Origin of the sequence: Neorhizobium sp. DAR64872/K0K18 (assembly GCF_050500175.1) — a bacterium.
In the GTDB taxonomy this organism is placed as follows: domain Bacteria; phylum Pseudomonadota; class Alphaproteobacteria; order Rhizobiales; family Rhizobiaceae; genus Neorhizobium; species Neorhizobium soli.
In genome coordinates, this window is sequence record NZ_CP191446.1 from 622381 (window position 1) to 1066428 (window position 444048).

At 61.4% G+C, this 444048-nt stretch carries 435 protein-coding genes, 3 tRNA genes and 2 pseudogenes (2 of these 440 cut by a window edge); 243 read left to right on the forward strand and 197 right to left on the reverse strand.

Annotation, left to right across the window (positions count from 1 at the left end; translation table 11 throughout):
• On the reverse strand, positions 1–628 hold the 5' portion of the coding sequence (locus tag ACQY1P_RS08360) for a L,D-transpeptidase (RefSeq protein WP_244473998.1). Its footprint begins 74 nt before the window's first position; only the first 628 of its 702 coding nucleotides appear in the window; it begins with the start codon at positions 626–628; its stop codon lies beyond the left edge, outside the window.
• Between the two features lie 149 nt (positions 629–777).
• Entirely contained in the window at positions 778–1572 is a 795-nt protein-coding gene (locus ACQY1P_RS08365; protein WP_062453730.1) for a L,D-transpeptidase, read from the reverse strand.
• A gap of 188 nt (positions 1573–1760) precedes the next feature.
• Here ACQY1P_RS08365 and ACQY1P_RS08370 point away from each other — a divergent pair, with 188 nt between their 5' ends.
• Positions 1761–2402, forward strand: coding sequence for a DNA-3-methyladenine glycosylase I (locus ACQY1P_RS08370; protein WP_062453729.1), 642 nt, complete (start codon positions 1761–1763; stop codon positions 2400–2402).
• Here the strand turns inward: ACQY1P_RS08370 and ACQY1P_RS08375 are convergent.
• From ACQY1P_RS08375 to relB, 4 genes are read right to left on the reverse strand one after another with little or no spacing between them, the layout of a single operon-like run.
• A complete protein-coding gene (locus tag ACQY1P_RS08375) occupies positions 2389–3093 on the reverse strand; it encodes an HAD family hydrolase (protein ID WP_062453728.1) in 705 nt (234 codons plus the stop codon). The genes ACQY1P_RS08370 and ACQY1P_RS08375 overlap by 14 nt on opposite strands.
• A gap of 60 nt (positions 3094–3153) precedes the next feature.
• Positions 3154–3531, reverse strand: a complete 378-nt coding sequence (gene copM / locus ACQY1P_RS08380; protein ID WP_430256043.1) for a CopM family metallochaperone — start codon at positions 3529–3531, stop codon at positions 3154–3156.
• Positions 3532–3567: 36 nt separating this feature from the next.
• Complete coding sequence (locus tag ACQY1P_RS08385) at positions 3568–4320, reverse strand: hypothetical protein (RefSeq protein WP_430256045.1); 753 nt, start codon at positions 4318–4320, stop codon at positions 3568–3570.
• 33 nt (positions 4321–4353) lie between these two features.
• Positions 4354–4587: a type II toxin-antitoxin system RelB family antitoxin gene (relB, locus tag ACQY1P_RS08390; protein WP_430256046.1), complete on the reverse strand. Its 234-nt coding sequence runs from the start codon at positions 4585–4587 to the stop codon at positions 4354–4356.
• Between the two features lie 147 nt (positions 4588–4734).
• Here relB and hisS point away from each other — a divergent pair, with 147 nt between their 5' ends.
• From hisS to ACQY1P_RS08410, 4 genes are all read left to right on the forward strand, one after another.
• On the forward strand, positions 4735–6255 hold the full coding sequence (hisS, locus tag ACQY1P_RS08395; RefSeq protein WP_430256048.1) for a histidine--tRNA ligase: 1521 nt from the start codon (positions 4735–4737) through the stop codon (positions 6253–6255).
• 199 nt (positions 6256–6454) lie between these two features.
• Positions 6455–7570, forward strand: coding sequence for an ATP phosphoribosyltransferase regulatory subunit (locus ACQY1P_RS08400; protein ID WP_430256050.1), 1116 nt, complete (start codon positions 6455–6457; stop codon positions 7568–7570).
• Entirely contained in the window at positions 7570–8265 is a 696-nt protein-coding gene (hisG, locus tag ACQY1P_RS08405; protein ID WP_430256052.1) for an ATP phosphoribosyltransferase, read from the forward strand. Before ACQY1P_RS08400 ends, hisG begins: the two co-directional genes overlap by 1 nt.
• Positions 8265–8882 (forward strand): class I SAM-dependent DNA methyltransferase, encoded by a 618-nt coding sequence (locus ACQY1P_RS08410; protein WP_430256053.1) that lies wholly within the window; start codon positions 8265–8267, stop codon positions 8880–8882. Before hisG ends, ACQY1P_RS08410 begins: the two co-directional genes overlap by 1 nt.
• 71 nt (positions 8883–8953) lie before the next feature.
• Here the strand turns inward: ACQY1P_RS08410 and ACQY1P_RS08415 are convergent, their stop codons facing one another.
• On the reverse strand, positions 8954–9400 hold the full coding sequence (locus ACQY1P_RS08415; RefSeq protein WP_062453720.1) for a DoxX family protein: 447 nt from the start codon (positions 9398–9400) through the stop codon (positions 8954–8956).
• A 267-nt stretch (positions 9401–9667) separates the two neighbouring features.
• Between ACQY1P_RS08415 and ACQY1P_RS08420 the strand changes: the two genes are divergently transcribed.
• Positions 9668–9988 carry a hypothetical protein gene (locus ACQY1P_RS08420; protein ID WP_113165583.1) on the forward strand — a complete coding sequence of 107 codons (321 nt, stop codon included), beginning with the start codon at positions 9668–9670 and terminating at the stop codon, positions 9986–9988.
• Between the two features lie 118 nt (positions 9989–10106).
• Here ACQY1P_RS08420 and ACQY1P_RS08425 read toward each other — a convergent pair whose 3' ends face one another.
• The 3 genes from ACQY1P_RS08425 to groES form a co-directional block, all read right to left on the reverse strand.
• Positions 10107–12041, reverse strand: coding sequence for a methyl-accepting chemotaxis protein (locus tag ACQY1P_RS08425; RefSeq protein ID WP_430256055.1), 1935 nt, complete (start codon positions 12039–12041; stop codon positions 10107–10109).
• Between the two features lie 239 nt (positions 12042–12280).
• Positions 12281–13927, reverse strand: coding sequence for a chaperonin GroEL (groL, locus tag ACQY1P_RS08430; RefSeq protein WP_192076482.1), 1647 nt, complete (start codon positions 13925–13927; stop codon positions 12281–12283).
• Between the two features lie 59 nt (positions 13928–13986).
• Positions 13987–14283, reverse strand: a complete 297-nt coding sequence (gene groES, locus ACQY1P_RS08435; RefSeq protein ID WP_062453716.1) for a co-chaperone GroES — start codon at positions 14281–14283, stop codon at positions 13987–13989.
• A 158-nt stretch (positions 14284–14441) separates the two neighbouring features.
• On the opposite strand from groES, the gene chrA reads away from it, so the two are divergent.
• From chrA to ACQY1P_RS08455, 4 genes are all read left to right on the forward strand, one after another.
• A complete protein-coding gene (gene chrA / locus ACQY1P_RS08440; RefSeq protein ID WP_430256057.1) occupies positions 14442–15791 on the forward strand; it encodes a chromate efflux transporter in 1350 nt (449 codons plus the stop codon).
• A gap of 145 nt (positions 15792–15936) precedes the next feature.
• On the forward strand, positions 15937–16785 hold the full coding sequence (locus ACQY1P_RS08445; RefSeq protein WP_430256059.1) for a TIGR01459 family HAD-type hydrolase: 849 nt from the start codon (positions 15937–15939) through the stop codon (positions 16783–16785).
• Positions 16786–16798: 13 nt separating this feature from the next.
• The gene (locus ACQY1P_RS08450; RefSeq protein WP_430256061.1) at positions 16799–17803 is read left to right on the forward strand and encodes a bifunctional riboflavin kinase/FAD synthetase; all 1005 of its coding nucleotides are present in this window, start codon (positions 16799–16801) and stop codon (positions 17801–17803) included.
• 4 nt (positions 17804–17807) lie between these two features.
• The gene (locus ACQY1P_RS08455; RefSeq protein ID WP_062579311.1) at positions 17808–18047 is read left to right on the forward strand and encodes a BrnA antitoxin family protein; all 240 of its coding nucleotides are present in this window, start codon (positions 17808–17810) and stop codon (positions 18045–18047) included.
• On the opposite strand, the gene ACQY1P_RS08460 is transcribed toward ACQY1P_RS08455, so the two are convergent.
• Positions 18044–18502, reverse strand: a complete 459-nt coding sequence (locus ACQY1P_RS08460; protein ID WP_430256063.1) for a type II toxin-antitoxin system VapC family toxin — start codon at positions 18500–18502, stop codon at positions 18044–18046. The two genes, ACQY1P_RS08455 and ACQY1P_RS08460, sit on opposite strands and share 4 nt — an antisense overlap.
• The gene (locus tag ACQY1P_RS08465) at positions 18499–18765 is read right to left on the reverse strand and encodes a type II toxin-antitoxin system Phd/YefM family antitoxin (RefSeq protein ID WP_062453709.1); all 267 of its coding nucleotides are present in this window, start codon (positions 18763–18765) and stop codon (positions 18499–18501) included. Before ACQY1P_RS08465 ends, ACQY1P_RS08460 begins: the two co-directional genes overlap by 4 nt.
• A gap of 297 nt (positions 18766–19062) precedes the next feature.
• Here ACQY1P_RS08465 and ileS point away from each other — a divergent pair, with 297 nt between their 5' ends.
• A complete protein-coding gene (gene ileS, locus ACQY1P_RS08470; protein WP_430256066.1) occupies positions 19063–21972 on the forward strand; it encodes an isoleucine--tRNA ligase in 2910 nt (969 codons plus the stop codon).
• 135 nt (positions 21973–22107) lie between these two features.
• On the forward strand, positions 22108–22746 hold the full coding sequence (locus tag ACQY1P_RS08475) for a hypothetical protein (RefSeq protein WP_062454852.1): 639 nt from the start codon (positions 22108–22110) through the stop codon (positions 22744–22746).
• A gap of 13 nt (positions 22747–22759) precedes the next feature.
• Here the strand turns inward: ACQY1P_RS08475 and ACQY1P_RS08480 are convergent, their stop codons facing one another.
• A complete protein-coding gene (locus ACQY1P_RS08480; protein WP_430256068.1) occupies positions 22760–23212 on the reverse strand; it encodes a nucleoside deaminase in 453 nt (150 codons plus the stop codon).
• Positions 23213–23356: 144 nt separating this feature from the next.
• Between ACQY1P_RS08480 and ACQY1P_RS08485 the strand changes: the two genes are divergently transcribed.
• The 3 genes from ACQY1P_RS08485 to ACQY1P_RS08495 are packed head-to-tail and all read left to right on the forward strand — an operon-like array spanning position 23357 to position 27087.
• Positions 23357–25618 carry a pseudouridine synthase gene (locus ACQY1P_RS08485; protein WP_430256070.1) on the forward strand — a complete coding sequence of 754 codons (2262 nt, stop codon included), beginning with the start codon at positions 23357–23359 and terminating at the stop codon, positions 25616–25618.
• Positions 25619–25621: 3 nt separating this feature from the next.
• On the forward strand, positions 25622–26182 hold the full coding sequence (rsmD, locus tag ACQY1P_RS08490; protein WP_113109555.1) for a 16S rRNA (guanine(966)-N(2))-methyltransferase RsmD: 561 nt from the start codon (positions 25622–25624) through the stop codon (positions 26180–26182).
• Between the two features lie 20 nt (positions 26183–26202).
• On the forward strand, positions 26203–27087 hold the full coding sequence (locus tag ACQY1P_RS08495) for a patatin-like phospholipase family protein (RefSeq protein WP_113109556.1): 885 nt from the start codon (positions 26203–26205) through the stop codon (positions 27085–27087).
• Here the strand turns inward: ACQY1P_RS08495 and ACQY1P_RS08500 are convergent, their stop codons facing one another.
• On the reverse strand, positions 27088–28896 hold the full coding sequence (locus ACQY1P_RS08500; protein ID WP_430256072.1) for a monovalent cation:proton antiporter-2 (CPA2) family protein: 1809 nt from the start codon (positions 28894–28896) through the stop codon (positions 27088–27090).
• 110 nt (positions 28897–29006) lie between these two features.
• Between ACQY1P_RS08500 and ACQY1P_RS08505 the strand changes: the two genes are divergently transcribed.
• From ACQY1P_RS08505 to lpxK, 6 genes are all read left to right on the forward strand, one after another.
• A complete protein-coding gene (locus ACQY1P_RS08505; protein ID WP_184654007.1) occupies positions 29007–30353 on the forward strand; it encodes a TldD/PmbA family protein in 1347 nt (448 codons plus the stop codon).
• A gap of 3 nt (positions 30354–30356) precedes the next feature.
• Positions 30357–31160, forward strand: coding sequence for a 3'(2'),5'-bisphosphate nucleotidase CysQ (locus ACQY1P_RS08510; RefSeq protein ID WP_430256074.1), 804 nt, complete (start codon positions 30357–30359; stop codon positions 31158–31160).
• Between the two features lie 62 nt (positions 31161–31222).
• The gene (locus ACQY1P_RS08515) at positions 31223–31459 is read left to right on the forward strand and encodes a DUF4170 domain-containing protein (protein WP_062454846.1); all 237 of its coding nucleotides are present in this window, start codon (positions 31223–31225) and stop codon (positions 31457–31459) included.
• 167 nt (positions 31460–31626) lie between these two features.
• Positions 31627–32955: a lipid IV(A) 3-deoxy-D-manno-octulosonic acid transferase gene (waaA, locus tag ACQY1P_RS08520; RefSeq protein WP_430256076.1), complete on the forward strand. Its 1329-nt coding sequence runs from the start codon at positions 31627–31629 to the stop codon at positions 32953–32955.
• On the forward strand, positions 32955–33713 hold the full coding sequence (locus tag ACQY1P_RS08525; protein WP_430256078.1) for an HAD family hydrolase: 759 nt from the start codon (positions 32955–32957) through the stop codon (positions 33711–33713). The genes waaA and ACQY1P_RS08525 overlap by 1 nt, the downstream gene beginning before the upstream one ends.
• Positions 33714–33716: 3 nt before the next feature.
• On the forward strand, positions 33717–34757 hold the full coding sequence (gene lpxK / locus ACQY1P_RS08530; RefSeq protein WP_430256080.1) for a tetraacyldisaccharide 4'-kinase: 1041 nt from the start codon (positions 33717–33719) through the stop codon (positions 34755–34757).
• A 32-nt stretch (positions 34758–34789) separates the two neighbouring features.
• On the opposite strand, the gene ACQY1P_RS08535 is transcribed toward lpxK, so the two are convergent.
• Together ACQY1P_RS08535 and mutL are read right to left on the reverse strand one after the other, a co-directional pair.
• Positions 34790–35023, reverse strand: a complete 234-nt coding sequence (locus tag ACQY1P_RS08535) for a DUF2093 domain-containing protein (RefSeq protein WP_092661380.1) — start codon at positions 35021–35023, stop codon at positions 34790–34792.
• A gap of 79 nt (positions 35024–35102) precedes the next feature.
• Positions 35103–36914, reverse strand: coding sequence for a DNA mismatch repair endonuclease MutL (gene mutL / locus ACQY1P_RS08540; RefSeq protein WP_430256082.1), 1812 nt, complete (start codon positions 36912–36914; stop codon positions 35103–35105).
• 326 nt (positions 36915–37240) lie between these two features.
• Between mutL and ACQY1P_RS08545 the strand changes: the two genes are divergently transcribed.
• From ACQY1P_RS08545 to ACQY1P_RS08555, 3 genes are all read left to right on the forward strand, one after another.
• Positions 37241–38923: a response regulator gene (locus ACQY1P_RS08545; protein WP_430256084.1), complete on the forward strand. Its 1683-nt coding sequence runs from the start codon at positions 37241–37243 to the stop codon at positions 38921–38923.
• 111 nt (positions 38924–39034) lie between these two features.
• Positions 39035–40390, forward strand: coding sequence for a putative bifunctional diguanylate cyclase/phosphodiesterase (locus ACQY1P_RS08550; protein ID WP_062579341.1), 1356 nt, complete (start codon positions 39035–39037; stop codon positions 40388–40390).
• A gap of 123 nt (positions 40391–40513) precedes the next feature.
• Complete coding sequence (locus tag ACQY1P_RS08555) at positions 40514–42559, forward strand: FAD-dependent oxidoreductase (protein WP_430256086.1); 2046 nt, start codon at positions 40514–40516, stop codon at positions 42557–42559.
• Positions 42560–42649: 90 nt separating this feature from the next.
• Here the strand turns inward: ACQY1P_RS08555 and ACQY1P_RS08560 are convergent, their stop codons facing one another.
• On the reverse strand, positions 42650–43258 hold the full coding sequence (locus ACQY1P_RS08560) for a PRC-barrel domain-containing protein (RefSeq protein ID WP_184654001.1): 609 nt from the start codon (positions 43256–43258) through the stop codon (positions 42650–42652).
• Between the two features lie 227 nt (positions 43259–43485).
• Positions 43486–44379, reverse strand: a complete 894-nt coding sequence (locus tag ACQY1P_RS08565) for an SMP-30/gluconolactonase/LRE family protein (protein WP_430256088.1) — start codon at positions 44377–44379, stop codon at positions 43486–43488.
• Between the two features lie 189 nt (positions 44380–44568).
• Here ACQY1P_RS08565 and ACQY1P_RS08570 point away from each other — a divergent pair, with 189 nt between their 5' ends.
• The 9 genes from ACQY1P_RS08570 (at position 44569) to ACQY1P_RS08610 (ending at position 53372) form a co-directional block, all read left to right on the forward strand.
• A complete protein-coding gene (locus ACQY1P_RS08570; protein WP_062453693.1) occupies positions 44569–45303 on the forward strand; it encodes a helix-turn-helix transcriptional regulator in 735 nt (244 codons plus the stop codon).
• 379 nt (positions 45304–45682) lie between these two features.
• On the forward strand, positions 45683–46849 hold the full coding sequence (locus ACQY1P_RS08575) for an Mrp/NBP35 family ATP-binding protein (RefSeq protein ID WP_113109564.1): 1167 nt from the start codon (positions 45683–45685) through the stop codon (positions 46847–46849).
• A 272-nt stretch (positions 46850–47121) separates the two neighbouring features.
• Complete coding sequence (locus ACQY1P_RS08580; RefSeq protein ID WP_174195716.1) at positions 47122–49023, forward strand: potassium transporter Kup; 1902 nt, start codon at positions 47122–47124, stop codon at positions 49021–49023.
• 251 nt (positions 49024–49274) lie between these two features.
• A complete protein-coding gene (locus ACQY1P_RS08585) occupies positions 49275–50450 on the forward strand; it encodes a cell wall hydrolase (RefSeq protein ID WP_430256090.1) in 1176 nt (391 codons plus the stop codon).
• A gap of 242 nt (positions 50451–50692) precedes the next feature.
• Positions 50693–51046: an AtpZ/AtpI family protein gene (locus tag ACQY1P_RS08590; RefSeq protein ID WP_062579350.1), complete on the forward strand. Its 354-nt coding sequence runs from the start codon at positions 50693–50695 to the stop codon at positions 51044–51046.
• A gap of 63 nt (positions 51047–51109) precedes the next feature.
• Complete coding sequence (locus tag ACQY1P_RS08595; protein ID WP_062453688.1) at positions 51110–51862, forward strand: F0F1 ATP synthase subunit A; 753 nt, start codon at positions 51110–51112, stop codon at positions 51860–51862.
• Positions 51863–51929: 67 nt separating this feature from the next.
• The gene (locus tag ACQY1P_RS08600) at positions 51930–52157 is read left to right on the forward strand and encodes a F0F1 ATP synthase subunit C (RefSeq protein ID WP_037087706.1); all 228 of its coding nucleotides are present in this window, start codon (positions 51930–51932) and stop codon (positions 52155–52157) included.
• A gap of 80 nt (positions 52158–52237) precedes the next feature.
• The gene (locus tag ACQY1P_RS08605; protein WP_371816117.1) at positions 52238–52882 is read left to right on the forward strand and encodes a F0F1 ATP synthase subunit B; all 645 of its coding nucleotides are present in this window, start codon (positions 52238–52240) and stop codon (positions 52880–52882) included.
• Positions 52883–52886: 4 nt separating this feature from the next.
• On the forward strand, positions 52887–53372 hold the full coding sequence (locus ACQY1P_RS08610) for a F0F1 ATP synthase subunit B (protein ID WP_062453686.1): 486 nt from the start codon (positions 52887–52889) through the stop codon (positions 53370–53372).
• Positions 53373–53424: 52 nt separating this feature from the next.
• Here the strand turns inward: ACQY1P_RS08610 and ACQY1P_RS08615 are convergent, their stop codons facing one another.
• Both ACQY1P_RS08615 and ACQY1P_RS08620 read right to left on the reverse strand, forming a co-directional pair.
• Positions 53425–54135: a ribonuclease HII gene (locus ACQY1P_RS08615; RefSeq protein ID WP_430256678.1), complete on the reverse strand. Its 711-nt coding sequence runs from the start codon at positions 54133–54135 to the stop codon at positions 53425–53427.
• A gap of 238 nt (positions 54136–54373) precedes the next feature.
• On the reverse strand, positions 54374–55531 hold the full coding sequence (locus tag ACQY1P_RS08620) for a PA0069 family radical SAM protein (RefSeq protein ID WP_430256092.1): 1158 nt from the start codon (positions 55529–55531) through the stop codon (positions 54374–54376).
• 130 nt (positions 55532–55661) lie between these two features.
• On the opposite strand from ACQY1P_RS08620, the gene ACQY1P_RS08625 reads away from it, so the two are divergent.
• Positions 55662–56192: a glycosyl transferase gene (locus ACQY1P_RS08625; RefSeq protein ID WP_113109568.1), complete on the forward strand. Its 531-nt coding sequence runs from the start codon at positions 55662–55664 to the stop codon at positions 56190–56192.
• A gap of 9 nt (positions 56193–56201) precedes the next feature.
• Here ACQY1P_RS08625 and moaB read toward each other — a convergent pair whose 3' ends face one another.
• The 4 genes from moaB to ACQY1P_RS08645 form a co-directional block, all read right to left on the reverse strand.
• Positions 56202–56753 carry a molybdenum cofactor biosynthesis protein B gene (gene moaB, locus ACQY1P_RS08630; protein ID WP_430256094.1) on the reverse strand — a complete coding sequence of 184 codons (552 nt, stop codon included), beginning with the start codon at positions 56751–56753 and terminating at the stop codon, positions 56202–56204.
• Positions 56750–57664, reverse strand: a complete 915-nt coding sequence (locus tag ACQY1P_RS08635) for a 4-(cytidine 5'-diphospho)-2-C-methyl-D-erythritol kinase (RefSeq protein ID WP_430256096.1) — start codon at positions 57662–57664, stop codon at positions 56750–56752. The genes moaB and ACQY1P_RS08635 overlap by 4 nt, the downstream gene beginning before the upstream one ends.
• Before the next feature lie 18 nt (positions 57665–57682).
• Positions 57683–59518, reverse strand: a complete 1836-nt coding sequence (locus ACQY1P_RS08640; protein WP_062453681.1) for a tetratricopeptide repeat protein — start codon at positions 59516–59518, stop codon at positions 57683–57685.
• Positions 59519–59710: 192 nt separating this feature from the next.
• Positions 59711–60727: a polyprenyl synthetase family protein gene (locus ACQY1P_RS08645; protein ID WP_430256098.1), complete on the reverse strand. Its 1017-nt coding sequence runs from the start codon at positions 60725–60727 to the stop codon at positions 59711–59713.
• 106 nt (positions 60728–60833) lie between these two features.
• Between ACQY1P_RS08645 and ACQY1P_RS08650 the strand changes: the two genes are divergently transcribed.
• The 4 genes from ACQY1P_RS08650 (at position 60834) to ACQY1P_RS08665 (ending at position 63034) form a co-directional block, all read left to right on the forward strand.
• Entirely contained in the window at positions 60834–61055 is a 222-nt protein-coding gene (locus ACQY1P_RS08650) for a DUF2007 domain-containing protein (protein WP_062453679.1), read from the forward strand.
• Positions 61052–61858: a tRNA1(Val) (adenine(37)-N6)-methyltransferase gene (locus tag ACQY1P_RS08655; protein ID WP_430256100.1), complete on the forward strand. Its 807-nt coding sequence runs from the start codon at positions 61052–61054 to the stop codon at positions 61856–61858. The genes ACQY1P_RS08650 and ACQY1P_RS08655 overlap by 4 nt, the downstream gene beginning before the upstream one ends.
• Positions 61859–61942: 84 nt before the next feature.
• On the forward strand, positions 61943–62809 hold the full coding sequence (locus ACQY1P_RS08660; protein ID WP_348635206.1) for a S49 family peptidase: 867 nt from the start codon (positions 61943–61945) through the stop codon (positions 62807–62809).
• A gap of 30 nt (positions 62810–62839) precedes the next feature.
• A complete protein-coding gene (locus ACQY1P_RS08665; protein WP_062453677.1) occupies positions 62840–63034 on the forward strand; it encodes a hypothetical protein in 195 nt (64 codons plus the stop codon).
• Between the two features lie 253 nt (positions 63035–63287).
• Here ACQY1P_RS08665 and ACQY1P_RS08670 read toward each other — a convergent pair whose 3' ends face one another.
• Positions 63288–65108: a methyl-accepting chemotaxis protein gene (locus tag ACQY1P_RS08670; protein ID WP_325261680.1), complete on the reverse strand. Its 1821-nt coding sequence runs from the start codon at positions 65106–65108 to the stop codon at positions 63288–63290.
• Positions 65109–65447: 339 nt separating this feature from the next.
• Between ACQY1P_RS08670 and ACQY1P_RS08675 the strand changes: the two genes are divergently transcribed.
• The 8 genes from ACQY1P_RS08675 to ACQY1P_RS08710 all read left to right on the forward strand — a co-directional run bounded on the left by ACQY1P_RS08675 (position 65448) and on the right by ACQY1P_RS08710 (position 73292).
• Positions 65448–66383: a glycine--tRNA ligase subunit alpha gene (locus ACQY1P_RS08675; RefSeq protein WP_062454837.1), complete on the forward strand. Its 936-nt coding sequence runs from the start codon at positions 65448–65450 to the stop codon at positions 66381–66383.
• A 94-nt stretch (positions 66384–66477) separates the two neighbouring features.
• Positions 66478–67029, forward strand: coding sequence for a LemA family protein (locus ACQY1P_RS08680; protein WP_430256103.1), 552 nt, complete (start codon positions 66478–66480; stop codon positions 67027–67029).
• A gap of 13 nt (positions 67030–67042) precedes the next feature.
• A complete protein-coding gene (locus tag ACQY1P_RS08685; protein ID WP_325261677.1) occupies positions 67043–68956 on the forward strand; it encodes a DUF2207 domain-containing protein in 1914 nt (637 codons plus the stop codon).
• Positions 68957–69007: 51 nt separating this feature from the next.
• Positions 69008–69271, forward strand: coding sequence for a type II toxin-antitoxin system RelE/ParE family toxin (locus tag ACQY1P_RS08690; RefSeq protein WP_325261676.1), 264 nt, complete (start codon positions 69008–69010; stop codon positions 69269–69271).
• 30 nt (positions 69272–69301) lie between these two features.
• Complete coding sequence (locus tag ACQY1P_RS08695) at positions 69302–69598, forward strand: HigA family addiction module antitoxin (protein WP_062579372.1); 297 nt, start codon at positions 69302–69304, stop codon at positions 69596–69598.
• 96 nt (positions 69599–69694) lie between these two features.
• Positions 69695–71851: a glycine--tRNA ligase subunit beta gene (gene glyS, locus ACQY1P_RS08700; RefSeq protein WP_325261673.1), complete on the forward strand. Its 2157-nt coding sequence runs from the start codon at positions 69695–69697 to the stop codon at positions 71849–71851.
• A gap of 161 nt (positions 71852–72012) precedes the next feature.
• The gene (locus tag ACQY1P_RS08705; RefSeq protein WP_430256106.1) at positions 72013–72549 is read left to right on the forward strand and encodes a DUF523 domain-containing protein; all 537 of its coding nucleotides are present in this window, start codon (positions 72013–72015) and stop codon (positions 72547–72549) included.
• A 176-nt stretch (positions 72550–72725) separates the two neighbouring features.
• Positions 72726–73292 (forward strand): DUF6101 family protein, encoded by a 567-nt coding sequence (locus tag ACQY1P_RS08710; protein ID WP_062579378.1) that lies wholly within the window; start codon positions 72726–72728, stop codon positions 73290–73292.
• A gap of 70 nt (positions 73293–73362) precedes the next feature.
• On the opposite strand, the gene ubiA is transcribed toward ACQY1P_RS08710, so the two are convergent.
• The 3 genes from ubiA to ACQY1P_RS08725 form a co-directional block, all read right to left on the reverse strand.
• Positions 73363–74322: a 4-hydroxybenzoate octaprenyltransferase gene (ubiA, locus tag ACQY1P_RS08715; protein ID WP_430256108.1), complete on the reverse strand. Its 960-nt coding sequence runs from the start codon at positions 74320–74322 to the stop codon at positions 73363–73365.
• Positions 74323–74451: 129 nt separating this feature from the next.
• A complete protein-coding gene (locus ACQY1P_RS08720; RefSeq protein WP_062579380.1) occupies positions 74452–75708 on the reverse strand; it encodes an SAM-dependent methyltransferase in 1257 nt (418 codons plus the stop codon).
• 154 nt (positions 75709–75862) lie between these two features.
• The gene (locus ACQY1P_RS08725) at positions 75863–78163 is read right to left on the reverse strand and encodes a Tex family protein (RefSeq protein ID WP_430256110.1); all 2301 of its coding nucleotides are present in this window, start codon (positions 78161–78163) and stop codon (positions 75863–75865) included.
• A 223-nt stretch (positions 78164–78386) separates the two neighbouring features.
• Here ACQY1P_RS08725 and ACQY1P_RS08730 point away from each other — a divergent pair, with 223 nt between their 5' ends.
• From ACQY1P_RS08730 to ACQY1P_RS08745, 4 genes are all read left to right on the forward strand, one after another.
• On the forward strand, positions 78387–78602 hold the full coding sequence (locus tag ACQY1P_RS08730) for a hypothetical protein (protein WP_062453668.1): 216 nt from the start codon (positions 78387–78389) through the stop codon (positions 78600–78602).
• 81 nt (positions 78603–78683) lie between these two features.
• The gene (gene purD / locus ACQY1P_RS08735; protein ID WP_430256112.1) at positions 78684–79955 is read left to right on the forward strand and encodes a phosphoribosylamine--glycine ligase; all 1272 of its coding nucleotides are present in this window, start codon (positions 78684–78686) and stop codon (positions 79953–79955) included.
• A 105-nt stretch (positions 79956–80060) separates the two neighbouring features.
• Complete coding sequence (locus ACQY1P_RS08740; protein ID WP_430256114.1) at positions 80061–80570, forward strand: plant virulence effector HPE1-like domain-containing protein; 510 nt, start codon at positions 80061–80063, stop codon at positions 80568–80570.
• Between the two features lie 229 nt (positions 80571–80799).
• Complete coding sequence (locus ACQY1P_RS08745) at positions 80800–82635, forward strand: methyl-accepting chemotaxis protein (protein WP_430256115.1); 1836 nt, start codon at positions 80800–80802, stop codon at positions 82633–82635.
• A gap of 4 nt (positions 82636–82639) precedes the next feature.
• Here ACQY1P_RS08745 and ACQY1P_RS08750 read toward each other — a convergent pair whose 3' ends face one another.
• The 4 genes from ACQY1P_RS08750 to ACQY1P_RS08765 are packed head-to-tail and all read right to left on the reverse strand — an operon-like array spanning position 82640 to position 86128.
• Complete coding sequence (locus ACQY1P_RS08750) at positions 82640–83032, reverse strand: winged helix-turn-helix domain-containing protein (protein ID WP_430256117.1); 393 nt, start codon at positions 83030–83032, stop codon at positions 82640–82642.
• Entirely contained in the window at positions 83029–84474 is a 1446-nt protein-coding gene (locus ACQY1P_RS08755) for an FAD-binding oxidoreductase (protein WP_430256119.1), read from the reverse strand. Before ACQY1P_RS08755 ends, ACQY1P_RS08750 begins: the two co-directional genes overlap by 4 nt.
• A gap of 22 nt (positions 84475–84496) precedes the next feature.
• Positions 84497–85474 (reverse strand): L-threonylcarbamoyladenylate synthase, encoded by a 978-nt coding sequence (locus ACQY1P_RS08760; protein ID WP_430256120.1) that lies wholly within the window; start codon positions 85472–85474, stop codon positions 84497–84499.
• Between the two features lie 33 nt (positions 85475–85507).
• The gene (locus tag ACQY1P_RS08765) at positions 85508–86128 is read right to left on the reverse strand and encodes a DUF6656 family protein (RefSeq protein WP_113109585.1); all 621 of its coding nucleotides are present in this window, start codon (positions 86126–86128) and stop codon (positions 85508–85510) included.
• A gap of 407 nt (positions 86129–86535) precedes the next feature.
• Between ACQY1P_RS08765 and ACQY1P_RS08770 the strand changes: the two genes are divergently transcribed.
• Positions 86536–87780: an aromatic ring-hydroxylating oxygenase subunit alpha gene (locus tag ACQY1P_RS08770; RefSeq protein ID WP_430256123.1), complete on the forward strand. Its 1245-nt coding sequence runs from the start codon at positions 86536–86538 to the stop codon at positions 87778–87780.
• Positions 87781–87855: 75 nt separating this feature from the next.
• Here ACQY1P_RS08770 and ACQY1P_RS08775 read toward each other — a convergent pair whose 3' ends face one another.
• Positions 87856–88866, reverse strand: coding sequence for a transporter (locus ACQY1P_RS08775; RefSeq protein ID WP_430256125.1), 1011 nt, complete (start codon positions 88864–88866; stop codon positions 87856–87858).
• Between the two features lie 203 nt (positions 88867–89069).
• Here ACQY1P_RS08775 and ACQY1P_RS08780 point away from each other — a divergent pair, with 203 nt between their 5' ends.
• The 3 genes from ACQY1P_RS08780 (at position 89070) to ACQY1P_RS08790 (ending at position 92057) form a co-directional block, all read left to right on the forward strand.
• A complete protein-coding gene (locus tag ACQY1P_RS08780; protein WP_430256127.1) occupies positions 89070–90851 on the forward strand; it encodes an acyl-CoA dehydrogenase in 1782 nt (593 codons plus the stop codon).
• A gap of 31 nt (positions 90852–90882) precedes the next feature.
• Positions 90883–91638: a crotonase/enoyl-CoA hydratase family protein gene (locus ACQY1P_RS08785; RefSeq protein WP_430256679.1), complete on the forward strand. Its 756-nt coding sequence runs from the start codon at positions 90883–90885 to the stop codon at positions 91636–91638.
• A 92-nt stretch (positions 91639–91730) separates the two neighbouring features.
• The gene (locus ACQY1P_RS08790; RefSeq protein WP_430256129.1) at positions 91731–92057 is read left to right on the forward strand and encodes a hypothetical protein; all 327 of its coding nucleotides are present in this window, start codon (positions 91731–91733) and stop codon (positions 92055–92057) included.
• Between the two features lie 10 nt (positions 92058–92067).
• On the opposite strand, the gene ACQY1P_RS08795 is transcribed toward ACQY1P_RS08790, so the two are convergent.
• The 3 genes from ACQY1P_RS08795 to ACQY1P_RS08805 all read right to left on the reverse strand — a co-directional run bounded on the left by ACQY1P_RS08795 (position 92068) and on the right by ACQY1P_RS08805 (position 95799).
• Positions 92068–93672, reverse strand: a complete 1605-nt coding sequence (locus ACQY1P_RS08795) for a peroxidase family protein (protein WP_430256131.1) — start codon at positions 93670–93672, stop codon at positions 92068–92070.
• A 133-nt stretch (positions 93673–93805) separates the two neighbouring features.
• Positions 93806–95053: a class I SAM-dependent RNA methyltransferase gene (locus tag ACQY1P_RS08800; protein ID WP_092661441.1), complete on the reverse strand. Its 1248-nt coding sequence runs from the start codon at positions 95051–95053 to the stop codon at positions 93806–93808.
• Positions 95050–95799, reverse strand: coding sequence for a TlyA family RNA methyltransferase (locus ACQY1P_RS08805; protein WP_174195742.1), 750 nt, complete (start codon positions 95797–95799; stop codon positions 95050–95052). The genes ACQY1P_RS08800 and ACQY1P_RS08805 overlap by 4 nt, the downstream gene beginning before the upstream one ends.
• Before the next feature lie 132 nt (positions 95800–95931).
• Between ACQY1P_RS08805 and ACQY1P_RS08810 the strand changes: the two genes are divergently transcribed.
• Complete coding sequence (locus ACQY1P_RS08810) at positions 95932–96942, forward strand: DUF4424 domain-containing protein (RefSeq protein ID WP_430256133.1); 1011 nt, start codon at positions 95932–95934, stop codon at positions 96940–96942.
• Between the two features lie 73 nt (positions 96943–97015).
• On the opposite strand, the gene dxs is transcribed toward ACQY1P_RS08810, so the two are convergent.
• From dxs to ACQY1P_RS08835, 5 genes are all read right to left on the reverse strand, one after another.
• Entirely contained in the window at positions 97016–98935 is a 1920-nt protein-coding gene (dxs, locus tag ACQY1P_RS08815; RefSeq protein ID WP_430256135.1) for a 1-deoxy-D-xylulose-5-phosphate synthase, read from the reverse strand.
• A gap of 294 nt (positions 98936–99229) precedes the next feature.
• Complete coding sequence (locus ACQY1P_RS08820) at positions 99230–99514, reverse strand: HepT-like ribonuclease domain-containing protein (RefSeq protein WP_062453653.1); 285 nt, start codon at positions 99512–99514, stop codon at positions 99230–99232.
• Between the two features lie 67 nt (positions 99515–99581).
• A complete protein-coding gene (locus tag ACQY1P_RS08825) occupies positions 99582–99893 on the reverse strand; it encodes a nucleotidyltransferase family protein (protein ID WP_430256137.1) in 312 nt (103 codons plus the stop codon).
• Between the two features lie 68 nt (positions 99894–99961).
• A complete protein-coding gene (locus ACQY1P_RS08830; RefSeq protein WP_062454826.1) occupies positions 99962–100228 on the reverse strand; it encodes an exodeoxyribonuclease VII small subunit in 267 nt (88 codons plus the stop codon).
• Between the two features lie 5 nt (positions 100229–100233).
• Entirely contained in the window at positions 100234–101166 is a 933-nt protein-coding gene (locus ACQY1P_RS08835) for a histone deacetylase family protein (protein WP_062579411.1), read from the reverse strand.
• 133 nt (positions 101167–101299) lie between these two features.
• Here ACQY1P_RS08835 and ACQY1P_RS08840 point away from each other — a divergent pair, with 133 nt between their 5' ends.
• The gene (locus ACQY1P_RS08840) at positions 101300–101698 is read left to right on the forward strand and encodes an acyl-CoA thioesterase (protein WP_062453650.1); all 399 of its coding nucleotides are present in this window, start codon (positions 101300–101302) and stop codon (positions 101696–101698) included.
• A 4-nt stretch (positions 101699–101702) separates the two neighbouring features.
• On the opposite strand, the gene ACQY1P_RS08845 is transcribed toward ACQY1P_RS08840, so the two are convergent.
• The 3 genes from ACQY1P_RS08845 to ACQY1P_RS08855 are packed head-to-tail and all read right to left on the reverse strand — an operon-like array spanning position 101703 to position 103575.
• On the reverse strand, positions 101703–102266 hold the full coding sequence (locus ACQY1P_RS08845; RefSeq protein ID WP_062453649.1) for a biotin transporter BioY: 564 nt from the start codon (positions 102264–102266) through the stop codon (positions 101703–101705).
• Between the two features lie 29 nt (positions 102267–102295).
• Positions 102296–102901 carry a CbiQ family ECF transporter T component gene (locus ACQY1P_RS08850; RefSeq protein WP_430256139.1) on the reverse strand — a complete coding sequence of 202 codons (606 nt, stop codon included), beginning with the start codon at positions 102899–102901 and terminating at the stop codon, positions 102296–102298.
• On the reverse strand, positions 102898–103575 hold the full coding sequence (locus ACQY1P_RS08855; RefSeq protein ID WP_430256141.1) for an energy-coupling factor ABC transporter ATP-binding protein: 678 nt from the start codon (positions 103573–103575) through the stop codon (positions 102898–102900). Before ACQY1P_RS08855 ends, ACQY1P_RS08850 begins: the two co-directional genes overlap by 4 nt.
• Positions 103576–103684: 109 nt before the next feature.
• Here ACQY1P_RS08855 and ACQY1P_RS08860 point away from each other — a divergent pair, with 109 nt between their 5' ends.
• Entirely contained in the window at positions 103685–104875 is a 1191-nt protein-coding gene (locus ACQY1P_RS08860) for a winged helix-turn-helix domain-containing protein (protein WP_430256143.1), read from the forward strand.
• A 55-nt stretch (positions 104876–104930) separates the two neighbouring features.
• Here ACQY1P_RS08860 and glgB read toward each other — a convergent pair whose 3' ends face one another.
• From glgB to ACQY1P_RS08895, 7 genes are all read right to left on the reverse strand, one after another.
• A complete protein-coding gene (glgB, locus tag ACQY1P_RS08865) occupies positions 104931–107138 on the reverse strand; it encodes a 1,4-alpha-glucan branching protein GlgB (protein ID WP_430256680.1) in 2208 nt (735 codons plus the stop codon).
• Positions 107138–110482, reverse strand: coding sequence for a maltose alpha-D-glucosyltransferase (gene treS / locus ACQY1P_RS08870; RefSeq protein WP_430256145.1), 3345 nt, complete (start codon positions 110480–110482; stop codon positions 107138–107140). The genes glgB and treS overlap by 1 nt, the downstream gene beginning before the upstream one ends.
• A gap of 23 nt (positions 110483–110505) precedes the next feature.
• Complete coding sequence (locus ACQY1P_RS08875; RefSeq protein ID WP_430256147.1) at positions 110506–113760, reverse strand: maltotransferase domain-containing protein; 3255 nt, start codon at positions 113758–113760, stop codon at positions 110506–110508.
• Between the two features lie 133 nt (positions 113761–113893).
• Positions 113894–114385: a cupin gene (locus ACQY1P_RS08880; RefSeq protein ID WP_430256681.1), complete on the reverse strand. Its 492-nt coding sequence runs from the start codon at positions 114383–114385 to the stop codon at positions 113894–113896.
• Positions 114386–114610: 225 nt separating this feature from the next.
• Positions 114611–115711 (reverse strand): 3,4-dihydroxy-2-butanone-4-phosphate synthase, encoded by a 1101-nt coding sequence (gene ribB / locus ACQY1P_RS08885; protein ID WP_062453643.1) that lies wholly within the window; start codon positions 115709–115711, stop codon positions 114611–114613.
• A 10-nt stretch (positions 115712–115721) separates the two neighbouring features.
• Positions 115722–116819: a chorismate synthase gene (gene aroC / locus ACQY1P_RS08890; protein ID WP_430256149.1), complete on the reverse strand. Its 1098-nt coding sequence runs from the start codon at positions 116817–116819 to the stop codon at positions 115722–115724.
• A gap of 159 nt (positions 116820–116978) precedes the next feature.
• Positions 116979–120122, reverse strand: coding sequence for a putative bifunctional diguanylate cyclase/phosphodiesterase (locus tag ACQY1P_RS08895; protein ID WP_430256151.1), 3144 nt, complete (start codon positions 120120–120122; stop codon positions 116979–116981).
• 297 nt (positions 120123–120419) lie between these two features.
• On the opposite strand from ACQY1P_RS08895, the gene ACQY1P_RS08900 reads away from it, so the two are divergent.
• Entirely contained in the window at positions 120420–120680 is a 261-nt protein-coding gene (locus ACQY1P_RS08900; RefSeq protein WP_062453640.1) for a DUF1344 domain-containing protein, read from the forward strand.
• Between the two features lie 24 nt (positions 120681–120704).
• Here the strand turns inward: ACQY1P_RS08900 and ACQY1P_RS08905 are convergent, their stop codons facing one another.
• The 4 genes from ACQY1P_RS08905 to ACQY1P_RS08920 form a co-directional block, all read right to left on the reverse strand.
• Positions 120705–121295: a histidine phosphatase family protein gene (locus ACQY1P_RS08905; protein ID WP_209900043.1), complete on the reverse strand. Its 591-nt coding sequence runs from the start codon at positions 121293–121295 to the stop codon at positions 120705–120707.
• Positions 121296–121302: 7 nt separating this feature from the next.
• A complete protein-coding gene (fabI, locus tag ACQY1P_RS08910; protein WP_062453638.1) occupies positions 121303–122121 on the reverse strand; it encodes an enoyl-ACP reductase FabI in 819 nt (272 codons plus the stop codon).
• Between the two features lie 150 nt (positions 122122–122271).
• Positions 122272–123441 carry a DnaJ C-terminal domain-containing protein gene (locus ACQY1P_RS08915; protein ID WP_430256153.1) on the reverse strand — a complete coding sequence of 390 codons (1170 nt, stop codon included), beginning with the start codon at positions 123439–123441 and terminating at the stop codon, positions 122272–122274.
• Positions 123442–123664: 223 nt separating this feature from the next.
• Complete coding sequence (locus tag ACQY1P_RS08920; RefSeq protein ID WP_244474003.1) at positions 123665–124117, reverse strand: RT0821/Lpp0805 family surface protein; 453 nt, start codon at positions 124115–124117, stop codon at positions 123665–123667.
• A gap of 63 nt (positions 124118–124180) precedes the next feature.
• Here ACQY1P_RS08920 and pdxH point away from each other — a divergent pair, with 63 nt between their 5' ends.
• A complete protein-coding gene (gene pdxH / locus ACQY1P_RS08925) occupies positions 124181–124801 on the forward strand; it encodes a pyridoxamine 5'-phosphate oxidase (RefSeq protein WP_062579430.1) in 621 nt (206 codons plus the stop codon).
• A 21-nt stretch (positions 124802–124822) separates the two neighbouring features.
• Here pdxH and ACQY1P_RS08930 read toward each other — a convergent pair whose 3' ends face one another.
• The 5 genes from ACQY1P_RS08930 to ACQY1P_RS08950 all read right to left on the reverse strand — a co-directional run bounded on the left by ACQY1P_RS08930 (position 124823) and on the right by ACQY1P_RS08950 (position 129452).
• Complete coding sequence (locus ACQY1P_RS08930; protein WP_430256682.1) at positions 124823–125863, reverse strand: polysaccharide deacetylase family protein; 1041 nt, start codon at positions 125861–125863, stop codon at positions 124823–124825.
• 92 nt (positions 125864–125955) lie between these two features.
• A complete protein-coding gene (locus tag ACQY1P_RS08935; RefSeq protein ID WP_430256155.1) occupies positions 125956–126747 on the reverse strand; it encodes a sulfite exporter TauE/SafE family protein in 792 nt (263 codons plus the stop codon).
• Between the two features lie 76 nt (positions 126748–126823).
• The gene (locus ACQY1P_RS08940; protein ID WP_062453634.1) at positions 126824–127264 is read right to left on the reverse strand and encodes a bleomycin resistance protein; all 441 of its coding nucleotides are present in this window, start codon (positions 127262–127264) and stop codon (positions 126824–126826) included.
• Entirely contained in the window at positions 127261–128676 is a 1416-nt protein-coding gene (gene tldD, locus ACQY1P_RS08945) for a metalloprotease TldD (protein WP_430256157.1), read from the reverse strand. Before tldD ends, ACQY1P_RS08940 begins: the two co-directional genes overlap by 4 nt.
• Positions 128677–128795: 119 nt before the next feature.
• On the reverse strand, positions 128796–129452 hold the full coding sequence (locus ACQY1P_RS08950; protein ID WP_430256159.1) for an invasion associated locus B family protein: 657 nt from the start codon (positions 129450–129452) through the stop codon (positions 128796–128798).
• 326 nt (positions 129453–129778) lie between these two features.
• Here ACQY1P_RS08950 and coxB point away from each other — a divergent pair, with 326 nt between their 5' ends.
• From coxB to ACQY1P_RS09005, 11 genes are all read left to right on the forward strand, one after another.
• Positions 129779–130663, forward strand: coding sequence for a cytochrome c oxidase subunit II (gene coxB / locus ACQY1P_RS08955; RefSeq protein ID WP_184653952.1), 885 nt, complete (start codon positions 129779–129781; stop codon positions 130661–130663).
• A gap of 17 nt (positions 130664–130680) precedes the next feature.
• Positions 130681–132417: a cytochrome c oxidase subunit I gene (ctaD, locus tag ACQY1P_RS08960; protein ID WP_430250367.1), complete on the forward strand. Its 1737-nt coding sequence runs from the start codon at positions 130681–130683 to the stop codon at positions 132415–132417.
• A 72-nt stretch (positions 132418–132489) separates the two neighbouring features.
• Positions 132490–133446, forward strand: coding sequence for a heme o synthase (gene cyoE / locus ACQY1P_RS08965; RefSeq protein WP_430256161.1), 957 nt, complete (start codon positions 132490–132492; stop codon positions 133444–133446).
• A complete protein-coding gene (locus tag ACQY1P_RS08970) occupies positions 133443–133583 on the forward strand; it encodes a hypothetical protein (RefSeq protein WP_062453628.1) in 141 nt (46 codons plus the stop codon). The genes cyoE and ACQY1P_RS08970 overlap by 4 nt, the downstream gene beginning before the upstream one ends.
• Positions 133584–133608: 25 nt before the next feature.
• The gene (locus tag ACQY1P_RS08975) at positions 133609–134253 is read left to right on the forward strand and encodes a cytochrome c oxidase assembly protein (RefSeq protein ID WP_430256163.1); all 645 of its coding nucleotides are present in this window, start codon (positions 133609–133611) and stop codon (positions 134251–134253) included.
• Between the two features lie 61 nt (positions 134254–134314).
• Positions 134315–135190 (forward strand): cytochrome c oxidase subunit 3, encoded by an 876-nt coding sequence (locus ACQY1P_RS08980; RefSeq protein ID WP_092661475.1) that lies wholly within the window; start codon positions 134315–134317, stop codon positions 135188–135190.
• A gap of 114 nt (positions 135191–135304) precedes the next feature.
• Positions 135305–136072 (forward strand): SURF1 family protein, encoded by a 768-nt coding sequence (locus tag ACQY1P_RS08985; RefSeq protein WP_430256165.1) that lies wholly within the window; start codon positions 135305–135307, stop codon positions 136070–136072.
• Between the two features lie 72 nt (positions 136073–136144).
• Positions 136145–137170, forward strand: coding sequence for a 4-hydroxy-3-methylbut-2-enyl diphosphate reductase (gene ispH, locus ACQY1P_RS08990; protein WP_430256167.1), 1026 nt, complete (start codon positions 136145–136147; stop codon positions 137168–137170).
• A 79-nt stretch (positions 137171–137249) separates the two neighbouring features.
• Positions 137250–138215, forward strand: a complete 966-nt coding sequence (locus tag ACQY1P_RS08995; protein ID WP_430256169.1) for a homoserine kinase — start codon at positions 137250–137252, stop codon at positions 138213–138215.
• On the forward strand, positions 138209–138652 hold the full coding sequence (gene rnhA, locus ACQY1P_RS09000) for a ribonuclease HI (RefSeq protein ID WP_244474026.1): 444 nt from the start codon (positions 138209–138211) through the stop codon (positions 138650–138652). Before ACQY1P_RS08995 ends, rnhA begins: the two co-directional genes overlap by 7 nt.
• A gap of 121 nt (positions 138653–138773) precedes the next feature.
• Positions 138774–139082, forward strand: a complete 309-nt coding sequence (locus ACQY1P_RS09005) for a Dabb family protein (protein ID WP_209900067.1) — start codon at positions 138774–138776, stop codon at positions 139080–139082.
• Positions 139083–139178: 96 nt separating this feature from the next.
• Here ACQY1P_RS09005 and ACQY1P_RS09010 read toward each other — a convergent pair whose 3' ends face one another.
• Together ACQY1P_RS09010 and ACQY1P_RS09015 are read right to left on the reverse strand one after the other, a co-directional pair.
• Positions 139179–139664, reverse strand: a complete 486-nt coding sequence (locus ACQY1P_RS09010) for a peroxiredoxin (protein WP_062453618.1) — start codon at positions 139662–139664, stop codon at positions 139179–139181.
• Between the two features lie 84 nt (positions 139665–139748).
• Positions 139749–140591: a protein-disulfide reductase DsbD domain-containing protein gene (locus tag ACQY1P_RS09015; RefSeq protein WP_430256171.1), complete on the reverse strand. Its 843-nt coding sequence runs from the start codon at positions 140589–140591 to the stop codon at positions 139749–139751.
• A 279-nt stretch (positions 140592–140870) separates the two neighbouring features.
• On the opposite strand from ACQY1P_RS09015, the gene ACQY1P_RS09020 reads away from it, so the two are divergent.
• From ACQY1P_RS09020 to ACQY1P_RS09030, 3 genes are all read left to right on the forward strand, one after another.
• Positions 140871–141500, forward strand: a complete 630-nt coding sequence (locus ACQY1P_RS09020) for a YqgE/AlgH family protein (protein WP_430256683.1) — start codon at positions 140871–140873, stop codon at positions 141498–141500.
• 103 nt (positions 141501–141603) lie between these two features.
• Complete coding sequence (locus ACQY1P_RS09025; protein WP_062453615.1) at positions 141604–141795, forward strand: CsbD family protein; 192 nt, start codon at positions 141604–141606, stop codon at positions 141793–141795.
• A gap of 111 nt (positions 141796–141906) precedes the next feature.
• Positions 141907–143058 (forward strand): zinc-binding metallopeptidase family protein, encoded by a 1152-nt coding sequence (locus tag ACQY1P_RS09030; protein WP_430256173.1) that lies wholly within the window; start codon positions 141907–141909, stop codon positions 143056–143058.
• Between the two features lie 135 nt (positions 143059–143193).
• On the opposite strand, the gene ACQY1P_RS09035 is transcribed toward ACQY1P_RS09030, so the two are convergent.
• From ACQY1P_RS09035 to thrC, 4 genes are all read right to left on the reverse strand, one after another.
• The gene (locus ACQY1P_RS09035; protein ID WP_430243914.1) at positions 143194–146031 is read right to left on the reverse strand and encodes an EAL domain-containing protein; all 2838 of its coding nucleotides are present in this window, start codon (positions 146029–146031) and stop codon (positions 143194–143196) included.
• A 71-nt stretch (positions 146032–146102) separates the two neighbouring features.
• Positions 146103–146714: a GNAT family N-acetyltransferase gene (locus ACQY1P_RS09040; RefSeq protein WP_062453614.1), complete on the reverse strand. Its 612-nt coding sequence runs from the start codon at positions 146712–146714 to the stop codon at positions 146103–146105.
• Positions 146715–146750: 36 nt separating this feature from the next.
• Positions 146751–148049, reverse strand: coding sequence for a M16 family metallopeptidase (locus ACQY1P_RS09045; RefSeq protein ID WP_430256175.1), 1299 nt, complete (start codon positions 148047–148049; stop codon positions 146751–146753).
• Positions 148050–148090: 41 nt separating this feature from the next.
• Positions 148091–149485, reverse strand: a complete 1395-nt coding sequence (gene thrC / locus ACQY1P_RS09050; protein ID WP_062453612.1) for a threonine synthase — start codon at positions 149483–149485, stop codon at positions 148091–148093.
• A gap of 149 nt (positions 149486–149634) precedes the next feature.
• Here thrC and ACQY1P_RS09055 point away from each other — a divergent pair, with 149 nt between their 5' ends.
• Both ACQY1P_RS09055 and ACQY1P_RS09060 read left to right on the forward strand, forming a co-directional pair.
• Positions 149635–150192, forward strand: coding sequence for a hypothetical protein (locus ACQY1P_RS09055; protein WP_062453611.1), 558 nt, complete (start codon positions 149635–149637; stop codon positions 150190–150192).
• A 126-nt stretch (positions 150193–150318) separates the two neighbouring features.
• Entirely contained in the window at positions 150319–153111 is a 2793-nt protein-coding gene (locus ACQY1P_RS09060; protein WP_430256178.1) for an autotransporter outer membrane beta-barrel domain-containing protein, read from the forward strand.
• On the opposite strand, the gene ACQY1P_RS09065 is transcribed toward ACQY1P_RS09060, so the two are convergent.
• The 3 genes from ACQY1P_RS09065 to ACQY1P_RS09075 all read right to left on the reverse strand — a co-directional run bounded on the left by ACQY1P_RS09065 (position 153108) and on the right by ACQY1P_RS09075 (position 156017).
• A complete protein-coding gene (locus ACQY1P_RS09065) occupies positions 153108–153794 on the reverse strand; it encodes an HAD family hydrolase (RefSeq protein ID WP_430250359.1) in 687 nt (228 codons plus the stop codon). The two genes, ACQY1P_RS09060 and ACQY1P_RS09065, sit on opposite strands and share 4 nt — an antisense overlap.
• A gap of 112 nt (positions 153795–153906) precedes the next feature.
• Positions 153907–155544 (reverse strand): Na+/H+ antiporter, encoded by a 1638-nt coding sequence (locus ACQY1P_RS09070; RefSeq protein ID WP_092661494.1) that lies wholly within the window; start codon positions 155542–155544, stop codon positions 153907–153909.
• Positions 155545–155720: 176 nt separating this feature from the next.
• Positions 155721–156017 carry a nucleotidyltransferase family protein gene (locus ACQY1P_RS09075; RefSeq protein WP_174195764.1) on the reverse strand — a complete coding sequence of 99 codons (297 nt, stop codon included), beginning with the start codon at positions 156015–156017 and terminating at the stop codon, positions 155721–155723.
• Positions 156018–156182: 165 nt separating this feature from the next.
• Here ACQY1P_RS09075 and ACQY1P_RS09080 point away from each other — a divergent pair, with 165 nt between their 5' ends.
• Entirely contained in the window at positions 156183–157313 is a 1131-nt protein-coding gene (locus tag ACQY1P_RS09080; RefSeq protein WP_430256181.1) for a site-specific DNA-methyltransferase, read from the forward strand.
• A gap of 232 nt (positions 157314–157545) precedes the next feature.
• Here the strand turns inward: ACQY1P_RS09080 and ACQY1P_RS09085 are convergent, their stop codons facing one another.
• The 3 genes from ACQY1P_RS09085 to mutY form a co-directional block, all read right to left on the reverse strand.
• Positions 157546–157980, reverse strand: coding sequence for a VOC family protein (locus ACQY1P_RS09085; protein ID WP_430256183.1), 435 nt, complete (start codon positions 157978–157980; stop codon positions 157546–157548).
• 93 nt (positions 157981–158073) lie between these two features.
• Complete coding sequence (locus ACQY1P_RS09090; RefSeq protein WP_430256185.1) at positions 158074–158688, reverse strand: HAD family hydrolase; 615 nt, start codon at positions 158686–158688, stop codon at positions 158074–158076.
• Between the two features lie 18 nt (positions 158689–158706).
• A complete protein-coding gene (gene mutY, locus ACQY1P_RS09095; protein WP_430256187.1) occupies positions 158707–159819 on the reverse strand; it encodes an A/G-specific adenine glycosylase in 1113 nt (370 codons plus the stop codon).
• A 92-nt stretch (positions 159820–159911) separates the two neighbouring features.
• On the opposite strand from mutY, the gene ACQY1P_RS09100 reads away from it, so the two are divergent.
• The 3 genes from ACQY1P_RS09100 to ACQY1P_RS09110 all read left to right on the forward strand — a co-directional run bounded on the left by ACQY1P_RS09100 (position 159912) and on the right by ACQY1P_RS09110 (position 164930).
• Positions 159912–160424, forward strand: coding sequence for a DUF721 domain-containing protein (locus ACQY1P_RS09100; protein WP_430256189.1), 513 nt, complete (start codon positions 159912–159914; stop codon positions 160422–160424).
• A 288-nt stretch (positions 160425–160712) separates the two neighbouring features.
• Complete coding sequence (locus tag ACQY1P_RS09105) at positions 160713–161417, forward strand: DsbA family protein (protein WP_430256191.1); 705 nt, start codon at positions 160713–160715, stop codon at positions 161415–161417.
• Between the two features lie 51 nt (positions 161418–161468).
• Entirely contained in the window at positions 161469–164930 is a 3462-nt protein-coding gene (locus ACQY1P_RS09110) for a chromosome segregation SMC family protein (protein WP_430256193.1), read from the forward strand.
• Positions 164931–165205: 275 nt separating this feature from the next.
• On the opposite strand, the gene ACQY1P_RS09115 is transcribed toward ACQY1P_RS09110, so the two are convergent.
• Positions 165206–166186 carry a VOC family protein gene (locus ACQY1P_RS09115; protein WP_430256195.1) on the reverse strand — a complete coding sequence of 327 codons (981 nt, stop codon included), beginning with the start codon at positions 166184–166186 and terminating at the stop codon, positions 165206–165208.
• 177 nt (positions 166187–166363) lie between these two features.
• Between ACQY1P_RS09115 and ppdK the strand changes: the two genes are divergently transcribed.
• Positions 166364–169036, forward strand: a complete 2673-nt coding sequence (gene ppdK, locus ACQY1P_RS09120; protein WP_430256197.1) for a pyruvate, phosphate dikinase — start codon at positions 166364–166366, stop codon at positions 169034–169036.
• A 4-nt stretch (positions 169037–169040) separates the two neighbouring features.
• Here ppdK and ACQY1P_RS09125 read toward each other — a convergent pair whose 3' ends face one another.
• Positions 169041–169310 carry a hypothetical protein gene (locus ACQY1P_RS09125; protein WP_430256199.1) on the reverse strand — a complete coding sequence of 90 codons (270 nt, stop codon included), beginning with the start codon at positions 169308–169310 and terminating at the stop codon, positions 169041–169043.
• A 143-nt stretch (positions 169311–169453) separates the two neighbouring features.
• Between ACQY1P_RS09125 and ACQY1P_RS09130 the strand changes: the two genes are divergently transcribed.
• Entirely contained in the window at positions 169454–170350 is an 897-nt protein-coding gene (locus ACQY1P_RS09130; RefSeq protein ID WP_430256201.1) for a DUF1499 domain-containing protein, read from the forward strand.
• 7 nt (positions 170351–170357) lie between these two features.
• Here the strand turns inward: ACQY1P_RS09130 and ACQY1P_RS09135 are convergent, their stop codons facing one another.
• Complete coding sequence (locus tag ACQY1P_RS09135) at positions 170358–171275, reverse strand: MBL fold metallo-hydrolase (RefSeq protein ID WP_430256203.1); 918 nt, start codon at positions 171273–171275, stop codon at positions 170358–170360.
• A gap of 194 nt (positions 171276–171469) precedes the next feature.
• Here ACQY1P_RS09135 and ACQY1P_RS09140 point away from each other — a divergent pair.
• Positions 171470–171543 (forward strand) — tRNA-Gln (locus tag ACQY1P_RS09140).
• A 251-nt stretch (positions 171544–171794) separates the two neighbouring features.
• Positions 171795–172406, forward strand: coding sequence for a helix-turn-helix domain-containing protein (locus tag ACQY1P_RS09145; protein ID WP_162759497.1), 612 nt, complete (start codon positions 171795–171797; stop codon positions 172404–172406).
• Positions 172407–172670: 264 nt separating this feature from the next.
• Here the strand turns inward: ACQY1P_RS09145 and ACQY1P_RS09150 are convergent, their stop codons facing one another.
• The 4 genes from ACQY1P_RS09150 to ACQY1P_RS09165 form a co-directional block, all read right to left on the reverse strand.
• Positions 172671–173366, reverse strand: a complete 696-nt coding sequence (locus ACQY1P_RS09150) for a DUF6656 family protein (protein WP_113489988.1) — start codon at positions 173364–173366, stop codon at positions 172671–172673.
• Between the two features lie 325 nt (positions 173367–173691).
• Positions 173692–174459 (reverse strand): glycosyltransferase, encoded by a 768-nt coding sequence (locus ACQY1P_RS09155; protein WP_430256684.1) that lies wholly within the window; start codon positions 174457–174459, stop codon positions 173692–173694.
• A gap of 6 nt (positions 174460–174465) precedes the next feature.
• Positions 174466–176427, reverse strand: a complete 1962-nt coding sequence (locus tag ACQY1P_RS09160) for a hypothetical protein (RefSeq protein ID WP_430256205.1) — start codon at positions 176425–176427, stop codon at positions 174466–174468.
• Positions 176428–176573: 146 nt separating this feature from the next.
• Entirely contained in the window at positions 176574–176870 is a 297-nt protein-coding gene (locus ACQY1P_RS09165; protein WP_325261559.1) for a hypothetical protein, read from the reverse strand.
• A 122-nt stretch (positions 176871–176992) separates the two neighbouring features.
• Between ACQY1P_RS09165 and ACQY1P_RS09170 the strand changes: the two genes are divergently transcribed.
• Together ACQY1P_RS09170 and ACQY1P_RS09175 are read left to right on the forward strand one after the other, a co-directional pair.
• Positions 176993–178159 carry a hypothetical protein gene (locus ACQY1P_RS09170; RefSeq protein WP_325261558.1) on the forward strand — a complete coding sequence of 389 codons (1167 nt, stop codon included), beginning with the start codon at positions 176993–176995 and terminating at the stop codon, positions 178157–178159.
• A gap of 511 nt (positions 178160–178670) precedes the next feature.
• Positions 178671–179654 (forward strand): polysaccharide pyruvyl transferase family protein, encoded by a 984-nt coding sequence (locus ACQY1P_RS09175; protein ID WP_430256207.1) that lies wholly within the window; start codon positions 178671–178673, stop codon positions 179652–179654.
• A 49-nt stretch (positions 179655–179703) separates the two neighbouring features.
• Here ACQY1P_RS09175 and ACQY1P_RS09180 read toward each other — a convergent pair whose 3' ends face one another.
• The 4 genes from ACQY1P_RS09180 to ACQY1P_RS09195 all read right to left on the reverse strand — a co-directional run bounded on the left by ACQY1P_RS09180 (position 179704) and on the right by ACQY1P_RS09195 (position 183812).
• Complete coding sequence (locus tag ACQY1P_RS09180; protein ID WP_162728249.1) at positions 179704–180402, reverse strand: hypothetical protein; 699 nt, start codon at positions 180400–180402, stop codon at positions 179704–179706.
• 47 nt (positions 180403–180449) lie between these two features.
• A complete protein-coding gene (locus ACQY1P_RS09185) occupies positions 180450–181802 on the reverse strand; it encodes a glycosyltransferase family 4 protein (RefSeq protein WP_430256209.1) in 1353 nt (450 codons plus the stop codon).
• 105 nt (positions 181803–181907) lie between these two features.
• Positions 181908–182627: a hypothetical protein gene (locus ACQY1P_RS09190; protein WP_062453573.1), complete on the reverse strand. Its 720-nt coding sequence runs from the start codon at positions 182625–182627 to the stop codon at positions 181908–181910.
• Positions 182628–183812, reverse strand: a complete 1185-nt coding sequence (locus ACQY1P_RS09195; RefSeq protein WP_325261551.1) for a glycosyltransferase family 1 protein — start codon at positions 183810–183812, stop codon at positions 182628–182630. It lies immediately after the preceding gene.
• Positions 183813–183982: 170 nt separating this feature from the next.
• Here ACQY1P_RS09195 and ACQY1P_RS09200 point away from each other — a divergent pair, with 170 nt between their 5' ends.
• The 7 genes from ACQY1P_RS09200 to ACQY1P_RS09230 all read left to right on the forward strand — a co-directional run bounded on the left by ACQY1P_RS09200 (position 183983) and on the right by ACQY1P_RS09230 (position 193141).
• Positions 183983–185053, forward strand: a complete 1071-nt coding sequence (locus ACQY1P_RS09200) for a polysaccharide pyruvyl transferase family protein (RefSeq protein ID WP_325261549.1) — start codon at positions 183983–183985, stop codon at positions 185051–185053.
• Between the two features lie 11 nt (positions 185054–185064).
• Positions 185065–186105: a polysaccharide pyruvyl transferase family protein gene (locus tag ACQY1P_RS09205; protein ID WP_325261547.1), complete on the forward strand. Its 1041-nt coding sequence runs from the start codon at positions 185065–185067 to the stop codon at positions 186103–186105.
• 171 nt (positions 186106–186276) lie between these two features.
• Complete coding sequence (locus tag ACQY1P_RS09210; protein ID WP_062453569.1) at positions 186277–187413, forward strand: polysaccharide biosynthesis/export family protein; 1137 nt, start codon at positions 186277–186279, stop codon at positions 187411–187413.
• 156 nt (positions 187414–187569) lie between these two features.
• The gene (locus ACQY1P_RS09215; protein ID WP_325261544.1) at positions 187570–188850 is read left to right on the forward strand and encodes a hypothetical protein; all 1281 of its coding nucleotides are present in this window, start codon (positions 187570–187572) and stop codon (positions 188848–188850) included.
• A 1-nt stretch (position 188851) separates the two neighbouring features.
• Entirely contained in the window at positions 188852–189646 is a 795-nt protein-coding gene (locus ACQY1P_RS09220; RefSeq protein ID WP_325261542.1) for a hypothetical protein, read from the forward strand.
• A gap of 145 nt (positions 189647–189791) precedes the next feature.
• Positions 189792–191525: a hypothetical protein gene (locus ACQY1P_RS09225; protein ID WP_430256213.1), complete on the forward strand. Its 1734-nt coding sequence runs from the start codon at positions 189792–189794 to the stop codon at positions 191523–191525.
• Positions 191526–191812: 287 nt separating this feature from the next.
• On the forward strand, positions 191813–193141 hold the full coding sequence (locus ACQY1P_RS09230; protein ID WP_430256215.1) for a capsular polysaccharide biosynthesis protein: 1329 nt from the start codon (positions 191813–191815) through the stop codon (positions 193139–193141).
• A 36-nt stretch (positions 193142–193177) separates the two neighbouring features.
• Here the strand turns inward: ACQY1P_RS09230 and ACQY1P_RS09235 are convergent, their stop codons facing one another.
• A complete protein-coding gene (locus ACQY1P_RS09235; protein ID WP_062453565.1) occupies positions 193178–193537 on the reverse strand; it encodes a hypothetical protein in 360 nt (119 codons plus the stop codon).
• A gap of 284 nt (positions 193538–193821) precedes the next feature.
• On the opposite strand from ACQY1P_RS09235, the gene ACQY1P_RS09240 reads away from it, so the two are divergent.
• Positions 193822–193898 (forward strand) — tRNA-Pro (locus ACQY1P_RS09240).
• Positions 193899–193958: 60 nt separating this feature from the next.
• Here ACQY1P_RS09240 and ACQY1P_RS09245 read toward each other — a convergent pair.
• The 7 genes from ACQY1P_RS09245 to ACQY1P_RS09275 form a co-directional block, all read right to left on the reverse strand.
• Positions 193959–195125 carry a glycosyltransferase family protein gene (locus ACQY1P_RS09245; protein WP_430256217.1) on the reverse strand — a complete coding sequence of 389 codons (1167 nt, stop codon included), beginning with the start codon at positions 195123–195125 and terminating at the stop codon, positions 193959–193961.
• Complete coding sequence (locus tag ACQY1P_RS09250) at positions 195122–196372, reverse strand: glycosyltransferase (RefSeq protein WP_430256219.1); 1251 nt, start codon at positions 196370–196372, stop codon at positions 195122–195124. Before ACQY1P_RS09250 ends, ACQY1P_RS09245 begins: the two co-directional genes overlap by 4 nt.
• 86 nt (positions 196373–196458) lie before the next feature.
• Positions 196459–197664, reverse strand: a complete 1206-nt coding sequence (locus tag ACQY1P_RS09255) for a glycosyltransferase family protein (RefSeq protein WP_062453562.1) — start codon at positions 197662–197664, stop codon at positions 196459–196461.
• A gap of 57 nt (positions 197665–197721) precedes the next feature.
• The gene (locus ACQY1P_RS09260; RefSeq protein WP_430256220.1) at positions 197722–198900 is read right to left on the reverse strand and encodes an ABC transporter permease; all 1179 of its coding nucleotides are present in this window, start codon (positions 198898–198900) and stop codon (positions 197722–197724) included.
• Entirely contained in the window at positions 198897–199895 is a 999-nt protein-coding gene (locus ACQY1P_RS09265; protein WP_062453560.1) for an ABC transporter permease, read from the reverse strand. The genes ACQY1P_RS09260 and ACQY1P_RS09265 overlap by 4 nt, the downstream gene beginning before the upstream one ends.
• Positions 199895–201814 carry an ABC transporter substrate-binding protein gene (locus ACQY1P_RS09270; RefSeq protein ID WP_246454000.1) on the reverse strand — a complete coding sequence of 640 codons (1920 nt, stop codon included), beginning with the start codon at positions 201812–201814 and terminating at the stop codon, positions 199895–199897. The genes ACQY1P_RS09265 and ACQY1P_RS09270 overlap by 1 nt, the downstream gene beginning before the upstream one ends.
• Positions 201811–203703: an ABC transporter ATP-binding protein gene (locus ACQY1P_RS09275; protein ID WP_430240872.1), complete on the reverse strand. Its 1893-nt coding sequence runs from the start codon at positions 203701–203703 to the stop codon at positions 201811–201813. Before ACQY1P_RS09275 ends, ACQY1P_RS09270 begins: the two co-directional genes overlap by 4 nt.
• A 247-nt stretch (positions 203704–203950) precedes the next feature.
• Between ACQY1P_RS09275 and ACQY1P_RS09280 the strand changes: the two genes are divergently transcribed.
• Positions 203951–204934, forward strand: coding sequence for a glycosyltransferase family 32 protein (locus ACQY1P_RS09280; protein ID WP_430256222.1), 984 nt, complete (start codon positions 203951–203953; stop codon positions 204932–204934).
• 27 nt (positions 204935–204961) lie between these two features.
• On the opposite strand, the gene ACQY1P_RS09285 is transcribed toward ACQY1P_RS09280, so the two are convergent.
• Together ACQY1P_RS09285 and ACQY1P_RS09290 are read right to left on the reverse strand one after the other, a co-directional pair.
• Positions 204962–205705, reverse strand: coding sequence for a polysaccharide deacetylase family protein (locus ACQY1P_RS09285; RefSeq protein ID WP_430256224.1), 744 nt, complete (start codon positions 205703–205705; stop codon positions 204962–204964).
• Positions 205702–206814, reverse strand: coding sequence for a glycosyltransferase family 4 protein (locus ACQY1P_RS09290; protein WP_430256226.1), 1113 nt, complete (start codon positions 206812–206814; stop codon positions 205702–205704). Before ACQY1P_RS09290 ends, ACQY1P_RS09285 begins: the two co-directional genes overlap by 4 nt.
• Before the next feature lie 171 nt (positions 206815–206985).
• On the opposite strand from ACQY1P_RS09290, the gene ACQY1P_RS09295 reads away from it, so the two are divergent.
• Both ACQY1P_RS09295 and ACQY1P_RS09300 read left to right on the forward strand, forming a co-directional pair.
• On the forward strand, positions 206986–208263 hold the full coding sequence (locus ACQY1P_RS09295; RefSeq protein ID WP_092662443.1) for a nucleotide sugar dehydrogenase: 1278 nt from the start codon (positions 206986–206988) through the stop codon (positions 208261–208263).
• A gap of 43 nt (positions 208264–208306) precedes the next feature.
• On the forward strand, positions 208307–208789 hold the full coding sequence (locus tag ACQY1P_RS09300; protein WP_062453553.1) for a class I SAM-dependent methyltransferase: 483 nt from the start codon (positions 208307–208309) through the stop codon (positions 208787–208789).
• 198 nt (positions 208790–208987) lie between these two features.
• On the opposite strand, the gene ACQY1P_RS09305 is transcribed toward ACQY1P_RS09300, so the two are convergent.
• The 5 genes from ACQY1P_RS09305 to ACQY1P_RS09325 all read right to left on the reverse strand — a co-directional run bounded on the left by ACQY1P_RS09305 (position 208988) and on the right by ACQY1P_RS09325 (position 215772).
• On the reverse strand, positions 208988–209440 hold the full coding sequence (locus ACQY1P_RS09305) for a cyclic nucleotide-binding domain-containing protein (protein WP_062454806.1): 453 nt from the start codon (positions 209438–209440) through the stop codon (positions 208988–208990).
• Between the two features lie 39 nt (positions 209441–209479).
• Positions 209480–212209, reverse strand: a complete 2730-nt coding sequence (locus tag ACQY1P_RS09310) for an ABC transporter transmembrane domain-containing protein (protein WP_062453552.1) — start codon at positions 212207–212209, stop codon at positions 209480–209482.
• A 223-nt stretch (positions 212210–212432) separates the two neighbouring features.
• Complete coding sequence (gene cysN, locus ACQY1P_RS09315) at positions 212433–213941, reverse strand: sulfate adenylyltransferase subunit CysN (RefSeq protein WP_192076570.1); 1509 nt, start codon at positions 213939–213941, stop codon at positions 212433–212435.
• A gap of 1 nt (position 213942) precedes the next feature.
• Complete coding sequence (gene cysD / locus ACQY1P_RS09320) at positions 213943–214896, reverse strand: sulfate adenylyltransferase subunit CysD (RefSeq protein WP_192076571.1); 954 nt, start codon at positions 214894–214896, stop codon at positions 213943–213945.
• A 69-nt stretch (positions 214897–214965) separates the two neighbouring features.
• Positions 214966–215772, reverse strand: coding sequence for a phosphoadenylyl-sulfate reductase (locus ACQY1P_RS09325; RefSeq protein WP_430256229.1), 807 nt, complete (start codon positions 215770–215772; stop codon positions 214966–214968).
• A 359-nt stretch (positions 215773–216131) separates the two neighbouring features.
• Between ACQY1P_RS09325 and ACQY1P_RS09330 the strand changes: the two genes are divergently transcribed.
• The 9 genes from ACQY1P_RS09330 to ACQY1P_RS09370 all read left to right on the forward strand — a co-directional run bounded on the left by ACQY1P_RS09330 (position 216132) and on the right by ACQY1P_RS09370 (position 224436).
• Complete coding sequence (locus ACQY1P_RS09330) at positions 216132–216617, forward strand: RrF2 family transcriptional regulator (protein ID WP_209900135.1); 486 nt, start codon at positions 216132–216134, stop codon at positions 216615–216617.
• Between the two features lie 299 nt (positions 216618–216916).
• Positions 216917–217951 carry a sulfate ABC transporter substrate-binding protein gene (locus tag ACQY1P_RS09335; RefSeq protein ID WP_092661552.1) on the forward strand — a complete coding sequence of 345 codons (1035 nt, stop codon included), beginning with the start codon at positions 216917–216919 and terminating at the stop codon, positions 217949–217951.
• 12 nt (positions 217952–217963) lie between these two features.
• Positions 217964–218821, forward strand: coding sequence for a sulfate ABC transporter permease subunit CysT (cysT, locus tag ACQY1P_RS09340; RefSeq protein ID WP_062453545.1), 858 nt, complete (start codon positions 217964–217966; stop codon positions 218819–218821).
• A 197-nt stretch (positions 218822–219018) separates the two neighbouring features.
• Positions 219019–219882, forward strand: a complete 864-nt coding sequence (cysW, locus tag ACQY1P_RS09345) for a sulfate ABC transporter permease subunit CysW (protein ID WP_430256231.1) — start codon at positions 219019–219021, stop codon at positions 219880–219882.
• 14 nt (positions 219883–219896) lie between these two features.
• On the forward strand, positions 219897–220946 hold the full coding sequence (locus ACQY1P_RS09350) for a sulfate/molybdate ABC transporter ATP-binding protein (protein ID WP_430256233.1): 1050 nt from the start codon (positions 219897–219899) through the stop codon (positions 220944–220946).
• Positions 220947–221105: 159 nt separating this feature from the next.
• Complete coding sequence (locus tag ACQY1P_RS09355) at positions 221106–222425, forward strand: phosphatidylglycerol lysyltransferase domain-containing protein (protein WP_430256235.1); 1320 nt, start codon at positions 221106–221108, stop codon at positions 222423–222425.
• The gene (locus ACQY1P_RS09360; RefSeq protein ID WP_430256237.1) at positions 222422–223792 is read left to right on the forward strand and encodes a virulence factor family protein; all 1371 of its coding nucleotides are present in this window, start codon (positions 222422–222424) and stop codon (positions 223790–223792) included. The genes ACQY1P_RS09355 and ACQY1P_RS09360 overlap by 4 nt, the downstream gene beginning before the upstream one ends.
• Positions 223793–223864: 72 nt before the next feature.
• A complete protein-coding gene (locus tag ACQY1P_RS09365) occupies positions 223865–224140 on the forward strand; it encodes a YlcI/YnfO family protein (RefSeq protein WP_092661564.1) in 276 nt (91 codons plus the stop codon).
• A complete protein-coding gene (locus ACQY1P_RS09370) occupies positions 224137–224436 on the forward strand; it encodes a type II toxin-antitoxin system RelE/ParE family toxin (RefSeq protein ID WP_092661565.1) in 300 nt (99 codons plus the stop codon). Before ACQY1P_RS09365 ends, ACQY1P_RS09370 begins: the two co-directional genes overlap by 4 nt.
• Positions 224437–224448: 12 nt before the next feature.
• Here the strand turns inward: ACQY1P_RS09370 and betA are convergent, their stop codons facing one another.
• The gene (gene betA, locus ACQY1P_RS09375) at positions 224449–226101 is read right to left on the reverse strand and encodes a choline dehydrogenase (RefSeq protein WP_430256239.1); all 1653 of its coding nucleotides are present in this window, start codon (positions 226099–226101) and stop codon (positions 224449–224451) included.
• Between the two features lie 99 nt (positions 226102–226200).
• Between betA and ACQY1P_RS09380 the strand changes: the two genes are divergently transcribed.
• Positions 226201–226398, forward strand: coding sequence for a type II toxin-antitoxin system RelE family toxin (locus ACQY1P_RS09380; RefSeq protein ID WP_430256241.1), 198 nt, complete (start codon positions 226201–226203; stop codon positions 226396–226398).
• 75 nt (positions 226399–226473) lie between these two features.
• Positions 226474–226755 carry a helix-turn-helix domain-containing protein gene (locus tag ACQY1P_RS09385; RefSeq protein WP_430256243.1) on the forward strand — a complete coding sequence of 94 codons (282 nt, stop codon included), beginning with the start codon at positions 226474–226476 and terminating at the stop codon, positions 226753–226755.
• Between the two features lie 8 nt (positions 226756–226763).
• Here the strand turns inward: ACQY1P_RS09385 and betB are convergent, their stop codons facing one another.
• Positions 226764–228227 carry a betaine-aldehyde dehydrogenase gene (betB, locus tag ACQY1P_RS09390; protein WP_430256245.1) on the reverse strand — a complete coding sequence of 488 codons (1464 nt, stop codon included), beginning with the start codon at positions 228225–228227 and terminating at the stop codon, positions 226764–226766.
• 23 nt (positions 228228–228250) lie between these two features.
• On the reverse strand, positions 228251–229768 hold the full coding sequence (betC, locus tag ACQY1P_RS09395) for a choline-sulfatase (protein ID WP_062453536.1): 1518 nt from the start codon (positions 229766–229768) through the stop codon (positions 228251–228253).
• A 359-nt stretch (positions 229769–230127) separates the two neighbouring features.
• Here betC and ACQY1P_RS09400 point away from each other — a divergent pair, with 359 nt between their 5' ends.
• The 3 genes from ACQY1P_RS09400 to ACQY1P_RS09410 all read left to right on the forward strand — a co-directional run bounded on the left by ACQY1P_RS09400 (position 230128) and on the right by ACQY1P_RS09410 (position 233768).
• Positions 230128–231933: a GGDEF domain-containing protein gene (locus tag ACQY1P_RS09400; RefSeq protein ID WP_430256247.1), complete on the forward strand. Its 1806-nt coding sequence runs from the start codon at positions 230128–230130 to the stop codon at positions 231931–231933.
• A 103-nt stretch (positions 231934–232036) separates the two neighbouring features.
• Entirely contained in the window at positions 232037–233038 is a 1002-nt protein-coding gene (locus tag ACQY1P_RS09405) for an NAD(P)H-quinone oxidoreductase (protein ID WP_113112189.1), read from the forward strand.
• A 583-nt stretch (positions 233039–233621) separates the two neighbouring features.
• The gene (locus tag ACQY1P_RS09410; RefSeq protein ID WP_082471856.1) at positions 233622–233768 is read left to right on the forward strand and encodes a DUF1127 domain-containing protein; all 147 of its coding nucleotides are present in this window, start codon (positions 233622–233624) and stop codon (positions 233766–233768) included.
• 104 nt (positions 233769–233872) lie between these two features.
• Here ACQY1P_RS09410 and ACQY1P_RS09415 read toward each other — a convergent pair whose 3' ends face one another.
• Positions 233873–234610 (reverse strand): DUF3750 domain-containing protein, encoded by a 738-nt coding sequence (locus ACQY1P_RS09415; protein WP_062453533.1) that lies wholly within the window; start codon positions 234608–234610, stop codon positions 233873–233875.
• Between the two features lie 101 nt (positions 234611–234711).
• Between ACQY1P_RS09415 and ACQY1P_RS09420 the strand changes: the two genes are divergently transcribed.
• On the forward strand, positions 234712–235719 hold the full coding sequence (locus tag ACQY1P_RS09420; RefSeq protein ID WP_430256249.1) for an asparaginase: 1008 nt from the start codon (positions 234712–234714) through the stop codon (positions 235717–235719).
• Between the two features lie 25 nt (positions 235720–235744).
• On the forward strand, positions 235745–236380 hold the full coding sequence (locus ACQY1P_RS09425) for a glutathione S-transferase family protein (RefSeq protein WP_430256251.1): 636 nt from the start codon (positions 235745–235747) through the stop codon (positions 236378–236380).
• A gap of 287 nt (positions 236381–236667) precedes the next feature.
• Here the strand turns inward: ACQY1P_RS09425 and ACQY1P_RS09430 are convergent, their stop codons facing one another.
• Complete coding sequence (locus ACQY1P_RS09430) at positions 236668–237315, reverse strand: glutathione S-transferase family protein (protein ID WP_430256253.1); 648 nt, start codon at positions 237313–237315, stop codon at positions 236668–236670.
• A gap of 146 nt (positions 237316–237461) precedes the next feature.
• Between ACQY1P_RS09430 and ACQY1P_RS09435 the strand changes: the two genes are divergently transcribed.
• Together ACQY1P_RS09435 and ACQY1P_RS09440 are read left to right on the forward strand one after the other, a co-directional pair.
• Entirely contained in the window at positions 237462–237749 is a 288-nt protein-coding gene (locus ACQY1P_RS09435) for a ribbon-helix-helix domain-containing protein (RefSeq protein WP_092661587.1), read from the forward strand.
• Positions 237746–238069 carry a type II toxin-antitoxin system RelE/ParE family toxin gene (locus tag ACQY1P_RS09440; RefSeq protein ID WP_209900167.1) on the forward strand — a complete coding sequence of 108 codons (324 nt, stop codon included), beginning with the start codon at positions 237746–237748 and terminating at the stop codon, positions 238067–238069. The genes ACQY1P_RS09435 and ACQY1P_RS09440 overlap by 4 nt, the downstream gene beginning before the upstream one ends.
• Here ACQY1P_RS09440 and ACQY1P_RS09445 read toward each other — a convergent pair.
• Positions 238066–239445 carry a TIGR03808 family TAT-translocated repetitive protein gene (locus ACQY1P_RS09445; protein WP_430256255.1) on the reverse strand — a complete coding sequence of 460 codons (1380 nt, stop codon included), beginning with the start codon at positions 239443–239445 and terminating at the stop codon, positions 238066–238068. The two genes, ACQY1P_RS09440 and ACQY1P_RS09445, sit on opposite strands and share 4 nt — an antisense overlap.
• Before the next feature lie 82 nt (positions 239446–239527).
• Positions 239528–240058, reverse strand: a complete 531-nt coding sequence (locus tag ACQY1P_RS09450; RefSeq protein WP_430256257.1) for a MarR family winged helix-turn-helix transcriptional regulator — start codon at positions 240056–240058, stop codon at positions 239528–239530.
• 123 nt (positions 240059–240181) lie between these two features.
• On the opposite strand from ACQY1P_RS09450, the gene ACQY1P_RS09455 reads away from it, so the two are divergent.
• The 9 genes from ACQY1P_RS09455 (at position 240182) to ACQY1P_RS09495 (ending at position 250115) form a co-directional block, all read left to right on the forward strand.
• Positions 240182–241720 (forward strand): MDR family MFS transporter, encoded by a 1539-nt coding sequence (locus tag ACQY1P_RS09455; protein WP_192076585.1) that lies wholly within the window; start codon positions 240182–240184, stop codon positions 241718–241720.
• A gap of 40 nt (positions 241721–241760) precedes the next feature.
• The gene (locus ACQY1P_RS09460) at positions 241761–242771 is read left to right on the forward strand and encodes a ligase-associated DNA damage response exonuclease (RefSeq protein ID WP_113112181.1); all 1011 of its coding nucleotides are present in this window, start codon (positions 241761–241763) and stop codon (positions 242769–242771) included.
• A 175-nt stretch (positions 242772–242946) separates the two neighbouring features.
• Positions 242947–244584: a cisplatin damage response ATP-dependent DNA ligase gene (locus ACQY1P_RS09465; protein ID WP_092661596.1), complete on the forward strand. Its 1638-nt coding sequence runs from the start codon at positions 242947–242949 to the stop codon at positions 244582–244584.
• Between the two features lie 87 nt (positions 244585–244671).
• On the forward strand, positions 244672–245580 hold the full coding sequence (locus ACQY1P_RS09470; protein ID WP_430256259.1) for an alpha/beta hydrolase family protein: 909 nt from the start codon (positions 244672–244674) through the stop codon (positions 245578–245580).
• A gap of 91 nt (positions 245581–245671) precedes the next feature.
• A complete protein-coding gene (locus tag ACQY1P_RS09475) occupies positions 245672–246496 on the forward strand; it encodes a L,D-transpeptidase (protein WP_092661599.1) in 825 nt (274 codons plus the stop codon).
• Between the two features lie 285 nt (positions 246497–246781).
• Entirely contained in the window at positions 246782–247507 is a 726-nt protein-coding gene (locus tag ACQY1P_RS09480) for a L,D-transpeptidase (RefSeq protein ID WP_430256261.1), read from the forward strand.
• 118 nt (positions 247508–247625) lie between these two features.
• On the forward strand, positions 247626–248327 hold the full coding sequence (locus tag ACQY1P_RS09485) for a hypothetical protein (RefSeq protein WP_430250319.1): 702 nt from the start codon (positions 247626–247628) through the stop codon (positions 248325–248327).
• Entirely contained in the window at positions 248324–249133 is an 810-nt protein-coding gene (locus ACQY1P_RS09490; RefSeq protein WP_192076589.1) for a hypothetical protein, read from the forward strand. Before ACQY1P_RS09485 ends, ACQY1P_RS09490 begins: the two co-directional genes overlap by 4 nt.
• Positions 249134–249692: 559 nt before the next feature.
• Positions 249693–250115 (forward strand): organic hydroperoxide resistance protein, encoded by a 423-nt coding sequence (locus ACQY1P_RS09495; RefSeq protein ID WP_062453520.1) that lies wholly within the window; start codon positions 249693–249695, stop codon positions 250113–250115.
• A 111-nt stretch (positions 250116–250226) separates the two neighbouring features.
• On the opposite strand, the gene ACQY1P_RS09500 is transcribed toward ACQY1P_RS09495, so the two are convergent.
• Complete coding sequence (locus tag ACQY1P_RS09500; protein ID WP_430256685.1) at positions 250227–250673, reverse strand: MarR family winged helix-turn-helix transcriptional regulator; 447 nt, start codon at positions 250671–250673, stop codon at positions 250227–250229.
• Between the two features lie 54 nt (positions 250674–250727).
• On the opposite strand from ACQY1P_RS09500, the gene ACQY1P_RS09505 reads away from it, so the two are divergent.
• From ACQY1P_RS09505 to ACQY1P_RS09515, 3 genes are all read left to right on the forward strand, one after another.
• Positions 250728–251480: a DUF899 domain-containing protein gene (locus ACQY1P_RS09505; protein ID WP_430256263.1), complete on the forward strand. Its 753-nt coding sequence runs from the start codon at positions 250728–250730 to the stop codon at positions 251478–251480.
• Positions 251481–251526: 46 nt separating this feature from the next.
• Complete coding sequence (locus ACQY1P_RS09510; RefSeq protein WP_430256265.1) at positions 251527–252351, forward strand: VOC family protein; 825 nt, start codon at positions 251527–251529, stop codon at positions 252349–252351.
• 71 nt (positions 252352–252422) lie between these two features.
• The gene (locus ACQY1P_RS09515; RefSeq protein WP_430256267.1) at positions 252423–253223 is read left to right on the forward strand and encodes a hypothetical protein; all 801 of its coding nucleotides are present in this window, start codon (positions 252423–252425) and stop codon (positions 253221–253223) included.
• Positions 253224–253239: 16 nt separating this feature from the next.
• Here the strand turns inward: ACQY1P_RS09515 and ACQY1P_RS09520 are convergent, their stop codons facing one another.
• On the reverse strand, positions 253240–253635 hold the full coding sequence (locus tag ACQY1P_RS09520) for a c-type cytochrome (RefSeq protein WP_430256269.1): 396 nt from the start codon (positions 253633–253635) through the stop codon (positions 253240–253242).
• Positions 253636–253643: 8 nt separating this feature from the next.
• A complete protein-coding gene (locus tag ACQY1P_RS09525) occupies positions 253644–255230 on the reverse strand; it encodes a helicase HerA-like C-terminal domain-containing protein (RefSeq protein WP_430256271.1) in 1587 nt (528 codons plus the stop codon).
• A gap of 132 nt (positions 255231–255362) precedes the next feature.
• Here ACQY1P_RS09525 and ACQY1P_RS09530 point away from each other — a divergent pair, with 132 nt between their 5' ends.
• From ACQY1P_RS09530 to ACQY1P_RS09540, 3 genes are all read left to right on the forward strand, one after another.
• Complete coding sequence (locus tag ACQY1P_RS09530) at positions 255363–256370, forward strand: YihY/virulence factor BrkB family protein (protein ID WP_430243902.1); 1008 nt, start codon at positions 255363–255365, stop codon at positions 256368–256370.
• Positions 256371–256486: 116 nt separating this feature from the next.
• On the forward strand, positions 256487–256879 hold the full coding sequence (locus ACQY1P_RS09535) for a hypothetical protein (RefSeq protein WP_062454796.1): 393 nt from the start codon (positions 256487–256489) through the stop codon (positions 256877–256879).
• A gap of 78 nt (positions 256880–256957) precedes the next feature.
• Positions 256958–257137 (forward strand): hypothetical protein, encoded by a 180-nt coding sequence (locus ACQY1P_RS09540; protein ID WP_062579592.1) that lies wholly within the window; start codon positions 256958–256960, stop codon positions 257135–257137.
• A gap of 22 nt (positions 257138–257159) precedes the next feature.
• Here ACQY1P_RS09540 and ACQY1P_RS09545 read toward each other — a convergent pair whose 3' ends face one another.
• On the reverse strand, positions 257160–257843 hold the full coding sequence (locus ACQY1P_RS09545) for a spermidine synthase (RefSeq protein WP_062579593.1): 684 nt from the start codon (positions 257841–257843) through the stop codon (positions 257160–257162).
• A 272-nt stretch (positions 257844–258115) separates the two neighbouring features.
• Here ACQY1P_RS09545 and ACQY1P_RS09550 point away from each other — a divergent pair, with 272 nt between their 5' ends.
• Positions 258116–259132 carry a magnesium transporter CorA family protein gene (locus tag ACQY1P_RS09550; protein WP_430250312.1) on the forward strand — a complete coding sequence of 339 codons (1017 nt, stop codon included), beginning with the start codon at positions 258116–258118 and terminating at the stop codon, positions 259130–259132.
• Positions 259133–259202: 70 nt separating this feature from the next.
• Here the strand turns inward: ACQY1P_RS09550 and ACQY1P_RS09555 are convergent, their stop codons facing one another.
• The 3 genes from ACQY1P_RS09555 to ACQY1P_RS09565 form a co-directional block, all read right to left on the reverse strand.
• A complete protein-coding gene (locus ACQY1P_RS09555; protein WP_430256273.1) occupies positions 259203–260171 on the reverse strand; it encodes a hypothetical protein in 969 nt (322 codons plus the stop codon).
• 537 nt (positions 260172–260708) lie between these two features.
• The gene (locus tag ACQY1P_RS09560) at positions 260709–261533 is read right to left on the reverse strand and encodes an aldo/keto reductase (RefSeq protein WP_113165221.1); all 825 of its coding nucleotides are present in this window, start codon (positions 261531–261533) and stop codon (positions 260709–260711) included.
• A gap of 167 nt (positions 261534–261700) precedes the next feature.
• Positions 261701–263215: a phospholipase D-like domain-containing protein gene (locus ACQY1P_RS09565; protein WP_430256275.1), complete on the reverse strand. Its 1515-nt coding sequence runs from the start codon at positions 263213–263215 to the stop codon at positions 261701–261703.
• A gap of 194 nt (positions 263216–263409) precedes the next feature.
• Here ACQY1P_RS09565 and ACQY1P_RS09570 point away from each other — a divergent pair, with 194 nt between their 5' ends.
• A complete protein-coding gene (locus tag ACQY1P_RS09570; RefSeq protein WP_430256277.1) occupies positions 263410–263574 on the forward strand; it encodes a hypothetical protein in 165 nt (54 codons plus the stop codon).
• A gap of 92 nt (positions 263575–263666) precedes the next feature.
• Here the strand turns inward: ACQY1P_RS09570 and ACQY1P_RS09575 are convergent, their stop codons facing one another.
• Positions 263667–264395 carry a gamma-glutamylcyclotransferase gene (locus ACQY1P_RS09575; protein ID WP_430256279.1) on the reverse strand — a complete coding sequence of 243 codons (729 nt, stop codon included), beginning with the start codon at positions 264393–264395 and terminating at the stop codon, positions 263667–263669.
• Between the two features lie 211 nt (positions 264396–264606).
• On the opposite strand from ACQY1P_RS09575, the gene ACQY1P_RS09580 reads away from it, so the two are divergent.
• Positions 264607–264789, forward strand: coding sequence for a hypothetical protein (locus ACQY1P_RS09580; RefSeq protein ID WP_430256281.1), 183 nt, complete (start codon positions 264607–264609; stop codon positions 264787–264789).
• Between the two features lie 146 nt (positions 264790–264935).
• Positions 264936–265823 (forward strand): branched-chain amino acid aminotransferase, encoded by an 888-nt coding sequence (locus tag ACQY1P_RS09585; RefSeq protein ID WP_062579607.1) that lies wholly within the window; start codon positions 264936–264938, stop codon positions 265821–265823.
• A gap of 55 nt (positions 265824–265878) precedes the next feature.
• Here the strand turns inward: ACQY1P_RS09585 and ACQY1P_RS09590 are convergent, their stop codons facing one another.
• The 3 genes from ACQY1P_RS09590 to ACQY1P_RS09600 form a co-directional block, all read right to left on the reverse strand.
• The gene (locus ACQY1P_RS09590; protein ID WP_348271842.1) at positions 265879–266508 is read right to left on the reverse strand and encodes an alpha/beta hydrolase; all 630 of its coding nucleotides are present in this window, start codon (positions 266506–266508) and stop codon (positions 265879–265881) included.
• Positions 266509–266677: 169 nt separating this feature from the next.
• The gene (locus ACQY1P_RS09595) at positions 266678–267409 is read right to left on the reverse strand and encodes a sulfite exporter TauE/SafE family protein (RefSeq protein WP_430256686.1); all 732 of its coding nucleotides are present in this window, start codon (positions 267407–267409) and stop codon (positions 266678–266680) included.
• 115 nt (positions 267410–267524) lie between these two features.
• Complete coding sequence (locus ACQY1P_RS09600) at positions 267525–267848, reverse strand: hypothetical protein (RefSeq protein ID WP_113165203.1); 324 nt, start codon at positions 267846–267848, stop codon at positions 267525–267527.
• Positions 267849–268038: 190 nt separating this feature from the next.
• On the opposite strand from ACQY1P_RS09600, the gene ACQY1P_RS09605 reads away from it, so the two are divergent.
• The 5 genes from ACQY1P_RS09605 (at position 268039) to ACQY1P_RS09625 (ending at position 271066) form a co-directional block, all read left to right on the forward strand.
• Entirely contained in the window at positions 268039–268641 is a 603-nt protein-coding gene (locus ACQY1P_RS09605) for a superoxide dismutase (RefSeq protein ID WP_192076603.1), read from the forward strand.
• A gap of 302 nt (positions 268642–268943) precedes the next feature.
• Positions 268944–269381, forward strand: coding sequence for a c-type cytochrome (locus ACQY1P_RS09610; RefSeq protein WP_062579617.1), 438 nt, complete (start codon positions 268944–268946; stop codon positions 269379–269381).
• Positions 269382–269458: 77 nt separating this feature from the next.
• Positions 269459–270373, forward strand: coding sequence for a c-type cytochrome (locus ACQY1P_RS09615; RefSeq protein ID WP_430256283.1), 915 nt, complete (start codon positions 269459–269461; stop codon positions 270371–270373).
• A 61-nt stretch (positions 270374–270434) separates the two neighbouring features.
• A complete protein-coding gene (locus tag ACQY1P_RS09620) occupies positions 270435–270701 on the forward strand; it encodes an AbrB/MazE/SpoVT family DNA-binding domain-containing protein (RefSeq protein WP_062579626.1) in 267 nt (88 codons plus the stop codon).
• Entirely contained in the window at positions 270698–271066 is a 369-nt protein-coding gene (locus tag ACQY1P_RS09625; RefSeq protein ID WP_113165201.1) for a type II toxin-antitoxin system PemK/MazF family toxin, read from the forward strand. Before ACQY1P_RS09620 ends, ACQY1P_RS09625 begins: the two co-directional genes overlap by 4 nt.
• Before the next feature lie 67 nt (positions 271067–271133).
• On the opposite strand, the gene ACQY1P_RS09630 is transcribed toward ACQY1P_RS09625, so the two are convergent.
• Positions 271134–271715, reverse strand: coding sequence for an N-acetyltransferase family protein (locus tag ACQY1P_RS09630; RefSeq protein WP_430256285.1), 582 nt, complete (start codon positions 271713–271715; stop codon positions 271134–271136).
• A gap of 21 nt (positions 271716–271736) precedes the next feature.
• Positions 271737–271901, reverse strand: coding sequence for a hypothetical protein (locus tag ACQY1P_RS09635; RefSeq protein WP_325262001.1), 165 nt, complete (start codon positions 271899–271901; stop codon positions 271737–271739).
• On the opposite strand from ACQY1P_RS09635, the gene ACQY1P_RS09640 reads away from it, so the two are divergent.
• Together ACQY1P_RS09640 and ACQY1P_RS09645 are read left to right on the forward strand one after the other, a co-directional pair.
• Positions 271894–272187, forward strand: a complete 294-nt coding sequence (locus tag ACQY1P_RS09640; RefSeq protein WP_209900207.1) for a toxin-antitoxin system TumE family protein — start codon at positions 271894–271896, stop codon at positions 272185–272187. The two genes, ACQY1P_RS09635 and ACQY1P_RS09640, sit on opposite strands and share 8 nt — an antisense overlap.
• Positions 272174–272533: a transcriptional regulator gene (locus ACQY1P_RS09645; protein ID WP_325261435.1), complete on the forward strand. Its 360-nt coding sequence runs from the start codon at positions 272174–272176 to the stop codon at positions 272531–272533. Before ACQY1P_RS09640 ends, ACQY1P_RS09645 begins: the two co-directional genes overlap by 14 nt.
• Positions 272534–272555: 22 nt before the next feature.
• On the opposite strand, the gene ACQY1P_RS09650 is transcribed toward ACQY1P_RS09645, so the two are convergent.
• From ACQY1P_RS09650 to ACQY1P_RS09660, 3 genes are all read right to left on the reverse strand, one after another.
• Positions 272556–272972 carry a MerR family transcriptional regulator gene (locus ACQY1P_RS09650; protein ID WP_062453496.1) on the reverse strand — a complete coding sequence of 139 codons (417 nt, stop codon included), beginning with the start codon at positions 272970–272972 and terminating at the stop codon, positions 272556–272558.
• Between the two features lie 156 nt (positions 272973–273128).
• A complete protein-coding gene (locus tag ACQY1P_RS09655; RefSeq protein WP_062579631.1) occupies positions 273129–273404 on the reverse strand; it encodes a hypothetical protein in 276 nt (91 codons plus the stop codon).
• A gap of 295 nt (positions 273405–273699) precedes the next feature.
• Positions 273700–275790, reverse strand: coding sequence for a S9 family peptidase (locus tag ACQY1P_RS09660; protein WP_325261971.1), 2091 nt, complete (start codon positions 275788–275790; stop codon positions 273700–273702).
• A gap of 375 nt (positions 275791–276165) precedes the next feature.
• On the opposite strand from ACQY1P_RS09660, the gene ACQY1P_RS09665 reads away from it, so the two are divergent.
• Complete coding sequence (locus tag ACQY1P_RS09665) at positions 276166–276573, forward strand: DUF930 domain-containing protein (protein ID WP_082471859.1); 408 nt, start codon at positions 276166–276168, stop codon at positions 276571–276573.
• Between the two features lie 23 nt (positions 276574–276596).
• On the opposite strand, the gene ACQY1P_RS09670 is transcribed toward ACQY1P_RS09665, so the two are convergent.
• Positions 276597–277769 carry an AI-2E family transporter gene (locus ACQY1P_RS09670; protein WP_174195839.1) on the reverse strand — a complete coding sequence of 391 codons (1173 nt, stop codon included), beginning with the start codon at positions 277767–277769 and terminating at the stop codon, positions 276597–276599.
• Positions 277770–277873: 104 nt separating this feature from the next.
• Positions 277874–278737 carry a VOC family protein gene (locus tag ACQY1P_RS09675; protein ID WP_430256288.1) on the reverse strand — a complete coding sequence of 288 codons (864 nt, stop codon included), beginning with the start codon at positions 278735–278737 and terminating at the stop codon, positions 277874–277876.
• A gap of 321 nt (positions 278738–279058) precedes the next feature.
• Here ACQY1P_RS09675 and trhA point away from each other — a divergent pair, with 321 nt between their 5' ends.
• From trhA to ACQY1P_RS09695, 4 genes are all read left to right on the forward strand, one after another.
• Positions 279059–279724 carry a PAQR family membrane homeostasis protein TrhA gene (gene trhA / locus ACQY1P_RS09680; protein ID WP_062453491.1) on the forward strand — a complete coding sequence of 222 codons (666 nt, stop codon included), beginning with the start codon at positions 279059–279061 and terminating at the stop codon, positions 279722–279724.
• Positions 279725–279813: 89 nt separating this feature from the next.
• Positions 279814–280314: a GNAT family N-acetyltransferase gene (locus ACQY1P_RS09685; protein WP_062453490.1), complete on the forward strand. Its 501-nt coding sequence runs from the start codon at positions 279814–279816 to the stop codon at positions 280312–280314.
• A gap of 96 nt (positions 280315–280410) precedes the next feature.
• The gene (locus ACQY1P_RS09690) at positions 280411–280821 is read left to right on the forward strand and encodes a (R)-mandelonitrile lyase (protein ID WP_062580205.1); all 411 of its coding nucleotides are present in this window, start codon (positions 280411–280413) and stop codon (positions 280819–280821) included.
• Positions 280822–280890: 69 nt separating this feature from the next.
• On the forward strand, positions 280891–281775 hold the full coding sequence (locus ACQY1P_RS09695) for an aldose 1-epimerase family protein (RefSeq protein WP_430256290.1): 885 nt from the start codon (positions 280891–280893) through the stop codon (positions 281773–281775).
• Positions 281776–281851: 76 nt separating this feature from the next.
• Here the strand turns inward: ACQY1P_RS09695 and msrB are convergent, their stop codons facing one another.
• Complete coding sequence (gene msrB / locus ACQY1P_RS09700) at positions 281852–282262, reverse strand: peptide-methionine (R)-S-oxide reductase MsrB (protein ID WP_062454782.1); 411 nt, start codon at positions 282260–282262, stop codon at positions 281852–281854.
• A gap of 173 nt (positions 282263–282435) precedes the next feature.
• Here msrB and ACQY1P_RS09705 point away from each other — a divergent pair, with 173 nt between their 5' ends.
• The 10 genes and pseudogenes from ACQY1P_RS09705 (at position 282436) to ACQY1P_RS09750 (ending at position 291157) form a co-directional block, all read left to right on the forward strand.
• Complete coding sequence (locus tag ACQY1P_RS09705; RefSeq protein WP_430256292.1) at positions 282436–284868, forward strand: putative monovalent cation/H+ antiporter subunit A; 2433 nt, start codon at positions 282436–282438, stop codon at positions 284866–284868.
• Between the two features lie 295 nt (positions 284869–285163).
• Positions 285164–285571: pseudogene (locus tag ACQY1P_RS09710) on the forward strand (Na+/H+ antiporter subunit B); the annotation flags it as partial.
• 134 nt (positions 285572–285705) lie between these two features.
• Positions 285706–286083: a Na+/H+ antiporter subunit C gene (locus ACQY1P_RS09715; protein ID WP_062453487.1), complete on the forward strand. Its 378-nt coding sequence runs from the start codon at positions 285706–285708 to the stop codon at positions 286081–286083.
• Between the two features lie 9 nt (positions 286084–286092).
• On the forward strand, positions 286093–287709 hold the full coding sequence (locus ACQY1P_RS09720; RefSeq protein WP_430256294.1) for a Na+/H+ antiporter subunit D: 1617 nt from the start codon (positions 286093–286095) through the stop codon (positions 287707–287709).
• Entirely contained in the window at positions 287706–288179 is a 474-nt protein-coding gene (locus ACQY1P_RS09725; protein WP_062453485.1) for a Na+/H+ antiporter subunit E, read from the forward strand. Before ACQY1P_RS09720 ends, ACQY1P_RS09725 begins: the two co-directional genes overlap by 4 nt.
• A gap of 56 nt (positions 288180–288235) precedes the next feature.
• Positions 288236–288529, forward strand: coding sequence for a cation:proton antiporter (locus tag ACQY1P_RS09730; RefSeq protein ID WP_425503217.1), 294 nt, complete (start codon positions 288236–288238; stop codon positions 288527–288529).
• On the forward strand, positions 288526–288870 hold the full coding sequence (gene mnhG, locus ACQY1P_RS09735; RefSeq protein ID WP_175487268.1) for a monovalent cation/H(+) antiporter subunit G: 345 nt from the start codon (positions 288526–288528) through the stop codon (positions 288868–288870). Before ACQY1P_RS09730 ends, mnhG begins: the two co-directional genes overlap by 4 nt.
• Positions 288871–289284: 414 nt before the next feature.
• Positions 289285–289716 (forward strand): MucR family transcriptional regulator, encoded by a 432-nt coding sequence (locus ACQY1P_RS09740; RefSeq protein ID WP_062453483.1) that lies wholly within the window; start codon positions 289285–289287, stop codon positions 289714–289716.
• Positions 289717–289926: 210 nt separating this feature from the next.
• Entirely contained in the window at positions 289927–290367 is a 441-nt protein-coding gene (locus ACQY1P_RS09745) for a helix-turn-helix domain-containing protein (protein WP_430256296.1), read from the forward strand.
• 22 nt (positions 290368–290389) lie between these two features.
• Positions 290390–291157, forward strand: coding sequence for a DUF6456 domain-containing protein (locus ACQY1P_RS09750; RefSeq protein ID WP_430256298.1), 768 nt, complete (start codon positions 290390–290392; stop codon positions 291155–291157).
• Between the two features lie 5 nt (positions 291158–291162).
• On the opposite strand, the gene ACQY1P_RS09755 is transcribed toward ACQY1P_RS09750, so the two are convergent.
• From ACQY1P_RS09755 to ACQY1P_RS09765, 3 genes are all read right to left on the reverse strand, one after another.
• Entirely contained in the window at positions 291163–292179 is a 1017-nt protein-coding gene (locus ACQY1P_RS09755; protein ID WP_430256300.1) for an acyltransferase family protein, read from the reverse strand.
• 134 nt (positions 292180–292313) lie between these two features.
• Complete coding sequence (locus ACQY1P_RS09760; RefSeq protein ID WP_062453480.1) at positions 292314–292736, reverse strand: SufE family protein; 423 nt, start codon at positions 292734–292736, stop codon at positions 292314–292316.
• A gap of 181 nt (positions 292737–292917) precedes the next feature.
• The gene (locus ACQY1P_RS09765; protein ID WP_325261409.1) at positions 292918–293355 is read right to left on the reverse strand and encodes a DUF5330 domain-containing protein; all 438 of its coding nucleotides are present in this window, start codon (positions 293353–293355) and stop codon (positions 292918–292920) included.
• Between the two features lie 456 nt (positions 293356–293811).
• Between ACQY1P_RS09765 and ACQY1P_RS09770 the strand changes: the two genes are divergently transcribed.
• Together ACQY1P_RS09770 and ACQY1P_RS09775 are read left to right on the forward strand one after the other, a co-directional pair.
• On the forward strand, positions 293812–295419 hold the full coding sequence (locus tag ACQY1P_RS09770) for a sensor histidine kinase (protein ID WP_430256302.1): 1608 nt from the start codon (positions 293812–293814) through the stop codon (positions 295417–295419).
• Complete coding sequence (locus ACQY1P_RS09775; protein WP_430256304.1) at positions 295391–296584, forward strand: peptidoglycan-binding protein; 1194 nt, start codon at positions 295391–295393, stop codon at positions 296582–296584. The genes ACQY1P_RS09770 and ACQY1P_RS09775 overlap by 29 nt, the downstream gene beginning before the upstream one ends.
• Positions 296585–296615: 31 nt before the next feature.
• On the opposite strand, the gene ACQY1P_RS09780 is transcribed toward ACQY1P_RS09775, so the two are convergent.
• Entirely contained in the window at positions 296616–296777 is a 162-nt protein-coding gene (locus ACQY1P_RS09780) for a Thivi_2564 family membrane protein (RefSeq protein ID WP_092662461.1), read from the reverse strand.
• Between the two features lie 146 nt (positions 296778–296923).
• On the opposite strand from ACQY1P_RS09780, the gene ACQY1P_RS09785 reads away from it, so the two are divergent.
• On the forward strand, positions 296924–297274 hold the full coding sequence (locus ACQY1P_RS09785; protein WP_092661659.1) for a DUF1491 family protein: 351 nt from the start codon (positions 296924–296926) through the stop codon (positions 297272–297274).
• A 3-nt stretch (positions 297275–297277) separates the two neighbouring features.
• Here the strand turns inward: ACQY1P_RS09785 and ACQY1P_RS09790 are convergent, their stop codons facing one another.
• Positions 297278–298369 (reverse strand): DUF2336 domain-containing protein, encoded by a 1092-nt coding sequence (locus ACQY1P_RS09790; RefSeq protein ID WP_200943537.1) that lies wholly within the window; start codon positions 298367–298369, stop codon positions 297278–297280.
• A gap of 655 nt (positions 298370–299024) precedes the next feature.
• Between ACQY1P_RS09790 and ACQY1P_RS09795 the strand changes: the two genes are divergently transcribed.
• Complete coding sequence (locus ACQY1P_RS09795) at positions 299025–299198, forward strand: hypothetical protein (RefSeq protein WP_430256306.1); 174 nt, start codon at positions 299025–299027, stop codon at positions 299196–299198.
• Positions 299199–299215: 17 nt separating this feature from the next.
• On the opposite strand, the gene ACQY1P_RS09800 is transcribed toward ACQY1P_RS09795, so the two are convergent.
• Both ACQY1P_RS09800 and ACQY1P_RS09805 read right to left on the reverse strand, forming a co-directional pair.
• Positions 299216–299797, reverse strand: coding sequence for a DUF1254 domain-containing protein (locus tag ACQY1P_RS09800; protein WP_092662465.1), 582 nt, complete (start codon positions 299795–299797; stop codon positions 299216–299218).
• Entirely contained in the window at positions 299794–300378 is a 585-nt protein-coding gene (locus ACQY1P_RS09805; protein WP_325261395.1) for a DUF1214 domain-containing protein, read from the reverse strand. The genes ACQY1P_RS09800 and ACQY1P_RS09805 overlap by 4 nt, the downstream gene beginning before the upstream one ends.
• Before the next feature lie 117 nt (positions 300379–300495).
• Here ACQY1P_RS09805 and ACQY1P_RS09810 point away from each other — a divergent pair, with 117 nt between their 5' ends.
• Positions 300496–300780, forward strand: a complete 285-nt coding sequence (locus ACQY1P_RS09810; RefSeq protein ID WP_113111216.1) for a type II toxin-antitoxin system RelE/ParE family toxin — start codon at positions 300496–300498, stop codon at positions 300778–300780.
• Positions 300752–301072, forward strand: a complete 321-nt coding sequence (locus ACQY1P_RS09815; protein ID WP_184654777.1) for a HigA family addiction module antitoxin — start codon at positions 300752–300754, stop codon at positions 301070–301072. Before ACQY1P_RS09810 ends, ACQY1P_RS09815 begins: the two co-directional genes overlap by 29 nt.
• A gap of 197 nt (positions 301073–301269) precedes the next feature.
• On the opposite strand, the pseudogene ACQY1P_RS09820 reads toward ACQY1P_RS09815, so the two are convergent.
• Positions 301270–303477 (reverse strand): annotated as a pseudogene (locus ACQY1P_RS09820) (transglycosylase domain-containing protein); the annotation flags it as partial.
• Between the two features lie 162 nt (positions 303478–303639).
• On the opposite strand from ACQY1P_RS09820, the gene ACQY1P_RS09825 reads away from it, so the two are divergent.
• The gene (locus tag ACQY1P_RS09825) at positions 303640–304107 is read left to right on the forward strand and encodes a YcgN family cysteine cluster protein (protein WP_325261390.1); all 468 of its coding nucleotides are present in this window, start codon (positions 303640–303642) and stop codon (positions 304105–304107) included.
• Positions 304108–304189: 82 nt separating this feature from the next.
• Here the strand turns inward: ACQY1P_RS09825 and ACQY1P_RS09830 are convergent, their stop codons facing one another.
• Together ACQY1P_RS09830 and ACQY1P_RS09835 are read right to left on the reverse strand one after the other, a co-directional pair.
• Positions 304190–304996, reverse strand: a complete 807-nt coding sequence (locus ACQY1P_RS09830) for a hypothetical protein (RefSeq protein WP_325261388.1) — start codon at positions 304994–304996, stop codon at positions 304190–304192.
• A gap of 1 nt (position 304997) precedes the next feature.
• On the reverse strand, positions 304998–305333 hold the full coding sequence (locus ACQY1P_RS09835; protein WP_430256308.1) for a hypothetical protein: 336 nt from the start codon (positions 305331–305333) through the stop codon (positions 304998–305000).
• A 135-nt stretch (positions 305334–305468) separates the two neighbouring features.
• On the opposite strand from ACQY1P_RS09835, the gene ACQY1P_RS09840 reads away from it, so the two are divergent.
• From ACQY1P_RS09840 to ACQY1P_RS09880, 9 genes are all read left to right on the forward strand, one after another.
• Complete coding sequence (locus ACQY1P_RS09840) at positions 305469–307943, forward strand: heavy metal translocating P-type ATPase (RefSeq protein WP_430256310.1); 2475 nt, start codon at positions 305469–305471, stop codon at positions 307941–307943.
• The gene (gene cueR, locus ACQY1P_RS09845) at positions 307940–308350 is read left to right on the forward strand and encodes a Cu(I)-responsive transcriptional regulator (protein WP_062453472.1); all 411 of its coding nucleotides are present in this window, start codon (positions 307940–307942) and stop codon (positions 308348–308350) included. Before ACQY1P_RS09840 ends, cueR begins: the two co-directional genes overlap by 4 nt.
• Before the next feature lie 15 nt (positions 308351–308365).
• Positions 308366–308566 (forward strand): heavy-metal-associated domain-containing protein, encoded by a 201-nt coding sequence (locus ACQY1P_RS09850; protein ID WP_062453471.1) that lies wholly within the window; start codon positions 308366–308368, stop codon positions 308564–308566.
• 44 nt (positions 308567–308610) lie between these two features.
• Positions 308611–309576: a magnesium and cobalt transport protein CorA gene (locus ACQY1P_RS09855; protein ID WP_062453470.1), complete on the forward strand. Its 966-nt coding sequence runs from the start codon at positions 308611–308613 to the stop codon at positions 309574–309576.
• Between the two features lie 84 nt (positions 309577–309660).
• Positions 309661–309858 carry a hypothetical protein gene (locus tag ACQY1P_RS09860; protein ID WP_062453469.1) on the forward strand — a complete coding sequence of 66 codons (198 nt, stop codon included), beginning with the start codon at positions 309661–309663 and terminating at the stop codon, positions 309856–309858.
• 88 nt (positions 309859–309946) lie between these two features.
• The gene (locus ACQY1P_RS09865) at positions 309947–310282 is read left to right on the forward strand and encodes a hypothetical protein (RefSeq protein WP_062453468.1); all 336 of its coding nucleotides are present in this window, start codon (positions 309947–309949) and stop codon (positions 310280–310282) included.
• A gap of 402 nt (positions 310283–310684) precedes the next feature.
• On the forward strand, positions 310685–310885 hold the full coding sequence (locus ACQY1P_RS09870; protein ID WP_062453467.1) for a hypothetical protein: 201 nt from the start codon (positions 310685–310687) through the stop codon (positions 310883–310885).
• Between the two features lie 113 nt (positions 310886–310998).
• Positions 310999–311280: a metal-sensing transcriptional repressor gene (locus ACQY1P_RS09875; protein WP_430256312.1), complete on the forward strand. Its 282-nt coding sequence runs from the start codon at positions 310999–311001 to the stop codon at positions 311278–311280.
• A 26-nt stretch (positions 311281–311306) separates the two neighbouring features.
• A complete protein-coding gene (locus ACQY1P_RS09880) occupies positions 311307–312521 on the forward strand; it encodes a nickel/cobalt efflux transporter (protein WP_430256314.1) in 1215 nt (404 codons plus the stop codon).
• Positions 312522–312545: 24 nt separating this feature from the next.
• On the opposite strand, the gene ACQY1P_RS09885 is transcribed toward ACQY1P_RS09880, so the two are convergent.
• On the reverse strand, positions 312546–314465 hold the full coding sequence (locus tag ACQY1P_RS09885) for a diguanylate cyclase (RefSeq protein ID WP_184654784.1): 1920 nt from the start codon (positions 314463–314465) through the stop codon (positions 312546–312548).
• Between the two features lie 268 nt (positions 314466–314733).
• Positions 314734–315363 (reverse strand): outer membrane protein, encoded by a 630-nt coding sequence (locus ACQY1P_RS09890; RefSeq protein WP_062453463.1) that lies wholly within the window; start codon positions 315361–315363, stop codon positions 314734–314736.
• A 181-nt stretch (positions 315364–315544) separates the two neighbouring features.
• On the opposite strand from ACQY1P_RS09890, the gene ACQY1P_RS09895 reads away from it, so the two are divergent.
• From ACQY1P_RS09895 to ACQY1P_RS09910, 4 genes are all read left to right on the forward strand, one after another.
• Positions 315545–316942 (forward strand): MFS transporter, encoded by a 1398-nt coding sequence (locus tag ACQY1P_RS09895; protein ID WP_430256315.1) that lies wholly within the window; start codon positions 315545–315547, stop codon positions 316940–316942.
• 107 nt (positions 316943–317049) lie between these two features.
• Positions 317050–318510: a protein adenylyltransferase SelO gene (locus tag ACQY1P_RS09900; RefSeq protein ID WP_430256316.1), complete on the forward strand. Its 1461-nt coding sequence runs from the start codon at positions 317050–317052 to the stop codon at positions 318508–318510.
• A 248-nt stretch (positions 318511–318758) separates the two neighbouring features.
• Complete coding sequence (locus tag ACQY1P_RS09905; RefSeq protein ID WP_430256317.1) at positions 318759–319397, forward strand: hypothetical protein; 639 nt, start codon at positions 318759–318761, stop codon at positions 319395–319397.
• Positions 319306–320823, forward strand: a complete 1518-nt coding sequence (locus tag ACQY1P_RS09910; RefSeq protein ID WP_430256318.1) for a DNA-packaging protein — start codon at positions 319306–319308, stop codon at positions 320821–320823. Before ACQY1P_RS09905 ends, ACQY1P_RS09910 begins: the two co-directional genes overlap by 92 nt.
• A gap of 109 nt (positions 320824–320932) precedes the next feature.
• On the opposite strand, the gene ACQY1P_RS09915 is transcribed toward ACQY1P_RS09910, so the two are convergent.
• The gene (locus ACQY1P_RS09915; protein ID WP_062453459.1) at positions 320933–321133 is read right to left on the reverse strand and encodes a hypothetical protein; all 201 of its coding nucleotides are present in this window, start codon (positions 321131–321133) and stop codon (positions 320933–320935) included.
• Positions 321134–321230: 97 nt separating this feature from the next.
• Between ACQY1P_RS09915 and ACQY1P_RS09920 the strand changes: the two genes are divergently transcribed.
• The 10 genes from ACQY1P_RS09920 to ACQY1P_RS09965 all read left to right on the forward strand — a co-directional run bounded on the left by ACQY1P_RS09920 (position 321231) and on the right by ACQY1P_RS09965 (position 327650).
• Positions 321231–321860, forward strand: coding sequence for a hypothetical protein (locus ACQY1P_RS09920; protein WP_180215423.1), 630 nt, complete (start codon positions 321231–321233; stop codon positions 321858–321860).
• Positions 321861–321906: 46 nt separating this feature from the next.
• On the forward strand, positions 321907–323076 hold the full coding sequence (locus ACQY1P_RS09925) for a phage portal protein (protein ID WP_430240810.1): 1170 nt from the start codon (positions 321907–321909) through the stop codon (positions 323074–323076).
• A gap of 60 nt (positions 323077–323136) precedes the next feature.
• The gene (locus ACQY1P_RS09930) at positions 323137–323412 is read left to right on the forward strand and encodes a CopG family ribbon-helix-helix protein (RefSeq protein ID WP_430256319.1); all 276 of its coding nucleotides are present in this window, start codon (positions 323137–323139) and stop codon (positions 323410–323412) included.
• Positions 323412–323717: a type II toxin-antitoxin system RelE/ParE family toxin gene (locus ACQY1P_RS09935; protein WP_430256320.1), complete on the forward strand. Its 306-nt coding sequence runs from the start codon at positions 323412–323414 to the stop codon at positions 323715–323717. Before ACQY1P_RS09930 ends, ACQY1P_RS09935 begins: the two co-directional genes overlap by 1 nt.
• A gap of 210 nt (positions 323718–323927) precedes the next feature.
• Positions 323928–324254, forward strand: a complete 327-nt coding sequence (locus ACQY1P_RS09940; protein WP_430256321.1) for a DUF6107 family protein — start codon at positions 323928–323930, stop codon at positions 324252–324254.
• Between the two features lie 77 nt (positions 324255–324331).
• Positions 324332–324925, forward strand: a complete 594-nt coding sequence (locus tag ACQY1P_RS09945) for an HK97 family phage prohead protease (RefSeq protein ID WP_174195865.1) — start codon at positions 324332–324334, stop codon at positions 324923–324925.
• A gap of 19 nt (positions 324926–324944) precedes the next feature.
• Positions 324945–326231 (forward strand): phage major capsid protein, encoded by a 1287-nt coding sequence (locus tag ACQY1P_RS09950; RefSeq protein ID WP_430256687.1) that lies wholly within the window; start codon positions 324945–324947, stop codon positions 326229–326231.
• Positions 326232–326350: 119 nt separating this feature from the next.
• Positions 326351–326920 (forward strand): head-tail connector protein, encoded by a 570-nt coding sequence (locus ACQY1P_RS09955; RefSeq protein WP_430256322.1) that lies wholly within the window; start codon positions 326351–326353, stop codon positions 326918–326920.
• Entirely contained in the window at positions 326920–327252 is a 333-nt protein-coding gene (locus ACQY1P_RS09960; RefSeq protein WP_430256323.1) for a phage head closure protein, read from the forward strand. The genes ACQY1P_RS09955 and ACQY1P_RS09960 overlap by 1 nt, the downstream gene beginning before the upstream one ends.
• Positions 327249–327650: a DUF3168 domain-containing protein gene (locus ACQY1P_RS09965; RefSeq protein ID WP_430256324.1), complete on the forward strand. Its 402-nt coding sequence runs from the start codon at positions 327249–327251 to the stop codon at positions 327648–327650. Before ACQY1P_RS09960 ends, ACQY1P_RS09965 begins: the two co-directional genes overlap by 4 nt.
• On the opposite strand, the gene ACQY1P_RS09970 is transcribed toward ACQY1P_RS09965, so the two are convergent.
• Entirely contained in the window at positions 327629–328861 is a 1233-nt protein-coding gene (locus ACQY1P_RS09970; RefSeq protein WP_430256688.1) for an MFS transporter, read from the reverse strand. The genes ACQY1P_RS09965 and ACQY1P_RS09970 overlap by 22 nt on opposite strands.
• Before the next feature lie 104 nt (positions 328862–328965).
• Between ACQY1P_RS09970 and ACQY1P_RS09975 the strand changes: the two genes are divergently transcribed.
• Genes ACQY1P_RS09975 through ACQY1P_RS09985 form a run of 3 tightly spaced genes read left to right on the forward strand, consistent with a single transcriptional unit; the run spans position 328966 to position 329959 of the window.
• Positions 328966–329373: a phage major tail protein, TP901-1 family gene (locus ACQY1P_RS09975; RefSeq protein ID WP_062453448.1), complete on the forward strand. Its 408-nt coding sequence runs from the start codon at positions 328966–328968 to the stop codon at positions 329371–329373.
• Between the two features lie 20 nt (positions 329374–329393).
• Positions 329394–329744 carry a gene transfer agent family protein gene (locus ACQY1P_RS09980; RefSeq protein ID WP_062453447.1) on the forward strand — a complete coding sequence of 117 codons (351 nt, stop codon included), beginning with the start codon at positions 329394–329396 and terminating at the stop codon, positions 329742–329744.
• Positions 329744–329959 carry a rcc01693 family protein gene (locus tag ACQY1P_RS09985; RefSeq protein WP_430256325.1) on the forward strand — a complete coding sequence of 72 codons (216 nt, stop codon included), beginning with the start codon at positions 329744–329746 and terminating at the stop codon, positions 329957–329959. Before ACQY1P_RS09980 ends, ACQY1P_RS09985 begins: the two co-directional genes overlap by 1 nt.
• Before the next feature lie 13 nt (positions 329960–329972).
• On the opposite strand, the gene ACQY1P_RS09990 is transcribed toward ACQY1P_RS09985, so the two are convergent.
• Positions 329973–330743: a hypothetical protein gene (locus ACQY1P_RS09990; RefSeq protein WP_113111197.1), complete on the reverse strand. Its 771-nt coding sequence runs from the start codon at positions 330741–330743 to the stop codon at positions 329973–329975.
• A gap of 169 nt (positions 330744–330912) precedes the next feature.
• Here ACQY1P_RS09990 and ACQY1P_RS09995 point away from each other — a divergent pair, with 169 nt between their 5' ends.
• The 18 genes from ACQY1P_RS09995 (at position 330913) to ACQY1P_RS10080 (ending at position 352856) form a co-directional block, all read left to right on the forward strand.
• The gene (locus tag ACQY1P_RS09995) at positions 330913–331386 is read left to right on the forward strand and encodes a phage tail tape measure protein (RefSeq protein ID WP_430256689.1); all 474 of its coding nucleotides are present in this window, start codon (positions 330913–330915) and stop codon (positions 331384–331386) included.
• 9 nt (positions 331387–331395) lie between these two features.
• The gene (locus ACQY1P_RS10000; RefSeq protein ID WP_430256326.1) at positions 331396–332034 is read left to right on the forward strand and encodes a phage distal tail protein, Rcc01695 family; all 639 of its coding nucleotides are present in this window, start codon (positions 331396–331398) and stop codon (positions 332032–332034) included.
• Positions 332031–332906 (forward strand): DUF2163 domain-containing protein, encoded by an 876-nt coding sequence (locus ACQY1P_RS10005; RefSeq protein WP_430256327.1) that lies wholly within the window; start codon positions 332031–332033, stop codon positions 332904–332906. Before ACQY1P_RS10000 ends, ACQY1P_RS10005 begins: the two co-directional genes overlap by 4 nt.
• Positions 332903–333346, forward strand: coding sequence for an NlpC/P60 family protein (locus tag ACQY1P_RS10010; RefSeq protein ID WP_430256328.1), 444 nt, complete (start codon positions 332903–332905; stop codon positions 333344–333346). The genes ACQY1P_RS10005 and ACQY1P_RS10010 overlap by 4 nt, the downstream gene beginning before the upstream one ends.
• A 563-nt stretch (positions 333347–333909) precedes the next feature.
• The gene (locus tag ACQY1P_RS10015) at positions 333910–337707 is read left to right on the forward strand and encodes a baseplate multidomain protein megatron (protein WP_430256329.1); all 3798 of its coding nucleotides are present in this window, start codon (positions 333910–333912) and stop codon (positions 337705–337707) included.
• Positions 337708–337771: 64 nt separating this feature from the next.
• The gene (locus ACQY1P_RS10020) at positions 337772–337993 is read left to right on the forward strand and encodes a hypothetical protein (protein WP_062453440.1); all 222 of its coding nucleotides are present in this window, start codon (positions 337772–337774) and stop codon (positions 337991–337993) included.
• A 160-nt stretch (positions 337994–338153) separates the two neighbouring features.
• A complete protein-coding gene (locus ACQY1P_RS10025; RefSeq protein WP_062579714.1) occupies positions 338154–338417 on the forward strand; it encodes a hypothetical protein in 264 nt (87 codons plus the stop codon).
• Positions 338418–338489: 72 nt separating this feature from the next.
• Positions 338490–339161, forward strand: coding sequence for a response regulator transcription factor (locus ACQY1P_RS10030; protein WP_062453438.1), 672 nt, complete (start codon positions 338490–338492; stop codon positions 339159–339161).
• Complete coding sequence (locus tag ACQY1P_RS10035; RefSeq protein WP_062453437.1) at positions 339151–340575, forward strand: sensor histidine kinase; 1425 nt, start codon at positions 339151–339153, stop codon at positions 340573–340575. The genes ACQY1P_RS10030 and ACQY1P_RS10035 overlap by 11 nt, the downstream gene beginning before the upstream one ends.
• 317 nt (positions 340576–340892) lie before the next feature.
• Positions 340893–341288: a hypothetical protein gene (locus tag ACQY1P_RS10040; RefSeq protein ID WP_430256330.1), complete on the forward strand. Its 396-nt coding sequence runs from the start codon at positions 340893–340895 to the stop codon at positions 341286–341288.
• Positions 341289–341467: 179 nt separating this feature from the next.
• Positions 341468–342664, forward strand: coding sequence for a c-type cytochrome biogenesis protein CcmI (ccmI, locus tag ACQY1P_RS10045; RefSeq protein ID WP_430256690.1), 1197 nt, complete (start codon positions 341468–341470; stop codon positions 342662–342664).
• Entirely contained in the window at positions 342661–343212 is a 552-nt protein-coding gene (gene ccmE, locus ACQY1P_RS10050; RefSeq protein ID WP_430256331.1) for a cytochrome c maturation protein CcmE, read from the forward strand. The genes ccmI and ccmE overlap by 4 nt, the downstream gene beginning before the upstream one ends.
• Positions 343209–345203, forward strand: coding sequence for a heme lyase CcmF/NrfE family subunit (locus ACQY1P_RS10055; protein ID WP_430256332.1), 1995 nt, complete (start codon positions 343209–343211; stop codon positions 345201–345203). The genes ccmE and ACQY1P_RS10055 overlap by 4 nt, the downstream gene beginning before the upstream one ends.
• A gap of 143 nt (positions 345204–345346) precedes the next feature.
• The gene (locus ACQY1P_RS10060) at positions 345347–345826 is read left to right on the forward strand and encodes a cytochrome c-type biogenesis protein (protein WP_062453433.1); all 480 of its coding nucleotides are present in this window, start codon (positions 345347–345349) and stop codon (positions 345824–345826) included.
• Between the two features lie 158 nt (positions 345827–345984).
• Positions 345985–347580, forward strand: coding sequence for a Do family serine endopeptidase (locus tag ACQY1P_RS10065; protein WP_174195877.1), 1596 nt, complete (start codon positions 345985–345987; stop codon positions 347578–347580).
• Positions 347581–347680: 100 nt separating this feature from the next.
• Positions 347681–348439, forward strand: a complete 759-nt coding sequence (locus ACQY1P_RS10070) for a response regulator transcription factor (protein ID WP_274598264.1) — start codon at positions 347681–347683, stop codon at positions 348437–348439.
• Between the two features lie 39 nt (positions 348440–348478).
• The gene (locus tag ACQY1P_RS10075; RefSeq protein ID WP_325261962.1) at positions 348479–349870 is read left to right on the forward strand and encodes an ATP-binding protein; all 1392 of its coding nucleotides are present in this window, start codon (positions 348479–348481) and stop codon (positions 349868–349870) included.
• Positions 349871–349895: 25 nt separating this feature from the next.
• Positions 349896–352856: a bifunctional [glutamine synthetase] adenylyltransferase/[glutamine synthetase]-adenylyl-L-tyrosine phosphorylase gene (locus tag ACQY1P_RS10080; protein ID WP_430256333.1), complete on the forward strand. Its 2961-nt coding sequence runs from the start codon at positions 349896–349898 to the stop codon at positions 352854–352856.
• A gap of 29 nt (positions 352857–352885) precedes the next feature.
• Here ACQY1P_RS10080 and ACQY1P_RS10085 read toward each other — a convergent pair whose 3' ends face one another.
• From ACQY1P_RS10085 to pepN, 3 genes are all read right to left on the reverse strand, one after another.
• Positions 352886–353083, reverse strand: a complete 198-nt coding sequence (locus ACQY1P_RS10085; RefSeq protein ID WP_325261328.1) for a hypothetical protein — start codon at positions 353081–353083, stop codon at positions 352886–352888.
• Positions 353084–353168: 85 nt separating this feature from the next.
• Positions 353169–355523, reverse strand: a complete 2355-nt coding sequence (locus ACQY1P_RS10090; protein WP_430256334.1) for a PAS domain-containing sensor histidine kinase — start codon at positions 355521–355523, stop codon at positions 353169–353171.
• Positions 355524–355806: 283 nt separating this feature from the next.
• Positions 355807–358455, reverse strand: coding sequence for an aminopeptidase N (pepN, locus tag ACQY1P_RS10095; protein WP_430256335.1), 2649 nt, complete (start codon positions 358453–358455; stop codon positions 355807–355809).
• Between the two features lie 326 nt (positions 358456–358781).
• Between pepN and ACQY1P_RS10100 the strand changes: the two genes are divergently transcribed.
• Positions 358782–359720, forward strand: coding sequence for a DMT family transporter (locus ACQY1P_RS10100; RefSeq protein WP_092662503.1), 939 nt, complete (start codon positions 358782–358784; stop codon positions 359718–359720).
• An 84-nt stretch (positions 359721–359804) separates the two neighbouring features.
• Here the strand turns inward: ACQY1P_RS10100 and ACQY1P_RS10105 are convergent, their stop codons facing one another.
• From ACQY1P_RS10105 to ACQY1P_RS10120, 4 genes are all read right to left on the reverse strand, one after another.
• Positions 359805–359939, reverse strand: coding sequence for a hypothetical protein (locus ACQY1P_RS10105; protein ID WP_256413693.1), 135 nt, complete (start codon positions 359937–359939; stop codon positions 359805–359807).
• A 13-nt stretch (positions 359940–359952) separates the two neighbouring features.
• Complete coding sequence (locus tag ACQY1P_RS10110) at positions 359953–360144, reverse strand: hypothetical protein (RefSeq protein ID WP_062453430.1); 192 nt, start codon at positions 360142–360144, stop codon at positions 359953–359955.
• Positions 360145–360315: 171 nt separating this feature from the next.
• Positions 360316–361212 carry a uracil-DNA glycosylase gene (locus ACQY1P_RS10115; RefSeq protein ID WP_430256336.1) on the reverse strand — a complete coding sequence of 299 codons (897 nt, stop codon included), beginning with the start codon at positions 361210–361212 and terminating at the stop codon, positions 360316–360318.
• A gap of 76 nt (positions 361213–361288) precedes the next feature.
• Positions 361289–362581: an Hsp70 family protein gene (locus ACQY1P_RS10120; protein ID WP_430256337.1), complete on the reverse strand. Its 1293-nt coding sequence runs from the start codon at positions 362579–362581 to the stop codon at positions 361289–361291.
• 414 nt (positions 362582–362995) lie between these two features.
• Here ACQY1P_RS10120 and ACQY1P_RS10125 point away from each other — a divergent pair, with 414 nt between their 5' ends.
• Both ACQY1P_RS10125 and blaOXA read left to right on the forward strand, forming a co-directional pair.
• A complete protein-coding gene (locus ACQY1P_RS10125; protein WP_430256338.1) occupies positions 362996–363325 on the forward strand; it encodes a hypothetical protein in 330 nt (109 codons plus the stop codon).
• A 380-nt stretch (positions 363326–363705) separates the two neighbouring features.
• Positions 363706–364509 carry a class D beta-lactamase gene (blaOXA, locus tag ACQY1P_RS10130; RefSeq protein ID WP_430256691.1) on the forward strand — a complete coding sequence of 268 codons (804 nt, stop codon included), beginning with the start codon at positions 363706–363708 and terminating at the stop codon, positions 364507–364509.
• Positions 364510–364514: 5 nt separating this feature from the next.
• Here blaOXA and ACQY1P_RS10135 read toward each other — a convergent pair whose 3' ends face one another.
• On the reverse strand, positions 364515–365228 hold the full coding sequence (locus ACQY1P_RS10135; RefSeq protein ID WP_430256339.1) for a DNA helicase: 714 nt from the start codon (positions 365226–365228) through the stop codon (positions 364515–364517).
• A 182-nt stretch (positions 365229–365410) separates the two neighbouring features.
• Positions 365411–366199: an SDR family oxidoreductase gene (locus tag ACQY1P_RS10140; protein ID WP_430256340.1), complete on the reverse strand. Its 789-nt coding sequence runs from the start codon at positions 366197–366199 to the stop codon at positions 365411–365413.
• Between the two features lie 307 nt (positions 366200–366506).
• On the opposite strand from ACQY1P_RS10140, the gene ACQY1P_RS10145 reads away from it, so the two are divergent.
• Entirely contained in the window at positions 366507–368183 is a 1677-nt protein-coding gene (locus ACQY1P_RS10145; protein WP_430256341.1) for a 4Fe-4S dicluster domain-containing protein, read from the forward strand.
• A 123-nt stretch (positions 368184–368306) separates the two neighbouring features.
• Here ACQY1P_RS10145 and ACQY1P_RS10150 read toward each other — a convergent pair whose 3' ends face one another.
• Both ACQY1P_RS10150 and ACQY1P_RS10155 read right to left on the reverse strand, forming a co-directional pair.
• A complete protein-coding gene (locus ACQY1P_RS10150) occupies positions 368307–368675 on the reverse strand; it encodes a VapC toxin family PIN domain ribonuclease (RefSeq protein WP_430250267.1) in 369 nt (122 codons plus the stop codon).
• Complete coding sequence (locus ACQY1P_RS10155) at positions 368672–368869, reverse strand: type II toxin-antitoxin system VapB family antitoxin (RefSeq protein WP_062453421.1); 198 nt, start codon at positions 368867–368869, stop codon at positions 368672–368674. The genes ACQY1P_RS10150 and ACQY1P_RS10155 overlap by 4 nt, the downstream gene beginning before the upstream one ends.
• 193 nt (positions 368870–369062) lie before the next feature.
• On the opposite strand from ACQY1P_RS10155, the gene ACQY1P_RS10160 reads away from it, so the two are divergent.
• A complete protein-coding gene (locus ACQY1P_RS10160; protein WP_062579746.1) occupies positions 369063–369680 on the forward strand; it encodes a L,D-transpeptidase in 618 nt (205 codons plus the stop codon).
• Between the two features lie 93 nt (positions 369681–369773).
• On the opposite strand, the gene ACQY1P_RS10165 is transcribed toward ACQY1P_RS10160, so the two are convergent.
• The 3 genes from ACQY1P_RS10165 to ACQY1P_RS10175 form a co-directional block, all read right to left on the reverse strand.
• Positions 369774–370190, reverse strand: a complete 417-nt coding sequence (locus ACQY1P_RS10165) for a DoxX family protein (protein ID WP_062453419.1) — start codon at positions 370188–370190, stop codon at positions 369774–369776.
• 107 nt (positions 370191–370297) lie between these two features.
• The gene (locus ACQY1P_RS10170; RefSeq protein ID WP_430256342.1) at positions 370298–371314 is read right to left on the reverse strand and encodes a zinc-binding alcohol dehydrogenase family protein; all 1017 of its coding nucleotides are present in this window, start codon (positions 371312–371314) and stop codon (positions 370298–370300) included.
• Between the two features lie 115 nt (positions 371315–371429).
• Positions 371430–372677, reverse strand: a complete 1248-nt coding sequence (locus ACQY1P_RS10175; protein ID WP_113165157.1) for an MFS transporter — start codon at positions 372675–372677, stop codon at positions 371430–371432.
• Positions 372678–372928: 251 nt separating this feature from the next.
• Between ACQY1P_RS10175 and ACQY1P_RS10180 the strand changes: the two genes are divergently transcribed.
• Entirely contained in the window at positions 372929–373888 is a 960-nt protein-coding gene (locus tag ACQY1P_RS10180) for a diacylglycerol/lipid kinase family protein (protein WP_430256343.1), read from the forward strand.
• Between the two features lie 29 nt (positions 373889–373917).
• Here the strand turns inward: ACQY1P_RS10180 and ACQY1P_RS10185 are convergent, their stop codons facing one another.
• Complete coding sequence (locus ACQY1P_RS10185) at positions 373918–376164, reverse strand: mechanosensitive ion channel family protein (RefSeq protein WP_430256344.1); 2247 nt, start codon at positions 376162–376164, stop codon at positions 373918–373920.
• 151 nt (positions 376165–376315) lie between these two features.
• Positions 376316–377650, reverse strand: a complete 1335-nt coding sequence (locus ACQY1P_RS10190) for a glutamine synthetase family protein (protein WP_325261303.1) — start codon at positions 377648–377650, stop codon at positions 376316–376318.
• A 93-nt stretch (positions 377651–377743) separates the two neighbouring features.
• Between ACQY1P_RS10190 and ACQY1P_RS10195 the strand changes: the two genes are divergently transcribed.
• Positions 377744–379111 (forward strand): aspartate aminotransferase family protein, encoded by a 1368-nt coding sequence (locus tag ACQY1P_RS10195; RefSeq protein WP_325261301.1) that lies wholly within the window; start codon positions 377744–377746, stop codon positions 379109–379111.
• Between the two features lie 2 nt (positions 379112–379113).
• Here ACQY1P_RS10195 and ACQY1P_RS10200 read toward each other — a convergent pair whose 3' ends face one another.
• On the reverse strand, positions 379114–380667 hold the full coding sequence (locus ACQY1P_RS10200; protein ID WP_430256345.1) for an ArnT family glycosyltransferase: 1554 nt from the start codon (positions 380665–380667) through the stop codon (positions 379114–379116).
• A gap of 150 nt (positions 380668–380817) precedes the next feature.
• Positions 380818–381843: a glycosyltransferase family 2 protein gene (locus ACQY1P_RS10205; RefSeq protein WP_430256692.1), complete on the reverse strand. Its 1026-nt coding sequence runs from the start codon at positions 381841–381843 to the stop codon at positions 380818–380820.
• Between the two features lie 155 nt (positions 381844–381998).
• Here ACQY1P_RS10205 and ACQY1P_RS10210 point away from each other — a divergent pair, with 155 nt between their 5' ends.
• The gene (locus ACQY1P_RS10210) at positions 381999–382973 is read left to right on the forward strand and encodes a lysylphosphatidylglycerol synthase transmembrane domain-containing protein (RefSeq protein ID WP_430256346.1); all 975 of its coding nucleotides are present in this window, start codon (positions 381999–382001) and stop codon (positions 382971–382973) included.
• Here the strand turns inward: ACQY1P_RS10210 and ACQY1P_RS10215 are convergent, their stop codons facing one another.
• From ACQY1P_RS10215 to ACQY1P_RS10230, 4 genes are all read right to left on the reverse strand, one after another.
• Positions 382974–383402: a type II toxin-antitoxin system VapC family toxin gene (locus ACQY1P_RS10215; protein ID WP_430256347.1), complete on the reverse strand. Its 429-nt coding sequence runs from the start codon at positions 383400–383402 to the stop codon at positions 382974–382976.
• Complete coding sequence (locus ACQY1P_RS10220) at positions 383399–383677, reverse strand: hypothetical protein (RefSeq protein WP_092661792.1); 279 nt, start codon at positions 383675–383677, stop codon at positions 383399–383401. The genes ACQY1P_RS10215 and ACQY1P_RS10220 overlap by 4 nt, the downstream gene beginning before the upstream one ends.
• A 46-nt stretch (positions 383678–383723) precedes the next feature.
• Positions 383724–385226: an AMP nucleosidase gene (amn, locus tag ACQY1P_RS10225; protein WP_062579764.1), complete on the reverse strand. Its 1503-nt coding sequence runs from the start codon at positions 385224–385226 to the stop codon at positions 383724–383726.
• A gap of 176 nt (positions 385227–385402) precedes the next feature.
• Entirely contained in the window at positions 385403–385753 is a 351-nt protein-coding gene (locus tag ACQY1P_RS10230; RefSeq protein WP_192086800.1) for a DUF2147 domain-containing protein, read from the reverse strand.
• Between the two features lie 520 nt (positions 385754–386273).
• On the opposite strand from ACQY1P_RS10230, the gene ACQY1P_RS10235 reads away from it, so the two are divergent.
• A complete protein-coding gene (locus tag ACQY1P_RS10235) occupies positions 386274–386540 on the forward strand; it encodes an SEL1-like repeat protein (protein ID WP_062579770.1) in 267 nt (88 codons plus the stop codon).
• Between the two features lie 190 nt (positions 386541–386730).
• Here ACQY1P_RS10235 and ACQY1P_RS10240 read toward each other — a convergent pair whose 3' ends face one another.
• The gene (locus ACQY1P_RS10240) at positions 386731–387840 is read right to left on the reverse strand and encodes a pyridoxal phosphate-dependent aminotransferase (RefSeq protein WP_430256348.1); all 1110 of its coding nucleotides are present in this window, start codon (positions 387838–387840) and stop codon (positions 386731–386733) included.
• A 121-nt stretch (positions 387841–387961) separates the two neighbouring features.
• The gene (locus ACQY1P_RS10245; RefSeq protein ID WP_062453402.1) at positions 387962–388309 is read right to left on the reverse strand and encodes a hypothetical protein; all 348 of its coding nucleotides are present in this window, start codon (positions 388307–388309) and stop codon (positions 387962–387964) included.
• Between the two features lie 232 nt (positions 388310–388541).
• Between ACQY1P_RS10245 and ACQY1P_RS10250 the strand changes: the two genes are divergently transcribed.
• The 6 genes from ACQY1P_RS10250 to ACQY1P_RS10275 all read left to right on the forward strand — a co-directional run bounded on the left by ACQY1P_RS10250 (position 388542) and on the right by ACQY1P_RS10275 (position 395063).
• Positions 388542–389762, forward strand: coding sequence for an NAD(P)/FAD-dependent oxidoreductase (locus ACQY1P_RS10250; RefSeq protein WP_430256349.1), 1221 nt, complete (start codon positions 388542–388544; stop codon positions 389760–389762).
• A 30-nt stretch (positions 389763–389792) separates the two neighbouring features.
• The gene (locus tag ACQY1P_RS10255) at positions 389793–390590 is read left to right on the forward strand and encodes an aldolase/citrate lyase family protein (protein ID WP_430256350.1); all 798 of its coding nucleotides are present in this window, start codon (positions 389793–389795) and stop codon (positions 390588–390590) included.
• An 85-nt stretch (positions 390591–390675) separates the two neighbouring features.
• Positions 390676–390766 (forward strand) — tRNA-Ser (locus ACQY1P_RS10260).
• A 359-nt stretch (positions 390767–391125) separates the two neighbouring features.
• Positions 391126–392193 (forward strand): porin, encoded by a 1068-nt coding sequence (locus ACQY1P_RS10265; protein ID WP_062453399.1) that lies wholly within the window; start codon positions 391126–391128, stop codon positions 392191–392193.
• Between the two features lie 419 nt (positions 392194–392612).
• Complete coding sequence (locus tag ACQY1P_RS10270; RefSeq protein ID WP_092661800.1) at positions 392613–393665, forward strand: porin; 1053 nt, start codon at positions 392613–392615, stop codon at positions 393663–393665.
• A gap of 339 nt (positions 393666–394004) precedes the next feature.
• Positions 394005–395063, forward strand: coding sequence for a porin (locus ACQY1P_RS10275; protein ID WP_062453397.1), 1059 nt, complete (start codon positions 394005–394007; stop codon positions 395061–395063).
• A gap of 90 nt (positions 395064–395153) precedes the next feature.
• Here ACQY1P_RS10275 and ACQY1P_RS10280 read toward each other — a convergent pair whose 3' ends face one another.
• Entirely contained in the window at positions 395154–397313 is a 2160-nt protein-coding gene (locus tag ACQY1P_RS10280; RefSeq protein ID WP_430256351.1) for a transglycosylase SLT domain-containing protein, read from the reverse strand.
• A 233-nt stretch (positions 397314–397546) separates the two neighbouring features.
• Here ACQY1P_RS10280 and dapA point away from each other — a divergent pair, with 233 nt between their 5' ends.
• From dapA to ACQY1P_RS10295, 3 genes are all read left to right on the forward strand, one after another.
• Positions 397547–398431, forward strand: coding sequence for a 4-hydroxy-tetrahydrodipicolinate synthase (dapA, locus tag ACQY1P_RS10285; protein ID WP_062453396.1), 885 nt, complete (start codon positions 397547–397549; stop codon positions 398429–398431).
• Between the two features lie 109 nt (positions 398432–398540).
• Complete coding sequence (smpB, locus tag ACQY1P_RS10290) at positions 398541–399017, forward strand: SsrA-binding protein SmpB (RefSeq protein ID WP_062453395.1); 477 nt, start codon at positions 398541–398543, stop codon at positions 399015–399017.
• A gap of 115 nt (positions 399018–399132) precedes the next feature.
• The gene (locus ACQY1P_RS10295; RefSeq protein WP_092661804.1) at positions 399133–400101 is read left to right on the forward strand and encodes a lysylphosphatidylglycerol synthase transmembrane domain-containing protein; all 969 of its coding nucleotides are present in this window, start codon (positions 399133–399135) and stop codon (positions 400099–400101) included.
• A gap of 61 nt (positions 400102–400162) precedes the next feature.
• On the opposite strand, the gene ACQY1P_RS10300 is transcribed toward ACQY1P_RS10295, so the two are convergent.
• Positions 400163–400741 carry an NYN domain-containing protein gene (locus ACQY1P_RS10300; protein WP_062453393.1) on the reverse strand — a complete coding sequence of 193 codons (579 nt, stop codon included), beginning with the start codon at positions 400739–400741 and terminating at the stop codon, positions 400163–400165.
• Positions 400742–401020: 279 nt separating this feature from the next.
• Here ACQY1P_RS10300 and rpoZ point away from each other — a divergent pair, with 279 nt between their 5' ends.
• From rpoZ to ACQY1P_RS10350, 10 genes are all read left to right on the forward strand, one after another.
• Positions 401021–401428: a DNA-directed RNA polymerase subunit omega gene (gene rpoZ, locus ACQY1P_RS10305; RefSeq protein WP_062454756.1), complete on the forward strand. Its 408-nt coding sequence runs from the start codon at positions 401021–401023 to the stop codon at positions 401426–401428.
• Between the two features lie 136 nt (positions 401429–401564).
• Complete coding sequence (locus ACQY1P_RS10310) at positions 401565–403826, forward strand: RelA/SpoT family protein (protein WP_113167359.1); 2262 nt, start codon at positions 401565–401567, stop codon at positions 403824–403826.
• Between the two features lie 159 nt (positions 403827–403985).
• A complete protein-coding gene (locus ACQY1P_RS10315) occupies positions 403986–404138 on the forward strand; it encodes a DUF3563 family protein (protein WP_082471869.1) in 153 nt (50 codons plus the stop codon).
• 189 nt (positions 404139–404327) lie between these two features.
• The gene (locus tag ACQY1P_RS10320) at positions 404328–404957 is read left to right on the forward strand and encodes a DUF2062 domain-containing protein (protein WP_192076674.1); all 630 of its coding nucleotides are present in this window, start codon (positions 404328–404330) and stop codon (positions 404955–404957) included.
• Positions 404958–404972: 15 nt separating this feature from the next.
• Positions 404973–405380, forward strand: a complete 408-nt coding sequence (gene acpS, locus ACQY1P_RS10325) for a holo-ACP synthase (protein ID WP_062453390.1) — start codon at positions 404973–404975, stop codon at positions 405378–405380.
• Positions 405381–405580: 200 nt separating this feature from the next.
• The gene (gene lepB, locus ACQY1P_RS10330) at positions 405581–406336 is read left to right on the forward strand and encodes a signal peptidase I (protein WP_062454754.1); all 756 of its coding nucleotides are present in this window, start codon (positions 405581–405583) and stop codon (positions 406334–406336) included.
• Positions 406336–407052 carry a ribonuclease III gene (rnc, locus tag ACQY1P_RS10335; protein ID WP_371816122.1) on the forward strand — a complete coding sequence of 239 codons (717 nt, stop codon included), beginning with the start codon at positions 406336–406338 and terminating at the stop codon, positions 407050–407052. The genes lepB and rnc overlap by 1 nt, the downstream gene beginning before the upstream one ends.
• 9 nt (positions 407053–407061) lie before the next feature.
• Positions 407062–408057 (forward strand): GTPase Era, encoded by a 996-nt coding sequence (era, locus tag ACQY1P_RS10340; RefSeq protein WP_430256693.1) that lies wholly within the window; start codon positions 407062–407064, stop codon positions 408055–408057.
• Between the two features lie 196 nt (positions 408058–408253).
• The gene (locus ACQY1P_RS10345; RefSeq protein WP_062453388.1) at positions 408254–408769 is read left to right on the forward strand and encodes a hypothetical protein; all 516 of its coding nucleotides are present in this window, start codon (positions 408254–408256) and stop codon (positions 408767–408769) included.
• A gap of 208 nt (positions 408770–408977) precedes the next feature.
• Positions 408978–409493 carry a PAS domain-containing protein gene (locus ACQY1P_RS10350; protein ID WP_430256352.1) on the forward strand — a complete coding sequence of 172 codons (516 nt, stop codon included), beginning with the start codon at positions 408978–408980 and terminating at the stop codon, positions 409491–409493.
• A gap of 10 nt (positions 409494–409503) precedes the next feature.
• Here the strand turns inward: ACQY1P_RS10350 and ACQY1P_RS10355 are convergent, their stop codons facing one another.
• Positions 409504–409896 (reverse strand): hypothetical protein, encoded by a 393-nt coding sequence (locus ACQY1P_RS10355; protein WP_062453386.1) that lies wholly within the window; start codon positions 409894–409896, stop codon positions 409504–409506.
• A 221-nt stretch (positions 409897–410117) separates the two neighbouring features.
• Between ACQY1P_RS10355 and recO the strand changes: the two genes are divergently transcribed.
• A complete protein-coding gene (gene recO, locus ACQY1P_RS10360) occupies positions 410118–410900 on the forward strand; it encodes a DNA repair protein RecO (protein ID WP_113111126.1) in 783 nt (260 codons plus the stop codon).
• On the opposite strand, the gene ACQY1P_RS10365 is transcribed toward recO, so the two are convergent.
• Together ACQY1P_RS10365 and ACQY1P_RS10370 are read right to left on the reverse strand one after the other, a co-directional pair.
• Positions 410881–412107, reverse strand: coding sequence for an MFS transporter (locus ACQY1P_RS10365; protein ID WP_430256353.1), 1227 nt, complete (start codon positions 412105–412107; stop codon positions 410881–410883). The genes recO and ACQY1P_RS10365 overlap by 20 nt on opposite strands.
• A 105-nt stretch (positions 412108–412212) precedes the next feature.
• On the reverse strand, positions 412213–413112 hold the full coding sequence (locus tag ACQY1P_RS10370) for a DMT family transporter (RefSeq protein ID WP_062453384.1): 900 nt from the start codon (positions 413110–413112) through the stop codon (positions 412213–412215).
• A 278-nt stretch (positions 413113–413390) separates the two neighbouring features.
• Between ACQY1P_RS10370 and ACQY1P_RS10375 the strand changes: the two genes are divergently transcribed.
• A complete protein-coding gene (locus ACQY1P_RS10375; RefSeq protein WP_139283842.1) occupies positions 413391–413642 on the forward strand; it encodes a hypothetical protein in 252 nt (83 codons plus the stop codon).
• A gap of 62 nt (positions 413643–413704) precedes the next feature.
• Here ACQY1P_RS10375 and ACQY1P_RS10380 read toward each other — a convergent pair whose 3' ends face one another.
• The 11 genes from ACQY1P_RS10380 to ACQY1P_RS10430 form a co-directional block, all read right to left on the reverse strand.
• Positions 413705–414550: an MOSC domain-containing protein gene (locus ACQY1P_RS10380; RefSeq protein ID WP_430256354.1), complete on the reverse strand. Its 846-nt coding sequence runs from the start codon at positions 414548–414550 to the stop codon at positions 413705–413707.
• 9 nt (positions 414551–414559) lie between these two features.
• Positions 414560–415210: an HD domain-containing protein gene (locus tag ACQY1P_RS10385; RefSeq protein WP_430256355.1), complete on the reverse strand. Its 651-nt coding sequence runs from the start codon at positions 415208–415210 to the stop codon at positions 414560–414562.
• An 8-nt stretch (positions 415211–415218) separates the two neighbouring features.
• The gene (locus tag ACQY1P_RS10390) at positions 415219–417987 is read right to left on the reverse strand and encodes a DUF2339 domain-containing protein (protein ID WP_430256356.1); all 2769 of its coding nucleotides are present in this window, start codon (positions 417985–417987) and stop codon (positions 415219–415221) included.
• Between the two features lie 82 nt (positions 417988–418069).
• Positions 418070–418918 (reverse strand): mechanosensitive ion channel family protein, encoded by an 849-nt coding sequence (locus tag ACQY1P_RS10395; RefSeq protein WP_062453379.1) that lies wholly within the window; start codon positions 418916–418918, stop codon positions 418070–418072.
• A 99-nt stretch (positions 418919–419017) separates the two neighbouring features.
• The gene (locus ACQY1P_RS10400; protein WP_430256357.1) at positions 419018–419563 is read right to left on the reverse strand and encodes a tyrosine phosphatase family protein; all 546 of its coding nucleotides are present in this window, start codon (positions 419561–419563) and stop codon (positions 419018–419020) included.
• Positions 419560–420153 (reverse strand): YfbR-like 5'-deoxynucleotidase, encoded by a 594-nt coding sequence (locus tag ACQY1P_RS10405; protein ID WP_430256694.1) that lies wholly within the window; start codon positions 420151–420153, stop codon positions 419560–419562. The genes ACQY1P_RS10400 and ACQY1P_RS10405 overlap by 4 nt, the downstream gene beginning before the upstream one ends.
• 14 nt (positions 420154–420167) lie before the next feature.
• Positions 420168–421019 (reverse strand): YgfZ/GcvT domain-containing protein, encoded by an 852-nt coding sequence (locus ACQY1P_RS10410; RefSeq protein WP_430256358.1) that lies wholly within the window; start codon positions 421017–421019, stop codon positions 420168–420170.
• A gap of 104 nt (positions 421020–421123) precedes the next feature.
• Positions 421124–421852, reverse strand: coding sequence for a hypothetical protein (locus ACQY1P_RS10415; protein ID WP_062453375.1), 729 nt, complete (start codon positions 421850–421852; stop codon positions 421124–421126).
• 61 nt (positions 421853–421913) lie between these two features.
• Positions 421914–422171, reverse strand: a complete 258-nt coding sequence (locus ACQY1P_RS10420; protein ID WP_062453374.1) for a hypothetical protein — start codon at positions 422169–422171, stop codon at positions 421914–421916.
• A gap of 103 nt (positions 422172–422274) precedes the next feature.
• Entirely contained in the window at positions 422275–422745 is a 471-nt protein-coding gene (locus ACQY1P_RS10425; RefSeq protein ID WP_430256359.1) for a TIGR02301 family protein, read from the reverse strand.
• A gap of 8 nt (positions 422746–422753) precedes the next feature.
• Positions 422754–423179, reverse strand: coding sequence for an NUDIX hydrolase (locus tag ACQY1P_RS10430; RefSeq protein WP_062579812.1), 426 nt, complete (start codon positions 423177–423179; stop codon positions 422754–422756).
• Between the two features lie 150 nt (positions 423180–423329).
• Between ACQY1P_RS10430 and ACQY1P_RS10435 the strand changes: the two genes are divergently transcribed.
• The 3 genes from ACQY1P_RS10435 to ACQY1P_RS10445 all read left to right on the forward strand — a co-directional run bounded on the left by ACQY1P_RS10435 (position 423330) and on the right by ACQY1P_RS10445 (position 425145).
• The gene (locus ACQY1P_RS10435) at positions 423330–423656 is read left to right on the forward strand and encodes a YnfA family protein (RefSeq protein WP_430256360.1); all 327 of its coding nucleotides are present in this window, start codon (positions 423330–423332) and stop codon (positions 423654–423656) included.
• Positions 423657–423697: 41 nt separating this feature from the next.
• Positions 423698–424462: an SOS response-associated peptidase gene (locus ACQY1P_RS10440; RefSeq protein ID WP_209900444.1), complete on the forward strand. Its 765-nt coding sequence runs from the start codon at positions 423698–423700 to the stop codon at positions 424460–424462.
• 65 nt (positions 424463–424527) lie between these two features.
• Positions 424528–425145, forward strand: a complete 618-nt coding sequence (locus tag ACQY1P_RS10445) for a LysE/ArgO family amino acid transporter (protein ID WP_430243880.1) — start codon at positions 424528–424530, stop codon at positions 425143–425145.
• A gap of 6 nt (positions 425146–425151) precedes the next feature.
• Here ACQY1P_RS10445 and ACQY1P_RS10450 read toward each other — a convergent pair whose 3' ends face one another.
• The 5 genes from ACQY1P_RS10450 to ACQY1P_RS10470 form a co-directional block, all read right to left on the reverse strand.
• On the reverse strand, positions 425152–425289 hold the full coding sequence (locus tag ACQY1P_RS10450; protein ID WP_430256361.1) for a hypothetical protein: 138 nt from the start codon (positions 425287–425289) through the stop codon (positions 425152–425154).
• 189 nt (positions 425290–425478) lie between these two features.
• Entirely contained in the window at positions 425479–426297 is an 819-nt protein-coding gene (locus ACQY1P_RS10455) for a CDP-alcohol phosphatidyltransferase family protein (RefSeq protein WP_062453369.1), read from the reverse strand.
• A 22-nt stretch (positions 426298–426319) separates the two neighbouring features.
• The gene (locus tag ACQY1P_RS10460; RefSeq protein ID WP_180215429.1) at positions 426320–427021 is read right to left on the reverse strand and encodes a phosphatidylserine decarboxylase; all 702 of its coding nucleotides are present in this window, start codon (positions 427019–427021) and stop codon (positions 426320–426322) included.
• Positions 427022–427266: 245 nt separating this feature from the next.
• On the reverse strand, positions 427267–427407 hold the full coding sequence (locus tag ACQY1P_RS10465; RefSeq protein ID WP_156461813.1) for a hypothetical protein: 141 nt from the start codon (positions 427405–427407) through the stop codon (positions 427267–427269).
• A 26-nt stretch (positions 427408–427433) separates the two neighbouring features.
• On the reverse strand, positions 427434–429335 hold the full coding sequence (locus ACQY1P_RS10470) for an ABCB family ABC transporter ATP-binding protein/permease (RefSeq protein WP_062579820.1): 1902 nt from the start codon (positions 429333–429335) through the stop codon (positions 427434–427436).
• Positions 429336–429535: 200 nt separating this feature from the next.
• Here ACQY1P_RS10470 and ACQY1P_RS10475 point away from each other — a divergent pair, with 200 nt between their 5' ends.
• Positions 429536–429760 carry a hypothetical protein gene (locus ACQY1P_RS10475; protein ID WP_062453367.1) on the forward strand — a complete coding sequence of 75 codons (225 nt, stop codon included), beginning with the start codon at positions 429536–429538 and terminating at the stop codon, positions 429758–429760.
• Positions 429761–429919: 159 nt separating this feature from the next.
• On the opposite strand, the gene ACQY1P_RS10480 is transcribed toward ACQY1P_RS10475, so the two are convergent.
• The gene (locus tag ACQY1P_RS10480) at positions 429920–431827 is read right to left on the reverse strand and encodes a LysM peptidoglycan-binding domain-containing protein (RefSeq protein ID WP_192086778.1); all 1908 of its coding nucleotides are present in this window, start codon (positions 431825–431827) and stop codon (positions 429920–429922) included.
• Between the two features lie 156 nt (positions 431828–431983).
• Between ACQY1P_RS10480 and ACQY1P_RS10485 the strand changes: the two genes are divergently transcribed.
• Together ACQY1P_RS10485 and ACQY1P_RS10490 are read left to right on the forward strand one after the other, a co-directional pair.
• A complete protein-coding gene (locus ACQY1P_RS10485) occupies positions 431984–432604 on the forward strand; it encodes a TIGR00730 family Rossman fold protein (protein WP_430240761.1) in 621 nt (206 codons plus the stop codon).
• A 41-nt stretch (positions 432605–432645) separates the two neighbouring features.
• The gene (locus ACQY1P_RS10490) at positions 432646–433278 is read left to right on the forward strand and encodes a LysE family translocator (RefSeq protein WP_430256362.1); all 633 of its coding nucleotides are present in this window, start codon (positions 432646–432648) and stop codon (positions 433276–433278) included.
• A 7-nt stretch (positions 433279–433285) separates the two neighbouring features.
• Here ACQY1P_RS10490 and ACQY1P_RS10495 read toward each other — a convergent pair whose 3' ends face one another.
• The 7 genes from ACQY1P_RS10495 to cysS form a co-directional block, all read right to left on the reverse strand.
• Positions 433286–433615 carry a DHCW motif cupin fold protein gene (locus ACQY1P_RS10495; RefSeq protein ID WP_062579824.1) on the reverse strand — a complete coding sequence of 110 codons (330 nt, stop codon included), beginning with the start codon at positions 433613–433615 and terminating at the stop codon, positions 433286–433288.
• Between the two features lie 23 nt (positions 433616–433638).
• Positions 433639–434565: an EamA family transporter RarD gene (gene rarD, locus ACQY1P_RS10500; RefSeq protein WP_113111110.1), complete on the reverse strand. Its 927-nt coding sequence runs from the start codon at positions 434563–434565 to the stop codon at positions 433639–433641.
• 134 nt (positions 434566–434699) lie between these two features.
• Positions 434700–435815, reverse strand: coding sequence for a metallophosphoesterase (locus tag ACQY1P_RS10505; protein WP_430256363.1), 1116 nt, complete (start codon positions 435813–435815; stop codon positions 434700–434702).
• Between the two features lie 188 nt (positions 435816–436003).
• Positions 436004–436963: a prolyl aminopeptidase gene (gene pip / locus ACQY1P_RS10510; RefSeq protein WP_430256364.1), complete on the reverse strand. Its 960-nt coding sequence runs from the start codon at positions 436961–436963 to the stop codon at positions 436004–436006.
• Entirely contained in the window at positions 436960–437463 is a 504-nt protein-coding gene (locus tag ACQY1P_RS10515; RefSeq protein ID WP_113111107.1) for a GFA family protein, read from the reverse strand. The genes pip and ACQY1P_RS10515 overlap by 4 nt, the downstream gene beginning before the upstream one ends.
• Positions 437460–437972, reverse strand: coding sequence for a GFA family protein (locus ACQY1P_RS10520; protein WP_430256365.1), 513 nt, complete (start codon positions 437970–437972; stop codon positions 437460–437462). The genes ACQY1P_RS10515 and ACQY1P_RS10520 overlap by 4 nt, the downstream gene beginning before the upstream one ends.
• A gap of 138 nt (positions 437973–438110) precedes the next feature.
• A complete protein-coding gene (gene cysS, locus ACQY1P_RS10525; protein ID WP_430256366.1) occupies positions 438111–439508 on the reverse strand; it encodes a cysteine--tRNA ligase in 1398 nt (465 codons plus the stop codon).
• A gap of 357 nt (positions 439509–439865) precedes the next feature.
• Here cysS and ACQY1P_RS10530 point away from each other — a divergent pair, with 357 nt between their 5' ends.
• Complete coding sequence (locus ACQY1P_RS10530; protein ID WP_062453357.1) at positions 439866–440093, forward strand: hypothetical protein; 228 nt, start codon at positions 439866–439868, stop codon at positions 440091–440093.
• Between the two features lie 21 nt (positions 440094–440114).
• Here ACQY1P_RS10530 and ACQY1P_RS10535 read toward each other — a convergent pair whose 3' ends face one another.
• The 5 genes from ACQY1P_RS10535 to radA form a co-directional block, all read right to left on the reverse strand.
• On the reverse strand, positions 440115–440696 hold the full coding sequence (locus ACQY1P_RS10535) for a DedA family protein (RefSeq protein ID WP_174195923.1): 582 nt from the start codon (positions 440694–440696) through the stop codon (positions 440115–440117).
• A gap of 41 nt (positions 440697–440737) precedes the next feature.
• Positions 440738–441478, reverse strand: coding sequence for an SDR family NAD(P)-dependent oxidoreductase (locus ACQY1P_RS10540; protein WP_430256367.1), 741 nt, complete (start codon positions 441476–441478; stop codon positions 440738–440740).
• 84 nt (positions 441479–441562) lie between these two features.
• The gene (gene purF, locus ACQY1P_RS10545) at positions 441563–443065 is read right to left on the reverse strand and encodes an amidophosphoribosyltransferase (RefSeq protein WP_062579838.1); all 1503 of its coding nucleotides are present in this window, start codon (positions 443063–443065) and stop codon (positions 441563–441565) included.
• Between the two features lie 135 nt (positions 443066–443200).
• Entirely contained in the window at positions 443201–443788 is a 588-nt protein-coding gene (locus ACQY1P_RS10550; protein ID WP_062579839.1) for a CvpA family protein, read from the reverse strand.
• A 154-nt stretch (positions 443789–443942) separates the two neighbouring features.
• Positions 443943–444048, reverse strand: the 3' portion of a protein-coding gene (gene radA / locus ACQY1P_RS10555) for a DNA repair protein RadA (protein WP_062453352.1). It continues 1298 nt past the right edge of the window; only the last 106 of its 1404 coding nucleotides appear in the window; the start codon falls outside the window, past its right edge — the gene reads right to left on this strand; it ends in the stop codon at positions 443943–443945.

A 444048-nucleotide genomic window follows, 5' to 3' on the forward strand; every position in this document is an offset into this window, starting at 1 on the left:
GGCCGATGACCACGACCTTGGAGCCGACAGCAGCGCGCGCGTAAAGATGCTCGACATCCTTGTTCATCATGCGGATGCAGCCGGACGAGAGGTTGAGGCCGATCGTCCAGGGCTGGTTGGTGCCGTGGATGCGGAAGATCGTGTCACGGCCGCCCTTGTAGAGATACATGGCGCGGGCCCCGAGCGGGTTTTCCGGGCCGCCCTGCATGACGACGGGCAGCTTGATGCCGCGGCGGGCCTCACGGGCGCGCATTTCGGCAGGGGGCGTCCAGGTCGGCCATTCCGACTTGCGGCCGATCGAAACCACGCCCGACCAGCCGAAGCCTTCGCGACCGACGCCGATCCCGTAGCGGGTAGCGCGGTTGTTGCCCTCGACGTAGTAGAGAAACTTGTTGTTCGTATCGACGATGATCGTGCCCGGCGCTTCATTGGTGGCGAACCGAACCTTCCGGCGCTGGAATTTCTCCGGCACCGTGCGGTTGCGCACCGAAGGCGCCACGTCGCTGGCGGTCGTCTGCGGCCGCGCCGAACTGGAGCTCTGCGCTGAGGCTGCGTGGGTCGAAGCATCCACTGCCAGAATCGAAACCATCATGCCGGCCACGGCAAACAGCATTTTACCCGATTTCATCCTTACCCCCTGGTATTTTCGTCTTGAACTGCAGGAAAACATGTCCCGACCCATCGCCCGCGGCAAGATGAGACGAGGTGAATATACACGGGCGCTCAACGATCGCCGAAGCCACCGTGGCCATATGGCCACAGCAGCCGCGGTGGCGCTTACATCACGATGACTTTGGTGCCGACATCAACACGACCGTAGAGGTCTGTCACGTCCTCGTTGCGCATGCGGATACAGCCGGAGGAGACGGCGCTGCCGATCGTCCAGGGCGCATTCGTGCCGTGGATACGGTAGAGCGTCGAGCCGAGATACATGGCGCGGGCGCCGAGCGGGTTTTCCGGTCCGCCATCCATGCGGGCGGGAAGGTAGTGGCCCTTGGCAGCCTCGCGGCTGATCATTTCCTGCGGCGGGATCCAGCTCGGCCATTCGGCCTTGCGGGTCACCTTGTGTTCGCCGGCCCATTCGAAGCCCGGCTTGCCGACGCCGACGCCGTAGCGCCGGGCCTGGCCATCCGCCATGACAAGATAGAGGAAGCGGTTGTTCGTATCGATGACGAGCGTGCCCGGCTTTTCCTTGGTGTCATAGGCCACCATCTGCGGCAGGAACTGCGGATCGATGCGGCTGCGTGCCGGCGCGTTGGGCCGCATGGCGACCTGTTGCGCTCTCGGCTGACCGCGATCGAATATGCCACGGCGCACCGGCCGCGGCTGGGCCTGCTCGCGGTATATCACCCGCGGCTGTGCGGTCTGCTGCCGGTCGTTCTGCGGCTGGCGATATTGGCGAACGGTTGCTGCCGATCGTCCATTCGGTCCGGCAAGCTGCATCACCCACGGAGCGGCAAGATCCGGGCTGACGATGACCGGCGGGCGGTCGCCGTAGCGGTCGTTTGCCAAAGCTGTGTTGCAAAGCGCGGTCGTCAGGCCTAGGGCCAGAAGCAGGGTCTTCGTCGTCATCGGTTCCACGTCCACTCGTTTACGGATCTGGCGGCCATGGTGAATGGCACGTCAAAGCGTTTGGTAAACGGGTGGGGTGTTCGGCGCTGTAATTCGCATAAAGCTTTTGGCAGGGTTACCGGCCCGTGTGTAAACATGGTTGCCGCAAGCTGAAGACCTGTCAGACTGACGTTAAGGATTGGATTGTCATGGTTTGGGAGAAGCAAGTGGCCGGCATCATCACGAGCGAAGATGGGAAGGGCCGCTGCTTCTGGCACGGCGGTCTCGAAGACTACCGCCGCTATCATGACGAGGAATGGGGCCGGCCGATGGCCGACGATATCAGGCTGTTCGAAAAGATCTGCCTCGAAGGCTTCCAGTCCGGTCTCTCGTGGCTGACGATCCTGCGCAAGCGCGAGAATTTCCGCGCAGCCTTCGCAGGCTTCGATTTCGACACCGTGGCGCAGTTCGGTCCAGACGATGTCGAACGACTGGTGCTCGATGCGGGCATCATCCGCCATCGCGGCAAGATCGTGTCCACCATCAACAATGCCAAGCGCGCCGTCGAGATGCGCGATGAGTTTGGCACCCTCGCCAAATTCTTCTGGAGTTTCGAACCTCGCGAGGAAGACCGACCCGCGATCATGGATCTCGCCACGCTGTGCGCCAACCCCACGACGCCAGTCTCCGTCACACTGTCCAAGGTGCTCAAGAAGCGCGGCTGGACCTTCGTTGGCCCGACAACCGTCTATGCCTTCATGCAGGCCATGGGCCTCGTCAATGATCATTTCGAGGGCTGTTTCTGCCAGCCGGAGGTCGCGCAGGCACGGCTGAATTTCAAACGGCCATGACTTCGGTAAGGACCCGCTGCAACTCGCCAAGGTTCTCGATCTTGCGGAAACGCGGCGCTTCGGTCGGCGCGTCCACATGTTCCAGGACCCAGGTCAAGGCATGCGGCACGTAAACGCCCCAGGATCCCGCGGCGATGGCCGGCACGATATCTGACTTCAGCGAGTTGCCCACCATCATCGCCCGTTCCGGCCCGTCGGCCAGTTTTTGGAAAATGCGCCGATAGGTGGTGGCCGTCTTGTCCGAAACGATCTCCACCGCATCGAAGAAATCGCCGAGGCCCGATTGCGCCAGCTTGCGTTCCTGGTCGAACAGGTCGCCCTTGGTAATCAGCACCAGCAGATAATGGCCGTTCAGCGATCTTAGCGTTTCTTCCACATGCGGCAGCGCCTCGACCGGGTGGCGCAGCAGCTCCCGGCCGATATCGAGGATTTCGCCGATGGTGCGGGATGGTACGTTGCCGTCCGTCACTTCGATCGCGGTTTCGATCATCGACAGGGTAAAGCCCTTGATGCCGAAACCATAATATCCGAGATTGCGCTTCTCGGCCTCCAGCAGTCGCGCGGAAATATCCGCGCCATCGCCAAAATCGCCAAGCAGCTTTTGGAAGTGCCGTTCCGTCAGGCGGTAGTATTGTTCGTTCTGCCAGAGCGTGTCGTCGGCATCAAAACCGATTGCGGTAATCGGGCGCATGTCACTAGCCTCCAGACCGTCAAGATACGGAAGGATGCGACGTTGGACAAGCTTCGAAGCTTACTGTCCCTTCGCCTTCAGCCATGCCTGCATCTCGGCAATTTCCTTTTCCTGCGCCTTGATGATCTCTTCAGCCAGCTTGCGCAGGTCAGGGGCCTTGCCGTGTTCCAGCTCGACCTTGGCCATATCGATCGCGCCTTGGTGGTGAGCGATCATGCCGCGCGCGAAATCGACATCTGCATCGCCGGAATAGTTCAGCGACATGTCGCTGTGCATTTTTGCAGCCGCATCCTTGTAAGCCTTCGTAGACGGGCTTGTGTCCGTCTGTCCCTGCGGCTTTGTCGAGGAATGGTCATGCCCCTTCATGTCCTGCGCAACGGCGAGGCTGAAGGAGAGGGCAAGAACGGCGGCGGCGATGGGGAGCGTGCGTATCATCATGCGCTGAGGCTAAAACGCGGGTTCGCGCAAATCAAGCTACCGCGCGATCACATCATGGACAGCCTGATAGTCGCGGCCGAGTTCTCCATAGGGCGCAACCGGCCAGCTCCAGGTCCGAGATGCCTGCGGCGGCGCAACGCCGGCCAGAAGATCGGTTGTCTCCAGAACCTCTCCCTGCCGATCGACAATTCTATAGGCGGTATCGGTCAACAGGATCTGGCGGCAGGGCAGGGCAGAAATCCCGTCGAGATGCGTGCTGACAAGCTTGGCAACAATGGCATCCGGTTCCGCGTGCCTCATCTCCTCGAGCTGCCGCCGGGCACCGACGCCGATCTGCGACAGGATGTTGGCCGAGACGACGAGATCGAGATACGGCACCTGCCGCAGAAACGCCAAAGGCTCCGGCACCGCGCCGGCAAGCGCCTTGTCGAGACCGGAGAGATTGCGCGAAATCAGCCGCACATTCCGGTATCTGCGCGCAAGCATCCGCAACCGCACGGAGGCGAGATGCACCAGATCGACCAGCACCACCGTATCGAAGGCCTTCGCCAGATCCTCGATCGGCACGTCACGCAACAGCCCCGAGCCAAGCACGACGACGGTCCGCCGCTGCTTCATGTCCGCAATAGTCTCGCGAATGAACGTCTTGCAATTCTCCTCATGCGGTGCCCAGGCGTCGGCGCAACGTCTGGCACGCGACCAGAGATTGACCGAGGACCGGATGAATGGCCGAAATTCGGATGACGTGACCGGCAGGGTCGCGGTGTAATGAAGCGCTTCGAGGATCATGGGTGAGCGGTAGAGGCCTGGCTGCCAGTTCTGTCAACCATTCAGGCCGAGCTCGCGTTCGAGTTGTTCCGTCGTAAACGTGCCTGAATTGCCATTTCGGACTTCTCCAAGATACGCTTCAGCGACTGCCACATCATGGAGATCTTCGAGATGCTTGTAGAGAACCTGAGCAATATAAGCGTCGGTATCGAAGCCATGCAAATCGGCATAGCGCCTCAGAAGGCGATGCATCGGTTCCGGGATTTCGATCGTGACGCGCTTGTTCATGGCCGTAACCCTTATGGTGGCGCAATATATACCACCGCTCCACCCTGTTCGCCAGCCGCCGCCCTTGCCGCTCCGGCTGTCATCCTCTAAGAAACCGCACACTAATCCGGCCTTTCCCGAAGGCCCGAAGGCAATGGAATATCGATCATGAGCGACAAACAAAAGAAGCCCCAGAAACTGAAGGCCCGCCTGCCGCGCGGCTTTGTCGATCGTTCGAGCGCCGATATCCACGCCACCAACGAAATGGTCGGAAAAATCCGCGAAGTCTACGAGCGCTACGGTTTCGATCCACTCGAGACGCCGCTGTTCGAATATACCGATGCGCTCGGCAAGTTCCTGCCCGACAGCGACCGCCCCAACGAGGGCGTCTTCTCGCTGCAGGACGACGACGAACAGTGGATGTCGCTGCGCTACGATCTGACCGCGCCGCTCGCCCGCCACGTTGCCGAAAACTTCAACGAGATCCAGCTGCCGTTCCGCACCTACCGCGCCGGCTACGTGTTCCGCAACGAAAAGCCCGGCCCCGGCCGTTTCCGCCAGTTCATGCAGTTCGACGCCGATACGGTCGGCGCACCCGGCGTCCAGGCCGATGCCGAAATGTGCATGATGATGGCCGACACGATGGAAGCGCTGGGTATCAAGCGCGGCGATTACGTGATCCGGGTAAACAACCGCAAGGTTCTGGATGGCGTCATGGAGGCGATCGGCCTCGGTGGCGACGACAAGGCCGGCCAGCGGCTGAACGTGCTGCGCGCCATCGATAAGCTCGACAAGTTCGGCTCTGAGGGCGTTGCTCTGTTGCTGGGTGCCGGCCGCAAGGATGAGAGTGGCGACTTCACCAAGGGTGCGGGACTTGGCGAGGAACAGATCGAAAAGGTTCTCTTCTTCGTTGGCATCAAGGATTACGCGGAAAGCGCGGCTGAACTCGGCGAACTGGTTGCTGGAACAGCCAGGGGCAGCGAGGGCGTTGAGGAACTGAACATCATCGGCGCGCTGGCAACAGGTGCCGGTTACGGCCCCGATCGTATCAAGATCGACCCCTCCGTCGTCCGCGGCCTCGAATACTACACCGGCCCGGTCTTCGAAGCCGAACTCACCTTCGACGTCACAAATGATAAAGGCGAAAAGGTCGTGTTCGGGTCCGTGGGCGGCGGTGGTCGTTACGATGGTCTCGTGTCGCGCTTCATGGGCCAGCCGGTGCCGGCCACCGGTTTCTCCATCGGCGTCTCGCGGCTGCTGACGGCGCTGAAGAACCTTGGCAAGCTCGGCCAGGATGAGGTGGTCGCACCCGTCCTCGTCACCGTCATGGATGGTGATGTCGAGAGCATGGGACGCTACCAAAAATTCACGCAGGATCTCCGCCAAGCCGGCATCCGAGCCGAAATGTACCAAGGCAACTGGAAGAAATTCGGCAACCAGCTGAAATATGCCGACCGCCGCGGCTGCCCGATCGCCATCATCCAGGGCGGCGACGAGCGCGCCGGGGGTGTCGTTCAGCTGAAGGACCTGTTCGAGGGCAAGCGCCTCTCCGGCGAAATCACCGACAATGCCGAATGGCGCGAAGCCCGCGTCGCGCAGGATACGGTCTCAGAAGCCGATCTCGTCGCCAAGGTGCAGGAAATTCTTTCAGCTCAGGCCGAAGACCGCAGGCGGGCGAAGGGCGAATGATGTCTGTGACGGTGGCTTTTCCCCTCCCCAACCCTCCCCACAAGGGGGAGGGAGCGCGTTGGTGCGTGACGCCGGCGTCGGATTTTCCGCTGCGCCTCGCTGGTGAGATCGGCGATTGCCGCGACTCTTCTCCCCCCTTGTGGGGGAGATGGGCGGCAGCCCAGAGGGGGACTTTCTCCCCTACCGCAGGAGCTGTCCCATGCCACTGATCAACATGCCCGAATTTTCCGGTCGCCTGCTCGATGAATTTGCCGGTCGCGGTGCGGCCCGCATCGATACGCCGGTGATCCAGCCGGCAGCACCCTTTCTCGACATGGCCGGCGAGGATCTGCGCCGCCGCATCTTCCTCACCGAAAGCGAACGCGGCGAAAGCCTGTGCCTGCGGCCGGAATTCACCATTCCCGTCTGCCTGCGCCATATCGAAACCGCCACCGGCACGCCGCGGCGCTATTGCTATCTCGGCGAAGTGTTTCGCCAGCGTCGCGACGGCGACAACGAGTTCTATCAGGCCGGTATCGAGGATCTCGGCGAAAAGAACGTCGCAAGCGCCGATGCCCGTGCCGTCACCGATGCGGTCGAAATCATCGCGGGCCTGTTGCCCGGCCGCGCGCTCACGATCACGCTCGGAGACCAGACCGTGTTCGAAGCGGTCGTGCGCTCGCTCGGCCTGCCGCTCGGCTGGCAGAAGCGGCTGATCCAGGCATTTGGCAACACGGCGCTTCTGAAGCAACTGCTGCTGACTCTCGCCACCCCGCAGCCGGTCGCAGGCCTGTCGCCGGAGCTTGCCGATCTCTTGCGCCAGGACGAGGCGGCGCTGATCGACCATATCGACCGGACCATGCAGGACACCGGCTATTCCACCAATGCCAGCCGCTCGCCGCGCGAGATCGCAGCCCGGCTGACGGAAAAGCTGGCGCTCGCCGAAACCCGGCTGGATGGCGCAGCACTTCTGCTGCTCAGCGAGTTCCTGTCGCTGGAACTGCCGCTTTCGGAAGCCGCCGCCGCCCTTGCCGGTTTCGCCGATGCCGCTGGACTGTCGTTCGGCCATGCGCTTTCCGAATTCGAGGCCCGCGTTGCAGCGCTTCAGGATCTCGGCATGGACCCGTCCCGCATCACCTATCGAGCTGCCTTCGGTCGTCCGCTCGATTATTACACCGGCCTCGTTTTCGAGGTCACGCAAAAGGGGTCGGACGCGGTCCTGGTCGGTGGCGGTCGCTTCGACCGGCTGCTGACGCTGCTCGGCGCCGTCGACGACATTCCGGCCGTCGGCTTCTCGCTGTGGCTCGACCGGATCGAACAGGCGAGGGCGCGCTGATGACCATAACCATCGCTTTGCCCTCCAAGGGCCGCATGAAGGACGACGCCTCGGCGATCTTTGAGCGCGCCGGCCTGCCCATCGTCGCCGTCGGCAATGATCGCTCCTATCGCGGTCGTATCGAAGGTCACGAGGATATCGAGATCGCCTTTCTCTCGGCCTCCGAGATCGCCCGTGAACTCGGTGCCGGCGCCGTTGATTTCGGCGTCACCGGCGAGGATCTCGTGCGCGAAGGCCTTGTTGATGCCGACCGGCAGGTCGAGATCGTCGCCCGGCTCGGTTTCGGCCATGCGGATGTGGTCGTCGCCGTTCCGGAAATCTGGCTCGATGTCGATACCATGGCCGATCTTGGTGATGTCGCAGCTGATTTCCGCGCGCGTCACGGTCGGCGGTTGCAGATCGCCACGAAATACTGGCGGCTCACCCAGCAGCATTTCTCGTCGCAGCACGGCATCCAGCTTTACCGCATCGTCGAAAGCCTCGGCGCGACGGAAGGCGCACCGGCAGCAGGCCAAGCGGATATCATCGTCGATATCACCTCGACCGGCTCGACACTGCGCGCCAACCACCTGAAGATCCTGTCGGATGGCGTCATCCTCAAGTCGCAGGCCTGCCTGGTGAGAGCGCGCAAACTCGCGCATGAAGGCGATCCGCGCATCGCGCATATCGTCGACGCCGTGCGCAACGCGCTCTGATGGCCGGCGAAGACGCCAATATCATCGGGCTCTACGAACGCCACGCAGCTGCCTTCGACAAGCTGCGCGGCAGGACCCTGTTCGAACGACCATGGCTCGACAGGTTTGCGGCAACAATGCCGCCGCGCGGCCACGTGCTCGATCTCGGCTGTGGTGCAGCGGAACCGATCGCGGCAGATCTCATCCGCCGCAGTCTTCGCCTCACCGGTGTCGATACGTCGGAAACGCTGATCGGGCTTGCCCGCGAACGGTTTCCGGGCCGCGCCTGGATCGTTGCCGACATGCGCAAGTTCTACCAGCCGACCAAGTTCGATGGCATCATCGCCTGGCACAGCTTCTTCCACCTCAACCCGCAGGACCAGCGCGCCATGTTTCCGCGCTTTGCAGCACTTTCAGGCCCCGGTGCGGCGCTGATGTTTACCGCCGGCCATTTCGAAGGCGAGGCGATGGGGGAGTTCGGCGGTGAACCGCTTTACCACGCCAGCCTGTCACCGGAGGAATACGAAGCGCTCCTCACGAAAAACGGCTTCGAGGTGGTGGCGAGCGTCGCCCAGGATCCCCAATGCGGTGGCGCAACCGTCTGGCTGGCAAAGAACATCCGCCGCCGGACATCATAGCAATTCAAGAATAAAAAAAGCCCACCAGTCAGTTGACTGGCGGGCCTTCATGGCAGGGAACGCTTTAGAGGTTAGGCTGCGATTGCAACCTTGCCGCGGCGAGCGTCGACCGAGTAGAGACCTGGGCCGTAGGTGGCGAGCAGGATGTAGGCGCCGGCAAGGGTCACGTTCTTCATCAGCATGATGCCGTTGAGCGTGTTGATCCAGCCGAGAGCGGCATCCGGCCAGCCGGGAACGGCAACGGTGCCCGAATGGAACATCACGCCGGTGAAGATGCAGAACAGGGCAATCGCCCAGCCGGCAATCTTGGTCTGGAAGCCGACGAGAACGGCAAGACCGGCAACGAATTCGAACAGGCCGGCGAGATAGGCAAGGGCGGTTGCAGCCGGCATGCCGGCGCCTGCGATCATGCCGGCAGTGCCTGCAGGATCGGCCAGCTTGCCGAAGCCGGCAAAGATGAACATGAACGACAGAAGAATGCGTGCGACGAGAATGATGATGTTGTTGGTGCTGGACATGGGAAGTCTCCGGGTTGCGGCGCTGGATCTTTCTCCCCGCCGCGTGTGAATTCTTGAACCGGACATTACCCCTTTCTGCCAAACGCGAAAGATGAACGATCGGAGACTGTTTGTCTCATAAAAGTGAACGATCACGGCCATTTTAGAATGTGCAAAAAACCGCATATGCAATCGAAGGTGAACGCAACCTTCAGCCGGGGTTCACCGTTTGGCACCTACCATCGGGTCGTTCTCACATTGAGTTCGACCTCGAACTAGGAGGAAGATATGAAGAAGATCGCCATCACCACGCTCGCACTCGTCATGGCGTCTGCATTTGCAGTGCCGAGCTTTGCGCAGACATACCGCAGCGAAAGCCGCGAAAACCGGCAGGAAAACCGGATCTACCGCGGTGCCGTCACCGGCAAACTGACGCCGCAGGAGCTTCGCAACATCGCTCGCCAGCAGAACCGCATCGATCGCGCCCAGAACCGCGCAGCCCGCGATGGCGTAATCACCCCGCGCGAGCGCCGCGAGATCGAGCGCCGCCAGAACAACGCGTCGCGCAACATCTACCGCAAGAACAACAACCGCCGCACGATGTACTAAGCCGCGCGGCACTTGCAACGACCCTCGACCGTCCGGCTCTGCCGGGCGGTTTTTTTATGGGCGCGAAACGAAAAAAGGCGGCCCGGAGACCGCCCTTTCGGTTCGTCAATGTGGTCGATCAGAACTCTTCCCAGTTGGACGCGGCTGGCGCTAGCGAACCGAAGGCTGACGCAACCTTCTTGGCGAGGGTGCGTGCCGGCGAGGGGGTGGCGCGGGCGGTTGCGTGATCGGCAACGCGCACCGATGCGGACATTCCGCGGTCGCCTTCGGTGTTAAACCGACCGACGAGCTCGCGCAGGCGCTGGGCTTCCTGGGCAAGCGCCGCGCTTGCCGCCGTTGCTTCTTCCACCATCGCGGCGTTCTGCTGGGTTACCTGGTCCATCTGGTTGACGGCGACATTGACTTCCGACAGGCCGACCGACTGTTCCTTTGCGGACGTGGCAATCGCATCGAGCTGCGAATTGATCGCCACGACATGATTCTGGATCACCTGAAGCGCAGTGCCTGTGGCGCTCACCAGTTCGACGCCATTCTTGACTTCGGACGCCGAGTTCCGGATCAGGTCCTTGATCTCCTTTGCGGCCTGCGCGGAGCGCTGCGCGAGCTCGCGCACTTCTTGGGCAACCACCGCAAAGCCCTTGCCGGCTTCACCGGCGCGCGCCGCCTCAACGCCCGCATTGAGGGCGAGAAGGTTGGTCTGGAAGGCGATTTCGTCGATCACGCCGATGATGTTGGAGATCTGCGAGGACGACTGTTCGATCCGCTGCATCGCATCGACCGCTTTTGCAACGACGGCGCCGGACTGGGCAGCCGATTGATTGGCTTCGATCGCCATCGACCGGGCTTCCTCCGTGCGGCTGGTGGAGGTGCTGACATTGGCCGTGATCTGGTCGAGCGCTGCAGCTGTCTCTTCGAGCGAGGCGGCCTGCTGTTCGGTACGTTTCGACAGGTCGCCGGCGCTCTGGCTGAGTTCGCGGGATCCGCCGTCGATCGCGTTGGTGGCGTTGGCGACGGAGTGGAGCGTGTCGCGCAGCTTGGCGACCGAGTCGTTGAAATCCGCTCGCAAGCCTTCGAAGTCTGCGGCGAAAGCCCGGTCCAACTGGAAGGTGAGGTCTCCGGCCGAGAGCCGCTTGAGGCCTTCCGCCAGACCATTGGTCGCCTCGGCCATCGCCTCGCTGCGTTGGCGTTCGCTCTCCGCGTTGCGGACACGGTCCGCTTCCTGGGTCGTACGGTTCAGCTCGGCTTCGTGCTCCATTTCCTTGCTGCGCAGAGCATTGTCCTTGAACACCTGCAAGGCCTTGGCCATGCTGCCGACCTCGTCGCGGCGGTCCGCGCCGGCCACCAGCGCCGACAGATCCCCGTTTGCAAGGGTCAGCATCGTGCGCTGCAAGTGCTGGATGGGTCGTGCAAGCCAGGCACGGATCAGGAAGAAGCCTGCGACGAGCACGAGGGCGAGACCTCCGATAACGGCCACGAAAGTGGCGTAGATGGTTGTCTTCGCACTGGCGCTGAGATATTCGCTTTCCTGATTTGCAGCTGTCATCACTTCGTCGGTCACCACCGTGAGTTCTTCGGTAACGGCCGCAAACTTCGGCTTGCAGTCCCTCATGAAGGCTTCCTGAGACGCCAGCACGGCAGCCTCGTCCGTGGCCTGAGCTGCGGCCTGAACCACAGGGCCGCAAGCGTCATTGAGAACGCTCAAACCTTCCGCCTTGATCGGCGCCAGCTTGGCATTAGCGGGAAGGGCCGCCATCGCCTTGTCCATCCAGCCACCAAAAGAGGATTTGGCTTTTTCAAACGCCGCAAGATTGCTCGCGTTCTCTGCGTCAGTGCGCGACACAAGCAGGTCGCCAACGGCAGCGTGCCCGGTCTGCATGTAGCGATTGGCGCGTGCAATTGCCAAAGTTGCCAGACTTTCCTGCTGGAGAAGCCCGCCATACTCGCTATCCAGCGTTCGAATGCTGTTGCTGCTGTAGAAGGCAGTTGCGACGACGAATATGCCGAAGAACGACATGAGCGTCAGAAATTTACCGATCAAAGATACGTGCTTCATGGCAACCTGCGCGTTGGTGTTTGATTAAGCGCAGTTAATGTGAAGTTGCTTAGAAGAGCGTCACTGCCGAATTACTATTTTATACGAATAAAAATTATCAGTCCTTGTCGTTCGGTAAGTTCAGAGGGGGAAATGCTATGCATGCTGTATGCCTCAATAGCAGAAAGGGCGCCGGTTGCCCGACGCCCTTTCCGAAACACTGAACCTGAAGGATCAGATGTGCAGACCTTACGGCCTGATCACATCATGTCCATTCCGCCCATGCCGCCCATTCCGCCGCCGCCCATGCCGCCGCCAGCCGATTCCTTCTTAGGAAGTTCGGCAATCATGGCTTCGGTGGTGATCAGCAGCGAAGCAACCGAAGCTGCGTTCTGCAGAGCCGTGCGAACGACCTTGACCGGATCGACGATACCCATGGCGATCATGTCGCCATATTCCGACGTCTGGGCGTTGTAGCCGAAGTTGTCGCTGTTGCCGTCGAGGATCTTGCCGACAACGATCGAAGCTTCGTCACCAGCGTTGGTTGCGATCTGGCGAACCAGCGACTGCAGCGCCTTGCGGACGATGTTGATGCCGGCTTCCTGGTCGTCGTTCGCGCCCTTGGACGTGATCTTGGTCGAAGCGCGCAGGAGTGCGGTACCGCCGCCTGGGACGATGCCTTCCTGAACGGCAGCGCGCGTCGCGTTAAGCGCGTCGTCGATGCGGTCCTTGCGTTCCTTGACTTCGATCTCCGTGGAGCCGCCGACGCGGATGACGGCAACGCCGCCAGCGAGCTTGGCAAGACGTTCCTGCAGCTTTTCGCGGTCATAGTCCGAAGAAGTTTCTTCGATCTGTGCCTTGATCTGTGCAACGCGGCCTTCGATGTCGGTCTTCTGACCGGCGCCGTCGACGATCGTCGTATTTTCCTTGGTGATCGAAACCTTCTTCGAACGGCCGAGCATGTCGAGCGTTACGGTTTCGAGCTTGATGCCGAGGTCTTCGGAGATGACAGTGCCGCCCGTCAGGATGGCGATGTCTTCCAGCATGGCCTTACGGCGATCGCCGAAGCCAGGGGCCTTGACGGCAGCAATCTTCAGGCCGCCACGCAGCTTGTTGACGACGAGCGTTGCAAGAGCTTCGCCTTCGACGTCTTCAGCGATGATCAGGAGCGGCTTGCCGGTCTGAACGACAGCTTCGAGAACAGGCAGCATGGCCTGAAGGTTCGAAAGCTTCTTTTCGTGCAGAAGGATGTAAGCGTCGTCGAGATCGGCGACCATCTTTTCCGGGTTGGTCACGAAGTAAGGCGACAGGTAGCCGCGGTCGAACTGCATGCCTTCGACGACTTCGAGTTCGGTTTCAGCGGTCTTGGCTTCTTCGACGGTGATAACACCTTCGTTGCCAACCTTCTGCATGGCCTCAGCAATGTCACGGCCGACCTGTGCGTCGCCGTTTGCCGAAATCGTGCCGACCTGTGCAACTTCTTCCGAAGTCGAGATCTTCTTGGCGTTGGCCTGGAGATCCTTGACGACTTCTGCAACGGCGAGATCGATGCCGCGCTTCAGGTCCATCGGGTTCATGCCGGCGGCCACTGCCTTGTTGCCTTCGCGAACGATGGCCTGTGCAAGAACGGTAGCAGTCGTGGTGCCGTCGCCGGCGATGTCGTTGGTCTTCGAAGCAACTTCGCGGACCATCTGGGCGCCCATGTTTTCGAACTTGTCTTCAAGTTCGATTTCCTTGGCGACCGAAACACCGTCCTTGGTGATGCGCGGAGCGCCGAAGGACTTGTCGATGATGACGTTACGACCCTTGGGGCCGAGCGTGACCTTCACTGCGTCAGCGAGGATATCGACGCCGTGAAGCATCTTTTCGCGCGCGGTGCGGCCAAACTTGATTTCTTTAGCTGCCATGTTGGGAACTCCTGAAAAGGGGTGTCAGCAAATATTGGAAGAAGAGCAGTCGGCTAAAATCAGCCGATGATGCCCATGATGTCGGCTTCCTTCATGATCAGAAGGTCGACGCCATCGAGCTTGACTTCGGTGCCCGACCACTTGCCGAACAGAACGCGGTCGCCGACCTTGACGTCGAGTGCAACCTGCTTGCCGCTTTCGTCGCGGGCGCCAGGACCAACGGCGATGATTTCGCCTTCAGCTGGCTTTTCCTTGGCGGTATCGGGAATGATGATGCCGCCCTTGGTCTTTTCTTCAGACTCGACGCGCTTGACTACAACGCGGTCGTGCAGGGGGCGAAAATTGGTGCTTGTCATTGTCTAATCCCTCGATCAAATGACATGGACGGGTCTCAAGGACCCGCGGAGTGACGTTTAGCACTCATCTATCGAGAGTGCTAACGAGACCCGAGATAAGGATGGCTGCGAGCTGAGTCAAGAACGGGCTTGAAAAATTCAGGGCTCAAGGAGCGGCCATGCAGAATACGCTTAACGACCAAAACCCGGGCCCGGCGCCGAGCTTTCGTGAGCTCGTGGCCGTGTTTGCCCGGATCGGTGCCCTCAGTTTCGGCGGGCCTGCCGGACAGATCGGCATGATGCACAAGACTTTGGTGGAAGAAAGACGCTGGCTCTCGGAAGAGCGGTTTCTGCACGCCCTTAACTACTGCATGCTGCTGCCCGGCCCGGAAGCGCAGCAACTGGCCACCTATATCGGCTGGCTGCTGTTTGGCGTGCGCGGCGGTATCGTCTCCGGCCTTCTTTTCGTCCTTCCCGGCCTTGCCATCATTCTGGGGCTTTCGGCGGCCTACGTCCTCTACCAGGATGCGACATGGCTTGCCGGCCTGTTCTTCGGCCTGAAGGCGGCGGTCCTTGCAATCGTGGTGGAGGCCGTGATCCGCCTCGGACGCCGAACACTGAAAACCACATTCCTGCGCTGCGTCGCGGCCGCGGCCTTCGTGGCCCTGTTCTTCTTCAGCCTGCCGTTTCCGCTCGTCGTGTTTGCGGCCGGTCTCGCAGGCTATCTGATGACGCGGGCAGGGGGGCAGCAAACTCAAGACGGCGTCGCCAAAGGAGACGGCCCTCCCGGCGCGAAAACACCTGGTGTCGCCCGCACGATCGCGACGCTTGTATTCTGGATCCTCGTCTGGCAGTCGCCTGTCCTGGCGCTCTGGGCCTTCGGAGCACCGGAAAGCTTGTCCAGCCTGTTCGCGTTTTTCTCCAAGATGGCACTGGTCACCTTCGGCGGCGCCTATGCGGTTTTGGCCTATGTGGCGCAGGTCGCAGTCGCCGATTACGGCTGGCTTAAGCCGGGGGAGATGCTGGATGGACTGGCGCTTGCCGAAACCACGCCCGGCCCGCTCGTGCTGGTCCTGTCCTTCGTCGGCTTTCTCGTCGGTTTCCGGGAAGCCTCCGGTCTCGGCCCCGTCACGGGCGGAATCATCGGCGGCCTGCTCGTCGCCTGGGCCACTTTCGTGCCGAGCTTCGTCTTCATCTTTGCGGGCGCCCCTCTGATCGAACGCCTGCGCGGCAACGCCCTTTTATCCGGTGCGCTGTCGGCCATCACCGCCGCGGTCGTCGGCGTCATCCTCAACCTCGCAATCTGGTTCGGCCTCCACGTTCTGTTCAAAGAGGTCCGCCACGTCGATCTCTTCCCGCCCATCGGATTTGGCCTTTCCGTCCCGGTCTGGTCCAGCCTCGATCCCATCGCGCTCGTGCTGTTCGCAGCCTCCGCCGTCATGCTGTTCGTCCTGAAACTCGGCATGGTACCGGTGCTCGCCATCAGCGCGGCGGCGGGTTTTCTCGCCCAGATTGTCCTGATCCAGTGAGGATCGGACCATTGCAAAAATATGAAGTTTTGTCGCGATCTGCGTCGCGCGGCCCGCTTTCACCGCCTTCTCCCTTGTAATCTCGCCAACGGTTTGCGATGTCAGCCTCCTAATCGAGCAGGCAAAACCGGCAGGAACTTTTGACATGGCAAAGCGCATCCAGAATTTGAACGACGTGATCGAGGGCTACGATGTCGTGCTTTCGGACGTCTGGGGCGTGGTCCATAACGGCGTCGAAGCCTTCCAGCATTCCTGCACGGCCCTGGCCGCCGCCAGAGAAGCCGGCGCCACTGTCGTCCTGATCACCAACTCGCCGCGTCCCGCACCCGGCGTCATCGAACAGATGAGGCACCTCGGTGTTCCCGATGGAACCTATGACCGGATCGTCACGTCTGGCGATGTCACCCGGCATCTGGTCGCCGAAGGCCCGAAGAAGGTGTTTCTGCTGGGGCCTGAACGCGACCTCAACTTCTTCGATGGACTGGGTATCGAGATCGTTTCTGAAGCCGACGCCGATTGCGTCGTCTGCACCGGCTTCTTCGACGACGAGAAGGAAGTGCCCGAAGACTATACCCAGATGCTGACCACCTTCATCAACCGCAACGTGCCGATGATCTGCGCGAACCCGGATCTGGTGGTCGAACGCGGTCACCGGATCATTCCGTGCGCCGGTGCGGTCGCCGCCTATTACGAGCAGCTCGGTGGCCAGGTCCGCGTCGCCGGCAAGCCGCACAAGCCGATCTACGACGAGGCGCTCTCGATTGCCCGCCAGGAGCGCGGCGATGTCGACAAGGCGAGGGTTCTCGCGATCGGCGACGGCATGCCGACCGATGTTCGTGGCGCGCTTTCGCAAGGCCTCGACCTGCTTTATATCAGTGCCGGCATTCACATCGCGGAATATGCTGTCGATGGTGAAACCGACGAGGCAATCATGCAGGAATGGCTGAAAAGCGAGAACGCGGCGCCGAAATTCTGGATGCCGCGTCTCGCCTGATCCGGAACCTGACATGACCGTATTTCACCGCAACGAAATGAAGGAGCCGCTGCCCGAAAGCCTCAAGGGCGGCGTCGTCGCGATCGGCAATTTCGATGGCGTCCACCGCGGCCATCGCAGCGTGCTCGATCGTGCGCTGGAACTTGCCGCCAGCCGCGGTGTGCCAGCACTCGTCTTGACGTTCGAGCCACATCCGCGCACCGTCTTCAACCCCGACCAGCCCGTCTTTCGCCTGACGCCGGCACCGCTCAAGGCACGGCTCCTGGAAGCGATGGGGTTTCACTCGGTGATCGAATACCCGTTCGACCGCGACTTCGCGACCCGTTCGGCCGAGGATTTCGTGAAGACGATCCTGACCGACTGGCTGGGGGCAAGCGCCGTCGTCACGGGCTTCGACTTCCATTTCGGCAAGGGCCGTGAAGGCGGACCGGCCTTCCTGATGGGCGCCGGCGATCGTTACGGCTTTACGGTGTCGCTGGTGGATGCCTTTCGCGATGAAAACGCAGAAGTCGTCTCGTCGAGCCGCATTCGCGATCTGATCGCCGAAGGAGACGTCGTCGCTGCCGCAGGCCTGCTCGGCTATCGCTATACGGTCGAGGCGGAAGTGATCGGCGGCGAACAGCTCGGCCGCCAGCTCGGTTATCCCACCGCGAACATGAAGCTTGCCCCCGAAACGGAACTGAAGCCCGGCATCTACGCCGTGCGCTTCAGACGCGCCGACGGCACGCTTCACGACGGCGTCGCAAGCTACGGCCGCCGCCCGACGGTGACTGACGACGGCGCACCGCTTCTCGAAACCTATCTGTTCGATTTCTCCGGAAACCTCTACGGCGAGCTCTGCTCGGTCTCCTTCTTCGGCTACCTGCGCCCCGAACTCAAATTCGACGGCCTCGACCCACTGGTTGCCCAGATGAAAAACGACGAGGAAGAGGCGAGGGCGCTGCTTTCAGGCGTAAAGCCGCTCGGCGAACTGGACATGAAGATCGCGTTCGAATCGAATGTCGACAACGGAGGATAAGCGCATGGCAACCCCACCCCGCAGGCCCGTAAACCCGATGGAAGCGGCCGAAGCGCTGTTCAAGCCGGTCAAGAAACCCGCTGCTCCGGCAGTGGAACGACGCGCTGCTCCTCAGGCAAAGGAACTCGTGTCACTGAAGCTCGACAGCGCCGTCATCGAATATTTCCAGGACGACGGCCCCGGCTGGCAGGATCGCATCAACGATGCCTTGGTGGCGGTGATGAAAGCCAACCCGAAGGTTTAGCGGCCACTCAACGGAAACTGCGCAACATCGTCCCGCCAGGGATCGAAGATCGCTGCGCCCGAGATGGTGACGTCCTTGACGTTGCGGGTGATTAGGTAGAGATCGTGCTCGATTGCGGTCGCCGCGAAGAGGGTGTCGATAACGGGTGGCGCGTGACCGGTGGCACGCTTCACGCGTCCCGAGATCTCGCCCCACCGGCGCACGACAGGATCGGTCGCGGACAGGATACGGCCACTGAACCGCGCTTCCAGTGCATCGGTGGCGGCCTTGTAGCGGTAGCGATTGGCATCGTTTTCGGGAAGGTTCGCAATTCCCTTGTCGTATTCGGCCAGCGTCAGAACGCTGATGAACAGCCGATCTTCATCCTGGTCTGCCGCCCAGCGTTTGACGGAAGGCGCGCCGATCGGGTTGATCAGGGCGGAAATGACGTTGGTGTCCAGAAGCCAGCCGATCACAGTTCCACGTCCCGTCCGCGGTCGGCATCCCGGTCGAGATTGAGATCCTCCAGTCCCAACCCTTCCATGAAATCTATCAGCGATGTCTTGGGCGCTGGCCTGCTCAACCGCTCCAGCTCCTCGCTGCTGATGACCACGACGCTGTCTTTTCCGCGCACCGTCACATGCTGCGGGCCTTCGTTACGGGCGCGCCGCACGACCTCGGAAAACCGTGCCTTGGCATCTTCGAGCTTCCAGATGTTTTCCTGACGTCTTTCCGGCATGTCGTCCTCCAACTGGTCAGATAGTCAGTTGTAATCCAAGGGCGGGCAGGGAGTCCACGAACCATCTCGGTTTTGCCCCTTCCTTTCACCCGAAAAACACCGTAATAACCGCCCCCATGACAGATTTCCGGCGGGCCAGGATCATGGCCGCGATGATCATACGAATTATCGGCCCGGCCTTCCGCGCGGCTTGAACAGTCGGCCGGAGGGTCCGGGTTTTCGGCGCTTCCAGGAGCGCTTCTGCCACCGAATTCATCCGCATGCGCCCCTGTCCCGGCGCCAGAGACGATAGCCAATATGACCGATACAGTGACTGAAAAGCTCGATTACTCGAAGACCCTCTATCTGCCCGAGACCGAGTTTCCGATGCGGGCAGGCCTGCCGCAGAAAGAGCCGGAAACCGTTGCCCGCTGGCGCGAGATGGACCTATACAAGAAGCTGCGCACCTCCGCCGCCGGTCGCGAAAAATTCGTGCTGCACGATGGCCCTCCTTACGCCAACGGCAACATCCATATCGGCCATGCGCTGAACAAGATCCTCAAGGACGTCATCACCCGCTCGTTCCAGATGCGCGGCTATGATGCGAACTACGTTCCCGGCTGGGATTGCCACGGTCTGCCGATCGAGTGGAAGATCGAGGAAGAGAATTACCGCGCCAAGGGCAAGGCCAAGCCCGACCTGAAACAGCCGGACGCGATGATCGAATTCCGCAAGGAATGCCGCGCCTATGCGCAGAAGTGGATCGCGATCCAGGCCGAAGAATTCAAGCGCCTCGGCATCGTCGGCGATTTCGACAGACCCTACCTGACCATGGATTTCCACTCGGAAAGCCGCATCGCCGGCGAACTTCTGAAGATCGCCATGAGCGGCCAGCTCTATCGCGGCTCGAAGCCGATCATGTGGTCGGTGGTCGAGCGCACGGCGCTGGCGGAAGCCGAGGTTGAATACCACGATTACGAGAGCGACACGATCTGGGTGAAGTTCCCGGTGAACAGTGGCTCGGCAGAACTGGCTGACGCCCATGTGGTCATCTGGACGACGACGCCGTGGACCATCCCGGGCAACCGCGCCATCGCCTATTCGCCGAAGGTCTCCTATGGCCTCTACGAAGTCACCGAAGCTGCCAATGATTTTGGCCCGCAGCCGGGCGAGAAACTGATCTTTGCAGACAGCCTGGCGGACGAATCCGCAGCTAAGGCAAAGCTCGCCTTCAACCGTCTGCGGGGCGTCTCCGCCGACGAATTGGCTGGCATCACCTGCGCGCATCCCCTTAAGGATCTCGGCTACGACTTCACCGTCCCACTCCTCGCCGGCGACCACGTCACCGACGATGCCGGTACCGGTTTCGTCCACACGGCGCCGTCCCACGGCCGCGAGGATTTCGAGGCCTGGATGTCCAGCGTCAAGGAACTCGAAGCGCGCGGCATCGATCCGCGCATCCCGTTCCCGGTGGATGACTCGGGCACCTACACCACCGACGCCCCCGGTTTCGAGGGCGCCCGCGTCATGGATGACAACGGCAAGAAGGGCGATGCCAACGACCGCGTCATCAAGGCGCTGATCGAACGCGAAGCGCTGTTTGCCCGTGGCCGCCTCAAGCATTCCTATCCGCATTCCTGGCGTTCCAAGAAGCCGATCATCTTCCGCAACACGCCGCAGTGGTTCGTCTATATGGACAAGGACCTCGCCGACGGCACGACCCTGCGCACCCGTGCGCTGACCGCTATCGACGATACCCGCTTCGTGCCCGCCGCCGGCCAGAACCGTCTGCGCGCCATGATCGAGCAGCGCCCGGACTGGGTTCTGTCGCGCCAGCGCGCCTGGGGCGTCCCGATCTGCGTGTTTGCAGATGAGGAAGGCAATGTCCTGCAGGATGAAGAGGTCAATGCCCGCATCCTGGAAGCCTTCGATGCCGAAGGTGCCGATGCCTGGTTTGCCGAAGGTGCCAAGGAACGCTTCCTGGGCAACGCCCATGACGGCGCCAAGTGGACGCAGGTCATGGACATCCTCGACGTCTGGTTCGATTCAGGCTCGACGCACACGTTTACCCTCGAAGACCGTCCGGACCTGAAATGGCCGGCCGACGTCTATCTCGAAGGCTCCGACCAGCATCGCGGCTGGTTCCATTCGTCGCTTCTGGAATCGGCTGCCACCCGCGGCCGCGCGCCCTATGACACGGTCGTCACCCATGGTTTCACCATGGATGAGAAGGGCCAGAAAATGTCGAAGTCGCTCGGCAATGTCGTGGCGCCGCAGGATGTCATGAAGGATGCCGGCGCCGATATCCTGCGTCTCTGGGTCATGACCACCGACTATTGGGAAGACCAGCGCCTTGGCAAGACGATCATCCAGACCAATGTCGATGCCTATCGCAAGCTGCGCAACACCATCCGCTGGATGCTCGGCACGCTGGCCCACGACGACGGCGAAGAGATCGCTTATGCCGAGCTCCCGGAACTTGAAAAGCTCATGCTGCATCGGCTGTCCGAACTCGATGAAGTCGTGCGCACCGGTTACGATGCGTTCGAATTCAAGAAGATCGCCCGCGCACTGATCGATTTTAGCAATATCGAACTGTCGGCCTTCTACTTCGACATCCGCAAGGATGCGCTCTATTGCGACGCTCCGTCGTCGCTGCGCCGTCGCGCCTCGCTTGCGGTCATCCGCAAGATCTTCGAATGCACGGTCACCTGGCTCGCACCCATGCTGCCCTTCACCACGGAAGAGGCATGGCTGTCCCTGAAGCCCGATGCCGTCTCCGTGCATCTGGAACAGTTCCCGGATGTGCCTGCCGAGTGGAAGAACGATGCGGTTGCCGAGAAATGGGCAAAGATCCGCAAGGTTCGCTCGGTCGTCACAGGCGCGCTGGAAATCGAGCGCAAGGACAAGCGCATCGGTTCGTCGCTGGAAGCCGCACCCGTTGTCCATGTCGCCGATGCCGAGCTTTTGAAGGCGCTGGACGGGCTGGATTTCGAAGAAACCTGCATCACATCCGCCATCACGATCGTGGCAGACGAAGGCCCGCAGACGGCGTTCCGTCTTGCGGAAGTCTCGGGCGTGTCGGTTGAGCCGAAGCCTGCTGACGGCGTCAAATGCGCCCGCTCGTGGCGGGTGACGACGGATGTCGGGTCAGATCCCGCCTGGCCGGATGTTTCGGCCCGCGATGCGGCTGCATTGACAGAACTGGCCAAGCTTGGCCGGCTCTGATGGCTTGCAGATTACCGGATGATTGCGCTTGGCCGCGTCATCCGGTATTCCTGCCTGAAATTGGCCGGAATGTTCCGGCACGAGATGACTTCCGGTTTTGAAGGCGTCAGGACGGGCGCCGATGGTAGGGGTTTGATGAAAACGACTTATGCGTTTCGTGCCGCGATCGGTGCGGTTGGCATGCTGGCTGCAACCGTGTCTCTTTCCGGCTGCATGGGCGGCCCGACCTATGGCACCGACAAGACGGCAATGGCCCAGCTCGGCGACGATCTTGGAGCAGCCGTGGCTCTCGGCAGCGCCCGCGATGAAGAAAAAGAAAAGCTGCGCTACAATCCTCGCCCGACGCTGGTCGTTGCCGGCAAGGGTCAGGCCAGCCTTCCGGCGCCCCAGCAGTCCCTTGCCAACCGCGAAAGCAACCCGAACTGGGTCGAGTCTCCCGAAGAGACCCGTGCGCGCCTGCGTCTGGAAGCCAAGGAAAACGAAGGCAACAACAATTACCGCTCGCCTCTGATGGCCGGTCGTGGCCAGGGCGGTCAGATGACCGAAACGGAAAAATGGGAAGCCTTCCGCAAGGCCAAGCAGGATGTCGAAACGGTCAACATGGGCTCGCGCCGCCGTTCCCTGTCCGAGCCGCCGGCTGAATTCCGTGCCGCCGATGCCGCAACGCTTCAGGATCTCGGAGAACCCGAGAACGAGAAGGAGCGCCGTCGCAAGAAGGAAGCGCAGAGCGCAACCCAGGCGTCGAACAGCAGCTGGTGGAAGCCCTTCCAGTAAGACCTTGTCTTGCCTAATCCCGGCGTGAGCGAAAGAAGCCTGTCAGAATGTCGGCGGCTTCCCGCTCTCCGAGCCCGGAATAGACATCCGGCGCATGATGGCAGCTCGGTTGTGCAAAGAAACGCACGCCATTTTCCACAGCGCCACCCTTCGGATCTCCAGCGCCGTAATACAGCCTCCGGATGCGCGCAAACGAGATGGCGGCCGCACACATGGTGCAGGGTTCCAGCGTCACGTAGAGATCGGCACCACTAAGCCGTTCCTGGCCGAGAAGCCCGGTGGCAGCGCGGATAACCGCAATCTCGGCATGCGCCGTCACATCGTTCTCGGTACGGGTCAGGTTGCCGGATCGCGCAATAATCTCGCCGTCCAGGACCAGCACGGCACCCACGGGCACTTCGTCCTTTGCCGCTGCAAACCGGGCTTCTGCGAGTGCGGCATCCATGAAACCGTCGCTCTTAGGCATTTCCGCGATTTCCTCTTAACCCGGCTCGCATGAACTGGTAGGAAGCATTCAACACGAAGCGCGCTGTGCGCGTGTTTCATCACCATCCACGAACACGAATGTCCGGTTCGTTTCCGTAGACATCATGCTTCAGGCAAACAACAAATGACTTCAAAAGACAAGCCGAAGCGCGGCGAAGCCAAAACCTTCATCCGCGAGATCAAGCCGAAATCTGCAGATGCTGCAGCCGGCAAGACAAAGACGGGGACGGGCTTCAAGAAACGGGCGCCCGCAAAGCCCGGTTCCGACGCGCCCCGCTCAGAACGGCCGCGCTCCGTTGCGCCGCGTGCTGAAAAGCCCCGCGCTGAAAATGCTGCCGCCGACAAGCCGGCTAAGCCGATGCGCCGTCAGGCAGCCTCTGCCGAAACGGCAGCATCGGATGGCAAGCCCGAGCGTATTTCCAAGATTCTGGCCCGCGTCGGCGTGGCGTCCCGCCGCGATATCGAGCGGATGATCATGGATGGCCGTGTGTCGCTCAACGGCAAGGTTCTCGATACGCCCGTTGTCAACGTCACTTTCGACGATGCGATCGAGGTGGATGGCGTGCCGATCCGCGGTGTCGAGCGCACGCGCCTGTGGCTCTACCACAAGCCCGGCGGCCTGGTGACGACGAATTCCGATCCGGAAGGACGTCAGACCGTGTTTGAAAACCTGCCCGGCGAACTGCCGCGGGTGCTCTCCATCGGTCGTCTCGACATCAATACCGAAGGCCTGCTGCTGCTGACCAACGACGGCGGTCTGTCGCGCGTGCTGGAACTTCCGACCACCGGCTGGCTGCGTCGCTACCGCGTCCGCGCCCATGGCGAGGTGGATCAGGAATCGCTCGACAAGCTGAAGGACGGCATTGCCGTCGATGGCGTTCTCTATGGCTCGATCGAAGCGACGCTCGACCGTTCGCAGGGCCGCAACGTCTGGATCACCATGGGTCTTCGCGAAGGCAAGAACCGCGAGATCAAGAACGTCCTCGGCGCGCTCGGCCTTGAGGTCAACCGTCTGATCCGTATTTCCTATGGCCCGTTCCAGCTGGGCGACCTGCCGGAAGGCGAGGTCATGGAAGTGCGCGGCCGCACGCTGCGCGACCAGCTCGGTCCGCGCCTGATCGAAGAAGCAAAGGCGAATTTCGACGCGCCGATCTACAATGAAACGCCTGCCGCTGCTGAAGACGAGAAGCCGGCGCGTTCGGGCCGTTCCGAATGGTCGAGCCCGGCGGATCGTCCGGCACGGCCACGCGACGAGGACAGACGCGAGCGCTCGCTTGGCCGTCTCGATACCAAGGCGACCGAACGCAAGTTCTCCGAAAAGCCGGCCGGCAAATTTGGTGGCAAGCCCGAGGGCAAGTTCGGCGCAAAGCCGGGCTTCAAGTCCAATGACCGCGATCTCGGCGACGAAAAGCCGAAGAAGCGTCCGCCGATGGGCACCAGCCGCACCGCCAATGTCTGGATGGCGCCGGGTGCGCGTCCAAACGCCGACGGCAGCGTCCGGGCTGTCTCCGCTCGTGCGCAGGCAGAGCAGCTGTTCAGGAAACAGGTTCCGGAAAATGACCGCCGCGTGATCGTGAAGCGCGCCGATGACGACGCCGACTGGATCCGCGCGGATTCTCCGCCGGAACCGGAAAAGGGCGAATTCGGCGCCAAGCGTTCCTTCGGTGACAAGCCGCGCGGTGACAAACCCCGTGGCGACAAACCAAGAGGCGACAAGCCGAGAAGCGACAGACCCCGCAGCGATAGCCCCCGCGGTGACAGCCCGAGAGGCGAACGCTCCTTCGGTGACCGCAAGCCGCGCGAAAGCGGCGATCGTCCCTATGGCGACAAGCCCCGCGGCGAGCGTTCGTTTGGGGATCGTCCTTCCCGTGGTGACCGCCCGACAGGTGACCGCCCGACCGGCGACCGTCGCCCACGTCAGGATGGTGACCGTCCCGCCCGTGCCTTCAACGCCGGCGAAGGCCGCGCCGATCGTCCGCGCTCGGATCGCCCTTATGGCGACAGGCCGGCGCGCGGTGATCGCTCCACCGGCGACCGCCCGACGGGTGACCGCCCAACACGTGACCGGCCAACGGGCGACCGTCGCCCGCGCGAGGATGGTGATCGTCCCGCCCGCTCGTTCAATGCCGGCGAAACCCGCCCCGATCGTCCGCGTTCGGATCGTCCATTCGGTGACAAGCCTGCATTCGGCGATAAGCCCAGGGGTGCACGGCCTGCCGGCAAATCCTTCGGCGGCAAGCCGAGCGGTGGTAAGCCAAGCTTCGGCGGAAAACCGTCCGGCGGAAAGCCTTCGGGTGGCCGCCCCTCGGGTGGCAAGCCCGGCGGACGTCCGGCTGGCGCTCGATCAGGCGGCCCAGGTGGAAAACCGCGGACCCCGAGAGGCTGATCCGTGCGCATCGTAGGGGGTGAATTCCGCGGCCGCACGCTCGCCACGCCGAAAACCAGCGCGATCCGGCCGACCATCGACCGGACGCGCGAAAGCCTGTTCAACATCATCGGCCATGTCTATCCGCAGGCGCTGGATGGCACGCGGGTGATCGATCTTTTCGCCGGCACCGGTGCCGTCGGACTGGAAGCCGTCTCGCGCGGCTGTCGTCATGCGCTGTTCGTCGAAAACGGTGTCGAAGGTCGCGGTCTCCTGTGGGAGAACATCGACGCTTTCGGCCTGCATGGCCGCGCCCGCATCCTGCGCCGCGATGCCACCAAGCTCGGCCCGGTCGGTACGCTGGAACCCTACAACTTCCTCTTCGCCGATCCGCCTTATGGTCAGAAGCTGGGTGAGGGGGCTCTGTTTGCCGCCCATGTCGGCGGCTGGCTGGTGCCCGGCGCGCTCGCGATTCTCGAAGAACGCGCCGATGTGACGGTTGAAGTCGATCCGGCCTACAAGCTGCTCGAAAGCCGAACATTCGGCGATACGCGGATGGATTTCTTCCGCTACGAGCCGGCCTGAGCAAAGGCGGGAGGCGATCCATGAACACGAGGCTGACCCTTGCTGATCATGAGACTGCGGATCGCCCTGGCGGCAAGAAGGGCGATCTGCGCTATGCGGTCGCCTTCGGCGGCGGCGGTGCTCGCGGCATTTCCCATATCCATGTCATCGAAGCGCTGGACGAACTCGGCATCCGGCCGGTGGCGATTTCCGGCTCCTCGATCGGCGCGATCATGGGCGCCGCCATGGCATCGGGCATGTCGGGCCGCGAGATCCGCGACTATACCGTCGAGACCGTCGGCAACCGCGGCTCGCTGGTGAACCGGCTCTGGGGTCTCGGCCCGTCGACGATGCGCGATGCGCTGGGCGGATTTCGCTTCGGTCACTTCAATCTGGAGCCGATCCTCGAGGCCTTCCTGCCGAGCCAGATCCCCCAGGATTTCGCCGATCTCGTCATACCCTTGAAGATCTCCGCCACCGATTATTATGGCCAGGCGGAGGTGATCCTCGAGACGGGCAATCTGCGCAAGGCGATTGCCGCCTCTGCCGCCATTCCCGGCCTGTTCATGCCGGTCAGGGTCAACAACCGCATCATGATCGATGGCGGCGTCTTCAATCCCGTCCCTTATGAGCAGTTGATGGATCTCGCCGACGTGGTGATCGGCATCGATGTGGTCGGCGCGCCGGAAGGCGATGGCCTGCATCCGCCAAACCGCTTCGACAGCCTGTTCGGCGCAAGCCAGCTCACCATGCAGGCCAGCATTGCCCTCAAGCTGAAACTCAACCCGCCGCACATCTTCCTGCGTCCCAGCGTCAATCGCTTCGGCGTGATGGATTTCTACAAGGCGCGCGACATCCTCGAAGCCTCAGAAGGCACAAGAGACGAGTTGAAGCGGGCGATCGAGGCTCTGGAAAGGGCCGCCTGATCACCACTTGCCGATCGAAACACCGGAAGCCTTTTCCTCCGGGCTTTTGCCGGTGCGTTTCGGCTTGATCAGTGGCTCGGGGCGAACGGGACTGTTGAAGAGCATCTCGCGGCCGGCGCCCAAACCCTGCACGGCCTGAACCTGCAGCCGTTCCTCGTCGCGACGGCGGATATCGTCGCCGATCTCGGAGGCGGCAGCCTCGCTCATGCCGAGCGCTTCCAGCGTCCGTCGCCCGAACAGCAGCCCGGACTCCAGCGTTTCGCGCAACTCGTATTCGACGTTCTTTTCGCGAAGCGCCAGCGAATGAACCCGGTCGTAGGACCGCACGAACAGGCGCACATCGGGAAATTCCGACGCAATCAGGTCGACGATCCGGTCCGTCGTTTCCCGTTTCTGCGTCGCGACCACAACGATCTTCGTCTTCTCGATACCGGACGCGATCAGAACGTCCTTGCGCGCACCATCGCCGAAATAGATCCGGAAGCCAAAATTGGCCGCCTGCCGGATACGCTCCGGACTGTCATCGATGACAGTCACGGAACTGCCGCCGGCAAGCAGGATCTGCGCGGCGATCTGGCCGAAACGGGAAAAGCCGATCATCAGCACATCGGCTCCGGCGCCTTCGAAATCCTCCTCCAGATGTTCGCGCGTCTCGCTCTTCTGCAGGCGCCTAGCAAGCGCCGAGCCGAGCGGCGTCAGCGCCATCGACAGCGTCACGCCGGCAATCAGAAGCGAAGCGGTGGCGGAAGAGAGGAGGCCGGCCGCGGTCGCGGTGGTAAACAGCACGAAGCCGAACTCGCCACCCTGCGGCAACAGGAACGCGATCTTCAGCGCGTCATTGGGCGGCGAACCCCACAGACGCGAGAGAGCGTAGACCACGGCCGCCTTCACGCCCATGAACACGGCAACGGCCGGGATCAGGAAGGCGAGGTTTTCGAAGATCACCTGGACTTCGAGCGAAAGCCCGACAGCGACGAAAAACAGCGCCAGAAGCAGGCCGCGGAAGGGCTCGATATCCGCTTCCAGCTCGTGCCGATAGGAGGATTCCGCCAGCATGACGCCGGAGAGGAAAGCACCCATCGCCATCGACAGACCGACGGCCTGCATCGCAGCCGCCGAACCGAGCACGACGAGAAGGGCGGCGGCAATCATCACCTCGCGGGCACCGCTGCTGGCAATGATCTGGAACATCGGTGTCAGCAGGTACTTGCCGGCAATCACCATGGCGCCCACGGCAGCGACAGCGATTGCAAAGTCCAGCATCGGGGTGGCGGCTGCCTCACTGGTGCCGGGTGCCAGGATTGTGATCAACGCCAGAAGCGGCACGATCGCGAGATCCTGGAACAAGAGAACGGAGAAGGAGCGCTGCCCGTAGCGGCTGTTCATCTCGCCGGTATCGTTGAGGATCTGCAGCGCGAAAGCGGTGGATGACAGGGCAAGCCCGAAGCCGATCATCAGGCTGCCGCGCCAATCCGCCATCGCCGACAAGTAGGCGAAACCGCTCAAGACGCCACCCGATATCGCCACCTGCGCCGGCCCAAGCCCGAACACATCGGCCCGCATCTGCCACAGACGCGAGGGTTTCAGCTCCAGCCCGATGACGAAGAGCAGGAACACGACGCCGAATTCCGCGACATGCAGCACTTCCTGCGTATCGGTCACCTGTTGCAGCACCGGACCGATCAGGATGCCGGCCGCGAGATATCCAAGCACGGTGCCAAGACCCAGCCTGCGAAACAGCGGGGCGGCGATCACCGCACCGGCAAGCAGCATCAACATTTCGGTAAAGTGGGAGCCGTTTGCAGTCATGGGGCACTTTCGGGTCGGGAATGCGGAAGGTCAACCGGGGAATCGGAGCGCTGCCCTTGATGCTTTGGTCGGTGCACAATAAATGGGGTGCAAACGAAAGGCTTGCAAACATGACCTCGCAAATCGATTCCGCCTCCCTTCTGGCGCGTGCCGGCGAACTGATCGATCTGGCCAAGGCTGCGGGCGCCGACAAGGCGGATGCGGTGGTCGTCCGCTCCCGCTCCAGTTCCGTCAGCGTCCGGCTCGGAAAGGTGGAGGGAACCGAATCCTCGGAAAGCGACGATTTCTCGCTCCGTGTCTTCGTCGGCAACAAGGTTGCGAGCGTTTCCGCCAATCCGGGTTTCGATCTGAAGGTCCTGGCCGAACGCGCCGTCGCCATGGCCAAGGTCTCGCCAGAGGATCCCTTCGCCTGCCTGGCGGATGAAAAGGACCTGGCCAGGGATTACCCGGATCTCGACCTGTTCGACCCGACCGAAGTCTCCGCCGATACGATGCGGGACGTGGCGCTCGAGATGGAACAGGCAGCGCTCGATGTCGCAGGCGTCACCAATTCGTCGGGATCCGGCGCCTCTGCCGGCATGGGCGGAATGGTTCTCGTTACTTCGCACGGATTTTCCGGCGCCTATATGGCCAGCCGCTTCGGCCGCTCCGTCAGCGTCATCGCCGGCGAGGGCACGAAGATGGAGCGCGACTACGATTTCGACAGCCGTCTGTTTGCAGCCGATCTCGACGATCCTAAGCTGATCGGCCGGCGGGCCGGCGAGCGGGTGGTCAAGCGCATCAATCCGCGCCAGGTCGATACCGGCAGCAATGTCACCGTCGTCTTCGATCCGCGCATTGCGCGCGGCTTTGTCAGCCACATCGCCGGCGCCATCAATGGCGGATCGGTTGCCCGCAAGACATCGTTCCTGCGCGACAAGATGGGCCAGCAGGTGCTGAAGTCAGGTCTCAACATCACCGACGATCCTTTGATCGTGCGCGGTTCTTCCTCGCGCCCCTTCGATGGCGAGGGTGTGAAGGGCGAGCGTCTCGTGATGATCGAGGACGGCGTGCTGAACCATTGGTTCCTCTCTACCTCGACCGGCCGCGAGATCGGGTTCCCGACCAATGGCCGCGGCGTGCGCGGCGGCACGTCGGTCACCCCGGCCTCCACGAACCTCGCGCTGGAACCGGGCGATATTTCGCCCAAAGACCTGATCCGCCAGATCGGCACCGGTTTCTACATCACCGAACTGATCGGCCAGGGCGTGAACATGATCACCGGCGAGTATTCGCGCGGCGCGACCGGCTTCTGGATCGAGAACGGCGAGCTTGCCTATCCGGTGTCCGAAGTGACGATCGCCTCCAACCTGAAGGACATGTTCATGCGGATGACGCCGGCAAACGATATCGACCGCAAGTTCGGCACTGCCTCTCCGACGATCGCCATCGAAGGCATGACGCTGGCGGGACGCTGACCGATGGCTGGCGCGGAAGGGCAATGGCTTGAAGATCTGGACCTGATCCGCGATGCCGCCCGTCAGGCCGGCGAGATCGCGCATGGCTTTTTCGGCCAGTCGCCGGAAGTCTGGTGGAAAAACGAGGGCTCGTCGCCGGTCAGTGCCGCAGACTTTGCGGCAAACGACATTCTCCAGAGCCTGCTTCTGACCGCCCGTCCCAATTACGGCTGGCTCTCGGAAGAAACGGATGACGACGACGCCAGGCTTTCACTCGACACGCTGTTCGTGGTGGATCCGATCGACGGCACCCGCGCCTTCATCAATGGCGAAAAGACCTGGTGCGTCTCGGTCGCCGTCGTCCATCACGGCCGACCCGTGGCGGGTGTTCTGGTCGCGCCGGCGCTCGGCGAGGAGTTCTTTGCCGTCAAGGGCGGTCAGGCGATCCGCAACGGTGCGCCGATCTCTGTTACTAAGGATGATCATGATAAGCTTGTGATCGCTGCCGATGAAAACCTTGTGAAGAAATTTGATCTGCCGTTCCGCAGCCATGTCGAACGCCATCGGCATATCCCGTCGCTCGCCTACCGGCTGGCGATGGTCGCGGACGGACGCCTCGATGGCACCGTCGTCAAGCGCAACTCGCATGACTGGGATCTCGCCGCCGCCGACCTTATCCTGGAATGCGCAGGCGGCCGGTTGACCGACCTTGCGGGAAGCCCGCTCACCTACAACCGGCGGCAGGTCCGCCACGAGATGCTGGCGGCTGGCGCAGAGCATGCACTGGAACGGCTATTGCCGCAGATCCAGCGATTTCCGGCCGCTTGACCTTTGTGGCGTAATGCCGCAGATGAGGATCGGGCGGAGAGGATAAACGGGACAGGATGGACATGACCGCGACGACTGACAAGAAACAGCTTCTGCATCTGGTTTTCGGTGGCGAACTTTCGAGCCTCGAAGAGGTTCAGTTCAAGGATCTTGCGGCGCTGGATATCGTCGGCATCTATCCCGATTATGCAACGGCCCTGACGGCCTGGCGCAGCAAGGCACAGCAGACGGTCGACAACGCCCAGATGCGCTATTTCATCGTTCACATGCACCGCCTGCTCGAGCCAGGCCCCAAGTAACGCTGAAGCAAGCCTGATCTGCCAGGTTTCGAAATGCCAGGGTCTGGAACATAGGGTCCGGGACCCCTTTTTGACGCATTTGTGCATGACAGAAATTCGGCGACTGATACGATATCAGAAGGACGACCGGGATTGATGACGGCCATCATGCAGTGGGGGCAAAAGCGATGAGCGGCAGTATGGCTCGCATGGCCCTGGCGGGATACCGTCTGGCCGGCATCGCGCTTTATCCCTTTGCCGGGCCGTACCTCACGTACAGGTCGATGAAGGGCAAGGAAGATTCCTCGCGCCGTCTCGAAAGGCTCGGCTATGCCAGCCTGCCGCGCCCGCGCGGACCGCTGGTCTGGGTTCATGCCGCAAGCGTCGGCGAAACCATGTCGATCATGCCGCTGATCCGCGAACTTCGCCGTCGCGAGATCCATGTCCTGCTGACGACAGGGACCGTTACATCCGCAGCACTGGTCGATGCCAGGCTCGGCGATGAAGTCATTCATCAATATGTGCCGTTCGATCTAAAATTCTCCATCAAGCGCTTTGTCTCCTACTGGAAGCCGGATGCGTGCATTACGGCCGAGTCCGAAATCTGGCCGACGACGGTCGCCGAACTGGCACGCCGCCGGATCCCGCAGATCCGCGTCAATGCCCGGCTGTCGGATCGCTCGTTCACGCGCTGGCACAATCACAATACCATCGCCGAAGCGCTGTTCGAAAAGCTGGCCCTCGTGGTGGCCCAGTCCGATCTCGATGCGGAGCGTTTCCGTGATCTCGGCGCCTGGCCGGTGATCGTGTCCGGCAACCTCAAGACCGACACCGACCCGCCGCCATGCGACGAGGAGCTCCTGGCCCGCTACAAGGCCGAAATCAGCGAGCGCAAGACCTGGGCTGCAATCTCCACCTTCGATGGCGAGGAAAAGGCCGCCGCCACCGTGCATCGGGCGCTGAAGCCGAAAAGCAACCTGTTGACCATCCTCGTGCCCCGTCATCCGGATCGCGCAGATGCGATCGAGGACATGCTGAAGGCCGAAGGTCTCACCGTCGCCCGCCGCTCGCGCAACGACACGATCACGCCGGAAACCGATATCTTCCTCGGTGATTCCATCGGTGAAATGGGCCTTTATCTGCGGCTGACCGAAATCTCCTTTGTCGGCAAGTCGTTGACCAACGAGGGCGGCCAGAACCCGCTGGAGCCGGCCATGCTCGGATCTGCGGTTCTGTCCGGCCCGAACATCGACAATTTCCGCGATGCCTACCAGCATCTGGTCAAGAAGGGCGGCGCCCGGATGGTCCGCGATGTCGAAATGCTAGCAAAGGCCGTGCATTACCTGATGATCAACGACCTTGCCCGCCGCAAGATGGTCGAAGCCGGCCATGACGCGATGGACGAAATGCGCGGCGCGTTGGCCAAGACCGTCAAGGCGCTCGAACCTTACGTCAATCCGCTCACCGTCAGCGCCAGGCTTCAGCCGAAGACAGCCGCCGCCGGTGCTGCACGCTGATGGCCGGGGCGACAAGCGACGTGGTGGATATGGACTTCTCGCATATCGCCGGCATCCTGTTCGACAAGGACGGCACGCTGTTGCACTATGATGCGAGCTGGGGCCCGGTGAACCGGGAAGCGGCGCGCATCGCGTCGGGCGGCGACGCCGATCTCGAAACGCGCCTCCTGCAAGCCGGCGGCATGGATCCCGTCTCCGGCCACACCCGTGCAGACAGCCTGCTTGCGGCCGGCAATGCCGCCGAGATTGCCGCAGGCTTCGTGTCCGCAGGCTCGCCCATGGACGTGGCAGACCTCACCCGTCAGCTCGATGCACTCTTCGTTCGCTCGGCCGAATACTCGGTTCCGGTCACCGATCTCGCCGCCTTTTTCGGCGCCCTGAAGGCCCGCGGCCTGAAGCTCGGCATCGCCTCCAGCGACAATGAGGAAGCCATCCGCCAGACGGCGATCCGTTTCGGCTTTATCGATCATGTCGATTTCATCTGCGGCTATGACAGCGGTTTTGGTGTGAAGCCCAAACCCGGTATGTTCCTCAAATTCTGCGAAGTCGTCGGTCTCGACCCCGCGCAGGTGGCGATGGTCGGCGACAACAATCACGATATGCACATGGGCGAGGCGGCAGGCGCCGGCATCAAGGTCGCGGTTTTGACCGGGACCGGTTCGCGCCAGACGCTGTCGACTGCCGCCGATCTCTGCCTCGACGATATCTCCGCCTTTGCCGCCCTCCTGCCGGTCTCGGCACCGGCTGCGGCGGGCTGAGCGGTGGTTTCCGAAGCGCCGCCCTTCTGGTGGACCAAGGCCGACTGGCGCGTCTGGGCGCTGTCGCCGGTTTCGTTCGTCTATGGTGCCGTCTCCGGCCGCCGCATGGCGAAGTCGAAGCGGGCGCAGGCGCCGCTGCCGGTCATCTGCGTCGGAAACTTCACCGTCGGCGGCGCCGGCAAGACACCGACGGCGATCACGCTTGCCCGCGCCGCCAAGGCGAAGGGCCTCACCCCCGGCTTCCTCACCCGCGGCTATGGCGGATCGCTCGACGTCACGACAATGGTCGATCGTTCCAAACACAAAGCCGAAGCCGTCGGCGACGAAGCGCTGCTTCTCGAGCGCGAAGCGATGACCGTCATTTCCCGCCGCCGCGTTGATGGTGCAAGGATGCTGGCGGAAAACGGCGTCGATCTCATCATCATGGATGACGGGTTCCAGAGCGCCCGTCTCTCGATCGATTTCGCGCTTGTCGTGATCGATTCCGTTCGCGGCATTGGCAATGGCCATCTCGTGCCGGGCGGTCCCGTGCGGGCACCGCTGGCCGAGCAGATGCGCCAGGCCTCCGCCATCCTCAAGGTCGGCACCGGCGACGCGGCCGACAGGATCGTGCGTCAGGCATCGCGCGCCGGCAAGCAGGTCCACGTCGCGACACTCGATCCAAACCCCGGCCAGTCGCTGGCGGGCACAAATCTTCTCGCCTTTACCGGGATTGCCGATCCGGAGAAATTCTACCGCACCGTCAACAGCGTCGGCGGGCTGATTTCAGAGCGCCGGTCGTTCCCGGACCATCATTTCTTCTTGGCGGATGAAATCGAAAGCCTGCTGGAGGATGCCGACAGGAACGGTCTCCATCTCGTGACGACGGCAAAGGACGCGGTGCGTCTCGTCGGTCATCACGGTCCCGCCGAAAAATTGCTCAACCGGGTACAGGTGGTGGACGTGGAGATGATCTTCGACAATCCGAAGGCGCCCGGCCAGATCATCGATGCGGCTTTCGCAAGGTTTCGGGAGCGTCGCTTGAAGAACGGCGTGAAACCCTGATCAGGGCGCAAACGCGCGTCGGTTGATTGTGCTTAAGCCCGGCTCTGGTTCGGCAGCATGCCGGCACGCTTGTCGGCTTCCAGCGAGGAAGCGCAATCGGCATAGGCTTCCTGCCGCGCCACGCTCCAGTATTTGAGCTCGTCGACCGGGATCTGTGCCCCCGTCATCGCGCAGATCACGTATGAACCGCTGCTGACGATCTGGTAGTCGCCATCCAGGTACCGGATTTTCGCTTCGCGGAAGCTGCCGCCTTCGAACCGGTTCATCTGTCTGCGTCTCCTGCGAAAAAACATCGGATTGCTCGCGCCTTTGGCCGTCATTCCCTACACCGCGTGTGGCGCGCCTTCAAGTCCGCCCGAACAGGCGTTCGATGTCGGAGAGCTTGAGTTCGATAAAGGTCGGCCGGCCATGGTTGCAGGTGCCGGAACCCGGCGTCGCTTCCATCTGGCGCAACAGCGCATTCATCTCGTCGGGCCGAAGCCTGCGCCCTGATCGCACCGAGCCGTGGCAGGCCATGGTGGCCGCGACATATTCCAGCTTGCCGCGCAGGGCACCGGCCGTTCCCCATTCGGCCACTTCGTCGGCGAGATCGCGGATCAGCGAGGATGCGTCCACTTCGCCCAGCATGGCGGGCGTCTCGCGCACCGCAACCGCGCCTGGACCGAACCGCTCGACCGCCAGCCCCAGCCGGTCGAGTTCCTCCGCATGCAGCATCAGCCGGTCGCACTCCTCTTCCGGCAGATCGACGATCTCCGGAATGAGCAGAACCTGCGACGCCAGCCGCTTGTCGTTCAAAGCCTGGCGCAGTGCCTCATAGACCAGCCTTTCATGGGCTGCATGCTGGTCGACGATGACAAGGCCGTTTTCCGTCTGGGCGACGATATAATTCTCGTGCACCTGCGCACGCGCAGCACCCAGCCGGTGGCGCTGCCTGTCTTCCGAAACGTGCACCGTTTCAGATATGGCATCGTCCGTGCAGGCCGCCGGCATGGTCAAACCGTCGAAATCCTGTTGCGCCCGTTCCCCGAAGCCGAACGGTGCCTGCAGCGGCCGCGATGGCGATGCTGCCGGGCTCCAGGGCGCTGGAGTCGGCGGCCGATAGGCGGGCGAGGCCGAGAATCCAGGGCGGAACGCCTGCATCATGCCGGATGCGCCGGTCGTGTTCGCCCGGTCGCCCTCGCGGTGCAACGCCTCGCGGATGGCGCCGACGATCAACCCGCGCACCAGCCCCGGATCGCGAAACCGGACGTCTGCCTTGGCCGGGTGCACGTTGACATCCACCAGCGCCGGATCGAGCGTGATCGACAGCACCGCCACCGGATAGCGACCTGACGGCATCCGCTCCGCATAGGCACCGCGGATGGCCGACAGGATGAGCTTGTCCTGCACCGGCCGTCCGTTGACGAAGGCGTATTGATGTCCCGAATTGCCCCGGTGGAACGTCGGCAGCCCGACAAAGCCTGTGAGGCCCACATCCTCGCGCATCGCGTCGATCTCGATCGCATTGTCGCGAAACTCGGCCCCGAGAACCTGCGCCATGCGCGCCAGATGGTCCTCGCCGGTCGCCGGCAGGTCCAGCGTGGTGCGGTCGGAGCCCGACAGAACGAAACGCACATGCGGAAAAGCGATCGCCATGCGCTTGACGATTTCGGTGATCGCACCGGCTTCCGCCCGTTCGGTCTTGAGGAATTTCAGGCGTGCCGGCGTTGCAAAGAAGATGTCGCGAACTTCCACCACCGTGCCGGGATTGGCCGGTGCCGGCCGCGCCGCGGTCGTCTTGCCGCCGGTCACCGACACCTGCGAGCCGCTGTCGCTCCCTTGGCGCCGGCTGGTGATCGTGAGTTTCGCGACCGACCCGATCGACGGCAGTGCCTCGCCGCGAAAGCCGAGCGTTCTGATATCGTCGAGCGTCGTCGCGATCTTCGAGGTGCAGTGGCGGCGGATCGCGAGGTTGAGATCGGCGGGCTCCATGCCCGATCCATTGTCCGTGACGCGCAGAAGAGACTTGCCACCGCCCGCCGTGGCGATCTCGATGCGCGTCGCACCCGCATCGATGGCGTTTTCGACCAGTTCTTTGACAGCGCTTGCGGGTCGCTCGATGACCTCGCCGGCAGCGATCTGGTTGATGAGCGTTTCGGAAAGCTGCTTGATGAACATGGCGCTATTTTCAAGGATTTCCGGCGGGAAGGAAAGGCTGCCGGATGGTTTGTCCCCTGCAAGCCCTGCAGCAAGCCTATCTTAATTCGGCCTTAACCGAAAACCGATATTCAATCTGAGTTGAACAGGATGAACCCGGGAGAGCGCCAGCTCTCCGCAGAGGAACCGATGTATGGGCCGGCTGGGCACCCGTACACGAGGATCGGCCCTTTGTTCGAGGACTTGAAGCCAGCATGTGTCTTACCCGACTTGATTAATTGAGACGGATTGCACCGCATGGTGCCGGCGATTGGCCGAGTCTGTGAACACACAGGGGGTTTTGTCACATGAATGATTTGGCGTCGGCGGACGCGGACATTCAGACTGCGATGATGGAAGTGATTTCCGAGGCGATCTCGGGTGGGCACTCAGGCGGCCTTGTCGTCTACGACAAGAACGACCTGTTGATCTTTGCCGGTCAACAACTGACCATCCTTCTCGGCATTCCTGACAGCGTCCTTGCACCCGGTACACGGCTGCGCGATCTCCTTGGTGCCATCTATGACGGCGGCGGACGGTTCATGTCCGAGACCGGCGGCACAAAACGATTGCTCAGCCGCGACGACTGGATTTCCGACAATATTGCCGCGCTCTGGAAGGAGCGGCACGAGGCGCTGATGCGCCGTGGTGCCGATCGCTGGATCAGTCTTGCCAAACGGCGGCTGCCGTCGGGCTACGGCGTCTGCATCCTCCGGGACGTTTCCGAACAGCGCAAGCGCGAAGAGCAGTGGCGCGCCGACATGGAGCGTGTGCAGTTGACCGAGGATATCCTCGACAACCTGCCGTTCCCGGTCATGGTCAAGGACACCAATCTCGCCTTCGTCGCCGTCAACAAGGCTGCCTGCCGGTTTCATGATCTCCCGGCCGAAGCGCTGCTCGGCTGCACGGGGACCGACATCCATGCTCCGGCCTTGGCCCAGCGGCTCGACGGTATCAACCGCCGGGTGGTGGAAGACGGCGAGGAGATCCAGCTCCCGGAGCGTCTGACGCGTCCGGATGGCTCGCAGATGGTGATCGTCGCCAACAAGTACCGGATCGGCAAACCCGGCCGGTACTATCTCGTCACCGCCATGCAGGACATTTCCCGGATGGTAGAGGTGGAAGAGGACGGGCGTGGCTTTATCCGCTTATTCGACGACCCCAATCTGTTTTCCGCCAAGCTGCATCGCAAGACCAAGATGCGCGACGCTTTGCAGGGCGCGGATCCCGATATCGCCGGAAGCCAGATCCTGATCGTTTCAAGCGACCCGCTTTTCACCGGAACCGCGAAGGCGATCCTTGCGGATTTTCAGGTCGAGGCATCCTCGGTCGTTGATGAACACGAACTGGCGCTTTGCCTCGAACTCGTGTCCAACGCCGCGGTCAGGGTCGATCTCATCGTCGCGGATCGCGATCTGGCGTTCGCCTGCCGCGCCATCGGCTCAAATTACGACAAACAGGTCGTGGCCTTCGATGCTGCGGCTCTCGAAGAGCATCTCGTTCCCACCCTCAGCCGCGAACTGACCAAGTTGCGTGGACCTGTCGAACAGGACGAAGAAGACAACTGGCAGATCCTGCCCGATGACCCTCAGCCCTGCGTCGATATCCTTGTTGCTGAAGATAACGAGGTGAACCAGATCGTGTTCTCGCAGATCCTCGAAAGCCTCGGGTACCGCTATGCGATTGCGGTCGATGGAGAAGAGGTGGTCAGGATGTGGCACGAGCTTCGTCCCTCGCTGGTGCTGATGGATGTCACTCTGCCGACCCTGAACGGCTTCGAGGCAGCGCGGGCGATCCGCACGCTCGAGGAAGAAGGGCAGGCGTCGACACCGATCGTCGGCGTCCTCGCCCAGGCATTCGACCGCGACCGCGAGGAATGCTTTGCATCGGGAATGGACGACGTGATCCTGAAGCCGATCAGTCCCGATGTGCTGGAAACCCTGTTCGCGAAATTTCTCGTCGTTGCCGGTTCGCAGCAGATGCTGTCTTGAGCATGGATCGGAAGCGCGGACGGCTATCCCGAAACGCTACGGTTCCGCTATGAAATGTTAAGCTTTGTCCCGCATCGTCGCCTATCAAATGTGGTGCAAGCGGATAAACTTATGACGTTGGCGGAAAACCCGTTGCCGCAGCTCCGTCAGCATGAGCTGCAGGCCAAGGCTTATAGCGACCCGCTTACGGGTCTTGGAAACCGACACCGTATGCGCGACAAGGTTCACCTTCTCGCCGCAGAGCGTGCAGCCGATCCCGCCCCGTTTACTGTTTGCATTGCCAATCTCGATGGTTTCAAGCCGATCAACGACCTGTTCGGTATGGAAGCGGGCGACGAGATCCTCTGCCAGGTGGCGCATCGCCTCAAGGCCTGCATTCCGGATGGCGCAACGGTCACCCGTCACGACGGCGACGAGTTTGCCTTCGTGCTGCCGCTCGTCTTCGAGCGCACCGGTGCCGAACGGATCGGCCAGATGATCCGGGATGTTCTTTCCGCACCCTATGATCTGGGGGATCGCAATGTGCGTCTCTCGGCGTCCTTCGGCTTTGCCATCTACCCCTTCGCCGGCGAGCATTTCGAGGAACTGCTGAAGAGCGCCGAAACCGCGCTTTACCGGTCCAAACGCCGCGGTCGCGGCCAGATCACGGTCTATTCCCAGGAAATCGCGCAGGAGATGATGCGCGCGACGCAGCTTGAACAGGCGCTGCGCCATGCGATCATCAGCGATGCCGTGGATGTCCATTTCCAGCCTATCGTGCGCCTGGACGATGGATCGGTCGTCGGGTTCGAGGCACTCGCGAGATGGAACGACAAGGATCTCGGTTTCGTATCGCCCGCCGTCTTCGTGCCGCTTGCCGAAGAGCGCGGTTTCATCGATGCGCTGTCGGAAACCCTGCTGCGCAAGGCAGCCGAGGCAGCGCTGTCCTGGCCGCGGGATCTGTTTCTGTCCTTCAATCTGTCCTCTGCCCAGCTGATGGACCCGACGACCACGGAAAGCATCCTTTCGACGCTCGCCCGCGTCGGGCTCGATCCGCATCGGCTGGAATTCGAGATCACCGAAACCGCCGTGATGACCTCGGCCGATACGGCAGAGCGCATCATCACGGATCTTCGCAAGGCAGGCGCGCGCATCTCGCTCGATGATTTCGGCACCGGTCAGTCCAGTCTCGGACGTCTGCGCGACTTCACCTTCGACAAGGTCAAGATCGATCGCGCCTTCGTCTCCCGCATCACCTCGGACCGTGCCTCTGGACACATCGTCAGGGCGATCATCGCCATGTGCGACGGTCTGGAACTGGAAGTGGTCGCCGAGGGCATCGAGCAGCCGGAAGAAGCGGAAATGCTGCGATCGCTGGGCTGTGCCATGGGGCAGGGCTATTACCACGGCAGACCCGCCGATACGGCCTCGACGCTGCGGTATCTGAGCACCCATCACCGCGACTTCATGACCCCCGAACGGGACTGATCTTCCGCCTCCACCACCGTTGAGGAGAGGGCGCGGAGTGGACAGTCCGCGCCGCGTCTGATGCTCGCACGGGGCTGTCCGCTGCGCGATGATGTGATTTTGCAAGCCGCATTGCGAGATCCCATGTCCGTTTCGAACGATCCCCTTCTGCAGCCGTTTCAGCTGAAGCATCTGACCCTCAAGAACCGCTTCATGTCGACGGCGCACGAACCGGCCTATTCCGAAGACGGCATGCCGAAGGATCGTTACAGGCTCTACCATCTCGAAAAGGCAAAGGGCGGCATCGCGCTCACCATGACCGCCGGTTCCGCGATCGTCTCGCAGGACAGTCCACCCGCATTCGGCAACCTGCACGCCTATCGCGACGACATCGTGCCGTGGCTGAAGAAGCTCACCGATGACTGTCATGAATACGGCACGGCGGTGATGATCCAGCTCACCCATCTCGGGCGCCGGACCGGATGGAACAAAGGCGCCTGGCTTCCTGTGCTGGCGCCATCTCCCATTCGCGAACCCGCCCACCGCGCCTTCCCGAAGGAGATCGAGGACTGGGATATCGAGCGCATCGTTGCAGACTATGCCGATGCCGCCAGCCGCATGCAGGCGGCGGGTCTCGATGGCATCGAGATCGAAGCCTACGGCCACCTGATCGACCAGTTCTGGTCGCCCGCCACCAACCACCGCGACGATGCGTTCGGCGGGTCGCTCGAAAACCGCATGCGGTTTTCGACCATGGTGATCGATGCGGTGCGAAAATCCGTCGGTCCGGATTTCATCGTCGGCATCCGCCTGGTTGCCGACGAGAACTGGGACAAGGGGTTTTCCCGCGAAGAGGGGATCGAGATCTCCCGGCGGCTGGTGGCATCTGGCGGTATCGACTTCCTGAACGTCATCCGCGGCCATATCGATCACGATGCGGACCTGAACGAGGTGATCCCGATCCAGGGCATGCGATCCTCGCCGCATCTCGACTTTGTCGGCGATGTCAGGAAGGCGACGAAATTCCCGGTCTTTCATGCAGCCCGAATCGCCGATGTTGCAACGGCCCGGCATGCGGTCGCCGAAGGCAAGCTCGACATGGTCGGCATGACCCGTGCCCACATTGCCGATCCGCATATCGCGAACAAGGTAGCAAGTGGCAAGGAGGCGACCATTCGCCCCTGCGTCGGTGCGACCTACTGTCTGGATCGCATCTACGAGGGAGGAGAGGCTCTCTGTATCCACAATGCGGCGACGGGGCGCGAAGCCTTGCTGCCGCATGTGATCGAAAAGGCAGCAGCTGTCCGAAGGGCCGTCGTGATCGGTGCCGGTCCTGCCGGGCTCGAGGCGGCCCGCGTGCTGGCAGAGCGCGGCCACGCAGTCACCGTGCTCGAGGCAACGGGAGAGGCGGGTGGTCAGATCAATCTTCTGGTTCGCAATCCGCGCCGCCGCGAAATGATCGGCATCATCGACTGGCGGCTGGCGGAGCTTGAGCGGTTGGGTGTCGAGATCCGCTACGACGTGTTTGCCGGCGCCGACGATGTCCTCGAACTCGAGCCAGATCTCGTCGTCGTCGCGACCGGCGGCATACCGCAGTCGCCGCAACTTGAGGCGGGCGAAGAGCTTCTGACCTCCAGCTGGGATATTCTCGCCGGATCTGCCAAACCCGCAGGCCCGGTTCTGCTGTTCGATGACAATGGCGGCCATCCGGGTATGAGTGCCGCCGAAGTCATCGCCACATCAGGCGCGGATCTCGAGCTTGTCTCCCCCGAACGCTTCTTCGCACCTGAGATTGGGGGCATGAACCATGTCCCCTACGCACGGATTTTTGCCGAGAAGGGTGTCCGCGTGACGATCAACACGCGGTTGAAGTCGGTGCGGCGTGACGGCAATGCATTGGTGGCAAGCCTCGGATCCGATTACGCAAGGGATGTGGTCGAGGAAAGGCGTGTCGCACAGGTCGTGGTCGAGCATGGCACGGCCGCGAACGCGGATCTCTATTTCGAGCTGAAGCCGCTCTCGCGCAATCTTGGCGCCGTGGATTACGCGATGCTGATTAACAGAAAAGCACCGCTGCTGCCGAAGAACCCTAATGCCGCTTTCGATCTCGTGAGGATCGGCGACGCTGTGGCAAGCCGCAATGTCCATGCAGCAATCTACGATGCGCTGCGATACTGCTCGCTTTTGTAAACCGCGCACGAAAAAGGCGGCATTATCAATGCCGCCTCTTCCATTCAATCGTCTGTCACGTGGCGTGTAGCCCGTTCAAGGTCCCTAAGATTAGTTCTTAGGAGCCGTCGACGGAGTTGTGGCGCCATTTTCAGCCGGTGCTGCCGGGGTGCCCGGAGCCGGGTTCATCGTGGACGACGTGGTCGATGTGTCGGATGCTGCCTGCTTGTCGTCCAGTGTCTTGAACTCTGGAGCAGACTTCAGCGCTTCGGCCGTTTCGGTGGTCGAAAGACGCACTTCGTTGTTGTTCTGTGCGTCGCGGGTGAGCGTCAGCTTGCTGATCGGAAGGGCTACATCCTTTTCGCCGATGCCGAGGAAGCCGCCGACGCCGACAACTGCTGCAACGAGTCCGCCGTTTTCTTCAAACAGGAGGTCGTTGACGTCACCGATGCTTTCGTTAGCCGAATTGTAGATCGACTTGCCGATATAATCGTTGGCGCTGACCTGGGTGGTCGCCTGTTCGGTCAGGTAGTTGCCGTCTGCAGTGGCAGCCATGCCACCTGCTGGTGCAGCCGGAGTCGTTGTCGTGGTATCGGCCGGTGCCGAAGGTGCTGCCGGTGTCGCCGGAGCAGGCTGTGCCGTCTGGGCAAAAGCCGGTGCAAGTGTGGTGGACGCCATGAGAACGGCTGCTGCGGCGATCGTGCTGAGAGTCTTTTTCATCGTGTTCCTACCTTTTCCATCTAATTCGTCATGAAGGACGGCTTCTCGGATTGAAGGGCCGTCTCGACCAAGAAGGACGCATTCGTTCTGCTTGGCTTCGGTAGGGAAATGGCCGAAACGCCGGTTTGGTTCCGCATTTCCATGCCGTTTTATTAGGCAGAAACTGCGGAACGTTTCAGCACTTGGCGGGTTTGGGGCCTCATCAGCGAAAATATAGATCCTTAAAGTCAGGCCGAGTATCGGGGTTCCCGACCAAGCGTGACTGGAACGGCGAGTTCGAACAACGCTCCCGCCAGCGGATCGGAGGTTCGGGCGTCCTGGTCCATTCCCTCCCAGGCTGATGTAACAGCCAAGCGCCCATTTCCGATCACGACAGGGCAGGTCGTTCTCTTGGCGGGCACTTCGAAACGCGCGAGAAGGACACCGTCCAGACCATAATGGTCGACCGCACCTTCACCCCAGCGGGCGTTCCAGATCGTGCCGTCCTGATCGCAGATCGCGCCATCCATTCCGCCGGGGCTGCCGTTGCCATCGATGAAGAGGGTGGGTTTTGACGTCGGGAGCCCGGTCAATGGATCAAGGTCGACACGCATGAGGTGGTTGATGCGCGTGTCGACATAATAGCCGGTGCTTCCGTCCGGCGAAAAGCAGATCGCATTCGGAATGCTCATCTTGTCAAACAGCGTCGTGACCTTGCCGCCCACGACATGATAGATCGCACCCGCGCCTTCCGCAGCGGTGCGCCCCATCGTGCCGATCCACAGCGCGCCGGAAGGGTGCAGCCGGCCGTCGTTGGAGCGGTTGTCCGGCTTGTCCTTCTCGAGGTCGCAGTGCAGGGTCAGTTCGCCGGTGGCGCGATCCCGTATGAAGAGCCCTTGATCGGAGGCGATCAGCTGCCGCTCGGCGTCGACCGGCACGAGAACGCTCCCCATTATGGGGAGGATCTGCACAGATTCTTTGCCGGTGTTGATGTCGAGCGAGCGAAGCTGCTTTTCGAGAATGCTGAACCACCAGATCGTCCCGGTATCCGCATCGAAGCTGGCTCCTTCGCCAAGTTCACAAGGCGTCGAGGACAATACGCTACCCTGGAACGGGTGAGAGACAAAATCGGCTGTGGTCACGGGCATCCTCCGCAGAAGCTTCTGTTCGTTGCAGAATTAACGCGAACCGCCGCGATGGCTAGCCGCGTCATCAGATTTTCCCTGACAAATTCCTGAAACCATGCGACAAGATTCGCAAATGCGAGAACCTATCACCATCACGTGGTGACGTTTGCGTGCGTAAGGTCTGGTCGGAGCAAGAAGCAGTATATGTCTAAGACCGAAAAAGCCGAAGAGATGTCCTTTCTCGACGGCAGTGTCGCCGAAATCGCCACCCTGCAGACCCAGTTCGATGTCATCCGGTTCCTGAAGCGAGTGACGCAGTATTATAACTGTCGCACCTTCATGGTTCTCAACCTTCCGTCGATCACGTCTCGCGAACTGTCCGAAAATACCGTCGTTACCAATTGGCCGGCGGAGCTGATGTCGCAGTTCGACAAAAGCGGTCTGATGCAGACCAGCTCCGGCCTTGCACATCTGCGCAAGTTCACGACGCCCTTCGTCTTCGATCTCTCGAGCGATCGCGGCGTGATCAATTCGAGCGACGAGGTCACGCAGATCTTTTCCGGGTTCGGCATCCAGCGCGGCGCCTGTTTCCCCGTCCATGACCGGCTCGGCAATCGCGGCGCCGTTTGCTTCGGCGGTACGGGCAAGACATTTGACCAGCAGCAGATGATGGAACTGCATTATCTCTCGGTTCACGTCTATGAACAGCTGGCGCAGATCCGCAGCCTCGACGTCAAGACCAACGATGTCCTGACCGAACGCGAAGTCGATTGCCTGAACTGGACGGCTGCGGGTAAGACCAGCGCGGAAATTGCCGAAATCCTTGGACTCTCCGAGCACACCGTAAACCATTATCTCAACCGCACGGCCCGCAAGCTCGACACCGTCAACCGCACCCAGGCGGTTGCCAAGGCGTTGAGATCCGGCATCATCAAGTAACGATGCCGGCGATCATTATTTGATCAACGCCTCTGTTTTCTACGCGGTCAATTGATCGTTCACTGGGCAAATTCCCAACGCTCTCCAGTTGCCTGTCCCTAACACCCTGTTTCGACTACGTAAACATCCGCATTACGGTCTGGCATGGTTCGTGCTTGTTTACAGGCAGGTCCAGAGGGGGCTGAAAGCGTCCCAAGAGGCGCGATAAAAACAAGCCGCTATCCGGGGCGCCGTCTAGCTGCCATCCGGGTAGCGGCTTTCTTTTTTCTGACGTGGGGCGTTTCAACGAAGCGTCTTGCTCGAGACCGGTGACACTTCCTATATAAGCCTTGGATCCGGCGCGGGCAGTTTGTGTCGAGATCGCTATCAGGAGCAGGCAATGTCGGACGTCACCAAGGAACAGGTTCTGGCGGTTCTCGCGAAGGTTCGCGGACCCGACCTCGAGGGTGATATCGTCTCTCGCGGAATGGTCTCCGACGTCTTTATCTCCGACAAGAAGGTCTATTTCTCGATTACGGTGCCGGCCGATCGCGCAACCGAACTCGAGCCGCTGCGCATGGCCGCCGAACGGACGGTCGCCGCGATGCAGGGCGTCAACGGCGCGCTGGTTACGCTGACGGCCGATCGCAGAGCTGGAACGGCACCTGCCAAGACGGCACCTCCGCCAAAGCCGCAAGCGCCTGCCGCCGGTCACGCGCATCCGCACCCCCCCGCCACACCCGGGCCGAGACAGCCCGCACCGAAAGCCGGCGTTCCGGGCGTGGGTGCCATCATCGCGGTGGCGTCCGGCAAGGGCGGCGTCGGCAAATCGACGACAGCAGTCAATCTGGCGCTGGGTTTCCAGGCCAACGGTCTCAAGGTCGGCATTCTCGATGCTGACATCTACGGCCCGTCCATCCCGCGTCTCCTCAACATCTCCGGCAAGCCGCAGCAGCTTGAAGACCGGAAGATCGCCCCGATGCAGAACTATGGTCTGAAGGCGATGTCGATCGGCTTTCTGGTCGAGGAGGGCACCGCGATGATCTGGCGCGGCCCGATGATCCAGTCGGCACTGCTGCAGATGCTGCGCGAAGTCGGCTGGGGCGAGCTCGATATTCTCGTGATCGACATGCCGCCTGGAACTGGCGACGTGCAGCTCACGCTCGCCCAGCAGGTGCCACTCGCCGGTGCCGTGATCGTCTCGACCCCGCAGGATCTCGCCCTGATCGACGCCCGCAAGGCCATCGCCATGTTCGGCAAGGTCGAGATACCCATCCTCGGCATCATCGAGAACATGAGCTACTTCCTTGCTCCCGATACGGGCACCCGCTACGACATCTTCGGCCATGGTGGCGCAAAGTCGGAAGCCGAGCGCATCGGCGTTCCCTTTCTCGGCGAAATCCCTTTGACGATGGACATCCGCGAACGCTCCGACGCGGGCACGCCGGTCGTCGTTTCCGACCCGGACAGTGCATCCGCCGCCGTTTATCGGGAGATCGCATCCAAGGCCTGGGCAGAGATTAAGGGCAAGCCGCTGCGCAAGGCGCCTGCCATCGTTTTCGAATAGAACCTATTCGAGTTTGGACGGTCTCCCGGGCAGGAATACACGGTCAGTGGCGGTCAATACTCTGAAATCGCCTCTCTTTTCGTTTCGAAATTGTTAAACATCGCCGCTAGACGTCTGCGGCGAGAGTGAAAGCATGCAGTTGCAGCCCTTGCCTTGTGCAATTGCTGTCTTTATAGGCGCCTCCCGCCGGAGGGCGCTTCCTTGCTCTTCGCGGGCGGAGCGAAGTATCCGCATTTTTCCGTTGAAAGGCTGGCTCGAACGCCAGATGCCGAATGGGCCACCCAGCAGAACATAGTGCCGCCGAGAAAACCAAAGGACATGGGCTGTTCGCGCTTGCGCTCGGCTCTGTCGGTGTCGTCTATGGCGATATCGGCACCAGCCCGCTCTATGCCTTTCGCGAGGCGTTGAAGCCCGTCGCCCATGACGGCGTCACGCAGATGGAGATCATCAGCCTCATCTCGCTGATGATCTGGACGCTGACCATCATCGTCACCTTCAAATACGTTCTGTTTCTGCTGCGTGCCGATAACGATGGCGAGGGTGGCACGCTGTCGCTTCTGGCGCTCATGACCAAAGGAGCGTGCGGCCATCGGGCTGTCCTGATGCTGCTCGGTCTGATCGGCGCCGCGCTGTTTCTGGGCGATGCGATGATCACGCCGGCGCTGTCGGTCCTGTCGGCGGTGGAAGGCCTGAAATACGTATCACCGCATTTCGAAAGCGCCGTTCTGCCGATTTCGATTGCCATCCTGGTTGCGCTGTTTGCCATCCAGTCGAAGGGCACCGGCATGGTGGCGAAGTTCTTCGGACCGATCACCGCCGTCTGGTTTCTCGTGATGGGCGGCATCGGCCTGGTGCATATTTTCGACGACCTCAGCATTCTGGCCGCTTTCAATCCATTGCATGCCTTCCAGTTCATGAGCGAAGAAGGCTTCGCCGGCGTCGTCGTTCTCGGCGCCGTCTTCCTGACGGTGACAGGTGCGGAAGCGCTTTATGCAGATCTCGGCCATTTTGGTCGCCGTCCCATCCAGTGGGCTTGGTTCGTGTTGGTATTTCCGGCGCTGACGCTGAATTATCTCGGTCAGGGCGCCATGGTGCTGAGCCATCCCGAAGCGATGAGCGATCCGTTCTATCTGATGTTCCCGCAATGGGCGCTCGTTCCGGTGATCATTCTCGCCACCTGCGCCACCATCATCGCAAGCCAGGCTGTCATTACCGGCGCCTTCTCGCTGGTGCGCCAGGCGATCCATCTCGGCTATCTGCCACGCATGCAGATCCTGTTCACCTCGGAAACCAATACCGGCCAGATCTTCCTGCCGGGCGTCAACACGCTGCTTCTGGTCGGCGTCATCGCGCTAGTTCTTGGTTTCGAGAGCTCCGATGCTCTGGCCACCGCCTACGGCATCTCGGTGACCGGCGCCATGGTGGTGACGACGCTGATGGCGTTCGAGTTCGTTCGGCTGAGATGGCGCTGGCCGCGTGTGCTGGCAACCCTTGTGCTCGCGCCGCTTCTGCTGCTCGAATTCGTTTTCCTGGGCGCCAATCTCTTGAAGATCCATGATGGCGGCTGGGTGCCGGTCATGATGGCGATCGGCTTTACCGTCGTCATGTGGACCTGGAAGCGGGGTGCTGCGATCCTGTTTGAAAAGACCCGCCGCATCGATGTGCCGCTGCAGACCTTTATTCCCATGGTGGAAAAGAAAAGCGATCATGCTCCGGTGTCCGTGCCAGGCGTCGCCATCTTCCTGACCGGCGATCCGCAGACGGCACCCGCGGCTTTGCTGCATAACATCAAGCACAATCACGTCCTGCATGCGAAGAACGTCATCCTGACCATCATCACGGTCAACAAGCCGCGCGTCTCGATCGAGGATCGCTACCGGGTCGAGAAGCTGTCGGATCGGTTCACGGTGATCGAGCTGCGCTTCGGCTTCATGCAATCGCACAATGTCTCGCAGTCCCTTGCCTATTTGAGAAAGACCGGCTTCAAGTTCGATATCATGTCGACGTCGTTTTATCTCGGCCGACGCAAGCTGGTACCGGACGCAGCCTCCGGCATGCCCATGTGGCAGGACCGGCTGTTTATCGCGCTCGCCAACGCCGCAACCGACCCGTCCGACTATTTCCACCTGCCGGCCAACCGCGTCGTCGAACTGGGTTCGCACGTCATCATCTGACGGGAAGGGTGACGGAGAGGTCGCCCAAAACCCGCGTGGCATTTCGGACACGAGCCTCTGACGTTTAAGTGAAAATGCCCAAATCCCAGCGTTGCAAGGGATTCTGTCTATAAGCGTTAACTGCTCATCAAGGTTAATGATTGATGTTTGACCCATCGATCAGTCATTGAGGTCCCTGGTTGACCTGCCTTGTGGAGTAGCCGGTTTTGCGTTCGAAGACCGTACAGCGTCGAAAGTCCTCTAAAGTGGCCATGCCGGCGGCTCGGACGAAGTCTCTTTTGCACCGCGCCCTGTCGCGCCGCGATATCTGGCTGGCGCCTGGCGTCCTCGGACTTGCTGCCTGGCTGGTGCTTCCAGCCGTTCCCGCACAAGGCGATCTCACCGATCTCCTCTCCGGCATCGATCGCGGCCGCGACCAGTGGCGCATGGTCATGACCAACTCGCCGGCCGGTTCTATTCATAACGCATCGCTTGCCTTTCCGGGTGGCGGTTCCGTGCTCGGCGGCGATGCCGGCATGACGCTGCCCGACGGTCGCCGCGTTGCATTCACCGGCAGCGAGAAGTCAGGTGAGGACACGCCGGACGAAGACCGCGTCAACCGCGCGGAAAAGAAGAGCCGGATCGTAGCCGTGGAACAGATGCAGCCGCCGAAGGCCTTTTCGGCCGGGTCGATCCTCGAGCGTTCCAGCTCGTTGACCACGCCTGTGGATGCCAGCGATGAAATGACCGCCTTCGTCAAAGCCGAAGCCGACGACCAGCCGGTCGAGCTCGCCGAATTCTATTTCCGCAAGGACGAGGTAAAGGAGCCCGGTCTTCCTTCGATGCTCGCCGATCTCATCACCAACGAAAAGGCCGATGTGCTGGCAACCGCCTATGCACCGGCCAAGCCCGACTTCTCGCGCAAGTCGCCCTTCGATGCGATCCTGGGCGCAAAGCCAGAAACCGGCCGCTTCATTCCGCCGATCGGCCCGGAAGACCACGCCTGGGCAGCAACAGCGCTGCCGGAAGAATCGTTTTCGCCCAAGCAGCAGCAATGCCTGGCCGCCGGCATCTATTTTGAAGCGCGCGGGGAAGAAGTGCGTGGCCAAGCCGCGGTCGCACAGGTCATTCTCAACCGCGTCCGCAATCCGCACTATCCGAAAAGCATCTGCGACGTCGTCTATCAGAACGAAGACTGGCGCAACCGCTGCCAGTTCTCCTTCGCCTGCGACAACATTCCAGACCGAATCCGCGCGCCGGATCATTTCGAAACAGCCCAGGAAGTTGCGATGGCGGTGACCGCCGGCAAGATCTGGTTGCCGGAAGTCGGCTCGGCCACTCACTACCACGCGGTCTATGTCCGTCCGAACTGGGCAAAGACCATGAAAAAGGTCGGACGCATCGGTCTGCACGTGTTTTACCGTACCTATGGTGGTGGTTGGAGCTGATAAACCCGGCCGATCTGTGAATATTCCCGCGAAGGTTTTGCCATGTTGCCGGGAATTCAGCGATAACCGCTTGAAATCGAAGCGTTAATTTCCCCTGAATCAAGGCCCGGCACCGCCTTGACTATAAGTCCTCTCAAAACTATGTTGCGCGCGACTTAGAAGCGGGCCGGAAGGCGCGAAACCCCGCTGGCTGCTGTTGCGGTTGGTCCGCTCCGAACAAGGGCGGATGGGAGGACGTGAGGATGGACAACCGCGAGGATGGTCTGGAAGAACGCCGAAAGCGTCTGTCCGCACAATTGGCGGATCGGAAGGCTGGTGACGCGGTAGAGGCGAAGCGGGAAGCGCAATCTGAAGAAAGTCGAAAGGGCATGGCCCTCGGCTTCAAGATTTCCTCCGAATTCATCTCGGCTGTCGCAGTCGGCGCCATTCTGGGCTATGGACTGGATTACTATGCCGGCACGTCGCCGTGGGGGATGATCATTCTTCTCCTTCTTGGTTTCTGCGCCGGTGTTCTGAACGTGCTTCGATCCGTGGGCAAGGTGGCCGAGCCGCCGCCCTTGCGGAAAAAAGGCAGCGGGGACGGGGCAGGGCACTAACAGGCTCGGTTTCGCAACACGAATTGAGCCGCCGGCATGGCGGCATATGAAAGAGGGTAAGCGGTGGCAAACGATCCGATCCATCAGTTCCAGATCAGCAAGATCGTCCCGATCGAGATCGGCGGTATCGACCTATCCTTTACCAATGCATCGCTGTTCATGACTGCTACGGTCGCCTGCGCAGCCGGCTTCCTGTATTTCGCATCGTCCGCCCGCAGCCTGATCCCGGGCCGTGCGCAGTCGGTCGCCGAAATGTCCTACCAGTTCATTGCCAACATGCTGCGCGAAGGCGCCGGCAGCCATGGCATGAAGTTCTTCCCGCTGGTCTTCTCGCTGTTCATGTTCGTCTTGACCGCGAACCTGCTCGGGATGTTCCCGTACTTCTTTACCGTCACCAGCCAGATCATCGTCACTTTTGCGCTTGCGCTTCTGGTGGTTGGCACGGTCATCGTCTACGGCTTCTACAAGCACGGCCTCGGCTTCCTTCAGCTGTTCGTGCCAAGCGGCGTTCCCGGCGCGCTTCTGCCGCTGGTCGTTGTCATCGAAGTCATCTCCTTCCTGTCCCGGCCGATCTCGCTCTCCGTTCGTCTTTTCGCGAACATGCTGGCCGGCCACATCACGCTGAAAGTGTTCGCGGGCTTTGTCAGCTCGCTTGGAGCACTCGGCGCACTCGGCATCGGCGGCGCCATCCTGCCGCTCGCCATGACGGTCGCCCTGACCGGTCTCGAATTCCTCGTTGCCTTCCTCCAGGCCTATGTCTTCGCGGTACTCACATGCATGTACCTGAACGACGCGGTCCATCCCGGCGGGCACTAAGAATAACTACCAAATTGGCGTCCTGAGGCGTCAGTCATCAGCCGCAAACCCATTCAAGGAGTTCATCATGGAAGCGGAAGCAGCAAAGTTCATCGGCGCAGGTCTGGCTTGCTTTGGCATGGCCGGCACGGCCCTCGGCCTCGGCAACATCTTCGGCAGCTACCTGTCGGGCGCCCTGCGCAACCCGTCTGCCGCTGACAGCCAGTTCGGCCGTCTGGTATTCGGTTTCGCCGTTACGGAAGCTCTGGGCATCTTTTCGCTGCTCGTAGCTCTCCTTCTCCTGTTCGTGGTCTAATACCAGACCTGGACTTCGGATCACGGTCGTTTCAAAGCGCACCGTGATCCTTCGCATTTGGAATTCACCCGGAGGTGATGATGTTCGTGACTTCGGCATATGCGCAGACCGCGCCGGCCGCTCCTGAAACGCCTGCAGCACCGGGCGCCGCACCGGCGGCCGAACCGCATGCTGCTCCGGCTGGCGAAGTGCATACCGAAACCGGTGTCGCCCACGACACTGAGCACAGTGGCGCGTTTCCGCCGCTCGACTCATCCCATTTCGCGTCGCAGCTTCTCTGGCTCGTCATCACGTTCGGTCTCTTCTACCTTCTCATGAAGAAGGTGATCGTTCCGCGCGTTGGCGGAATCATCGAGGATCGTCACGATCGTATCGCCAAGGATCTCGAGGAAGCCGGCCGCGCCAAGGCGGAAGCCGATGCTGCCGTCGAGACCTATGAAAAGGAACTGGCCGCCGCCCGCGCCAAGTCGCACGGCATTGCCGAAGCGGCCCGCGAAGCCGCCAAGACCAAGGCCGCTGCCGACCGTAGCGCCATCGAAGCCGAACTGGCCGCAAAGCTCAGTGCAGCAGAAACCCGCATCGGCGAGATCAAGGACAAGGCTTTTGCTGAAGTCGGCCAGATCGCCGAAGAGACCGCATCCGCCATCGTCGATCTCATGATCGGCGGCAAGGCAAGCGGCGATGACATCAAGGCTGCCGTCGCGGCCGCCAAGACGGGGGCCTGATCGCATGGCATTCGACGCAACATTTTTCGCACTCGTTGGTCTCGTCATTTTCCTCGGCATCCTGATCTACATCAAGGTGCCGGGCATGATGGCAAAGTCGCTCGACGAACGCGCCGCCAACATCCGCAGCGAACTCGACGAAGCCAAGAAGCTTCGCGAAGAAGCCCAGGCGCTGCTGGCTGAATACCAGAAGAAGCGCAAGCAGGCCGAAGCCGACGCTGCCAGCATCGTCGCATCCGCCGAACGCGAAGCCGCTGCCCTGACGGAAGAAGCCCGCCAGAAGACGGAAGAATTCGTCGCTCGCCGCAACGCCGTTTCCGAGCAGAAGATCAAGCAGGCGGAAGCAGATGCCGTGAGCGCCGTTCGCGCTGCCGCCGTCGACCTCGCCATCGCTGCCGCCGAAAGCGTCATCGCCCGCAAGGCCGATGCCGCAACGCAGGAAGCCCTGTTCAGGGACGCCGTCGGTACCGTTCAAACGCGCCTGAACTAAGCTTCAGAGACATGAATTAAGAAAAGGCCGGGCGAAAGCTTGGCCTTTTGCGTTATGGGGTGAGGGTAATGTCCGAGGCCTGGAGATCGGCGAGATCGTCTTCCGGCAGCGGATCTTTCCGCATCGGACGAAAGCTCATCCGGTGGAGCGGGCAGGGGCCGTGGGTGATGATGCCGTCGCGGTGCTGTTTGGTGGCGTATCCGACATGCTTGGCAAAGCCATAGGCCGGAAAAACGGTGCAGGCGCGACCCATCATCCGGTCGCGGGTGACTTTCGCCACGATCGAGGCCGCGGCGATGGAGACAGAGCGGCTATCGCCCTTGATCACGGCCTTGCCGGGGCAGGCGAGCCCAGGCGGCATGTCGCGGCCATCGGTGAGGAGATAGGCCGGCTTGATATTCAGTCCGATCACCGCACGCCGCATGGCGTCGAGACTGGCGCGCAGGATGTTGCGCTCGTCGATGAGGCGCGGACCAGACGATGCAATCGACACATGCGCCGTCGCCATGATCATCGCAAACAGCGCTTCCCGCTGCTTCAGGCTGAGCTTCTTGGAATCGTCGAGACCGGGTGGAATGTTGTCGGGATCGAGAATCACGGCGGCTGCCACAACCGGACCCGCCAAGGGACCGCGGCCTGCTTCGTCGGTGCCAGCCACCGGCCAATGTCCGGCATCCCGCGCCATCAGCTCCAGGCTGAAATCTGGAACGAATGGCGTCTCTTCAAACAATGTCGGAGAATCGGGCGGCGTGCGAAGCAACATGGCGGCAGTTTCGCACGCCCGCCCGACCTCCGGCAACCCCCGGACAACGAGTGCGGCGTCGTTGCCCACCATCGGGGGCGCCCTTTCGGGATGATGGTGGGACCGGGGGTCTTTCGGCAGGTAATATGCGGGGACCGTGCCGAAATTAGAAATTAATCGACCTGAATGATATCCGCTGTACCCTGCGAGACGTCATCAGGCAGTTTCGCAGGGGCGACGGAGCTCCTGCGAATAGAATTCAAAGCAGCGACAGCTGGACGCCAGCCCCATCCGGGCGCAGGAACAGGTCGTCGCGCAGCGGCATACCCCGGCGCGTCATGCCGAGCCGTTTGGTCGCCAGCTCGAAGCGCCGCCCGATCTGCCAGGCATAAGGGCCGGTGCCCTTCATCCGCTTGCCGAACTCCGCGTCGTAATCCTTGCCGTCCCGCATCGAACGAACGAGCGACATCACATGCCGGTAGCGGTTCGGGTAATGCTGCAGCAGCCAGTCGCGGAACAGCGGCGCCACTTCCAGCGGCAGACGTAAGAGCACGTAACTCGCCTCCGTTGCGCCGGCAGCGTGCCCCGCTTCCAGGAGCCGCTCGATCTCGTGGTCGTTCAGCGCCGGAATGATCGGCGAGGTGAACACAGCTGTCGGTATGCCAGCGTCCGAGAGCGCTTTGATCGCCTCGAGCCGTTTGGCGGGCGTCGACGCGCGCGGCTCCATGCTGCGGGCAAGCTTGCGGTCGAGGGTGGTTAGCGATATCGCGACCTTGGCAAGGCCCTTCGACGCCATGTCGGAAAGAATGTCGATGTCGCGGGTGACCAGCGACGATTTGGTGACGATTGTTACGGGATGGTTGGCCTTCTGCAGTACCTCCAGGATCTGGCGCATGACGCGCCATTCCCGTTCGATCGGCTGGTAGGGATCGGTATTGGTGCCGATCGCAATCGCCCGGACCTTGTAATCGGCCCTGCTCAGTTCGCGCTCCAGAAGTTTCGGCACGTCGGGTTTGGCAAACAGCTTCGATTCAAAGTCCAGCCCCGGCGAAAGCCCCATGAAACTGTGGCTCGGCCGCGCGAAACAGTAGATGCAGCCATGCTCGCAGCCGCGGTACGGGTTGATTGAGCGGTCGAAGGGAATGTCGGGAGAATCGTTTCGGGTAATCGCGGTACGTGGCTTTTCCACCTGCACCTCGGTCCTGAACGGTTCCAGTTCCTCGATCGTCTGCCAGCCGTCGTCGAAAGCCTCGCGACGCTCCGTCTCGAAACGTCCTGAAGGGTTCAGTCCGGCGCCACGACCGCGCCGGCGATCCCCCTCGATCCGGAGGCCGGAGGTCTTCACCAATGCATCGGCAATATCAGCCGTATGAGCAGGCGCGAATGCGTCCTGCCGCAAATGGGACAGCTCGTTCATGGGGCACTCCTGACGGGAAAAATTCCCGTTCTCGAATGACAAGATTCCTATCGCGACATTGAGAACAATGCAAGAACAAACTCGCAAAGGATTTGTGGCAATCCGTTGTACAATGCGCTAGACATTGAAAATGCTGACTGTTTTGTTGGAATGCCGGGATCAGGAAGCCGAGCTCGCGCAGACGTTGTCCGTCCTTGTTTCCGCCGCGGTGGAGGGGTTGGTCAGCGATGTCGTGGTGCTCGATCACAACTCGCGCGACGGGTCCTCCCGTGTCGCGGATGCCGCCGGCTGTCGTTTCCACAGCTCCTGGGATATCGTCGATATCTTGCACAAGGCGCGCGCCGAATGGCTGCTTCTGCTGGAGCCCGGAGCGCGTCTCCAGGCCGGCTGGATCGACGAGGTGATGGAATATCTGGCGCTCAACCGTCAGCCGGCCAGGTTCTCGCCTTCGCGAACCTACCGCAAGCCGTTCCTCACAAGGATCGTCCGTTCAGTCCCGCCGCTCGAGCAGGGGCTGATCCTGCCCAAGCGCGAGGCCGTCGCTCTCGCAAAGCCCGGCATGGGTCTTGAGGGTATAGCCAAGGCTGTAAAGACCGCCGCAAAGCCGTCGAGACTGGCGAGCGAAATGATCCCCGCCTGGGTCGCAGCGTCCGCGCGGTAGATCAGGCCGTTACTTGCCCGAACCGCGCCGCAGGTGCTCGTCCAGCCGCGGCATAATCTCGATGAAGTTGCAGGGCATGTGGCGGTAGTCCAGCTGCGCTTTCAATATGCCGTCCCACGCATCCTTGCAGGCACCGGGAGAGCCGGGCAGCACGAAGATGAAGGTCGCATTGGCAACGCCGCCGGTGGCCCGCGACTGGATCGTCGAAGTACCGATCTTGTCGTAGGAAATCCGGTGAAACACCTCGGAAAACCCGTCCATCTTCTTGTCGAACAGCGGCGCCAGCGCTTCCGGCGTCACGTCGCGGCCGGTAAAGCCGGTTCCTCCGGTGGTGATGACCACGTCGATCTCAGGGTCGAGCGTCCATTCGCGCACTTGGCCGGCGATCCGCTCCTTGTCGTCGGGCACGATGGCGCGTGCCCCAAGCCTGTGACCGGCCTCCGCGATACGGGCAACCAGCGTATCGCCAGATTTGTCGTCCACCATAGTCCGGGTATCCGACACGGTCAGTACCGCGATCGAAATAGGAATGAACTCGCGCGTTTCGGCGATCTTGCTCATGGCTTTGCTCCGACGGTTTCGACCGCTTCGAAATACCAGTCCGGCTTCAGGGCGGTCAGCGCCTGCGCGGCGGCTTCCGCGTCTGTCTTCGAAGGGAACACACCGAAACAGGTCGCTCCGGATCCGGACATGCGCACCAGCTCGGCACCTTGCGCTGCGATCATCGCGGAGAGTTCCTCGATCTCGGGGATGAGCGCGCGAGCCGGCGGCTCCAGGTCGTTGCGAAGCGTTTTGAGGTAAGGCAGCCAGCCGTCTGCGTCGGTCGGCGTCGGCGGCAGGGCCTCGTTTTCCTTGTCGACCAGTAGCTTGAAAATCTCAGGCGTCGAGACGCTGATCAGCGGGTTGGCGAGCACGAGGGAAAGGGACGGCATGGTCGGCAGCGGTTCAAGCCTTTCGCCGATGCCCTCGGCCAGAACGGCAGCCCCCGTCAGGCACATGGGCACGTCGGCCCCCAGCGAAAGGCCAAGCGCCAGAAGGGCTGCTTCCGGTATCTCCGCATTCCACAGCCGGAAAAGGCCGCGAAGCGTGGCCGCCGCATCGGCCGACCCGCCTCCGATCCCGGCCGCGATCGGTAGTTTCTTCTCGAGGTGGATCGAAACGGGAGGCGCCGGAAAGCCGTTGGAAACCAGCTGCTGGCGAAAGAGATCGCGCGCCTTGATCACGAGATTGCCAGCCTGGCCCGCCTCGTCATTTGAAAGCTCGGACGCAAAGCGGCCGGAAACGGAAAACTCATCCGCTTCCGAGAGCGTGAAGGTCAGCTCGTCACCCAGATCGGCGAAGGTGACGACGCTTTCCAGCAGGTGGAACCCGTCATAGCGAAGCCCCACGACATGCAGGCCAAGATTGATCTTCGCAGGCGCAAGTTCTGTCAGGGCCACGTCTGTGGCGTCTTGCGTATCGGATATGGTCATGCTGGAAAGCCCGCTTTATCAGGATTTCTTGTCGGGAGTGGCAGGTGCCGGCGGGGCAGGCGGCACTGGTGCTGCCTGGCCGCGATCGGCCGTCGTCGCGTTCGGATCGAGCGGCGGCAGGCCGTTGGCGATCTTTTCCTTGACCATTTCCTTGTTGACGTCCTCGCCTTCGGAGATCAGCGTCCGGTTCCACTGGTAGACCGCTTCCAGCTTGCGGCCGACACGCCAGTAGGCATCGCCCAGATGGTCGTTGATCGTCGCATCGCCGGCCCGCAATTGTACCGCGCGTTCCAGTTCGGTCACGGCTTCATCGAACTTGCCGAGGCGGAAATAGGCCCATCCCAGCGAATCGACGATATAGCCATCGTCCGGCCGCGCATCGACTGCCTTGCGGATCATGTCGAGGCCTTCGGCAAGGTTGAGGTTGAGGTCGACAAGCGAATAGCCGAGATAATTCAGAACCTGCGGCTGCTCAGGGTTAAGCTCCAGGGCCCGACGGAAATTCGGCTCGGCCTTGTCGAACTGCTTCAGGCGTTCATAGGAAATGCCGCGCTGGAAGAACACGGTCCAGTCGCCCGGCTTCGGCACGGAGCCGATCATTTCGACAGCCTTGTCGTAATTGGCGGCCATCGCCTTGTAGTCTTTGGCTTCGGAAAGCACGCTGCCATAGGCGATATAGCTGCGGATGTCGGCCGGATCCGAATCGATCAGCGCCTTGAGATGGCTCTTTGCCTCGTCGACCTTGCCGGTATCGGACAGGGTGATGCCCAGCTGCAGTTCGGAAATTCGGCGCATCGGGCTGTCGGCCGGCACCTTTGCATAAAGCTCGATGGCGCGTTGCGGCTGCTCCATCTTCTCGGCAATGCCGCCAAGCAGGATCAGCGTATCGGCGCTCTTCGGGTCCATGGCATGGGAGATCTGCAGGTAGAGACCGACCATATCCTCGGCACCCTGGCGGTTCAGCGCGCCGCCGATCGAAAACAGCACGCCGGCCGCGCCTTCGGCAGCGTTGGTGATCTGCTGCTCGGGCTTCTCGCCCTTTTCAATGCTCTGGCGAAGCGCCTTCAGTGGCGCATAGTTGCTGATCATCTGGTCGCCGACCGAAATCGCGTCGAGCGCCTTCTGCTTGTTGCCGGCAGCGGCTTCAAGACGGGCAAGCGCCATGATGGCGCGCATGAACGTATCGGGCGCTGTCGCAACCGCTTCCTGGTTGGTAATGGCGGTGGTCAGATATTTGCGTGCACTGGCCGTGTCGCCGGAAACCAGCGCCATGGCGCCAAGATGATAGTCCGTAAACACCTTGAACCAGTCGGGCCCCTTGAGGCCGGCAATAGTCGAGATCGCCTGACGGCCGCGGCCTGCGCCGACATCCGCCCACGCCATCATCATCTGGTGGGTCAGCCGGTCAAGATCGTTCGGGCCGGTATAGGCAAGCGTCTTCTTGGCGGCATCGAAGCGCTTGTCGCGGATCGCGTCCAGCCCCCGCACGATGCGGGTGATGCGCTCGACCCCGGCATCGTCCTTCAGCCTCTCCGCTTCGCTCAAGCCGCCTTCGAAATCGCCGCTCAGAAACAGCGAAATCATCAGGCGTTCGCGGATTTCAAGGTTGGCCGCATCAAAGGAAAGCGCCTTGCGATAGAGCGCAATCGCGTTCGCATAATCATGGTCGACATCGGCGGTGCGGGCAGCGAGGAACGCGCCCGAAAACGACTGCGCGTCGCTGGCATCAAATTTCACGCTCTCCGCGGCGGCCGGCTTCGCCTCTGGCGTCGCCGCTTGCGCTGCACCGGCGAGCATGAGAACGGCTGCGAGCGCTGCGCTGGAAAGCAGACGGAGGCTGTATTTCTGCCGCATAAAAAGAATGCCTTTCGTGGTGGGCCTTGAGCAGGCGACGCTTTGACGGTGGCAAATCGCCACCATCCCGCGCCAATTGAGTCATGACAGAATGGCTTTTTTGAAGCATGTCCGCAAGGAATTCTCCGGCATCGCAGAGAGCGGATGCCGGGCAGGAACGGTCACACCTTCGTCAACGCGACCGAGGGAGCGTCAGTTCACGCGCTGGATGGAGAAGTCGATCACCTCGAGCATCGCGGATTTGAGCGGCGATGCCGGCAGCGGCGCCAGCGCATCGCGGGCAATCGTGCCGTAATGCAGGGCCCGACCGATCGTGTCGTTCAGTGCGTCGTATTTCTTGATCAGGCCCAGCGCCTTTTCAAGATTTTCCTCGCTGCTTTCGCCATGTTCGATCGCCGTCTTCCAGAATGCCCGCTCCGTTTCGGTGCCACGCCGGTAGGCAAGGATGACCGGGAGCGTGATCTTTCCCTCGCGGAAATCGTCGCCGACATTCTTGCCGAGATCGGCAGCGGTGCCGCCGTAATCGAGCGCGTCATCGACCAGCTGGAAAGCGTAGCCAAGGTTCATGCCGTAGGAGCGCATTGCGGAACGCCCGGCCTTGTCGGCATTGGCGATGATCGGGCCGACTTCCGCCGCCGCCGCAAACAACGCCGCCGTCTTGGCGCGAATGACGGAGAGATAGTCGTCCTCGGTGGTTTCCATGTTCTTGGCAACGGAAAGCTGAAGCACTTCGCCTTCCGCAATCACGGAAGCCGCGGTTGCCAGAACGTCCAGCGCTTCAAGCGATCCGACTTCGACCATCATCTTGAAGGACTGGCCGAGCAGAAAGTCGCCGACGAGAACACTGGCCTGGTTGCCCCAGATCATCCGTGCGGTGGATTTGCCGCGGCGCAGATCGCTTTCGTCCACCACATCGTCATGCAGCAGCGTTGCCGTATGCATGAATTCGACGCTGGTCGCGAGCTTCACATGGCCTTCGCCCTTGTAGCCGAACAGCACCGCAGACGCGAGCGTCAGCATCGGCCGAAGCCGCTTTCCGCCCGACGAGATCAGGTGGTTGGCAACTTCCGGGATCATTTGCACGTCGGAGCCTGCCTTCGACAGGATCAGCTGGTTGACCCGCTCCATGTCTCCTCTCGTGAGGTCCACCAGGGGCTTCACGGAAGCAGATTTGTTTTTGCCTTCTTCAAGCGGTATTACGACGCCCAACGACCGGACTCCTAAATTAAGTTCCGGCTTGGACAATAGAAAGCGTGGCAGGATGCGGCAAGTGACAATTCGCTGACCTGCCGTTTTTGAGGGGGATTTTTGCCGCATGCGGGAACTCATTCGCGCCAACGACCCGGTGCTTCTGTCTGTTGCGAGCAGCCTGATGAAGGATGCGGGCATTCATTTCATGGTTGCGGACCAGTCCATGAGCGTGCTCGAAGGCTCGCTCGGCATGCTGTCAAAACGCTTCCTTGTCGAGGAGGAGAGGGGCGATGAAGCCCGCCGCATCCTGATCGATGCCGGCCTGGAGGCGGAGCTTCGCCCGTGACCACGTCCGCCGGCATCCCGCAGGATCTTTCGTCGGACTTCACCATCGATGCGTTTCACCGCGGCCGCTTCCATCTGGTGCAGCCGAAGGGCGGCGGCCACCGGTCCGGCGTGGATGCGATGCTGCTCGCCTCGCTTGTGGCGGACGAACGGTCCGTTTCGGTTGCCGATCTCGGATCCGGCGCCGGTGCCGCAGGACTAGCGGTCGCGAGCCGGCTCGAAAACGCCCGCATCGTTCTGGTCGAGAAATTGCCGTTGATGGCCGAGTATGCGCGGCGAACGCTGGCTTTGCCGGAAAATGCTTTCCTGTCTGATCGTATCACGGTTCTCGGCGCCGATGTGACGCTCACGGGCAAGGCCCGGGTCGACTCGGGATTGCACGACGGCGTGCACGACCATGTGATCATGAACCCGCCCTTCAACCACGCCGACGACCGCATAACGCCGGATGCCTTGAAGGCCGAAGCGCATGCAATGACCGCTGGCCTGTTCGAAAACTGGCTGCGCACGGCCGCCGCCATCATGAAACCCGGCGGGCAATTGTCGCTGATCGCCCGTCCGGATTCCATCGTCGATATCATCGAGGCCTGCGGCAAGCGCTTCGGCGGGCTTGAAATAACCCCGGTCCACCCCCGCCCGGGCGAGGATGCGACCCGCATTCTGGTAACCGGCGTCAAGGGATCGAGAGCGCGGCTGGTGTTCCGCGCGCCGCTGATCGTGCATGGAGCGGATGGCAATTCCTTCATGTCGCAGGCGGACGATTTGAACAACGGCCGCACCGCCTATCACCGAAGACGGCGGTAAAACCCCGTTTTTAGAGGCTCAGCCATTGTGTTCGCCCTTCGAGAACATACATCCAGGCTTCCGATATATGCTTGAACAGGATGGATGATGAGCTTCTTGAATCGCCTGCTGCCAAAACGTTTCCGCAAGACCGGTTTGTCGATCCCGGTGGTCCGACTGCATGGCACGATCATGGCGGGCGGCAGCCAGTTCAAGCAGACGCTCAACATCGCAACCGTGGCGCCGATGCTGGAAAAGGCCTTCGCAAAGAAGGATGCGCCGGTCGTTGCCATCTCCATCAATTCGCCGGGCGGCTCGCCTGTCCAGTCGCGGCTGATCTACCAGCGCATCCGGGCTCTCGCCGAGGAAAAGGACAAGAAGGTTCTGATCTTCGTGGAAGATGTGGCAGCGTCCGGCGGCTACATGATTGCCCTTGCCGGCGACGAAATCTTTGCCGATCCGACCTCGATCGTCGGCTCGATCGGCGTCGTGTCTGGTGGTTTCGGCTTCCCGGAAATGCTGAAGAAGATCGGCGTCGAACGCCGCGTCTATACGGCCGGCGAGAACAAGGTGATCCTTGATCCGTTCCAGCCGGAAAAGGAAGGCGACATCGAGTACCTGAAGACGCTGCAGCTCGAGATCCACCGGGTCTTCATCGACATGGTGAAATCGCGCCGCGGGTCACGGCTTGGCGAAGATAGCACGATTTTCTCCGGGCTCTTCTGGACTGGTACCCGTGGCCTCGAACTCGGCCTCATCGATGGGCTGGGCGAGATGCGCGATGTGATCAAGCGCCGTTTCGGCAAGGATGCCAAGCTGGAGCTGATCGGCGGCACGCGGACCCTGTTCGGTCGCCGGGTGCCGGGCGTTGCGCTAGGATCCGCCAATCTGGGGGAAATTGCCTCAGGCGCCACGGCAGGTCTTGCCGAAGGCCTGGAAGAACGGGCAATGTGGAGCCGCTTCGGGCTCTGATATGCCCGCCTTATAAGGTTTCGACGGGAAATGGCTCAGCTCATACTTCTGGCCCTGCTGATCGGCGGCGGATGGATGCTCTACAAGCGCTTCATCAAGGACGCGGAACGGCTCACGGCGCGCACGCGCCGCGAGGAAGAGCAGCAACGCACCGGTGCCATGGGAACGCTGGAAAAGGATCCGGTGACGGGCGAATACCGGGTCAAGCGCGACGACGACGTCTGATCAGGCTGTCGCCGGCGAGTAGTCGCTGTCGATACGGTTTGAAGACATACACTTTGATATCGCGCTCATGGCCGCGTCACCCGCTTGCCACGTTGCTCCATCCTCTACTCGCGCTTTCGTTCATTCCGGCATCCACGCCTCCCTCTATCCCCTGACGAGCACAGGAATGAGGGAGGTTGGCGCTCCACATAGAAAAAAAGCAGCGTCCGTTCCCGGGCGCTGCTTTTGCGTTGGTAGTTCCTGGCTCCGATGATCAGGCGGCCCGGCGTGTCTTGTCATGCTGGCTGGCAGCGGGCCGGCCGAGTGTGAACTGTGAGATCAGCTCGTGCAGGCGGTGGCTTTCGGTGGCCAATGAGGCGCTGGCGGCACTGGTTTCCTCCACCATCGCTGCATTGCGCTGCGTCACCTGGTCCATCTGGTTGACGGCTGTATTGACCTCGGCAAGACCGACCGACTGCTCGCGCGACGACGTTGCGATCGCGTCCATATGCTGGTTGATGGTGATGATGTAGTCGCCGATCACCTTCAGGGAGCCGCCGGTTTCCCGCACCAGTTTCACACCGCTCTCGACCTCTGTCGTCGAATTCCGGATCAGTTCCTTGATCTCCTTGGCGGCCCGAGCAGAGCGCTGCGCCAGCTCGCGGACTTCCTGTGCGACCACCGCAAAGCCCTTGCCGGCCTCACCGGCGCGTGCGGCCTCGACGCCCGCATTGAGCGCCAAAAGGTTGGTCTGAAAGGCGATCTCGTCGATGACGCCGATGATGCTGGAGATCTGTCCCGAGGACTCCTCAATCCGCTGCATCGCATCGACCGCACTGGCAACGACGATGCCGGACTGGGTGGCGCTGGCATTGGCCTGGATCGCGATCGCGCGGGCTTCGTCGGCGCGCTTGGAGGCGTTGGCGACATTGATGGTGATCTGGTCGAGCGCCGCAGCGGTTTCTTCAAGCGAGGCGGCCTGCTGTTCCGTGCGTTTCGACAGGTCGTCCGAACTGATGCTGATTTCGCGGGTGCCGGTGTCGATAGAGCCTGCCGCCTGTGCGACGGTGGTCAGCGTCTGGTCAAGCTGGTGTACGGCTGTGTTCAGGTCGTGCCGCAGCGCTTCAAAATCAGGTGCGAAAGCGTCCGAGAGATGAAAGCTGAGATCGCCTGCCGCGAGCTTTCGCAGCCCGCCCGCCAGGCTGGAGGTTGCCTCGTGCAGCATCACGCGGGCTGCCGCTTCTGCTTCCCTGGTCACCCGGATGCGATCGGCTTCGTTGCGCTCACGCGCGGCAATCGCCTCCGCTTCCAGTCGCTTGTTGGTGATCGCTGCCTGCCGGAACACCTCGACAGCCGTCGCCATCTCGCCGATTTCGTCGGTGCGATTGATCCCCGTGATGGACAGCGCCGTGTTGCCTCCGACCAGCTTCTGCATGTCGCCTGCAAGAAAGCGGATCGGCTGAATGATTGTCTTTCGCGATACGAACAGCAGGACAAGCGCCGATACGGCCGTTGCGGCCAGCACAGTCTTGAGGATCGTGTCGATCAGAACCGCCAGCCGGTCGCTGTTGAGCTTGACGCCGTCGGACAGCGACGAGATGCTATCGCCTGCTTTTTCCATAGCGGTTTCGAGGATCGAGAATTGCTGCTGGAATGCAGGCAGCGACAACAGTGCTTGATCCGGGTTGCTCGCTGCCTGCGCGACAATGGCGCTGGCATTGTCGATGTAACCGCGCAGAGGCGTATCCAGGTTTTTAAGAACAGCCTGTATCTCGGGATCGGTCACCAGAGCCTTGTTGTCGTCGATTGCCTTGCGGAACGACTCGACATGCTCTTTCAGATCCGAGCTGACGTCAGCGGTGGAGATCTCGCCTTGGGCATTGCGTGCCATCAGCGCCGAAAGAACATCGGCGCGCAGGGCGTCGTGCATCATGTCGGCCTGCATGTGATTGCGCAAAATCTCGGCGGTACGCGCGACGGTATCGACATTGTTCGTCAGCGTCGTCGAACCCCAAATCCCGGCTCCGGCAGCACCGCCCGCAAGCACGAACATCGCAAGGCTCGTAAAGATCATCTTGGTACGAATTGTTACCATTTCAATCGTCCTATTGTGCGGATTTGTTGAAATTTAGCATAGTTTACTTAAGAAAAATGAAACGTTCCGACGCCCGGTCCGGTCCAGGTCGTTCTATACTTGGCAATAAAATCAGGGATTTATCCGAACGGTGCTTTGAACCATCGGTGACCTGCCCCTGCGTGAATTGCGATTGATCAAGTGACGTTTGGCCCGACAGAGTCGCGGTTCGCAACGGCGGCCGCAGCCGGGCGAATGCCGCAAAACTCTTGACCCCCAGTCCCGCCCGTGGCACCTGACGCCACCGGAAATAAGCAAACAGCGACCAGTCCCATGACCGCCACGACCCTGCCAGATCACATGAACCCGAAGCGCTCGTTCCAGGCGCTGATCCTGACCTTGCATGCCTATTGGGCTGACAAGGGATGTGCGGTCCTGCAGCCATACGACATGGAAGTCGGTGCCGGCACGTTCCATCCGGCCACCACGCTGCGCGCGCTCGGTCCGAAGCCGTGGAAGGCCGCCTATGTGCAGCCGTCGCGTCGACCGTCCGATGGCCGCTACGGCGAAAATCCCAACCGGTTGCAGCACTATTACCAGTATCAGGTCATCCTGAAGCCGAACCCGTCCAACCTGCAGGAACTCTATTTGGGCTCGCTTGCCGCGATCGGTCTCGATCCGCTTCTGCATGACGTGCGCTTTGTCGAGGACGACTGGGAAAGCCCGACGCTCGGCGCCTGGGGTCTCGGCTGGGAATGCTGGTGCGACGGCATGGAAGTCTCGCAGTTCACATACTTCCAGCAGGTCTGCGGCATCGAATGCTCGCCGGTCGCTGGCGAGCTGACCTATGGTCTCGAGCGATTGGCGATGTATGTCCAGGGCGTCGACAACGTCTATGACCTGAATTTCAACGGCCGCGAAGGCGAAGAGAAGATCTCCTACGGCGATGTCTTCCTGCAGGCCGAGCAGGAATATTCCCGCCACAACTTCGAATTCGCCAACACCGAAATGCTGCACCGGCACTTCATCGATGCCGAAAAGGAATGCCAGGCGCTGCTCGCCTTCGGCGCGCCGGGCGATCAGGCGAACCAGATGCTGCACAAATGCGTCTTCCCGGCCTATGACCAGTGCATCAAGGCATCCCACGTGTTCAACCTGCTGGATGCCCGCGGCGTGATTTCGGTCACCGAACGCCAGAGCTATATCCTGCGGGTGCGCACACTGGCCAAGGCCTGCGGCGAAGCCTTCCTGCTGACGGATGCCGGTGGTGCCAAACTCGGCCGGGAAGCTGCCTAGAGCGTTTCCGGGCTAACCCACCGATTTCCAGTGACAATTCATTGAACCCGACTTAGTCTCCGCCCGGCTATTATTATCCGGGGGAGTTCTCGTCATGTATATCGCGCTCGGCATTCTTGCCCTCGTGGCTGTCTATCTCGTCATAATCTATAACGGCCTCGTCAAGGCGCGACAGATGGCGGAGGAAGCCTGGTCCGGCATCGACGTGCAGCTGAAGCGCCGCGCCGACCTGATCCCTAACCTGATCGAGACCGTCAAGGGCTACGCCGCCCATGAAAAGGGCACGTCCGAAGAGGTCGTGCGGCTGCGCAACCAGGCACAGGCGGTGCCGGCCGGCGACGTCGCGGGCCGTGCCCAGGCCGAAGGCATGCTTTCCCAGGCGCTCGGAAAACTGTTTGCGCTGGCCGAAGCCTATCCGGATCTCAAGGCCAACCAGAATTTCTCCGAACTGCAGGCATCGCTCGAAACCATCGAAAGCGAGATCCAGATGTCGCGCCGCTATTACAACGGTGCTGCGCGCGAACTGAACGTCAAGGTGGAAACCTTTCCTAACAACCTTGTTGCCGGCCAGTTCGGCTTCTCCAAACGCGAATACTTCGAGATCACCAACGAAGCCGATCGCGCCGTTCCCACCGTGAAATTCTGATCGGAGCCGGCTGATGGTTCGGCGCCTTGTTCTTGCTGTTGTGCTTTTCTGCGCGGCATGGCTTCCGGCCGCTGCCGAAGAGTATATCCGCAGCTACCATTCCGAAATCGCAATCGCACCGGATGGCGAGCTTAAGGTGACCGAGACGATTATCGCCAAGTCGGAAGGCAACCGCATCCGCCGCGGCATCTTCCGCGACTTTCCGCTGACCATGGTGGATGCCGAGGGACGCACGGTTCGGGTCGGCTTCGATATCGTCTCCGTCACCCGCGATGGCCGCAATGAACCCTACCGGACCGAGACCATCGCCGGCGGCATCCGCATCTATTCCGGAGACCAGGACGTTTTCCTGCGTGATGGCGAGCATACATTCGTGCTCACCTACAGGACAGACCGGCAGATCCGCTACTTTGACGATCACGACGAACTCTACTGGAACGTCACCGGCAACGGCTGGGATTTCCGCATCGCCCAGGCCTCGGCCAGGGTCACGCTGCCGGATGGCGGGCAGGTGCAGCAGACGGCGGCCTTTACCGGCCCGCTCGGCTCGACCGCCCGCAATGCCCGCATGCAGGCAAACGGCGACAGTGCTGTCTTCTCGACGACGCGACCGCTCGGACCGCAGGAAGGGCTGACGATCGTTGCCGGCTTTCCGAAGGGCGTCGTGGCCGTACCCTCAAAGGATCAGGAACGCAGCTGGTGGCTGCGCGATCATATGGGCACGCTGATCGCCGGCGCCGGTCTCGTCATCGTGCTGGCCTATTACTTCGCCGTCTGGAAACGCGTCGGCCGCGATCCGGCCCGCGGCATCGTCGTTCCGCGCTGGGATGCGCCCGATGGCCTGTCTCCGGCGCTGGTCAACTATATCGACAACAAGGGCTTTTCCGGCGGCGGCTGGACCGCCTTTGCCGCGAGCGCCATCGATCTTGCCGTCAAGGGCTATGTCGTGCTCGATGATCTCTCGAGGCAGATCGTCATCAGGCGCACCGATAAGAGCAGCGGCCGCGATCTGCCCGCCGGGCAGTCCGTCATTCTCTCGGCAGTCGGCGGCAAGGGTGAAAGCTTCGTCATCGACAAGAACAACGGCACCACTGTGCAGACCGTCGGCAAGAATTTCCGGCAGGCGATCGAACGCGAACATCGCGGCAAATATTACAACGCCAACTGGGGCTATGTGCTCGGCGGCATCGGCCTCAGCGTCGTCTTTCTCATAGCCCTGCTTGTGTTCGGCAATCTGGAGCCGGACATGATCGCCGTGCTGATCGTGCCGGTCTCCGTGGCTGTCTTCTTCGGCTTCATCGCGGTCGGCTTCGGCAAGAAGCTACGGCGCGGCTCGTCGCTGTTTGGCCGCATCATGACCGTAGTCGTGCTCGGCTTTATCGGCCTCGTCGCGCTCTCGATCGTCTCCTCCGTTCTGGTGGCGCTCGTTTCCGAACTCACGGGCACCGATCACTGGCCGCTGCTCGTATCGGTCGGCGGCATCGTGCTCGCCAACGTCATGTTCTTCTTCCTGATGGGCGCGCCGACACCGATCGGCGCCAAGCTGATGGACGGGATCGAAGGCCTGCGCCTCTATCTGACCGTCGCCGAGAAGGACCGCATGAACATGGCCGGCGCACCGGAAATGTCGCCGCAGCATTTCGAAAAGCTTCTGCCCTATGCGGTAGCGCTCGGCGTCGAAAAGCCGTGGAGCCAGGCATTCGACACCTGGCTTGCGGCAGCCGGTCTCGGCGCCGCCTACACCGCCGCCTGGTATCACGGCGGCGGCTTCAACAGTTTCGGAGACCGCATCGGCGGCTTCTCCTCCTCCATGGCCTCGACCATATCCTCGACCCTGCCACAACCCACATCCTCCTCATCCTCAGGCTTCTCCACCGGCGGCTCCTCGGGCGGCGGCGGCGGTGGAGGCGGGGGAGGCGGCTGGTAAGCGCGACCCGTTGATGATTGTATCATGGCATGATACAGAAAGGTCTGCGACGTGATACGATCCTTCGGCAATGCGATGACCGAAGCGGTCGCCAACGGCAAACTGCCGAAAGGATTTCCGTCAGATATTTTGCGGCGCGCTGTTCGAAAGCTGACCATGATCGAGAACGCCGTGGAACTCATCGACCTTCGCTCGCCACCGGGTAATCACCTGGAAGCCTTGAGGGGAGATCGCTCGGGCCAGCATTCGATCCGCATCAACGATCAGTGGCGCGTGTGCTTTACGTGGTCGGATGGCGGCGCCGAACAGGTCTAGATCGTCGATTATCATTGAGGGAGAACAGTCATGGCAAGTGTCCTTCCACCGGTGCATCCGGGTGAAATCCTCCGCGAGGAATATCTCGTTCCCTTGCGGATGAGCGCCAGTGCGCTGTCTAAGAAACTCAACGTTCCCCGCACACGGATTGAGCGCCTGGCCGCAGAGCAGACGGCAGTGACGCCAGATACGGCCCTCAGGCTCGCGCGCTTCTTCAATACGACGCCCGAATTCTGGATGAACCTGCAGATCAGCTACGACCTGAAGATCGAGATTGCGGCAAAGAAGGATGAGATCGCGGCGATCCCCGTCATGAGTGCTGCCTAAGCATCGACAGACTTTCACCAACCCAAGTGATGACTTTTGCCGGCGGGCTTGCTAAGTCCGCCGCGACGTTATTTTCCAGCGCAAAGACATGAAACCATGCCCGATCTGCTCCTAGAACTCCGCTCCGAGGAAATTCCGGCCCGCATGCAGCGCAAGGCTGCCGGCGATCTGAGGAAACTCGTTACCGATGCGCTGGTGGATGCGGGCCTGACCTATGAGGGCGTTCGCGAATACTGGACGCCGCGGCGCCTCACCCTGGATATCCGCGGTCTCAACGCGCGCTCGGCCGATCAGCGCGAGGAGATCAAGGGCCCATCCACCAAGGCGCCGGAACAGGCGATCGCCGGCTTCCTGCGCAAGGCAGGCCTTGCCGATATCTCGCAAGCCCAAGTCGCCAGCGATCCGAAAAAGGGCGATTTCTACGTGGCCGTCGTCTCCAAGTCCGGCCGTGCGGCGGAAGAGATCATCGAAGCTGTTATGCCCGGCATCATCCGCTCCTTCCCCTGGCCGAAATCCATGCGCTGGGGTGCCGCCTCCATGCCGAAGGGTTTGAGCTTTGCCGGCATCGAGGGCAAGGGGCCTGAAAGCCTGCGCTGGGTGCGGCCGCTGCAGTCGATCGTCTGCATGTTCGGCACCGAGCATGAAGAAACCAAGGTCATCCCGTTCCAGATCGACGGCATCACCGCCGGCAACGTCACCTATGGCCACCGCTTCCACGCGCCTGAGGCCATCACAGTGCGCCGTTTCGACGATTATGTGTCGAACCTCGAAAAGGCGAAGGTCATGCTCGATGCGGACCGCCGCAAGGACATGATCCTGCACGATGCGCGTGACATCGCGTTTGCCAACGGTCTCGACCTGGTCGAGGACGAAGGCCTGCTGGAGGAAGTCTCCGGCCTCGTCGAATGGCCGCATGTGCTGCTCGGCACGTTCGAGGAGGACTATCTGGAAATCCCGGCCGAGATCATCCGTCTCACCATCAAGACAAACCAGAAATGCTTCGTCACCCGTCGTCAGGGTGTGGATGATGGCAGCCTTTCCAACCATTTCGTCCTGATCTCGAATATCGAGGCGAAGGATGGCGGCAAGGAAATCGTCCACGGCAACGGCAAGGTCGTGCGCGCGCGCCTTTCCGACGCTCGCCATTTCTGGACCCGCGACCAGGGCGACCTGCCTGATCTCGCGACGCTCGAAGCCTCGGCTGAGAAATTCGGCCTCGATCTCAAGAAGCCGCTCGACCAGCGCATGGCCAAGCTCGATGCGCTCAACGTCACCTTCCACGCCAAGCTCGGCAGCCAGGGCGAACGCGTCACCCGCATCCGCGCACTGGCAAAGGAACTGGCGCCGATCACCGGTGCCGATCCGGTTCTGGTCGATCGTGCCGCCGTGCTCGCCAAGGCGGACCTGCGCACCGAAGCCGTCGGCGAGTTCCCGGAATTGCAGGGCCTGATGGGCCGCCGCTACGCCGTGCTGCAGGGCGAGGATGCATCGGTCGCCGCCGCCATCGAGGACCACTGGAAGCCGAACGGCCCCTCCGACCGCCTGCCGGAAGACAAGGTCGGCCTGACGCTGGCGCTCGCCGACAAGCTGGATACGCTCGTCGGCTTCTGGGCCATCGACGAAAAGCCGACCGGCTCCAAGGACCCCTATGCGCTGCGCCGTGCAGCGCTGGGTGTCGTGCGGATTTTGCTGGAGCGGAAGGTGCGGTTGCCGTTGCTTGCGGTCACCAAGGATTCAGATCTCCTCTCCTTCTTCCACGACCGCCTCAAAGTCTATCTGCGCGATCTCGGCGCCCGTCATGACATCATCGATGCGGTGCTGACGCCGGACGCTGACGATCTGCTGCTCGTGGCCCGTCGTGCGGAAGCGCTGACCGCCTTCATCACCTCCGAGGACGGTAAGAACCTGCTTGCCGGCACCAAGCGCGCCACCCAGCTGCTGGCCGCAGAGGAGAAGAAGGGTACCGTCGTTGCCAATGGCGTTTCGGAAGCTCTCCTGACGCTCGATGCCGAAAAGGCGCTCTGGGCAGCGATTTCGCAAGCCTCGAAGGAAGCGTCGGACGCGGTTGCCAAGGAAGATTTCCGCTCGGCCATGGAAGCCCTGTCGAAGCTGCGCGCTCCGGTCGATACGTTCTTCGGGGACGTGCTCGTCAATGACGAGGATGCAGCGATCCGCGCCAACCGCCTCGCTCTCCTGAAGGCGATCCGCGAGGCGACAGCCACCGTTGCGGACTTCTCCCGCATCGTGTCCTAACCTTTGTTCTCCATCGGCTCCGTGCTATCCTCATAGCGTGGAGCCGATAGGACAAAGCCCATGAACAAGCCCGTGCAGATCACCCTCGGCGAACCCTTCGCAGACTTCGTCCCCATGCTGCACGAAATGACCGACGCCCTCCGCCATCTCGATCCATCCGCATGAAGCAGCCGATGATCCTAATCAGCGCCTGCCTTCTCGGCCATGCCGTCCGTTATGATGGCACGGGCAAGCCGCTCGTTCATCCGGCGATCGAGCGGTGGCGGGAGGAGGGGCGTCTGGTGACGATCTGTCCGGAGCTCGCGGGCGGCATGAGCGTGCCGCGTCCGCCAGCCGAGATCGAGAATGGCATGACGGGCGAGGACGTGCTTGCCGGCCGCGCCCGCGTGCTGGAAATCACCGGCGGCGACGTGACGGCGGAGTTTGTGGCCGGTGCCCGCCGGGCGCTGGATTTTGCGAGCCAAAACGGTTGCACCCATGCGCTGCTGATCGACGGCAGCCCGTCCTGCGGTTCGGGCTTGATCTATGACGGGTCGTTTTCCGGAAGAAAGCACGCCGGCAACGGCGTCACCGCAGCGCTGCTCGCCTCCGCAGGGATCGAGGTGTTTTCCCATATCGAGATCGACCGTCTCGCGGCGAGGGTCGGATCCGTCCCGATCGGGGACGCGAGACATCCCGTTCATCCTTCGGAAACTTAAAGCATATCTGGTTTCGCTAACCATTCAAAACGGCAGGTTTTCCTTAACCGCGATTTTTAAGCAGTCTCGAACAGCAGCCGCTTATTGTGAGCCTATCAGAGGACATAAGTCCCGCAGAGATACGCAGCCGGAAACACCGGAAACGGCTCTCAGGTAAAACAAGGGTAGCACAACCGATGACGAATACCGTTCTGAAGCCCGTCTGGGCAGGGTCGACATTGAGGATCGATCCGTCACGTTTCCCGCAGCAGGTCACCTATGCGATGAACGAGACGTCAGGAGATGTAACAATCACCATCGACGAGCGCGGAGCTGTTCTGCGCAAGATCCTTCCGGAAAGCGGTCTGCCGCTTTCCTTCGCTCTCCCGGCCCGCGCCTTCAAGGGTGTGGCCGCCCGCGCCATCGATCATGGCGATGGCGACGTCACTGTCACGCTTGAACTGCATCACGATGATCCGGATCTCTGCATCCCGCTTCTCGTCGCCCACGATCTCTGCGATATCGCTGCAGACTGGCGCAGCTGGTCGGATGCGTTCCGCATTCCGATGCTGATGGTCGAAGCCGATGGCATTGCCCGTCCGCTGGAAAACCACCTCGGCGATCTTCGCACCGCCACGACCAAGCCGCGCCGCCGCCATTCCTATTTCGCAGAGCGCCGCCCGCGTTTCCTGGTGCGCCGCGCAACCGGCAGCCTCGGTGTTATCATGAAGATCGAAGGCAAGGAAATCATCGCGCGGCGTTAAGAGACGTACTCTTAAGAACCACCGCCCGCGAAAATGCGAAGCCCGGCCAAACAGCCGGGCTTTTCCATGTTTACAATATGAGGCCCAAAATCAGTCCGCCGAACAGGACGGCGCCGACTTGTGTATTGAACTTGAACAGTTTGAGACACTGGTCGGGATTGTCGATATCGATGATCAGGATCTGCCAGGCGAGCATGACGGTCGCGGCGATCAGTCCGACATAGGCAAAGAGGCCCGCGTCGCCGGCGATATAGGCAAACAGCAAAAACACAAGCGTCAGACCGTAAAGCCCGATCAGCCAGGCCTTGGTATTGTCCCCGAACAGTCTTGCCGTTGAGCGCACGCCGACCAGAGCGTCGTCCTCCTTGTCTTGATGGGCATAGATCGTGTCATAACCGATCGTCCAGGCAACGGCTGCCGCATAAAGCCAGATCGGTGCCCAGGAGAGGCTGCCGAACACACCGGCCCAGCCCATCAGCGCTCCCCAGGAAAACGCCAGTCCCAGAAAGAACTGCGGCCAGTCGGTAAACCGCTTGGCAAACGGATAGATCGCGACGACCAGAAGCGACGCGATGCCGAGCAGGATGGAAAACGTATTGAACTGCAACAACACGATAAGCCCGACCAGCGCCTGAACTGCCAGAAACACCTTCGCCTCGAAGCGGGACACCCGGCCGGAGGGAAGTGGCCGCGAGCGGGTGCGCGCCACCTCACTGTCAATTTCGTGGTCGATCAGGTCGTTATAGGTGCAGCCGGCGCCGCGCATCGCAACGGCACCGATGAAGAACAGCACCAGATGCGAGATCAGCTGCCAGGGCTGGAACATGCCCTCGTCCATCGTCGCATTGGCGGCAAGCGCTGCCGACCAGAAACACGGCCACATCAGCAACTGCCAGCCGATCGGCCGGTCCCAGCGCGCCAGCTGCGCATACGGCCAGGCGGCACGCGGCAGCACCTGATAGACGAAATTGTCGGATGGAGCGTCTGAGACGCGGCCGCCGAAAGGATCGGAATTTGGTTTCTCGGTCATGGCCGATGTCATGCCCCCAGTGGTGGAAATCGTCAAGCGGGACGATCCGGACAGGGTGGTGCGACCCGCCGCGAGCCGTCTCTTCCAGCCTATGATCTTCCCCATCGACCCCGCTCAGCGCGTCCAGCCTCAACCTGCAATCTGCTCGAGCGGCATGCGGCCCTGTTCGAATGCGTAGAGCTCGGCCTCCCGCTCATAGATATAGTCGCGATTGTCCGGTACGGCTGTCCGCTTCTTGACGATCTGGATCTGGAAAATGTGAAAGGCCTCATGCGTGAAGGCCATTTCCGACGCGGCCAGATAGAACTCCCACATTCTCGCAAAGCGTTCGTCATAGAGCGCGATTGCCTTGTCCCGGTTCGCCATGAAGCGCTCGCGCCAGTGCCGCAGCGTATAAGCGTAGTGCATCGGCAGGATCTCGATGTCGGAAACCAGAAGTCCCGCTTTCTCGATCGCCGGCAGAACTTCTGAAAGCGAGGGAATGTAGCCACCCGGAAAGATGTATTTGTCCATCCAGGGATTGTTATAGACCGCCGGGTAGGGCTGGCCGATCGAGTGCAGCACCATCACGCCGTCGTCGGACAGCACGTCGGTGACCTTGTTGAAGAACTTTCGGTAGTTCAGCCGTCCCACATGCTCGAACATGCCCACCGAGACGATCCGGTCGTAGCGCTGGTCGGCGGGAAGGTGATAATAGTCCTGCAGCTCGAAGCGTACACTGCCCGCAAGCCCGCGTCGTGCCGCACGCTCTTTGGAAATCTTCAGCTGTTCGGTGGAAAGCGTGATGCCGGTTACGTCGACGCCGGACGATTCCGCCAGATACATCGCCATGCCGCCCCATCCGGAGCCGATCTCCAGGGCTTTGTGCCCGGGTTCTGCCAGAAGCTTTGCCACGATATGACGCTTCTTGGCGATCTGGGCCTCATCCAGCGAAATACCGGGTGGGTTGAAATAGGCGCAGGAATATTGCCAGTCCTCGTCCAGAAACAGCGCGAACAACCGTTCGTCGAGATCGTAATGGTGGGCGACGTTGCGGCGGTTGTGGTTGATCGGGACACGATTGCGAAACTGCGATGCGATGATTCTGCCAAGGCTGCGCATGAGGATCTGGAAAGTCAGTCCTTCCTTCAGCGTGTTGTCCTTGATGAGCGCCAGGAACTCGTAGATGTCGCCCTGTTCGACGATGATCCGGCCGTCCATATAGAGTTCGCCGAGCTGCAGTTGCGGGTCGGAAACCAGCGCCTTTTCGGCCGCTTCATCGGTAAAGCGGATTGCAACGGTCCGTCCGCCGCCGCTGCCGTAATAGGTTTCCCCGCCCGAGCCGCGGACGATGAGAGTGCCATTTCTGATGATCTTGGAAAGCAGTCTGTGAAGGGACAAGGTCATGGACCCACTTCCTGAACACGATGGATGCCTTGCTGATCATCAAAATCTACCGTCTTTCAATTCAACTGCAAGCGCAAAAAAACGCAACTGGAAGTAGCTCCGTCGAGCCAGTGCTCAACGGAGTGCTTTCGAGGTTATCCAGGGCGTCGCAGGCTCAGCGGCGCTTCATAGCTTCGGCAAGCGCTGCACCGAACGCGCCCTGAGATGGCTTGCTGTCGGTCTTTGCAAACTTCGGATTGACGGGCTTGTCGCGATCACCGCCGCGGGGGCCCGGAGGCGGGGCTTCGCCGCCGTCCTTGCGCATGCTGAGCGCGATGCGTTTGCGCTTCACATCCACCTCGACGACGCGCACCTTCACCACGTCGCCGGCCTTCACCACCTCATGCGGGTCTTTCACGAACTTGTCCGCCAGCTGCGAGACATGAACCAGCCCGTCCTGATGCACGCCGATATCGACGAAGGCGCCGAACGCCGCCACGTTGGTCACAGTGCCTTCAAGTTGCATGCCGGGCTTGAGGTCGGTGATCTCGTCGATCCCGTCCGCAAAGGTCGCGGTCTTGAAGCTCGGACGCGGATCGCGGCCGGGCTTTTCCAGTTCCGCGATAATGTCCTTGATCGTCGGCAGACCGAACGTGTCGTCGATGAACTGGCGCGGATCGACAGATTTGAGCGCTGCGCTGTCACCCATCAGGGAACGCAGGTCGCGGCCGCAGGCGGCAACGATCTTCTTCGCGACACCATAGGCTTCCGGATGCACGGAAGACGCATCGAGCGGTTCCTTGCCGTTGACGATGCGCAGGAACCCGGCCGCCTGTTCGAACGTGCGGTTGCCGAGCCTTGCGACCTTCAGGAGCTCCCGGCGCGTGGTAAAGGCGCCGTTCTGGTCACGATGCGCAACGATCGCCTCGGCAATCGATTTGCTGAGGCCCGACACGCGCGACAGAAGCGGTGCCGATGCCATGTTGAGATCGACGCCGACGGCATTCACGGCATCTTCCACAACGGCTTCGAGCGAACGCGACAGCTTGTTCTGATCGACATCGTGCTGGTACTGGCCAACGCCGATCGATTTCGGCTCGATCTTGACGAGTTCGGCCAGCGGATCCTGCAGCCTACGGGCAATCGACACGGCACCGCGCAGCGACACGTCGAGGCCGGGGAACTCGTCTGCTGCCGCCTGGGATGCCGAATAGATCGAAGCGCCGGCCTCCGACACGATCACCTTGGTCGGTTTGCTGCCCGGCAGGTTGGCCAGCATGTCGGCCACCAGCTTTTCCGTCTCGCGGCTGCCGGTGCCGTTGCCGATCGAGATGAGCTCAATTCTGTGTTTGGCGATCAGGCTTGCGAGTTCCGCCTGGGTGCCGCGCACATCGTTGCGGGGCGGGAAGGGGTAGACGGTGGTGGTTTCGAGAAGCTTGCCGGTGGCATCGACGATCGCCACCTTGACGCCGGTGCGGATACCCGGATCGAGGCCCATCGTCGCGCGCGAACCGGCGGGAGCGGCCAGCAGCAGATCCTTCAGATTGCGGGCAAACACATGGATCGCCTCTTGCTCGGCGCGTTCGCGCATTTCCCGCATCAGGTCGAGCGACAGCGAGACGGAGAGCTTGACCCGCCAGGTCCAGCCGGCGACCTCCATCAGCCAGCGATCGGCGGCACCCTTGTCGCTGATGTGGAAGGCGAGCGCGATAATCCGCTGCGCCGGCTTGATCGGCGAGGTGTCGTCGGCATCTACCTCGATCGTCAGCGTCAGGAATTCCTCGTTCCAGCCGCGCAGCATGGCAAGCGCCCGGTGTCCCGGCGTGGTGGCCCAGCGCTCCGTATGCTCGAAATAGTCGGAGAACTTGGCGCCGGCCTCCTGCTTGCCGGCGACCACGCGGGCTTTGAGCACGGCGCCGTCGCGCATGTGCTGGCGCAGTCGCTTCAACAGGTCGGCATTTTCCGAGAATGCTTCGGCGACGATATCGCGAGCGCCATCCAGCGCAACCTTCACGTCGGTCACTTCACCCTTGACGAATGTCTCGGCCAGCTTGGCCGGATCGAGCGTGCGGTCGGCCCAGATCGCATCGGCCAGCGGACCAAGACCGCGCTCGCGGGCGATTTCGGCGCGGGTGCGGCGTTTGGGCTTGAAGGGAAGATAGAGGTCTTCGAGTTCGGCCTTTGTCACCGCCTTGCCGATCTTGGCCGCAAGCTCGTCCGTCAGCTTGTCCTGGCCTTTGATCGAATCGACGATCGATGCGCGGCGTGCTTCCAGTTCGCGAAGATAGATCAGCCGTTCGGCAAGGTTGCGCAACTGGGTGTCATCCAGTCCGCCGGTCACTTCCTTTCGGTAGCGCGCGATGAAGGGCACGGTTGCGCCCTCGTCCAGAAGCCCGATTGCGGCAATGGCCTGGTCCGGGCGGGCGTTGATTTCCGCGGCGATCACGGCGGCGAGAAGGCGGTTTTCGACGGCCATGCAAGTCCTCGTTGGATAGGAGGCGAGACCATAGTCAAACTTTGCGGCAAGACAACCGACCATCGGAACGGTTCACAGCTTACCCCGGCAGTCGTCTCGGAATGGGGCGTCATTTACCGGTCGGTAACCGCGAACCGGTGGAAAAAGAGATGACACCTTCTCGCATTGTGCCAGAATCCTATAGTTGCTCCTGCCACATGATTTGGCGTGTAAGGAGGTATGAATGCCTAGCAAAATAGCCCATATACTGGCGTCCGACGATGCCGTTGGCTCCGAAGAACTGGAGGCGGCGATCATCTATCTCGACGAAAAACTGCAGGACGCGGCGCGGCGCAACGAGCCTGTCCCATTTCTGGCCTTTCGTAACAAAGTGATATTCAAAGCAACGTTGAGATTGCGCAGCGACAGTTTTCGTCAGCAACCGGACCGGCCGTCTTGAATGCCGCTTTTGCCGGCGAGACTTGACCTTTTCCGTCCCTCGCCTTAACCGCCAGCACAGATGATAAATCGAGGGCGGCAGATGAAGGTTCTTCTTATCGGCACGGGCGGTCGCGAACATGCGCTGGCATGGAAGCTTGCCCAATCACCGAAACTGACGAAACTCTTTGCCGCTCCCGGCAATCCCGGCATGGCCGAAAATGCCGAACTGGTCGCGCTCGATGTCGACGACCATGAGGCGGTCCTTGCATTTTGCCGCAGCGAGGCCATCGATTTCGTGGTCGTCGGCCCGGAAGCGCCGCTGGTCGCCGGCATTGCCGATCGCATCCGGCAGGCGGGCATCGCCGTCTTCGGCCCGTCCGCCGCCGCCGCCCAGCTCGAAGGGTCCAAGGGCTTCACCAAGGATATCTGCGCCCGCTACAATATCCCGACCGGCGCCTACCAGCGCTTTACGGACGGCGTCGCCGCCAAGGCCTATGTCGAGGCGCAGGGTGCGCCGATCGTCGTCAAGGCCGATGGTCTGGCGGCCGGCAAGGGCGTCACCGTCGCCATGACCGTGGAAGAAGCGCTGGCGGCGATCGACGACTGTTTCGATGGCGCCTTCGGTGCGGCCGGTGCCGAGGTCGTGGTCGAAGCTTATCTCGATGGCGAGGAAGCAAGCTTCTTCTGCCTCTCCGACGGCAAGACGGCGCTGGCATTAGCAACCGCGCAGGATCACAAGCGCGTCGGCGATGGCGACACCGGCCCCAACACCGGTGGCATGGGTGCCTATTCGCCGGCCCCGGTGATGACGCAAGATATGGTCGAGCGGACGATGAAGGAGATCATCGAGCCGACCATTCGCGGCATGGCGGAAAGCGGCTATCCGTTCACCGGCGTGTTCTTCGCAGGCCTGATGATCACGGCCAAGGGGCCGGAACTGATCGAATACAATGTCCGCTTCGGCGATCCGGAAACCCAGGTTCTGATGATGCGGCTGAAAAGCGATCTGCTGGAGATCCTTTACGCCGCCGCCACCGGCACGCTCGACGAGGTGAAGGCGGAATGGAGCGACGATGTGGCGCTCACCGTCGTCATGGCCTCGAAAGGTTATCCGGCCGCCTATGACAAGGGAACGCCGATCGCCTCGCTGCCATCAGCAGGCGAGGGCGAGAAGATCTTCCATGCCGGCACGGCGATGAAGGATGGCGCGCTGGTCGCAACCGGCGGCCGCGTACTCAACGTCACCGCGACAGGCAGAACGGTTGCGGAAGCCCAGGCAAACGCCTACCGGCTGGTCGACGCGGTGGACTGGGAAAACGGCTTCTGCCGTCGCGACATCGGCTGGCGCGCCATCGAGCGCGAAACCCGCTAGAGACGGTTCGGCAGCCGCGGTTTCGTTCAAAATTTACCAATTCTCCTGACGGGTTGGAAACGAAGCATTGCTATAGGTTGTCGGACCAAACTCGGGAGTCCGGCGATGCATCGCGTTCTGATCACGGCAGCAACGGTAGCCGCAGCACTGCTGGCCGGCGGCGCCCAGGCGTCGTCCGTAACCGCAACCAATGGCAGTCAGAAATCCTCGAGCATCGTATCGTGGCATTGCAGCGACTGCGATTCTCCGGCCGCAAAGCCCGATCTGTCCAACTACAAGGTTCCGGTCCTCGAGCCCGGCACACAGAAGACCGAGATCATCGAAATCAACGGCGAAAAGCGTCTTGTCCGCACCGAAGCATGGTTCGGCGGATCGCCTGTCGTCTTCGTCGGAAAAGTCCCGGCCTGGATGGACGCCGGAAAAACCATTGCGAACGTGCCGGCGCCGACCTCCACCTCGTTCGAAGAGATGATCGAGAATGCGCCGCCGCCGCGCGATGGCATCGATCTGGAGGCCACCACGAGCGCTGTTGCGCCAGCCCCTCAAGTTGCGGAAGCCTCGGCGAAACCGATCACTTTCGAAGACTTCAGCCTCAGGCTGAAACGGGCTGAATAAACAGTCAGCAAGTCATTGCAGGCAGTCAATAAAAGGCCGCGCAGTTACTGTGCGGCCATACGTTTTTCTGCGTTATTGTGTGATTAAATAATTATTTATGCATCGCTCATATGGTCGTTGCACTGCAATCATTGCAGACGACATGGTGCAGAATGTGCCGCCTCCCACAAACATCATTTTTCCCAAGGTGCGGCCTGCGCGGTCGCTGCCGGTCACAGGTGAGCGGACCATGAAGAACCTCAAAATCTCCCACCAGCTGCTGCTGCTCGTGCTTTTGCTGATCGCCGGCTTTGCCGCTGCCACATACATGCAGCTGCGCACGTCCACCCAGGCGATCTACGCCGAACGTTACGGCATGCTGCGCACGCAGGTGGAATCCGGCATCGGTATCTTCAAGCGTTTCCAGGCTCTCGAGGCCTCCGGTGCGATGGGTCGCGAAGAGGCGCAGAAGCGGGCGTTCGAAGCCGTGTCGGCCATGACCTTCACCCCGGACGGCTACCTCTTTGCCTATGACTACGATGTGAACATGCGTGTCCATCCGGATCCCAAGCGGCTCGGCCAGAGTTTCAAGGGCAAGCCGGACAGCCAGGGCTTCATGTACCGTGACGAACTGGTCAAGATCGGCCGCGCCGGTGGCGGCACCGTCGATTTTCTCGGTCCCAAGCCTGGTCAGGAAGGCGATACCTTCCTGAAGAGCTCCTACGCGCTCGCCTTCGAGCCCTGGCAGCTGGTTCTCGTCACCGGCGTCTACGTCGACGATCTCCAGGCGCAGATCCGCAGCGAAGTCTTCAAGGCGCTGTCCTTCGGCTTCGTCATCCTGGTCCTTGGCTCGCTGCTGGCCTTCGTCGTAATCCGCAACATCTCCGGTCCGCTCGGTGCGATCCGTCAGGCGCTGAACGCCGTCGCCGACGAAGACGTAACGATGCAGATCCCGCACACGGACATGAAAAACGAAGTCGGCCTGATGGCACGCGCCACCCAGGCGCTGCAGCAAAAGGTGCGCGAGCGCCATGCCATGCAGGAAAGCCAGCAGCGCCAGCAGGAGGAGCTCGACGGCGAACGCCAGCAGAACCTCGACATGCAGCGCGATGAAGCAGCGCTTCAGGCCCGCGTCGTCTCGACGATCGGCTCGGCGCTCGAACAGCTCGCCAAGGGAGATCTGACGGTTCGCTGCGGCGATCTCGGCACCCGCTACGCCGGTCTGCGCGACAACTTCGACGAAGCGCTCGGTCATCTCGAAGCTGCGATGTCCAAAGTCAACGACAAGGGTATCGATATCGGCGGCTCGAAAGAGGAAATCCGCCGCGCTTCCAACGAACTGTCGCAGCGGACGGAACGCCAGGCCGCCAACCTCGAGGAAACATCGGCCGCACTCGACGAACTGACTGTTGCCGTCCGACAGACCGCCGACGGTGCGCGCGACGCCGCCCAGCGCGTCACGGCTGTCAGCACCGAAGCCACGCGCAGCGACGCCGTCGTCGAAGAAGCGATCGGCGCCATGAGCGGCATCGAACAGTCGTCCGCGGAGATCACCAAGATCATCGGCGTCATCGACGAGATCGCCTTCCAGACCAACCTTCTGGCCCTCAATGCCGGCGTCGAAGCGGCCCGCGCCGGCGAAAGCGGCAAGGGCTTCGCCGTCGTCGCCCAGGAAGTGCGCGAACTGGCCCAGCGTTCGGCCGCCGCCGCCAAGGAGATCAAGGAACAGATCTCCCGCTCGTCCGGCCAGGTCGCAAACGGCGTCCGCCTCGTCGGCGAGGCCGGCCAGGCCCTGAAGCGGATTTCCGATCAGGTGAAGTCGGCAAGCGACATCGTCGGCCGCATCGCCCATTCGGCAGCCGAACAGGATACGACGCTGCGCTCGATCTCCTCGTCGCTTAACATGCTCGACCAGGCCACCCAGCACAATGCCGCGATGGCCGAAGAGACGACTGCCTCCGCCGAGGCTTTGTCTGCCGATACGGAAGAACTGCTCAACCTCATCCGCAGCTTCCGCGTCAGCGGCACCGGGCGTCAGCCGGGCGCTCTGCAGGGCATGGGTGAACGGATGCGCCGGGCGGGCTGATCGCTCAGTCGGCCTTGTCGCTACCGGCGGCCCGGAATTGCGGGTCCGTCACACTATCAAGCCAATCGAGGTCGGGTTGCACTGCAGCCCGACTTTTTGCTTCCATATCCCTGTAGCGGCCAAGAAGCTGCTGGCCGAATTCGGTCAGCCCCGAACCGCCGCCAGACTTGCCGCCATGCCGGGTCGAGATCGAAGGCTCCAGAAACATCCGGTTGATCTCGTCTGCCAGCAGCCAGGCACGCCGGTAGGACATGCCGATCGCCGCTCCGCCGGCCCGGATCGAACCATGCTCGGCAATAAGTTCGAGAAGCTGCGCCTTGCCTGGCCCCAGCCGCACGCCGTTTTCCAGATCGACGCGGATCGTCATGGTCGGCCGGTCCGGTGCCGGCTTGCTCATGGCAATGCCACGACCTTGCCGGGGTTCATGATGCCTGCCGGATCGAAGGCGTGCTTGATGCGGCGCATCAGGTCCATTTCGATCGGCGGGCGGATCTGCGCAAGCTCGTCGCGCTTCAGCTGGCCGATCCCGTGTTCGGCGGAAATCGAGCCGCCGGCATCCAGCACGATCCCGTGGACGATCGCATTCACCTCCCGCCAGCGGTCGATGAAGGCGGCCTTGTTGCCGGCCATGTCGTTGCTGAGCGGTTGGGAGATGTTGTAATGGATGTTGCCGTCGCCGAGATGGCCGAAGGCGCAGATGCGGGCGCCGGGAACGGCGGCGAGAACAGCCTGCTCGGCTTCCTCCATGAAATGCGGGATCTTCGAGATCGGCACCGAAACGTCGTGCTTGATCGATCCGCCCTCGGGCTTCTGCGCATCCGACATGCTTTCGCGCATGTGCCACAGCGCCTTTTGCTGCGCGACCGACGAGGCGATCACCGCGTCGATGACCAGTCCGGCCTCGAACCCCTGTTCCAGCAGCGCCTGCACCATCGTGTCGGCGGTTTCGGCAGCGTCCGATGTCGAGATGTCGATCAGCGCATACCATGGGTAGGGCTCAGACAGCGGGTCGCGCACGCCCTCGATATGCCGCGTGGTGAACTCGATGCCGATCCGTGGCATCAACTCGAACCCGGTCAGCGCCGTGCCGCAGAGGTTCGATGCCTTTTGAAACAGCAAGAGCGCATCGGCCGGCGAGGCAAGCCCGGCAAGCGCCACCTGGTGTCCGACCGGCCGCGGATAAAGTTTCAAGACCGCGCCGGTGATGATCCCGAGCGTGCCTTCGGCGCCGATGAACAGGTCGCGCAGGTCGTAGCCGGTATTGTCCTTCTTCAGCTTGCGCAGACCGTCCCAGATCTCGCCGGTCGGAAGCACCACTTCCAGCCCGAGGCAGAGCTGACGCATGTTGCCATAGGCAAGCACGGCCGTGCCGCCGGCATTGGTGGAAAGGTTGCCGCCGATCCGGCATGAGCCTTCCGACCCGAGCGACAGCGGAAACAGCCGGTTGACCTCCTCCGCCGCCTTCTGCACCTCGGCAAGGATGACGCCGCCATCGACAACGATCACGTTTGCCATCTGGTCGATCTCGCGGATGCGGTTCATCCGTTCCAGCGAGATGATGATGTCGGATCCGCCGCTGCGTGGCGTCTGGCCACCGACAAGACCCGTATTGCCAGTCTGCGGCACGACGGCCGTCCCGGTCTCGCTCGCAAGCTTCAGGATCGCCGACACTTCCTGGGTCGAGCCGGGCTTGAGAAGGAGAGGGGACGCGCCCCTGTAGAGCCCGCGGTTTTCGACGAGATGCGGGGCAAGCTCCACCGGATCGCTGACCGCATGCGCAGCGCCGACGATCGCCGTAAACCGGGCAAGTAGATCCGGGGAAGGGAGAGGCATGTCCATGGCGTTTTCTCCTGGGCTTGTTTTATTCCCGCGGGGCTGCCGCTCGGACCAGCCGGTCGTTGATGGCTTCTCCAAGCCCGGTATCGGGAATGGCTGTGACTGCAATGCGCGTCGCCCCCACCGCATCGGCTTTCTTCAGATAATCGAACAGATTGGCGGCTGCCTCGGCAAGATCGCCGGAGGGGCTGAGGTCGAACACTGCCTTCGCCTGCTCGATGCCCTCGATCGGATCCGATCCCAGCCGGATCAACGCCTCGCCCGGCGCCACATGGGTCGCATTCAACCGCACGGCTGCCGATGGCGCATAATGCGAGGCGAGCATGCCAGGCGCTTCGATGATCGCCGCCGGTCCTTCCGGACGAATGACCGCACGACCAATCAGCGCCTCGATCTCTTCAGCGGCAACGCCACCGGGACGCAGCAGCCGGACTGTTTCGCCCTCGACGCGGATGATGGTCGATTCGACGCCGACCGACGACGCGCCGCCATCGAGGATCAGTTTCAGCTTGCTCCCGAGATCACCAGCGACATGGCCGGCACTGGTCGGGCTGACCTTGCCGGACGTGTTGGCGCTCGGTGCTGCCAGCGGCTTGCCGAAGGAGCGGATGAGATCGGCGGCAAAGCCGAATGGCAGGCGGATGCCGACCGTATCGAGCCCTGCAGTTGCGAGCGGATGGATACCGCTTTTTGGAATGAGCGGCAGGATCAGCGTCAGCGGCCCCGGCCAGAAGGCTTCCGCCAGCCGACGCGAGATCGGATCGAACGATGCATACCGCTCCGCCATCGCGACATCGGCCATATGGCAGATCAGCGGGTTGAAGCGCGGCCGCCCCTTGGTTTCATAGATGCGCGTAATCGCGGATGGATTGGTGGCGTCGGCTGCAAGCCCGTACACCGTCTCCGTCGGAATGGCGACCGGGAAGCCTCGCGACAGCACGGCGCACGCTTGGTCAAGCGCGTCGTTCCTGTCCGTCCTGATGTCGATGATCTCTGCCGTCATGTCCCGCTGTGCATAGCGCGGACTGAGACCGCGTTAAAGCGATTTGATGATCGCCCGCACCGCCTGGTCGGGCGCGCCCAGCATCAGAACGTTTTTCAGCGCTTCCTTCGGGTCGGTGGTCCGAAACAGAAGACCGTTCTTGCGGATGCTGCGGTCGATCTTCATCGACTGATCCGGGTCGCTTTCGGTCGCCACCGCGAAATACATGCGGGAATACTGGGTGTTCACCCTCTTGAAGAACTCGTCCTCATCGCCGATCTCGGCCAGGAAATTGGCGATGTAGAAAGACCATTTCACCTTTGCCTTCGGCGAAAACAGGGTGCTTGCGGCGGTAACATGGCAATAGCCGAGATGCGGGGTCTGCTCCAGCGTGCGGTGGAACACCATCTTCGGAAACTGGATCGAGTGATGGAAGCCGTTGATCCGTTGATGCGTGCGCTCGCCGGCGGACTCCAGCTTGAACCCGGTCCGCTCCGCCACTTCGTCATAGGTGAGATAACGGCGTTCCTTGGGAAGCCACAGCGGCTGCGCCCTGGAAATGCGGCCTGTGCGCAGGAACTCCGAATGCCCGATCGCGCTCGTTGGCGCCGAAACCGGCACCGGCGGAATTGGCCGGTTCGCGTCGTAATAGCGTAGCTTTCCGGTCGTCTGCATGCGGCTGGCCCCTTCGCGCAAGAAGAAGTCTAGCCGGAGCGGTTTAACAGCCGGTTTACGTCTCAACGCACCGCGAGAAGCACCCTGTCCCCCCACTTGTCAGCGGAAAACCGAAGCCGTCATGTGAGCCATCGTCGTCAATGCGTTTTCCGATGTCGCAATGTCGCCTGTGCGACAGGCAGCGCGAGTGCTTAAATCGGCGAAACTCATGGAGTCGCCTCGGGCTAGGGACGGCGTTAAATTGGGAAGCCGGCAGGCGTGACGAGAACCCTCGGCCGATCCGGTGCCAGTCTGGGGACGTGATTGACGACCGATCGCGGTGGACGTTCGGGGTAGGATTGGGGGCAGGAGGTCTGTCCGCATGACCCCCCAAGTCTTTCGCTAGTGGAATTGACGAGGAAGACACGATGGACATTCACAGCCAGGTTCTGCGGCAGCTCAACAATCGCCGCGAAGGCTTCAGCCTCGAACAGCCCTTTTACATCGATCCGGATTACTACAAGCTCGATCTGGAAATGATCTGGTATCGCGACTGGCTGTTCGTCGGCCATGATTGCGAAATCCCGAAGGCCGGCAATTACGTGACGCTGCAGATCGGCGACTATCCGGTCCTCGTCCTGCGCACCCGCGAAGGCGAGATCCGTGCCTTCCACAACACCTGCCGCCACCGCGGCCACCGCGTCTGCACCAAGGATAGCGGTTCTGCGACCCGTCTTGTCTGTCCCTATCACCAGTGGACTTACCAGCACGACGGCACGCTGATGTCGGCGCGCCATATGGGCGATGACTTCGACAAGAAGCAGTTCGGCCTGAAGCCTGTCCACTGCGAATCCGTCGCCGGCTATATCTTCGTCTGCCTTGCCAATGAGGCGCCCGATTTCGCACCCGTCCGCGCGACGATCCAGCCCTATATGGCGCCGCATCGGCTGGCCGAAACGAAGGTTGCGGCCAAGAACACGATCATCGAAAAGGGCAACTGGAAGCTCGTCTGGGAAAACAACCGCGAGTGCTACCACTGCGCCGCCAACCATCCGGAACTCTGCCGCACCTATCCCGAAGCGCCGACGGCGACGGGCGTGCAGGGCGCCGGCGACGATCCGTTCATTTCCGAGCACTGGCAGCGCTGCGAGGCGGCAAACCTGCCAAGCACGTTCAACATGTCGACGGACGGCCAGTACCGCGTCGCCCGCATGCCGCTCATCGAGGATGCCGAAAGCTACACGATGAACGGCCGGCCGGCGGTTGCCAAGGCGCTGTCGGAAGACGTGACGATCTCCCATATCGGCACCATGCTGATGTTCCACTATCCGACCACCTGGAACCACATGCTGGTCGACCACGCGATCTCCTTCCGCGTCATTCCGATCGGGCCGGAAGAAACGGCCGTCACCACCACATGGCTCGTCAACAAGGATGCGGTTGAAGGCGTCGACTACACGGTCGAGGAACTGACCCACGTCTGGAACATGACCAACGACCAGGACCGCCAGATCGTCGAGGAAAATGCCTTCGGCATCCGCTCGCCGGCCTACGAGCCGGGTCCCTATTCGGAAGCGCATGAAGGCGGCGTCATGCAGTTCGTGGAATGGTACGCGAACTTCATGACCGATCGTCTCAAGGGCGATCAGACCAAGCTTCACGCCGTCGCCTGATCCGGCGAAAACGCGCACGATAAGTCACAGCCCGTCCGGCATGCCCGGGCGGGCTGATTTCGTTTTGCCATTCTCTCAGAAAATTCCCGTCCGCTTCAGAAGCCACCAGGCGATTGCCGCCGAAAGCACCATGAAACCCAGCGCGAAGGCCGTGCCGTGCAGACCCTCGGCAAACGGCAGCGACGACGTGTTCATGCCGAAAAAGCCGGTCACCAGCGATGGCGGCAGCAGGAAGGCGGTCATGATCGAGAGTATGTAGAGATGCCGGTTGGTTTCCGATGCCTGTTTGGAATCGATTTCCTCGTGCAGCAGCCGGGCCCGATCCTGCAGCGCATAGACATCGTGATCGACGGCCTCGAGCCGGCCGATCAGCCGTGAGGCGATATCGTCGAACCCGGGCGGCATATCCTCGTCATCGGCAGCCGCCGCGCGTCGCATCAGCGACAGGGTCGTGCGCAGGTGCCGGTGCAACCGCACCACCATACGCCGCACGGGAGCAAGCCGCCGGCGCTCGTCGCGCGGCACGTTGTCGTAGACGAAATCCTCGATCAGGTTCAGCTCTTCGGTAAATTCCATCACCATCGAGATCATCGTGCGCTGGAATTCGGCCACCAGCGTCTCGAACAGGTCGAGCGGCCTTTTGTAGCGACCGGCATTCTTCTCGATGGCGCCGCGCACCCGGTCGACCGAACGCAGCGGCTGCAGCCGGGTGGTGATGATCACCTTGTCGGAGGCGAAGAAATGCAGCCAGCCGATATCGCGGGTGTCGCAGTCGAACTCCCGCTGGAAATCGATCAGCGTGCCATAGACGGACTGCTCGTCCAGCGTGATCGACGCATGCGTTTCATGGGTGGTGAGCGCGACCGCTGCGGCCGCCGGAAGGCCTGGAAAATTCTCCAGAAAGGCGCCGACCCGCAGGTCTGCCAGGTTGAGATGCAGCCACAGGAAACCGGTGTCGATCGCAAGGTCCGACGGCGTCGCCTCCAGCGAAAGCCTTGAGCATGTGCCAGCCTCGCCGGGACGGAAATGATAGGCCCAGACAAGCCCTGGCGTGGCGGGAATAATCGGAGAGTTTATCGGAGGCATGGACTGAAGACCTGCAAGCATGACGCCCCTCATTAGGCGCTATGTGTGACACCTGTTGCAACGGGGATTTATCCGTATCCTGATCGAACAACCCGGAGGGAGCGATTGACAACCGCGTTTACGTTTACGTAAAAAGCCACAGGGAGTTCGGTGGTCGCAGCTGCGGCATCGTCCGGAAGAATTGTCAATTTGGGAGAAGCGACATGTACAAGGCACCCGTGGAGGAGATTGCCTTCACCTTGAACCATGTAGCGGGGCTTGCCGACGCGTTGGAAATCGGCCGCTTCGGCGACCTCTCCCCCGATCTCGTCGATGCCATCCTGGCAGAAGCCGGTCGCTTTGCCAGCGACGAAATGGCGCCGCTGGGCGATATAGGCGATCGCCAGGGCGCGCGGCTTGAGGACGGCGTGGTGAAGACGCCGGATGGCTGGCCGCAACTTTATCGCCAGTGGCGCGAAGGCGGCTGGAACGGCCTGACGGCACCGGAAGCGTTCGGCGGTCAGGCGCTGCCGCATATGCTCAACGTCGCGACGCTGGAAATGTGGAATTCCGCCTCCATGGCCTTCGCGCTCGCGCCGACCCTCACGATGGGTGCGATCGAGGCGCTGGTTGCCCATGGCAGCGACGATCTGAAAGCTATCTATCTCGAAAAGATGGTCTCGGGCGAATGGACCGGCACGATGAACCTGACGGAGCCGCATGCGGGCTCCGATGTCGGCGCGCTGAAGAGCCGTGCCGAACGAAACGCCGATGGCAGCTACCGTGTGTTCGGGCAGAAGATCTACATTACCTGGGGCGAACACGACGCTGCCGACAATATCATCCACCTTGTCCTCGCACGTCTCCCCGATGCGCCGGCCGGCACCCGCGGCATTTCGCTGTTCCTCGTGCCGAAATTCCTGGTCAGCGATGATGGCTCGCTCGGTGAGCGCAACGACGTGTTCTGTCATTCGATCGAGCACAAGCTCGGCATCCATGGCTCGCCCACTTGCACGATGATCTATGGCGACGGCAAGTTCGGCGATGGAACCGGCGCGATCGGCTATCTGATCGGCGAAGAAAACCAGGGCCTCGCCTGCATGTTCACGATGATGAACAACGCGCGTCTCGCTGTCGGCATGCAGGGTGTCGCAATCGCCGAAGCCGCGACCCAGAAGGCGGTCGCCTATGCGTCTGATCGAACCCAGGGCAGGGCGCCCGGCTCGACCGGTCCGCAGATGAGCCCGATCATCGAGCACCCCGATATCATCCGCACCCTTTTGACCATGAAGGCTTTGACGCAAGGGTCACGCGCCATCTGCTTTGCCTGCGCCCACGCGATCGACATGTCGCATCATCAAGAAGGCGATCAGGCCACCCATTGGGTCGAGCGCGCCGCACTTCTGACGCCGATCGCCAAATCCTTCGCCACCGATTGCGGCGTCGATGTTGCCTCGCTCGGCATCCAGGTGCATGGCGGCATGGGCTATATCGAGGAAACCGGCGCCGCACGCTATCTCCGCGATGCCCGCATTGCCCCGATCTACGAGGGCACCAACGGCATCCAGGCGATCGATCTCGTGCTGCGCAAACTGCCGCTTTCCAAGGGCGCGCAGGTTCGGACCTTCATCGGTGAACTGCGCGATATTGCGCAGAGAGTGGAAAGCCTCAACGCATCAGGCTTCGGCAGCACGGCTGAACGGCTGAACGCATCGATCAACGACCTCCAGGCCTCGACCGACTGGCTGCTGGAAGCGCAGGCCTCTGGCCGCGTGGCGGAAGCGCTTGCGGGCGCGACGCCCTACCAGCGTCTGTTCGGCCTCGTCCTGACCGGTGCCTATCTTGCCAAGGGCGCGCTTGTCGCATCGGAAGACGGGTCGGGCGAGAAGCGCGTGTCGCTTTGCCGGTTTGCCGCCGAAAACATGCTGTCGGAGACCGCAGCCTTGAAGGACCGCGTCATCGCCGGTGCCGAGAGCCTGGAAGCCGCACGCATCGTGCTTGCCTGAGGAGAATGCCGTGAGCGACGCCACTCCATCAATCGACAACCACGTCCTGATCGAACGCCCTGCGGACTTCGAGGGCGTGCTCACGATCCGCTTCAACCGCCCGGAAAAGAAGAACGCGATCACCTCGTCCATGTATCACCGCATGACGGCGGCGCTTGCGGATGCCAATAGCGACGACACCATCCGCGCCGTCGCTTTTCTCGGCACCGCAGGCTGCTTTTCCGCCGGCAACGACATGGCGGATTTTCTGGCCCACGCGGTATCGGGAACGGACGAACCGCCGGCCGCAGCGCTCTTCATCCGGGCGCTGGCGCTCGCCGAAAAGCCGATGGTATCAGGCGTCGATGGTCTGGCGATCGGCATCGGCACCACGCTCAACCTCCACTGCGACCTGACGATCGCCTCGTCCCGCAGCCTGTTCAAAACACCCTTCGTCGATCTGGCCCTCGTACCCGAAGCAGCCTCCAGCCTTCTGGCGCCAAGGGTGATGGGCCACCAGCGCGCCTTCGCGATGCTCGTTGCCGGCGAGGGCTTTTCCGCCGATGCCGCGCGCGAGGCGGGCCTTGTGTGGAAGGTGGTCGAGCCAGAGGCGGTCGAGGCGGAAACGCTGGCTCTCGCCGCAAAGCTTTCGGCAAAACCACCGCAGGCCTTGAAAATCGCCCGCGATCTGGTGCGCGGCCCCCGCGACGAAGTGCTTGCCCGCATGGACGAGGAACTGACGCATTTCTCCGCCCGTCTGAAAAGCGCAGAAGCCCGCGCCGCCTTCGAAGCCTTCATGCGGCGTTAACGCTGAGTTGTATCAAAGTTCCAGCCACGCCGTGCCTCGCCTTCATTCGCAGGGCGAGCGTGGCTAGATACTCCTCAACTGAGGAGCAACTCATGCGTATTATCCTGACCGGCCTGCTGAGCCTTGCAACTGTCGCCATCTCCTGCCTTCCAGCCGCAGCCGCTGGTCCGGCCTTCAGCGCGTTCGCCAATGAGGCGAACGCGCCGATCACTCTGATCCAGAGCCAGCAAAGCCGGGATCTGATCGACCAGACGGACCGGCGCGACCGGCATCGTCAGCGTTATGTCTGCGTCGTGCCACCGCGCCAGAGCGACGACCGCACCCGTCCCTATGTCTGCCGCGCCGACGAAGGCCGCGTCGGCGGCACCTGCCGCTGCTCTGGTGTCACAGGCACCGGCAGGCTCGATCTCGACGACTAGAGCGTTTCCGTCAGCCGTCGACCTTCTCTTCTGCGGATTGCGGCACAGCCGCCCCGAGAGGATTGATGTCACCGACGAACTTGACGAGATCGGCCATGGTAAAGTGGCCGTCCGTTTCGCTCGGCAGATCCGGCTTCCAGTCGGAGCGCAGCCACAGGAACGATTCGTGGTCGCCATGCACCATGCCGAGGAATGTTTCGGCGATGATGGTGGATGCCATCGGCCCCAGCCGTCTTCCCTTGTTGAAGACCTCCGCTTCCTTGAGAACGTAATACCACAGCGGTGTTTCCTCGAGCATCTTGTGCTGCTTGGCCGCCTTGCCGTCGGGACCCGTGGCAATCTGCTCGGGCGTCAGTGGCTGAAGACCCATGGCGCGACAGATTGCTTGCCCGGAGGGAAGTCCGATCTGTACGCCGCGACGCAGGTTGCGGAAGGCAAGGTCGAATTCCCGCGATGCAACCGAGCCATCACCAGGTCCGCCGGGCAGGGTGTGCAGGGCGGGTGTGATGAACGGGTCCAGTCGCCGGCTGTGGTTGATGGCGAAATTAGTCTCCTTCTCGCCTTCGGGCGTATCCAGATCGTAGAACCGCCGCCAGTCGACCACCCAGTTCGACGGGAGCGCGGCAAACCCGACGCCCGGGTCGTTGGCGAGCTCGCCGGTAATGTTCCCGGACTTTCCGGTGAACAAGAACAGAAGGTCGAGCGTCGCGTTCGCAAGACTATCGGCTGTAGGGTTGAACACCCGGTTGTGGCTATAGCTTTCCCGTACCATCGAATGGCCGAGCCGGTAGCACGCGGCGCCGAATTCGGCGGGCATATAGGGCCGCTGCTTGAACCGGTAGAACCGCCGACCCTCCTTCTTGATCTTATGGATCAAGCCGGGCTCGGTCAGACGTTCCACGAAATCGAACAGCACAATCCACTGGTAGTGCCAGGTGACGATCCGCCGAGCCTCTTTGAAGAGCGCGGTACCCTTAAGGTCAGGCCTTTCCGCTGCGACCTTGTCGAACACCTTGTTGTGAAACTTCAGCATCAGCAGATGCGTCTGTGCCACCAGCAGGTTCTCATCGTTGCGTTCGTCGAAGATGAGCGCGTGGCCCTCCTGGTTGCGCGGAAGGTCGTTGGGAAGATCCGGGATCGCAGCGCCTTGCTGATCCGATGACGCCGCTGCCCGTCCGATCAACAGTTTGCCGGAAGTTTGCAGCGTTTCGACGTCGCGTTGGTAAAGATAGGGATGGATACCCGGCCCATCGCCGTAGAGCGAATCGAGATCGAGCGCCGGTGTCCGGAAGTTGGTGGTCGCCTTCGGGTCGGCATGCTGCTGGTCGAGAGGCGTCGTGTCGAGCGTAATATCATGGTCGATGAACTGGCCAAGATAGGTGTAGCCGGCCGGGATATTCGGGTTGTCCTTGCCCGGTTCCGGATTGCCGTCGTCGAGCAGTTTATCCGCCATAGACTTGGCCAGGGCGGCAAGCGCATCGTCGCTTGCCGAAAACGGTAAGAGATTGGGAAACATGATCCCGAATTTCCCGGGATCACCGATGCCGTCGAAAGAATGCAGCGTTTCCGGCTTCATGCCGCGCACGCCATGCCCATGCATTGCGATCTGTGCCATGCTTTCCCCCCTTGGAGATCGCACTGGCGGCAAGTCATTTGCCGCCTTGGATGCGACACGGGAAAGCTACGCCTCTATGGCTAGGTTGTAAACCAAGGTTGCACAACCGAATTGCGTTCTGTCAAGACTAGCGTCAAACTTTGCTGAGCAGCGCGACGGCCTCGACATGCGGCGACCAGAGAAACTGGTCAACCGGGGTCACGGAGACGATCCGGTACCCGGCATCGACCAGGATCCTCAGGTCGCGTGCGAGCGTCAGCGGATTGCAGCTGACCGCAGCAATCGTCTTGATGTTCGACCGCGCCAGTTCCTTGACCTGCACTTCGGCACCCGCCCGCGGCGGGTCGAAGACGACGGCATCAAAGTGCTTCAGGTCCATCGGGATCAGCGGCCGGCGGAAGAGATCGCGCTTCTCGATGCTGACGGGCTTCAGCCCCTGGCTGTTGCGGGCCGCATGGTCCAGCGCCTTCAGTGCCTTGTCGTCGCTTTCCACCGCGTGCACGCGTGCCGTTCTCGCCAGTCGCAGCGCAAATGTGCCCGAGCCGGCAAACAGGTCCAGTACCCGCTTGGCCTTGCCCATATGGCCATGCACCAGCGTCGCCATGGCTTCCTCTGCCTCTTTCGTCGCCTGCGTGAAGCTACCGGGCGGAGGAGAAACTTTGACGCCACCAAAATCGATCACCGGCTTTTGCGGCTCCAGCACGATTTCGCCATTGGCCGAAACACGGGCGATGCCCTTCAGCGCCAGAACCGTCTCGGTCACCTTGCGGCGCTGCTTGTCCGAGAGCGGCTTCAACCCCTCGGCCGCGATATCGAGACCGGAGAGGCTTTCCAGCACCGAGATGCGGAACGTCTCCGAGCCGGTTGCGAGCGCCATGCCGATCGCGCGGATCGCATCAAGCCGCGCCACGATGCCGGGCGCGGCGATCGGACATTCGACGATGGAGATGATATGGTTCGTTTCTGCCCGGTTGTAGCCCAGCAGAAGCTCCTTCTCCGTCTTGCGCGCGGAAAACACCGTGCGCCGCCGCTCGCCCGGATGACACTCGACCGTCTCCTTGACGTCGGGCGTCAGGCCCTTTGATTTCAGCGCGTCGATGACGAGCTGGCGCTTGAAGTCATTATACGGCGCCTTGGCGAGATGCTGCAGCGAACAGCCGCCACAGGCATCGCCATCGGGTCCGAAGTGGCGACAGACCGGTTCGATCCGGTCCGGCGAAAGGTTGCCCGTTGACATGACCGTGCCGTGGTCGCCATTGCGGGCGATCGCCAGCGTTTCGCCCGGAAGAGCATAGGGAACATAGACCGGCCCGTCCTCGCCATTGGCGACACCGTCGCCCTGTGCGCCGAGACGGTTGATGGTGACGTGAACCGTGCTCATTCCGGCTTCCGTCCTGCCAGAAGAAACTCTTCGTTGCCATCACCGCCGGCAATCGGCGAGGGGATCAGGCCAAGGCTTTCCCAGCCCATGTCCTCCACCAGCCAGCGTTCCAGTTCTGCTGCCACCGCCGGCGCCGTGTCCGGCTCCTTCAAAAGGCCGCGCTTTCCGATCGCATCGCGGCCGGCCTCGAACTGCGGCTTGACCAGCAGCGCGCAATAGCTGCCCGGCAGCGCCAGTTCCAGCGCCGGCGGCAGGGCCAGCTTGATGGAGATGAAGGACACGTCCGACACGACGAAATCGATCGGCCGGTCGTCGATATCGTCGGCCTCGAGATAGCGGGCGTTGACCCCCTCGATATTGCTGACGCGCGGATCATCGGCAATCCGCGGATGCATCTGCGCGTGGCCGACATCGAGTGCCGTCACATGTGCTGCGCCGCGGGCGAGCAGGATTTCGGTAAAGCCGCCTGTCGAGGCGCCCACATCGAGACATTCGCAACCGGTCGGATCGAGCTTGAAGTGATCGAGTGCGGCAACCAGCTTCAGCGCCGCGCGCGACACATAGGCGCTCGCGGGATCGTCCATCTCGATCTGCGCTGTCGAGGACACGATCTGTCCGGACTTGGTAATGATGCGACCGTCGACCTTGACGGTGCCGCGGGCAATCGCGTCGCGCGCGCGTGAGCGGCTGTCGACGAGGTTGAGGGTGACCAGAAGCTGGTCAAGTCTTTGTTGAATGTCTGACATGCCTTCCCATGACGCGGGCGAGCCCCGCACGCAAGACAAAATCGCGTTTCGACCTGCCGGACAAGCCTCAGCCGGCCTTTTATAGTTCGCGCCTTCTGCCTATTGTTGCCGCGCCAACCGGGAGGGGAATGGATGAGACGCTGGACAATTGCCTTCGGGGCCACGCTGACGGCCGGCCTGCTTTTGGCTGCACCGCCGCTTATCGCCAATGATACGACGGCGGAACTGACGACCGGCGGCCTCGTCTATGTCCAGACCGCCGATATCACGATGGCCGAAGAGCATCTTCACCTCTCACGAGAGGAAGTCCGGGTCGACTACATCTTCAGGAACGACACCGACAAGGATGTCGAAAGCGTCATCGCCTTCCCGATGCCGGACATAACTGGCGGCGCCCAGAGCGACATAGCCTATGGCGACCCGGAAGCCGACAACTTCCTCGGCTTCACGGTCCTGCAGGACGGCCGCGAGATCAAGCCGCAGCTCCAGCAACGCATCGTTGCCACCGGCATTGACCGCACCGAAGACCTCGTCGCCCACAAGGTACCGCTTCTGCCCTATAGCGACAGAACCACCGAGGCCCTCAAGACCCTGCCCGATGACGTCAAGGCCGACTTTCTTGCCAAGGGCTTGGTCCGGATAGATCGCTACGATGCCGGAAAAGGCTGGCAGGAGGACATCACGCCGGCATGGACGCTCCGCTCCGCCTATTGGTGGAAGACGACGTTCCCCGCGCAAAAGCCGGTCAAGGTCAGCCACCGCTACAAACCGAGCGTCGGCGGCACGGTGGCCATGACCTTCATCGAAAACGGCAAGCCGGCCTATGAGCACGCCCGCTACGTCGAACGCTACTGCATCGACGACAGCTTCATGAAGACAGCTGCAAAGCTCCAAGCCGCAGCTACCAAGGGCGGCCCCAACTATACCGAGCAATGGTTATCCTACGTGCTGACCACAGGTGCCAACTGGTCCGGCCCGATCGGCAAGTTCCGCCTGACAATCGACAAGGGCAACGCCCGTGACTACGTCAGCCTCTGCGCCGACAACATCAAGAAAACCGGCCCAACAACCTTCGAGATGACCGCCGAGGATTTCACCCCGGAGAAGGACCTCCACGTGCTGTTTCTGACGGCGGGGGAGTAGCGAACAAACTCGCCCGGACGAACATTTCTAGCGCGTCCTGTCTCGATACGGACCGGGGATGTGATCGTCGGATTTACCCCGCAGCGCCAACCCCGACCTGGGTCTTGCCCAGCGCATTGAACACCGTCTTGACGATGCCGGCGCGGTCGAGGCCGGCTTTGGCGTACATCACGTCGGGGCTTGCCTGTTCCATCCACACATCGGGCAGGACAAGCGAGCGAACCTTCACACCTTGATCGAGCAGGCCTTCGGTGCTGAGGAATTGCAGCACATGGCTGCCGAAGCCGCCGACGGCGCCTTCCTCGATGGTGACAAGCACTTCGTGATGGCGGGCAAGCTGGCGGATCAGGTCGTGGTCGAGCGGCTTGGCAAACCTGGCATCGGCCACCGTTGTCGACAGACCGGCGGCATCGAGATCTTCCGACGCCAGCAGACAGTCCTTGAGGCGCGTGCCGAACGACAGAAGCGCCACTTTCGAACCCTGCTTGACGACGCGGCCTTTGCCGATTTCCAGGATCTGGCCGCGTTCCGGCAGCTCGATGCCGACGCCTTCGCCGCGCGGATAGCGGAACGAGATCGGGCCTTCGTCATAGGCTGCGGCGGTGCGCACCATATGCTTCAGCTCAGCCTCGTCGCTTGCGGCCATCACGACCATTCCGGGAAGCGTGGCGAGGAAGGTCGTGTCGAACGAACCGGCATGGGTCGGCCCGTCAGCACCGACGAAACCGGCGCGGTCGATCGGGAAGCGCACCGGCAGACCCTGGATCGCCACGTCGTGGACAACCTGGTCGTAACCGCGCTGCAGGAAGGTGGAATAGAGCGCGCAGAACGGCTTGAAGCCTTCCGTCGCAAGTCCGGCCGCAAAGGTCACGGCATGCTGCTCGGCAATCCCCACATCGAACGTGCGGTTCGGAAAGGCAAGCTGCAGCTTGTCGAGCCCCGTACCGTTTGGCATCGCGGCAGTCACGCCGACGATCTTGTTGTCGAAACCGGCTTCCTGGACGAGTGCGTCGCCGAACACGCTGGTATAGGACGGCGCATTCGGCTTGGCCTTGGCCTGCGCGCCGGTGATCACGTCGAACTTGTTGACGCCGTGATACTTGTCGGCCGCAGCTTCGGCAGGCGGATAACCCTTGCCCTTCTGCGTCACGACATGGATCAGGACGGGACCCCGGGCATTGTCGCGCACATTGCGCAGCACCGGCAAAAGATGCTCGAAGGAATGACCGTCGATCGGGCCGATATGATAGAAACCCATCTCCTCGAACATCGTGCCGCCGGTCACATAACCGCGGGCGTGTTCGACGGCACGGGTGATCGCCCGGTCGATGTTCTTGCCAAGATAGCCGGTCAGCTTCTTGCCCACTTCGCGCATGCCCATATAGGTGCGGCCGGAAGCAAGGCGAGCGAGATAGGCGCTCATGGCGCCGGTCGGCGGCGCGATCGACATGTCGTTGTCGTTGAGGATGACGATCAGCCGCGCGTCGAGCGCACCCGCATTGTTCATCGCCTCATAGGCCATGCCGGCCGACATCGCGCCGTCACCGATCACGGCAATCACATTGCGCTTCGAACCGGCGAGATCCGAACCCACTGCCATGCCGAGGCCGGCCGAAATCGAGGTCGAGGAATGCGCTGCACCGAACGGATCGTATTCGCTTTCCGCCCGGCGCGTGAAGCCCGAAAGACCGTCCTCCTGGCGCAGCGTGCGGATGCGGTCGCGGCGACCGGTGAGGATCTTGTGCGGGTAGCACTGGTGGCCCACATCGAAGATCAGCCGATCGTCAGGCGTATTGAACACCTTGTGGATGGCGATCGTCAGTTCCGTGACGCCGAGGCCGGCACCCAGATGTCCGCCGGTCCTGGAGACGGCGTCGATCATCTCGTCACGCAATTCGCGGGCAAGCTTCGGCAGGTCGCGGTCATCGATCTTGCGAAGGTCGGCGGGAAGCTTGACGGTGTCGAGCAGCGGCGTCTCGGGCAGGGGTGTCACGGAGGCTGGCTTTCTCTTCTTTTGTTCTCAAAAGCAACTATCACCCCAACATGAGGATGAAACCGGCTTTTTCAAGTTGTCCACGGAGACAACCTTGCCGCGGTTTTAATCGATTTCAGCTGACGGGCAAGGGGAGGGACTCGGGGAAGGGAGGTTGTCGCCAACGGCACGAACTCCTGGTCGTCATCAGGTACGATGTCGGAGGACCAAGGCATGATCAGCGTTTCAACCGCATCGCAGGCAGATGCATCATCCGGATGGGATCGATGCCCGGGAAGAATGATGTCGGCCTTCCTACAGCGTTTCCTGATCTTCCGGGTAGCGCGCGAGGAAGGTTTCGAGTTCGAAAAGGAGGGGCGGGAGGTGCCGTGTGACAATTGCCCAAGTGGTTTCATCAAGAATATCATCGTATTCATGCCGGAGCATGTTTCCAAAACCCCTGATGGCGCCCCAGTTGTGGCTTGGAAAGATTTCTTCTGCCGTCGAGCCAAGCTTGAAAGAGGCTTCGGAAATTCGTGCTAGACATCGCTCAGACGCATCCCGTGTAATCTTGCTGACAGAGTACGCGTCGAAATCCATACCGTGTGTATATTCGAGAATGGATTGACCGTTCTCGACAATGTCTCGGAAACGGATCAGAGGACGCTTAGTAGGCAATCGCCCTATCCCTCTCCACGCTCCGGCTGAAACGTTTCCGGCGCAACGGTTCGGGAACTATGTCAACGCTCCTTACACCAGTAATGCCAACGATCAGGGCACGTAGCTCTTCGACGGCCGTAAAATACCCCCAGCCAGACTGTATGACCGGCTCTGAAAACGTCACCAGAACATCAAGATCTGACTCGTCCGTCGCCTCGCCACGCGCTACCGAGCCAAATATCGACATCTGCTCCGCGCCTGCGGCGCGCAGTTCGGCCTCGTGCTCCCGAAGCTTGGCGATGACCTGGTCCTTTTCCATGGGGAGACTATAGCGCAGGTCGGGATTTCAGTCGAGATGCAACTCAGGGCTTCATGCGAGTGAAGGCCTCACTCGCCGTCGAGCGGCTCCACGCCCTGCGGCTTGCCGCTGCGGTCGAGGCGGATCTTTTCGATCCGGCTTTCGGCAGCGTTGAGCAGCTTTTCGCAATGCTTCTTCAGCGCTTCGCCGCGCTCGTAGATGGCGATGGATTCGTCAAGCGCCACGTCGCCGCGTTCCAACCGCGCTACGATGCTTTCCAGCTCGGCAACGGCCTTTTCGAAGGAATAACCAGTGACGTCGATCGGAGCGTTCGGCTCGCCTGGGGCTTCGGTCATGTCCTTCATCCTCTCATCAGTCTGCAGATATGCAGGCCGGCCGATTCCGCCAGCCCTTCCAGATCATAGCCACCCTCGAGCAGGCTGACGACCCGGTTGCCGGCGTATTTCCCCGCAATTTCCATCAACCGGCCGGTCGCCCAGTCGAAATCGTCGCCGACCAGATTGATCTGCGCCAGCGGATCGCGGTGATGCGCATCGAAGCCTGCCGAGATCAGCACAAGATCCGGGCGGAAGTTTTCGAGCGCCGGCAGGACGCGGCTCTTGAAGGCATCGCGAAAATGGTCGCTGCCGTCATTGGCCGAAAGCGGCGCGTTGACGATCGTGTTCTTCGTGCCCGTCTCGTCTCTGGCGCCTGTGCCGGGATAAAGCGGCATCTGGTGCGTCGAGCAAAACAAAACGGACGGATCGTCCCAGAAGATGTCCTGCGTGCCGTTGCCGTGATGCACGTCCCAGTCGACGATCGCGACACGTTCGACGCCATAGGTCTGCTGCGCATGGCGGGCGGCGATGGCGATGTTGTTGAACAGGCAAAAGCCCATCGCCTTGGTCTTTTCCGCGTGATGTCCCGGCGGACGCGAGGCAACGAATGCGTTGTCCACCTTGCCGGTCATCACGTCGTCGACGGCCGCGATCGCGCCGCCGATGCCGGTCAGCGCCGCCTGCAGGCTCTTCGGCCCCACATGCGTATCGGCCTCGATCTGCAGGATCGTGTCTTCCTCGGGGATCTTGCGCATCACCCAACGCAGGTGTTCTTCCGGATGCGCCAGAAGCACCGTGTCTTCGTTGGCCTGTGGTGCCTGTTTGCGGTCGAGCTTGTCGAAATTGGGGTGTTCGAGCGCGATGTTGAGCGAACGCAGCCGGTCTGCCCGTTCAGGATGGCCTTCCGGCGTCGCATGCTCGAGAAATATGGAGTTTTCGTAAAGGCGCGTGGTCATTGGGCGGCCTCGTGAGGTATGTTGAGCTCGGACATGGCGCAGAACGGCGATGTTTTCAAGCGCATACCCCTTGCTCTTCACCGGATTTGCCGTGAAGTAGGCGCATTAGGCGTTTTTTGGAGTGCGGGCAGGAATGGCGAAGGATATCGGCAAGACCCATGATTTTCGCGTTGCCTATCGCGATGTGGATCTTAACGGCGAAATGTTTCGCGCTGCCTATATCGGCCTTGCGGAACAGGCGGTCACGGAATTCTGGCACCGCCGCAAGCCGGCAACGGATGACCCGTTCTTTGCGGTCGGCAAGATCTCCTGCACCTATCACATGCCGCTGAAGCTCGGCGATCTCGTCCATACCCATGTCGGAGTGAGCAAGATCGGCGGCAAGTCCGCAGGCTTTATCGTCCGCTTCACGCGCGGCAGCGATGAGGTGGCCGAAGCCGAAATCGTCTGGTCCGCATGCGATCCGGAAACCCGGACGCCGGCCGCGCTGCCCGAAGACCTGCGCGACTGGCTGTATCAGTTCCTCGACTGACTGCTTACGCGCGCTGCGGCAGCAGCGGATAGCCTGCCATCACGGCCCGACCGGCGAGCGCCGCAATCACAGCCTTCAGGACGTCGCCCGGAATGAAAGCGAGCGAGCCGAGAAACGCTTTGACGAAGCCCATGCCGGTGATCAGCGCCAGATAGGTGATGCCGATCCCGTAAAGCACGATCACGCCGCCCATCAGGGCTGCGATAAAGAAGTTCACACCCTGCACCAGCCCTGCCTGGTCGCGACCCACCATGATCTGCGACAGATAGCCGGTTACCATCGCGGCAAACACCCAGCCGATCAGATAACCGGTCGTCGGCGCCATGAAGACGGCAAGGCCGCCGCGGCCGCCGGACAGAACCGGCAGACCGATCGCTGCAAGCACCAGTACCAGGAGGACCGCGATCGTGCCGCGCTTGGCGCCGAGCACGACGCCGGCCAGCATCACGCCGAGCGATTGCGCCGTGATGGGGACGGGAATGAAACCGAGCATGACCGGCGGCACCAGTCCCAGCACGATGATGATAGCGGCAAACAGGGCGGCCAGAACGAGATCACGAGTAGGCAAATAGCTATTCCTTGACGACTGAATCTGTATCACTTCTGCGCACGGATTGCCCGGGCGTCAATTGCGCTGGCAATCTCGTCGGCATTCTTCAATGTGAGGATGATCAGCGGGACGATGATGGAGAGGGTTCGAGGGCGCAACCCTCGCGCGATATGGGCATCGCGGATGGCCTGGTGACGCAGCAGGATTTCCGGAATGAAGCGCAGCACAAGGCCGATCGACAGGCCGATATCCGCAGCTTTTACAAGCCCGAGCTTTTCAAGCGGCAAAGCCGCAAATGTCACTTCCGTAATAAAATCGCCGGTAGTAGTCGTGGCCGTCACCGCGGACGCAAGAAGCGCCAGCGCCGAAAGCCGGAAAAACACGCTGACGGCCTCGACAGGGCTGTTGAAAACCAGCGTGAACAGCGCAACGGCTGCGATGGTGAGGACAAGAACCCGAAGCCGCAGCCAGGATTGCCGCCATCCGATTCGCAGCGAAGCGAAAAGCAGGCCGCTGGCGACCGCACCGACGCCAAGCACTAACGGCGACTGGATCAGGAACAGAGCAAGGCTTGCGGCAGCCAGCAGCACAAGCTTCGCGCGGGCCGAAAGCCGGTGCAGAAAGCCGCTGCCGTCCACGTAAAGTGTCTTCATGCCGCAAGCTCGCGGTAACGGGCGATGGTCTCGGAAGCCGTTCCGTCGCCGGCAAGCCGGCCGTTGTCGAACAGCAGAACCCGATCGAAACCCGCAATGAGATCTAGATCGTGGGTCAGCACGATGACGTTTTCGGGGAGCTCGCTGATCGTGCGGGCCACCAGGTTGCGGTTCTTCAGGTCCAGCTGGTTGGTCGGCTCGTCCATGATCAGAATGTCCGGTTCCGTCACCAGAACCGAGGCGAAGGCCGCGAGCTGCAACTCGCCGCCGGAAAGCTCGTGCGAGCGACGGTCGGCAAGATGTCCGATGCCGAAGCGCTTGAGGATCGCCGTCGTGCGGGCCTCGATTTCGCCTTTCGAAAGCTTGCGCGACGTCAGGCCCAGCGCGATGTCTTCCTTCAGGATCGGCAGGATGATCTGGTTTTGCGGGTTCTGGAAGATGAAACCAACCTGCGCGCGGGCGCGGTCGGTGTCGGCCTTCGTATCGAAGCCGTTGACGACGACATTGCCGCTCGCGGGAGAGACAAGTCCGTTGATCATCCGCGCAAACGTTGTCTTGCCGGAGCCGTTGAGGCCGATCACGCCGATGCGGCGCTCGGTCAGCCGCACCGTCAGCGGATGCAGCGTGACACGCCCGTCGAAGCGGGCTTCGGCCTTGTCGAAATGGATGTCCAATGCCGGTCCTCGGTTGCTGAACGGTCTATATCGCGGCGGGAGCAGAGCGGGAAGGCGGAATGAAAAGTGAACATTGCATCCGGTCCACTGTCGCCCTAGTCTCGTTGCCATGGCGATTCTGATCGACAATGCCCGCGCAAGACGGATTTTCATCGAACGGCAGCAGCTTTCCGCACCGCCGACCCGTGCGCTCAACAAGGCCGGTCTTCTGCAACTGATCGATGATCTGGGCTTCGTGCAGGTGGATAGTATCGCCACCGTCGAGCGCGCCCATCACATGATCCTGTTTTCGCGCAACCAGACCTATCGGCGAGAGCATCTGACATCGCTTCTGGAAAAAGACGGCGAGCTGTTCGAGCACTGGACCCACGACGCCTCGATCATTCCGGCGCGTCTGTTCCGCTACTGGAAGCATCGCTTCCGCCGCCGCGAACCGATCCTGGCCGACCGCTGGCGCAAATGGCATGGCGAGAGTTTCGATTCCGCCTTCGAGGACACGTTCCGGCACATTTCGGAAAACGGCGCGATCATGTCGCGCGACATGAAGATGGAGGATCACAAATCCGGCGGCTGGTGGAACTGGCACCCGAACAAGACGGCGCTCGAATATTACTGGCACACCGGCAAGCTTTCGATTGCAGGCCGGGTGAATTTCCAGAAGATCTACGATCTGACCGAGCGCGTTATTGCCGCCCACCATCACGAACCGGATGTCAGCCACGAGGACTTCATCGATTGGGCCTGCCGCAGCGCGATGGAAAAGCTTGGCTTTGCCACATCGGGAGAACTCGCTGCCTTCTGGGATATCGTCACGCCGGAAGAGGCGAGGGACTGGGTGAAAGCCCATCGCGATGAACTCGTCGAAGTCCTGATCGAAACCGCCGACGACAGCCGCCCGCGCGCTTCCTTCGCGTTCTCAGGCTTTCCCCAAAACCTCGGCGATATTCCAGAACCGCCGGCACGGGTGAGGGTGCTCAGCCCGTTCGATCCGCTACTGCGCAACCGTGACCGGGCGGTGCGGCTGTTCGATTTCTTCTACCGCATAGAGGTCTTTGTGCCCGAGCCGAAGCGGCAATACGGCTATTACGTCTTTCCGCTTCTGGAAGGCGACCGCATGATCGGTCGCATCGACATGAAGGCGGAGCGCAAAACGGGTGTGCTGGATGTCAGGCGGCTGTGGCTGGAAAAGGGCGTCCGGGCATCCGCGGGCAGGCTGGTCAAGCTCGATGCCGAGCTGCAGCGGGTCGGGCGATTTGCCGGCGTGGACAAGGTCGTCTATCGAGACGGCTGGCGGGACTAGGTCCCGTCAGCCGTTTCATCTTTTGGAAGCGCTCAATCCGGGTGATGCCGGGGATTTAACCCCGCCACCGCAGATACACCGTCGCCAGCGGCGGGATGTCGAGAGCGACGGACGCTGTCTTGCCATGCGCCGACTGGTTTTCCGTCCAGGCTTCGGTCTGGCCGAAATTCGTGCCGCCGTAGATCGCGGCATCGGTATTCAGCACCACTTCCCAGCGCCCCTCGAACGGCACGCCGATCCGGTAGCCATGCCGCGGCACAGGCGTCATGTTGGAAGCGACGAGGATCGCCGACTGCCGATCCTGCGACAGGCGCAGCATCGCGGTGACGGAGTTTTCCGCATCGTCGGAGACGGCCCACTCGAAACCTTCAGGATGAACATCGCCATACTGAAGCGCCGGCTCGGCCGAGTAGATCGCGTTGAGATCGGCGATCAAGCGCTGCATGCCCGCATGCTGAGGGCTATCCAAGAGATCCCAGACAACGGACGCGTCGTGGTTCCACTCGGTCACCTGAGCGACTTCGCCGCCCATGAACATCAGCTTCTTGCCTGGATGGCCCCACATGAAACCGTAATAGGCGCGCAGATTGGCCATCTTCTGCCAGTGGTCGCCCGGCATCTTGCCAAACAGCGAGCCCTTGCCATGCACCACTTCGTCATGGGACAGCGGCAGCATGAAGCGTTCGGAATAGGCATAGACCATGCCGAAGGTCAGGCTTCCGTGCTGGTATTTGCGATAGACCGGATCTTCCTCCATGTAATGGAGCGTATCGTGCATCCAGCCCATGTTCCACTTGAAGTCGAAGCCCAGCCCGCCCTGCTCGACGCTTTCGGTCACACCCGGCCAGGCGGTCAATTCCTCGGCCACCGTAAAGGCATGCGGGCAGCGCTCATGGATGATGCTGTTCAGGTGCTTGAAGAACTCGACGGATTCGAGGTTTTCACGTCCGCCATACTTGTTGGGGATCCACTCTCCCTGCTCGCGGCTGTAGTCGCGGTAGAGCATGGAGGCGACAGCATCGACGCGCAGCGCATCGATATGGAAGTGGTCAAGCCATTCCAGCGCTGACGCGATCAGGAAGCCCTTCACCTCGTTGCGGCCGAGATTGTAGATCAGCGTGTTCCAGTCCTTGTGGAAACCTTCGCGCGGATCGGCATGTTCGTAGAGCGCCGTTCCGTCGAACTGCGCCAGACCCCAGACGTCAGTCGGGAAATGCGCTGGCACCCAGTCGAGGATGACGCCGATACCGGCCGCATGGCAGCGATCGATGAAATAGGCGAAGTCTTCAGGCGTGCCGTAGCGTCCGGTCGGCGCAAACAGGCCGAGCGGCTGGTAGCCCCATGATCCGCCGAACGGATGCTCCATGATCGGCAACATCTCGATATGGGTAAAGCCGAGCTTCTTGACATAGGGCACGAGGCGCTGGCTGAGTTCCACCCAGTCAAGCGTCCGGTTGCCCTCTTCGGCAATTCGAACCCATGAACCGAGATGCACCTCATAGACGGACATCGCGCCTTCGCGGGCACGGTCCCTGGCCTGTGCCGCCATCCAGTCGCCATCGGTCCAGCGGAACGGTTTGGACGAAGCGATGACGGAGGCAGTCGACGGTGCTGCTTCCGAGGCCCGTGCGATCGGGTCGGCCTTCTGCGCCAGCATATTGCCGTGAGCGTCGAGAATTTCGAACTTGTAGCGCTCGCCATGGGTCAGCCGAGGAACAAACAGTTCCCAGACGCCGGCCTGTGGCCGAAGCCGCATCGGATGCCGGCGACCGTCCCAGGCGTTGAAGTCGCCCACGACCGAGAGACGAGTGGCGTTCGGTGCCCAGACGGCAAAACGCACGCCGGAAACCCCGTCCACTTCCATCGGGATCGCGCCCAGCGTACGGCCGAGATCGTAATGGGTGCCCTGGCCGATCAGGTGCAGATCGAGATCGCCGAGCAGTGGCGGAAAGGAATAGGAATCCTCGGTTTCCTGGATTGCTTCCGGCCATTCGATGCGCAGGAAATAGGGCGCAGTCGAATTGGTCACGCCGGCAAACAGACCGCCGGGGTGGATGCTGTCCAGCTCCGCGACGACCTTGGCCGTATCGCGCTCGACGACCTCAACCGAAAGCGCCCCGGGAAGCAGCACCCGCACCACGGTGAGGTCGCCGTACTGATGGCGGCCGAGAATGGAAAAGGGATCGCCATGACGGCCGTCGACGAGGGCCTGGAGGCCCTCCTCAACGGTTCCGATGATGAGGTCCGTGCGCTCGTATCGCATCACTCTGTCTCTCCCTTGGGTGCATCAGGGGTGGAATTGCTGTCGGTGTCGAGAAGTCGCGCCGCGATGGTCGCAAAACCTGCGAGCGGCAGGGGCAGCCACTTCGGCCGGCTGCGCACTTCGTAGGCGATCTCGTAGGCGGCTTTTTCCAGCAGGAAGAGGTCGAGTATTTTCGACCGCTTCTCGTGCGGGATGTTGAGCGAGTCGGACTTTTCCACAGCATCGAAATAGGCCTGCAGGAATGCCGGTTCCGCCTTGTCGATGAAGCGGCTGACGAGCTCCGGATGACGGGCGTCGTCCACTTCGCTGACGACCTCCCGATCGAGATCGGCCGAGGCTGCGAGATAGCTGAGCGACCGCAGGAGGCCAGCCACGTCGCGCAGCGGGTTGGACTTTGCACGACGTTCCTCGAGATCGCGGGCAGGTTCGCCCTCGAAGTCGATGATATAGGCGTCGCCTTCTGCCACCAGGATCTGGCCGAGGTGGAAGTCGCCGTGGGTACGGGTCATCAGCGTCGAAATGGCAAAGCCGGACAGCGTCTCGACAAGGCCGAACAGGTCTTCGCGACGGCTGAGGATCATGCGTGCGTCTTCTGCGGCGCGACCTTCCAGTCCCTCGCTGTTCAGTTCGAGCATGGTCAGGCTCTGGTCGATCTGAGCCGTTACGCCCGCGCGCCATCTCGAGATATCGGCATCGCCAGCCCAGATCGGGCTGAATGCCTCGTCATCGGTCGGCTGGGCCAGTGCGACATGCAGCTCACCAAGCCGTGTTCCGATGGTGGCCGAAAGATTGACGAGCGGCTTGAAGTGCTCGTCGATCCCTTCGCCCTCAAGCCCGGTCACCACGATCTCGTCGATTGCGCGGCGCAGGTTGCCGAGCATCCAGTTCCAGGCATCGCCCTGATTGCGGATCGCGCGCTGCACGATGATCATCGTGTAGCGGTTGCCCTCCGGCGAGGTGCGGGCGACTTCGCCGAGCAGCTGTCCCGTATTCTGGTAGCCGACATTGGTGAGATAACGCGTCATCTCCACTTCCGGGTGGATACCCGGGAAGATGTGACGGATCAGCTTCACCATGGCGAGATCACCGATGATCAGCGAGCTGTTCGACTGTTCGGCCGAAAGCCAGGTCACAGGCATGTCGTCGTTGAAGTTGAGCTGGTCGAGAGTGTCGGTGCCGACGAATTCAAGGGCGCCTGAAACGCCCGAGATCACGGCCCGTTCGGACAGTCCGCGGATAACGCCGCGCGCCAGCCCCTCCATGGCAAAGCCGTCGGTCAGGAAACCGACCCGGCGACCCTGACGGATGCGGGCGAGCGCCAACTGCTGGGCAAGCGCCGAAGGCTGGGTTTCATCCCAGGCAACGGCAAGCGGCAGGAGATAGGTATCCAGCTTGCCGGCAACATCGACCTCTAGCTCGCCGAGCAGGATGTTGTTGGCAAAGGCGATCGGCGTCACGTTGGCAAGGCGCGCCGAATTGAGGATCGAGCCCTTGGAGCCGAACCAGCGGCGTTTCGAAAGGTATGGCGGCAGGATATCCTTGGCAAACATCTGCGACAGCGGAGAGTCTTCGCCGAGCTCCTGCAGGTCACGGCGAACGACCATGGTCACCATGTCCTGCATCTGCTCCGGCGGCTCCGTGCGCCAGACCGGACCTTCCGAGCTATCCACCAGCTGGAACCAGAAGAAGCCGTAGGGCGGCAGCGTCAGCAGATAGGTCAGCTGACCGATCGGCGGGAACGGCGACATGCCGGACATCTCGATCGGCACCCAGCCGGCAAACTGCGACAAGTCCAGTTCCACCGCCTGCGGCAGGCGTGAAAGGTTGGCGACGCACAGGATCGTCTCACCTTCGTATTCGCGAAGATAGGCAAGGATCTTGCGGTTTCCGGGCGTGAGGAAACGCTGCGTGCCGCGGCCGAATGCAGCATGCTTGTTGCGCAGCGCCAGCATGCGGCGCATCCAGTTCAGCAGCGAATGCGCGTCGGCACCCTGCGCTTCGACATTCACCGCCTCATAGCCATACTGCGGATCCATGACCGGCGGCAGCACGAGACGCGCTGGATCGGCCTTGGAGAAACCGCCATTGCGGTCCGGAGACCACTGCATCGGCGTGCGAACGCCGTCGCGGTCGCCGAGGTAGATGTTGTCGCCCATGCCGATCTCGTCACCGTAGTAGATGACAGGCGTTCCGGGCATGGAGAGCAAGAGGCCGTTCATCAGCTCGATCCTGCGGCGGTCGCGCTCCATCAGGGGCGCAAGACGGCGGCGGATGCCGAGATTGATGCGGGCGCGCCGGTCGGCGGCATAGATGTTCCAGAGGTAGTCGCGCTCTTCGTCGGTCACCATCTCAAGCGTCAGCTCGTCATGGTTGCGCAGGAAGATCGCCCACTGGCAATTGTCAGGAATTGCAGGCGTCTGGCGCATGATATCGGTGATCGGGAAGCGGTCTTCCTTGGCGATCGCCATATACATGCGTGGCATCAGCGGAAAGTGGAACGCCATGTTGCACTCGTCGCCATCGCCGAAATATTCGCGCGTATCTTCCGGCCACTGGTTGGCTTCCGCCAGCAGCATCTTGCCGGGATGGGTGCTGTCGAGCGCCGCGCGGATCTTCTTCAGGATGTCGTGGGTTTCCGGCAGGTTCTCGTTGATCGTGCCTTCGCGCTCGATCAGATACGGGATGGCGTCGAGGCGGAAACCGTCGATGCCCGTATCGGCCCAGAAACGCATGACTTCGAACAGCTCTTCCAGAACGGCTGGGTTGTCGAAGTTAAGGTCGGGCTGGTGCGAATAGAAGCGGTGCCAGTAATAGGCGCCGGCAACCGGATCCCAGGTCCAGTTGGACTTTTCCGTATCGAGAAAGATGATCCGCGTTTCCGGGAATTTCTGGTCCGTATCCGACCACACGTAGAAATCCCGCTCCGGCGAACCAGGAGGCGCATGACGTGCCCGCTGGAACCACGGATGCTGGTCGGACGTGTGGTTGATGACGAGCTCGATCAGCACACGCAGATTGCGCGCATGGGCGGCAGCCACGAACGCCTTGAATTCTTCCACCGTGCCATAGTCCGAGCTGACGCTGGTATAGTCGGCAATATCATATCCATCGTCACGACGCGGCGACGGAAAGAACGGCAGCAGCCAGATCGTGTTGGCGCCGAGCGAAGCGACGTGATCCAGCTTCTCGTGCAGCCCCTGAAAGTCGCCGATACCGTCGCCATTGGCGTCGTAGAACGACTTGATATGCAGCTGATAGATAACTGCATCCTTGTACCATAGTGGATCGTCGTTCATCGCTTGATTCTGGTCCTGGCCCTGGTTTCGGCCGCTCGTGATGTCCATGATGTCTCCTCCCATTCTTGTCTTTAACGGACGCGCCAGATGGAGAATGGCAGGCCGGAGTGAGGGTCGAGGCGGATGCGTTGCACCTTGCCGGTCAATGAGAAGCGATCGCCGCCGATGACGTCTTCGAGGTCGAGGGTTCCGTGATCCGGAATGCCGAACGACCACAGCGGCAGTTCGATATCCGCTTCCTGTGCGTTGTGCGGATCGAGATTGACGGCGATCAGCAGCACGTTCTCGCGGCCGGCACTGGCCTTTTCGAAGAACATGATGTTGTCGTTCCAGGCGGGCAGGAGCTGCAGACCGAGATGCGAATGCAGCGCCGGGTTTTCGCGGCGGATGCGGTTGAGAAGCGCGATCTCGCCCTTGATGTGACCCGGACGGTCGTAATCCCAGGCACGGATCTCGTACTTCTCGGAGTCCGCATATTCCTTGCGCTTGGCGTCCGGGCGTCCTTCGCAAAGCTCGAAGCCGTTATAGACGCCCCAGAGGCCCGAGAGCGTTGCGGCCAGCGCTGCACGGATCAGATAGGCCGGACGCGGTGCGTTCTGCAGGAAATCCGGGTTGATATCGTGCGTGTTGACGAAGAAGTGCGGACGGAAGAATTCCTTCGGCTCTTCTGTGGTGATCTCGCGCATATACTGCTCGAGCTCCCACTTGGCATTGCGCCAGGTGAAGTAGGTGTAGGACTGCGAGAACCCGACCTTGGCGAGACGGTACATCACCTTCGGCTTGGTAAAGGCTTCCGACAGGAAGGCGACGTCTGGATGGCGCGAGCGGATGTCGGCGATCATCCATTCCCAGAATGGAAACGGCTTCGTATGCGGATTGTCGACGCGGAACAGCTTGACGCCGTTATCGACCCACTTCTGGACGACGTCACGCAGTTCGATCCACAGCGAAGGAACAGCGTCCTTGGCGTAGAAATCGACGTTGACGATGTCTTCGTACTTCTTCGGAGGGTTTTCGGCATAGCGGATCGTGCCGTCAGGCCGCCAGTCGAACCAGCCGGGATTGGACTTCAGCCACGGGTGGTCGGGCGATGCCTGGATCGCGAGGTCGAGAGCGAGCTCCAGCCCGTGCTCCTTGGCGGCATCCACCAGCCGGCGGAAATCCTCGAACGTGCCGAGCTCCGGATGGATCGCGTCATGGCCGCCATCTTCCGAGCCGATCGCGTATGGGCTGCCCGGATCATCAGGGGCCGGCGTCAGCGTGTTGTTCTTGCCCTTGCGGTTGGTCGAACCGATCGGATGCACCGGCGGGAAGTAGAGGACATCAAAGCCCATCTCCCGGATCGCCGGCAGCCGCGCAATCACGTCGTCGAACGTGCCGTGACGGTTCGCATCGCCGCTCTGGGAGCGCGGGAACACCTGGAACCAGCTCGCAAACGCTGCGGCCGTCCGCTCGGCATCGACCGGGATCAGCGTCGAGCGAACCCGATGCGGGCGGCGGTCGGCTTCCACCATCAGCTCGGCCGTGTCGGCCAGCAGTAGCGTTTCGGTCCGCTTCGGATCGTCCTGCGCCGTCAGCTTGTCGAACAGCACCTTCAGTTCGGTCTTGAGGTCACCCGTGGCATGATCCAGCGCATCAAGCACCAGATTGATGCCTTCCTGGATCTCCAGCCGCAGATCGAGCCGCGCCTCGTGCTTCTTGGTGAATTCGTAGCGGAAGATCTGGAACGGGTTCTTCCAGGCCTCGATCGCAAACTCGTGGCGACCCATCCGCTTCAGAGGAAATTCTGCCGCCCAACGATCGTTGGTGACAAGCGTCATCGGCACTTCGGTCCACTGGTCCTCGTCGGCCGCACGCCACATCACCGACGCCGACAGCGGATCGTGCCCGTCGCCGAACACGTCGGCTTCGACCTTGACCGTCTCACCGACAACCCGCTTCACCACAAAGCGACCGTCATCGACCGACGGAGTGATTTTCTCGATCGCCAGCCGCGGTGTTGCAGCGGCTTCGGCTGCGGTGGAAACCGGAACAGCTTCGATGATCGGCTGCGAGGCATGGCCTTCGAAAACGCGCAGTTCGCCCGGCTTCAGCATGAGATCGGGCGCAAAAATGTCGGCGTCATTCCCCGGCGCCGTCAGCGGCAGGAAAGGGGATGCTGCTTCACGTAGCACGTTGAACGGAGCCTTGGTGACCCTGCGCAAATCGCGGTTCAGCATGACGACGCGGATCTTCGAAGATGCACGGATATCCTCATGGTCGGTCTGCAAGAGCGCCACAGCCTGGGTCTGGCTGGTGGAAATCAGCCTCAGCGGCTGGCGGCCAAACCCGGCCGATGTCTTGTTCGGCGCGGCATTGATGGCACGGATGTCGCTCGACAGGTCGAACACGCCCTGGTCCTTGAGTCCACGCAGACCCATTCCGTCACCGGTCAGCGGGTCGAGCGGGATGGATGAGCCGTATTCGAAGCCCATCGGCACCATGAGGCCGCTGGCGAAGGTCGACGCGAGCTTCAGGGCCCGGACCGCTCGGCGCTCCGACACTTCGGTTCCGTCAATGCCATGCGCCATGCGCTTGCCGAACGGGGCTTCCGGAAAGGTGATCTGGTAGCCGAGTTCGCGCTGCACCTCGTATTCGTCGAGGATCCAGCGTTCCTCCATGTTCCACCAGGCAAAGGACGAAAAGCTGCCGTCAAAGCCGACGCCCTTGAGCGCCTTGCGATCTTCAAAACTGGTGCCTGGCGTCCAGGCAAGGAAGATGGTGTCGGAGACGGCACTGCGGGCCGCAGTGATCAGGCCCTTCCAGACGTCAGGCGCGACCTTGCCAATGCCGATGCAGCGGAAGCCGGCGATGCCAAGCCCGGCCAGCCGCGCCAGTCGGCGGCGCCAGTCATCGAGCAGCTGCGTTTCATGAGTGATATCGATCGTGCGGCTGCCGCTTTCCTGCGGCGAGCGACGCGGGTCGAATACGACGGCGCTGCCTTGGTTCGAGGCATCGGCGATACGATCGATGGCAATGTCGAGCATCAGCTTGATGCCATGCTCTTTAGCGGCACCTGTCAGTGCCTTCACGCCGTCGTCGACGCTTTCCCCAAGTCCCAGCGCCGGATCAAGCCTGTCCAGGTCTCCGCTGACGAAAATGCTCGTGTCCGCGCCGCGTGCAAACAGCGGCGCGCTGAGGACCGTATCGAAGCCGAGATCCTTCGCATGGGCAAAAACCTGGCGCCAATCCTGCAAGCCTTTGAGCATGAGAGGATGCACGTAGTAGATTTGCGGCGGGAGCTTTGACAGCGGGGTGGACGAGGCGAATTGAGGACGCGTGTTCATCTTTATAGCCTTGGGTTGCCGAGCCGTAGAGCGGGTGGCGATCAGCGGGGTAACTGCAAGGCTGCTGTGCTTGTTCCGATAAAATTGTGCCTATCGGATTTTTGCGCACGCATTAGATGTACATGAATGAACCCTAACGGACCCAGTGCCGAAGGAGGGGGCCGTCGCGGCCACGGAGCGGATCGGTCTGCGGCACGGGAAGGCTCGAAATTCGGCTGAGACCCTTAGAATCCGCGGGTCCGGTCTGGAGATCCGCACGCTGTCCTGGCGGATAGGCGCCGACAACCACGAAGTCGCGGCTGGCCTCCAGCCGCATGTGCCCGGTGCCGGCCGGCAACACGATGCAATCGCCGCCATGGACTGAGATTTCGGTGCCATCCGGACCGCCGATCAGCAGCAGGCCGCGACCATTTGCGATGCCGAGGACCTCGTGGGCGCCCGTGTGGTAGTGCTGGTAATCGAATACGCCATCGCGCCAGATGCCCTGCCAGCCGTTTTTCGCAAAAAGGTCTTCGAACAGGCTGGCGGGGTCGCCGACCAGAGGGTCGATGGCAAGGGCGTTGCGGTAGATCAGAGCCGGAAGGTGAGGGTGGTTGGGCACGAAGCCGCTCGGCGGAAACGTCATGCTCTCGACGGTCGTCCTTTCAGCGGAGACGGCGGGATCGAGGGCTGGCGGAACGATGTTCAGGCTTCGGGTCACGGACTTGATCCTTGCACGGTTGCGTCTGTCGGACGTCGCCGGCATTTTCCAGCAACGTCCTGAGACTGAACCCGTGCGCAAATGCGATGTTCCCGCGACAACCTCTATTTCAAAAGGTCAGCACGGAAACACGCTCCGCTCAGTGGCCGTTTAGCAGATCACGGTCTCGGCGATCTGGATGCCGAACCCTTCGAGGCCGACGTAATGACGTTCGCTTCTGGTCAGAAGCTTGATCGAAGACACGCCGAGATCGCGCAGGATCTGGGCGCCGAGGCCGATTTCCAGCCACTCGCTGTCGCGGACCTTGGCCTCCGCGTGCGATTCCTCGCCGAAGCGGACCTTGCGCGACGTCGTGCTGGCACCGACGCCAACCGAACCCTCGCGCAGATAGATGATGACGCCGCGACCCTCGTCGGCGATCTTTGCCATGTAACGGTCCACGGAGCGCGCCGCGCCGAACACATCGCGCGCCACGTCTTCGAGATGAAGGCGGACCGGAATGTCGACGCCGTCCCTGATGTCGCCGAACACGATGGCGACGTGCTGCATCGTCTCCCAGGGCAGGGAGTAGGCGTGTGCCTTGGCCTTGCCCTTCGGGGTCTCGATGTCGAACGTGCCGTGCAGCTCGATCAACGTTTCCTTGCGCTGGCGATAGGCGATGAGATCGGCAACGGACACCTGCTTCAGGCCATGGGTGATCGCAAACTCCGTCACCTGAGGACCGCGCGTCACCGTGCCGTCGTCGTTGACGAGTTCGCAGATCACGCCGATCGGCGGCAGGTTGGCAAGCTTGCAAAGATCGACGGCCGCTTCCGTATGGCCGGACCGCATCAGAACGCCGCCTTCGCGGGCAATCAGCGGGAAGATGTGGCCGGGACGCACGAAGTCGGCCGGGCCGACATTCGGGTTGGCAAGGTTGCGCACCGTCAGCGTCCGGTCGTCGGCGGAGATGCCGGTCGTCGTGCCGTGCTTGAAATCCACCGTTACGGTGAAGGCGGTCGTATGCGCGCTGTCGTTTTCCGCCACCATGGCGTTGAGGTTCAGGCGCTTGGCTTCGCTGCGCGGCATCGGCGTGCAGACGATACCGGATGTGTGGCGCACGATGAAGGCCATCTTTTCCGGCGTGCAGTGAACCGCAGCGACGATCAGATCGCCTTCGTTTTCGCGTCCGTCGTCATCGGTAACAACGACGATTTCGCCGGCTTCGAAGGCGCGGATGGCGTCGACGACGCGCTTCTGATCGTAGGGCATGTGATGATTCCTAGCGGGTTTTACCGGTCTGACCCCGGTCACGGAGAAAATGGTCGGCGATCGTGCAGGCCATCATCGCCTCCCCGATCGGCACGGCGCGGATGCCGACGCAAGGATCGTGGCGACCCTTGGTGCGCACATCCACATTGTTGCCGTCAGCGTCGATCGACTGGCGCTCGCTCAGGATCGACGAGGTCGGCTTGATGGCGAAGCGGGCAATGATCGGCTGGCCGGTCGAAATGCCCCCGAGGATGCCGCCGGCATGATTGGAGAGGAAGATAGGCTGGCCATCGTTGCCCATCCGCATCTGGTCGGCATTGTCCTCGCCGGAAAGCTCGGCGGCGGCAAAACCATCGCCGATCTCGACGGCCTTCACGGCATTGATCGACATTAGGCCGGAAGCAATTTCCTGGTCGAGCTTGGCATAGATCGGTGCGCCAAGCCCTGCGGGAACGCCCTCCGCCACCACCTCGACGATCGCACCGATCGACGATCCGGCCTTGCGGATGCCGTCGAGATAGGTTTCCCAGACAGGCACCATCTCAGGATCGGGGCAGAAGAACGGGTTCTCGTTGACCTGGCCCCAGTCCCAGTTGTCACGGTTGATCTTGTGCTTGCCGATCTGCACCAGCGCCGCGCGCACGGTCATTCCCGGCACGACCTTGCGGGCGATCGCGCCGGCAGCCACACGCGCTGCCGTTTCGCGGGCCGATGAGCGGCCGCCACCGCGGAAATCGCGGATCCCGTATTTCAGATCGTAGGCAAAATCCGCATGGCCGGGACGATAGCTGCGGGCGATCTCGCCGTAGTCCTTGGAGCGCTGGTCGGTATTCTCGATCAGCATGGAGATCGGGGTGCCGGTCGAGATCATCGTCTCGCCGTCGGCATCCATCATCACGCCGGAGAGGATCTTGACGATATCGTCCTCGCGCCTCTGGGTCACGAAACGCGACTGTCCGGGCTTGCGCTTGTCCATCCAGGCTTGGATTTCGGCAAGCGTGAAGCGCAGGCCGGGAGGGCATCCGTCCACGACGCAGCCGAGCGCCGGCCCGTGGCTTTCGCCCCAGGTCGTGACACGGAAAAGATGACCGAAAGTATTGTGCGACATTTCACTAACCGGCTTCGGAGGGGCCGCCTCCGTCAATCTTGGACGTCAAACTTTGACGCGGATGTCTTATGGAAAAGGTCGGCGGGCGACAAGCCCTTCTTGCCCCATATCGGGCTGTCGATCCCGGACATGGATGCACGGCCGGCCATTCGGTGCCATTCATGCCGCCTGTTTGAGCCAGTCGGCTCTGGCCGCCTCAACGAATTCGTCAAAGGGCAGGGCCTTGGCAAAGGCATAGCCCTGCAGAAGGTCGCAGCCGAGTTCGCGCAGCAATTCCGCATGCTGCATCGTCTCCACACCTTCCGCCACCGTGTCGATGCCAAGCGAGCGGGCAATGTCGACGATCGAGCGAACCATGGTCCGCTCCTGCGGCGCTTCGAGGATCGGCATCACCAGCTGCCGGTCGATCTTAAGCCGCTTCGGTTTCAGCTTTAGCAGCGAGACGATCGAGGTATGGCCGGTCCCGAAATCGTCGATCTCGATGTCGATGCCCATTCCCTTTATGCGTTCGATATTGCCCGATACCGACACGTCGCCGTCGTCGAGGAAAATCGACTCCACCAGCTCGAAACAGATCTCGCCGGGTGTGATGGACAGCGACTCGAGGTTCGCGATCAGGTTTTCGTCATGCAGCCGCTTTGACGAGACGTTGACGGAGACCTTCGGCACCTTGAGGCCGAGCGCGGTCCAGCGCATCTTGTCCTTCAGCACCGTCTCAAGCACGATCTGGTCGAGCACCGCCGACACGTTGAGGTCTTCGGCGATCCTCAGGAACCGCGCCGGCGCCAGGATGCCGTGATGCGGATGGTTCCAGCGCAGCAGCGCCTCGGCCCCGGTCAGTTCACCGGTTCTGGCGCAAAACTGCGGCTGGTACCAGGTCACGAACTCGCCGTTGTCGATCGCCGAGAGCACTTCGTCGGCGGTCCGTTTGTGGCTGACGATCTCTTCCTGCAGGTCGAGCGTGAAGAATTCGAAACGGTTGCGGCCGAGGCCCTTGGCCCGGTAGAGCGCGATGTCGGCGTTGACCAGCGTGCGTCGTGCATCGACATTGAGACCGGTTGCCTGCGCAATGCCGATCGAAACGCCGCACCGGCAGGAAAAGCCGTCGAAGTCGAAGGGCTGACGAAACTCGGCGATGATCCGCTGCGAAAGCTCGGCCACGTCCTCGATGGATGCGGAATTGTTCATCAGGATGACGAACTCGTCGCCGCCGATCCGCGCAACGATATCCTCGTCACGCACGTTGCGCGACAGGATCCGGGATGAATGCACCAGCATCGCGTCACCGGCGGCATGGCCCATCGTGTCGTTGATCTGCTTGAACCGGTCGAGGTCGAGATGGAGGATGAAGAACTTCTGCCGCTCCACCTGGCTTGCACGCGAGAGGTGGTCGAGTTCCATGTCCAGTTTGCGGCGGTTCCCAAGCATCGTCAGCGGGTCGTGCAGCGCATTGTGCTCGATGCGGGTCTTGGCCATCTGAAGCTCGACATTGCGAGCATCCGATTCCGCTTTCGCAGACTTGAGCTCGGTCGTCATCACCGCGTCCTTGGTCACGTCGAAGGCGAGGCCGATAAGCTTGCGGGAACCGTCGCGACCGATCACCAGCTGACCGACGGACCGGATATAGCGGAGGCTGCCGTCAGATTGCGGCACGCGAACGATCAGAGCCTCCTCGACGTCGCCGGAAAGGTAACGCATTGCCGCGTCAAGAGCACTCTGGCGATCCTCCGGAACCAGCAGAGACAGCCAGAAGTCGTGGGGAAGGGGGCCGGCAATCGGGGCGACGCCATAAAGCTGGCACATGCGAGCGTCCCATATCTCGCTGCCGGTTGCCGGATCATATTCCCAGACGCCGCATCCGTAGGAACCGAGTGCGAGGTCGAGCTTGCGCGACAGACCTTCCAGTTCCTGCTCCCGGTCCGACAATTCGTCGAGCGCCAGTTCGAGCTCGGCATTCTTGACCTCGCTATTGTCTTTCGCGTCGCGCAGGGTCTGTGCCATCGTCACGTCGGCGGTGACGTCCCAGACGATGCCGGTCGCCTGGATGCCGCGCTCGTTCTGAACCCTCGCACCGGCGGAGCGAAGATGCCGGATGTCGCCGCCGGGCAGGATCAGGCGATAGGTCTCGGTCGATGGGCTGTCGGTGCAGAGAACTGTAAAGAGATGCGCTTCCGCGACAGCCCTGTCCTCAGGCGCGATCGATGCCATCCAGTCATCGAACCGGTTGCCGGTGGTGGCTGACGGATTGGCGTGGAGAGCGGCGGAGCGATCGTCCCAGGAGAGCTGCACACCCTCATCGGTCACTTCCCAGATGCCCATCATCGACGCTTCCATGGCAAGCCCGAACCGTCGCGACAGTGCAAACAGCTTGTTTTCGCGCAGCCGCAGCGTCTCGATATGCCGGTTGCGTTCCGAAATCAGCGAGGTCGCAATGAGCACCGGCAAGACGATCGCAAGCGATGCCAGCGCCAGGATCAACCGGAACCGCATCTGACCGGCGGGCGAAGCATTCCAGCCGACGCGCGGCGCCGCAAGGATCTGCCAGTCCGTACCCTTGACGGTGATCGACCACCGGACCGGATCGCCGCCCTTTACCGCTTCATTGCCGTAAAACACGGCTTGGTCGGCTCGACTGTTGTCGACGAGCGCGAGATCGAGCCAGTCGAAGACCGTCTCGGACGTTTGTGCCGCGTCGCCAACCTGAGGGCGTGTCGCGGGATCAAGCAGATCGGCGACATCGAGGACGAGAACCAGAGCGCCCCAGAGCCCGGCTTCCTGTCCGCTGGCGGAAGGCACCGGCATGATGAGGGTAAGCCTGCCCGTCTGCGATCCGGTCAGCACGCTTGGGCGCGCCTTGTTGCCGGCCCGGTCGAGATCCGCCTTAAGACCAGCAAGATCGATACCGGTCTCACCGGCCAAGCTGTCGCGGCGGAAGAAGGTCGTTGGTGTGAATCCCGGTGCCGCGATCACTGCGGAAAGGTGCGGCAGGTCGGCGAGTGCCTGACGAGCAGCGGTCTGCATATCGTTGGGCTTGTATCCTGCCTGACCGATCAACGCATTGCGCAGGCTATCGGCGACCGCGAAATCAAGCTCCAGCCGCGAGGCGATCTGACGGGCCGCCGTGCCGGCCGCGCGTGTCGTGGCGGCGTGAATATCGTCGCGATGTTTCTGCACGAATCGGTGATCGAGGACCACCGCGGTGACGATAACTGTCAGCGAAACGAGGAAGGCTGCGACGGCAGGCGCGCATGCACTGCTGAAAGGGCGAAACCTTTCGGTAATGGAGGAACGCCAGAGCGCCAAAACTGAACACCTTCTCGTTAACTCTTGTGACCGGGTATAACTGTATTGTGGCGCAGTTAATTTCCCATTCCACATCCGCCTTAGAGCTGTGAAGCTGCGTTTTATTGCAAATAGTTGGTAAACGCGGTCACTAAACGTTCGATTTGGTCTTGAGACGTCTTGAATTCGGAAGAATATGGTTAATAATCAAACTGTTGTTTGTAGCGAAAATGTCATGCTGGCGAGCAATTTTCGCCACAATCGGCAGGCTATCTTGCACCGAATTAGTACAGACCGTTTGTTCCAGGGATCTTCATCATGCGTATCCTCATTGCTGCCTTGCTTGCGACCGCCGGTGTTTTCTCGCCGCTGAGCACTTGGGCGCAGAGCGTGGACGTCGAGGCGACGATCAAGACGATCGACGCCAAGTCGCTCAGCCTGACGCTGGACGACGGCAAGACCTACAAGGTGCCGGAAGAGTTCAACTTCGAGGGCCTGAAGGCGGGCGTTAAGGTTCTGGTGTTCTACACGGTCGTCGATGGCAACCGCGTCGTGGACGATCTCGAAATCGTACAGTAAGGGCCGGAACCGGGCCTCAGCGGCTTACAGCCATTCCATCCGGCCGTCGAGCGGCTCGACTTTCAGGATACGGTCCTGATGGATGGCGATAGACGATGCTTCTTCTTCTCCCACGCCGCCGATCAGGCGAAAGATCGACCTGATGACGCCGCCATGGGCGACCGCCACGGTCGGACCGGTCAGAGACTGCATCCAGGCGCCGATGCGCCATGACAGGATTTCGTAGCTCTCAGCAGTTTGGCCCGGCGGAATGAAGCTCCATTTCTGGCGCTTTCTTTCCTTCAGCAGCTCGGGCTCGAGTTTTTTGACTTCGGCCAGCGTCTGGCCTTCCCAGTCGCCGAACGAAACTTCCACCAGCCGGTCGTCGGTCCGGTAGGCGAGGGGATCGAGCCCCATCGCTGTGCGCAGCCGCTCCATCGTCTCGCGAGTGCGCGAGAGCGGGCTTGCCACGAAGTCAAAATTGGCGACATCGTCGCCGAGCAGTTCTTTCAGCGCTTCACCATTGCCGGTAGCCTGAAGGCGGCCCGTATCGTTCAGAGGAATATCCTTCTGACCCTGAAGCCGGCCTTCAGCGTTCCAGTCCGTCTGGCCGTGACGGATGACGTAGAGAAGCACGGGGCGCTCAGTCCTTCACGACGGAAATGTCAGGCGCGTCGACGGCCTTCATTCCGATGGCGTGATAGCCGCTATCCGCATGGTGGATTTCACCGGTGACGGAGCGCGACAGGTTCGACAGAAGATAAAGGCCGACATCGCCCACTTCCTCGATCGTGACCGTGCGGCGAAGCGGCGCGTTATACTCGTTCCATTTGAGGATATAGCGGAAGTCGCCGATGCCGGACGCGGCAAGCGTCTTGATCGGGCCGGCCGAGATCGCGTTGACGCGGATATTCTTCGGTCCGAGGTCAACGGCCAGGTATTTGACGCTGGCTTCAAGTGCCGCCTTCGCAACGCCCATGACGTTATAGTTCGGCATCACCTTCTCGGCACCGTAATAGGTCAGCGTCAGCATGGCGCCGCCGTCCGTCATCAGCTTTTCGGCGCGGCGTGCGGCCGACGTGAAGGAGTAGACCGAGATCTGCATCGTCTTGGCGAAGTTGTCAGGCGTCGTATCGACATAACGGCCGGTCAGCTCATCCTTGTCGGAGAAGCCGATCGCATGCACGAAGAAGTCGATCTTGCCCCACTTCTTCTCGATATTGGCGAACACCTCATCGATGGTCGACTCGTCGCTGACATCGCAGTGGCCGGCCATGAAAGCGTTGATTTCGGCAGCGAGCGGTTCGACCCGCTTCTTCAGGGCGTCGCCCTGGTAGGTCAGAGCAACTTCGCCACCCTGATCGTGAATGGCCTTGGCAATGCCCCATGCGATGGAGCGATTGTTGGCGACACCCATGACGACGCCGCGTTTGCCTGACATGAGGCCGGAAGCCTGAACCATGAATATCCCCTGGAAACTCGATTTGGCCTTGCCTATGACATAGGCAGGGCAACGGTTCAAGCTTGCGGATACCAACTCATACGCCCACTCTTTGGCGAACGGGGAGGCCAACGTTTCAGCTGTCGCCGGAACCGGTTGGGGATCGATGTCTTACAGATACAGCCCGTGGCGCATGTGGCGCATCAGATCGGTCACCTTCGGGTCGGGCTTTTCGAGAAGCACAATGCGCAGTTCCGCCACCAGATCGCCGCGGCCGCCTGCATCGTTGTAGAGCCCCATGCCTTCCAGCCGGATTGCCTGATCGGACCCCGACCATGCGGGAACCGCGATCGTCTGCTCGCCTTCAGGCGTCTTCAGCATCGGCTCGGCGCCGAGAACGGCGTCTTCGAGAGAGATCGGCAAAATGGTGTGGATATCGAAACCGCTCACCCGGAAATCCGCATGCTTGGCCACTTTCAGGGTCACCACGAGATCGCCCTGCTTCATCCCGGGAAGCTTCAGCCCCTGGCCCTTCAGCCGCACAACATGACCCTCGGTCATGCCCGCGGAAAGCGAAACGCGCACGTCACGATCGTCGCTGGAATGCACGACGACCGAACCCCTGTTGAGAAGGTCTTCGATCGTCACGACCGCTTCGGCCAGAAGATCCGGCGCCGTTTCGAGAACGGTCACGGTTTCACCGCGGATGCGCCGCAGCAGCGTGTTGAGAAGACCGGAACCCATGCCGGTGGTCTGCGGGGCCGGGCGGCTACCGGGACCCTCATCCGCTGCATCGGCTCCTGTCGCGTCGCTTTTCGACGATGGACGAGCGGCCTGCGCGGTCGACGCCTCGTCTGCGGTTTTCTTCTGTCCGGAGTCGGCGGTCTGGCCGTCTGGCGAGACGCCGAAGATACGCTCGACCATGTCTTCGGCCGGTTCCGGCGGGGCATCGACACGGGCCTTGCCGTTCTGCTGTTGCTGCTGCGCTTGGGATTGAAGCACTTCGGCCTGCGCCCGCTTGGCGCTGGCACGGGCAAGCTCTTCCATCACTTTTGCCGCACGCTCGCGGGAAGCCTTGGCACGCATTTCCGCTTCGCGGGCTGCCTGGCGCTGCTGCATGAATGTCTGTTGAAGAGCGGATGCGCGGTCGTAGCGCTTGCGCCGCTCGGGATCCTTCAGCACCTCATAGGCCTGGCCCATTTCGGCGAAGCGCTCGCCGGCATCGGGGTCGTCCTGGTTCTGATCGGGATGTATGGTCTTTGCCTTCGAACGCCACGCCGATTTGATCTCGTCAGCGTTGGCGCTCCGATTGACGCCGAGAATAGAGTAGGGATCGCGCATTTTGAAACCACCCGTAAAGCTTGGGGCGGTGGGTCGCGTATCCAATTCCGGACCCCCCGTAACTCAACAACTCTCGCGGCAGCCTTCGGTTCCTCATGCCCCGAGGCTGGCCGGATCACAGGCAGTAACCGTATGGAGGAATTGCTGAATCAGAGGTTACGGAGAGAAGGTCGATGCATGTTACGGTAAACAAAACGTTTACCGCACAGTGCTGGCCTTAACACTACTGGCGGTCAAATGCCGTGAGCGACCAGTCGCCCGTTTCGGTCCGGCATGCCTGACCGGAAAACAGCGATATTCCTTCATAGGAATGGCGGCTGGTGGTGAAGGCGCGGCAGAGTAGGCCGGCGCTCCGGTCCTCGTGGATCGAGGAGACGACACCGGCACTGCCGGTCGCCGAATTTGCCCAGGGAAGGGGGTTCGCACCCACCTTGGCGAGATCGGCCGAGGTCACGGCATTGCGCACGGTGGCTTCGTCCGATTGCGGATCACCCGCTTTTGGCTTGCTGGGAATGCTGCTCGTCGAGATACTACGATCGACCTTGTCCGCGCCGCCGAACACATCCATGCTGGTGCAGCTGCCAAGCGAACCGCACAGTGCGACGATCGCGATGATTCGCAGGCTGGCGCCATTCAGGCTCTTTGTACGGCACATCGAATTTGCTATCACAATCACCTTGCATCCTGTCCGGCCAAGTGTCTCGGGCATGTTCATCAGATCGGGAGCACTTTAGTCAATATGTCGGAAAACGGGTTAACAAGCGGTGACTTCACGCAGGAAAGTGAACCCTTCACCTTATTTGGGTCGTGGTTGAAGGATGCCGAATCCAGCGAGATCAACGATCCGAACGCCGTCGCGCTTGCGACCGTCGATGAACATGGGCTTCCCAATGTGCGAATGGTCCTGCTGAAGGGCTACGACGAGGACGGGTTTGTATTCTATACGAATTTCGAAAGCCAGAAGGGCGAGGAAATTCTCGGCCAGAAAAAGGCTGCGATGGTCTTTCACTGGAAGTCGCAGAGACGTCAGGTGCGTCTGCGCGGCCCTGTCGAGATCGTCAGCGATGCCGAAGCGGATGCCTATTATGCGACGCGGCCACGCGGAAGCCGAATCGGCGCCTGGGCCTCGAAACAGTCACGGCCGCTCGAAGGCCGTTTCGCGCTGGAAAAATCCGTGGCCGAATACACCGCGAAATTTGCGATCGGCGAGATACCGCGGCCACCGCACTGGTCCGGTTTCCGCATCCGTCCCGTGTCGATCGAGTTCTGGCACGATCGACCGTTCCGCCTGCATGACCGGATCGAATTCCGCCGCGATACGCCAGACGGTGCCTGGGAAAAGGTGCGGATGTATCCGTGAGCGACCGATGAGAGCTTGCGCCTAGCGCGCAAGCTTGAAGGGAATGCCCGAGGCGAGCGCCGACACATAGCGCGCCCGCTGGTAATGGCCGTTCAGCGAAATCCGCGGCAGACCCGTCAGCCGGGTCAGCCATTTCTCGCAGATCGTGCCCGGCTGGGTCGTGACGGCGACCGAAAAGCCGAGGTCGCGGGCGATGCGGTAGTCGCGCTCGCCCACCGCCTTCCGCGTGCCGTAGGGATAGGCGATCGTGGTCGGCCGTATCCCGGTCAGTTCTTCCACATAGTCGGCAGAACTCGACATCTCGGCCCGCGCCTGCGCTTCCGACAGCCGCCCGACGGCGCGATGACTAATTGTGTGGGCGCCAAGTGTTGCGAGCTTGTGCCGCGAAAGTTCGCGGAGCTCGGCCCGATCCATCGTCAGGTCGGCGGTCATCTGCAACGGGTCGATACCGTGGCACCGCACAAGCGCATCCATCCTTGAGACGGCACTTGCCTCGTCATCGCGAAACACGAGATCGGCAAACCGGTCGAAGGCGTTGAACTTCTGCTCTTCACAGCCGAGCTCGATCCGCTCGGGTCCATTGCCGAAATCGAAACTCAGCTCCCGCTCGCGACCGATCAGGTCCGCCATTGTCTCCCACCACATCGAATGGGTCCGCTCCGCAAAGCCGCGGGCGACGAAAACGGTGAAGGGCACGCCGTATTTCTCGAATACCGGCAGCGCATGTTCGGCGTTGTTGCGATAGCCATCGTCAAGCGTGAAGGCGGCAAACGGCTGGCCGGCCGGATTGGCAAGCCGCTCCGGCACGTCGTCCAGCGGCACGAACGCATATCTATCCGCCGAGAGCCGTTCGATCGCATCGGCCAGGAATTCCGGGGTAACCTCAAGATGACCGCTCGGCTGGAACGCGAGCGATTGTTTTGGGCGCACGTGATGAAGCGTGAAGATAGAACCACGACCGCGCGCACTCGCCAGCATGCCGGCCCGTGCGAGTGCTGCCGACGCCTCTAGACCTGTCGTCGTGACCTGACGTTTCAGGCCACGGATCCATGCCGCCGGCAACTTTGCTTTCAAATTCACCATCGTCGCCACGCCCGTTCAACCCCGAGATGCAACCTACCGTGTCAGCCGTTAAGCGTTGCTGAAGACCTGTTTTAGCGAATCATGCCGTCAAACAGCGGCAGGCCGATCAGGGCGGCGGATGCGATCAGGCAAAAGCAGATACGCCGGAACGTCGCCTCGCTCGCACGCCCGAACAGCCGTGAACCCGCGTAAAGCCCGATCCCGTAGCCCGGTCCTGCGATCAGCGCGATGAGCAGCACCTCGAACGTCAGGATGCCGCCGATCAGATAGGACACGGACGAGATGACGCTGGCGAGAGCAAAATAGAGGACGAGGTTTGCCCTGACGACATCAGGTGCCGTCGCGCCGCCAAGCCAGTAGGCAACGATCGGCGGTCCCGACATCTGCGCCGCACCGCCGAACAGGCCGGCAAGCGCCCCGACACCGATGGTCAGCGGCGCCTTAGGCCGTCCGTGGTAGCGCCAGCCCGAGATCAGGAACACGAGAAGGCACAACACGACGACCGAGATGATCCAGCGCAGGGTGACGGAGGGAAGCAGCGCCAGCGCCGCCGCACCGACGGGCACGCCGACGATGGCACCCATCATCATCGTGAACACCTCGCGCCGGTTTGCCCTTCGCCAGCCGTCCGGCACCATCCCGAGCGTCATCACGCCATCGATAACCAGCAGCAGCGCCGCCGCGAGTTTCGGACCGATCGCCGTGCCTGCCAGCGGCACGAAGATCAGGGCGCCGCCAAATCCCGAGAACCCGCGGGCAAGGCCGGCGATCATGGCGGCTGAGAACACGAAGGCGAGTTCACCCGGCGAATGGCCGGGAAGCCAGAGGCTGAACATGTCGGCAATGGGGGTGGAGGAGGGCATGGATCGGCTTGCACTGTTACAAAGCCGGCAACTGCAGGGATTTGGCCGAAAGTGTCAAGCCGTCACGCCGACGGGTTCAGAGCGGCAGGGGCCGCTCTCCCAGATGTTCGAACAGCCGCAGCAGATATCCATCAGGGTCGGCAACAATGAACTGCCGATTGCCGACCTCATGATCGCCGCGGCGATACCACTTGTCTTCCGGTTCGAGCTGAAGGGGCACGCCCGCTGCCTGCAGCCGCGTCAGGATCGCGCCCGAGGACGGAACCTCGATCTGCAGGTTCAAGCCGCGACCGAACGGATAGGCGGGGGACGCCCCGTCGGGCAGAGCAAAATCTCGGCCGATACCGATCTGGTCGATCATCAGTTGCGCCTGGCCAAGCGCCAGGAATGCAAACCCTTCGTCCGGACGGTCATAGACGATATCGAAACCGATCAGCTCGCAGTAGAAATCGCAGCTTTTGCGCCAATCGCTGACGGAGAGCTCGGGAACCAGCGCGTTGGACCGGTGCCGCGTCACGCCTTGGTGCCGCCCACCGTGACCTGGTCCATCCGCAGATGCGGCTGGCCGACGCCAACCGGAACCCACTGGCCGCCCTTGCCGCAATTACCGATGCCGGTGTCGAGCTTCAGGTCGTTGCCGACCATCGAGATGCGCTTCATCGCGTCCGGACCGTTTCCGATCAGCATCGCACCCTTGACCGGGGCGCCGATCTTGCCGTTCTCGATCATGTAGGCCTCGGTGCAGCCGAACACGAACTTGCCGGAGGTGATGTCGACCTGTCCGCCGCCGAAGGAGACGGCATAGATGCCCTTCTTGACCGATGCGATGATCTCTTGCGGGGACTTGTCGCCGCCCAGCATGAATGTGTTGGTCATGCGCGGCATGGGTATGTGCGCATAGCCCTGGCGGCGGCCGTTGCCGGTGGGTGCCACACCCATCAGCCGCGCATTCTGGCGGTCCTGCATGTAACCAACCAGCTTTCCGTCCTCGATCAGGACGTTATAGGCCGAAGGCGTGCCTTCGTCGTCGACGGTCAGCGATCCGCGGCGGTTGTCGATCGTGCCGTCGTCGACGACGGTGACGCCGGGGGCTGCCACCATCTCGCCCATCAGACCGGCAAAGGCCGATGTTTTCTTGCGGTTGAAATCGCCTTCCAGCCCGTGGCCGACAGCCTCGTGCAGCATCACGCCCGGCCAGCCATTGCCAAGCACCACATCCATCGTACCGGCCGGTGCGTCGATCGCCTCGAGATTGACCAGCGCCTGGCGCAGCGCCTCGTCGGCGCCTACCTGCCAGTTGCCGGTCGCGACGAAATCGCCAAACCCGATCCGGCCGCCGGTGCCGAACGAGCCCGATTCCTGACGATCGCCGTCACCCACGACGACGGAAATGTTGATGCGCGTCATCGGCCGGATGTCCTGCACCCGGTGCCCATCGGCTCGCAGGATGTCGACCACCTGCCAGCTGGCGGCAAGGCTTGCCGAAACCTGCCGTACCTTAGGATCCTTGGCGCGCAGATAGGCGTCGATCTCGGTCAGAAGCTTCGCCTTGGCCTCGAAGCTCGGAGAACCGATCGGGTTCTCGTCGCCATAGTACTTCTTGTTGGTGCGCTGGGGTGCGGCGGCATAGGAGCCGGAATGGTTGGCGGTGACGGCGCGAACCGCATCCGACGCACGCGAAAGCGCGGACGCCGAAAGCTCGCCCGCATGCGCGTAGCCCACAGCCTCGCCGGCAACGGCACGCAGGCCAAAACCCTGGTCGGTGTTGAACGATCCACCCTTCAGGCGACCGTTGTCGAAGGAAAGCAATTCCGCCTGGGCATGCTCGAGATAGAGCTCGCCATCGTCAGCGCCTGACAGCGCCTGGCTCAGGATAGAACGCAGCTTCGTCTCGTCGCAATCGAAGAGAGAGATCAGGTCGGTGTTCATTGTTCTATGCTCCGCTTGCGCACGTCAGTGCATTCGGGACCGAAGGGCACGATCTGTGCGCCCAAGTCGAGATATCTGGAGCCCGATGTAGTTCCGGCAATCCGCCGAAACAAGCGTCTTTACGGAAGCGCGTCGTAGCCGGGGCCGAAACCGTTGAGCTCGATCGGAATGCCGACGCGGTCCTGGTCAGCGGATTCGCGCAGCGCGAACACGGCGTTCTTGCCGGCGCGAAGGATGCGCATCAGCTCGTCGTCGATTTCCACTTCCACATAGCAGCCTTCCGAGAAGCAGCGGGTGAAATAGGCGCGGCCGATATTGTTGCTGTCGACATAGAGTTCCATGCCGTCCTTCAGAAGAACGCCAAGCGGGGCAAGAATGCGCAGGATGCGCGCCTTGCGGTCGGCGGTCTTGAGGACGACGACGGACAGGCCGACTTCCGGGCGATCTTCGGCGATCACGTTCTGCATCATCGCGCACTGCTCGACGGAGGCACCGGCCGGCTTGTCGCAGATGATCGACCAGGCGCCGTGGTTTTCCTTCACGTTGCCGGGCTGTGCCGGAGAACCGGGGGTAGGGCTCTGTGGCGCCTGCTGTGCATTCTGCCCGGTCTTCGGTGCGGCACCAGTCGATGGGGCAGGGGCCGATGGGGCAGGAGCCGGTGCCGATGGGGTATTGGGAGTCGGCCGAGGTCCCGGCTGCTGCGCGAGTGCGGGTAATGCGACGGCCCCCGCAAGCATCAAGGCAAGGCAGGCGCGAAGGCGGTAGGGACGACCCATGTAGACCTCTAAACGGACGAATCAGTGTGACTATTCTTGGCGGTCCTACGCCGAAATGAAAGGCCTCGCTCTCTTTTCAGCCGAGTACGGCGAAAATGGGACTTGAGGGGTTTGCGACTGTGCGGCGCCATCTGGTCAAGCAATGCCGCATGTTCCTGACGGCGCAGGCACTCCGCCGCATGCCGATAGGTTCAAAATGCCGCATGAGCAATGCCGCGCAGATATTGCGACGACCCGCAAACTGTGATTGAACCAAACCAGGCGCTTGAATTCCGCATGCCGTTCGATCGCGGGACTCGGGCGCATGGGAGAGAGGGTTTATCGTTATGTTGAGAGCTTACGCCGCAATGGCGTCGCTTATCTGTCTTTTCACGGCTTCGCTGGCCCATGCGGACCAGCCGAGGCCATGGCAGATGGATTTGCAGGCGCCCGCGTCACCGATCATGCACCAAATTCGCTGGTTCGAGCACTATACGCTCTGGTTCATCGTGCCGGTGACATTGCTCGTGCTGGTGCTGCTGATCATGGTTGCGGTCAAGTTCCGCGCCAGCCGCAATCCGGTTGCCTCGCGCACCAGCCACAACACGGTCATCGAGATCGTCTGGACCGTGGCGCCGGTGCTGATCCTGTTCTTCCTCGCCATCCCGTCCTTCAACCTTCTGAACGCACAGCTGGAAATTCCGGATGCGGACATGACGGTCAAGGCCACCGCTACCCAGTGGCAGTGGAACTACGAATATGAGGGTTCCGGCGAAACGCCCGTCGCCTTCGACAGCTACATGCTGAAGGATCCGGATCGCGCTGCCGCCGGCAAGACCGATATCGATCGCTATCCGCGGCTGCTCGCCGTCGACAACGAAATGATCATTCCGGTCGGCAAGACGGTACGCATGCTGGTGACGGCAGCGCCGTCCGACGTGATCCACGCCTTCGCCATGCCGGCCTTCGGCGTCAAGATCGATGCCGTTCCCGGCCGTCTCAACGAGACCTGGTTCAAGGCCGATCGCGAGGGGATGTATTACGGCCAGTGTTCCGAGCTTTGCGGCAAGGATCACGCCTATATGCCGATCGCCATCCACGTCGTCTCCGAGGAAAAGTACAACACCTGGCTTGCCCAGGCCGCCAGCGACCTTCCCGGTGCTTTTAAAGCACTGGTCGCCGATGCCGGCACGGCCAAGCCCGCCGACGGCCTTGCCGTCGCTGCGAAGTAATCAGGAGGCTGACGATAATGGCCGGACATACCACTCACACGGATCCGCATGGCGCTCACGCCCATGACGACCATGCTCATGATGCCCATGCTCGCGCGCCTCACGACGATGCGCATGCACATGGCGATCATCATTCCCACACACCGGGCTTTGCCGCCCGCTGGCTGTTTTCGACCAACCACAAGGATATCGGTACGCTCTATCTGATCTTCGCGATCATGGCGGGCGTCCTCGGCGGCCTTCTGTCGGTTGCGATGCGCATGGAGCTGCAGGAACCGGGCATCCAGATCTTCCACGGTCTGGCGTCGATGGTCTACGGTTTTGAGGGCGATGCCGCGATCGATGGCGGCAAGCACATGTACAATGTGTTCACCACCGCGCATGCGCTGATCATGATCTTCTTCATGGTCATGCCGGCAATGATCGGCGGTTTTGCCAACTGGATGGTGCCGATCATGATCGGCGCGCCTGACATGGCCTTCCCGCGTCTGAACAACATCTCCTTCTGGCTGATCATCCCGGCCTTCCTGCTGTTGATGCTGTCGATGTTCGTCGAAGGACCATCCGGTGCCTATGGCGCGGGCGGCGGTTGGACCATGTATCCGCCGCTGTCGACCTCGGGTCATCCGGGTCCGGCCGTCGATCTGGCGATCCTGGCACTCCACGTTGCAGGTGCCTCGTCGATCCTCGGCGCGATCAACTTCATCACCACCATTCTCAACATGCGCGCTCCGGGCATGACACTGCACAAGATGCCGCTGTTTGCCTGGGCGGTTCTGGTCACTGCCTTCCTGCTGCTTCTGTCGCTGCCGGTTCTTGCCGGTGCCATCACCATGGCGCTGACCGACCGCAATTTCGGAACCACGTTCTTCTCGCCTGAAGGCGGCGGCGATCCGATCCTTTACCAGCACCTGTTCTGGTTCTTCGGTCACCCGGAAGTCTACATCCTGATCCTGCCCGGCTTCGGCATCGTCAGCCACATCATCTCGACCTTCTCGAAAAAGCCGGTCTTCGGCTATCTCGGCATGGCCTATGCGATGGTGGCAATCGGCGCGGTCGGCTTCATCGTCTGGGCCCACCACATGTACACGGTCGGCCTGTCGCTTGATGCGCAGCGCTACTTCGTGTTCGCAACCATGGTGATCGCGGTGCCGACCGGCATCAAGATCTTCTCCTGGATCGCGACGATGTGGGGTGGCTCGATCACCTTCAAGGCACCGATGGTCTGGGCGATCGGCTTCATCTTCCTGTTCACCGTGGGCGGCGTCACCGGCGTCCAGCTCGCCAATGCCGGCCTCGACCGGTCGCTGCACGACACCTATTACGTGGTGGCTCACTTCCACTACGTCCTGTCGCTCGGCGCCGTATTTGCAATCTTTGCCGGCTGGTATTACTGGTTCCCGAAAATGTTCGGCTACATGTATAGCGAGAAGGTGGCACACCTGCATTTCTGGGTGATGTTCGTGGGCGTGAACCTGGTGTTCTTCCCGCAGCATTTCCTAGGCCTCGCCGGCATGCCGCGCCGCTATATCGATTATCCGGATGCCTTCGTGGGCTGGAACTACATCTCCTCGATCGGTTCCTACATCTCCTTCGCCGGTGTTCTGGTCTTCCTCTTCGGCGTCTGGGAAGCCTTCGCCAAGAAGCGTGTTGCCGGCGACAATCCATGGGGTGAAGGCGCAACGACGCTCGAGTGGCAGCTGTCTTCGCCGCCGCCTTACCACCAGTGGGAACAGCTGCCGCGCATCCGCTAAGGCAGCGTTCCGAACAAGGGACATCGCGTGTGAAGCGCGCTGTCCCCCGAAAATGCAAGGTTTTTAGGTCTCATGACAGTTATCGATGATCGCGACGCTCTCGGCAATGACGCAGGCCTGTTCCTGTCTGAAGCGGGCGCGCGCGATTTCTTCGAACTTCTGAAGCCGCGGGTCATGTCGCTCGTCGTCTTCACGGCGTTCGCAGGTCTCGTTCTGGCGCCCGGCACGCTCAACCCGGTTCTCGCTGCAATTTCGGTTCTCTGTATTGCCGTCGGCGCCGGCGCTTCCGGCGCGCTCAACATGTGGTACGACGCCGATATCGATGCCGTCATGACCCGCACCGCCAAGCGCCCCATTCCTGACGGTCGCGTGCGGCCAAGCGAAGCGCTTGCCTTCGGCCTCACGCTGTCGGTGTTTTCGGTGGCGATCCTCGGCCTTGCCGTCAACTGGCTGGCCGCCGGCCTGCTTGCCTTCACCATCTTCTTCTACGCCGTCGTCTATACGATGTGGCTGAAGCGCTCGACGCCGCAGAACATCGTCATCGGCGGTGCCTCCGGCGCCTTCCCGCCCATGATCGGCTGGGCCTGCGTCACCGGCGGCATTTCGCTCGACAGCGTCATCCTGGTCCTCATCATCTTCCTCTGGACGCCTGCCCACTTCTGGGCGCTGGCGCTCTACAAGATGCGCGATTACGGCTCGGTCGGCGTGCCGATGATGCCGAACGTCGCCGGCGAGCGTTCCACCAAAATCCAGATGTTCGCCTATGCGGTTCTGACGGCTGTTCTCGGCGTCGCACCCAGCTTCACCGGCCTTGCCAGCATCGGCTACGGCCTATTTGCCGGCGTGCTGGGGCTCATCTTCATTGCCTGTTCCATCTCTGTCCTGCGCATGCCTGAAGGCGACGAGCGGATGGTGCCGGCCCGCAAGATGTTCGGTTACTCGATCTTCTATCTCTTCATCATCTTTTCCGCGCTGCTTGCCGACCACGCGGCAGCCGGTGTGGCGACCCTGATCGGAAGCCTTCTATGATTGACACCGTCAAGCTCAACGACGCCCAGAAAAAGTCCCGCCGCAACAGAAATGTGGCGCTGGGACTGGTCCTCGCCGGACTGGTCGTCCTTTTCTACGTGATGACGCTGGTCAAAGTCGGCGGCGTCGGCAACTGACCCAGAACGCTTGAGGAGGAGGCACATGGGAGGAGAGGTTTACGGGAATGGTCAGGGCAATGCCCAGCGGCCGGGCCATGGTCAGGCAAAGCGGGTCAGCAATGCCGCGATCTTTGCCGGTTGCGCTGTGTTCGTCACCTGCATGGTGGGCGCCGCCTATGCGTCCGTTCCGCTCTACCGCCTCTTCTGTCAGGTCACCGGCTATAACGGCACCACCCAGCGCAGCGAGCAATATTCCGATACGATCCTCGAGAAGACCATCAAGGTCACGTTCGACGCCAATGTGTCGCCCGGCCTGAACTGGGATTTCAAGCCTTCGAAACCTGTGGAGCTTAAGATCGGCGAAACCGGGCAGGTGTCGTTTACCGCGAAGAACCGTTCGCCGGTGGCGACGACTGGAACCGCGGTCTTCAACGTCACCCCCATGGAGGCGGCGGTCTATTTCAACAAGGTCCAGTGCTTCTGCTTCACCGAGCAGACCCTGCAGCCGGGCCAGACGATCGATATGCCGGTCGTCTTCTTCGTCGATCCCGAGATCGTCAAGGCGAACGAGACGAAGAACATCAAGACCATTACCCTGTCCTACACCTTCTATCCGGGCAAGGAACCGCCGCCGAAGCCGGTTGCGGCCTTGCGGAATGAAGTGCAGGATAAGGGCAGTAAGCTTTAAAATGGCCCGCCGTTTTTGGCGGGTGGAACACTTGCGGTAAGCACCCTTGGGAGGGGCAGGCATGGCAGAAGCGCACCAGAAGAACCACGATTATCACATTATCGACCCCAGCCCTTGGCCGCTTCTTGCCTCGATCGGCGCCTTCGTCATGGCGTTCGGCGGCGTCGGATACATGCGCTACCTGAAGGGTTCGGAATTTCACATTTTCGGCATGAACCTGGCAACGCCATGGGTCTTCTATATCGGTCTGGCGATCGTCATCTATGTGATGATCGGTTGGTGGTCGGATACGATCAAGGAAGGCAATGCGGGCGCCCATACCCGCGTCGTCTCGCTGCATCTGCGCTATGGCATGATCATGTTCATCGCGTCGGAAGTGATGTTCTTCGTCGCCTGGTTCTGGGCCTTTTTCGATGCAAGCCTTTATGCCAACGAGGCAATCCAGGCGTCCAGAACACAGGTTCTCGGGGGACAATGGCCGCCAAAGGGTATCGAGGTTCTCGATCCATGGCATCTGCCGCTCTATAACACGATCATCCTGCTGCTGTCGGGCACCTGCGTCACCTGGGCTCACCACGCGCTGTTGCACAACGATCGCAAGGGCCTCGTCACCGGCCTGTCGCTGACAGTCGCACTCGGCGTACTGTTCTCGTTCGTGCAGGCCTACGAATATGCCCACGCCCCGTTCGAATTCGCCAATTCGATCTATGGCGCCACGTTCTTCATGGCCACCGGCTTCCACGGTTTCCACGTTCTGGTCGGCACCATCTTCCTGCTGGTCTGCCTCATCAGAGCCATGAACGGCGGCTTCACCTCGGAAAAACACTTCGGCTTCGAAGCAGCCGCCTGGTACTGGCACTTCGTCGACGTCGTCTGGCTCTTCCTGTTCTTCTCCATCTACATCTGGGGCGGCTGGGGCGCACCGCTGGCGCATTGATCGGGGTTTCCCCTCTCACACTCCTCACGGCCCTTTTCCCCAGAGGGAGAGGGCCGGTCGTAGACAGGTCGGGGAGCAAACGCCGAGGGCGTGCAGAAGGCCGGGTCTGAATACATGACACATCAAGTCGATATGGCGGGCGCTCGCAAGCGGCGTCCGGTCAAGACCATCGCCACGATCACCCTCATCCTCGCCTCGCTCGCCATCCTCCTTGCTCTCGGCACCTGGCAGATGGAACGCCTGCACTGGAAGGAAGGGCTGCTTGCGGATATCGCCGAGCGGCGCAGCGCAGTTCCCGTACCGCTTGGAGACATCGAACGGCTCGCGGCCAATGGCGGCGATATCGAATACCGCCGCGTCGCGCTTTCAGGCACGTTCGACCACACGAAAGAACGGCATTTCTTCGCCACGTTTCAGGGCCAGACCGGTTTTTACGTCTACACCCCGCTGATCCTTTCCGATGGTCGCGCCCTTCTCGTCAATCGCGGCTTCATTCCCTACGAGATGAAAGAGGTCTCGACGCGCACCGCCGGCGAAGTTGCGGGCGAGCAGCGGTTGACCGGCTATGCCCGCAGCCGACTGGCGCAAAAGCCATCTTCTATCGTGCCCGATAACGATATCGCCAAGAACATCTTCTTCTGGAAGGATCTCGACGTCATGGCGTCGTCATCAGGTCTCGATCCGGCCAAAACCCTGCCGTTCTTTGTCGATGTGGATGATCAGGTTCAAAATCCCGGCGGCTGGCCGAAGGGCGGTGTCACCCAGTTCGATCTCCCCAAGAGCCATCTCCAATATGCCTTCACCTGGTACGGGCTTGCAGCGGCACTGGTGGCGGTCGTGATCGGCGCATGGTGGCGCAGGCGCAGACCTGCGACGCCATAGCCGTCACTTTTTTCTTGGCGTCGCGAAGCGGGCTCGCCTATATGGGGGGCTGCAACGGCTTACGGAAGCGACATGAACATCCAGGTCACAAAACCGGCTCTCACGATCCGCCTCTGCGGTCCGCGCGGCTTTTGCGCCGGAGTCGATCGGGCAATCCAGATCGTCGTGCTGGCGCTGAAAGCCTATGGCGCGCCGGTCTATGTTCGCCATGAGATCGTCCACAATCGCTATGTCGTCGAAGGACTGGAAGCCAAGGGCGCCGTCTTCGTCGAGGAACTGGATGAGATCCCGGCGGAGCATCGCCAGCAGCCCGTCGTATTTTCCGCCCATGGCGTGCCGAAATCGGTGCCGGAGGATGCCCAGGCTCGCAGTCTTTTCTATCTCGATGCCACGTGCCCGCTCGTCTCCAAGGTGCACAAGCAGGCGATGCGCCACCAGCGGCTTGGCCGCCATGTTGTCCTGATCGGCCATGCCGGCCATCCGGAAGTGATCGGCACGATGGGCCAGTTGCCGGAAGGCACGGTCTCGCTCGTCGACACGATCGCCGATGCCGAAGCCTATGTTCCAGACGATCCCGACAATCTCGGTTACGTCACCCAGACGACGCTCTCCGTGGATGATACGGCCGGTGTCATCGCCAAGCTGCAGGAACGCTTCCCGAACCTGACGGCACCGGCAGCCGACAGTATCTGCTACGCCACCACAAACCGCCAGGAAGCGGTCAAGGAAGCAGCACCCGGCTGCGATCTCTTCATCGTGGTCGGCGCACCGAACTCGTCCAACTCCAAGCGTTTGGTCGAAGTCGCGCTCCGAGCCGGCGCCAGACGCTCGATCCTGGTGCAGCGCGCCTCCGAGCTGAACTGGGATGAGATCGGCCAGATCCAGACGCTCGGCCTCTCCGCCGGCGCCTCTGCGCCCGAAGTCATCGTCGACGAAATCATCGAAGCCTTCAAGCAGAGGTTCTCGGCCGAAATCGAGCTTGCGATCACCGCCGAAGAAACCGAAAACTTCCTCGTCAACCGCGAACTCCGCTCCGTCCCCCTCACCATCGAAGACATGGCCTGGGTCAACGGCGAGCGCCCTCTCTCCGCTGGATGAACCGCCTTCGCCCCTAGCGAAGCATCGGCCAAGCCGCTAGGAAGAGATCCAGCGCAACGATCATCAGCGGGACGAAATCTTGGCCGTCTATACCGATATCACCGAAATCGACCTGAACCGGTTCCTGGCCGAATATGATGTCGGGGAGCTCACGTCCTACAAGGGCATTGCCGAGGGCGTCGAGAACTCGAATTTCCTGCTCCACACCACACGTGAACCGCTGATCCTGACGCTGTATGAAAAACGCGTCGAGAAATCCGACCTGCCGTTCTTTCTGGGTCTGATGCAGCATCTGGCTGATCGCGGCCTGTCCTGCCCGCTGCCTTTGCCGCGCCGCGACGGGCAGTTGCTCGGCGAGCTCTCGACCCGGCCGGCCGCATTGATTTCGTTTCTTGAGGGTATGTGGCTGAGACGGCCGGAAGCCCGGCACTGCCGCGAGGTCGGCAAGGCGCTGGCGCAGATGCATCTGGCCGGCGAAGGCTTCGAGATCAAGCGCCCCAACGCACTTTCGCTCGATGGCTGGAAGGTGTTGTGGGAGAAATCCGCAGACCGCGCCGATGAAGTCGAGAAGGGGCTGCAGGACGAGATCACTTCCGAGCTCGAATTCCTTGGCCTCAACTGGCCGAAGGATCTTCCGGCGGGCGTCATCCATGCGGATCTGTTTCAGGACAACGTCTTCTTCCTCGGCGACGAACTGTCGGGCCTGATCGACTTCTACTTCGCCTGCAACGACCTGCTCGCCTACGACGTATCCATCTGCCTCAATGCCTGGTGCTTCGAAGCGGACGGCAGCTATAACGTTGAGAAGGGTATGGCGATGCTGGAAGGATATCGCAGCGTCCGGCCACTGTCTGATGCGGAGATCGCCGCATTGCCGGTGCTTGCCCGCGGCTCGGCCCTGCGCTTCTTCCTCACCCGGCTCTATGACTGGCTGACGACGCCCGAGGGCGCGCTGGTGGTCAAGAAGGATCCGCTCGAATACCTCCGCAAGCTGCGGTTCCACCGCGGCATTTCCTCTGCTGCAGATTATGGACTGACATCATGAAACAGGTCGACATTTTCACCGACGGCGCCTGTTCCGGCAATCCCGGCCCGGGCGGCTGGGGCGCTATCCTGCGTTACGGCGAAACCACCAAGGAACTGTCCGGCGGCGAGGCCGAAACGACCAACAACCGCATGGAACTCATGGCGGCCATCAGCGCCCTCAACGCGCTCAAGGACACGTGCGAGGTCGATCTTCACACCGACAGCAAATACGTGATGGACGGCATTTCCAAGTGGATCTTCGGCTGGAAGAAAAACGGCTGGAAGACGGCCGACAAGAAGCCGGTGAAGAACGGTGAACTGTGGCAGCAGCTCGATGTCGCCAACCAGCGCCACAAGGTCAAGTGGCACTGGGTCAAGGGCCATGCAGGCCATCCGGAAAACGAACGCGCCGACGAACTGGCCCGCACCGGCATGGCGCCTTTCAAGAGAAAGTAGCGGTTGCTCTTGAGGGTGGTTTACAGCAAAGGTGCGAAGCGGTTTCCCGTCGGGCATAGCGTTGAAGCAGGCTCCACGACGATTTCGCGCCATACAGAACAGCCATAGGGTGGACCCACCGATGATCCTTCATTGCGTCTTCATGCGCTTCAAGACTGCATTGCAGCCGGCAGAGAAGCTGGAAATCTACGACGCCGTTCACGGCCTCAAAACGCTCATTCCCGGCATTGTCGATGTGAAGTCCGGCCCGAACGCCTCATCGGAAGGCCTGAACGGCGGCTTCCTCGACGGCTTCATCGTCACCTTCGACACGCTGGAAAGCCGTGACGCCTATCTCGTCCATCCCGACCATATTACCGTCGCCGAACGAATTGTCGCCGCATCCGATGGCGGCGTGTCGGGCCTGATGGTTTTCGATATGGCAGTGTAATGGTTCGAGGCGGGCTCTAGCCCCTCGCAGCGTCTCATTCGCAATGGGAATGAGGGGCATGAGCCCCTCAAACGATCTCGTGGAATACTAATTGACTTAGAGGCGTTCCAGCATCGCGTCGGCACCCGAGACGGTGGCCTGGCCAGGGCTTTCCTCGATGTCGAGTGACTTCACCACACCGTCCTCGACCAGCATCGCGTAGCGCTTGGAGCGCACGCCAAGCCCGCCGGCGGAAAGATCGGCATCAAGGCCCATCGCCTTGGTAAAGGCACCGTCCCAGTCGGCCAGAAAATGGATCTTGTCCATGCCGCCGGTCTGCTGCGCCCAGGCGCCCATTACATGCCAGTCGTTGACGGCAACGACGGCGATGTCGTCGACACCCTTGGCAAGCAGCGCGTCGCGATTGTCGAGATAGCCGGGCAGGTGGTTCAGTGTGCAGGTGGGCGTGAAGGCGCCGGGTACCGCAAACAGCACGACTTTCTTGCCGGCAAACAGCGCGTCCGTCGAGATCTCGACCGGGCCGTCAGCAGTCTTTTCCTTGAAGGTGGCACTGGGTAGTTTTTCACCGATAGCGATGGTCATGGGATCTCCTGTTGGCTTGAAGTTTGCCGTTCGGCGGAACTATAGGTCGCGGTCGGCAAGAGGCAAGCGAAGACGGGAGGAGGTTCAGTCGAAAACGATGGACGTCTCCATGGACCGACTGCCGCTGGTCGCCAGAATGCCCCACCGTTTGCCGCTGATGTCGTAATTGTCAGGCAATTTTCCCACCGGCATATCCAGCGTATAGGCATGACCCTGCCGCTTCGCATCGACGCTTTCAAATAGCACATGCCCCTCGGGACCGGTCACCACCACCTGCGGCGGCGCGGTCGCACTGTCCGGCAGCCGCAGCGTCAGCCGTAGAACCTTCCCGCCCTTCACCATCGCATAATCAGTCACGGCAAAATCGTTGGCCGGAGGCGAGGGGAGTGCGGCTCTGGCGGCGTTGAGGATCATTGCCTCTTCCACCGGCGTGCCCCGGACCGCTTTCATCGGCAGAGAGAATTCGGCCTGGAAGGGTATGCAGATATTGCGGCAAATGCCGATAAACGCGGAAACGTCGATGCTTGCCGCCCCCAACGGCAAGACCTGTGAGGCTTGCCCCGCTTTGGTCGGCTTGTCGACCTTCAGCGCAAACGGAAATGCCACGGCGCGATCATAGCCGATGTCGGTCACGTCACCGTTGGTGATCAGCTTTGGAACCGGATAGGACATCGTCTGGGAGGTGATCCCGCTTTCGCGCGAAAATGTCAGTTGCGGCGGAATGCCCGCTTCACCCGGCTCTTTCCAATAGGTGATCCAGCCATCCTTCGGCTCGATCTGCAGAGCCCCGCGCACGGTTCCATCGGGCTCTGGAGGCATGGTGACGATCCGCATGCGGCCGCCCTCGTTGGTGGCCCAGGGCGTCATTTCCGCCAGAGCATCGGCCGCCGCCGTCTGCAATCCAAGGCAGATGGCAGCACCAAGCAACAGGTTTGCGGTTGTGGTTCGAATTGGGGTCAGGCTCCTCATCGCTCAGGGATTAACCGTTAAATGTTGAACGAACCAGCAGCGCTTTCGAAAAACAGGATCATTTTCCGTTGATCGCCGCGGTTCGTGCCCCATGTTTCAGGAACGCTGCTGTGAAGCAGCAGCCACGGCACGCTCTCACAACAGGCGAGCCCGGCCTTCAAAGACAGTCAGTACAGACATTTCAAACGGCCGCAGTTTTGCTAGAATAGGTTTCAAAGCGCTGCAGGTGGAGGCATGATGGCTTTTTCGCTTCTCTCGGGTGCTCAGGACGACGGCGGCAAGGGCGGTCGCGAACGCGGCTTTCTTGACGGACAGTTCCTGATTGCGATGCCGAGCATGCAGGATACCAATTTCTCCCGCACGGTCATCTATGTCTGCGCCCATTCTCCGGCCGGCGCCATGGGGTTTATCATCAACCGCGCCCAGGAAATTTCCTTCACGGAAGTATTGCGGCACCTGAAACTGCTGGACGAGCACGAGATCATCGCTCTCCCGCACGAATGCCTTGAGTTCCCGATCCTGTCTGGAGGTCCGGTGGAAACCGGTCGCGGCTTCGTGCTGCATTCCGACGACTTCTCGAGCGAGTCCTCCATTCCCGTCAGCGACGATATCTCGCTCACCGCCACGCTCGATATCATCCGCGCCATCTGTGACGGCAGGGGGCCATCACGCGCTACCATGCTGCTCGGTTACGCAGGCTGGGGTGCAGGACAGTTGGAGCGGGAGATTTCCAGCAACGGCTGGCTGAACTGCCCGGCCAGCGAAGATCTGATCTTCGGTACGACGCTGGAAGACAAGTACGAGCGCGCGCTCGCCTCGATGGGCGTGACGCCCGCAATGCTGTCCTCCGACGCCGGCCACGCCTGAATTTCTGAAATTCTTGAGCGATGCCGGAACGAACTGCCAAGGCTCGGAGTTCTCCTATTGCAAGACATCGAAAACGATGCCGCTAAGCTCAAGGAGAAACACTATGGGTAGCACCAGCGATAAAATTTCCGGAATGGGCAATGAAGTCTCCGGTAAGGTCAAGCAGGCTGTCGGCGACATGACCGACAACCACGAGCTGGAAGCCAAGGGCGCTGCCCAGGAAGCCAAGGGCGAAGCCCAGCAGGCCAAGGGCAAGATCAAGGAAGCCGGCAAGGACATCGTTGATCGCGCCTAAGCGATCCGAATCCGCCAAATCCAGAAACCTGTTCCGGTCCTACCGGGGCAGGTTTTTTATCATCCAGAATTCAGTTCACCCCAACTTCCACTTCGTCTAGCGGATCTGTCCATGCGCCTCTTCGACTGCGATCACTGCGGCCAACCGGTTTATTTCGACAATCGCAACTGCGTCCACTGCGGTTACAAACTGGCTTTCGTTCCGGAAAAGCTCGCCATCATGGCTCTGGAGCAGGACGAGATGGTTGCGGGTCCCGACGCCCCCGTGGCGGATCCGACCTGGCACCTGTTCGGTGACCTCGACAGCAAGGTGAGGCTCTGTGCCAACAGCAGCCTGGATATCTGCAACTGGACGGTCGTTGCCGAGGACCCGAACCCGTTTTGCCCGGCTTGCCGGCACAACCGCCTGGTGCCTGACGCCTCGACCGAGGAGGGGCTGGACCAGTGGCGCCGCATCAGCCAGGCGCAGCGCCATCTGTTCTACTCGCTGATGAAATGGAACCTGCCGCGCACCAACCGCGAAGAAGATCCGCAGGGCGGCCTCGTCTTCGATTTCCTGATCGACGAGATCCAGCCGGATGGAACGGTGAAGCCCGCCATGACCGGCCACGAAGACGGCCTGATCGCCATCCGCGCTGCCGAAGCCGACGACGCGACGCGCGAGCAGATCCGCATATCCATGAACGAGCCCTATCGCACGATGCTGGGCCATTTCCGCCACGAGACCGGCCACTACATTTGGGACAAGCTGATCCGCGATGGCGGCAAGACGGATGCGTTCCGTGCCGTGTTCGGCGATGAGACGATGGATTATGCCGACGCGCTGCGCCGCAACTACGAAGAAGGCCCGCCGGTTGGCTGGCAGCAGTCCTATATCAGCACCTATGCGAGCTCGCATCCGTGGGAGGATTTCGCCGAAACCTTCGCCCACTACATCCATATCGTCGATACGCTGGAAATGGCACGCGCCTACGGCCTGTCGATCGATCCGAGACGTCACGGCGAACTTGCGGCGGAAGTGGCGTTCCAGCCCTATGAGGCAGCGAGCGCAGAGCAGCTCGTGCGGGCCTGGATCCCGTTCAGCATGGCGCTGAACAGCATCCATAGGGCCATGGGTGTGCCGGATCTCTATCCGTTCATCCTCGCCCCGGCGGTCACCACCAAGCTGCAGTTCATCCACGACATGATCCAGGAAAACCGCCGTCAGCATCCGGGCGCGACTTGGGAAGCCATGAGCGGCGCTGCGATGGCAACGGCTGTATGATCAGGCTCTATGCACGCGGACGGGCCTGACATCAGGCCTGTCAGGCTGCTCGAAACACAGGTGAGGCTTGGTTGACGAGAGCGATAGCCGGTCTCCCTCATCCCCGCCACAAGGGCAGGATGAGAAAGTCGGAACTCAAGCCCGTTTCGTCAGCGGAAACCGTTCTTTCAGGAGTCGGCCAATCGCATCCGTCGTCGCCGGCGGGCCGAACAGGTAGCTCTGTCCGAAATGGCAGCCCATCTTGGCAAGCTCTGCCGCGTCTTCGTCGGTCTGGATGCCCTCAGCCACCACGTCCATCTCGAGCGCCCGCGCCATGGCGATGACCGAGCGCAGAAGCACAGCACGCTTGTCGGTTGCATCGCGCACCAACGACTGGTCGAGCTTGATAGTGTCGAACGGGAACTGCGTGAGATAGCCGAGCGAAGAGTAGCCGGTACCGAAGTCGTCGAGCGCGAGGCTGAGGCCGGTCTCTTTGAGCTTGGCCAGAACAAGACGCGCCTGCTCCGGGTTCTCCATCATCAGCGACTCCGTCAGCTCCAGCTTGAGCTGGCCCGGTGCCACCTGCGTCCTCTGCAGCAATGCCCGGACGTCATTGTAGAGATCGGCGTTCAGGAGCTGCGCACTCGAGACGTTGACGGATACGAAGATCGGCAGCGAACCGGTTTGTGCCTGCCAGGACGTGAGGTCTGAGGCCGCCCGTTCCATCGCAAAGAGGCCGAGAGGGCCGATCAGGTCCGACATTTCGGCGATCGGAATGAATTCGGAGGGCGGAATGCTGCCGCGTTTGGGATGTTCCCAACGCATCAGCGCTTCGAAGCCGGCGATCTCGCCATCCACAAGCCTGATGATCGGCTGATAGGCGAGTGTCAGTTCGCGTCGCTCGATGGCGCGGCGAAGGTCAGTTTCGATCTGCAGACGATCTGTACCGGTCGAGCGGAATGCCGGACGGAACGGTTCGACGCGATTGCCGCCGGCGCGCTTGGCCCGGTACATCGCCAGTTCCGCATCGGCGAGAAGTCCCGGGGCGCTTTCCTGCTGATCTACCCAGGAGGCTAGGCCGATCGAGGCGGTGAGCACGATCTCGCGGTTGGCAAAGTTGATCGGCACCATGATTGCCTTGGACACCGCATCGGCGAAATCCGCGACCTTGCCCGGGTCCCGCTCGGACACAAGGATGAGGCCGAACTGGTCGCCGGCAAGCCGTGCCAGCGTATCCTGTGGCTTCAAGAGACGACGCAGGCGCCGCGTCAGCGCGATCAGAATGTTGTCGCCTGCGGCAATTCCAAGCGAGTCGTTGACCTGCTTGTAGCGGTCGATATCGATCGCCATGACGGTTGGGCGCAGATGCCCGTCGCTGGGTGCCAGCGTCAGTACCGATTGCAGCCGGTCGAGGAACACCTGGCGGTTCGGCAACCCGGTCAGGTTGTCATGCATCGCGTCCTGCAGCAGACGCTCGATCGAGTTCTTCTGCTCGGTCACGTCGATGACGGTGCCGACGCAGCGGATGATTTCGCCGTTTGAGCCGAGCACCGGCCGTGCGCGGATCTGCAGCCAGTGGAAATGCCCGTCTTCCGCGCGAATCCGGAATTCGTGGTTCAACCGGCCGCGGCGATGTTCCAGAAGCACGTCAAGCGTGGCGCGGAACCGGTCGCGGTCATCGGGGTGAAGCCGCGGCAGCCAGTTGCGCACCGGCCCGTGCATGGAGCCTTGCTCGAGGCCGAGCCGCGTCGAAATGTCGGGCGTGGTCACCACGCGGTCGCGCGCCACATCCCAGTCCCACACGGTATCTCCAGATCCAGTCAGCGCCAGCGACTGCCGTTCCAGATCGGAAAACAGTCCCTGCTGATAGGCGCCGCCGGCAAAGGCATGCTGCATCACGGTAAAGCCGATCAGAAGCACGATCAGAACCAGTCCGCCGCCAAGCGCCGGCTGCACGATGTCGTTGTCGAGCTGGCCGGTGACAGTCAGCCATCCCCCGAACAGCCAGACCAGCAGCAGCGCCCAGGTCGGAACCAGAAGAATGGCGCGGTCATAGCGGTTGAAGCCGAGATAGACGATCAGGAGGATGCCGACAGTACCCGTCAACGCAAACGAAAGCCGCGCGATACCGGATGCGACAGACGGATCGTAGATCGCCACACCGCCGAGGAGCACGAGGCCGGCCACCCAGGCAAGCGTCGCATAACCCAGGTGCACGTGCCAGCGGTTGAGGTTGAGATAGGTGAACAGAAAGATGACGAGCGACGAGGCAAGCGCCACTTCGGCTGCGGCACGCCATATTCGCTCGTCGGACGATGTCACGCTGATGAGCTTGTCGAGAAACCCGAAGTCGACGCAGATATAGGCAAGCACCGCCCAGGCAAGGGCTGCCGCCGCCGGCAGCATGGAGGTTCCCTTGACCACGAACAGGATGGTCAGGAACACCGCAAGCAGACCGGCAATGCCGAGCACAATGCCCTTGTAGAGCGTGAACGAGTTGACCGAATCCTTGTAGGCATCCGGTTGCCAGAGATAGATCTGCGGCAGCGCCGGCGTCGAAAGCTCGGCGACGAAGGTGATCGTGGCGCCCGGATTGAGCGTGATGCGGAACACGTCGGCATCGGGGCTGGCGATACGGTCGAGCGCAAACCCTTCCGATGGCGTAATCGAGATGATGCGCTGCGAGCCGAGATCCGGCCAGAAAACCTTGGAATTGACGAGCCGAAAATGCGGCGCGACGATTACCCGCTCCAGCTGCTCCTCGGAAACGTTGGAGAGCGCAAACACAGCCCAGTCGCCTTGGTGCGACGGCGAGGAGGCGCGCACCTCGATGCGGCGACGGATACCGTCGGCAGCAGCGGCCGTGGAAACCTGAAAGGCCTCGCCCTGGTTGGCGTAGATGTCGGTCGTGCGGGTCAGGTCGAGCGCGGTGTCGTCGCGCGAGATTTTCACCGGCTCGGCCGCCTGTGCAAACGTCGCCGCCGCAAAAAACATCAGGACAGCGGAAACGATTCCAAGAACCGACGGCAGGCGCGGCATGGCCGAGAAACTCATGTGACGCAGCATCATGTGTTCAGCATTTTCGCAAATTCACCATCTTCTGGCAGTCGGGAGAAAATCACGTGGTCGCGCCACTCGCCATTGATCTTGAGATATTTCCGCAAAAGACCTTCCCGCTCGAATCCGGCCTTTTCGAGAAGCCGGATGCTTTTCCAATTGTCCGGAATACAGGCTGCCTCGATCCGGTGCAACTGAAGTCCGCCGTAGATGTAGGGGATAGCCATCTCCAATGCGGCCAACATATGGCCTTGGCCCGAATGTTTCTCGCCCATCCAGTAGCCGACCATGCAGCTCTGCGACGCGCCGCGGCGGATATGGCCGATCGTCAGGCCCCCCAAAAGCTCCATCGTGTCGCGGCGGAAAAGCAGCATCGGCATGGCGACGCCTGACGCATGTTCCTGGGTGGCGCGCACCACGCGAGCGCGAAACGCCGATTCCGTCAGCTCGTCAGGGCGCCAGGTCGGCTCCCACGGCTGCAGGAACGCCCGGCTTTGCGACCGCAGCGTCATCCAGGCCTTGTAGTCGGCATAGAGTGGCAGGCGCATGATGTGGCGCTCGCCTGAGATCTCCGGTGTGTCCGGATGTCGCGATAGGAACCGAAACACGGACTTGGCCATGGTGCTTGTGTGCTCCGGGCAGGGCAGGCGGCTTGATCAGCCGGCCGCCTTTTTGGTTGTCACGCCTGGTGAGGAAAGCGACGCCGCGATCTCTTCCATCGACGGCAGTTGTGCGATCGGCCCAACCGCCGAAAGCGTAGGCACCGTGTCGAAGAACAGACGTCCGGCAAGATCGGTCAGCCGCTGGGTGGTGATCCCCTCCAGGCGTTCCATCATCTCGTCATTGGGGATCGGCTTGCCGTAAAGCATCATCTGGCGGGCGATCTGGCCGGCGCGGGCGGCAGGGCTTTCCTGTCCCATCAGAAGCTGGGCACGGATCTGCGCACGTGCCCGGTCGATTTCCGCCTGATGGATCTGCTCGGATGCCTTGCGCAGCTCTTCGACGACGACAGGCACGAGGTTCGGCAACTCGTCGCCGTTGGTCGCCGCATGGACGCCGAAAATGCCCGTATCGGAAAAGCCCCAATGGAATGCATAAACCGAATAGCAAAGGCCCCGACGCTCGCGCACTTCCTGGAACAGCCGCGAGGACATGCCGCCGCCGAGGATGTTGGCGAGAATCTGCGAGCAGTAGAAGTCCCGCTGGTGATAGGCCTTGCCCTCGAAGCCGATCAGCAGCTGGGCATCCATCAGGTCGCGGTCTTCGCGGGTGTCGCCGCCGATATAATGGGCGGGCTCGAGGACGGGCGTCGCACTCGGCATGGTCGGCAGGCTTGCGAACCGCTCCTCGACCTGCTTGCAAAACACCTGGTGATCTACAGCGCCGGCCGCGACGATGAACATCCGGTCGGTCGTATAATTGCGCGAAAGATAGCCGCGGATCTGCGGCGGCGTGAACCCTTTTACCGTCTCCGGCGTGCCGAGAATCGCGCGGCCGATCGTCTGGCCGCGATAGGCGACTTCGGAGAAGCGGTCGAACACCACGTCGTCGGGCGTGTCGTTGGCCGCGCCGATTTCCTGCAGGATGACGTGCTTTTCGCGGCGCAGCTCTTCCTCGTCGAATTCCGATTCCGTCAGGATATCGGCAAGGATATCGACCGCGAGCGGCACGTGGTCCTTGAGCACCCTTGCGTAATAGGATGTGGTTTCGGTCGAGGTCGCGGCATTGAGTTCGCCGCCGACATCCTCGATCTGCTCGGCGATATCGCGGGCACTGCGCCTCGCTGTGCCCTTGAACGCCATGTGCTCGAGAAGATGCGCGATGCCGTGCTCGTTCTCGGTCTCGTTGCGGGCTCCGGACTTGATCCACACACCGAGCGCGACGCTCTCCAGGTGTGGCATGGTCTCGGTCACGACTGTGAGCCCGGAGGGGAGCCGGGTGATTTCAACATTCATATTCACGTCTTCGCGTCTTTCCGGCACTGCCGATAACTGGCTCAGTTTGCCCGTGCGTGGTCGCCGATGAATGTTTCAACGGCCTTCAGCTCGGCGTCCAGCGTATCGAAGCGCTCCTCCCTGTGCATCAGATCAGCGAGCCATGATGGAAGTGCCGGATCAATTCCGCAAGCGGATTTTACCGCCGCCGGGAATTTGGCGGGGTGCGCCGTGGCCAATGTCACCATCGGGCTGCCGGGTCGAGCGTTCTTCTGAGCCACGAAAACACCGGTTGCCGTATGCGGGTCGAGCAGGTATCCGGTGGCTTCCAGCGTCTCGCGGATTGTCTCGGCAACCTGCTCCTGCGTGGCGCGGCCGGCGCGGAATTCGCGCTTGATCGCCTTCAGCGCTTCCGGCTTGATTTCGAACGCACCCGATTGCTTCAGGCTCGCCATGGATGAGCGCACGGCGCTCGGATCGCGGCCATAGGCTTCAAACAGAAGCCGCTCGAAATTCGACGAGATCTGGATATCCATCGACGGCGACGTGGTCGCCATCACCCCCTGCATCTCGTAGCGACCGGTCTTCAGCGTGCGGGCAAGAATGTCGTTGTCATTGGTGGCGATCACCAGCCGGTCGATCGGCAGGCCCATTTTCTTGGCCACGTAGCCCGCAAAAATATCGCCGAAATTGCCTGTTGGCACCGTGAACGATACCTTGCGATCCGGTCCACCGAGCGAAACAGCGGCGGTGAAATAATACACGACCTGCGCCATGATGCGGGCCCAGTTGATCGAGTTGACGCCCGAAAGCTTCACCCGGTCGCGGAAGGCGACATCGTTGAACATCTCTTTCACGATGTTCTGGCAGTCGTCGAAATTGCCCTTGAGCGCCACCGCATGCACGTTGGATGCGGTCGACGAGGTCATCTGGCGCTGCTGCACCGGCGACACCTTGCCTTCGGGAAAGAGGATGAAGATATCGGTCCGATCGCGCCCGGCAAAGGCATCGATCGCCGCACCGCCCGTATCGCCCGATGTCGCGCCGACGATCGTCGCGCGCTCGCCGCGCTCGGCCAGAACATGATCCATCAGCCGCGCCAGCAGCTGCATCGCCACATCCTTGAAGGCAAGCGTCGTGCCGTGGAAAAGCTCGAGAACGAAATCGTTCGGGCCGGTCTGCACGAGCGGTACGACCGCCGGATGACGGAAGGTCGCATAGGCCTCGTTGATCATGGTCTTCAGCTTGTCGTCCGGAATTTCCCCGTCGACAAAATGCTTGAGGATCTCGAAAGCCACTTCCGCATAGGACTTTCCGCGCAGATTGCGGATGTCCCGCTTGGACAGCTGCGGCCAGTGGCGCGGCAGGTAAAGACCACCGTCGCGGGCAAGGCCGGCCAGCAGTGCATCACGAAAGCCGAGAGCGGGCGCTTCGCCCCGGGTAGAAATGTAGTCCACGACCGATAATCCCCAATCGATTTTTATTCGCGCCGCTGGTATAGACGATTGAAATCTGCGGTGAAAGACTGGAAAACGGCGCTGCGTTACGCCATGAGCATGTTTGGCGCGGCAAGCCGGTCAAAAGGGATGGAACAAGGTTGAGTATTGTGTTTGGCAAGATTTCCCATGGTCTCGTAACGGTATCCCTCCTGACGGCGCTCGCCGGCTGCAACTCGTCCTCTCCGGCGGGTGGCCTTGCGCCGACGGCACAGGCTGAAACCCCGGCGGTGGTGCAGGCCTATTGCCCGCAGGTCGTTCTGCGCGAACAGACGGCGATACGCCAGGAATACGCACGCGGCGGTCAGGATGATCCGCAGAAGCTCGTCTACCAGGCATCGCTTGCCGACGCGACGCGTCAGTGCACGGCAAACGAAACGACGATGACCATCAATGTCGTCGTCCAGGGCCGCCTCGTCGACGGACCTGTCGGTGCGCCGGGCCGCGTGACCCTGCCAATCCTGGTCGAGGTCGTCGATGGCGACAACACGATCTACTCGCAAAAGGTCGCCTATCCGGTCGATCTTCCGGCCGGCGGCACGCAGTTCATCTTCCAGAAGGCGGATGTGCAGATCCCGAACGCGCAGGGCGGCGCATCGCGCTTCACCCGCGTCCGCGTCGGTTTCGACAATGGCGCACCCGGCAAGAAGCCCGCACGCCGCAGCTAAGCCTGCGGCCACTCCGGTCGGGCGCTGACGGCGCCCGTTTAATCTTCGGTTAACCATAAATCCGTACCCAGTATGTGAAGATCGTCAAGGGCGCGTCGCCCGCGACCATTCGAGACAGGGTTTGGGATGATTGCTCCAGCTATCGTGGCGGACGCGAAGCGGCGTCTGCGGCTTTGCACCGCTATCGTCACGCTGGCAGCGCTTGCGCCCGGTGGCGCATCGGCGCAATCGGTCTGGATCGGAGCCTCCGACAACGATTTCGCAAACGGCGCAAACTGGACGACGGCCCCGGATGCCCCAGGCCCATCGGACGCAGCCTCGATCGGCTCCGGCGCGCCGACGGTCGCAACAGACACGGCCGTCGATACGCTCGCTGTGTCCGGCGGCACGCTTCATGTCGATGCGGATCTGACAGCGACGAGCGGCACGACGCTGTTCGACATGGGACGTATCGAGATCTCGCAAAGCGGCACGCTGGCATCAGACGTCACGATGTCATCAGGCTCACTTTCGAACTCGGGAACACTCAACGGCGGCCTTGCATCCTCAGGCGGCGAGATCATCAACGACGGCACGATCGACGGCAAAACGACGCTGTCCGGCGATGCGCAGATGACCAACAATTTCGTCGTCACTGATGTCGATGTCGAAGCGACGGCCCGGTTCGTCAACAATTCCGGTGCAACGGCCGGCGCGGTCACCAATGCGGGCACGACCTCCAACGCCGGAACGATCGCCTCGCTCACCAATACCGGCGGATCCTTCTCCAACAATGACGGTGGCACGGTCACCGGCGATACTGTGGTCTCAAGCGGCACCGTCACCAACAACTTCGTCGTCACCGACGTCGATGTTGCTGAGACCGCCAGTTTCGTCAACAATACAGGCGCTTCGGCAGCAGAGGTCACCAACGCGGGCACGGCGTCCAATGCCGGCACTGTCGCATCGCTTGCCAATACCGGCGGCAGCTTTACCAACAACGGCACCATTTCAGGCGCAACGGCACTCGAGGGCGGCACGCTCACCAACAATTTCGTGGTGACGACGGTCGATGTCGCGGCGGCTGCGATCTTCGTCAACAATTCAGGTGCCACGGCCGGCGACGTCACCAATGCCGGCAACGCCTCGAACGCCGGCACGATCGCCTCGCTCACCAATACCGGCGGCACCTTCACCAACAACGACGGCGGCGAAATCACCGGAAGCACCACCGTGACAGGCGGAACGGTCACCAACAATTTCGTCGTGACCGACGTGGATGTCGCGGCTTCCGGCCGCTTCGTCAACAATTCAGGCGCGGTCGCCGGCGATGTGTCGAACGCCGGAACCTCATCCAACGACGGCACCATCGCCTCGCTGACCAATACCGGTGGCAGCTTTTCCAACACGGGCGAGATCAGCGGCGATGCGACGGTGACGGGAGGAACACTCGTCAATAACGGCACGATCGGCGGCGCGATCGATATCGGCACGGATGGCATGCTCACGGGCACAGGCGAGATCGGTGGCCTCACCGTCAGCGACGGCGGTACGCTTTCACCCGGCCCGGGTATCGCAACACTTGCCGTCAACGGCGACGTCACCTTCGAGGCAGGCTCCACCTATCAGGTGGAAACGGAAGCAGACGGCACGTCCGACAGCCTTGCCGCCAACGGGTCCGTCTCGATCGAAGGCGGCACGGTCGAGGTTCTCGCGGGCGCAGGCACCTATTCACCGGCCACGACCTACACGATCATAACAGGCGAAAGCGTCGCCGGTGCCTTCGACGACGTCACCACCGATCTCGCCTTCCTGTCGCCCATCCTTGCCTATGGCGCCGACGACGTGACGCTCAGCCTCTACCGCAACGATGTCGATTTCGCCGACGTGGCGAACACCGCCAATACGCGCGCAACGGCCACAGCAGTCCAGTCGCTCGGAACCGAAAACGACGTCTTCCTCGGCGTTCTCCAGCAAAACGCCGATGGCGCTCGCGATGCCTTCTCGCAGCTCAGCGGCGAGAGCCATGCCTCGTTGAAAACCCAGCTTCTAAGCGACAGCCGGCTCATTCGGGACGCCATCGTCGACCGCGTCAACGGTGCAGTCCCGATCCGCTCATCGGCCGATGGTGCGACCAGCTTCTGGGCAACCGGCATCGCAGCAACTGGGCAATTGCGCAGCGACGGCAACGCGGCCGGCATCGACAGCCATGCGGCGGGATTGATCGCGGGCTTCGACGGGCAGGCCTCCGATCACTGGCGGCTCGGCGGATTGTTCGGCTACAGCAATGCCTCCTCGGGCAGCGAGGTGGACTGGGAAAGCTATCATGCCGGGCTCTACGCCGCCGCAAACTGGGGTGACGTTGCCCTCACATCCGGCGCCGTCTATTCCGAAAACCGCATCTCGACGTCGCGCAGCGTCGACTTCGGCACGTTCACCGACAATCTTCAAGCCGATTACAGAGGCGCCACCCGCCAGCTGTTCACCGACCTGTCCTGGAAGACAACGGCAGGTCCCGTGACGCTGCAGCCCTTCGCGAGCCTCGCCTATATCAATCTCGACACCGATGGTTTTCGCGAGAAGGGCGGGGCGGCCGCTCTGACGGGGAGTGGTGAAACGGACAACATCGCCCTTTCCACATTCGGCCTTCGCTGGTCGGCGCAAATGCCCGTCGAGGATCTGCCTATCACCGTCTCCGGCATGCTCGGTTGGCGCCACGCAATGGGAGACCTGACGCCCGCATCACGGCTCGCCTTTGCCAGCGGCGGCAGTCCGTTCATGCTGGAAGGCGTGGCTTTGCCGCGCGACACGGCCGTCGTCGAAGCCTCCGTCACGGCGCAGGTGTCGAAATCCGCGCGGCTGAAGCTCAGCTATTCCGGCGAGTTTGCCCATTCGCTGACAAGCCATACCGCCAAGGCCAGCCTCGTGGTCCAGTTCTAGATCCCGCCCCATTCACCAAGTGCGGCAATCACCGCCGGCAGGTCGCTCATGCGCGAAATCACCGTTTCGGCGCCGGCATCCGTCAGCCGGTCCGCATGGCTCGGATAGGTATGCGATGCTCCGGTAAAGCCCACCACCCGCATGCCGGCCGTGCGTGCACCATGGACGCCATGGGTGGAATCCTCGATCACCAGGCACCTGTCCGGCTCGACGCCGAACTGCTTTGCGCCATGCAGAAAGATGTCCGGCTTCGGCTTGACGCGGTCGGGACCGAGGTCCTTGGCGGAATAGATATGATTTTCGAAATAGGGCTTGAGCCCGACCTTGGTCAGCATCATGTCCAGCCGCTGGCTCGAAGAATTCGAGCAGATGCAGCGCTGCGTGGTCAGCCGCGACAGCGCGAACTTGACGCCCTCGATGATCTTGACGCTGCGTTCCAGCCGCTGGTCGAGCAGCTTTTCCGATTTGTCGAGCAGCGAGGCCGAAAGTGGAATATCCGCTTCCTGTTCGACCTGCAGAAGAATGTTCTTCCAGGTCATGCCGGCGAAGCGCTCGCCCATTTCCTCGACGCTGATCGGATAGCCCGCTTCCGTCAGCAGCCGGGATTCGACCTGTGCCGCGATGATTTCGGAGTCGACGAGCACGCCGTCGCAATCGAAGATGATGAGGTCGAAGCCGCTCATGATGGATACTCTTTGATGAAAGAAGGTGAGGGCGATCTACACGAGGGCAGCGCCGGAAACAATGCGGAGGGCGATTTCCTCTACCGGCAAAGCGGCGACAACACGGCGCGCCTCAGAAACCGTAGCGCGCCTCGGCAAGATCGATCTCGCGAACGAGCTTGCGTGCGATCTCCTCGGAAATCTTGCGCCGGCGGCCGAGCCTGAACAGCTCGTCGCGTTCGGCACGAAGGGCGGCCAGCCTGAACCGCTTGTCGACCTCCTCCATCTTGCGCAACAGGTCTGCCTCATCTCCGAGCTTGGAACGGCCCTCGATCCGCTGCCGGTAGAGTTCCATCAGCCGCGTGCCGACCTCGCCGTAAAGATCGGCGTCGGTCCGGCCTTCGCTCATCGCGTGCTGCAGTTTCTCGATCATCCGGATCGCAGCCTCCGCCGCAGCAATCCGGGCATTGTCCTCTTCCTGGTGGTGATCATCCTCCGGCGGCAGTTCGAGGTTCTGGAGAAGATAGGGAAGGCCGATGCTGGCCGCCGTCAGCGACAGGATGATCACCCCGGCTGCCAGGAATATCACCAGATCGCGTGCCGGAAACGATGTGCCGTCGTTCATGGCAAGCGGCAGGGTAAGGATACCCGCAAGCGTGATCGCACCGCGCACGCCGGCAAGCGACATGGCCGCCAGCAGCCGCCAGTGCGGCTTGCGGATCGCCTCCCCGCGACGCGCGGCGCGATAGAGGGTAAAGCGCAAGGAGACCCACACCCAGGCAAACCGCAGGGCCGCGAGTGCGGTGGTAATCACCGCCACATAGGCGATCAGCCAGATCGGGTGGAGGTGGCCGGTCTCGGTGACGATCCTGGCGGCGCCCGAGACGATGCCCGGCATCTGTTCGCCCAGCAGCACGAAGATGATGCCGTTCAGCGCAAACTGCACCGTATCCCACACCGCGTAGCGCCGCATGCGGGTGGCAGCCATCGTCTGGCCGCGCAGTTCGGCAAAGCTCATGGTGATGCCGGCCGCAACAGCTGCCAGAATGCCGGAGCAATGCAGGTGTTCGGCCAGAAGATAGGCGCCGAACGGAATGAGCAGGCTGATCAGGATCTGCGCACCGGGCTCTTCGCCCAGCTTGCGTGATACGTAATATTTCGCCTTCATGACCACGAATGTGGTGCCAAAGCCGATCAGGATGCCGCCGATCGCCACCCAGAGGAACGTGCCGACCGCATCCGCCAGCGAGAACACACCGGTCAGCACGGCGGCCACCGCAAATTGCATGCAGACAAGGCCCGACGCATCGTTGAGCAGCGATTCGCCTTCCAGAATATGCATCAGCCGTCCCGGGATCGGCACCCGCGCGGCAATCGCCGAGACGGCGATCGGATCGGTCGGCGAGAGAATGGCGGCGAGCGCGAAGGCGACCGCAAGCGGTATCGCCGGGATCATCCAGTGGACCAGAAAGCCGATCAGGATCACGGTGAAGATGACAAGCCCGAGCGCCAGCTCCAGGATCACCGCCTTGTCGCGGAACAGCCCTTCCTTGGGAATGCGCCAGCCATCAAGAAACAGTAGCGGCGGCAAAAACAGCAGAAAGAAGAAATCCGGATCGAGCTGCACCGCCGACCCCGTCACGCCGGCAATCGCGGCCCCGAGCGCGATCTGCACCAGCGGCAGCGGAATGCCGACCGGCGAAAGCCTCGCAAGCGTACCGCTCAGAACCACGGCGAGAAGCAGGACCAGGGCAATGGTGATGCTTTCCATGGTGGCACTCCTATCCGTTCCGGTTCGGGCCTGAATAGGAAATGGGAATGGATGAGGCAAGAGCCGGGAAGGGCGGTGCGACCTTTACGCCCGGCTCAGTCGTTCCTGCAGACCCAGCATCGCGGATTTGAGCGGCGGTAGGTCATGCGCGATGACGTCCCAGATAAATTGGTCCATCAGAACACCTGCACCGAAGCGGCTTCGATCCGGTCCTTCAGCCTTGGATGCAGACTGTTGCGGGTGGTAACATCGATGTCGGCCGCGAGTTCATCCTCGAGAAACAGCTTGATCCCGACAAGATCGACAAGAGAGAACTTCTTGCTCTCATCGTAATCGATAAACAGATCGAGATCGCTGTCGGGTCCGGCTTCGTCGCGGGCAACCGAGCCGAACAGATAAAGCGAGGTCGCGCCGAGCGCCCTGATCGCGTCGGCCTGCCGTCTCAGCTTCTCGATCGCCTCAGCTTTTCTCATGCCCCTCGGCTTTTCTCATGAGTTGTATCCTAGCGCATCTTCGCGCCGCTTTCCATCATTTTGCTTTTTTCCCGAAACCGGCCACCGGCTTCAGTCTTTGGTAACCAAAATGAGTAACCATAACAGTCAGTAAATTCGTATCCAGTACAGCGTAGCGAGTGTCTCATGGCCGCAGTCCTTCCTTTGATCGACCTCCAGAAACAGGCCCGTCCTCACGCCTGGATGAACTCCATCATCAAGGGCGATTGCGTGGCCGCTCTCGAGGCGCTGCCGGATAAATCGGTGGATGCGATCTTTGCCGATCCGCCATACAACCTGCAGCTCGGTGGCGCCCTGCATCGCCCCGACCAGAGCCTGGTCGATGCCGTTGACGACGACTGGGATCAGTTCGCTTCCTTTCAGGTCTATGATGCCTTCACCCGCGCCTGGCTGCTTGCCTGCCGCCGCGTGCTGAAGCCCAACGGCACAATCTGGGTGATCGGTTCCTACCACAACATCTTCCGCGTCGGCGCGATCATGCAGGACCTGAATTTCTGGCTCCTCAACGATATCGTCTGGCGCAAGACCAACCCGATGCCGAACTTCAAAGGCCGCCGGTTCCAGAACGCCCACGAAACGATGATCTGGGCCAGCCGCGATGCCAAGGCCAAGGGCTACACGTTCAATTACGAAGCCTTGAAGGCCTCCAACGACGACGTGCAGATGCGCTCCGACTGGCTGTTTCCGATCTGCTCTGGCGGCGAACGCCTGAAGGGTGACGACGGCAAGAAGGTTCATCCGACCCAGAAGCCGGAAGCGCTGCTCGCCCGCATCATCATGTCCTGCACCAAGCCCGGCGATGTCGTGCTCGATCCGTTCTTCGGTTCCGGCACCACGGGTGCTGTCGCCAAGCGTCTCGGCCGCAATTTCGTCGGTATCGAACGCGAGCAGGATTACATCGACGCCGCATCCGCCCGCATCGCTTCGGTCGAACCGCTCGGCAAGACGGAATTGACGGTCATGACCGGCAAGCGCGCCGAACCGCGTGTCGCCTTCAATGCGCTCGTCGAAAGCGGTCTCGTCAAGCCCGGCCAGATCCTCACCGACGCCCGCCGCCGCCACAGCGCCATCATCCGCGCCGACGGCACGCTGACCTCGAACGGCGACGCCGGATCGATCCATCGCCTCGGCGCCAAGGTTCAGGGCTTTGATGCCTGCAACGGCTGGACATACTGGCACTACGAGGAGGCCGGCGTCTTGAAACCGATCGACGACCTTCGCACCATCATTCGCAACGGCCTGCCAAAAGCGGACTGAGCCACCAGTCCCGGGACCAGATCCCATGTCAGCTCGCGAGCTTCCTCTTCCGGTTTTGTACCTCTAGTCCCGGAAGAGGATCATGTGACGCCCGGAGTTTGAAGGCTCCGGGCGTCATCTTTTTTATGGGGCAAATGCACTGATTTCGGGGCAGCAACGACGCAGGCTCTGACCAGAGTAACCCTGAACACCTCCGAATTCGAATGTTTCGGCCAGTCCGCCGATCACCCGGCTAGGTTGCCTGCCGTCCATCCGGGTATTCTGCAGGCCCCTTGATCTCGATCTTATTGCCAAACGGGTCATGGATGTAGAACGAGTGCCCCATGCCCCGGGCACCCCCATGAAACGCTTCCTGGACGATCTCGACTCCGTGCTTATCGAGATGCGTCCGCAGTTCGTAATGGTCGAAAGGGCTGGTCGCAAGACAGACATGATCGACATTGCGCCCACCGGTCACCGGAGGCGCTGCTTTCGTTCCGCCCGGGTGAGTTACATCCCACAAGACGATCAACGACGACCCGAACCACACCTGCTCCATCCCCAGTCCCGGATAGGAATAGCCAGGACGGCACCCTAGGACGTCAGTGTAGAAGGCGAGGGCGCGTTTCATGTCGTCGATCAGAAACACGATGTGATCAATGCCGACGGGAGCGAATGGTATTGCCATGAGGGGTGCCGTCTTAACGTGAGGTCGATTGCAAAACGAGGTGGGTGGGCCGGGAACTTATATCGTCAGCATACCGGCAACCACCCCCAAACCTTACACCTCGATACCGTGATCCCTCAAATCCTTGCGCAGCGTTTCCGGATCCGTGAAATGCACAGCGTGCCAGCCCGCTGCCCGCGCGCCTTCGACGTTGGGATAGCTGTCGTCGATGAAGATCGAGGCTTCGGGGGTGAGGCTGAAATCGCGGGCGTGCTTTTCGTAGATTGCCACATCCGGCTTGATCAGGCCGATCTCGCCCGACACCGTGACGCCGCGCGGCTTGTCGAGAAACGGGAATTTCCGGCGGGCTTCGACGAATGTGTCGGCGGCGAAGTTGGTGAGCATGGTCACGTCGCGGCCGTTCTCGATCAGGCTCTCGAAGATGGCAACCGAGCCGTCATAGGCATGCGGCACCATTTCGTGCCAGTGCTGGCGAAAGGCCCGGATATTGGCTTCCTGTTGCGGATGCTGTTCAAGCAGCAGCGCTTCGGCCTCGCTCCAGCTGCGGCCGCGGTCCTGTTCCAGGTTCCATTCGTGGGTGCAGACGTTGTCGAAGAACCACTTGCGTTCGGTCTCGTCGGGAATGATGCGGCTATAGGGAAGGTTGGGGTCGTAGTGGATCAGAACCTTGCCGATGTCGAAAACGATGTGATCAATCTTGGCCGCCATAGAGGATGTTTCCTGCTGTCAGTTTGGAGCTTTTGCGAAGGCGAGTGGTAAAGCCTGGACGATTGCTTTTTTCATGACGGTCGGCAAGGCCTGGTTCTCCAGGCTCTCCACCGGTTCCCACCAGCCATTGTCCACAGCCACCTTGGTCACCTTCGCGCGAAAAATCGAAAGCCGCAGCTCGAAATGGGTGAAGACGTGAATGACCGTACCACAGGCCTGCCAGTCGGCAGACGGGATCGGCGCGTGATCGATCGTCGTGCCGCCGTCGAGCCGCGCGGTCCAGGCCGTCGTCGGCACTTCCGTCATGCCGCCTAAAAGCCCGGTCTCGATGCGCTTTCGAAGCAGCACCTCGCCATCGGGCGTCACCGCCACGAAGGCAGCGCCTTGGCGAACCGGCTTTTCCTTTTTTGCGGCCTTCACCGGAAACCGCTCAGGGTCGTCGCCGGCCAAGGCCAGACAGTCGTCCCGGAACGGACAGAGCGCGCAGGCGGGACGTTTCGGGGTGCAGATCGTCGCGCCGAGATCCATCATCGCCTGGGCAAAATCGCCCGGCCGGTCTGATGGCGTCAGCTCCACGACCTTTGCCTTCATGGTGGGCTTGGAACCCGGCAGCGGTGCATCGATCGCATAGAGACGCGAGATCACCCGCTCGACATTGCCGTCCATCACAGCCGATTGCCGGTTGAAGGCGATCGCGGCAACGGCGGCCGATGTATAATCGCCGATGCCGGGCAGGGCGCGCAGGCCATCTTCCGAATCGGGAAAGATGCCCCCATGATCGGCTGCTACCGCTTCGGCGCATTTCTTCAGGTTGCGGGCGCGGGCATAGTAGCCAAGCCCCGCCCAGGCCGCCATCACGTCGTCGGAAGGGGCTGCGGCAAGATCGGTCACCTTCGGCCAGCGCTCGAGAAACTTTGCGAAATACGGTTTGACCGCCTGCACTGTCGTCTGCTGCAGCATCACTTCCGACAGCCATATGCGATAGGGGTCGGGCCGGATCCCGGCTTTGGCAGCCGTCGGGCTGATCCGCCAGGGCAGCTCGCGGTGGTGTCGGTCGTACCAGGCGAGAAGCCTTTCCGCATGGGTCGGGCCATCGGCCGAATTCGTCGTCTTGGGAAGCGTCTGGAGCATCGTTTGCCGTTTGCCGCTGGAATGGCCTATAGGTATGCGTCAATGCGCCGGCATCAAGGACGGCACAACCTCAGGCGGCCAGTTATCCAGCGATGAATGCTCCGAAACCTCCGTTCCGCCGCAAAGGCGCGCTGCAGATCTCCGAAGTGGCGAACGGCATCATCGATCCGGTGCTGGCGCGCCGCGCCGGGATATCCACCGCGCTGCTCGGCTCCTGGGATGAGATCGCCGGTGAGGATTTCGCTGATTGTACGCGCCCCGAAAAGATCGCCTGGTCGCGTTATAACGACGGCTATAGCGAGGGTGGCCACCAGCCGGGTGTCCTCACCATCGCCTGCGAAGGGTCCCGCGCACTGTTTCTAGGCCATGCCCAGGGCGAATTGATTTCCCGCATCAACGGCTTTTTCGGCTTTCCGGCGGTGCGCCAGATCCGCATCGTGCAAAAACCGGTGTCTCAGACGTTCAAGCATCCGCGCAAACTGCAGCCCCTCAAAGGCGAAGCGGCGAAACGGCTGGAGGGCATGATGGAAGGGATCGAAAGCGATGCGCTGAAGAAAGCCGTCGCCAGGCTCGGCACCGCCGTTCTCCAGCAGAAGCGCAAATGAGAGTTCCAGGGCCCCCGCCACTCTCATTCCTGTGCTCGTCACAGGAATCCAGCCAGCCCAAGTCCTTGGGCTGAAATAACTCTTTCCAGCGGTGAATATGCTTCGCCAGAATTGCTCTACTGGTCGTAGAGAAAACTCACATCAGCAGCAGCAATCAGCAGAACTATCCCCTCTCACCCCCATTTCGTCACAATTCTTTGAAGGGATTTAACACTCCACCGCTTGTCGGGGCCAAGTCGCCACGATACGGAATATCGAACTTTTTCAAATCTCGAACACGGGTGTTCCATGCAGTTGAACGATAAGACCATCACCAGACGCGCGCTTCTCGGCGGAGTGGCGGTCACGGCGCTTTGCCTGTCGCTGCCGCTCGGCATCTCCGACGCCTTTGCCCAGGCGCTTCCGGAATCCCAGGGCGATGTGGATATGGCGGCGGCGTTGAAGCCTGGCACCCTGCCGGAAATGGCGCTCGGCGAAGAAAACGCCAAGGTGACCGTCATCGAATACATGTCGATGACCTGCCCGCATTGCGCACACTTCCACAACACCACGTTCGAGACGATCAAGAAGAACTATATCGATACCGGCAAGGTTCGCTTCATCATCCGCGAATTCCCGTTCGATCCGGTCGCGACCGCTGCCTTCATGCTGGCCCGCTGCAACCCGCAGAACCCGGCCGAACTTGCAACGTCTGCGCAGTATTACCCGATGGTCTCGATGCTGTTCAAGCAGCAGCGCGCCTGGGCATCTCCCGCCGACAAGGATGTGCGCGGCGCACTCTTGCAGTCGGTCAAGCTTGCAGGTTACTCACAGCAGAGTTTCGAAGCCTGCTTGACGAACCAGAAGCTTCTCGACGACATTAATACCGTCGTTAAGCGGGGCAACGAGGAATTTGGCGTCAATTCAACGCCGACCTTCCTGATCAACGGCAAGAAATACTCCGGAGATATGACGGTTGACTCCATGTCGAAGCTTTTCGACAGCCTTCTGTAAGATCGCCACCCCGGCGGGTAGGGGACCCGTCGGCGGGAGAAAGGGCGCAGCATGAAATTCAACAAGCTGCGCGTCGTTGGCTTCAAGTCTTTCGTCGAGCCGACGGAATTCATCATCGAGCGAGGGCTGACCGGCGTGGTCGGCCCCAATGGCTGCGGCAAGTCCAACCTTGTCGAGGCGCTGCGCTGGGTAATGGGCGAAAATTCCTACAAGAACATGCGCGCGTCCGGCATGGACGACGTGATCTTTTCGGGCTCGGGCAACCGTCCGGCCCGAAACAGCGCCGAAGTCGGCCTCTATCTCGACAATTCCGATCATACGGCACCCGCTGCCTTCAACGATGCCGACGAGATCCAGGTGTCGCGCCGCATCGAGCGCGAGAACGGCTCGCTCTACCGCATCAACGGCAAGGAAGCCCGCGCCAAGGATGTGCAGCTGCTGTTTGCGGATGCCTCGACCGGCGCACGCTCGCCCTCCATGGTCGGACAGGGCCGGATCGGCGAGCTGATCAATGCCAAGCCCCAGGCCCGTCGCCAGCTTCTGGAAGAAGCCGCCGGCATTTCCGGCCTGCATTCGCGTCGCCATGAGGCCGAGCTTCGCCTGCGTGCCGCCGAAACCAATCTCGAACGTCTCGAGGATGTCGTCGCCCAGCTGGAAAGCCAGATCGAAAGCCTGAAGCGCCAGGCCCGCCAGGCCAACCGTTTCCGCATGCTCTCGGCCGATATCCGCGCCCGCGAGGCGATGCTTCTGCATATCCGCTTCGTCCAGGCCCGCGAGGCGGAGGCGGAGGCCGAAACCGCGCTCAACCAGGCTACCAACATCGTCGCCGAAAAGGCGCAAGGGCAGATGGAAGCGGCAAAGGCGCAGGCGATTGCCAGCCTCAGACTGCCGGAATTGCGCGAGGACGAGGCGAAAGCCGGTGCCGCCCTGCAGCGCCTGCAGATCGCCCGCGGCCAGCTGGAAGAAGAAGCCGGCCGCCTGCTGCGGCGTCGCGACGAACTGACGCGAAGACTGTCGCAGCTTGCCGAAGACATAAGCCGCGAGGAACAGCTTGCCGCCGACAATACCGCTTTCCTCGACAAGCTGGATGGCGAAGAAGCCGAGCTGACAGAGACGCTGGCGGAGTCAGGCGCCGAAGCCGAAGACCTGCGTGAGGCCTTCGAGGCAGCTGCAGCAACGCTTGCCGACAGCGAGAAGCTGTTTGCAGCAGTCACCGCCGAACGTGCCGAAGCAGCGGCCGGACGCAATGCGCTGGACCGGCTGATCCGCGACCTCGCCGAACGCCGCCAGCGCCTCGACCGCCAGATGGCCGATGCGAGCGGCGAACTCGACGCGATCGGACAAAAGCTTGATGGCCTCGACAACCCGGCCGAGCGGCAGGACGCGGTGGAAGCCGCCGAAATCGCCGTCGAAGATGCGACGATCGCGGCGGAAGAAGTCGAATCCGCGCTCGCCCATGCGCGCTCGAACGAACTGATGGCGCGCGGCCCGGTCGAATCCGCCCGCTCGGCGCTGAACGCGCTCGAAACCGAAAAGCGCACGATCTCGCGAATGCTGGCGGCCGGCGCCCTGTCCGGCGGCTTCGTGCCCGTTGCCGAAATGATCCGCGTCGATCGTGGCTATGAGGCAGCGCTCGGTGCAGCCCTCGGCGACGATCTCGAAACGCCTGTCGATGCATCCGCCTCCGCCCACTGGTCGATCAATGGCGATGGCGCCGCTGATCCCGGCCTGCCCGAGGGTGCGCTGCCCTTGTCGGCCTATGTCACGGCGCCGCCGGAACTGGCGCGCCGGCTCGGACAGATCGGTGTGATCTCGGAAGGTGACGCCGACAGGCTGATGCCGCTGCTGCGCCCCGGCCAGCGCCTCGTGACACGAGAGGGCGCCGTCTATCGTTGGGATGGCCATATCTCCGGGTCCGAGGCGCCGGGTGCGGCAGCCCTTCGCCTGTCCCAGAAAAACCGTCTGTCGGAGCTGGAAGGCGAGATCGACGAGGCCCGCGATATCCTGTCGGAAACCGAGGATGCGCTGGCGCAGGCAGGCAGCGCCATCTCGATCGAGGAAAAACGCCTCTCCGAAGCGCGCGACCGCAGCCGCTTTGCCGCCCGCCAGTTGAGCGATGCCCGCGATGCGCTTGCCGCAGCCGAACGGGCAGCCGGCGATCTCACCCGTCGCCGCGATGTGGTTGCGGAAGCGGTCAGCCAGCTGACCGGCCAGATCGAGGATCTCGGTGTCCAGGAAGAAGATGCGCGCATCGAGCTCGAGGATGCGCCGGATCTCTCCGCCATTGATGCCAAGCTGTTGAACCAGCAAAGCGTCGTCGCCACCGATCGGGGCCGTCTCGCCGAAGCGCGCGCCGCCTATGAGGGCCAGAGCCGCGAGATCGAGGTGCGCAAGCGCCGCATCGCCGCCATCGCCCAGGAACGCGCCGCCTGGGTCTCCCGCATCGCCAGCGCCGCCGATCATATCGGCAGCCTGCGCCAGCGCGAGGAAGAGGCGCGCGACGAGATCGTCGATCTCGAAGCAGCACCTGAAGAATTCGACGAGCGCCGCCGGGCACTGATCAACGAATTGCAAAAGGCGGAAGCTGCCCGCAAGGCCGCCTCCGATCGGCTGGTCGAGGCCGAAACCCGCCAGCGCGAAACCGACCGTATCGCCGCCACGGCCTTGTCGGAACTCGCCGAAGCCCGCGAAAAGCGCGGCCGTGCCGAAGAGCGTCTGGTCTCCGCCGCCGAAAAGCGCCACGAGGGCGAGCTGCGCATCCGCGAGGCACTCAATGTGGAGCCGCATGACGTGATGCGCATTGCCGGCATCGCGCCCGGCGCCACGCTGCCTGACATCCGCGAGATCGAACGGGAAGTCGACCGGCTCAAGATGGAGCGCGAGCGGCTCGGTGCCGTCAACCTGCGCGCCGAGGAAGAGCAGAAGGAGCTTTCCGACAAGCTCGCCGCGCTGATCCACGAGCGCGACGACATCATCGACGCCATCCGCAAACTGCGCGGCGCGATCCAGAGCCTCAACCGCGAGGGCCGCGAGCGCATGCTGGCCGCCTTCGATGTGGTCAACAAGCAGTTCCAGCGGCTGTTCACGCATCTCTTCAATGGCGGCACGGCAGAGCTGCAGCTGATCGAGAGCGACGATCCGCTCGAAGCCGGCCTCGAAATCCTCGCCCGCCCGCCGGGCAAGAAGCCGCAGACGATGACGCTTCTGTCCGGTGGCGAGCAGGCACTGACGGCGATGGCGCTGATCTTTGCCGTCTTCCTCACCAATCCCGCACCGATTTGCGTGCTGGACGAAGTGGATGCACCGCTCGACGACCACAATGTCGAGCGCTACTGCAACCTGATGGACGAGATGGCGGCGTCGACCGAGACGCGGTTTATCATCATCACCCACAACCCCATCACCATGGCCCGCATGAACCGTCTGTTCGGTGTGACCATGGCGGAGCAGGGTGTATCGCAGCTGGTCTCGGTCGATCTGCAGACGGCGGAACTGCTGCGCGAAGCCAGCTGAGCCAGCGCTTTCCCGGTCAACCGGTCGCGGCCTCCGTATTTCTACCTACGTCAATTTACTCATATGGGACATCAGCGTCTCGGCGTAGTGTAATTTAACTAAAATCATATTGACGTGTGGTGCCTCGATGCCGCAAGTTCAGCATCGAAGTACCGCCGATATAGAGACCCCCCGCACGGGTTTTCCTGTCCTGTGCGGAAGGCTTTGCGGGGCCGATGTGATCCGGCCCCGCAAAGCGTTTTCATCTCTTTCCGACATCCGCGCCGCAGGCGTCCTTACAGCCCCGTCAGCCGCACATTCGTCCCCCAGGGGTCGAGAATGTCGATATGATCGACAGCCCTCGTGAAGCTGACCGACGCCTGTTTCAGCTTGTCCTTCAGCGCCAGCAGGTCGCTCTTTTCCGCAAATTCCAGCGAGAACCAGTCGAGCCCGGTTTGCGTCTCTTCCCGCATTCCCGCACCGGCGCTCTGCCAGGTGTTGAAGGCGAGGTGGTGATGGTAATGGCCGGACGAGAAGAAGCCCGAGTCGTCCCGGTTGCCGCGTGTCGATGACAGGCCGATCAGATCGCCATAGAAGGCCCGCGCCTTGTCGATCTCGCCGACCCGCAGATGGATATGACCGATCCTGAGGTTGGCGGGCGCTTTTGTGTAGGTGTCGCGGTTGATGTCGGTATTGGCGACGATATCGTCCACGTCGAGCGCATTGGTGCCCATCGTCACCACATTGCCGTTCCATGTCCACATTTCATGGGGCCTATCCCAGTAGACCTCGACGCCGTTTCCTTCGGGATCGGTCAGATAGACAGCCTCGCTGACGCTGTGATCGGCAAATCCTGTGATCGTAAATTGCCGCTGCGCCACATGCACCAGCCAGCGGGCGAGATCGCCGCGGTCCGGCATCAGGTAGGCGATGTGAAACAGACCGGCAGACCCCGGCGTCTCGAAGGCGGCCTCTGCCGAACGGACGAGATGCAGAAGCGGCGATCCCCCCGCACCCAGCACGACGCGATCGCCGGAAACATCATCCTGCTCGATGATCTCGAGCCCGAGCATGCCCTGGTAGTAGGCGGTCATGGATTTGAGGTCCCGCACCCGAAGCGCCGCCTGATCCACATGGACAGGCGTCGTCACGGCAAAGGGCAGGGCAGGTGCAGCCATCGCCGCGATCGTTCCTTCCGCCAGCAGCGCGCCGTCAAGGGCGGCCGTCGCAGACACGACACCCGCCAGTTTCAAAGCATTCCGTCTCGTGATGGTCATCGAAGGCCCTGCAGGTTCCGGCGGCGTTATAGAGACGCGCTAGAACATCCGCACGTCACTTTCCTGTCAGGCATGACAACGCACCGATTTTGCTGCGGTGCAACATAATCCTGACGCATAATTCCCAAACGATCATAAACGCTGTAAATGCTTGAGAAGACTGGGTGGAGATGCGAAATGGCGAAATGGGTCTATCGCTTCGGCGATGGCAAGGCGGAAGGAGGCTCTCGTGACAGCATCCGTCTTGGAGGCAAGGGCGCAAACCTCGCGGAAATGGCAAGCCTCGGCCTGCCGGTGCCGCCCGGACTGACGATCGTCTGCGATGCCTGTACCCATTATTTCGAAAACGCCCGCATGCTGCCCGACGGTCTGAAGGCCGAAGTCCTCGATGGCATCGCCGCCATGGAAGCAATCACCGGCCGCCGTTTCGGCGCAGGCGTGCAGCCGCTGCTTCTTTCCGTCCGCTCCGGCGCGCGGGCCTCCATGCCCGGCATGATGGACACCGTCCTCAATCTCGGCCTCAACGACCAGACAGTGCAGGCGCTCGCTGAAGATTCCGGCGATGCCCGCTTCGCCTGGGACAGTTACCGCCGCTTCATCCAGATGTATGCCGATGTGGTGATGGGCCTCGACCACGAGATCTTCGAGGAGATCCTGGAAGACGAGAAGGCGCGGCTGGGCCACGAATACGATACCGAACTTTGCGCCGCCGACTGGCAGCACCTCGTCTCGCTCTACAAGCAACTGATCGGGGAGGAACTGGAAACGGGTTTCCCGCAGGATCCGCACGAGCAACTCTGGAAAGCGATCGCCGCCGTGTTCGCGAGCTGGATGAACCCGCGCGCGCAAACCTTCCGCATGCTGCACCGGATCCCCGAGGAATGGGGAACCGCGGTCAATGTCCAGGCCATGGTGTTCGGCAACCTCGGCTCGACATCGGCCACAGGCGTTGCCTTCACCCGCAATCCGTCGACCGGTGAGAAAGCCTTGTACGGCGAGTTCCTCGTCAATGCGCAGGGCGAGGATGTGGTCGCCGGCATCCGCACGCCGCAATCGATCACCGAGGAAGGAAGGCTCGCCTCCGGTTCCGACAAGCCGTCGATGGAAAAGCTGATGCCGCAGGCCTTCGCCGAATTCCGCACGATCTGCGACCGGCTCGAAGCCCACTACTGCGACATGCAGGATGTGGAATTCACCATCGAGCGCGGCAAGCTGTGGATGCTGCAGACACGCAACGCCAAACGCACCACCCGTGCTGCGATGAAGGTCGCCGTCGACATGGTCGAGGAAGGCGTCATCACCGAGAGCCAGGCCGTCTGCCGCATCGATCCGCCCTCGCTCGACCAGCTGCTGCACCCGACCATCGATCCGCGCGTCGAACGCCACGTGATCGGCTCCGGCCTGCCTGCATCGCCGGGCGCTGCTACCGGCGAGATCGTGTTTACAGCCGAGGAGGCCGTCGAGGCTGACAAGGAAGGCCGCAAGGTCATCCTCGTGCGCATCGAGACCAGCCCGGAAGACATCCACGGCATGAACGCCGCCGAAGCGATCCTGACCACCCGCGGCGGCATGACCAGCCATGCGGCCGTCGTTGCCCGCGGCATGGGCATTCCTTGCGTCGTCGGTGCCGGCTCCATGCGCGTCGACCTGCGCAACGAGGTGCTTCTTGCCGCAAACGGCGTCAGCCTTAGGCGCGGCGAAATCATTACCATTGACGGCTCCTCCGGCCAGGTGCTGAAGGGCTCCGTGCCGATGACCCAGCCCGCGCTGTCTGGCGATTTCGGCAAGCTGATGGCCTGGGCCGACAAGACCCGCCGCATGACCGTGCGCACCAATGCCGATACGCCGCAGGACGCCCGCGCCGCCCGCTCGTTCGGCGCTGAAGGTATCGGTCTCTGCCGCACCGAGCACATGTTCTTCGAAGGCGACCGCATCCACATCATGCGCGAGATGATTCTGGCGGAAACCGAGAAGGCGCGCCGCGCAGCGCTCGGCAAGCTCCTGCCGATGCAGCGGTCGGATTTCACCGAACTGTTCGAAATCATGCACGGCCTGCCGGTCACGATCCGCCTGCTCGATCCGCCGCTGCATGAATTCCTGCCCAAGACCGAGGCCGAGATCGACGACGTCGCCCGCGCCATGGGCATGCCGCCGGCCTTCCTCGCAAGACGCATCGATGCCCTGCACGAGTTCAACCCGATGCTCGGCCATCGCGGTTGCCGGCTTGCAATCTCCTACCCGGAAATCGCCGAAATGCAGGCACGCGCCATCTTCGAAGCGGCTGTCGAGGCCGGAAAGACCACCGGAGAACCGGTCGAACTCGAAATCCTCGTGCCGCTGGTCAGCCTGCGCAAGGAGCTGGATTACGTGAAGGGCGTCATCGATGCGGTGGCGAAAGATGTCGCCCGCGAAACCGGCGTGCCGATCGCCTATCTGGCGGGCACGATGATCGAATTGCCTCGCGCCGCCCTGCGCGCCCATGTGATTGCCGAAACCGCGCAGTTCTTCTCCTTCGGCACCAACGACCTCACCCAGACCACCTTCGGCATGTCCCGCGACGATGCCGCGGCCTTCATTCCCACCTATCAGCGCAAGGGCATTATCGAGCACGACCCCTTCATCTCGCTCGATTTCGACGGCGTCGGCGAACTGATCCAGCTTGCAGCAGAGCGCGGCCGCAAGACGAGGGCAGACCTGAAACTCGGCATTTGCGGGGAACACGGCGGCGACCCGGCCTCGATCCGCTTCTGCGAAAACGCCGATCTCGACTACGTCTCCTGCTCCCCCTTCCGCGTGCCCATCGCAAGGTTGGCTGCCGCCCAGGCAGCGATCGAGCGGACGAAGGGCTGACTGATCAGTGCCGGTGGAGATAGACCGGCCGCGTCACCACGATCGGCGGGCGTCCCATCATCGCATCGCTTTCCGCCCGCCATGCGCGTCGCTCGGCGCGGCGGTCGAGCTCGAGGTCGAGCAGGCAGCGCGCCATGGCATCGGTCCCGGGACGGAACCCAAAGCGCGCGCAGGACTGCTGATCCGCCGCCCGCCGCTCCTCCGGTGTGATTGTCTGGCAGGAAGTGAGTGCCGTTCCGATGACGGCCAGTGTGGCGAGAAGGGCAAAACGCATGACGGGCTCCAGATGATGGCTGCGGCAGCACAACGGTGCTCCCGAATAACCCCGTTGGATGGCGAGCGCAAACCAAGGATTCCATTCCCCGCCGCGCTGTTCTACACAAGGGAACAGAGTTTGCATGGAGCCGCTTTCACACAATGACCGTCCGCTTTGTCCGGCCCGTTTCCCGCGCCGCCTATTTCGGGCGCAGGCTCGGCTTCTGCGCTTTTCTTCTATTCGTGGTTTCAGCCGTCGCGCATCGGTTCGGGCCGCTGAACGAGCCGGATTTCGTGGCACTTGTTCTGTGTTCCGCAACCATTGCGGCTGCCTCGGTACCGCTGTCGCTGCTGGGTCTCGCGCGGCTGTGGAGTGTCGGTGCAAGAGGAGGCGTTGCTGCTGCACACGGGCTGGTGTTTGCAGCCGTCCCGCTTGCCGTCGTGGTGATGGGAACCGTGTCCTATCTCACGCTGCCGCCGCTTTACGACATCTCCACCGATATTGCCGATCCGCCTGCCTTCGTCTTCGAACCGACAGCCGACCAGCGCTTCCTGCCGCAGCGCCCGCCGATGGTCACGCCCACTGAGCGCCGCGCGCAGTTTGCCGCCTATCCGCGCCTCACCGGACGACGTTACGAAGGGGCCGTCGACCGCGTCTACGAAGGCGTCCAGAAGGCGCTACGGTCCGCCCGGGTCGGCATCGTCAAGACAGAGGGGCTGGAACTGGTGGAGCCCGACATCCTGACCCGTGCCGCGCCCCGCGACGAGCAGGCGCCGGTGCCGGATGTGGCGCCAGTGCCGTTGCGCCGGCCTGAACTCACGCTCGAGCCGACGATCGGCACCGCCGGCGATGTGCTGCTTCAGGGCGAGACCCGCACGCTGGTGCTCGGCCTGCGCTTCGATATCGTGATCCGGTTGCGTGAAGATGCCGAGACGACCTCCGTCGATCTGCGCGTCGTCTCGCGCTTCGGCCCGCATGATCTCGGCCTCGGGGCTGAGATTGCCCAGGATTTCCTCGATCGTCTCGATACCGAACTGCTCGGCATCACCGGCGGCTAAGCGCCCGTCAAGCCAGCGTATAGATGCCTGAAAGCGATGGCGGTCCGTCGGTTGCAACCTGTCCCTCGCCAATCAGGTCTTCCAGATGCGCCAGCACCGAAAGGGCGGCCGCACCATGCAGCCGCGGATCCGTCCGCGCATAGATCGCCGTCACCATATCCGGGATCAACCGGTCGCCGGCGCGGATCCGCTCCAGCACCGCACGCTCGCGCATCCGCCGGTGCGTCCGCAGGCCGCGCAGAAAAGAGGCGGGCTCCGTCACCGGTCCGCCGTGCCCTGGAAAGAAGATCCGGTCTTCGTCCCCGCGCGCCAGAAGCTTTTCGACCGACGCCATGAAATCCGCCATGGATCCATCCGGCGGCGCAACGATCGTCGTCGCCCAGGCCATCACGTGGTCGGCAGAAAACAGGATGCCGGAATTTTCCAGCGCGAAGGCGCAGTGGTTGGCGGTATGGCCGGGTGTATGGAGGACGGTCAGCGCCCACCCGTCGCCCTCGATCCTCTCACCATCACCGGCCGCGATATCGGGCACGAAATCGGTATCAGCGCTTTCAGCGAGTGGATTGATCTCGCCCGCGTGCAGGGAACGGGACGCCCGGTGCGGCCCCTGCGCCACCGTCAGCGCTCCGGTCGCTTGGCTCAGCCGCCGTGCCAGCGGCGAGTGGTCGCGATGCGTATGGCTGACGAAGATATGACTGACACGCCGCCCGTCGAGCGCCGCCATCAGCGCCTGAAAATGCGCCTCGTCCTCCGGCCCCGGATCGATCACGGCGACCGACGATGTCCCGACGATATAGCTGTTGGTGCCATGAAAGGTAAACGGCGAGGGATTATTCACCGTCAACCGCTGCACCCCTGCCGCGATCGTCACGGGCACGCCATAGGAGGGCGAAAAGGTCAGATCGAAATCAAGGTCTTCCGGCATGCTCAAAAACTGTCCTTCCGCCAAGGGCGCTTGTTGTCATCTCCCTGAGGTTTAACACCCGATCAACGCGCGTAAACCCGAAACCCCGCGTTAATTCGTGACAATCCCGAAATTTGCCGTTGAGAGGGCGGCAAAGCTTTGCTAGAGCAAGGCCACTTCCGGTCCGGGCCAGCAATGATTTGCCCCCGACCTGTTGGGGCGTCGCCAAGCGGTAAGGCTCCGGTTTTTGGTACCGGCATCCCAGGTTCGAATCCTGGCGCCCCAGCCATGCATCACGTTTCGTGCAAACCCTCCAACAAAAGACCGAGAAGCGCCTGAGCCCGTATGGTCCTCAGATCCTGTGGTCTGCCGTGTTTTCCATAACTGACGACGTAGTTTATTTTAGACGAATGTAATTCTTTTGAAACCCTTGAGAGTTGCATATGCGAACAGGAAGAAATTGGTTCTTGTGTCGCATTAATGAGTTCATTCAATACAATCTCTCAAAGCCTTATCGATGTTTGGCTGCGGTCGAGCGAGATGGCAGACCCGGAAAGCGTGTATTCTAGCTTCGTCTCCAGCCTCTCCATCAAGATGGCGCTGTCCGTTGTCGCAACGGGAGACGAAGACCCGTATGACTGGCGGTTTCGGCGGGTGAGGGACTTCGGGTTCAAGAGCCATTTGCTTGGTCAATTGAGGCTGCAATTTCCCGATGCCAACCTTCGAGATCTTGATCGAGGCTTCGTCGATGAGGCCATCATCCCAACCTATTCCCGCTGTCTACAGGTCGGGCGCCCGACGCTTGAGCTTGTCAGAACGAAGGTTCTCGGGGTCAGGATCGGCTACGAGCGACTGCTGCTTCCTCAAAAGTGCGAGGGAAGGCCAAACTGGTGTATCAGTCTGGTCGAAGGGCGGTTCTTTATTCCGCCGTCGAAAGAAGCAAAGACCGACATGACGGATGACAACATCATCCAGCTGCTGATCGAGGGGCAGACGACCAAGGAAATCGCCGAAGACCTTCACCTCTCGCCAAGGACGATCGAGCATCGCATCGACAAGCTGAAGGGTCGGTTCGAAGCCAAGAACCTCGTGCACTTGGTGGCAAAGCTCGTCGCCACGCAGATTGGTCATAGGGAAAGAGAGAACCCCTAGAGCGTTTCCTGGCAAGATTGAAGCATTCTGCTGCCTCGAACGATTGCAGATGGTTGCCCGGTCGGCGCCCGTCGTAGCCACATTCGACGGTCAAGTCGGCCGGGCGCTCAGGCCTCCCGATCCAGCCAACCCGATGGGCCGGGCAGCCTTTCGCCAGGATCAAAGCCGATCGGCTTTGACGTACCCACAGATATGCCCTTCGCCTTGCCTGTCCGAAATCCTGCGCCGGCAGGATGATTTACTCTCGCTGGGAAACGCTCTCGGTTACCGGTTTACAACCCGATTGATGGCAGCTCTTTCCCGGAGAGCCTCAAGCGACAATCCGGTACTTGTCGATGCGACATTGTAGAGGGCAGTGGAGATATTCTTGGTCTGGAAGGCCAGACCATTTTCGCCGAGCCGGTGATTGAAGCCGAGAAAATTGCCATTGCGGTCGAGGAGTACGTGGAGGCCGAAGAACATCTGGTCGAAGTCCTGGCTTCGCGGCTTGTAAAGATCTGTGCCGCCTGCGGACGTGTTGATCTCGCCGTCGAAATTCGCGATGAACATCTGCGTGACGGCGATGGCGTTGGGGCCGTGCTCGGTCACGACTTCCCCGAACTTGCAGGCTCCAAGATGCGGGACAGACTGCAGAATCGACGCACGAATTGCCTTGCGCATCCGGTGCCCTGTCGGAAGCGAAGAGGCGAAGAGGTGATTGGCATCGTCGCCGAGGATCGACAGGTTCTCCTTCGTGACAGCGATGACTTCTGAAAGAACCATGTCTGCGGCGAGCCGTCGAAACTTTTTGGCTGATGTTGCCATCGGTTCCGGCTCGCCCGCTTCGCCATGAAACCAGCGTGTGTATTTCGCTGATGGGAGCGCAGCATCGCTAGAACTTGAGGCGGACAACGCCGTGCGCGAGATTTTCTTTACGTCGTCACCGAAACGGTCCCCGTACTGGAGCTTGGCTACACTCATGATGCCCTCTCTTCTTGCGTTGATGAAGAAGATATGAGTGCAGCCTTAAAAGGTTGCTCCCAGACGCTCCGTAGTTTCCCCCTCAATTGACGCAGGTCAACTTTCGCTTAAGGGGCGCTTGCAGCATTTTGGAAAGGCGGTTCTTCGCGGCAATGGCATTCGGTATGCGGATGAGCATGGGGCAGACTTCGAGCCTCCTCCTGCGCACTACATTCACAGCCCGAGGATGATGCTTAGCAGTTGACGAGCGAAGTTCCGGAGATCGGGAGATACAAGCAACCGTACTTCCTCTGCAGCAGTAGCCGGCTCGACTTCTCTCCGCTTATCAGTCTCTATATGAAAAATCCTCTCGTTCCGCAGTGAGGTTCACGTTGTAGAACCGATCGCGTCTGACCTTGTCGCCCCACTTTGCCAGCATGAAAGCCGCTTCGGCGCGATAGCGCTCTGCCTTTTGTGACGATGTATCGAGGCCACGGCTGATGCTTTCAAGATGAATGAGCGTAGCGTGAGGAGTGTAGAGATTGCGGTAGCCAGCCGCGTCGAGTTTAAGGCACAGATCGACGTCGTTGAAAGCCACTTTCAAGTTGTCCTCATCCATGCCGCCTACCTGGCAATACTTCGCTTTTTCGACCATCAAGCAGGCCGCGGTGACGGCGGACAGCGATTGGGTCGCCGCAATCCGTCCCATGTAGCCTGGATCATCGCCACCGCGAAACTTGTGGGGATGCGCGGCCACCAGACCGATACCACAGATGATGCCCGCATGCTGGATGTGTCCCGTGTCGTAGAGAAGCTTGGCTCCGACAGCGCCGATTTCAGGACGGCTGGCTTGAGAAACCATTTCTCGAAGCCAGCCGCCATCAGTCACAATGATATCGTTATTGATCAGGGCGAGCATGCTGCCCTGTGCGTTTTCGACGGCGCGGTTGTTGAGTATGGAGAAATTGAATGGCCCCGGCGCCGCTAGGATGCGAATGTTGTGTCTGCTGCGCAGAGTATCGAAGTAAGCAAGGGTCTCTTGTTCCACACTGCCATTGTCCACGATGACGATCTCGAAAGCGGGATAGTCGGTGTGGTCCAAAATGGAGTCGATGCAGGCTCACAGCAAATCGGCGTAGTCGCGCGTGGGAATAATCAACGTCACCAGCGGCGCAGGATCGGGAACTGGCCAGATGACCCGGCAAAGATTTCCAGGCAGGGTTGAAGTGTTTGCTCGTCGGCCCTGCCTACGGAGACTGTCCTCAACCGCCTGACGCCGGGCCTCCGTCATTGGATAGGGCAGCAAGGGACTGCCACTCGTCTTTGCTGGACTTCCTCGGTGGTAGAGCACACGCGGAATATGCGTGATCTCGTCCGGGGACAGCACTTCGGCCGCTCGCAGCACGAGCTCTTGCGTATCGAGGTTCGCGAGGTTGCCGAAAGAAGGGCAGCAACTTTGTGCAAGACCGGTCTCGAACGCAACCGATCGTCCCACATAGTTCGTTGCATAGAAATAATCCGGATCCCAGTCCGGCTTGAAAAGCGGAGAATGCCGACGCTGGTTCTCGATTGCGTCTTCATCGCTGTAGATTAGCTTCGACATGGGTTTGGCGATATGGTGCTCGACAAGCTTATAGAGCGCGATTGGGGCCAGTATGTCTCCTGCCGACAGGAAAATTACAAAGCGCCCGTCGCAAGCATTGAGTAGGGACTGCGCGGTCTTATCCTCTTCGGCAAAGGTAGTGATAAACCTTGTGTCGTTCTCTTGAAGGCTCGTGATCGCATCCTGGCTATTTTGCGGAACATCTCGAGCCAAAACGACATGCAGTTGCCAGTTCTCGTAGATCTGGCGCTTCAGCGATCTGAGTGTCTCTTCTCCGCGCTCGGCCGTCTCTGAACTGATTGAAACGACGGCCGAGATCATCGGGCGTGTTCGCCAGCGATCGACCGCCCGCCTGAACCGCGCGAGGTCCTCATCGCTTACGGTATCGTGCTTGGCGATCCAGGTTTCGTAGGCGTCGCGTCCGGGATAAGACAGTATTTTTGCCAGATCGTGGGCGAACCGGTTTGAGGAGCGGTGTGTCCTGAGGTCCGTTAAAGCAGCGCGCGCCGCATCACGGTCTATCCTGCGAGCATGCCTAAAGCTGCTTGCCATACCAATCTGTCGAAGCGAGAATGCGTTGACAACAAAGCTTCCTTCGGTGCTCGCTGGATCGAGACGAAGGCGTAACACCGCGTCTTCAAGCAAGCCGACTGCACGAAACTTTCCATTGCCCTGGGGTCGCAGGTTGAATGTAGAAAATCTCGACCATTCCGCACGAGGTTCGACGTACAGAACCGGGGTAAAAACCATCGCCGTTCCCGACACCTCAAGCTCGATCGAAAACCAGCCGGGACGAAGTTGCTCACCTTCCACGATGACCGAAAACTGCGGTTCTTTCGTTGTCGCGACGAACTTGTTGTCGCGGATGACGAGGTGAGCCTTCGGATTGAGGCGAGCCAGCAAGGACCGTTCCTTCGCGAGCCTCAGTATCTCAACCATGGACAAACCGAACGGCGTGGCTTCGCCATCCCGTTGGCCGTTGCGCTCATTGATCTCCGCAATCCGGATCTCCTCACGGCCTTGCAGCCTGGAAAAACCAGCAAGGCACGTAGCGGTCTCCATGCCCTCATTCCGTGTACCGAGGTTAGTCGGCGCATTCGGTCCTGCCTGCATTAGAGAAACGCGCAGGCCAGCGATCTCCTGCTCGACAGGTGGTGACAGCGGCAGGGCGCTTAGGGCTTCAAAGGTAGCAAGTGCGTTGGACAACTGACCTAGGCGCTTGAAAAGATGAGCAAGGTGGAGGCGGGCATCGGGGTAAGTTCCGTCGCAGTGGATGGCGAACTCGTAGGCTCGGATCGCCGCCTCGAACAGCTCTGCCTCCTTTAGCATGTGCGCGTACTGGACCCAGCCTTCCGCCGATGGTTTGCCGTGTTCGAGTGCTTCGCCATAGAGCGTGGCCGCAGCCAGCCATTGTCTATTGTCACGCAAACGATCGGCACGAGCAGTCATTTCCGTGAGTGCAGCCTGGTGCAAACTCATTTACGTCATCCATCCCAAAACATTGCATGCCAATCGGAGGTCGACACAACATCGCAATTTGGTTGAGTCAATTCAACAGTTTCGGTTATCACCCTCTTGTAGACTGCCGGGTTTTCTTGAAGTGAAACCTTGCTTGCAAATCAATCCTACTGCATTGGGCCACTATCCAGATCGGCGTGCAGATTGATCCGGCGCCGGTGGTCAACCGACTTCATGGTGCGATAAGGTTCCAGTGCAATACCCTTCATCCCCAGGGGTCTGAGTATTGACCGCCATTTCAACTTTAGGGCGTTAGCACGCAGTTTAACCTCGGCGCGCCTACGATACTCGGCACGCTGACGTTCCTGTTCCTGCACCTTCCGATGAAAGCCGATCCCGGCAACCGTAAACAGGACGACTGCACCGATGACAACCAGAACGGAAAGTGTGGAGAGGGAAACCATCCAAAACTCGTGGAAAGAGACTGCTTTTCTTTCGGAAGAATAGCAGACGCGTTACCGCATTGTCGCCTTAGTTATTGAGAATGCTGACAGTGCCGCAATCGCGCCGGAGCTCAGAAAGATTGATGATGAATACTCGCTCGCATGGCGCCTTGCGTCGGTCCTGCTTTTCCCGTTCCAACGTTTTGGGCGGAGTTGCCGCAGCACTCGTCTCATTGTCGCCACAGGCGCTTCAGGCGGCCGAAGGCTCAGGGCCCATCTCGGACTTCATGACAATGGACGTGTGCACGCAGTCGGATGGCTCCGTTGCGATGGGTAAGATCCCTGGCTCGCCGGACTGCAGCAGTCGGCGCAACATCAAGCCTGGTGAACAGCCTACCTATATCCTGCAGAACTTCTCTGGACCAAGATCCAAGTGCGCCGGCGGCGCCGTCACCAAGGTAAACATACCCGTCACCATCGGGGCAAATACGCGCATCACGAGCTCTACTTTCAAGGCGGGGTGCGCGGGCCCCCAATCGGTTGACGATGTCGAAGGTGCCGAAGACAATGGACTTTCCATCCAGTGGTACGACAAAGGGTATGGTTTCCTGATGGGAAGCTATAGCCCCGTTGCCTTGTCGACATTTGAATCGGACCAGTGCGCCGATAGCGGCGGTACGTCGCGCCGCTTTTTCCGAGGATGGGTGATCGCACCGGCAACTGTTCCGGCGAGAGGCGAAAGCGGATATGGCGTGTTTCCAAGCAAGCTTCACAACGGTCAGCCTTCCGAACTGCCGGTAGCCTGCGCAACGCGCTACAATCGCGGCCTCACCACCTGGGCTGTTGATGATTTCACCTACAAGTCAGACCGTCGTCTGTTGTCGATTGTCTCAAGCCACTACTCGCGTAGCGGCGAGGATGGCAAGGGACCCGGGAAGGCAATGCAAGTCGAGCAGACTTACTGGACAAGGGAATTTGGTCTCTCTCGCTGGGAAAAGTGGGCTCGTGAGGACTGGGTTCATCCGCGGTCTCAGAAGTCCGCTGCGGACCTGGCACAAAGGCTTTTCTCGGCGGGTCGATGCAGCAGGCCAGAATTGGCGGCTGTTAGATATAACGCCAACTTACAGGTGTCGGGTGTTTCTTCTGAACCGAACGTCTACAGCCGTCTAGTGACCGACCCGAGCTCTGGCGAAAGACATGTGTGGTACATGACGCTATGCGAGGACTACACCAACGCATCGCCGGCTGCCCCAAAGATGGACTATATCAAATCGATCAACGGACTTGCCAATGACATCTACTGGCGTTGAGCAGCGTGGCGTGCCGGCCTGATCACGGAGTCGATACCGGCCGCTATGTTGCATAGCCGACTGCGGCAACACATATGCTCGACATGAGTATCGCGATGATCTTTATATCTACAATCGGCGCAGTCGTTCTTTTGACGACCGCAGGTATCTTGCTCGCCATCAGGGTGCTTGCGGTCGCGCATCGGCAGCAGGCAAAAGAGGACGCCGCTCTTGCAAGGTCAATGGACAAATGGATAACAACGATCGGGGAGCGCGAAGAGCGACGGCGGCTGAGGCAGACGGAGCGCCGCGCTGCTAGGCTTTCCAAGCCACGTCAAAGTAATGTAAGGGCAACGCCTGTCCAGGCTGACCGGCAAAGAGCATAGGCCGTTGGCGATGGTTCTGGCTGGTAACAACGATTGCACCCAAGGGCATGCAATCTCCTAATTAGTAGGTATCTATGAAGACAAATGCGCTTGCCCAGTTCGCCCGTACGAGCGGCTATGTGCCGCTCGCGTGGGCTGGTTCCACAATGGCAATGGACTACCTCAACATCGGTGACGCGCTGAGCCCCGTCATGGTCGCACTCATGTCCGGTCAAGCTGTACAGCGCCTTCCAACGAAAACCCAAGCGCTTCGGATGGGTTGCGTCGGGACCATCGGCCACGGCTTTTCCGGCGGCGAGGTGTTTTTCTGGGGCACGGGATCTTCGAGATGGACAAATCCTTCTGCGCCCGCGGCGGAGCGCTGCGAGTTTGAAATCACGCCTGATTCCAGCTTCACGGTGACTGCCACGCGCGGCCCCGTGTCCGAAAGCATTTTGACTGGCCGCGGAGAGGGAACAGTCGGGGTTTACGGCGATCCTGTATGGCTGCTACCACGTTTCTACAATCCGACAGTCGAGAAGAAGTGGAAGCTTGGGGTGATCGTTCACCTTTCGGAGCTCTCCGATCGCGATCCGGAGGCGCATTTGCGGGCCGAGCTTCTCCGTTATCAGATCCCCCTAGAAATGCGGGACGACATCCGCATCATCAACACCGTGAGCGCGATCGACATCCAGGGCATACGCGGCAAGATCGACGAAATCCTAGCATGTGAGCGCATCGTCTCCACAAGCCTTCATGGAATGGTGTTTGCGGAAAGCTACGGCATACCCTGCCTCCATTTTCCGTCGACCGGCGCAGAGAGCGGCCTGGGTGTGCGAGATCTGCACTCGGACGAGGTCCTCGACCTTCGCATTGTCGATCTTTACCGCGGTCTGGGTCTTTCCAGTCTGCCGGTTTATACGCAGCCGCATGGCGAGCAGACAGACTGGCATGACTTGACGAAGTCCATTGCCGAGGCATGGCAACCGAGGCGCCTCGATGAACAGGCGCTCATCGACGCCTTCCCGGTTGACTATGACCCGATCATACCCGCGGCCGGAACGACCATTTGGGAACATCCGGTCTTAAACAACCTGATTTTCCGGCATGACGTCAAGGAGATCAACCGCGTTGCGAAAAAACGCGCGTGATCGCACGGCGTAACGCACCCACTGCTACGGCGGCGGGTGCGTTGAAACATCAGGCGTCTTTCTTTGCCGTCTCGATGAGGGTGAGGATAAACGCACTCAGCAAAGCCAGGGCAGGGGTAGGAGCCGACTCAGGCTTCGGTTCGTCACCAGCCCAAGTGCCGACCTTCGCGATCGAAGGATCACTGAGGTTTTCGCCGTTGCTACCCAATGTCCACCAGCCATTCGGGAGCACTCTCTGAATGATCATGGACATCAGGTCTAGCGACCGAGACGGCGAGCCCGGCGGCAGGATATCTTCGGTCGAGGGGTTCGTGTCGAAGATCTTGGCATAGTAGATGCGCTTGGCAAGATCGTCGATGGCCTCGCTTGGTTCCTCAGCCGCCTTCACCTTTCCGCGAATGCTTCGTAATTCGCCAATAGTGATCGGCTTGGTCGCGTTCGCTTTTTCGATCTCCTGAGCCAGCAATTCGGGTGAACCGTATCCGCCGGGTACCATTTTAGCTAAAGGTAGTTCCGCGGGCAGCTGTCCGTTACGAATGACGTTGGCGATGCCCTTCACGGCATCTCGAAAAATCTCTCGTCTAATCTCCGCAATGTCGCGCGGACCTGCTTCAATAGCCGCGCAAAGTTCCAGCAGAAGTGCAGAGGACGGCGCATCGGGAGCCTGCGCTGCGAGATCGCGAGCCTGTCCGAGCAGGTCGTCGTTGCGGGGCGGCTCAGCATTTGAGGCAATTTCGCTGATGTCCAATCCCCTTTTCCTTAGGCCTATAGCCTCGGTTATTTTGAATATGCGGCTCATTTTAGCTTCTTGTAAAGCTCAGTTAGTCGTTCTGAGTAGCGCTCTGGCGAAAACAGCTTGGCGCGTTCTCGCCCCGCTGCCTCGTAATGCGCAACCATGTCGTCATCGTGCTGCATGTCACGGATCGCCCGTGCGATCGCCCCGACGTCATATGGGTCGACGAGATAGGCGCTGTCGCCCGATACTTCCGGGTTCGATCCCTCCGTCCCTGTAATCACGCCTGTGCCAAGCTGCATCGCCTCGAGGATAGGCAGGCCGAAACCCTCGTAAAGCGAAGGAAACACGACGGTGCGCGCGCACCTTATGATCGAGGCGAGCATGTTGAGCGGCAGATATTCTAGACGGATAATCTGCTGGGCTCGTGAAACAGCGCTGATCGACGGATCGACGGTTTTTTTACCGCCGCTTTGTCCGGAAACGCCGAGGAGACGCAGATCGTTGGCATCCTTCCACGTCAACTGCCCTACCACGACTAGCGGATATCTTGACTGACTCGCGAGATAGGCTTCGATAATCCTGCCAACATTCTTCTTCGGTTCAATTGCGCCAAAGAACAGGAAATATTTCTTGGGTTCGAGACCAAAGATCGCTTCGACTTCTGTCGCAACTTCGTCGAATGGCCGCTCCAGAATTGCACTCGGCAAGCTGACCGATTGATAGGTGTTCGTAACCTTCTCCTCGGGTACGCCAAGAAGATCGACAATATCGCGCTTGGACGCTTCGGATACCGTCACGATATGATCGGCGTCACGGGCGATATCGCGCGCAACGCGGAAATATTCCTTCTTGTTGTCGAGTGTTGTGTAGGGAAGGCGCAACGGGACCAGATCGTGGATAGTGTAGATGTTCTGGGCGTGCTTCAGGCGGATGGGAAGCGGGTAAGTCCAGTGGGCAATTTCAGCGGGGCGCTCATACGAGGTCTCCATGAACTTGCCGTAGACCTTGAAATGCCAACGAGCGACGGTGAAGAGGTGCTGGTAGTTGAAGATGCGGTCGTACGGGGGCAATATCCTCGTCGGGTGCCTCGCAATGACCTTGCCGGTGATGGGTACTTCGCGAGCCTTCAATCCCATCGGTGATCGCAGGAGCGTTTTTGCCACGTCCATGGTCTTCGGCGATTTCGTCACCGGATCGAAGAAGTTTACTTCGTTAAGCAGAGGGTTCGTACCGGTTGACGTCCGCAGGCCGTAGAGCAGATCAATCTTGTGTCCGAGCTTTGACAGTTCCAGGCTAAGATTGCGCGAATACGTGGCAACTCCCGTGCCTCTTTCCAGAGCAAGGTTGTAGCCGTCAATCATAATGCGTCTGTTGGTCATGATGTCTCTTGCTGGACTTTCGCTGTTTTGCACGTATCGGAGAAGTTTGTAGCCCGAGTTGTTGTCGTCGACCCTAATTGCGGGATCGAGCCTAAATTTGCAACCGTTGAGCCCGGCGCATCACTGATCTCCTCAAGGCTATCCTGGATTGACCAACTGGATTTCACCTCCAGTGGCGTCTTCGCTAGTCCCGTCTCCATCGCGCAACGTCGCTTCACCGAGTAGAGCGATCGCTTCATCGGCGGTATCTGTCTGCTGGATACTCATTCTGTCTATGACGTAAAACTCGTTGCAATATTTGCGAATGACCGTCGGAGAGGAGGTGTAGATGATGAAGCCGGACGTCTCCATTCTTTCTCTGACAAGGCTCGTGCACTGATCGCGAAACGGTCCGCGCCCACCAATCAGCGAGTCGTCCACCACATAGGTGTCGAAGGGGATGGCGTAACTTGAGGCAAAGATGAACTTGGTACGCTCGTCCCTGCTGTAGAGCTTGAACGACTTGTCAATCGTCTTACCAAGATCGGCGAAATCGACAACGAACTGGATGATCGGGCGCGGGTCGAACCCGAAGACCCGGCAGAGGAACGCAAGGTTTTCGCGGCCCGTGAGAAGATTGTTGAACACACCGCCACCACCGACGGGAAAGGAAACCAACGAACTGCGTTTGACGCGCCCGAAATCTGGCCGCAGTTTACCGGTGGTGAGATCGGTCGCCGTGGTTTTGCCGGCGCCGCTGGGCGACAGGATGCCGGTGATCCTGTCGGGGCTGAACGTCACATCGGCAGCTTCGAAAACTTTCGTTTTCTTGTTTTTCTGCTTCAATGTTTTGTAGACGTTTTCAAAAACGACTGACATCTATCCGACCTGTCTCGTTATGTCGTGGGCAGGAGGGAGCGACCGCGAAATGATTTCGCGCTTCCAACCTGGACCATCGAGCGGATCAAGAAACACCGTACCTGTCGGAGCGATCTCGCGGAAAACGGGAATATCGGAAACGATGCAGGGCAGATCAAGGGCTGCAGCTTCCAGAAGTGGGATGCCAAGACCTTCGACAAAGGACGGAAACAGCAGCGCAGTCGATGCTTTCATCACGGCTTGCACTTCTCCATCCGAAAGGTCGCCGAATTCGGTGACGCTACCTTTGATCGCCACGCACCTGTCCAGCATATCCAAGACGTTCTCGTTCTCCCAGCCTCTTTTACCGATGATGCAGAGATGCGGCGCGTCTTCTTGCTGCTCCAGCATCTGCCGCCATAGGTTCAGAAGCAAAAGATGGTTTTTTCGCGGTTCAATCGTACCGATGACGGTAAAAAATGAACGTTGGCGAGAGATAAAGGTCTCGATTTCGGTGCGGATCGGAAGCCGCGCAGCGGTGGTTGGGACCAGCGCCGGTTTAAGGACGATAAACCTCTCGACCGTCCACCCCTTTGTCCCGGCCAGTTGGCGAAAGCGCGTATCGGTGTCGTGCGAGTTCGATGCGATGGTCACCGGCGCATCCATTAACTCGCCCAGATAATTTTCGAAAGCCGGGCGAGTTTCCGGACGCTGATACTCCGGCATCTCCAAAGGGATGATGTCATGAATGTAGATGACCCTCTTCATCGCCTTCCGGGGATCGAGTCGACCGATCCCCCCCTTAATTTTTCCAAGTCCCGAATGCGATGCAACGACATAGGTCGTGTCGGAGGTGACAACCGTTCTCCGGTCACGTCTCGTGACCGACCCATATGCAATCTCGGCTGTGTACGACTGGGTACTTCGAGCGCGTTCGTTAGGGCTTTGCTTACCGTTCCACCGCGCATCGAGGGCGCGAAGCAAGGAGATGCCAGTCTCGTGGCGCAAGATAGTTACACCAGCTGCTCCGGCATAGAGAAAATAACATGACGTTTTAAACCGAGCTGCAAGATCAAGCGCGATCTCCAGATCGATGCGATCGACTCCGGTTGCAAACGCCCTGTTCCGGCTGCGCAACAACCGTGAGAGATCGAACAGTACCTGGCTGGTTTCGATCGGAACTGGTGGCATCTGCAGCTTGAACATCTGGCTCTTCTGATACTCTTGTCAGATTGGTGCCGCAATGTTTATGCACGTGACGGCAGCGGGGCGATTGAAAAACGGTGGCGTTTTGCTTTAAGTCCTAGTGATAAGACCGATTGCGCCACTCTGGCGCAAGACCTAGACGTATATTTCCAACACGAGAATGGGACGAGATGTCAAACAGTTTGAAGGAGGTTGTGGCCTCGACCGGCACCATTCCTCTGTCTTGGGTGGGGCAATCGGCCAAACAGTCTTATTTCAATCTCGGTGACGCCCTGTCGCCGGTCATCGTATCGTTTATATCGGGGCTGCCTGTAAAACACGTCGCTGCAAAATCCCGTGAGACGCGCCTGGCAGCCGTCGGAACGATAGGTCACATGTTCAGGGGAGGCGATGTCTCCTTCTGGGGTACTGGTACATCTCCCCATCTTAACCCACACGACGCACCGAAGGAAAAGGTTCCCTATTCTCGCCCGCAGGATACGACCATAACGACCTATGCGACGCGGGGACCCTTCACGCGCGAGGTCTTCGGACTCGATCAGGCCGGCCCGGCTATCTACGGAGATCCGCTGTGGCTGCTGCCGCGCTTTCACGCGGCGCCGAAGGAAAAGCGCTTTGAACTGGGTGTCATCCTGCACCTTTCAGAACTCGCTGACCGCAACTACGTCGCTACGCCGAAGAGCGAGTATCTTCGCTATCGGTTGTCCGGGGCGGACGAGACATCCGTCAAGCTGATCAATACCGTAACCGCTCCCACCACAGCCGCGCTTCGCGAGCGCCTCGACGATATTCTGTCCTGCAAGCGGATTGTCTCGACCAGCTTGCACGGCATGGTTTTCGCCGAATCTTACGGTATTCCCTGTCTGTATTTCTCCCCGCGGGCGTCCCGTGCTGGGCTTGGAAAAATCGATTTTTCTGAGCCGGATGTGATCGATCTGCGTTTCAACGATCTCTACAGGGGGCTCGGTCAAACGGCTTTGGATGTCTGGTATCAGCCCCGTTCCAAGCCTACGGACTGGGGTGAGTTGATCCGTGCGATCGACAGCGTCTGGTTCCCGAAGACGCTTGATGAAGATGCACTCATTGAAGCGTTTCCGCTTCAGGTCGCGCCTCTGAGTAAAGGGCCGACAGGAAGTGCGTTCGATCATCCCTCATTGAGCCGGATGATCCCGCCAAAGCCGGAGCCATCGACGAACGTCGGTTCCTCGCTTTTTAAACGCGTCATTTCCCACTTTCGGTAAGCGAGAGCTCCATGCCACTCAGTGCCGCAAAGCGGTTTCTCAGCCGTGAAAAAAATCCCGCCAGCGGAGCTGTGACACGGCCAAGGCTCGGCCGTCCGCGCTCGCTCAGGTTCACCTGGGTCTGGACAACGGACACGCATTACGACGCAAATCTCGGCGATGCCTTGAGTGCAGTCGTCGTTGCAGCCATGTCTCGGCTGCCAATTCTCAGAGCACCTTTCAGTGCCAAGAAGGAGCGCCTGGCTGCTGTCGGTACGATCGGACATGCCCTGCATTTCGGCAAGGTGCATCTCTGGGGTACCGGATTTGACATGCAGCGCGATCGCACGGGCGACCTTGTCGGTTACCAGATTCCAGATGACACCGAACTTGTCGTCCACGCGGTGCGCGGCCGCAGAACCGCCGCAGCGCTCCGCGCAAAGGGTATTGTCGTACCAGAAGCCTACGGTGATCCTGTCTGGTTCCTGCCCAAAATCTTTCCGGATCCAAACGTGAAGAAATGGGATCTCGGCGTAATCGTCCACATATCCGAACTTGAATCACCAAATGCCAACGCGCTGGTAAAAGCGGCGATTGCGCGGTACCAAATTCCGCCGCACCTGGCGGAGCGCGTGCATATCATCAACACGTACACACCAGCGACTATTGACGGGCTCCGATCGAAGACGGAGGAAATTCTTGCCTGTCGGCGGATCCTGTCGACAAGTTTGCATGGTCTCGTGATTGCCGAGACCTACGGTATACCGTGTGCTTGGTTTGCGACCTATGGCGGCGAGTCCGGATCGCTCGCGATCGATGGCAGCCAGCCGATCGATCACCGGATGAAGGACTTTTACAGCGGCGCCGGCCGCGAGACCGTTTTAAGCTATCTCCAGCCGCTCGATGACCACACGGATTGGGAGAATGTGATTCGCTTTCTGGACGAAAATTGGGAACCGCTTAGCTATGATTCCACTGCTCTTTTTGATGCTTTTCCGTTGAGGAAGCACGTGGATCTCAGTGAAGCCGAGTGGGAGATACCCCCCGCGATCCTGTCCAAGATTCCACTTTAGAAGAAATTGTTAAGCCAATCCTTTTACAAGGAAATACCTCTGCAAATCTGTTTCATATCCGGATTCGCAGTTGAACAAGATTGCTCGGTAGTTTACTGATGCTGGCGCTCCTCAGGGGAGTGTTGCAGCCATTGCGAAGAGTAAAAGTGAATGCAGTCCCATAGACGACTTTTGGCCGCATCGGCGGTAGCCCTTTGCTCATTTGCAACGTCATGTTCCGTTATTCCGAGCTCCGGCCCGAGTGCTGGTCAGATCGAATCGGGTTCAAGTTCTGTCGAAGCACCCTACGTTCTGATCAATGTCACGCAGCGAGTTGCCGATCTTCTTTCCGTTTCTGATGAGAAGCCGTTGTCAGTTGCCTTTGGTAACTCCGGCCGCGCGAGTACATCCCTCATCGGCGTCGGCGACGTCGTCACCGTCGCGATTTGGGAAGCGTCTGAGAACGGCCTGTTCTCCGCAGGCGCGGGACGGCAGGGTGGTGCACAGATTCCTGAGCAGCCTGTTTCTGAAAGCGGTATGATTGTCGTTCCCTATGCCGGTACGATCCGCGCCGCTGGACGCAGCCCTCAGCAAGTCAAGGCCGATATCGAGAAGGCTCTTTCCGGCATGGCAGTCGAGCCACAAGTGCTCGTCAACGTCGCAAAGAACAATGCGAACGCTGTGACTGTGACAGGCGAAGTTGCCTCCAGCGGGCGAATTCCGTTGACCGCGGGCGGCGGACGTCTTCTGGACGTCATCGCCGCTGCGGGCGGACCTCGCATGGAATCGCATCAGCTGGCTGTCCAGATCTCGCGCGGTATGCGGACAGAGACGATGCCGATGGAGAAATTGATCTCCAGCCCGCGCGAGAACATCTATGTGCAGGCTAACGACGTCATCGCTTTGATCCGTCAGCCGCGCAGTTTCACGGTGTTCGGCGCCGCGACAGCCAACGCATCCGTGCCGTTCGACCAGTCGCAGCTCTTCCTCAATCAGGCTCTCGCGAAGGTAGGTGGTCTCAACGATGAACGCGCCAACGCAAAGGGCATCTTCATCTATCGTCGAGAACCTCTCGCGGAGGTTCGTCGCTTCAATCCGTCGGCGCGCGCCATGCATTCGGATGGAACAGTCAACGTCATCTACCAGATCGATTTGAAGGACCCGAGCGGCTTCTTCGTCCTCAAGAGCTTCAAGGTCAATAACGGCGATCTGGTTTATATTGCCAACTCATCGCTTGCGGAGCTTCGTAAGTTCTCTACCCTAGTCAGCACGACTGTTTCCCCTGTCACGCAGGGCGCGGGTGTAGCCTCCACTGTGAACGGATTGTAAGCCGAGCGCTCTTGAGCCTTCGAAAAGCCGATATCGCTGTTTAACACGCGCTCACGATCCCGTTTCTGGTCGAGACGTGGAGCGCCGGGTTGTTTGGTGACTGACATTTCGTTATGTTACTTTTCATAGCAAACATATTTGACAAAGGGCGATCGGATGAAGTCAGACGGCTCACTGCTCAGGCGGCTGGATGAGGTGCGTCCTGGAGGGACAGGCCTTGCCCGCCGGCAGCCGTCTTCAGCCAACCTTCCGGCAAGAACCCCCGATCTGAAGCCCACTTTAGTTCCGCCCAGCCAGAAGAGCGTAGTTACCTACAAGGTTCGCGGAGCGCCCTCCGAGGGCGGACTCAAGACCTGGGGTAAATGGATTTTCTTCCTGATCGCCGTGATTATCCCAACGATCATCGCAGGTGTCTATTACGCGTTCTTTGCGGCGCCCCAGTATGTTTCGGAATTTCGCTTTTCCGTGCGGCCAAACCTCGGCGCGGGGGCGGGCTCGTCGTCGGCTGACTCTCTGCTAATCATGTCGAACAGCTATATCGTGTCTGACTACGTGGGCAGCCGCGATGCGGTCGTCGCGCTCGAGGAAGCTGTCGGACTTCGACAGATATATTCCAGCGGTGCCGTTGATTACATGAGCCGACTTGATCCTTCGGCTTCGCTGGAAACGCTCGTCAAATATTGGAACTCGTCGATCCATACGAATTACGATATCACGACGGGTATCAACGTCGTGGAAGTCGCGGCGTTCACGCCAGCCGACGCCCAGAAGATCGCCAACGCGCTTAAGGTCCTTTGCGAGAGCCTGGTCAATCAGATTTCTGACGAAGCCCGCAAGAGCCAGATGGACTTTGCGCATACGGAAATGGCCCGTGCCGAGTCGCGCCTGAAGGATGTTCGTCGCGAAGAGACAGAGTTGCGCACGACCCAAAAGTCGATCGATGCGCGCAAGGAGGCCGACGGTCGGCTTCAGTTGAACTTGAAGCTGCGCAGCGAACTCGCCAGCCTGCAGGCGCAGTATGACAGTTTGACGCAATATATGGACCCGAAGTCGCCACGTCTGTCTGTGATGAGGAACCAGATCAACGCGACCAAGGAGCAGGTCGCACAGCTTCAAGACCAGGTTGGCAGCAACATGCAGGGTGGAAGTGCCGGCAGTGAAATGATCAACGCACAGGTGCTGACACGCTACGACCAAATTCAAACGGATGTCGAGATCGCAACAAAACTCTATCAGTCGGCTCTTACGAACTACGAATCGGCTAGAGCACAAGCGAGCCACAACCAGATCTATCTTGCGACCTATGTGCAGCCGGGGTTGCCTGAGGTTGCATCCTATCCGAAGGTATTCTTCGATACCTTTCTTGTCTTCCTCTCAGCCTGTGGTATCTGGGTCGTGTTGACGCTAGTCTACTACAGTATCAGGGATCACGTCTGATATGCTGCTCAACACGGTTGCGCTGGGCCTGCAGCGTCAGGTGCGGGTCGTCACGGCCCTCACCATCCGCGAAGTCAGGCTACGCAATAGCAAGCATGCGTTCATGCAGCTTTTTGATCTTTTGGAGGCGTTAGTATTCATCCTGGTGCATTGGGTTATCTTCACATTTATGCATCGAGGTCTTTTGATTGGAGACAGTCTGCTACTGTTCATTACAACTGGAATCTTCCCAGTTCTTTTTTTTCGAACGATGAGTATCCGTGCGGCTTCTGCTATCGCTGCAGCAAAATCTGTGACGACAATTCCATACGTTGAAGCTATCGACTATTCGGTAGCGAGAACGTTCGTCGAGTTTATGTCTTTTTCTATGATGTTCATCCTGTTTTTCGCGATGATCGCCGCGTTCGACCTTTCGAAGTTTGCAATACCTTATAATCCCCGTTCCATCATCGAATTCGGCATTCTAATCGCGTTATTTTCGTTTGGTATCGGTCTCATCAATTCTTTTTTGATCGCTCTCTTTCCTCCCTGGAAATTCGCGTGGGGCTTAATTTCCCGCGTCCAGATCTTCTTCAGCGCCGTATTCTTTATTCCGGAATACATGGTCCCACAGGTGAAGGAGATCCTCGCCTACAACCCGATCATGCATTTTGTGGCTTTGTTTAGGTTGGGCTTTTACCCCACGTATCCGACCCACCTGCTGTCGGTCCCCTACATCATCGGTTGGACCTGCGCGGTTCTGCTCTTGGGGCTGGCTCTCGAGCGTGCGCTTCGGGATATGCGTATCCATCATTAAGGCGTACGGTTTTTCGGGAACCGCTTGACTAGCGATGCAAGAATACCACGGCAGGCTTGGTTGTATTCCGTTACCGAGCAATCCGAGATTGCCTGTGCTTGCACTTTGGACTATGTATTCATAGTTGCATTGGGGAGCATGGGACGTGGGGATCGTCTTATTTGACAACGGCCACACCGTTATCGAAGCTGGACAGTATCAAGCTCCACGCTTGGGCGTTGTCGTCACCTTTTCGTCTTTCGGCGAAAACGATCCCAGCCGCGATGGGTTCGGACAAAAGTTTCTCGAAAAGCAAGGCTATGCCGTCGTCTCTGTGAAGAAGCGGCATGACAACTGGTATCGAGACCTCTCTTTTGCAGATTTTACCGAAGCCCTAGAATCGGTTCTAGGGGGCTTTAATCGGCGGTTCACGTATGGCACCAGCATGGGTGGGTATGCGGCTCTCTATTATGCCAGCTGCATCGGCGCGACGGCCATTGCGATCTCGCCGCGCAACTCGATCGACCCGAGATTTCTTATCACCAGCTATTCCCACTTTGTCACCAGTTGGCCAACACAGCACAGGCCACTGAAGGATATTTCCGACCCGATACTCAGGCCATATGTTGTCTACGACCCTCTCGTCGCAGCGGACAAAGCCTATATCGAACGAGAGGTTCGTCCGGCGTTCCCCGTTGCGCATTTTGTTGAGTTCCCCTTTTCCGGCCATCCTTCAGCTCAGGCGATGCTCGAGATCGGCAAACTGAAGCCGTTTGCCCAGGCTGCGCTAGCGGGGGATTGTCCCGGCCCGCGTATCGTTTCTGCCGGTTCCAAGCGGCGCTCCGCCGTCATAGTCAACGAGATGTCCAAGTGCGCGGTTGATCGCAACCGATTTGCGCAGGCTGCGCGTCTGTCGCAAGTAGCCGTCGGAATTGGCGGTAGCCGCCCAGACTTTCTGTACCAGCAGGTTGCTGTCATGATTGCGAGCGGGGCTCTCAGCGAGGCTAAAAAGGCAACCAAGGATGCAATTGTCGCTGGAGGCGGAACGGTATCGCTCTACCATCGGCTCGCTTCCCTTTGCAGCAGACTGGATGAACAGGACGCAGCTCTGGACGCCATCAATGCAGGCCTCGAACTGTCACCCCGCAATGTTGGTCTGCTCCGTACCCGGAGGAACCTCCTGGAGAAACGTGGCAGTCTGGATGCGGCATTCGTCGACGCGTTGACGGTGTTGGAAATTTTGCCCGCAAGCGTGTCCGACCGAATGCAATTGGCCGGAATGCTGATCGCAAAGGGAGCCCACGCCGAGGCACTGCAGCATCTGGATGCGAATCCTGAGGCGTCTCTCGACCTTTCCACCGTTCGCCGCCGACGCGTTTGCCTTGAAGCTGTGGGCCGAATGCTGGATGCGGAGAACGCCGCCCTTGTCGCCATATCCCTGGCACCGAACAGTGTCTCAGACATGGTTCAGCTGGCGAACATCTATTTTAAGACGGCAGAGACTGACAAGGCCTTGCTTTGGCTCGACCAAGCGATCGCGATCTCGCCGGATAATGTCTCTCTATTTCGTCGCAAGCGCAATTATCTCGAAGCGGCAGGACGAATCTCCGAGGCTATCGATGCGGGTGTCCGCGTCCAGAAACTGCTGCCCGCAAGTACGACAGACCAGCTGCGTTTGAGGAGACTGCAGCTTCGCCGCTACCAAGAGCAAGGCAAGCAGGGCCGGGATGCAGTCATTGCCCGTATGCGGGCGCAGTCGGCCATTGTCAGCAGGGCGCTTGTCGATACCGAACAGTTTGCTCTGTTTCCGACGTTGTTAAGTTCGGCGATGAACGTTCTCGCCGGAGAAGAAGTCGGTGCCTGGACCGCTACAGGGGTCTTGCTCGGCTTCGGTTCATGAAGCGAGGGGAACCGATCATCCTCCAAACTGCCGTCGCGCGCTCCCACGCAGATAAGCGGGATGTTGAGATTGATTGCTCGTGCCACAGCCGCTGCGTCCATGTAGTCAGTGCTGTCGCTTGACACTCCAGTCGCCAGCGCTTTTATCACAGAACCTGCCCCGCTTTTGACCGCGCTGCGGAAGCGGTCTCAGGTCTCCCTAGCAATCACGTGACGGACGCCCGCCATTGCCGTAAAACCTCCGATGTCGCCGATACAAACAGGCTTGAACAAGGAAGACAGTCGAGGATGATTGCCGCTGGAGTGCCGGGTCTTGACGGACGACACGTGTTTGCGGTGCATATCCGCCGCTGGAAGCGGGGGATGCTGGAGGCCTATTTTCCGCATTCGAGCTTTCAGTACCTGCCGCTTTACCTGAGCGATCTCACGTTTGTTCGAGACTGGCAGGACTTAATCCTCGCAACACCCGGCGCGACCCTGCTGGTCTGGAGCCGGAATGTCTCGGATGCCATCCTGGAATTCGCGCATTCCAACCATATCCCGGTCGTGTTTCTGGAAGACGGGTTCATCCGCTCGCTGGTCGGCAATGCCAGCAAGAGCCTGCCGTTCTCGCTCACACTTGATAGCCGCACGCCCTATTTCGACAGCCGCCAGCCCTCCGATCTCGAAGATATCCTGAACAGCTATGATTTCGATGCCGACCCTGATCTGATGGAGCGGGCAAGGGCCGGCATCGATCTTCTGCTCCGGTCCGGCCTCAGCAAATACAATGCCGCTGCCCGACAAGGCGCAGGAGCAGATCTCCTGGCGGCAAGGGCTGTACCGGCCGATGCTGTGGTGCAGGCGCAACGTCGCATCCTTGTTATCGGCCAGGTGGAGGACGACGCGTCGATCCGCTTCGGCTGCGATCGTCCGTTTACCAACAACGACCTCGTGCGGTTGGCAGCCACGGAAAACCCGGATGCCGAAATCCTCTACAAGCCGCATCCCGATGTTCTGAACGGTGTCCGTCGGCAGTGGTCCGATCCGTTAGACGTCGCCCATCTCGCAACAATTGTCTCCGCGCCGGTGTCGCTTCCGGAGCTTCTCGCGCGCGCCGATCATGTCTACGCCATAACGTCGCTCGCAGGTTTCGAAGCGCTGCTGCGGGGCCTTCCCGTGACGCTGGCTGGATGTCCGTTCTATGCCGGGTGGGGCCTGACCGACGATCGGCAGCCGAACCCGCGGCGGGGCCGCAAGCTTACTATCGAACAGCTGTTCGCCGCGGCCTATCTTTTCTATCCGCGCTATTTCAATCCAGTCGATGGAACCCAGATCGATTTCGAAACCTGTCTGGCGCTGGCGCTCCAGTGGCGGGAAAAGGGCATGCCGGAAACTCAAATCAAGGAAGTGCCGATACCGGCGCGGCCGGGCTTCGCGATGAGGGGGGCCTATGGCCTGTTCGGCTGGCGGCATCTGCTGACCGTGCCGATTGCTTGGCTAATTGCTAAGGCGGGGTCAGAGCAGGATGCGCGCGATTTCCGCCGGAACCCGATCCTGTTCTTCCGCGAGCTATCCAATCCGTGGCTGAGACGCCTCGGACGGATCCTCTATCCCCTCGATGGGGAGAGCCGTTGAACGGGCATCGCCGAGTGACGGCGATGCCCGTTCCATTTACTTCTTCGGCAGCAGCAGTTCTTCGCAATAGCTTGGGCCAGTGGAGCCGGGACGATCTGCGGTGATGGTGATGTCACGGATCGTGTAGCTTTCGGAAACGGTGACCTTGGCCGAGCAGCTGACGCTCACCGATTTGCCGTTTGCAAGCTTGATGCGGGTATAGCCGCCGCGCCAGTTGTAGATCGTCGAGCTGCCGCTATCGACATCGCTCAAGGGTGGGCTGAACTTGGCGAAGAACTCGCCAGCCGAACGGCCGGTCCAGTAGGTGTTGATCGGGCTGCTGGCAACGCTGACAGTGGTGCATGCAGAAAGCGCTACCGCGAGAACGGCGGTCAAGGGGAACAGGCGGCGGCTCATAATCTTCAACAAATCCTCTTGCATGTGGTGATCGCCCCAGACAATGCCTGCCAGGCAGGGCTTTTGAGATGGGCAAAGCTTTGATCTCGCACTAACAGATTTCCGCTGCCTGTCGCGACATCATCTTTCCAAACAGCTCTCAATTTTCATCCGAGCCGCTTTTTTGCAACGCCTTGTTCTCGAGGTATTTGAAGCGATGATGAGGCCTGCACGAGACCTCATATTTTTTCAAAGCATACGCTTGTGCAACGGAAAATGCCGGTTTATAGAGGCGCCACTGGTCACGGAGTGTAGCGCAGCCTGGTAGCGCACGTCGTTCGGGACGACGGGGTCGGAGGTTCAAATCCTCTCACTCCGACCAGTTTGACCTTTGTCCCCGCAAGGCTCCATCCCGAAAAGTCTCACCTTACAAGATCGCGCTTCAGCCGCGCCCGTCCAGCATTCCCGCCACGATCGCGGCCGACTTCTCCGCACCATCCAACGAAAACGGCAGCTCCCGAACGCCCGTGACCTTGCTCGCCCTTTGGATGGCCTCCACAAGCGCGTGGCCGGTCAGCGATGCCTCATCCACCACTTGCGCAAGGCCCAGCGCTTTAAGCTTTTCGGCGCGGGCGGTCTGTTCTGTCTCGCCGCCGGTCGCGAACGGGATGAGGACTGGCCGGCAGGTGGTGCGGAAGAGGTCGCAGACGGTGTTGTAGCCCGCCTGCGAGACGGAGATCTCCGCGTTTGCGAGAAGCGACGGGAAGTCCGGGCGGAAGCGGATGACCGTCACGCGGGAGCCGGCCTCTTTCGAGATACGGACGAAATCGTCTGCGGGAAGATTGGGCCCGGTGATGACGCACCAGCTGCGGCCATCGTTGAGAATGCGCTCCGCTTCCAGGGCCGCGCCGATCAGTCCGGCACCGACGGCACCGCCGCCGGCGGAGACCAGCACGTCGAACCGGTCGGGCGAGGGGGTGGGCGTATTGGGTGCGACGAGACCGGTGTAATGGATCTTGGTCGCGAACTCCGAAGCCCTGCGAAAAGTCTCCTCAAGCTTCACGAAGCCCGCATCGCCATGCACCAGCACGCCGTCGAAATGATCGCGCATCAGGGCAATCGTCTCGTCGTCGCGGCCGGACTTGCGGTTCTCCTGCAGAATGTCGCGCACGGAGGCAAGAAGCAGCGGCTTTGGCTCGGCAGACCTGATCGCGTCCAGCAGCGGCAGAAGTTCGAACCGCATCTGCCGGCGACCGAAGGGAAAGGCTTCGGTGATAACCACGTCAGGCTTCAGGTCGTGAAAAAGATCGAGCAGCAGGCCGGTGCGGCGGGCCTGGAAAGCCTCGTCGACAGGCTCGCCGGTCACCGCATCCGCAAGTGCCGAAAATCCACTGTTGGAGGCGACCACGGGCGGCAGTTGCACATGCGCCATGCCTTCAGGCGGAAAGCCCTTCACCGGCGTGCCGCCCGTCACCAGCGTCACATCGAACCCGGCGCTCTGCAGGGCCGATGCCACGCGGCTGGCCCGAACGATGTGACCGATGCCCAGTAGATGCTGCACGTAGAAGAGGACGCGCCTACCTTTGCCGATTGAGGGATCGTTGTTCATCGATGGGCCTCCCGGCTCGCAAAACTTTGCGTGAATAGCCGCTTGAGGTCGGCAATGCTGGCATGGTGGTCGAAGTCGTGGCGCACCTTTGCCTCGGCAGCCTGACCCAGGCGTTGGCGAAGTGCAGGCTCGCGGATCGCTTTTTCAAGCGCTGCCGCCAGTGCCAAGGGATCTTCCGGCGCAACCAGCAGTCCGTTTTCGCCATCGACGAAAAGTTCGGTAATGCCTGAAATATTGGTCGCCACCACGGCAAGGTTCTGGCTTGCGGCCTCCACCATCACGTTGGGCAGGCCGTCGCGATCGCCGTCGGCGGTGATCCGGCAGGCGAGCGAGAAAAGGTCGCTGTCGCGGTAATGGTCGAGCACCTCGCGCTGGTCCAGCGCACCCTTCCAGGTGATGCGGGATGCGATCGAAAGGTCTTCGGCAAGTGCCTTCAGGGGAGAAAGCTCATCGCCGCCGCCGATATGGGTAAAGCGCCAGGCAAGCTCTTTGGGAAGCAGCGCCAGTGCCCTCAGAAGCGTATCATAGCCCTTCTTCTTCACCGCCCGGCCGACGCTGACGATCCGGACGGGATCATCCGGATCGCGCCCGTCGCGGGCAGGGCGGGTACCTGCAAAATGCGGGAACCGTTCGAGATCCAGCCCGTGATAGCTCAGATGCACGTTGTCGCGGGCCGAAAGGCTCTGCAGCCGCTCATGGCCGGCCTTGGTGCAGGTGACCGTCCAATCGGCCTCATCGAGCTTGTCGGAGAGATCCCACGCCTCGGAGGTCCAGATATCTTTGGCATGCGCCGAAACGGTAAAGGGAATGCCGCTCATGCGGCTTGCGTAGCGGGCAACGGCTGCCGGCGTGTGGATGAAATGCACATGCAGCCAACCGGCATCGTTTGGCCATTCGGCCACCAGAACCGCAGCCTGCCCGAACCGCCGGAAACGGTTACGGGAGATATCGCGCGGCAGGTCGCGGAAAAACGCCTTGAGCGCCGAGCCGAAACCCGGCAGCGTCACGACCTTCATGAGCGCTCTTGCCACCCGCACCGGTTCCTCATGCAGGTATTCCGGCAGGTAGCTGACCGGCGCCTTTATCTCGTCATGCACCGGATGCCGCTTCTTGTCGGTCGGGCGGCGCATGGCCACCAGCTTCAGGGTAAAGCCTGCCCGTTCCAGCCCCAGCAGTTCCTGGGCGATAAACGTTTCCGAGAGCCGCGGATAACCTTTCAGCAGCACGACGATGGTCTTGTTGGTCATGTCAAAGCAGTTCCAGCAGAAATGCGCAGCGGGTTTGCACCCGGGCCGTTTGGCGGCGGCACTGCGTCCGGTCAGGAGAGGGCGTGTTACCCTTGCGCAATCGCAAGGTGGCGTCCCTTGTTCTTCATCCACCCTTCGACGATCTCGCCGATATGGGGCAGGCCTTCCATCTGCAAGCCGGGTGCCGTCACCGAGGGCGGGTCGCGCTGCCACAGCGCCTTGATCGCGGCTGCAAATTTCGTGGCATCGGCACTGTCGTCGGCAGACAGCATGTCGACGAGACCGAGCTCCGCGCCGCGTGTCGCACGGATCAGCTGTTCCTCGCGCGGCTGCGTGCGCGGCACGATCAGCGCCGGCTTGTCGAATGACAGGATCTCGCAATAGGTGTTGTAGCCGCCCATGGCGATTACCGCCTTGGCGCCAGCGATCCGGTCTTCCATGCGGTTGTCGAACTCGATCACCTCAAGGCGCGGATCGTCCTTGCAGGCTTCGGTAAAGACGGCGCGCTGCTCGGCCGGCATGTAGGGCCCAAGCACGATCACCGTCTTGTAGGTCAGCGCCGGATCGGCCTGATAGGCTGCAATCACGTCGCGCACCAGGTCTGCGCCATCGCCGCCACCACCGGTCGTCACCAGCAGGTAATCTTCGTCCGCATCGGTTTCCGGCACGGCACCGGACGTTACCTTACGCTGCAGGAAGCCGACGAAATGCATTTTCTTGCGCACGGATGCCGGCGCATCCAGCCCTTCGAGCGGATCGTGGAATTCCGGCGGGCCGTAGACCCACACGTCGTCATAGAGCTGGCCGATCTTGCGCAGCGTATCGTGACGCTCCCATTCGGCCTTGAGCAGATGCGGCGCGTCCATCACGTCGCGAAGGCCGAGCACCAGACGTGTGCCCTTGGTCTTCAGATAGACCAGCGTGTCCTCCACTTCGCCGCGAAGGCCAAGCGGCTCCTTGTCGACGATGAAGATGTCGGGCTCGAAGCTTTCGGCGGTATGGCGAATGCTGGAATGGCGCATCTTCAGCGTCTCGGCCAGATCGATATGCTGGTCCATCGACGTGTAATCGCCATTGTGCAGCTTGATCACGCTGGGGATCTTCACGAAATCCACCCGGGCGCGATAATCGAAGGCACCGGCAATCGTCGCGCCGGAAATGATCAGCACCTGCACGCCGCGGTAATTCTCCACCAGCGAATGAGCGATGGTGCGGCACCGCCGCAGGTGACCGAGCCCGAACGTGTCATGGCTGTACATGAGAATGCGGGCATTATTCAAATGTCGCGGCATGCCCGAAACTCCTACCGGCAACGAAGTGGCTGACAAAGCGGCTTGAAGCAGCAGTCACTATTTATATGGATCTGCCGCATCTCTAAGACCATCACCGAGGAAATTGAAGGCAAGTATGACGAATATCACTGGCACGACCGGCAGCAGCAGCCAAGGATAAAGTGCGATAGCGCTGACGCTTCGCGCTTCTGTGAGAAGAACGCCCCAGCTCGTGATCGGCGGGCGAAGACCGAGGCCGAGGAAGCTCAGCGTCGTCTCGCCAAGGATCATGCCCGGAATTGTCAGCGTCGCGCTGGCGATCAGATGCGACATGAAACCGGGGATCAGGTGCCGACCGATGATGCGCGTGCTGCCGGCACCCATCAGCTGTGCGGCAAGCACGTAATCCTCTTCGCGCAGCGACAGCAGTTTGGAGCGCACCGCGCGCGCAAGCCCTGTCCAGTCGAGCAGACCGAGGATGAAGGTGATGCCGAGATAGATGACGAGCGGGCTCCAGTCGGCCGGCATCACGGCTGCAAGCGCCAGCCACAGCGGAATGCTGGGGATCGATTGCAGTACCTCGATGATGCGCTGGGTCACCGTATCAAACCAGCCGCCCCAATAGCCGGCGATGCCGCCGATGACGATGCCGAGGATGAAGCTGGTGGCCACGCCGAGCAGGCCGATCGTCAGCGAGATCCGCGCGCCGTAGAGAATGCGCGACAGCATGTCGCGGCCGAGACGGTCGGTGCCGAGCAGGTGGAACTGGCCGCCTTCTGCGGGGCAGACCAGATGCGTGCTCATCTCCACCACGCCCCAGAACCGGTAGGGATCGCCCTGGCAGAGGAAGCGCAGCTTCTGCACATCGGCCGTGTCGTCGGAATAGTTCCGGCGCAGCGTTGTCATGTCCAGGTCCATCTTCTGGCCGTAGACGAACGGACCGACGAAGTTACCCTCGTGGAACAGATGCACCGATTGCGGCGGCGCGTAGATGAAATCGATATTGCGGGTATGCACCTTGTAGGGCGCCAGGAACTCGACGACCACGATCATCAGATAGGCGATGAGCAGAAGGATGCCGGAGATCAGCGCCAGCCGGTGCCGTTTGAAGCGCCACCACATCAGCTGCAGCTGCGACGCCTCGTGAACCTTCAGCGCACTGCCGTCGGCATCGCGCTCGATCTCGTAAGGGTCGAAGGCCCCCTCGCGGACGTAATGCGGCAGCTTGCCCGCATCGCTGCTGTCGATCACCGTCATTTGGTTCTCCCGCCGCGAAGCCTGATGCGCGGGTCGAACATCGCAAGCGCAATGTCTGAAATCAGCACGCCGATAACAGTGAGGAAGCTGAGGAACATCAGGAACGAGCCGGCAAGATACATGTCCTGGCTCTGCAGGGCGCGGATCAGCATCGGACCTGTGGTTTCGAGCGAAAGCACGACCGCGGTGATTTCAGCCCCTGAAATGATCGAGGGCAGGATCGAGCCGATATCGGAGATGAAGAAGTTGAGCGACATCCGCAGCGGATACTTGGTCAGAACCTTGAACGGATGCAGGCCCTTGGCACGCGCGGTCATCACATACTGCTTGTGCAGCTCATCCAGAAGATTGGCCCGAAGCCGCCGCACCATGCCGGCTGTCCCGGCGGTGCCGATGATCAGCACCGGGATCCAGATATGCTCGAGGATCGACTTGAACTTCGCCCAGCTCATCGATTCCGACATGTACTGCGCGTCCATCAGATGGCCGATCGACGTGCCGAAATAGATGTTGGCGAGATACATGAGAACGAGGGCCAGCACGAAATTCGGAACCGCAAGACCGATCAGGCCAAGAAGCGTCAGCCCGTAATCACCCCAGCTATACTGGTGGGTGGCCGAATAGACGCCGATCGGGAAGGCGAGAACCCAGGTGATGATGATGGTCAGGGTGGAAACGAGGATCGTCAGCCACACCCGGTCACCGACCACGTCCGTGACAGGCATGCGGTATTCGAACGAATAGCCGAAATCGCCGGTCATCATGCCGGCCACCCAGTTGAGGTAGCGGATCGGCTCGGGCTGATCGAAACCGTAACGGGCACGCAGGTCTTCGATCTCCTGAAGATCGGCCTTTTCGCCCATCGCCTTCAGCTGTTCGACATAGCTTTCGAAATAGTCGCCCGGCGGCAGCTCGATGATCGTGAAGATCAGCATCGAGATCAGGACCAGCGTCGGGATCATCACGAGGATGCGCCAGATAATGTAGCGGAACATCAGGCAGTTTCCTCGTCATACCAGAATGCATCCGGCAGATAGACGCCGAGATAGGATGTGGGGTCGAAACCATAGAGCGCCTTCGACGGCACGTTTTGCAGCTTGGACGATTGCACGACGGGCTGCAGCGTGGCGTTGACGATGCCGATCGTAAAGACCTGGTCGGTAAACAGCGCCAGCATCTTGTGCCAGACATCCGTCCGCTGGTCGAAACCCTCGGCCTTGCGCCATTCACTGTAAAGGTCCAGTAGCGCCTTTGCCTCGGGAAGATCAGGCGCCTTGCCATCGCTGCCGCCGGAAAGCGCATGCAGGCCCCAGATCGACCATTGCAGCTGGTCGTCGCTGGTCGGTGCCAGTTCCTTCGGCGCCATGTCGGCTGTCGGAACGCCATTGTCGAGGCCGCCGCCGACCGACATGATCGCATCGCCACCCTTCACCCGCCGGCGCAGAAGCTCACGCTGGGCCACATGCGGGTAGATCTTGATGCCGACCTGCAGCAGCTGGTCGCCGATCAGTTCCAAGGCATCGGTCTCGAACGTGCTTTCGCCGGTGATCTCGATGATGATCTTCGCCAGCCTGCCATCGGGCAGGCGGCGCATGCCCTCACTATCATCCATGGCAAGACCGATCTCGTCGAGCAGCCGGTTCGCCTGATCAGGATCGAAAGCGGCCCAGGCCTTCTGGTATTCCGGCTTGAACAGCGGGCTGTCGGGCAGGATCGAATTGGAGCTCTCGGTCGCAAGACCATAGAACACCGCCTTGTTGATTTCGCCGCGATTGATCGCAAGAGACATCGCACGCCGGAAGCGCACGTCGCGGAAGAGGTTGCGCCAGCCTTCATCCTTGCAGTTTAGGTTGGGAAACAGCGCCATGCGCGATCCTTGCGTCCGCTTCCACAGATCCACCTTCAACGGGTAGCGCTGCTCGGCATTCTTCAGGAACGTGTAATCGGCAAAATCGAGGTTGGTCACCTGCAGGTCGCTCTCGCCGGTGCCGGTCTTGGCGGCGATCAGGTCCGCGGAGGACACGTCCAGCATCACCTTGTCGATATAGGGAAGCTGCAAGCCGTTTTCGTCGACGCGGTAGTAATAGGGGTTGCGCTCGAACACGAAGCGCTCGGCCGGCGGCGCCGTGCGGTTGCGCCAGGCATCCAGCGTCGGCAGGTTCGGGTTTTCCGGCCGCACCACGCGCGACATCTTCTGGTGCAGCGCCGCCCAGTCGTCCACGCGTTCGCGGGCGATATGCTGTGCCAGCAGCTCCTTCGTCTGGTAGCGCATATGGAACTGCTTCATGTAGGCAGCAGGGAACATCAGCCGGATCGGCGAAGGCGAGGCCTGGTCGGCGAGGAAATCGGGGTTCGGATCGTCCCAGCTGTAGCGCACGGTGCGCGCATCGATCACCTCGAACCGCGGCGGCTTGCCGTTGATCATCAGCCCGGCCGGCGGTCCGCCCTTGGCGAGCTTCTTCTCGTGAAAGACATCATCCCAGACATAGCGGAAATCATCGGCCGTGAACGGGCTCCCGTCCGACCATTTATGGCCTTCGCGTAAGCGGAAGGTGAAGACGCGGTCGTTCTCGACCTCGTAGGCTTCCAGAATATCGGCTTCCAGCTTCAGGTCGGAATTATATCCCACCAGCCGGGCGTAACAGTTGATCGGCATGAAGCGGATGTCGCGCTGGCCGCCGATCAGCATCCGCATCGAACCGCCGTAACGTCCGGGCTTGAGCCCGCGCTCTGCAAGGTTGAGGACGCGCGGCGTCTTCGGCAGACGCTCCTCGATGGGAGGCAGCGGCGTCTCGGTCGGGATCTGCGCCAGATAGTCGGACTGGCTAAAGGCCGCAAACACCCGCGCCGGGATTGCGGTTGCACCCGCGACCGAGCCCAACAGGGCCAGCATATGCCGTCTGGAAATCGTCATCCTGCCACAAGCTCCCGCGCATCGACATTGGTGCGGGCAAGAACCAGATGCCCGCCGCCGAGATCCACATGGGTCAGCTCCGCGCTGTCCTTCTCGTCCAGGAACTGCTTGCCCCAGATCTTCATGGCCGATGCCGTCGGCGTGCCGATCGTCTCGAAATCCAGTTTGTGGTCGAGGCTCGGCAGAGGCACGGCGGCCAGCAGTTTCTTCGTATAGGGATGAACAGGTGCCCGCATGATCGTTTCGCAGGGGCCGATCTCCACGATCCGCCCCGCATACATCACCGCCACCCGGTCTGCCATGTAGTTCACGACCGCCAGATTGTGCGAGATGAACAGATAGGTCAGCCCGAGTTCGGACTTCAGGTCCTTCATCAGGTTCAGCACCTGCGCCTGGATCGACACGTCGAGCGCCGAAACCGGTTCGTCGCAGATCACCAGGTCGGGTCCGAGAGCCAGCGCCCGCGCGATGCCGATACGCTGGCGCTGGCCACCGGAGAACGAATGCGGATAGCGCATCAGCGCGCTTTCGGGCATGCCCACCGCATGGATCAGCCGGCGCACCGCTTCCTGCCGCTTGGCCAGCGGGCCGCGGTCATGGATGTCGAGCGGTTCGCGAATGATGCTGCGAACCGGCATGCGCGGCGAAAGTGATGAGACCGGATCCTGGAACACCATCTGCAGACGGGTGCGCAGATCGTCCAGCACTTCGCCTTCGCAGTTGAGCACGTCGACCGGACCGTTTTCGCCGTTATAGACGACACTGCCATGATCGACCGACAGTCCGCGCATCAGGATTTTGCTGAGCGTGGTCTTGCCGCAGCCGCTTTCGCCCACGAGACCAAGCGTCTCGCCACGGCGGATCTCGAAGCTGACATCGTTGACCGCGACCGTGCGCTCGGGCTTTGCCCCGAAACCGAAGCCTGCACCCTTCTTGGTGACGAAGCTCTTGGTGACGTGGTTGACCGACAGCAGTATCTCGGGGAGGACCTTCTCGCTTTTGCGCCGTCCCATCAGGCCGACCGTATCCACCTTGATTTCCCGCAGCGGCTTCAGGCGTTCCTCGCGTGGCCTGTCGAAATCCGGCACCGCTGCCATCAGCCCCTTCGTGTAGGGATGCTGCGGATTGCGGAAAATGTCCGAGGCGGAGCCAGCCTCCATGACCTCGCCGCGATAGACCACCACCACTTCATCGGCCATCGATGCAACGACACCGAGATCGTGGGTGATCAGGAGCATCGCCATGCCGAGCTTGGCCTGCAACTCCTGCAGCAGCTTGAGGATCTGCGCCTGGATCGTCACGTCGAGCGCCGTCGTCGGCTCGTCGGCGATCAGAAGCGCCGGGCGACAGACCAGAGCCATCGCGATCATCGCACGCTGGCGCATGCCGCCGGAAAGCTCGAACGGATACATGTCGAACACGCGGGCAGGATTGTCGAAACCGACCAGAGACAGCGTCTCCTCACTCGCCTCTCGCCGCTCCGCAGGCGACATCGCCGTATGGATTTTCAGGCTTTCCTCGATCTGGTTGCCGACCGTGTGGATCGGCGAGAACGAGGTCATTGGTTCCTGAAAGATCATGCCGATGCGGCTGCCGCGGATCGCGCGGATCTGCCGCCCGTCGCGGGGCAGCGCAATCAAATCGACGGACTGGCCGGTCGCTGGATCGTCGAACACCGCGCGCCCGGAAATCTTGGCGACGTCGGTCTCGATCCCCATGATCGCGCGGCCGAGAGCCGACTTGCCGGAACCGCTTTCGCCCACCAGTGCCGTGACCTGGCCCGGGCGTATCCGCATGCTGAGATTCCGGACCGCCTGGATCGCGCCGCCCCAGACCGGGAACGACACGTTCAATCCTTCGATGCGGAGAACTTCCTTCGGTGGGTTCATCAATGAAGTCCGGCTCCCGGAGAATGGAGCAGAGAGGTAAGATTGATCGATTGCAAAACACGGTAGCGCACGCTCGTGCACCTGTCCATTGCAGCAACCCCGCTGCCGATCGTCCCTATCATGCGCCCCCCTGCATGTCGGTTGACATCTGCGCCAATAAGCCTGACCTCTTGGCGGAGATCGAGAAATTCGAGTGTTAAACGCATATCCCCTAGGAGCGTTGCGTGACAGCGAGGTGAAATTACACGTGCCAGCCGAAAAGTCTGACCAGAAAACCTATAAGCGCAAAATCACCGATGCCCGCGCCCTGATCGAGGCCGGAAGACTGGAGGAGGCGCAGGCCGCTCTAACAGCACTTTCCGCCGACGAAACGGTGATGACGACGGATGTTCTGGGCGAGCGCACGGCTCTCGGAATGCCGCGCAAGCTTCACTCCGCATGGCTGAAGCTTGCCAAGGCGGAGGGCGACGCAATCGGCCGCGTCGGTCTGCAGCACGGCCTCGTGCCCGATCCCGCCGTCATGGCGCCGTTCATCACCTTCGATGCAGACGAGAAACGGTTGATGGCGGAGCTTGGGCGAAAGCCGGTGCCGCGCATCATTCACCAGATCTGGATCGGCTCCCTGCCGCTGCCGCCAGCCGTCGCGCGCTGGGAAAGCCATGCCAAGGCGACCGGCTTCGAATACCGGCTGTGGCGCGAGGCGGATCTCGAACAGCTCGGCATCGCAAGCCATCCGGCCTATCTCGCGATGCTTGAAGACGGAGACTATCCAGGCGCCGTCGATGTCGCCCGCTACGCCATTCTCCTTGAGCATGGCGGCATCTATCTCGACTGCGACTGGTATCCGACCCGCGAGGATATCGGGTTCGGCGATCTCCTGCCGCTGATCGGTCTCGGTGCCATCGCCGAGGATGTGGCGCGCGATGTCGGGGCGGGAAGTCTTCTGCTTGCCAATTCCTTCATTGCCGCGCCGCCCGGCCATCCAGCCTTTGCAAAGATGCTCGCCGTGTTTCCGGACGTGATGGCGGCCCTGCCGCAGGCACCCGCCTGGTGGTCGACGGGTCCGCTGATCATGACCATGCTGTTTCGCCAGACCAACGTGTTTCTCGCCCCCTTCGGCCTCGTCGCTGCATCGTTGAAGCGCGGCGCACCGATCGAAGATGTCGAGAAAGCCTGCGCGGATGCGGTCACATCAGGAGAAGGCCTGCTGGTCGCCTGGAAGAGCTGGTAGGCTCGAAGCGATAGTCAACGCGTCGGGTCAGAGCCCCAGCAGGTCGTGGGCCGAGCGCCAGCGGCAGGCGGGGTGGTCCGCCGTCACGCCGAACAACAGGTCGAGGAAATGCCAGGCATTGTCGTCATGCACGAGATGATGGCCGAGCACGCCGATGACAGGCGCCCGGTCCGGTGTCTCGATCAGCGCGATCGTCTCTGTAATGAGATCGGAAGCCGGCCGTCCGCCGCGGGTTCCGTGCCAGTCCATGATGTCAACATGGCTGTTCAGCATCGCAACCGGCGCCGTCTTTTCCGGCCCGAAGGTGGAAAGTGCCTTGAAACCGAGCCCCGGCAGCGCATCGATCAGTTCGGGCGCGATCCGGTTCCACGGCGGCACCAGCATCGGCACGAAGCGGGGAGCGTGCCACGCCGCCAGCTTGTCGAACCCGCGTTTCAGCTCGGACACGATATCGGGCAGGGGGCGATGGCTTCCGAGTTCCTGCTTCTTTTCGCCCGCACCCGCACCCGCACCCGCATAGTTGCGATGCGACCAGCCATGCACCGCGACGTCGAGATGCGGCTGGGTGTCGAGATAGAATGCGAGATCGGCGCCCGTCTTCTCGGGGATGACAGCAAGAGTCGCCGGGACCGAAAACGCATCGGTCATGGTCGCAAGCTTTGCCAGCTGTTCCGTCGGCTCCACAGCGTCGTCGTCGCGCAGCCAGAAATCGATCCGCCGTCCGTTGTCCGCAAGCTTGTCGAGCGCCAGCCTCAGGTCGTTTTCGATCATGCTTTTTCCTTTGCGCCTATGGCGGTGATGATCTCGTCAAGCCTGTCGGCCGCAGCCATGATCGATCGTTGCGACACGACGAAATCGCGCGCAGCGTGGCCAAGCCGCAACCGTTCCGTCTCGTCATCCAGCAGCCGCTCGATTGCCGCTGCATAGGCCGCCGCATCTCCCGGTGGCGTCAGGATGCCGCCGATCCCGTCGGTCACCACCTCGGGCACACCGGCGCCGTTTTCCGCCACGACAGGCACGCCGGATGCCTGCGCCTCCAGATAGGATAGCCCATAGGCTTCCGAAACCCCCGGCCATGTCAGCATCGATGCGGTCGAAAGCAGCGCTGCAACCTCCTCGGCGCTCTGCAAGCCCATCCACTCCACCCGCCCGCCAAGCGCGTCGCCGAAGAGCGCCTCCACCTCCTCCCGCATCGGCCCGTCGCCGATCGCCATGAGGTGCCAGTCGTTACGATGGGCAATCTGCTTCAACGCCTCGGCAAGCGCTGCATAACAGGCAAACTTGTTGCCCGGCCGCATCATGCCGACAGCCACCAGCCGCCCCGGTTCGGGCGATGGCGCGCGGGCCAGATAGGGCGTCGGATCGATAAACGGAAACAGCCGCGAAAGCCTCACATCCGGCACCACCTCCGCAAGCCCGCGTCCGTCGCGTTCAGTGAAACAGATATTGGTCGCCGCCAGTGCGACCGCATCCACTACAATTTCCTGCGCTTCCGCCCACTGCCCCAAATTGCGCCGATGCGAATAGGAGGCTTCCGCCGTCACATAGGGAATGCCAAAACGGCGGCAGAGGGTAGGGCCGATCAGGTCCGGTGCCTTGTAATAGAGATGGTAGGTAAACCACAGGTCCGGCAGTCTCTCGCCTGCGGCCAGTCGTCTTTCCCACTCAGTCGAAATCCGCTCGACCTCGCGCGCCGCCTGCGCATCGCGTTCTCCGGTCGGCGAGGTCTGCTCCGGCAGAAACGCGCGGAACTCCGAAACCAGATCGACCCGGTGCCCCCTGACACCAAGGATCTCGATCAGCTGGCGTGCCATCAGCCGGTCGCCTGAGGGGACGGTATGGTTCGGCGATTTCAGCGGCGCATAGAAAGCGATGTCCATGCTGTGAGATAGCATCCGTCACGCCAGCGTGAAAAGCCCGATCTCTTGACAGAGACAGTCGTTGGGCTCACCTGATGGCTTCCCAGTTCGAATGCCTCCGGAGTGCCATCCTTGAACCAGCAATCGCCACAGGCGACGGATCTTTTGTCCGCCATCGAAGACAAGCGCGCAATGATCGGCGTCATCGGCCTCGGCTATGTCGGCCTGCCGCTCGCCATGACGGTTGCCCGCGCCGGCTTCAAGGTCACCGGTTTCGACATCGATCCGTCCAAGATGACCGCGATCGAAGCGGGCAAGAGCTATATCGAGGCGGTGCCCGACGACGTGCTTTCCGCCGAGCGCGATGCCGGCCGTTTTGCAGCGACGACCGATTTCGCACGCCTTGCCGAATGCGACGTGATCGCCATCTGCGTGCCGACGCCGCTTACCCGTCACCGCGAGCCGGACCTCTCCTACGTCGCGAAAACCTGCGAACAGATCGCTGGCACCCTGCGCAAGGGCCAGCTCGTCGTTCTCGAATCCACCACCTATCCCGGCACCACCGAAGAGGTGATGAAGCCGATCCTCGAAAAGACCGGGCTGGTTGCGGGCGAGGATTTCTTCCTCGGCTATTCGCCGGAACGCGAAGACCCCGGCAACCGCGATTTCCAGACCTCGACCATTCCGAAGGTCGTTGCCGGCGATGGCGAAGCGGCGTCTGCCATGGTGTCCGCCTTTTACGGCGCCGTCGTCGAAACCATCGTTCCGGTCTCCGGCACCCGCACCGCGGAAGCGGTCAAGCTCACGGAAAACGTCTTTCGCGCCGTCAATATCGCGCTCGTGAACGAGTTGAAGATCGTCTACGAGCGGATGGGCATCGACGTCTGGGAAGTCATCGCCGCCGCCAAGACCAAGCCGTTCGGCTACATGCCCTTCTATCCGGGCCCGGGCCTTGGCGGTCACTGCATCCCGATCGACCCGTTCTACCTCACCTGGAAATCGCGCGAATACGACCAGCCGACGCGCTTCATCGAACTTGCCGGCGAGATCAACACGGCGATGCCGCGCTATGTCGTCGACCGGCTGGCCGAAGCGCTCGACCGCATGCTCGGCAAGGCGCTCAGCCGTTCGCGGGTTCTCATCCTCGGTCTCGCCTACAAGAAGAACGTGCCCGATATCCGCGAAAGCCCGTCGCTGCGGCTGATGGAACTGCTTCTGGAACGCGGTGCCGACGTGGCCTATCACGACCCTTACGTCTCCGAAGTGCCGCGCACCCGCGAATACGGTCACCTGATGGGCCGCAAGTCCGTCGCGCTCGATCAACTCGGCGATTTCGATGCCGTCGTCATCGCCACCGATCATGACAGCTTCGACTACCAGGCGATTGCCGATGACGCGCCGCTGGTCGTAGATACCCGCAATGCGATGGCCAATCGCGGCATCACGTCGCAAACCATCGTCAAGGCGTAACCGTGCCCTATCTCAACGCTTGATCGCCGGAAAAGGGAAAGCAATGAGCAGACTGGACAGCTTCATCAACCGGATGACCGCGCAGCGCGACATCCTCAATCACATCAAGAACGATCTCGGCCTGCCGGCATCGGGCGATGTCTACGAGGTCGGCATCGGCAACGGCCGCACCTATAGCCATCTGCGCGAGCTGTTCGCCGACCGCCGCATCCTCGCCTTCGACCGCTCCAACGGCGCCCACCGCACTGAAGCACCGTCCGAAGACGACGTCGTGCTGGGAGAGATCAAGGATACCGGCCAGGCTTATGTCGGCAAGAACGCTGCCCTCGTGCATGCGGATATCGGCACCGGCTATCCGGATGCGGATGCGAGAACCTTGCAGTGGTTGCCGCAAATGGCGGCTGGCATGCTCGCGTCAGGCGCCTATGCCGTCAGCGGGCTGCCGCTCGACCACCCCGATCTTGAAGAACTGCCACGCCTGCCGAGTGTGGAAGAGGGCCGCTACTTCTATTATCGCAAGCGATAAACAGGCCGTGAAACGGGCGTGAGGACCAGCGCCACGCCCGTGTTCCGCCACAAATTCAGGTCAGAGAAAACCTATCGTCAGCATCGCTGACCGAGTGTCCAACGCGCGCAAATGGCATCGTTTGCGCGCTCAAAGACCCGCGGATGAGCCGAGGGAAAGGCTGTGGATAACCTGTGGATAACGGCCGATGACGGGCAATCAGGCGTGCTGACGGTCCCGGCGCATGTCGTCCATGCGGGCACCACGGATCGTTTCGGCCAGCGTCCGGCTGATTTCCATGCTCATGCGCGGATTGTCGGAGATCACCTTGAAGAAGGCATCCTTGGTAATGCGCAGAACATCGACCTCAGTCACGGCACGTGCTGTCACGGCCTGCGAGCAATTGGAGAGAAGGCACATCTCGCCGATAATGGAATTGCACCCGGCCTCACCGATCTTGGTCTCGGAATTCGCCGAACCGCTGATCATGTCGACCTTTCCGCACAGGATCACGTAGGCAGCATCGCTGCTGTCGCCCTGTGAGAAAATATCCTGCCCCGGTTCGTAGAGAACGCGGTCGGAGGTAAAGGCAAGCAGCTTAAGTTTGCACGGATCGACCCGGCAAAAATAAGGAACTTTCTTCAGCAACTGCACTTCATCGTTGAGCAACATGGTTTCCACCATTTGGTCATCTTGTTGGCGGCTGCGATATTATGCCACCAACGATTTAAAAATACCACTCTTTGTATCCAGAGCCTCAAAAGAGTCGTCTTCGGCCACGGATCCCTTGTCGAATACGATAACACGATGAAACAATCGTGACAGGGCAGTATTCGACAAAACCCACGCCACAGAAGGATTATTGTCCTGCTGAGCGAGGAAGTGAAGCACATTCTTAACAATTTCTTCCTGAGCCCTCCGATCGAGGCCCGGAAGGGGCTTGTTGAAGATGTAATAATTGGAGCGCCGCACCAGCGCTCGGGCCAGGCTCAGCTTGTGGCGCTGGACCAGTGTCAGCCGCCGGCCGCTGGCGCCCATGTCGTAGTCCAGCCCGATGCCGATAAAGCTCTCATAGAGACCCATTTCGCGCAGCAACTTGCCCGCCACGTTGCGGATCTTGGTCGGCGCGTCGGCGTTGCGTTGCGACAGCTTGCCGAACAGGATGTTTTCGCGAAGCGTCGCCGAGCCCATGTATTTGTGCGGATCGTAGCGCTCGATGCGGCTGCGCAGCGATGCCGGCAGGTTGGCATAGAAGATGTCGCGCGTGGCAACGATCTGGTTCATGATCTCGGCGGTCAGGACGCCGAAGCGGTAGCGTGGCTCGATATAGTAGAGGCTGAGCTTGACCACCGCGCGCCGGTCGTCCTCGCTGGGCTTGAAGTCCCGGCGGCTGCGCTTGCGCTTCAAAAGCTGCTCGTAGAACGCGATATCGTCGGTGGTGATATGCTCGAGCTGCTGGAACAGCGGATGTTCCGGCGGCAGGCCCTGGAAGATTTCCGACAGGTTTTCGGCGATCGAAAGTCCCATGTCGTAGAACAGGTCGAACAGATTGGCCGTCTTCAACACTTCGAAGACATACTCTCCCTCGGCCAGTTCCATATCCAGTTCCGCCGACTGGCGCGTCGCCGCAAACAGCAGGTTTTCCCGCACCGTCGCTTCGGTGTTGTAGGCGCTGAAATCGAAATAGGAGACGAGATTGCCAAGCCCCTGACTGGCGAGTTCCTCGCGCAGGGCAAACCGCATCTCGACGACACGACCGGTCAGTTCCTCGTGTTCGGCCGGGTCGAGATAGGAATGCAAGGCCAGTTCCATCACGTCGGCTGTCAGCTGCACCGCATCGAGGGCCCTCAAGACCGACTGCTTGACATCGTCTTCGCCGCCTTCCGATACAGAGGTGGATCGACGGTCGATCCAGTCGACGGACGGATCGTGCGTCGTGTTTCCGGCGCGTTCGGCTTCGCTCATTTTCCAGCGCCGCCGCAGCTTCTTGTGTTTGGGCTCGTCTGCGGACTTCTCCTGCACGGCCGGCGCGTGCTTGAGCCCGTAGAGAAGATTGTCCTTGAGCGTCCCGTGGAAAAAGTAGCTGTCGGCCGACGCATAGGAGACCTGACGCCCGGTCACCGCTTCCGGCAGCTCCAGAAGGTCGACCTCGCCCAGCATCACGCGGCCCGATGCCGGCCAGGTAATGCGGCCGAACGCTTCCGCCGTCGCTTCGGCGCCGATGCCGGCATTGTCGATCATCGCCACCAGCTCGCCGGGCTCGATCTTGAGTGTCACGTTTTCGGCGATATGGGCGCCGCTGCCATCGACGATGGTGAGGTTCAGAGCGGCAAGCGGAGACGGCGTATGGTCCGGCACATCGTGGGCGAGCGCATGCAGCGTCGGCGCGATCAGCACGCCCGGCTCGAACTGTTCGCGCACCTGTTCGTATTTCACCTGAACGTCCTGGCGTGCCTGGTCCCAGTCGATCAGTTCCTTGAGCGGGCCCGGCAGGTCCTTGTAGGCGTTGATGACGGCCACCAGCTGGCCGACGTCGAGCGTGCCGCGCAAGGCAAAATAGCCGCCGATCGAATAGAAGAGAAACGGCGTCAGCTGCGACAGGAAATTGTTGACGAACTTGACGATGAATTTCCACCGATAGAGGTCGTAGCGGATCTGGAAGATCTGCCCCAGCCGGTCGGAAATATCGGCACGCTCGTAATTGCTGGTGTCGTAGCTGTGGATCGTATCCATGCCCTCGACAATCTCGCCCACCTTGCCCGCCAGATGCCGGGCGGTGATCTGCCGCTGACGGCCAAGATCGATCAGGCGACGGCGCATCTTCGGAATGATGCCGACCTGGATCGCCACCATGAAGGCTGCGATCAGCCCGAGCCACAGGTTCTGCAAAAGAATGAAGGTGAGGGCCGCGATCGCCTGTCCACCCAGCATGGCCGGCTGCACGAAAGCGTCACCGGTAAAGCCGCCGAAAGGCTCCACCTCGTCCTTGACCATGCTGGAGACTTCCGCACCGCGGATCTGCCGCATCGTGCTTGGCGGAAACCGCAGAAGACGGTCCACCAGTTCGTAGCGGATACGGCGCAGCAGCCGTTCGCCCAGGCGTCCCTTGTAGGTGTTGATGTAGAACTTGAACAACCCGTTGACGATGACGAGCAGCAGGAACACGCCCGAAAGCGCCATCAGCGTCGCCAGCCGGTTGAGCTCGAAGCCTTCGAAACCGAAGGACCACTGCGTCAAAGGAATGGTGAACTGGAATGCGAGGAAGGGCCGGGTTGCGGCCGCCATCTCGAACCCTTCACCCTGGATCGGCCCGTTGATGATCTGCTTGGGAAGGTCGAACGCAAGGAAGTACGGAATCATCGAAATCAGAACGATCGCGAGAACCCATAACTGCTGCGGTCGCGTATGATTCCAGATATAACGAAGTAGATGTTTTTCCATCGGCAACGGATCTCAGTTCCCGAGGCTGGATTGCACAGCGCGCCTCCCGGAAGGGTGAAGGGAGGCATGATATAGGTGGATCCGCCGCTTGTGCAAACGTCTCGTGCACGATGCTGCTTGATTAGGCGATTGGTTCGCCGCCAAGTGTGGCAAACCTGCCGGGATGGCTAAGGGCCGGGTTATGCACCCCGGCCCATCAGTGTTTAAAAATTCCTGTTTTAAATCAACGGTCTTTGTCGCCCGATGTCAGGATTTCGGCAGCTTCCGCGCCGCTCACCCTGCGGATCTCAACGTCGTCGCGGCGGGCGGCAAACGCGTCGGTTGCCATCAGCAGTTCGGCAAGATCGGCCGGCAGGGAGAGAATCACGCGGTCGCCCTGCACTGGCTCGCCACGGCGAATGCCGCCGAGTTCGCCGCGCTTGGCCGTGATCATACCGCCGGCGACCGTATTCAGCGTATCCGGGTCGATCAGGATGAAGGCGCCGGTCGAGCGGTTCTGCTCGTAGGTGTCGAACACCGCCTGCTCTTCGAAAGACAGGCGCACCTTGCCGATCGCGTTCATGTCGAGGCTGGACGCATGCGGAGCCCAGCTGCCCGACTGCAGGTCGAGCTGCAAGATCGGCTCCACCGTCACGCGCTGGCGGCGCGAACCGCTTTTCAGCCAGTAGCGCTTGCCCGGCTCGATGCCGCCAGGCTGCAACGCCACCATCTGCGCTTCGAAGCTGACGCCGCTCATCGGCTGGCCGTCGAGCGAGGCGATCACGTCGCCGCGCGCCACATCCACCTGTCGGTCGAGCACCAGCGTGATCGCGTCGCCGGCGACGGCAGCGTTCCGCACGAGGTCGAAGGTGACGATCTGCTTGACGTTGGCAATCGTGCCCGATGGCAGGATGACGACGCTGTCGCCCGGCTTGATCGAGCCGCCCGCAACCGTGCCCTGATAGCCGCGAAAGCTTTCGCCGGGACGTGAGACGCGCTGGACGGGAAGGCGGAAGCCACCGGTCTGGGTGGAGCGGGTCGTCGCAAGTTCCAGCGCCTCGACCAGCGTCGGGCCTTCATACCACGGCATCGTGGACGTGGCGGGATAGACGACGTTTTCGCCCTTCAGCGCCGACATCGGGATCGCGGTGATCTGGCGAACGCCGAGCGACAGCGCGAATTCGCGGAATTCATGGCTGATCCGGTCGAAGATCTCGCGGTCGTAATTCACGAGGTCGAACTTGTTGACCGCGAGAACGAATTGCCGGATGCCCATCAAGGATGCGATCGTCGCATGCCGACGGGTCTGTTCCAGAAGCCCGACGCGGGCGTCCGCGAGCAGAATGGCGAGATCGGCCGTCGAGGCGCCGGTTGCCATGTTGCGGGTATACTGCTCATGGCCGGGCGTGTCGGCCACGATGAACGAACGCTTCTCGGTCGAGAAATAGCGATAGGCGACGTCGATCGTGATGCCTTGTTCGCGCTCGGCCTGGAGACCGTCGAGAAGCAGCGCGAAATCCGGCAGGCCGAGATCGTTCTGGCCGCCGCTATCGCGGGCAAGCGTCACCGCCTGGTCTTCCTTGACGGCCTTGGTATCCCAGAGAAGCCGGCCGATCAGGGTCGACTTGCCGTCATCGACGGAACCGCAGGTGATCAGCCGCAGCGGCCGCACGTCACGGGTGATCTTGGCAGCGGATTCCGCAAAGGGCAGAATGGTGGCCGAAGCGGCGGTGGATGTTGCGGTCACGCTCATCTCAGAAATATCCTTCACGCTTCTTCTTTTCCATCGAACCCGACTGATCGCGGTCGATGGCGCGGCCCTGGCGTTCGGAAACCGTGGCTATTTCCAGTTCCGCGATGACCTCTTCGAGGTTCGACGCGGTCGAGCGGATCGCGCCTGTCAGCGGGAAGCAGCCGAGTGTGCGAAACCGGATCGAGCCATGCTTTATCTCTTCGCCGGGAAGCAGTTCCAGCCGCTCATCTTCGGCCAGAATCATCATTCCGTCGCGCTCCACATAGGGGCGCTCGGCGGCGTAGTAGAGCGGCACCAGCGGAATATTTTCCGCCTGGATGTAGCGCCAGATATCCACTTCGGTCCAGTTCGAGAGCGGGAAGGCGCGCACGCTTTCTCCCTTGCGGATCATGCCGTTATAGACGTTCCAAAGTTCCGGCCGCTGGTTGCGCGGATCCCATTTATGGTCCGGCGTGCGGAACGAATAGATCCGTTCCTTGGCGCGGCTTGCTTCCTCGTCGCGTCGCGCGCCGCCGAAGGCTGCGTCGTAACCGCCGGCATCCAGCGCCTGCCTCAGCGCCTCGGTCTTCATCACGTCGGTGTAGAAGGACGAACCATGGGTGAACGGCGTGATGTTTTCTTGCCTGCCGCGGACATTGCTGTGGACCACGAGGTCGAGATCGTATTCCTCTGCGATCTTGTCGCGGAACTCGATCATTTCCTTGAACTTCCACGTCGTGTCCACGTGCAGAAGCGGGAAGGGCACGCGACCGGGGAAGAAGGCCTTGCGGGCGAGATGCAGCAGAACGGAGGAATCCTTGCCGATCGAATAGAGCATGACCGGGTTTTCGAATTCGGCCGCCACCTCCCGGAAGATGTGGATCGCTTCGTTTTCGAGCGCCTTCAGATGAGGATCGAGCGGCGGGCGGGAAACGGGCGGGTTCTTGATTTCCGTTTCCTGTACTGACAGGGGCATTTCAGTCTCCGGTATTCTTAAAGACACAACATAGATGGCAAGGGCGGCAGGCGCTGCGATCCGGACGGATCATCGGATGCCGCTTGCCCCTTGGATGACCGAGGAGCGGGCCGCGGGGTCTTCGGAGGCCTGCGCGTCAGACGCGTGACTTTCCGAAACATGCAGACCGCATTCGCGCTTCTCGTCGTTTTCCCACCACCAGCGGCCGGCCCGTTCGGGCTCGCCCGGCTTGATGGCGCGGGTACAGGGCTCGCAACCGATCGACGGATAGCCGCGGGCGTGCATCGGATTGATCGGGATATGCTCGGCCGCGACATGCGCGTTGATGCGGTCGATGTCCCAGTCCGCCAGCGGATTGATCTTGATCAGGTTGCGCTCGGCGTCGAATTCGGCAAACGGCGTCGTCGCCCTGTTGCCGGACTGTCCGCGGCGAAGCCCGGTGATCCAGATCTCGGCGCCGGACAGCGCTTGCGCGAGCGGCACCAGCTTCCTCACACGACAGCAGGCGTGGCGGGCTTCGACGCTGTCATAGAAACCATTGATGCCGTAGGTTTCGACAAACGCATCGACATCGTCCTTGTCAGGGTAAAACCTGATGATCTCGAGATCGTAGCGCGCTTCGGTCTCGGCGATCAGGTCGACGGTTTCGCGAAACAACCGGCCGGTCTCCAGCGTCGATACCTCGATCGGCAGACGATGCGTGCCGATCGCAGCTGTTATCACCTGATCCTCGATCCCGAGCGACGTGGTGAACACGGCGCGGCCGAGCCCTGCCACAAGCGACAGACGGCCGGCAAGGTCGAGGCCTGCAAGGCGAGTATCGAGATTTACTGCAAGTGCCTGATGGTCAAGCCTTGCCACGTCCTGAAAGGTCATCGGTCATCTTCCGTAAGCAATGGCAAGATTATTGTCGGACCCGTTGCGGAAAGACAGGAAAAGCCGTTTCAACCTTCGGACTGCGGGAGCAAATATCTCTCCAAAGCTTCGCCTACACAGAAAACCCGACGCCTTAACCAAATGTGAGCCTTTTTTGCCCGCCAATGCGGCCATTGGTTTGTAATTTCTTGCCATTTGCGCTATCCCAGGACCAGGTTTTGCATTGCGGCATCGCCGCGTGCCGGCCTGCTCCTCGCGAATGCCGGTTGCGGCTTCATCGTGGATGCCCAGAGGAAAAATAAGCGGCGACGTGAGACCGATTTCGGCCTTGCGGCGGCGCTGCTGTTAGTGGTCGCGGTATGATATCCCAGAAGGCGAAATATGCGTTGAGAGCCCTGACGGCCCTGGCGCAGGCGGATCCTGAAGAACCGATGCTGATCTCCGAGATCGCGGTTCAGCAGAGCATTCCGAAGAAGTTTCTGGAGCAGATCCTGCTCGACCTCAAACGTTCGGGGATCGTCGTGTCGCGGCGCGGCAAGCAGGGCGGCTATCTTCTCCTGCGGCCCGCCGACGCCATCACCTTCGGCGAAGTGCTGCGTCTGGTCGACGGACCGATCGCGCCGCTGCCGTGCCTCTCCCAGACCGCCTACCGCAAATGCGACGATTGCGACGGCGAACACCTCTGCGAAATCCGCCACGTCTTCGCCCGCGTTGCTGACGCCACCCGCGACGTGCTGTTCAGCACTACCATCGCCGATGCGGTGGAAGGGGCTGGGGTCGAAGTGGCAGCAGCTGACGCTGACGCTGCCGACGCCGGACAGGTGCGCGAACTGCTGTCGGCCTAGTATCTGGCTAGCGCGCATCTAAGAATTTACTGTGTCGCGTTGATTGGCCATCGAGCACATGCGGGCCTCTGACGGCCTGTTCGAGGCGTCCTCTCTCGTCCAAAACCCGACCCGCTTCCCGGATTGCCTTACCCCTTCCTCCGCTTTTCCCAGCACTGCCGTTTCGCCTCTAGGCCTCGCGGGAACGCGCCCTTGTCGCCGCAGCCCGTCAAAGGGAAACAGTTTTGCCTTGGTTTCGCCGTCGATTGACTAAGACGACCGGCTCGGTAGAGTTTGGGCAGATCACAGGGGAGGCATTCATGCTGAATTTTACCGATGGGATATCGAAGCGGCTTCTGGCACTGGCGCTCGGCGTGACGCTGGCCGCCGGCAGCGTGGCACCGGCTTTTTCAGCCACCCAGCTCCTCAACGTGTCCTATGACCCGACGCGCGAGCTCTACAAGGATTTCAACGCAGCCTTTGCCAAGCACTGGAAGGCAGAAGGTGGCGATGATGTCGCCATCCGCCAGTCGCATGGCGGCTCCGGCGCGCAGGCCCGCTCCGTCATCGATGGTCTGGGTGCCGATGTCGTGACGCTGGCGCTGGAAAGCGATATCAACGCCATCCAGAAGGCCGGGAAGATCAAGGAAAACTGGCGTTCCCGCCTGCCGAACAATTCCTCGCCCTACACGTCGACGATCGTCTTTTTGGTGCGCAAGGGCAATCCGAAGGGCATCAAGAACTGGGGCGATCTGGTCAAGGGCGACGTTTCGATCGTCACCCCGAACCCGAAGACGTCAGGTGGCGCCCGCTGGAACTATCTGGCGGCCTGGGCCTGGGCTAACGAAGAATTCAAGGGCGACCAGGACAAGATCAAGGCCTATATCGCCGATCTCTACAAGCGCGCTCCCGTCCTCGATACCGGCGCCCGCGGCTCCACGGTGACGTTTGCGCAGCGCCAGATCGGCGACGTGCTGCTTGCCTGGGAAAACGAGGCCTATCTCGCCGGCGAGGAATTCGGCAAGGACGCATTCGACATCGTCGTACCACCGATCTCGATCCTCGCAGAGCCGCCGGTTGCGGTGGTCGACGCGACGGTCGATGAGAAGGGCACCCGCAAGGTCGCCGAAGCCTATCTTCAGTATCTCTATTCCGACGAAGGCCAGAACATTGCGGCCAAGCACTTCTATCGTCCGTCCAGGCGCGATGTGGTAAAGCCTGAATTGCTGAAACAGTTGCCGGATATCAAGCTCGTCACCATCGACGATCCGATCTTCGGCGGTTGGAAAAAGGCGCAGCCGGAACACTTCGGCGATGGCGGCATCTTCGACCAGATCTACAAGCCGGGCAAATAAGTCGGAACCGACATGACCTCATCCACCGCTGCCACGTCGGCACGGTGGCGGGTAAAACAGCCGAGCATCATCCCGGGTTTCGGGTTGACGCTCGGCTTTTCGCTCGCCTACCTGTCGCTTATCATCCTCATTCCGATCGCAGGCCTGCTCTGGCGCACGGCCGAGCTCGGCTGGTCAGGCTTCTTCGCCATCCTTTCGGATCAAAGAACGATCCGGGCTCTCACCGTGTCCTTCGGCACGGCCTTTGCGGCAGCACTCATCAATGTCGTATTCGGCACGCTGCTCGCCTGGGTGCTGACCCGCTACCGGTTTCCCGGTCGCCGGTTGATCGATGCCATGGTGGACCTGCCGTTTGCCCTGCCGACGGCGGTCGCCGGCATCGCATTCGCGTCGCTCTATGCGCCGAATGGTTGGATCGGTTCGCTGTTCATGCCGTTCCGCATCGCGTTTACGCCCTACGGCATCGTCATCGCGCTGATCTTCATCGGTCTTCCCTTCGTCGTGCGCACCGTGCAGCCGATCATGGAAGAGATCGATCGCGAGGTGGAGGAGGCGGCAGCAACGCTCGGCGCCAACCGGTTCCAGACCATATTCCAGGTTCTGCTGCCGGGCTTGGCGCCCGCCATCCTCACCGGCTTCGCACTCGCCTTTGCCCGCGGTGTTGGCGAATACGGCTCGGTCATCTTCATCGCCGGCAACATTCCGTACGTCTCGGAAATCGCGCCGCTTCTGATCGTCATCCGGCTGGAAGAGTTCAACTACGCCGGCGCCACCGCAATCGCCACGATCATGCTGCTGATCTCGTTTGCCATGCTGCTGGTGATCAACCTCATCCAGGCCTGGAGCCGCAGGAGGTATGGTTATGTTTGATGTTTTCGGAGCTGCCTTGAAAAAGAACCCCTCCCAACCCTCCCCACAAGGGGGAGGGCTTAACCCAGCCTCACCCTCTGATGCAGGAACGCAGCGCTTGCCACGTCGGTTCTCCCTCCCCGTGGGCGGTCCGAAGGACGGGGCGAGACCCGTGTCTCGACCCCGGTCGCCCGGCAGGGCAGAGAGGGTCTTGTCTCATGTCTAAGTCCGCCCGCATCACACGTTTCCGCAGCCCCGCCGATGAAAGCCTCACCACCAAGCTTGTCCTGGTCGGCGTATCCCTCATCTTCCTCGGATTCTTCCTGTTCCTGCCGCTCGTCTCGGTCTTCGTCGAGGCGTTTCGCGAGGGTTGGGGTGCTTATGAGGAAGCGCTGGTCGAACCCGATGCCTGGGCCGCGATCGGGTTGACGCTCACGGTCGCCGCCATCGCCGTGCCGCTCAACCTCGTCTTCGGGCTTGCGGCGGCATGGGCCATCGCCAAGTTCGAATTCAAGGGCAAGGCCTTCCTGATCACCCTGATCGACCTGCCGTTCTCGATTTCGCCGGTCATATCCGGTCTCGTCTATGTGCTTCTGTTCGGCAGTGCCAGCGTGCTTGGACCCTGGCTGAAGAGCTATGGCATCGAGATCCTGTTTGCCGTGCCCGGCATCGTGCTTGCCACCGTGTTCGTCACCTTTCCCTTCATCGCCCGCGAACTGATCCCGCTGATGCAGGACCAGGGTACCGGCGACGAGGAGGCGGCGCTGTCTCTCGGGGCAACCGGCTGGCAGACCTTCTGGTATGTGACGCTGCCCAATATAAAGTGGGGCCTGCTTTACGGCGTGCTTCTCTGCAATGCCCGCGCCATGGGCGAATTCGGCGCCGTCTCGGTCGTATCCGGCCGCATCCGCGGGCTCACCAACACGATGCCGCTGCATGTGGAGATACTCTATAATGAGTACAACATGGTTGCAGCCTTCGCGGTGGCCTCGCTGCTCGCACTTCTGGCGCTCGTCACGCTTGCCCTCAAAACCCTTCTCGAACTTCGGTTCGGTGCCGGCTCAGCCGGCGGCAGACATTAAAAGGCTCCCGCTCTATGGAAGTTAGCATCAACAATATCCGCAAGGAATTCGACCGCTTCGCCGCGCTGAACGACGTGTCCCTGAAAATTGCGTCCGGCGAACTGATCGCGCTGCTCGGTCCGTCCGGTTCCGGCAAGACGACGCTTCTGCGGCTGATCGCAGGCCTCGATTTCCCCACCGCCGGCCAGATCATCTTCGGCGCCGAAGATGCCTCGCATCATTCCGTGCAGGATCGCAATGTCGGCTTCGTATTCCAGCATTACGCCCTGTTCCGGCATATGACGGTGGCCGAAAACATCGGCTTCGGCTTGAAGGTCCGCCCCTCCGCCAGCCGCCCGTCGAAGACCGAGATCCGCAAGCGCGTTTCCGACCTGCTCGATATGGTCCAGCTGTCGGGGCTTGAGAGCCGCTATCCGAACCAGCTTTCCGGCGGCCAGCGCCAGCGTGTGGCACTGGCCCGCGCCATGGCGATCGAGCCTCGTATCCTGCTGCTCGACGAACCCTTCGGCGCGCTCGATGCCAAGGTCCGCAAGGAACTGCGCCGCTGGCTGCGCGAGTTTCACGATCGCACCGGCCACACCACGGTCTTCGTCACCCACGACCAGGAAGAAGCGCTGGAGCTGGCCGACCGCGTCGTTGTCATGAGCCAGGGCAAGATCGAACAGGTCGGCTCGGCCGACGACGTCTATGACCGGCCGGGGTCGCCCTTCGTGTTCTCCTTCATCGGCGAATCCTCGCACCTGCCGGTCGAGGTGAAGGACGGCACGGTCCTGTTCCAGGGCGAGCCGATCGGCGTGTCCGGGGAAGCCAACAGTTCTGGCGACCTCTACTTCCGTCCCGAAGATGTGGAACTGACGCAGGAGCGCGACGCGCTGTTCGGCAAGGTCACGGCCTCGCGGCGTCTGGCCGGCACCCGTATCGCCGAGATCGATATCTCCAACCCTGGTGGAAGTAACGACCACGAGCCCTTCCATGTGGAGATCGAAGTGCCGTTGCACGCACCGATCGAGCTCGGCTCCGAAGCAAGGTTCCGTCCGACCCGCTGGAAGATCTTCGGCCGATGACAGGGTGCTGGTACGGGTCGGGTACCAGCTTTTCACACTCTAAATTGATCCCTATCAATTCCGGGCGCATCGTAAGCTGATATGCAGCCTGCGCGCGTAAGCTTCGGTAAATCAAAGTGCTCTATGAAGCTCGCAGTTCGATAGTCCGACAGGTCTCCTATGGCAGATATTGCGCATGAAACGATGGCCCCCGCCGTTGCGGAGGGCGAAGCGGTCTCCGCTGTGGGTCAGTTCGGCAAATTTCTTGCCGAGCGACTGCTGGACGTCCTTGGCAATCGCGGCCTTGCCTTCTATTTCGCGCTGATCGCCTTCACCGCGGCGCTGTCGCTCTACGTATTTCTGGAAGAGAACCTGCTCGCAGTCGCCTGGCATCTCGTCATCGGCGACGTCACGACACGCGTCTCGGCCGGTTTCGTCACCGTCGCTTTCGTCGGCTCGCTGGCCGCCAGCCGTCACCGTCGCGTTCCGCGTCCCGCCTCCCGTATCCCGTCCGGCGAGGATATGGAGAGAGCGCTCCATATCCTCGCGGTCCAGCCCAACGCCAGCGCCGGCCTCGTGCGCCTGGGCGATAAGAAGCTGTTGTTTTCCGATTGCGGCACTGCGTTCATCATGTATGCGCGCTCCGGCCGGACCTGGGCGGCGCTGTTTGATCCGGTCGGCTGCCGCAAGGCGTGGCCGGGACTGATCGTCAAGTTCATGAACGCCGCGCGCCGCGATGGCTGCCGCGCCGTGTTCTACCAGGTCTCGCCCGAGTTTCTGCCCTGCGCAGTCGAGGCGGGTCTGAAACCCTACAAGCTCGGCGAACAGGCGGTGGTTCGTCTCACCGATTTCGATCTGAAGGGTGGCGCCTGGCTGAAACTTCGCCGGTCCATCAACCGTGCCGAACGCGACGGGCTGGAATTCTCGCTGCTGCCGGCGGAAGCTGTGCCCGGCGTGATGGACGAGCTTATTGGCGTTTCTCGCGCCTGGCTTGCCGCCCATAACGCCGCCGAAAAGGGCTTTTCGCTCGGCACGTTCCAGCCGGCCTATGTGGCCGCCGGACCGGTCGCCGTCATCCGTCTCGAAGGCCGCATCGTCGCCTTCGCCAATATCCATGCGACAAGTTCGAACGGCGATGCCTTTATCGACCTGATGCGGCATGTGCCCAACACCCATCGCGGCATGATGGATCTGCTCTTCGTGCGCATCATGGAGCACTTCAAGTCGGAAGGGTATCGCACTCTCAATCTCGGCATGGCACCGCTTTCAGGTCTTGCCACCCATCGCCGCGCGCCGCTCTGGAACCATATCGGCAACCGCATCTTCGAAAACGGCGAACGCTTTTACAATTTCCGCGGCGTTCATGCTTTCAAGTCGAAATTCGATCCGGAATGGCAGCCGCGCTATCTCGCCGTCTCCGGCCGCGGCATGCCGCTCGTTGCCCTGTTCGACGTGACCAAGCTGATTGCCGGCGGCCTGAGGGGCATCCTTCGCCGATGAAGCTTTTGCCTGCAATTGTTGCCGGCATCACCGTGGTCGCCGCCGCGGTGAATGCGTTTCAGTGGTGGGCCGGCCCCGGCATCAGAAGCCTGCCGACCGACCGCATCGCCTATCCCGACGCAAAGGCATCCGGCATCGTTCTCCTCCTGTCCGGCACCGAAGGCTGGTCGGACCGCGAGCAGACGGTCTCCGATGCACTGGCTGCCGACGGCGCCGTGGTCGTCGGCGTCGATCTGCCCGACTACTTCGCTGCTCTGGCTAAAGAAGAAGACCGCACCTGCCTCTACCTGGTCTCCGATATCGAGGGACTGAGCCGCCAGATCCACCGCGAGCAGGAGATCGCCGCCTACCTCCCGCCGGTCATCGCTGGCATCGGCGGCGGTGGCGCCCTGGCGCTCGCGATCGCCGCCCAGACGCCCGCCTCGACCATCGCAGAAACCATCGCCATCGATCCGCTGGCTTCCATTCCCGTAGAAAAGATCCTCTGCACGCCGGCCCCCAAGACGGTGGTCGAGGGCGGCGTCGCATACGGCCTCACGCCGGGCCCGCTGCCGGAACCGGTGCGCATCCTTTTGACGCCGCAGGCGGATCCCGCAGGGGAAGCCCATGCGGATGCGCTGAAGCAGACCCATCCGGCAATCGAGATCACCGCCTGGGACGAAACCGCGGAAACCCTGCTGCTGCAAACCGTTTCCACAACGCTTGCCCGCCTTCGCCAGTCATCGTCGCCGCTCGGCCTGCCGATCGTTCCGACCTCGGTCGTGCCGCTCCACGATACGCTGGCGATCATCTATTCCGGCGACGGCGGCTGGCGCGATATCGACCAGAAGCTCGCAGCCTATCTCGTGGAAGACGGTATCCCGGTCGTCGGCGTCGATGCGCTGCGCTATTTCTGGACCGAGAAATCACCGCAGGAGACGGCCACCGATCTCTCCCGCATCATCACCACCTACCGCCAGCGCTGGAACGTCAAAAACGTCGTCCTGATCGGCTATTCCTTCGGCGCCAACATCCTGCCCGCCACCTATCGACTGCTGCCGGAGAGAGATAAGCAGACTGTCTCGTTTCTCTCACTTCTGGCGCTCTCGCACCAAGCCGATTTCGAGATCGCCGTCACCGGCTGGCTCGGCTGGGCAGGGGCCGCCAAGCAGGGCGATCCGGTCGATGACATCGCCGAGATCGAGCCGCACAAGATCCAGTGCATCTATGGCACGGAGGAGGAAGACACGGCCTGTCCTGCTGTCGAGGACATCCCCGGCACACTCGTCCATTCACGCCCCGGCGGCCATCATTTCGATGGCGACTACCGCGCCCTCAACCGGCTGATCGTGGACCGCATCAGGGCTTTGTCCTCCCCCGCGATGTGATCCGGATCCACTTGCCAGAATACGCTTCCAGGCGCATCATGCATCGCACTTGCAACGCATGAGGTGATGCTAATGAAAACCGCAACCATCCCGTCGCTGCGCGTCGACCCGGAACTCCGCGCGGCTGCCGAAAGCGTGCTGAAGGAAGGTGAAACGCTCTCCGCCTTCGTCGAGGACTCGCTGAAAAAGCAGATCGACTACCGAAAGACCCAGGCGGAGTTTATCGCCAGGGGGCTGGCAGGTCTGGCCGAAGCTGAGCGCACCGGGGTTTACTACTCATCTGAAGAGATTTTTGGAGAACTGAAAGGCATGCTTGAAGCCAAGCGGGCCGAAAAGCGCTCCAAATGAGCTATCTCGTGAAGTGGACGGAGCGCGCGCGAGTTGATCTCAAACGGCTCTATGCATATCTGCTGGATCGCGACGAGGACGCCGCGGCCCGTGTGCTGGAACTCATTGCACAGTCGGTGGTATTGCTCGAAGACTTCCCATTCAGTTGCCGCAAGGCCTTAGGCGGCAATGCACTCCTTCGAGAAATGCTCGTTCCATTCGGTTCGTCTGGCTATGTCGTGCTGTTCAGAATAGACAGCGAGACGTCCGTCACCATCCTCGCCATCCGCCACCAGCGCGAGGACGACTACCACTGACACCGCACGACCTTAGCGGTCGCTCATCGCCGCTCTCGGATTGACCCAGGGCTCCTGATTGCTGCGGGGCAGGGGCTGTCTGCCCAGAATATGATCCGCTGCCTTCTCGCCGGTCATGATCGACGGGCCGTTGAGATTGCCATAGGTGACATGCGGGAAGATCGAACTGTCGGCCACCCGCAGCCCTTCGACGCCGATCACCCGGCATTCCGGATCGACCACCGCCATCAGATCGTCGGCCCTGCCCATCCGGCAGGTACCGCAGGGGTGATAGGCGCTTTCCAGATGCTCGCGCAGAAAGGCATCGATTTCCTCGTCGCTCTCAACCTGTTCGCCCGGCTGGATCTCCGGCCCGCGATAATCGTCGAACGCCTTTTGGCTGAAGATCTCGCGCGTCAACCGCACGCAGTGGCGGAACTTGATCCAGTCTTCCTCGTGGCTCATGTAGTTGAAGCGGATGACAGGATCGTCCTTCGGATCGGACGAGCGCAGCGTCACCGCGCCGCGCGATTTCGACAGGTTGTAGCCCACATGCACCTGGAACCCGTGGCTCTTCGCCGCCGCCTTGCCGTCGTATGAAATCGCAACAGGCAGAAAATGATACTGGATATCCGGCTGCTTCAGGCCCGGTTCCGAGCGGAGGAACGCGCAGGCCTCGAACTGGTTGGAGGCGCCCAGGCCACCCTTGGTCATCAGCCACTGGGCACCCGCCACGCCCTGCCAGAACCAGGGCAGCCAGGAATAGAGCGAGACAGGCTTGGTGGAGATCTGCTGGAAGTAGAACTCCATGTGATCCTGCAGGTTGGCACCGACGCCCGGCCGGTCGGCCACGACCTCGATCCCCATCTCCCTCAGATGCGCCGCCGGCCCGATGCCAGACAGCATCAAGAGTTTCGGCGAGTTGAAGGACGAGGCGGCAATGATCACCTCGCGGTTTGCCTTGACCACTTCCGGCACGCCCCGCCGCAGAACTTCGACGCCAATCGCACGACCGTTCTCGATCACGACCTTCTGCGCCAGCCCATAGACGACTTCGACATTCTTCCGCTTCATCGCCGGCCGCAGATAGGCATTGGCAGCAGACCAGCGGCGACCGTCATGGATCGTCTGCTCCATCAGCCCGAAGCCTTCCTGCTTCGAGCCGTTGTAATCGTCGGTGGTCTCGAAACCGGCCTCTGCACCCGCCCGGATGAAGGCATGGAACAGCGGATTGGTCATCGGCCCGCGCTGCACATGCATCGGCCCATCGGTGCCGCGCCATCCCTCTTCGCCACCGTGGGCCGTTTCCATCCGCTTGAAATAGGGCAACACATCCGCATAGGACCAGCCGGTCGCGCCAAGATCCTCCCAGCGGTTGTAGTCTTCGGCATGCCCGCGCACATAGACGAGACCATTGATCGAGGACGAACCACCCAGCACCTTGCCCCGCGGCGCGGTAATCCGGCGGTTGCCGAGGTTCGGTTCCGGCTCCGAATAATAACCCCAGTTGTAGCGCTTCATGCTCATCGGCCAGGCAAGTGCCGCCGGCATCTGGATAAACGGACCATAATCGGTACCGCCCGCCTCGATCACGATGACCGAATGCTTTCCGTCCTCGGACAGCCGGTAAGCCATGGCCGAACCCGCCGAGCCGGAACCGATGATGACGAAATCTGCCTGAAGCATTCTTCTCAATCCGTGGTTGAATGAAATTCGATTCTAAACGATATTGCCGGGATGAAGCCGGTTCAGTATTCTCGTGTCGCACAAAAGAGCCTGAGCCGGATGCAGCCTAAACGACAGGCTGCAATCAAGTCGAAGGTTGATGCTTTCGCCCGTGGCGAAAGGGTCGACCTCGAGAAGCTGGTGGGTAGCCCTCTCATCCGCATCAGGGTCGGTGCTGACAGGATCATCATCGATGAACAGACGAACCTCGTTTTGGTCATCGACGCCGGCCCCAGGGGCGGTGCCTACAAGGATTGAATGATGGGTGTTTTCAACAGAACGGTTATCAATGGTAAGCCCTTCGTTCTTGTCCCCGAAGAAGAATTCGAGGACATGATGGATACCATCACGGCTGGCGAAGTTATGGCTCGTATCGAGGCCGGCGAAGAAACTTGGCCGGCCGAGCTTGTGTACGAACTGTTCGAAACAGACAGCCGCATCCGCACTTTCCGCACCTACCGGAAGATGACTGTCTCCGAACTCGCCGACGCGGCGGGCATTTCGCAGTCTTGCATGGCCCAGATCGAGACCGGCGAGAAACCCGGCAGCGTCGACGAGCTGAAACGCATCTCCGCTGTCCTCAAGGTCGATCTCGATGATCTGGTGGTGGGCTGACGAGGCGTTCAATACGGCGCCTCTACCTTGCCCATTCCCACATACACCGTCTTCAGCTCCGAATAATGCTCCAGTGCCGCAAGCGAGTTTTCACGGCCGAAACCGGACTGCTTTGACCCGCCGAAAGGGATTTCCACCGGGCAGAGATTGTAGGTGTTGATCCACAGCGTGCCTGCTTCCAGAAGATCCGCGACGCGATGGCCGCGTGTCAGATCAGCGGTAAAGACCCCAGCGGACAAGCCGAATTCGGTGGCGTTGGCGCGCGCGATCACCTCTTCCTCGTTATCGAAGTCGAGCACGCACATGACGGGTCCGAAGATCTCTTCACGGGCGATGGTCATGTCGTCGGTGACATCGGCAAACACCGTCGGCTGAATATAATAGCCTTCGCCGGAGACATTGTTGGGAATGCCGCCGCCGGTGACGAGCGTCGCGCCTTCCGACTTGCCCTTCTCGATATAGGACATCACCTTCTGGCGCTGGTCGTAGGAGACCATCGGCCCCACCTGGGTTGCCTCGTCCATCGGGTCGCCGATCACCATCTTTTCGGTGCGAGCCTTCAGCCGCGACAGGAATTCGTCCCGGATTGCCTTCTGCACGAACACGCGGGTGCCGTTGGAGCAGACCTGCCCGGTCGAATAGAAATTGCCGAGCATCGCCCCGCCGATGGCGGAATCGATATCCGCATCGTCGAACACGATCAGCGGTGACTTGCCGCCGAGTTCCATCGTCACATGCTTGAGATTGCCGGCAGCGCTTGCCGCCACCTTGCGGCCTGTCGGCACCGAGCCGGTCAGCGAAACCTTGGCCACATCAGGGTGTTCTACCAGAAGCGGCCCGGTCGTGCGGTCGCCCTGGATAACGTTGAAGAGGCCCTTCGGCAGGCCGGCCTCGATCAGGATCTCGGCGATCTTGAGCGCGCCGAGCGGCGTGTTTTCGGACGGCTTGAACACCATCGCATTGCCGGCGGCGAGCGCCGGTGCGCCCTTCCAGCAGGCGATCTGCTGCGGATAGTTCCAGGCGCCGATGCCGACGCAGACGCCGAGTGGCACCCGCTTCGTATAGGCAAAATCGCCGCCGAGCGGGATGTACTGACCATTCATTCCGGCCGCGATCACGCCGCCGAAGAACTCGAAACTGTCGGCGCCCGATGTCGGGTCGGCGACGATCGTCTCCTGGATCGGCTTGCCGGTATCGAGCGTCTCCAGCTCGGAAAGCTCTCGGTTGCGGGTCCGCATGATCTCGGCTGCCCGCTTCAGGATCCGGCCGCGAGCAGTCGGGCTCATTGCCGCCCATTCCGGCTGGGCGCGCTTGGCGGCGGCGATCGCCTTTTCGACGATGGCGGGCGTTGCCGCATGCAACCTTGCGATCACTTCACCCGTCGCCGGGTAAAGGCTCTCGATGACGCTGCCATCGGTATCCTCGACATACTCGCCGTCGATGAAATGGCTGGCGACTGGTTGTGCTTTCATGGGTCTTCTCCGTTCCTTGGCGCCTATTCCCCGCGGGGATAGCGCTTGGACTCTTCCAGATTGTCGAGGTTCATATGGTTGCGCATGTAGCGCTCCGAGGCTTTCTGCAGGGGTTGGTGATCCCACGGGTAATAGGCGCCGTTGCGCAGCGCTTCATAGACCACCCAGCGCCGCGCCTGGCTTTCGCGCACGGCCGCGTCGAATTTTGCCATGTCCCACTTTTGCGCCCGCTTGGCGCGAAACCCGTTCATGACGGCGGCATGCGCCGGGTCATGCGCCAGGTTCTTGAGCTCGTGGGGGTCGGCATCGAGGTCGTAGAGCTGTTCGGGATCGAGCTCGCAATGCACGTATTTCCACTTGCCCTCGCGAATGCCCACCAGCGGCGCATGCGAGGCTTCGGCGGCATATTCCATCAGCACCGGCGCGGTGCGGGTGCCGCCATCGATCACCGGCTTCAGGCTTTCGCCATCGGTCCAGGGCATGATCTCGTCCATCGAGATGCCGGCGAGATCGCAAAGCGTTGGCGTGATGTCGAGATTGGAAACCGGCGCGGAGTTTAGCGACGGCGTGATCTGAGGACCGGCGATCATCAGCGGCACCCTGGATGACCCCTCGAAGAAGTTCATCTTGAACCACAATCCGCGCTCGCCCAGCATGTCGCCATGGTCGGAGCAGAACAGGATGAACGTGTTATCGAGCATCCGTGTCCGGGTCAGCGTGTCGACCAGCTCACCGACCTTTTCGTCGATATAGGAGATGTTGGCGAAATAGCCTTGGCGCGCCCGCCGCACATGCTCGTCGGTGATCTCGAAAGCCGGATAGTCGCAGGACTTGAGGATGCGGGCCGAATGCGGATCCTGCTCTGCGAGCATGCCGACCTCGGGCATCAGGTGTTCGCAGTCGTTATACAGGTCCCAGAACTTCCGGCGTGCCACATAGGGGTCGTGCGGATGCGTGAACGACACCGTTAATGCCCAGGGCCTGCGGTCTTCGTCGTCGTTGTCGCGGCTGAGATGATAGAGCTTCTGGTTGGCGAGGAAGGCCACCTCGTCGTCATATTCCATCTGGTTGGAAATCTCGGCAACGCCGGCACCGGTGACGGAACCCATGTTGTGATACCACCAGTCGATCCGCTCACCCGGTTTGCGGTAATCCGGCGTCCAGCCGAAATCGGCCGGGTAGATGTCGGTGGTCAGCCGTTCCTCGAACCCGTGCATCTGGTCCGGCCCGACGAAATGCATCTTTCCAGAAAGCGCTGTGTAATAGCCAGCGCGGCGCAGGTGATGCGCATAGGTCGGGATAGACGAAACGTATTCGGCGGCATTGTCATAAACCCCGGTTCTGCTCGGCAGCTGCCCCGCCATGAACGAGGCGCGGGCCGGCGCGCAAAGCGGCGACGAGGTGTAGTTGTTCTGGAAGCGGGCAGAGCGTGCAGCCAGCGCCTTCAGATGCGGCACATGCAGCCAGTCCGCCGGCCCATCCGGAAACAGCGTGCCATTCATCTGGTCGACCATGATGATGAGAATGTTCGGACGGGACATGACCGGGCTGCTTTTCTTGAAGACGAGGAAGACCGCCAGAATGAGTTATTTTCGATTGGCCGCGCAATCAAGCAGGGATTGCGAACAGCGCTGTCTCAAAAGCGCACGGCCGGGGACTGTGGGGGAAATCCCTGTGGAAGCTTAAGCTTGGCTCGTGGCGTTGACGTGGGACCGCACCTGCCCAAGCCAGACGATGTAATATTTACAACTCATTGTATTAGAAAGATAAATTACTGTCATGGAAGTTTCATCGAACTGTCATTTGCGGGAAAGGTATTTTTGACCAATGGAGGCAAAGGTGGCGCCCGTGAATAAGGCGCCGGGCGGATCTCGCCCACGCAGTAAATGGGGTGAATTGCATGTCGTCTGCGGCCGTTCTGGAACCGGGCGTTTTCCGTCGCTATGCCAGCGATCAGCTTTTGCCTCTGGCCAAGCTCGTCATCGAGAACGCCTTCCAGCCGATCGTGGAGGTCGCCACCGGGTCCGTGTTCGGCTATGAATTGCTGCTGCGCGGCCATGACCGTCTCGGCTTTGCCTCGCCGCTCGAACTGATCGACCAGGCCCATGACGGCGGCCAGCTTCTGGCGCTCGAACAGATGGTCGCCCACCGGGCCCTTGCCAAATTCGCCGGCCTTCCGGATTTCTCCAGCCAGACGCTGTTTCTCAATCTCGATGTCCGGATGATCCGCGACGGCCAGCTTTTCCTCGAAAAGATCGTCCAGCATCTGCGCCAGGCAGGCGTCGCGCCGTCCTCGGTCTGCTTCGAGCTGTCCGAGCGGTTCGACAACACCTCGGTGCCGGAATTTGCCGAGTTGATGAGCGAGATGCGCAAGGCAGGCTTCAAGCTGGCGATTGACGATTTCGGCGTCGGCCATGGCGAGATGAAGCTGCTCTGCGACTACCCGGTCGACTACCTGAAGATCGACCGGCACTTCATTTCGGATATCGATGTCAATCCGCGCAAACGGCATCTCGTCAAGAACATCGTCAATATTGCCCATGTGCTCGGCATCCGCGTGATTGCCGAAGGCATCGAGACCGAGGCCGAATTCCTCACCTGCCGCGAATACGGCGTCGATCTGGTGCAGGGCTATTTCATCGCGAGACCCACCAGTTTCGTGACGGAACTGAAGCCGGCCTATCCGCACCTGGCCGAGATCGGCGCGTCGCGCCGCTCCAGCCAGTCGCTCGACGAAATCCTCATCCGCAAGCAGATCGAAAAACTGCCGACCGTGTATGAAAACGAAAGCATCGACAGCGTCTTCGAACTGTTTCGCCGCAATCCGCGCCAGGCCTTCTTTCCGGTGCTGAACGCCAATGGCGAACCGCGCGGCGTCATCAACGAATATCATCTCAAGGAATTCATCTATCAGCCCTTCGGCCGCGATCTCCTGAAGAACAAGGTCTATGAGCGCACCATCGCCCATTTCGTCGAGCGCGCGCCGATCATCGGGCTGGATGCGGAAGCGGAAGAGCTGATGAGCCTGTTTGCCAACATGGAAAACAGCGCCTGCGTCATCCTCACCGAAAACATGCGTTATGCCGGCGTCGTCTCGGCCGCCTCGCTGATCAAGGTGGTCAACGAAAAGCAGCTCAAGATCGCCCAGGACCAGAACCCGCTGACGGGTCTTCCCGGCAACCGGGCCATCCGCGACTTCATGTACCAGGCCGGCCGCGATGACGACGAGCAGCGCTTCTTCTGCTATTGCGACTTCGACCATTTTAAGCCGTTCAACGATCATTACGGCTTCCAGATGGGCGACCACGCCATCTCGCTGTTTGCGGCGCTGATGAAGCGCTATTTCTTCTCCGACGAACATTTTCTAGGCCATGTCGGCGGCGACGATTTCTTTATCGGCATTCGCGACTGGAGCCGCGACGAACTGGAGGAAATCCTCGAACGCCTTCTATCGGATTTCCACGATGACGCCGTCGCGCTTTATTCTGAAGAGGAGAGGGCGGCAGGCCGGATCCGCGGCCATGACCGCACCGGCGTGGAGCGCGATTTCCCGTTGCTGCGCTGCTCCATCGGCGTCGTGCATCTGCCGCAGGGCCTGATCCTCGACGATATCGCCCGGATCGGCACGGAGATCGCAACGGTCAAGGTGGCCGCCAAGGAAAGCGACCGCGGCCTCGTTTTTGCAAGCTATGGTGACGTGAGATAGCAGGCCGGACCGGCGCAACCGGGCGCATCGTTTCCCGGACCCGCCTTTCCAACCAGGGGGCACTGTCCTAAGTCAGTCGTCAGATACTGACAGGAGTAGACCCATGTCCATGCCGTCCCAGATGCGTTTCGTCGACCTGCCGTCCTTCGGCGCGCCCGATGTAATGACCCATGCCACTGGCCCGTGCCCGTCGGCCCGAGCAGGCGAAATTCTGATCAAGGTGGAGGCCGCAGGCGTCAACCGGCCCGATGTGGCCCAGCGCCAGGGGAACTACCCGGCGCCGAAGGATGCAAGCCCGATCCTCGGCCTCGAAGTCGCGGGTGAAGTCGTGGCGCTCGGCGAGGGCGTCACCGAATTCAAGATCGGCGACAAGGTCTGCGGCCTGTCGAACGGCGGCGGATATGCGGAGTATTGCGTCGTGCCGGCTGGCCAGGCGCTGCCATGGCCCAAAGGCTATGATGCGGTGAAGGCCGCAGCCGTTCCGGAAACCTTTTTCACCGTCTGGGCCAACCTGTTCCAGATGGCGGGCCTGACCGAAGGCGAGAGCGTGCTGATCCATGGCGGCTCAAGCGGCATCGGCACGACCGCGATCCAGCTCGCCAAGGCATTCGGCGCGACGGCCTATGCGACCGCCGGCTCGAAGGACAAATGCGACGCCTGCGAAAAGCTCGGTGCGACCAAGGCGATCAATTACAAGACCGAGGACTTTGCCGAGGTGATCAAGGCCGAGACCGACGGCAAGGGCGTCGATGTGGTGCTCGACATGATCGGCGCTTCCTATTTCGAAAAGAACCTGTCGGTCCTTGCCAAGGACGGCTGCCTGTCGATCATCGCCTTCCTTGGCGGCAACATGGCGGAAAAGGTCAATCTGTCGCCGATCATGGTCAAGCGCCTGACGGTAACCGGATCGACCATGCGGCCCCGCACCGCCGACGAAAAGCGGGCAATCCGCGACGAACTGCTGAGCGAGGTCTGGCCGCTTCTCGAAGCCGGCAAGGTCTCACCCGTCATCCATTCCGTGGTGCCGTTTGATGACGTGGTCGAGGCGCACCGGCTGATGGAAACCAGCAGCCATATCGGCAAGATCGTGATGAAGCTGGGGTGAGGAAACGTGGGGGCAGGGGTGGCCTTGGGCATCGCCCGGAAGGCACCCCGCCGCCGGCTGCGCGAATAGTGGTCGAACCGCCGCCGATCCGCAACTCAATAATATCTTCGATTGTTTACATAACTTGCCTTGCAAGCGCCGCAGATCGCACCTACCTTCTGATCATCATCAACGTAATGAAAGGAAGGTGGTCCAATGTCTAATGAGATTTCGGTCTGTGTAGCGGGCAATGGAAAGTTGTTGGTCTTGACGGGGCAGCCCTCGGCCTGAATGACATCTTCCTTCGGACTGCATGATTGCAGCCCGGGTTCGTTCAACCGGACCAAACTCATGGAAGGGCCGCTCAAGCGGCCCTTTTCCATGTCTGCCGGTCGCAAATTTCGATGGTCTTCCATCCTGCCTGGCAATGATGACCAATTCCCTGACATGCACCCTGGAAAGACATGCATGGCGCGCATGGGTGGCCTGACGCTTCAGTGCTTCTGCTTCATCCTTGGGCAGCGTATAACGAGGTCATCGAAGCAAGAGAAAGCGCCAGCATCTGGCAGCTGAAGCTTCGAAAGCCTCAGGAAAGGGGATCATCATGAACGTAGCACGCACCATCAACAACTGGCGCAAGTATCGTCAGACGGTCACCGAACTGGACCGTATGACCTCGCGCGAACTCCACGACCTCGGTATCGACCGTAGCGATATCCGTCGCGTCGCACGCACTGCCGTCGGCTTCTGATCGGTTTCTGATCGTATAATCCGAATGTTTGCAAACGCTCGCAAGTCTGCGGGCGTTTTGCGTTTCATGCATGGCTCCCATGCATCGCGGCACTGGTCTCCCGGCTAGATGCCGATCCGTCCGAGCGCCGGCACCTTGATGCCCGGCCGGGCGAGATCGAGGCCCGCGACGAGACCGAGGAAATGGACCTCGATGCCGCTCCGCACCCCCACCGAAAAGCCTAACAGTCCACGCAGCGTCACATGCAGGTCGCGGCTGTCCTCGTCCAGATGCACGAATTCCCCATCCGGCAGATAGTCGCGGCCCACCGCATGCGGCGGAAGCACCGCGCCGATCTCAGGCACGGTGCGCAGCACATAGGCCACGAACGTATTGGAATTCGGCCCCGGCCAGATCGTGTAGCCGCCGGGCTCGGCGTAAGGGTAGGCGGCAATCGCGCCTTCGATCTTGGGGATCAGCAGCTCCGCCTTCGATCCGGTGATCGATGTCACCAGCTGCGGCGGGTTCGAATACCAGAAGGCATCCGGATCGCGGTGGTTGCGGCGGATCGGGTTGCCCCAGCCCACCTTGTCATAGCGGGTATAGGTGGCCGCACCCTTTGCCTTGGTCACGATCCAGGCATGGCTTGCCACCGAACCTTTCAATCCGCCCGTCATCGCCGAGAAAATATAGATCGCCGCATCGTTGCTTTCGTTCGCCTTGGGAAGGATGCCGGCCGACGACCAGCGCGCGGCACTCCAGCCGGACGGGTGTTCGCGCATCGCCCAAAGGCCGGCGGAAGCGAAGGTGGGAAGAAGGTAGACGACGAAGATAAGGAGCAGCAGTCGCTTTACCGATTTCATAAACATTCCCGTGCAACAAATCGCCGAAACGGCTATCAACGCCGCCGAAATGGCGTTTAAGCCGAATGAGCAATAGAAGCCGGCAAATTCAGGACTGACCGATGCAAAATCCCGTGACCGTTGAAGTGACCCGCGGCTCTCTCGTCGAAAGCCGCCATCGCGGCCTCGGCGTCGTCGTGGATGGCGAAGGCAAGACGCTGTTTTCCTTCGGTGATGCGGAAGCCGGCGTGTTTCCGCGGTCCTCCTGCAAGGCCATGCAGGCGCTGCCGCTGATCGAAAGCGGTGCAGCCGATGCCTATGGGTTCGGCAACAAGGAACTGGCATTTTCCTGCGCCTCCCATTCCGGCGAGGACGCGCATGTGGCCATGGCCGCCTCGATGCTCGCCAAGGCCGGCAAGAGTGTCGACGACATGGAATGCGGCGCCCACTGGGCATCCGAACAGGCCTCGCTCATCCACCAGGCCCGCACCATCGAATATCCGACGGCGCTGCATAACAACTGCTCCGGAAAACATTCCGGCTTCGTCTGCACCTGCGTCCATTCCGGCACGCAGCTGAAGGGCTATGTCGATTACGATCATCCGCTGCAGAAGGAAATCCGCGACGTGATGGGCAGCCTCACGGGCGCTGTTCTGGCCGAAGACAATTGCGGCATCGACGGTTGCTCGATCCCGACCTACGCCGTTCCGCTCAAGGGCCTCGCCCACGGCTTTGCGAAAATGCTGACCGGCTCCGGCCTGTCCAATGAACGGGCGAAAGCCTCGCGCCGGTTGATGGACGCCTGCATGGCCGAACCCTTCTACGTCGCCGGCACTGGACGCGCCTGCACCAAGCTGATGGAACTGGCGCCGGGCAAGATCTTTGCCAAGACCGGTGCCGAAGGCGTCTTCGTCGCGGCACTTCCCGATCAGGGCATTGCCATGGCGGTCAAATGCGAGGACGGTACGACCCGCGCCGCCGAAGCGATGATCTTCGCGCTCATCGCCCGCTATTTCGAAAAGGGCGGCGAAACGCAAGAAAAGCTGATGGCCATGGCCAACCGCACGATGAAGAACTGGAACGGCCTCACCGTCGGCGAAGTCCGGGTCACTGACGCGATGTTTGCCTGATACCAAGATTAAGGACATGGGATCGATGCTGACGCTCTATATCACGCCCGGCACCTGCTCACGCGCCAGCCATATCGCGCTGGCCGAGTCGGGCCTCGATTATCAGGTCTCGCTGATCCGCTTTGCCGAGGGCGAGCAGCGATCACCAGCCTATCTGAAGGTCAACCCGAAGGGCCGGGTGCCGGCATTGGTGACGGACAAGGGCGTGCTGACCGAAACCGTCGCACTGCTCCCCTACATTGCCCAGCTCGTGCCGGAAAAGAACCTTGCGCCGCTGGACGATCCCTTCCTGTTTGCAAAAATGCAGGCCTTCAACGCCTATCTCTCCTCCACCGTCCACATCAACCACGCCCATGGCCGCCGCGGCGCGCGCTGGGCCGATAATGCCGCCTCGCATGCGGACATGATCGCCAAGGTGCCGCAGACCATGCGCGACAGCTTCGCTCTGATCGAGGATGGTCTTGTCGAAGGCCAATTCGTCCTCGGCGAAACGTTTTCGGTCGCCGACGCCTATCTCTTCGTCATGACCGGCTGGCTGGAAAGCGACCATGTGAACATGGCCGAATTCCCGAAGGTCGCCGCCCACTACCGGCGCATCGAGATGCGCCCGGCTGTGCAAAGGGTGCTGGCGGAAGAAGCGGCAGCAAAGCCCGCCACCTGATCGTCAGGCCGCAGACTGCTGGCAAACTCTGAAGAAGCTCATTTGGCGAGAGCGATACCCAGTCTCCCTCATCCTCGCCCTTGTGGCGAGGATCCAGCGACCCGACGTCTGCCGGGTCAGAGACTCCTTCAGCTCAAGGACTTGAGCTGACTGAATCCCCCGCCACAAGGGCGAGGATGAGGGGAGTTTGGAGCAGCCGGCTCAATGTCCCAAGCGACCCCAGAGCGTTGTTCGGCAATAACCTCTGTCAGCACTCTGAAGCAGCAGCGAAACCCGCCAATTGATCGTCAGGCCGGCTCGGCGTTGCGCTTTGCCCACATCGCCTGATAGGCGGGCCGGGCGACGCAGCCGTCGTACCAGGCTTTCAGCGCCGGGCGGCCATCGAACAGGGCGGCATGGCTGCGCGCGTAACGCACGATCTCCGTCACGTTGATATCGGCCACCGTAAACCGCTTGCCCACCATGAACCCGTCTTCGGCAAGATGCTTTTCAAGCACGTCGAACGGTCGAGCGAGCGTCCGTGCAGCCGCCTCGATCGCGGCCTTGCCTTCGTCGGTGGACGCGCTGGACGACTGGATCGTCAGGGCCGCGGTTTCGACGCTGGTTGCCGCAAACAGCGACCACTGCACCATCTGCGCCTCTTCCTCGATCGTCTTTGGAGCAATCTCGCCGCCATGCTTGCGGGCAAGGTAGAGCGTGATCGCAAGCGACTCGTGCAGCACAAACCCGTCATCGTCCATCGACGGGATCGAGCCCATCGGATTGACGCTCAAAAACTCCGGCGACCGCGTGTTGACAGGCGCACTATCAACCGAAGCATCATCCAGCCGATAGGCCTGGATGACCGGAATATGCTCGAACGGCAATCCCAGTTCCTCGATCAACCAGAGCGGCCGCGTCGCGCGCGAACGATAGACGCCATAGATTTTCAGCATGCGTATCTCCCATTGTGTTTCGCGGGCGACGCTAGAGTGCTTCGCCGCAGAACGAAAGATGCCGCCCCCTCAAATCGACCGGTTGGACGTCAGCGTTCGTTTTCGGTATAGTCACCCACATTCTGATCTTTCCAAGGGCCAACCCCATGCGCGCCACCCGTTCGCTCAGCATCACCCTGCCGGTCGAGATCGCCGACATGGTCGAAGCCAAGGTCGCCTCCGGCGAATACGCCTCGGAAAGCGACGTGATCGCCGAGGGCCTGCGCCCGATGGCAGCGCATGACGCCGCGATCGAGAGATGGCTGAGGGACGAGGTCGTGCCGACGCTTCAGGAAATGGATGCGCACCCGGAACGAGGATTAACCGGCGACGAGGTGGATCGATATCTGGACGAGCTGGCGGCAAAACTTACCGAGCAGATGACGAAGGAATGAAGTACAGGGTCGTCTTCGATCCTGCGGCGAGAGATGATCTTGCCGATATCCTGACATATCTGGCACCTCGCATGGGTGTAGACCCCGCATTGGCCTATGTTCGCCGCATCGAAGACTACTGCCTTGATTTTTCGACATTTCCCCACCGCGGCATGCGGCGCGATGACGTTTACTCCGGGCTGCGGCTCGTCGGTTATCGGTACAAAGCAACGATCGCCTTCCGCGTCAGGGACGACGTCGTGCAGATTGCCCGCGTCTTCCACAACGGCCGCAACATCGATTTCGGCCCCAGCCCCGAAGCTCCCGACACCGAAACCTAACCCACCCGGTTCCCCATAACCGTCAGATGCGGAAACGCCGCCGCTGCATCACCCGACCCACCCAACTCTTCCGTTGCAGCCTCCGTCCAGCGATAGCCAATCACGCCGCCGTCCTTCACATCCTGAAACACATTGCCGCTGATGACAGTCGATCCGGCACCTTCGGCAACGCTCACGGCGCAACCGACCTTGGCGCCGCGCACGATATTGTTGGCCGCGACGACGTTGCGCAGATAGGGGCCGAAGCCGAGGGCCAGGCCCCAGAGGGCGGCATTTTCCACCACGTTGCCCGTGATCGCCGTGTCGGCCTCGGCGCTGATGCCGACGCCGAAGATGGCGCCCTCGAGTTTGTAGGGGCCGGTTGCCGAAAGGTTGCGGACGATATTGCTCGAAATGGTCGAAAGCCGGCCGCCTTCGTTGAAATTGACGACGGAGATGCCGTTTGCCGCGCCGTCCACCGTATTGCCTGAAATGACGGCGCCCTCGAACGAGAATTCCGCATAGATCGCCGTCTCGCCGGAGCCGAAACACTGGTTGCCGGAAATCTGGGCGTTGGAGGAGCTGTTGGCGCGAATGGCGGAAAAGGCAGAGTCGGTGATGTGGTTGCCGCTCACCATCACGTTGGCGGCGCGAAACAGGTTGATTGCATTGCCATATTGCCCGGTGCCGCCATTTCTGGCGCCGATCCGGAAGATGCGGTTCGCCGTGACGATGCTGCCATCGACGCCCTTTTCCCAGCGATGGATGAGAATGCCGCCATTGCCGCAATCGAACACGCTGTTGCCGGTGACCGAAAGACCGGTGCTTTCGACCGCATAGAGTGCGTAATCGGCAGCGCCCGATATTTTCGAGCGCTCGATGCGCCCGCCGCATCGCTCCAGCTGGATCGCGGATTTGCGCGCGCCGAGAATTTCGCAATTGTCTATGGAGATATCGGCGATGCCGGAGAAATGGATAAGGGCAGGGGTCTGATCATCCAGCCAGCGATTGCCGCCGTCGATCACCAGATTGGAAAGCTCGATCCGCCGTGCCGCGGTTGCACGGATAAACGATCCGTCGCCGGAATAGACGAGCCTGGAAGCGCCTGAAACGCCGACCAGCCTTGTGTTGTCGGGAAGGTCGAGACCGGAAACGCGGTAGTCGCCGGGCGGCAGATAGACCGGCTTGTTCTGCCGCGCCGCCTGTTCTATCAGCGCCAGCAGCTTGCGGCTCGAAACATCGCCGCCATCGGGCGACACGCCATGGTCGCGCGCGTCGATAGAACCGCGCAGATCGACGGTCGAAACGCTGGCGGGTGCTGCAAGCGCTGGCAGCGGCAATGCGGCAACCGCAGCACCCGTCAGGCTCCAGCCCAGCATTTTGCGTCTCGAAATCATCCAGCCGTCTCCATCATCCCCTTGGAACACGCATTTATCGTGCCAGCGGAAGTGTCCGGTTTCGGGACGGGTGCCGAAACGGTCAGGTCGTAGAGGGACGGCCCGCGCCGCCGGGATAGACCGCTTCGAAGCCTGAAATGAACTTCTCGAACAGATGTGAAAACGCCGAAAGCTCTTCCTCCGGCCAGTCGCCCAGCACATTCACCAGCAGCGAACGCTTGACCCCCTGTAGCTCGGTCAGCAGCGCATCGCCGAGTTCCGTGCGCACCAGCAGCGAGCGCCGCCCGTCCTCCTGCGAAGCGTCGCGCTTGAGAACGCCGCGAGACACGAGATCGCTCACCAGACGGCTGCCGCGCGACGGGTCGATCCGCATCGTCTCGGCAATCGCACCAACAGTGATTTCGCCCTCGATCCGGCCCATCACATCGAGCACGTCGAGATGCGCAGTTTCCAGCCCCGGAACCGTGTTGGCGATCGCGGTGCGCGCGATCATCCGGCGGCCCATCAGATGCCGCATTCGGGTCAGGTTGTCGCTGACACGCAAAAGCCCTTCCGCAAATGCGGCGGTTTCGGTCGAGGGCTGTGGGACTGATGCAGAAATCTTGGTCGTCATCGCTGCAACTTATCAGCAGGTGCCGGGTTGTTTCAACGAAATTGTTGCTGGGTGCATCTGCCTGCTGTTGACAATTATATGCTGAAGTCACATAAATTCGCCGACCCCCTCAGGAAGTATGCCATGGATATGTCACGCCCGGCCCAGACCCCGCTTGTTGCCGACAAACGACAACGTCTGTTCGTTTTCTGGTTCCTGATGGCGGCGCTGTTCATGGCGGCGCTCGACAATCACATCGTCTCCACGGCACTTCCCACCATCGTCGGGGAGTTCGGCCAGATGGAGAGTTTCGGCTGGGTGTCCTCGGCCTTTCTTCTGGCCATGAGCTCGGTCATGCCGATCTACGGCAAGCTGGGGGATCTGTTCGGCCGCAAATATGTGATGCTGTTTGCCATCGTGCTCTTCACGCTCGGCTCGGTTCTGTGCGGTTTCGCCTGGTCGATGAATTCGCTGATTGCGGCCCGCGTCTTTCAGGGTCTCGGCGGCGGCGGCATCATGGTGTCGATCTTCTCGATCAATGCCGATCTGTTCGAACCGCGCGAGCGGGCAAAATACCAGAGCTATTCCAGCCTGATGATCATGGCGGCCGGAAGCATCGGCCCAGTGCTCGGCGGCACCCTCAGCGATCTCTTCGGCTGGCGCTCGATCTTCCTGATCAACCTGCCGCTCGGCGTTATCGTCGTGACCGGCCTTGCCCTGCTGCTCCCCTATCGCCGCCCGCAGCGCAAGCCGAAGATCGATTATGCCGGCGCCGTCGTCCTGGCCCTGACGATTGCGAGCCTCGTCACCTTTGCCGATAGCCACCAGCTGTTCGGCTCGCTGATGGCAATCGAGTCGCTTGTCCTTCTCGGTTTCGGCATGGCCTGCGCTGGCCTCTGGGTGTTCGTTGAAAGCCGGGTTCCCGAACCGATTGTGCCGCTCAAACTGTTCAGGGACAGCACCTTCTCGCTGTTTCTCATCATCACGCTCTGCTCGGGTGCGGTCGGCATCGGTATGGTCAACTACTACGCGCTCTTCCTGCAGACGACGACGGGCCTGTCGCCGTCGCAGGCCGGCCTGTTCTTCATCGGCCTGACCGGCGGCATCGTCGTCGGCTCCATGTCGGCGGGAAGGCTGATTTCCATCACCGGCCGCTACAAGCCGTTCGCGGTCCTGGGACTGGTCATGAGTATCGGCGCTCTTCTGCTTCTGTCGCAGGTGACGTCAGCTACGCCGCTCTGGCTCGTCGCCATTCTGCTGATGCTCCAGGGGCTTGCCGTCGGCTTCGGCCAGCAGGCCCCGATCATCGGCGTCCAGAATTCCGCCCCGCGCGAAGACATGGGTGCCGCCACCGGTGCCGTGACGCTGATGCGGATGGGCGGCGCCTCGATCGCCATCTCGCTCTACGGCGCCATCATCGGCTCGTCGGTCAAGGGCAGCGGGGTGGTCATTCCGGGCGTTGCCGATATCGGCGCACTCACCCCGAAAGTGCTCGATCAGCTGCCGCAGGCCTCGCGCGAGGCGGTGGCCTCCGTCTACTTCTCCGCCTTCACGCCGCTCTTCTTCGCCGCCGCCGTGATCGCCGCCATCGGCCTGATCGCGGCCCTTTTCCTCAAGCCGAAACGCCTGCCGACAGCGCAAGTCTCGGCCGCCGCACAACAAAACAAGCTGCCCACCCCTTAAGGCTCTTCCAAGCGGGCTTTCCCCGCCTATTTCTCGTCGTATGAAACCCGAGGCACTGCTTCATCCCACACCGGCAGGCCTGTTCTGCCCCGTCGGCGGCTTCCATGTCGATCCGGTGCGACCCGTCGAGCGGGCGCTGATCACCCATGGCCATTCCGACCATGCCCGCGCCGGTCACACCCATGTGCTCGCCACCCGCCAGACGCTAGATATCATGAAGATCCGCTACGGCGACGACTTCTGCACCTCCGAACAGGAGGCTGCATGGGGCGAGGTGATCGATGTCGGCGGCGTCAATGTCAGCTTCCATCCAGCCGGCCATGTGCTCGGCTCGGCGCAGATCGCGCTTGAGCATAAGGAACTGCGCATCGTCGTATCAGGCGATTACAAGCGCGGCGTCGATCCCACCTGCGCACCCTTCGTGCCGGTCAACTGCGATGTCTTCATCACCGAGGCAACCTTCGGCCTTCCGGTCTTCCACCATCCCCACCCCCGCGAGGAAATCGGCAAGCTATTGACCTCGCTCAAGCAGTTTCCCGACCGCAGCCACATGGTCGGCGCCTACGCGCTTGGAAAGGCGCAGCGGGTCATCCGCCTGATCCGCGACAGTGGCTATGACGAACCGATCTATATCCACGGCGCGCTGGCAAAGCTCTGCGATTATTACGAAAGCCAGGGCATCGCGCTCGGTGAAATCCGCCCCGCCACGATCGACAAGAGCAGCCCCGACCTGTTCAAGGGCGCCGTCGTCGTCGGCCCGCCCTCAGCCTTTCAGGATCGCTGGGCCCGCCGCTTCAACGAACCCCTGATCGCCTTTGCGTCGGGCTGGATGATGGTGCGCCAGCGCGCCAAACAAAGCGGCGTCGAACTGCCGCTGGTGATATCAGACCACTGCGACTGGCCCGAACTCCTGGAAACCATCAACGAGGTTGCCCCCTCCGAAGTCTGGGTCACCCACGGCCGCGAGGAAGCGCTGGTGCGCTGGTGTGAACTGAAGAGCATTCCAGCGCGGCCGCTGCATCTGGTCGGCTATGAGGATGAGGGGGATTGATGATGACTTCGATGTTGGAAAAAGACCCCTCCCAACCCTCCCCACAAGGGGGAGGGCTAGAGCCTGTCGCGCCGCTGTCGCACAACAGGGCCAGTTCCGTGCCGCTGGTTTTCTCCCCCCTTGTGGGGAAGATGGCCGGCAGGCCAGAGGGGGTTTTTCGAAGAGTGCTGCGCCCATGAAACCCTTCGCCACACTCCTCGATCGCCTCGTTCTCACCCCCTCGCGCAACGGCAAGATCACCCTGCTGGTCGATTACTTCCGCACCACGCCCGATCCCGATCGCGGCTATGGGCTGGCAGCGCTGGCGAGCGCGCTCGATCTCAAAAGCGTCAAGCCCGCCATGCTGCGCGAGCTGGTGCTGGAGCGCATGGATGCGGTTCTGTTTCAGTATTCCTACGACTATGTCGGCGATCTCGCCGAAACCATTGCGCTCGTCTGGGATGGCCTCGAGAAGGACGACACGACCGATGCCGAGCAGCCGCTTCTGTCCGAAGTCGTCGCCCGGATGAATTCGCTCGGCCGCACCGAAGTGCGAGCAGCCGTCCGCGATCTGCTCGATCATCTCGATCCCTCCGGCCGTTTCGCCTTCCTCAAACTCGTCACCGGGTCGCTGCGGATCGGCGTTTCGGCGCGGCTTGCAAAGCAGGCGCTGTCGGAAATGTCGGGCAAGGATGTGACCGAGATCGAAACGCTCTGGCACGGGCTGGAGCCGCCCTATGTGTCGCTGTTTGCCTGGCTGGAAGGCCATGCCGACAAGCCGGTTCTGGCGACGCCGGCGATCTTCCATTCGGTCATGCTCGCCAATCCGGTCGAAAGCGGCGATCTCGAAAAGCTAGATCCCGCCGATTATGCCGCCGAGTGGAAATGGGATGGCATCCGCGTCCAGATGTCGGCCCATGGCGGCACGAAGAAACTCTATTCCCGCTCCGGCGATGATATCACCGGTGCCTTTCCCGATATCGTCGAGCAGATCAATTTCGATGGCGTCATCGACGGCGAGCTTCTCGTCGGCGGCACGATGCGATCCAACAATCCCACCCGCACCTTTTCCGACCTGCAGCAGCGCCTCAACCGCAAGACTGTGAACGCCAAGATGCTGGAGGATTACCCCGCCTTCGTGCGCGCCTACGATATCCTGTTCGACGGCGAGGCGGACGTGCGCGCAAAAGGCTTCCTCGAGCGCCGCGAGCGCCTGTCCGAGGTGATCGGCCACGCCCCGCATGACCGGTTCGACCTCTCCGATCTCGTGCCCTTCACCACCTGGGATGAGCTTGAAGCCCTGCGCCGTGATCCGCCGGATCCGGTCATCGAAGGCGTCATGATCAAGCGCCGCGACAGCGTCTATCAGGCCGGCCGGCTAAAAGGCCCATGGTTCAAGTGGAAACGCGATCCCTATAATGTCGATGCGGTCATGCTCTATGCCCAGCGCGGCCATGGCAAGCGCTCCAGCTACTACTCCGATTTCACCTTCGGCGTGTGGACGGATGGCCCGGATGGCGATCATCTCGTGCCCGTCGGCAAAGCCTATTTCGGCTTTACCGATGCGGAACTGGAAGTGCTGGACAAGTTCGTGCGCGACAACACGGTCGAGCGTTTCGGCCCGGTAAGGGCGGTGCGCGCCGACAAGGATTTCGGCTTCGTGCTGGAAGTGGCCTTCGAGGGCATCAACCGCTCGACGCGCCACAAGTCCGGCGTCGCCATGCGCTTTCCCCGCATCGCAAGGCTGCGGATGGACAAGCTGCCGCGCGATGCCGACCGGCTGGAAACACTGACCGCGATGATCGATGCCAAAACGGCGGACGCGAAGATGTGACCGCCGGCCCGCTTGCGTTCTGAACCGTCGGGTTTACGCTCAACCCCGATATCTGAGACTACTCATATCCTTATAGACGGTCGTTCCATGTCAATCACCCGCCGCATGCTGATGACCGGTCTGGCACTCGGTGCACTTGGTTCCCTTGCTGCACCCCAGGCCCTGGCCGCGCCCTTTCCCGTCCCCGAAACCCTGCCGCTGGAAAAGGAAGATTATGCCGAAGCCAGGCGCCGCTTCCGCACCCATCTTCTGAAGCACGGTCCGGCACCCGAAGCCTCGCCGCCGCTCGGGACCCCGCCGGGTGCGCAAAAGGTTATGTATCGCGGCGGTCCGGATGGCTCGCTCGAACTGATCGCCTGGCTTTCCCATTACGAAGCCTCGGGCAAGCTGAAACCGGCGGTGCTTTTCCTGCACGGCGGCAATGCCACCGGTGATGGCCACTGGGAGCTGATGAAAGCTTACTGGGAAGCGGGCTTCGTGGTCCTGCATCCATCCTTTCGCGGCGAAAACGGCCAGGCCGGCAATTTCTCCGGCTTCTACGACGAAACCTCCGATGCGCTGGCAGCCGCCACCTATCTGGAAAACCTGCCCGGCATCGATCGCAGCCGGATCTTCATCGCCGGCCACAGCAATGGCGGCACGCTGTCGCTTCTATCTGGCATGACGCGCCGGTTCAGGGCCGCAGTTCCAATTTCCGCCGGCGTCAATTCCTGGCGCTTCTTTACCCGATACTCGAACGAAGTCCCCTTCGATGCGGCCGATCCGAAAGAGTTCGTGATGCGGTCGTCCGCCTGTTTCGGGCCGAGCCTCAAATGCCCGACGCTGCTTTTGCGCGGCTCGGAAGAACGCCCCTATGATGCTGACCACCAGCTGCTGATCGATCGGGCGCGGTCTGCTGGCGTTGCGATCGACAAGAAGCTTCTGCCCGGCAATCACAGCGGCGTCGTGCCCGGTGCAGTGGTCGAAAGCATCCGCTTCTTCAATCAGTTCACCTGATCCGCCTTATCCAGTCGCCACCGCTCCAGCCTCGCGAAAGCGCTGCCTGACAGATTGCCGCCGACGTCATCAATGCCGAAGCGGGTCTGCCATGCAAAACAAAGCCTTATCGCTCAGCCGGACCTCCGGTCTTGCGGCCGTTCTTGTGGCGACGACGGCGCTCAGCGGTTGCCAGGTGCCGTTCGTCACCGATACGACCCGCATGGACCCGGCCGTGTTTGCCCGCGAAACCACGCCGGTCTTCTATCAGCCGGCCTACAACGAGCCGGTCCAGCCACAGCCTCTTCCCCAGAAGGAGGCTATTCCGCAAAAGCGCCAGCTTTACCAGACGCAGTTCCACCAGACCTACGGCATGCCGGTCTCCAACCCCGTGCACCGGGTCATGTACGAGGTGATCCGCGACGACGGCCACACGCTGCCGGCCATTCCCTATTCGCGCATCGACAACCGTTTTCTGCGCCAGGATGTGTCCTACCAGACCAATGAAGCACCCGGCACGCTGGTGGTCGATACCCGTGCCAACTTCCTCTATCTCGTGCAGCCCGGCGGCAAGGCGATCCGCTATGGCGTCGGTCTCGGCAAGGCGGGCTTTGCCTGGTCCGGCCGCGGCGTCATCCAGCGCAAGGCGAAATGGCCGCGCTGGACGCCATCAGGCGAAATGGTCTCGCGCCAGCCGGAACTGCGCCAGTTCGCAGCAGCATCCGGCGGCGCCGATCCCGGCCTGAACAACCCGCTCGGCGCCCGCGCGCTCTATATCTACAAGGACGGCAAGGACACGCTCTATCGCGTTCACGGCACGCCGGACTGGCAGTCCGTCGGCAGGGCAACCTCATCCGGCTGCGTCCGCATGCTCAACCAGGATGTCATCGACCTGTTCGACCGCGTCCCGAACGGCACTCCGATCGTCGTACTCTGACCGTTGACGCGTGGCAAAACTGCCCACGGCAAGCTTGCATGTCGCGCGTCAATCCCTCATGTCTCGTATCTGCCCTCACACACAGTGAAGTGATTACGCTGTTGCGCAGGGGACACAGGCTGTGTCGCATCCCTGTGATGGTGTGTGTCAACCTCGTGAATGGTCGATGAAGCTGGCCGCGTTATGTGATAGTGGAGCAAAACATCAGGCATGGAACCAATCGGTTCGATTGCCGTTAAAATTTGCTTTTGCAGTGACGCGTTCCTCTAGGGTGACTTTCCGAACATGATTTCCAACTCTTCTTTCTCCCGACGGGGCTTCCTGTCCATGCTGGGTGTCGGCGCTGCCTCGACGCTCGCGAGCTGCGCTTCCACTGCGCCGGGCCCTACCGGCAACATCGTCACCTACCGTGACGGCGTCGCCCTCCGCAACGACGGCCTTCCGCCGGTTGGCGGCGATCCCGAAGCCGCGATGATGTACGGCGCCGTCGAAGATGGTGGCTATCTCATCCCGGCCATCCCCTATGAGCGGATCAATCCGCGCTACTATCGCCAGCGCGTTGTCGATCCGACAGGCGAACGCCCGGGCACGATCGTCGTCGACACCCCGTCGCGCTTCCTCTATCTGGTCGAGCCCGGCGGTTCGGCCATGCGCTACGGCGTCGGCATCGGTCGCGATGGCTTTGCCTGGAGCGGCGAGGGCGTCATCCAGTGGCGTCAGAAGTGGCCGAAATGGACCCCGCCGGACGAAATGGTCGCGCGCCAGCCGCAACTGGTCAAGTATTCAATCGCAAACGGCGGCATGCCTCCGGGCCTCACAAACCCGCTCGGCGCCCGCGCGCTCTACATCTTCCAGAACGGCCAGGACACGCTCTACCGCCTGCACGGTTCGCCGGAATGGAACTCGATCGGCAAAGCCGTCTCCTCGGGCTGCGTCCGCCTGATGAACCAGGACATCATCGACCTCTATGAGCGCGTCCCCAACAAGGCCCGCGTCGTCGTCTGGCAGTAAGCAGCCACCACAACGTTCGATCAAAAAGGCCGCAGCGGTGCGGCCTTTTTTGTTTTGGTTGCATTTTAGCGGAGCACCTCCTATAGTCGAAGGCGTCACTTAAGGCTGGGGGGCCGGAATGGACATTCTGCGCGGTGCTGCCGCACCTTATCTATTGACACTTCTTGTCTCGGTCTTTTCCTGGCTGTTTCTCGAGATCCGTAAAGATCTGTCTGAAATAGCCATCCTGAGTTATGAAGCTCGGGTCTTCGAAGAAGACGGCGGTATCATTGAAGTATTGACGCTCACCAACCTTTCAAACAAGACGACGCTGAACGGTGGCACCGTCGATATGATTTGCCCTAATCTTTCTGTTTGCTTCGCTAAGAGCTCACGGACGGGAGACGAGATAGCACGTGACAGGCCGGGCTCACCGTGGAGTATAAGGCTGGATCCCTCGTCGTCAGACCGCCTAGTCTCATTTGATCTGACACTGCCGCCAAACGCGTCTGCATCTCTTGAGATGTCTCTCGCTAGCCGGGCGGATCGACCTGTGTTTGGTTTCGGCTACAAGCATGACTCGCCGCAGAACACCCCTGTCCTCTTCGCGAATGAGAACAGGCTCTATGCGTTCTTGGTGCAGTGGTACGCAACAGTCACAATGGTCGTACTCATCAGCGCTGCACTTGCTCTCCTACTCTGGATCGGGCGCATGGTGTTTGGCGGTAAGAAGAGGCCGTTAGAAGACCAGCCGCGCCCCGGCCTTAGCGTCGTGCTGCCGGACGGCAAGCCCGCGACGTTCGAATTACTTCTCAAGCCAAAGGAGAGGAATGCGCCATGACCCGTTGGATTGAGGCGTCTATTTGCGTCATTGCCTACGTGATCAGCTTGCCAGTTGCGGACGCGGCTGAAGTAAAGTTCAAAGTTTCCGCAGAGGGAGCCACGCCTTCCAGCTTCAAAGCCTACATCTACAAGGGAGGCCCTGGCGAGCCAAAAACCTTTGTCACGATGGTTGGAAATGATGAGCTTGTCAGTGTGTCGGAAAGCACCTGTACGCCATCGACGATTTACTCGGCGCGACCGGCATTGGCAGCTCTGTATCAGTCCAACCCCACAGATATGCATCAATGCAAAGACGGCGCCGAAATCTCCTTCAGGTTTACCATGCGGAGGGTAACAAGCACTAACTATATGTTATACTTGAATCCTGGCGAGGAGAACGTGCCTAACGTTAGTCCAGCCCTTCAGTCAGCGATTTCGGAAGTTAAGAGTGCCTATTCTTCAGGAGATGTTGGCAAGGTCGTCAAGCTTTCGTCGGAACTAAGCACGGCGTTTGCGACGTCCGGAGATACGGCTAAGGCCGCCGCCTTCCGCGACCTGACAATCGCGACAACAAGTGACTTTGTGTATTCGTTGAGCCCGGATACCGCGCCTCCTGACGACCAGGATCTGGGCCAAGGTCTTATTAAATGGCAGGGCAGGCTGGAGCTTTCCCCGGTCGCAAAAAGCAAGCTTCTTGAATTCCAAACCAGCTGCGGCGCAGAGACTGACAAAGGCCGTATCGGATGGAAGACGATGTCATGCATGCCGGGTGGTGACGCTGTCCAGTTGCGTGCGTATGTTCCAGGATCTGCTGTAGGCGGTTGACGCAGCGCTATTCCCCTGACAGGTCCAGCCGGTCCCTTCGCGTCGACATCTTCGCGCGGGGCGGTTTCCCCGTCACAGCTGCAGCCGAGCGCCTGACTAATGGCCGCCATCGCTTTCGCCGACTGCGCCTTCATGTCGAGACAATCCTCCGGTGCATTGACCTGCCGCTCGTCGTCGCGGTTTCGCTTCCAGGCAACAGGGTCGGATTGCGCCAGCCGCTCCCTGAGCGGCTTAACCGTCTACGCTTCGCCTTCCCCGGGGTTCATGATCACCAGATATTCTGGATAGGTAAGCCGAGCGGCTGCAACATCAGACTTTCACGTCCCTTCAGAGGCATGTGCGATGCCATGAACCGCAAAGTACGCTGCGTATCCAGCCGCGGAATCGAATCCGCATCCTTCGTCGCCATCTTTTCTGGGGGGCTTGATGGTGACGTCACGGCCTGATGCCCTATCTCCTGCCTAGCGACCATGTCGCTGGACTGATGCCGGTTCAAGTTTCGTGCCATCGAATGTGCGCGCGATGAGCCGGCAATACCTATCACCAAGGGAGTTACTCCATGCCCATTCTCTACACGACCAAGGGTTCCGCAACCGGTGGCCGCTCCGGCCACGGTGCTTCCGACAACGGCGTGCTCGACGTCACGCTGACGGTTCCGAAGGAACTCGGCGGCGATGGCGCCACCGGCACCAATCCGGAACAGCTGTTTGCGGTCGGCTATTCCGCCTGCTTCCTCGGCGCGCTGAAAGCCGTCGCTGCCAAGGAAAAGGTGAAGATCCCTGACGAGGCCAAGGTCACCGCAACGGTCGGCATCGGCCCGCGCGAAGATGGTGGCGGCTTCGGCATCGAAGTCTCGCTGTCGGTCAACGCCCCCGGCATCGAACGCGCCCAGCTCGAAGACCTGGTTGCCAAGGCACATATCGTCTGCCCTTACAGCCACGCGATGCGCACCTCGACCGAAGTTCAGGTGACCGTCGAGTAAAGCTTTAAAACAATGGTCCGGCGGGCAGTTCGGTTCTCGGACTGCCCGTGCGCGACGGCGAAAAGCGGCTTCGGCCGCTTTTTGTTTGCGCGAGATTCCAGCCGATTTGATTCAGCTCACAGCCTTCAACGAATCTCGCAGCTGGTCGGCATTGCCATCGGGCAGGGCGACATCCAGTTGTGCATGCGTCGCTTCCCAGATCGGCAGGGCTTTCGCCAGAACCGCGCGGCCATCGTCCGTCAGTGTCAAAAGCCGTCCGCGCTTGTCCTTCGGGTCGATGGCGCTGCCGATCCAGCCGCGTGCCTGCAAAACCTTCAGGGCCGCAGTCAGCGTCGTGCGGTCCATGGCAAGCAGATCGCAGACCGATTTCATCGTCGCCGGCTGCGGTCGGTTGAGCGACATCATCAGCGAGAACTGGCCGTTGTTCAATCCGACCGGCTTCAGCGCCGTATCGAAGGTTCGCGCTAAGGCCCGCGCTGCCCGTTGCACATGCAGGCAAAGACAGGTGTCGCGGACATGAAGCGTGGCGGAAAACGGAACCGAATCGGGATTTGACAGCATGAAAATATTATGTTGATATCAACCTATTCTGTCAAGAAAGGGGAGGTTCTTATGGATGTCAGCGCATTCCCGACAAATGCCGTCCTGTCGAAAGAAGAGTGGCTGAAGGCGCGGCTCGAGCTTCTGGCGCTCGAGAAGGAGGAGACGCGGTTGCGTGACAAGGTCCGCGCCGCCCGCCGCGCCTTGCCCTGGGTGCGGGTGGACAAGGACTACGTCTTCGACACGCCGCAGGGCGGCAAGACCTTGTCCGATCTCTTTGCCGGACGCAGCCAGCTGCTAATCTATCACTTTATGTTCGGACCCGACTGGAGCGAAGGCTGTGTCGGTTGCTCCTTCATGGCCGACCATTTCGACGGCACGCTTGCCCATCTCAATCATCACGACGTCACGCTCGTCGCCGTCTCGCGCGGCACGTTGGGGCAAATCGAGGCCTACAAGGCCCGCATGAACTGGCAGTTTCCCTGGGTCTCGTCCTACGCCACGGATTTCAACCACGACTATCGCGTTTCCTTCACGCAAGAAGAGATGCAGGGCGAGACGATCAACTACAATTTCCGCGCCATGCCCGCGAGCGAAGGTTTCGAGGAGCTTCCGGGCCTGTCAGCCTTCTACAGGAATGAGGCCGGCGAGATCTTCCATACCTATTCCACCTATGCCCGCGGCCCGGAGGAGGTGATCGGCACGCTGATGCTGCTCGACCGCGCGCCGCTCGGCCGCAACGAGGACAAGACGATGAGTTTCCTCAAGCGCCACGACGAATATGCGGCAAAGCCCGAGCAACCGGCGTCATCCTGCTGCCATTGAGAGCTTGTCGCCGGGTCCGTTCAACACACACAAGAGGGAGATGGGCATGCTGCAGATCGTTTCGAAATCCCGTTCGGACACGCATGGAAAATTCATCTGGTGCGAACTGATCACGTCAGACACGTCAGCGGCGGGCAGGTTCTACGCCTCGGTGGTCGGCTGGAATGTCCGCGAACTCGCCATGCCTGATATGCCGTCCTATTACCTGTTCGAAATGGGCGAGGGCGAGAATTGCCCCGGCATCGGCGGCATGATGCACTTTCCGCCGGAGCTTGAAGGCAAGATGCCGCCGAACTGGACCGGCTATGTCGCCGTCGACGATGTCGATGAAACGGCGAGGGACTTCGTTTCGCTTGGCGGACGCATCCAGCGCGACCCGGAGGATATCCCGGGCGTCGGCCGGTTTGCTGTTGTGGCCGATCCGCATGGGGCGGTTCTCTGCATCATGACGCCGATCCCGCCGGCAAACCCGCCCCGCCAGCTCGGCCCCGCCGATCCCGGCAATCTCGGCTGGTGCGAGCTGATGGCGGGCAACGGCGAGGAGGCTTTCGAATTCTATGGAAGCGTGTTCGGTTGGGCGAAGGACCATGACATGGACATGGGCGAGAGGGGCGTCTACCGCATCTTTGCCTATGACGGCCATCCCGGCCGGGCGATCGGCGGCATGATGACGAAACCGGACACGGTGCCTGCGCCGTGCTGGTCCTATTACTTCAACGTCGCGGCGATTGACGCGGCCATCGAGCGGATCACGGCCGGCGGCGGTAGTGTCGTGTTCGGGCCGATGCAAGTGCCCGGCGGAAGCTGGATCCTCCAGGCCACCGATCCGCAGGGCGCCTTCTTCTGCCTCGTCGCTCCGAAGCGCTGTTGATCCCCGAAACCTTGAACCTGTCCTCGTCAGGCCTAATTGCACCTTCACGCATAAGGCCGGAGGACCAACTCATGCATCCATTGCCCCGTCCGCTGAGCCTTGTTTTCTTTAGCATCAGCACGTTCCTGGCCCTTTCCGGCATCGTCATGATCCTGACGGGTTTCCGGGGCGGCTGGCCGGTGCTCGCCTTGTTCGGGGCAGGCGCCTTCGTTTTTGCGTATATGCTCTGGCCGCAAACCTTCCACCGAAGGCGGGTGGATGCCGCAACGCTGATTTCGCGCTTTCCCGGTCCGGTCACCCTCTATTCCAGCCGCGTCCGCTATTTTTCGCTGGCCGTCGGCTGCGCAGCCTTTGCCGTCCTGCTTCTGTTTCTGCTTTTGGATGCCGACCCGGCCGATCCGCCGATGCCGGCACTGCGACAGGTCATTCTCTGGATGGGCGTCGGTTTCCTGTCGCTCTGCGCCTCCGTCATGATGGCGGGCGTCCTCGTCGGCCAGCGGCTGGAACTGGATGGCGAGGGCTTCACCATGGTCACGCTCGGGCGTCGCAAAGTCTGGCGCTGGCGGGATGTCGAAGGCTTCAAGGACGGCGGGATGACGCCGATTTCCGTGCGCTTTCTGCCGAAGCTGGAGATGAAGATGGTCGTGTTCGACGACCTGTCGCTCCCGGAAACCGCCCTGATCCGCATGAGCCGCGATGCGACCGGCCGCAATTCCGGCCTGCACGATGCCTATGGGCTCGATTTCGCCCAGCTCGCCTGGCTCCTGGAAACCTGGCGCGAAAAGGCGCTCCAAGGCACGCAAGTTGCTCCTGCCGCACCCGTCCGCGACGACGAATTCGTGGCCGTCTCGGCTGCTTACCCGAACGGCTGACGACCGTTCCCGGCCGTCACTCTGCCTGCGCGGTTGTCTTCAGGTAAGCGATCACGTCGTCGATCTCGGCCTGGGTCCACAGTCCGAAGAAGCGCATGCTGGTTCCCGGCACTTTCTTCTTGGGGCTCGAGAGAAAGGCGGACAGTGCCGAGTCGTCCCAGACGAGACCGGCTGCGCCTGCATCCTTCATCGCCTGCGAGTACTTGTAGTCGGGAACTTGCGCTGCGGGTCGCCCGACGACGCCTTTGAGATGCGGGCCGAACCGGTTGGTCTCCCGGTCGGCCACATGACAGGCGACGCATTTCTGGTACACCCGCTTGCCGTTGCCGGCATCCGCCGCTTGTGCGGTCGAGGAAAAGGCGAGCGCGACAAGGGCGAGGGCGCAGAGCCCTGTCCTTGCCGCTTTGTGCATCCGCCCGGTCACCGTTTCAGACTACCCAGAATGCCGCGCACGATTGCCCGGCCCACCTGGGTGGCGACGGTGCGCGTCACGCTTTTCATGGCAGCCTCGATGATCGTCTCGCGCTGGTATCCGGAGCGGCCGACGGTTCTGCGGCCCTTCGGCTCGTCTTCGTCCTTGTTGCCGAAGCCGGGCAGGGTCCAGCCGGTGGTTTCGCCGGAGCCGGCAGGCGGTGCGGGCTCGAGTTCATCCTGCGCCTTGCGGGCAGCGGCTGCATCGGCGGCCTGCTTTGCCCGGGCGCCCAGCATTTCGAAGGCGCTTTCGCGGTCGAGATCCTCGTCATAGATCCCGAGAACCGGGCTACGGTCCATCACCGACTGCCGCTCCGCGTCGGTCAGAGGACCGATCCGTCCCGACGGTGGGCGGACCAGCGTCCGTTCCACCATCGATGGTGCACCCTTGCCCTCGAGCGTCGAGACCAGCGCCTCGCCGGTACCGAGCTGGGTGATCGCTGTCGCGCAATCGAAGGCCGGGTTCGGCCGGAACGTGTCGGCCGCGGTCTTCACTGCCTTCTGCTCGCGCGGCGTATAGGCGCGCAGCGCATGCTGCACCCGGTTGCCGAGCTGGGCGAGAACGCTTTCCGGCACATCGAGCGGGTTCTGGGTCACGAAATAGACGCCGACGCCCTTGGAGCGGATCAGCCTCACCACCTGCTCCACGCGGTCGAGCAGAACCTTCGGCGCTTCGTCGAACAAAAGATGCGCCTCGTCGAAGAAGAACACCAGTTTCGGCTTGTCCGGATCGCCAACCTCGGGCAGTTCCTCGAACAGTTCAGACAGCAGCCACAAAAGGAAGGTCGCGTAGAGCCGCGGGTTCATCATCAGCTTGTCGGCGGCAAGGATCGAGATCTGGCCGTAACCGGAATTCGGGTTCACCCGCATGATATCGGTGATCTTCAGCGCCGGTTCGCCGAAAAAGTGCTCGGCACCCTGCTGTTCCAGCACAAGCAGCGCCCGCTGGATGGAGCCGACCGAAGCCTTGGAAATGAGGCCGAATTCCTTGGAAAGCTCCGAAGCATTCTCGGCCATGTAATTGAGGAGCGAGGTCAGGTCCTTGAGGTCGAGCAGCGGCAGCCCGGCCTTGTCGGCCAGCTTGAAGGCGATGTTGAGCACGCCTTCCTGCGGTTCGGATGCATCCATCAGACGGGCCAGCAGAAGCGGACCCATCTCGGCGATCGTGGTGCGAACCCGGTGCCCCTTTGTGCCGTAGAGATCCCAGAAGATCACCGGGAACTGCTCGAACTCGTAGTCGGCAAAGCCGATCTGCTCGGCGCGCTTGGCGAGGAAATCCTTGGGCTCCCCCTTGGCGGCAACGCCGGAAAGATCGCCCTTGATGTCGGATGCAAAGACGGGAACGCCGGCCCGCGAAAAGCCCTCGGCCAGCACCTGCAGCGTCACGGTTTTGCCGGTGCCGGTCGCACCGGTCACCAGCCCGTGGCGGTTGCCGAATTTCATGTCCAGGAATTCGGCCTTGTTCAACGTGTCGTCAGGGTTGCGACTGCCGCCGATAAAGAGTTTCGCCTGATCGTCCGCATCAATATTCGCCATGCAACTATGCGCTCCCTAAACGCGTTCAATCCTCGGCTTTTATAGGATGCGCTGAAGAGCCGGGCAACGGCTGAAAATCGGCCAATTGAAAACTGGCGCGAGAGGCGGAAGAAGAGGGGTGAATACGTGACGATGACGGACACAGCCGGACCGGCGGGAACTCGGACACTCGATGCGCAAGGCGTGCGCGATGCGCAGAGGGGTCGCCATGCGGATGGCCCGATGGGCATTCCGGCCCGCGGCCTCAAAGACGTGTTCTGGCGCGTCTATGCCGGCGTAACCGAAGATCGCATCACGCTGATCGCCGCCGGCGTCACCTATTACCTGCTGCTGGCGCTGTTTCCCGCCGCAAGCGCGCTCGTGTCGATCTACGGGTTCGTCGCCGATCCAGTGACGATTGCCGATCGGATCGCGTTTCTGAGCACGATCATGCCCGCCGAAGGGCTGAACATCTTCCTCGATCAGGTCCGGGCCCTCTCAAGCGAACGCGGCGCAACGCTGTCGATCGGCCTGATCGCGGGTCTGGCGCTGGCGCTCTGGAGCGCCAACAACGGCATGAAGGCGCTGTTCGAGGCCATGAATGTCGCTTACGGCGAGCAGGAAAAGCGCGGCATCGTCAAGCTCAACCTGATGTCGCTGCTCTTCACGCTCGGCGCGATGCTGATTGCCATCGTCATCCTGTTTGCCATGGGCGTGGTCCCGGCATTGCTCAAATATTTCTGGCTCGACCAGTGGTCGGAAATGATCATCCGCATCGCCCGCTGGCCGTTGATGATGGTCTTCGTCACGCTCGGCATCATGGCGCTCTACCGGTTCGGCCCCAGCCGCGAGCCGGCGAAGATCCAGTGGCTGACCTGGGGTGCTGCCTTTTCCACCATTTTCTGGCTTCTCGCCTCGCTCGGCGTGTCCTACTATCTGGCCAACGTCGCCGATTACAATGCCACCTATGGCACGCTCGGCGCGCTGATCGGCTTCATGGTCTGGACATGGGTATCCGTCATCATCGTCGTCGTCGGAGCCGAGATCAACGCCGAGCTCGAGCATCAGACCTCGGTCGATTCCACCACCGGCCATCCGAAGCCGATGGGGGCGCGCGGCGCTGAAATGGCCGATACGGTCGGTGTCGCCGCCGAGGATTGATAAGCGGCCGGTTGCGCCAACCCGGGCTGCGTGGCACCAGTTGGAACACGCCTGTTGGCATCCGGCACGAGTCTATGTATGACCTTGACGTGAACGTCAAAACTGAGGAGATATTGATGAACGAGATGGTTACCCGCGTTGCCGACCGCGTCGGTCTTGCACCTGATGCGGCCGAAAAGGCGATCGGCATGATGCTGGGCTTCCTGCAGCGCGAGGCGGATGACGCTGCCGTGGCGCGGATGATCGAAGCCATTCCCGGCGCGCCGGAACTGGTCGGCAAATTCAACGGCGAAGGTGCCGGTGGCGGCGGTCTGCTGGGCGGCCTGATGTCGAGCTTCGGCGGCGGCGGCATCATGACGCTCGGCCAGCAGCTGATGTCGCAGGGCCTCGGCATGGGCGAGATCACAGCACTCGCCAAGGAAACCATGGCTGTCGCACGCGAACACGCCGGCGACGAAACCGTCGATACGGTCATCGCATCGGTGCCTGGCCTCAGCCAGTTCGTCTGATTTCGAAACGCAATCCGAAAGCCGCTGGCACAACTGCCGGCGGCTTTTCTAAATCATCAGCTATGCTATAGGTCGGCGATGAGCGACAACATCATCAAGTTCCAGCGTCCGAAACCGGTCAAGCCGCCGCGCAAGTCGCCGTTCAAAAACATGGCGCCCGGTGTGAAACGCATGCTGTTCTGGGTCGCCATTATCGCGGGCCTGGTCCTGGCATTCCTCTATTTCCAGTTCGCCGGCAGCGCCCCTCCGGGCGTCTGAGCAAAACAACGCCGGCCGAACGTCAGCCCTTGGCGGCCAGCCAGATCACGTGCTTTGCGCCGCGCTTGCCATTGGCGCGCGTGTTCACCACGTCAGCCTGAAATCCCACTTCCTTCAGCCGCCGGGTGAAGCCCGCGTCGGGCCCTGACGACCAGACGGCGAGAACGCCGCCGGGCCGCAGCGCCGAACGTGCAGCGTAGAGACCACTCATCGTGTAGAGCCGGTCGTTGGAGGCCCGCGTCAACCCGTCCGGCCCGTTGTCGACATCGAGCAGGATCGCATCGAAGGCAGTGGTGGAGGAGCGGATCAACTCGCTGACATCGCCCTCGAAAATCGTCACGCGCGGATCGTCGAGGCAGCCCTTGAAGACCGGCGCCATCGGCCCGCGCGCCCAGTCGACCACGGCCGGCACCAGCTCGGCCACGGTCACCTGCGCATCCTCGGGCAGAACGGCAAGCGCTGCCCGCAGCGTGAACCCCATGCCGAGCCCGCCGATCAGCATCGACGGCTTCGCCCTCTTGCCGATCTTCTCCTGCGCGAGTGTCGCCAGCGCTTCTTCCGAACCGCTGAGGCGGCTGTTCATCAGCTCGTTGGTGCCGAGCATGATGGAGAATTCCTGGCCGCGCTGCTTCAGACGCAGCTCGCCTTCCTCGCCGGGCAGGGCGCCGGGAATGGTTGCGCGGTCGAGCTGGATCCAGGGCAGCATAGGGGGATACCTCTTGGTCGGAGCGGCTTTGCTACAGAAGCGCAACGGACGGGTCAATGCTGCGCTGCGGGGAGTTGACTTTCCGCGATATCCGCGCCATTTCACGCGCAAAGCGCTACCCGTTCGGGTGCCGCTCTTTCAAAGGACAAACCGAGATGAACCCCGACAGTCGAAGTTCGACGTCAACAGATAGACCTGCCGCTTCGGGGCTCTGAACCGTTCATATCGGTGATGCGCTCCGGGGACCTCAATGGTCCGGAATAGGAGCCGTCATGCTGCGTATCCATGCCTATGATCACGACCGCCTTGTCGCGGCCGACGCCGTAATCGCCAGTGCAGCCGCCGATACGACGTCTGTTGCTCCGCAGCCGCCTGTGATCTGGTACGACCTGATCAACCCGACGGCCAAGGAAGAGCGCGATGTCGGCTCCCGCCTCGGGGTTACCATTCCCACCCAGGACGAGATGGAGGATATCGAACTGTCCTCCCGGCTCTACCAGGAAGACGGCGCCGAGTTCATGACCATGACCGTGCTGACGCGCCCGGATGCCGGTACGCCGCACAAGGTTCCCGTCACCTTTATCGTCAAGGGCCAGGTTCTCGTTACCGTGCGCTATTCCGAGCCGCGTCCCTTCGATGCGTTCATGGCGCGTGCCCGCAAGGGCAACGGGCTCGGCCTCCATTCGGCAACCGGCGAACTGATCATGACCGGTCTGGTCGAGGCGATCATCGACCGCATGGCGGATACGCTGGAGCGGCTCGGCAACGATATCGACCAGATCTCGCGCGATATTTTTGCGGCCAAGGCCTCCAAGGTCAACAAGAAGACGCGCGACCTGCAGGAACTGATCCGGGCGATCGGCCAGAAGGGCGAGTTCATCACCGTTGTGCGCGAAAGCCTCGTCAGCGTCTCGCGCGTCGTCGCCTATTATGCCGCCCTCGATGGTGTCGATCGCAAGCTGCCCAAGGAAATGCGCCAGCGCCTGAAACTGCTGCAGCGCGATGCCACCTCGCTTGGCGATCACTCGGCCTTCATGTCCGGCAAGATCAACTTCCTGCTCGATGCGACGCTGGGGCTGATCAATCTGGAGCAGAACCAGATCATCAAGATCTTCTCGGTTGCGTCCGTCGTGTTCCTGCCGCCGACGCTCGTCGCATCGGTCTACGGCATGAACTTCGCCAACCAGCCGGAACTGCAATGGCATTACGGCTATCAGCTGGCGCTCTGCCTGATGATCGTCTCGATGGCGCTGCCGTATCTCTACTTCCGGCGCAAGGGTTGGCTGTAATCGCAAACCAAGACGGGCGGAGCACGGTTGCTCCGCCCGTCCTTGCCTGATCTAGGCGGCAATAGGCTTTCTAGCGTTCCTGGATCTGCGGCACGAAATCCGGGAGAAGCTTGCAGGGCTCCTTGTAGGTCTCGGCTTTCTTTTCACACAGGGCTGCCACCGTCTGCGGCGTCGGCTTCTCGCCCTTGTCGATCCAGCTCAGCATGGCGGAAAACAGCGCTGCATATTGCGGCGTCGAGAGCTTGGAATGCTCCGCCTCGTCCGAAAAGTTCTGCACCAGCAGCTCGCCATTGCCAGCCTTGTCCACCGTCCGGCGATAGATCGCCTCGTGATCGACAAACACGGTCGGATCGTTCTTGGCGTGCAGGGTGATGGTCGGCGCGACGATCTGGCCGGTGAGATCGGCATCATAGGCCATCAGCCGAGCCGCTTGCGGGTCCGCCTTGAACCGCTCGACGCCCTTGTTCAGCGCCGCGTCATCGTCTGATCCCTTGTACTGCACGTCAGCATTGGCGAACGGGTTCTTGCCGTCCATGCGCCGCCAGACGATGTCGGAAAACAATCCGGTCGCCCAGCTCAAATGCGCCACCAGCGTCTTTTCCGGCACCTTGGTGACGGCGAGGATATTGGTGAGGGTCTTCGCTTGCTCTGGCGACCGCTTGTCCTTCGCCAGCGAGATGCCGGTGCATTCGTCGACGCGCTGCTGCAGCTCGTCGCGCGACATCTTCGCGCCCTTGGGCAGGCCCTGCCAGACCGGATACTGCACCTCGTCGGCGCGCGGATGGTTCTTGCAGTAATACTGGTAGACGGCCCGCAGATCGGCGCGGAAGTCATAGCCATGGCCGCCGCCGGCCAGCAAGCCGCTGGTCAGCACCACGCCGTCGTAATTTTTGCGGCCGCGCCAGTCGAGCGCGTAGAGTTCGGCCGTCTTCGCCGCCACATTGCCGCCCCAGGACTGGCCGTGCAGCAGGACATGCTTCGGCTCACCGAGAAGCGCGATCGCGATCTGTCGCAGAGCGTCGGTATCGGCCGCCGCCATCCGCACGCCATAGCCTTCGCGGCGATAGTTGGAACCGGCCCAGGCATAGCCTCCTGAACGGTGACCGCGAAACGCTCGAGATCCTCGACCGGATCGTCCGGCGTAGGCTTTGCGGTGCGCGGCCCGCCATGGGCATGAACGACGAGCGTGCCGTTCCAGTCCTTCGGCTTGGCGATCCAGTAATAGGCGCCGTGCAGATCCTGACCCGCGAAGCACTCGGTCCAGGCCGGCATCGAATTCGGGCAGTCCTTTGGCGCCGGGTCCGCAGGCTTTTGCTGCGCGCTGGCGGGCAGGGCGGTAACAACCATCGCCGCCGCGGACATCAATATCGTTCTGAAATGCATGAAAACTCCTCCTCTTCCAGCCCGTGACAAGACCTATGGCTCTGGCTGGGAGAGGCAAGAGAAGACGTGGCCTCGACCGCCGCATGGGGGAGGCTCGCCGGGCAATTGGGCAGGATCCCACACAAACCACGGCGGGAGTGTGTGGGAAGCGACCCAACAGACCTGTGTTTAGGACGGAGGCCTTAAAGCCGGATCAGTCCCACTCTGGCGCGAGATGCACCGGCGATACGATGCGTCCGTCTGTCCGCGACAGCGCAAACACCGCTTCCATTTCCTGCGGCGACAGCGAGAAGTCGAAGATGTCGTAATTCTCCGGCAGCCGGCTTTCCGTCGCGGTCTTCGACAGCGCGATCACGCCCTCCTGCTGCACGGCCCAGCGCAGCACGACCTGAGCGGCGGTCTTTTTGTACTTCGCGCCGATCTCCTTCAACACCTCGTCCTTCGGCACCGCGCCATCGGCCATCAGGTAATAGGCGGTCACCGACATGCCAGTCTTGCGCGCTTCCATCAGCACCTTGGTCTGGTCGAGATAGGGGTGATATTCCACCTGGTTGTTGACGATCGGCGCATCGGACAATTTCACCGCTTCAGCCATCAGCGCGGTCGAAAAGTTGGAAACGCCGATATTCTTGACCTTGCCTGCGGTTCTCAGCTCGTTCAGCGCGCCGATCCGGTCGGCCAGCGGCATTTCGCTCTGCGGCCAGTGCAGAAGCAGAAGGTCGACGTGATCCGTCTTCAGCTTGGCAAGGCTTTCGTCCACCGAGGCGATAAAGGCATCGTGACCGACGCGGTCGACCCAGACCTTTGTGGTCAGAAAGATATCGTCGCGCGGAATGCCCGACTGGCGAAGAACGTCGCCGACGGCCTGCTCGTTCTTGTAGATCTGCGCAGTGTCCACATGGCGGAAGCCGAGTTTGAGGGCTTGCGGCAGAATGCGATGAACATCCGCATCGGGCATGCGGAACGTGCCGAAACCGAGAGCTGGGATATGGGCGCCGTTGGCGTTGACGGTTTGCATCATGTGCTCCTTGGAAAAGGGGGCCCGACGGGGAGCCGGGCAAAGAAGAGGCACACTCTAGATGGGCCGTGAATTCCGGCGATCAAGCAGAGACCGGCCCAGGATCACTCCACCGGATGCGACAAATCGGCTCGAAGAAGGCCTCGGAGGCCGCGCAATCGGCCTCGTCAGGTCTCTTTGCGCGCCCGTTTCGCCCGTCTCGCGACTCGACCGAACCGCTGTTTCAGAAAGTTTGATGTCCGGTACCGCACGCCGCTTGGTCGCTCGGGATCGGCAATGTCCGATTCAGCCAGCAATTCCTCGTCGGCACTCAGCTCCCGCATCTTGACCGGCAGCAGACCTCGGCCGCTCTGTCGGTTCAAGGCCTCGATGGCCGCGATGATCGACCCGTCATGCGCTGCGACCGCGTCACGCACTTCCTGCGGTTCGCGCCCAAGATGTTCGGCGATGAGATCGTCGCGGGTGCTGACGATTTTGGCGCTCAGCGTGTCCTCACCCGGCTGCGCCTCGAGGATGAGGTCGCATTCCGTATCGTAGCCCATCGAGCGGTTGTTGAGATTGGCCGAGCCGATCTTCACGATCCGGTCGTCGGCAAACATCATCTTGGCATGCACATAGATCGACGTGCGGGCTTCGTTGACAGGGTAGTAGATCCGGAAGCGATCATGAACATCGGCGTCCTTCACCATCTTCATCAGCCGAATGCGGGCGCTGTCCATCGCCTTGGCTTCCAGCCAGCCTTCGCAGCCCTCCGGATTGATCAGCACGATTTCCGGTCCGTCGGGCTCCTTCAGCCGTTCCGCCATGGCCTCTGCAATACGGCGCGAGGCGAAATACTGGCTCTCGACATAAAGCGTCTTTTTCACCGAACCGATGATCGCAAGCTTGGCGGTCTCGATCTCGACGATCTGGCTGCGCCCCTCGTATTCAGGCGCGGTGCGGGCAATGCCGATCGAGATGTCGCGAAACCCGACCTCCAGCTCGTCCGGCCAGGGGTCGTTCTGCGTGGCGGTATTCTCGTCGGGCGGATCGAGCGTCTCGTCGGTTGCCAGTTTCCAGCGCCGCCGTGCGACCTCGCCGAGCGCCCGTGCGGCCTCGCCGGAAAGGCAGGTGGTGGCATCGTGCCAGGGCCCTTGCGCAAATCCCATCGGCGACTTGCGCAACGGCTCGTCTTCCGAATGATCGCGACTGTCCCAGCGCCCGACGGTCATGTCGATCCCGCCGCAGAACGCCACTTCGTCGTCGATGACGAGAAGCTTCATGTGATGCGCCGACAGCGCCGGATGCGCGCCGTCGAGCTTCAGATGGATGCGCTTGTCGAACATCCATTTGAGAATATAAAACGGCGTTTCACCGCGAGTGATCGAATTGATCAGCCCGATATCCCATTTGAGAATGCGAATATCGAGCCCGTTGTTTCGCTCGGCGAGCGCGTTCAGAAACTTGCCAAGCTCGTCGGGCCATTCTTCCTTCGCGGCCTTGTCAGCCTTGCCATCCTTCTTGCCCGGCTCCAGCTGGATGCGCGTGTCGAAATCCCAGCCGATCAGGTAGATCGACTTTTTCGCCTTCGTCATCGTGCGCTTGGCGAAGCGAAAGAAATCGGCTGCATCGATGATGATGGAAAGTCTGTCCGCCTTGGCAATCCGCCAGCACGTGTCGCCTTCGTTGAGGATGCTTTGCATCGATTCAATCGCCCCAGTCTTCGTCTTTTCGGTTATCGAGGATATAGGGCAGCGCCGCGCTGCTTCTACGGGAAATATACAAGGATCGGTGGAGTAATGCGCAGCCGCGTCATCCTGCATTTCTGCGATCGCGATGACTGCTGACCGCGATCGCAATCAGGATCAGCGGCCACAGGCACGACAGCAAAAGTCCCATGATCCTGTCGAAGCTCCAGGGAAGCCGTCGTATCACACCCTCGGCCAACGTCATCCCGAAGAACGCGGTCGCTACGGTCAGGTACAATATGGTGGCTACAGTCGTCATGGGTCTCGCTGGCACGGTGCCGGTCATCACGATGGGGGTCGCACGCGCCCCATGAGCGTTCAAACACGGATCGAGCCCGCCGTCCTCAACTTTTATGAGAGAGTGCCAGATTTCGCACTGCCGGCCCCGACGTCGGCATCATGCTTTTCACGCGTGCATCGCTTCGATTTCGCGTGCCACCATCTCCTGCAGCCGCCAGAGATTGCGGTCGCGGATGCCGAATTCGGCCAGATGCACGACCGTATTATAGAGATATTCGGCGCAGGAACCGCGATGGCCGCAGGCACGCGCCAGAACCGGCGCCACATCCTGAAGCAGCGGAAGCGGCCTGATGATCCGCGGGCTCTTTCCGCCGGCCCAGAAAGTCAGTGCCCGGATCGTCTCGCCGCCTTGCGTCCGCACGGGGAGAAAACGGAAGGTCGAAAGGCTGTCCTTGTGGCTCACCTCGCGGCGCAGCGCCTTGTCGATCTGCTCGCGTTTTTCCGAATCAGCCACCCGGTAGATCACCCCTTCGCAACGCCCGCCGCGCGACAGCATCATCATCAGCCCCGGCTGGTCCGGCGAACCGCGGCCGCGTTCGATATGCAGCGAAAACGATCGATGCCAGCCGTAGGCCGTCGCCCGCTGGCAGGCGATCGAATCAAAGCCCGGCTTCCAGATCAGCGAGCCATAGGCAAAGATCCACAATGGCTCATCGCCGATTTCCTCCACCAGCCGCTCGGTAATCTCGGCATAGTCGGCATCCGTCAGCGGCTCCCATGTTGGTGGCGCGCCCGGATCCATCTCGTCGCGAAAACACAGGTCGACGAGGTCCTGCGTCAGCGACATGGACGATGACTTGAGAGCCGTTGAGGTGAGGGCGCCTGAGCTGGACATGGCCTCTGCGTTGTAAAAAAATGAGTGCGTAAACGGGAGGTGAGGCGCAAGACTGCAAGCCTGAACGGCTGCTGTCAACGTTTTTGGGCCGCGTTTGTGAAGGATTTGCTGCGTTGCCGCAGAGTGGCCCCACTGTTCTGGTCGAAGGGATCACGCAACGTTTCAGACGGAAATGTTCGCGTTATTCTGCGTGAGAGGGAGTTTTCGATACATGCGCTGGTTGTTTCTCATTGTCCTTGGCCTGCTGGTGGCCGTCATTTTGTCAATCAGCCTGATGCAGAACGACAGTCGTCAGCTGGGTAGCGATAACCTGTTGCAGGGAGCGCCGGGCAGTCCGCGCCAGCCATCGGACTCGCCGCTTCTTCCGGCACCCGCACCGCAGCGAGCGCCCTGACCATGAGACGGCGGCAATTCGGGGTGCCATCAATATTTGTGATGAATCATCTCGGATTGTCGCTTGACCTTGAGGGCTTCGGGGATTTCATTCACGCCAAATTTTAGCGACCCCCGCCAAGCTTTGAAGACCCGAAGGAGAATATCATGGCCGTCGACACATCCCCTCGCTCCACCACCTGGACTTACGTGGATGGTGAGTGGGTGGAAGGAAATCCGAAGCTGATCGGACCCACCTCGCACGCCATGTGGCTGGGCACGACTGTGTTCGACGGCGCCCGCTGGTTCGACGGCATCTCTCCGGATCTCAACATGCACTGCCAGCGCGTCAACCGCTCGGCCATCAATATGGGCATGAAGCCGGTCATGGCCGCAGAAGAGATCGAGCGGCTGGCGCTGGAAGGCGTCAAGAAGTTCGACGGCAAGACCGCGATCTACATCAAGCCGATGTACTGGGCCGAGCACGGTCTTCCCACCAGCGTCGTTGCCGCCGATCCGGAATCGACTCGCTTTGCGCTCTGCCTGTTCGAAGCTCCGATGCACACGGCAAAGGCCTCGTCGCTGACCGTGTCGCCGTTCCGCCGCCCGAGCGCCGAAGTCGCCATGACGGCCGCCAAGACCGGTAGCCTTTATCCCAACAGCGGCCGCATGATTGTCGAGGCGCAGAGCCGCGGCTTCGACAATGCGCTCGCGCTCGACATGAACGGCAATGTCGCCGAAACCGCATCCTCGAACATCTTCATGGTCAAGGACGGCGTGGTCATGACGCCGATCGCCAACGGCACATTTCTGGCCGGCATCACCCGGTCGCGCGTGCTGACCCTGTTGCGCGGCGCCGGCTTCGACGTGCGCGAAGTCACGCTGACTGCTGCCGATTTCGCCAATGCCGACGAAATCTTCACGTCCGGCAACTATTCCAAGATCGCCCCGGTGAACCGGTTCGAGGACCGCTCCCTGCAGGAAGGTCCTGTCGCCCGCAAGGCGCTCGAACTTTATATGGACTGGGCCCGCTCGACCAAGGGCGAAGACGTCTGATTAACGAGGGACGGCACCCGGTCCGGGCGCCGTCCCTCAACCTTGTTCTGCCGCGTTAAAGCGCTTCGTATCCAAAGACTTTCGCCAGAAATTCTACGGCGCGGCCAGCACCGGCGCCGGAAATCGTGTGTCCGAGCCCGGGCTCGATCGATGTCTCCACGTCGAAACCATGCTTCGCCAACGTGTCGGCCGCCTGTTCGCTTTCCCAGGACGGGATGACGTCGTCGGCGGTGCCATGCACGAGAAACACTGGCATCTTCGTGGAGGGCGACAGCGGCTCGGGCGAAGACAGCCGGCCGGAAAAACCGACCACCGCACCCACGCCAAACCGTCCGTTTGCGATCGCGTCGAGCGCCATGATCGTCCCTTGCGAGAACCCCACCAGCGCGACCCGATCAAGCCTGCCGGCAAAGCCGTTGTCCGCGATGATGCCGTTGATCAAGGCATCGAACCCCGGCCGTGCCGCCGCAATCCGCGCGCCACGATTTTCCGGCGTGACGCCCGCAACACTGAACCACTGGTACCCGGCACCAAAGCTTGAAGGCTCCGGCGCATCGGGCGAAACGAAGACGGCATCGCCAAGCGTCCCCGCCCATTCCTCCCCAAGCGGCGCCAGATTGTCGCCACTGGAGCCGACGCCGTGCAAGAGGATGACGAGAAGGTTCGGGCTGTTCGTTTCGGCCATGGAAGACATACCTTTGCAGATGAGGATCAGACGTCGGAGAACACTCCGCTACGGCCCCCGGAGGAAACCGCGATACCCGTTATCTAGCGCGCCAGCCGCCAAAGGGACAGGTGCAGGGCAGCGGATGTGGGATGTTGCGATGGGCTGGAAGGTTAGAGAGCATCAGCCCTCAGATGATCCGCACCGCAGCCGTACCGATGATGATCAGTGAAACGGCGACCATCAGCGGTTTGGTCGGCAGTCGCTTGACGATCAGCGCTCCGAACGGGGCCGCCAGCACGCCGCCGAGGATGAGGCCGAGCGCCGACGACAGTTCGGACCAGCCGAGCGTGGCGATGAAGGTCGCCGAGATCACCGTCGTTACCGCAAATTCGGTGAGGTTCGTGGAGCCGATCACCTTCTTTGGTTCATGGCCGCGGCCGAGAAGCGAACTGGTGACGATCGGCCCCCATCCGCCGCCGCCCATGGCATCGAGCACGCCGCCCGCACCGCCCACATAGGGCACGATCCGGTCATGCATGTCGCGCCTGAAGGCCGGGCGGAAGGCCTTGTAGAGAATGTAACATCCGACCAGCATCAGATAGACCGAGACGAACGGCTCGATCGCCTTGCCGTCGATACTGGACAGGAGATAGGCGCCGATCGCGCCGCCGATCATGCCGGCCGGCGCCAGTCTTTTGACCAGCCGCCAGTCGACGTTGCGATGGTAGAGATGCGAGGCGCCTGATGCAGCCGTCGTGAAACACTCGGTCACATGCGTCATGGCGCTGGCGACTGCCGGCGGCACGCCGAAAGCAAGCAGACTAGTGGTGGCGAGAACGCCGAAAGCCATGCCGAGCGCGCCATCGATGATCTGCGCGAAAAAGCCGATTGCCACGAAGATCACGAAATCGGACGTCAGAAAGTCGAAGGTCAAGAAATCAAACACGGCAGCCCTCCCGGCAGTGTTTCATGCCCGGAAAAGTCTGCCGTGGTGGAAAAGTTCCCAAACGCTGCCGCCCGCGCGGTCGCGGATGTTACTTGCCAGGTTTTGCCCTCAGCATGTCGGCGGAGATCTCGCCACCCACTTCGGCCTTTTTGGTCTTCTTGTCGTAGGCGCAGATCGTGCTGATCCTGACCTTGGCGCCTTTGGCTTTGCCGGTGACGACCGCAAGCCCATAGGACTGGCTTCCGAACGGATCGACCACGGCCCTTCCGTTCTCGATCAGGTCTTTCGAAGCCGCCACGCAGGCCTTGCCGACGTCAGCCTGAAACGTCGTCCACGCATCGTCGGAAGCGGCCTGGGCCGTCACGGCGCTGGTTGCGCAAACGAGGAGGATCGGTGCCACAAAGTTTTTCATCGTCAATTTTCTCCGGTTTCTGCATTCGGTGCGAAAGCGATTGATTCCTCTCGCTAATGCTTGGAAAATTCAGCAATTTCTTGTCGATTGAGCGGTTGTTTTTGGAAGGTTCACCGTTGCCTCTTCCCCATCGCGCTCCTATGTTCCAACACCACCTTCACCCACGGTGTTTGCCAAAAGGAGTATACCAATGGCTTTCGAACTTCCCGAACTTCCATACGATTACGAAGCCCTTGCACCCTTCATGTCGAAGGAAACGCTGGAATACCACCACGACAAGCACCACAAGGCCTATGTCGACAACGGCAACAAGCTGGCGGCAGAAGCCGGCATGGCTGACCTGACGGTCGAGGATGTCGTCAAGAAGTCCTTTGGCACCAACCAGGGCCTCTTTAACAATGCTGCCCAGCATTACAACCACGTCCATTTCTGGAAGTGGATGAAGAAGGACGGCGGCGGAAACAAGCTGCCGGGCAAGCTCGAAACCGCGATCGCATCCGATCTCGGCGGCTACGACAAGTTCAAGGCTGATTTCATTGCAGCCGGCACCACGCAGTTCGGCTCCGGCTGGGCCTGGCTTTCGGTGAAGGATGGCAAGCTTGTCATCTCCAAGACCCCGAACGGCGAAAACCCGCTGGTCCACGGCGCAGAGCCGATCCTCGGCGTCGACGTCTGGGAACATTCCTATTACATCGACTATCGCAACGCCCGCCCGAAGTATCTCGAGGCGTTCGTCGATAGCCTGATCAACTGGGATTACGTGCTGGAACGCTACGAAGCCGCGTCCAAGTAAGCGCAATCAATTGCTGATTTACCAGACACCCGGTGCCGCAAGGCGCCGGGTGTTTGCGTTTCTGATCACCCGATGTCTGATCCAGCCTGGCGATCGTCAGGCGACGCTGTCCGCCAACGCGCGATCGATCTGAAGCGCTTGAAAAACATGACTTTGCATTGGGTTTGACGGCTTCTAGAATCGAGCGCTAAATTACGAAATCGTGACTTCTTTCGGTCATGTAAGCTTGCCATCATCATTACGCGAATGCGTTGATGATGTGAGACGCAGACATCACATCGTTTTAGGGATCGGAGCCGGAAATGAAATTCAGAACTATCGCCATGACGACCGCGGCACTCTGTCTCGGCTTCACCGCTGTCCTTGCGCAGGATGCGGTGGTCGAGAAGCGCGAACAGATGATGAAGCAGGTGGCCGCCTCCACGGCAGCCATGCGCAACATCGCCAAAGGCGACAAACCCTACGACGCCGATGCCATCAAGACAGCGCTGACCACGATCAGCACCAATATGAAGGCCTTCCCGGACCAGTTCCCTGTCGGATCCGAAGCCAATTCGGAAGCATCGCCGGCGATCTGGAAGAACGAAGCCGATTTCCGCGCCAAAGCGAACAAGCTTGCCTCCGATGCCGATATGATCCTTGCTTCGATGCCGACCGATGCCGCAGGCGTCCAGAAAGCTGTTGGGACGCTCGGCGCCAATTGCGGCTCCTGCCACGAGACCTACCGCCTGAAGAAGTAGCGCACGCCTGCATGCTTGAACGGCTGTCGCAAAGGCAGCCGTTCCGTTCCGCATCAATGTCGGAGAAGGATCGGGCGATGGCCGTAAGATGGGCAAAAGTGTTGGGCATCGGCGTGGTCGTTGTCGCCGCCGGTGCCGTTGCCGCCTGGGCGCTGACAAAGCCCCAGCCGCATGACGCGAGCTACTGGGCCGGCGTCGGTCAGCCCGATCTTGCCAAGGGCGAGCAACTGTTCTGGGCGGGCGGCTGTGCCGGTTGTCACGCCGCAGAAGGTGCAGAAGGCGACGCCGCAAAGATCCTGTCCGGCGGACTGGCGCTCAAAAGCCCGTTCGGCACCTTCCACGTCCCCAACATCTCGCCGGATCCCAAAGCCGGCATCGGTTCCTGGACGCTTGCGCAATTCGGCGATGCGATGACACGGGGCGTCGGCCCGGGTGGCGAGCATCTCTACCCGTCCTTTCCCTACGGCTCCTACGCGCGCCTGTCGGCAGCCGACGTCAACGACCTCTACGGCTACATGAAGACCCTGCCGCCCAGCAGCAATGTCGCGCCGCCACACGAACTGGGCTTTCCCTTCAACCAGCGGCTCGCGGTCGGCGGCTGGAAACTCCTCTATTTCGACGACGGCCCACGCGTCGAACTCGCCTCAGCCGACGACAAGGTCAAACGCGGCCAGTTCCTCGTCGAAGGTCCCGGCCACTGCGGCGAGTGCCACACGCCCCGCAACGCGCTCGGCGGCTTCGAAAAAGGACAATGGCTGGCCGGCGGCCCCAACCCGGAAGGGCAGGGCAGCATTCCCAACATCACCCCCGGCTCCAAGGACATCGGCGCCTGGAGCGAGGACGAAATAACCGAGTACCTCTCGACCGGCTTCACCCCCGATTTCGACAGCGTCGGCGGATCCATGGTGGAGGTTCAGAAGAACATCGCGCATCTGCCGAAAAGCGACCTGCAGGCCATCGCCGCCTATCTCAAGGCGGTGCCGGCAAGGTGAGGGCGGGGTGCTTGCCGCACGACGTTGTTGTGCTATATTTATAGCACAAACGAGGTAAGCCATGACCGTTATTACCAAGATCAGGCGGCAGGGCGGGGCAGCCGTCGTGACAATTCCGCCTGCCATTCTCAAGACGATGGAACTGCAGGTCGGCGATCAGCTGTCGCTTGAAATGCACGACGGTGAACTCGTCGTAAAGCCGATCAGAAAGACCCCGCGGCGCTATAAGCTTAGCGAGTTGCTCGAAGGCGGCGAGGTCGTCTCCAGCCTGAATGCGGACATGGCCTGGGCGATGGAGGGAGACCCCGTCGGCCACGAGATTTCATGATGGTCCGCAGCAACGTACCCAATCGCGGTGATGTTTTCTGGATCGATCCCAACCCTGTCGCGGGCCGGGAAATGAAGAACAGGCATCGGTTCGTCGTGATCACCCCGCGGGCGATCAACGCATTGGGAGTCAGCATGACGGTGCCGATCACCACCGGTGGCGCCTTGACCCGGGACGTCGGTCTGGCCGTCGTTGTCACCGGCCACGATACGACGGGGATCGCCGTCTGTAATCAGGTTCGCAGCTTCGATATACCGGCCAGAATACTGGCCAAGACCGCGAAATACATCGAGACATTGGACGAGGCGACGATGGATGACATCGTCGCTCGTGTGGTCAGCGCGATCGATCCCGCGTCGGAATAACGTGGTTGCGCTGCACTGACAGTATGGTCTGTCCCGCTCATTCGGACGGTATTGCCGTGTCCCAGCCTCACACCAACGTCTGCATATACCGCATGCCCGTCACCGGGCGTGGCTTGAAATCCATCTGTTCGTAGAACTTGTGGGCGGCAAAGTTGCCGGTGGCGGCGCTGACCGAGAGATAGCCGCAGCCTGCATTGCGGGCCATGTCGCGGGCGCGCGAGACGAGATGCTGGCCGATGCCGTGGCCACGGTGACCGTCGCGCACGAACAGGTGGTGCAAGTCCATGCCGCGGCTTCCCTGCTGCGCGCGGTAGAGCGGCACCAGAATGGCGTAGCCGATCAGGGCGTCGCCCGCGTCAGCAACCAGTGCGGTGATCCAGGGCAGGTCGCCGAACAGGTCGCGTTCCAGCATTTCCGGGGTAATGTCGGCCAGATCGTTGTGATGCGCGGCAAGGGCTGCGATCATCTCTTTCAACTGCGGCAGATCATGGCGTTTGGCGGCGCGGATCGTCACCACGGCCGGGCGCGGTAGTGAGATCTCGCTGTCTTCGATCGAAATCGGGGGCATTCCGGCATTCCTTTTCGGTCTCGTCGTGCCGTCAGGTGCCCTTAGAAACAACCAAGCCGCCTGACGGCGGCTTGTTGACATGATGAACTGTCGAGCCGCCCTTTACAGGTAGGCCCAAAAATACGTTGCGGCGGTGGTGGTGCACGTAATCATCATGACAACTTTCTGCGCCGGAATAAATTGCTTGTCAAGCGGGTCGACAGGTTCTTGTTCGCTGCGGGTGATGGTGTATATTCCATCAACCCGGAAGGCGAACTCCATGGCCAAGGCGACTCTGATCAGCAGGACGCGGAGTTATCTGCGGGAGGACGTCTTCGCAGAGATCGTGATCTGGAGCGTCCCTTCACCTTTGCGGGGAAGTGTGCACCATTTCAAATATCGCATGGCTCTCGTGGCGTCCGGGGAATGCGTCCTGCGCTACGACAATGAAGCGGGGAAGGGTGACCATAGACACGTCCATTCGCAGGAGGAGGCGTATCTGTTCGAAAGCGTCGAAACCTTGCTTGTGGATTTTCGGTCGGATGTAGAAGGATGGCTCGATGACAACCCTTAAAGTGAAGATCCAGAATTTTGACAGTTCGCTCAGCGCGGTTCTCGCTGCGGTCAAGGGGGCTGAATCAGATCCAGCTTTTCAGGCAGAGCATATCCTGTCGTTCCCCACCTGGGACACGCTTCACCGCGTGCTGGCGCCCAAAAGACTGGAGATCGTGCAGGTCCTGACGGCGCAGGCGCCGATGACGATCCGCGAGGTTGCCCGGCGGGTGGGTCGCGACTTCAAGGGCGTGCATGGAGATGTCACCACGCTTCTGAACGCAGGCGTCATCGAAAAGGCGCCCGGCGGCGTCGTGTTTCCTTACGACCGCATCCATCTGGAGTTCGATATCGCAGCCGCAGCCTGACGCGACTGACGCCTCTAACCCCTCAATGCTCCCCCTCGCAGAGCCCGTGATCCGAGAGTGACCGGATCACGTAACAGTCCTTGATCGCATGGTTGCCGTCACAATGGGAAACGATGCGCTCGAGTTCCTCTTCGAGCTTCTTCAGCTTGGCGATCTTTTCGCGCACGCCGGAAAGATGCTCCGCTGCGATCCGGTCGATATCGCCGCAGGGCTGTTGCGGATGCGAACCGAGCGCGATCAGCTCACGGATCGCGGATATGTCGAGGCCGAGATCGCGGGCGTGGCGGATGAAGGCCAGCCGATCGAGATCGCTGCGCTCGTAGCGCCGCTGGTTCCCTTCAGATCGCGTGGCGGCGGCCAGCAATCCCATCTGCTCGTAATAGCGGATGGTTGGCACCTTGACGCCGGTTCTTTTGGAAAGATCGCCGATCGATAGCATGGCAGGCTCAAACCTCTAATGTCTCGAGGTTGAGATAGGACGCATTTACCACAGGTACAAGGATCACCATGTTGGCTTGAAGGGCGCCTTCAGGGAATGTTAACCCTGAACGGGGATTGTCACCGCGGTGACGGGCCATGATCGATCAGACGTTGATCAGGAGAATTCCTGGTAGATGTCCTGAACCCAGGCCTGCTGCACGGGAGCGGTCGCGCCGCTGGTGGCAAAGGTCGAAGCGCTGTCGTCGCCGGCATCGAGGGCCCACAGGGCGCTCACCAGCGAGCTTGCAAACAGTGTGCTGCTGCCGGTCAGCGAACCGCTGGAACGGGTAGACGCAGGTGTGTCGCGCTGCTGGGTTTCGTCCTGCTTGCGATCGATGTCGACCGCCCGCTGGGGGTAGTTGTAGCCGCTGAGGCCACTATCGATCTTCATGGCACCGCCTCGATCTCGCTTGGGTTAAGTAAGAGTTAACGCCTGAAGCTTGCGCGAAGCTTGTGCCGGGAGATTTCCGGCCGGTTTTGGGGCTTGACAGCGCGCATGGGACTTATTCGCGCCGCCGCGATTTCTGTCGAAAAATCAGCGATCTGACGGGAAAATCGAGCGCCGCCAAGGCATATGCGCGTTTCCGCATATCCAAAACTGTTTTCACACAAAAAAAGCCGCAGCACCGATCGAGGCACTGCGGCGATTGTCATTAGAGATGATCGATTCTGCGCGATCCGCCCGGTCAGGCTTTCCCGGCCACCTTGATCGCGAATGCATATTCGAAGGCGATCTCTTCCAGGCGCTGGAAACGCCCCGACTTTCCGCCATGGCCGGCAGCCATGTTGGTCTTGAGCAGGATCGGCGCCGAGCCGGTCGAGAACTCGCGAAGCTTCGCCACCCACTTGGTCGGTTCCCAGTAGGTCACGCGTGGATCGGTGAGGCCGGAAATCGCAAGGATCGGCGGATAGGGTTTTGCACCCACGTTGTCATAAGGCGAGTAGGCGGCGATCCACTGGTACTCTTCCAGGCTCTCGATCGGGTTGCCCCATTCCGGCCATTCCGGCGGCGTCAGCGGCAGCGTATCGTCGAGCATGGTGTTGAGCACATCGACGAACGGAACGGCCGCGATAATGCCCGCGAACTTTTCCGGCGCCATGTTGGCGATCGCGCCCATCAGCATACCGCCGGCCGAACCTCCCTCGGCAATGATGTTCTCATAGGACGTGAAGCCCTCGGCCACGAGGTGGTCGGCAGCGGCGATGAAATCCTTGAACGTGTTTTCCTTGGCTTCCATCTTGCCGTCTTCGTACCAGGCAAACCCCTTGTCCTTGCCGCCGCGGATATGGGCGATGGCATAGATGAAGCCGCGATCTGCGAGAGACAGGTTGTTGGTGGAGAACGATGCGGGGATGGTCATCCCATAGGCGCCGTAGCCGTAGAGCAGGCAAGGCGCCGTGCCATCAAGCGGCGTGTCCTTGCGGTAAAGCAGCGACACCGGCACCAGCTCGCCGTCATGGGACGGAGCCATCACGCGGCGGGTCACGTAATCTGCGGCATTGTGGCCGGAGGGGATCTCCTGCGTCTTCAAAAGCGTGCGCGTCCGGCTCACCATATCGTAGTCGTAGAGCTGGGTCGGCGTCGTCATCGACGAATAGGAAAAGCGGATGACGGTGCTGTCATATTCCGCAGCGCCGGAAAGCCCCAGCGAATAGGCTTCCTCGGCAAACGCGATCGAATGTTCCTCGCCGGTCCGGCGGTCGCGGATGATGATCTCCGGCAGACCCTGGTTGCGCTGCAGCCAGATCAGGTGTTGCTCATAGGCCATGTGCGAAATGATCAGCCGGCCGGGCTCGTGCGGTACGATCTCTTTCCAGTTTTCCTTCCCCGGTGCCGCAAACGGCGCCTCGACGATCTTGAAGTCCTTGGCATCGCCGTCATTGGTCAGGATGTAGAAGACATCGCCGCCTTCGGTCATCGAATACTCGATGCCCTCTTCGCGCGCCGCCACCAGCTTCGGCTCGGCGGTCAGGTCCGAGGTCGGGATGAGGCGGTATTCCGAGGTCTCGTGATCATGGATATCGAGATAGATCACGTCGTCCAGCAGCGATCCGCCGACGCCCATGAAAAAGCCCGGATCCTTTTCCTCAAACACCAGCCGGTCGTCCGTCTGCGGCGTGCCGAGAATGTGGTGGAAGACCTTGGAGGGACGATGGTTCTCGTCCTGCAGCGTATAGAAGAAGCTCTTGCCATCAGGCGCCCAGACGCCGCCACCGGCGGTGTTTTCCAGGAGGTCTGACATGTCCTCGCCGGTCGAAAGATCGCGCACCCGCAGGGTGAAATATTCCGAACCCTTGTCGTCGTAACCCCAGATGCCCTTGGAATGATCCGTCGCATGGTCGATACCGGCCAGACGGAAATAGTCCTTACCCGTCGCTTCCTTGTCGCCGTCAAGCAGGATCGTCTGATCGCCGCCGTCGCGCGGGGTGCGGAAATACTTCGGCTGCTCGCCGCCGGTCACGAACAGCGATCCGTAGGCAAACGGCCCGTCCTTCATCGGCACGGAGGAATCGTCTTCCTTGATGCGACCGCGCATTTCGGCAAACAGCGTCTTCTGCAATACGGCCGTGTCGCCCATTGCCGCTTCCATATAGGCGTTCTCGCCCTCCAGATGGGTGCGGATCTCAGGATCGAGGATCGACGGATCCTTGAACATCTGCTGCCAGTTGTCGGCCCGGAACCAGGCATAGTCGTCGGTGCGGGTAATGCCATGACGGGTATCCGTCACCGGCTTCTTGGCCGCAACCGGAGGCGTGGGCAGATTTTCGAACGGCATTTTCGGGGAGGGGGCCAAGGAAGCACTCCGAAGTCATGAAAGGAGTGCCAGAGATAGGGGCGGCCGGACCATGAGGCAAGCGGGCAAGCCGCGTGAGCCTACTTCTTCTCAGGCTCGCGGGACTTGGCGAGAGGTGCGAGGTCACGGTGCTGCTGCCAGAATATGAAGGCGACGACCAATTATAGCCCAATGCCACTCATCAGGAATACCATCGCCAGTTCGGCCGTCATCTGTTCAGTCCTCCAAGCATGATACCGATTCCGGCCCTATCCACCTAAAGAATACGCGCCAAGATAATTCCCGCTCTGGTAGGTGGTCAACGACGAATCCGTCTTCTAGTTTCCGCCCCATCCGAGTCACTTTGGATAGGATTCCATGACGATACTGCTGCCCGCCCGGGCATCCATGACAGGCGCTCTCCTGATTTGCGCCGCCTCCACCCTGCCTGCCCACGCGCTCGACGGCCGCATTGTTCGCCAGCTGAACGCCCTTGCACCGGAAGAAAGAGTCGAACAGCGCTGCGATCTCGAGGCGATGGATCGCCTGCGCAAGGAAGGCGATTTCCGCCCCGACAAGGTGATCGCCTACACGTTTTCAGACCCGGTCGGGAACGACAACGGCCTTAAGGCAACCGGCGCAGCGTTCCGCAGCGGCGGTGACTGGTTCAAGCTGAAATTCAAGTGCGAGACCAACGCTGAAGGGCTCAGCGTCACCGCCTTCGACTACAAGGTCGGGTCCAAGATACCGCGCGAGGAATGGGACAAGTACTACCTTTACGACTGACGGGTCGCTGACATCGCCGGGCTTTAGCCCGGCAGATGCGGAACGGTCTTCTTTTCTGGAAACAGTTCCGACAGTACGGTCATCATGATCAGCGACAGGGGCAGCGCCAGCATGGCGCCAACGGCACCCCACATCCATGTCCAGAACAGGATGGCGACGAACACGACAAAGGGATTGATCTCCCATTGCCGGCCCATGATCGCGGGGAAGATCAGGTTTTCCATCAGCAAGTGCACCGAGAAGAACACGATCGCGGGCAGCAGTCCAAGGAGAAGGGTGTCATGCGTGATGATGCCACCTGCTGCAACAGCGAGGGTCATGATCGTGATCCCGAGAAACGGGATGAAGCTCGACAGGAATGCGAACAGACCCCAGAGAAGCGGCATGCTGAGGCCGCCGAAATAGGCGATTGCGATCATCACGACGCCGAGACCGAGATAGAGCACGCTCGCAGTCGCAAAATAATAGCCGAGAACCTGATCGATTGCGTTCAGCACACGGATCGCAATCAGCCTCTGGTGACGCCGCGGGAAGGCGAGGATGAGGGTACGGCGAAGTCGGAGCCTGCCGTAGAGAAACAGAAGCAGCGCCGCAAAGAAGATCATGCCCTGCACGACGGCCGGCGTCAGATTGGCGGTAACGACGCTGAGGATGTTGCCGGAATTCTCCAACAGCGCCTGCATCGACATCGGCCCGGTTTCGAACGTGGCCGGCGAGATGTTCAGCCATTCCTGGCGCTGCAGAAATGGCATCATCCGGTCGATCATGCGTTGCAGAAAGCTCGGACCTTCCTGGATCATCATCGCAAACGGTTCGGCCAGCGCGTTGACGACCAGAAAGACCGCGGCGAACACAGCGCTTGAGAGGATGATCGCAATGCCGAATTTGGGTACGCCCAGGCGGCCAAGCTTATCCGCGACCAGACCGAGAATCAGTCCGACGACGACGGCAAGCGTGACAGGGATAAGCACCAGCGACATCATGTGGACGATGGCGAAGAAAACGATCGCAAAGATGCCGATCACCGCCCAGGCCTTGGCGACTTCCAGCGCCTCGCGCCCCAGCACGAGGCTCTCATCGGCGTCTTCGCTCTCCAGGCCGGAAATGACGGCATCCTTGCGATGCGCAGACCGGTTGGCGGCAAAGTCGATCAGCCGTTTTTTAGGATTGGCTGCGCGCGTGCTCGTCATGGCCATGAATTGTCTGATGTCCTCGTTGTCGCGATCAACGCAAAAACAGTGTTCCGGTTCCGGAATACTGCTCAGGTTTACGATAGCAACGATCAGGAATTCAGCGCGCGTTACGCAGCAAGCGTCAGGCCGATGCCCCACGGGTCTCTGAGAGCCCAGCCCTCGACGGTTTTGGTTGTCGCGATTTCGTGCTTTTCCAGTGCGGAAAGCGCGTTCGCCAAGGCCGACTGATCGTTGAACTTCACGGTGTAATCGGAAAGCCCGGTCATGTTTTCAAGCCGGGTCGTCGCGCCGCGGCTGTTCCAAACGTTGGCAGCGATATGGTGATGGTAGTCGCCGGTCGCGAAAAAGCTCGCACCGGGATACCGCGCCATGATCTTCAGGCCCAGCACGTCGCGGTAAAAGGCGTCCGCCAGCGGAATGTCGCCGACCTGAAGATGGATATGACCGAGCGCAGTACCCTCAGCCATTCCGGCAAATGCCGCCTGGGGCGCACTGTTATAAAGCTCCTGAAGGTTCAGCCGGTCGGTCGCCATCGCCACGGTGCCGTCCTGATGGTAGGTCCATTCCGTAGGTGTGCGATCGCGGTAGATCTCGATGCCGTTGCCTTCGGGATCGGAAAGATAGAGCGCCTCGCTCACCAGATGATCCGATGCGCCTTCGAGCTGGATATTGTTATGCGCTGCATGGGCCAGCCATTGGGCAAGCTCAAGGCGGCCCGGCACCAGAAAGGCCGTGTGAAAGAGGCCGGCCGCATTGCGCGGCGCGCGGGCCACGTTGCCGCCCGTCGTCAGCGTCAGAAGCGGCACGCCGGCGACGCCCAGAACCTCACCGCTCGGCGTCTTTTCAAGCACCGAAAGCCCGATGATTGTCTGGTAGAAACCGGAGACGCGAGCAAGATCGTTGACCACCAGATGCGCCCGCCCGACATGCAGCGGGCGGCTGAGTGCAAACGGCTGCTGCTGTTCTGTCATGATCTGTCCTCTAGCTTTCAACGGGATCGAAATGACGACGCGCCATGCGCAATCTTTCCACAATTATGCGCGCCCTCGATCGTTCACGATAGTGAGCAGTTCGGCGATAGATTGTTCTCGATTTATTGACGCTCGGGCGGCCGCCTCTAGCCGTGCAGGCTTGATTGCCGCCGTTCCCACACCATCCGGAACCGGCTCGTGCGGCCACAGTTTTCGGCTCATGACCAAGAGTTGAAACCATCGGAAATTTATTGTGAATCGCGCAGTCTTGCCAAGCTTTCCGCTCGGCCCCATTCTTGGGACCGGTATGGAAGGTGGGTAATGAGCGATCTCTTCAAATTTGGCAGAAACTACGATTTTCACGAGATCGTCGCGGATGGGATTGTCCATGGCATCGGACTGGTCTTCGCCCTGATCGGTGCCACGGCCCTGATCTTTTACGCCACCATGTGGTCGAGCCATGGCGAAATCGTTGCCGCCTGGATTTACGGGATCGGGCTGATCCTCTGCCTGTCGATCTCGTTTACATACAACATATGGCCGCACTCGCCCACCAAATGGCTGCTGCGGCGGTTCGACCATTCGGCGATCTTCATCCTGATCGCCGCCACCTATACGCCATTCCTCCAGCGCGGCGCCTCCGACCCGTGGATCTTCGGGATGCTGATCGCGATCTGGGCCACAGCGATTTTCGGCATTCTGATCAAATGCTTTTTCCCCGGCCGGTTCGACCGGCTGACCATCCTCCTCTATCTTGCCATGGGCTGGAGCGGGTTGATGGTTGCCGAACCTGTCTCGGCCTACCTGCCGCCGATCTCCGCATTGCTGATCGTTATAGGCGGCCTGATCTATTCGCTCGGCGTCATCTTCCACGTGTGGGAAAGACTGCGCTTCCAGAATGCCATCTGGCACTCTTTCGTCGTCGCGGCGGCTGCCGTCCACTACAGTGCAGTCATGACCTGCTTCAGCCTGTCGGCCAGCGCCTGACCGATCGTGTCCACAAGACGCCAGCCCGCTTTACACACTGCGGCCGTCTGATAAAGTGGACGGGCAATCACTATAATGGACGATAGCCAGTGCCCCCTTTGATCCGCGATGCCACCGAAGCCGACCTGCCGGCGATCCTCGAGATCTATAACGACGCCGTCGCCAATACGACGGCGATCTGGAACGAGACGCTGGTCGATCTCGCCAACCGTCGCGACTGGTTTGCGGCACGCCGGGCGAGGGGATTTCCGGTTCTGGTCGCCGACGAGGACGGGGTCGTCAAAGGCTACGCATCCTACGGCGACTGGCGCGCCTTCGAGGGTTTCAGGCACACGGTGGAACATTCCGTCTATGTGCACCGCGAGGCCCGCGGCGAGGGCATCGGCCGTCTGCTGATGCGCGAGCTGATCACCCGCGCCGCGTCGAATGGCATTCATGTGATGATCGCCTGCGTCGAAGCGGGCAACGCCGCCTCCATCCGCCTGCACGAAAGGCTCGGTTTCCGCCTGACCGGCACGTTTTCCGAAGTAGGCATCAAGTTCGGCCGCTGGCTCGATCTCGCCTGCATGGAGCTCAGGGTCGCGGGCTGACGCCCTTCGCTTTCTCATGGCACTTCCGTCCGAACGGCCTATATGCTGGCTGACATCGCATTCGCATCAATCGCATGACGACGAGGGATCTTTTCCATGGATATCAAGCGTGTTGGCTCGCAGGCCTCCAAGAAGCAGCCGGCAGAGTATTTCACCGGCACAGTCCGCCTCGATCCGCTGAATACGGCGCCAGCGCCGGCCCGCGTCGTTGCAGCATCGGTCACGTTCGAACCCGGCGCCCGCACCAACTGGCACACCCATCCGCTCGGCCAGACGCTGGTTGTTACCTCGGGTTCCGGCCTCACCCAGACCTGGGGCGGCCCGGTCCGGGTAATCCGCGCCGGTGACGTCGTCTGGTTTCCGCCGGGCGAAAAGCACTGGCACGGCGCATCGTCGCAGACGGCCATGACCCATATTGCCATCGGGGAAGCGCTCGACGGCAAGACCGCCGACTGGATGGAGGCTGTCAGCGACGATCAATATGCGATTCCCCCGGAAACCGTCTGATCGTCATCTAACCGACGCGCAGGGCAGGCAATCCTGCGCCTCAAGCCTAAAATTTGCCAGGAGAGCCGCATGTCCGCTGCATCAGATGATACCGTGACCCGCATCGCCAACGATCGTATCTCCGTTGAAATCTCCCCCCTCGGTGCGGAAATGCAGTCGCTGAAGACGGCGGATGGCCGCAACTTTCTCTGGAACGGTGATCCCGCCTTCTGGGCCGGCCGCTCGCCGATCCTTTTCCCGATCGTCGGCAGGGCGCCCTCCGATATCGTGATGATCGAAGGCAAACCCTATCCGATGGCGCAGCACGGTTTTGCCCGCCGCTCGACCTTCACGCTCGCCGCCTCCGACGAGACCAGCTGCCGCTTCGAGCTTGCATCATCCGATACCACCCGCAGCGTCTACCCGTTCGATTTCCGCCTCGCCGTCACCCATTCGGTCGACGGTTCGAAACTCACGATTTCGGCGGAGGTGGAAAATCGCAGCGACCGGCCCATGCCCTTCGGCCTCGGTTTCCACACCGCGTTCCTCTGGCCGCTGCCGGGTGGAGAAGGCCACGCCCATACGATCACGCTCGACAACGGCGGCGAACCGGCGATGACGCGCCTGTCCGGCGGGCTGATCGACCCCACGCCACTTGCCTCGCCGTTCAAGTCCGGCAAGCTGACGCTGTCGCACGACATGTTCGATGAAGACGCGATGATCTTTGCAGAGGGCGCCGGAACGGGCCTGACCTATGCGGCGGAAGGCGGCCCGGAGCTGAAATTTTCCTTCGACAACCTGCCAAACCTCGCGCTCTGGCAAAAGCTCAACGGCCCTTTCCTCTGCATCGAGCCCTGGCACGGAACGGCCGCCCAGAACGGGACCAGTGCCGATCTCGAATCGCGTCCCTACACCGTCACGCTGCCCGCCGGGCAAACCGCGCGATTTGCGTTCACGGTCGAGTTGCCGGGGTAAGCCAAACGAAAACAGCGGCCCGGATGGGGCCGCTGTCAATTTCAAGTCGGTACTTTGGTGACATCCGTCCCGCTGACTAATCTGCCGGGCGGAAATTCATCGAGTGGCCGTTGATGCAGTAGCGCAGGCCGGTCGGCGGTGGGCCGTCTGGAAAGACGTGCCCGAGATGGCCGTTGCAGGTGGCGCAGCGGACTTCGGTGCGCACCATGCCGTGCGTGGTATCACGCAGTTCGGTCACCGCATCGGGGCTGACAGCCTCAAAGTAGCTCGGCCAGCCGCAGCCGCTGTCGAACTTGGTATCCGACACGAACAGATCCGTGCCGCAACCGGCGCAGCTGTAGATGCCTTTATCCTTGGCGTTCCAGTACGGCCCGGTAAAGGGACGCTCCGTGCCCGCCTGGCGCAGGATCTGATACTGCTCGGGCGTCAGCTCTTCGCGCCATTCTGCATCTGTCTTCTGGACTTTCTTGGTGATGACGTCGGACATCTGAACCATCCTTTCATTGTAAGCCATAGATAGGTGCGTTCAGCCTGTCGATAAAGGTCACGGTGCCGTGTTTCTTGCCCGTCAATGCTTGAGGGACAGACGGGTTTCCCTTAGAAACCGTGGGGCGCTGCCGCTCGGCAGGGATTTGCGAGGATACTCAACGGGAGGGGACCATGGCCGCCACCACGCCGGCATTGACCTTCGCGGCACTCATGCTGCCGTTTCTTGCAGCACTTCTTGCCCCGATGCTCTCGCGCCTGATGGGCCATTGCGCAGCGCTTGTTCTCGCACTTGCACCCGCCTTGGCATGCCTGCATTTCCTGAGCTTCCTTCCGGAAATTGCCGCCGGAGAATCTGCCACGGGCGGCTATGTCTGGGTGCCGAGTTTCAACCTGTCCTTCTCCTGGTTTCTCGACGGCCTGTCGCTCACCTTCGCGCTGCTGATCACCGGCATCGGCACGCTGATCGTGCTGTATTCCGGCGCCTACATGAAGGGCCACCCACAGCAGGGCCGCTTCCTCGCCTTCATCCTGTTCTTCATGGGTGCCATGCTGGGATTGGTCGTCTCCGACAGTTTTCTCATGCTGTTCGTCTATTGGGAACTGACCTCGATCGCCTCCTTCCTGCTGATCGGCTTCGATCACGACCGGGCAGAGGCACGAAGGGCTGCGCTGCAGGCGCTGGTCGTCACCGGCGGCGGCGGGTTGGCGCTTCTGGCCGGCCTCGTTCTTCTCTGGAACGTCACCGGCATCACCCAACTGTCGCTTCTTCTGCATTCGGGCCTGCCGCTCAGCGCCAGCCCGCAGTATTTCGCCATCCTTCTTCTGGTTCTCGCCGGCTGCTTTACCAAATCGGCTCAGTTTCCGTTCCATTTCTGGCTGCCCAACGCCATGCAGGCGCCGACGCCCGTCTCGGCCTATCTGCATTCGGCAACCATGGTAAAGGCCGGCGTCTATCTCCTGATGCGGCTGCAGCCGGTTCTCGGCGATACGCCCGCCTGGGAAATCCTGCTTCCCTTCTTCGGCGGCATCACGCTGATCTCCGGCGCGCTTCTCGGGTTGAGGCAGACCGACCTCAAGATGATGCTCGCCTACACGACGATGGCCTCGCTCGGCCTCATGGTGATGCTGACCGGGTTCGGCTCCGACCATGCGATCGAGGCTGCGGTGCTTTATCTCATCGCCCATTCGCTGTTCAAAGGCGCGCTGTTCATGGTGGCCGGCGCCATCGACCACGAGACGGGCACGCGCGAGATCTCGAAACTCGGCGGCCTGCGCAAGGCGATGCCCGTTACCTTTGCAGCGGCAGCGCTTGCGGCCCTCTCCATGGCCGGGGTGCCGCTGTTCTTCGGATTTCTCGCCAAGGAAGAGATCTATCTGGCGCTCGTCGACGGCAATCCGCGAGCGATCTTCTTTCTCTGCCTCGCCGTCATCGGCAACGCGCTGATGGGAGCGCTGGCGCTGGCGATCGGTTTCAAACCTTTTCTCGGTCCAAACCGCCCGGATCTTGGGCCCGTCCATGAAGGGCCATGGGGCCTGTGGCTCGGCCCCGTCGTTCTCGCGCTGCTCGGACTTTTAGCGGGCGTTTTCTCGGGCACCGCGCACCAGTATTTTTCAACACCCATGGCAAGCGCCGTGCTGCATGAAAACACGGTCATCGACATCTCCACCGTGCCGCATCTCGGTCTGCCGCTTCTCCTCTCGGTCCTCACCCTGATTCTTGCGGGTCTGGTCCTGTGGCAGTTGGAGACGGCACGCGGGTTGATGCGAAGACTGTTCGATGCGCTCGGTCCCGGGCCCGATCGCGGTTTCGACCATGCGGTTCAAGGCCTGATACGCCTGTCAGTCGTCTTGACCCGCATTCTCCAGCCCGGCCGGCTGGAAATCTATGTCACCGCCACCTTCATCCTTTTGGCGCTTACCCTGCTGGTGCCGCCCTTCCTGTTCAACGAATTCCCTGCCATGCCGGCGTTCCCGCAGACCGTTGCCCTGCACGAATGGGTGTTTCTCGGCATTGCCGTGATCGGTGTTGCGGCGGTCCTGCGCGCGGCCGACCGGCTGACGGCAATCGTCGCGCTCGGCATCCAGGGCTTTGCCATCGCCGTTCTCTTCCTCCTGTTTGGCGCGCCGGATCTGTCGTTCACCCAGTTCATGGTCGAGACGCTCTCGGTCGTCGTCCTGGCGCTGGTCATGACGCGCCTCCGTCTGACGCCGTCCGATCACCGGCCGCTCCTCCAGCGCCTGTTCGACGGCACGATAGCGCTCGCCTGCGGCACCGGCTTTACGCTGCTGCTGCTGAAATCCGTGGAGACGCCGTTCGACAACGCGCTGACGGATTTCTTCAACGCCTATTCCAAGGTCATCGCCCACGGCGCCAACGTCGTGAACGTCATCATCGTCGACTTCCGCGGCGTTGACACGCTGGGCGAAATCGCCGTCGTCATGATCACCGGGCTTGCGGTTCTGGCGCTCGTCCGGGTCCGGGCCGGGACGAAGACCGAACTTGGGGCAGGGGGCGCGAAACGGACGGCGACAGCTATCCCCATTGGAAAGACAGCGGCCAAAGCCCCGCAGGCCAAACCATCGACCGGGAGACCAGACCGATGATCAAAGCCCGGACGCTTCCCCCAACGTCCCTCATTCCTGTGCTTGTCACAGGAACCCAGCCGCGGCGCGTCCGCGCCGTGAATGACGCGTCTCGCGCGACCACCTCTCCCGCACCCAAGGACTTGGGTGCGCTGGCTTCCTGTGACAGGCACAGGAATGAGGGGAGTGTGGAGCAACGTCGCGCTGGCAGGGCGGAGCGCAGTCGTGCTGGACGGCTGGCCCACAGGAATACGGCAAGGCTGAACCACAGGAACGAGCGGCGGGTGACAGAAAGCTTCGAACAGGTGGCCCTGCCATGAACACCATCATTCTTCGCACCGTCGCCCCGGTCGTCACTGCACTGACGCTGCTCTTTTCGGTCTTTGTTCTGTTGCGCGGCCATAACGAGCCGGGCGGCGGATTTATCGGCGGTCTGATCGCTGTGTCGGGTCTGGCGATCTACGGGATTGCGTTCGGAACCGGTGCGGTGCGCCGGGCCTTGCGCTTTCATCCGATGGCAATCGCCGGGGCAGGACTACTGATCGCCATGCTGTCGGGCCTCGTGTCGATCTTTGCCGGCGTGCCCTTCATGACCGGGCTGTGGATCACGCCGAGCCTGTTCGGCACGGACATTCCGCTGTCGACGGTCATATCCTTCGATGTCGGCGTTTACCTCGTCGTGCTCGGCGCCATCACCTCGATCGTGCTGGCGCTGGAACAGGAACCCGGTCCTGAGTTTCCCGCTCCGGCATTGCGCGGCACGACGTCGCGGCGCGCCGAAACGGCTGCGTTCGCAAGAGAGGGCGCGCCAGATCCGGTAACGAAGAAGAAGCGCCGCAAATCGGGAGGAAAACGCTGATGGAAACGCCGCTCGCGATCCTGATCGGCCTCTTCTTTTCGGCCGCGATCTATCTCATGCTGTCGAAATTCACCGTCCGTATTCTCCTTGGCGTCGTGCTGCTCGGCAATGGCGTCAACCTGCTGCTGTTTACCGCAGGCGGCCTGACGCGTTCGGTCCCGGCGATCATTCCGGCGGGCGCAGACACGCTGTCCCATACCGCCGCCAACCCGCTGCCGCAGGCGCTGATCCTGACGGCTATCGTGATTTCGTTTTCGTTCTTCGCTTTTCTCCTCGTGCTCACCTACCGCGCTTTTCAGGATCTCGGCAGCGACAATTCCGACGAGATGCGACTGGCGGAACCCCGCGACGAACCATCGCCGCCGATGGGATATTGAGGACGTTTGATGGCATCCCCCGCAACATCCCCCGTTGATCTCGCAGCCGCCCTGGTCCTCACCCCGCCGCCGCTCGGCGACTGGCTGGTGATCCTGCCCGTCGTGCTGATGATCGGCGCCGGCGCAATTCTCCTGATGGTGCGCAAGTCCGTTCGCCTCCACGGCGGGATCGCCATTGCAGCGCTGCTTCTGCTCGTCCTCGTCAATGGAAGCCTGCTTTTGCGGGTGATCGAAAACGGCCCGGTGACGATGGTCATGGGCCGCTGGCTGCCACCGTTCGGCATCGCCTTCACGGCCGATCTGTTCGGTGCCACGATGGCACTGACGGCCTCGCTCGTGGCACTCGCCGCCGGCATCTTCGCGCTCAGGGATATCGATGGCTCCGGACGACGCTACGGTTTCTATCCCTTCCTGATGCTGCTGATGGCGGGCGTCTCGGGTGCCTTCCTCACCGGCGACATCTTCAACCTCTATGTCTGGTTCGAGGTCCTGCTGATTTCCTCGTTCGGCCTTCTGATCCTGGGATCACGACCCGAACAGATCGATGGCGCGCTCAAATACGCGGTCCTGAACCTGATCGCCACGACGCTGTTCCTGATCTCGGTCGGGTATCTCTATTCGCTGTTCGGCACGCTCAACATGGCCGATATTGCGCTGAAGGCCGGCGACCTCTCGGGCACGGCACCGCTCGTCACGCTGACGGCGCTGTTTACCTTTGCCTTTGCCATGAAGGCGGCGGCCTTTCCGCTCAACTTCTGGCTTCCCGCCTCCTATCACACGCCGCGCATCGTGGTGTCTGCCCTGTTCGGCGCGCTCCTCACCAAGGTCGGCATCTACGCGCTGATCCGCGTCACGGTCATGCTTCTGCCGGTGGAGCGAGAGGTGCTGAGCCCCGCCATCGCCACACTCGCCATTCTGACCCTGATAACGGGTGCCCTGGGTGCGCTGGCGCAGAGCGATATCCGCAAACTTGCCGGCTACCTTGTCATCGCCGGCATCGGCAACATGCTGGCGGGCGTGGCGATCGGGTCTCCGGCCGCCATTTCCGGCGCCATCTTTTATGCGCTGCATTCGATGGTGGCGATGACGGCGCTCTATCTCGTGGTCGGCGAGGCGGCCCGCCGCGCAAGCCTGCTTTCCGGGGACGAAAACCAAGCAAACCGCTGGTCGCTGCATACGCTCGGCGGGCTCTACCGGTCGTCGCCGGGTTTCACGGCGGTGTCGCTTCTCGTGTTCCTCGCCGTCGCCGGCCTGCCGCCGCTGTCGGGTCTGTGGCCGAAGATCATGCTTCTGAAAGCCGCGATGGACATCAACGCATGGTGGCTTGCCGCCGCCATTCTCGTCTCTTCCTTTCTCGTCACCCTCACGCTTGGCCGGATCGTGCTTCTCGCCTACTGGCGGCAGGGGCTCGAACCGGAAGCCGGCCTTGAGCGACAGACCGCAGTTCGCGGCGACTGGCGTCTTTCGCTACCGCTTGGCGCGCTTGTTCTCCTGGCCGCCGGGTTCGGCCTGTTTCCGGAACATCTCCTGTCGCTGACGCAATCGGCCGCCGAGGGACTTGCCGGCCCGTCCGCCTATATCCGTTCGGTCTTTCCGGACGCCCTGCCGTCGGGAGGCATAAGATGACGTCATTCATCCGCGCTTGCGTCTTTGCCGTCATCTGGGTGGCGATCACGGGCAGCGCCACCATCCTCAACCTCGTGTTCGGCTTTGCCGTCGCAGCGCTCGCGCTCTGGGTCGTGCGTGGCGAGATCGACCGCGCCAGCCGTAAGATGCGGATAGGCCGGATGCTCTCGCTCCTCGTCCTGTTTATCAGGGAACTGGCGATGTCGGCCTGGAAGGTCGCGGTCCTTGTCACGAGGCCGAGGCTCGACGTCAAACCCGGAATTTTCGCCTTTCCATTGACGGTCAGCCGCGATTTCGAGATCACGCTTCTTGCCAACCTCATCACGCTCACGCCGGGCACCCTGTCGGTGGATGTCTCGGCCGACCGCAAGTTCCTCTTCGTGCACGCGCTTGACGCCTCCGATATCGACGCGACCAAGCGGGAAATCGCTGACGGTTTCGAGCGCAAGATCCTGGAGGCATTCGAATGACCGTGTCCGATCCGTCCCTGGCCGCGACGATCCTGTCTGTCTCCACCTGGATTGCCATGGCGGTCCTGTCGGTCGCGTTCCTGTTGACCATCCGGCGGGTGGTGGCGGGGCCGACGCTGCCGGACCGTGTGCTTGCGCTCGACATGCTGGTCGGCATCGTCATCGGCTTTATCGCGCTGATTGCCATCCGAACCGGCTTCAACCTCTATATCGATATTGCCATCGCGCTCGGCCTCGTCGGCTTCCTGTCGACCGTCGCCTTTGCCCGATTCATTATGCCGCGCGTCACCGATGCCGCGAAAGATCCAGCGACATCCGGCAAGACACGCGTGCAAAGGAGGAAACGCTGATGGATCTCGTCGTCGCGCTTGTCGTCTCCGTCCTCGTCCTCGCCGGCGCCTGCTTTTCGCTGATTGCCGCAATCGGCATCAACCGGCTGCCGGATCTCTACACCCGCATGCACGCAGCCTCGAAGGCCGGCACGGTCGGTTCGGGTCTGCTGCTGCTCGCTGTCGGGGTCTATGCCGGGGATCTGCCGGTCCTTGCCCGCGCAATTGCAGGCTTTCTGTTCTTCGTCCTGACGGCCCCGGTTTCGGCGCATCTTCTGGCCGTCGCTGCCCGCCGCGCCGGCTATCCGATGAGCGAACATTCGCTCCACGATGAGATGAAAGCGCACGAAGAATCAATATAGAGGCCGCAATTCGAGCTATAAGCCCGTCATAAAGGCGTCTTTTTTCGATACACTATCAGTTATCAGGTCTTCCACCGGCTTTACCATCAGAATTCGATCGGCATTACTAGATTTCGCAGTTGGATTTTGGGGGTCCGGATGCTAATTCAGGTGCAGTAGAACCCTGAAATTGTTCTCTTGCGGATTATTTCTCGTGTAAAACGCACAATACGTCTCAGAATTGTGTGCCTATGCGGGAATTGTCCGAAGTAAACAATGTCCGGTGGTATTTATGATCGGCTTCGCGCGCGAGACTTAGGGGTAGGTTTCAGTCTTCGGACAGTGTGCGGGCAGTGGAATGCCATCGTGGTTCTGCAGGATGCGGGTGTTGGTCGGCTCTCGCAACCGTCCGCGAATTACGAACAGGAGACGAAAATGACAGAAATCGCATTGGGCAAAGGCCCGGACCTGCTGGTGGAACTGACAGCAGATATCGTGGCTGCCTATGTGAGCAACCACGTCGTTCCGGTCGGCGACCTTTCAGGACTGATTGCCGACGTTCATACGGCACTGAGTGGCACGGCATCGCCGACGCCCGTCGTGGCCGTGGTTGAAAAGCCGAAGCCGCCGGTCCCGATCAAGAAGTCCATCGAGGACGATTACCTGATCTGCCTGGAAGACGGCATGAAGTTCAAGTCGCTGAAGCGACACCTCATGACCCATTACAACATGACGCCGGAAGAATACCGCGAAAAGTGGGGCCTGCCGTCCGACTATCCGATGGTCGCTCCCGCCTATGCGGAAGCCCGCTCGCGTCTTGCAAAGGAAATGGGCCTCGGCCAGCGCCGCAAGCGCGCCAAGGCTTGATCAGCCTTTAACAGACGGCAGTTGTAACACTGCCAATCAAGAGAACCGGGCGCCTGCCCGGTTTTTTGTTGTCTAGAGATAGGAAAAAAATCATAATTAGATTCCTGATGCTTAGCTCAGATGGCGGTCGTTGGGGCGCATTTCGTATTTCCATCCTTCTCTTCCTCCGCTACCGTATGTGAATTAATTCCTATAAGTGGAGGAGCTGTCATGCCTGCCGAACCGTCCGCCGGGGCAATACCCGTTTCGCCCAACCTCAGCGTTTCCGGCCGTTCCACCGCACGGATGGCCGCCGGCGCATCCACGCCTTCCGGGGTAACGCTTCGAATCGGTCGAAGGCCGAAACCCACATGCCTGATCGTGTTTCAGCTCGTCTCGGAAATGGTGTTCCTCTTCGGAGACCGGGTCATGGTCCGGCGCGACCGCCGAAGGCTTGCCGACCATTCCCGCCAGATCGCCATGTATGTCTGCCACGTGGCGCTGTCGATCTCGGTCGATGACATCGCCGCAAGCTTCGGCCGGGAGCGCTCGACCGTCGCCCATGCCTGCCATCTGGTCGAGGACCGTCGCGACAACCCGGCCTTTGACGATTTCGTTTCCGCCGTCGAACGGATGGTCACCTCCGTCTTCGGTGAAGCGGATGAGGGCTGAGGCTGAAAGAGGAGACGGGTCGATGAAGGATGAAAAGAGCAAAGAGCGTCTGCGTCTTGTGCGCTTGCTGCGCCAGCTTTTGAAAAACGACGGCGCGATCTCGGATGTCGAGACGGCGCATGGTCGCGACCTCGTGCACCAGGCCGTGTCGCTCGGCCTTGCTGTCCAGCAGGATGGCCGGCTTTCGGCGTCGGCTGAGGCCATGTCCTATCTGCGCCGGGCCGTGGCGGAGCGGGAGGAAGAGGGGTTTGCCGCTCAGCATGGCGAGATCGAACGGGTCGGGTTGGTGGTGGAGGGCACACGCCAGACGGTCCGCCGCAATCTCGCCGAATCGCCGCTCGGCACTGTCGCAAGGCTGAAGGAAAGGGACGGGTCGGCCTTCCTGCCATCAGCCGCCGTCGAGGCGGGTGAGCGGCTGCTTGCCGATTTCACCCGCGGCCAGTTGCAGCCGAAGATCACCGCCTCGTGGGAGCCGCGCCTGTCCAGCCGTGCCGATGGCGGCCGCGGCGGACAGGCGGATGTGGCCGGCAGCGCCCTTGACGCACGACGCCGGTTTGGTGCGGCCGTGGAGGCGATGGGACCGGAACTGTCGGGCGTCGCCGTCGACGTCTGCTGCTTTTCGAAAGGGCTCGAACTGGTCGAACGGGAGCGGCAATGGCCGGCACGCTCCGCCAAGCTGATGCTGCGCACCGCGCTTCTCGCACTCGGCCGGCACTACGATCCGCCGCGGCCGGATCCCCGCCGCCGCAGCCACAGTTGGGGAGCAGACGATTACCGGCCGATCCTCTGACGACGTCAGACCGCAGCTATGGCCTGGCGCCTGCGAAACAGGTTGAGGCCGTTGATGTATTTCCGGGCCGGCTGCTCCACCCCGTAGAAGCTCACAAGCGTTGCCACAAACATCGCGGCGACAAGGATAGGCGTCGCCCACCAGGGAGCGATCTCTGCCACCTTGTAAAAGGGCTGCTTCCACAGATAGAGCGAATAGGACCAGATGCCGATCATGGCGAGCGGCTGGAACGACAGGGCGCCGAGCGCTGCCTTTGGCGCCAAATCGATCGTGTTGATGGCAAAGGCGAGAAGCAGCGTCCCGACCGTATAGCGGGCCATATCCGGCGCCGGCAGGATCCACAGCGACAGGCCCAGGATGGCGGCGACAATGGGAGCCGCAGCCGGGACGCGAACCTTGTCGATGAGCACGAACAGCGCCACCGAGGCAAAGATCGAGGCCATCCGCACATCGCTCAGCCAGTACACGCTCATGGCGCCCGGTTCGGCGAGACTGGTTCGGATCGCACCGTTTGCCATTGCGGCGATGGCAATTGCCAGGCTGACGAAAGCCGCAGCCCTCGCATTGCGGATGACGATGACGACGAGAAGGGCGAGCAGAACATAACTGTGTTCCTCGACCGACAGCGACCAGACATGCCCCAGCACCGACGACGTGTGGGTCCAGGCCTCGTAATAGTTCGTGGTGAAGGTGATCGCCGCGAGATAGGCGGAGGGCTCCAGCAGGAGATGCGGCGGCGCGCCAGCAAGCCCGCCGACGACGGAGACGGCGAGCATCGCCGTGGCAAACACCAGGAGCGCCGGATAGATGCGGGAGAACCGACGCTGGAAGAAGGTCGGAATGTCGGTCTTGCGGACGAGCAGAATATCGGCCATCAGCCGTCCGCTCAAGACGAAGAAGAGTTCGACGCCGAGTGAACCGAAGGGCAGAAGCCCGCCTGAGAAATGGTCGGCGATCACAAACAGGATCGCGATGCCGCGCCATCCGTCCAGGTATGCGATACGGTTTGCCTGGTCCTGCATCCTGCTGCCCTGTGGTTGCTTTTAAACAAGCGAGTAGAGCATCAGTATAACAACGAGGATCGGCAGTCCTTCACGTCCGGGTGAGCGGGACTACTATCGTGTGACAGGGTTAATACCGGAAATCCGTGTCTTGATCAGGCGGCCTGCATGATCACCGCTTCCTGACGGATGCGCTTGACCATCGAGCGCAGGCCATTCGCGCGCTGTGCCGAAAGATGCTCCACAAGGCCAATCTTGTCGAACACCTCGATCGCATCCGTGGAGGCGATTTCAGACGCATGCTTGCCGGAATAGACCGACAGCACGATTGCGACGAGCCCGCGCACGATATGCGCATCGCTGTCGCCCTCGAACGTCATCACGGGGTCGGCGCTGTCATCGCTGCCGTGGCTGACGACCCAGACCTGGCTGGCGCAGCCCTGTACCTTGTTTTCCGCAGTCTTCTTGTCGTCGGAAAGGTCGGGCATGGCCTTGCCGAGTTCGATCACATAGCGATAGCGGTCCTCCCACTCTTCGAGATAGGCAAAATCGTCGATGATCTGTTCGATGCTGGCCATGGCGTGCGGTCCCGTTTGGCCTTCATATAGGCGGTCACAGCCTCGATTAAAGCAAAAAAATCGCCGTGAGGATGTTGGTCCTCACGGCGTCAGCAACATGCTGATGAGAGTTAAGGCAGTCCGGCACCGGGAACCGTGGCACGAGACCCGGTGCAAGCTTTGAAATTCGTTGGAGAAGCGGTCAGAGCGTCGGGCGCTTGAGCGGCACCGGAATGTTGCGGGGGATCGTGCCGGTCGCAACCTGCTCGCCGCGGGGGGTCTCGATGCTGATGTCGGAAAGCGAACCTGATGGCATCGGGGTGGCTTCTGGGTCGGCCTTCATGGCAAGCTTCGGCTGGCCATCGCCGAACTGCTTGTCGAGAAGCTCGTAGGCGACGCGGGCACCTTCCTTGGCGCGGACACCAAGTACGGCGAGGGTGTCGGCGCCCTTTTCGCAGACTTCGGGACGTTCGCTGCAGATCGCACTGATATACTGATAGGCGCCGCTTGCGGCGGACACCGCGTCGGCCACCTGGAGCGGCGAAATGTTGGCGTCATCGGAGGCCGGTTCGGCGCCGAAATAGGACAGCACCACGAGCACGGCTGCGAAGAACACACTTCCCTTGATCAGAAACCACATCGTCTTGGTCCACCTGTTTTGCCCGTTTTCGGGCGTGCCGGCTAAGCTCCAGTCGTCTGGCTTGCCTGTTCCGGTCTTGGCGTCAATCTAGCCGCGGGGAGCGAACATCGCTTTGACGGGTTCGCTCGGGTTTTCGGCAAATTCGATTAAAATGCGACCTTTCCTTGCTCGGGCGGCGGGGTGGACGGATGCTTCCGGACAATTTTAACAAACCGGATTAAGCATAAATGGGGCGGCCCGCCCACGCGCCAAGGGTTGTCGGTCCGCCGATCTGCCCCAATGGTTAATGTATCAGGAAAAATCAAACCAATTCCGACGCTTACGCCCTGTTAACCACAATCAGAAAACAAGCCGTGGATGTGTGCCAAAGCCGGAAAACGGGGCCCTGGACGGGGCTGCGGAAGCCTGTCTTTATAGTTTCCTTAAGCGCACGAGCCCTATTGTGAAGCCTCGAATATGAGACTGAGTAGGTTTTGCGTGCGCGTATTGAGTGACATTGCCGAGAGGGCGGTTCTGCTGGTTGACGGGGCTGCATCCCGTTGGCTGCGACGCATCGGCGAGGGCGAAACCGTCTCTGCCGCGGCCGTCGCGTCGCTGCGCCGGCTTGCCTTTTGCGGTGGCGTCGCCTTCGTTGCCGTGCCGGCTCTTCTCTCCGTCTTTATGAAGCCGGCACTGGCTCTGCCGCTTGGCGCAACCGTCGTTTCGGCGCTCTTCCTGATTCTCGCAGCGCTTGCCTTTGCATGGCCCCGCAACGTCGCCCGGCCGGTCGCCAACGCGCCAGCCGTCGATGATATCGCCTTTCATGCCTGCCCCGGTCTCGCCCTCATCGTCGATCCGCAGGGACGGGTGGTCAAGCTTGGCGGTCGCGACCACGCCGCGTTTCCGGACAAGCTGAAAGCCGGCCTTGGCGAAATGCTGGCCGAAATCGTCCATGTGTCCGATCGTCTGGCGCTTCTTCAGGCCGTCGATACGCTGCGCCAGGGTGGCCGCAACGCAATCGTCGACATCCGTGTCGAACGTCCCTTCAGCGCCGTCGGCGGCCGGCAGTTCCTGCATATGTCGTTCGACATGTCGGCCATCCGCGACGGCGAAGGCGAACTTATCCAGATCTTCGTCCAGGCGCTCGATCGCAGTGCCGAAGAGCGCCTGCGGGTCGAAGCCGAAAATCGCACGATCGAGGCGCAGTCGGCCCATGAGGCGAAGTCGCGCTTCCTCGCCGCCGTCAGCCACGAGCTGCGCACCCCGCTCAATGCCATCCTCGGCTTTTCCGATGTTCTGGCCGGCGAATATTTCGGCAAGCTCGCCAATGACCGCCAGCGTGAATATGTCGGCCTCATCCGCCAGTCGGGCGGCCACCTCCTGTCGGTCGTCACCACCATGCTCGACATGTCGAAGATCGAGGCCGGCCGTTACGAGCTGCTCGCCGAACCCTTCCATATCAGCGAAGCGGTCGAAGCCTGCCGTGCGATGCTCGATCACTCGGCTCGCGAAAAGGGCGTCACGCTGACGGCGCGCACCAACCGCAACCTTGCCGAAGTGGTGGCCGATCGTCGCGCTCTCCAGCAGGTTCTGATCAACCTTGCCGGCAACGCCATCAAGTTCACGCCGGCTGGCGGCGTCGTCTCGATCGATGCCACCGTTGTGGCCGGCAAGCTTGTGATCACGGTCAGCGATACCGGTATCGGCATCGCCGCAGACAAGCTTGCGACGATTGGCCAGCCGTTTACGCAGATCGAAAACGATTTGAGCCGCCAGTATGAAGGCACGGGTCTCGGCCTGTCGCTGGTCAAGGGCCTGATCGCCCTGCACGGCGGCCGCTTCACGATCGAAAGCCGTCTCGGCGAGGGGACCGTCGTCACGATCGCCCTGCCAGCCGATGGGTCCGGCATCGAAGGCGCAGCCGTGGATGACGGTGAGGAGAGGGTGGAATTTCCGCCGCGCCTCATGATATCCAACAAGCCAGGCACGAATAAGCAGCAAGCCCACATCGCCCCCGAAATACTTACGACCATGATGGACGAAGAGGATTTTACCGATGGCCCCGCGAAAGCGAAAATCGCCTGAGAGGCGCAAACCGGCAAAACGGCCGGCGCTTGCCCTTCGCGCGGTGACCGCGACGGGGGGGCTTGTTGGTGGCGTGGTGGGCGGCGTCCTGACACGCCATCCGCGTCCTGTGTTGGGCGCGGCAGGCTTTGTCGTTCTGTTCAGTTTCGTCGCCGCCAATGCGCTCTGGTATCAGCCGGGCGGACATCCGTCGCCCTTCCTTGCCACACGCGATCCGAAAGACCCGAACGCCATCGCCGGCTACCGGCCTTACAAGCGCATGCCGGCAGAAGACGTCACCACGTTCCGCATCGAACGGTCCGGCGATGCCAAGCCCGTCATCGAACCGGTCGAACAGCCTGCCGAGCAGACCGCTGTCCAACCGGCTCCAATGCCGGCTCCAATGCCGGCACCCATGCAGGCTCCCGCTGTCGATCCGATCACGACGCTCATCACCGCAGCACCGCCGGTCCCCGGTTCCGACGAGGATCGTGAGCTGGTTGCCGAAATCCAGCGTGAGCTGACGAAGCGCGGTCTCTATGACGGGTCCGATGACGGCGTTACCGGTCCGCGCACCCAGTCCGCCATAGTGCAGTATCAGCAGCGCATGGGGCTGGCGCAATCCGGAGAGGCCGGCAGCGATCTGCTGGCGGCGCTGAAGGCGGAACGCAAGCCCTCGACCGGCTCGCCCTCGAGCGCTGCCGTGCATGTCCCCGTACCCCAGCCATCAGTCGTTGCAAAACCCGCGGCTGACGAGACGGCCCGCGTGCAGCCAAAGCCGATGGCGCAGCCGAAGACGGTGCCTGCGAACCGGCCGGCCGAAAATATCAGTCTGAAGAGTGAAGACCCGGTGGCGGCGGCGATCCGCTCGTCCGAAACCGGAGGTTCGCGGTCGGGCCAGATCCGCATCCCGCCCGCGGATATTCCGACTGGCGGATTGCGTCCGTCGCCTGCGGTCGCGAAGTCGAACGCCGTCATGACGGCGGATATCCCGGCGCCGAAGCTCGTGCTGCAGATCCAGCGTGGGCTGCAGAACATTGCCTATTCGGATGTCGAAGTGGATGGGGTTGCCGGTGCACAGACGAAGGCGGCGATACGCCGTTTCGAAAAGCATTACCGCTTGCCGGAGACCGGTGAACCAAGCGAAGCGGTTTTGAAGAAACTGAAGGCGATCGGCGCGCTCTAAGCCTGAAGCCGCAAGCGCGCCGGGTCGGTTGTTAGAATACGGCCAGATACTTCAGCAGCGCGATGATGCCGATGATCAGAACGATAACCTGGATGATCTGCTTGATCCGTGCTTCGAGCGGCAGGCGCGCGACAAGATAAAGTACGAGGACGATCACGAGGAAGGTGATCAGAATGCTGATAAGAACGCTCAAGGCCCACTCCTTTTTGGCAAAAATGCGGTAGTGGGGTGGGAAATATGACAGCGGTGCCAAAAGGAAAGGGTTGCCAAGCCTTTACCCTCACTTTCTTTTGATTATTTTCGCTTAACGATGCCGTCCGCAGCCGCTATGACGCTGTAATGCGCCTTAAAACCCACATATTTGTCTCCGCCCTGACCCGCCGCGTCTTTGCCATGGGCGACTACGCAGCGGTTGAGAAAAAGGGTGCCGAGGAGGCTGGTGCCATCTTCATCCGCCAACGCTTTCGCGATGGCACCGAAACGCTTTATGCGCCGGCACCGCAAAACTTCTTTGACGACGAGGACGATGGCGGGCGCAAGTTCGAACGGCGTCTGGTGCGGGCAGAGCCCGATACGGTGCGCGAGACGATCGATCGCGAAAAGCGCTTCGACCCGGATCTCTGGGTGGTCGAGATCGAGGTGGACGAGATCGGCGACCTGATCGAGGTCGTCAGCGCCGATGCTCGATAGGCCTTACCGGCCGCGGCCGGCGCGTCTCATGCTGGCCGATGTACGGAATGGCCGCTCGGCCTCTTCGGTCGCGTGGGGGGCAGGGGCCTCGACGGGTTGCGCAACCGGTCGCTCCGCATAGGTATAGCCGTCGGCCCGGCGCCAGGCTTCGAGCCTTCGTCCGCATTCGTCGATATCGAGAACCAGCCACATGGCCGTCGCCCGGCTTGCACCGTCAAGCTGTTCGTGTGCGAGGTGACCGTAGAACCTTTCCAGCACGAAGACGGCTTCCGCTTCGTCCATGAACAGACCCTTGAGCGTCGTCGCCAGCTGCTGGCCGGAGATATCGAGCATGATCCGTTGTGCGAGCCAGCGGCTGGCCGACAGCGCGTCTGCCAGAACGCCGGCAAACAGCGTCGCCTCGCGGGCACGGGCAAATCGGACCAGAAGGGCGGCATGCGTTTCGCTGAGCTGCCGCAGACCCTGCCGGTCGTCGCTCTGGCGTTCCATATGGCCGGCCAGAAGCTTGATGCGGCGGCGCAGCTCCTCTTCGCGCGCAGCCCGGGCTTCCTCGGGCAGCAGAAAGTCGTCTTCGGCCTTTGGGGTTTCGACCGGCGTGTCTGCCGGGGGTTCGACCACGGTCGACATGGCCTCGATCGCGGCAGCGGGAAGCTCGCGCCGTTCGGTGATCGGCCTTGCGATCGTATCATAGCGCATGCCGACCAGCGCATCGATGACGATCGGCGACAGGCTTTCGCGCTTGGCGATCGCGCGGGCGTGGTTGACGCCCTGGCTGCGGGCGATGGTGATCAGCGCATCGTTGGAAAGGCAGGGCGAGGCAATCAGGAAGGGTGCGGCGACCGCGATCGGCTGGCTTCCGATAAAAAAGGCGACGGCCGGCGGAATGGCGGGTGATTGCGAAAGGGCTGCCACCGCATCGCGGCGGGCTTCTTCCGAAGAGGCGGCAAACAGCGGTGCGAACAGCTCGGCGAACTGTCTCAGTTCGGAGCGGGAAGGACGCGACAGGCTTTCGAAGCTCGTGACGGTGGCCATCAACACCACATCCTTTTTTCGCATGGCTTGTGGCCTCTCAAGGTCTCGAAACTCGTTGGTCACGGGCAACTCTCATCTACGCAATACATGTCCGAAACGCGTGATGCCGCCGGGGTAAACACGCGCCCCGGTGCATCTCATCTACCTGTGCCTGGGGAACTCCCCGGAGCATATTCCGCCGGATGCAGCTGTCTCTCGCGCCGCGCCTGTCGGTTTCGCCTTGGTTTACCAGATGCTAACGCTTTGAGGGTTAACGGTCAGTGAAAGCGGCTCGTTTTGGCGCACCGATGACCGCTCGAAAACGACAAAATCGTGCCGTTCGAAGACTGTGAAGTTTGAATGACGCGGTGAACAAAGATGCCGTTTTGGCGTTCATCAGCCTGATACCAGCATACGTCGATATCAACTGCCATATTAGAATTAACTCACTGTTAATCCACGTCTGGCTGTATTGGTCTGTAACCGGGCCGTAGCATCCGGTTTTATAAGCGTCGGGGCACCCTGAAAGCCCGTAAGACTGGGTAGATGGCCCGAAGGCTCGCATAACGACCGTGAGGTCGCTTTTCTAAGGTAATGTCGCTGCGCCGCGATTGGGCGCTCTGACGAGAAGGACGCGGATGTTCCTGCCGTATCAGGCAGGTCGCGTCAGCCCCGAAAGGGCAGGGTGAGATATCTTCGTCTTCATCCGTCTCGAATTCGTAAAGTCACGGAGACGAGCATGGCAGAGATCGTGATACTGAACAAATGGCGTGACCAGCATGGCCGCAAGCCGCAGATCCGCATCGGCGAAGCCGATCCCGGCGAAGTGGTGCTGTTTAGCGGCGTGCGCTACGAGCGTTTCGACGACCGGATGGACCGCAAGGCCGAAAACCACGCCGTCCGCGCCGAGTAGGCCGGTACGAAACGGACCTAGAAGCGGCTTCTGCCGCGCCACTGGAACGCGCCACAATCCGCGTCCTTCAGAAACTGTGTGGCTGCCTCAGAAAAACTCGCCTGCGGCGTCAGCGCCCGCAGCACTGCATAGCCTTCGCCCGACTGGCTTTCAACAAGGATCGACTGGCTGATTCCGGTGGGCAGGCTTTTGCGCAGCATCGTCATCTGCGTCGGCGTCGCGATCACTACATCCAGCATGCCGCCCGGCGACGTTCGGTCGTTGATGCTGAACACCTCGTTGGACGCCCCGTCATAGATCCCGAGCGACCAGAACGGCAGGCCGGTATTTTCAGCCGTCAGCCTGACCGGGCCTTCCGATACGTCAAAACCGCAGACAGCGGTCTCCACGAAGGGATCGTCCTTGGAAAGACCGGCCCGGTCCGCCGTTTCGGTCAGTCGGTAGAACCGTTGCGTTTCGCCTTCCTTCAGCACCCGCGTATAGGCATCGTTTTCCGAAAAATGCGGCAGTGCGAGCACGATGATCAAATGCAGCAGTGCTGCCCCGACCAGTCCCGCCGCGACAGCAAATGCCAGACCTGTGAAAAACCGCCGGATCATGGGCCGCATCCGATCTTTTCAATGAGCGGCATGGCAAGGTCGATCAGTCCGGAACTGCCCGCGGTCGGCGTGTCGAACAGGGTGAGGACGAGCCTGAAGTCCCCGCTTTGTGTGAGAGCCAGCCAGTTGCCGGACTTGGCCGTCGGCGATGCGGTGATTTCGAACTCGCCATTCGGCTGGCGCAGCGTGATGCGCGAATTGAGCGCCTGCGGCAAATCCGACGACAGCGAGGGTGCAGCAGCCCCGGGCGCCTGCGCAAACAGCGTCCAGAACCGTGCCTGCGGCGTGTGACCCCGGATCCTGTAGGAGCAGCTTGCCACAAGCCGCTCGCCTGTCATGTCGGTCGTCGCGGTAAAGGTCAGGCCTTCGGCACTGGCGTAGAGAAGCTTGCCGGCATTGGCCCGGTGCGATTTGGCATAAGGGTCTGCATCGGCCGTCTGCGCCTGCGGAAACGCCTCCCAAGGCCCGATCCGGAGCACCCCGAACCCGGTCGTCGCATCAAGCGCCAGCCGGGTCGACCAGATCCCGCCGCCGAATGCGATGGCAAGTGCAACGGCGATGAGGAAGGGAATACGGAACACGGGATTGGCTTTGTGTCTTTTTGGAGCGTTCGCGAAGGGTTAGCATTGTTTGGCGGGAAGGGGGAAGGGCCTCGCGTGGCATATTGATTGCTATGACGGCATACGTTATGGTTCCGCATGATCAAAGATTTTGCAGATCGTGAGACCGAACGGATCTGGGACGGCCTGCGAAGCCGCAGGCTACCGGGAGATATTCAGTCACCCGCATTGCGGAAACTGCGTCTGCTCAATCAGGCGCGTGTGCTGTTGGATCTGAACGTGCCGCCTGGAAATCGTCTCGAGGCGCTGCGCGGGAACCGAGCAGGGCAACATTCGATACGCATCAACGATCAGTGGCGCATATGTTTCATTTGGACTGACGGAGGCCCCGAACATGTTGAAATCGTCGACTACCACAGCTGATGCTGAATGGCTGCCGAACCCGCATCCCGGCGAGATTCTTCTGGAGGATTTCTTAAAGCCGATGCAGCTTAGCCAGAACGGGCTTGCCCGTGCCGTCGGTGTTCCACCCCGGCGCATCAACGAGATCGTGCTTGGCAAGCGCTCGATCACAGCCGATACGGATCTCCGTCTGGCACGCTATTTCGGCATGTCGGAAGGCGTCTTTCTCGGCCTGCAGGCTGATTACGAGCTTCTTCGCCGCCGCCGCGAACTCGGAGATGAGCTCGAGCGGATCACCCCGCGCGCTGCCTGAGGCTAACCTACCTAGCGCCGCACTTCCAGATTGATCGGCGTCACCTTTGCCGTCGACTGTTTCGGCTGATGCCGGGTCGATATCGAGCCCGTCACGGGACCGGCTTCCGGCACCGACGCCTTGTCGCTTTGGGTAGCGGCGCCCTGGACCTTGTCACCCTGAACAGAGGTTGCCTGTCCGTCGACAGCTGGCTTGCCGGCATCGGCGACCTTGGGGCCGCCCGCTGTAAGCGGTGGAGCCTCGGACAGCGCCTTGCCGATCTGCTTGAGCGTTCTGGTGGCTTCGGCCGAAAGCGAGCGCGGTCTCTGCAGCGGCGGCAGGGCATTCTCGCCTTCCTTCGCTTTCGCAATTTCCTGGCTCTTCTTGTCGCTCTTGTGGTCGCCGTTCGGCAGTGGGTTTTCGATGCCGGGAATGGGTTTCAGCTCGATCCCCTGATGGGCGTAGTCCATCAGCACCTTGAAGGTCATCGCCGGAAGCGAGCCGCCGGTCATGTTGTTCATCGAGGTGAAGTCGTCGTTCCCGAACCACACCGCCGTCGTGTAATTGCCGGTAAAGCCGATAAACCAGGCGTCGCGATAGCTCTGCGACGTGCCGGTCTTGCCGCCGGTGACGATGCCACCATCGAGTGCCGCGCGCCGCGCCGTGCCCTGATAGGGGATCGTCGTCAGGATGCGGTTCATCGATGAGGTCGCCTGTTCGGACAGAACCCGCTTCGCCGGCACCTCGTCGCGGCCGAAATCGTAGAGAATGTTGCCGCCGTAGCCCAGAACCTGCTCGATTCCGTGGCGATGCGATTGCACGCCGCCGGCCGGCATCACCGCATAGGCGGTGGCCTGGTCGAGTACCGTTACCTCGGACGTGCCGAGCGGGATCGTCTTGTCGCTTCTGAGCGGCGTCTCGACACCAAAAGCCTTTGCGGTGTTGACGATGACGTCGGTGCCGAGCACATCCTTGGCAAGCCGGACAGGCACCGTGTTGAGCGATTGCTGCATGGCGCTCATCAGGGTGACCTTGCCCTTGTAGGAGCGACCGTAATTCTGCGGCGACCAGCCCCGCCAGGTGATCGGAGCGTCGGAGATCACCGACTCCGGCTTGTATCCGTGCTCCATCGCGGCGGAGTAGGTATAAAGCTTGAACGACGAGCCCGGTTGTCTCAGCGCCTTGGTGGCACGGTTGAACTGGCTCTCGCCATAGTCGCGGCCGCCGACCATGGCGCGCACGCCGCCGCCGTTTTCGATCATCACCATGGCGCCCTGCTTCACCTTGAAGCTGTCGCCGTATTCGCGAAGGCTGGTTTCCATCGCGGCATCGGCTGCCTGCTGCAGGCCCATGTCGATCGTGGTCCTGACCACCATCGAATGCTCGCGGATCTTGCCGGCCTTGGCCAGCCGCTGCACCTCGTCGAAGGCCCAGTCGAGGAAATAGTCTGGCGACTTGACCTCGGCGCGGTCGATCGCGGTTGCCGGCGTGCGGCGTGCTGCGATCACCTGGCCCTCCGACATCAGGCCTGACTGTACAAGGTTGGACAGAACGTCGTTGGCGCGGGCACGCGCGGCGGGCAGGTTCACATGCGGCGCATATTTCGCCGGTGCCTTGAACAGGCCGGCCAGCATCGCGCTTTCCGCAAGGCTGACTTCGGTAATGTTCTTGCCAAAATAGAATTGGCTTGCCGCGGCTGCCCCGAACGTGCCGCCGCCCATATAGGCGCGGTCGAGATAGAGCGACAGGATCTCTTTCTTCGAAAGGTTCGCCTCCAGCCACATGGCCAGAAACGCTTCCTTGATCTTGCGCTCGATCGACCGTTCGTTGGTGAGGAACAGGTTCTTCGCCAGCTGCTGGGTGAGAGTCGATCCGCCCTGGACGACGCCGCCGGCCTTGGCGTTTTCGGAAAGCGCGCGGCCGAGGCCGATGAAGTCGATCCCGTAGTGATCGAAGAAGCGGCGGTCCTCGGTCGCCAGCACCGCCTTGATCAGGTGGTCGGGCAGTTGCTCGATCGGAACCGAGCCTTCATGGATGATGCCGCGATGGCCGATGACGTTGCCGTAGCGGTCGAGAAAGGTGACGGCGAAATCGCCCCGGTTGCGCCAGTCTTCCTTGGTTTCTTCAAAGGCTGGCTGGGCAAGCGCCAGAAGCGCAACGCAACCGACCGTGCCGAGCGTCATAGCCTCGCCGGCAAGCTCGAAACCAAGCTTTTTCAAGCCTGTAACGCGGAACCGCCGGAAGAAGATGGTGATCTCTTCCCAGACTTCGCCGGCCCGGAAACCGAGGTTCCAGACAGTGGAATCGATCCAGCTGTCGATCCGCAGGAGGATGTGGCGCTTCTTGCGCGAGGAGCCGGAGCGCTCTTGCTTAACCGGTGATTTCGGATGGTCCTGCACTGGAAGTTCCTGCCCCATTTCCCCCATCGCCCGATGAGAAACGCTTGACGCCGACCCCCCGGAGGGATCAAAGGCATGAGCGTCTCACCGTTATTCAGCATTAGCTGACAAAAGGTTTATGCGCGATAGAGAATCCGCAACAGGGTAAAGGCGGCAGGGGAAAATTGGTCCCCATCCGCGACAGATATGATGATGGAAGACGCATTCTGGAAAACCAAGACGCTTGAGGATCTGTCCCAGCAGGAGTGGGAAAGCCTGTGCGATGGCTGCGGGCTCTGCTGTCTCAACAAGCTCGAGGATTACGACACGGGCGAGGTGGCTTTCACCTCGGTTGCCTGCCGGCTTCTCGACGGCACGAGCTGCCAGTGCAAGGACTATCCCAACCGCCAGGCGACCGTTCCGGAATGCATCCAGCTGACGCCGGCCCAGGTGGACGAAATCCCCTGGCTGCCGCCGACCTGCGGCTACCGGCTGGTGCGCGACGGCCATGATCTTTACTGGTGGCACCCGCTGATCTCAGGCGATCCGGAAACGGTTCACCAGGCCGGCATCTCGGCCCGCGGCCGCACGATCAGCGAAGAAGAGGTCGATGTCGAGGATTTCGAGGACTATCTGATCGACTGGCCACTGCATGTCGGCGACGCACGGCGGGGCTAGGGAGGAGAGCCTCGGGATCTCCCCAAGCGCAACTGGTTCTTTTGTGGTCGGGACAGAATGCACCGGGCGGCAGATGCGTTGATCAGGTCTTTCGCCAGGGAAAGTCCTCGCCCGGAAAACCTGGCGGAATTTCGGGTTCCGTCGTTGCCTTTCGGATCGTGTAGGGGCGATCCCCACCCACTTCCACCGGAGTCCCGGCCGCATCGACCGCCAGCAGCCCGACGAGATCGGCCGGTGCGCTGCGGACATAGATCTCGGCTCTATCAATGGCCTGTTGCAGGAGTTCGCGGATAACGTCAGCGCCAAGAGCGTCGGAGATTCCCTTGACGGACTGGTAGTCGGTCGAAGCAACCGACAATCCCTTGTGGCGGATCTCGTCCGTGATGCGAACCGGCGAATAGTGTGGCGGTTTTCCCGCTGCTGCCATGACGAGCGGACCGAGCGCGCAGAAGCGTTCAGCGATCAGAATGAGATCCACGTAGTCGCGGGCCTTGCGTCGGGTGGAGGCCGCTAGAACCTTGTTAACGGCAAGATCGGCCTGATGCAGTCGCATCCCCCATTCGGGGTCGTCCACAAGGGGGAAAAAGCGCTGTCGCGTCTCGCTCATCCACTGGATCAGGGTTGCCTCGCCGGCACAGCTGACGGTTGCCTCGACGCAGCCATAGATGAACACGTCGATTGCCACATGGAAGCCATGGCACCGCAGCGCCTCGATGTCGCGCGTGGCGATTTCGCCGATTTCCTCGTCCGTATCGTGGAAGATGTCGATGTCGTCCGACTGACGCGGCCAGTCGCGGTTAAGCAGCAGGCCACCGGCCAGATAGCTGGTTTCGGATCGATTGCCGGCAATGACGGCGAGGATGGCTTTCTGCAGGTCGGTGGGAGCCACGTCACTCGTCCAGTTCAGCAATTAGCTTTCGCCCGAGGGCAAAGGCGCGGGCGTCGCCGCGTTCCATCAAGGCGTTGGCAATGACACGGGCTCGGTCCGTGAGGGTGTGCAACCGGTCGAGGTCGATGTTGTCGAGGATGCGCAACCGGTAAAGCGTGACGGCCTGATCGCAGAGCGCCTGTATCCTGCCTCTTTTATCTCGGTGCGCATCACGCATCGCTGCAGCGCTTGCGAGTATATCCTGCCGTTGCGACGCTGGGACCAGCACTTCGACCCGGACAAGATGCGCTGCACCTCCGCTTTCGCGATATCGCTTAATTCTGTCGCGCACCGGCATAGCGAACTCCCTTCATCGTAGAATAAGCGTATCCCGGATACGGTACAAGCATCCGCCAGAGCTAAATACCCGGCTGGCCCTTGACCTTCCCATGATGGGAAGCCCTACATGTGGTTGCGAAGAGGATAGCGACCCATGAACCAGATTATTCGCCCCATCCATCGCCCCGAACCGATCACCGTGCCCGTCGAGGGCATGACCTGTGCCTCCTGCGTGCGCCGGGTGGAAACCGCGGCGGCCAAAGTGGCGGGCGTCGAGAAAAGCGCTGTCAACTTTGCAACGAAGAAGCTCACGGTCGAGACGGGTGTGGGGTTTGATCCGGAGACGCTGGAGGCGGCTGTCCGCAAGATGGGCTACGAGATCCCCGACGGCGCGATGGCTCTTGCGCTGCGGGAAGCGGGTTTTGACGCGGGCTCTGATCGTCACCCGGCGTTGAAGCATGCGGAGACGAGCGCGCAGGCTGATCATACCCATGCTGATCATACCGGGGCCGCCCATTCTCAAGCCGAGGATCCGCATCCGACGCATGAAAACGCCGCTCACGACCATGCCCACATGCATCGCGGAGAAGCGGGTGTCCTGAAGCGTGATCTCGCCATTGCGGCGGTGCTGACATTGCCGCTGTTCGTGCTGGAGATGACGGGTCACGTCTACGCGCCGTTCCATCACTGGCTGATGGAAGTCATCGACACGCAGAACCTCCACTACCTCTACTTCGTGCTGGCAACGGTGGTGATTTTCGGACCGGGTCTTCGGTTCCTGAAGCTTGGTCTGCCGGCCCTGTTGCGGGGCCATCCGGAGATGAATTCGCTGGTCGCGGTGGGCGTTCTTGCCGCCTACGGTTATTCGGTGTTTGCGACCTTCGCGCCCGGCCTGCTGCCGGAAAGCGCGCGCTTTGTCTATTATGAAGCCGCCGCCGTCATCGTGACGCTGATCCTGTTCGGCCGCCTGCTGGAGGCGCGTGCCACAGGCCGCACCGGCGAGGCAATCGAGAAACTGGCCGGTCTGCAGGCGAAAACCGCGCGGGTCGAACGGAGCGGGGCGGTCGTCGATATTCCCTCGTCCGAGGTCGTGGTCGGCGATATCGTCGGGATCCGTCCCGGCGAACGTCTGCCGGTCGATGGCACCGTGATCGACGGGCAATCGAATGTTGATGAATCGATGATCACAGGTGAGCCGCTGCCGGTCGAGAAGATGGCGGGCGCGTCCGTCACCGCCGGAACGGTCAACCGCACCGGCTCCTTCCGTTTCCGCGCCGAAAAGGTCGGCCGCGATACGGCGCTTGCCGGCATCATCCGGCTGGTGGAACAGGCGCAGGGCGCCAAACTGCCGATCCAGACGTTGGTGGACAAGGTGACTGCGTGGTTCGTGCCGGCCGTGATGCTTCTGGCGGTCGTTACATTCGTCGTCTGGTTCCTGGTGGGACCGGAGCCGCGGCTGTCGCATGCGCTGGTGGCGGCGGTGGCGGTGCTGATCATTGCCTGCCCCTGCGCCATGGGTCTCGCCGTCCCGGTCTCGATCGTCGTCGGGGCGGGCAGGGCGGCGGGCATCGGCGTGCTCTTCCGCAAGGGCGATGCGCTGCAGGCGCTGTCGGATGTGGATCTCGTCGTGTTCGACAAGACCGGCACGGTCACGATGGGACGGCCGCAGCTGACGGATCTGGATGTCGTGGACGGGTTTTCGGAAGACGAGGTTCTGCGCCTCACCGTCGCCGTCGAGCGTCGCTCCGAACACCCGATTGCGGATGCGATCGTCAAGGCGGCGGAGGCGAAGGGTCTGGTCTTGGCCGAGACCGAGGATTTCCGCTCCGTCACCGGCTACGGCATCAGTGCCCGCGTCGATGGCCGGGACATTTCGGTCGGCGCCGACAGGTTCATGGACAAGCTCGCCATTTCGGTCGCACCACTGGAACAGACGGCCGCCCGGTTGGCCGGCGAGGGCAAGTCGCCGCTCTATACCGCGATAGACGGTCGTCTGGCGGCGGTGATTGCCGTTGCCGATCCGCTGAAGCCATCGAGCGTTCAGGCCATCAAGGCGCTGCGGGCGATGGGCATCGAGGTTGCCATGGTGACCGGCGACAACCGTCGCACCGCACAAGCGATTGCAGCCCAGGTGGGGATCGATACGGTCGTTGCCGAAGTTCTGCCCGAGGGCAAGGTGAAGGCGCTGGATGACCTGCGGAAGGGGAGCGGTTCCGCCGCCGTGTCCTCGCCACAGGCGACTTCGCCTCGGCCGCGCCGGATCGCCTTTGTCGGCGACGGTATCAACGATGCGCCGGCGCTGGCGCATGCGGATGTCGGCATTGCCATCGGCACCGGTACGGATGTGGCGATCGAGAGCGCCGATGTGGTGCTGGTCGGCGGCGATCTGACCGGCGTGGTGTCGGCGATTGCCATCAGCCGGGAAACGATGCGCAATATCAGGCAGAACCTGTTCTGGGCGTTCGGCTATAACGTGGCGCTGATCCCGCTCGCCGCCGGTGTGTTCTATCCCTTGCTCGGATTGACGCTTTCGCCGATGCTGGGCGCTGCCGCCATGGCGCTGTCGAGCACGTTCGTGCTTGGCAATGCGCTGCGATTGAAAACCGTCGCACTGGGAGAGAAAGCGTGAATATCGGCGAGGCCGCACAGGCATCCGGCGTTTCGGCCAAGATGATCCGCTATTACGAGGAGATCGGCCTGATTACGCCGGCCGCCCGCACCGGCAACAATTACCGGACCTATGGCGGCGATCAGGTGCATGTGCTGCGCTTCATCAAGCGCGCCCGCTCGCTAGGTTTTTCGCTGGAGGAAACGCAGGCGCTACTCAAACTGTGGCAGGACCGCAGCCGCGAGAGCGCCGCCGTCAAGGACATCGCCACCACCCATATCGACGATCTTGAGCGGCGCATCGCGGAGATGCAGGGCATGGTCAAGACGTTGAAGCACCTTGCTCATTGCTGCGGCGGAAACGACCGTCCCGACTGCCCGATCCTCGACGACCTTGCCGGTTCCGCGTCACCGGCGCATACAGATTGAAGAAGGAGACCTGAGATGACCGTGATCTTCACCGTGCCGGACATGACCTGCGGCCACTGCGAAAAGACCCTGCGAAACGCTCTCGCCGAAGCGCTGCCGGATGCACCCGTGTCGATTGATCTTGTCACGCATACGGTGATGGTGGGTGGCGACGAGGCAAAGGCCGCGCAAGCGATCCGTGACGCGGGTTATTCGCCGGAACGGGCCAAGGCCTAGTACGTTATCGGCGTCGCAGACCATACTCCATCGCAGAGCATACCATGACAGTTGTCGCTTCCTATGTGTACCGCAACGGAAAACGTGCCGAGGCGGTGCCTGTCGATGGGCCGGCGCCGAGACTGTCCGGTCAGGATTTCGTCTGGATCGGCCTGCACGAGCCGTCACCGGACGAGCTGCATGCGCTGGCCGAAACCTATGAGCTGCACCCTCTCGCGGTCGAAGACGCCATCAACGCCCATCAGGTGCCCAAGGTGGAAGCCTATGGCGAACAGCTGTTCGTGGTGGCAAAGACCGCCCATCTGGAAGGCGAGAAATTCAAGTATGGCGAGACGGCGATCTTCGTCGGAAGGCGCCACATCATCACCGTCCGGCACGGCTCGGCCCGCAACCATGCCGCCATCCGGGCACAGCTCGAAGCCTCGCCGCAGCTTCTCTCCAAGGGGCCTGACTACGTCCTGCACGGGATCATCGATTTCATCGCCGACGGCTATCTGCCGCTGGTGCAAACGATCGAGGACAAGGTGCTGGAAATGGAGCAGAAGATGCTCGCGAACTTTCTCGAACGCGAGCAGATCCGCCGTCTCTTCCGCCTGCGCCGTCAGCTGATCCTGTTCGGGCGTATCCTGGGCCCGATGTCGGAAGTGGCGGGCAAGCTAGTCAATCTCGACCTTCCCTGCCTCGACCGGGACGCCAAGCCGTTCTTCCGTGACGTGCTCGATCATATCCGAAGGGTCGAAGGCATGGTGGGCGGACTTCGCGAAGTCATCACCTCGGTCTTTGAAGCCTCGAACCTTCTGGAACAGCAGCGCCAGGGCGTCATCACCAGGCAGCTGGCTGCCTGGGCCGCCATTCTTGCGGTGCCGACGGCCATCGCCGGCATCTACGGCATGAATTTCGAGAACATGCCGGAATTGAAGACCGAATACGGCTATCCCGCCGTGCTGGTTGCGATCGTCCTTCTCTGCAGCATCCTTTTCTACCGGTTCCGGAAGTCCGGCTGGTTGTAGTTGCAACCAAGCAAGGGAACTCTCGAGCCGGCGTCGAGTTGGTTCGGTCAGAAAGATGAAACCCTTGCTACGGAGAACCCCGCCATGGTCGACCAGACCCCGATGATCCTGCTGGCCGTTGTCTTGCTTGCCGGTATTGGCACGCTCGGATTTTTAATCCTGCGCCGCTGGAAGACCAAGCGCATTCCCAAAGCGCACGATCTGCCCGAGGTCGCCAACCGGCGCTGGCTGCGACGCGAAGCGCGCAATGCGCAGTCGCTCATCGACAAACGGGTTCCATAAAAGCGCGGTTCCTCACGGGAATTTGAGATGAAACCAATTTGTGCCCGGCCGGTTAACACCCTGTAGGGATACGAAAAGGAATTCAAAAATGATCAAGACATTGACAGTTGTTGCCGCACTTTCGTTTGGCCTATCCTCTGCAGCATTTGCGCAGACGAGCTATGATATGAACGGTTCGGCCAACCGCGCGGACGTCCAGCAGAACATGAGCGGTGCCGGCGGCAACATCCCGCCGAAGCCAGCCGCATCGGGTACTGTAGACCCCTATTCGACAGGCAGCGTTACCCCGGGCTCGGCAGTCGGTTCGACCGGCGCCTACGGTAGCCGCGCAGGCTGCGCACCGGGCGGTGAGCCAGGCGATGCTGCAAACTCCGGCAACCTGCCGAACCTGACGGGCGAAACTGCCCAGGGTACCGGTTGCTGATTAAACAATGACGGTAGCGGTTGGACGGGTCTTACCCCCGTCTGATCGAGCCTGATCAGAGGTCCTCGGTGAAAGCCGCAGGACCTTTTTTCATGACAAAAGGTTCGCAGTCACAACCAAGGTCGTAGATTGAATGCTGGGAAAACTGGGAAATCAAAAGGACGGCCAGCGTGATCTCGCGGCAGCGACGTGACGTCAATCGGCCACCCGACCCCGTTCTAAAGATAACGGCAGTCGCGTCCTTTCGCGCTTTTGGCAGACCGCAGCCGTCAAGTCCATTGCAAATTTGGCAACACGGGCCCGACATTCCTGCATGAACATCGGTCATTGCAGGGGATCGTGCGAAAAGCTATTCGTCTGGCCTGAACGCATTGGCCGGGAGACACGACAATCATCAAGATCATGGTATTGCTTCACAGCGCCAACGGCCTCGAATGGCAGTCTCCGCCCAAGGGCACCAGCTTGAAGACGCTGAGCGAAGCCGAAGAGCAGGGCTTCATCACCATCCGCGGCGAGTTCCAGAAACGCCAGTTCCGGCTGACCGAGATGGGTTTCGAATATATCCAGCGTGACAAGCGGCGTCTGGAAGCGCGCCGGTCGTAAGCCAGGCTAACGCCACAACGCTCGCAGCCTCCACCCAGAAAGCTGGAGGAAGCCGTCTGAAAGCAGTTCTGAAGATGCTTGCCTTATCCCCTCCAGGGGGATAGGATTGGCTCATGACAGAACACGAGCACGTCCACGAAAGTCATCCTGAAATCGTCAAGCGGCTGAAACGGGCTGAGGGACATCTCAAAAGTGTGATCGCCATGATCGAGGGCGGCAGGCCGTGTCTCGACATCGCCCAGCAGCTGCATGCGGTGGAAAAGGCGATCACCAATGCCAAGCGCACCCTGATCCAGGACCATCTGGACCACTGTCTCGAAGACACGATCGGCGCGCTCGATCGGGAGAAGCGCCACTCCATCGACGAGTTCAAGTCGATCACCAAATACCTTTGAGACCTAAATACCCGTGAGATATTCCCATGCCTGATTTTGCCGACCTCCTGCAGCAGGGATCTGCCCATGCCTGGCTGTTTGTTCCAAGCGCCATCCTGCTTGGGGCCTTGCACGGCTTGGAGCCGGGCCATTCGAAGACGATGATGGCAGCCTTTATCGTTGCGGTGAGGGGGACGGTCACGCAGGCGGTGCTGCTCGGTCTTGCCGCGACGATCTCGCACACGATCGTCGTGTGGGGCATCGCCTTTGCGGGCATGTATCTCTGGCAGGGCATGGATGCCGAGGCTTCCGAACCCTATTTCCAGCTTGTCTCCGCGGCGGTCATCATTGCGATCGCACTCTGGATGCTGTGGCGAACATGGCAGGATCAGCAGATGGGAAAGGCCGCTGCCGGCCACGGGCATGATGGCTCGCATGGGCATGACGGTCATCACGGCCACCACGGTGGCCATGGCCACGACGGTCATCACGGCGCCCATGACCACGGTTCAGCACAGGGGCATGCCGCAGGCAACGGTGACGTCAGGCGGGTCGATACCGGGCACGGCGTCGTCACGCTCGAAATCTTCGAGGACGGCGTTGCGCCTGTCTGGCGTTTTCGCTCCGAGCGCGGCCACGGCTGGACGGCGTCCGATGTCGTCGTCACGACACAGCGCCCGGATGGATCGCGGCAGGCCTTCGTCTTTGCCGATCAGGGCGGATATCTGCAGTCGACCACGGACATTCCCGAGCCGCATGCGTTCGTCGCAAGCCTGAGCCTTGGCCACGGCAACCATACCCATGACTACGACCTGTCCTTCACGGAAGGCCACGACCATGACCACGACGAGATGCAGGGGCTAGACGTGGCGACGGACGGGTATCAGGATGCCCATGAAATGGCGCATGCCAACGACATTCGTCGCCGGTTCACCGACCGCAAGGTGACCACATGGCAGATCGTTCTGTTCGGTCTGACCGGAGGTCTCATCCCGTGCCCGGCCGCCATCACGGTTCTGCTTCTCTGCCTGCAGCTCAAGGAGTTCACGCTCGGCTTCGTTCTGGTCATGTGCTTTTCCATCGGCCTTGCAATCACGCTGGTGACCGTCGGGGCCGTTGCTGCGCTGAGCGTGCGTCACGCCACGTCGCGCTGGAGCTGGTTTTCGACGGTTGCCCGTCGCGCTCCCTACGTCTCCAGCCTCCTCATCATCGCCGTCGGCCTCTATGTCGGCATCCACGGCTGGCAGGGACTGCCGGCGTAAGGGGCGTCGCGGATTGGGCGGGGCTTAGCTCCCCGCCACCTCCACCCGGTTTCGGCCTGCGGCCTTGGCGTTGTAGAGGGCTTCGTCGGCGCGCTTGAAGAGGGCTTGCGAGGTTGTCACGAGGTCCTGGCCGGGGGTGAGCGTGGCGAGGCCGACGCTGATCGTGGCGCGGTTGGAGGGTGGGTTTCTGCCGTGTTCCAGGCCGATCTCTTCGACGCCCACGCGGATGCTTTCGGCGATGGCATGCGCGGCCTTCGCGTCGGTTGCGGCGAGCAGCACCGCCACTTCCTCGCCGCCATAGCGGGCGCAGACATCGCCGGGGCGGATGACGGTTGACCGTACCACCTGTGCGATCGCGCGCAGGCATTCGTCGCCGGCCGCGTGGCCATAGGTGTCGTTGAAAAGCTTGAAACGGTCGGCGTCGATCATCAGCAGCGACAGCGGCGTCATCGAACGGTTCGCCGCAGTGACCATCGCTTCGAACCGCGCGTTGAAGAAGCGCCGGTTGGCAAGCCTTGTCAGGTCGTCGGTATTGGCGAGAAGATCGAGCTCGTCCTGTGCGCGCTTGTGGCGGCTGACATCGCGGGTGATCGCAACCACCCGCGGCGCCTGGGCCGGATGCGAAGCCGGCAGACGGCTCATCGCCGTTTCCAGCCATACTTCCTCGCCGTCGGGCTTGACGTGGCGGATCAGGAATTTCTCATGACCAGGCCCACTGCCGAGCCGCTCCGTTGCCTGGCGCACCAGGAATTCGGTATCTTCGGCCATGCCGGCAAAGATGCTGCGGCCGATCAGGTCCTCTGGCTCGAGCCCGAGGATGCCGATCGAGGAGGGCGAGACATATTCGCGGATGCCGTGTTCATCGAACCGGGTGATGAGGTCGCTGGAGGATTCAGCGAGCAGGCGGAACTCCGCTTCGCGCGCGGCGACCAGCGCTTCGCGCTCCTGGCGCAACTGCATCTGGCGGCGCCAGTAGACCGTGGCGAACCCGGCCGCGATGAGAAGGATCGCCGCATAGATCCAGCGCGTCCTCGCGGTCGACGCCCAGGAGATCAGCACCTGCCATTCCGATGCGGCCGCGAGCGCCACCAAGCCGGTCAGTTGGCTCTGGTGAAAGCCACCCGCCCGCGCCGTCTGGTCGATCGGTGACTGGTAATGAAAGGCGCCGACGCGGGTCTGGCGGACATGGGCAAACAGATCGCTCTTGGACATGTCCTGACCGAGAATGCTGTCGGCCATCGGCGCGCGGGCGAGAACCACGCCATCTCCGCGAACGAGCAGGAAAGAGGCATCGGACCCGATATCGTAGCGGCTGAAGAAATTGACGAAATGGTTGACCTTGATGGTGGAGACCACAACCCCGCCGAACGTGCCGTCCGGTAAAATCACCTTCTGCGAGATCGGCAGGACCCAGGTCTGGGTCAGCCGGCTGAGGATGGGCTTTCCGAGGACCGGGAGCGGGAAGGGGCTGGCCTTGTGGAATTTGAAATAGTCGCGGTCCTGATAGGAGACCCCGGCGGGGCGTGTTGCCGACGAGGTCGCAACCATCTGGCCATCGGCATTGAGATAGGAGAGCGTATCGAGTGTGGGCGACGCACTGAGCTGGCGCTTCATCAGCGCGTCGATCGCCTGGGCGAGATCGGCCTCGCCGTCTTTCTCCTCGATCTTGGAGATCAGGCTTGCGAGCGGCAGCCGCGACATTTCCACCACGTCGTCGGCATGCTGGGTAATTGCTTCGGCCGTCTGTTCCAGTGCCGCTTCGACCCGTGCGACCTGTGTCTTCCAGTTGGAATATTCCGCCCAGCCGAAAAGTGCCAGAAACGCACCGAAGCCCAATACCGCCGCAGGTGTCGCCAGAGCTGGGCCAAGGCCGTGTCTGGTGCGTCGGCCTAGCCCTTTGCGGTTCTCGGGGTCTGCCCCGCGAGACGATGGGGAAAACGGCATGCGCAGAAACTTCCGAAAATAGTCAAAACACGAAACTGCAACCCGGCTGATTCACGTCGCGCGCGACGTCATCGGCAGGACCACGGGCAAAGAGCCGACAAGTCCCGTCTAATACAGGAAAGTTAAGCGAACCTCTCGCAACGGGAGCCTGATCCTGCCGTGATGATGGCCGGGACAGTGGTCGAAATCCCTGAAGAGCAAGTTCCAAAGAAAAAGGCCACCGCGCGAGCGGCAGCCTCCTCCTCATACAATCAGATGCTTGACGCGATCAGAACTTCACGCCGAGGCCAACCTGCACGACGTGCTGGTTGAAGTCGACATCAGCGCCGGCGAGGTTGCCGTTGCCGTAGTCGTTGTAGCGATACTCGACGCGGCCGAACAGGTTGTCGGTGAAGGCGTGATCGACGCCAGCGCCGATCGTCCAGCCGTGCAGCGTGTCGTCGTCGTCGCCAACCGGCGTGTCGACTTCAACATTGGTGGCTGTCCAGCCGCCTGCTGCGTAGATCAGAGTGCGGTCCATGGCGTAACCGAGACGCGCACGGGCCGAACCGGAGAAGCCGCTTTCGGCATCGACGCCAGCGGCGACATCGTCGTTGTTCCAGTCGTAGTTGACATCGCCTTCAACACCGGCAACGAAACCGTTGGAGAACTGCCAGTTGTAGCCGACGAAGCCACCCATGCGGGCGCCGTCGAAGTTCTGGGAACCAGCGCCTTCGATATCAGCATCGCCCCAGCCGTATCCGCCGTGGATACCGAGGTAAGGACCGGACCAGGAAAATGCCGGAGCTGTTTCGTAGGCGACTGGCGCGCTCGGAATGGTCTCAACCGCATCGGCGGCGAGAGCTGCGGACGAGAGGCCGGCTGCAAGAGCTGCGGCGAGAACGAGTGTGTTCCTCATGATGATTTCTCCGTGTTTTCAACGACTGCTTGTTATGAGGATCAATGTAGTGCGTTCGGCTTGGAAAGCTGTAGCTAAAATGTCACGCGCGCCAAAATCGATCCTTGACCGTTGACCGGGGGACTTTGCGCCGCCACTGCTGCGGTCGGGAAAGCCTTGCGGATGAACCGGGGAGCATGCCGTGCTGACAAGAACAGACACCGGATGGAAAACGCTTTTGTCGGGCCGGAACGGCCTGATGCTGGGGCTGATTTCCGCCGGGATCGGGTTGCATGCCTTCAACCAGTTCGCGATTGTTGCCGCCATGCCGCTGGCCGCCGCCGAACTTGGCGGGCGCGACTGGTTCAGCTGGGTCTACAGCCTCTATTTCATCGGTTCGATCGCCGGCGGCACCAGTGCTGCCTATCTCCGCGATCGGTTGGGTGTGAAATCCAGCCTGTTCTGGTCCATGGCGCTGTTTTCGCTGGGCGGTCTGATGGCGGTTCTGGCACCAAGCTTTTTCTTTATCGTTGCGGGCAGACTGTTGCAGGGGATTGCCGACGGTCTGATCGTGGCAATCTGCTACAGCCTCATCCCGGCCAATTTCTCGTCCGCGGTGACGGCGAAGGTATTTGCGGTGGAGGCAACCGTCTGGGCGGTCGCGGCTCTGCTCGGGCCGCTGATCGGGGGGCTGCTCGCAGAGGCGTTTTCGTGGCATGCCGCGTTTCTGGCGGTGACGCCGTTTCTCATCCTGCTTGGTCTTTTCACGCTGTTGACGACGCCCGAGACCGGCAGCGCGGCAAAGGCCGCGTTTGCGCCTCTGGCCGTGGCGCTCTGCGTGACTGCGTCCTTCATTTTCGCACTGTCGTCCGCAACGGGGGTGATCGGCTGGCAGGTCGCCTGTCTGGTGCTGGGATCACTGGCGCTGGCGCTGACCGTGATGACGGATGGAAAGCTCGGGCCGCGGTTGTTTCCGGCTGGCGCTTTCAGGCTGGGATCGGTGCTTGGCCACGGGTTCTGGATGCTGTTCCTGATGTCGGCGGGCCATGCCTCTGGTGCCACCTATCTGGCTCTGATCATCCGCGACGTGTGGGGCATCGGACCGGCGGCGGTCGGCTATATCGTGGTGGCGATGGCGCTGACCTGGAGCGCGGTCGCGATGGCCTCCAGCCGGATCAAGTCTCTAAAAGGACGACACTTTGCGATGCGAGCCGGGCCGCTGTTCCAGCTCGCGGGCTTCCTGATGATCGCGGTATCGATCGACGTCCGGGAGATCCTGCTCGTGGTCCTGAGCCAGATGGCGATCGGCACCGGTTTCGGTCTGTCGTGGGCGGCGATCAACCAGGCCTCGATGGAGGCCGCCGGCGACGAGGAGCGTGACCGGGCTAGCGCGCTTTTGCCGACCATGTCGACGGCCGGCTACGCCGTCGGATCGGCGCTTGCCGGCATGATCGCGGCAGCGACCGGGCTGACACGGCAGTTGTCGCAAGGCGATCCCGGGCAGGTCGCCTACTGGCTTTACGGGACGTCCGCAGCCGCGGCGCTGGTGACGTTTCTGCTCGGGTTCGGGGTGCGGTTGAAGGCGGGCAATAAGGGCTGATCTTGCTTGTTCCGCAGGCGCGAGACCCCATATTGGGGATACGCCACAGACCAGACTCAAGCACATACCCGAGACCAAGCCCCTGAAAGGGCCGAAGGAGAGATCCCGTGTTCCAGTTCGACAATTCCTATGCCCGCCTGCCGGATCGGTTCTTCGCTTCCGTCTACCCGGAGCCGGTGGAGGGGCCGAAGCTTCTGAGGTTCAACCAGAAGCTGGCAGCGGAACTGGGCGTCGAGGCGGATCTTTCGGATCCCGACCGGCTGGCAGCGGTGCTTTCCGGCAATGTCGTGCCGCAGGGGGCATCGCCTCTCGCCATGGCCTATGCCGGGCACCAGTTCGGCAATTTCGTGCCGCAGCTTGGCGACGGGCGGGCGATCCTGATCGGCGAAGTCATGGACCGTGCCGGACAGCGCCGCGACATCCAATGGAAGGGTGCGGGGCCGACGCCGTTTTCGCGCCGAGGCGACGGGCGGGCAGCGCTTGGGCCGGTCATCCGCGAATATGTCGTGTCCGAGGCCATGCATGCGCTGGGCATCCCGGCGACGCGGGCCCTGGCTGCGGTTTCGACAGGTGAGCTCGTTCAGCGCGAGCAGGAGCAGCAGGGCGCGGTGTTCGTGCGGGTTGCGGCAAGCCATGTGCGGGTGGGCACGCTCCAGTTCTTTGCTGCCCGCGGCGATACCGAGGGTGTGCGGACGCTGGCCAACTACGTGATCGAGCGGCATTACCCTGACCTGATGGGCGCGCAGAACCCTTATATGGCGCTGCTGAAGGCGGTGGCCGACCGGCAGGCGGAACTGATTGCCCGCTGGCTCGGCGTCGGCTTTATCCATGGTGTGATGAACACCGACAACATGACGATTTCGGGCGAGACGATCGACTTCGGCCCTTGCGCCTTTCTCGACGAATACAACCCGATGAAGGTGTTTTCCTCGATCGACCGGCAGGGGCGCTATGCCTATCGCAACCAGCCGGGCATCGGACAATGGAATATCGCAAGGCTTGCCGAGGCGCTGGTGCCGCTGATCGATGCCGACGAGGAAAAGGCGGTGGAAGCCGCCAATTCTGTCCTGAAGGCATTCGGCGACACGTTCCAGGCGCACTGGATCGAGGTGTTCCGCGCAAAGCTCGGTCTGGTCACCGCGCGCGACGGTGATGGCGATCTCGTGCAGGGACTGCTTTCTGCAATGGAGGAAAACGAAGCGGATTTCACGCGGACGTTCCGAGCGCTCTGCAACGCCGCGGAAGGACACGACGACGACCTGCTCGCCTGTTTCGCGGATACGGCCAAGCTGCGGGAATGGTTGCCGAAATGGAACGAGCGGCTGGCCGAGGAAGGTCGCAGCCCGGCGGACCTGGCAACAGAGATGCGCGGCGTCAATCCGTGGCTGATCGCCCGCAACCACCGAATCGAGGAAGCCATCGCGGCTGCCAATTACGGTGATTTCAGCTTCTTTGAAAAGCTGGTGGAGGCGCTCGAAAAACCGTTCGAAGAGCGGCCGGAATTTGCCGACTACGCGATTGCGCCGACGGCGGAACAGAAGGTTGCGCGCACCTTCTGCGGGACGTGAGGGAGAAGCGGTTCCGGTAAAATTTTCGAGATAGGAATTTAATCCTTGACGGCGTGACGGTTGTCGGGTAGTGTTTAGGCATAGTCGAAGAGTTGCGTCGGGAGAGGCTTCACGCCCCGACCGCCGCAAGGCTTCCAGTCAGGGCTCGGATTGACCTCCGGGCCCTCTTTTTTTCCAGGACATCGATATCGAAACCGAACGTGCGACGGCAAGCCGGCGCGGCGGGTTTTCGGCTGTGGAGATCTGCCATGAACCGTTCCGATACTCTCGCCGGTTTTGATCCAGACCTGTTCGGCCTGTGGACGGACGAACCGCTTTACGACGCGGATGACGACGTGACTCAGGATGCCGAACTCGAAGAGACGGTTCGGAACGTTCTGCTGGAGCTCAAGTCTGCGGAAACCGAGCTGAAGCCCGCAGATGAACTGCGGCAGCTTTTGAACGAGATGACGGCTGAGATGCGCCAGCAGTTCGCCACGTTCCGGACGATGCGGGAAGCGGCGTCCGGGCTGTTGTCCGGCGAGGCCGACGACGCGGTGTCAGCTGACGGCAACGAGGCGTCGCAGAAACTGGCGCGGGCCGATGTGAAGGCGGCGACCGATGCGATGAGCCTGATCGTGCGCACGCTGGAAAAGGTCGATGCGCTGCAGCGTCAGCTGTCCCGCGACCGGCAGGTGGAGGCCGACAGGCTGGCCGATGCCGGCGGATACGAAGAGGCGAAGGCCCGCTTCGTCCGGATGATCGAGGATCGCGCCAATGAAACAGCCTTTGGGTATTTCGAAGCCTGGAAACGCGATGGCCCACCGGGATGGGTGGCGCAAAGGCTTCCAGCCGGAGGAACCCAGCCAGCGCAAGATGCGGCGGGCTGCAGAGAAGATCACGGGTGAGGCGGTGAAGGCGTCCGGGTCGTTCGGGGCAGGCATGTCTGACATCGGTGATGCCAGGAAGAAGACCGGACGGGATCTGGAGGCCGGAATGGTTTTGGCCGGTGCGATGGGGTTGCCCCGCGCTCCGGACGCGGTGCCGGCGGAGAGATTTGACGCGCCTGGCCCGGGAGAGAACGCGTTTGACGGGTTCGTCTCCGGTCTCGACCGGGACTGGGCTTTTGCGGCGCTTCCCGGACAGAGGCCTCCGGATGGCGACTGGCGGACATGGCTGATCATGGGCGGGCGCGGATCCGGCAAGACGCGCGCCGGCGCCGAATGGGTGCATGCGCTGGCGTGTTCCGCCGGAGAGCGTTCCGATCTTCGCATCGCTCTCGTTGCGGAAACGCTGGGCGATGCCCGCGAGGTTATGGTGGATGGTGTGTCCGGCATCTGCCGGATTGCGGCACGGCACTGGCCGGAATTCGAGATTTCAAGAAAGCGGCTGGTCTGGCCGAACGGCACGGTGGCGCAGATCTTTTCCTCGGAAGATCCGGAAGCGCTGCGCGGACCGCAGTTTCATTACGCCTGGTGCGACGAGATCGGCAAATGGAAGCATGCGCAGGAAACGTTCGACATGCTGCAGTTCGGCCTGCGGTTGGGACTCGATCCGCGCCAACTGGTGACGACCACGCCGCGACCGGTGCCGGTGCTGAAGCAACTGATTGCCGACCCCGGCACGCGGCTGATCAAGATCTCCACAGCCGGTAACGCCGGCAATCTGGCACCGGGCTTTATCGCGGCGCTGGAGCGACGCTATGGCGGGACGAGACTTGGTCGTCAGGAACTTGGCGGCGAGCTGATCGAGGATCGCGACGACGCGCTGTGGAAGCGCACCGACCTCGAGGCCTGCGTGACGCGCTTTACCGGGGTTCTGCGGCGCATCGTGGTGGCGGTCGATCCGCCCTCGGGATCCGGCGAGAACTCCTGCTGCGGCATCGTCGTGGCGGGTGTCGAGGCAAGCGAAGGTTCGCCTGGTAGGGCGGTGGTGCTGGCCGACTGTTCGGTGACCGGTCAGACGCCGGGCGGCTGGGCGAAGGCCGTGGTGAAGGCCTATGCGCGATTTTTGGCCGACCGCGTCGTGGCCGAGGGCAACCAGGGCGGCGACATGGTGCCGGCGATGCTGAAAAGCATCGACGCCAACCTGCCGGTAACGGTGGTGCATGCATCCCGCGGAAAGTTTGCCCGCGCAGAACCGGTCGCAGCCCTCTACGAGCAGGGACGGGTGGTGCATGCGGGACGGTTTGCGGAGCTGGAGGACCAGATGTGCGATTTCGGTCCCAACGGACTGTCATCGGGACGCTCGCCGGACCGGCTGGATGCGCTGGTCTGGGCGCTGACGGCGCTTGTTTTGGACGGCCTGGGCGAGCCGCGCGTCAGGGGGATTTGAGCCCAGGCCCGGTGTGGCGCTTCTGGTGAACCGCGCAACGAAAAGCGGCCCGGACAGGGCCGCTCAAGCGTTCTATATCTGACAGTTGGCTACTGCCAACAGTTGCAATTCAGCTTTTAGCCGGCACAGCCGGAGCGCTGTCGCGCATCTGCTTCCATTCGGATTCCATGCGCTCGAGGACGTGCTGCGGCACCGATTTCGTGGCGGCTGTCTGGGCGGTCTGCTGCATCATCATGATCTCCGGATTGTGCGCTGCACCATCGTGGTGGTGCGCCCCTATGAACGTCGCATGGTTGGATTGGTTCCACATCCTTACTCCGAAGTAAATCGTCATTAACAGACTAAAACGATTTAGTTTTTTCTAAACCGATTGAAACCTTCGAACGCGGTAAAGGGGTAGGATTAACATGGGATACGAGCGCAGTTTTTTCTTCGATCACGTGCGCAGGAACCCGTTCAGCGGGCGGTTGGCAAGTGGTCAGGTGGCCGGGTTGGCTGCTGTTTTGGAGGCATGGGAGGCGCGCAACCCCATCGAAGGCCCCGCGGCGCTTGCCTATGCGCTGGCGACCGCGTTTCACGAGACGGCAGCGACGATGCAGCCGGTGCGCGAAACGCTGGCCAAGACCGATCAGCTTGCGGTGGTGCGGCTGGAAAGCGCTTACAGCGCCGGCCGGCTGCGGACGGTGAAGACGCCGTACTGGCGTTACGATGCCGATGGCCGCACCTGGCTGGGGCGCGGGCTCGTGCAACTGACCCACAGGCGCAACTACCAGAAAATGTCGGCGCTGACAGGGATCGATCTGGTCACGGCACCTCATCGCGCCATGGAGATGGATGTGGCAGTAAAAATCCTGATCGAGGGCATGCGGGCCGGCAGTTTCACCGGCCGCAAGCTCGGCGATTATTTCGGCCCTGGGAAATCGGACTGGGTCGGGGCGCGAAAAATCATCAATGGCAATGACCGGGCGGCGCAGGTGGCGGGGTACGCGAAAGCGTTCGCGGCAGCGCTGCGGGACGATGCGGCGATGGCGGCCTGAACGTCTTCAGAGGGAATTGATCCCGGATCGAGTGAAGGATGAAACGATGAGATTTCCATTCCGGCTTCCTGGGCTTTCCCGCATCGCGCCGCCTCAGGAAACCAAGGCGACGTCGGGGCTATCGTCGGGCTTTGCGATCGTATCTGGCGATGGCGCGGCGCACTGGTCCGGGCGGTCCTATGCGGCTCTGGCAAAGGCCGGGTTCATGAAGAACCCGATCGCCTATCGGGCCATGCGGATGGTGGCCGAAGCTGCCGCCGCCGTGCCGTGGCTCGCCTATCGCGGGACCACGGAGGTGGCCGATCATCCGGCACTGGCGCTTCTGGCACGTCCGAACGGGCGCCAGAGCGGGCCTGATTTCTTCGAGGCGCTGTACGGGCATCTGCTTTTATCCGGCAATGCCTATGTGGAGCCGCTGGCGCTTGGCGGCGACCTGCGCGAGCTGCATCTGCTGCGGCCGGACCGGGTGAGCGTCGTCGAGGGACGCGACGGCTGGATTGCGGCCTATGATTATCGCGCAGGGCAGGTGACGCGGCGGCTTGCTGTCGATCGCGACGGACCGGGGCTGCTGCATCTGAAGCTGTTTCATCCGCTCGACGACCATAGCGGTCTGTCGCCGCTGGTGGCGGCAGGGGCGGCGCTCGATCTTTCCAATGCGGCGGCGGGCTGGAACAAGGCGCTGCTCGACAATTCCGCACGGCCCTCGGGCGCGCTGGTCTACCAGCCGAAGGACGGCGGCAATCTTTCCGCGGATCAGTATCAGCGGCTGAAGGACGAACTGGAGGCGGGCTATTCAGGCGCGGTCAATGCCGGGCGGCCGCTGCTTCTGGAAGGCGGGCTGGACTGGAAGGCGATGGGGCTTTCGCCGAAGGACATGGATTTCATCGAGGCAAAGAACGGTGCTGCCCGCGACATTGCGCTGGCGCTCGGTGTGCCGCCGATGCTGATCGGTATTCCCGGCGACAATACCTATGCCAACTATCAGGAAGCGAACCGCGCCTTCTACCGCCTGACGGTGCTGCCGCTGATTGCCCGCACGGCCGCAAGCTTTTCCGCCTGGCTTTCGGACGCTTACGGTGAGGGGTTGCGGCTGGAGCCGGATCTCGACCGGGTGGCAGGTCTCTCGGCCGAGCGCGAGGCGCTGTGGGCGCGGATCGGGGCTGCAGGCTTCCTGACGGAGGACGAAAAGCGCGAGGCTGTGGGGTATTCGGCGTGATTGCGGGATCGCGGCGCAAGGTGTAATTTGTAATACGGTGTATTACAGATGGAGATCGTCATGGCAGATGCCAAATCCGAAAAGCCCGCTCTCTCGGACCCGATCACGTTGCGCGTGCCGCAGGACATTCTCGACGATATCGAGAAGATCGCGGAAACCTCGGATCGCAGCAGAAGCTGGGTGATTGTCCGGGCGCTGAAATATTATCTGATGGCGGAGGGGAATGAAATACTCAGCATCCGTCGCGGACTGGCGGATATCGAGGCGGGGCGGACCGTGGATGCGGAGGAGTTCTTCGAAGAGCTCGACCGTCTCAACCGCGAGGATGCTGCCTGATGAAGGTCACCCTCTCGGAAGAGGCGATACGCTACGTCCAGAGGGAACGGGCTTATCTGGCCCAGTTCGGGCGGCGGACTGCCGTCGCGTTTTCGGATCAGATCAAGCGAACGATCCGGCTCATTTCCGAGCAGCCGCGTGTCGGAACGATGGTTGCTCCGGTCGAGGGCATCAGGCGGTTCGTCGCAACGCCCTACCATGTGGACTATGTCATCCAGTCCGACCGGGTCCTGGTCGTCTCGATCATGCATGCCAGGCAAGCCTCGTCGGCCCTTGACCATGATGACGATGACGGTTTCGACTGAGCTTTTCCGAGTTGTCGGCGCTTGAGCCTGCTCGACTCAACTTCTCAAACCCCTGACTCAACTCGTCAACGCTGTCTCTCAAGCGATTCAGGGGGTTGATAAAAAGCGGCCGGCTTCATGTGGCGCGTGAAGATGCGCGAGGCCTTGGCGGTTGCGGATGGAGATCCGCTTTCCGGCTGACACTCTCAACATAACCCAGAAAGTTTAACGATGGCTGACCTTGGGCATGATCCGGGAACGCTCGGCGTGTGGGCTGCGCGGACCGCAGGTGCGGTGGCGGGTGCGGGCGTTTCGCTGGTCTATCTCCTGCCGAAAAGCGGGCACGAGGCGGCGAGCCGGTTTCTGACCGGGGTGGCCTGCGGGCTGATCTTCGGCGGGCCGGCCGGCCTTTGGCTGATGGCGAGGCTGGGGATCAGCGGTGAACTTCCCGAGCCGGAGATCTTGCTGGCGGGATCGGCTGCCGCCAGCCTTTCGGCCTGGTGGGTGCTGGGCGCGCTGTCCCGGCTGGCCGAGCGATACGGGCGGCGCAGGGAGTAAGGCGCTCCCGACGACGAACCCCTGCCGCCGCGAGCGGATGGGGTTCAGCAATTCCAATGACTTTGCAGGAGATCCCGATGCACGCTGACCGCGGGCAACGCCCGCCCATGCGCCCGAATGTGCGCAAATTCGCCAATCTGGAACTGGCCGGCATTGCCGGCGACGGCACGTTTTCCGGTTATGCCAGCGTGTTCGGCGAGGTCGATCTCGGTCGTGACCGGATCGAGCGGGGGGCATTTTTGTCCTCGCTTGTCGAACGCGGCGCAACCGGTGTGCGCATGCTTTATCAGCACGACCCGAACGAGCCGATCGGCGCCTGGAAGACGATCCGTGAGGATGGTCGCGGGCTGTTCGTCGAAGGCGTGCTGTCGCCCGGCGTCGCCCGATCGAGGGAAGTGCTGGCGCTGATGAAATCCGGTGCGCTGGACGGGCTCTCGATCGGCTTTCGAACCGTACGGGCCCGCACCGACGCCAAGACGGGGGTGCGGCGCATTCTCGAGGCGGATCTTTGGGAAATCTCCGTCGTGACCTTTCCGATGCTGCCATCGGCACGGGTGTCCGACGTCAAGCATCAGCGCTTCTTCCGCGACCGCGAGACGGAGCTCGTTCGCCAGATGCGGCGGGCGGCGAAGATGATGTGGAGATCGTCGTTCAGGCAGAACAAGGCTTAACAGAGAAGGACAGGACATGATGACGGGACAGGGACATGTAACTGGAAATGCCGCCGTGGCGCCGGAAGTGAAAGCCGTGCCGGAAACGGTGACGGCCGCGCTCGATGAATTCATGGAAGCGTTCGAGGCGTTCAAGGACGTCAACGACCGAAGAATCGGCGAGATCGAGCAGAAGCTGACCGCCGACGTGGTGACCCGCGACAAGGTGGACCGCATCAACCGGGCCATGGACGACCAGAAGCGGGTGCTGGACCAGCTGGCGCTGAAGAAGGCGCGACCGCCGCTCGGTGGCCGGGGTGGCTATGGCCAGAGCGGCGATCTTTCGCCCGAAGCGATGGAGCACAAGGCGGGGTTCGACGCCTATATTCGCCGCGGCGAGGATTCGGGGTTGCGCGAGCTGGAGGCGAAGGCGTTCTCCGTTGGGGTCGGGGCCGATGGCGGCTATCTGGTGCCGCCGGAGACCGACACGGAAATCGGCCGCCGCGTCTCCGTCGTGTCGCCGATGCGGGCGCTCTCGACCGTGCGCACCGTCTCGACCTCTGTCCTGAAGAAGCCGTTCTCGACGACGGGGCTGACCACCGGCTGGGTGGCGGAAACGGCGGCGCGGCCGCAGACCAATACGCCGCTTCTGGCCGAACTCGCCTTCCCGACGATGGAACTCTACGCCATGCCGGCCGCCACCCAGGCGCTGCTCGACGATGCGGCTGTCGACATGGAGGCCTGGATCGCCGGCGAGGTGGACATCGTGTTTGCCGAGCAGGAGGGCGATGCCTTCGTGCGCGGTGACGGGGTAAACAAGCCGAAGGGCTTTCTCGCCTATACGGCTGTTGCCGATGCGAGCTGGGCCTGGGGCAGCCTCGGCTATATCGCAACCGGCGTTGCCGGCGGCTGGAAGGCGACCAATCCCTCCGACACGCTGATCGAGGTGATCTACGCGCTCAAGGCCGGACACCGTCAGAACGGCACATTCATGATGAACCGCAAGGTGCAGGCCGATATCCGCAAGTTCAAGGATGTCGACGGCAACTACCTGTGGCGGCCGCCGGCAAGTGCGGGTCAGCCGGCCTCGCTGATGGGCTTTCCGATCGCAGAAGCCGAGGAGATGCCCGACATCGCCGCAAGCTCGACCTCGCTTGCCTTCGGTGACTTCCGGTCGGGCTATCTCGTAGTCGATCGGGCGGGAGTGCGCATCTTGCGCGATCCTTATTCCGCCAAGCCCTATGTGCTGTTCTACACCACCAAGCGGGTCGGCGGCGGGGTGCAGAATTTCGAGGCGATCAAGCTGGTGCGGTTCGCTGTGAGCTGATCGGCCGGGCGGACTGACACGTCCCGGAACTGCCCGTGATCCGGCCATCCCCACCGTCTTCCCGCAGCCGCGGGGAGAGGGTGGGGACAGGGCGGATATCATCTTCGACGAGGATCCCCATGACCTATGCCCAGACCACTCCGCCGCTGGCGGAACCGCTGACGCTTGCCGAGGCGAAGGCGCATCTGCGTCTTGACGGTGCCGATGAGGATGCGCTGATCGGATCGCTGATTGCGACCGCCCGCGAGCATCTGGAGCGCGAGACGGGCCTGTGCCTGATGGCGCAGTCCTGGCGGCTCTATCTCGACTTCTGGCCCTGCGATGGCGTGATCCGCATCCTGAAGTCTCCCGTGCAAGCGATTCAGACTGTTACGGTTTACGATGCCGCGGGCAACGCGGTTCATGTTTCGCTTGAAGACCATCTGCTCGACGGCAAGGGGCGACCAGCGCGACTGTGGCTGCGCTCGACGATCGATCCCGGCCAGGTGCTGAACGGCATCGAGATCGATTTTACCGCAGGCTATGGCGAGGCCGGGACCGATGTGCCGGATACGCTGAAGCGGGCGATGCTGATCCATATCGGCCATATGTTCGCCTTCCGCGGCGTGCTGTCGCCCGACCAGCAGCCGGCGGGAATTCCCGATGGCTATGAGCGCCTGATCGCGCCCTTTCGCATGCGGAGGCTGTGATGGTGGTGTTTCTCGATCCGGGCCAGATGACCGCCCGGCTGGAGCTGGAAGAGGCGGTTTCCGTGTCCGACGGTCAGGGCGGCGCGACCGTGACCTGGCAGTCGGTGGCGGCGGTTTGGGCGATGATCGAGCCGGTTTCGTTCGTGGTGACGGAAGCGGCAGGCGCCGAGGTGGGCACGGTCAGTCACCGGATCTGGATCCGGTTTCGAAGCGATGTCGCGGCCGGGCAGAGGCTGACCAAGGGCGCGCGGATCTTCCTGCTGAAACTGGTGCGCGACCCTGACGAGACCGGGCGCTATCTGGTCTGCCAATGCGAGGAGCAGGCACCATGACCTCCGCTTCCAACGCGCTGATGAAGGCGGTCCATGCGCGGCTGACCGGCGACTCGGCACTGACGGCGCTGGTCGGTCAAGGCGGTGTCCACGACCGGCTGCTGCCGAAGCCGAAACTGCCGGCGATCGCTTTCGGAGAGTGGGAGACGCGTGACTATTCGACCGGTACGGAACCGGGCGAGGCGCATAGCCTGACCATCACGGTGTGGTCGCAGGCCGAGGGGCGACGGCAGGCGCAGGAGATCGCAAGCCGGGTGGATACGCTGCTGCACGATGCGGCGCTGACGCTGGAGGGGTTTGTGCTGGTGAGCCTGCTGCGGACGGGATCGCGCACCAGGCGCGAGCCGAACACCCGGTATCTTCAGGTCGAGCTGCGTTATCGCGCGGTGACCGAGTGAGAGGCCGCCATGCGGTTACTCTGCCGCACGAGATGCATGAGGAAGAGGATGCCGGTAAGCGCCGAGCCGGCCAGAAGGACGGTGACGACGAGAACCGTCAGCGCGCCCGAACGATCGAGCAGTGCTGTGAACACGACGGGGGCGAGCGCATTGGCAAGGTTCTGCGGCATGGACAGCCGTGCGGCCTGGCGGCCATAGTCGCGCGGTGAAAACAGGGCAAGCGGCAGCAGCGCCTTTGCGACCTGCAGGACTGCCGAGCCGATGCCGTAGAGCCCGATGAAGATCCAGAGCGTTACGGTCGACGACGGCAGGACGATGAGGCTGAGAAAGCCGAGGATCATGAAGCTGTTGCCGGTCACGGCCGTAATGAACGGATTGCCGCGCTTGCCGAGCAGCATATCGAAGGCACGCGCCGAAATGCCGATGACGCCACGCGCTGCGGCAAGCTGCAGGGAAAATTCAGGCGCCGCACCGGATTGCCGCAACAGTTCCAGAAGCGACGGCGACACGCCGTAGGATGCGAAGGAGGCAATGGTGGTGGCGGTGGCGACCAGCAGGAAGGCGAGCTTGCCTTGCCGTGCGGTAAAGGCGACCGGCGGCGCATCGACGCCGGCATCTGCCGTATCCCAGGCAATCGGTTTCGGCAGGGCAAACAGATAAAGCGGCACGCAGACGAACAGATGCAGGAAAGCGCAGACCATCAGCGTGGTGCGCCAGCCGATGAGATCGTTTCCGAGACTGAGAAGCGGCCAGAAGATGGTGGCGGAGAGGCCCGTAAACAGCATCAGGATGGTGATGCTGCGACGACCCTTCGTGCCTTCACGCTCGACCACGGCCGCATAGGCCGGCGCTGACAGGCAAAAGGCGCCGCCGGCACCGAGCAGGATCCAGGCGACCGCATAAAGCGGCAGGCCGTTCGCAAGCGATAGCACGAGCAACCCGACGCAGAAGAATACGGAACCGGCGGCCAGAACCTTTGCCGCCCCGTGGCGGCCGAGCAGCCGTCCCACAAGCGGGCCGCAAAAGGCGCTGGCGAGCATCATCACCGACAGTCCGGCAAACACCATTTCGTTGGCGAGGCCGAGATCGGGCGCGATGGAGCGACCGAGAACGCCGAGGCTTTCGAACGTGGTGCCCCAGCCGATGAGTTGCGTGATGGCGAGAACGCCAATGGTCCGGGCGGACCGGAGGGGGGAGTTGGTCAATGCGATATCGCGATGGGAAGCGGGCAAGGGGATGTGCCCCGCGGCTTTAGCAGGTCGGCACGCAACCCGAAAGCATCAATACTTGAAAGCGGTTGGAAAAGGATAGGGACATGGTGGCACAGAAGGGCAAGGACCTTCTCCTGAAGGTGGACAATAGCGGGACGTTTCTGACCGTGGCGGGGCTGCGCTCCAGGCGGATCGCCTTCAACGCCGAAACGGTCGACATCACCGATGCCGAAAGCAGCGGACGCTGGCGCGAACTTCTGGGCGGGGCGGGGGTGCAGCGGGCATCGCTGAGCGGTTCGGGGATCTTCAAGGACGGCACAAGCGACGCGCTGGTGCGCAGCACGTTCTTTGCCGGCACGATCCTCTCCTGGCAGATCATCATCCCCAGTTTCGCGACGCTCGCGGGGGCGTTCCAGGTGACGGCGCTCGAATATTCCGGCGAGCACAATGGCGAAATCCGGTTCGAGATTGCGCTCGAATCCGCCGGCGTCGTGAGTTTCACAGCATTGTAGGAGCATGAAAGGGGGATTTCATGGGCATGCATGGACGGGCCAACCGCCGGCGCGGCGAGGTGGAGGCCGAAATGGACGGCGAGCGGCGCATCCTGTGTCTGACGCTCGGCGCGCTGGCAGAACTGGAAACGGCCTTTGCGGCGAGCGATCTGACGGAGCTCGCGGGACGGTTTTCCTCCGGGCGGATGAAGGCAGCCGACATGATCCGCATCATCGGGGCGGGCCTTCGCGGCGGCGGCAACCTGATTACCGACGACGAGGCGGCGGCGATGAGCGTCGATGGCGGGATCCTGTCCTGTGCGCGGATCGTCGGCGAGTTGCTGAGTGCTGCCTTCGGCACGGATGAGGGCACGTCACCGGCAAACCCCTGATGGCCGCAGCGGGCGGGAAGGCGCAAACGTTTGAGCCTTTTCCATGGGATGCGGCGATGCACGCCGGTCTCTGCCTGCTGCGGCTTTCCGCACCGCAATTCTGGGCGATGACGCCACGGGAGCTGTTTGCCGCAACCGGTGGTCTGATCAAACGCACAACGTCGATCGAGCGAGCCGGGCTGGAGACGCTGATGCTGGCTTTTCCGGATGGCTAGTTCGCCCCGCGCCTCATGACATGTGACCAACCGAGGCGACCGGGTGCAGTCCTTGATCGTTGACTAGATCAATACTTTGATCGACGTAGTTCACGACCGTCCCGGCAGGTAGCCTGATCTTCAGGGTTCTTTCGGTCAGATCCTCGCCGGAGAAGATCGCTACCTTGAAGGTGATGTAGTTTCCGCGCTTTCTCGCCAGGGCGCGCGGAGCCGACTTGAGATCGAAGGCGCATCGGAACTCGACCGCGCCGGGCGTTGTCTGACGATCTATCCAGCCAGGGATGGCAACGAAATACTGCAGTTTGCCCGCTTCGACGCTGGGTGTGAGCTCCCTGATTGAGCCATCCCCGTTCTTGCGAACGAATTTCACGCTGCCCATCGGCATGTTGCGAAACCCGACCGTCGCCTGCACCTCGACGATGTTGAAGTTTCGTCGGTTCCAGTTGATGACTCTGATCCAGTCATACTGTTGGTCGTCACGCATGACGACGCGCTCGATCGTCGGAGGCGCATCGCCCAGCATGAAGGCAGTCTGCCGGCGCTGTTGCGAAAGCTGGCCATGTGCCAGAAAGGTTCCGATGATGGCAGCCACCAGAGCTGCCCAACCGCTGGTCGCGCTTGCCCAGTCCTGAGCGGTGCATCTGGTCTGCTCGCACAGGGCGAAAGTGAGTACCGGGAGGTGGATGCTGCCGTAAACCATGACCCAGGCTGCAGCCGGTAAGACAGCTAGAAACAGAATGATCCATCCGAGATTTTTGCGGAACCATGTTCGATCGATCAGCATTCGGCCTCCTCTATCTTAAGGTGCAAATAGTATTAATTGCAATCTAGCATTGTTCCTGCCCGCCGCAAGGTGGCTGGTCGGCGAAATTTGAACGGGAGCTGAGGCTGTGGATCCAGATGACGAGACGTTTGGTGCGGCCGTGACGGGGGCTGAAGCCTTGTCCGGCGTGATGGCGGATCTTGAGGCGCGTTCGGACCGGTTCGGCCGGGCTTTGACCAGTGCACTGAGCACGGCGACGACCGGGGGCAAGGGGTTGGACGACGTGCTGAAGGGGCTCGGCAACCGGCTGGCGGATATTTCGCTATCGGCAGGGCTGAAGCCGCTCGAAAGCCTGCTCGGCAATGCAGTGAGCGGGCTGATCGGTTCGGTGACGCCGTTTGCCGATGGCGGTGTCGTGCGGGCGCCGACTTTCTTTTCGATGGACGGCGGCACCGGCCTGATGGGCGAAGCGGGGGCCGAGGCGATCCTGCCGCTTCGGCGCGGCGCGGACGGGGCGCTCGGTGTGGCGTCAGCTGGCGGCGGCGGGGGAGCGCAGGTGGTGTTCAACGTGACGGCGACCGATGCGGCAAGCTTCCGCAAAAGCGAGGGCCAGATTTCGGCCATGCTGGCACGCAGCGTTTCGCGCGGAAACAGAGGATTGTGAGGAGCAGCGATGAGCGGATTTCATGAAGTGCGCTTTCCCCTGCGGGTGGCGCTTGGCGCCTCCGGCGGGCCTATGCGGCGGACCGATATCGTCAATCTGTCCAATGGACGGGAGGCCCGCAACCAGCGCTGGCGCGATTCGCGGCGAAGCTATGAGGCTGGATCCGGGGTGAAATCGGTTGCCGATCTCTATGCGGTTCTGGAGTTCTTCGAGGCACGCGGCGGCCAGCTCTACGGTTTTCGGTTTCGCGATCCGGTCGACTGGAAATCCTGCGGTCCGGGCCAGGCGATCTCGGCGAGCGACCAGCAGATCGGGGTCGGCGATGGGGCGACCTCCGCGTTCTCGCTGACGAAAACCTATGCGGATGCGGCCGGCGGCTGGGAGCGACGGATCACCAAGCCGGTGGCGGGAACGGTGGTCGTGTCGGTCGGCGGCGTGGCGAAGGCAGCGACGTCCTTCATCGTCGATACGACGGCCGGCATCGTGACCTTTGCGGCAGGGCAGGTGCCTACGGCCGGCCAGATCGTGCGGGCCGGGTTCGAATTCGACGTGGCCGTGCGCTTCGATACGGACCGGATCGAGATCAATCTGGCGCATTTCGACGCCGGGCGGATCCCGGCCATTCCATTGACGGAGGTGCTGGCATGAGGGCGATCCCGGCGGGTCTGGCGGGCCATCTGAGCGGCGAGGCAACGACGATCTGCTATTGCTGGCGCGTGACGCGACGCGACGCGGTGGTGCTTGGGTTTACCGAGCATGACCGCGATCTGGTATTCGACGGCACGACATTTCTGGCGGCGAGCGGTTTTGCGGCGAGCGAGGCGGAACAGGCGCTCGGCATGGCTGCCAGCGTGGAAGAGGTGGAAGGCGGGCTCGCCAGCGCTGCGATCGACGAGGCGGATCTTGCAAGCGGGCGCTATGACGGTGCGCGGGTCGAGCTGTTCGTGGTCAACTGGGCGGATCCGGCTCAGCACATGCTGCTCAATATCCGCGAGATCGGCGAGGTTTCGCGATCGGGCGGCGCCTTCAAGGCAGAGCTGCGCAGCCTTGCGCATCGGCTGGGCCAGCCACAGGGGCGGGTCTATGGCAGGCGCTGCGACGCGAGCCTTGGTGATGCGCGCTGCCGGGTCGACCTCTCGGCCTGGCGCGGGAATGGCTTGGTGGATGCGGTGATCGATAAAAGCCGCATCGTCGTGTCGGGTCTGTCCGGTTTTGCGGAGGGATTTTTCGGCCGTGGCGTCGCACAATTTGCGGGAGGGGCGCAGGTGGATATCGAGGTTCACGAGCGACGCGCCGACGGCAAGGCGGGGCTGACATTCTGGTTGCCGCTGGAGCAAGCGGTCGTTCCCGGGCAGGCGGTGACGCTGACGGCCGGTTGCGACAAGACGGTTTCGACGTGCGGCGGGCGGTTCGCGAACCTCCTCAATTTCCGCGGCTATCCGCATGTGCCGGGCTCCGATTTTGCCTATTCCTATGTGGATGGCGAGCGGCTGCATGATGGCGGAGCGCTGTTCGAATGAGCGCCGCCGGAGAGCGGATCGTCGCGGTGGCTGAGACCTGGATCGGCACGCCCTATCGGCATCAGGGGGCAACGCGCGGCATCGGCTGCGATTGCATCGGCCTGATCCGCGGCATCTGGCGGGAGCTTTATGGCGAGGAGCCGGAACCGGTGGCGCACTATGCACCCGATTGGGCGGAACGGGGCGGTGAGGACCGGATGGCGGAGGCTGGCATCCGGCTGTTCGGACCGGCACTTGGCGTCGGGCAGATGCAGCCGGGCGATCTGCTGCTGTTTCGCTGGCGACCGGACACGATGGTGAAGCATGCGGGCATCTTCGTCGGGCCGTCCCATTTCATTCATGCCTACGAGCAGATGGCGGTGACACGCTCGGTTCTGGTGCCCTCCTGGCGCCGCAAAATCGCTGCCGTGCACCGGTTTCCGCCGGCAAGGGATGGTTGAAAGTTGGCGAGGATCCGCGTATGGTCATGGAGTGATGGATGGGGCTGTCACCCCACCCATCGGTTTGCTTATTTTGTGAAATTGATCCGGACGGTCATTGACCAGCCCGTCCGGGTCACCCTCACGATAAGCGTCATGCCAATTGGCCAAAGCCTCATGACATCACCTCCATGGTTGGAAACAAGGCTCCCTGCCTGAGCTGGCGGAGCCCATCTCCGCCAATGCGCCGGCTGGCGCGGCGCGTGCTGCATTCTGCTTCCAAACGCCGATACGTTATCACAATTTTAGCGGGTATCTAGGTGATGGATGAGCGGGGATCTGCCACTCATCCGGCTGGCGTCGGCGAATGTGCATCTGCCCCTCATCCGCCTGCCGGCACCTTCTCCCCGCTTGCGGGGAGAAGGACGAAAGCTGCTTGCTCCAGCCTAATCGAGGCACGTTCCCTCTCCCCGCGAGCGGGGAGAGGGTTAGGGTGAGGGGCAGCCACCTCCATCCCGCAATCCGATAGATCCACAGCATGAGCGCGCATCCAGGTCACGACTGGATCGGCGTGAGGGGGTTCCATGGCGACGATCCTGTTTCAGGCGGCGGGTGCGGCACTTGGTGGGGTGTTCGGTCCTGTCGGGGCGATCCTTGGGCGGGCGGCGGGCGCGTTGGCGGGGAGCGTTGTTGATCGGGCGTTGCTCGGCGGTTCCTCGACCGTCTCGGGGGCAAGACTTGCGACGGCGCGCATTCCGGGGGCGGACGAAGGGGCGCCGGTCAGCCGGGTTTATGGGACCGCGAGGATCGGGGGCACGCTGATCTGGGCGACGCGGTTCGAGGAGGAGGCGACGCGGGAGCGGAGCGGCGCCAAGGCGACGGGCGGGTCTCAGACGGAAACGTTTCAGTATTTCGCCAACTTCGCCGTCGGGCTCTGCGAGGGTCCGATCGCCTGCGTGCGGCGCGTCTGGGCCGATGGCCAGGAATTGGACCTGACGGCGATCGAGATGCGCGTTCATGCCGGCGACGAGACACAGTTGCCGGATCCGCTGATCGAGGCAAAGCAGGGCGAAGGGAAGGCGCCGGCCTATCGCGGGCTTGCCTATGTCGTGTTCGACCGGTTGCCGCTCGAAGCGTTTGGCAACCGCATTCCGCTGCTGCAGTTCGAGGTGGTGCGGCCGGTCGGGACGCTGGAGAGGCAGATCCGGGCGGTGACGATCATTCCCGGTGCGACGGAGCATGGCTATCACACGGTCCAGGTGACCGAGAAGACGGCGGAGGGCAGCGCCCGCATTCTCAACCGAAACACGATGGTGGCTGAGACGGACTGGCAGGCTTCGCTCGACGAATTGCAGGCGCTTTGCCCCAATATCGAGAGTGTGGCGCTGGTCGTTGCCTGGTTCGGGACGGATCTGCGCGCGGGGCAATGCCGCATTCTGCCGGGCGTCGAGGTCGAGACGCGGCGCGACGAAAGCACGCCATGGTCGGTTGCAGGCGTGGTCAGGAGCGCGGCGCATCGCGTCAGTTCGTCGGGAGGCGGGCCGGCCTATGGCGGCACGCCTGGGGATGCGAGCGTGCTCGCGGCGATTGCCGATCTCAAGGCGCGCGGGCTGAAGGTGTTTCTCTATCCGTTCGTGATGATGGACATCGCGCCGGGCAATGGTCTGGCCGATCCCTATGGCAAGGCGGAGCAGGCAAGCTACCCGTGGCGCGGGCGGATCACCTGTCATCCGGCAGCGGGATTGGCTGGAAGTGCCGACAGGACGGCTCTTGCGAGGACGCAGGTCGAGGCTTTTGCCAGCGGGGCGGAAGGCTATCGGCGGATGGTGCTGCACTATGCGGGGCTCTCCAATACGGCCGGTGGCGTCGAGGGGCTGGTGATCGGATCGGAACTGCGGGGGCTGACGCAGATCCGGGATCAGAGCGGTGCGTTTCCGTTTGTCGAGGCGCTGGTGTCGCTGGCAGCGGATGTGCGGGCGCTTGTCGGACCGGCGACGGCGTTGACCTATGGCGCCGACTGGAGCGAATATTTCGGCTACCACTCGCAGGATGGTTCCGGCGATGTGTTGTTCCATCTCGATCCGCTCTGGGCGTCGCCTCATATCGATGCGGTCGGGATCGACAATTACATGCCGCTCGCCGACTGGCGCGACGAGGATCTGGCAGCGGCAAATCCGGATGGGTTCCGGTCCTGCGAGGACCGGGCGGCGATGGCGGCGCAGATTGCGGCGGGTGAGGGCTTCGACTGGTATTATGCAAGCGAGGCCGACCGGGCGAACCGACTGCGCTCGCCGATCAGCGACGGGCTGGCGGGCAAGCCCTGGGTGTTTCGCGCCAAGGATATCCAGGGCTGGTGGAGCAACCGTCACTATAACCGGGTGGGCGGCGTGGAGAGTGCGGAAGCGACGGCCTGGTTGCCCGGGATGAAGCCGATCTGGTTTACCGAACTGGGTTGCCCGGCTGTCGACAAGGGCGCCAACCAGCCGAATGTGTTTGTCGATCCGAAATCGGTGGAAAGCAGCCTGCCGTATTTCTCGTCCGGCGGGCGGTCCGACAGCCAACAGCGACGGTTTCTCGAAGCGCATCATGGCTGGTGGCAGGGCGAGGCGGCACCCGTGGGCATGGTCGATCCGGATCACGTGTTCGTCTGGACATGGGACGCGCGGCCGTCCCCGGCCTTTCCCGACGACCTGACGATCTGGAGCGACGGCGAGAACTGGCGCACGGGGCATTGGCTGAACGGCAGGCTGGGCGGAACGACGCTTGCCGACGCGATTGCGGCAATCCTGACCGATCACGGTTTTGACGATTTCGACGTGTCCGGCGTGAGCGGCGATCTGACCGGCTACGTGCAGGCCGATGTTACCTCGGCGCGCGCGCTGCTGGAGCCATTGCTGAGCGTGTTCCAGATCGACGTCAGCGAGGATGCCGGGCTGTTACGGTTCCGCTCAAGGCAGGGCGCGAGCCTTGCTGCGCGCGAGATCGCGATCGTGGCGGAGGTCGAGGGCGAACCGCTCTGGTCGGAAAGCCGGGGGCACGACAGCGATTTCCCCGCGCAAGCGGTGCTCGGCTTCTACAATCCGGTTCTGGACTACGAGCAGGCGAGCGCACGGTCGCGCCGCGCTACGGCCGAAAGCGAGCGGGTGGCAAGCTACGACCTGCCGGCGACGCTGTGCGAGGAGGCGGCGCTCGGGGCGGTGGAATCGGTGCTGCGGGCGCAGCGCGTGGCACGGCGCTCGATCTCCTTCACGCTGCCGCCGCAGGATTTGGCGCTCGAGCCCGGCGATGCGGTGCATCTGACGGACGGTCCCGACGGCATGTTCGTCGTCCAGCGGGTCGAGGACGGGGCGGTGCGACGGATCGAGGCGCAGAGCCATGCGCCGCTTCCACCTGGGCGGTATGATGCTGTCACGACGCGGCGTGACAGCGGCCGCTGGGCGAGCGACGCGTTTGCGCCGGTCGTGCATTTCCTCGACCTGCCGCGGCTGACCTCGTCTGATGAGGCGGGGTTTGCGGTGGTCGCGGTGTTTTGCAGGCCCTGGACACGGATCGCGGTTTCGTCCTCAGTGACAACAGATGGATATCGCAGGCGGGTGACGCTCGACCGCCCGGCGCGGCTCGGGGTGCTTGTCTCGGCGCTCGACCCAGGTGTGACGGCGCGGTTCGACCGCTCAAAGGTGCTCGATCTCGAGCTTTATTTCGGCGGTCTCTCGTCGGCGCAGACGCTGGCGGTGTTGAGCGGCGACAACCGGCTAGCCATCCGCGCGTCAAACGGCATCTGGGAAATCGTCGGGTTTGCCAAGGCGCAGGAGATCGCGGCGGGGCGATGGCGGCTGTCTGGATTGCTGCGGGGACTGGCGGGAACCGAGGATGCGATGGCGGCCGGGAGCGCTGTCGGTGCGGCCTGCGTGGTGCTGGACGATGCCGTGAAGCCGCTCGGGCTGACCGGTGACGAGCAGGGACGGAGGCTGAATTTCCTGGCCGAAAGCCTGGGCGCCGTCGGAGGCCGATCCGGACCGCATGTGTTTGCCGGTGGAGAAAGGGCGCAGACGCCGCTTTCGCCGGTGCATATCCGCGGCGTCCGGTTGGCCGATGGCGCTGCCCAGTTCCGCTGGATCCGGCGCGGGCGCGTCGATGCCGACGGCTGGGACGGGCGCGATATTCCGCGAGACGAGCCGGACGAAGGCTACCGCGTCGAGATCCTCGGGACCAGTGGCGTCGTGGTGCGGCGGGTGGAGGTCGAGGCTCCGCTGTTCCTTTATCCGGCGAGCGACGAGCTTGCCGATTTCGGCTCTCAGCAGCCGAGCCTCACCCTGAGCATCCGCCAGATCGGGCAAGCCGTGCCGCTCGGCATTGCGGCGCTTGCGACGATCGCGTTCTGACAGCCGAGTTTGAGTGCCAATTTTTGTGTGCCGATTTCTGACAATATCGTGATGGGAGACAGCTATGGACGGGACAAAAGCCTGGTATCAATCGAAGACGATCTGGGGCGCGCTGATTGCCGTTGCCGCCCCGCTTGCGCATGTGGCGGGAGTGGAGATTAACGCTGATGCGCAAGGGGAGCTTGCCGACATTCTGGTCACCTTTGCCGGTGCTTTCGGCGGGTTGCTGGCGCTCTACGGGCGGATCGTCGCGAGCGCGCCGATCCATCCGACGGGCAAGGGATGACGGCGCCACGAGGGTCAGCATTACAGACCATTCATTTGCCATTCAGTTGGTATTGGATACATACTCCATCGAATGCTTTGGACATGATTTCGGGGACGTGATTCAAGACCGTGATCCCGGGGCGTGACACCTGTCGTCTTATGAGTGGAAACCGAAAGCCATGGCGCGACTGCCGATCATTGCGATCATCGCCGCGACAATAGCGGGATTGGCGGCCTTTGTGCCGGCAAACGCGCCGGCGCGCGACTATCTGATCCTGGTTGCAGGCGACTGCGGCACGGCGGCAAACAAGGTATTGCGCGACACGGGAGGTCAGCTTTTGTCCGCCCAGCCATCCTCGGACGGACAGACCTGCATTGTCACCGTGCTGGTGCAGGGCAATGGCGAACGTCCGCGCAAGGTGACGGTCCGGGTTCCCATGTAGGCCGGTTGCCTGTAAACCGGCTTGTAAGCTTCATACCGCGGCGGGGCCCGCAGTGATTTTCAGGACAGTTTCATGCGTATTCTCGTGGTCGAAGACGACGTCAACCTCAACCGCCAGCTTTCCGACGCGTTGAAGGAATCCGGCTATGTGGTCGATCAGGCCTTCGACGGCGAAGAAGGGCACTATCTCGGCGAGACCGAGCCCTACGACGCCGTGATCCTCGACATCGGACTGCCGCAGATGGACGGCATCACCGTTGTCGAGAAGTGGCGTGAGGCGGGCAAGGGCATGCCGGTGCTGATGCTGACGGCGCGTGACCGGTGGAGCGACAAGGTGTCGGGTATCGATGCCGGCGCCGACGATTATGTGGCAAAACCCTTCCATGTGGAAGAAGTGCTTGCGCGCGTGCGTGCGCTTATCCGGCGTGCTGCGGGGCATTCGTCGTCCGAGATCATCTGCGGTCCGGTTCGTCTCGATACCAAGGCATCGAAGGCAAGCGTCGATGGGATACAGTTGAAGCTGACCTCGCACGAGTTCCGGCTTCTCTCCTACCTGATGCATCACATGGGCCAGGTCGTGTCGCGCACCGAGCTTGTGGAGCACATGTACGACCAGGATTTCGACCGCGATTCCAACACGATCGAAGTGTTTGTCGGGCGCCTGCGCAAGAAGATCGGTGTCGACCTGATCGAAACCGTGCGGGGCCTCGGCTACCGCATGCAAGCGCCCAACGATGCGCATTAAGCGGATAGGGCCTCGCTCGCTCACCGCTCGCGTTCTGCTTCTGGCAACCACGTGGTCGGCGGTGGCGCTGGTGGTGATCTCGATCGTCATTTCGCAGCTCTACCGCCAGTCCGCCGAACGCTCGTTTACCGACCTTTTGCGGGCGCAGCTCTATAACGTCATCAATTCCGTGACGATCGGCGAGGACAACAAGCTGATCGGCAACCCCCAACTGGGCGACCTGCGTTTCTCGCAGCCGGAGACCGGATGGTACTGGATCATCGAACCGCTCGGCACGTTTGCCGCGACGGCGATCTCGTCCTCGTCGCTCGGGACCTCCAACATCACGGTGCCGTCGATCCTGCAGGCGCCGTTCAACAATCGCTACGAGCGTTTCTATCCGACCCGCGACGCTTTCGGGAACCACGTCCTGGTCGCGGAAACCGAAGTGGTTCTGGATGGCGAGGGACGCGCGGCGCGGTTTCGCGTCTCGGGCAATCTCGATGCCGTGGAAGACGATATCCGCAGCTTTTCGCGCAGCCTCTATATCGCGCTCGGCGTGTTCGGGATCGGCAGCCTGATCGTCAATGGCCTCGCCATCCTCTACGGATTGCAGCCGCTTGATGCGGCGCGCCGCTCGCTGGAGCGGGTGAGGCGCAGTGAGGCGGAGCATCTGGAGGGAGAATTTCCGCGTGAAATCATGCCTTTGGCAAACGACATCAATGCTTTGATCGAAAGCAACCGCCGCATCGTCGAGCGGGCCCGCATGCAGGTCGGCAATCTCGCGCATTCGCTGAAGACACCGATCGCGGTTCTGCTCAACGAATCGCGCATGCTCGACAAGGTCCAGTCCGATCTCGTCCGCTCGCAGGCCGAGACGATGCAGGCGCAGGTGCAATCCTATCTGAATCGCGCCCGGATCGCGGCACAGCGCAACTCGCTTCTGGCGCGCACGGATATCGAGCCGGTGCTGGAGCGGCTGGTGCGCGTGATGCGCCGCCTCAACCCCGACAAGGAATTCCACCTTTCCGTCTATCCGCCGGGCGCAGCGCTTGCGCTGGAGCAGCAGGATGTCGAGGAGACGATCGGAAACCTGTTGGAAAACTCCGCACGGTTCTGTCGCACCGGCGTCTGGGTGACGGCAGCGCTTGCAACAGCGCCACCGGAAAAGGCAGAAGGAGAGGCGGCCAAGCGTCCCTGGATCGAGATGGCCGTCGAAGACGACGGGCCGGGTCTCAATCCCGACCAGATCACCGAAGCGGTCAAGCGCGGCAGGCGGCTGGACGAGAGCAAGCCGGGGGCCGGGCTGGGACTGTCGATTGTAAGCGAGATCGTCAGCGAATATCAGGGCGAGCTGGAGATGACGCGCGGGGTGCGCGGTGGCCTTCGGACCCAGTTGCTGCTGCCGGGCATGATCAAGGAAGTCGCCGGCTGAGCACAAGGCCGGTTGAGGGAAGAAAACTGTGGCCGATGGGCAACGACGCCGCACTTGCTTCCGACGGTTCTGGACGGACGGATCGCCTGCTATATCTTGTCTACAGCCAATGCAACATCATGCCGTGACGACACGGCGACAACAAGAACTGCGCACAAATAGGAGAGGCGACAATCGCAGCATTTCAGTTCCGACCCAATAGCGTCATAATGGCGCCAAGCCGGAAACCGAATGATGCCGGTTCCGATCCTGAAAACGAAACGAGCGCGGTTCCCGACACGATGCGGTTGTCACATCTCCTCACTGCAGCAACATTCATGACGATTGCCGGCCTGCTGGCAGGGTGCAACACCAGTTCCACCGCGGCGGGTGCACCGAAAGGCTTGCTGTCGCAACGGCCGTCAAGTTCGGCTGCCTATATCACGGCGCTGCAGGGCGGGATCGTCGGGCGGACCGGCGCCGAGCTCTCCAGCAGCGACCGGACGCGGGCGCTTGAGGCAGAATACCGCGCGCTTGAAGGCAGCGCTGTGGGGCAGACGATCAAGTGGAAGGGTGACGATGCGAGCGGCGAGGTGATTGCCAATGCGCCGTTCCAGGTCGGTTCGCAGAACTGCCGCCAGTATCGCCACACCGTCACGGTCGCCGGCAAGGAACTGATGTCGCGGGGGGCAGCCTGCCGCAACGCCAGCGGCACATGGACGCCGTTGACCTGACAATCCCGATCAGACGCGGAAAATAAAAAACCGTTGCCGATGCTGTCGGGAGCGGTCTCCATCTTTGCTGCTAGGGGAACGCTTGCCGGCTGCGGCAATACCCGTCAAATTCGCGTCAACGCGCGCTAGACCACTGGCCGGCCATTGGAAAGCGTCACCGATTGCGGTAATGGGCGATGATGTATTTGTGGATCGTTCTCGCGCTGCTGACGGCTGCCGTCGCAGTGGCCCTTCTCCTGCCGTTTGCGCGCAGCGCTTCGGCGGCTGCTTCCGGCGTATCGAATGCTCGTCGGAGCAATTCCACGAGGGCCGGAGAGGTCGAAGTCTATCGCGACCAGCTGCGGGAAATCGACCGCGACCGCGAAGGCGGGTTGATCAGCACTGAGGAGGCGGAGAACGCCCGCGCCGAGGTTGGACGCCGGCTGATTGCCGCTGCGGCCGAAAACGATCAGGACAAAACCGGCGGTGCTGCTACAAACAAGCACCGGATCGCGACGGCACTCGTCACGATCGTTCCGCCGGCATTGGGGCTCTGTCTTTACTTGAGCCTCGGAAATCCCGGCATCCCGGACCAGCCGCTACAGGCGCGTCTTGAAAACCCCGGCAACAATATCGCGCTGCTCGTCACCAAGGTGGAGCGGCATCTGGCCGAAAATCCGACTGATGGCGCGGGCTGGGATATTCTGGCGCCGATCTATCTGCGGCTGGACCGCGCTGGTGACGCCGAACTTGCCTATCGCAATGCGATCCGTTTCATCGGGCCGAGCAATGCCCGCTATTCGGGCCTCGGCGAGACGCTTGTTGTCGCCAATGACGGGATCGTCACGGAAGCGGCGCGTCAGGCGTTCGAGCAGGCGGTGAAGCTCGATCCGAATGATCCGCGCTCGCGCTTTTATGCGGCGCTCGGGCTTGAGCAGGGCGGCAGGAAGGACGAGGCACGCGCAGCCTTCGAGGAGCTTGCAAGCGCAACGCCCGCGGATGCGCCATGGAAGGGTCTGCTCGACGAACATATCGTCAAGAATGGCGGGGTGCCTGTTGCGGCAAAGCCGGTGGCCCCTTCGCTCGGAGGGCCGACACAGGAAGATGTTGCGGCAGCGCAGGACTTGTCGCAGGGTGATCGCAAGGCGATGATTGCCGGCATGGTCGACAGTCTCGCCGCAAAGCTCAAGGACGAGCCCGACGATATCGAGGGCTGGCTGCGGCTGGTGCGCTCCTATGCGGTGCTGGGCGACGAGGCAAAGGCCCGCGACGCACTTTCGACCGGACTGGCGCAGTTTCCGCCTGACGGCAATGATGGCAAGCGTCTGCTGGCGCTTGGCAAGGATATCGGGCTCGATGCGGACGCATCGCCGGCGCCGGGAGGAGCAAGACCATGACACGCAAGCAGAAACGCATGGCGGTGATTCTGGGCGGCATGAGCTTCGTCACGATCGCAGTGCTGCTGGTCATGTTCGCCTTCTCGCAGTCGGTCGCGTATTTCTTCATGCCGGGCGATCTGGCCAAGACCGATATCCAGCCGGGAACGCGCATCCGGCTCGGCGGGCTGGTGGAAGAGGGATCGGTCAAGCGCGGCCAGGGATCGACGGTGAGCTTTACCGTGACTGATGGTAATGGCAAGGTCGATGTCAGCTATACCGGCATTCTGCCCGACCTGTTTCGCGAGGGGCAGGGCGTGGTGACCGAAGGCGTGTTTGACGGCGGCACCCGGTTTACCGCCGACAGCGTGCTGGCCAAGCATGACGAGAACTACATGCCGAAGGAAGTGGCCGATCGGCTGAAAAAGGACGGTGTCTGGGAAGACGGCACCGGCAAGGGCATGGCGCCGAAAAAGGATGCGGCGCAGCCGGAAAACAAGACCGATGGCAAGCCGCAGGTGATGCTGCAGATGCCGGCGACGTCCGGCGAGGGAGTGACCAGACAATGATTGTCGAGATCGGCCATTACGCGCTGGTTCTGGCGCTTGCCACGGCGCTGATCGTGTCCACCCTGCCGATGATCGGCGCCAGGCGTCGCGACACCGCGATGATGGCGCTGGCAACGACCGGCTCGCTGACGCTGTTTGCTTTGGTGGTCATCTCGTTTGCGGCACTGACCTGGGCCTACATGGTGTCGGATTTTTCGGTCAAGAACGTCTGGGAAAACTCCCATTCGATGATGCCGATGATCTACAAATTCTCCGGCGTCTGGGGCAATCACGAAGGGTCGATGCTGCTGTGGCTGCTGATCCTCGCCTTGTTTTCGGCGCTGGTCGCGGTGTTCGGCGGCAATCTTCCCGATACGCTGAAAGCCAATGTTCTGGCCGTGCAGGCCTGGATCTCCTCGGCTTTCCTTTTGTTCATCCTGCTCTCGTCCAACCCGTTTCTGAGGCTCGACCCCGCACCTGCGGAAGGGCAGGACCTGAACCCGGTTCTGCAGGATATCGGTCTCGCCATTCATCCGCCGCTGCTTTACCTCGGCTATGTCGGCTTTTCCGTCTGCTTCTCGTTTGCCGTTGCAGCGCTGATCGAAGGGCGCATCGATGCCGCCTGGGCGCGCTGGGTGCGGCCGTGGACGCTGGCGGCCTGGACATTCCTCACCGCCGGCATCGCGATGGGCTCCTACTGGGCCTATTACGAACTCGGCTGGGGCGGCTGGTGGTTCTGGGATCCGGTCGAGAACGCTTCCTTCATGCCGTGGCTTGCGGGCACCGCGATGCTGCATTCGGCACTGGTGATGGAAAAGCGTGAGGCGCTGAAGATCTGGACGGTGCTTCTGGCGATCATGACCTTCTCGCTGTCGCTGCTTGGAACCTTCCTGGTGCGGTCGGGCGTGCTGACCTCGGTGCATTCGTTTGCGTCCGACCCGACCCGCGGCATCTTCATTCTTTGCATCCTTGCGGTATTTATCGGTGGTGCGTTTTCGCTGTTTGCCTGGCGGGCGCCGAGCCTGAAGGCGGGCGGACTGTTCGCGCCGATCTCGCGCGAGGGCGCGCTGGTGCTGAACAACCTGATCCTGACGGTGGCAACTGCCACTGTTCTGACCGGCACGCTCTATCCCCTGGTGCTGGAAACGCTGACCGGCGAAAAGATTTCCGTCGGCGCACCGTTCTTCAACATGACCTTCGGGTTGCTGATGCTGCCGCTTCTGATCGCGGTACCGTTCGGCCCTGTTCTCGCGTGGAAGCGCGGCGATCTGCTGGGGGCGCTGCAGCGTCTCTACGTGTTTGCCGGACTGTCGCTCGCGGCCGGTCTCGCCTTCGCGTATTTTCAGGGTGGTGGACCGGTCCTGTCGATTTTCGGGCTGGCGCTCGGTTTCTGGGGCATGTTCGGGGCGATCGGTGATCTCTGGTATCGCGGCAATTTCGGCAAGGTCGGCTTCGCGACAGGCATTCGGCGCGTCCGGGGCCTGCCGCGTTCGGCGTTCGGAACGGCACTCGCGCATTTCGGTCTCGGCGTAACCGTGCTCGGAATCTTTGCGGCAACGACGTTCGGCACCGAGACGGTTGTCGAGATGAAGCAGGGGCAGACGGTGGAGGCCGGTGGCTATTCGCTCACCTTCGACGGGTTCCGCGATGCTGTCGGCCCGAACTTCACCGAAAGCCGCGGGCATTTCACGGCCCGCAAGGGCGGCGCTGCTGTCGCCGACGTCTGGTCCTCGAAACGGCTCTACACGGCGCGGCGCATGCCGACGACTGAGGCCGGTATTCTCACCTTCGGTCTCAGCCAGCTCTATGTGTCGCTCGGCGACCCAATGGATAGCGGCGGGATTGTCGTGCGGATCTGGTGGAAGCCGTTCATCCTGTGCATCTGGGGCGGATGTCTGATCATGATGATGGGCGGGTTCGTGTCGCTGTCCGATCGCAGGCTGAGGGTCGGCGCGCCGGCCAAGCGGCCGAAGGTGGTGACGCCGAAGGGTGGGCTGGAGCCGGCGGAATGAAACATTCGCGGCTTCCCTCATTCCTGTGCTTGTCACCGCAATCCAGCGCGCCCGGGTCTCTGGGCGCAAAAGACGCAATTGAAACAGCGGGTTCTTTCACAGCGCGGACGCGCCGTGCCTGGATTCCTGTGACGAGCACAGGAATGAGGGGAGGATGGGGTTTGCGCAGATCATGCCAGGCTCTGCTTGCGCTCTTCCTGCTACTCGCACCGCTTCCCGCCTTCGCCGTCAATCCGGACGAGATCCTCAAGGATCCGGCGCTGGAACAGCGGGCGCGGCAGATTTCGACGCAGTTGCGCTGCATGGTCTGCCAGAACCAGTCGATCGACGACAGCAATGCCGAGCTGGCCCGTGATCTTCGCGTTCTGGTGCGCGAGCGGCTGACGGATGGGGATACGGACGGGCAGGTGATCGACTATGTCGTCTCCCGTTACGGCGAGTTCGTGCTGCTCAATCCGCGTGTGAGCGCAAGGACAATCATTCTCTGGGCGCTGCCGATCGGGGCGCTGGTGATCGGCATCGTCGCGCTGTTCGTTTTTATCCGCACCCGGCCAAACACACGCTCCATCGCGGCTCTGACAGATGCCGAAAAGAAGCGGATCGACGAGCTGTTGAAGCGGTAAGGCCTGCCGTTTCTCAAGGCTGCAAGAATTTCGAACATTACCAACAATTCATGCCGCCGACACGTGCAGTTAAGGTGCAGGCTCCTATATCTCTTCTCAACCACCGCCGCCGGACCTCCGGCAACACCAAGACTGACGAGAAGAAGAAGGTAGCTCAGATGCGCACCATTAAACGTCCCTCCCTGAAGACGGTTCTCAAGACTTCCACCGTAGCCGGCCTTGCGGCCGTCATGCTGTCGACCGGCATTCCGGCCCAGGTGACCGCATCCTTCGCGGCCCCCGTCAGCGTGACCGCGCCCCAGGCGCCGAGCTTTGCCGACGTGGTCTCCGCCGTATCGCCCGCCGTCGTGTCCGTTCGCGTTCAGTCGGACGAGCCGCAGGAGACTGCCGATGAAGGCGGCAACAACTTTTCCTTTAACTTCGGCGGTCGCGGCTTTGACCAGCTGCCCGACGACCATCCGCTGAAGCGCTTCTTCAAGGAATTCGGCGGTCAGGGCGGCCCCGATGCTCCCGGCGGCCCGAACGGCGGCCCCGGTGCCGGTCCGCGTGACCGCGCCGAGCGTGGTGGCCCGGGCGCGAATCGTCCGCATCACCTGCGTCCGACCGCACAGGGCTCCGGCTTCTTCATCTCCGAAGACGGCTACGTTGTCACCAACAACCACGTCGTTTCGGACGGTCAGGCCTATACGGTCGTCCTCAACGACGGCACCGAGCTCGAAGCCAAGCTGGTCGGCCGCGACAGCCGCACCGATCTGGCGCTGCTGAAGGTCGATGCCACCAGCCGCAAGTTCACCTACGTGTCCTTTGCCGACGACACCAAGACCCGCGTCGGCGACTGGGTCGTGGCTGTCGGCAACCCGTTCGGCCTTGGCGGCACCGTGACTGCCGGCATCGTTTCGGCCCGTGGCCGCGACATCGGCTCCGGTCCTTACGACGACTACATCCAGGTGGATGCGGCCGTGAACCGCGGCAATTCCGGCGGCCCGACCTTTGACCTTTCCGGCCAGGTTGTCGGCATCAACACCGCGATCTTCTCGCCGTCGGGCGGCAATGTCGGCATCGCCTTCGCGATCCCGGCCTCCACTGCCAAGGACGTGATCAACGACCTGATGAAGGACGGCAAGGTTGCGCGCGGCTGGCTCGGCGTGCAGATCCAGCCGGTGACGCAGGATATCGCCGACTCGCTCGGTCTGAAGGAAGCGGCCGGCGCGCTTGTCGTTGCTCCGCAGGAAGGATCGCCAGGCCAGAAGGCCGGCATCAAGGAAGGTGACATCATCACCGCCGTCAACGGCCAGGCAATCAAGGATGCCCGCGAACTGTCGCGCCGCATCGCAGGCTTTGGCCCTGACGCCAAGGTGAAGATCGATCTGTGGCGAGAAGGCAAGATGCAGGACGTCACCGTGACGCTCGGCAACATGGCAAGCGACGAGGCGGCTTCGGCCGAACCGAAGCAGCCGGATGCGCCGGTTCCCTCGACCAGCAAGGCGCTCGCCTCGCTCGGCATCACCGTTGCGCCGGCAGAAGACGGTTCCGGCCTTGCCGTGACCGAAGTGGACCCGGACAGCGAAGCCGCGGCCCGCGGCCTGAAGAACGGCGAAAAGATCCTGTCGGTGAACAACCGCAAGGTCGCTACCGCCGATGACATCGGCAAGGTGATCGAGCAGGCCCGCAAGGACGGCCGCACCCGTGCGCTGTTCCAGGTGGAAGCCGGTGGCACCAGCCGCTTCGTGGCCCTGCCGATCGACGAAAGCTGATGTCAGCGACTGGTTCCCAATAGGTTGGTCCTCCCAGACGACCTCATGAAGGGCGCCACCGGCAACGGTCGGCGCCCTTCACCGTTCATGGAGTTTCAAGATGCAGACGATCATCCCACAATCCGGCAGTTCCGATGATTCCGCTGGTGCAAAAATCGCAAGCGACGCTATTGTCCCGCACATGAAGATTCTGGTGATTGAAGACGATCTCGAGGCTGCGGCCTACATGACGAAGGCCTTTCGCGAGGCAGGGATTGTTGCCGACCATGCAAGCGACGGCGAAAGCGGCCTGTTCATGGGGACGGAGAATTCCTACGACGTCATGGTGATCGACCGCATGCTGCCGCGGCGCGACGGTTTGTCGGTGATCTCGGAACTGCGCAAGCGCGGCGTCAATGCGCCGGTGCTGATCCTCTCGGCGCTCGGCCAGGTGGACGACCGGGTGACCGGGTTGCGCGCCGGCGGCGACGACTATCTGCCAAAACCCTATGCATTCTCCGAGCTTCTGGCGCGTGTCGAAGTTCTCGGCCGGCGCAAGGGCACGCCGGAACAGGACATGGCCTACCGGGTCGGCGATCTGGAACTCGACCGGCTGTCGCACGAGGTGAAGCGCGCCGGCAAGGAGATCCTGTTGCAGCCGCGCGAATTCCGTCTTCTCGAATACCTGATGAAGAATGCCGGACAGGTGGTGACCCGCACGATGCTTCTCGAAAACGTCTGGGACTACCACTTCGACCCGCAGACCAATGTGATCGACGTGCATGTGTCGCGGCTGCGCTCGAAGATCGAGAAGGATTTCGACAAGCCGCTGCTGAAGACCATTCGTGGCGCCGGCTACATGATCAAGGACGAGGGGTAAGCCTTCGTGTTTGCCCGTATCGTCAACCGCGCAAGGCTGATGTTCCGCTCCACGGCGGTGAGGCTTTCGGCACTCTACATCCTGCTGTTTGCGCTCTGCGCCGCATTCCTGGTGTTCTATGTCACCGCGCTTTCCGAAAAGACGCTGGTGCAGCAGACGCGCCAGACGATCCAGGAGGAAATCCAGGACATTCAGCGCGCCTATGATCGCGGCGGGATCAACCTTCTGCTGCGCATCATGGAGCGTCGCGCCCGCCAGCCGGGTGCCAATCTCTATGTGATTGCGGGCCCGAGCGGCGATATTCTGGCCGGCAATGTCGCGTCGGTGCAGCCGGGCGTTCTCGACAAGGAAGGCTGGACGGACATGCCGTTCGGCTACACCCCATACTCCGAGAACCAGGGCGCGCGGCGGCATCTTGCGATCGCCAACGTGCTGCGCTTCGACAACGGTCTTCGGATCATGATCGGCCGCGATCTCGGAGATCCCAGCCGTTTCCGCTATATCGTGCGCCAGGCGCTGATGGTGGCGCTGGCGATCATGGGGCTCGGTGCTCTCGTGATCTGGTTCGGCATCGGCCGCAATGCGCTGAAACGGATCGACCGGATGTCGGCCGCAAGCCAGAAGATCATGGCGGGCGACCTGTCGCAGCGGCTGCCGGTTGGCCGCTCCGGCGACGAGTTCGACAGGCTGTCGGAATCGCTCAACGCCATGCTCGGCCGCATCGAGAAACTCAACGAGGGACTGCGGCAGGTTTCCGATAACATCGCCCACGATCTGAAGACGCCGCTGACACGGCTGCGCAACAAGGCGGCCGATGCGCTTTCCGAAGACCGCGAGGATGTGCGTCGTCACGCGCTGGAAGGGATCATCGGCGAAAGCGACCAGCTGATCCGGACCTTCAACGCGCTGTTGATGATCTCGCGGGTCGAGGCGGGTTCGATGGCGGCGGAAATGTCTGATGTCGATCTCTCTGCCGCCTCTGCGGACTGTGCCGAGCTTTACGAACCGGTGGCCGACGAGGTTGGACTGGCGCTGGTGACCGAGATCGAGCCCGGCCTTTCCGTGAACGGCAACCGCGAACTGATCGGCCAGGCGATCTTCAATCTGCTGGACAATGCGATCAAATATGCCGCCGAAGCCGGCGGTGTCCCCGAGATCCGGGTGAAGCTCTCGTCGACGGCGGGGCTGATCCGGCTTTCCGTGTGCGACAACGGTCCGGGCGTGCCAGCGGACAAGCGCGAAGAGGTGACGAAGCGGTTCTTCCGGCTGGATGCCAGTCGCTCCAAACCCGGAACCGGTCTCGGCCTGTCTCTGGTCGAGGCGGTGATGGGGCTGCATGGCGGACGGCTGGAGCTCTCCGCGACCGACGAGGCCAACAGTGAGGCTCCCGGCCTGACGGTGACCATGGTGTTTCCGGTGGTGAAGGGCTAGGCTGGCGGAGCGCGGGAGGAAAAGAATGGAGACCGGAAACCGGCTCGACGACGTAGCGGCTGGTGTGATCCGGCCGCTGAACCAGGCGGAGGCCAAGCTTGCGCTTTCCCTGTTGAAGGAGATCGGCAAGACCGAGCCTTCCGTGGCTGAACTCGTCAAGGCCGATGGGCCGCTCAAGGCCTTTTTTGTCGCAGCGTTCTCGCTGTCACCGTTTCTCCGCGATGTGGCTTCGATCAGGCCTAAGCTTCTGGCCGGTGCGATCGACGGGCAGGTCGAGGATGCGCTGGCCGCGCTGGTTGACGCAGCGCGAGACGCCTGGCGACCGGTGGATGCAAGGATCCCGTCCGAGAACGAGGTGATGACGGCGCTGCGCAGTGCCAAACGCGCGTTCGGCTTTCTGCTGGCGCTCGCAGATCTTGCCCGCATCTTCTCGGCACGGGATACGACGCGCTGGCTGAGCGAGTTTGCGCAGGCTTCTACGGCGGCGGCGATCGATCATCTGCTTCTGGCAGCCCATGAGAGTGGCAAGCTCCGGCTCGTCGATCCAGCGGAGCCGAGCCGCGGATCGGGCCTGATCGTGCTCGGGATGGGCAAGCTCGGTGGCCGCGAGCTGAACTACTCTTCCGATATCGACATCGTCGTCTTCTATGATCCCGACGCCGGCATTCTTGCCGACCCGCTCGATGCCTCGGAAACCTATGGGCGGATGATGCGGCGGTTGATCCGCATTCTGCAGGAGCGCACGGCAGACGGCTATGTGTTCCGCACCGATCTGCGGCTGAGGCCCGATCCGGGCTCGACTCCGCTTGCCGTGTCGATGGATGCGGCGCTGATCTATTACGAGGGCAGGGGCCAGAACTGGGAACGGGCAGCTTTCATCAAGGCCAGACCCGTGGCTGGCGATATCGTGGCGGGCGAGGTGTTTCTGAAGCTGCTGACGCCCTTCGTGTTTCGCAAATATCTCGACTATGCGGCGATTGCCGATATCCACTCGATCAAGCGGCAGATCCATGTGCACAAGGGCCACGGTGCGATCGCCGTCAAAGGCCATGACATCAAGCTCGGCCGGGGCGGCATTCGCGAGATTGAGTTCTTTGCGCAGACCCAGCAGCTGATCGCCGGCGGCCGCATGCCGGCCTTGCGCACGCGCGAGACAGAGGCAGCGCTGAAGGCGCTGGCCGAGGCGAAGTGGATCAGGCCGGAGATCGCGGCGGCGCTGACCGATGCCTACTGGTTTCTGCGCGATGTGGAGCACCGCATCCAGATGGTGCATGACGAGCAGACGCACAGGCTGCCGACCACCGAGGCGGAACTGAAGCGCATTGCCTTCATGCTCGGTTTCGACAGCGTTGCGGCCTTTTCGACCAGGCTTGAAGCCATTCTGAGGACGGTCGAGAAGCGATATTCCCGGTTGTTCGAGCAAGAGGAAAAGCTTTCTTCGCAGGGCGGAAATTACGAAGGCAATCTCGTCTTCACCGGCCAGAAGGACGATCCCGATACCTTGGAGACGCTCGGCCGGCTCGGTTTCGAGCGTCCGGCCGACATGAGCCGGGTGATCCGGACCTGGCATTCAGGACGCTACCGGGCAACGCAGTCATCGGAAGCGCGCGAGCGGCTGACGGAGATGATGCCGGCGCTCTTGAAGGCAATCGGCGAGAGCCGCCGCGCCGACGAGGCCCTGCTGCGGTTCGACAGTTTTCTCAAAGGCCTGCCGGCCGGCATCCAGCTGTTCTCGCTGATCGGCAACAACCCGCTTCTTCTCTCGCTGATCGTGACGATCATGGCCTCCGCGCCGCGGCTGGCCGATATCGTCGCCTCCAAACCGCATGTGTTCGACGGCATGCTGGATCCCGGGCTGATGGCGGAGATCCCCACCCGCGACTTTCTCGCCTCGCGGCTGACGGCGTTTCTGGCAAGCTCGCGGCACTACGAGGATCGGCTGGACCGGCTGCGGATCTTTGCCGCCGAGCACCGTTTCCTGATCGGGATCCGGCTGCTGACCGGGTCGATTTCCGGAGAGGAGGCGGGTCGCGCCTTCACCCATCTCGCCGATCTTCTGATCGAGGCAGCGCTGATTGCGGTGACAGCCGAAATCGAGGCGTCGCATGGTGCCTATCCGGGCGGTCGGCTGGCCGTCCTCGGCATGGGCAAGCTCGGTTCGTTCGAGCTGACCGCCGGCTCCGATGTCGATCTCATCCTTCTCTACGATTATGACAGCGCGGTCGCGGAAAGCGACGGCCCACGGCCGCTCGATGCGCAACGCTATTTCACGCGCCTGACGCAGCGGCTGGTGGCAGCACTTTCGGCGCCGATGGCGGAAGGCGTGATCTTCGAGGTGGATTTGCGGCTGCGGCCCTCCGGCAACAAGGGCCCGGTCGCCACCCGCATCGGTGCCTTCGGAAAATATCAGCGCGAGGAGGCCTGGACCTGGGAGCATATGGCGCTGACGCGGGCGCGGCTTGTCTGCGGTGACACAAGCCTTCAGGACGAGGTGAGGGACGTGATCGACGGCGTTCTGTCGGCAAGCCGTGATGTCGGCCAGATCGCCAAGGACGTCTCAGAGATGCGGGTCCTGATCGGCAAGGAAAAGCCGCCGCGCGATAGCTGGGACTTGAAGCTGATACCGGGTGGGCTGATCGATATCGAGTTCCTCGCCCAGTACCTGCGGCTTGTCGCACCCGTGAAGGACATCACCGTCCCCACCTACGGCTCGACGACCGGCGAGTTGCTGGAACTGTTAGGCCACGACCTGATGACGCCCGGTGACCTCGATACCTGCCTTGAGGCAATCAGGTTGTTCAGCGAACTGTCGCAGATCATCAGGCTCTGCGTCGACGGCCCGTTCGAGCCGAGGGACGCGCCATCCGGTCTCGTGGAGCGCATCTGCCGGGCTGGAGACTGCCCGGATCTGTCAACGCTCGAGGGCGAGGTAAAGCGGCTATCCAAGGCGGTGCGGAAGGTTTTCGAGAAGGTGGTGAGAGCCTGAGCCCCGTCTGCCGGTTCTGACCGAGATGATCATCTGATCAGAGTGAATATCCCGGCTGTCGCAGCGATTGCTGCCAGCACCAGCCCGAAGATCACACAGACGAGATTGATGATCCAACCCTGATCCGGCTTCGAATCCAGTTTGACGTTGATCATCGCAAGCGCTGCTCGCGTGTCGTCAGCAATTCCGCAGAGCTTGGGAATACGGGCGTCTGCAGCGCTGCTCACAGGTGATCTCCTTCAACAGGCGAAGTGGGTCGCAGGTGTGTGAGGGCGAGTCAATTGCGATCTGGGATTGATCGTGAGGTATTCCTCAAGCCACCTTCTTTGCCGCAAACTGGACCATGTCGCTCTGGGGAATGTGGATCGAAACGACGGTTCCCTTGCCCATGACGGACCGGATTCGCATCGTGCCGCCATGCAAGGTGATCAGCGAGCGGGAGATGGCGAGGCCGAGGCCGGAGCCGCCTTTGCTCTTGGCATACTGGCTCTGCACCTGTTCGAAGGGCTGGCCGATCTTCGACAGCGATGCCTTGGGGATGCCGATGCCGGTGTCGGCGATGGTGAGCACGATGCCGCCGCTGATCGGCTTTGCGCGAAGCTCGATGCGGCCGCCTTCGTCGGTGAATTTCACCGCGTTGGAGAGGAGGTTCAGCATCACCTGTTTCAGCGCCCGGCGATCGCCGATCATGTCGAGGGAAGGCGACAGGCACTGGCGGATGGCGATCTGCTTTTCCTGTGCCACCACGGCCGTCAGCCTCAGGCTTTCCTCGATCAGCGGCGTCAGGTTGACGGGCTCCGACTGGATCAGCATGTGACCGGCCTCGATCTTCGACATGTCGAGGATATCGTTGATGACGTTGAGGAGATGCTTGCCGCTGTCGTGGATATCGCGGGAGTATTCGCTGTATTTGGCGGATCCGAGCGGACCGAACATGCCGTTCACGAGGATCTCGGAAAAGCCGAGGATGGCGTTGAGCGGCGTTCTGAGTTCGTGGGACATGTTGGCGAGGAATTCCGACTTCGCCTTGTTGGCGGCCTCGGCGCGTTCCTTTTCCGCCTGGTAATTGGCATTGGCGGTCGAAAGCTCTTCCTTCTGGCGCTCGAGCTTCTTCTGCGAGGCGGAGAGATCGCCGATCGTCGCCATCAGGCGGCGCTCGGAATCGCGCAGACGTTCCTGGTGACGCTTGAGCAGGGTGATGTCGGTGCCGACGGAAACCGTGCCGCCATCGCGGGTGCGGCGTTCGTTGATCTGCAGCCAGCGTTCGTCGGCAAGCTGCACTTCGGTGGTGCGCGACAGGCCGCTGCGATCGGGATCGGCGACACGGCGTTCGATCACCGGACGGGCAGAGGCGCCAAGCACGGTGCTGCGTTCGGTGCCGGGAACGAGGACTGAGTCCGGAAGACCGTGGGCCTGCTGGAAGTGGGTGTTGCACATCACGAGGCGGTCGTTCTTATCCCAGAGAACGAAGGCTTCCGACGTACATTCGATTGCGTCTGCAAGGCGCTGGTCGGCTTCTGCATAGCGTTCGGCAAGCCGGTGCTGCTCGGTTACGTCCATGGCGATACCGATGACGTGCGTGCGGCCGTTTGCCATCCGCACGACCTGGGCGCGGGCGCGCATCCACACATAGTGGCCGGCGGCGTGGCGCATGCGGAAGACTTGGTCCACCTGCTTGGCATTGCCGCGGCTGATGGCGCGGGCGAGAGCGTAGAGGTTGCCGTCGGTCGGGTGCATCATCCGCGCCGCATCGGTAAAGGACACGACGTTGCCCACCGGGGGGAAGCCGAGCATCTCGTACATCGAGCCCGACCAGAACAGGCGCCGGTTAGTAACGTCGAAATCCCACAGGCCGCAGCGACCGCGCGACAGCGCCGTCTCGATGCGCAGGTTCGATTGCACGAACGTCTCGTCGGCGTCGCGGGCGCGCTTCACCTGCGCATAATAGGCATAGAGGATGACGAGCAGGATGGCCGAAATGCCGGCAAATATCGTGACGCTGAGCGAGACTTCGCCACGTACGAATTCGTTCGTCGTCTCCAGCGAATGGGCCGCTACGATCAGCGCACCGTCGTTGCCGATTGGCTTGATCGACGCATAGTAGGGGACATCACCGAAAAAGGTCTCGATGACCGTGCCCGACCCGCCGACGCGGCGCATGGCTGCGGTTTCGGGAAGAACCGAGGAAAGACGCTTGCCGAGATAGCTGCCGGTATCGCCGATGCCGCCGAAGATCCTGCCGGTGGTATCGGTAAAGAGCACGACAGCGCCGCGCTCCAGCTTGTCCTGGCCGAGGAATGTCGAGAGACGCGCTTGGGCAGTCTGGCGGTCGGCTGCCGCAAACAGCGATTCCTGTCCGGAGAAAGCGGCGGATGCGGTCGCGGACATCAGCGACGCGGACTGGCGCGCGGCATCTTCCATCCGGCCATGCTCGCCCACGATCCCCATAATGCGCGATGCGGCAACGACGGCAAGAAAGATAAGGATCAGGATTGGAATGGAACGCTTCAGCACCAGCTCGACGCGCGGCGTCTGCTGTGCGATCGGCCGGACGGAAAGCTGAGCCTCCTCCGGAGCCGTCCGTCCAAGGCTGCTGAAGCCTGGAAACTTGAAGCGCAACCATCCCCCGGCCTCGGTTTCCCGCTGCACGCCCGATATCATCGTCATCCGATCCCTCGTCGTGATTCGCTGCGCCGCCGCTCGAATCTGACCTAATGAATCACAGAGTGATTCTCTGTGTCCAGAGGGTTGGTAACATTTCGTTAACCATATGATAGTCGACGCATTTACGCCTGAGAGGATCCGCAAATCAGGTGTCTGGGTAACGCTTTTCAGGATGCGAGTTATCAAGCCCCGTCAAGCAAGATGTACCAAAATGTGCCAAATCGGCGCAAAAAATATCCGCGCCGGCAGGCAGCCGACGCGGATGTCATTTTGCACGAAGATTGTCTCAGCCCTTCAGCATACGCTCAACGATGTCGCGCACGTCAGTCGAAAGGGACGGGCTACGTTCAATCGTCATCAAAGCGTCGCGGGCCTGGTCGGCGCGGGTCGGCTCCAGCGAGCGCCATGAGCGCATCGAGGTGAGGATGCGGGCGGCAAGTTGCGGGTTCTTCGGATCGATCTCGAGGATCTGTCCGGCGAGGAACCGGTAGCCTTCGCCGTCGCGGCGGTTGAAGCCGGTCGGGTTCGAGAAGGCATACATGCCGACCAGTGCGCGAACACGGTTCGGATTGCCGGCATTGTAGCGCGGATGGTCGATCAGCGCTTTCACCCGTGCCAGCGCATCTTCGCCGGGCATGGTCGCCTGCAGCGAGAACCACTTGTCGATGACCAGCGGGTTTGCGTCGAACCGCGTCAGGAAGCTTGCGAGCGCACCTGTCGTTTCCGAGGCTTCCGGGAAGCGATGGGCAAGCAGTGTGAGCGCCTGCGAGAGTTCCGTCATGTTGTCGGCGGCACTGAAGGCTTCGGCCGCGCGCTGCGGGCTGTTTTCGGCATAGGCGAGGTAGGTCAGCGCCGCCGATTTCAGCGCACGCCTGCCGGCGGCTTCGGCATCCGGCGAATAGGCACCCTCTGCCTTCATCTCGGTAAACAGGCGCTTGAACAGCTCGACACCGGCATCACCGATGAGCTTCAGCACGGCGGTGCGGCCCGTGTGTATCGCCTCCGGATCGTTGTTGCCGCCAAGTTCGCGACCGATATCGGCTTCGCTCGGCAGCGCCAGAACCTGGGCGCGGAAGGCGGGCTCCAGCGTGTCGTCGCCGGCGGCTTCGAGAAGTGCCTCGATCAGGGCCGGGTCGCAGGTGACGTCGTGGCCTTCCCGCGCATCGCGGGCAGCCTTGGTAAGGTTCGGGATGGCGAGATCCGTCAGGGCCTGCCAGCGCGAAAACAGATCCGTGTCGTGACGAGCGATATGCGCAAGATCGGCCGGCGTCTGGGTAAAGGCGATGTTGACCGGCGCCGAGAACGAACGGTTGAGCGACAGGACCGGCCGCGACGCGATGCCGGTGAAGGTGAAGGTCTGGCGGCGATCGGTCAGATGCAGCACGTCACCGGTGACTTCGCCGCCCTTGACGGATGTTGCATCGGCAATGGTGCCATTGTCGAGGATCAGCGCGAAGGACAGCGGAATGTGCATCGGCTGCTTGTCGGGCTGGCCGGGCGTTGCCGGCACCATCTGTTCGAGCGATAGCTTGAACGTGGCGGATGCCTGGTCGTATTCGGTCGAGACGTTGACGAGCGGCGTGCCAGCCTGCGAGTACCAGAGCGAGAACTGGGTGAGATCCCGGCCGCTCACGTCCTCGAAGCATTTCACATAGTCCTCGACGGTGACGGCCTGGCCGTCATGCCGTTCGAAATAGAGATCCATGCCGGCCTTGAAATCGTCCTTGCCGAGCAGCGTGGCGATCATGCCGGTGACTTCGGACCCCTTCTGGTAGACCGTCGTCGTGTAGAAATTGTTGATCTCGCGATAGGTCGTCGGGCGGACCGGGTGGGCGAGCGGGCCGCCATCCTCCGGGAACTGGTCCGAGCGGAGATGGCGCACTTCGGCGATGCGCTTGACCGGACGCGAGCGCTGGTCGGCCGAGAATTCGTGGTCGCGATAGACCGTGAGGCCTTCCTTCAGGCACAGCTGGAACCAGTCGCGGCAGGTGATGCGGTTGCCGGTCCAGTTGTGGAAGTATTCGTGGGCGATGATCGCCTCGATATTGGCGTAGTCCTGATCCGTTGCAGTCTCTGGATCGGCCAGCACGTACTTGTCGTTGAAGACGTTGAGCCCCTTGTTCTCCATGGCGCCCATGTTGAAGTCGGAAACGGCGACGATCATGAAGATATCGAGATCGTATTCGCGGCCGAACCGCTCCTCGTCCCACTTCATCGAACGCTTCAGAGCGTCCATGGCATAGGCGGTGCGCGACTCGTTGCCGTGCTCGACAAAGATCTTCAGCGTCACTTCACGCTCGGACATCGTCACGAACGTGTCTTCGACGACCGCAAGATCGCCGGCGACGAGAGCAAACAGGTAGGATGGCTTCGGATGCGGATCGAACCAGGCGGCAAAGGCGCGGCCTTCATCATATCCGGCACCGCCCAGGAAATTGCCGTTCGACAGCATGACCGGGTTGGCGGCCTTGTCACCGATGATGGTGATCGTGTAGGGCGCCAGAACGTCGGGACGGTCAGGGAAGTATGTGATCCGGCGGAAGCCTTCGGCCTCGCACTGCGTGCAATAGATGCCGTTGGTGCGGTAAAGCCCCATCAGCTGCGTATTGGCTTCCGGATTGATATGGGTCGTGATGGTGATCTCGAACGGCGCCTCGGCCGGCAGATCACGGATGATGAGGCTTTCCGGCGTGGCATCGTACTGACTGGCAGGCACGTCCTTTTGGTCAAACAGCAGGCCGGAGAGAGCAAGCTCGTCGCCATCGAGAACCAGCGGCGCGGACAAATCCACGCCTTCGCGGCGATGGAAGATCAGCCGGGCATCCACTTTCGTGTTCGTCGGGTCGAGCTCGAAGGTGAGGTCGACACGTTCCAGAACGAAATCAGTGGGGCGGTAATCTGCCAGATGTACGATCTGGCCCGTATCTGTTCGCATGACTTTTCCTGAACCGGCTCTTCAAATTGAACGCGTCGAGGATCTGCGCGGTTGCGCGCATTGAGCTTTCGACAATCCCCATCGCCGCCGCGGATCATTGCACGCAATACTAAACGATTGTTGAAGCCACCTTTAAGATAACGCGATTTTGTACCAGTCTTGAGCAGCCTCGCGGAAGCTGACTTGCCATCATGCTTCGTGATTGTGCTTTGTCAATTTCCTGTCGCGGCCCCGGGAAATGTGGTTATTGTGATTTGTATTCGAATCCTTTTCTTTGACGGTGCTGCGATTACGGTCCCGTCACCGTGATTTTTGCAGAGTGCATGATGGTGGCCGACGCGCAGAACCCCTTGCGGGGCATTCTTTTCAAGGTCATCTCCGTCGTCATCTTCGTGGCCATGCAGGTCTGCATCAAGTCCGCCGGAACGGGGATCCCTGCAGGGCAGATCACCTTTTACCGCTCCGCTTTCGGGATCGTGCCGATCGTGCTCTACCTGTCGGTTCTCGGACAGTTATGGCCGGCATTCCACACGTCGAGCATTTTTGGACATTTTAAGCGCGGTGTGCTGGGCATCATGTCGATGGCCTTCGGCTTTTACGGCCTGATCCACCTGCCGCTGCCGGAAGCGATCGCCATCGGCTACGCGGGACCGCTGATGGCTGTCGTGTTTGCAGCGCTCATCCTCAAGGAAACAGTGCGCGTCTATCGCTGGACGGCGGTGTTGATCGGAATCGTTGGCGTTCTCGTCGTCTCATGGCCAAAGCTGACACTGCTCCGCGACGGCGGGTTTGCCTCCGAACAGGCGCTCGGGGCGATCGCGGTTCTCTGTGCCGCCGTGCTGGCCGGTCTTGCCATGGTGCAGGTGCGCCAGCTGGTGCAGACCGAAAAGACGGCGACGATCGTGCTGTATTTTTCGCTGACCGGCGCGCTTCTGTCGCTGGCCAGCCTGCCGTTCGGCTGGGTGTCGCTGCCCTGGAGCAGTTTTCTGCTTCTGATCGCGGCCGGGCTGTGCGGTGGCGTAGCGCAGATCTTCTTGACCGAAAGCTATCGATTTGCCGATGTCTCGACAGTCGCACCCTTCGACTATACGTCGATCATTCTGGGCATTGCCGTGTCATATCTGCTGTTTGCGGACGTGCCGACGGCAACGACGCTGATCGGTACCGCGATTACGGTTTCCGCCGGTATCTTCATCATCTACCGCGAGCATCGGTTGGGTCTCGAGCGCAAGGCGGCACGCCGGGCGTCAAGCACCGCCAACTGAATCCGTGCTGCAGGAACATGGCGCCAAACGCAAAAGGGGCGCGTGACGCAGCCCTCGACAGTTCAATCCAACATGGATGACGCTTTACAGCGGAATTGCAGTTTCCGCGTCGGAGCGCTTCACCGCTGAACGGGAAAACTCGACGGATGCAGATACCGCGCAGCTGATCTGGAGAATGCTGTCGCGGATCGTACGGATCGGGTGCAGAACGGTTTTCATTGTCGTCATACCCTCAGCGTTCACGAAAGTCTGCGAAGACGGCGGACGGACGGGTGATCCCGACCGGACGGCTCATCGAGCGCGACGTGATCTGCTCGTGCGTGGCAGATCCGAAGTGGTGGTACCCGTTCGACGAGCGCGGCGCGAGGCCGGCAACGCGGAGGGTTTCAAAGCCCGAATGGATCGGACGAAAGCGTGTGGTCATTGCCTTGGTTCCTTAAACCGTGTCCTCCCAAGACAGGATGATATATTGCAGCGCAGCATTGATTCATCAATGGCGGCAAACGCGGCGCTGACATGCAGCGCACGCATAACGATATTCACAAATTGGTAATATTAACGCGAATCGTCGGTCCGCTGCCTAGATTCTGGGCATTCAAGTGCCGGAAATGCGGCTTTTGAACAGCAGCATATCCTGCCAGGCGAGAGCCTTGTTGGCCGGTGCCGCAAGCAGATCCTGCGGGTGAAGCGTCGCGAGCGCGGAAACCGCAAGTCCCGCTGCCGTGACCTCGCGCCATTCACCGCGCATGGAATGGATCGTGCCGGTGTCGCCGAGGAACAGACGCGCGGGAAAGTTGCCGAGCAGCAGCAGATGGCGTGGCTCGGCAAGCGCTATCTGCCGGTCGAGGAACGGTCTGCAGATTTCAAGTTCGGCGTCGGACGGCATCCGGCTTCCCGGCGGACGCCAGGGGATGATGTTGGTGAGCAGCACCGTCTCGCGCGACAGGCCGATCGCCGACAGCATCCGATCGAGCAATTGGCCCTGCCGCCCGGAAAACGGTGTGCCGTCGCGATCATCTTCGGCATTCGGCATCGGGCCGATCACCATGATGCGCGACTGCGGATCGCCGGTCATGAACACCGTTGAGCGGGCGCCGTGTTTCAGGTTGCAGCCGCCGAAGGTTTCCAGCGCCGTCTTCAGTTCGGAAAGCGTGCCGGCACCGTCTGCCGCAAGACGCGCGGCATTGACCGCGCCGCCGTCGGGAATGGCGACCTGCTGCATGGAGGAGGGGGTAAGACGCGGAGCTGGTGGCGCGGGACGCTGCGGCTGTGGTGTATCGCCACCGAGAGCATAGGCCTCACGCTCGCCCTGCGGCGGTGACGACACGTTCGGTGCCGCTCGCCCTTGCGCCTTTGCCGCCTTCTGCTCGGCAAACTGCGCGAAGCGATCGACCGGTTCGTCCTCGACCAGCCAGTCGACTCCCGAATCCGCGTAGAAATGCAGCAGCGCTGCAAGTTCGGCAGGATCGAGTTCGGAGGCGGTGGGGCTCATATGCGCACCCTATAGCATGTCGGGCTCGGGTTGGAATGGGATTCCGTCCGCGGCTGTGGAGAACCTCGTGGAGTGCTTACGCCGCCCACTGCTCCACATCGCCGCTTTCGCCGATCAGCGCGAGACCATGAGCGATCGACAGGAGTTCGCCGCCGCTCTCGATCTTGCCGGCATCGAAGCGCCGGTTGAAGATCTGCCGCACCGCCGGCACGAAGGACGTGCCACCGGTCAAGAACACCTTGTCGACCTCGTCAGGTGACGTGTTGGTCTTGGTCAGCACGTCGTCCAGCGCACCTTCGATCCGGGCGAGGTCGTCGGCGATCCAGGTTTCGAAATCGGTCCGCTTCACCATCTTCTTGCCACCCCGGCCGAGCGGCGAGAAATTGAACTCCGCCTCGTCGGACGCAGAAAGCGCCATCTTGGTGGCCGAGATCGACTGATAGAGCGGATAGCCTTCGTCGTGATCGACGAGATCGATAAACAGTTCCAGCTTGTCGGGATCGGTTGCCGAGCGCACCAGCGATTTCAGATCCGTGAACTCGCGGGTCGTCTTGAAGATAGACAACTGGTTCCAGCGCGAGAAATTCGCATAATAGCTGGAGGGCACTTCGAGAAGCTTGTCGAAGCTTTTGAAATGCGTGCCCTTGCCGATCTCGGGCGCCACCAGGTGCTCCACCATCTTTGCATCGAAGTGATCGCCGGCGATGCCGACGCCGGAATGGCCGATCGGCGTGGCGACGAGCTTGCCGGCGACACGCTCGAAGCGGATGAGCGAGTAGTCCGTCGTGCCGCCGCCAAAGTCGGCCACCAGAACGGTGGCATCGCTCTTCAGGCTCTGCGCGAAGTAATAGGCGGCTGCGACAGGCTCGTAGACATAGTGGATTTCCGGAAAGCCCAGCCGCGTCAGCGCTTCGTTGTAGCGATCGGTGGCGAGTTTCTCATCCGGGCTGGCGCCGGCAAAATGCACCGGACGTCCCGCGACGAGACGCGAGACTTCGCCCGGCCAGTTGCCTTCCGCGTAGGCCTGCAACCGCTTCAGAAAGATTTCCATCAGGTCTTCGAACATGTGCCGGCGGGCAAACACCAGCGTGCCCTGAAACAGTGGGCTTGCGGCAAAGGTCTTGATCGACTGCAGGAAGCGGACATCGCCGGGATTGTCGATGAACTGGCGGATGGCGGCCTGACCGGCCTCGATCTTCAGCGCCTGCGCGCCAAGCTTCGCATCCTTCATGAAGGACAGCGCCGTGCGCATTGAATCCGTGGTGCCGGCGCTGCTGGAAAACTCCAGCGAATGCGTGGTGGCGCCGCTGTCCGCAAGTGCCAGAACCGTATTGGTCGTGCCGAAATCAAGCCCGAGCGCCCGTGCCATGGCCGTGCTCCTTAAAAATCTACGTCGAAAATGATGAACCGGAAGCGCCGCCTCCGAGGGCAACAGAACGCGAAAACGCGCCCCGTTTTTCAAGAGGGCGCGTGATGGCACAAGGTGCGGGCGAAGGCAAGAGCGGAAAGGGACTGCATCCCCTCCGATCGTCCTCAGGCCTCGCTGTAGATCTTTCCCATATCCAGCGTCTTGGACGTATCGCTGGAGCCGAACAGGGTGCCGATCGTCTGGGTTTTCTTCGAAACGATATTGTCCAGCATCTGGCTGACCATCAGGCTCTGAAGGACTTCCGAAGCCCGTTCGCGAGCCTGTTGTTCCTCGCTGGAACCGGTCGTTCCAAAACGTGTCTGGATCCTCGCGACCTGATCGAGGAAGTCAGCGACGCGATCGGCAGAAGCCGTCTTGGAGACGGAGGTCGACGCGGTGGTCGGAGCGTTGGACGACGAAGCAGTCGTTCCCGTGCTCGAGCCGGTCGCCGGTGCCGTGGACGCAGTGCCGGCCTGGAAGGGAGCCGAAGAGCTAGGGCCAGAGGCGCTGCCGGAATTCACGCTGTTCGATGGCGCGCTGTTTGATGGAGCAACGGCACCCGCCTCGGGTTCAGCGGATGGCTCAGCTTCCATCGTGCTTTCTGCCGGCACGCTTCCGGTCGATGTGCTGCCCGATGGCGCACTTGCCGCTACCGGCTCGGCTTCTGCAGTCTCGTCACCCGACGCCGGAGGCGTGGCGGAGTAGATGCCGTCATCGCTATTGTCGACCTGCGTTTCGGGTTCTGCGCTCGCGACCGGTTTGACCTGCTCGGTGCTGGTCGGGGTGGTTGTGGATGAAGTGCCGGATGTTGTGCTTGCTGGCTGTGTGCTTGAGGTGGACGTCTGGCTCGTAGAGGACGGTTGGCTAGAACTGGACGTCTGGCTCGGCGAGGATGAACTCGATCCGCCTTTGAAAATGCTGTCAATTAACACGGTATGCCCCTTGGGTTCTAATCAAGCTCGGCCTGTAACAGCGTCGCCTTGACGAGGGGTCAAAACCGGCATGACAAGTTAACTCAATGTTTACACATTCATGGAGGATCTTCCCGGCGTCGCACAAGGAGGACTGCTAGAGTGTTGAAGAAAATGAAGTTTCTGTCGTTGATCACGGTTGCGTGCTTGTTGTCCGGCGTGGCCTCCCATGCTGCCGAGCCCATCGCCTGCACGGTCGTAATCGAGGAAAAGACAGGTGAACAAGTGCACCGGGAAGGCGCCTGCGATCAGGCTTTCTATCCGCAATCCACCTTCAAGCTGCCGCTCGCGATGATGGGCTACGACGCCGGCATCCTCAGCGACGAGACGACGCCGCTCTGGAAATACCAGGCAAAATTCAACCGCTCTGAGCGTGAGCAAAAGGATGTCGACCCGACCATCTGGGAACGCGATTCGATCGTCTGGTATTCGCAGGAGATCACGCGCAAGCTCGGCAAAGAGCGTTTCTCGGCCTATGTGAAAAACTTCGGTTACGGCAACCGCGATGTCTCCGGCGGACCCGCCGGCACGGACGGGCTGACGGAAGCTTGGCTGATGTCGTCGCTGAAGATTTCGCCGGACCAGCAGGTGGCGTTCATTCGCCGCTTCCTCACCGGCAAGCTGCCGATCTCGGAAAAGGCTTCCGACATGACGCAGGCGATCCTGCCGCATTTTGCAGCCGGCGACGGCTGGGACGTGCAGGGCAAGACCGGCGCCGGCTGGCTGCGCGGCAAGGACGGCAAGCCCGACTATGCCCGCCCGATCGGCTGGTTCGTCGGCTGGGCCGAGCAGAACGACCGCCGCGTGATCTTTGCAAGGTTGCTGGTCGACGTGAAGCGCTATCCCGACACGCCGATAAGCTATGTTGTGCGCGACAGCCTGATCGCCGACCTGCCCAAGCTCGCCGCCGATCTTTGACCGGCTTACCCGTTCGGCCGGAACGCTACGCTGCCGCCCTGAAGGAAGCAGGTCCGGCTGAACTTGGACAGGTCGAGCGGGTTGGGAAGCCTGACATCCGCGATGTCGGGGAGGGGCTTCGCGGCCGCGTCGTAAGCGCGGTCGATCTGCGACACGAAGACGATGATCAGACCGCGCTTACGGGCGAAAGACTCGAGTGTGGAAACTTGGTCGGCCAGCGGCGGGTTTTCGCGGCGCTGGTCGAGCAGTTGAAGATAGTCCACCACGACCAGCGTACCGGCTGCAGCGGTTTCCAGCGCCTCGATCATGTAACCGGCATTGATCGCATCGGAGCAGTCGAACGAAAACTGGTCTCCGAAGCGCTGAGGCTCGACCTCAAGCGCGCGAAAGCGCCCGAGAATGTCGGCAGGCGTATAATCGAGGCTGAAGAAAAAGGCGCTATTGCCGGCTTTCATGGCCTCGATGGCAAGGCTGAGCGCCATCAGCGTCTTGCCCTGTCGCGGCCTTGCACCGACCAGCAGCATGTCGCCCTGTTTCAGGCTTCGGTACAAGATTTCGGCGGGCGATGTTTCGGTATGTTTGGCCGATAGCAGGCTCCAGCTCCGGTACCCTTGCTCGACGGCGATGCGGTCGAGCGCGGCGTGAAGGGGAGTGGATGTCTGCCGGGCGAGAAGCTTCGCCTTGCGTTTCAGCTGGTAGATCGGAACTGTCGTTTTCATGGTCAAACCTCCTATCGCGAGCGTGTTTCGCAATCCCTCCTTGTGCGGATGCTCGAACAGTCGGTTCGATGATCGGAGGTCCGGTATGAGGTTTACTTTCCCGGTCGGAGGGGGGAGGCGTGGACCGCGCCAGAATCAGATCCTAGCGCGATCCGTGTTGTCTTCAAAGTGGTCTTGTCAGGTTAGAACGAGCGGGCCGCTCCGCCATCGACGCGCAGCATCGATCCGGTGATGTAGCTTGCGGCTTCCGAGCAGAGGAAGGCACCGGCAGCGCCGAATTCCTCGACCGTGCCGAGCCGGCCGGCGGGGATCGTCTTGACCGATGCGGCGCGGACTTCGTCCATCGTCTTGCCCTGCTTTTTCGCATTGGCCGTGTCGAGTTCCTCGATCCGGTCGGTGAGGATGCGGCCAGGCAGCAGCATGTTTGCGGTGATACCGGAACCCGCCACTTCGGTCGCAAGTGTCTTGTTCCAGCCGACCAGCGCGCCACGCAGCGTATTCGACAGCGCGAGGTTCGCGATCGGCTCAACCACGCCGGAGGAGGCGACCGTCAGAACGCGGCCCCAGCCTTGCGCCTTCATCTGCGGCAGCAACGTGTTGGTGAGCGTGATGACGCGCAGCACCATCGACTGGAAGAACGTGTCGAGCTTGTCGGCGCTCATGTCCTCAGTCGTGCCGGGCGTCGGGCCGCCGGTATTGTTGACGAGAATGTCGATGCCGCCGAGCTTTTCCTCAACGGCCGTCACCATCGAAGCGACGAAATTCTCTTCGCCGAGATCGCCGCGGACCCAGTCAGCCTTGCCTTTGCCGAGCGCATTGATCGCCTTGCAGTTTTCGGCGAGCTGCTCGCCCGAGCGACCGACCAGAAGAACGTTGGCGCCTTCCGCCGCCAGAGCCTTGGCTATCCCCAGCCCAAGGCCGCGGGAGGAGGCGAGTACGAGCGCGCGTTTGCCGGCAATACCGAGATCCATGAAGCTTTCCTTCTCTGCACGAGGTTCATGACGGGCCTTCGGGCGCGACGACAGGTTGCGACGCGGGGACCGGTCATTTGAATGCCGGGGCTTTATAGCTTTGGTCCACCCATGGCGAAAGCCAGAACTTGCCTTTGGCGCCAGAACCGTTATTTACGTGTACGTCAACGTAAGTTGAGAAAACGGAAGCGTGGTTTGCGCGAATGACAAGCCGGAAGACGTTTTCGCGCCTCGACAAGCGGGATCGCTTTTGACAAGACAGAAAAAGACCTACTGCGCCGGCGAGGGGCCGGCATCGGAGTTTGAAATGGACGCCCAAGACCTTTCCGCCAACCCGCTTCCTGAACGAGAAAGCATGGAGTTCGACGTCGTGATCGTCGGCGCTGGCCCGGCCGGCCTGTCGGCCGCGATCCGGTTGAAGCAGGTCAACCCGGATCTGACGGTGGTCGTTCTGGAAAAAGGCGCCGAAGTCGGTGCGCATATCCTCTCGGGCGCCGTGGTCGATCCGTCGGGCATCGATGCGCTTCTGCCCGGCTGGCGCGGGGAAGAGGGCCATCCCTTCAAGACCGAAGTGACCGACGACCAGTTCCTGCTGCTCGGTCCCGCCGGCTCGATCCGCCTGCCGAACTTCGCCATGCCGCCGCTCATGAACAATCACGGCAATTACATCGTCTCGCTCGGCAACGTCTGTCGCTGGCTCGCCGAAAAGGCCGAAGCGCTGGGCGTCGAGATCTATCCCGGCTTTGCCGCCGCCGAGGTGCTCTACAATGACCAGGGTGCCGTAATCGGTGTCGCAACCGGCGACATGGGGATTGAGAAGAACGGCGAACCGGGTCCTGCCTATACCCGCGGCATGGAACTGCTCGGCAAGTACACGCTGATCGGCGAAGGTGTTCGGGGCTCGCTCGCCAAGCAGCTGATCGCGAAATTCGATCTCGCCAAGGATCGCGAGCCGCAGAAATACGGCATCGGCATCAAGGAACTGTGGCAGGTCAAGCCGGAGAACCACAGACAGGGCCTCGTGCAGCACTCGTTCGGCTGGCCGCTCGGCATGAAGACCGGCGGCGGTTCCTTCCTCTACCACCTGGAGGATAACACGGTCGCAGTCGGCTTCGTCGTCCACCTCAACTACAAGAACCCCTATCTCTATCCGTTCGAGGAATTCCAGCGCTTCAAGACGCATCCGGCCATCCGGGGCACGTTCGAAGGCGGCAAGCGCCTGTCCTACGGCGCGCGCGCGATCACCGAGGGTGGCTACCAGTCGGTGCCGAAACTGTCCTTCCCGGGTGGCGCGCTGATCGGCTGTTCCGCCGGCTTCGTCAACGTGCCCCGCATCAAGGGATCGCACAACGCGGTCATCTCCGGCATGCTCGCCGCCGACAAGCTGGCCGCCGCGATCGCTGCCGGCCGCGCCAATGACGAGCCGGTCGAGATCGAGAACGAATGGCGCCAGACGGCGATCGGCACCGATCTCAGGCGCGTGCGCAACGTCAAGCCGCTCTGGTCGAAGCTCGGAACCGGTCTCGGCGTCGCGCTCGGCGGTCTCGACATGTGGACCAACCAGCTGTTCGGCTTCTCGTTCTTCGGCACGCTGAAGCACGCCAAGACCGATGCGCAAAGCCTGGAGCCGGCGGCACAGCACAAGAAGATCGACTATCCGAAGCCTGATGGCGTGCTGACCTTCGACCGTCTTTCGTCAGTGTTTCTGTCGAACACCAACCACGAGGAAGACCAGCCGGTCCATCTCAAGGTCAAGGATATGGACCTGCAGAAGCGCTCAGAGCTCGAAGTCTATGCGGGCCCCTCGACCCGCTACTGTCCCGCCGGGGTCTATGAATGGGTGGAGAAGGACGGCGAAGAAGTCTTCGTCATCAACGCCCAGAACTGCGTCCACTGCAAGACCTGCGACATCAAGGACCCCAACCAGAACATCGTGTGGGTGCCGCCGCAGGGTGGCGAGGGGCCGGTCTATCAGAATATGTGATCCTTGAGGTGCCGAGGGAGACCAGAGCAACCGCTGTGCGTTCGATTGGACGCACAGCGATCTAGAGAGGCGCCTCCGCACAGTCCCGAATGCAAATCGCTGCGCAGGTTTGCTGGGAGCGCTTCAGACTGAGGTCCAGCCACGGCCGAACCGGTGGGCGACAGCGTTCAGCCGCTTGTCCCGTGTCCAAAGCAACAGATCCGGCGTCAACAACAGAGACGCCACGAGATGCGCGTCACAATAGCCGATGCCTGAGCCGGACAGTTTCTGTGTCCGTATCATTGCCAGAACCTCCGCATCTGACGCTGTTACGGATTTCGGCAGCCGATGCAGATAGCCGATGATCACATCGTATTGGCGCATGTTCCCCAGCGCCAGTTCCCCGATCACATGCGGATGAGTGCAGACCTGTCCATTCTCCAGCAGAGCAATCAGCCTCGGGTCTGGTTTGCCGAGATGGTCGGCCCAGATGACTGTATCGACCAGAATCACTGCTCGTCCGGCCGCCAGCGGGGCGCTGATCTGAAGTCTGGTTCCGTTCCGCCCAGAAGAGCAAGGCGCCGTGCAGCTTCATTTTGAACGAGAAGCGTAAGCGCCTTCTTGACGATCGCCGATGTCTCCTGAAGACCGGTCAGTTCCTTTGCATCGATAAGCAGTTCATCATCGATGGTGATCGTCGTTCGCATGGTCAGTCTCCCTTCGCATGAAAAATAACATCAGATGATGCGATTAACAACGTCGCGTGCGCCTGTGGGCGTGCACGGTGTTGTCGGTGCAAATACGCCATGGAACTCGCTCGATCCGCACCCGCCTTATCACTTCATTAACCATAATATCCGTAATTCTTGGTCATCTTCTCGACTCGCCAAGGACACATTCATGTCGATTTCCCGTCGCGGCCTGCTGGTCGGTTTGCCGCTTCTGCTGGCCGGCTGCGCATCCACGTATCCAGAACAGCGCAATTATGCAGCGCTCCCAGGCGAGGCTTTCCCCTTGTCACCGGTGCCAATCGATCGGATCAGGCCCGAACTGCGCCGGACCGAAGTCGACTATGTCAGCTCCTACGAGGCAGGTACCGTCGTCGTTGATACGCCTGCGCGCCGGGCCTATTACATTCTCGGCAATGGCCGGGCGATCCGTTACGGCGTCGGTGTCGGCCGCGCCGGTCTTGCACTCTCCGGAAACGCCTATGTGGGCCGCAAGGCCGAATGGCCGACCTGGACGCCGACGGCCAACATGCAGCGCCGCGAACCGCGCTACCGGGCGCTCGCAGGCGGCATGCCGGGCGGCCCTAACAACCCGCTCGGCGCCCGTGCGATGTATCTTTACCGCGGCGGCAACGATACGCATTTCCGCATCCACGGCACCAACCAGCCGGATTCGATCGGTCACGCGATGTCGAGCGGTTGCATCCGCATGATGAACCACGACGTCATCGATCTTTTCCAGCGCGTCCAGGTCGGCGCAAAGGTCGTCGTCATCCAGGCGAGTGCCTGATCCAAGCCGCAGCCATCCGTAAGAAGCCTGCCGTCACTGTCGTGGCGGCGGGCCTTTTCGCATGTGGATGTTATGGGTGGACGTGAACACCCGTCAGCGTGATTTCCAGGCGACGACCATCAGGCCGCCGATCACGGTGATATGCTCCATCACCACGTAGAACTCGAGCGTCTTGAACGGCTCTTCCATCGTCCAGAAATGGTGGACGATCGGAATCGTCAGCGCCGTGAACACGCCGAGCGCGCCGGCACCGAGCCAGGTCCAGCGGTTGAGGATGATAAGCGCCGAACCCACCAGCTGGGTGATGATGACGGCCACGTTGAAGGCGAATGCCGGTTCCAGCCCGAACTGCGTCATCTCCGCGACGCCGGCCGGAAAATCGATGAGCTTGGAAAGCCCGCTTCCCCAGAACATGAACGTCAGGACGGCTCGGGCCAGATACCCGAACCATGTGGACCCGGTCACGATATCCAGCGGATTTCCGAATGTATTGGACTGCGATGTCGCCATAAGAACCCCCTTTGCGCGTACCCGCCTGGACCATAGCTCCAAACGGCAAACGTGATAAGGTGTAAGTTTTTATCGATACACCTTATGGGGTGTGTGTCGCTGCGTGGTCAGAAGCCGGACAGAACCAGCTTGCCTCGCGTCGTGCCGCTTTCGATCCTGGCGTGGGCCTTCTTGAGGTTTGCAGCATTGATCGGGCCGATCACGTCGGACAGCGTCGTGCGGATCTTGCCGGAATCCACCAGTTCGGACACATGATTGAGCAGCTTGTACTGTTCGATCATGTCGGCGGTCTGGAACACCGGCCGAACGAACATCGTCTCCCAATGGATCGACAAAGCCTTGCGCTTGAACTGGCGGATATCGATCGGCTCCTTCGGGTCGTCGATCAGCCCCAGTCGTCCCTGCGGCGCGATCATTTCTAGGATGTCGTTGATGTGATCGGAGGTTTCCGTCGTCGAGAATACGAAGGCGGGGTTGCCGATCGCCATCCCGGCGATCTGTTTTGCCAGCGGCTTGGAATGGTCGAGAACATGGTGAGCGCCGAGCGTGCGGATCCAGTCCTGTGTTTCCGGCCGCGAGCCGGTGCCGATCACCGTCGCGTCGGTCAGTTCTCGCAGCAACTGGATGGCGATCGAGCCGACACCACCGGCGCCGCCGATGACCAGAACCGCATTCCACGCGCTCGCCACCTTGTCCTGCACCTTCATCCGGTGAAACAGCGTCTCGTAGGCGGTGATGGCGGTCAACGGAAGGGCGGCGGCCTCCTCAAAGGAGAGGCTGGAAGGCTTCTTGCCGACGATCCGCTCGTCGACCAGATGCAGTTCCGCATTGGTGCCGGGACGGTTGACCGCGCCCGCGTAAAACACCTCGTCACCCGGCTTGAAGAGTTTCACATCCGGCCCGACCGCTTGCACCACGCCGGCTGCATCAAAGCCGAGGATGCGGTACTGGCCGGCTTCGACAGGCTGCAACCGGCGCTGCTTGGTATCGACAGGATTGACCGACACGGCCTTGATCTCGACCAGCAGGTCGCGGCCCTTCGCCTCGGGCTCCGGCAGCTCGATGTCGAGAAGGGCGTTTTCGGATGTGATCGGCAGGTTTTCGCTAAAACCGACAGCGCGCATGGAATCTCCTCGTCAAGCTCAGGGCATCGAGGACGATACATCGCGCGTAACGACGGCAACGGCAAGGCGGCGCAGGCGAGCGCCGGTACGCTTTACCGAGCCGGCACTTTCTGGCTCAGGCTGAGGGCTTTGCCTCACGTTCCAGAGCGACCGACACGCCGAAGACGCAGAGCCCGATCAGCGAAAGTACCGCACCGACATAACCGGTTGCCTGAAAACCCCAGCCCCAGGCGATGACGAGCCCGCCGAGCCAGGCACCGAGTGCGTTGGCGATGTTGAAGGCCGAATGGTTGGAAGCGGCCGCCAGCGTCTGGGCGTCGGCGGCCACATCCATCAGCCGCGTCTGCAGCGCCGGGCCGCAGGCAAATCCGCAGCCGACCAGGAAGACGGTGATATAGAGCATGACAGGGATGTGCGCGAAGGTCGCAAAGGCCAGCATCACGGCCACGTAGAACACCATCGTTCCGCCGATCGTGCCCTTCAGCGAAATATCGGCAAGCCTCGAGCCGACGATATTGCCGACATTCATGCCGATGCCGAACAGGGCGATGACGATCGATACCATGGTGACCGGAAGCCCGGCCGTTTGCGTCGTGGTGGAGGCGATGTAGCTGAACACCGAAAACATGCCGCCGAAACCGACCGAGGCAATGCCGAGCGTCAGCCAGACCTGGGTCTTGCCGAATGCGCTGAGTTCGCGGCGAATGCTGGCGCCTTCTTGCACCTTGTCCCTCGGCTGGAAAAACCAGACGAGTGCCACAGTCAGGAGACCAATGAAGCCGACAAGGTAGAAGGCCGAGCGCCAGGACAGCATCTGGCCCATGAAGGTGGCAAGCGGCGTGCCGAGCAGCGTGGCGATCGTCAGACCCAGCATGACGCGGCCGACGGCGCGGGCGCGCTTGTTGGGCGGCACCATGGAGGCGGCCACCAGCGAGGCGACCCCGAAATAGGCCCCGTGTGGCAGGCCGGTGACGAAGCGCAGCGCGGTAAAGCTCCAGAAACTCGGCGCCATCGCTGACAGGATGTTGCCGACCGCAAAGACACCCATCAGAGCCAGAAGCAGCGTGCGGCGCGGCAGCCGGGCCGATAGAATTGCGATGATCGGCGCACCGATCACCACACCCAGCGCATAGGCGCTGATCACATAGCCCGCCGTTGGGATGCTGACCTGATACGTCTCCGCCACATTCGGCAGCAGGCCCATGATGACGAACTCGCCGGTACCGATCCCGAAGCCACCGACGGCAAGCGCGAATTCGATCAGAAGGACGGCGAGGGGGGGAAGGCTGGTTTTCGGGATGCTGTCGTCAGGTCTGGTGTTGGCCTTGGCATCGGGCACGTGTCGGACTGCGGTGTCTGTCATGGTATCGCATCTGTTGAAAAAGCGGACGGGTACGGCTCGAAGCGAGCGCGTCCGGGAGCAAATGATGGGGCTTTGAGGCAGTTGAATTGACGGCAGATTAGCACGTGATTGTGCAGCGCGGTAGGCTTTTGACAAAAACCAACTGTACCACAATCGTGCAATCGCCATTCGGTGCCGTTGATATCTGCCGCGGCCTCACCATTTTCCACCCTGTCGTTATCCGCCGCCCTCGAGCACCTGGTCCCTTGTCGATGAAACTACATGCCGTTTTCAACCGCGATGGCGGGACTTTTCGAACCACGGATATGGACGCTTACTGCGACCATGCCCTGAAGACCTTTCGGGCTGCCGGCCACGAGATCGAGTGCGAAGTTGTTGCCGGCGACAAGGTCGTCGAGACGATGGAAAAGGCAGCCTCGATGCCCGGCGTCGAAGGACTGATCGCCGGCGGTGGCGATGGCACGATTTCCGCGGCGGCGGGCATTGCCTGGAAAAGCGGTATCGTTCTCGGCGTGGTGCCGGCCGGCACGATGAACCTGTTTGCCCGTTCGCTGAAACTGCCGCTTGACATCTGGGAAGTCCTCGACACGTTGGCAGAGGGGACGCCCGAAGCGATCGATATCGCCAGCGCCAACGGAAAAAGCTTCGTGCACCAGTTTTCCGCAGGGCTGCATGCCCGGATGGTGCGCTACCGCAACTCGATGAATTTTGCCTCGAGGCTCGGCAAGATGCGGGCAAGCGCAAGGGCTGCGATCGGCGTCATGTTCAACCCGCCGGAATTCGAGATGGAATATGTCGTCGATGGCAAGCGCACTTCGCGCAAGGTGTCGGCCATCTCGGTCTCAAACAACGAGTTTGGCACCGATCCTCTGATGTTTGCCGATGACCTGACCAGCGGCCATCTGGGGTTCTACCTCGCAGAACCGATGAAGCCGTCCGGGGTCGCAAAACTCACCTTCGACATCCTGCGCGGCAAGCTCAAGGAAAACGCCGCGGTCACGGCGATGACGGCAACAGAACTCGAACTGCACTTTCCTCGCCACCGCCGCGACGTCAGCTGTGTCATCGATGGCGAACTGCTGCCGATGAAGCGGGACGTGACGCTGAGGATCCATGCCGGCGAACTGAAGGTTCTGGTTCCCGGACAGAATACGGCCGCAGGACGCGAAAATGCCGCTGCGAATATGTCGCCGGAACCGTCTACGGTCTGATCGGCGCTGAACGCGGCAATGTCGAACGCTCAGACAGCGATCGACGTCAGCGGTGGCGGCGTGCCGGCGGCGGCGGCTTCGATATCGACGGAATTGGCTCCGTTCGAGCGCACCGTCACCGCATTGGATGCGAGCTGCACGCCGGCGGCCTTGCAGGCGGCCAGCAGCCGCGTCATCGCTTCGCGCTTCAGGATGCCCGGATTGCCGGGCAGGCAGGTAAACTTGAAGCGCACGATCATCGCCGTTTCGGTGATGTCCTGGATACCCTGCATCTTCAGCGGAATGAGGAACTGCGGCCCAAATTCCGGATCCTCCAGCATGCCCAGCCCCACCTTCTTGGCGGCACGGCGGATGATCTCGGCATCGCTGTCGCGCTCGAAGCGGAGCTGGAACTTGATCGTTCCCCAGTCGCGGCTGAAATTGGTGACGGAGCTGATCTGCCCGAAGGGAATGGTGTGGATGGGTCCGTTGTGATGGCGCAGCCGCACGGAGCGCACGGTGATCTGCTCCACGGTCCCCTGCAGCTTGCCCGTATCGATGTACTCGCCAATCCGGAAGGCATCGTCGACAATAAAGAAGATGCCGGAAACGACGTCCTTCACCAACGCCTGAGACCCGAACGAAAGCGCAAGACCGAGCACTCCGAACCCGGCCAGCAGCGGCGCCACGTTGATGCCGAGCGAACTGAGGACGATCAGCGAGCCAACCGCGAGAACCGCACCGAGAACGAGGTTGCGGATCACCGGCAACGCCGTCGTCAGGCGGCTTGTCTGCTTCTTGTCCGCTTGCTCGTCTTCCTGGCCGGGCAGCATCACGGTCTGCGGTGGGGCGATCGTCTCGGCGTATTTCCACACCAGCGTGTAGACGGCCCAGCTTGCGACCACGGCAAAGCTCAGCCGCTCCAGCCAGAGGATCCAACCGGTCGCAATGTCGCCGCCGCTGGTCATCAGCGGCCACCAGAGCGCGGTGATCAGGTGCAGGCCGCCGATCCACACAGCGCCCGAGCACACCACGCGAAGGCTGGCGAGCACGGATGACCAAAGGCCCGCCCCATGGGTGGTTTCCCAGTGCCGCGCGAACTCGTCCACCACGTGGTGGGCACCGAGTGCGAACACCGGCAGGAGCAGCAGGATGACCTGAGTCGAGCCGGCCGCGAAACTCCAGCGGGCACTGTCCGGCGAGCCGATGATGACCGACCCGAAGAACCAGATGAAGATGGCCGAAACGACATAGAAATCCGGAAGCAGGTTGCCGATGACGCGCCGGACGGGGCCCGGGCTTGAGCCCTTGAACGCAGCGCGGATGCCGGCGCGGCCGCCCCAGAACCAGGTTAGCTTGAGCAGCGTCAGCAGGGTGCCGCCGATCAGGAACCACCCGTCGAGCGAGGCCCGGTCCAGGCCCAGCCAGTTCCACAGCCGCATGGTCTCACCAAACAGGGCGGTGATCACCCCATAGGCGGTGAGCATATGGAAATGCCATTGCGGATTGCTGATCGCGAACAGTGTTTCGCCGCTCTCGTCGGGCCGAAACAGGAACCGTCCCACCGCCATGTAGACAAGCAGGATCAGGGTGAAGGCAATGGCGGCCTGGCAGACCTGGAAGGCAGCCGTCGTATCCGCGAGCATCGTCAGCAGGACCCACCGGGCGACACCGAGAAAAATCGCGATCGACAGCAGATCGCCGACCAGGCGCTTGAAGAAGCGACGGAACTTGCCGGCGATGTGACGGGCCCGCAAATAGCTGTGTCGCAGCAACTGCGCAAACAGAAGCCGCACGCTAAGCGCCGCGGCGCCGCCCGCCAAAAGCGAAAGCAGCGCCACCATCGCGATCCGGCCGTTCGCAATGCCCTCGGCATCCAGATGCGTGGTCGTCATGCCCACCATGGTGGACAGGGCCTGCAGCCCCGCAATCGCCGTCGTGAAACCGTGGGACGAGGCATCCGATAACCGCTCCCAGCTGGCCATGCCCATGTTGGCCGCTTCCATTTCCGGCGTCATCTGCATCGTGTCGGCGCTGGTTGCAGTGGCAGTGCCAGAGGTCGTGTCCGACGCGGAGGTCGCGGGGTGTGCAGCGGCGCCGGTGGTTGTGGTCGCGGTCTCCACCTGCACCGTCAGCGGTCGGCCCGTGCGGGCCGCAAGATCCAGCACCTGCTGCACGTCGGCAGCGGTCTGACCGGGCTTGAGGACGACGGTCAGCGGCGCGTCCTGCGACCACATCGGAGATGCGGTCAGGAGAAGGCCGAGAAAGGCTGCTGCGGCAGCTCGGCAGAACGGCATCAGCGTCTCCATCGGCCAAGCGGCCCTTGCCCGTCCGCGCCGCGCGTGGCGGCATGACGTCCTTTTGCAACCCCTGCAGGCTCGCAGGCAGGTTCCCATCATATGGCGAAGATCGTCGTTCCGCCAGCCGCCCGCCGATGGATGCTTGATCCTAGATTCGAGGCAGATAGGTCTGGTAGTCGAAGTCGCTGACGGTCCGCAGGAAGGTGATCGCCTCCTTGCGCTTCGTGTCGCCGAAGAGCGTCTGGTATCGCTTTCCGAACACGTCCCGGATGAAAGGCGAGGCAGCAAAATCCTCGACCGCGGTGAGGAAATCATGGGTGAGGCGTTTCACGTCAGCTGGGGTTTTTTGGCCGGGCTCCGTTGCTGGACCGGGATCGAGATCCGCTTCGAGCCCTAGGAGCATGCCGCCGAGAATGGCGGTCAGCAGCAGGTATGGATTGGCATCGGCACCGGCAACGCGGTGCTCGATGCGCGCGGCAGGACCGTTCGCGTCCGGAATGCGGACGGCCGTTCCGCGATGGCCGAAGCCCCAGTCGATATCGACGGGCGCAAACGAATCGGGCTGAAAACGCCTGTAGGAGTTTGCAAAGGGCGCAAACACGAGCTGCGCATCACGCATTGTGTTTAGCAGGCCGGCGGTGACGGATCGCAGTTTCGCAGGGTCGCCGCCCTTGGCGTCGAGAATGTTGTTGCCGTCGGCATCGATGATGCTGGCATGCACATGCAGGCCGGACCCGGCATGATCCGAATAGGGTTTCGCCATGCAGGTGGATTTCAACCCGTGCTTTCTGGCCGCCTGTTCGACAATGCGTTTGAGGCAGATGCAGTCGTCGGCCGCCGCCAGCGCATCCGCGCGGTGCAGAAGGTTGATCTCGAACTGGCCGGGCCCGAATTCGGCCGTCGTCGCATCCGCCGGCAGGTCCTGGGCATGCGCCCATGTCCGCACTGTCTGCAGGAAACCGTCGAGCGCATCGACTGCGCCCATGTCGTAGAGCTGGAAACCGTTCGGCTCGCCGCGATAGGCAAGTTTTGCCGGCGCCCGCGGACGTCCGGTTTCGCGCCAGTCATCCTCTAGCACGTAGAATTCGAGCTCGGTCGCCACGACCGGCGTAAGCCCAAGCTTCGAAAAACGCTCAAGCACACCGGCCAGAATCGCACGCGGATCCATGAAACTCGGCTGCCCGTCCATCTCGTGCATGGTCGCAAGCACTTGCTTCGAGCCCGGCGGCCCCCAGGGCATCGGCGCAAGGGTGCGGCGGTCGGGAATGCAGAGCCCATCGGGATCGCCGATCGAGATCGAAAGCCCGGTCAGCTCGTCATTGTCGCAGCCCCAGATATCGAGCGACTGGGTGGAGGAGGGCAGCCGCACCGTCCCGTCCCAGATCTTCTTTTCGGCCGTCATCGGAATGCGTTTGCCGCGCAGGTCGCCGTTCATGCCGACCAACATGATTTCGATATGGGGCTCGGCTGCGGTCTCGGTCATGAAGCATCATCTCGATGGTTGCGCTGCCTCGTTGGTAGCCGATAAGAATTGGTCGCACAATCTGAGCCGCGTCTAAGCCCTGAGGGAAACCGCATGAACGAGAAGCCGACGATCTCCAATCTCGCCGCGATCGATGCCGCCCACCACATTCATCCGTTTTCGGACATGAAAGAGCTGAACGCCAAGGGCACGCGAATCATCGAACGGGCCGAGGGGCGCCATATCTGGGATTCGACGGGCAAGAAATATCTCGACGGTTTTGCGGGCCTCTGGTGCGTCAATGTCGGCTATGGCCGCCAATCGATCGCGGACGCAGCCTATCGGCAGATGCAGGAATTGCCCTATTACAACAGCTTCTTCGGCACCACGACGCCGCCCGCCATTCTGCTTGCCCAGAAGATCGCGTCGCATGCGGGGCCGCATATGAACCGCGTGTTCTTCACCAATTCCGGATCAGAGGCCACCGACACCTGGTTCCGCATGGCCCGCGTCTACTGGAAGGCGCTCGGCATGCCGGAAAAGACGCTCGTGATCGCGCGGCGCAACGGCTACCACGGTTCGACCGTCGCCGGCGCCTCGCTCGGCGGCATGAAGCTGATGCACGAACAGGGCAACCTGCCGATCGACGGCATCCACCATATCGGCCAGCCCTACTGGTATGCTGAGGGTGGCGATCTTTCGCCGGAGGAATTCGGCCTGCAAGCAGCGCGCGAGCTTGAAGCCAAGATTGATGAACTGGGCGAAGACAAGGTTGCCGCCTTCGTTGCCGAGCCGATCCAGGGCGCCGGCGGCGTGATCATTCCGCCGGATACCTACTGGCCGGAGATCTCGCGCATCTGCAAGGCCCGCAACATTCTGCTCGTGTCCGATGAAGTCATCTGTGGCTTCGGCCGGCTCGGCTCCTGGTTCGGCTACCAGCATTACGGCTTTGAGCCCGATCTCGCGCCGATCGCGAAAGGCCTGTCCTCCGGCTATCTACCGATCGGCGGCGTGCTGGTCTCCGACCGGGTCGCGGATGTGATGGTCAACGAGGTCGGCGACTTCTTCCACGGCTATACCTATTCGGGCCACCCAGTGGCCGCAGCAGCCGCGCTCGAAAACCTGCGAATCATCGAAGACGAAGGTCTGGTCGAACGGATCCGCGACGATATCGGACCCTATTTTGCGAAAGGCTGGAAAAGCCTTGAGGCGCATCCGGTCGTCGGACAGGCCGATTGCGTAGGCTTGATCGGCGGCCTTCAGCTTGCAGCCGACAAGGCGACCCGGCGGCGCTATGCCAAACCCGACGATATCGGCTCGCTCGTGCGCAACCACTGCCTCGAAAACGGGCTGATCATGCGCGCCACGGCAGACCGCATGCTGGCATCGCCGGCCTTCACCATCACCCGCGGGGAAGTCGACGAAATGGTCGAGACGCTGTCAAAGGCTCTGGATCACCTCGCAGAAACCGTGGCGGAATAGGGTCAGTCCGGGAGATCGACAACTGCCATGGCGAATGGGTACTGGTCGCCTTCGTGTCCCCAGGAGTAGGGAAAGCGCAGGATGACCGGGTTAGCCGAAAGCCCTTCGAGCCCCTGCGTCTTCAAATAGCGGCTAAAGACGGCCTGAAACCCGTCCGGCATTGTGCCATCCGAGCGGCGCCAGACAAACACTGCCTTGCGATAGGCTGAGATTGCCGTGGTCACCATGCCGGCCGGCTGGTGCGAGACGACAACGGTCGTATCGGGCAGGTTGAAACGCATATTTCCGGCCAGATGCCCATCGGCGGCAATGATCAGCACCGGGCGCGGGTCGGAACCGTCGCTTGCGAGTTCCGGCTCGATCTGCTTCGCCAACTTGTCGAAGGGAATGTTGACGTAACCGTAGTTGCGCGTGAAGGGGTCGATCGCCACTCTCCCAAACAGGATCAGGGGAACAATCACCATGATCGCCGCAGCAGTCACCCAGAGGCGCTTGAGCGGCATCGATATGTCGATCCCGGCTGCGTCGATCTTCAGCGTCAGGTAAAGCGGCAGAATCAATAGCAGCGGCGTGAGCCAGCGGTCGCGCACGTCATCCACGCCGCCGAACAGGACCATGCCCAAAAGGACGGCCATCACGAATGCCAGGATGCGACCGGCAAGCCGGCTCCAGTCGTCCTCGGCCTTGAAGACCGTCGAAAGCTTTTCACGCAGCGAGATGGCGAACACCGCTGCGGTGAGGGCCATGAACCCGGTCGATGACAGGAGCAGAGATCGCAGTCCGCGGGAGATCGCTGCGAGCGTACCGGCGTCAGCGCTGATGAGTTTGTCCACCGACCGGCTGCTGGCCGCCTCGAAATTGTCGAGCAGCCAGACGGCGTGCGGGGCAACGACAAGCAGCGCCACCAGGCCGCTCAAAAGGATGCGCCAGTCCAGCACCCGGTCTCGAAACCTGCTTTCCATCAGCACCGCAAGCATCGCGCAGAGCGGAAGAAGGACAAAGTTGTACTTGGTCATTCCCCCGATTCCCGTGGCGAGCCCGAACAGAAGGAACGAGGCAAGCGTCGAAACGGATAAAAGCCTGAACAGCGCAAACAGGAAGAGCGAACTGCCGAAGATCGCCGCCACGGTGTGGCTGAGGTCCCGTTGCGCCTCGAACGAGACCTGCGGGATGGTCAAAAGACCGAGCACCGCCACCACCGCGAGGCGCTTGTCCTTCAAGACCTGTCGGGCAGCGAGGAAATAGAAGCCGTAAGCACCGAACAGAAGCAGGTTCTTCAGTCCCGACAAGGTCGGCATCGACATGCCAAAGAGATGAACCGCGAGGTATTGCAGCCAGTTGTAGATCGGCGGCTGGGTGCCGTATCCGGCCAGCAGCCATTGCGACAGATAGGCCTGTTCGCCTTCGTCAAGCTCCAGCGCATGCGGAAGAACCAGACGCACCCCGATATTGACCAGAAAATAGACCGCCAGGACCGTGAAAAACGTGCGGCCGCGGGAAAGCCGGTCCGCGGAGACCCTGACAGTGGAGAAATGTGAACCCTCAAGGCTATGCAAAAGGTTTTCTCCAGGTCCGCCGGTGACGAAGACTGAATAATTCAGGCGCGATTGTCTGTCTGGCGTATCATGCCGTGCCCGCAGATCAAGCGGCAAGCCAGCGTGCCGGCGGCTCTTTCGACGTGTTTTCTCAGAATATCGCTGAGTGTGTCACGGCTGCGGCGTAGCGTCACTCGAGTCGACACCCTCGTGGACTGCCCTGACGATATAGGAGAGCGACGCGCCGTCACGGTAATAGATGCGGGCGATCATTTCGGCGAGGATGCCGGTGGTGATCATCTGCACCGAGGACAGGAACAGCATCACACCGATCATGAAGAGCGGACGTGTACCGATATCGTTGCCCAGAATGAACTTGTCGATGAACAGGTAAAACAGGATCAGCGCCGAAAGCGCACCGAGGCCAAGGCCGAGCGATCCAAAGAAATGCCCCGGCCGCGCCTTGAAGCGCATGAAGAACATCACCGACAGAAGATCGAGGATGACGCGGAAGGTGCGCGAGATCCCGTATTTCGAAACGCCGTGCTGGCGGGCGTGATGGGTGACAGGCATTTCGCCGATCCGCGAGCTCGGCACGACGCCCGCAACCCAGGCCGGGATAAAGCGGTGCATCTCGCCCATCAACTGGACCTGCTTGATGACCGCCGAGCGATAGATCTTCAGCGAGCAGCCGTAGTCATGCAGGCGGACGCCGGTGATGCGCCCGATCAGCCGGTTGGCGATAAAGGAAGGCACCTTGCGCAGGAACAGCCCGTCCTGGCGGTTCTTGCGCCAGCCGACCAGCAGGTCGAGTTCGCGTCGCTCGAGTTCGGCGACCATCGAAGGAATGTCTTTGGGGTCGTTCTGCAGGTCGCCGTCGAGCGTCGCGATCAGCCGGCCGCGCGCTTCGGTAATACCGGCCTGCATCGCTGCCGTCTGTCCGAAATTGCGCTGCAGCTCGATGATCCGCAGGATGAGACCCGAACGCGACAGCGAAAGCTTCGCATTGGCGATCGTCGCGTCGGTGCTTCCGTCGTCGACCAGGATCAGTTCCCATGCCGAGGGATAGGTGGCCATGGCAGTGCAGATCCGCTCGATCAGCGGGCCTACGCTTTCCTCTTCGTTGAAGAGCGGCACGACGAGGGAGAGTTCGACCGGTGAAACGGTGCCGATCGTACCATCAAGCGTGCCATCGATCGTACCGGCCGCCGAACTTGCTGTTGTACGCACCTTGTGTTTCTCCTAGAAACTCGGGAAACCTCGGGCGTGACGATCCGCCGTCATGGCGGCCGCAGTCTCTGCGCCTTGGTCTTAATGCTTGACCCGAAACCTCGTATTGGGCCCCCTGATATATGAAGAATTCTCCGGTTTCCAGCCGCAGACCGTGGATAATTCGCCACGCCATGACGCTTGGCACAGTTGCGATCGTGGCCCTCTACGCCGCCTTCATCCACTATGTCTGGGGCTGGGGCAGGGTCGTTTCATTATGGAGCGCTGCCGGGTGGGGAACGGCTGCTTCAGCGCTCGCGTTATTGCTTGCGACCTATGTGCTGCGCACTTGGCGGATCTACGATTATTTCCCGCGCGAAACCGGTGGTCGTTTCGGCACGTTGCTGCGGCTCGTGCAGGTCCACAACCTTCTCAACATCATGCTGCCCTTCCGCTCGGGCGAAGCAAGCTTCCCGCTTCTGATGCGGCGCGAGTTCGGCGTTTCTCTCACCCGCGCAACGGCAGCACTTCTCGTCATGCGACTGTTCGATCTGCACGCCCTGCTGGCCGCCGCCGGCGTCGGGCTCGTGCTGCAGACGGGTGGCGCAACCGGTGCAATCTGGGCGTGGACGCTATGGGCCGCGTTTCTCATCCTGCCGGCGCTAGCCTTTGCCTCGCGCGGCCATGCCTTCAAGCTCGCGGAAAAGCTGCTGCCGGCAAAGGGGAAGAAGCTGCTCGACGAGATCAAGGCCGGACTGCCGCTTGATGCAAACGCCTTTGCTCGGGCCTGGGGCGCAACACTGGTCAACTGGTTCACCAAGATCGCGGTTCTTGCCTGGGTCCTCGGCCTGCTCGGCGGGCTCTCGGTCGGCCCGGGTTTCGGCGGCGCGCTCGGTGGTGAATTGTCCTCGGTACTGCCCGTCCACGCACCGGCCGGCGTCGGCACCTATCCCGCCGGCATTACCGCCGGCGCGCTAGCCTTCGGAGCGGATGCGGGTGGGATGGCATTGGAGGAACTCGGCAAGGCTGCGGTCAACACCCACATCCTCGTCATCGTCTCGTCACTCGTCGGCACCGCATTGTCGCTTTTGGCGGCACGGCCGAAGAGGGGGGATTGATCAGGCGAAAGACGAAAGAGGAACAGCCAGCTTCCTTACCGCCCGATCGGTACTCTGACCCAGCTTGCGCACAAGGCTTTCATCGGCCGTCACGAATTGCAGCCCTTCACGTTGGCCAAGGGCCAGATACAGGCAATCGTAGGCGGGATGGTCTATCTGCGCGGCAAGCTCGATCGCCGACAGCCAGATCGGCAGCATTTCCCGAAGTTGCAGATCCGATCCCTCGATCATCAGAGCGGCAAACCGTGCCTCCGGCAGTGACAACTCCCGGCGCCGCACCTTTTTCCAGAATATGTTGGCGCACTCCGCGAGAATGAGATCAGGCGCCGCCAACTCGTGTCGGTTCAAAAGGGCCATAGCCTGCTGGGTGCCGGGTTCTTCGACGACCCATTTGACGGCGACGCTCGCATCGACCACGTAAAGGGTCATCGCTCGTTGCGTCCCTCGCGCTGCAGCATTTCCGATGGCGTGTGGTCACGGTCTGCCGTCAGCCTGCGAAATTCTTCCGCCAGCGTCTCGAAGGTTGGACGGCTGTGGCGGGGTCCGTCCCATCCCGTTCCCTCCACATCGTTCAGGGAACGCAGCCGGCGCTCGCCTTCCACGAAGTGGCGAAGAACGTCCTCGACGGTTGCCGTTTCCGGCAGACCGCTGATCTCCTTCGCCTCAATCAGTAGGTCGTCATTGACTGTCGATGTCGCGCGCATTGCAACCTCCATGCACGCAGGAGTGTATACGCGATTTAACCCGCTGTCACTGGAAAGCCGTCTCGTAAAAGCTTCGAAGCTTGCGCGAATGCAGCGTCTCAGTGGGCATGGCGGCCAGTTTCTGCACGGCACGGATGCCGATCTGCAGATGCTGGCTGACCTGGGTCCGGTAGAACGCCGTCGCCATGCCGGGCAGCTTCAGTTCGCCATGCAGCGGCCGGTCGGAGACGCAGAGCAGCGTTCCATAGGGCACACGGAACCGGAAGCCGTTTGCGGCAATCGTTGCCGATTCCATGTCGAGCGCGATCGCTCTCGACTGCGAAAGCCGCTTTACCGGCCCGCGCTGGTCGCGCAGTTCCCAGTTGCGGTTGTCGATCGTCGCCACTGTGCCGGTGCGCATGATCCGCTTCAGCTCGAAACCCTCGTAACCGGTCACTTCCTCGACGGCGCTTTCGAGCGCCTGCTGCACTTCGGCAAGCGCCGGGATCGGGATCCAGACGGGCAGGTCGTCATCGAGCACGTGATCTTCGCGGACATAGGCGTGGGCCAGCACGTAATCACCCAGCCGCTGGCTGTTGCGCAGGCCCGCGCAGTGGCCCACCATCAGCCAAGCATGCGGACGCAGCACGGCGACATGGTCTGTAATCGTCTTCGCATTGGAAGGCCCGACGCCGATATTGACAAGGGTAATGCCGGAATGATCGCCCTTCTTCAGGTGATAGGCCGGCATTTGCGGCATCCGGATCGTGCCCGGGTTCTCCGGCCGGTCTTTGCCGGCGGTGGTGAGGATGTTGCCCGGCTCCACGAACTCCGTATACCCGTCGCCACCTTCCGCCATCAGCTTACGCGCCCAAGCGGCGAACTCGTCGATGTAGAACTGGTAGTTCGTGAACAGCACGTAATTCTGGAAATGCTCTGCCCCGGTCGCGGTATAATGGCTGAGCCTTGCCAGCGAATAATCGATGCGCTGCGCAGTAAACGGCGCAAGCGGCGCAGGCTCGCCGAACGGGGCCTCGTATTCGCCATTGGCGATGAGGTCGTCGGTATTGTTGAGATCCGGCGTGTCGAACAGGTCGCGCATCGGGATGTCGGCCATCGCGTTGCTGACGGACGACTCGATATGCGCGCCTTCGCCGAATGCAAAATGCAGCGGGATCGGTGTCGTCGATTCCGACACGATCACGGGAACGCCGTGGTTGCGAATGAGCAGATCCAGCTGCTCGATCAGGTAATGGCGAAACAGTTTCGGCCGGGTCACCGTTGTCGTGTAGACGCCGGGGGACGTCACGTGGCCATAGGAGAGACGCGAATCCGCATGGCCGAACGACGTGGTCTCGATCATCACCTGCGGATAGCAGGCGCGGTATCGACCAGTCACGGCCGCACCCTTCGCAAGTGCGCCGAAGGCATCGATCAGGAAGGACGTGTTGCGCTCGTAAAGCGCTGTCAGCGCGTCGACGGCTGCTTCCGCATTGTCGAAAGCCTGCGCCGCGACTGGGCTCGGGCTGATGAAAGCAAGGGCGGGGAGTGAAGAGATTCGTGTGTTCATGCGCTATTATAATGGGAAGTTTTCGACAATCAAACGACACCTGCCGAGGATAACAGCCTGAAACGCGCCGGCGCGATGCGACTGCGAAGTTAAGACTGCGATCCCGGCCCACCGATATCGAGGTGAATGACGGGATCGCTGGGGCAGACGCTGCTGCTGCTTTCGCGACGATAGCGTCAGAGACGAGTCCAGGTCTGCGACTTGCACAGGATCTTCATCACGCAGCCCTTCATCTTGAGCGAATTGCCGCTGACCGAGCCGGAGCCGCTATAGGTCTTGTCCGCCTCGGGATCGGTGATCTCGCCGGTATAGTCGCTGCCCTTGGGCGAAAGCTTGCCGATCTGCCGTCCCGCATGCTTGCCGGTTTTCAGCGTCACGCAGAAGGCGCCGCCGCATTTGCCGATCTCTGCCGTCTCGCCGCTCGCGGTCTTCCAGTTGCCCTCGATCGCTTCTGCCGCATGGCCGGTGCCGGCTATGCCGAAGGCGAAGAATGAGAAAGCAGCTGCGAGTATCGAAATGCGCTTCATGATGGTTTTCCCTCCCGGAGCCGGCGCTTCCGCACCGGTCATATGTCTGAGCGTTCGCACCTCCTCGCGCGAACAGCGGAAAATCTAGCTTACGCACACGTAAAGGTAAATATCCTGAGCCTGCGCATGGGGCGGAATATCAGCCGAATCTCCCGCCGTTTTCGCCGAGCGACGCGCGTTTATTTCGACGCGATGAAAACGCGACCCGAATTCGTGGTGAAGAAAGGGTTGAAATCCAGATCTGAATTTTTCGTAAAAATGTCCGCAAAACCCTTAATAGCCAAGGGCCGCGATGTTTAACAAAAAACCAAGTTTACCAAGCGTTTGCACTTTGTTTTCAGCAAATTAATCATGCTTTTTAGGCGCTTTTTGCAAGCTTTGGCCGATACTCAAATCATCAAAGAGCGGCACAAACCGCCACCCGGAAGGGCCGATAACAAGCTGCACAAGACAGCGACGGTCCCGACGGAAAACAGGGCAGACGACAAGAACAACGTTCTCGAAACAGGGATACGAACCGATGGCACGCTTTGAAATGAATGCTTCCGAAATGGCCACCATGGGTGGCGAGGCTCGCGCAGACGTTCTCTGCGACATGGGTCTGATGTATGCGACCGGCCGGGGTTGCCCGGTCGATCTGGTCTCTGCCCACAAGTGGCTGAACATTGCCGCGATCAAGGGCTGCGACCGCGCCGCCGAATTGCGCGCCGATCTCGCCGCGACGATGACCAAGATGCAGCTGGCAGAAGCGCTGCGCGCAGCCCGCGAATGGATGACCATCCACTAACGCGCAAGCGCATATTCAGTCATGCGACCGGCCCAGAAGAAGGCCGGCGATCAAGAACACGGGCCTACCAGAGAGAAAACGGGACGGAGACGCGGCGCGAACCGGAGCTGTTCCCGGCAACAAACCGCAGCCGCTGAAGATCAAAAGACCGCGACCGGCAGAAACAAGGCCGGCGCGGTCTTTTTCTGTTCTAGAGACCCTTCAGAACTTTCGGCAGCACCTCTTCCAGCAATGCCATATCCTGCTCCGGTCCTGCGCTGATGCGGATGCAGCGGTTGAGAGGTGCCACGCCCGGCATACGAATGAAGACGCCGTGCTCCATCAGACCGTCGACGATCGCCCGCGCATGGGTACCATCGCGGCCGCAGTCGATCGCCACGAAATTGGTCGCCGATGGCAGCGGCTCGAGCCCGTTGGCCCGGGCGATCGCCGAGATCCGGTCGCGGGACGCTTTGATCTTGTCGATCACCTCAGCCAGATACTCCTGGTCTTTCAGTGCCGCGAGTGCCGCCGCCACGCCGACCCGGTTCATGCCGAAATGGTTGCGGATCTTGTCGAACGCGGTGGCGTTGTCGGGCGTCGAGATGGTGTAGCCAACGCGAGCACCCGCCAGACCATATGCCTTGGAGAAGGTCCGGGTGCGGATGATGTTCGGCAGGTCGATCATCGCTGCGAGTTCCGGTGTCGCTCCATCGGGCGCCGTTTCGCAATATGCCTCGTCCAGCACCATCAGGCAGCTTTCCGGCAGGCCCCGCGCGAAGGACACGATCTTTTCCGCGTCATTCCAGCTGCCCATCGGATTGTCGGGATTGGCGAAATAGACGAGCGGCGCGTTTTCGCGGATGACGGCGTCCATCAGGGCGTCGAGATCTTCACGATCGTCGCGGTAGGGCACTGTTACCAGCTTACCGCCATGGCCGGCCACATGAAAGTTGAAGGTCGGGTAGGCGCCGTAGGAGGAGACGACAGGCATTCCGGGCTCGATCACCATCCGCACGATCTGCCCGAGCAGACCGTCCACGCCTTCGCCGATCGCAAGGTTTTCGGCGTTGCAGCCAAGATGCGCGGCAAGCGCCTGCTTCAGCTGGTAATTCTCCGGGTCCGAATATTTCCAGCTGTCTGCGGCTGCGGACTTCATGGCTTCGATGACTGACGGGGCAGGGCCGAACCCGTTCTCGTTGGCGCCAATTCGGGCTTGCACGGCACGCCCTCTGGCGCGCTCAATGGCCTCGGGGCCGACAAAGGGAACGGTCGCGGGAAGAGCGCCGACGAGAGGCGTGAAGCGCGAGAATGAAGACATGATATCAGGATCCGGTTCAAAAAGTCCGCACACAATAGGGGGCTTTGAACGGCGTGCAAGGGCGGACAAGGCCGCTGATGGCGCGCATGAAGCAAAACTATGCCCCTGACGACGACCCGGCTTAGTGGCTCGTTTCGAACGAAAGCCGGATGACGTGATGCAGGAATTCCGCATCGATCAGCATGTTGAAGGCGACCGTGACCTTCTCCTCTTCGCGGCGCATCACGGTGCAGCCGATTTCGTCGTGAATGCCGAGGATTTCCAGGAAGAAGTTGGCCGGTACCGGCAGGCTGGGACTGACGTCCAGTTCGGCGCCATAAAGAGAGATGGTCCGGATCAGGCAGCGGAAGGCGGTATTGGTCGAGAGATGGTGTCCGACAAAGATGATCCGGCCGGGCCGGTCTATCGTAAACTTTTCAAATGCCCGATCGCCCGTATGAGCATGGTCGTGTGCGGTATCCTTCATCATCGTACCCGGCAGATCGCCTCCCTCGTTCTCGTCCTCGACTATGACTTTATTCCTCATTTTATGAATCATTCTGAAACAGATGGGTAAAATGCCGCTGATCTGCGCGTTTTCGTCGCGTCATGATCACGCGTTGCGCAAGTTGCACCGTTAGTGTGCCGAAATCGGGCTGTTGACGGGTCGCCGGGGCGGCGCTACCCCTTCAGCCGCGAGTTTTTCGCGATGGGAGCAGGGCGTGGCAGCAGGTAGATTGGTGATCGTCGGGGCAGGGCAGGCCGGGTTCGCGCTCGCTGCCAAGCTGAGAGCGCTGAAGGATGAGCGGCCTATCACGATGATTGGCTCCGAAGATGTCATTCCCTATCAGCGGCCGCCACTGTCCAAGAAGTACCTGATGGGCGAGATGAGTTTCGACCGCCTGACGTTTCGCCCGGAAACCTGGTTTGCGGAACACGATGTCGAGCTCCGGCTCTCGACCTTTGTCGAAGAAATTGACCGGGATGCAAAGACGATCCGAATGCAGGACGGGTCTGTCCTCGAATATGAACATCTGGCGCTGACCACCGGCTCGACGCCGCGCACCCTTCCAGCCAGCATCGGCGGTGATCTCACGGGTGTCTTTACCGTCCGTGACAAGCGCAACGCCGATCTCCTCGCCGACGAGATGAAGGCAGGTCGCCGGCTTCTGATCATCGGCGGTGGCTATATCGGCCTCGAAGCCGCAGCTGTCGCCCGCCATTTCGGGCTTGAAGTGACGCTCATCGAGATGGCTGACCGCATTCTCCAGCGAGTCGCGTCGAAGGAAACCGCCGACGTGATGCGGGCCATTCATGCCGAGCAAGGTGTCGTCATCCGGGAAAAGACAGGCCTTACCCGCCTGATCGGCGAGGACGGCCGGGTTCGCGGGGCCGAGTTGTCCGATGGCACGGTCATCGATATCGATTTCGTCATCGTCGGTATCGGCGTCACGCCGAACGACCGGCTGGCGCAGCAATGCGGCCTCGACGTTGGCAATGGCATCCTCGTCGACGACTATGCTCGCACGTCCGATCCGGCAATCTTTGCCATGGGCGATTGCGCCATGCTGCCCTGGAAGGGCAACAATATCCGTCTCGAGTCGGTGCAGAACGCAGTCGACCAGGCCGAATTGGTTGCCGCGACCCTGACCGGGTCAGCCGAGCCCTACGAGGCAAAGCCGTGGTTCTGGTCCGACCAGTATGACGTGAAGCTGCAGATCGCCGGGTTCAACCTTGGCTACGACGAGACAGTGATGCGGCCGGGCAGCCGGGAAGGCAGCGTCTCGATCTGGTATTTCCGCGAGGGCCGCCTGATCGCCGTGGATGCGATCAACGACGCCAAGGCCTATGTGACCGGCAAGAAGCTGCTGGACAACGGCCTGACGGCAGACAAGGCGCTGATCGCCGATCCGGCGACCGACCTCAAGCAGTTGCTCGCGTAACAAAGACAGCATTTTTTAAAAGGAGATACCATGCCGGCACCGAAAAACGCCTTCAAGGCTCGTTTGCAAGCCGGCCTGCCGCAAATCGGCCTCTGGCTCAACATGGCCGAGCCGTTGCCGGCGGAAATTGCCGGCCATGCGGGCTTCGACTGGCTGGTCATCGATGGCGAACACGGACCGAACGACCTGCGCAGCATCATGGCGCAGTTGCAGGCCCTGTCCTCCTCCTCATCGGAAGCCGTCGTTCGCCCGCCGATGGGCGAAACCTGGATGATCAAGCAACTGCTCGACATCGGCGCCCGCACGCTTCTGGTGCCGATGGTCGATTCCGCCGAGCAGGCGAAAGCACTGGTTGATGCCGTCCGCTATCCGCCGGAGGGAAAGCGCGGCGTCGGTGCAGCCGTTGCCCGCGCTTCCGCCTTCAACGCGATCGCAGACTATACAGACACGGCTGCAGACGAGATCTGCCTTCTGGTGCAGGCCGAAACCATGGCGGCGATCGATGACATCGAGCGAATCGCGGAGGTCGAAGGCGTCGACGGCATCTTCATCGGTCCGGCCGATCTCTCCGCCGACATGGGTTTTCGCGGCCAGATCGGTGCACCGCAAGTGCAGGACGTGATCGAGAACGCGATTCGCCGAATCGTCGCCGCCGGCAAACCGGCCGGCATCTTGACCTTCGACGAAGAACTCAACCGCCGCTATCTCGATCTCGGCGCAACGTTCGTGGCCGTCGGCGCCGATGTCGCTCTCTATTCCAATGCGCTGAAGACGCTCGCCGGTCGCTATGGACGCGGTTCGGGTGGTGCAGGCTCCGCCAGCTACTGATTCCACGCCGAATCCTGCCTCGAATCGGGATCGGCCTGCGAAAGACCTTGCAATCGGCAACGTTCCGAAATAATCAGGCCGGACCGGAGAGGTGGCCGAGTGGTCGAAGGCGCTCCCCTGCTAAGGGAGTATACGGCAAAACCGTATCGTGGGTTCGAATCCCATCCTCTCCGCCATTCCCAAACTTCAAAATCCCAATCGATTTGCGATCCTAGAATCGCTGTTGCGCGCGTAGTTCGCTGAACCTTGCGCGAAGCCTAAGTGGCTGCTTTCCAATGTGTTTCTTAACGATGTGTAAACTTTTAACGGTCGCCCGAGGTGCTTTTGTGCTCTTTCGGCAACACGGGTTTGTGAAGCAGGTGGGTAGAAGGTGCGGATGGCCAGTTCGCGATTGCATGCGCGGCCTGCATTTGTAATTTGAACCACGGAAGCGCGGCGGTGGTTCGTCCGTTTTCAAAGTCCCGGGGACGGGCAGGGAACGCTGGCCTTTAGCAAAAGACCCATCCCCATATGAAACTTTGACTGGAGGTCAAATATGAACATCAAGAGCCTTCTTCTCGGCTCCGCTGCAGCTCTCGCAGCAGTTTCCGGCGCCCAGGCTGCTGACGCGATCGTCGCTGCTGAGCCGGAGCCAATGGAATACGTTCGCGTTTGCGACGCTTTCGGCACAGGTTACTTCTACATCCCGGGCACGGAAACCTGCCTCAAGGTTGGTGGTTACGTTCGTTTCGACGCTAAGTACAACGACGCATACCGCCTCGACCGCGAAGGTTCGTACACCAACACTCGCGCTCACATCTCGCTCGACACCGCTTCGGACACCGAATGGGGCGCTCTGAAGACCAAGATCGTAGCTCGTTTCGACTACAACCCACATCATCCGCAGTTCGGCTACGAAGAAAACACTCGTACACGTCTGAACCAGGCTTACATCACCTGGGGCGGCTTCCTGGTCGGTCTCGCTGACTCGCAGTACTCGCAGTTCTCGGGTTACGCTGGCGACGTCATCAACGATGACGTGATCTCCTACGGTCCTTTCGAACTCAACCAGGTTTCCTACACCTTCGACGCTGGCAACGGCTTCAAGGTTGTTGCTTCGCTTGAAGACGACGGCACCAACGACAACGACATCCCAGGCGGCGCAAGCGACTGGCCGGATGCAGTTCTCGGCGCTAAGTACGACAACGGCACGTTCGCTGCTTCGCTCGTCGGCGGTTACGACGAATCGCAGGAAGAAGGCGCTGTAAAGGGCCGTATCTCCGGCAAGTTCGGCGCATTCTCGGCCTTCCTCATGGGCGGCTGGAACTCGGACGGCGACGGCACCAACAAGTACGCACCAGGCACGAACTACGGCGACGCAGTCGTTGGTTGGGGTGACTGGGCTGTTTGGGGTGGCGCTGGCTACAAGTTCACCGACAAGGTTGCTGCTAACGTACAGGTTGGCTACACCGACTCCGAAGTTCTTGCTGCTACGGCAAACGTCAAGTGGACCCCAGTTTCGGGCCTCCTGATCCAGCCAGAAGTTTCGTACACGAGCGTCGACAACGCGCAGATGGACGACGATCAGTGGACCGGTATGGTTCGCCTTCAGCGCACGTTCTAATCCTTACCCAAGGATTGTTTGACGGAAGGCCCGGCTCACGCCGGGCCTTTTGTCGTTTGGGGCAATGAAACTGCCGGCTGTTTCTGTCGCCATCGGTCGCGGCCGTCTGGTGATTCTCTGCCGCGACTGAGGTGGTCACCAGTTCCCCGACGCGTCGCGGAACGCCGATTCCCGGCCCGTTTATTAAGTGTTGGTTAACGCTCGAAACCAATGCGATGAAACGTTGCAACACTTTTGCAAATAAACACCAAAAACGCGCATCGAAGCTTGTGATTTACTTGTCACAATTGGGAAGGTCTCGTAGCTTCGGGACATGAAGCGCGTCGGTTCGTCGCCGTTTCTTGAGTCGCGGGGAGGGGCAGATGTGCTGGCTCCAGCAAGCTACTCACCCCTTTTGAAACTTTGACTGGAGGTCAAATATGAACATCAAGAGCCTTCTTCTCGGCTCCGCTGCAGCTCTCGCAGCAGTTTCCGGTGCCCAGGCCGCTGACGCTATCGTCGCTGCTGAGCCGGAGCCAATGGAATACGTTCGCGTTTGCGACGCTTTCGGCACGGGTTACTTCTACATCCCAGGCACGGAAACCTGCCTCAAGATCGGTGGTTACGTTCGTTTCGACGCAGGCTATGCTGATGCCTACACGCCAAACAGCGATGGCCTGTACACCAACAGCCGCGCGCACATCTCGCTCGACACAGCTTCCGACACCGAATGGGGTGCACTGAAGACCCGTATCGTCGCTCGTTTCGACTACAACCCGCACAACTCGGCCGCTGGTTTCGAAGAAAACACGCGCACGCGTCTGATCGAAGCCAACATCACTTGGGGTGGCTTCCTGGTTGGTCTTGCTGACTCGCAGTATTCGTCGTTCTCTGGCTACGCTGGCGACGTCATCAACGATGACGTGATCTCCTACGGCCCGTTCGAACTGAACCAGGTTACCTACACCTTTGACGGTGGCAACGGCTTCAAGGCTGTAGTCTCGCTCGAAGACGACGGCACCAACGACAACGACATCCCAGGCGGCGCAAGCGATTGGCCGGATGCAGTTGCCGGTATCAAGTACGACAGCGGCACGTTCGCTGCTTCGCTCGTCGGTGGTTACGACGAGTCGCAGGAAGAAGGCGCAATCAAGGCGCGCATCTCCGGCACCTTCGGCGCATTCTCGGCCTTCCTTCTCGGTGGCTGGAACACAGACGGCGACACCACCAACAAGTACGCGCCTGGCGACAGCGTCGGCACGAGCTGGGGTGACTGGGCTGTTTGGGGTGGCGCAGGCTACAAGTTCACCGACAAGGTTGCTGCAAACGTACAGCTTTCCTACACGGACAACGAAACCTTCGCAGCAACTGGTAACGTTCAGTGGACCCCGGTTTCCGGCCTCCTGATCCAGCCAGAAATCTCCTACACGAGCTGGGATGCAATCGACGAAGACCAGTTCGCTGGTATGGTTCGCCTTCAGCGCACGTTCTGATCCTTTAAAAGGATTTGGTTTTACGAAAGGCCCGGCTTCTGCCGGGCCTTTTGCGTTTCGGCGTTTGATTCGGGCGGTCGCTTGATGATTCGCTGCAACGCAGCATCGTCCGCTCTTCAGCGATTTAGAACACACGAACAAACTGATGAATGCTTGCAACACCGACCGGTTCGATTGAGGCGCTAATGGACACAACAGTGCCGATTTCGTTGCCGCAAAGTTGATCGACGACTAGCGTCTCGGCAGCCGACCACGCGACTCGGGGTGATTCCTGCTTCCATGGACGACCTTGTTTTACGACATGCATTGTTTCATCTGCGTTTGTTTGGAGATTACAAAATGAACATTAAGAGCCTTCTTCTTGGCTCCGCTGCTGCCCTCGCAGCAGTCTCCGGCGCTCAGGCCGCCGACGCCATCGTCGCCGCCGAACCGGAACCCATGGAATACGTCCGCGTCTGCGACGCGTTCGGCACCGGCTACTTCTACATTCCAGGCACCGAAACCTGCCTCAAGGTCGGCGGTCGCGTCCGTTTTGATGCCGCTTATGGCAGCGCTTACAGCCCGGATGCCGATGGTCTCTACACCAACAGCCGCGCAGAGCTCTATCTCAGCACCGCTTCGGACACCGAAATGGGCACGCTGAAGACCAACCTCACGGCGCGCTTCGACTACGATCCGCATAACCCGTCTTACGGCTACGAAGAAAATACCCGTACGCGCCTGATGGTTGCGACGATCGAACTCGGCGGCTTTGCGGTCGGCCTGCAGGATTCGCTCTATGAATCCTTCATCGATTACGCCGGTAACGTCGACAGCGACGACGTCATCAATTACGGCCCGAGCGAAGTCAACATGGTTGCCTACACCTACAAGGGTGGCAACGGCTTCTCGGCATTCGCCGCTCTCGAAGACGACGGCCAGAACGACAACGACACCGCCGGTGGCGCCAGCGACTGGCCGAATGTTGCCGCTGGTCTGAAATACGACACAGGCAATTTCATGGTCGGCGTAACCGGTGGTTACGACGAATCGGCTGAAGAAGGTGCCGTCAAGGCACGTGTCGGCGGCAAGTTCGGCGCTTTCACCGCCTTCCTGATGGGTGGCTGGAACAGCGACGGCGACAGCTTCAACTCCTATGCACCTGAAATCATTGATGGCTTCGGCTGGGGTGACTGGGCCGTCTGGGGTGGTGCCGGTTACGAGTTCAACGAAGACCTCGCTGCCAACATGCAGGTTTCCTACTCTGATAGCGACGTCCTTTCGGCTGTCGCCAACCTGCAGTGGACGCCGATCCAGGGCTTCCTGATCCAGCCGGAAATTGCCTACACCAAGTGGAACAACGCCACGCTCGACGACGAAGCATGGTCGGGTCTCTTGCGCTTCCAGCGCACATTCTGATTTCTGCGATCAAACGCGAAAGGCCCGGCATTGCCGGGCCTTTTTGCATTTTGGGGTGTGATCAGACGAACCGGGCGTTGCAAGATAAGATTATCGGCGCCCCAACCGCAGGTCTGTCACGATATCCGACGTCTGTCCGAGCCTGACCTTGTAGACCTGGTAGTTCTCCATTACCCGCTGCACATAGTTGCGCGTTTCGGGGAAGGGGATGCGCTCGATCCAGTCGACGACTTCGTCGATCGGCTTGCCGCGAGGATCGCCATAGCGGGCAATCCACTCGTTCACCCGTTTCGGCCCCGCATTGTAGGCGATGAAGGTCATGATGTAGGAGCCGCCGAACGTCTCGATCTGCTCTCCCAGATAATGGGCACCGAGCGTCGCGTTATAGCCGGCATCGCTGGTCAATCGGTCGGCCTTGAAGGCCAGCCCGTGGCGCCTCGCCACGCCCTGGGCGGTCGTCGGCAGGATTTGCAGCAGCCCGCGGGCGTTGGCCGGTGACACGGCTGTCGGATTGAACGCGCTTTCCTGACGGGCGATCGCGTAGGCAAGCGCCTTGCCGGACCCCTCGATATTGGCAGCCGTCGGAATGACGCCCAGTGGATAGGCAAGCGCTGCAACGTCGATGCCGCGCGAAAAGGCACTCTTGCCGATCGAGAGCGACAGCGCATGGTCGCCCTGCGCTTCGGCGCGTGACGAAAGCAGCGCGAGTTCACCGGGGCTCGTCAGCTCTTCGCCGAGGGCCTTGTAAAGCGCTGCCGACCGGCGATCGTGGCCGGCGGCGTCCAGCCTTGCGATAGCCCGAACGGCCTCGCGGTTTTCGAACATCTGCCGGTCGGCTGCCGATGGCGTCGGATAACTGACATCGAGCGTCCGCGTGCCCAGCCTTGCGGCGGCGAGCTGGCCATAGAATGTGCCGGGGAACCTGGCAGCGCGGCTGTAGAATTCCGATGAGGAACCCGGTCCGCCAGCCTCCGCGGCGCGTCCGAGCCAGTAGAGCGCGCGCGATGCCGAGAGCGGACGGCTCGAGGCAGCAAGAATCCTCGAGAAATGCTTTTCGGCTGTGGCCGGATCGTTCAGCGCCCGCAGCGCGTACCAGCCCGCATGAAACTCCGCATCGACCTTGTCGGTGGAGAGTGCTGCCATCGGGTCGGACACCGTCCGGTAGGCCAGCCTGAGATCGCCGAGATCGGCGAGCCCGCGGGCAACGATTCGCTGCTCGTTCCACCATTCGCTGGTGTTGATCAGGCGGCCCGCTTCGCGCGGAGCCTTTGCGAGAAGCGCTGCGGCCTCCTGGTACTTGTCCTGGCGGCGCAGATATTCGATCCGCACGAAAAGGGTAGCCGGATCGCTTGCCAGCGAACGGTCAATTGCCTCGATCGCCGGTCCTGCCGTCTTTGCGTTGACGATGACGGCGTTCCACGCCTTGTAGAGCGATTGCGAACCGCCGAGCTCGGCAAAGCGCTTCGCCTGCGCGCCGCGGCTGCGGTACATCAGGTAATCCATCCGCGCCCGGTGATCCGCAGGCGAAAGAAGCGCAGAAAACTCGGCAAGGATCCGGTCTTCCATCGGCTTGTCCAGCGGCTCGGATGCCCAGATGTTTTTCAGGATGCGCCCGGCATCGGCATGTTTGCCGCTTGCCACCAACGCCCTCGATAGAATGACGGCACCTTCCGGCGTTTCCGGTTTCGTCGTGCCGAAAGCGGCAAGCACCTGGGCCGGCGTCGGGTTTTCGCGGTAGAGCGCGCGTTCGGACTGCGCCCGCAGGGTGGAAAGCCCCGGCCATCCGACCAGCCTGCGCTGCGCAGCGGCAATTTCGCTCGAAGGAATACCGCGGGCGCCCGAGGTGGCAATCGCCCAGGTCAGGATCTTTTCGTCGAGCGAGCCTTCCGGCAGGCTGTCGCGCATGGCGATCGCCTGTGCGGCATCGTTGTCGGAGAGTGCATCGAGACCGGCCTTGAGAGCAGGGGCGGGAGCGGGCGTCGCAAGCGGCCGGTTCATCCTGGGGATTGCGCCGGTAATGTCAGGCACGGGAACCAGCGCCGGAGTGGCCGGTGGTGTTGTCGGTGGCGCAGGGACGGGCGTCGGAACGGTGGTGAAGCCCGGGATTGCAGCAGGAGCGTCCGGCCTCACGAATGGCAGCGGCGCAACGCCGGCATTGGGACCTGGAGGTGCAGCGTAAGCCGGCAGGGCCGCGACGCTGATTGCCAGCGCTGCCCCGAGCGTCTTGAGGATTACAACGGGTTTGCTCATCCGGCAACTCGCGACAACGATGTTTCAGACCCCTTATTAGCTGCTGACAAGCTTAACAAAACCTTACCACAGCGGTCACGATCGCGCGAATTCTTAAGTGGGATTTACGCTGAAAACCCATGTACTTCCGCTTGTCGCCGCCCGGTCGCCGATTTATGGTGCCCAGCCTTATAGTCGCGGATTACGGCCGAAGCATGGATTGTACCATGCCCTTCGGCCTTTGGGAGTTTTGCATGTTCAAGGGATCGATCCCCGCTCTCGTCACCCCCTTCACCACCGACGGCGCGGTGGACGAGGATGCTTTCGCCGCGCATGTGGAGTGGACGATCTCGGAAGGCAGTTCCGGTCTGGTCCCGGTCGGCACGACCGGCGAATCTCCGACGCTCTCGCACGACGAACACAAGCGGGTCGTTGAACTGTGCGTCGAGGCCGCCCGCGGCCGCGTCCCTGTCATCGCCGGCGCCGGGTCCAACAACACCCGCGAAGCGATCGAGCTTGCCCAGCATGCGCAGACCGCGGGCGCCGATGCGCTTCTGGTGGTCACACCCTATTACAACAAGCCGACCCAGAAGGGCCTGATCGCGCATTTTTCCGCGGTCGCCGAAGCCACCGATCTGCCGATCATCATCTACAACATTCCCGGCCGGTCGGTCATCGACATGACCCCGGAAACGATGGGTTTCCTTACCAAGGCCTACAAGAACATCGTCGGCGTCAAGGATGCGACCGGCAAGATCGAGCGCGTCTCCGAACAGCGCATCACCTGCGGGTCGGAATTTGTGCAGCTGTCCGGCGAGGATGCGACGGCACTTGGCTTCAACGCCCATGGTGGCGTTGGCTGCATTTCGGTGACGGCCAATGTCGCGCCGCGGCTTTGTGCCGAGTTCCAGGCCGCCACGCTTGCCGGCGATTATGCCAAGGCACTCGAGTATCAGGATCGCCTGATGCCGCTCCACAAGGCGATCTTCATGGAGCCCGGCGTCTGCGGTTCGAAATACGGGCTTTACAAGGTCCGCGGTCTGAACCGCGCTGTCCGCTCTCCGCTGATGTCGACGCTGGAACCGGCGACGGAAGCTGCCATTGATGCAGCACTGCGTCATGCGGGTATCCTGAACTGAAGCCGCAGCGCTTCACTTTTGCTGCCTGGCGCATTACATAGAAATCGAACCCCGCTCATCGCCCATGGGCGGGGATTGTGTTTCAGATGAAGGGCGACGGAAGATTTCAATGGCCCCCAAAGGCAGCCAGCGCACGGTGAACAAGATTGTCGCGGAAAACCGCAAGGCCCGCTTCAATTACGAGATCCTCGATACCTACGAAGCCGGCATCATGCTGACCGGCACCGAGGTCAAGTCGCTGCGTGACGGCAAGGCAAATATCGCCGAGTCCTACGCCTCCGACGAAGGCAATGAAATCTGGCTGATCAACAGCCATCTTCCGGAATATCTGCAGGCCAACCGCTTCAACCATGAGCCGCGCCGTCGCCGGAAGCTGCTTTTGTCGAAGCGCGAGATTTCCCGCCTGCGTGTCGGTATCAACCGCGAAGGCATGACGCTGGTGCCGTTGAAGATCTACTTCAATGAAAAGGGTCGCGCGAAACTCGAACTGGCGCTCGCCAAGGGCAAGAAGCTGCACGACAAGCGCGAGACCGAGAAGGAACGCGACTGGAACCGCGAGAAGTCGCGGCTTTTCAAGGCCGGTTGAGGCTGACCCGTCGGGCGTCGCGTTAAGCGCGTGCTCGAGCGAGCTGGAGAACCCTCACGGCGGAACAAAACCACACATCGCCCGTTTCAGCTCGTTATTTTGGGGCAAGTGGGCGATGACGAAAAAGCAGATCTTTACCTACATCACGATTGTCATCGGCTTCGGCGCCGCCGGCTACCTTCTGTACCACACGTTCCGCGAATACTCGCTCAGCGACATAGTCCAGTCCGTCCGGGATATCCCGACCTACAATCTCGTCATGGCGGGCCTGTTTGCCGCCGGGTCCTATGTCTGCCTGTCCGGCTTTGATTGGGCTGGCGTGCGCTACGTGAAGAACGACCTCTCCTATCCCAAGATCGGCCTTGCCTCCTTCATCGCGCTGTCGATCGGCCAGAGTGTCGGCCTGTCGGGTCTCAGCAGCGGCGCGCTGCGCTATCGCTACTATCATCACTGGGGCATGAGCACCGAGGACGTTGCCAAGATCGTTCTGTTTTCCGGTGTCACTGTCGGCATCGGCATGGCCGTTCTGTCGGGCATCGTGATGATTATCAATCCGAAGGATGCCGCAACAGTCCTGCGGCTGTCGGAGGCGATGGTCATGGGGATCGGTTTTGCCTGCCTCGCCGTGACGGGTGTATATCTCATCCTCGCGGCAACGGTGCGCGCGCCTTTGAAGATCCGCTCCTGGAGCTTTGAAATGCCGACGCTCAGGATCGCCATCGCACAGGTGGTAATCGGCACGATCAATTTCGCGCTCGTATCCGCCTGCCTGCGCGAAGTCATGGCAGCGAGCGCCGATGTCAGCTACCTGAAGGCCGCGACCGCGTTCGTGCTCGCCAATCTTGCAATCCTCATTACCCATGCGCCCGGTGGCCTCGGAGTCCTCGAGGCAACGGTTCGTCATGTAATGGGTGACCAGGCGTCGATCGGTTCGCTTGTCGCGTTCCGAGTGATCTACTTCTTCATTCCGTTCTTTATCGGGCTTCCCCTGGCCCTGATCGTCGAGGGCGTGTTTCGTGCACGAAAGCGCAGCGCCGGGCAGGGGGCGTCATCTTCGGTGACGCCGGAGCCGCATTCGGCGTAGTCGTTTTCCCCAACAAAAAAAGGCGCCGTCGAACGGCGCCTTTCTCATTCCAGGGATGATCTCAGCCTTCGGCCGGTTCGGGAGCAGGCTCCGTCGGCCGTGGTGCGCGTTCCGATGGATCGCGGCCCACTTCGGCTTTCAGTGTCATCAGATCGATGAAATGATCGGCCTGCCGGCGCAGGTCGTCGGCGATCATCGGCGGCTGCGTCTGCATCGTCGAAACGACCGAGACCTTGCGACCGCGGCGCTGCAGCGCCTCGACAAGATTGGTGAAGTCGCCATCGCCCGAAAACAGCACGAGATGATCAACGGTCTCGGCCTGTTCCATCGCATCGATCGCGAGCTCGATATCCATGTTGCCCTTGATTTTGCGGCGGCCAAGGGAATCCGTGAATTCCTTGGCGGGCTTTGTCACAACCTTGTAGCCGTTGTAATCCAGCCAGTCGATCAGCGGTCTGATCGACGAATATTCCTGATCCTCGATCAGCGCCGTATAGTAATAGGCACGCAACAGATAGCCGCGCTTCTGAAAAGCCTTCAGAAGCTTACGGTAATCAATATCGAAACCAAGGCTTTTCGAGGCCGCGTAAAGATTAGCACCGTCGATAAAGAGAGCTATCTTCTCTCTTGGGTCAAACATATGTCTCCATCCCCTTCAAGCTGCTTGACCAAGGACCCGTCAAATGAAAAGTTGAGCCGATCGCTTAGGTATTTATCGGTTAAATTACCAGCTAATCATATAAATGTCATTTATGGTAGGATTCGCTTTTATCCAAGCAACCTTTCGTTGAATCTGGCCAGAGTCATCGCCACCTCGGTCGGCGGCATGCGGCAGTCGGCATGAATAAACTTGAATTTCGCCGGCAATGGCTGTATCGGGCGTAGCAATTCCGAAAATAACGACCGCAAAGGACAGGCAATGGCCCGTGTCACAGTAGAAGATTGCATTGACAAAGTCGATAATCGTTTTGAGCTGGTGCTTCTCGCCAGCCACCGTGCCCGCCAGATCTCGCAGGGCGCAGCGATCACCATCGATCGCGACAATGACAAGAACCCGGTCGTCGCACTGCGCGAAATCGCCGACGAAACGCTCTCTCCCGACGACCTGAAGGAAGACCTGATCCATTCGCTGCAGAAGCATGTCGAAATCGACGAGCCCGAGCCCGATCCGGCAACCCTGATTGCTGCCGGCAGCACGTCGACAGCCTCTGGCAACGACGAGGAAGACGGCGCCGCGGAAACCGTCAATTTCGACCAGATGTCGGAAGAAGACCTTCTCGCTGGTATCGAAGGCCTCGTGCCGCCGGAAAAGAGCGACGATTACTGATTGATGCATTGTTTGGGCAAGGGACCGTTCATTCTCTCGCCCTAATCTGTCTTGATATCTATGATGGCCGCGCTGATCTGATGGTTGGCGCGCCATTTTTATTTTGTTGGACCCGGTATCGAGGGCATTTCACGGGATGATGAGGCAGTACGAGCTTGTTGAGCGGGTACAAAAGTACAAGCCCGAGGCCAACGAAGCTCTTCTCAACAAGGCCTATGTCTACGCCATGCAAAAGCATGGCCAGCAAAAACGCGCCTCTGGCGATCCTTATATCTCGCATCCGCTCGAAGTGGCTGCCATCCTCACCGACATGCATCTCGACGAGTCGACGATCGCCGTCGCGTTGCTGCACGACACGATCGAGGACACGACGGCGACCCGCGCCGAGATCGATGAACTGTTCGGCGAGGATATCGGTCGTCTCGTCGAGGGTCTGACCAAGCTCAAGCGTCTCGATCTCGTCTCGAAAAAGGCCAAGCAGGCCGAGAACCTGCGCAAGCTGCTGCTGGCGATCTCCGACGACGTGCGCGTCCTGCTGGTCAAGCTCGCCGACCGGCTGCACAACATGCGCACGCTCGACCATATGAAGGCCGAGCAGAAGGCACGCATTTCCGAAGAGACGATGGATATCTATGCGCCGCTGGCCGGCCGCATGGGCATGCAGGACATGCGCGACGAGCTCGAGGACCTGTCCTTCCGCTACATCAACCCGGAAGCCTATGCGACTGTCACCCAGCGGCTGGCCGATCTTTCGGCCCGCAACGAAGGGCTGATCAAGAAGATCGAGGACGAGTTGCGCGATCTTCTCGTCGCCAACGGCCTGCCGGACGCCGCCGTCAAGGGGCGCCAGAAAAAGCCCTATTCCATCTTCCGCAAGATGCAGTCGAAGTCGTTGTCCTTCGAACAGCTTTCCGACCTCTACGGTTTCCGCATTGTCGTCGACGACGTCGCCTGCTGCTACAAGGCGCTCGGCATCGTTCATACCCGCTGGCGCGTCGTGCCGGGCCGCTTCAAGGACTACATCTCCAACCCGAAGCAGAACGACTATCGCTCGATCCACTCGACGATCGTCGGCCCCTCGAGGCAGCGCATCGAATTGCAGATCCGTACCGAGATGATGCAGGAGATTGCCGAATACGGGATCGCCGCGCATGCGCTCTATAAGGACGGCCAGTCGGGTGGCGCCAAGGGCGACGATCTTCTGCCCAAGGAATCGAGCGCCTATTCCTGGCTGCGCCATACGATCGAGTCGCTTGCCGAAGGCGACAATCCGGAAGAATTTCTGGAGCATACCAAGCTCGAACTGTTCCAGGATCAGGTCTTCTGCTTCACGCCCAAGGGCAAGCTGATCGCGCTGCCGCGCGGTGCCACGCCGATCGACTTTGCCTATGCGGTTCATACCAATATCGGCGACACCACGGTTGGCGCCAAGATCAACGGCCGTATCATGCCGCTTGTCACCCGGCTGAACAACGGTGACGAGGTGGAGATCATCCGCTCGGGCGTGCAGGTTCCGCCGGCCGCCTGGGAAGAAATCGTCGTCACCGGCAAGGCCCGCTCGGCCATCCGCCGCGCTACCCGCATGGCGATCCGCAAACAGTATGCCGGCCTCGGCTATCGCATTCTGGAGCGCACCTTCGATCGCGCCGCAAAGACCTTTACCCGCGAGGCGCTGAAGCCTGCTCTGCATCGGCTTGCCCACAAGGATGTCGAGGATGCGATCGCTGCCGTCGGGCGAGGGGAGCTGTCGTCTCTCGACGTGCTGCGCGCCGTCTTCCCCGATTTCAAAGATGAACGCGTTACCGTGAAGCCATCGGCCGATGACGGCTGGTTCAACATGCGCAGCGCGTCCGGCATGATGTTCAAGCTGCCGAACCAGCCAAAGGCACCGCTGGAGGATGCCCAGACGGCCGTCAATGCCGGCGATGTCGTTGCGTTGAGCCCTGAACCGGTTCCGATCCGCGGTCTTGCCGGCAATATGCAGGTGCGTTTCGCACCGAGCGGCGCCGTGCCCGGAGACCGTATCGTCGGGATCATGGACAAGGGCGAGGCGATCACCATCTATCCGATCCAGGCGCCGATCCTGCAGCACTTCGATGAGGAACCGGAGCGCTGGATCGATGTGCGCTGGGATCTCGACGAGGCCAACAAGTCTCGTTTTCTGGCCCGTATCGACGTCAACACGATCAACGAGCCAGGCACCCTTGCGACGGTCGCGAAGACAATCGGCGGTCTCGACATCAACATCCGATCCTTGTCGATGGCCAGCAATCGCGCCGCCGATTTCTCCGAGATCGCCATGGAAGTCGAAGTCTGGGACGTGCGCCAGCTCAATCAGCTCCTGACGCAGCTGAAGGAACTGGACTGCGTTTCCAACCTGAAGCGTGTCTACGACTAGACCCCAGCCGATCGTCGACGCGGACTGCCTGTTTTGAGTGCGCTCCCTTTGAGAGGGTATGCATTCAATGCAGGGCTGGGAGGTAACCCTTGCGTTGGTAAAGCCCGCTGGTTCAGCCTATATCTGCTGCACCGCAACATTTACCGAAAGAGACGTCAGATGTTTACCTCCGTCCGCAAGTTCGCCCGCGTCCTGCGCGGCCCTTCCGTCCAGGAACGCGAAATGGCATACCTCAACGAAGCCTGCGATCGCTTCGATCTCGAGCACCGCGTTCGACAGATCGACCGTGGCATGTTCCGCAAGTCCATCTGAATTCAATGACATGACAGCGGCTCGGTCGTCTGTCGTGAAGTAGATTTATCCGGGGGCCGTGCGCGAAGCGGCCCGATGCCAGCGGCCAATTTTCGCCATCATCTTGGGCTTCCGCTACGAAGACCGTTTCCGAACTGAGATGATGGTTCTCGGATCCTTCACCGGACCGAACCAGAAAGAAGCTGCTTCATGCCCTTTCGGCGCCGCAAAGCCCCGACCTTCCGAGAAAAGCTGTATCGCGCAATATTCCCCCCGAAGGGGTTCCGCCGTGTGCTCGGATATTACCGGCTCAAGATCTTGCGCATCGGCGGTTCGCCGCATGCGGTTGCTGCCGGTCTTGCCATCGGCATGGTCAGCGCCTGGACACCCTTTCTCGGCTTCCACATCCTTTTTGCGATTCCTTTTGCCTGGGTGCTGGGCGGCAGCATGGTCGCTGCGGCGCTTGGCACGGCCTTCGCCAATCCCGTTACTTGTCCCATCATCTGGCCGCTTACGTGGGAAATCGGCCAGTTCATCCTTGGCCGCGCTGGCGGCGGCGAAGCGCGGCCGGTCGATCTAGCGGCGCTGTTTTCCCAGCTCAAGCTATCGGAACTCTGGGACCCGATCCTGGAGCCGATGCTGATCGGCTCGCTGCCTCCCGGACTGTTCTGCGGACTGCTTGTCTATGTCGCGACCTATTTCGGAATCCGCAGTTTTCGCAACAGCCAGACGGAGCGTCGCCTTGCCCGCCGCAGCGAATATCAGCAGGCCTATGAGCGGGAATATCAGCCGGGGAACTTGACGGCGCAGCCGGCAGACCGCAAGTCAGTCGATGCTTGAGAAAGAGGGACTTTGATGATTATCGGCATGGGCAGTGACCTCATCGACATCCGTCGAGTTGAAAAATCCATCGAACGTTTCGGGGAACGGTTCACCCATCGTTGTTTCACCGATATCGAGCGCGCAAAGTCCGATCGTCGGAAGAACCGCGCCGAATCCTATGCTAAGCGGTTCGCCGCCAAGGAAGCCTGCTCCAAGGCTCTCGGCACCGGCCTTGCAAACGGCGTGTTCTGGAAAGACATGGGCGTTGTCAACCTGCCGGGCGGCAAGCCGACCATGGTGTTGACGGGTGGCGCGGGCGAGCGGCTGGCGGAACTGATGCCCGCCGGTCAGGAGCCTTTCATCCACGTCACGATCACCGACGAGTATCCCTATGCGCAGGCCTTCGTGATCATTGAGGCGCGACCGGTGGCCGCTCCGTGAGCGTACCCGAATTTGGCGAAGCGGTGGCCCATTGCCGCCGCTCTGTGAAGACGCTAAAGCATGTCCCGCAAAAGCGCGCAGCGGTTTTGTAGCTACAAGGTGCCACGCAGGAATGACCTGAACGGCGGGCGTGATCTCTCGAAGATTGCGGCACGTTTCACACAGGTAGCCATCCGCCGTGAAGAGAGAGATTGAAATACGTGTCCGATAACGCCGAGACGAAGCCGCAGAATGCCCTTTGGGAAAACATCAAGGTCATCATCCAGGCCTTGCTGCTGGCTATGGTGATCCGCACCGTCCTGTTCCAGCCCTTCACGATTCCGTCCGGCTCGATGATGCCGACGCTCCTAGTCGGCGACTATATCTTCGTCAACAAGTTCGCCTACGGGTTCTCGAAATATTCGATGCCGTTCTCGCCCGACCTGTTTGAGGGCCGCGTCCTTCAGTTCAGCGAGCCGAAGCGCGGCGACGTGATCGTGTTCCGCCTGCCGCAGCAGCCCGAGATCGATTACATCAAGCGCCTGATCGGCCTTCCCGGTGACCGCATCCAGGTTCGCGACGGCGTGCTCTTCGTCAACGGAACCGCTGTACCCAAGCAGGGCGACGGCGCTTTCACATCCGACTACCGCTCCGATCCCGGCACCAACGTTCCGGTCTTCCGCGAGACGCTCGACAACGGCGTGACCTTTGACACGCTCGACCAGTCCCCAAGCTCGCGCGGCGACAACACCCGCGAGTTCGTCGTGCCGGCGGAACACTATTTCTTCATGGGCGACAACCGCGACAACTCGCTCGACAGCCGCTTTGACGAAGGTCCGGGCATGGTTCCGGCCGAAAACCTCGTCGGTCGCGCCAGCGTCATCTTCTTCTCGCTCGGCAACGACACGTCCTTCCGCGAGATCTGGAAATGGCCGTCCAACATGCGTTGGGACCGTCTCTTCAAGGGCGTTCATTGATGAAACCGCTCTCACTCTCGGATGAAGAACGCGGCCGTCTCGAGACGATAATCGGCCACGTCTTTTCCGAGAAGCAGTGGCTTGACCGGGCGCTGACCCACGCCAGCGTCGGTCTTGCCAAGGATGCCAATTACGAGCGTCTGGAGTTTCTGGGCGACCGTGTGCTCGGGCTCTGCGTTGCCGAACTTCTGTTCACCACCTTCCGGTCCGCACCGGAAGGAGAGCTGTCTGTGCGCCTTAATCAGTTGGTCAGCGCCGAAAGCTGTGCCATTGTTGCAGACGAGATGGAACTGCACCGTTTCATCCGGACCGGCGCCGACGTCAAGAAGATCACCGGCAAGCGGATGATGAACGTCCGCGCCGATGTGGTGGAGAGCTTGATTGCCGCCCTTTATCTGGATGGCGGACTGGAAGCTGCCCGCGGTTTCATTCTGCGTCATTGGAAGGCGCGTGCGACCCGCGCCGATGGCGCCCGCCGCGACGCCAAGACGGAATTGCAGGAATGGGCACATGCCAAATTCGGTGTGACGCCTTCCTATCGCATTGACGACCGCTCCGGCCCGGATCACGACCCGCGCTTTACCGTGACGGTCGAGATTCCCGGTGTTTCGCCCGAAACGGGCGCCGACCGGTCGAAACGTGCAGCCGAACAGGTGGCTGCCACCAGGATACTCGAACGCGAAGGCGTCTGGCAGAAGACCTCTGCTGAAGACTGATTGGACATCATGATCGAAGACAACACCATCGATGGCAAAGACGAAGACGTAAACGCCGTTCAGCCGGAAACCGCGGTCGACGAGGCGGCGGCGGAACTGGCTGAAGCCGGTCCGACCCATTCCGGTTTCGTGGCGCTGATCGGCGCGACCAATGCCGGCAAGTCGACGCTGGTCAACCGTCTCGTCGGCGCCAAGGTGTCGATCGTCAGCCACAAGGTGCAGACAACCCGCGCCATCGTTCGGGGCATCGCAATCCACAACAACGCCCAGATCGTCTTCATGGATACGCCCGGCATCTTCAAGCCGCGCCGCAGGCTGGACCGCGCCATGGTGACCACCGCCTGGGGCGGCGCCAAGGATGCCGACATGATCGCGCTCCTGATCGACAGCGAACGCGGCCTGCGCGGCGATGCCGACGCGATCCTCGAGGGTCTGAAGGATGTGCATCAGCCGAAACTGCTGCTTCTGAACAAGATCGATCAGGTCAAGCGCGAGGATCTTCTGGCGCTTGCTGCTGCGGCCAACGAAAAGATCGACTTCGTGCGCACCTTCATGATCTCGGCCACGACAGGCTCGGGTTGCGACGATCTGATGGACTATTTCTCCACGACCCTGCCGGAAGGTCCCTGGTACTACCCGGAGGACCAGATTTCCGACCTGCCGATGCGCCAGCTTGCTGCCGAAATCACCCGCGAGAAGCTCTTTCTAAGGCTCCACCAAGAGCTTCCCTACGCCTCGCATGTCGAGACGGAGAAGTGGGAAGAGCGAAAGGATGGCTCCGTCAGGATCGAACAAGTCATCTATGTCGAGCGCGAAAGCCAGAAGAAGATCGCTCTCGGCAAGAACGGCGACGCCATCAAGGCAATTTCGACAGCGTCGCGCAAGGAACTGACCGAGATCCTTGAACAGCCCGTTCACCTGTTCCTTTTTGTGAAGGTCAGGGAAAATTGGGGAGACGATCCACAACGTTTCCGCGAAATGGGCCTGGAATTCCCGAAAAACTGAATGTTTAACCGTTTTTGGCTTGCCGACTCCTTCCGATGCGTTAGCTTGATATCGGGAGAAGGAACTGCTGTGTAATTTCGAATGTTAGTAAATTCGGAAATGCTTAATTGTTATTTCCTAAAATACGCCGACGGGTTACGCTGGTTGTATTAAAGGACTGAGGCGATCTCGGCAAATCGTGGAGGTGGTGCCAGGCATGAGCGATATAAGACGTTTTGATGCCTTCAGTGGTATGGATCTCAGCGATGCGGTTGGGTTCTTCAGCTGGAACGTTCAGGAGAACAAGGTCTACGGCGATCAGGTCTTCGCATTCATCTACGGGGTCCCCTACAGGGACCTCGAGAGCGGCGCGCCGATCGAACAGGTCATCGTCAACGTCGACGATGGCGACAAGCAGCGCGTCGCAAAAGCCCTGCACGAGTCCATCATTTCTGGCAAAAAGTGCCACCAGAGTTATGGAATCACCCATGTGGACGGTCGCCGCGTCACGGTGACAGGGCAGGGACGATGCCTTCGCGACAAGCTCGGCCTGCCGTCGATCTACACAGGTTCCGTTACCGCTGTCGAAGTGGGCAGTGGTGCTCATTCTGGCGATCCACTCAAGACCCATTGTCTCGAGGCTTTGAAAATCGCCAACAGCCGCCGCCACGCGCTTGCGGCCCGCTACCTGTCCTCCGCACTCAACGTGCTGGATGGCGGCAAAAAAGCGTAAAGCATCCATGGTTCGGGCAAATTGCGTCTGCATCCTCCGGTCGTGCACGATGGCTGCAGAATCGCTCCCTTGGACATTCCTGTCAGCCAAAGGGCGCTCGTGATTCGTTACGTAGAACCCCGTAGCAACTTGTCATCTATCAATGTACGCGATTGCTAACGCGATGGTGATGGTACAACTACGCGTCGTATTGGCATAGGGAGCGTACATGGCACGCGGAACGATCGCTTCTGACGAAGCGGATCAGGATTTCATCAACGCGGTGGGGTTCTACAGCTGGAATGTTACAGAAAACCGCGTCTATGGTGACGACGTCATCGCCCATGTGTTTGGTCTCTCGATCGAGGACCTGTCGATCGGAATGCCGATCGACGTCCTGGTGCGCTACATCGACGAAGGCGACAAGCAGCGTGTGGCCAAGGCTATCCACATGGCGATCGTCGATGGTGCAGCCTACAATGCCGAATACAGCCTGACCCATCCGGATGGCCATAAGGTTAGCGTTCGCGCGAACGGGCGCTGTCTGCGCGATGTCGATGGGCTGCCTTCGATCTACAGCGGCACTGTCATCGTGCAGCCAGCTCTCGCCGAACCGATTCAGATCAGTGATCCGCTCGAGAGCCACTGCCGGGCAGCGCTGGATCTCGCTTCAGCGCGCGGCCATGCTCTGGCCGCGCGATATCTGTCTTCAGCACTCAACATGCTGACGCCGGATCTCGGCTGAGACGGAGATCTTACTTCTTGCGCTCCATCAGCGCCTTGACCTCTTCGAAGCGACGACGATTTTCGGGTTCCTGCTCACCCGGGCCGTAGCATGTCTTCGAGATGCAGAAGCGCAGCAGCGTGAATGGAGGTCCACCCTTGCCGAACTCGCAATCGATCTCGTTGGTGAAATCGGTCGGCTTGGCGTCCTGGCGGGTCGAATAGGTCAGACGTGCGCCCGGCGGATCGAGTTCCGGGAAGGACTGCACAATGCCGGTCTTGACGTCTGGAATGAGCAGGAAGTTCTTGGCAACCGCGACGCAGGCCTGTTCAAGCTGCGGCGACTGCGCGGCCGCAGGCGTTGGCAAGGCGAGGCCAAAGGGCATCGCGGCAATGATAGCGGTAGCGAGCAGGGCGTTTTTCATGTGATCTCCGGCAGCGTATTGCTCTTGGCTGTTCGGCGGAGAAATCCGCGGCGAAGGCAATTTGTTCCAGCCCGATCGAGAGATAAATCAAGGGAGGCGCGACAGCCACACCCAGACACCGACAGAGCCCGCAAACCGTGCCGGAAAGACGCAGAAACCGATTCAGTCCCAAGAGGTTATACGGTAGAACTGATCAACGCAGACAGGAAGTTCACCTATCGATGCAGTGGCAGGACGAGGCAATCATCATCGGCGTGAAACGCCACGGCGAGACGAGTGTCATCGCCGAACTGATGACGCGCGAACGCGGCCGCCATCTCGGCATCGTCCGATCCGGCCGCTCGCGCTCGATGCAACCGGTGCTGCAGCCGGGAAACCGCGTGGAGGTGGTCTGGCGCGCGCGTCTCGACGAGCATCTCGGCGAATTCAAGCTCGAACCGCTGCAACTGCGTGCAGCAAAGCTGATGGAAACCGCAACGGCGGTCTACGGTGTCCAGGCGATGGGGGCTTTGCTTCGGCTGCTTCCCGAGCGTGATCCGCATCCGCACCTGTTTGAAGCCCTCGATATCATTCTCGATGCGATGGATGATCCGTCCGATGCGGGCGAACTCTTCGTCCGGTTCGAACTCGCGGTACTGAACGATCTTGGTTTCGGACTGGATCTTTCGGAATGTGCAGCGACAGGCACACGCAGCGATCTTGTCTATGTGTCGCCAAAATCCGGTCGCGCCGTGAGCCGCGACGCCGGCGCTCCCTATGCGGACCGCATGCTGGCCCTGCCGGATTTTCTGGGAGAGGGAGCATCCAGGACTGCCGACCGCGACGGCATGGCCGCTGCCTTCCGTCTGACCGGCCATTTCCTATCCCGGCATGTCTATGAACCGCGCGGAATGACCCAGAGTACCGCCCGCGACGGGTTCGTTCAGGCGGCGCTGAAGGCGCTGTCGAAAGCCCCTGACGATCAGACGCCGCAAGGATCAGGTATCATTCCGCCGGCTGCATGACCGGTTGGCGGTTCACCGTCTTTTCGCGAATGGGCCAGTGTACGGCCGCGGCAAACAGGCCGAACACGACGCCGAACCACCAGACCATGTCATAGGAACCGAGCCTGTCGTAAAGCGCGCCGCCCATCCAGACGCCGAGGAACGACCCCACTTGGTGCGACAGGAACACGAAACCGCCAAGCAGGCCCAGATGCCGCGTGCCGAACATGATCGCCACCAGTCCGTTGGTCGGCGGCACCGTGGACAGCCACAAGAGACCCATCACGGCGGCAAAGATGATGACCGAGGTCGGAGACTGCGGCAAAAGCAGGAAGGCCGTGACGGCGATCGAGCGGCCGATATAGATATAGGCAAGCAGATAGGGTTTCGAGTAGCGCTGCCCGAGCACGCCGGCGCCGAGCGAGCCGATGATGTTGAAGAAACCGATCAGTGCCATGGCGATCACCGCATACCGAGCGTCAATGCCGATATCGCGAAGATAGGCCGGGAAATGCGCGGTGATGAAAGCTACCTGAAAACCGCAGACGAAAAAGCCCGAGGTCAGCAACAGGTACGACTTGTGCCCGAAGGCTTCCCGCAGTGCCTGCGCCGCGGTCTGCTTGAACTCCGTCTGGTTCTGCGTGCCGGAGCTGGCATTGCCCCGGAGCGGGATGGCAAGCAGCGGAACAGCAAGCATCATCGCCGACATGATCATCAGACTGTCCGACCAGCCGTAGGCCGTGATCAGCGCCTGGCTGAGCGGCGCAAACAGAAACATCCCGGCAGATCCGGCGGCAGTGCCGATCCCGAACGCTAAGGAGCGCTGTTCGGGCGTCACGTTGCGGGCAAAGGCTGACAGGATCGTGCCGAACGAACCGGCGCCGACGGCAAGCCCCACCATCAGACCGCCGGACAGGTGCAGCATGGGAATTGATTGCGCGGACGACATAAGGAACAGTCCGCCCGCATAGAGGAGACCCGACAGGGCGAGCACGCGGCCGGTACCGTATTTGTCCGCTATCGCTCCGAAGATCGGCTGGCCAAGGCCCCAGGCGAGGTTCTGGATCGCCATCGCGAGCCCGAACGTGGTGCGATCCCAGCCCCGATCGGACAACATCGGCAGTTGGAAGAAGCCCATTGCCGAACGCGGGCCGAAGGTCAGCATCGCAACCAAGGCACCGGCCGTGATGATCAGCCAGGGCATCGATGCGCGCGCGGGGTTGGACATGCTTGCCTCCTGAATTGAGGCATTATCCATAGCCGCGCGGGTGTGAAATGGGAAACGACTTTTCCTGACGCGATGCATCACAACAGCTGATGCGACAAGCCTCTTCTACAGCGCGCCGGGCGGCTCGATCGGGGGCGGTGGGACTTTGCCAAGCCGCGATTCGCGCCAGAGCGTGAAGGCGCCGGCGCTAATGACGATCGCACACCCGGCCACCATGTTGATGGTCATCATCTCGCCGAACAGCATCACACCGATCAGGCAGACGAGCACCGACTGTACGTAGAACATCGGCTGTACCGCGACGGCGTCGACGAGCGAGTAGGCGCGGATCAGCAGATAGTGCCCGGTCATGCCGGTAACGCAAAGCGTCAACATCCAGAACCAGTCGGAAAGCGTGATGTGCGACCAGTAAAACGGACCGACTAGCGTGATCGCCGCAGCACCGGCAATACCCGTGTAGAAAAACGCGGTATCGGCCGTGTCGGTGCGGCTCGCGAGCCGGGTCAGCACCGAGTAGAGCGCAAACATCGTGGTGCCGATCAGCGGGATGACGATCCGGAAATCGAATGTCGCATGCAGCGGATTGATGATCATCAGGATGCCGGCAAAGCCGACGCCGATCGCGGTCCACCGCCGCCAGCCGACCTTCTCGCCGAGCAGGGGCACCGAAAGGCAGGCAACAAGCAGCGGCGTCGCAGCAAAGATCGTATGGGTGGCCGCAAGACCGACCTCGGCAAAGGAGAAGATCGACAGCGCGATCTGGAAAACCAGAATGACCCCGCGGGCAATCTGCAGCCACAACCTGTTCGCGGACGCTGCACCTTTGACACCGCCGGACGAGCGACCGGCCACGATGAGCACGAAACCTGCGAAGGCCCAGTAGCGGATCATCGCCACGAAAATGGGAGGATAGGCGCCGCCCAGGTGTTTCGAGATGCCGTCCTGAACCGCGAAGATAATGACAGCAGTCAACGCGAAGAGAAGTCCCGTAGACCGAGATGTCATGATGGTGATCGATTCCAGTGCGGAGCGCGCAAGCGCCGCCGTGACGCCCTACGTTTGTGAGATCGGTGTTCTTGACCGGTTTTGACCTTTGTCAACAAACGCCGATTGGACATGTCTGCCATGCGGTGCCGTCAGAGGGAACCTTCAGACCCGAAAAAGGTATATGAGAAACTGCAAATAGTTCTGGAGACCTGCACTTGAGGTCTTCCCCGTACTGGCGACTGGAACATATGTTCTCAAGGTTGAGTTAGACTTGGGCAAGCAAATCAGGAGAAACGATGCTCACTGGGATGACGGAAGACCAGCGAAACGAATTTCTGGAGCGCATCACCGCGACCACGATTGCAAACCAGGCAATCCTGAAGTGTAGCATCAGCGGTTTTCCTTTGACGGCGGATAATGTTGTCGCCTTCGTTGGCGATTTTCTCGATCCGGAAAACCCGAACCTGCAGGAACTGATCGAAAAGATCGGTCACGCCATCGACGAGGTGCTGGATTGCCAGGGCCAGGCAATGCGCCTAGCGCGGTAAGCTCACGACAGTTCTCAAGTCCGGTAATGGGACGCGGTCAGGCAACCTACAGCCGCTTTTCCTTACCGCTGCTTGATGGCCCAGGCGCCGCGTGTTGAGACCACTTTCACGTCGTCACCAATTGCGATCATGCCGCCGCCGCGCGGCACTGCGTTCCAGCCGAACAGCGGGCCGGGAACACGCCGGTCGGCCGACATGCGCAGGCGACCGAGTGCCGGCATCGGGTTGGCGACATCCCGTGAACCGGTCACCTGATCCTGGGTGATCATGATGCAGCGGGCGCAGGGTTTGACGAGATCGAGACGAAGGCCGCCGATCTCGATCGCCTCCCAATGGTCGTCGCCAAAGGCGTCCCCATCGTCGATGACGATGTTGGCGCGGAACCGGTCCATCCCGACGGCGCCTTCTCCATGCTTCTCCATGTCGGCATTGATCGCCTCGAGCGAGCCGGTGGTCGTGACCAGGACCTGGTATCCGTCGGCAAATGTGACCGGCGTATCGGGTCCTGCCCAGTCGTCGCTTGCGGTCCGCTTCGAACGTTCATCGAAGAAAACAAGCCGCACGTCGCAGCCCAGCCAGTCGCAAAGGGTCGAGTTGACATCCTTGTCGGCCAGCGCGGCGCTGACGATCGAATTCCAAACGACCACATCGGTACGCCGGTAGCCCGGCGGCCGGGTGACGGTGATCTCGCCCTTGCTCTCCATCGAAAACCGGAACCCGTCCGTGTCGGGCAGGACCTGCAACTGCGCCATTTCTGGAAGATCGCGCTGGTTGACGAAATGCCCCCTGGTATCGACCAGCATCAAGCTGCGATCGCCGGGTATGCCTGTGCACGTCATCTGCGTCTCAGTGAGCGAAATGCCGCGGCCGCTCTTCAAGGGGTAGTAGTTGATCTCGCTGACATGCATGGGTTTTCCTCAAATTTCATCGAGAAAGAGGTCGAGAACACTTTTCAGACGCTGGTGGCGTTCGTTTGCCGCCTGCCGGCCGGCCTGCGTCTTGAAGCCGTCGGCGAGCTTGAACAGCTTCGTCTCGAAATGATCAATTGCAAACGTCCTGTCGTCCAGCGGTCGATGCTTGGCGAGCGGATCGGCCGGATCGTAAAGCGCCGAACCCATCCGCCCGGCAATGTAGAAACAGCGTGCCGCACCGATCATGCCGATTGCATCGAGCCGGTCAGCATCCTGCAGGATCTTCGCCTCGATCGTCTGCGGCTCGAGATTTGCCGAAAAACTGTGGGTGAGTATCGCATGGGAGACCGCATCGATCTCTGTATCGCTCCAGCCCATCTCGCCCAGAATGCCCGCCGCCTTCTCCGCGGCAAGACGAGACGCCTGGTTGCGCAGCGGGGAGTTCTTTTCCACCGCAACGCAGTCATGCAGCAGCACCGCGGCTGCCAGCACCCGCCCGTCGCCGCCTTCGTGTTGATGAATGCGCATCGCATTCTTGAAGACGCGGGCGATGTGAGCCAGATCGTGGCTTCCATCGTCGCCAGCACTGGCATGCGGAATGAGGCTTCTGGCCAGATCCTGGTGGGGCGAAAAGGCTTCTGCGAGTGACGCGGTCATGCTGGTTTCTACGAAGGTTCGTGAGAATCGTCTGTATTAGATGTGTCGTTCTTGTTGACCAGAATCCGTTGATAGAAAAGCCCGATTCCGATCAGAACTGCCCCCAGCCCGATGAAGGACAGGGCCCGCATAATGCCTTCGAGATTGGCCATGTCGATCAGGAAAACCTTCGCCACGGACACCAGCACCAGCACTGCAGAAGCAAGCCGCAGGCTCTTGGCGTTCCATTTCGAGCCCGCTACCAGAAGGCCGATGCCGATCAGGAGCCAGACGACAGAATACGCATAGGTTTCGGAAGCGAGAAAGCCCTTCCACTGGGCAATATTCTGGCCCTGGAAAAAGCGTCGAACCGAAAGCGTCGCCCAGAGAAAGCCGAGCAGGGCGCCCGAGACGGCGAGCATCGCCACATAGGGCGCTGGCCGCCGGCCGCGCGCCAAGTACGAGGTCAGTCCATAGGCGAGCGCCGGGAGAAGATAACCGAGCAGCAGAAGGTTGAGGACGGGCCAGGAGCCGGTGCTTTCGCCGGAGAAGAACGGATTGAGCGCAAACACATGCGCCGAGAGCACGTTCACCGTCGCGATCGCGCCAGCGATCATCGAGCCGTAGCGGAAGACGGGGCTCGGGTTCTTCAGGTCGAGCGTCATCAGAATGCCGGAGAAGCCGATCGTCAAGAGCGTGTAGATCGACTGCTCGCCAAGCGTCGGCGTACGGGCATCGAGCACGCCGCCATTCATCGCGTGGCGTATCAGCACGGCAAGTGTCAGCAGGGCTGCAAGCGATGCCAGTCCCTGCAAAACGTTGCGGACACGGACATCGGGTGATTTGCGCAGCATCCAGGCCGCAATGATCGCGAGCAGGGTCGGAATACCGTAGCCCGGCAGCAGCGCATTGAAGAACGGCGTCGTGCCGAGACTGTCCGGCCCGACCAGCGTCGGCTGCCAGGCGATGCGACCGAACACGATCGCGATTGCCGCCGCCATCATCCAGGGCAGGGCAGCCCATGTCCGCACTCGCATCGCCATCAGATAGGCAAAGCCGAGAACGGAAAGAAGTATCGTCGTGACGATGCCGTTGGTAAGCGCGTGTAGTGCCAGCGTGAAGCCCGCGAAGGAGCCGAGCACTGCGATATTTGCCGGCCAATCGATGCCGTCGCCATCGCTTTCATCACGTCCGCGAAACAGCCACTCCGCCACCGCGAGCATCGCAAGTCCGATGCCGATGCCGTAGAGGCCGTGCGTCCAGTCGCGGAAAAAATTGCCGAAGTTCAGAAACGAGATGAACCCGATCGTGACCGGCATTGCCCCCATCATAAAGGACCAGAGTACCGAAAACGTCGGTTCCTCATGCCGGAAGCGCCTGAGGAACCCGGCCCCGAGCAGCGTGAAGATGCCGCCGAGGAGCAGGAAGCCTGCAATCTCGTGGCCGAAAGCGGCAACGACAGGCGCGGTTGTGCCGGTCACCGGTTCGGGCATCACATAGGCGAGCAATGTCGACGCAACGGTCGCGATACCGGCAAGCGCGGCGAGCGCTGCAACCACGACCGTCCACACCCCGTAGCTGCGACTGCTGCCGACGGCGGCCAGCGCGCCGATCAGGGCGACGAAGACGAACAGCGGATGAAGAGAGCCCCCAGGCGTGGCGACCAGCATGGCAAGCGCCGAAATCGCGACCGTGACTGATAACGAGAGGGTGATCCGCAGCGGTGGCCTCTTCAGCAGCGCCCGCCAGCCGCCGCTCCCTGTCAAGCCGCGCGTATAAACGCGGCCGGGCCAGATGAGGATCGTTCCGGCAATCATCATCAGCAGCACCAGCGAAGGCGGCATCATGTCGATCGGCAGCGATTGTGACGTGTAGGCGAGAACCCAGAGGCCGATCCCGAAATTGGCGATCATCGGCACCACGGTCCAGCGGCGGATGCGCGAGGCGGCGTTCAACGCCAGCCAGCTCACGCCGAGAAACAGGAACAACGCGTTGACGTCTGGGTCGTCGGTCGTCACCAGAAGCGGCGTGATCAGCGAGCCAAGCAGGCCAAGCCCGGCCAGCGTCTGCCCGTGCAGCAGCGACAGCGCGATTGTTGCAAACGAAATCAGGGCCATCAACATGAAGGCGGCGCCGGAGCCGATGAAGTCGTAAAAGGCGTAGGCCGCGAAGGACGCGCCCAGCAGCGTGATGCTACCGGCGGCCGTCAGCGCACCGGGGATCATCGCATTGGCGTAGAGCTCCGACATCTTGGGCATTGCCCGGCGGCGCACCAGCTCGCCGGCGGCGATTAGCACCAAGCCGAATATCGCTGCCAGCGACAGACGAGCACCGGGGCCGAGCAGACCGGCTTCGATCGAATAGCGGACAAGGAAGATGCCGCCAAAGGCGAGTGCCACGCCACCCACCCAGACCGGCCAGCGAGCACCGAGATAGCTTTCCAGATTTTCACGGCGGAAGCGCGGAGCGGGCGCGGGGAGCGGTGGTGTTTCGGCTGCCTGATCGGACGTCCTCTCCTCGGGCGCCGTGATTTCTGCCAGAACTTCGGTCTTCGATGGTTCTGCTGCAGCCTTTGCAAGGTCCGTGTCTTCGACCATGTCAGCCGCGGCTTCGGTGCGGATCTCGGCAAGCGCCGTCTCGGGCGACACGACCGCCTCGGAAGTGACGGGAACGCCGCTCAGCAGGCGCGCCCGGACATCCGAAAGTTCTTTCTCCAGCGAAGCGACCCGGCCCGACAGCTTTCGCTGCGAGACGACGAGGGAGAGAATGAGAACGATCAGCAGAAGCTGGAGGATCATATGCTAGCGGGCTCGGTTGAGAAGGTCAGCGGACGTTATACCATTGGTCCGCAAAGAAAAGCCGATCTCCCCGTCGATACCGTTATGGGGTGTATGAAGCCGGACCGTCGTCCTGCGCATCGGCCGGCACCTCTTCCTCGACCACCTTGTCGAAGGCAAGCTTGACGGCCTTGGTCATGTCGCGGCTGACCGCCCACCACTGGGCGCTCTTGATCCAGTAGCGCAGTGTCAGCTTGGCGCTGCCGGCATCGAAATCCGCAAGATAGGTGGTCGGTGCCGGGTTGCTCTCCACCCGCGTTTCTGCCTTGGCGATCGACTTGAGCTTGGCTTCGGCCTCGTCGAGGCTCTGGTCGGCCGACAGCGTCACCGAAATCTCGTGCCGGCGCGTGTGCAGGCGCGAATAGTTGGTGATCGGCACGTTCCAAAGCGTCGAATTCGGCGCCAGGCGATAAACGCCTTCGGCGGTGCGAAGCTCGGTTGCGAACAGGCCGACATCGACGATCGTGCCGCTGACATTGCCGGTTTCGATCGATTCGCCCACGCGGAACGGGCGCAGAACCAGAAGCATGATGCCGGCTGCGATATTCTGCAGCGTGCCCTGCAGGGCAAGACCGACCGCAAGGCCGATCGCGCCCAGTGCCGCAAGGACCGATGCCGTCTGGACGCCGAACTGGCCGAGAACCATCACCACGACGATGATCAGCACCGCGTAGCGGATGATGTTGGAGAAGAACTGCGCCAGCGTCGCGTCGATGCCGTTCACCCGCGACAGACCGTTGTGCGCCCAGCGACTGAGCAGGCGGGCGGCGGCCCATCCGACGATCAGAAGAAGAATGGCGCCGATGACCGAGAATGAATACTGGATGCCGAGGGCTGTGAGCTGTGAGAGTGCCGTACGAGTTGCGACGACGAAAGCCGATGCCTGTTCCATTCGGGGCCTGATCCTTTGCTGTAAAGAGGAGGCTAAATTGGCGCGGGTGACTGTCAGGTCAAGGCAAACGGAGCGACGTTTCTCACCCGCCGCAGGGGATCAGGACGCGCGGTTTTCGATTTCGGCCTGTGCCGTAACAGGCAGCACGAACCAGGCCCGACCATCGGTTTCAGCGCCGCGCCCGATCCGCTTGATCGCCTGCACAAGCCGTCCGTCGCGATGCAAAAGACGGTCGCCGATCTCGATCAGCCTTGTATTCGGCGTCGCATGCGGCGCGACCTTGCGAAGCCTTGTCGCGAGCTCGACCTCGTCCTGTTCAGGATAAAGCGCCAGCGACGCGATGACGGCCGCTGCCGGAGAGCGCGACACGCCCATCCAGCAATGCACGACGAGCGGTGCGGACTGATCCCACTCTTTGACGAAGGCGATCAGATGCTCCACATGCGCCTCGCTCGGCGCAATCAGAGTGCCGGTGCCGGCAAAGCCGATATCGTTCATCTTGAGCTTCAGGTGGCGCGCGGCGGCAATCACGGCAGGCCGGTGGAAATCCTGCTTTTCGGCAATCAGGCTCACCATTTCACGGGCGCCGTGGCGGACCGAGAGTTCAGCGATCTTGTCGAGCGGACAGACGATGATCCGGCTCATGCCGTCACACCGCGATCGGCTTCAAGCGCATGAAAGCGCTCGAGAAAGCGCGCCTGAGCATCGAGCGCCGGCATCGGCTTCAGTTCCAGCATGTCTCGGGTTATGCCACGCGGCACGCCGAAGAATTTCTGGGCTTCGGCGACGGAAAACCCGGCAAGCTCGGTCGCTTCGAAAAACGCGGCAACGGTGTCGGCCTTCTTGATCATCACCTTCAGCTCCTTGGTCGGATGCGGCGGCAGACCGAAGCGGATATGGATCGCAGCCTCGAGCCGCAATTCGACCGCCTTGTAACCGCCGCCGACTACCGACTTGAAGGGCGAGATCATGTCGCCGATGACGTATTCGGGTGCGTCATGCAACAGCGCCATCGCCATCGCCTCGCTGGAGGCATCGGGATTGGTGCGAGAAAAGATCTGCTCAACGATCAGGCTGTGCTGCGCCACCGAAAACGCGTGGTCGCCTTTGGTCTGGCCGTTCCAGCGCGCAACGCGGGCAAGCCCGTGGGCGATATCGGCAATCTCGACATCGAGCGGCGAGGGGTCCAGCAGGTCGAGCCGGCGGCCGGAAAGCATCCGCTGCCAGGCGCGCATAGATTTCAATCCGCTCACGGCTCGGCCTCTTGCGTCGCTGTCGGGAACAACAGGTCGGTCCATTCCGGCAGCGAGAGAACGACGGTGACATCGCTCGCCGTCAGGGGAATACCATTGGCGATCGCATCGCCGACCCGGTCAATCCGCACGATTGCAAGCCCCTTGTTACCCAAGACGGATCCGAGCGTGCCGACCGGCTTGCCACCGGCCATGATGTCCGTGCCTGAGACGGGCAGGGCAGTCTCGCTTGTGACGAGCGCGACACGCCGCCGTGCGGTGCCACGGTGCTGCATGCGAGAGACGACTTCCTGCCCGACATAGCAACCCTTGCGGAACGACAGCCCGTCGGTCCTGTCGAGGAGAACGTCGTGCGGAAAGGCATCCTGCAGGGCATAGTCGAATCCGGAGGCCGGAATGCCGGACGCGACCCGCAGCGTCTCGTACTCGGCTTCCGACGCGTCGATCGCGATGCCCTCGGGCTTTCCCGGATATCGCGACAAAGTCACGCCGGCTTTGGCAAACGCCGCATCCGCAGCACCAGTAACCGAACCGTCGCCCCAGGTTACCGTCACGCCATCGGCATCGTCGGCTGCAATCGTCACGGCCGCCCGCAGCTTGTACATGGTGAGACGGCGCATCAGCGCGTCACGCTGGGCGGCATCGGTCTCCATCAGGAAATCGTCGCCGTCACGGGAGATCATGAAGTCGAACAGGATCTTGCCCTGCGGCGTCAAAAGCGCGCCGGGACGGGCCGTCCGTTCAGGCAGGGATTCGATATCTGTCGTGATCAGGCTGTGGAGAAAATCGCGTGCATCGACACCGGAAACCCGGATCAGCTGGCGCGAAGGAAGATGGACGGCGGGCATGGCGAAAGGTCCGATTGTTGAGCCGGAATGTCGAACCCGACAGGTAAGCCCTCCCGACCGCGCGAACAAGTGCAGTCGCGGTGCCGCAAGCGCATCGGCAAGAGTCAGTCGCCGCCGGTGAAGAACTTCCACTGGCCGTCGGGCGACAGGCCGATGCGGTAGAAATTGTAGGCGTCGTTTTCTTCCATGCCGATCATATCGCCGGCCGTAACGATCCGCAGCAACTCGACGCGCTCCGGTGGGGTGAGGGCAGAGATCGACTTGCCGGCGAAATAAGGCCAGACGTAAACCTCTTCCGGCTGCCCGGCCTCGAGCCTCACGGCGCTGGCGGAGAGAAGGTCCATGACGATCGCCAGGATTTCCTGGCCGTCTGGATCGCCGGAAAAGTTCTTCAGCGCGCCGACCGGATCGTCGCCCTGATAATCCATAACCTGGGTCTGGTTCGGGCCGGGATTGGTCAGCGGCTTCAGCCGTTCGATATCGCCGGAGGCAGCGGCCTCGATCAAGGCGGCGCGCATTTTCTTGACAGGCTCAGGCAGCGTGGTCATGTCGCGGATGATGTCGGCCTGGATCGTGTCGGTCGCCGCAGCCGTTGGCTGGCCGGCGGCGGGTGCAGCAGGCGCTGCTACGGGCGCCTGGGCCGAGCCGGTCGCGGGCACTTGCGGGCCCTCGAAAGCCTGCATGACGCCGGACGATGGCTTGCTGCCGCCTGTTTCACCCTGCGCTGTGGTGCTCAGCGCCAGCGCGGAAGCCGGTGCCATAACCTGCAAGCCGCAAAAACATGTTGCGGCAAGCGCCAGACGCAGACCGTTGAAGTTTGTCATGATATGCATTCCGGCCGCCTTCCGAAGGGGAATTCTCGGCTTTTCCTGTGCCTGATAAGGATGTGCGAGATTACTGAACGATCCGTTCCGGCGAAAACTCTCCGGCCAGCATGCGGTTCTTCAGCGAATCCAGCAGCGCTTCGGCGCCGGTTTCGCCCAGCAGGCGGATCGTCTCGCGAATGGCGCAGGCCATCGCGACATCAGCAATGATTTCAGCCTCGATGCCATCGGCACGGCCATCGGCCCAGGCTTCATTCTGATATTCCAACGCAGCCTGCATCTTCTCGTGGACGATCATGTCATCGATTTCGTTGCGGCCTGTCTGCATACTCTTGATCCTCGGTACCCGTATTAATTACTGACCCATTAAGAACTTTATCAGCCTTTTATCAAAACGACACGGCTTGAGGTCAAAAGAGGTAAATAAACCGCTAATTTCCGTAGCGACTGGCTATTTCGGCGGCAAGTGTTGCGCCTTCGGCACGGTAGAGTTCCTCAGCCATGCGTGCGGGTTCATTGCAGGATGTGTGAACCGCGGCAAACGAGCGGTAGCCGCGGTTGTAGGCGGCGGTCAAGCGTTCCCGCCGTTTAGCCTCGCTGGCGGTGTCAGAATCCAGCAATTTCTGCATGGATCCGCGCCAATCGTCACTGGTTGCACCGCAAAGCGACCGCAAATAAGTGACCGATCCCAGCACTTCCGCAAGCCGCATCATCTGCGAATCATACGGAGCCGGTTTTGATTCGGTTTCCGCCTGTGGCGCGGCCGTTGTCGCAGACGGCGCCTGCTTCGACGATGCTTTCTGCGACTGGGCGCCAGCCGGCGCGGCGGCACAACTCAGCGCGATCGCAGCAACGATCGCGAATCGGTGGGAAGACGTGAGGAAAGACATCAGGCGGTGCATACGAACTCCTAACCGCGTTTCAGTTCCGCCGCCAGCCTTTCGGCGCACTCCAGCACGCTCGCAGGCACGGGAAGATTGCGGATCTCCTCAACCGAATACCATCCCGGATCGGCCGCATCGTCGGCGGCAATCGCTTCTCCTTCGGGGTCCGCTTCGACACGGAACACCGAGAGCGAGAAATGGCGGTTGTCGTCCTTGTCCTTCTTAAGGTCGTAGGTGGCAAACAGGGTCGGATTGCGCACAGCGATGCCGGTCTCCTCGAAGAATTCCCGCACCGCCGTCTCCGATGGCGTCTCGCCGGGCTCGGCCCGACCCCCTGGAAAGGCAAACAGATTGGCCGAGGGCGGGTTCAATCGCCGGATCAGCAGAAATTTGCCGTCGCGTTCGAGAATGGCCGACGATGCGGCCTGCGGGGAGGGCGTGGCTGTTGTCATGGACTGCTGAAGCTTTGAAGAGCGATAAGGTCAGGATAGTGTAGGCGGGAATAGCCGCCCATCAAGGACATATCATGTCGCGCGCAAAAACCCTCTCTCACGGCATGACACGGCCCGAACCATGCCGGTGAACCTCAACGGCTGGACAGCATGAAAACCTATCTCCTCTACTCGCTTGCCGCCCTGTTCGAGATCGCCGGCTGCTTTGCCTTCTGGGCCTGGTGGCGGCTGGAAAAGCCGGCTCTGTGGCTGGCGCCGGGTATGGTGTCGCTCGCGCTGTTTGCCTGGGTGCTCACCTTCGTGCCAAGCGACGCGGCCGGGCGGACCTACGCCGCCTATGGATCGATCTACATTCTGGCCTCCATCCTCTGGCTTGCTGGCGTCGAGAACCGGATGCCCGACCGCTGGGACTTGATCGGGACGACCGTGTGCCTAATCGGCGGCGCGATCATCCTCTTCGGTCCCCGCAGCGCCTGATCCGCTTGACGTCTGCCTACCCCGGTGCCATCTAATCTCGTATGTGCGGACGCTACGCCCTGACGGCGACTTCTGAGGAAATTCTGGAGGTCATGCAGGCGCTGGGGGAGGAAGGTTTCCCGGCCCGCTACAATATTGCCCCGACGCAGCCGATCCTGATCGTCATGCACAACGAGTATGTGAAGCCCGGCAGCAATCTTCCGCCGCGTCGCGCCGTACTTGCCCGGTGGGGCCTGATTCCGGGCTGGGTCAAAGATATCAAGGACTTTCCCCTGATGATCAACGCGCGCTCCGAGACGGCGGCCGAAAAGGCGTCGTTCCGGGCCGCCATGCGTCACCGCCGCGTTCTCATTCCGGCCTCCGGTTTCTACGAATGGCGCCGGCCCCCAAAGGAGACGGGACTGCCCTCACAGCCCTTCTGGATCCGCCCGAAGAATGGGGGCGTCATCGCCTTTGCGGGACTGATGGAAACCTACGCATCTGCCGATGGCTCGGAAGTCGATACCGCGGCGATCCTGACGACTGCTGCCAATCACGCCCTGCGACCGATCCACGACCGCATGCCCGTCGTCATCGCGCCGGAGGATTTCGATCGCTGGCTGGATTGCAAGAACGGTGAGCCACGCCACGTGGCGGATCTGATGCGGCCGGTACAGGACGATTTCTTCGAGGCGTTTCCGGTATCAGATCTGGTCAACAAGGTGTCCAACATGGGCAAGGATCTGCAGAAACCGGTCGCGGTGGCACAGCCGCAGGAGAAGCCGCCAAAGGCATCCGGCAGCAGCGGCCAGATGTCGCTGTTTTGATCCGTTCCGACCGCGTCACACCATCCAGCCATCGAATCACGTCCTGAACGGATTTCCCCATGAACCTGATATCCGCCGGTTTTTCCGGCTTTGCGCTGGGCGGCTCGCTGATCGTGGCGATCGGCGCTCAGAATGCGTTTATCCTGCGCCAGGGGCTGATCCGCAGCCATGTCTTCGTGCTGTGCCTGATCTGTGCGGCATCCGACGCCTTGCTGATTGCAGCTGGCGTCGGCGGGCTGGGAACGATCGTGTCGCAGTCGCCTCTGCTGATCTCGGTGGTGACGCTCGGCGGCGCGCTGTTCCTTGCCACCTATTCGGCCATGGCATTCCGGCGGGCGGTAAAGCCCGGTGCGATGGTCGCCGGCGCGCCTGAGGGCATGGCACTGAAGGCGGCGGTGATGACCTGTCTCGCCTTCACATTTCTAAACCCGCATGTCTATCTCGATACGGTCGTGCTGCTCGGCAGCCTGTCTGCGGCCTATCAGGGCCCGGAAAGGGTAGCCTATGGCGCGGGCGCGGTGCTCGCATCCTTCGCCTGGTTCTTCGGCCTCGGCTACGGCGCCCGCTATTTGGCGCCGCTATTTGCCAGACCCGCCGCGTGGCGGGTGCTGGATGGCCTGATCGGCGTTGTCATGGGGTTGCTCGCGCTCGGGCTTCTCATAAGCTTCCTGCGCGGCGCCTGAGACGGATCAGCGAGCCGGGCTGAGCGTTGGCTTGCGCTTCAGCATCATCGCCGTAGCAGCAACGGCTTTGAGGCCGAGCGGACGGTAGTGGCTGGAGAGGTCCGGTTTGGTCTCGATGTTGGTTTTGTTGGTTTCGCTGCTCACGTCTGTCTCCTCACGAATCTCTGTTCCGCTCGAGGGCGGGCCGGCGCATTTCGCCGCCAATCCGGGCGGAATCATGGCTGCGGCTTGACGATGCGATAGAGAAAGAATGGACGCGCCAACTTGCCGCAAGCTGGGGCTGCGACGCAACAATTCGTGTGCGCCGCAGCATCAGTCGCAAGGGCAGGACGATCAGACGTGCGTGCGCTCGTCCTCGATGGTGATCGTGCCATAACGCTTTTTCCACGCACGGGCAGAAAACGGCAGAACACAGAGATAGGCAATCGCGGTGATTGCCAGGATTTCCCAGGTGTAGCTCATCAAGAGGCCGACATAGAGAACGGCCACAAGCATGATCGGCAGCATCAGGTCACGGCGGATGCGGCCCGACTTGCCGGACCAGACCGGCAGACGCGAGACCAACAAGAAGCCGATCAACAGCGTGTAGAGAACGCTGGCATACACGAAGAACTTCGTCTGTTCGACGCCGAGAAAACCGAGATAGACCGGCAGAAGCACCAGAAGCGCACCCATGGGCGCCGGAACGCCTACAAAGAACTCAGACTGCCAGGGCGCCTTGATGCCGCGGTCTTCCATCACGTTGAACCGGGCAAGCCGCAGGCCAGCCGCGATCGCATAGAGAAGTGCAGCTATCCAGCCAAAGGATTTCGCTCCGTCCAGCAGAAACGCATAGGAGACGAGGACGGGCGCAACGCCGAAATTGATGATGTCGGCGAGCGAATCCATCTGCACGCCGAATTTCGACGTTGCCTTCAGAAGCCGTGCGATCCGACCATCGATCCCGTCGAGGAAGGCTGCCAGCAGCACCATCGCGACAGCGAGTTCGAACCGTCCCTCGAAGGCAAGTCTGATCCCGGTGAGGCCGGCGCAGATCGCCAGCACCGTGATCAGGTTGGGGATCATCAGGCGGACCGGGATCTCGCGCAGGCGCGGACCACGGGCCTCGTCGGTCGTATGGTTCTGTTCCGGCGGCGAGACGGGCGTCTCCATCAGATGATCTCCTTGCGTTTAGTTAGGCACGACGGCCGATGGTCGGTCCCTTGGCGGAACCGAATTCGGCCAATACGGTTTCGCCGCCGACCGCTCTCTGGCCAACCACGACGCGCGCTTGGCCACCGGCCGGAACGAAGACGTCGAGGCGCGAACCGAAGCGGATCAGGCCGAAGCGCTCACCGGCGCTGACCGGCTCGTTGGGCTTGACCCAGCAGACGATGCGGCGTGCCACAAGACCGGCGATCTGTACAACGCCGACGCGGCCGTGCGGGGTGTCGATGACAAGCCCGTTGCGCTCGTTGTCGCTGGACGCCTTGTCGAGTTCCGCGTTGACGAACTGCCCTTCGCGATACTCGATGCGTGTCACCTGGCCCCGAACAGGGGCGCGGTTGATATGGCAGTCGAACACGTTCATGAAGACCGAGATGCGCAGCATCGGCTCGATGCCGAGATCCAGTTCGGCTGGCGGCACGACCAGAGCAACATGGCTGACGCGGCCGTCGGCAGGGCTGATGACGAGATCGTCATCCTGCGGTACGACCCGTTCCGGATCGCGGAAGAAGTAGGCGCACCAGAGCGTCAGTACCAGTCCGATCCAGAACAGCGGCTCGGCGAAGTAGCCGAGGATCAGCGAGACGACGAAAAAGATGACGACGAAAACGTAGCCTTCCTTGTGGATCGGCACGAGCGTGTTGCGGATGGTGTCGAAAAGATTGATCAACCCTTGGTTCTCCTCAATGGTCTGTGCTGCCTGCCTATAGAAAAACCCTATTTGCGGCAATCCGGTTCCGTCGATGCGCCCATGACGTCATACAACTTCCCGGTATAATTGACGGAATACACCGTTTGAAGCGCCCAGCGACCTCTGCTTGAACGCGGTTTATCCCTGACGCGTCAGTTTCCCAAAGGCCCATCCTCGTCTTCTGACACTCGCAGACGCGGTGCATTGCCACAGAAATCTTCGCCTCAGCGAACCGCCTCAGGGTCTACCCAGCCCATCCAGGTCGAGAAGGCGAGCAGAGGCGAGCCGTAGAAGACCAGCACCAGCATATAGATGATGGCGATACCGCCGAGTACCAGCATCCGCCTGTTCGTATATCGTCTCATGCTGTTCTCCTGTTATTCTGCTGCCGTTACTCAGCAGCAGGTGCGCCGCGACGGACGATGCCGAGATCGTCGTTTTCGCGCACCTTCTTCAACTGCTCTTCCGCTTCCGTCGCCTCGCGCTGACGGTTCCACATCGAGGCGTAGAGGCCTTCCTGCTGCAGCAGCCCCGAATGGGTGCCGCGCTCGGCAATCTGGCCGTCGCGCAGAACGATGATCTCGTCGGCATTGATAACCGTCGAGAGGCGGTGGGCGATGACAAGCGTCGTCCGGTTCTTCGAAACGAGATCGAGTGCGGACTGGATCTCGTGCTCGGTCGTCGTATCGAGCGCCGAGGTCGCCTCGTCGAGAATGAGGATCGGTGGGCTCTTCAAAACCGTGCGGGCAATCGCCACGCGCTGCTTTTCGCCGCCCGAGAGTTTCAGCCCGCGTTCGCCGACCTTTGTCTCATAACCATCCGGCAGAGCCTTGATGAACCGGTCGATCTGAGCGATCTCGGCCGCCGCCTGGACTTCGGTATCCGAGGCACCCGGCCGGCCGTAGCGGATGTTGTAGACGACCGTGTCGTTGAACAGGACCGTATCCTGCGGCACCATGCCGATGGCCGAGCGCAGCGACTTCTGCGTCACGTTGCGCACATCCTGGCCGTCGATGGTGATCGATCCGCCCTGGATATCGTAGAAGCGATAGAGCAGGCGCGAGATGGTGGATTTGCCGGCACCCGATGGGCCGACGATCGCCACCGTCTTTCCAGCTGGCACGTCGAAGGAGATACCTTTGAGGATCGGTCGTGCCGGATCATAGGAGAACTGCACGTCGCGAAAGGCGATGGCGCCTTTTTCAGGTCCCTGTCCTATGACAAGATCCTTCGCGTCCGGCCGGTCCACGACTTCTGCTTCGACTTCAAGAAGGTCGAACATCTGCTCGATATCGGTCAGCCCCTGGCGGATTTCGCGGTAGACGAAGCCGATGAAGTTAAGCGGAACCGCGAGCTGCATCAGCAGCGCGTTGACGAACACGAAATCGCCAATCGTCTGGTCGCCGCGCTGCACTGCAAGCGCCGACATGATCATGATCACGGCCTGTCCCAGCCCGAAGATCACGCCCTGGCCGAAGTTCAGCCATCCGAGCGAGGTCCAGACGTCGGTCGCCGCCTTTTCATAGCGCTCCATGGAGGAATCGAAGCGCTTTGCTTCCATGTCCTCGTTGCCGAAATATTTCACGGTCTCGAAGTTCAGAAGCGAATCGATGGCTTTTGTGTTCGCCTCGGTATCGTTGTCGTTCATCGTCCGGCGGATGGAGATGCGCCAGTCGCTGGCCTTGATCGTGAACCAGATATAGGCGGCAACCGTAACAGCCGTGACGGCGAGGTAGGCGAACCCGTAGGCGGCCCAGAATATGATCGCCGTCAGCAGGAATTCGATCACCGTCGGCACCGAATTGAGGATGGTGAAACGAACGATCGTTTCGATGCCCTTCGTGCCGCGTTCGATGATGCGCGACAGGCCGCCGGTCTTGCGTTCGAGATGGAAGCGCAGCGAAAGCTGATGCATGTGCACGAAGGTCTTGTAGGCAAGCTGGCGCACCGCGTGCTGGCCGACCGAGGCAAACAGCGCGTCACGCAGCTGGTTCAGACCCACCTGCAGAATGCGGGTAAAGTTGTAGGCGACGACCAGCACGACGGCGCCCAGCAGAAAGACCGGCAGGATGCCCGCCATGTCGAGCTTGCCGTTTAGCGCATCCGTCGCCCACTTGAAGAAATAGGGGACAGAGATCAGCACCAGCTTTGCCAGCAGCAGAAACACCGTCGCCCAGATGACGCGCGCTTTCAGATCCGCGCGTCCGACCGGCCACATATAGGGCCACAGGTTGACGAGTGTGCTGAAGGGATTGCCGCTATCCGCAGATACGGTCTTCTTTTTTGCTGCCATGGATTTTACCTGAATCTGAGGGCGAAGAAACGCCTTCCCGGCAAATAGGCTGCGCAGGGCCATGTTGCAAATGAAACTCGCATGAAACCTCATCTGGCCTCATCGGTCGAAAGTAGGTATGACTACGGAGTGTATAAGTCCGAATTGCGAGGCGGAGGAGGTCTGGCTATTCGAGGGAAGCTCGCATTGGGAGGAATATCATGCGCTTCAAGACGATTGCCGTTGCGACTGCCCTGAGCACTCTTCTGTGGGGAGCCTCGGCCGGCGCGGCTTTCACTGCCTATACGGTGGTCAAGCATGTACCGCATCTGAATATACTGGAAACGGTCACAGCACTTGTCGAGCGCAACAGTCTTTCACTGCACGTTGCCGCCCATTCACTGGCAGTCACGCCGTCGCAACTGATGATCGGCGATCGGTCGTAAGTCTGTTTTTCTGCAGAGTGTTGCACCGATAGCCGCCGCCGCGACGTGAAGCTCAACCTCCCGCATTCCCGTGATGAGCACAGGAATGTGGAGATTGGGGAACCCGAAGCATTGACCCTGCGGTTTTAAGTCGTTTTCAGGAGAATTGGGGCTGCGTCATCATTTCCGATGCTGGATCCGTTCGCGGTGCAGCTCTTCCGAATCCGGCCGGAACTCCTCCGGTACGCCGAAGATCTGGCCGGGCTGGATGATGTCGGGGTTGCGGATCTGATCCTCGTTGGCGAGGTAGATCGTCGTGTAGCGCACGCCCTGGCCATACATCCGGCGCGAAATCTGCCACAGCGTATCGCCACGTCGGATGATCACCGAATTGCGTTCGCTTTGCGTCAGTGGCGCCTGCTGGAACGTCTTTGTGCCGTCGACGCCGGTGGCGGGAGCAGCCGGCGTGCCGGCCATTTCCTGTTCGTTGCCACCATCCATCTGCCGTGCCATGGCGGGCCCGACGGCGCGGGCGATCATGGCACCGAGGTCCTTGAGGGCTGCGCCAACGGCGGCAACGTCGTTTGGAACCTTGTCGAGTGCGGCAAGTGCTGACGCTGCATCCTTGGCGGCATTGTCGGCAACGGAGCGGGCGGAAACGGAAGCGTCGGCCGGCAGGCGGTATTCGGTCAAAGACTTGAGCGTAATCGATGTGGACGAACGTGCCGCCGCCATCTGTTCGCCGCTCGGCACCTTGCCGTCGGCGTAGAGGTTCTGCAGCAGGTTGAAGGCGCGTACCACTTCGTTGCGAAGCTTCTCGAAGGCGCCGCCATCGATCGTCGACATCGGGCTTGAAACTGCGGGGGCTGCGACTGCCGCCACCTGTTCGCCGGCCGGACGGTTGAACGGAACCTCGACCATGACGGTGCGCTGGCCGGCACCGTTCAGTGCCTCGACGCTGATCCGGTGATCACCGACCGAAAGCTGCGTGTTGCCCTCGATGACGAAATGGCCGTTGCCGCCTGCGCGCGACTGGCCGACGGGCTCGCCGTCGACAAGACCGCGCACCGTGACACCCGAGCGGGCGATGCCGGCGATAAAGATTTTCGAGCCTTCAAGCTCGACGGCGGTGATCTGCAAATCCGGTGTTCCAGCCGGAGCAGGCGTCGCGTCGGGAGCCGCGGTCGAGGACGGAGCAGAGACGTTTGGCGCGCTGGATGCGATCTGCGACGATGCCTGCGGCAAGGCCGGAGTGACGGCTGGCGTCTGAGACTGACCCGCAGCCGTCTGGCCTGCAGTGGACGGCGCAGCGCCAGGGGCAGGGGCAGGGGGTGTCGGTGATGTCGCGGCATTTGGTACGGCAGGCGCAGACGCGTTCGGCGTCGCGATGACCCGGCTCGCTTTGCCCGGCGTCGTCACCATGGCAAGCAGCTTGCCGGTCTTCGGATCGCTGGGTACGGAGACCGTCGCGGTCTCGTCCGAGACGACCGTCTTGCCGTCCTTGCCGGTGGCTTTGAGAACCAGCTGGTGATCGCCCGGCGGCAAAGGTTTGTCGAGAACGGCTGCAAAATCGCCGCTCGGGCCGACGTCGATCTTGGCGACGACCGAGTTGCCACTGGAGATTTCGAGTGTCGAATTGGGCAGCGCGCGGCCGGCAATCACGGCCGAACCGTCGGGCTCGACGCGCAGCACGTCAAAGGCGGGCTTGGCTGGCGTTTGGGCAGCGTTCGGCTGGGCGGTGACCGGGCTTGTCGCGCTCGGTGCAGCTGTTACTGCGGGTGCGGCCGGAGCGGAGGGCGCTGCCGGAGCGGAAGGGGTTGCCAGGGGAGATACGGGAGCGGCCGGCGTCGTCGCGGGCACGGATGCCTGCTCCTGCGGCTTCGGCGCGTCCGGAGAATTCGGTGCGTCTGTCGGCTTCACCGCCTGCTTCGTGCTCTCGACCGCGTCCTTGACCGCATCGCCGGCAGCGTTGATCGCATCGCCGAGCGGTTTGGCATTATGGTTGATCCGCGGCAGCACGAAAAAGACCATCAGCAGCGATGCGATGGCGAGTACGACCAGAGCGAGCCAACCGGCGCGGTTTTTCATGAGCAAAGCCTTTTCCCGATGGACCCTCCATCGTCTTTCCGGATTATCCGTTTCCTCTAGTCATAACAAGCTTTTCCAGTGTTTCAGCCTTGCTCTGCGCAGTATTTCCAGCCAAATCTCATGGTTGGTGCGTCGCGTGCCAACTCTTTGAAGTGCTTGACGGAGAAAACTGTGCCAATACGATCCATCTGCGTTTACTGCGGCTCCCAGCCGGGACGCGATCCCGCCTATATCCAGGCCGGCCGTGCGCTCGGAAAGTCCATTGCAGCCCACGGTTTGCGGCTGGTCTATGGCGGCGGCACCAAGGGCATCATGGGTGCGGTTGCCGCAGGCGTTCTGGCGCATGGCGGCAAGGTCACGGGCATCATTCCGGACTTTCTTGTCGATATGGAGGCAACCCGCCATTCGCTCGGCCAGCTCGACGAACTGATCGTGACCAAGGACATGCATGAGCGCAAGCACAAGATGTTCGAACGCTCCGATGCCTTCGTCACCCTTCCGGGCGGCATTGGCACTCTGGAGGAGATCGTCGAGATCATGACCTGGGGCCAACTCGGCCGTCATGAGAAGCCGATGGTATTTGCCAATATCGGCGGGTTCTGGGATCCGATGCTGTCGCTCGTCACCCATATGCGCGAGGAAGGCTTCATCCACCGGGGGCATCTGGTACAGCCGATGGTGATCCCTGACGTGGATGACATCGTGCCGGCCATTCTCGACCGCGACGAACAGCAGGCTGCGTCAAAGGGCGAAGCCGCCGTCATTTCGAAACTCTAGGGTTTCAGGCTCCCGCCGAGGGTAGGGAACAGGAGCACCGCATGCCAGACTGGAATATCCTGCTCGCCTTCCTTGTGACGACGTCCATCTTCGCGTTCATTCCGGGACCCGCGATGCTTTACGTAGCGGCCCGCACGATCGCTGCCGGCCGCAAGGCGGGCATGATGGCGGTGCTTGGCGTCCATCTCGGATCCTACGCCCATATCATCGCTGCAGCAGCTGGCCTTTCGGTTCTCTTTCACGCCGTTCCGGTGGTTTATGCACTGGTGAAGCTTGCAGGCGCGATCTACCTGGTCTGGCTCGGCATTTCCCTGTTTCGCGCGAAGGCTGCGGGTTCAGGCGATCTGCAGGCGGAGACGCCGAGATCCGCCCGAAAGGCATTTGCCGAAAGCATCGTCGTCGAGGTTCTCAACCCGAAGACGGCGATCTTCTTCCTGGCCTTCCTGCCGCAGTTCATCGACAGCGCAGCCAGCTTTCCGGTCTGGGTTCAATTCGTGGTTCTGGGACTGGCCGTCAGCGTGATCTTCACGATTGCCGATATCTTCGCCGTCGCCCTTGCCGGCCTGGTGATGGCACGGCTCAATCGATCGACGAGCGCGCAAAAGCTTGCCCCGCGAGCAGGCGGCACCATCCTGGTTGGTCTCGGCGCGCATCTTGCGCTGCAGAGAAGCTAGAGACGCGTCAGTCGACGATGAAGAGCTTGGCGCCCAGTGTCGTCGAGGACCGGTGCGGTTCGGCGCTGTCGGCCACCTGATAGCTCATGCCGGGTTTCAGCACAAATACGCGTCCATCGGCAAGTTCGGTCGTCATCTCACCTTCGAGGCACAGCAGGATATGGCCTTTCTCGCACCAGTGGTCGGCGAGATAGCCCGGCGAATGCTCCACCATCCGCACCCGGATTGGTCCGAAATGGCGGGTGCGCCAGGTCGAGTGTCCGGTGTCACCCTTGTGGACGGTCGGCTCAATCTGCGACCAGTCCGTCGTGCCGAAGGGGATATCTGACATCTGCATGAACGAAATCTCCTGATGGGCGGTCAGCGGCTGCGAAGGTCCCGCAGCATCGCCAGCGTATAGACGGCAAGTGCCGACCAGATGAACACGAAGGCGGTGAGCTTGATGCCGCTCAACGGCTCCTTGAAGATAAACACAGCGGTCAGAAAGATCATTGTCGGTGCGATATACTGCATGATGCCGATGGTCGACAGCTTCAGCAGCTTGGTGGCATTGGCATAGATCATCAGCGGCACGGCTGTCGCTATACCGGCAAAGGCAAGCAGGGCCGCATCGTAGCCGACACCGTTCAGGAAATGGCCCTGGCCCGTCGCTTCCAGCCAGATGAGGTAGGGCAGCATCGGAATGCTGATCAGCAGCACTTCGAGGAAAAACCCCTGGTTCGGACCGATCGGCAGCGTCTTGCGGAAGAGGGCATAAAAACCCCAGGTAAATGTCAGCGCCAGCGACACCCACGGCAGTCCGCCCGAACCCCAGGTGAGGATTGCGACACCGACCACGGCAAGCCCGATCGCCGCCTTCTGCATCGGCAAAAGCTTTTCCTTCAGCACCAGCGCTGCCATGAGGATACTGAACAGCGGATTGATGAAATAGCCGAGCGCGGCATCGATCGCATGACCGTTCGAGACCGCCCAGACATAGATGCCCCAGTTGGCGGTGATGAAGGCGGCGGTGACGCAGGCCATGCCGAGCATGCGCGGCGTCCGGATCGCGGTCTTCACATCCCCGGTGCGTCCGAGAATGATCAGCACGAGGCCGGCGATCGGCACCGACCAGATGGCGCGGTGCGCCAGCACTTCCAGCGCCGGAAGATGCGCGACCGCTTTCAGGTAGAAGGGAAGGACGCCCCACAGGAGATAGGCGGTGATGCCGAAGGCAAAGCCGCGCGGCGTGTCCTCGTTCTTCGCTCCCGCGGGTTGTGCGGCGAGGGGAACGGTATCGGTGGCCATCAGGGCGTTTCCGGCAATTTGTTATCGTTGGCTGGCGGGATACACCAAGGCAGAGCCCCCGGCCAATTCATTTCTGTGAAGCATGGATCAGTGGCGCGACCGCTCCAGCCCATACTCACACTGGATAACGCGGCTCACTTCGGCCGCAGCGTGATCACGGTGAGTTCCGAGGGCACGCCCAGCCGGAGCGCAAAACCGATCCACAGGGCTGTACCGTTATTGACATAGAGCGACATCTGATCGACGTCGTAGAGACCGGACACGAAGCCGTTGTTGAAGCGGGCGATAAGGCGATCGACCCCCCAGATCATGCCCCCATGCGTATGGCCGGACAGCTGCAGATCGGCCCCGGCGTCGGCCGAAAGCTTCGCATCACGTGGCTGGTGATTGAGGAGGATGACCGGCACGTCGGCCGGCGCACCTGATAGCGCCTTGGCAAGGTCAGGGCCTTCCAGACCGAACCGCGTGGCGTTGAGATCGTTGACGCCGGCAAGCACCATCTGCGCACCGCCGCGCGACAGCACCACGTGGCCGTTGGAAATGGTGCGAAGGCCAAGCGTCTCGTATTGCCGCATCCAGTCGTCATGGCCGAAGTAATATTCGTGATTGCCCGGAATGGTGAAGACGCCGTCCGGAGCGCGCAGTTTGGCAAGCGGGGCAACATCCAGATTGCGGGCCTGCAGATCGCCATCGATCAGGTCGCCAGTGATGACGATGAGGTCGGCATTCTGGGCATTGGCCTTGGCTACCGTCTCTTCGACCCAGGGCGCCTGAAACAGCCGGCTGATGTGAAGATCCGTCAGCTGGATCAACCGGTAGCCATCAAACTGCGCCGGCAGGTCGGGGATCCGGATCTCGACTTCCTTGACCGGCGGCACCCGGATTGCCTGATTGACGGCAAAAGCCGCAAGCGACATGGCGAGTGCACCGATCCCGTAGCGCAGCCCGACCGGTATCCGGATCCGGCGACGGCGAAGTGCTGCCGTGGCGAGGGAGACCAGATCGAGCACAAGCTGAAATATGCTAAGCAGCAGGATCGTGCCCGCCATCCAGTTGACGACGATCATCGTCATCCGCGGCACTTCAGGCGAAAACATCGTGCCAAACACAATCCGACTAATGAGACTGTGCTGGAACACCACCATCAGCACGACCGCGATCGTTCCCTTCGCCCAGCGGGGCCAAGGCAGCGGCAGAAGGAAGCGGAGGACGACGTAGAGGCACAGAAGGGCTTTGGCGAGATGAAACACGTCGATGAGGCTCGGCTTCAGGAGGATGCGATAAGGCAGGGAGCCCTAACTGTGCCGGCCGGCGGTTAATCTCAACCGGCATAACGGGATGTTGATCGGGAGGGGTGAGGCATATCGCTTCTCCCCGCCCGCAGGGAGAAGTTGGCGGGAGCCGAATGCGGGGCGAGACGCCCCGCAAGCTTTCGCATTTATGCCTTCCCCGCAAACCGATCCGTCGCCCGGATCAGTTGATCCGTAATCCCCGGTTCCGATACGGCATGTCCAGCGCCTTCGATGATGTGGAAATCTGCGTCGGTCCAGACCTTCGACAACTGGTAGGCGTATTTGAGCGGGCAGGGCATGTCGTAACGGCCGTGCACGATGATGCCCGGAATGCCCTTGAGTTTTGTCGCATCACGCAGCAGCTGGCCTTCGTCAAGCCAGCCGGCATTCATGAAGAAGTGGTTTTCGATGCGCGCGAAGGCGATGGCGTAATGGTCTTCGCCGAAGCCTTCGGTCAGCGCCGCATCGGGAAGCAGGGTGATCGTCGATCCCTCCCAGATGCTCCAGGCCTTGGCCGCCTCGAGCTGCGCTGCCGTGTCTGATCCTGTCAGGCGGCGGTGATAGGCGGCCATCATCTCGTGGCGCTCATCCTCGGGGATCGGTGCGACAAACGCCTCGTATTTGTCGGGAAACATCTCCGAGACGCCGAACTGGTAGTACCAGTCGAGTTCGGCTCTGGTGAGCGTATAGATGCCGCGCAGCAGCAGCTCGCTTACCCGCTCGGGATGTGTCTCTGCATAGGCGAGGCCGAGCGTCGAACCCCAGGATCCACCAAACACCTGCCACTTGTCGACGCCGACCATCTCGCGCAGCCGCTCGATATCGGCGACCAGATGCCAGGTCGTGTTGGCCTCAAGGCTCGCATGCGGCGTCGACTTGCCGCAGCCGCGCTGGTCGAACAGAAGGATGTCGTAGAGTTCAGGATCAAACAGCCGTGACTGGATCGGCGTGATGCCGCCTCCGGGGCCGCCATGCAGGAAGACGACGGGTTTTGCCCCCTTCGTGCCATGCCGTTCGAAATAGATCGAGTGACCGTCGCCAACATCGAGCGTACCGGTCTCAAAGGCAGTCGTTGCCGGGTAGAGCGTGCGCAGCACTTCCGTCATAGATGCAGACCTTTCGCGGGCCAGTTTTCCGTATCGTGATCGGGATGCTGGAAGGAGATGATCTGCTCCTGCTTCGAATAGTAGTCTGTATCGCCATGAACGGGAGCGTCGAAGATCGTTTCCACCCAGGGCAGCCGGAAAGCGTGGTTGACCTGCACCTGCGGCATCAGGTCGTCGCGCTCGTCGAAGGCACCGATGGCGATATCGAGGCTGGTCGGCGTACGATAGGTGAGCGGCGTGCCGCATTCCGCGCAAAAGCCGCGGTCGATATTAATCGAGGACTGGAAGTATTTCGGCTCCCCGCGGGTCCACTCGACCCCACTCTCAGCACCGTCCTGCGGCGCTGCGACAAGCGGCCCGAAGAAACCGCCGAACGCCTTCTGGCACATCCGGCAATGGCAGATGGAGGCACGACCGAGCTGTCCGTTGATCCTGAAACGCACGGCGCCGCACTGGCACCCGCCGGTTCTCGGCTGACCGGCTTTTTCCGTTTCACTCATGCGTCGTCCTCCTTCGTCATTCCGCGATCGGCGGGAACTGTTTGCCACGTCTGTGTATCGTGATCCGGGTGCTGGTTGGAAACGATATCGGAAAGGAATGGCGCCTCGTCGATATCATCCATCGTATCGTGCCCGGGCAGGGTGTGCAGATGATCCACGAACGCCACCTTGCCTTCGGTGCCATACTGGACCGACGGCGGCAGCACCGATGGATCGTCGAAAGCACCGGCCGAAACCGCGATACCGTCCGCCGCCTCATAGGTCAGCGGCGTGCCGCAATTGTCGCAGAAGCCGCGCCGAACATGGTTCGAAGAGTGGAAGTATTTCGGCTGTCCGCGCGTCCAGGAAAAGCCGGTGCCGCGGGTGGAGACGAGGGGCGCATAATAGGCACCGAACGCCTTCTGACACATGCGGCAATGGCAGATCGAGACATGGTCGGGCTTGCCGTCGAGGCGAAAACGCAGGGCGCCGCACTGACAGCCGCCGGTGTAAATGTCATGGCTCGTCATGCATTGCCCCGTAGCGAGGTCTGACGGCCGCGACTGCCCACAGGGTTTGCTTGGCGCTCTGCACTCATGTCATCCTCCCTCATCCTTTGGGTGGTCCCGTGCGAAAAGCATAGGACCACCCCGCCCATGCGGCAAGCGTTAGCGCTTTACCTCCCACGTGGTCACCCGTTCGCCGGTTTCGGCGTTCTTGCCATCCTTCAGCTGGATGCCCTTGGTTGACAGTTCGTCACGGATGCGGTCGGCTTCGGCGAAGTTCTTCGCTTTGAGCATTTCGAGACGCAGCGCGACGAGCACATCCACCGCTTCTGCAAGCGCCCCGTCGACTTCCGTCTTTTCCGGCGCGACGCCGAGAAGGGCGGCACTGGCGGCAAACATCGGCAGCAGCGTGCTGTCGGCATTGGCTTCCTGCGCCAGTGCGTGGATGCGCTGGATCGCGGCAACCGTGTTGAGGTCGTCGGCGAGCGCGTCGAGGACGATCGGGCAGGGCTGCGTGCTTGAAGGAATGTCGGCGAGGTCGACGGCCGGCCATTTGGCAAGAAGCCGCTCGGCCTCCTCGATGCGCTTGATCGAGAAGTCGATCGGCTCGCGGTAATGCGTCATCAGCATGGCGAGGCGCAGCACCTCGCCCGGCCACTTGCGGCCGCCGAATGTATCGGTATCCAGCAACTGGTTGATGGTAATGAAATTGCCGTCGGACTTCGACATCTTGCGGCCTTCGACCTGCACGAAGCCGTTATGCATCCAGACATTCGCCATCACGTCGGTGCCATGGGCGCAGCGCGACTGGGCAATCTCGTTTTCATGGTGCGGGAAGATCAGGTCCAGCCCGCCGCCATGGATGTCGAAGACTTCGCCGAGATAGCGGCCGCTCATCGCCGAGCATTCGATATGCCAGCCGGGGCGACCGCGTCCCCAGGGGCTGTCCCAGCCGGGTTCGTTGTGGGAGGAAAGCTTCCACAGCACGAAATCACCCGGGTTCTTCTTGTGCGCATCAACAGCGACGCGCGCACCCGCCTGCTGCTCATCCAGCGGACGCTTGGAAAGCTGGCCGTAATCGGCCATCGACTTGGTGTCGAACAGCACTTCGCCCTCGGCGACATAGGCGTTGCCGTTGCCGATCAGCTTTTCGATGATAGCGATCATCTGCGCGATATTGTCCGTGGCGCGCGGCTCGATGCTGGGCTCAAGGCAGCCAAGGGCCGCGACGTCGTCGTGGAACTGCTTTGCCGTCTTTTCGGTCACCGCATGGATCGCATCGTTGAGCGCAAGATGCGGAAAATCGCGCAGCGCCCGGGCGTTGATCTTGTCATCCACGTCGGTAATGTTGCGCGCATAGGTCACGTGTGCGTCGCCATACACGTGCCGCAGCAGCCGGAATAGCACATCGAACACGATCACCGGCCGGGCGTTACCGATATGGGCGAAATCATAGACCGTCGGGCCGCAGACATACATGCGGACGTTGTCGGCATCGATGGGCTCGAACGCCGTCTTTGCGCGGATCAAGGTATTGTATAGCTTGAGCGTGACGCTCATCGAAAAATCTCCCAACATCCTGACAACGCATGCATCTATGGCGAGCGGACCAGAGCGTTTGTCTTCAAAGCTTTTCGAGAGACGAAAACGGCCAGGCCAGCGCTTTACGCTGAGCGAATAATGATCCCGCAGATGGAAATCGCCGTGTTCATCCGTCGTTTATGGCGCGAGGCCACTGTTTGGTCAAGAGATTTGCTGATGCGTTCCCGGTCCGAAATCCCATCGAAAAAGCTGTTGAAAAGCGGTTTACACCGCCCGCGTTTAGTTACCGGTTAATCTTAACCAAAACCTGTGTTTTGCGTTTTGTCCATTCTGCCTAATATTAGAAATCACTGATGAAGAGTGGGAGGCAGGGTCATGGACGTAAGAACGACCTTCGTGGGAAAGCCGCTTGATCCGGGTGAGCTGGAACGGCTGGCGCGAATATACAACGTCGCGCGCTGGATGACCGGTCGCTCCAGGCACGATCCGTCTGCCGCAAGGCTGGCGGCCATGGCAATTCGCTTCTACCAGCTCGGCGTGCGCGACGACGATGTTCTTCTCGAAAAGGTGCTGAGCACCCATTCGGCTCTCACGAGCAACTGAGATGTCCGAACGGCGTGCGACCTAATTTCGGGTTCCCGCCCACATGCGTGACAACGTCTTGCGCGCCAGGAATGCGGTGACGGCAACCGCAACAAGGATTACGCCGAGGGCTGCGAGCATGTGAACATGCAGTCTCAAATGTCCAAACAGCGCCTCGACCGCGTTGCCGAACAGGTACCCGATCGCCGTTATCCCGACGCCCCAGACGAATGCGGCGATGAGATTGAGAAAGAAGAAGCGAAGAGGCGAGATGCCGGAAAGTCCGATCATCAAGGGACTGACGGTGCGGATGCCGTAGATGAAACGGAACGAGAGGATGAAGCCCGTCGGATGCGCAGCAAGCAGGGTGCGGACGCGTTCTGCAGCCTTTACCCTCATCATCCGCTGGACGATTGCCACGCGGTTGGCGTGGCGGCCCGCAAAAAACAGCGCCTGGTCAGCGATCAGCGATCCCAAGAAGGCACCCGCCGCGGCCTGCCAGTAGGGCATGAGGCCGCGGTGGGAAATCACGCCGCCGAGAAACGCTGCCGTCTCGCCCTCGACAGCCGCTCCCAGAAACACGGCCACCGGTCCATACTCACCGATCAACTGTTCCAGGCTCATGACTAGATTCCCCCAAACGTCCGGGCTGTCGGTCTATCCGGTTATTCCGGCATTCTGAAATCGACGAACCGGTTTTCGCGCACCACGAACATGCGGCCACTGTCGGTAAGCTCTGGCGAGGCGAGGAAGAGAATCTTCTGCGCCACCTCTGAAGGATGCGGCAGTGTCTCCGGATCTTCGCCAGGCACGGCCTGCGCCCGCATCGCGGTCCTCGTGGCGCCCGGGTTGACCATGTTGACCTTGAGCGTCGTGTGCGTGTTTTCCGCAGCCCAGATGCGGCCCATGGTTTCCACAGCCGATTTCGAGATCGCGTAGGCACCCCAGAAAGCCGGGGCCTTTGCGGCAGCGCCTGACGAGAAGAGCAGGGCGCGACCCGCATCGGATCGCACCAGCAGAGGCTCCACGGAGCGGATCAGCCGCCACATCGAGGTGACGTTGGTCAGCATCACCTTTTCGAACACTTTCGCCTCGATATGCCCAAGCGGCGAAATCGTACCAAGAATGCCGGCATTGGCGACGAGGATGTCGAGCTTGCCCCACCGTTCGAAGATCGAGGCACCCAGCCGGTCGATCGCGTCCATGTCGGTGAGATCGAACGGCACGAGCGTTGCCGAGCCGCCTGCAGCCTTTATCGCGTCGTCCAGCTCTTCCAGCCCGCCGACGGTGCGCGCAGTGGCGATCACATGCGCGCCGGCCTTTGCCAGCTCCAGTGCCGTGAAGTAACCGATGCCGCGCGAGGCGCCGGTCACCAGCGCAATCCTACCCTTCAAGTCGATCGTCATTGTTCCATCCCTGCCAGTCGCGACCAAAAAAGAAGGCCGCGTTCCCGCAGCCTTCTAAAACGTTCATGATCGATTGAAAACCATTCAGCCGTTGCTGGCCAGAAGCGACACCTTGCGGCCGACCGCTTCGCCGTCCTTGTCGAGAAGACGCGTCGGGTAGTCGCCGGTGAAATAATGGTCGGTAAACTGCGGCCGTGCATCGTTGCGGTCTTCGCCGCCGACAGCGCGGTAAAGCCCGTTGATCGACAGGAATTCGAGCGAGTCCGCGCCGATATATTTGCACATCGCTTCGAGGCTGTCGTACTGGTTGGCCAGAAGCTTTTCCCGGTCCGGCGTGTCGATGCCGTAGAAATCGGGATAGTAGATCATCGGGCTTGCGACGCGCAGGTGAACTTCCTTGGCGCCGGCATCGCGGATCATCTGGACGATCTTCAGCGACGTGGTGCCGCGCACGACCGAATCGTCGACCAGCACGACGCGCTTGCCCTCTATCATCGCCCGGTTGGCCGAATGCTTCAGCTTCACACCGAAAGCGCGGATCTGCTGAGTGGGCTCGATGAAGGTGCGACCAACATAATGGTTGCGGATGATGCCGTATTCGAACGGAATGCCGCTCTCCTGGGCGTACCCAAGAGCTGCCGGCGTGCCGCCATCGGGAACCGGCACGACGACATCAGCTTCGACAGGCGCTTCCTTGGCGAGGTTGATGCCCATGTTCTTGCGCGCCACATAGACCGAGCGGCCGCCGACAACGGAATCGGGACGAGCGAAATAGACGTATTCGAACAGGCAGAGCCGTTCCGGCTGGCCATTGCCGGCCTTGCGGGCATCGATCGAGATCGAGCCGTCTGACTGGATCTCGCAGATGATTACTTCGCCGTTTTCGACGTCGCGGATGAACTTGGCACCGATAATGTCGAGTGCGCAGGTTTCGGAGGCAAACACAGGCTTGCCGTCGAGTTCGCCCATCACGAGGGGACGGATACCGGTCGGATCACGCGCCGCGATCAGCTTAGTGCGGGTGATGGCAAGCATCGAATAACCGCCTTCCATCTGCCTGATGGCATCGATGAAGCGGTCTGCGGTGGAGGAGTAGCGCGAGCGCGCGATGAGGTGAAGGACGACTTCCGTGTCGGATGTCGACTGACAGATGGCGCCGCCGGCGATCAATTGCCGGCGCAGCGTGAGACCGTTGGTGAAATTGCCGTTGTGGGCAATCGCGATACCGCCGACTTCCAGTTCCGCAAACAGCGGCTGGACGTTGCGAAGAGCGACTTCGCCGGTTGTTGAATAGCGGTTGTGGCCGATCGAGATATTGCCGGGAAGCTTCGCGAGCGTGACCGGGTCCGTATAGTGATCGCCGACCAGGCCCATCCGGCGCTCCGAATGGAAGCGCAAACCGTCGAATGAGACGATACCGGCGGCTTCCTGACCGCGATGCTGCAGGGCATGCAGGCCGAGCGCCGTCAGCGTTGCCGCATCCGGGTGACCGAGGACGCCAAACACGCCGCATTCTTCATGAAGGGTGTCTTCGTCCCATACGTTGGAGCGGTTGACATCGAATGTTTGCGATCCCGGCTGCTGCATCTGGCCGTACCCTTTCAGGAAAAATGGAAAGGCTGGCCGAGGGAGATTTCCCCCGGAGACCAGCCCGTCTATCATCAGATTTCGAATGTTACCACAAATGGTGATGGTGTGCGCTGCATCAAGCGCAACACAGCGTCAATTATTTGTAACCGGTGCGTCTTCGGCCGGCGTCTGGTCGGTACCAACAGCGCCATCCACAGGCGCTTCTTCCTTGCCGAGGATACGGGCGCGGATCTGCGGCTCGATATCGGCTGGCAGCACGGCTTCGAGGCGTCCGACCAGCGTATCGAGGAACGGCTTCGACTTGGCGTTGGTGACCCAGGTCGGCTGGGCACTTTCAGCGACCAGCCAGTTCCAGAAGGCAACGGCCACGACGAGAAGCAGGATGCCGCGGGCAGCTCCGAACAGGAAGCCGAGCGTGCGGTCGAGCGCACCGATGCGGCTGTCGATGATGAAGTCGGCGATCCTGGATGTGATGAAGGAGATGATGATCAGCGCCACGAGGAAGATGACGCCAGCCGAACCGGCAATGGCGATGCGGTGATCGGATGTGTACTTTTCCGCGTAAGGGACAAGCAGCGGGTAGAGATAGTAGGCGGCGGCAATGGCGCCGGCCCAGCTTGCGATCGACAGAACCTCGCGGGAGAAACCGCGAACCATGGCAAGCACGGCCGAAAACAGGGTGACGCCGATGACAATACCGTCAAAGATGGTGATGGGCATGTAAACTCTACTCCAGAACCTGCCGTTGCATGCCTGCCGTCTTGGTGAAGCCAATGTGGGCCAGCCGTTTTCGTGCTTGGATGAGGGTGGAGTTCCCAGCCTGATCCAGAGCGTCGAGCGCGTGTCTTACATCAGCCGTGGCGTTAACGGAAGATCAATCATCTTCCTCCTGCTTCCCCAGTTTTTTGACCGAACCGGCGATGCGCGACACCAAATCCGGCAGGTCCTCGATCATCGTCCAGCGGGCGCTGGAACCCTTC

What these genes read in the sequence shown, in the direction of transcription:
- ACQY1P_RS09565 (WP_430256275.1), bottom strand. Translation starts at nt 263,215, where the DNA reads ATGCAAAGCATCCTCAACGAAGGCGACACGTGCTGGCGGATTGCCAAG.
- ACQY1P_RS09560 (WP_113165221.1), bottom strand. Translation starts at nt 261,533, where the DNA reads ATGCAAACCGTCAACGCCAACGGCGCCCATATCCCAGCTCTCGGTTTC.
- ACQY1P_RS10255 (WP_430256350.1), top strand. Translation starts at nt 389,793, where the DNA reads ATGCCGGCACCGAAAAACGCCTTCAAGGCTCGTTTGCAAGCCGGCCTG.
- ACQY1P_RS10005 (WP_430256327.1), top strand. Translation starts at nt 332,031, where the DNA reads ATGAGGGCGATCCCGGCGGGTCTGGCGGGCCATCTGAGCGGCGAGGCA.
- ACQY1P_RS09955 (WP_430256322.1), top strand. Translation starts at nt 326,351, where the DNA reads ATGACCTATGCCCAGACCACTCCGCCGCTGGCGGAACCGCTGACGCTT.
- ACQY1P_RS09290 (WP_430256226.1), bottom strand. Translation starts at nt 206,814, where the DNA reads ATGGACATCGCTTTCTATGCGCCGCTGAAATCGCCGAACCATACCGTC.
- ACQY1P_RS09725 (WP_062453485.1), top strand. Translation starts at nt 287,706, where the DNA reads ATGACGTCATTCATCCGCGCTTGCGTCTTTGCCGTCATCTGGGTGGCG.
- ACQY1P_RS09130 (WP_430256201.1), top strand. Translation starts at nt 169,454, where the DNA reads ATGACCGTCCGCTTTGTCCGGCCCGTTTCCCGCGCCGCCTATTTCGGG.
- ACQY1P_RS09360 (WP_430256237.1), top strand. Translation starts at nt 222,422, where the DNA reads ATGAAGCTTTTGCCTGCAATTGTTGCCGGCATCACCGTGGTCGCCGCC.
- ACQY1P_RS09540 (WP_062579592.1), top strand. Translation starts at nt 256,958, where the DNA reads ATGAGCGACAACATCATCAAGTTCCAGCGTCCGAAACCGGTCAAGCCG.
- ACQY1P_RS09205 (WP_325261547.1), top strand. Translation starts at nt 185,065, where the DNA reads ATGCCACTCAGTGCCGCAAAGCGGTTTCTCAGCCGTGAAAAAAATCCC.
- ACQY1P_RS09935 (WP_430256320.1), top strand. Translation starts at nt 323,412, where the DNA reads ATGAAGGTCACCCTCTCGGAAGAGGCGATACGCTACGTCCAGAGGGAA.
- ACQY1P_RS09625 (WP_113165201.1), top strand. Translation starts at nt 270,698, where the DNA reads ATGATGGTCCGCAGCAACGTACCCAATCGCGGTGATGTTTTCTGGATC.
- ACQY1P_RS09980 (WP_062453447.1), top strand. Translation starts at nt 329,394, where the DNA reads ATGGGCATGCATGGACGGGCCAACCGCCGGCGCGGCGAGGTGGAGGCC.
- ACQY1P_RS10215 (WP_430256347.1), bottom strand. Translation starts at nt 383,402, where the DNA reads ATGACCCTTTACGTGGTCGATGCGAGCGTCGCCGTCAAATGGGTCGTC.
- ACQY1P_RS09200 (WP_325261549.1), top strand. Translation starts at nt 183,983, where the DNA reads ATGTCAAACAGTTTGAAGGAGGTTGTGGCCTCGACCGGCACCATTCCT.
- ACQY1P_RS09800 (WP_092662465.1), bottom strand. Translation starts at nt 299,797, where the DNA reads ATGATCCGGCGGTTTTTCACAGGTCTGGCATTTGCTGTCGCGGCGGGA.
- ACQY1P_RS08505 (WP_184654007.1), top strand. Translation starts at nt 29,007, where the DNA reads ATGACCTCGCAAATCGATTCCGCCTCCCTTCTGGCGCGTGCCGGCGAA.
- ACQY1P_RS09975 (WP_062453448.1), top strand. Translation starts at nt 328,966, where the DNA reads ATGGTGGCACAGAAGGGCAAGGACCTTCTCCTGAAGGTGGACAATAGC.
- ACQY1P_RS09575 (WP_430256279.1), bottom strand. Translation starts at nt 264,395, where the DNA reads ATGTCCAGCTCAGGCGCCCTCACCTCAACGGCTCTCAAGTCATCGTCC.
- ispH (WP_430256167.1), top strand. Translation starts at nt 136,145, where the DNA reads ATGAACATCCAGGTCACAAAACCGGCTCTCACGATCCGCCTCTGCGGT.
- ACQY1P_RS09815 (WP_184654777.1), top strand. Translation starts at nt 300,752, where the DNA reads ATGTTGAAATCGTCGACTACCACAGCTGATGCTGAATGGCTGCCGAAC.
- ACQY1P_RS10425 (WP_430256359.1), bottom strand. Translation starts at nt 422,745, where the DNA reads ATGCACCGCCTGATGTCTTTCCTCACGTCTTCCCACCGATTCGCGATC.
- copM (WP_430256043.1), bottom strand. Translation starts at nt 3,531, where the DNA reads ATGATGATACGCACGCTCCCCATCGCCGCCGCCGTTCTTGCCCTCTCC.
- ACQY1P_RS08625 (WP_113109568.1), top strand. Translation starts at nt 55,662, where the DNA reads ATGCTGACTGTTTTGTTGGAATGCCGGGATCAGGAAGCCGAGCTCGCG.
- ACQY1P_RS09410 (WP_082471856.1), top strand. Translation starts at nt 233,622, where the DNA reads ATGAACGTAGCACGCACCATCAACAACTGGCGCAAGTATCGTCAGACG.
- ACQY1P_RS10295 (WP_092661804.1), top strand. Translation starts at nt 399,133, where the DNA reads ATGACGAAAAAGCAGATCTTTACCTACATCACGATTGTCATCGGCTTC.
- ACQY1P_RS08465 (WP_062453709.1), bottom strand. Translation starts at nt 18,765, where the DNA reads ATGCCGGAAAGACGTCAGGAAAACATCTGGAAGCTCGAAGATGCCAAG.
- ACQY1P_RS09045 (WP_430256175.1), bottom strand. Translation starts at nt 148,049, where the DNA reads ATGAATGTTGAAATCACCCGGCTCCCCTCCGGGCTCACAGTCGTGACC.
- ACQY1P_RS08365 (WP_062453730.1), bottom strand. Translation starts at nt 1,572, where the DNA reads ATGACGACGAAGACCCTGCTTCTGGCCCTAGGCCTGACGACCGCGCTT.
- groES (WP_062453716.1), bottom strand. Translation starts at nt 14,283, where the DNA reads ATGACAAGCACCAATTTTCGCCCCCTGCACGACCGCGTTGTAGTCAAG.
- ACQY1P_RS08525 (WP_430256078.1), top strand. Translation starts at nt 32,955, where the DNA reads ATGGCCGGGGCGACAAGCGACGTGGTGGATATGGACTTCTCGCATATC.
- ACQY1P_RS09515 (WP_430256267.1), top strand. Translation starts at nt 252,423, where the DNA reads ATGCATCCATTGCCCCGTCCGCTGAGCCTTGTTTTCTTTAGCATCAGC.
- ACQY1P_RS09520 (WP_430256269.1), bottom strand. Translation starts at nt 253,635, where the DNA reads ATGCACAAAGCGGCAAGGACAGGGCTCTGCGCCCTCGCCCTTGTCGCG.
- ACQY1P_RS09825 (WP_325261390.1), top strand. Translation starts at nt 303,640, where the DNA reads ATGATGGAAGACGCATTCTGGAAAACCAAGACGCTTGAGGATCTGTCC.
- treS (WP_430256145.1), bottom strand. Translation starts at nt 110,482, where the DNA reads ATGGACATCACGAGCGGCCGAAACCAGGGCCAGGACCAGAATCAAGCG.
- ACQY1P_RS09905 (WP_430256317.1), top strand. Translation starts at nt 318,759, where the DNA reads ATGAACCGTTCCGATACTCTCGCCGGTTTTGATCCAGACCTGTTCGGC.
- ACQY1P_RS09755 (WP_430256300.1), bottom strand. Translation starts at nt 292,179, where the DNA reads ATGCAGGACCAGGCAAACCGTATCGCATACCTGGACGGATGGCGCGGC.
- ACQY1P_RS10040 (WP_430256330.1), top strand. Translation starts at nt 340,893, where the DNA reads ATGACGATTGCCGGCCTGCTGGCAGGGTGCAACACCAGTTCCACCGCG.
- ACQY1P_RS09750 (WP_430256298.1), top strand. Translation starts at nt 290,390, where the DNA reads ATGAAGGATGAAAAGAGCAAAGAGCGTCTGCGTCTTGTGCGCTTGCTG.
- ACQY1P_RS09510 (WP_430256265.1), top strand. Translation starts at nt 251,527, where the DNA reads ATGCTGCAGATCGTTTCGAAATCCCGTTCGGACACGCATGGAAAATTC.
- ACQY1P_RS09480 (WP_430256261.1), top strand. Translation starts at nt 246,782, where the DNA reads ATGATTTCCAACTCTTCTTTCTCCCGACGGGGCTTCCTGTCCATGCTG.
- ACQY1P_RS09060 (WP_430256178.1), top strand. Translation starts at nt 150,319, where the DNA reads ATGATTGCTCCAGCTATCGTGGCGGACGCGAAGCGGCGTCTGCGGCTT.
- ACQY1P_RS08820 (WP_062453653.1), bottom strand. Translation starts at nt 99,514, where the DNA reads ATGGATTTCGACGCGTACTCTGTCAGCAAGATTACACGGGATGCGTCT.
- ACQY1P_RS08830 (WP_062454826.1), bottom strand. Translation starts at nt 100,228, where the DNA reads ATGACCGAAGCCCCAGGCGAGCCGAACGCTCCGATCGACGTCACTGGT.
- ACQY1P_RS09305 (WP_062454806.1), bottom strand. Translation starts at nt 209,440, where the DNA reads ATGTTGCTCAACGATGAAGTGCAGTTGCTGAAGAAAGTTCCTTATTTT.
- ACQY1P_RS09415 (WP_062453533.1), bottom strand. Translation starts at nt 234,610, where the DNA reads ATGAAATCGGTAAAGCGACTGCTGCTCCTTATCTTCGTCGTCTACCTT.
- ACQY1P_RS10270 (WP_092661800.1), top strand. Translation starts at nt 392,613, where the DNA reads ATGAACATCAAGAGCCTTCTTCTCGGCTCCGCTGCAGCTCTCGCAGCA.
- ACQY1P_RS10420 (WP_062453374.1), bottom strand. Translation starts at nt 422,171, where the DNA reads ATGCAGACAGGCCGCAACGAAATCGATGACATGATCGTCCACGAGAAG.
- ACQY1P_RS10435 (WP_430256360.1), top strand. Translation starts at nt 423,330, where the DNA reads ATGAAAACCTATCTCCTCTACTCGCTTGCCGCCCTGTTCGAGATCGCC.
- ACQY1P_RS08545 (WP_430256084.1), top strand. Translation starts at nt 37,241, where the DNA reads ATGAATGATTTGGCGTCGGCGGACGCGGACATTCAGACTGCGATGATG.
- ACQY1P_RS09245 (WP_430256217.1), bottom strand. Translation starts at nt 195,125, where the DNA reads ATGAACAACGATCCCTCAATCGGCAAAGGTAGGCGCGTCCTCTTCTAC.
- ACQY1P_RS10465 (WP_156461813.1), bottom strand. Translation starts at nt 427,407, where the DNA reads ATGAGACGATATACGAACAGGCGGATGCTGGTACTCGGCGGTATCGCC.
- ACQY1P_RS09325 (WP_430256229.1), bottom strand. Translation starts at nt 215,772, where the DNA reads ATGACCTTTCAGGACGTGGCAAGGCTTGACCATCAGGCACTTGCAGTA.
- ACQY1P_RS09525 (WP_430256271.1), bottom strand. Translation starts at nt 255,230, where the DNA reads ATGGCGAATATTGATGCGGACGATCAGGCGAAACTCTTTATCGGCGGC.
- ACQY1P_RS09690 (WP_062580205.1), top strand. Translation starts at nt 280,411, where the DNA reads ATGGATATCAAGCGTGTTGGCTCGCAGGCCTCCAAGAAGCAGCCGGCA.
- ACQY1P_RS10115 (WP_430256336.1), bottom strand. Translation starts at nt 361,212, where the DNA reads ATGAGCCCCACCGCCTCCGAACTCGATCCTGCCGAACTTGCAGCGCTG.
- cysD (WP_192076571.1), bottom strand. Translation starts at nt 214,896, where the DNA reads ATGCCCCTGTCAGTACAGGAAACGGAAATCAAGAACCCGCCCGTTTCC.
- acpS (WP_062453390.1), top strand. Translation starts at nt 404,973, where the DNA reads ATGATTATCGGCATGGGCAGTGACCTCATCGACATCCGTCGAGTTGAA.
- ACQY1P_RS10315 (WP_082471869.1), top strand. Translation starts at nt 403,986, where the DNA reads ATGTTTACCTCCGTCCGCAAGTTCGCCCGCGTCCTGCGCGGCCCTTCC.
- ACQY1P_RS08495 (WP_113109556.1), top strand. Translation starts at nt 26,203, where the DNA reads ATGAACACGAGGCTGACCCTTGCTGATCATGAGACTGCGGATCGCCCT.
- ACQY1P_RS09840 (WP_430256310.1), top strand. Translation starts at nt 305,469, where the DNA reads ATGAACCAGATTATTCGCCCCATCCATCGCCCCGAACCGATCACCGTG.
- ACQY1P_RS09420 (WP_430256249.1), top strand. Translation starts at nt 234,712, where the DNA reads ATGCAAAATCCCGTGACCGTTGAAGTGACCCGCGGCTCTCTCGTCGAA.
- ACQY1P_RS08560 (WP_184654001.1), bottom strand. Translation starts at nt 43,258, where the DNA reads ATGAAAAAGACTCTCAGCACGATCGCCGCAGCAGCCGTTCTCATGGCG.
- ACQY1P_RS10020 (WP_062453440.1), top strand. Translation starts at nt 337,772, where the DNA reads ATGGACGGGACAAAAGCCTGGTATCAATCGAAGACGATCTGGGGCGCG.
- purF (WP_062579838.1), bottom strand. Translation starts at nt 443,065, where the DNA reads ATGCAGCAGCCGGGATCGCAAACATTCGATGTCAACCGCTCCAACGTA.
- ACQY1P_RS08740 (WP_430256114.1), top strand. Translation starts at nt 80,061, where the DNA reads ATGCATCGCGTTCTGATCACGGCAGCAACGGTAGCCGCAGCACTGCTG.
- ACQY1P_RS09775 (WP_430256304.1), top strand. Translation starts at nt 295,391, where the DNA reads ATGGCCCCGCGAAAGCGAAAATCGCCTGAGAGGCGCAAACCGGCAAAA.
- ACQY1P_RS09875 (WP_430256312.1), top strand. Translation starts at nt 310,999, where the DNA reads ATGACAGAACACGAGCACGTCCACGAAAGTCATCCTGAAATCGTCAAG.
- ACQY1P_RS09330 (WP_209900135.1), top strand. Translation starts at nt 216,132, where the DNA reads ATGATATCCCAGAAGGCGAAATATGCGTTGAGAGCCCTGACGGCCCTG.
- ACQY1P_RS09220 (WP_325261542.1), top strand. Translation starts at nt 188,852, where the DNA reads ATGCTGCTCAACACGGTTGCGCTGGGCCTGCAGCGTCAGGTGCGGGTC.
- ACQY1P_RS09640 (WP_209900207.1), top strand. Translation starts at nt 271,894, where the DNA reads ATGGCCAAGGCGACTCTGATCAGCAGGACGCGGAGTTATCTGCGGGAG.
- ACQY1P_RS08760 (WP_430256120.1), bottom strand. Translation starts at nt 85,474, where the DNA reads ATGACGGCAGAGATCATCGACATCAGGACGGACAGGAACGACGCGCTT.
- ACQY1P_RS09025 (WP_062453615.1), top strand. Translation starts at nt 141,604, where the DNA reads ATGGGTAGCACCAGCGATAAAATTTCCGGAATGGGCAATGAAGTCTCC.
- ACQY1P_RS09195 (WP_325261551.1), bottom strand. Translation starts at nt 183,812, where the DNA reads ATGTTCAAGCTGCAGATGCCACCAGTTCCGATCGAAACCAGCCAGGTA.
- ACQY1P_RS08425 (WP_430256055.1), bottom strand. Translation starts at nt 12,041, where the DNA reads ATGAAGCACGTATCTTTGATCGGTAAATTTCTGACGCTCATGTCGTTC.
- ACQY1P_RS09810 (WP_113111216.1), top strand. Translation starts at nt 300,496, where the DNA reads ATGATCAAAGATTTTGCAGATCGTGAGACCGAACGGATCTGGGACGGC.
- ACQY1P_RS09275 (WP_430240872.1), bottom strand. Translation starts at nt 203,703, where the DNA reads ATGAACCCACCGAAGGAAGTTCTCCGCATCGAAGGATTGAACGTGTCG.
- ACQY1P_RS08795 (WP_430256131.1), bottom strand. Translation starts at nt 93,672, where the DNA reads ATGGCACAGATCGCAATGCATGGGCATGGCGTGCGCGGCATGAAGCCG.
- ACQY1P_RS09470 (WP_430256259.1), top strand. Translation starts at nt 244,672, where the DNA reads ATGTCAATCACCCGCCGCATGCTGATGACCGGTCTGGCACTCGGTGCA.
- ACQY1P_RS09985 (WP_430256325.1), top strand. Translation starts at nt 329,744, where the DNA reads ATGGCCGCAGCGGGCGGGAAGGCGCAAACGTTTGAGCCTTTTCCATGG.
- ACQY1P_RS09740 (WP_062453483.1), top strand. Translation starts at nt 289,285, where the DNA reads ATGACAGAAATCGCATTGGGCAAAGGCCCGGACCTGCTGGTGGAACTG.
- ccmI (WP_430256690.1), top strand. Translation starts at nt 341,468, where the DNA reads ATGTATTTGTGGATCGTTCTCGCGCTGCTGACGGCTGCCGTCGCAGTG.
- ACQY1P_RS08770 (WP_430256123.1), top strand. Translation starts at nt 86,536, where the DNA reads ATGGACATTCACAGCCAGGTTCTGCGGCAGCTCAACAATCGCCGCGAA.
- ACQY1P_RS10190 (WP_325261303.1), bottom strand. Translation starts at nt 377,650, where the DNA reads ATGACCGAGACCGCAGCCGAGCCCCATATCGAAATCATGTTGGTCGGC.
- amn (WP_062579764.1), bottom strand. Translation starts at nt 385,226, where the DNA reads ATGAACACACGAATCTCTTCACTCCCCGCCCTTGCTTTCATCAGCCCG.
- ACQY1P_RS10165 (WP_062453419.1), bottom strand. Translation starts at nt 370,190, where the DNA reads ATGGCGACATCGCAGTCCAATACATTCGGAAATCCGCTGGATATCGTG.
- ACQY1P_RS09590 (WP_348271842.1), bottom strand. Translation starts at nt 266,508, where the DNA reads ATGGCCGAAACGAACAGCCCGAACCTTCTCGTCATCCTCTTGCACGGC.
- ACQY1P_RS08615 (WP_430256678.1), bottom strand. Translation starts at nt 54,135, where the DNA reads ATGTTGCTTCGCACGCCGCCCGATTCTCCGACATTGTTTGAAGAGACG.
- ACQY1P_RS08970 (WP_062453628.1), top strand. Translation starts at nt 133,443, where the DNA reads ATGATTGACACCGTCAAGCTCAACGACGCCCAGAAAAAGTCCCGCCGC.
- ACQY1P_RS09110 (WP_430256193.1), top strand. Translation starts at nt 161,469, where the DNA reads ATGAAATTCAACAAGCTGCGCGTCGTTGGCTTCAAGTCTTTCGTCGAG.
- purD (WP_430256112.1), top strand. Translation starts at nt 78,684, where the DNA reads ATGAAGGTTCTTCTTATCGGCACGGGCGGTCGCGAACATGCGCTGGCA.
- ACQY1P_RS10015 (WP_430256329.1), top strand. Translation starts at nt 333,910, where the DNA reads ATGGCGACGATCCTGTTTCAGGCGGCGGGTGCGGCACTTGGTGGGGTG.
- ACQY1P_RS09145 (WP_162759497.1), top strand. Translation starts at nt 171,795, where the DNA reads ATGGCAGACCCGGAAAGCGTGTATTCTAGCTTCGTCTCCAGCCTCTCC.
- ACQY1P_RS10530 (WP_062453357.1), top strand. Translation starts at nt 439,866, where the DNA reads ATGGACGTAAGAACGACCTTCGTGGGAAAGCCGCTTGATCCGGGTGAG.
- ACQY1P_RS10065 (WP_174195877.1), top strand. Translation starts at nt 345,985, where the DNA reads ATGCGCACCATTAAACGTCCCTCCCTGAAGACGGTTCTCAAGACTTCC.
- ACQY1P_RS08670 (WP_325261680.1), bottom strand. Translation starts at nt 65,108, where the DNA reads ATGGTAACAATTCGTACCAAGATGATCTTTACGAGCCTTGCGATGTTC.
- ACQY1P_RS09620 (WP_062579626.1), top strand. Translation starts at nt 270,435, where the DNA reads ATGACCGTTATTACCAAGATCAGGCGGCAGGGCGGGGCAGCCGTCGTG.
- ACQY1P_RS10265 (WP_062453399.1), top strand. Translation starts at nt 391,126, where the DNA reads ATGAACATCAAGAGCCTTCTTCTCGGCTCCGCTGCAGCTCTCGCAGCA.
- ACQY1P_RS09260 (WP_430256220.1), bottom strand. Translation starts at nt 198,900, where the DNA reads ATGACGGTGATCGACAGCAGCGATGCGGGCAAGCTGCCGCATTACGTC.
- ACQY1P_RS08420 (WP_113165583.1), top strand. Translation starts at nt 9,668, where the DNA reads ATGAAGAAGATCGCCATCACCACGCTCGCACTCGTCATGGCGTCTGCA.
- ACQY1P_RS10145 (WP_430256341.1), top strand. Translation starts at nt 366,507, where the DNA reads ATGGACGCCCAAGACCTTTCCGCCAACCCGCTTCCTGAACGAGAAAGC.
- ACQY1P_RS09950 (WP_430256687.1), top strand. Translation starts at nt 324,945, where the DNA reads ATGACGGGACAGGGACATGTAACTGGAAATGCCGCCGTGGCGCCGGAA.
- ACQY1P_RS09770 (WP_430256302.1), top strand. Translation starts at nt 293,812, where the DNA reads ATGAGACTGAGTAGGTTTTGCGTGCGCGTATTGAGTGACATTGCCGAG.
- ACQY1P_RS10080 (WP_430256333.1), top strand. Translation starts at nt 349,896, where the DNA reads ATGGAGACCGGAAACCGGCTCGACGACGTAGCGGCTGGTGTGATCCGG.
- ACQY1P_RS09250 (WP_430256219.1), bottom strand. Translation starts at nt 196,372, where the DNA reads ATGACCAACAAGACCATCGTCGTGCTGCTGAAAGGTTATCCGCGGCTC.
- ACQY1P_RS09865 (WP_062453468.1), top strand. Translation starts at nt 309,947, where the DNA reads ATGATCAAGACATTGACAGTTGTTGCCGCACTTTCGTTTGGCCTATCC.
- cysN (WP_192076570.1), bottom strand. Translation starts at nt 213,941, where the DNA reads ATGAGCGTGACCGCAACATCCACCGCCGCTTCGGCCACCATTCTGCCC.
- ACQY1P_RS10540 (WP_430256367.1), bottom strand. Translation starts at nt 441,478, where the DNA reads ATGACGATCGACTTGAAGGGTAGGATTGCGCTGGTGACCGGCGCCTCG.
- ACQY1P_RS08985 (WP_430256165.1), top strand. Translation starts at nt 135,305, where the DNA reads ATGACACATCAAGTCGATATGGCGGGCGCTCGCAAGCGGCGTCCGGTC.
- ACQY1P_RS09490 (WP_192076589.1), top strand. Translation starts at nt 248,324, where the DNA reads ATGACCCGTTGGATTGAGGCGTCTATTTGCGTCATTGCCTACGTGATC.
- ACQY1P_RS10185 (WP_430256344.1), bottom strand. Translation starts at nt 376,164, where the DNA reads ATGCCGTTCTGCCGAGCTGCCGCAGCAGCCTTTCTCGGCCTTCTCCTG.
- ACQY1P_RS08485 (WP_430256070.1), top strand. Translation starts at nt 23,357, where the DNA reads ATGACTTCAAAAGACAAGCCGAAGCGCGGCGAAGCCAAAACCTTCATC.
- ACQY1P_RS08475 (WP_062454852.1), top strand. Translation starts at nt 22,108, where the DNA reads ATGAAAACGACTTATGCGTTTCGTGCCGCGATCGGTGCGGTTGGCATG.
- ACQY1P_RS09440 (WP_209900167.1), top strand. Translation starts at nt 237,746, where the DNA reads ATGAAGTACAGGGTCGTCTTCGATCCTGCGGCGAGAGATGATCTTGCC.
- ACQY1P_RS08635 (WP_430256096.1), bottom strand. Translation starts at nt 57,664, where the DNA reads ATGACCATATCCGATACGCAAGACGCCACAGACGTGGCCCTGACAGAA.
- ACQY1P_RS09605 (WP_192076603.1), top strand. Translation starts at nt 268,039, where the DNA reads ATGGCTTTCGAACTTCCCGAACTTCCATACGATTACGAAGCCCTTGCA.
- ACQY1P_RS08450 (WP_430256061.1), top strand. Translation starts at nt 16,799, where the DNA reads ATGACCGTATTTCACCGCAACGAAATGAAGGAGCCGCTGCCCGAAAGC.
- ACQY1P_RS08850 (WP_430256139.1), bottom strand. Translation starts at nt 102,901, where the DNA reads ATGAAGACACTTTACGTGGACGGCAGCGGCTTTCTGCACCGGCTTTCG.
- ACQY1P_RS08950 (WP_430256159.1), bottom strand. Translation starts at nt 129,452, where the DNA reads ATGGGTCGTCCCTACCGCCTTCGCGCCTGCCTTGCCTTGATGCTTGCG.
- ACQY1P_RS09910 (WP_430256318.1), top strand. Translation starts at nt 319,306, where the DNA reads ATGGCCCACCGGGATGGGTGGCGCAAAGGCTTCCAGCCGGAGGAACCC.
- aroC (WP_430256149.1), bottom strand. Translation starts at nt 116,819, where the DNA reads ATGTCGCACAATACTTTCGGTCATCTTTTCCGTGTCACGACCTGGGGC.
- ACQY1P_RS10320 (WP_192076674.1), top strand. Translation starts at nt 404,328, where the DNA reads ATGCCCTTTCGGCGCCGCAAAGCCCCGACCTTCCGAGAAAAGCTGTAT.
- ACQY1P_RS08400 (WP_430256050.1), top strand. Translation starts at nt 6,455, where the DNA reads ATGCCACTGATCAACATGCCCGAATTTTCCGGTCGCCTGCTCGATGAA.
- ACQY1P_RS09020 (WP_430256683.1), top strand. Translation starts at nt 140,871, where the DNA reads ATGGCTTTTTCGCTTCTCTCGGGTGCTCAGGACGACGGCGGCAAGGGC.
- ACQY1P_RS09615 (WP_430256283.1), top strand. Translation starts at nt 269,459, where the DNA reads ATGGCCGTAAGATGGGCAAAAGTGTTGGGCATCGGCGTGGTCGTTGTC.
- tldD (WP_430256157.1), bottom strand. Translation starts at nt 128,676, where the DNA reads ATGAACACCGACCTGATCTCTCTCTTCGATTGCGACGAGACGAAGCTG.
- ACQY1P_RS08680 (WP_430256103.1), top strand. Translation starts at nt 66,478, where the DNA reads ATGTATATCGCGCTCGGCATTCTTGCCCTCGTGGCTGTCTATCTCGTC.
- moaB (WP_430256094.1), bottom strand. Translation starts at nt 56,753, where the DNA reads ATGAGCAAGATCGCCGAAACGCGCGAGTTCATTCCTATTTCGATCGCG.
- ACQY1P_RS08915 (WP_430256153.1), bottom strand. Translation starts at nt 123,441, where the DNA reads ATGCGCGATCCCTACTCTATTCTCGGCGTCAATCGGAGCGCCAACGCT.
- ACQY1P_RS09855 (WP_062453470.1), top strand. Translation starts at nt 308,611, where the DNA reads ATGACAGTTGTCGCTTCCTATGTGTACCGCAACGGAAAACGTGCCGAG.
- pepN (WP_430256335.1), bottom strand. Translation starts at nt 358,455, where the DNA reads ATGCGAACAGATACGGGCCAGATCGTACATCTGGCAGATTACCGCCCC.
- ACQY1P_RS08730 (WP_062453668.1), top strand. Translation starts at nt 78,387, where the DNA reads ATGCCTAGCAAAATAGCCCATATACTGGCGTCCGACGATGCCGTTGGC.
- ACQY1P_RS10355 (WP_062453386.1), bottom strand. Translation starts at nt 409,896, where the DNA reads ATGAAAAACGCCCTGCTCGCTACCGCTATCATTGCCGCGATGCCCTTT.
- ACQY1P_RS09990 (WP_113111197.1), bottom strand. Translation starts at nt 330,743, where the DNA reads ATGCTGATCGATCGAACATGGTTCCGCAAAAATCTCGGATGGATCATT.
- coxB (WP_184653952.1), top strand. Translation starts at nt 129,779, where the DNA reads ATGTTGAGAGCTTACGCCGCAATGGCGTCGCTTATCTGTCTTTTCACG.
- ACQY1P_RS10280 (WP_430256351.1), bottom strand. Translation starts at nt 397,313, where the DNA reads ATGAGCAAACCCGTTGTAATCCTCAAGACGCTCGGGGCAGCGCTGGCA.
- ACQY1P_RS09265 (WP_062453560.1), bottom strand. Translation starts at nt 199,895, where the DNA reads ATGTTCCGCTACATTATCTGGCGCATCCTCGTGATGATCCCGACGCTG.
- ACQY1P_RS10390 (WP_430256356.1), bottom strand. Translation starts at nt 417,987, where the DNA reads ATGATCCTCCAGCTTCTGCTGATCGTTCTCATTCTCTCCCTCGTCGTC.
- ACQY1P_RS09125 (WP_430256199.1), bottom strand. Translation starts at nt 169,310, where the DNA reads ATGCGTTTTGCCCTTCTCGCCACACTGGCCGTCATCGGAACGGCACTC.
- ccmE (WP_430256331.1), top strand. Translation starts at nt 342,661, where the DNA reads ATGACACGCAAGCAGAAACGCATGGCGGTGATTCTGGGCGGCATGAGC.
- ACQY1P_RS08775 (WP_430256125.1), bottom strand. Translation starts at nt 88,866, where the DNA reads ATGCCTCCGATAAACTCTCCGATTATTCCCGCCACGCCAGGGCTTGTC.
- ACQY1P_RS08750 (WP_430256117.1), bottom strand. Translation starts at nt 83,032, where the DNA reads ATGAGCAAGCCGGCACCGGACCGGCCGACCATGACGATCCGCGTCGAT.
- ACQY1P_RS09850 (WP_062453471.1), top strand. Translation starts at nt 308,366, where the DNA reads ATGACCGTGATCTTCACCGTGCCGGACATGACCTGCGGCCACTGCGAA.
- ppdK (WP_430256197.1), top strand. Translation starts at nt 166,364, where the DNA reads ATGGCGAAATGGGTCTATCGCTTCGGCGATGGCAAGGCGGAAGGAGGC.
- ACQY1P_RS08675 (WP_062454837.1), top strand. Translation starts at nt 65,448, where the DNA reads ATGAACCCGAAGCGCTCGTTCCAGGCGCTGATCCTGACCTTGCATGCC.
- ACQY1P_RS08660 (WP_348635206.1), top strand. Translation starts at nt 61,943, where the DNA reads ATGATGAGCTTCTTGAATCGCCTGCTGCCAAAACGTTTCCGCAAGACC.
- ACQY1P_RS09030 (WP_430256173.1), top strand. Translation starts at nt 141,907, where the DNA reads ATGCGCCTCTTCGACTGCGATCACTGCGGCCAACCGGTTTATTTCGAC.
- ACQY1P_RS10365 (WP_430256353.1), bottom strand. Translation starts at nt 412,107, where the DNA reads ATGTCCAACCCCGCGCGCGCATCGATGCCCTGGCTGATCATCACGGCC.
- ACQY1P_RS10245 (WP_062453402.1), bottom strand. Translation starts at nt 388,309, where the DNA reads ATGATGAAGGATACCGCACACGACCATGCTCATACGGGCGATCGGGCA.
- ACQY1P_RS10440 (WP_209900444.1), top strand. Translation starts at nt 423,698, where the DNA reads ATGTGCGGACGCTACGCCCTGACGGCGACTTCTGAGGAAATTCTGGAG.
- ACQY1P_RS10275 (WP_062453397.1), top strand. Translation starts at nt 394,005, where the DNA reads ATGAACATTAAGAGCCTTCTTCTTGGCTCCGCTGCTGCCCTCGCAGCA.
- ACQY1P_RS09645 (WP_325261435.1), top strand. Translation starts at nt 272,174, where the DNA reads ATGACAACCCTTAAAGTGAAGATCCAGAATTTTGACAGTTCGCTCAGC.
- rarD (WP_113111110.1), bottom strand. Translation starts at nt 434,565, where the DNA reads ATGGCCACCGATACCGTTCCCCTCGCCGCACAACCCGCGGGAGCGAAG.
- ACQY1P_RS10430 (WP_062579812.1), bottom strand. Translation starts at nt 423,179, where the DNA reads ATGACAACAGCCACGCCCTCCCCGCAGGCCGCATCGTCGGCCATTCTC.
- ACQY1P_RS10055 (WP_430256332.1), top strand. Translation starts at nt 343,209, where the DNA reads ATGATTGTCGAGATCGGCCATTACGCGCTGGTTCTGGCGCTTGCCACG.
- pdxH (WP_062579430.1), top strand. Translation starts at nt 124,181, where the DNA reads ATGTCGGAAAACGGGTTAACAAGCGGTGACTTCACGCAGGAAAGTGAA.
- ACQY1P_RS09355 (WP_430256235.1), top strand. Translation starts at nt 221,106, where the DNA reads ATGGCAGATATTGCGCATGAAACGATGGCCCCCGCCGTTGCGGAGGGC.
- blaOXA (WP_430256691.1), top strand. Translation starts at nt 363,706, where the DNA reads ATGAAGTTTCTGTCGTTGATCACGGTTGCGTGCTTGTTGTCCGGCGTG.
- ACQY1P_RS09720 (WP_430256294.1), top strand. Translation starts at nt 286,093, where the DNA reads ATGGCATCCCCCGCAACATCCCCCGTTGATCTCGCAGCCGCCCTGGTC.
- ACQY1P_RS09650 (WP_062453496.1), bottom strand. Translation starts at nt 272,972, where the DNA reads ATGCTATCGATCGGCGATCTTTCCAAAAGAACCGGCGTCAAGGTGCCA.
- ACQY1P_RS08415 (WP_062453720.1), bottom strand. Translation starts at nt 9,400, where the DNA reads ATGTCCAGCACCAACAACATCATCATTCTCGTCGCACGCATTCTTCTG.
- fabI (WP_062453638.1), bottom strand. Translation starts at nt 122,121, where the DNA reads ATGGTTCAGGCTTCCGGCCTCATGTCAGGCAAACGCGGCGTCGTCATG.
- ACQY1P_RS08825 (WP_430256137.1), bottom strand. Translation starts at nt 99,893, where the DNA reads ATGGAAAAGGACCAGGTCATCGCCAAGCTTCGGGAGCACGAGGCCGAA.
- ACQY1P_RS10100 (WP_092662503.1), top strand. Translation starts at nt 358,782, where the DNA reads ATGGTGGCCGACGCGCAGAACCCCTTGCGGGGCATTCTTTTCAAGGTC.
- ACQY1P_RS09835 (WP_430256308.1), bottom strand. Translation starts at nt 305,333, where the DNA reads ATGCCGGTGCGCGACAGAATTAAGCGATATCGCGAAAGCGGAGGTGCA.
- rpoZ (WP_062454756.1), top strand. Translation starts at nt 401,021, where the DNA reads ATGGCCCGTGTCACAGTAGAAGATTGCATTGACAAAGTCGATAATCGT.
- ACQY1P_RS10375 (WP_139283842.1), top strand. Translation starts at nt 413,391, where the DNA reads ATGCTCACTGGGATGACGGAAGACCAGCGAAACGAATTTCTGGAGCGC.
- ACQY1P_RS08455 (WP_062579311.1), top strand. Translation starts at nt 17,808, where the DNA reads ATGGCAACCCCACCCCGCAGGCCCGTAAACCCGATGGAAGCGGCCGAA.
- ACQY1P_RS09080 (WP_430256181.1), top strand. Translation starts at nt 156,183, where the DNA reads ATGGCCGCAGTCCTTCCTTTGATCGACCTCCAGAAACAGGCCCGTCCT.
- ACQY1P_RS10140 (WP_430256340.1), bottom strand. Translation starts at nt 366,199, where the DNA reads ATGGATCTCGGTATTGCCGGCAAACGCGCGCTCGTACTCGCCTCCTCC.
- ACQY1P_RS08835 (WP_062579411.1), bottom strand. Translation starts at nt 101,166, where the DNA reads ATGACCACGCGCCTTTACGAAAACTCCATATTTCTCGAGCATGCGACG.
- groL (WP_192076482.1), bottom strand. Translation starts at nt 13,927, where the DNA reads ATGGCAGCTAAAGAAATCAAGTTTGGCCGCACCGCGCGCGAAAAGATG.
- dapA (WP_062453396.1), top strand. Translation starts at nt 397,547, where the DNA reads ATGTTCAAGGGATCGATCCCCGCTCTCGTCACCCCCTTCACCACCGAC.
- ACQY1P_RS08480 (WP_430256068.1), bottom strand. Translation starts at nt 23,212, where the DNA reads ATGCCTAAGAGCGACGGTTTCATGGATGCCGCACTCGCAGAAGCCCGG.
- ACQY1P_RS09435 (WP_092661587.1), top strand. Translation starts at nt 237,462, where the DNA reads ATGCGCGCCACCCGTTCGCTCAGCATCACCCTGCCGGTCGAGATCGCC.
- ACQY1P_RS09165 (WP_325261559.1), bottom strand. Translation starts at nt 176,870, where the DNA reads ATGGTTTCCCTCTCCACACTTTCCGTTCTGGTTGTCATCGGTGCAGTC.
- mutY (WP_430256187.1), bottom strand. Translation starts at nt 159,819, where the DNA reads ATGCTCCAGACGCTTCCCAAGACGACGAATTCGGCCGATGGCCCGACC.
- hisG (WP_430256052.1), top strand. Translation starts at nt 7,570, where the DNA reads ATGACCATAACCATCGCTTTGCCCTCCAAGGGCCGCATGAAGGACGAC.
- ACQY1P_RS10395 (WP_062453379.1), bottom strand. Translation starts at nt 418,918, where the DNA reads ATGGAACAGGCATCGGCTTTCGTCGTCGCAACTCGTACGGCACTCTCA.
- ACQY1P_RS09405 (WP_113112189.1), top strand. Translation starts at nt 232,037, where the DNA reads ATGTCCATGCCGTCCCAGATGCGTTTCGTCGACCTGCCGTCCTTCGGC.
- ACQY1P_RS09745 (WP_430256296.1), top strand. Translation starts at nt 289,927, where the DNA reads ATGCCTGCCGAACCGTCCGCCGGGGCAATACCCGTTTCGCCCAACCTC.
- ACQY1P_RS09400 (WP_430256247.1), top strand. Translation starts at nt 230,128, where the DNA reads ATGTCGTCTGCGGCCGTTCTGGAACCGGGCGTTTTCCGTCGCTATGCC.
- ACQY1P_RS09600 (WP_113165203.1), bottom strand. Translation starts at nt 267,848, where the DNA reads ATGAAAAACTTTGTGGCACCGATCCTCCTCGTTTGCGCAACCAGCGCC.
- ACQY1P_RS08575 (WP_113109564.1), top strand. Translation starts at nt 45,683, where the DNA reads ATGTCGGACGTCACCAAGGAACAGGTTCTGGCGGTTCTCGCGAAGGTT.
- ACQY1P_RS10535 (WP_174195923.1), bottom strand. Translation starts at nt 440,696, where the DNA reads ATGAGCCTGGAACAGTTGATCGGTGAGTATGGACCGGTGGCCGTGTTT.
- ACQY1P_RS10475 (WP_062453367.1), top strand. Translation starts at nt 429,536, where the DNA reads ATGCGCTTCAAGACGATTGCCGTTGCGACTGCCCTGAGCACTCTTCTG.
- ACQY1P_RS09485 (WP_430250319.1), top strand. Translation starts at nt 247,626, where the DNA reads ATGGACATTCTGCGCGGTGCTGCCGCACCTTATCTATTGACACTTCTT.
- ACQY1P_RS10470 (WP_062579820.1), bottom strand. Translation starts at nt 429,335, where the DNA reads ATGGCAGCAAAAAAGAAGACCGTATCTGCGGATAGCGGCAATCCCTTC.
- ACQY1P_RS09550 (WP_430250312.1), top strand. Translation starts at nt 258,116, where the DNA reads ATGCTGCGTATCCATGCCTATGATCACGACCGCCTTGTCGCGGCCGAC.
- ACQY1P_RS09090 (WP_430256185.1), bottom strand. Translation starts at nt 158,688, where the DNA reads ATGGCGGCCAAGATTGATCACATCGTTTTCGACATCGGCAAGGTTCTG.
- ACQY1P_RS10345 (WP_062453388.1), top strand. Translation starts at nt 408,254, where the DNA reads ATGAGCGATATAAGACGTTTTGATGCCTTCAGTGGTATGGATCTCAGC.
- ACQY1P_RS08665 (WP_062453677.1), top strand. Translation starts at nt 62,840, where the DNA reads ATGGCTCAGCTCATACTTCTGGCCCTGCTGATCGGCGGCGGATGGATG.
- ACQY1P_RS09455 (WP_192076585.1), top strand. Translation starts at nt 240,182, where the DNA reads ATGGATATGTCACGCCCGGCCCAGACCCCGCTTGTTGCCGACAAACGA.
- ACQY1P_RS10180 (WP_430256343.1), top strand. Translation starts at nt 372,929, where the DNA reads ATGAAACTACATGCCGTTTTCAACCGCGATGGCGGGACTTTTCGAACC.
- ACQY1P_RS08580 (WP_174195716.1), top strand. Translation starts at nt 47,122, where the DNA reads ATGGGCCACCCAGCAGAACATAGTGCCGCCGAGAAAACCAAAGGACAT.
- ACQY1P_RS10025 (WP_062579714.1), top strand. Translation starts at nt 338,154, where the DNA reads ATGGCGCGACTGCCGATCATTGCGATCATCGCCGCGACAATAGCGGGA.
- ACQY1P_RS09450 (WP_430256257.1), bottom strand. Translation starts at nt 240,058, where the DNA reads ATGACGACCAAGATTTCTGCATCAGTCCCACAGCCCTCGACCGAAACC.
- ACQY1P_RS09945 (WP_174195865.1), top strand. Translation starts at nt 324,332, where the DNA reads ATGCACGCTGACCGCGGGCAACGCCCGCCCATGCGCCCGAATGTGCGC.
- ACQY1P_RS09870 (WP_062453467.1), top strand. Translation starts at nt 310,685, where the DNA reads ATGGTATTGCTTCACAGCGCCAACGGCCTCGAATGGCAGTCTCCGCCC.
- rnc (WP_371816122.1), top strand. Translation starts at nt 406,336, where the DNA reads ATGAAACCGCTCTCACTCTCGGATGAAGAACGCGGCCGTCTCGAGACG.
- ACQY1P_RS09765 (WP_325261409.1), bottom strand. Translation starts at nt 293,355, where the DNA reads ATGTGGTTTCTGATCAAGGGAAGTGTGTTCTTCGCAGCCGTGCTCGTG.
- ACQY1P_RS09335 (WP_092661552.1), top strand. Translation starts at nt 216,917, where the DNA reads ATGCTGAATTTTACCGATGGGATATCGAAGCGGCTTCTGGCACTGGCG.
- ACQY1P_RS10010 (WP_430256328.1), top strand. Translation starts at nt 332,903, where the DNA reads ATGAGCGCCGCCGGAGAGCGGATCGTCGCGGTGGCTGAGACCTGGATC.
- ACQY1P_RS09715 (WP_062453487.1), top strand. Translation starts at nt 285,706, where the DNA reads ATGGAAACGCCGCTCGCGATCCTGATCGGCCTCTTCTTTTCGGCCGCG.
- smpB (WP_062453395.1), top strand. Translation starts at nt 398,541, where the DNA reads ATGGCCCCCAAAGGCAGCCAGCGCACGGTGAACAAGATTGTCGCGGAA.
- ACQY1P_RS10090 (WP_430256334.1), bottom strand. Translation starts at nt 355,523, where the DNA reads ATGACGATGATATCGGGCGTGCAGCGGGAAACCGAGGCCGGGGGATGG.
- ACQY1P_RS08605 (WP_371816117.1), top strand. Translation starts at nt 52,238, where the DNA reads ATGTTCGTGACTTCGGCATATGCGCAGACCGCGCCGGCCGCTCCTGAA.
- ACQY1P_RS10135 (WP_430256339.1), bottom strand. Translation starts at nt 365,228, where the DNA reads ATGAAAACGACAGTTCCGATCTACCAGCTGAAACGCAAGGCGAAGCTT.
- ACQY1P_RS09115 (WP_430256195.1), bottom strand. Translation starts at nt 166,186, where the DNA reads ATGACCATCACGAGACGGAATGCTTTGAAACTGGCGGGTGTCGTGTCT.
- ACQY1P_RS09925 (WP_430240810.1), top strand. Translation starts at nt 321,907, where the DNA reads ATGAGATTTCCATTCCGGCTTCCTGGGCTTTCCCGCATCGCGCCGCCT.
- ACQY1P_RS08535 (WP_092661380.1), bottom strand. Translation starts at nt 35,023, where the DNA reads ATGAACCGGTTCGAAGGCGGCAGCTTCCGCGAAGCGAAAATCCGGTAC.
- ACQY1P_RS10400 (WP_430256357.1), bottom strand. Translation starts at nt 419,563, where the DNA reads ATGAGCCGGATCATCGTCTGTCCGCTCGACAAGATCGCTGAACTCTCG.
- ACQY1P_RS10480 (WP_192086778.1), bottom strand. Translation starts at nt 431,827, where the DNA reads ATGAAAAACCGCGCCGGTTGGCTCGCTCTGGTCGTACTCGCCATCGCA.
- ACQY1P_RS08720 (WP_062579380.1), bottom strand. Translation starts at nt 75,708, where the DNA reads ATGACCTTGTCCCTTCACAGACTGCTTTCCAAGATCATCAGAAATGGC.
- ACQY1P_RS09545 (WP_062579593.1), bottom strand. Translation starts at nt 257,843, where the DNA reads ATGCTGCCCTGGATCCAGCTCGACCGCGCAACCATTCCCGGCGCCCTG.
- ACQY1P_RS10110 (WP_062453430.1), bottom strand. Translation starts at nt 360,144, where the DNA reads ATGACCACACGCTTTCGTCCGATCCATTCGGGCTTTGAAACCCTCCGC.
- ACQY1P_RS09300 (WP_062453553.1), top strand. Translation starts at nt 208,307, where the DNA reads ATGAGCAGACTGGACAGCTTCATCAACCGGATGACCGCGCAGCGCGAC.
- ACQY1P_RS09465 (WP_092661596.1), top strand. Translation starts at nt 242,947, where the DNA reads ATGAAACCCTTCGCCACACTCCTCGATCGCCTCGTTCTCACCCCCTCG.
- ACQY1P_RS10060 (WP_062453433.1), top strand. Translation starts at nt 345,347, where the DNA reads ATGAGGGGAGGATGGGGTTTGCGCAGATCATGCCAGGCTCTGCTTGCG.
- ACQY1P_RS09655 (WP_062579631.1), bottom strand. Translation starts at nt 273,404, where the DNA reads ATGAAGATCGATAGTGGCCTCAGCGGCTACAACTACCCCCAGCGGGCG.
- ACQY1P_RS08710 (WP_062579378.1), top strand. Translation starts at nt 72,726, where the DNA reads ATGACGAATACCGTTCTGAAGCCCGTCTGGGCAGGGTCGACATTGAGG.
- ACQY1P_RS09170 (WP_325261558.1), top strand. Translation starts at nt 176,993, where the DNA reads ATGATGAATACTCGCTCGCATGGCGCCTTGCGTCGGTCCTGCTTTTCC.
- cysS (WP_430256366.1), bottom strand. Translation starts at nt 439,508, where the DNA reads ATGAGCGTCACGCTCAAGCTATACAATACCTTGATCCGCGCAAAGACG.
- ACQY1P_RS08875 (WP_430256147.1), bottom strand. Translation starts at nt 113,760, where the DNA reads ATGAACACGCGTCCTCAATTCGCCTCGTCCACCCCGCTGTCAAAGCTC.
- ACQY1P_RS09105 (WP_430256191.1), top strand. Translation starts at nt 160,713, where the DNA reads ATGCAGTTGAACGATAAGACCATCACCAGACGCGCGCTTCTCGGCGGA.
- ACQY1P_RS09580 (WP_430256281.1), top strand. Translation starts at nt 264,607, where the DNA reads ATGCGCTGGTTGTTTCTCATTGTCCTTGGCCTGCTGGTGGCCGTCATT.
- ACQY1P_RS08765 (WP_113109585.1), bottom strand. Translation starts at nt 86,128, where the DNA reads ATGCAGACGACCGGAAAGCTACGCTATTACGACGCGAACCGGCCAATT.
- ACQY1P_RS10520 (WP_430256365.1), bottom strand. Translation starts at nt 437,972, where the DNA reads ATGACGAGCCATGACATTTACACCGGCGGCTGTCAGTGCGGCGCCCTG.
- ACQY1P_RS10495 (WP_062579824.1), bottom strand. Translation starts at nt 433,615, where the DNA reads ATGCAGATGTCAGATATCCCCTTCGGCACGACGGACTGGTCGCAGATT.
- ACQY1P_RS08550 (WP_062579341.1), top strand. Translation starts at nt 39,035, where the DNA reads ATGACGTTGGCGGAAAACCCGTTGCCGCAGCTCCGTCAGCATGAGCTG.
- ACQY1P_RS09940 (WP_430256321.1), top strand. Translation starts at nt 323,928, where the DNA reads ATGGCTGACCTTGGGCATGATCCGGGAACGCTCGGCGTGTGGGCTGCG.
- era (WP_430256693.1), top strand. Translation starts at nt 407,062, where the DNA reads ATGATCGAAGACAACACCATCGATGGCAAAGACGAAGACGTAAACGCC.
- ACQY1P_RS09880 (WP_430256314.1), top strand. Translation starts at nt 311,307, where the DNA reads ATGCCTGATTTTGCCGACCTCCTGCAGCAGGGATCTGCCCATGCCTGG.
- ACQY1P_RS08725 (WP_430256110.1), bottom strand. Translation starts at nt 78,163, where the DNA reads ATGGCCGTCGAAAACCGCCTTCTCGCCGCCGTGATCGCCGCGGAAATC.
- ACQY1P_RS10405 (WP_430256694.1), bottom strand. Translation starts at nt 420,153, where the DNA reads ATGCGCGCCTGGCAGCGGATGCTTTCCGGCCGCCGGCTCGACCTGCTG.
- ACQY1P_RS09630 (WP_430256285.1), bottom strand. Translation starts at nt 271,715, where the DNA reads ATGTCAACAAGCCGCCGTCAGGCGGCTTGGTTGTTTCTAAGGGCACCT.
- ACQY1P_RS09555 (WP_430256273.1), bottom strand. Translation starts at nt 260,171, where the DNA reads ATGGCGGCGGCCGATACCGACGCTCTGCGACAGATCGCGATCGCGCTT.
- ACQY1P_RS09065 (WP_430250359.1), bottom strand. Translation starts at nt 153,794, where the DNA reads ATGAGCGGCTTCGACCTCATCATCTTCGATTGCGACGGCGTGCTCGTC.
- relB (WP_430256046.1), bottom strand. Translation starts at nt 4,587, where the DNA reads ATGAACAAGCGCGTCACGATCGAAATCCCGGAACCGATGCATCGCCTT.
- ACQY1P_RS09100 (WP_430256189.1), top strand. Translation starts at nt 159,912, where the DNA reads ATGAATGCTCCGAAACCTCCGTTCCGCCGCAAAGGCGCGCTGCAGATC.
- ACQY1P_RS10120 (WP_430256337.1), bottom strand. Translation starts at nt 362,581, where the DNA reads ATGGCACGGGCGCTCGGGCTTGATTTCGGCACGACCAATACGGTTCTG.
- ACQY1P_RS10030 (WP_062453438.1), top strand. Translation starts at nt 338,490, where the DNA reads ATGCGTATTCTCGTGGTCGAAGACGACGTCAACCTCAACCGCCAGCTT.
- ACQY1P_RS09670 (WP_174195839.1), bottom strand. Translation starts at nt 277,769, where the DNA reads ATGGCCATGACGAGCACGCGCGCAGCCAATCCTAAAAAACGGCTGATC.
- ACQY1P_RS08370 (WP_062453729.1), top strand. Translation starts at nt 1,761, where the DNA reads ATGGTTTGGGAGAAGCAAGTGGCCGGCATCATCACGAGCGAAGATGGG.
- ACQY1P_RS10515 (WP_113111107.1), bottom strand. Translation starts at nt 437,463, where the DNA reads ATGAGTGAAACGGAAAAAGCCGGTCAGCCGAGAACCGGCGGGTGCCAG.
- ACQY1P_RS08445 (WP_430256059.1), top strand. Translation starts at nt 15,937, where the DNA reads ATGGCAAAGCGCATCCAGAATTTGAACGACGTGATCGAGGGCTACGAT.
- ACQY1P_RS09665 (WP_082471859.1), top strand. Translation starts at nt 276,166, where the DNA reads ATGACGATACTGCTGCCCGCCCGGGCATCCATGACAGGCGCTCTCCTG.
- ACQY1P_RS08555 (WP_430256086.1), top strand. Translation starts at nt 40,514, where the DNA reads ATGTCCGTTTCGAACGATCCCCTTCTGCAGCCGTTTCAGCTGAAGCAT.
- waaA (WP_430256076.1), top strand. Translation starts at nt 31,627, where the DNA reads ATGAGCGGCAGTATGGCTCGCATGGCCCTGGCGGGATACCGTCTGGCC.
- ACQY1P_RS08650 (WP_062453679.1), top strand. Translation starts at nt 60,834, where the DNA reads ATGCGGGAACTCATTCGCGCCAACGACCCGGTGCTTCTGTCTGTTGCG.
- ACQY1P_RS09445 (WP_430256255.1), bottom strand. Translation starts at nt 239,445, where the DNA reads ATGATTTCGAGACGCAAAATGCTGGGCTGGAGCCTGACGGGTGCTGCG.
- ACQY1P_RS09505 (WP_430256263.1), top strand. Translation starts at nt 250,728, where the DNA reads ATGGATGTCAGCGCATTCCCGACAAATGCCGTCCTGTCGAAAGAAGAG.
- ACQY1P_RS09930 (WP_430256319.1), top strand. Translation starts at nt 323,137, where the DNA reads ATGGCAGATGCCAAATCCGAAAAGCCCGCTCTCTCGGACCCGATCACG.
- ACQY1P_RS09380 (WP_430256241.1), top strand. Translation starts at nt 226,201, where the DNA reads ATGCAGCCTAAACGACAGGCTGCAATCAAGTCGAAGGTTGATGCTTTC.
- ACQY1P_RS09365 (WP_092661564.1), top strand. Translation starts at nt 223,865, where the DNA reads ATGAAAACCGCAACCATCCCGTCGCTGCGCGTCGACCCGGAACTCCGC.
- ACQY1P_RS10175 (WP_113165157.1), bottom strand. Translation starts at nt 372,677, where the DNA reads ATGACAGACACCGCAGTCCGACACGTGCCCGATGCCAAGGCCAACACC.
- ACQY1P_RS10210 (WP_430256346.1), top strand. Translation starts at nt 381,999, where the DNA reads ATGAAGAATTCTCCGGTTTCCAGCCGCAGACCGTGGATAATTCGCCAC.
- glyS (WP_325261673.1), top strand. Translation starts at nt 69,695, where the DNA reads ATGCCCGATCTGCTCCTAGAACTCCGCTCCGAGGAAATTCCGGCCCGC.
- ACQY1P_RS08570 (WP_062453693.1), top strand. Translation starts at nt 44,569, where the DNA reads ATGTCTAAGACCGAAAAAGCCGAAGAGATGTCCTTTCTCGACGGCAGT.
- ACQY1P_RS08790 (WP_430256129.1), top strand. Translation starts at nt 91,731, where the DNA reads ATGCGTATTATCCTGACCGGCCTGCTGAGCCTTGCAACTGTCGCCATC.
- ACQY1P_RS10550 (WP_062579839.1), bottom strand. Translation starts at nt 443,788, where the DNA reads ATGCCCATCACCATCTTTGACGGTATTGTCATCGGCGTCACCCTGTTT.
- ACQY1P_RS08705 (WP_430256106.1), top strand. Translation starts at nt 72,013, where the DNA reads ATGAAGCAGCCGATGATCCTAATCAGCGCCTGCCTTCTCGGCCATGCC.
- ACQY1P_RS08585 (WP_430256090.1), top strand. Translation starts at nt 49,275, where the DNA reads ATGCCGGCGGCTCGGACGAAGTCTCTTTTGCACCGCGCCCTGTCGCGC.
- msrB (WP_062454782.1), bottom strand. Translation starts at nt 282,262, where the DNA reads ATGTCCGACGTCATCACCAAGAAAGTCCAGAAGACAGATGCAGAATGG.
- ACQY1P_RS09495 (WP_062453520.1), top strand. Translation starts at nt 249,693, where the DNA reads ATGCCCATTCTCTACACGACCAAGGGTTCCGCAACCGGTGGCCGCTCC.
- ribB (WP_062453643.1), bottom strand. Translation starts at nt 115,711, where the DNA reads ATGCCCTACGATCAGAAGCGCGTCGTCGACGCCATCCGCGCCTTCGAA.
- ACQY1P_RS09350 (WP_430256233.1), top strand. Translation starts at nt 219,897, where the DNA reads ATGGAAGTTAGCATCAACAATATCCGCAAGGAATTCGACCGCTTCGCC.
- ACQY1P_RS08780 (WP_430256127.1), top strand. Translation starts at nt 89,070, where the DNA reads ATGTACAAGGCACCCGTGGAGGAGATTGCCTTCACCTTGAACCATGTA.
- cysT (WP_062453545.1), top strand. Translation starts at nt 217,964, where the DNA reads ATGACCTCATCCACCGCTGCCACGTCGGCACGGTGGCGGGTAAAACAG.
- ACQY1P_RS08745 (WP_430256115.1), top strand. Translation starts at nt 80,800, where the DNA reads ATGAAGAACCTCAAAATCTCCCACCAGCTGCTGCTGCTCGTGCTTTTG.
- ACQY1P_RS08385 (WP_430256045.1), bottom strand. Translation starts at nt 4,320, where the DNA reads ATGATCCTCGAAGCGCTTCATTACACCGCGACCCTGCCGGTCACGTCA.
- ACQY1P_RS08980 (WP_092661475.1), top strand. Translation starts at nt 134,315, where the DNA reads ATGGCAGAAGCGCACCAGAAGAACCACGATTATCACATTATCGACCCC.
- ACQY1P_RS08800 (WP_092661441.1), bottom strand. Translation starts at nt 95,053, where the DNA reads ATGAGCACGGTTCACGTCACCATCAACCGTCTCGGCGCACAGGGCGAC.
- hisS (WP_430256048.1), top strand. Translation starts at nt 4,735, where the DNA reads ATGAGCGACAAACAAAAGAAGCCCCAGAAACTGAAGGCCCGCCTGCCG.
- ACQY1P_RS09890 (WP_062453463.1), bottom strand. Translation starts at nt 315,363, where the DNA reads ATGAGGAACACACTCGTTCTCGCCGCAGCTCTTGCAGCCGGCCTCTCG.
- ACQY1P_RS10155 (WP_062453421.1), bottom strand. Translation starts at nt 368,869, where the DNA reads ATGCGAACGACGATCACCATCGATGATGAACTGCTTATCGATGCAAAG.
- ACQY1P_RS09660 (WP_325261971.1), bottom strand. Translation starts at nt 275,790, where the DNA reads ATGCCGTTCGAAAATCTGCCCACGCCTCCGGTTGCGGCCAAGAAGCCG.
- ACQY1P_RS10350 (WP_430256352.1), top strand. Translation starts at nt 408,978, where the DNA reads ATGGCACGCGGAACGATCGCTTCTGACGAAGCGGATCAGGATTTCATC.
- ACQY1P_RS08755 (WP_430256119.1), bottom strand. Translation starts at nt 84,474, where the DNA reads ATGGACATGCCTCTCCCTTCCCCGGATCTACTTGCCCGGTTTACGGCG.
- ACQY1P_RS08810 (WP_430256133.1), top strand. Translation starts at nt 95,932, where the DNA reads ATGAGACGCTGGACAATTGCCTTCGGGGCCACGCTGACGGCCGGCCTG.
- ACQY1P_RS10370 (WP_062453384.1), bottom strand. Translation starts at nt 413,112, where the DNA reads ATGACATCTCGGTCTACGGGACTTCTCTTCGCGTTGACTGCTGTCATT.
- ACQY1P_RS08500 (WP_430256072.1), bottom strand. Translation starts at nt 28,896, where the DNA reads ATGACTGCAAACGGCTCCCACTTTACCGAAATGTTGATGCTGCTTGCC.
- ACQY1P_RS09310 (WP_062453552.1), bottom strand. Translation starts at nt 212,209, where the DNA reads ATGGAAAAACATCTACTTCGTTATATCTGGAATCATACGCGACCGCAG.
- ACQY1P_RS09705 (WP_430256292.1), top strand. Translation starts at nt 282,436, where the DNA reads ATGGCCGCCACCACGCCGGCATTGACCTTCGCGGCACTCATGCTGCCG.
- ACQY1P_RS09425 (WP_430256251.1), top strand. Translation starts at nt 235,745, where the DNA reads ATGCTGACGCTCTATATCACGCCCGGCACCTGCTCACGCGCCAGCCAT.
- ACQY1P_RS09270 (WP_246454000.1), bottom strand. Translation starts at nt 201,814, where the DNA reads ATGACGATTTCCAGACGGCATATGCTGGCCCTGTTGGGCTCGGTCGCG.
- pip (WP_430256364.1), bottom strand. Translation starts at nt 436,963, where the DNA reads ATGACGGAAGTGCTGCGCACGCTCTACCCGGCAACGACTGCCTTTGAG.
- ACQY1P_RS09675 (WP_430256288.1), bottom strand. Translation starts at nt 278,737, where the DNA reads ATGACAGAACAGCAGCAGCCGTTTGCACTCAGCCGCCCGCTGCATGTC.
- ACQY1P_RS09035 (WP_430243914.1), bottom strand. Translation starts at nt 146,031, where the DNA reads ATGTTTTTTGCGGCGGCGACGTTTGCACAGGCGGCCGAGCCGGTGAAA.
- ACQY1P_RS10170 (WP_430256342.1), bottom strand. Translation starts at nt 371,314, where the DNA reads ATGCGCGCTGTCGGTTTTAGCGAAAACCTGCCGATCACATCCGAAAAC.
- ACQY1P_RS10310 (WP_113167359.1), top strand. Translation starts at nt 401,565, where the DNA reads ATGATGAGGCAGTACGAGCTTGTTGAGCGGGTACAAAAGTACAAGCCC.
- trhA (WP_062453491.1), top strand. Translation starts at nt 279,059, where the DNA reads ATGAGCGATCTCTTCAAATTTGGCAGAAACTACGATTTTCACGAGATC.
- ACQY1P_RS09215 (WP_325261544.1), top strand. Translation starts at nt 187,570, where the DNA reads ATGAAGTCAGACGGCTCACTGCTCAGGCGGCTGGATGAGGTGCGTCCT.
- ACQY1P_RS08590 (WP_062579350.1), top strand. Translation starts at nt 50,693, where the DNA reads ATGGACAACCGCGAGGATGGTCTGGAAGAACGCCGAAAGCGTCTGTCC.
- ACQY1P_RS09295 (WP_092662443.1), top strand. Translation starts at nt 206,986, where the DNA reads ATGATCGGCGTCATCGGCCTCGGCTATGTCGGCCTGCCGCTCGCCATG.
- ACQY1P_RS09235 (WP_062453565.1), bottom strand. Translation starts at nt 193,537, where the DNA reads ATGAGCCGCCGCCTGTTCCCCTTGACCGCCGTTCTCGCGGTAGCGCTT.
- ACQY1P_RS10300 (WP_062453393.1), bottom strand. Translation starts at nt 400,741, where the DNA reads ATGTTTGACCCAAGAGAGAAGATAGCTCTCTTTATCGACGGTGCTAAT.
- ACQY1P_RS08515 (WP_062454846.1), top strand. Translation starts at nt 31,223, where the DNA reads ATGACCGCGACGACTGACAAGAAACAGCTTCTGCATCTGGTTTTCGGT.
- ACQY1P_RS10075 (WP_325261962.1), top strand. Translation starts at nt 348,479, where the DNA reads ATGTTCCGCTCCACGGCGGTGAGGCTTTCGGCACTCTACATCCTGCTG.
- ACQY1P_RS08685 (WP_325261677.1), top strand. Translation starts at nt 67,043, where the DNA reads ATGGTTCGGCGCCTTGTTCTTGCTGTTGTGCTTTTCTGCGCGGCATGG.
- ACQY1P_RS09960 (WP_430256323.1), top strand. Translation starts at nt 326,920, where the DNA reads ATGGTGGTGTTTCTCGATCCGGGCCAGATGACCGCCCGGCTGGAGCTG.
- ACQY1P_RS09785 (WP_092661659.1), top strand. Translation starts at nt 296,924, where the DNA reads ATGCGCCTTAAAACCCACATATTTGTCTCCGCCCTGACCCGCCGCGTC.
- ACQY1P_RS08640 (WP_062453681.1), bottom strand. Translation starts at nt 59,518, where the DNA reads ATGCGGCAGAAATACAGCCTCCGTCTGCTTTCCAGCGCAGCGCTCGCA.
- ACQY1P_RS09920 (WP_180215423.1), top strand. Translation starts at nt 321,231, where the DNA reads ATGGGATACGAGCGCAGTTTTTTCTTCGATCACGTGCGCAGGAACCCG.
- ACQY1P_RS09085 (WP_430256183.1), bottom strand. Translation starts at nt 157,980, where the DNA reads ATGGCAATACCATTCGCTCCCGTCGGCATTGATCACATCGTGTTTCTG.
- ACQY1P_RS08410 (WP_430256053.1), top strand. Translation starts at nt 8,265, where the DNA reads ATGGCCGGCGAAGACGCCAATATCATCGGGCTCTACGAACGCCACGCA.
- ACQY1P_RS09760 (WP_062453480.1), bottom strand. Translation starts at nt 292,736, where the DNA reads ATGGCCAGCATCGAACAGATCATCGACGATTTTGCCTATCTCGAAGAG.
- ACQY1P_RS10240 (WP_430256348.1), bottom strand. Translation starts at nt 387,840, where the DNA reads ATGTCTTCATTCTCGCGCTTCACGCCTCTCGTCGGCGCTCTTCCCGCG.
- ACQY1P_RS09695 (WP_430256290.1), top strand. Translation starts at nt 280,891, where the DNA reads ATGTCCGCTGCATCAGATGATACCGTGACCCGCATCGCCAACGATCGT.
- ACQY1P_RS10490 (WP_430256362.1), top strand. Translation starts at nt 432,646, where the DNA reads ATGCCAGACTGGAATATCCTGCTCGCCTTCCTTGTGACGACGTCCATC.
- mutL (WP_430256082.1), bottom strand. Translation starts at nt 36,914, where the DNA reads ATGTTCATCAAGCAGCTTTCCGAAACGCTCATCAACCAGATCGCTGCC.
- recO (WP_113111126.1), top strand. Translation starts at nt 410,118, where the DNA reads ATGCAGTGGCAGGACGAGGCAATCATCATCGGCGTGAAACGCCACGGC.
- ACQY1P_RS09475 (WP_092661599.1), top strand. Translation starts at nt 245,672, where the DNA reads ATGCAAAACAAAGCCTTATCGCTCAGCCGGACCTCCGGTCTTGCGGCC.
- ACQY1P_RS09040 (WP_062453614.1), bottom strand. Translation starts at nt 146,714, where the DNA reads ATGGCCAAGTCCGTGTTTCGGTTCCTATCGCGACATCCGGACACACCG.
- ACQY1P_RS09190 (WP_062453573.1), bottom strand. Translation starts at nt 182,627, where the DNA reads ATGTCAGTCGTTTTTGAAAACGTCTACAAAACATTGAAGCAGAAAAAC.
- cyoE (WP_430256161.1), top strand. Translation starts at nt 132,490, where the DNA reads ATGACAGTTATCGATGATCGCGACGCTCTCGGCAATGACGCAGGCCTG.
- ACQY1P_RS10410 (WP_430256358.1), bottom strand. Translation starts at nt 421,019, where the DNA reads ATGCCCGCCGTCCATCTTCCTTCGCGCCAGCTGATCCGGGTTTCCGGT.
- ACQY1P_RS08880 (WP_430256681.1), bottom strand. Translation starts at nt 114,385, where the DNA reads ATGACGTTTCCGCCGAGCGGCTTCGTGCCCAACCACCCTCACCTTCCG.
- ACQY1P_RS09535 (WP_062454796.1), top strand. Translation starts at nt 256,487, where the DNA reads ATGAACGAGATGGTTACCCGCGTTGCCGACCGCGTCGGTCTTGCACCT.
- ACQY1P_RS09460 (WP_113112181.1), top strand. Translation starts at nt 241,761, where the DNA reads ATGAAACCCGAGGCACTGCTTCATCCCACACCGGCAGGCCTGTTCTGC.
- ACQY1P_RS09150 (WP_113489988.1), bottom strand. Translation starts at nt 173,366, where the DNA reads ATGAGTGTAGCCAAGCTCCAGTACGGGGACCGTTTCGGTGACGACGTA.
- ACQY1P_RS08805 (WP_174195742.1), bottom strand. Translation starts at nt 95,799, where the DNA reads ATGTCAGACATTCAACAAAGACTTGACCAGCTTCTGGTCACCCTCAAC.
- ACQY1P_RS08935 (WP_430256155.1), bottom strand. Translation starts at nt 126,747, where the DNA reads ATGCCCTCCTCCACCCCCATTGCCGACATGTTCAGCCTCTGGCTTCCC.
- ACQY1P_RS09610 (WP_062579617.1), top strand. Translation starts at nt 268,944, where the DNA reads ATGAAATTCAGAACTATCGCCATGACGACCGCGGCACTCTGTCTCGGC.
- ACQY1P_RS10455 (WP_062453369.1), bottom strand. Translation starts at nt 426,297, where the DNA reads ATGGAGACGCCCGTCTCGCCGCCGGAACAGAACCATACGACCGACGAG.
- ACQY1P_RS08900 (WP_062453640.1), top strand. Translation starts at nt 120,420, where the DNA reads ATGCGTATCCTCATTGCTGCCTTGCTTGCGACCGCCGGTGTTTTCTCG.
- ACQY1P_RS09795 (WP_430256306.1), top strand. Translation starts at nt 299,025, where the DNA reads ATGGCAGAGATCGTGATACTGAACAAATGGCGTGACCAGCATGGCCGC.
- ACQY1P_RS09885 (WP_184654784.1), bottom strand. Translation starts at nt 314,465, where the DNA reads ATGCCGTTTTCCCCATCGTCTCGCGGGGCAGACCCCGAGAACCGCAAA.
- ACQY1P_RS08840 (WP_062453650.1), top strand. Translation starts at nt 101,300, where the DNA reads ATGGCGAAGGATATCGGCAAGACCCATGATTTTCGCGTTGCCTATCGC.
- ubiA (WP_430256108.1), bottom strand. Translation starts at nt 74,322, where the DNA reads ATGACCGAGAAACCAAATTCCGATCCTTTCGGCGGCCGCGTCTCAGAC.
- ACQY1P_RS09730 (WP_425503217.1), top strand. Translation starts at nt 288,236, where the DNA reads ATGGCGGTCCTGTCGGTCGCGTTCCTGTTGACCATCCGGCGGGTGGTG.
- ACQY1P_RS09370 (WP_092661565.1), top strand. Translation starts at nt 224,137, where the DNA reads ATGAGCTATCTCGTGAAGTGGACGGAGCGCGCGCGAGTTGATCTCAAA.
- ACQY1P_RS08975 (WP_430256163.1), top strand. Translation starts at nt 133,609, where the DNA reads ATGGGAGGAGAGGTTTACGGGAATGGTCAGGGCAATGCCCAGCGGCCG.
- ACQY1P_RS09255 (WP_062453562.1), bottom strand. Translation starts at nt 197,664, where the DNA reads ATGCCGCGACATTTGAATAATGCCCGCATTCTCATGTACAGCCATGAC.
- betC (WP_062453536.1), bottom strand. Translation starts at nt 229,768, where the DNA reads ATGTCCCGTCCGAACATTCTCATCATCATGGTCGACCAGATGAATGGC.
- ACQY1P_RS10070 (WP_274598264.1), top strand. Translation starts at nt 347,681, where the DNA reads ATGCAGACGATCATCCCACAATCCGGCAGTTCCGATGATTCCGCTGGT.
- ACQY1P_RS09175 (WP_430256207.1), top strand. Translation starts at nt 178,671, where the DNA reads ATGGCAATGGACTACCTCAACATCGGTGACGCGCTGAGCCCCGTCATG.
- ACQY1P_RS09135 (WP_430256203.1), bottom strand. Translation starts at nt 171,275, where the DNA reads ATGCCGGAAGACCTTGATTTCGATCTGACCTTTTCGCCCTCCTATGGC.
- ACQY1P_RS08695 (WP_062579372.1), top strand. Translation starts at nt 69,302, where the DNA reads ATGGCAAGTGTCCTTCCACCGGTGCATCCGGGTGAAATCCTCCGCGAG.
- ACQY1P_RS10235 (WP_062579770.1), top strand. Translation starts at nt 386,274, where the DNA reads ATGGCACGCTTTGAAATGAATGCTTCCGAAATGGCCACCATGGGTGGC.
- ACQY1P_RS10380 (WP_430256354.1), bottom strand. Translation starts at nt 414,550, where the DNA reads ATGCATGTCAGCGAGATCAACTACTACCCCTTGAAGAGCGGCCGCGGC.
- betA (WP_430256239.1), bottom strand. Translation starts at nt 226,101, where the DNA reads ATGCTTCAGGCAGATTTCGTCATCATCGGTTCCGGCTCGGCGGGTTCG.
- ACQY1P_RS09430 (WP_430256253.1), bottom strand. Translation starts at nt 237,315, where the DNA reads ATGCTGAAAATCTATGGCGTCTATCGTTCGCGCGCGACGCGGCCGCTC.
- ACQY1P_RS09585 (WP_062579607.1), top strand. Translation starts at nt 264,936, where the DNA reads ATGGCCGTCGACACATCCCCTCGCTCCACCACCTGGACTTACGTGGAT.
- ACQY1P_RS09995 (WP_430256689.1), top strand. Translation starts at nt 330,913, where the DNA reads ATGGCGGATCTTGAGGCGCGTTCGGACCGGTTCGGCCGGGCTTTGACC.
- ACQY1P_RS08510 (WP_430256074.1), top strand. Translation starts at nt 30,357, where the DNA reads ATGGCTGGCGCGGAAGGGCAATGGCTTGAAGATCTGGACCTGATCCGC.
- ACQY1P_RS09070 (WP_092661494.1), bottom strand. Translation starts at nt 155,544, where the DNA reads ATGGAAAGCATCACCATTGCCCTGGTCCTGCTTCTCGCCGTGGTTCTG.
- ACQY1P_RS08620 (WP_430256092.1), bottom strand. Translation starts at nt 55,531, where the DNA reads ATGAACGAGCTGTCCCATTTGCGGCAGGACGCATTCGCGCCTGCTCAT.
- ACQY1P_RS09285 (WP_430256224.1), bottom strand. Translation starts at nt 205,705, where the DNA reads ATGATCGAAAACGACCTGAGGCTGGCGCTCGACAAGCTTGCGGACAAC.
- ACQY1P_RS10195 (WP_325261301.1), top strand. Translation starts at nt 377,744, where the DNA reads ATGAACGAGAAGCCGACGATCTCCAATCTCGCCGCGATCGATGCCGCC.
- ACQY1P_RS09010 (WP_062453618.1), bottom strand. Translation starts at nt 139,664, where the DNA reads ATGACCATCGCTATCGGTGAAAAACTACCCAGTGCCACCTTCAAGGAA.
- ACQY1P_RS09075 (WP_174195764.1), bottom strand. Translation starts at nt 156,017, where the DNA reads ATGAGAAAAGCTGAGGCGATCGAGAAGCTGAGACGGCAGGCCGACGCG.
- ACQY1P_RS10035 (WP_062453437.1), top strand. Translation starts at nt 339,151, where the DNA reads ATGCGCATTAAGCGGATAGGGCCTCGCTCGCTCACCGCTCGCGTTCTG.
- ACQY1P_RS10160 (WP_062579746.1), top strand. Translation starts at nt 369,063, where the DNA reads ATGTCGATTTCCCGTCGCGGCCTGCTGGTCGGTTTGCCGCTTCTGCTG.
- ACQY1P_RS09530 (WP_430243902.1), top strand. Translation starts at nt 255,363, where the DNA reads ATGACGGACACAGCCGGACCGGCGGGAACTCGGACACTCGATGCGCAA.
- betB (WP_430256245.1), bottom strand. Translation starts at nt 228,227, where the DNA reads ATGAAAGCACAACCAGTCGCCAGCCATTTCATCGACGGCGAGTATGTC.
- ACQY1P_RS08610 (WP_062453686.1), top strand. Translation starts at nt 52,887, where the DNA reads ATGGCATTCGACGCAACATTTTTCGCACTCGTTGGTCTCGTCATTTTC.
- ACQY1P_RS08600 (WP_037087706.1), top strand. Translation starts at nt 51,930, where the DNA reads ATGGAAGCGGAAGCAGCAAAGTTCATCGGCGCAGGTCTGGCTTGCTTT.
- ACQY1P_RS10220 (WP_092661792.1), bottom strand. Translation starts at nt 383,677, where the DNA reads ATGCGCGCGACATCGACAGTCAATGACGACCTACTGATTGAGGCGAAG.
- ACQY1P_RS10415 (WP_062453375.1), bottom strand. Translation starts at nt 421,852, where the DNA reads ATGCATATCATGACAAACTTCAACGGTCTGCGTCTGGCGCTTGCCGCA.
- ACQY1P_RS09005 (WP_209900067.1), top strand. Translation starts at nt 138,774, where the DNA reads ATGATCCTTCATTGCGTCTTCATGCGCTTCAAGACTGCATTGCAGCCG.
- ACQY1P_RS10385 (WP_430256355.1), bottom strand. Translation starts at nt 415,210, where the DNA reads ATGACCGCGTCACTCGCAGAAGCCTTTTCGCCCCACCAGGATCTGGCC.
- ACQY1P_RS09385 (WP_430256243.1), top strand. Translation starts at nt 226,474, where the DNA reads ATGATGGATACCATCACGGCTGGCGAAGTTATGGCTCGTATCGAGGCC.
- ACQY1P_RS09160 (WP_430256205.1), bottom strand. Translation starts at nt 176,427, where the DNA reads ATGAGTTTGCACCAGGCTGCACTCACGGAAATGACTGCTCGTGCCGAT.
- ctaD (WP_430250367.1), top strand. Translation starts at nt 130,681, where the DNA reads ATGGCCGGACATACCACTCACACGGATCCGCATGGCGCTCACGCCCAT.
- ileS (WP_430256066.1), top strand. Translation starts at nt 19,063, where the DNA reads ATGACCGATACAGTGACTGAAAAGCTCGATTACTCGAAGACCCTCTAT.
- ACQY1P_RS10000 (WP_430256326.1), top strand. Translation starts at nt 331,396, where the DNA reads ATGAGCGGATTTCATGAAGTGCGCTTTCCCCTGCGGGTGGCGCTTGGC.
- ACQY1P_RS09570 (WP_430256277.1), top strand. Translation starts at nt 263,410, where the DNA reads ATGATCCTGTCGAAGCTCCAGGGAAGCCGTCGTATCACACCCTCGGCC.
- ACQY1P_RS09230 (WP_430256215.1), top strand. Translation starts at nt 191,813, where the DNA reads ATGATTGCCGCTGGAGTGCCGGGTCTTGACGGACGACACGTGTTTGCG.
- chrA (WP_430256057.1), top strand. Translation starts at nt 14,442, where the DNA reads ATGCAGAATACGCTTAACGACCAAAACCCGGGCCCGGCGCCGAGCTTT.
- ACQY1P_RS10230 (WP_192086800.1), bottom strand. Translation starts at nt 385,753, where the DNA reads ATGAAGCGCATTTCGATACTCGCAGCTGCTTTCTCATTCTTCGCCTTC.
- ACQY1P_RS09965 (WP_430256324.1), top strand. Translation starts at nt 327,249, where the DNA reads ATGACCTCCGCTTCCAACGCGCTGATGAAGGCGGTCCATGCGCGGCTG.
- ACQY1P_RS09915 (WP_062453459.1), bottom strand. Translation starts at nt 321,133, where the DNA reads ATGTGGAACCAATCCAACCATGCGACGTTCATAGGGGCGCACCACCAC.
- ACQY1P_RS08860 (WP_430256143.1), top strand. Translation starts at nt 103,685, where the DNA reads ATGGCGATTCTGATCGACAATGCCCGCGCAAGACGGATTTTCATCGAA.
- ACQY1P_RS08375 (WP_062453728.1), bottom strand. Translation starts at nt 3,093, where the DNA reads ATGCGCCCGATTACCGCAATCGGTTTTGATGCCGACGACACGCTCTGG.
- cysW (WP_430256231.1), top strand. Translation starts at nt 219,019, where the DNA reads ATGTCTAAGTCCGCCCGCATCACACGTTTCCGCAGCCCCGCCGATGAA.
- ACQY1P_RS09860 (WP_062453469.1), top strand. Translation starts at nt 309,661, where the DNA reads ATGGTCGACCAGACCCCGATGATCCTGCTGGCCGTTGTCTTGCTTGCC.
- ACQY1P_RS10105 (WP_256413693.1), bottom strand. Translation starts at nt 359,939, where the DNA reads ATGAAAACCGTTCTGCACCCGATCCGTACGATCCGCGACAGCATTCTC.
- glgB (WP_430256680.1), bottom strand. Translation starts at nt 107,138, where the DNA reads ATGCGATACGAGCGCACGGACCTCATCATCGGAACCGTTGAGGAGGGC.